This window comes from Pedobacter frigidisoli (assembly GCF_032678525.1).
Classification (GTDB): Bacteria; Bacteroidota; Bacteroidia; order Sphingobacteriales; family Sphingobacteriaceae; genus Pedobacter; species Pedobacter frigidisoli_A.
In genome coordinates this window covers 1-461,373 of the sequence record NZ_JAVTSE010000004.1, presented here as the reverse complement: position 1 = coordinate 461,373, position 461,373 = coordinate 1, and the positions used below count along the sequence as shown (strand labels likewise).

Annotated in this window: 395 protein-coding genes, 3 tRNA genes and 1 riboswitch; of the genes, 174 read left to right on the top strand and 224 right to left on the bottom strand. The window is 40.3% G+C overall.

The annotated features are described in order from the left end of the window. Nucleotides 1-323: 323 nt before the first annotated feature. Nucleotides 324-2,039, top strand: coding sequence for a sensor histidine kinase (locus R2Q80_RS13880; protein ID WP_316800156.1), 1,716 nt, complete (start codon nucleotides 324-326; stop codon nucleotides 2,037-2,039). Between the two features lie 728 nt (nucleotides 2,040-2,767). Here R2Q80_RS13880 and R2Q80_RS13875 read toward each other — a convergent pair. Then, nucleotides 2,768-3,043, bottom strand: coding sequence for a hypothetical protein (locus R2Q80_RS13875; protein WP_316800155.1), 276 nt, complete (start codon nucleotides 3,041-3,043; stop codon nucleotides 2,768-2,770). A gap of 559 nt (nucleotides 3,044-3,602) precedes the next feature. Between R2Q80_RS13875 and R2Q80_RS13870 the strand changes: the two genes are divergently transcribed. Continuing rightward, nucleotides 3,603-4,010: a hypothetical protein gene (locus R2Q80_RS13870; RefSeq protein WP_316800154.1), complete on the top strand. Its 408-nt coding sequence runs from the start codon at nucleotides 3,603-3,605 to the stop codon at nucleotides 4,008-4,010. On the opposite strand, the gene R2Q80_RS13865 is transcribed toward R2Q80_RS13870, so the two are convergent. Further along, nucleotides 3,997-5,319, bottom strand: a complete 1,323-nt coding sequence (locus R2Q80_RS13865; RefSeq protein WP_316800153.1) for a site-specific integrase — start codon at nucleotides 5,317-5,319, stop codon at nucleotides 3,997-3,999. The genes R2Q80_RS13870 and R2Q80_RS13865 overlap by 14 nt on opposite strands. Nucleotides 5,320-5,457: 138 nt before the next feature. Here R2Q80_RS13865 and ettA point away from each other — a divergent pair, with 138 nt between their 5' ends. Next, the gene (ettA, locus tag R2Q80_RS13860; protein ID WP_316800152.1) at nucleotides 5,458-7,137 is read left to right on the top strand and encodes an energy-dependent translational throttle protein EttA; all 1,680 of its coding nucleotides are present in this window, start codon (nucleotides 5,458-5,460) and stop codon (nucleotides 7,135-7,137) included. An 88-nt stretch (nucleotides 7,138-7,225) separates the two neighbouring features. On the opposite strand, the gene R2Q80_RS13855 is transcribed toward ettA, so the two are convergent. From R2Q80_RS13855 to R2Q80_RS13840, 4 genes are read right to left on the bottom strand one after another with little or no spacing between them, the layout of a single operon-like run. Beyond that, complete coding sequence (locus tag R2Q80_RS13855) at nucleotides 7,226-7,966, bottom strand: GDSL-type esterase/lipase family protein (RefSeq protein ID WP_316800151.1); 741 nt, start codon at nucleotides 7,964-7,966, stop codon at nucleotides 7,226-7,228. 21 nt (nucleotides 7,967-7,987) lie between these two features. Beyond that, nucleotides 7,988-8,218, bottom strand: coding sequence for a DUF1456 family protein (locus R2Q80_RS13850; protein WP_047798500.1), 231 nt, complete (start codon nucleotides 8,216-8,218; stop codon nucleotides 7,988-7,990). 39 nt (nucleotides 8,219-8,257) lie between these two features. Continuing rightward, nucleotides 8,258-9,562, bottom strand: coding sequence for a DEAD/DEAH box helicase (locus R2Q80_RS13845; protein WP_316800150.1), 1,305 nt, complete (start codon nucleotides 9,560-9,562; stop codon nucleotides 8,258-8,260). A 40-nt stretch (nucleotides 9,563-9,602) separates the two neighbouring features. Continuing rightward, complete coding sequence (locus tag R2Q80_RS13840) at nucleotides 9,603-9,827, bottom strand: hypothetical protein (protein ID WP_316800149.1); 225 nt, start codon at nucleotides 9,825-9,827, stop codon at nucleotides 9,603-9,605. Nucleotides 9,828-10,038: 211 nt separating this feature from the next. Between R2Q80_RS13840 and R2Q80_RS13835 the strand changes: the two genes are divergently transcribed. After that, a complete protein-coding gene (locus R2Q80_RS13835; RefSeq protein ID WP_316800148.1) occupies nucleotides 10,039-10,512 on the top strand; it encodes a ribonuclease H-like YkuK family protein in 474 nt (157 codons plus the stop codon). 152 nt (nucleotides 10,513-10,664) lie between these two features. Then, nucleotides 10,665-11,132, top strand: coding sequence for an SRPBCC family protein (locus tag R2Q80_RS13830; RefSeq protein ID WP_316800147.1), 468 nt, complete (start codon nucleotides 10,665-10,667; stop codon nucleotides 11,130-11,132). Nucleotides 11,133-11,138: 6 nt separating this feature from the next. On the opposite strand, the gene R2Q80_RS13825 is transcribed toward R2Q80_RS13830, so the two are convergent. The 5 genes from R2Q80_RS13825 to R2Q80_RS13805 all read right to left on the bottom strand — a co-directional run bounded on the left by R2Q80_RS13825 (nucleotide 11,139) and on the right by R2Q80_RS13805 (nucleotide 17,142). Then, nucleotides 11,139-11,720: a DUF4468 domain-containing protein gene (locus R2Q80_RS13825; protein WP_316800146.1), complete on the bottom strand. Its 582-nt coding sequence runs from the start codon at nucleotides 11,718-11,720 to the stop codon at nucleotides 11,139-11,141. Nucleotides 11,721-11,805: 85 nt separating this feature from the next. Then, nucleotides 11,806-12,831 (bottom strand): porin, encoded by a 1,026-nt coding sequence (locus R2Q80_RS13820; protein WP_316800145.1) that lies wholly within the window; start codon nucleotides 12,829-12,831, stop codon nucleotides 11,806-11,808. 44 nt (nucleotides 12,832-12,875) lie between these two features. Then, entirely contained in the window at nucleotides 12,876-14,279 is a 1,404-nt protein-coding gene (locus R2Q80_RS13815; protein ID WP_316800144.1) for an ammonium transporter, read from the bottom strand. Between the two features lie 345 nt (nucleotides 14,280-14,624). Then, the gene (locus R2Q80_RS13810) at nucleotides 14,625-15,572 is read right to left on the bottom strand and encodes a TIGR01212 family radical SAM protein (protein WP_316800143.1); all 948 of its coding nucleotides are present in this window, start codon (nucleotides 15,570-15,572) and stop codon (nucleotides 14,625-14,627) included. 127 nt (nucleotides 15,573-15,699) lie between these two features. Next, on the bottom strand, nucleotides 15,700-17,142 hold the full coding sequence (locus tag R2Q80_RS13805; protein ID WP_316800142.1) for an APC family permease: 1,443 nt from the start codon (nucleotides 17,140-17,142) through the stop codon (nucleotides 15,700-15,702). Nucleotides 17,143-17,463: 321 nt separating this feature from the next. Between R2Q80_RS13805 and R2Q80_RS13800 the strand changes: the two genes are divergently transcribed. The 4 genes from R2Q80_RS13800 to R2Q80_RS13785 all read left to right on the top strand — a co-directional run bounded on the left by R2Q80_RS13800 (nucleotide 17,464) and on the right by R2Q80_RS13785 (nucleotide 23,410). Continuing rightward, nucleotides 17,464-19,710, top strand: coding sequence for a sodium-translocating pyrophosphatase (locus R2Q80_RS13800; protein ID WP_316800141.1), 2,247 nt, complete (start codon nucleotides 17,464-17,466; stop codon nucleotides 19,708-19,710). Between the two features lie 114 nt (nucleotides 19,711-19,824). Continuing rightward, complete coding sequence (locus R2Q80_RS13795) at nucleotides 19,825-21,345, top strand: amino acid permease (protein WP_316800140.1); 1,521 nt, start codon at nucleotides 19,825-19,827, stop codon at nucleotides 21,343-21,345. Nucleotides 21,346-21,436: 91 nt separating this feature from the next. Next, a complete protein-coding gene (locus R2Q80_RS13790) occupies nucleotides 21,437-22,771 on the top strand; it encodes a porin (protein ID WP_316800139.1) in 1,335 nt (444 codons plus the stop codon). A gap of 72 nt (nucleotides 22,772-22,843) precedes the next feature. Continuing rightward, a complete protein-coding gene (locus R2Q80_RS13785) occupies nucleotides 22,844-23,410 on the top strand; it encodes a MarC family protein (protein ID WP_316800291.1) in 567 nt (188 codons plus the stop codon). 180 nt (nucleotides 23,411-23,590) lie between these two features. Here R2Q80_RS13785 and R2Q80_RS13780 read toward each other — a convergent pair whose 3' ends face one another. From R2Q80_RS13780 to R2Q80_RS13760, 5 genes are all read right to left on the bottom strand, one after another. Next, a complete protein-coding gene (locus R2Q80_RS13780) occupies nucleotides 23,591-24,754 on the bottom strand; it encodes an RsmB/NOP family class I SAM-dependent RNA methyltransferase (protein WP_316800138.1) in 1,164 nt (387 codons plus the stop codon). A 20-nt stretch (nucleotides 24,755-24,774) separates the two neighbouring features. Then, entirely contained in the window at nucleotides 24,775-25,989 is a 1,215-nt protein-coding gene (locus tag R2Q80_RS13775) for an ABC transporter substrate-binding protein (protein ID WP_316800137.1), read from the bottom strand. 84 nt (nucleotides 25,990-26,073) lie between these two features. Next, complete coding sequence (guaA, locus tag R2Q80_RS13770; protein WP_316800136.1) at nucleotides 26,074-27,603, bottom strand: glutamine-hydrolyzing GMP synthase; 1,530 nt, start codon at nucleotides 27,601-27,603, stop codon at nucleotides 26,074-26,076. Nucleotides 27,604-27,666: 63 nt separating this feature from the next. Beyond that, a complete protein-coding gene (locus R2Q80_RS13765) occupies nucleotides 27,667-28,125 on the bottom strand; it encodes a dCMP deaminase family protein (protein WP_316800135.1) in 459 nt (152 codons plus the stop codon). A gap of 64 nt (nucleotides 28,126-28,189) precedes the next feature. Then, nucleotides 28,190-29,626 carry an MFS transporter gene (locus tag R2Q80_RS13760; RefSeq protein ID WP_316800134.1) on the bottom strand — a complete coding sequence of 479 codons (1,437 nt, stop codon included), beginning with the start codon at nucleotides 29,624-29,626 and terminating at the stop codon, nucleotides 28,190-28,192. Nucleotides 29,627-29,771: 145 nt separating this feature from the next. Here R2Q80_RS13760 and R2Q80_RS13755 point away from each other — a divergent pair, with 145 nt between their 5' ends. Then, on the top strand, nucleotides 29,772-30,398 hold the full coding sequence (locus R2Q80_RS13755; RefSeq protein WP_316800133.1) for a LysE family translocator: 627 nt from the start codon (nucleotides 29,772-29,774) through the stop codon (nucleotides 30,396-30,398). Nucleotides 30,399-30,604: 206 nt separating this feature from the next. Here the strand turns inward: R2Q80_RS13755 and R2Q80_RS13750 are convergent, their stop codons facing one another. Continuing rightward, nucleotides 30,605-32,506: an amidophosphoribosyltransferase gene (locus tag R2Q80_RS13750; RefSeq protein WP_316800132.1), complete on the bottom strand. Its 1,902-nt coding sequence runs from the start codon at nucleotides 32,504-32,506 to the stop codon at nucleotides 30,605-30,607. A gap of 237 nt (nucleotides 32,507-32,743) precedes the next feature. Here R2Q80_RS13750 and R2Q80_RS13745 point away from each other — a divergent pair, with 237 nt between their 5' ends. Continuing rightward, complete coding sequence (locus R2Q80_RS13745; RefSeq protein WP_316800131.1) at nucleotides 32,744-33,940, top strand: ATP-binding protein; 1,197 nt, start codon at nucleotides 32,744-32,746, stop codon at nucleotides 33,938-33,940. Nucleotides 33,941-33,996: 56 nt separating this feature from the next. Here the strand turns inward: R2Q80_RS13745 and murI are convergent, their stop codons facing one another. The 13 genes from murI to ubiE form a co-directional block, all read right to left on the bottom strand. Next, nucleotides 33,997-34,812, bottom strand: a complete 816-nt coding sequence (gene murI, locus R2Q80_RS13740; protein ID WP_316800130.1) for a glutamate racemase — start codon at nucleotides 34,810-34,812, stop codon at nucleotides 33,997-33,999. Between the two features lie 193 nt (nucleotides 34,813-35,005). Continuing rightward, nucleotides 35,006-35,587: an OmpH family outer membrane protein gene (locus R2Q80_RS13735; RefSeq protein ID WP_316800129.1), complete on the bottom strand. Its 582-nt coding sequence runs from the start codon at nucleotides 35,585-35,587 to the stop codon at nucleotides 35,006-35,008. 63 nt (nucleotides 35,588-35,650) lie between these two features. Next, the gene (locus R2Q80_RS13730; protein ID WP_047798520.1) at nucleotides 35,651-36,181 is read right to left on the bottom strand and encodes an OmpH family outer membrane protein; all 531 of its coding nucleotides are present in this window, start codon (nucleotides 36,179-36,181) and stop codon (nucleotides 35,651-35,653) included. A 99-nt stretch (nucleotides 36,182-36,280) separates the two neighbouring features. Further along, nucleotides 36,281-38,821, bottom strand: coding sequence for an outer membrane protein assembly factor BamA (gene bamA, locus R2Q80_RS13725; protein WP_316800128.1), 2,541 nt, complete (start codon nucleotides 38,819-38,821; stop codon nucleotides 36,281-36,283). 150 nt (nucleotides 38,822-38,971) lie between these two features. Then, on the bottom strand, nucleotides 38,972-39,712 hold the full coding sequence (locus tag R2Q80_RS13720; RefSeq protein WP_316800127.1) for an isoprenyl transferase: 741 nt from the start codon (nucleotides 39,710-39,712) through the stop codon (nucleotides 38,972-38,974). A 19-nt stretch (nucleotides 39,713-39,731) separates the two neighbouring features. Then, complete coding sequence (locus tag R2Q80_RS13715; RefSeq protein ID WP_316800126.1) at nucleotides 39,732-40,529, bottom strand: DUF6089 family protein; 798 nt, start codon at nucleotides 40,527-40,529, stop codon at nucleotides 39,732-39,734. A gap of 2 nt (nucleotides 40,530-40,531) precedes the next feature. Further along, a complete protein-coding gene (locus tag R2Q80_RS13710; RefSeq protein WP_316800125.1) occupies nucleotides 40,532-41,413 on the bottom strand; it encodes an NAD kinase in 882 nt (293 codons plus the stop codon). A gap of 8 nt (nucleotides 41,414-41,421) precedes the next feature. Then, the gene (locus R2Q80_RS13705) at nucleotides 41,422-42,084 is read right to left on the bottom strand and encodes a CBS domain-containing protein (protein ID WP_316800124.1); all 663 of its coding nucleotides are present in this window, start codon (nucleotides 42,082-42,084) and stop codon (nucleotides 41,422-41,424) included. After that, nucleotides 42,084-42,848: an alpha/beta hydrolase gene (locus R2Q80_RS13700; protein ID WP_316800123.1), complete on the bottom strand. Its 765-nt coding sequence runs from the start codon at nucleotides 42,846-42,848 to the stop codon at nucleotides 42,084-42,086. The genes R2Q80_RS13705 and R2Q80_RS13700 overlap by 1 nt, the downstream gene beginning before the upstream one ends. A 178-nt stretch (nucleotides 42,849-43,026) precedes the next feature. Next, on the bottom strand, nucleotides 43,027-43,473 hold the full coding sequence (locus R2Q80_RS13695; protein WP_316800122.1) for a GatB/YqeY domain-containing protein: 447 nt from the start codon (nucleotides 43,471-43,473) through the stop codon (nucleotides 43,027-43,029). Between the two features lie 46 nt (nucleotides 43,474-43,519). Further along, the gene (locus R2Q80_RS13690; protein ID WP_316800121.1) at nucleotides 43,520-44,278 is read right to left on the bottom strand and encodes an SDR family oxidoreductase; all 759 of its coding nucleotides are present in this window, start codon (nucleotides 44,276-44,278) and stop codon (nucleotides 43,520-43,522) included. Nucleotides 44,279-44,371: 93 nt separating this feature from the next. Next, nucleotides 44,372-45,169: an outer membrane beta-barrel protein gene (locus R2Q80_RS13685; RefSeq protein WP_316800120.1), complete on the bottom strand. Its 798-nt coding sequence runs from the start codon at nucleotides 45,167-45,169 to the stop codon at nucleotides 44,372-44,374. Next, on the bottom strand, nucleotides 45,166-45,897 hold the full coding sequence (gene ubiE, locus R2Q80_RS13680) for a bifunctional demethylmenaquinone methyltransferase/2-methoxy-6-polyprenyl-1,4-benzoquinol methylase UbiE (RefSeq protein ID WP_316800119.1): 732 nt from the start codon (nucleotides 45,895-45,897) through the stop codon (nucleotides 45,166-45,168). The genes R2Q80_RS13685 and ubiE overlap by 4 nt, the downstream gene beginning before the upstream one ends. Before the next feature lie 134 nt (nucleotides 45,898-46,031). Here ubiE and yihA point away from each other — a divergent pair, with 134 nt between their 5' ends. From yihA to R2Q80_RS13665, 3 genes are read left to right on the top strand one after another with little or no spacing between them, the layout of a single operon-like run. Next, the gene (gene yihA, locus R2Q80_RS13675) at nucleotides 46,032-46,655 is read left to right on the top strand and encodes a ribosome biogenesis GTP-binding protein YihA/YsxC (protein WP_316800118.1); all 624 of its coding nucleotides are present in this window, start codon (nucleotides 46,032-46,034) and stop codon (nucleotides 46,653-46,655) included. A gap of 14 nt (nucleotides 46,656-46,669) precedes the next feature. Further along, complete coding sequence (locus tag R2Q80_RS13670) at nucleotides 46,670-47,527, top strand: UbiA-like polyprenyltransferase (protein WP_316800117.1); 858 nt, start codon at nucleotides 46,670-46,672, stop codon at nucleotides 47,525-47,527. Nucleotides 47,528-47,533: 6 nt separating this feature from the next. Continuing rightward, a complete protein-coding gene (locus R2Q80_RS13665; RefSeq protein ID WP_316800116.1) occupies nucleotides 47,534-49,237 on the top strand; it encodes a M3 family oligoendopeptidase in 1,704 nt (567 codons plus the stop codon). A 240-nt stretch (nucleotides 49,238-49,477) separates the two neighbouring features. Here the strand turns inward: R2Q80_RS13665 and R2Q80_RS13660 are convergent, their stop codons facing one another. Next, nucleotides 49,478-51,424, bottom strand: a complete 1,947-nt coding sequence (locus R2Q80_RS13660) for an amino acid permease (protein WP_316800115.1) — start codon at nucleotides 51,422-51,424, stop codon at nucleotides 49,478-49,480. A 270-nt stretch (nucleotides 51,425-51,694) separates the two neighbouring features. Between R2Q80_RS13660 and R2Q80_RS13655 the strand changes: the two genes are divergently transcribed. Beyond that, entirely contained in the window at nucleotides 51,695-52,915 is a 1,221-nt protein-coding gene (locus R2Q80_RS13655; protein WP_410478741.1) for an MFS transporter, read from the top strand. 408 nt (nucleotides 52,916-53,323) lie between these two features. On the opposite strand, the gene R2Q80_RS13650 is transcribed toward R2Q80_RS13655, so the two are convergent. Together R2Q80_RS13650 and R2Q80_RS13645 are read right to left on the bottom strand one after the other, a co-directional pair. Then, the gene (locus R2Q80_RS13650; RefSeq protein ID WP_316800114.1) at nucleotides 53,324-53,473 is read right to left on the bottom strand and encodes a hypothetical protein; all 150 of its coding nucleotides are present in this window, start codon (nucleotides 53,471-53,473) and stop codon (nucleotides 53,324-53,326) included. A 2-nt stretch (nucleotides 53,474-53,475) separates the two neighbouring features. Beyond that, nucleotides 53,476-55,434, bottom strand: coding sequence for a KUP/HAK/KT family potassium transporter (locus R2Q80_RS13645; RefSeq protein WP_047798533.1), 1,959 nt, complete (start codon nucleotides 55,432-55,434; stop codon nucleotides 53,476-53,478). Nucleotides 55,435-55,611: 177 nt separating this feature from the next. On the opposite strand from R2Q80_RS13645, the gene R2Q80_RS13640 reads away from it, so the two are divergent. The 17 genes from R2Q80_RS13640 (at nucleotide 55,612) to R2Q80_RS13560 (ending at nucleotide 75,014) form a co-directional block, all read left to right on the top strand. Continuing rightward, entirely contained in the window at nucleotides 55,612-56,142 is a 531-nt protein-coding gene (locus R2Q80_RS13640; protein ID WP_316800113.1) for a T9SS type A sorting domain-containing protein, read from the top strand. A 72-nt stretch (nucleotides 56,143-56,214) separates the two neighbouring features. After that, nucleotides 56,215-56,826 carry a fumarylacetoacetate hydrolase family protein gene (locus R2Q80_RS13635; protein WP_316800112.1) on the top strand — a complete coding sequence of 204 codons (612 nt, stop codon included), beginning with the start codon at nucleotides 56,215-56,217 and terminating at the stop codon, nucleotides 56,824-56,826. 3 nt (nucleotides 56,827-56,829) lie between these two features. Next, nucleotides 56,830-58,563: a M23 family metallopeptidase gene (locus tag R2Q80_RS13630; protein ID WP_316800111.1), complete on the top strand. Its 1,734-nt coding sequence runs from the start codon at nucleotides 56,830-56,832 to the stop codon at nucleotides 58,561-58,563. A 151-nt stretch (nucleotides 58,564-58,714) separates the two neighbouring features. Continuing rightward, nucleotides 58,715-59,179, top strand: a complete 465-nt coding sequence (gene bcp, locus R2Q80_RS13625) for a thioredoxin-dependent thiol peroxidase (protein WP_316800110.1) — start codon at nucleotides 58,715-58,717, stop codon at nucleotides 59,177-59,179. 57 nt (nucleotides 59,180-59,236) lie between these two features. Then, nucleotides 59,237-60,082 (top strand): transketolase, encoded by an 846-nt coding sequence (locus tag R2Q80_RS13620; RefSeq protein WP_047798536.1) that lies wholly within the window; start codon nucleotides 59,237-59,239, stop codon nucleotides 60,080-60,082. Nucleotides 60,083-60,153: 71 nt separating this feature from the next. Then, entirely contained in the window at nucleotides 60,154-61,110 is a 957-nt protein-coding gene (locus tag R2Q80_RS13615; RefSeq protein WP_047798537.1) for a transketolase family protein, read from the top strand. 90 nt (nucleotides 61,111-61,200) lie between these two features. Further along, nucleotides 61,201-61,761 carry an RNA polymerase sigma factor gene (locus R2Q80_RS13610; RefSeq protein ID WP_047798538.1) on the top strand — a complete coding sequence of 187 codons (561 nt, stop codon included), beginning with the start codon at nucleotides 61,201-61,203 and terminating at the stop codon, nucleotides 61,759-61,761. A gap of 33 nt (nucleotides 61,762-61,794) precedes the next feature. Next, the gene (locus R2Q80_RS13605) at nucleotides 61,795-62,445 is read left to right on the top strand and encodes a hypothetical protein (RefSeq protein ID WP_316800109.1); all 651 of its coding nucleotides are present in this window, start codon (nucleotides 61,795-61,797) and stop codon (nucleotides 62,443-62,445) included. A gap of 4 nt (nucleotides 62,446-62,449) precedes the next feature. Then, nucleotides 62,450-62,887 carry a hypothetical protein gene (locus tag R2Q80_RS13600; RefSeq protein WP_316800108.1) on the top strand — a complete coding sequence of 146 codons (438 nt, stop codon included), beginning with the start codon at nucleotides 62,450-62,452 and terminating at the stop codon, nucleotides 62,885-62,887. A gap of 70 nt (nucleotides 62,888-62,957) precedes the next feature. Further along, nucleotides 62,958-64,151 carry an aspartate aminotransferase family protein gene (locus tag R2Q80_RS13595; protein ID WP_316800107.1) on the top strand — a complete coding sequence of 398 codons (1,194 nt, stop codon included), beginning with the start codon at nucleotides 62,958-62,960 and terminating at the stop codon, nucleotides 64,149-64,151. Nucleotides 64,152-64,205: 54 nt separating this feature from the next. Further along, nucleotides 64,206-64,883, top strand: a complete 678-nt coding sequence (locus R2Q80_RS13590; RefSeq protein WP_047798542.1) for a response regulator transcription factor — start codon at nucleotides 64,206-64,208, stop codon at nucleotides 64,881-64,883. 55 nt (nucleotides 64,884-64,938) lie between these two features. Next, the gene (locus R2Q80_RS13585; RefSeq protein WP_316800106.1) at nucleotides 64,939-66,243 is read left to right on the top strand and encodes a HAMP domain-containing sensor histidine kinase; all 1,305 of its coding nucleotides are present in this window, start codon (nucleotides 64,939-64,941) and stop codon (nucleotides 66,241-66,243) included. 79 nt (nucleotides 66,244-66,322) lie between these two features. Continuing rightward, entirely contained in the window at nucleotides 66,323-68,206 is a 1,884-nt protein-coding gene (locus tag R2Q80_RS13580) for a 7TM diverse intracellular signaling domain-containing protein (protein ID WP_316800105.1), read from the top strand. A gap of 290 nt (nucleotides 68,207-68,496) precedes the next feature. Continuing rightward, the gene (locus tag R2Q80_RS13575) at nucleotides 68,497-71,409 is read left to right on the top strand and encodes a TonB-dependent receptor (RefSeq protein ID WP_316800104.1); all 2,913 of its coding nucleotides are present in this window, start codon (nucleotides 68,497-68,499) and stop codon (nucleotides 71,407-71,409) included. 11 nt (nucleotides 71,410-71,420) lie between these two features. Then, nucleotides 71,421-72,836, top strand: coding sequence for a RagB/SusD family nutrient uptake outer membrane protein (locus R2Q80_RS13570; protein WP_316800103.1), 1,416 nt, complete (start codon nucleotides 71,421-71,423; stop codon nucleotides 72,834-72,836). Nucleotides 72,837-72,916: 80 nt separating this feature from the next. Continuing rightward, complete coding sequence (locus R2Q80_RS13565) at nucleotides 72,917-74,398, top strand: glycoside hydrolase family 30 protein (protein WP_316800102.1); 1,482 nt, start codon at nucleotides 72,917-72,919, stop codon at nucleotides 74,396-74,398. A 139-nt stretch (nucleotides 74,399-74,537) separates the two neighbouring features. After that, nucleotides 74,538-75,014 (top strand): hypothetical protein, encoded by a 477-nt coding sequence (locus R2Q80_RS13560; RefSeq protein ID WP_316800101.1) that lies wholly within the window; start codon nucleotides 74,538-74,540, stop codon nucleotides 75,012-75,014. 24 nt (nucleotides 75,015-75,038) lie between these two features. Here R2Q80_RS13560 and R2Q80_RS13555 read toward each other — a convergent pair whose 3' ends face one another. Both R2Q80_RS13555 and panB read right to left on the bottom strand, forming a co-directional pair. Further along, a complete protein-coding gene (locus tag R2Q80_RS13555; RefSeq protein ID WP_316800100.1) occupies nucleotides 75,039-75,725 on the bottom strand; it encodes an RluA family pseudouridine synthase in 687 nt (228 codons plus the stop codon). A gap of 53 nt (nucleotides 75,726-75,778) precedes the next feature. Then, a complete protein-coding gene (panB, locus tag R2Q80_RS13550; protein ID WP_047798547.1) occupies nucleotides 75,779-76,594 on the bottom strand; it encodes a 3-methyl-2-oxobutanoate hydroxymethyltransferase in 816 nt (271 codons plus the stop codon). Nucleotides 76,595-76,860: 266 nt separating this feature from the next. Here panB and carA point away from each other — a divergent pair, with 266 nt between their 5' ends. The 4 genes from carA to R2Q80_RS13530 all read left to right on the top strand — a co-directional run bounded on the left by carA (nucleotide 76,861) and on the right by R2Q80_RS13530 (nucleotide 80,866). Next, entirely contained in the window at nucleotides 76,861-77,973 is a 1,113-nt protein-coding gene (gene carA / locus R2Q80_RS13545; protein WP_316800099.1) for a glutamine-hydrolyzing carbamoyl-phosphate synthase small subunit, read from the top strand. A 189-nt stretch (nucleotides 77,974-78,162) separates the two neighbouring features. Then, complete coding sequence (locus R2Q80_RS13540) at nucleotides 78,163-78,927, top strand: ABC transporter ATP-binding protein (protein ID WP_316800098.1); 765 nt, start codon at nucleotides 78,163-78,165, stop codon at nucleotides 78,925-78,927. A gap of 71 nt (nucleotides 78,928-78,998) precedes the next feature. Beyond that, nucleotides 78,999-80,108, top strand: a complete 1,110-nt coding sequence (locus R2Q80_RS13535) for an ABC transporter permease (protein ID WP_316800097.1) — start codon at nucleotides 78,999-79,001, stop codon at nucleotides 80,106-80,108. A 71-nt stretch (nucleotides 80,109-80,179) separates the two neighbouring features. Next, nucleotides 80,180-80,866, top strand: a complete 687-nt coding sequence (locus R2Q80_RS13530; RefSeq protein WP_316800096.1) for an XAC2610-related protein — start codon at nucleotides 80,180-80,182, stop codon at nucleotides 80,864-80,866. Between the two features lie 7 nt (nucleotides 80,867-80,873). Here R2Q80_RS13530 and R2Q80_RS13525 read toward each other — a convergent pair whose 3' ends face one another. From R2Q80_RS13525 to kbl, 4 genes are all read right to left on the bottom strand, one after another. After that, entirely contained in the window at nucleotides 80,874-81,449 is a 576-nt protein-coding gene (locus R2Q80_RS13525; RefSeq protein ID WP_047798552.1) for a TetR/AcrR family transcriptional regulator, read from the bottom strand. A gap of 1 nt (nucleotide 81,450) precedes the next feature. Next, entirely contained in the window at nucleotides 81,451-81,858 is a 408-nt protein-coding gene (locus tag R2Q80_RS13520; protein ID WP_316800095.1) for a hypothetical protein, read from the bottom strand. Nucleotide 81,859: 1 nt separating this feature from the next. After that, nucleotides 81,860-82,900 (bottom strand): phenylalanine--tRNA ligase subunit alpha, encoded by a 1,041-nt coding sequence (gene pheS / locus R2Q80_RS13515; protein ID WP_316800094.1) that lies wholly within the window; start codon nucleotides 82,898-82,900, stop codon nucleotides 81,860-81,862. 148 nt (nucleotides 82,901-83,048) lie between these two features. Further along, nucleotides 83,049-84,236 carry a glycine C-acetyltransferase gene (kbl, locus tag R2Q80_RS13510; protein WP_316800093.1) on the bottom strand — a complete coding sequence of 396 codons (1,188 nt, stop codon included), beginning with the start codon at nucleotides 84,234-84,236 and terminating at the stop codon, nucleotides 83,049-83,051. 212 nt (nucleotides 84,237-84,448) lie between these two features. Here kbl and R2Q80_RS13505 point away from each other — a divergent pair, with 212 nt between their 5' ends. From R2Q80_RS13505 to R2Q80_RS13460, 10 genes are all read left to right on the top strand, one after another. Continuing rightward, nucleotides 84,449-86,893, top strand: coding sequence for a DUF5686 and carboxypeptidase regulatory-like domain-containing protein (locus R2Q80_RS13505; protein ID WP_316800092.1), 2,445 nt, complete (start codon nucleotides 84,449-84,451; stop codon nucleotides 86,891-86,893). A 105-nt stretch (nucleotides 86,894-86,998) separates the two neighbouring features. After that, on the top strand, nucleotides 86,999-87,931 hold the full coding sequence (locus R2Q80_RS13500; protein WP_316800091.1) for a rhodanese-related sulfurtransferase: 933 nt from the start codon (nucleotides 86,999-87,001) through the stop codon (nucleotides 87,929-87,931). A gap of 57 nt (nucleotides 87,932-87,988) precedes the next feature. Then, complete coding sequence (locus R2Q80_RS13495) at nucleotides 87,989-90,874, top strand: triple tyrosine motif-containing protein (protein ID WP_316800090.1); 2,886 nt, start codon at nucleotides 87,989-87,991, stop codon at nucleotides 90,872-90,874. 378 nt (nucleotides 90,875-91,252) lie between these two features. Continuing rightward, the gene (locus tag R2Q80_RS13490; RefSeq protein ID WP_047798559.1) at nucleotides 91,253-94,294 is read left to right on the top strand and encodes a SusC/RagA family TonB-linked outer membrane protein; all 3,042 of its coding nucleotides are present in this window, start codon (nucleotides 91,253-91,255) and stop codon (nucleotides 94,292-94,294) included. A 10-nt stretch (nucleotides 94,295-94,304) separates the two neighbouring features. Beyond that, nucleotides 94,305-95,783 carry a RagB/SusD family nutrient uptake outer membrane protein gene (locus R2Q80_RS13485; RefSeq protein ID WP_316800089.1) on the top strand — a complete coding sequence of 493 codons (1,479 nt, stop codon included), beginning with the start codon at nucleotides 94,305-94,307 and terminating at the stop codon, nucleotides 95,781-95,783. 60 nt (nucleotides 95,784-95,843) lie between these two features. Next, nucleotides 95,844-97,508, top strand: a complete 1,665-nt coding sequence (locus tag R2Q80_RS13480; RefSeq protein ID WP_316800088.1) for a glucoamylase family protein — start codon at nucleotides 95,844-95,846, stop codon at nucleotides 97,506-97,508. A 13-nt stretch (nucleotides 97,509-97,521) separates the two neighbouring features. After that, the gene (locus tag R2Q80_RS13475) at nucleotides 97,522-98,889 is read left to right on the top strand and encodes a glucoamylase family protein (RefSeq protein ID WP_316800087.1); all 1,368 of its coding nucleotides are present in this window, start codon (nucleotides 97,522-97,524) and stop codon (nucleotides 98,887-98,889) included. Nucleotides 98,890-98,965: 76 nt separating this feature from the next. Continuing rightward, nucleotides 98,966-100,711, top strand: a complete 1,746-nt coding sequence (locus R2Q80_RS13470) for a discoidin domain-containing protein (protein ID WP_316800086.1) — start codon at nucleotides 98,966-98,968, stop codon at nucleotides 100,709-100,711. Nucleotides 100,712-100,740: 29 nt separating this feature from the next. Further along, entirely contained in the window at nucleotides 100,741-103,038 is a 2,298-nt protein-coding gene (bglX, locus tag R2Q80_RS13465; protein WP_316800085.1) for a beta-glucosidase BglX, read from the top strand. 78 nt (nucleotides 103,039-103,116) lie between these two features. Beyond that, nucleotides 103,117-103,896 (top strand): prolyl oligopeptidase family serine peptidase, encoded by a 780-nt coding sequence (locus R2Q80_RS13460; RefSeq protein WP_316800084.1) that lies wholly within the window; start codon nucleotides 103,117-103,119, stop codon nucleotides 103,894-103,896. A gap of 45 nt (nucleotides 103,897-103,941) precedes the next feature. Here the strand turns inward: R2Q80_RS13460 and R2Q80_RS13455 are convergent, their stop codons facing one another. Together R2Q80_RS13455 and R2Q80_RS13450 are read right to left on the bottom strand one after the other, a co-directional pair. Next, nucleotides 103,942-104,670 (bottom strand): YebC/PmpR family DNA-binding transcriptional regulator, encoded by a 729-nt coding sequence (locus R2Q80_RS13455; RefSeq protein WP_316800083.1) that lies wholly within the window; start codon nucleotides 104,668-104,670, stop codon nucleotides 103,942-103,944. A 111-nt stretch (nucleotides 104,671-104,781) separates the two neighbouring features. After that, nucleotides 104,782-105,729, bottom strand: a complete 948-nt coding sequence (locus tag R2Q80_RS13450) for an NAD-dependent epimerase/dehydratase family protein (RefSeq protein WP_316800082.1) — start codon at nucleotides 105,727-105,729, stop codon at nucleotides 104,782-104,784. Between the two features lie 200 nt (nucleotides 105,730-105,929). Between R2Q80_RS13450 and R2Q80_RS13445 the strand changes: the two genes are divergently transcribed. The 15 genes from R2Q80_RS13445 (at nucleotide 105,930) to R2Q80_RS13375 (ending at nucleotide 123,252) form a co-directional block, all read left to right on the top strand. Further along, entirely contained in the window at nucleotides 105,930-106,490 is a 561-nt protein-coding gene (locus R2Q80_RS13445) for a sigma-70 family RNA polymerase sigma factor (protein ID WP_316800081.1), read from the top strand. A gap of 104 nt (nucleotides 106,491-106,594) precedes the next feature. Then, nucleotides 106,595-107,608: a FecR family protein gene (locus R2Q80_RS13440; RefSeq protein WP_316800080.1), complete on the top strand. Its 1,014-nt coding sequence runs from the start codon at nucleotides 106,595-106,597 to the stop codon at nucleotides 107,606-107,608. Nucleotides 107,609-107,807: 199 nt separating this feature from the next. Continuing rightward, nucleotides 107,808-110,738, top strand: a complete 2,931-nt coding sequence (locus R2Q80_RS13435; RefSeq protein WP_316800079.1) for a TonB-dependent receptor — start codon at nucleotides 107,808-107,810, stop codon at nucleotides 110,736-110,738. A 44-nt stretch (nucleotides 110,739-110,782) separates the two neighbouring features. Beyond that, the gene (locus R2Q80_RS13430; RefSeq protein ID WP_316800078.1) at nucleotides 110,783-111,691 is read left to right on the top strand and encodes a sugar phosphate isomerase/epimerase; all 909 of its coding nucleotides are present in this window, start codon (nucleotides 110,783-110,785) and stop codon (nucleotides 111,689-111,691) included. 261 nt (nucleotides 111,692-111,952) lie between these two features. Continuing rightward, nucleotides 111,953-112,537, top strand: a complete 585-nt coding sequence (locus R2Q80_RS13425) for a gluconate 2-dehydrogenase subunit 3 family protein (protein ID WP_047798568.1) — start codon at nucleotides 111,953-111,955, stop codon at nucleotides 112,535-112,537. A 26-nt stretch (nucleotides 112,538-112,563) separates the two neighbouring features. After that, nucleotides 112,564-114,264 carry a GMC oxidoreductase gene (locus R2Q80_RS13420; protein WP_197082374.1) on the top strand — a complete coding sequence of 567 codons (1,701 nt, stop codon included), beginning with the start codon at nucleotides 112,564-112,566 and terminating at the stop codon, nucleotides 114,262-114,264. An 84-nt stretch (nucleotides 114,265-114,348) separates the two neighbouring features. Then, nucleotides 114,349-115,506, top strand: coding sequence for a Gfo/Idh/MocA family protein (locus R2Q80_RS13415; protein WP_047798570.1), 1,158 nt, complete (start codon nucleotides 114,349-114,351; stop codon nucleotides 115,504-115,506). A gap of 6 nt (nucleotides 115,507-115,512) precedes the next feature. Further along, on the top strand, nucleotides 115,513-116,565 hold the full coding sequence (locus R2Q80_RS13410; protein ID WP_316800077.1) for a sugar phosphate isomerase/epimerase: 1,053 nt from the start codon (nucleotides 115,513-115,515) through the stop codon (nucleotides 116,563-116,565). Nucleotides 116,566-116,678: 113 nt separating this feature from the next. Then, a complete protein-coding gene (locus tag R2Q80_RS13405) occupies nucleotides 116,679-117,062 on the top strand; it encodes a c-type cytochrome (RefSeq protein WP_047798572.1) in 384 nt (127 codons plus the stop codon). Nucleotides 117,063-117,094: 32 nt separating this feature from the next. Beyond that, the gene (locus R2Q80_RS13400) at nucleotides 117,095-118,552 is read left to right on the top strand and encodes a Gfo/Idh/MocA family protein (protein WP_047798573.1); all 1,458 of its coding nucleotides are present in this window, start codon (nucleotides 117,095-117,097) and stop codon (nucleotides 118,550-118,552) included. 84 nt (nucleotides 118,553-118,636) lie between these two features. Then, nucleotides 118,637-119,317 carry a DUF1080 domain-containing protein gene (locus tag R2Q80_RS13395; RefSeq protein ID WP_047798574.1) on the top strand — a complete coding sequence of 227 codons (681 nt, stop codon included), beginning with the start codon at nucleotides 118,637-118,639 and terminating at the stop codon, nucleotides 119,315-119,317. 53 nt (nucleotides 119,318-119,370) lie between these two features. Further along, nucleotides 119,371-120,606, top strand: coding sequence for a nucleoside permease (locus tag R2Q80_RS13390; RefSeq protein ID WP_316800076.1), 1,236 nt, complete (start codon nucleotides 119,371-119,373; stop codon nucleotides 120,604-120,606). 3 nt (nucleotides 120,607-120,609) lie between these two features. Then, nucleotides 120,610-121,494 (top strand): hydroxypyruvate isomerase family protein, encoded by an 885-nt coding sequence (locus tag R2Q80_RS13385; RefSeq protein ID WP_316800075.1) that lies wholly within the window; start codon nucleotides 120,610-120,612, stop codon nucleotides 121,492-121,494. 10 nt (nucleotides 121,495-121,504) lie between these two features. After that, nucleotides 121,505-122,377 (top strand): sugar phosphate isomerase/epimerase, encoded by an 873-nt coding sequence (locus tag R2Q80_RS13380; RefSeq protein ID WP_316800074.1) that lies wholly within the window; start codon nucleotides 121,505-121,507, stop codon nucleotides 122,375-122,377. A gap of 5 nt (nucleotides 122,378-122,382) precedes the next feature. After that, nucleotides 122,383-123,252, top strand: coding sequence for a sugar phosphate isomerase/epimerase (locus tag R2Q80_RS13375; RefSeq protein WP_316800073.1), 870 nt, complete (start codon nucleotides 122,383-122,385; stop codon nucleotides 123,250-123,252). 69 nt (nucleotides 123,253-123,321) lie between these two features. Here the strand turns inward: R2Q80_RS13375 and R2Q80_RS13370 are convergent, their stop codons facing one another. Next, nucleotides 123,322-124,329, bottom strand: a complete 1,008-nt coding sequence (locus tag R2Q80_RS13370; RefSeq protein WP_316800072.1) for a lamin tail domain-containing protein — start codon at nucleotides 124,327-124,329, stop codon at nucleotides 123,322-123,324. A 49-nt stretch (nucleotides 124,330-124,378) separates the two neighbouring features. Here R2Q80_RS13370 and R2Q80_RS13365 point away from each other — a divergent pair, with 49 nt between their 5' ends. From R2Q80_RS13365 to R2Q80_RS13340, 6 genes are all read left to right on the top strand, one after another. Next, nucleotides 124,379-125,368 carry an aspartate-semialdehyde dehydrogenase gene (locus R2Q80_RS13365; protein WP_047798580.1) on the top strand — a complete coding sequence of 330 codons (990 nt, stop codon included), beginning with the start codon at nucleotides 124,379-124,381 and terminating at the stop codon, nucleotides 125,366-125,368. Between the two features lie 56 nt (nucleotides 125,369-125,424). Then, nucleotides 125,425-126,027: a CDP-alcohol phosphatidyltransferase family protein gene (locus R2Q80_RS13360; RefSeq protein WP_316800071.1), complete on the top strand. Its 603-nt coding sequence runs from the start codon at nucleotides 125,425-125,427 to the stop codon at nucleotides 126,025-126,027. Nucleotides 126,028-126,118: 91 nt separating this feature from the next. After that, complete coding sequence (dacB, locus tag R2Q80_RS13355) at nucleotides 126,119-127,522, top strand: D-alanyl-D-alanine carboxypeptidase/D-alanyl-D-alanine-endopeptidase (RefSeq protein ID WP_316800070.1); 1,404 nt, start codon at nucleotides 126,119-126,121, stop codon at nucleotides 127,520-127,522. 38 nt (nucleotides 127,523-127,560) lie between these two features. After that, nucleotides 127,561-128,451, top strand: a complete 891-nt coding sequence (locus R2Q80_RS13350) for an alpha/beta hydrolase (protein ID WP_316800069.1) — start codon at nucleotides 127,561-127,563, stop codon at nucleotides 128,449-128,451. 250 nt (nucleotides 128,452-128,701) lie between these two features. Continuing rightward, nucleotides 128,702-129,997, top strand: coding sequence for a phosphopyruvate hydratase (gene eno, locus R2Q80_RS13345; protein ID WP_047798582.1), 1,296 nt, complete (start codon nucleotides 128,702-128,704; stop codon nucleotides 129,995-129,997). 141 nt (nucleotides 129,998-130,138) lie between these two features. Beyond that, nucleotides 130,139-130,438, top strand: coding sequence for an FtsB family cell division protein (locus tag R2Q80_RS13340; protein WP_047798583.1), 300 nt, complete (start codon nucleotides 130,139-130,141; stop codon nucleotides 130,436-130,438). Here R2Q80_RS13340 and R2Q80_RS13335 read toward each other — a convergent pair whose 3' ends face one another. Together R2Q80_RS13335 and R2Q80_RS13330 are read right to left on the bottom strand one after the other, a co-directional pair. Further along, the gene (locus tag R2Q80_RS13335; RefSeq protein WP_316800068.1) at nucleotides 130,439-131,059 is read right to left on the bottom strand and encodes a trimeric intracellular cation channel family protein; all 621 of its coding nucleotides are present in this window, start codon (nucleotides 131,057-131,059) and stop codon (nucleotides 130,439-130,441) included. After that, nucleotides 131,046-133,130, bottom strand: coding sequence for a hypothetical protein (locus R2Q80_RS13330; protein ID WP_316800067.1), 2,085 nt, complete (start codon nucleotides 133,128-133,130; stop codon nucleotides 131,046-131,048). Before R2Q80_RS13330 ends, R2Q80_RS13335 begins: the two co-directional genes overlap by 14 nt. 147 nt (nucleotides 133,131-133,277) lie before the next feature. Here R2Q80_RS13330 and R2Q80_RS13325 point away from each other — a divergent pair, with 147 nt between their 5' ends. Then, a complete protein-coding gene (locus R2Q80_RS13325; RefSeq protein WP_316800066.1) occupies nucleotides 133,278-134,012 on the top strand; it encodes a murein L,D-transpeptidase family protein in 735 nt (244 codons plus the stop codon). A 55-nt stretch (nucleotides 134,013-134,067) separates the two neighbouring features. On the opposite strand, the gene fabG is transcribed toward R2Q80_RS13325, so the two are convergent. The 11 genes from fabG to dctA form a co-directional block, all read right to left on the bottom strand. Continuing rightward, entirely contained in the window at nucleotides 134,068-134,811 is a 744-nt protein-coding gene (fabG, locus tag R2Q80_RS13320) for a 3-oxoacyl-[acyl-carrier-protein] reductase (protein ID WP_115404211.1), read from the bottom strand. A 98-nt stretch (nucleotides 134,812-134,909) separates the two neighbouring features. After that, nucleotides 134,910-135,986 (bottom strand): agmatine deiminase family protein, encoded by a 1,077-nt coding sequence (locus R2Q80_RS13315; protein ID WP_316800065.1) that lies wholly within the window; start codon nucleotides 135,984-135,986, stop codon nucleotides 134,910-134,912. Nucleotides 135,987-135,998: 12 nt separating this feature from the next. Next, nucleotides 135,999-136,874 (bottom strand): carbon-nitrogen hydrolase, encoded by an 876-nt coding sequence (locus tag R2Q80_RS13310; protein ID WP_047798587.1) that lies wholly within the window; start codon nucleotides 136,872-136,874, stop codon nucleotides 135,999-136,001. Between the two features lie 236 nt (nucleotides 136,875-137,110). Further along, nucleotides 137,111-137,332, bottom strand: a complete 222-nt coding sequence (locus tag R2Q80_RS13305; RefSeq protein ID WP_082120610.1) for a cysteine-rich CWC family protein — start codon at nucleotides 137,330-137,332, stop codon at nucleotides 137,111-137,113. A 128-nt stretch (nucleotides 137,333-137,460) separates the two neighbouring features. Continuing rightward, nucleotides 137,461-139,845: a ribonucleoside-diphosphate reductase subunit alpha gene (locus R2Q80_RS13300; RefSeq protein ID WP_316800064.1), complete on the bottom strand. Its 2,385-nt coding sequence runs from the start codon at nucleotides 139,843-139,845 to the stop codon at nucleotides 137,461-137,463. A gap of 147 nt (nucleotides 139,846-139,992) precedes the next feature. Continuing rightward, complete coding sequence (locus tag R2Q80_RS13295) at nucleotides 139,993-140,964, bottom strand: ribonucleoside-diphosphate reductase small subunit (RefSeq protein WP_124559464.1); 972 nt, start codon at nucleotides 140,962-140,964, stop codon at nucleotides 139,993-139,995. 449 nt (nucleotides 140,965-141,413) lie between these two features. Next, a complete protein-coding gene (locus tag R2Q80_RS13290) occupies nucleotides 141,414-141,794 on the bottom strand; it encodes a septal ring lytic transglycosylase RlpA family protein (RefSeq protein WP_316800063.1) in 381 nt (126 codons plus the stop codon). A 144-nt stretch (nucleotides 141,795-141,938) separates the two neighbouring features. Further along, nucleotides 141,939-142,442 (bottom strand): methionine-R-sulfoxide reductase, encoded by a 504-nt coding sequence (locus R2Q80_RS13285; protein ID WP_316800062.1) that lies wholly within the window; start codon nucleotides 142,440-142,442, stop codon nucleotides 141,939-141,941. Nucleotides 142,443-142,614: 172 nt separating this feature from the next. Next, nucleotides 142,615-143,487, bottom strand: coding sequence for a succinate--CoA ligase subunit alpha (gene sucD, locus R2Q80_RS13280; protein ID WP_047798591.1), 873 nt, complete (start codon nucleotides 143,485-143,487; stop codon nucleotides 142,615-142,617). 119 nt (nucleotides 143,488-143,606) lie between these two features. After that, entirely contained in the window at nucleotides 143,607-144,572 is a 966-nt protein-coding gene (gene rlmF / locus R2Q80_RS13275; protein WP_316800061.1) for a 23S rRNA (adenine(1618)-N(6))-methyltransferase RlmF, read from the bottom strand. 53 nt (nucleotides 144,573-144,625) lie between these two features. Then, nucleotides 144,626-145,861, bottom strand: a complete 1,236-nt coding sequence (dctA, locus tag R2Q80_RS13270) for a C4-dicarboxylate transporter DctA (RefSeq protein ID WP_316800060.1) — start codon at nucleotides 145,859-145,861, stop codon at nucleotides 144,626-144,628. Between the two features lie 187 nt (nucleotides 145,862-146,048). Here dctA and R2Q80_RS13265 point away from each other — a divergent pair, with 187 nt between their 5' ends. After that, on the top strand, nucleotides 146,049-146,645 hold the full coding sequence (locus R2Q80_RS13265; protein WP_047798594.1) for an RNA polymerase sigma factor: 597 nt from the start codon (nucleotides 146,049-146,051) through the stop codon (nucleotides 146,643-146,645). Between the two features lie 2 nt (nucleotides 146,646-146,647). On the opposite strand, the gene R2Q80_RS13260 is transcribed toward R2Q80_RS13265, so the two are convergent. After that, nucleotides 146,648-147,649, bottom strand: coding sequence for a hypothetical protein (locus R2Q80_RS13260; protein ID WP_316800059.1), 1,002 nt, complete (start codon nucleotides 147,647-147,649; stop codon nucleotides 146,648-146,650). Nucleotides 147,650-147,787: 138 nt separating this feature from the next. On the opposite strand from R2Q80_RS13260, the gene R2Q80_RS13255 reads away from it, so the two are divergent. The 3 genes from R2Q80_RS13255 to R2Q80_RS13245 all read left to right on the top strand — a co-directional run bounded on the left by R2Q80_RS13255 (nucleotide 147,788) and on the right by R2Q80_RS13245 (nucleotide 154,105). Further along, nucleotides 147,788-148,978 (top strand): FecR family protein, encoded by a 1,191-nt coding sequence (locus R2Q80_RS13255; protein ID WP_316800058.1) that lies wholly within the window; start codon nucleotides 147,788-147,790, stop codon nucleotides 148,976-148,978. A gap of 281 nt (nucleotides 148,979-149,259) precedes the next feature. Further along, nucleotides 149,260-152,550 carry a SusC/RagA family TonB-linked outer membrane protein gene (locus tag R2Q80_RS13250; RefSeq protein ID WP_316800057.1) on the top strand — a complete coding sequence of 1,097 codons (3,291 nt, stop codon included), beginning with the start codon at nucleotides 149,260-149,262 and terminating at the stop codon, nucleotides 152,548-152,550. 10 nt (nucleotides 152,551-152,560) lie between these two features. Next, nucleotides 152,561-154,105 (top strand): RagB/SusD family nutrient uptake outer membrane protein, encoded by a 1,545-nt coding sequence (locus tag R2Q80_RS13245; RefSeq protein ID WP_316800056.1) that lies wholly within the window; start codon nucleotides 152,561-152,563, stop codon nucleotides 154,103-154,105. Between the two features lie 47 nt (nucleotides 154,106-154,152). On the opposite strand, the gene R2Q80_RS13240 is transcribed toward R2Q80_RS13245, so the two are convergent. The 3 genes from R2Q80_RS13240 to truA are packed head-to-tail and all read right to left on the bottom strand — an operon-like array spanning nucleotide 154,153 to nucleotide 157,789. Beyond that, complete coding sequence (locus R2Q80_RS13240) at nucleotides 154,153-155,178, bottom strand: isoaspartyl peptidase/L-asparaginase (protein ID WP_316800055.1); 1,026 nt, start codon at nucleotides 155,176-155,178, stop codon at nucleotides 154,153-154,155. 50 nt (nucleotides 155,179-155,228) lie between these two features. Beyond that, nucleotides 155,229-156,992, bottom strand: coding sequence for an ABC transporter ATP-binding protein (locus R2Q80_RS13235; RefSeq protein ID WP_316800054.1), 1,764 nt, complete (start codon nucleotides 156,990-156,992; stop codon nucleotides 155,229-155,231). Nucleotides 156,993-157,036: 44 nt separating this feature from the next. Continuing rightward, on the bottom strand, nucleotides 157,037-157,789 hold the full coding sequence (gene truA / locus R2Q80_RS13230; RefSeq protein WP_316800053.1) for a tRNA pseudouridine(38-40) synthase TruA: 753 nt from the start codon (nucleotides 157,787-157,789) through the stop codon (nucleotides 157,037-157,039). An 85-nt stretch (nucleotides 157,790-157,874) separates the two neighbouring features. On the opposite strand from truA, the gene R2Q80_RS13225 reads away from it, so the two are divergent. The 4 genes from R2Q80_RS13225 (at nucleotide 157,875) to R2Q80_RS13210 (ending at nucleotide 163,411) form a co-directional block, all read left to right on the top strand. Then, nucleotides 157,875-158,342, top strand: coding sequence for a DUF4293 domain-containing protein (locus R2Q80_RS13225; protein WP_316800052.1), 468 nt, complete (start codon nucleotides 157,875-157,877; stop codon nucleotides 158,340-158,342). 139 nt (nucleotides 158,343-158,481) lie between these two features. Beyond that, nucleotides 158,482-160,386 carry a DEAD/DEAH box helicase gene (locus R2Q80_RS13220; RefSeq protein WP_316800051.1) on the top strand — a complete coding sequence of 635 codons (1,905 nt, stop codon included), beginning with the start codon at nucleotides 158,482-158,484 and terminating at the stop codon, nucleotides 160,384-160,386. Nucleotides 160,387-160,709: 323 nt separating this feature from the next. Beyond that, on the top strand, nucleotides 160,710-162,296 hold the full coding sequence (bshC, locus tag R2Q80_RS13215; protein ID WP_316800050.1) for a bacillithiol biosynthesis cysteine-adding enzyme BshC: 1,587 nt from the start codon (nucleotides 160,710-160,712) through the stop codon (nucleotides 162,294-162,296). Nucleotides 162,297-162,316: 20 nt separating this feature from the next. After that, on the top strand, nucleotides 162,317-163,411 hold the full coding sequence (locus tag R2Q80_RS13210; RefSeq protein WP_316800049.1) for an Ldh family oxidoreductase: 1,095 nt from the start codon (nucleotides 162,317-162,319) through the stop codon (nucleotides 163,409-163,411). Nucleotides 163,412-163,468: 57 nt separating this feature from the next. On the opposite strand, the gene R2Q80_RS13205 is transcribed toward R2Q80_RS13210, so the two are convergent. The 9 genes from R2Q80_RS13205 to R2Q80_RS13165 all read right to left on the bottom strand — a co-directional run bounded on the left by R2Q80_RS13205 (nucleotide 163,469) and on the right by R2Q80_RS13165 (nucleotide 175,773). Further along, nucleotides 163,469-164,893 carry an alpha-L-fucosidase gene (locus R2Q80_RS13205; protein ID WP_316800048.1) on the bottom strand — a complete coding sequence of 475 codons (1,425 nt, stop codon included), beginning with the start codon at nucleotides 164,891-164,893 and terminating at the stop codon, nucleotides 163,469-163,471. Nucleotides 164,894-164,948: 55 nt separating this feature from the next. Beyond that, entirely contained in the window at nucleotides 164,949-166,544 is a 1,596-nt protein-coding gene (locus R2Q80_RS13200; RefSeq protein ID WP_316800047.1) for a SusD/RagB family nutrient-binding outer membrane lipoprotein, read from the bottom strand. Between the two features lie 18 nt (nucleotides 166,545-166,562). After that, complete coding sequence (locus R2Q80_RS13195; protein ID WP_316800046.1) at nucleotides 166,563-169,829, bottom strand: SusC/RagA family TonB-linked outer membrane protein; 3,267 nt, start codon at nucleotides 169,827-169,829, stop codon at nucleotides 166,563-166,565. A gap of 111 nt (nucleotides 169,830-169,940) precedes the next feature. After that, nucleotides 169,941-171,131, bottom strand: a complete 1,191-nt coding sequence (locus R2Q80_RS13190; RefSeq protein WP_316800045.1) for an ROK family protein — start codon at nucleotides 171,129-171,131, stop codon at nucleotides 169,941-169,943. A 154-nt stretch (nucleotides 171,132-171,285) separates the two neighbouring features. Then, entirely contained in the window at nucleotides 171,286-172,482 is a 1,197-nt protein-coding gene (lepB, locus tag R2Q80_RS13185) for a signal peptidase I (protein ID WP_316800044.1), read from the bottom strand. Nucleotides 172,483-172,583: 101 nt separating this feature from the next. Beyond that, nucleotides 172,584-173,318 (bottom strand): 4-hydroxy-tetrahydrodipicolinate reductase, encoded by a 735-nt coding sequence (dapB, locus tag R2Q80_RS13180; RefSeq protein ID WP_316800043.1) that lies wholly within the window; start codon nucleotides 173,316-173,318, stop codon nucleotides 172,584-172,586. 4 nt (nucleotides 173,319-173,322) lie between these two features. After that, entirely contained in the window at nucleotides 173,323-174,054 is a 732-nt protein-coding gene (locus R2Q80_RS13175; protein WP_316800042.1) for a DUF5683 domain-containing protein, read from the bottom strand. Beyond that, the gene (locus tag R2Q80_RS13170; protein WP_316800041.1) at nucleotides 174,054-174,962 is read right to left on the bottom strand and encodes a ParB/RepB/Spo0J family partition protein; all 909 of its coding nucleotides are present in this window, start codon (nucleotides 174,960-174,962) and stop codon (nucleotides 174,054-174,056) included. Before R2Q80_RS13170 ends, R2Q80_RS13175 begins: the two co-directional genes overlap by 1 nt. A 7-nt stretch (nucleotides 174,963-174,969) precedes the next feature. Beyond that, complete coding sequence (locus R2Q80_RS13165) at nucleotides 174,970-175,773, bottom strand: AAA family ATPase (protein WP_316800040.1); 804 nt, start codon at nucleotides 175,771-175,773, stop codon at nucleotides 174,970-174,972. Between the two features lie 182 nt (nucleotides 175,774-175,955). On the opposite strand from R2Q80_RS13165, the gene R2Q80_RS13160 reads away from it, so the two are divergent. Next, on the top strand, nucleotides 175,956-176,477 hold the full coding sequence (locus R2Q80_RS13160; protein ID WP_316800039.1) for an NAD(P)H-dependent oxidoreductase: 522 nt from the start codon (nucleotides 175,956-175,958) through the stop codon (nucleotides 176,475-176,477). 39 nt (nucleotides 176,478-176,516) lie between these two features. Here the strand turns inward: R2Q80_RS13160 and R2Q80_RS13155 are convergent, their stop codons facing one another. The 5 genes from R2Q80_RS13155 to R2Q80_RS13135 form a co-directional block, all read right to left on the bottom strand. Then, nucleotides 176,517-176,729: a hypothetical protein gene (locus R2Q80_RS13155; protein ID WP_316800038.1), complete on the bottom strand. Its 213-nt coding sequence runs from the start codon at nucleotides 176,727-176,729 to the stop codon at nucleotides 176,517-176,519. Next, nucleotides 176,689-176,994, bottom strand: coding sequence for an acyl-CoA thioesterase (locus R2Q80_RS13150; protein WP_316800037.1), 306 nt, complete (start codon nucleotides 176,992-176,994; stop codon nucleotides 176,689-176,691). The genes R2Q80_RS13155 and R2Q80_RS13150 overlap by 41 nt, the downstream gene beginning before the upstream one ends. A 213-nt stretch (nucleotides 176,995-177,207) precedes the next feature. Continuing rightward, nucleotides 177,208-179,361 carry a glycoside hydrolase family 97 protein gene (locus R2Q80_RS13145; RefSeq protein WP_316800036.1) on the bottom strand — a complete coding sequence of 718 codons (2,154 nt, stop codon included), beginning with the start codon at nucleotides 179,359-179,361 and terminating at the stop codon, nucleotides 177,208-177,210. Nucleotides 179,362-179,383: 22 nt separating this feature from the next. Beyond that, entirely contained in the window at nucleotides 179,384-180,637 is a 1,254-nt protein-coding gene (locus R2Q80_RS13140) for a DUF2130 domain-containing protein (protein WP_316800035.1), read from the bottom strand. A gap of 84 nt (nucleotides 180,638-180,721) precedes the next feature. After that, nucleotides 180,722-181,102, bottom strand: coding sequence for an OsmC family protein (locus tag R2Q80_RS13135; protein ID WP_316800034.1), 381 nt, complete (start codon nucleotides 181,100-181,102; stop codon nucleotides 180,722-180,724). A gap of 139 nt (nucleotides 181,103-181,241) precedes the next feature. On the opposite strand from R2Q80_RS13135, the gene R2Q80_RS13130 reads away from it, so the two are divergent. Continuing rightward, entirely contained in the window at nucleotides 181,242-181,607 is a 366-nt protein-coding gene (locus tag R2Q80_RS13130) for a YtxH domain-containing protein (RefSeq protein WP_316800033.1), read from the top strand. A gap of 68 nt (nucleotides 181,608-181,675) precedes the next feature. After that, nucleotides 181,676-182,389 carry a YdcF family protein gene (locus tag R2Q80_RS13125; RefSeq protein ID WP_316800032.1) on the top strand — a complete coding sequence of 238 codons (714 nt, stop codon included), beginning with the start codon at nucleotides 181,676-181,678 and terminating at the stop codon, nucleotides 182,387-182,389. A gap of 17 nt (nucleotides 182,390-182,406) precedes the next feature. Here the strand turns inward: R2Q80_RS13125 and obgE are convergent, their stop codons facing one another. The 3 genes from obgE to R2Q80_RS13110 all read right to left on the bottom strand — a co-directional run bounded on the left by obgE (nucleotide 182,407) and on the right by R2Q80_RS13110 (nucleotide 185,320). Further along, nucleotides 182,407-183,402 (bottom strand): GTPase ObgE, encoded by a 996-nt coding sequence (gene obgE, locus R2Q80_RS13120; RefSeq protein WP_047798618.1) that lies wholly within the window; start codon nucleotides 183,400-183,402, stop codon nucleotides 182,407-182,409. Between the two features lie 75 nt (nucleotides 183,403-183,477). Then, complete coding sequence (locus tag R2Q80_RS13115) at nucleotides 183,478-184,047, bottom strand: adenylate kinase (protein WP_047798619.1); 570 nt, start codon at nucleotides 184,045-184,047, stop codon at nucleotides 183,478-183,480. 205 nt (nucleotides 184,048-184,252) lie between these two features. Beyond that, on the bottom strand, nucleotides 184,253-185,320 hold the full coding sequence (locus R2Q80_RS13110) for an SDR family oxidoreductase (RefSeq protein WP_316800031.1): 1,068 nt from the start codon (nucleotides 185,318-185,320) through the stop codon (nucleotides 184,253-184,255). A 183-nt stretch (nucleotides 185,321-185,503) separates the two neighbouring features. Between R2Q80_RS13110 and R2Q80_RS13105 the strand changes: the two genes are divergently transcribed. Beyond that, nucleotides 185,504-186,088: a Crp/Fnr family transcriptional regulator gene (locus R2Q80_RS13105; protein WP_316800030.1), complete on the top strand. Its 585-nt coding sequence runs from the start codon at nucleotides 185,504-185,506 to the stop codon at nucleotides 186,086-186,088. Nucleotides 186,089-186,195: 107 nt separating this feature from the next. On the opposite strand, the gene R2Q80_RS13100 is transcribed toward R2Q80_RS13105, so the two are convergent. From R2Q80_RS13100 to R2Q80_RS13090, 3 genes are all read right to left on the bottom strand, one after another. Beyond that, nucleotides 186,196-186,269, bottom strand: a tRNA-Arg gene (locus tag R2Q80_RS13100). A 99-nt stretch (nucleotides 186,270-186,368) separates the two neighbouring features. After that, complete coding sequence (locus tag R2Q80_RS13095) at nucleotides 186,369-186,833, bottom strand: redoxin domain-containing protein (RefSeq protein WP_047798627.1); 465 nt, start codon at nucleotides 186,831-186,833, stop codon at nucleotides 186,369-186,371. A gap of 37 nt (nucleotides 186,834-186,870) precedes the next feature. After that, complete coding sequence (locus R2Q80_RS13090) at nucleotides 186,871-187,779, bottom strand: NAD(P)-dependent oxidoreductase (RefSeq protein WP_316800029.1); 909 nt, start codon at nucleotides 187,777-187,779, stop codon at nucleotides 186,871-186,873. Nucleotides 187,780-187,868: 89 nt separating this feature from the next. Here R2Q80_RS13090 and R2Q80_RS13085 point away from each other — a divergent pair, with 89 nt between their 5' ends. From R2Q80_RS13085 to R2Q80_RS13000, 18 genes are all read left to right on the top strand, one after another. Next, complete coding sequence (locus R2Q80_RS13085; RefSeq protein WP_316800028.1) at nucleotides 187,869-188,387, top strand: hypothetical protein; 519 nt, start codon at nucleotides 187,869-187,871, stop codon at nucleotides 188,385-188,387. 203 nt (nucleotides 188,388-188,590) lie between these two features. Then, on the top strand, nucleotides 188,591-190,093 hold the full coding sequence (atpD, locus tag R2Q80_RS13080) for a F0F1 ATP synthase subunit beta (RefSeq protein ID WP_316800027.1): 1,503 nt from the start codon (nucleotides 188,591-188,593) through the stop codon (nucleotides 190,091-190,093). An 86-nt stretch (nucleotides 190,094-190,179) separates the two neighbouring features. Further along, the gene (gene atpC / locus R2Q80_RS13075; RefSeq protein ID WP_047798630.1) at nucleotides 190,180-190,425 is read left to right on the top strand and encodes an ATP synthase F1 subunit epsilon; all 246 of its coding nucleotides are present in this window, start codon (nucleotides 190,180-190,182) and stop codon (nucleotides 190,423-190,425) included. 698 nt (nucleotides 190,426-191,123) lie between these two features. Then, entirely contained in the window at nucleotides 191,124-192,014 is an 891-nt protein-coding gene (locus R2Q80_RS13070; protein WP_316800026.1) for an aminotransferase class IV, read from the top strand. A gap of 99 nt (nucleotides 192,015-192,113) precedes the next feature. Continuing rightward, a complete protein-coding gene (ilvD, locus tag R2Q80_RS13065) occupies nucleotides 192,114-193,796 on the top strand; it encodes a dihydroxy-acid dehydratase (RefSeq protein WP_047798632.1) in 1,683 nt (560 codons plus the stop codon). A gap of 151 nt (nucleotides 193,797-193,947) precedes the next feature. Next, a complete protein-coding gene (gene ilvB / locus R2Q80_RS13060; protein WP_316800025.1) occupies nucleotides 193,948-195,696 on the top strand; it encodes a biosynthetic-type acetolactate synthase large subunit in 1,749 nt (582 codons plus the stop codon). A gap of 30 nt (nucleotides 195,697-195,726) precedes the next feature. Then, complete coding sequence (ilvN, locus tag R2Q80_RS13055; protein WP_047798634.1) at nucleotides 195,727-196,365, top strand: acetolactate synthase small subunit; 639 nt, start codon at nucleotides 195,727-195,729, stop codon at nucleotides 196,363-196,365. A gap of 9 nt (nucleotides 196,366-196,374) precedes the next feature. After that, nucleotides 196,375-196,836 (top strand): DinB family protein, encoded by a 462-nt coding sequence (locus R2Q80_RS13050; RefSeq protein WP_047798635.1) that lies wholly within the window; start codon nucleotides 196,375-196,377, stop codon nucleotides 196,834-196,836. A 46-nt stretch (nucleotides 196,837-196,882) separates the two neighbouring features. Further along, nucleotides 196,883-198,364: a ketol-acid reductoisomerase gene (gene ilvC / locus R2Q80_RS13045; RefSeq protein ID WP_316800024.1), complete on the top strand. Its 1,482-nt coding sequence runs from the start codon at nucleotides 196,883-196,885 to the stop codon at nucleotides 198,362-198,364. 56 nt (nucleotides 198,365-198,420) lie between these two features. Further along, nucleotides 198,421-199,827: a 3-isopropylmalate dehydratase large subunit gene (leuC, locus tag R2Q80_RS13040; protein ID WP_316800023.1), complete on the top strand. Its 1,407-nt coding sequence runs from the start codon at nucleotides 198,421-198,423 to the stop codon at nucleotides 199,825-199,827. A 75-nt stretch (nucleotides 199,828-199,902) separates the two neighbouring features. Further along, nucleotides 199,903-200,196, top strand: a complete 294-nt coding sequence (locus tag R2Q80_RS13035) for an antibiotic biosynthesis monooxygenase (RefSeq protein WP_316800022.1) — start codon at nucleotides 199,903-199,905, stop codon at nucleotides 200,194-200,196. A gap of 2 nt (nucleotides 200,197-200,198) precedes the next feature. Continuing rightward, entirely contained in the window at nucleotides 200,199-200,900 is a 702-nt protein-coding gene (locus R2Q80_RS13030; protein WP_316800021.1) for a class I SAM-dependent methyltransferase, read from the top strand. A gap of 60 nt (nucleotides 200,901-200,960) precedes the next feature. Beyond that, on the top strand, nucleotides 200,961-201,542 hold the full coding sequence (gene leuD / locus R2Q80_RS13025; protein ID WP_316800020.1) for a 3-isopropylmalate dehydratase small subunit: 582 nt from the start codon (nucleotides 200,961-200,963) through the stop codon (nucleotides 201,540-201,542). Between the two features lie 92 nt (nucleotides 201,543-201,634). Next, entirely contained in the window at nucleotides 201,635-203,104 is a 1,470-nt protein-coding gene (locus tag R2Q80_RS13020; protein WP_316800019.1) for an ATP-binding cassette domain-containing protein, read from the top strand. Nucleotides 203,105-203,199: 95 nt separating this feature from the next. After that, the gene (gene leuB, locus R2Q80_RS13015) at nucleotides 203,200-204,291 is read left to right on the top strand and encodes a 3-isopropylmalate dehydrogenase (RefSeq protein WP_316800018.1); all 1,092 of its coding nucleotides are present in this window, start codon (nucleotides 203,200-203,202) and stop codon (nucleotides 204,289-204,291) included. A gap of 10 nt (nucleotides 204,292-204,301) precedes the next feature. Continuing rightward, complete coding sequence (locus R2Q80_RS13010) at nucleotides 204,302-205,462, top strand: 2-isopropylmalate synthase (protein WP_316800017.1); 1,161 nt, start codon at nucleotides 204,302-204,304, stop codon at nucleotides 205,460-205,462. A gap of 98 nt (nucleotides 205,463-205,560) precedes the next feature. After that, nucleotides 205,561-206,811 (top strand): threonine ammonia-lyase IlvA, encoded by a 1,251-nt coding sequence (ilvA, locus tag R2Q80_RS13005; protein WP_316800016.1) that lies wholly within the window; start codon nucleotides 205,561-205,563, stop codon nucleotides 206,809-206,811. 119 nt (nucleotides 206,812-206,930) lie between these two features. Next, entirely contained in the window at nucleotides 206,931-207,278 is a 348-nt protein-coding gene (locus R2Q80_RS13000) for a cupin domain-containing protein (protein ID WP_316800015.1), read from the top strand. Nucleotides 207,279-207,322: 44 nt separating this feature from the next. Here R2Q80_RS13000 and R2Q80_RS12995 read toward each other — a convergent pair whose 3' ends face one another. Beyond that, nucleotides 207,323-207,883 carry a DUF4230 domain-containing protein gene (locus tag R2Q80_RS12995; RefSeq protein WP_316800014.1) on the bottom strand — a complete coding sequence of 187 codons (561 nt, stop codon included), beginning with the start codon at nucleotides 207,881-207,883 and terminating at the stop codon, nucleotides 207,323-207,325. Between the two features lie 134 nt (nucleotides 207,884-208,017). On the opposite strand from R2Q80_RS12995, the gene R2Q80_RS12990 reads away from it, so the two are divergent. Then, nucleotides 208,018-208,455 carry a hypothetical protein gene (locus R2Q80_RS12990; RefSeq protein ID WP_047798644.1) on the top strand — a complete coding sequence of 146 codons (438 nt, stop codon included), beginning with the start codon at nucleotides 208,018-208,020 and terminating at the stop codon, nucleotides 208,453-208,455. A gap of 5 nt (nucleotides 208,456-208,460) precedes the next feature. Here the strand turns inward: R2Q80_RS12990 and R2Q80_RS12985 are convergent, their stop codons facing one another. The 14 genes from R2Q80_RS12985 to hemA all read right to left on the bottom strand — a co-directional run bounded on the left by R2Q80_RS12985 (nucleotide 208,461) and on the right by hemA (nucleotide 222,794). Next, the gene (locus R2Q80_RS12985; RefSeq protein ID WP_316800013.1) at nucleotides 208,461-209,453 is read right to left on the bottom strand and encodes an ABC transporter ATP-binding protein; all 993 of its coding nucleotides are present in this window, start codon (nucleotides 209,451-209,453) and stop codon (nucleotides 208,461-208,463) included. A gap of 166 nt (nucleotides 209,454-209,619) precedes the next feature. Further along, nucleotides 209,620-210,432, bottom strand: coding sequence for an outer membrane beta-barrel protein (locus R2Q80_RS12980; RefSeq protein ID WP_316800012.1), 813 nt, complete (start codon nucleotides 210,430-210,432; stop codon nucleotides 209,620-209,622). 48 nt (nucleotides 210,433-210,480) lie between these two features. Next, nucleotides 210,481-211,230 (bottom strand): hypothetical protein, encoded by a 750-nt coding sequence (locus tag R2Q80_RS12975; RefSeq protein WP_316800011.1) that lies wholly within the window; start codon nucleotides 211,228-211,230, stop codon nucleotides 210,481-210,483. Then, a complete protein-coding gene (locus R2Q80_RS12970) occupies nucleotides 211,211-211,780 on the bottom strand; it encodes an RNA polymerase sigma factor (RefSeq protein ID WP_316800010.1) in 570 nt (189 codons plus the stop codon). The genes R2Q80_RS12975 and R2Q80_RS12970 overlap by 20 nt, the downstream gene beginning before the upstream one ends. Nucleotides 211,781-211,976: 196 nt before the next feature. After that, nucleotides 211,977-213,134, bottom strand: a complete 1,158-nt coding sequence (locus R2Q80_RS12965) for a hypothetical protein (protein ID WP_316800009.1) — start codon at nucleotides 213,132-213,134, stop codon at nucleotides 211,977-211,979. 138 nt (nucleotides 213,135-213,272) lie between these two features. After that, the gene (locus R2Q80_RS12960) at nucleotides 213,273-213,827 is read right to left on the bottom strand and encodes a CopD family protein (protein WP_316800008.1); all 555 of its coding nucleotides are present in this window, start codon (nucleotides 213,825-213,827) and stop codon (nucleotides 213,273-213,275) included. Nucleotides 213,828-213,840: 13 nt separating this feature from the next. Beyond that, the gene (gene hemE, locus R2Q80_RS12955; protein ID WP_316800007.1) at nucleotides 213,841-214,866 is read right to left on the bottom strand and encodes a uroporphyrinogen decarboxylase; all 1,026 of its coding nucleotides are present in this window, start codon (nucleotides 214,864-214,866) and stop codon (nucleotides 213,841-213,843) included. A 148-nt stretch (nucleotides 214,867-215,014) separates the two neighbouring features. Then, nucleotides 215,015-215,530: a hypothetical protein gene (locus tag R2Q80_RS12950; RefSeq protein WP_316800006.1), complete on the bottom strand. Its 516-nt coding sequence runs from the start codon at nucleotides 215,528-215,530 to the stop codon at nucleotides 215,015-215,017. Continuing rightward, on the bottom strand, nucleotides 215,530-216,234 hold the full coding sequence (locus tag R2Q80_RS12945; protein WP_047798652.1) for a response regulator transcription factor: 705 nt from the start codon (nucleotides 216,232-216,234) through the stop codon (nucleotides 215,530-215,532). Before R2Q80_RS12945 ends, R2Q80_RS12950 begins: the two co-directional genes overlap by 1 nt. 8 nt (nucleotides 216,235-216,242) lie before the next feature. Next, nucleotides 216,243-217,109, bottom strand: a complete 867-nt coding sequence (locus tag R2Q80_RS12940) for a sensor histidine kinase (RefSeq protein ID WP_316800005.1) — start codon at nucleotides 217,107-217,109, stop codon at nucleotides 216,243-216,245. 39 nt (nucleotides 217,110-217,148) lie between these two features. Next, nucleotides 217,149-218,519 carry a glutamate-1-semialdehyde 2,1-aminomutase gene (gene hemL, locus R2Q80_RS12935; RefSeq protein ID WP_316800004.1) on the bottom strand — a complete coding sequence of 457 codons (1,371 nt, stop codon included), beginning with the start codon at nucleotides 218,517-218,519 and terminating at the stop codon, nucleotides 217,149-217,151. A 78-nt stretch (nucleotides 218,520-218,597) separates the two neighbouring features. Further along, complete coding sequence (gene hemB / locus R2Q80_RS12930) at nucleotides 218,598-219,566, bottom strand: porphobilinogen synthase (RefSeq protein WP_316800003.1); 969 nt, start codon at nucleotides 219,564-219,566, stop codon at nucleotides 218,598-218,600. A gap of 105 nt (nucleotides 219,567-219,671) precedes the next feature. Next, the gene (hemC, locus tag R2Q80_RS12925; protein WP_316800002.1) at nucleotides 219,672-221,252 is read right to left on the bottom strand and encodes a hydroxymethylbilane synthase; all 1,581 of its coding nucleotides are present in this window, start codon (nucleotides 221,250-221,252) and stop codon (nucleotides 219,672-219,674) included. Nucleotides 221,253-221,567: 315 nt separating this feature from the next. Beyond that, nucleotides 221,568-222,794 (bottom strand): glutamyl-tRNA reductase, encoded by a 1,227-nt coding sequence (hemA, locus tag R2Q80_RS12920; RefSeq protein WP_047798656.1) that lies wholly within the window; start codon nucleotides 222,792-222,794, stop codon nucleotides 221,568-221,570. 229 nt (nucleotides 222,795-223,023) lie between these two features. On the opposite strand from hemA, the gene R2Q80_RS12915 reads away from it, so the two are divergent. After that, entirely contained in the window at nucleotides 223,024-223,848 is an 825-nt protein-coding gene (locus tag R2Q80_RS12915; RefSeq protein ID WP_316800001.1) for an alpha/beta hydrolase, read from the top strand. Nucleotides 223,849-223,884: 36 nt separating this feature from the next. Here R2Q80_RS12915 and R2Q80_RS12910 read toward each other — a convergent pair whose 3' ends face one another. The 6 genes from R2Q80_RS12910 to R2Q80_RS12885 form a co-directional block, all read right to left on the bottom strand. Next, nucleotides 223,885-225,156 (bottom strand): mechanosensitive ion channel family protein, encoded by a 1,272-nt coding sequence (locus R2Q80_RS12910; protein WP_316800000.1) that lies wholly within the window; start codon nucleotides 225,154-225,156, stop codon nucleotides 223,885-223,887. Nucleotides 225,157-225,168: 12 nt separating this feature from the next. Continuing rightward, nucleotides 225,169-227,151, bottom strand: coding sequence for a (E)-4-hydroxy-3-methylbut-2-enyl-diphosphate synthase (gene ispG, locus R2Q80_RS12905; protein WP_316799999.1), 1,983 nt, complete (start codon nucleotides 227,149-227,151; stop codon nucleotides 225,169-225,171). Nucleotides 227,152-227,216: 65 nt separating this feature from the next. After that, nucleotides 227,217-227,837 carry an RDD family protein gene (locus R2Q80_RS12900; protein WP_316799998.1) on the bottom strand — a complete coding sequence of 207 codons (621 nt, stop codon included), beginning with the start codon at nucleotides 227,835-227,837 and terminating at the stop codon, nucleotides 227,217-227,219. A gap of 10 nt (nucleotides 227,838-227,847) precedes the next feature. Continuing rightward, nucleotides 227,848-228,813: a LiaF transmembrane domain-containing protein gene (locus R2Q80_RS12895; protein WP_316799997.1), complete on the bottom strand. Its 966-nt coding sequence runs from the start codon at nucleotides 228,811-228,813 to the stop codon at nucleotides 227,848-227,850. A 6-nt stretch (nucleotides 228,814-228,819) separates the two neighbouring features. Next, nucleotides 228,820-229,500 carry a PspC domain-containing protein gene (locus R2Q80_RS12890; protein ID WP_316799996.1) on the bottom strand — a complete coding sequence of 227 codons (681 nt, stop codon included), beginning with the start codon at nucleotides 229,498-229,500 and terminating at the stop codon, nucleotides 228,820-228,822. Between the two features lie 22 nt (nucleotides 229,501-229,522). Then, nucleotides 229,523-230,212, bottom strand: coding sequence for an SDR family oxidoreductase (locus R2Q80_RS12885; protein WP_316799995.1), 690 nt, complete (start codon nucleotides 230,210-230,212; stop codon nucleotides 229,523-229,525). Nucleotides 230,213-230,357: 145 nt separating this feature from the next. Here R2Q80_RS12885 and R2Q80_RS12880 point away from each other — a divergent pair, with 145 nt between their 5' ends. The 4 genes from R2Q80_RS12880 to R2Q80_RS12865 all read left to right on the top strand — a co-directional run bounded on the left by R2Q80_RS12880 (nucleotide 230,358) and on the right by R2Q80_RS12865 (nucleotide 233,909). Then, a complete protein-coding gene (locus R2Q80_RS12880; protein ID WP_316799994.1) occupies nucleotides 230,358-231,092 on the top strand; it encodes an ABC transporter permease in 735 nt (244 codons plus the stop codon). Next, nucleotides 231,092-231,844, top strand: a complete 753-nt coding sequence (locus tag R2Q80_RS12875) for an ABC transporter ATP-binding protein (RefSeq protein ID WP_316799993.1) — start codon at nucleotides 231,092-231,094, stop codon at nucleotides 231,842-231,844. The genes R2Q80_RS12880 and R2Q80_RS12875 overlap by 1 nt, the downstream gene beginning before the upstream one ends. A gap of 36 nt (nucleotides 231,845-231,880) precedes the next feature. After that, nucleotides 231,881-232,762 (top strand): class I SAM-dependent methyltransferase, encoded by an 882-nt coding sequence (locus R2Q80_RS12870; protein ID WP_316799992.1) that lies wholly within the window; start codon nucleotides 231,881-231,883, stop codon nucleotides 232,760-232,762. Between the two features lie 97 nt (nucleotides 232,763-232,859). Then, complete coding sequence (locus R2Q80_RS12865) at nucleotides 232,860-233,909, top strand: hypothetical protein (RefSeq protein ID WP_316799991.1); 1,050 nt, start codon at nucleotides 232,860-232,862, stop codon at nucleotides 233,907-233,909. Between the two features lie 424 nt (nucleotides 233,910-234,333). Here R2Q80_RS12865 and R2Q80_RS12860 read toward each other — a convergent pair whose 3' ends face one another. From R2Q80_RS12860 to R2Q80_RS12845, 4 genes are all read right to left on the bottom strand, one after another. Then, on the bottom strand, nucleotides 234,334-235,419 hold the full coding sequence (locus R2Q80_RS12860; protein ID WP_316799990.1) for an acyl-CoA dehydrogenase family protein: 1,086 nt from the start codon (nucleotides 235,417-235,419) through the stop codon (nucleotides 234,334-234,336). Between the two features lie 47 nt (nucleotides 235,420-235,466). Next, complete coding sequence (pnuC, locus tag R2Q80_RS12855; RefSeq protein ID WP_316799989.1) at nucleotides 235,467-236,090, bottom strand: nicotinamide riboside transporter PnuC; 624 nt, start codon at nucleotides 236,088-236,090, stop codon at nucleotides 235,467-235,469. A gap of 384 nt (nucleotides 236,091-236,474) precedes the next feature. Next, nucleotides 236,475-239,348 carry a DNA gyrase/topoisomerase IV subunit A gene (locus tag R2Q80_RS12850; RefSeq protein ID WP_316799988.1) on the bottom strand — a complete coding sequence of 958 codons (2,874 nt, stop codon included), beginning with the start codon at nucleotides 239,346-239,348 and terminating at the stop codon, nucleotides 236,475-236,477. A 92-nt stretch (nucleotides 239,349-239,440) separates the two neighbouring features. Beyond that, the gene (locus tag R2Q80_RS12845; RefSeq protein ID WP_316799987.1) at nucleotides 239,441-239,929 is read right to left on the bottom strand and encodes a cytidine deaminase; all 489 of its coding nucleotides are present in this window, start codon (nucleotides 239,927-239,929) and stop codon (nucleotides 239,441-239,443) included. Nucleotides 239,930-240,074: 145 nt separating this feature from the next. Here R2Q80_RS12845 and R2Q80_RS12840 point away from each other — a divergent pair, with 145 nt between their 5' ends. Genes R2Q80_RS12840 through R2Q80_RS12830 form a run of 3 tightly spaced genes read left to right on the top strand, consistent with a single transcriptional unit; the run spans nucleotide 240,075 to nucleotide 248,393 of the window. Continuing rightward, nucleotides 240,075-245,072 (top strand): translocation/assembly module TamB domain-containing protein, encoded by a 4,998-nt coding sequence (locus R2Q80_RS12840; protein ID WP_316799986.1) that lies wholly within the window; start codon nucleotides 240,075-240,077, stop codon nucleotides 245,070-245,072. Further along, a complete protein-coding gene (locus R2Q80_RS12835; RefSeq protein ID WP_316799985.1) occupies nucleotides 245,056-247,356 on the top strand; it encodes a BamA/TamA family outer membrane protein in 2,301 nt (766 codons plus the stop codon). Before R2Q80_RS12840 ends, R2Q80_RS12835 begins: the two co-directional genes overlap by 17 nt. Nucleotides 247,357-247,364: 8 nt before the next feature. Beyond that, entirely contained in the window at nucleotides 247,365-248,393 is a 1,029-nt protein-coding gene (locus tag R2Q80_RS12830) for a YihY/virulence factor BrkB family protein (RefSeq protein WP_047798675.1), read from the top strand. Between the two features lie 41 nt (nucleotides 248,394-248,434). Here R2Q80_RS12830 and R2Q80_RS12825 read toward each other — a convergent pair whose 3' ends face one another. Together R2Q80_RS12825 and R2Q80_RS12820 are read right to left on the bottom strand one after the other, a co-directional pair. Next, nucleotides 248,435-250,576, bottom strand: a complete 2,142-nt coding sequence (locus tag R2Q80_RS12825; protein WP_316799984.1) for an ATP-binding protein — start codon at nucleotides 250,574-250,576, stop codon at nucleotides 248,435-248,437. A gap of 40 nt (nucleotides 250,577-250,616) precedes the next feature. Next, the gene (locus tag R2Q80_RS12820) at nucleotides 250,617-252,485 is read right to left on the bottom strand and encodes a DNA topoisomerase IV subunit B (RefSeq protein WP_047798676.1); all 1,869 of its coding nucleotides are present in this window, start codon (nucleotides 252,483-252,485) and stop codon (nucleotides 250,617-250,619) included. A gap of 327 nt (nucleotides 252,486-252,812) precedes the next feature. Here R2Q80_RS12820 and R2Q80_RS12815 point away from each other — a divergent pair, with 327 nt between their 5' ends. Together R2Q80_RS12815 and R2Q80_RS12810 are read left to right on the top strand one after the other, a co-directional pair. Next, nucleotides 252,813-254,150: an APC family permease gene (locus R2Q80_RS12815; protein ID WP_316799983.1), complete on the top strand. Its 1,338-nt coding sequence runs from the start codon at nucleotides 252,813-252,815 to the stop codon at nucleotides 254,148-254,150. A 69-nt stretch (nucleotides 254,151-254,219) separates the two neighbouring features. Next, on the top strand, nucleotides 254,220-255,554 hold the full coding sequence (locus tag R2Q80_RS12810) for an MFS transporter (protein WP_316799982.1): 1,335 nt from the start codon (nucleotides 254,220-254,222) through the stop codon (nucleotides 255,552-255,554). A gap of 47 nt (nucleotides 255,555-255,601) precedes the next feature. Here R2Q80_RS12810 and R2Q80_RS12805 read toward each other — a convergent pair whose 3' ends face one another. Then, nucleotides 255,602-257,317: a RagB/SusD family nutrient uptake outer membrane protein gene (locus R2Q80_RS12805; protein WP_316799981.1), complete on the bottom strand. Its 1,716-nt coding sequence runs from the start codon at nucleotides 257,315-257,317 to the stop codon at nucleotides 255,602-255,604. A gap of 13 nt (nucleotides 257,318-257,330) precedes the next feature. Further along, the gene (locus tag R2Q80_RS12800) at nucleotides 257,331-260,558 is read right to left on the bottom strand and encodes a TonB-dependent receptor (RefSeq protein ID WP_316799980.1); all 3,228 of its coding nucleotides are present in this window, start codon (nucleotides 260,556-260,558) and stop codon (nucleotides 257,331-257,333) included. Nucleotides 260,559-261,049: 491 nt separating this feature from the next. Between R2Q80_RS12800 and R2Q80_RS12795 the strand changes: the two genes are divergently transcribed. Further along, complete coding sequence (locus R2Q80_RS12795; RefSeq protein WP_047798680.1) at nucleotides 261,050-262,357, top strand: DEAD/DEAH box helicase; 1,308 nt, start codon at nucleotides 261,050-261,052, stop codon at nucleotides 262,355-262,357. Nucleotides 262,358-262,440: 83 nt separating this feature from the next. On the opposite strand, the gene leuS is transcribed toward R2Q80_RS12795, so the two are convergent. Next, a complete protein-coding gene (leuS, locus tag R2Q80_RS12790) occupies nucleotides 262,441-265,227 on the bottom strand; it encodes a leucine--tRNA ligase (protein ID WP_316799979.1) in 2,787 nt (928 codons plus the stop codon). Nucleotides 265,228-265,349: 122 nt separating this feature from the next. Next, a complete protein-coding gene (locus R2Q80_RS12785) occupies nucleotides 265,350-265,775 on the bottom strand; it encodes a lipocalin family protein (protein ID WP_316799978.1) in 426 nt (141 codons plus the stop codon). A 201-nt stretch (nucleotides 265,776-265,976) separates the two neighbouring features. Between R2Q80_RS12785 and R2Q80_RS12780 the strand changes: the two genes are divergently transcribed. The 9 genes from R2Q80_RS12780 to R2Q80_RS12740 all read left to right on the top strand — a co-directional run bounded on the left by R2Q80_RS12780 (nucleotide 265,977) and on the right by R2Q80_RS12740 (nucleotide 274,798). Continuing rightward, nucleotides 265,977-266,855 carry a cell division protein FtsX gene (locus tag R2Q80_RS12780; protein ID WP_047799055.1) on the top strand — a complete coding sequence of 293 codons (879 nt, stop codon included), beginning with the start codon at nucleotides 265,977-265,979 and terminating at the stop codon, nucleotides 266,853-266,855. Next, nucleotides 266,855-267,085, top strand: coding sequence for a DUF3098 domain-containing protein (locus R2Q80_RS12775; RefSeq protein WP_316799977.1), 231 nt, complete (start codon nucleotides 266,855-266,857; stop codon nucleotides 267,083-267,085). Before R2Q80_RS12780 ends, R2Q80_RS12775 begins: the two co-directional genes overlap by 1 nt. Before the next feature lie 74 nt (nucleotides 267,086-267,159). After that, a complete protein-coding gene (locus R2Q80_RS12770; RefSeq protein ID WP_316799976.1) occupies nucleotides 267,160-267,954 on the top strand; it encodes an undecaprenyl-diphosphate phosphatase in 795 nt (264 codons plus the stop codon). 26 nt (nucleotides 267,955-267,980) lie between these two features. Further along, complete coding sequence (gene truB, locus R2Q80_RS12765) at nucleotides 267,981-268,712, top strand: tRNA pseudouridine(55) synthase TruB (protein WP_047798685.1); 732 nt, start codon at nucleotides 267,981-267,983, stop codon at nucleotides 268,710-268,712. Further along, complete coding sequence (locus R2Q80_RS12760) at nucleotides 268,709-269,569, top strand: YitT family protein (protein ID WP_316799975.1); 861 nt, start codon at nucleotides 268,709-268,711, stop codon at nucleotides 269,567-269,569. Before truB ends, R2Q80_RS12760 begins: the two co-directional genes overlap by 4 nt. 11 nt (nucleotides 269,570-269,580) lie before the next feature. Then, entirely contained in the window at nucleotides 269,581-270,573 is a 993-nt protein-coding gene (locus R2Q80_RS12755) for a bifunctional riboflavin kinase/FAD synthetase (protein WP_316799974.1), read from the top strand. A gap of 510 nt (nucleotides 270,574-271,083) precedes the next feature. Further along, on the top strand, nucleotides 271,084-273,297 hold the full coding sequence (locus tag R2Q80_RS12750; protein WP_316799973.1) for a cation:proton antiporter: 2,214 nt from the start codon (nucleotides 271,084-271,086) through the stop codon (nucleotides 273,295-273,297). Nucleotides 273,298-273,339: 42 nt separating this feature from the next. Beyond that, nucleotides 273,340-274,374, top strand: coding sequence for a DUF2157 domain-containing protein (locus R2Q80_RS12745; protein ID WP_316799972.1), 1,035 nt, complete (start codon nucleotides 273,340-273,342; stop codon nucleotides 274,372-274,374). A gap of 1 nt (nucleotide 274,375) precedes the next feature. Continuing rightward, nucleotides 274,376-274,798 carry a secondary thiamine-phosphate synthase enzyme YjbQ gene (locus tag R2Q80_RS12740; RefSeq protein ID WP_316799971.1) on the top strand — a complete coding sequence of 141 codons (423 nt, stop codon included), beginning with the start codon at nucleotides 274,376-274,378 and terminating at the stop codon, nucleotides 274,796-274,798. Nucleotides 274,799-274,802: 4 nt separating this feature from the next. Here R2Q80_RS12740 and R2Q80_RS12735 read toward each other — a convergent pair whose 3' ends face one another. The 22 genes from R2Q80_RS12735 to surE form a co-directional block, all read right to left on the bottom strand. Further along, nucleotides 274,803-275,777 carry a YihY/virulence factor BrkB family protein gene (locus R2Q80_RS12735; protein WP_316799970.1) on the bottom strand — a complete coding sequence of 325 codons (975 nt, stop codon included), beginning with the start codon at nucleotides 275,775-275,777 and terminating at the stop codon, nucleotides 274,803-274,805. Nucleotides 275,778-276,051: 274 nt separating this feature from the next. Further along, a complete protein-coding gene (locus tag R2Q80_RS12730; protein ID WP_316799969.1) occupies nucleotides 276,052-277,371 on the bottom strand; it encodes a DUF3887 domain-containing protein in 1,320 nt (439 codons plus the stop codon). 359 nt (nucleotides 277,372-277,730) lie between these two features. Beyond that, nucleotides 277,731-278,114: a LiaF transmembrane domain-containing protein gene (locus R2Q80_RS12725; RefSeq protein ID WP_316799968.1), complete on the bottom strand. Its 384-nt coding sequence runs from the start codon at nucleotides 278,112-278,114 to the stop codon at nucleotides 277,731-277,733. Nucleotides 278,115-278,243: 129 nt separating this feature from the next. Continuing rightward, the gene (rpiA, locus tag R2Q80_RS12720; protein WP_316799967.1) at nucleotides 278,244-278,933 is read right to left on the bottom strand and encodes a ribose-5-phosphate isomerase RpiA; all 690 of its coding nucleotides are present in this window, start codon (nucleotides 278,931-278,933) and stop codon (nucleotides 278,244-278,246) included. 171 nt (nucleotides 278,934-279,104) lie between these two features. Beyond that, nucleotides 279,105-281,453: a TonB-dependent receptor gene (locus tag R2Q80_RS12715; protein ID WP_316799966.1), complete on the bottom strand. Its 2,349-nt coding sequence runs from the start codon at nucleotides 281,451-281,453 to the stop codon at nucleotides 279,105-279,107. A 65-nt stretch (nucleotides 281,454-281,518) separates the two neighbouring features. Further along, nucleotides 281,519-283,486 carry a hypothetical protein gene (locus R2Q80_RS12710; protein WP_316799965.1) on the bottom strand — a complete coding sequence of 656 codons (1,968 nt, stop codon included), beginning with the start codon at nucleotides 283,484-283,486 and terminating at the stop codon, nucleotides 281,519-281,521. Nucleotides 283,487-283,497: 11 nt separating this feature from the next. Continuing rightward, nucleotides 283,498-284,907 (bottom strand): DUF1080 domain-containing protein, encoded by a 1,410-nt coding sequence (locus R2Q80_RS12705; RefSeq protein WP_316799964.1) that lies wholly within the window; start codon nucleotides 284,905-284,907, stop codon nucleotides 283,498-283,500. Between the two features lie 79 nt (nucleotides 284,908-284,986). Then, a complete protein-coding gene (locus R2Q80_RS12700) occupies nucleotides 284,987-287,275 on the bottom strand; it encodes a GH92 family glycosyl hydrolase (RefSeq protein WP_316799963.1) in 2,289 nt (762 codons plus the stop codon). Nucleotides 287,276-287,295: 20 nt separating this feature from the next. Beyond that, the gene (locus tag R2Q80_RS12695; RefSeq protein WP_316799962.1) at nucleotides 287,296-287,964 is read right to left on the bottom strand and encodes a basic secretory protein-like protein; all 669 of its coding nucleotides are present in this window, start codon (nucleotides 287,962-287,964) and stop codon (nucleotides 287,296-287,298) included. Between the two features lie 165 nt (nucleotides 287,965-288,129). Beyond that, nucleotides 288,130-289,110, bottom strand: coding sequence for a basic secretory protein-like protein (locus tag R2Q80_RS12690; protein WP_316799961.1), 981 nt, complete (start codon nucleotides 289,108-289,110; stop codon nucleotides 288,130-288,132). A gap of 71 nt (nucleotides 289,111-289,181) precedes the next feature. Next, nucleotides 289,182-290,153 carry a hypothetical protein gene (locus tag R2Q80_RS12685; RefSeq protein WP_316799960.1) on the bottom strand — a complete coding sequence of 324 codons (972 nt, stop codon included), beginning with the start codon at nucleotides 290,151-290,153 and terminating at the stop codon, nucleotides 289,182-289,184. A gap of 59 nt (nucleotides 290,154-290,212) precedes the next feature. Then, the gene (locus R2Q80_RS12680) at nucleotides 290,213-292,048 is read right to left on the bottom strand and encodes a RagB/SusD family nutrient uptake outer membrane protein (RefSeq protein WP_316799959.1); all 1,836 of its coding nucleotides are present in this window, start codon (nucleotides 292,046-292,048) and stop codon (nucleotides 290,213-290,215) included. A gap of 10 nt (nucleotides 292,049-292,058) precedes the next feature. Continuing rightward, nucleotides 292,059-295,259: a TonB-dependent receptor gene (locus R2Q80_RS12675; protein ID WP_316799958.1), complete on the bottom strand. Its 3,201-nt coding sequence runs from the start codon at nucleotides 295,257-295,259 to the stop codon at nucleotides 292,059-292,061. Nucleotides 295,260-295,384: 125 nt separating this feature from the next. Then, the gene (locus tag R2Q80_RS12670; protein WP_047798702.1) at nucleotides 295,385-295,945 is read right to left on the bottom strand and encodes a discoidin domain-containing protein; all 561 of its coding nucleotides are present in this window, start codon (nucleotides 295,943-295,945) and stop codon (nucleotides 295,385-295,387) included. A gap of 469 nt (nucleotides 295,946-296,414) precedes the next feature. Next, nucleotides 296,415-297,290 (bottom strand): ROK family protein, encoded by an 876-nt coding sequence (locus R2Q80_RS12665; protein WP_316799957.1) that lies wholly within the window; start codon nucleotides 297,288-297,290, stop codon nucleotides 296,415-296,417. Between the two features lie 70 nt (nucleotides 297,291-297,360). After that, nucleotides 297,361-299,628: a GH92 family glycosyl hydrolase gene (locus R2Q80_RS12660; protein ID WP_316799956.1), complete on the bottom strand. Its 2,268-nt coding sequence runs from the start codon at nucleotides 299,626-299,628 to the stop codon at nucleotides 297,361-297,363. Between the two features lie 361 nt (nucleotides 299,629-299,989). Next, nucleotides 299,990-300,994: a LacI family DNA-binding transcriptional regulator gene (locus R2Q80_RS12655; protein ID WP_316799955.1), complete on the bottom strand. Its 1,005-nt coding sequence runs from the start codon at nucleotides 300,992-300,994 to the stop codon at nucleotides 299,990-299,992. 187 nt (nucleotides 300,995-301,181) lie between these two features. Continuing rightward, complete coding sequence (locus R2Q80_RS12650) at nucleotides 301,182-302,852, bottom strand: RagB/SusD family nutrient uptake outer membrane protein (protein ID WP_316799954.1); 1,671 nt, start codon at nucleotides 302,850-302,852, stop codon at nucleotides 301,182-301,184. 10 nt (nucleotides 302,853-302,862) lie between these two features. Further along, complete coding sequence (locus tag R2Q80_RS12645; protein WP_316799953.1) at nucleotides 302,863-306,042, bottom strand: SusC/RagA family TonB-linked outer membrane protein; 3,180 nt, start codon at nucleotides 306,040-306,042, stop codon at nucleotides 302,863-302,865. 184 nt (nucleotides 306,043-306,226) lie between these two features. After that, nucleotides 306,227-307,336 carry a lipid-A-disaccharide synthase gene (lpxB, locus tag R2Q80_RS12640; RefSeq protein WP_316799952.1) on the bottom strand — a complete coding sequence of 370 codons (1,110 nt, stop codon included), beginning with the start codon at nucleotides 307,334-307,336 and terminating at the stop codon, nucleotides 306,227-306,229. A gap of 57 nt (nucleotides 307,337-307,393) precedes the next feature. Further along, nucleotides 307,394-307,666 carry a stationary phase survival protein SurE gene (locus R2Q80_RS12635; protein WP_316799951.1) on the bottom strand — a complete coding sequence of 91 codons (273 nt, stop codon included), beginning with the start codon at nucleotides 307,664-307,666 and terminating at the stop codon, nucleotides 307,394-307,396. Between the two features lie 3 nt (nucleotides 307,667-307,669). Continuing rightward, nucleotides 307,670-308,512 (bottom strand): 5'/3'-nucleotidase SurE, encoded by an 843-nt coding sequence (surE, locus tag R2Q80_RS12630; RefSeq protein ID WP_316799950.1) that lies wholly within the window; start codon nucleotides 308,510-308,512, stop codon nucleotides 307,670-307,672. 437 nt (nucleotides 308,513-308,949) lie between these two features. Between surE and R2Q80_RS12625 the strand changes: the two genes are divergently transcribed. Further along, entirely contained in the window at nucleotides 308,950-311,883 is a 2,934-nt protein-coding gene (locus tag R2Q80_RS12625) for a M16 family metallopeptidase (RefSeq protein ID WP_316799949.1), read from the top strand. A gap of 151 nt (nucleotides 311,884-312,034) precedes the next feature. On the opposite strand, the gene R2Q80_RS12620 is transcribed toward R2Q80_RS12625, so the two are convergent. Together R2Q80_RS12620 and R2Q80_RS12615 are read right to left on the bottom strand one after the other, a co-directional pair. Then, complete coding sequence (locus tag R2Q80_RS12620) at nucleotides 312,035-313,084, bottom strand: glycoside hydrolase family 130 protein (RefSeq protein ID WP_316799948.1); 1,050 nt, start codon at nucleotides 313,082-313,084, stop codon at nucleotides 312,035-312,037. Nucleotides 313,085-313,143: 59 nt separating this feature from the next. Then, a complete protein-coding gene (locus R2Q80_RS12615; protein ID WP_047798712.1) occupies nucleotides 313,144-313,329 on the bottom strand; it encodes a CsbD family protein in 186 nt (61 codons plus the stop codon). A gap of 197 nt (nucleotides 313,330-313,526) precedes the next feature. On the opposite strand from R2Q80_RS12615, the gene R2Q80_RS12610 reads away from it, so the two are divergent. After that, nucleotides 313,527-316,619: a TonB-dependent receptor gene (locus R2Q80_RS12610; protein ID WP_316799946.1), complete on the top strand. Its 3,093-nt coding sequence runs from the start codon at nucleotides 313,527-313,529 to the stop codon at nucleotides 316,617-316,619. Nucleotides 316,620-316,636: 17 nt separating this feature from the next. Then, nucleotides 316,637-318,004, top strand: coding sequence for a RagB/SusD family nutrient uptake outer membrane protein (locus R2Q80_RS12605; protein ID WP_316799945.1), 1,368 nt, complete (start codon nucleotides 316,637-316,639; stop codon nucleotides 318,002-318,004). Nucleotides 318,005-318,063: 59 nt separating this feature from the next. Here R2Q80_RS12605 and acs read toward each other — a convergent pair whose 3' ends face one another. Further along, on the bottom strand, nucleotides 318,064-319,959 hold the full coding sequence (gene acs / locus R2Q80_RS12600) for an acetate--CoA ligase (RefSeq protein ID WP_316799944.1): 1,896 nt from the start codon (nucleotides 319,957-319,959) through the stop codon (nucleotides 318,064-318,066). A 213-nt stretch (nucleotides 319,960-320,172) separates the two neighbouring features. Between acs and rpmB the strand changes: the two genes are divergently transcribed. The 5 genes from rpmB to rimO all read left to right on the top strand — a co-directional run bounded on the left by rpmB (nucleotide 320,173) and on the right by rimO (nucleotide 323,299). Then, nucleotides 320,173-320,406, top strand: coding sequence for a 50S ribosomal protein L28 (rpmB, locus tag R2Q80_RS12595; protein WP_010599806.1), 234 nt, complete (start codon nucleotides 320,173-320,175; stop codon nucleotides 320,404-320,406). A gap of 43 nt (nucleotides 320,407-320,449) precedes the next feature. Next, the gene (rpmG, locus tag R2Q80_RS12590) at nucleotides 320,450-320,632 is read left to right on the top strand and encodes a 50S ribosomal protein L33 (protein WP_010599807.1); all 183 of its coding nucleotides are present in this window, start codon (nucleotides 320,450-320,452) and stop codon (nucleotides 320,630-320,632) included. 84 nt (nucleotides 320,633-320,716) lie between these two features. Continuing rightward, on the top strand, nucleotides 320,717-320,872 hold the full coding sequence (locus R2Q80_RS12585; protein WP_010599808.1) for a DUF4295 domain-containing protein: 156 nt from the start codon (nucleotides 320,717-320,719) through the stop codon (nucleotides 320,870-320,872). A 105-nt stretch (nucleotides 320,873-320,977) separates the two neighbouring features. Beyond that, nucleotides 320,978-321,940, top strand: a complete 963-nt coding sequence (ftsY, locus tag R2Q80_RS12580; RefSeq protein WP_316799943.1) for a signal recognition particle-docking protein FtsY — start codon at nucleotides 320,978-320,980, stop codon at nucleotides 321,938-321,940. 27 nt (nucleotides 321,941-321,967) lie between these two features. Next, the gene (rimO, locus tag R2Q80_RS12575) at nucleotides 321,968-323,299 is read left to right on the top strand and encodes a 30S ribosomal protein S12 methylthiotransferase RimO (protein ID WP_316799942.1); all 1,332 of its coding nucleotides are present in this window, start codon (nucleotides 321,968-321,970) and stop codon (nucleotides 323,297-323,299) included. A 43-nt stretch (nucleotides 323,300-323,342) separates the two neighbouring features. Here rimO and R2Q80_RS12570 read toward each other — a convergent pair whose 3' ends face one another. From R2Q80_RS12570 to R2Q80_RS12555, 4 genes are all read right to left on the bottom strand, one after another. Then, nucleotides 323,343-323,687, bottom strand: a complete 345-nt coding sequence (locus tag R2Q80_RS12570) for a hypothetical protein (RefSeq protein ID WP_316799941.1) — start codon at nucleotides 323,685-323,687, stop codon at nucleotides 323,343-323,345. Nucleotides 323,688-323,804: 117 nt separating this feature from the next. Further along, on the bottom strand, nucleotides 323,805-324,803 hold the full coding sequence (locus tag R2Q80_RS12565) for an NAD(P)H-dependent glycerol-3-phosphate dehydrogenase (RefSeq protein WP_316799940.1): 999 nt from the start codon (nucleotides 324,801-324,803) through the stop codon (nucleotides 323,805-323,807). Nucleotides 324,804-324,980: 177 nt separating this feature from the next. After that, complete coding sequence (locus R2Q80_RS12560; protein ID WP_316799939.1) at nucleotides 324,981-326,318, bottom strand: efflux RND transporter periplasmic adaptor subunit; 1,338 nt, start codon at nucleotides 326,316-326,318, stop codon at nucleotides 324,981-324,983. 77 nt (nucleotides 326,319-326,395) lie between these two features. Beyond that, nucleotides 326,396-327,889, bottom strand: a complete 1,494-nt coding sequence (locus R2Q80_RS12555) for a TolC family protein (RefSeq protein ID WP_316799938.1) — start codon at nucleotides 327,887-327,889, stop codon at nucleotides 326,396-326,398. 19 nt (nucleotides 327,890-327,908) lie between these two features. Between R2Q80_RS12555 and R2Q80_RS12550 the strand changes: the two genes are divergently transcribed. The 3 genes from R2Q80_RS12550 to R2Q80_RS12540 all read left to right on the top strand — a co-directional run bounded on the left by R2Q80_RS12550 (nucleotide 327,909) and on the right by R2Q80_RS12540 (nucleotide 334,072). Beyond that, on the top strand, nucleotides 327,909-328,565 hold the full coding sequence (locus R2Q80_RS12550) for a polysaccharide deacetylase family protein (protein WP_316799937.1): 657 nt from the start codon (nucleotides 327,909-327,911) through the stop codon (nucleotides 328,563-328,565). A 408-nt stretch (nucleotides 328,566-328,973) separates the two neighbouring features. After that, nucleotides 328,974-331,739: a bifunctional aconitate hydratase 2/2-methylisocitrate dehydratase gene (locus tag R2Q80_RS12545; RefSeq protein ID WP_316799936.1), complete on the top strand. Its 2,766-nt coding sequence runs from the start codon at nucleotides 328,974-328,976 to the stop codon at nucleotides 331,737-331,739. A gap of 53 nt (nucleotides 331,740-331,792) precedes the next feature. Continuing rightward, nucleotides 331,793-334,072, top strand: coding sequence for an aconitate hydratase (locus R2Q80_RS12540; RefSeq protein WP_316799935.1), 2,280 nt, complete (start codon nucleotides 331,793-331,795; stop codon nucleotides 334,070-334,072). Nucleotides 334,073-334,159: 87 nt separating this feature from the next. Here R2Q80_RS12540 and R2Q80_RS12535 read toward each other — a convergent pair whose 3' ends face one another. Together R2Q80_RS12535 and R2Q80_RS12530 are read right to left on the bottom strand one after the other, a co-directional pair. Next, nucleotides 334,160-334,603: a DUF2007 domain-containing protein gene (locus tag R2Q80_RS12535; protein WP_316799934.1), complete on the bottom strand. Its 444-nt coding sequence runs from the start codon at nucleotides 334,601-334,603 to the stop codon at nucleotides 334,160-334,162. 89 nt (nucleotides 334,604-334,692) lie between these two features. Further along, a complete protein-coding gene (locus R2Q80_RS12530; RefSeq protein ID WP_316799933.1) occupies nucleotides 334,693-336,030 on the bottom strand; it encodes a GH1 family beta-glucosidase in 1,338 nt (445 codons plus the stop codon). 98 nt (nucleotides 336,031-336,128) lie between these two features. Between R2Q80_RS12530 and R2Q80_RS12525 the strand changes: the two genes are divergently transcribed. Then, nucleotides 336,129-338,669: a gliding motility-associated C-terminal domain-containing protein gene (locus R2Q80_RS12525; protein WP_316799932.1), complete on the top strand. Its 2,541-nt coding sequence runs from the start codon at nucleotides 336,129-336,131 to the stop codon at nucleotides 338,667-338,669. On the opposite strand, the gene R2Q80_RS12520 is transcribed toward R2Q80_RS12525, so the two are convergent. Further along, nucleotides 338,670-340,484 carry a MutS-related protein gene (locus tag R2Q80_RS12520; protein WP_316799931.1) on the bottom strand — a complete coding sequence of 605 codons (1,815 nt, stop codon included), beginning with the start codon at nucleotides 340,482-340,484 and terminating at the stop codon, nucleotides 338,670-338,672. Nucleotides 340,485-340,672: 188 nt separating this feature from the next. On the opposite strand from R2Q80_RS12520, the gene rlmH reads away from it, so the two are divergent. After that, nucleotides 340,673-341,146 carry a 23S rRNA (pseudouridine(1915)-N(3))-methyltransferase RlmH gene (gene rlmH, locus R2Q80_RS12515; RefSeq protein ID WP_316799930.1) on the top strand — a complete coding sequence of 158 codons (474 nt, stop codon included), beginning with the start codon at nucleotides 340,673-340,675 and terminating at the stop codon, nucleotides 341,144-341,146. A gap of 235 nt (nucleotides 341,147-341,381) precedes the next feature. Here the strand turns inward: rlmH and R2Q80_RS12510 are convergent, their stop codons facing one another. Continuing rightward, nucleotides 341,382-341,921 (bottom strand): DUF5606 domain-containing protein, encoded by a 540-nt coding sequence (locus tag R2Q80_RS12510; RefSeq protein WP_316799929.1) that lies wholly within the window; start codon nucleotides 341,919-341,921, stop codon nucleotides 341,382-341,384. A 150-nt stretch (nucleotides 341,922-342,071) separates the two neighbouring features. Further along, nucleotides 342,072-342,530 carry a peptidylprolyl isomerase gene (locus R2Q80_RS12505; protein WP_316799928.1) on the bottom strand — a complete coding sequence of 153 codons (459 nt, stop codon included), beginning with the start codon at nucleotides 342,528-342,530 and terminating at the stop codon, nucleotides 342,072-342,074. 237 nt (nucleotides 342,531-342,767) lie between these two features. On the opposite strand from R2Q80_RS12505, the gene R2Q80_RS12500 reads away from it, so the two are divergent. Then, nucleotides 342,768-343,949 carry an asparagine synthetase B gene (locus tag R2Q80_RS12500; RefSeq protein WP_316799927.1) on the top strand — a complete coding sequence of 394 codons (1,182 nt, stop codon included), beginning with the start codon at nucleotides 342,768-342,770 and terminating at the stop codon, nucleotides 343,947-343,949. Nucleotides 343,950-344,193: 244 nt separating this feature from the next. Further along, nucleotides 344,194-344,931 carry a porin family protein gene (locus R2Q80_RS12495; protein WP_316799926.1) on the top strand — a complete coding sequence of 246 codons (738 nt, stop codon included), beginning with the start codon at nucleotides 344,194-344,196 and terminating at the stop codon, nucleotides 344,929-344,931. 66 nt (nucleotides 344,932-344,997) lie between these two features. On the opposite strand, the gene R2Q80_RS12490 is transcribed toward R2Q80_RS12495, so the two are convergent. The 3 genes from R2Q80_RS12490 to lpxK are packed head-to-tail and all read right to left on the bottom strand — an operon-like array spanning nucleotide 344,998 to nucleotide 348,854. Beyond that, nucleotides 344,998-347,001, bottom strand: a complete 2,004-nt coding sequence (locus tag R2Q80_RS12490; protein ID WP_316799925.1) for a putative porin — start codon at nucleotides 346,999-347,001, stop codon at nucleotides 344,998-345,000. A gap of 1 nt (nucleotide 347,002) precedes the next feature. Then, nucleotides 347,003-347,818 (bottom strand): purine-nucleoside phosphorylase, encoded by an 816-nt coding sequence (locus R2Q80_RS12485; RefSeq protein ID WP_316799924.1) that lies wholly within the window; start codon nucleotides 347,816-347,818, stop codon nucleotides 347,003-347,005. Further along, the gene (gene lpxK, locus R2Q80_RS12480) at nucleotides 347,790-348,854 is read right to left on the bottom strand and encodes a tetraacyldisaccharide 4'-kinase (protein ID WP_316799923.1); all 1,065 of its coding nucleotides are present in this window, start codon (nucleotides 348,852-348,854) and stop codon (nucleotides 347,790-347,792) included. The genes R2Q80_RS12485 and lpxK overlap by 29 nt, the downstream gene beginning before the upstream one ends. Nucleotides 348,855-349,049: 195 nt before the next feature. Here lpxK and R2Q80_RS12475 point away from each other — a divergent pair, with 195 nt between their 5' ends. The 3 genes from R2Q80_RS12475 (at nucleotide 349,050) to R2Q80_RS12465 (ending at nucleotide 352,385) form a co-directional block, all read left to right on the top strand. Then, nucleotides 349,050-350,189, top strand: coding sequence for a sterol desaturase family protein (locus R2Q80_RS12475; protein ID WP_316799922.1), 1,140 nt, complete (start codon nucleotides 349,050-349,052; stop codon nucleotides 350,187-350,189). A gap of 89 nt (nucleotides 350,190-350,278) precedes the next feature. Then, the gene (gene pruA, locus R2Q80_RS12470) at nucleotides 350,279-351,913 is read left to right on the top strand and encodes an L-glutamate gamma-semialdehyde dehydrogenase (RefSeq protein WP_316799921.1); all 1,635 of its coding nucleotides are present in this window, start codon (nucleotides 350,279-350,281) and stop codon (nucleotides 351,911-351,913) included. 223 nt (nucleotides 351,914-352,136) lie between these two features. Further along, nucleotides 352,137-352,385 carry a hypothetical protein gene (locus R2Q80_RS12465; protein ID WP_316799920.1) on the top strand — a complete coding sequence of 83 codons (249 nt, stop codon included), beginning with the start codon at nucleotides 352,137-352,139 and terminating at the stop codon, nucleotides 352,383-352,385. 83 nt (nucleotides 352,386-352,468) lie between these two features. On the opposite strand, the gene R2Q80_RS12460 is transcribed toward R2Q80_RS12465, so the two are convergent. Further along, nucleotides 352,469-354,073 (bottom strand): SulP family inorganic anion transporter, encoded by a 1,605-nt coding sequence (locus R2Q80_RS12460; RefSeq protein ID WP_316799919.1) that lies wholly within the window; start codon nucleotides 354,071-354,073, stop codon nucleotides 352,469-352,471. 120 nt (nucleotides 354,074-354,193) lie between these two features. After that, nucleotides 354,194-354,538, bottom strand: a complete 345-nt coding sequence (locus tag R2Q80_RS12455) for a hypothetical protein (protein WP_316799918.1) — start codon at nucleotides 354,536-354,538, stop codon at nucleotides 354,194-354,196. Nucleotides 354,539-354,805: 267 nt separating this feature from the next. Here R2Q80_RS12455 and R2Q80_RS12450 point away from each other — a divergent pair, with 267 nt between their 5' ends. The 7 genes from R2Q80_RS12450 to gpmA all read left to right on the top strand — a co-directional run bounded on the left by R2Q80_RS12450 (nucleotide 354,806) and on the right by gpmA (nucleotide 360,813). Next, entirely contained in the window at nucleotides 354,806-356,347 is a 1,542-nt protein-coding gene (locus R2Q80_RS12450) for an acyl-CoA carboxylase subunit beta (RefSeq protein ID WP_316799917.1), read from the top strand. A gap of 13 nt (nucleotides 356,348-356,360) precedes the next feature. Continuing rightward, the gene (locus R2Q80_RS12445; protein ID WP_316799916.1) at nucleotides 356,361-357,533 is read left to right on the top strand and encodes an MFS transporter; all 1,173 of its coding nucleotides are present in this window, start codon (nucleotides 356,361-356,363) and stop codon (nucleotides 357,531-357,533) included. A gap of 13 nt (nucleotides 357,534-357,546) precedes the next feature. Beyond that, nucleotides 357,547-358,140: a hypothetical protein gene (locus R2Q80_RS12440; RefSeq protein WP_316799915.1), complete on the top strand. Its 594-nt coding sequence runs from the start codon at nucleotides 357,547-357,549 to the stop codon at nucleotides 358,138-358,140. 2 nt (nucleotides 358,141-358,142) lie between these two features. Continuing rightward, on the top strand, nucleotides 358,143-358,589 hold the full coding sequence (locus R2Q80_RS12435) for a GNAT family N-acetyltransferase (protein ID WP_316799914.1): 447 nt from the start codon (nucleotides 358,143-358,145) through the stop codon (nucleotides 358,587-358,589). A 40-nt stretch (nucleotides 358,590-358,629) separates the two neighbouring features. After that, entirely contained in the window at nucleotides 358,630-359,745 is a 1,116-nt protein-coding gene (locus R2Q80_RS12430) for a M42 family metallopeptidase (protein ID WP_316799913.1), read from the top strand. Continuing rightward, on the top strand, nucleotides 359,745-360,020 hold the full coding sequence (locus R2Q80_RS12425; protein WP_316799912.1) for a hypothetical protein: 276 nt from the start codon (nucleotides 359,745-359,747) through the stop codon (nucleotides 360,018-360,020). Before R2Q80_RS12430 ends, R2Q80_RS12425 begins: the two co-directional genes overlap by 1 nt. Nucleotides 360,021-360,120: 100 nt before the next feature. Then, nucleotides 360,121-360,813 carry a 2,3-diphosphoglycerate-dependent phosphoglycerate mutase gene (gene gpmA / locus R2Q80_RS12420; RefSeq protein ID WP_316799911.1) on the top strand — a complete coding sequence of 231 codons (693 nt, stop codon included), beginning with the start codon at nucleotides 360,121-360,123 and terminating at the stop codon, nucleotides 360,811-360,813. Between the two features lie 30 nt (nucleotides 360,814-360,843). Here the strand turns inward: gpmA and xth are convergent, their stop codons facing one another. After that, entirely contained in the window at nucleotides 360,844-361,617 is a 774-nt protein-coding gene (xth, locus tag R2Q80_RS12415; RefSeq protein ID WP_316799910.1) for an exodeoxyribonuclease III, read from the bottom strand. 144 nt (nucleotides 361,618-361,761) lie between these two features. Here xth and R2Q80_RS12410 point away from each other — a divergent pair, with 144 nt between their 5' ends. Further along, the gene (locus R2Q80_RS12410) at nucleotides 361,762-362,205 is read left to right on the top strand and encodes a hypothetical protein (protein WP_316799909.1); all 444 of its coding nucleotides are present in this window, start codon (nucleotides 361,762-361,764) and stop codon (nucleotides 362,203-362,205) included. Beyond that, nucleotides 362,195-362,692, top strand: a complete 498-nt coding sequence (locus tag R2Q80_RS12405; RefSeq protein WP_316799908.1) for a hypothetical protein — start codon at nucleotides 362,195-362,197, stop codon at nucleotides 362,690-362,692. The genes R2Q80_RS12410 and R2Q80_RS12405 overlap by 11 nt, the downstream gene beginning before the upstream one ends. A 157-nt stretch (nucleotides 362,693-362,849) precedes the next feature. Here the strand turns inward: R2Q80_RS12405 and R2Q80_RS12400 are convergent, their stop codons facing one another. The 3 genes from R2Q80_RS12400 to R2Q80_RS12390 all read right to left on the bottom strand — a co-directional run bounded on the left by R2Q80_RS12400 (nucleotide 362,850) and on the right by R2Q80_RS12390 (nucleotide 365,259). After that, the gene (locus tag R2Q80_RS12400; protein WP_316799907.1) at nucleotides 362,850-363,368 is read right to left on the bottom strand and encodes an RNA polymerase sigma factor; all 519 of its coding nucleotides are present in this window, start codon (nucleotides 363,366-363,368) and stop codon (nucleotides 362,850-362,852) included. 123 nt (nucleotides 363,369-363,491) lie between these two features. Continuing rightward, entirely contained in the window at nucleotides 363,492-364,142 is a 651-nt protein-coding gene (locus tag R2Q80_RS12395) for a response regulator transcription factor (protein WP_316799906.1), read from the bottom strand. Nucleotides 364,143-364,182: 40 nt separating this feature from the next. Continuing rightward, nucleotides 364,183-365,259 carry a PAS domain-containing sensor histidine kinase gene (locus tag R2Q80_RS12390; protein WP_316799905.1) on the bottom strand — a complete coding sequence of 359 codons (1,077 nt, stop codon included), beginning with the start codon at nucleotides 365,257-365,259 and terminating at the stop codon, nucleotides 364,183-364,185. A gap of 281 nt (nucleotides 365,260-365,540) precedes the next feature. Between R2Q80_RS12390 and R2Q80_RS12385 the strand changes: the two genes are divergently transcribed. The 7 genes from R2Q80_RS12385 to R2Q80_RS12355 all read left to right on the top strand — a co-directional run bounded on the left by R2Q80_RS12385 (nucleotide 365,541) and on the right by R2Q80_RS12355 (nucleotide 373,660). Continuing rightward, a complete protein-coding gene (locus tag R2Q80_RS12385; RefSeq protein ID WP_316800289.1) occupies nucleotides 365,541-365,987 on the top strand; it encodes a DUF1801 domain-containing protein in 447 nt (148 codons plus the stop codon). Between the two features lie 127 nt (nucleotides 365,988-366,114). Further along, complete coding sequence (locus tag R2Q80_RS12380) at nucleotides 366,115-368,532, top strand: alpha/beta hydrolase family protein (protein WP_316799904.1); 2,418 nt, start codon at nucleotides 366,115-366,117, stop codon at nucleotides 368,530-368,532. A 149-nt stretch (nucleotides 368,533-368,681) separates the two neighbouring features. Continuing rightward, nucleotides 368,682-369,578: a J domain-containing protein gene (locus R2Q80_RS12375; protein WP_316799903.1), complete on the top strand. Its 897-nt coding sequence runs from the start codon at nucleotides 368,682-368,684 to the stop codon at nucleotides 369,576-369,578. Between the two features lie 4 nt (nucleotides 369,579-369,582). Beyond that, complete coding sequence (locus R2Q80_RS12370) at nucleotides 369,583-369,888, top strand: chaperone modulator CbpM (protein WP_316799902.1); 306 nt, start codon at nucleotides 369,583-369,585, stop codon at nucleotides 369,886-369,888. Nucleotides 369,889-369,984: 96 nt separating this feature from the next. Next, nucleotides 369,985-371,556, top strand: coding sequence for a helicase HerA-like domain-containing protein (locus R2Q80_RS12365; RefSeq protein ID WP_316799901.1), 1,572 nt, complete (start codon nucleotides 369,985-369,987; stop codon nucleotides 371,554-371,556). A gap of 137 nt (nucleotides 371,557-371,693) precedes the next feature. Then, nucleotides 371,694-372,593: an NDP-sugar synthase gene (locus tag R2Q80_RS12360; RefSeq protein WP_316799900.1), complete on the top strand. Its 900-nt coding sequence runs from the start codon at nucleotides 371,694-371,696 to the stop codon at nucleotides 372,591-372,593. Beyond that, complete coding sequence (locus R2Q80_RS12355; protein ID WP_316799899.1) at nucleotides 372,584-373,660, top strand: aminoglycoside phosphotransferase family protein; 1,077 nt, start codon at nucleotides 372,584-372,586, stop codon at nucleotides 373,658-373,660. The genes R2Q80_RS12360 and R2Q80_RS12355 overlap by 10 nt, the downstream gene beginning before the upstream one ends. Before the next feature lie 179 nt (nucleotides 373,661-373,839). On the opposite strand, the gene dnaK is transcribed toward R2Q80_RS12355, so the two are convergent. Continuing rightward, nucleotides 373,840-375,744 (bottom strand): molecular chaperone DnaK, encoded by a 1,905-nt coding sequence (gene dnaK, locus R2Q80_RS12350; RefSeq protein ID WP_316799898.1) that lies wholly within the window; start codon nucleotides 375,742-375,744, stop codon nucleotides 373,840-373,842. Between the two features lie 253 nt (nucleotides 375,745-375,997). Here dnaK and R2Q80_RS12345 point away from each other — a divergent pair, with 253 nt between their 5' ends. After that, the gene (locus R2Q80_RS12345; RefSeq protein ID WP_316799897.1) at nucleotides 375,998-376,360 is read left to right on the top strand and encodes a DUF1304 domain-containing protein; all 363 of its coding nucleotides are present in this window, start codon (nucleotides 375,998-376,000) and stop codon (nucleotides 376,358-376,360) included. 37 nt (nucleotides 376,361-376,397) lie between these two features. Here the strand turns inward: R2Q80_RS12345 and R2Q80_RS12340 are convergent, their stop codons facing one another. Further along, nucleotides 376,398-377,600, bottom strand: coding sequence for an SAM-dependent methyltransferase (locus R2Q80_RS12340; protein WP_316799896.1), 1,203 nt, complete (start codon nucleotides 377,598-377,600; stop codon nucleotides 376,398-376,400). Nucleotides 377,601-377,868: 268 nt separating this feature from the next. On the opposite strand from R2Q80_RS12340, the gene R2Q80_RS12335 reads away from it, so the two are divergent. Both R2Q80_RS12335 and R2Q80_RS12330 read left to right on the top strand, forming a co-directional pair. Continuing rightward, the gene (locus R2Q80_RS12335) at nucleotides 377,869-379,605 is read left to right on the top strand and encodes a GMC family oxidoreductase (protein ID WP_316799895.1); all 1,737 of its coding nucleotides are present in this window, start codon (nucleotides 377,869-377,871) and stop codon (nucleotides 379,603-379,605) included. Between the two features lies 1 nt (nucleotide 379,606). Next, nucleotides 379,607-380,239, top strand: coding sequence for a gluconate 2-dehydrogenase subunit 3 family protein (locus R2Q80_RS12330; RefSeq protein ID WP_316799894.1), 633 nt, complete (start codon nucleotides 379,607-379,609; stop codon nucleotides 380,237-380,239). An 86-nt stretch (nucleotides 380,240-380,325) separates the two neighbouring features. Here the strand turns inward: R2Q80_RS12330 and R2Q80_RS12325 are convergent, their stop codons facing one another. The 33 genes from R2Q80_RS12325 to R2Q80_RS12165 form a co-directional block, all read right to left on the bottom strand. Continuing rightward, nucleotides 380,326-383,286: a glycoside hydrolase domain-containing protein gene (locus tag R2Q80_RS12325; protein ID WP_316799893.1), complete on the bottom strand. Its 2,961-nt coding sequence runs from the start codon at nucleotides 383,284-383,286 to the stop codon at nucleotides 380,326-380,328. A gap of 183 nt (nucleotides 383,287-383,469) precedes the next feature. After that, entirely contained in the window at nucleotides 383,470-383,985 is a 516-nt protein-coding gene (gene rplQ / locus R2Q80_RS12320; protein WP_316799892.1) for a 50S ribosomal protein L17, read from the bottom strand. 127 nt (nucleotides 383,986-384,112) lie between these two features. After that, nucleotides 384,113-385,105, bottom strand: a complete 993-nt coding sequence (locus R2Q80_RS12315) for a DNA-directed RNA polymerase subunit alpha (RefSeq protein WP_047798763.1) — start codon at nucleotides 385,103-385,105, stop codon at nucleotides 384,113-384,115. Between the two features lie 85 nt (nucleotides 385,106-385,190). Continuing rightward, entirely contained in the window at nucleotides 385,191-385,799 is a 609-nt protein-coding gene (gene rpsD, locus R2Q80_RS12310; protein WP_010599884.1) for a 30S ribosomal protein S4, read from the bottom strand. A 61-nt stretch (nucleotides 385,800-385,860) separates the two neighbouring features. Next, nucleotides 385,861-386,250: a 30S ribosomal protein S11 gene (gene rpsK, locus R2Q80_RS12305; protein ID WP_010599885.1), complete on the bottom strand. Its 390-nt coding sequence runs from the start codon at nucleotides 386,248-386,250 to the stop codon at nucleotides 385,861-385,863. Between the two features lie 155 nt (nucleotides 386,251-386,405). Then, entirely contained in the window at nucleotides 386,406-386,783 is a 378-nt protein-coding gene (gene rpsM / locus R2Q80_RS12300) for a 30S ribosomal protein S13 (RefSeq protein WP_010599886.1), read from the bottom strand. Nucleotides 386,784-386,853: 70 nt separating this feature from the next. Next, entirely contained in the window at nucleotides 386,854-386,970 is a 117-nt protein-coding gene (rpmJ, locus tag R2Q80_RS12295; RefSeq protein ID WP_010599887.1) for a 50S ribosomal protein L36, read from the bottom strand. Nucleotide 386,971: 1 nt separating this feature from the next. Next, a complete protein-coding gene (gene infA, locus R2Q80_RS12290; RefSeq protein WP_010599888.1) occupies nucleotides 386,972-387,190 on the bottom strand; it encodes a translation initiation factor IF-1 in 219 nt (72 codons plus the stop codon). Between the two features lie 71 nt (nucleotides 387,191-387,261). Further along, nucleotides 387,262-388,047, bottom strand: coding sequence for a type I methionyl aminopeptidase (map, locus tag R2Q80_RS12285; RefSeq protein WP_316799891.1), 786 nt, complete (start codon nucleotides 388,045-388,047; stop codon nucleotides 387,262-387,264). An 88-nt stretch (nucleotides 388,048-388,135) separates the two neighbouring features. Then, entirely contained in the window at nucleotides 388,136-389,476 is a 1,341-nt protein-coding gene (gene secY, locus R2Q80_RS12280; protein ID WP_316799890.1) for a preprotein translocase subunit SecY, read from the bottom strand. Between the two features lie 7 nt (nucleotides 389,477-389,483). Beyond that, nucleotides 389,484-389,930, bottom strand: a complete 447-nt coding sequence (gene rplO / locus R2Q80_RS12275) for a 50S ribosomal protein L15 (protein ID WP_316799889.1) — start codon at nucleotides 389,928-389,930, stop codon at nucleotides 389,484-389,486. A gap of 102 nt (nucleotides 389,931-390,032) precedes the next feature. Further along, the gene (rpmD, locus tag R2Q80_RS12270) at nucleotides 390,033-390,212 is read right to left on the bottom strand and encodes a 50S ribosomal protein L30 (protein WP_316799888.1); all 180 of its coding nucleotides are present in this window, start codon (nucleotides 390,210-390,212) and stop codon (nucleotides 390,033-390,035) included. A gap of 4 nt (nucleotides 390,213-390,216) precedes the next feature. After that, nucleotides 390,217-390,735, bottom strand: coding sequence for a 30S ribosomal protein S5 (rpsE, locus tag R2Q80_RS12265; protein ID WP_010599893.1), 519 nt, complete (start codon nucleotides 390,733-390,735; stop codon nucleotides 390,217-390,219). 17 nt (nucleotides 390,736-390,752) lie between these two features. Further along, complete coding sequence (gene rplR, locus R2Q80_RS12260; protein ID WP_316799887.1) at nucleotides 390,753-391,106, bottom strand: 50S ribosomal protein L18; 354 nt, start codon at nucleotides 391,104-391,106, stop codon at nucleotides 390,753-390,755. Nucleotides 391,107-391,111: 5 nt separating this feature from the next. Next, on the bottom strand, nucleotides 391,112-391,669 hold the full coding sequence (rplF, locus tag R2Q80_RS12255) for a 50S ribosomal protein L6 (protein ID WP_316799886.1): 558 nt from the start codon (nucleotides 391,667-391,669) through the stop codon (nucleotides 391,112-391,114). Between the two features lie 19 nt (nucleotides 391,670-391,688). Next, nucleotides 391,689-392,090 (bottom strand): 30S ribosomal protein S8, encoded by a 402-nt coding sequence (gene rpsH, locus R2Q80_RS12250; RefSeq protein ID WP_231582658.1) that lies wholly within the window; start codon nucleotides 392,088-392,090, stop codon nucleotides 391,689-391,691. Nucleotides 392,091-392,239: 149 nt separating this feature from the next. Further along, the gene (gene rpsN / locus R2Q80_RS12245; protein WP_010599897.1) at nucleotides 392,240-392,509 is read right to left on the bottom strand and encodes a 30S ribosomal protein S14; all 270 of its coding nucleotides are present in this window, start codon (nucleotides 392,507-392,509) and stop codon (nucleotides 392,240-392,242) included. Continuing rightward, the gene (gene rplE / locus R2Q80_RS12240; RefSeq protein WP_047798769.1) at nucleotides 392,509-393,075 is read right to left on the bottom strand and encodes a 50S ribosomal protein L5; all 567 of its coding nucleotides are present in this window, start codon (nucleotides 393,073-393,075) and stop codon (nucleotides 392,509-392,511) included. The genes rpsN and rplE overlap by 1 nt, the downstream gene beginning before the upstream one ends. Further along, complete coding sequence (gene rplX, locus R2Q80_RS12235) at nucleotides 393,075-393,413, bottom strand: 50S ribosomal protein L24 (RefSeq protein ID WP_047798770.1); 339 nt, start codon at nucleotides 393,411-393,413, stop codon at nucleotides 393,075-393,077. Before rplX ends, rplE begins: the two co-directional genes overlap by 1 nt. 1 nt (nucleotide 393,414) lies before the next feature. Continuing rightward, nucleotides 393,415-393,783, bottom strand: coding sequence for a 50S ribosomal protein L14 (gene rplN / locus R2Q80_RS12230; protein ID WP_010599900.1), 369 nt, complete (start codon nucleotides 393,781-393,783; stop codon nucleotides 393,415-393,417). A 1-nt stretch (nucleotide 393,784) separates the two neighbouring features. Next, nucleotides 393,785-394,039, bottom strand: a complete 255-nt coding sequence (gene rpsQ / locus R2Q80_RS12225; RefSeq protein WP_010599901.1) for a 30S ribosomal protein S17 — start codon at nucleotides 394,037-394,039, stop codon at nucleotides 393,785-393,787. Nucleotides 394,040-394,052: 13 nt separating this feature from the next. Beyond that, a complete protein-coding gene (gene rpmC / locus R2Q80_RS12220) occupies nucleotides 394,053-394,265 on the bottom strand; it encodes a 50S ribosomal protein L29 (RefSeq protein ID WP_047798771.1) in 213 nt (70 codons plus the stop codon). Between the two features lie 72 nt (nucleotides 394,266-394,337). Further along, nucleotides 394,338-394,760: a 50S ribosomal protein L16 gene (rplP, locus tag R2Q80_RS12215; protein WP_010599903.1), complete on the bottom strand. Its 423-nt coding sequence runs from the start codon at nucleotides 394,758-394,760 to the stop codon at nucleotides 394,338-394,340. 40 nt (nucleotides 394,761-394,800) lie between these two features. Then, entirely contained in the window at nucleotides 394,801-395,646 is an 846-nt protein-coding gene (gene rpsC, locus R2Q80_RS12210; RefSeq protein ID WP_316799885.1) for a 30S ribosomal protein S3, read from the bottom strand. Between the two features lie 7 nt (nucleotides 395,647-395,653). Then, complete coding sequence (gene rplV, locus R2Q80_RS12205) at nucleotides 395,654-396,013, bottom strand: 50S ribosomal protein L22 (RefSeq protein WP_047798773.1); 360 nt, start codon at nucleotides 396,011-396,013, stop codon at nucleotides 395,654-395,656. 7 nt (nucleotides 396,014-396,020) lie between these two features. Continuing rightward, nucleotides 396,021-396,287, bottom strand: a complete 267-nt coding sequence (gene rpsS / locus R2Q80_RS12200; protein WP_316799884.1) for a 30S ribosomal protein S19 — start codon at nucleotides 396,285-396,287, stop codon at nucleotides 396,021-396,023. Beyond that, the gene (gene rplB, locus R2Q80_RS12195) at nucleotides 396,287-397,111 is read right to left on the bottom strand and encodes a 50S ribosomal protein L2 (protein ID WP_316799883.1); all 825 of its coding nucleotides are present in this window, start codon (nucleotides 397,109-397,111) and stop codon (nucleotides 396,287-396,289) included. Before rplB ends, rpsS begins: the two co-directional genes overlap by 1 nt. A 20-nt stretch (nucleotides 397,112-397,131) precedes the next feature. Beyond that, complete coding sequence (rplW, locus tag R2Q80_RS12190) at nucleotides 397,132-397,422, bottom strand: 50S ribosomal protein L23 (protein ID WP_047798775.1); 291 nt, start codon at nucleotides 397,420-397,422, stop codon at nucleotides 397,132-397,134. Between the two features lies 1 nt (nucleotide 397,423). Then, a complete protein-coding gene (rplD, locus tag R2Q80_RS12185; RefSeq protein WP_113951794.1) occupies nucleotides 397,424-398,053 on the bottom strand; it encodes a 50S ribosomal protein L4 in 630 nt (209 codons plus the stop codon). A gap of 4 nt (nucleotides 398,054-398,057) precedes the next feature. Beyond that, nucleotides 398,058-398,675, bottom strand: a complete 618-nt coding sequence (gene rplC, locus R2Q80_RS12180; RefSeq protein WP_316799882.1) for a 50S ribosomal protein L3 — start codon at nucleotides 398,673-398,675, stop codon at nucleotides 398,058-398,060. Between the two features lie 261 nt (nucleotides 398,676-398,936). Further along, a complete protein-coding gene (locus R2Q80_RS12175) occupies nucleotides 398,937-399,326 on the bottom strand; it encodes a DUF1634 domain-containing protein (protein ID WP_316799881.1) in 390 nt (129 codons plus the stop codon). Between the two features lie 3 nt (nucleotides 399,327-399,329). Beyond that, entirely contained in the window at nucleotides 399,330-400,163 is an 834-nt protein-coding gene (locus tag R2Q80_RS12170) for a sulfite exporter TauE/SafE family protein (protein WP_316799880.1), read from the bottom strand. A gap of 151 nt (nucleotides 400,164-400,314) precedes the next feature. Further along, nucleotides 400,315-401,571: a prephenate dehydrogenase gene (locus R2Q80_RS12165; RefSeq protein ID WP_316799879.1), complete on the bottom strand. Its 1,257-nt coding sequence runs from the start codon at nucleotides 401,569-401,571 to the stop codon at nucleotides 400,315-400,317. A gap of 172 nt (nucleotides 401,572-401,743) precedes the next feature. Here R2Q80_RS12165 and R2Q80_RS12160 point away from each other — a divergent pair, with 172 nt between their 5' ends. Beyond that, nucleotides 401,744-402,355 (top strand): hypothetical protein, encoded by a 612-nt coding sequence (locus R2Q80_RS12160; RefSeq protein WP_316799878.1) that lies wholly within the window; start codon nucleotides 401,744-401,746, stop codon nucleotides 402,353-402,355. Between the two features lie 89 nt (nucleotides 402,356-402,444). On the opposite strand, the gene R2Q80_RS12155 is transcribed toward R2Q80_RS12160, so the two are convergent. The 4 genes from R2Q80_RS12155 to dgt form a co-directional block, all read right to left on the bottom strand. Next, entirely contained in the window at nucleotides 402,445-403,335 is an 891-nt protein-coding gene (locus R2Q80_RS12155; RefSeq protein ID WP_316799877.1) for a PorP/SprF family type IX secretion system membrane protein, read from the bottom strand. Between the two features lie 4 nt (nucleotides 403,336-403,339). Continuing rightward, entirely contained in the window at nucleotides 403,340-403,846 is a 507-nt protein-coding gene (locus tag R2Q80_RS12150) for a gliding motility-associated C-terminal domain-containing protein (RefSeq protein ID WP_316799876.1), read from the bottom strand. Between the two features lie 4 nt (nucleotides 403,847-403,850). Further along, nucleotides 403,851-406,058, bottom strand: coding sequence for a hypothetical protein (locus R2Q80_RS12145; RefSeq protein WP_316799875.1), 2,208 nt, complete (start codon nucleotides 406,056-406,058; stop codon nucleotides 403,851-403,853). A gap of 241 nt (nucleotides 406,059-406,299) precedes the next feature. Next, the gene (dgt, locus tag R2Q80_RS12140; protein WP_316799874.1) at nucleotides 406,300-407,643 is read right to left on the bottom strand and encodes a dGTP triphosphohydrolase; all 1,344 of its coding nucleotides are present in this window, start codon (nucleotides 407,641-407,643) and stop codon (nucleotides 406,300-406,302) included. Nucleotides 407,644-407,798: 155 nt separating this feature from the next. Here dgt and R2Q80_RS12135 point away from each other — a divergent pair, with 155 nt between their 5' ends. Then, a complete protein-coding gene (locus R2Q80_RS12135) occupies nucleotides 407,799-408,164 on the top strand; it encodes a hypothetical protein (protein WP_316799873.1) in 366 nt (121 codons plus the stop codon). A 343-nt stretch (nucleotides 408,165-408,507) separates the two neighbouring features. Here R2Q80_RS12135 and R2Q80_RS12130 read toward each other — a convergent pair whose 3' ends face one another. The 10 genes from R2Q80_RS12130 to R2Q80_RS12085 all read right to left on the bottom strand — a co-directional run bounded on the left by R2Q80_RS12130 (nucleotide 408,508) and on the right by R2Q80_RS12085 (nucleotide 416,813). Beyond that, nucleotides 408,508-408,750, bottom strand: coding sequence for a hypothetical protein (locus R2Q80_RS12130; protein WP_316799872.1), 243 nt, complete (start codon nucleotides 408,748-408,750; stop codon nucleotides 408,508-408,510). 122 nt (nucleotides 408,751-408,872) lie between these two features. After that, nucleotides 408,873-409,103 carry a hypothetical protein gene (locus R2Q80_RS12125; protein ID WP_316799871.1) on the bottom strand — a complete coding sequence of 77 codons (231 nt, stop codon included), beginning with the start codon at nucleotides 409,101-409,103 and terminating at the stop codon, nucleotides 408,873-408,875. A gap of 96 nt (nucleotides 409,104-409,199) precedes the next feature. Further along, nucleotides 409,200-409,505, bottom strand: a complete 306-nt coding sequence (rpsJ, locus tag R2Q80_RS12120; RefSeq protein WP_008244591.1) for a 30S ribosomal protein S10 — start codon at nucleotides 409,503-409,505, stop codon at nucleotides 409,200-409,202. Between the two features lie 138 nt (nucleotides 409,506-409,643). Next, a complete protein-coding gene (gene fusA / locus R2Q80_RS12115) occupies nucleotides 409,644-411,758 on the bottom strand; it encodes an elongation factor G (protein WP_316799870.1) in 2,115 nt (704 codons plus the stop codon). Between the two features lie 125 nt (nucleotides 411,759-411,883). Then, nucleotides 411,884-412,351, bottom strand: a complete 468-nt coding sequence (gene rpsG, locus R2Q80_RS12110) for a 30S ribosomal protein S7 (RefSeq protein WP_047798788.1) — start codon at nucleotides 412,349-412,351, stop codon at nucleotides 411,884-411,886. 17 nt (nucleotides 412,352-412,368) lie between these two features. Further along, nucleotides 412,369-412,782 carry a 30S ribosomal protein S12 gene (gene rpsL, locus R2Q80_RS12105; RefSeq protein WP_010599925.1) on the bottom strand — a complete coding sequence of 138 codons (414 nt, stop codon included), beginning with the start codon at nucleotides 412,780-412,782 and terminating at the stop codon, nucleotides 412,369-412,371. A gap of 454 nt (nucleotides 412,783-413,236) precedes the next feature. Then, nucleotides 413,237-413,458 (bottom strand): VF530 family protein, encoded by a 222-nt coding sequence (locus R2Q80_RS12100; RefSeq protein ID WP_316799869.1) that lies wholly within the window; start codon nucleotides 413,456-413,458, stop codon nucleotides 413,237-413,239. Between the two features lie 113 nt (nucleotides 413,459-413,571). Further along, nucleotides 413,572-415,557 carry a M1 family metallopeptidase gene (locus tag R2Q80_RS12095; RefSeq protein ID WP_316799868.1) on the bottom strand — a complete coding sequence of 662 codons (1,986 nt, stop codon included), beginning with the start codon at nucleotides 415,555-415,557 and terminating at the stop codon, nucleotides 413,572-413,574. 99 nt (nucleotides 415,558-415,656) lie between these two features. Beyond that, a complete protein-coding gene (locus R2Q80_RS12090) occupies nucleotides 415,657-416,397 on the bottom strand; it encodes a carboxypeptidase-like regulatory domain-containing protein (protein WP_316799867.1) in 741 nt (246 codons plus the stop codon). A gap of 68 nt (nucleotides 416,398-416,465) precedes the next feature. Then, nucleotides 416,466-416,813: a Spx/MgsR family RNA polymerase-binding regulatory protein gene (locus R2Q80_RS12085; protein ID WP_316799866.1), complete on the bottom strand. Its 348-nt coding sequence runs from the start codon at nucleotides 416,811-416,813 to the stop codon at nucleotides 416,466-416,468. A gap of 164 nt (nucleotides 416,814-416,977) precedes the next feature. On the opposite strand from R2Q80_RS12085, the gene R2Q80_RS12080 reads away from it, so the two are divergent. Both R2Q80_RS12080 and R2Q80_RS12075 read left to right on the top strand, forming a co-directional pair. Next, nucleotides 416,978-418,486: a sensor histidine kinase gene (locus R2Q80_RS12080; RefSeq protein ID WP_316799865.1), complete on the top strand. Its 1,509-nt coding sequence runs from the start codon at nucleotides 416,978-416,980 to the stop codon at nucleotides 418,484-418,486. A gap of 27 nt (nucleotides 418,487-418,513) precedes the next feature. Next, a complete protein-coding gene (locus R2Q80_RS12075) occupies nucleotides 418,514-419,218 on the top strand; it encodes a response regulator transcription factor (protein WP_316799864.1) in 705 nt (234 codons plus the stop codon). Between the two features lie 97 nt (nucleotides 419,219-419,315). Here the strand turns inward: R2Q80_RS12075 and R2Q80_RS12070 are convergent, their stop codons facing one another. The 3 genes from R2Q80_RS12070 to R2Q80_RS12060 are packed head-to-tail and all read right to left on the bottom strand — an operon-like array spanning nucleotide 419,316 to nucleotide 421,069. After that, nucleotides 419,316-419,585, bottom strand: a complete 270-nt coding sequence (locus R2Q80_RS12070; RefSeq protein WP_410478736.1) for a hypothetical protein — start codon at nucleotides 419,583-419,585, stop codon at nucleotides 419,316-419,318. Nucleotides 419,586-419,621: 36 nt separating this feature from the next. Continuing rightward, nucleotides 419,622-420,518, bottom strand: coding sequence for a hypothetical protein (locus tag R2Q80_RS12065; RefSeq protein WP_316799862.1), 897 nt, complete (start codon nucleotides 420,516-420,518; stop codon nucleotides 419,622-419,624). Then, complete coding sequence (locus R2Q80_RS12060) at nucleotides 420,518-421,069, bottom strand: hypothetical protein (protein WP_316799861.1); 552 nt, start codon at nucleotides 421,067-421,069, stop codon at nucleotides 420,518-420,520. The genes R2Q80_RS12065 and R2Q80_RS12060 overlap by 1 nt, the downstream gene beginning before the upstream one ends. Nucleotides 421,070-421,229: 160 nt before the next feature. On the opposite strand from R2Q80_RS12060, the gene ribH reads away from it, so the two are divergent. Continuing rightward, nucleotides 421,230-421,721, top strand: a complete 492-nt coding sequence (ribH, locus tag R2Q80_RS12055) for a 6,7-dimethyl-8-ribityllumazine synthase (RefSeq protein WP_316799860.1) — start codon at nucleotides 421,230-421,232, stop codon at nucleotides 421,719-421,721. Nucleotides 421,722-421,988: 267 nt separating this feature from the next. Beyond that, nucleotides 421,989-422,321 (top strand): bacillithiol system redox-active protein YtxJ, encoded by a 333-nt coding sequence (ytxJ, locus tag R2Q80_RS12050; protein WP_316799859.1) that lies wholly within the window; start codon nucleotides 421,989-421,991, stop codon nucleotides 422,319-422,321. A gap of 97 nt (nucleotides 422,322-422,418) precedes the next feature. On the opposite strand, the gene R2Q80_RS12045 is transcribed toward ytxJ, so the two are convergent. Together R2Q80_RS12045 and msrA are read right to left on the bottom strand one after the other, a co-directional pair. Further along, nucleotides 422,419-423,921 carry a malate:quinone oxidoreductase gene (locus R2Q80_RS12045; RefSeq protein ID WP_316799858.1) on the bottom strand — a complete coding sequence of 501 codons (1,503 nt, stop codon included), beginning with the start codon at nucleotides 423,919-423,921 and terminating at the stop codon, nucleotides 422,419-422,421. A 210-nt stretch (nucleotides 423,922-424,131) separates the two neighbouring features. Beyond that, nucleotides 424,132-424,731, bottom strand: a complete 600-nt coding sequence (gene msrA, locus R2Q80_RS12040; RefSeq protein WP_316799857.1) for a peptide-methionine (S)-S-oxide reductase MsrA — start codon at nucleotides 424,729-424,731, stop codon at nucleotides 424,132-424,134. Nucleotides 424,732-424,984: 253 nt separating this feature from the next. Between msrA and R2Q80_RS12035 the strand changes: the two genes are divergently transcribed. Together R2Q80_RS12035 and R2Q80_RS12030 are read left to right on the top strand one after the other, a co-directional pair. Further along, the gene (locus tag R2Q80_RS12035; RefSeq protein WP_316799856.1) at nucleotides 424,985-425,947 is read left to right on the top strand and encodes an isopenicillin N synthase family dioxygenase; all 963 of its coding nucleotides are present in this window, start codon (nucleotides 424,985-424,987) and stop codon (nucleotides 425,945-425,947) included. Between the two features lie 273 nt (nucleotides 425,948-426,220). Then, nucleotides 426,221-426,514: a hypothetical protein gene (locus R2Q80_RS12030; RefSeq protein ID WP_316799855.1), complete on the top strand. Its 294-nt coding sequence runs from the start codon at nucleotides 426,221-426,223 to the stop codon at nucleotides 426,512-426,514. Nucleotides 426,515-426,719: 205 nt separating this feature from the next. Here the strand turns inward: R2Q80_RS12030 and R2Q80_RS12025 are convergent, their stop codons facing one another. Both R2Q80_RS12025 and R2Q80_RS12020 read right to left on the bottom strand, forming a co-directional pair. Beyond that, nucleotides 426,720-428,537, bottom strand: a complete 1,818-nt coding sequence (locus R2Q80_RS12025) for a serine hydrolase domain-containing protein (protein ID WP_316799854.1) — start codon at nucleotides 428,535-428,537, stop codon at nucleotides 426,720-426,722. Beyond that, nucleotides 428,524-430,158, bottom strand: coding sequence for an amidohydrolase (locus R2Q80_RS12020; RefSeq protein WP_316799853.1), 1,635 nt, complete (start codon nucleotides 430,156-430,158; stop codon nucleotides 428,524-428,526). The genes R2Q80_RS12025 and R2Q80_RS12020 overlap by 14 nt, the downstream gene beginning before the upstream one ends. A 106-nt stretch (nucleotides 430,159-430,264) precedes the next feature. Here R2Q80_RS12020 and mutL point away from each other — a divergent pair, with 106 nt between their 5' ends. From mutL to R2Q80_RS11990, 6 genes are all read left to right on the top strand, one after another. Further along, on the top strand, nucleotides 430,265-432,100 hold the full coding sequence (gene mutL / locus R2Q80_RS12015) for a DNA mismatch repair endonuclease MutL (protein ID WP_316799852.1): 1,836 nt from the start codon (nucleotides 430,265-430,267) through the stop codon (nucleotides 432,098-432,100). Nucleotides 432,101-432,106: 6 nt separating this feature from the next. After that, entirely contained in the window at nucleotides 432,107-432,826 is a 720-nt protein-coding gene (locus tag R2Q80_RS12010; RefSeq protein WP_316799851.1) for a rhomboid family intramembrane serine protease, read from the top strand. Beyond that, the gene (locus R2Q80_RS12005) at nucleotides 432,819-433,673 is read left to right on the top strand and encodes a rhomboid family intramembrane serine protease (protein WP_316799850.1); all 855 of its coding nucleotides are present in this window, start codon (nucleotides 432,819-432,821) and stop codon (nucleotides 433,671-433,673) included. The genes R2Q80_RS12010 and R2Q80_RS12005 overlap by 8 nt, the downstream gene beginning before the upstream one ends. Continuing rightward, complete coding sequence (locus R2Q80_RS12000) at nucleotides 433,673-434,782, top strand: endonuclease/exonuclease/phosphatase family protein (protein ID WP_316799849.1); 1,110 nt, start codon at nucleotides 433,673-433,675, stop codon at nucleotides 434,780-434,782. The genes R2Q80_RS12005 and R2Q80_RS12000 overlap by 1 nt, the downstream gene beginning before the upstream one ends. A 124-nt stretch (nucleotides 434,783-434,906) precedes the next feature. Continuing rightward, nucleotides 434,907-435,539: an NAD(P)H-dependent oxidoreductase gene (locus R2Q80_RS11995; RefSeq protein WP_316799848.1), complete on the top strand. Its 633-nt coding sequence runs from the start codon at nucleotides 434,907-434,909 to the stop codon at nucleotides 435,537-435,539. A 182-nt stretch (nucleotides 435,540-435,721) separates the two neighbouring features. Then, nucleotides 435,722-438,445 (top strand): carboxypeptidase regulatory-like domain-containing protein, encoded by a 2,724-nt coding sequence (locus R2Q80_RS11990; RefSeq protein ID WP_316799847.1) that lies wholly within the window; start codon nucleotides 435,722-435,724, stop codon nucleotides 438,443-438,445. A 90-nt stretch (nucleotides 438,446-438,535) separates the two neighbouring features. On the opposite strand, the gene R2Q80_RS11985 is transcribed toward R2Q80_RS11990, so the two are convergent. From R2Q80_RS11985 to R2Q80_RS11960, 6 genes are all read right to left on the bottom strand, one after another. Next, nucleotides 438,536-439,495, bottom strand: a complete 960-nt coding sequence (locus R2Q80_RS11985; protein WP_316799846.1) for a D-glycerate dehydrogenase — start codon at nucleotides 439,493-439,495, stop codon at nucleotides 438,536-438,538. Nucleotides 439,496-439,567: 72 nt separating this feature from the next. Further along, the gene (locus R2Q80_RS11980) at nucleotides 439,568-440,365 is read right to left on the bottom strand and encodes a DUF4249 domain-containing protein (protein ID WP_316799845.1); all 798 of its coding nucleotides are present in this window, start codon (nucleotides 440,363-440,365) and stop codon (nucleotides 439,568-439,570) included. A gap of 3 nt (nucleotides 440,366-440,368) precedes the next feature. Continuing rightward, nucleotides 440,369-442,693, bottom strand: a complete 2,325-nt coding sequence (locus tag R2Q80_RS11975) for a TonB-dependent receptor (RefSeq protein ID WP_316799844.1) — start codon at nucleotides 442,691-442,693, stop codon at nucleotides 440,369-440,371. Nucleotides 442,694-442,827: 134 nt separating this feature from the next. After that, complete coding sequence (locus R2Q80_RS11970; protein ID WP_316799843.1) at nucleotides 442,828-443,487, bottom strand: GDSL-type esterase/lipase family protein; 660 nt, start codon at nucleotides 443,485-443,487, stop codon at nucleotides 442,828-442,830. 142 nt (nucleotides 443,488-443,629) lie between these two features. Further along, nucleotides 443,630-445,063 carry a SusD/RagB family nutrient-binding outer membrane lipoprotein gene (locus tag R2Q80_RS11965; protein ID WP_316799842.1) on the bottom strand — a complete coding sequence of 478 codons (1,434 nt, stop codon included), beginning with the start codon at nucleotides 445,061-445,063 and terminating at the stop codon, nucleotides 443,630-443,632. A gap of 10 nt (nucleotides 445,064-445,073) precedes the next feature. Continuing rightward, nucleotides 445,074-448,247: a SusC/RagA family TonB-linked outer membrane protein gene (locus R2Q80_RS11960; RefSeq protein ID WP_316799841.1), complete on the bottom strand. Its 3,174-nt coding sequence runs from the start codon at nucleotides 448,245-448,247 to the stop codon at nucleotides 445,074-445,076. Between the two features lie 349 nt (nucleotides 448,248-448,596). Then, nucleotides 448,597-448,701, bottom strand: a riboswitch (SAM riboswitch). A gap of 133 nt (nucleotides 448,702-448,834) precedes the next feature. On the opposite strand from R2Q80_RS11960, the gene R2Q80_RS11955 reads away from it, so the two are divergent. Next, nucleotides 448,835-450,100, top strand: a complete 1,266-nt coding sequence (locus R2Q80_RS11955; protein ID WP_316799840.1) for a TlpA disulfide reductase family protein — start codon at nucleotides 448,835-448,837, stop codon at nucleotides 450,098-450,100. A 118-nt stretch (nucleotides 450,101-450,218) separates the two neighbouring features. After that, a complete protein-coding gene (locus R2Q80_RS11950; protein ID WP_316799839.1) occupies nucleotides 450,219-451,268 on the top strand; it encodes a glycoside hydrolase family 43 protein in 1,050 nt (349 codons plus the stop codon). 111 nt (nucleotides 451,269-451,379) lie between these two features. Here R2Q80_RS11950 and R2Q80_RS11945 read toward each other — a convergent pair whose 3' ends face one another. The 3 genes from R2Q80_RS11945 to R2Q80_RS11935 form a co-directional block, all read right to left on the bottom strand. Next, the gene (locus R2Q80_RS11945) at nucleotides 451,380-453,830 is read right to left on the bottom strand and encodes an outer membrane beta-barrel family protein (RefSeq protein WP_316799838.1); all 2,451 of its coding nucleotides are present in this window, start codon (nucleotides 453,828-453,830) and stop codon (nucleotides 451,380-451,382) included. A gap of 83 nt (nucleotides 453,831-453,913) precedes the next feature. Beyond that, nucleotides 453,914-455,533 carry a PspC domain-containing protein gene (locus R2Q80_RS11940; RefSeq protein WP_316799837.1) on the bottom strand — a complete coding sequence of 540 codons (1,620 nt, stop codon included), beginning with the start codon at nucleotides 455,531-455,533 and terminating at the stop codon, nucleotides 453,914-453,916. A 12-nt stretch (nucleotides 455,534-455,545) separates the two neighbouring features. Next, nucleotides 455,546-455,881: a PadR family transcriptional regulator gene (locus tag R2Q80_RS11935; RefSeq protein ID WP_047798814.1), complete on the bottom strand. Its 336-nt coding sequence runs from the start codon at nucleotides 455,879-455,881 to the stop codon at nucleotides 455,546-455,548. A gap of 276 nt (nucleotides 455,882-456,157) precedes the next feature. On the opposite strand from R2Q80_RS11935, the gene R2Q80_RS11930 reads away from it, so the two are divergent. Both R2Q80_RS11930 and R2Q80_RS11925 read left to right on the top strand, forming a co-directional pair. Then, a complete protein-coding gene (locus R2Q80_RS11930) occupies nucleotides 456,158-457,612 on the top strand; it encodes an amino acid permease (RefSeq protein WP_316799836.1) in 1,455 nt (484 codons plus the stop codon). Nucleotides 457,613-457,816: 204 nt separating this feature from the next. Further along, nucleotides 457,817-457,984, top strand: coding sequence for a hypothetical protein (locus tag R2Q80_RS11925; RefSeq protein WP_316799835.1), 168 nt, complete (start codon nucleotides 457,817-457,819; stop codon nucleotides 457,982-457,984). A 13-nt stretch (nucleotides 457,985-457,997) separates the two neighbouring features. On the opposite strand, the gene R2Q80_RS11920 is transcribed toward R2Q80_RS11925, so the two are convergent. The 6 genes from R2Q80_RS11920 to R2Q80_RS11895 all read right to left on the bottom strand — a co-directional run bounded on the left by R2Q80_RS11920 (nucleotide 457,998) and on the right by R2Q80_RS11895 (nucleotide 461,344). Further along, a complete protein-coding gene (locus tag R2Q80_RS11920) occupies nucleotides 457,998-458,894 on the bottom strand; it encodes an NAD(P)/FAD-dependent oxidoreductase (RefSeq protein WP_316799834.1) in 897 nt (298 codons plus the stop codon). Between the two features lie 69 nt (nucleotides 458,895-458,963). After that, on the bottom strand, nucleotides 458,964-459,590 hold the full coding sequence (locus R2Q80_RS11915; RefSeq protein WP_316799833.1) for a class I SAM-dependent methyltransferase: 627 nt from the start codon (nucleotides 459,588-459,590) through the stop codon (nucleotides 458,964-458,966). An 81-nt stretch (nucleotides 459,591-459,671) separates the two neighbouring features. Beyond that, nucleotides 459,672-460,583 (bottom strand): UbiA family prenyltransferase, encoded by a 912-nt coding sequence (locus R2Q80_RS11910; RefSeq protein WP_316799832.1) that lies wholly within the window; start codon nucleotides 460,581-460,583, stop codon nucleotides 459,672-459,674. 119 nt (nucleotides 460,584-460,702) lie between these two features. Continuing rightward, entirely contained in the window at nucleotides 460,703-460,993 is a 291-nt protein-coding gene (locus tag R2Q80_RS11905) for a GIY-YIG nuclease family protein (protein ID WP_316799831.1), read from the bottom strand. A gap of 61 nt (nucleotides 460,994-461,054) precedes the next feature. Continuing rightward, a tRNA-Val gene (locus R2Q80_RS11900) sits at nucleotides 461,055-461,129 on the bottom strand. 140 nt (nucleotides 461,130-461,269) lie between these two features. After that, nucleotides 461,270-461,344: transfer RNA gene (locus tag R2Q80_RS11895), tRNA-Val, on the bottom strand. Nucleotides 461,345-461,373 lie beyond the last annotated feature (29 nt).

Genomic DNA, 461,373 nt, shown 5'->3' with positions numbered 1-461,373 from the left:
TGCTATTTATTTTAGCAAAGTTAATCATTGCTTGTTAATCTGCAAATTAAGTAGTCTTAAAAATCTCAGTTCATTGCAAACTTTAGTCGTGGACAGTGGTTAAATAGGTACTCAATAGACAGGAGTAAATAAAGTATATCAAAAACTTTACTTAATAAAATACAATCCGGTTACCGATGGAAGATAACATATCACCTGAGCTAAAATGTTCACTAAATTTAGTGCCGAGTTGTTTAATGGTCATTTCACGCAGCTTCTCGATTTCCATGGTTAACAATTATTTTGCGGATTGCTTAAGGATTGATAAAGACATTATAGTCAATATGGATTTAGCCCCCGCTCTAAAACTTATCTCAAATAGTTCACCTGATATATTGCCTGATTACGCTCTTGATCTGGAACAATGGTTCAGAACAAATTTCGAAGCAATTCAAGTTAGTGATAAGAAAAACGATTTCAAGGCCGAATTTGAGGGAATCTCTTACAATACGATACACTCTGATAACGGACTAGGAGGAATCATTGTTAACTTCGGTATGGGTACGAGCGCTTGCAAAAGGCCTACTATTTCCGAGCGGGAGATGACCCTACAAAATATGACAGATGATTCAGAAGTACTCATTAGCATAGTCGATGAATATGGGAATCTTGAATTCCGTAACCGTGCCTGGGAAAAGTTTGTGGGAGACAGTATCCCCTCGAAAGGAAGATTCAAATGGGAGGATCTGGTCCACGTGGATGACCTTGAGCCGTTTCATGATAAGCTTTACGACGCGATTTCAACAAGGGCTTCATTTTCAGCGGAACTTAGAATGAAGGATCGGGATAACCTATACCGATGGTTGAAGATTAAAGGTTCACCGAGGATGAGTAGCTACCAACGATTCTTAGGGTATGTATGTACAGGCATAGAAATTAGTGAGATAAAAACCCAACTCATAGAACTTACCAGGTTGAATGAGGCGCTCTTATCCTCAAATGCAGAAATAGCTGCTCGAAAAGAAGAACTTCAATCTGCATTTGATGCAGCAGAAATGGGTAGCTGCAGTTTAGAAATCGCTACGTTGAAGGCAGAAATGTCAAAAGAATATCGTAATCATTACGGTCTGCCCGTACTGGGGGACATTGACTGGCAAATGGTCACGCAGGCTGTAGACCCAAAATACCGGGATGAAGTGAACCGCGTACTTTATGAGGCAGCTCAATACGGAAATCCGGTTGATAGTACCTACCCGATCCGCCACCTTGTATCCGGAGAACGGAAATGGATGAGGGTAGTTGGGAAGGTTAGCAAAGATAAATTAGGAAAACCTCAATCAGTGTATGCCGTGGTAATGGACGTAACTAGAAACATTGAGGAAGAACACCTTAAGAATAAGTTTATTGAAATGGTCAGTCATGAGCTTAAAACGCCGCTAACTTCAATAGGTGGATTTGTACAGCTCTTAGCATATAAATACGATCATGGCAAGCAAATTGATATGGTTAATATCTCAAAAAAAATCCAGCACCAGCTGTCAAAAATGGGCAGGATGATCGAAGGGTTTCTGAATATCTCGAAGATGGAGTCCAGCGAAATGAAGATTGTAAAGCGGGAATTCAATTTCTGTGACCTTATAAATGAACTGAATGAGGAATTTATCAATGATATTTCCACACATACCATTACTGCTACAAAGTGTGAAAATTTAATTGTGAATGGGGATAAGGATAGAATTGGAATGGTGATACATAATCTAATCAGCAATGCGATAAAGTATTCTTCATCCGGATCTGAAATACAGATCGAATTCCGGGCTGAAAGCAATAATCTGGTATTCAGTGTGAAAGACCAGGGCATAGGCATTATACCAGGGGAAGAAGAAAAGCTATTCAAGCGCTATTTCAGAAGCAAGAACCAGCGGATTTACACAGTAGCAGGTTTTGGTATAGGCCTGTACATCTGCGCTCAGATAATAAAACTACATAATGGGCTGATATGGGCAGAAAGTATTTCGGAAGATGGAGGTAGCAATTTTAGTTTTTCTATACCACAATAGCCTTGATACTGTTAAATCTATTGATTTGATTGGCAAACCAACTGGCTTGTATAGTTTAATTGCAGTTGAGAGATATCGGATTATACAAATGAGACTGGGTTTGGATCGTTAATAATTTATTATAATTTTTGTAAATAATAAATCGTAACAAATTATATCAGCAAATTACAACTCAAATAAGCTGTTATCAGTGGCGCTCCAAACTGAAACAAAAAAACATAGGTCTAGATGATTTTTTCTCAGGTTCCATAATCTTTATTAAAGCATCGTCTAAAAAATAAAAGATTGAGACTATTTTAATTTTGCTTGATTTTAGCCTCACCGTTTTAAACAAAGGCATATAAACTTCCGATATAATCGAAACACTGGAACAAAAAATTCATCTGGACCAGGGCAATCGTTTTCCAATAGAGTGTCACAATCAATGGTTCAGCGGAAATATTTACCTGGGTTATGTCTGATAAGCGCTCCTATGACATTTAAACCTTTCCCTATTTAAGTTCATATTTAGATAAGTATTTTAATAAAGTCTGGGGTAGTGATATTAATTTAGCAAAAAAAGAGCTGTGAATACAACAGCTGATAAAAAGTCACTTGTGCCAATAAAATTGCAAAACTTTCTAGCAAATTACATATCACATTAGACGTCAATAGTTATAAATTGATAGATAAGAGCTAAAAATTTGATATATAATCTTTTATTAATTTGGCAAGAAGGGATCATCTGATTATTTCTTCCATTCGGATTGCCCTGAATCCTCCTCAATACATTTAATATTATATTTCATATCTTCACTTGCCCATATCCAATCGTTACTTAGAATAGACTCAAGCAGTGACTCTTCAGCGCCATAACCAACTAGTGGTGTTCTTGTGGGATCATTCCTATAAAACATCATAATACCATCACTTTCGTCAGTTAAGAATACGAGCAGTGAAGTAACTAAGGACCTTTGGTAAATTTTGCCAAAATGCGTGATGATTATCAATTCTGCTGGTTCCATATATTTTTCTTTTGCTACACACCTACCGCAGAAGGAAATCTATACAAGGAACGTGGAATAAATAGCGCAGCGATTTATGCCGCGAAAGTCCTTTGAGAGATTGATGACGCGGTACCTTTGCAAGCAGAAAAAACTATGATCCAGCAAGGGAGAGATAGCAGAGGAATTCTTTCGTCATAAAATCTATATGATACTTTTTCTTGTTTGATAGATCATGGGCGATCCTATCAAACTATTAACTTGCTGGGATGTTCTTATCAGATCTCATAAGCTTCAACGACTCCTTAAGATAGTTTTTTCACTTCTGACAGACTACCGTACCTATTCGTGGCATTGGTATCTAATAACCGGAACTTGAGTTGGAGGGTGACCAACGCTGGAATTGTTAGATGGCAAGTTGTCCAACAGAAGCCAATTGACTGCTCCTATATATTAAATTACCTAAATTTTGAACATTAAGCATCGGATGGGTGGTGAAAAAAAGTTATGTACTACGTTCGGTATCCCGTGATCCTAGAATATCGTATAGTTAGTTTTGTTTAATAAAGAAAATCATGATATGGAGAATAAAGGGAATGAAAACACCAAATCTAAAGAGGAAGAACCAGCAAAGAAGCAAGACTCCGAGCTGGAGCTGCTTGTAACGCTACTTAAAACCATAGTGGTTACGCAAGATAACGTTATCGAATTGAACAACGCCATTAAATCAATTTGTACCCAATATAACGGAAATGTGATGTCAAAATTCAATGAACAATTTTCCATAATCTGCAAAATCGAAGCTAAAGTAGATAATCTTCATCGTATTTTTGAGCTAGCGAAAACAGACCCCAACGAGTTGAGAAAAGCAAACTTTGAAAGGAAAAACATTACGAAACGATCAATGCGTGAAGATTTGGAAAGAAGAAAACAACGTGAGTTAGCTAACGTAATATTGAACTTGAAGACTGATATCAATCAAAACTGAAAACATCATCTTCATCTAGATTTAAGCCCAAGTCTTTGTAAATATATCTTTGGGTAGTGGAAAAATCAGAATGTCTCATTTGTTTCATTATCGCTTCAATAATTTGATAGCTCTTAACATTTTTGCTTTTATTAACGTCAATAAAACGCTTGGCGCCCGTATGTTTTAGTGAATAGGGTGGTTTTGTAATTATTATTCCTTTTAACTTCAAATCTTTTTTGAGTTGATTAAAAGAATGCTGAAATATAGAATATGAAGCTGGGTGGTGCTTCTGAATATGGTAAAACAAATAATAATCCGGTTTCATGTCGGATCCGAAATAACTATTGATGTAGCGTTTTAATGCTTCCAGCAGTTTAGGATAAATTCTTACTTTATGGATCCTACCGTCACGTTGCCCCTTTGCGATCTCAGGCCTAACGTTGAAGTAACCGTCATCGAGGTCGAGATCTTTTATCCTCAACCTGTAAATTTCGCTAAACCTGAGAAACGAATAGAATACAGTTTTAGCAACAGCTTCCGATTGCGTACCGTAAAGACCTTCAAAAATCTGTTCAATTTCCAAGTCTGTAAAAATACTGGTTCTAGCATCACTCTTGAACTTGATAATCTGCGTCCCATCTTTCTTTGTAATGATCTTATTCTCAAGTATTCGCTCCACATAATTCATAGGGTTTACAGGGATGAGTTTATGTTTATAAGCGAATTTAAAAACACCTCCCAACCACCCGATTCTAATATTTGCTGTAAAAGCACTCCAGTCTCCAGAATCGTATTTTTCCCTAATGAATTGGGTAATGTGGAGATCTGAAATTTTCCTTATGTCGTCCGCGATTTCTAGTTTTTCCAGGAACGGAATGAACGCATAATTGAAATATCTGGAATAGTGTATGGCGCTGATTTCTTTGGAAGGTATTGGATTGACATAGTTTTTAGAAACAAACCACTGGTTGAAGACATATTGCATGCTATACTTCTCAGACTCCCTGAGCAGTTGTTGAGCCTGCTCTGCTATAGCCACCTTTCTGTTCAAAGGATCTATTCCATTCTGAAGATCATCTGCAACATAGGCGCACAATAAGTTGGCCTCATAAATTTTATTTTTTAGATTTTTAATTCGATTGAGATCGATATCATAACTGTTGCCATATTCTTTTCTGGAAATTTTGCTACCGTCGCTAGCTATAATAGTATACTTTACAAACCATTTTGTTATTGGTTTGTTGTTTCTATCTTTGTAACCAGTCTTGGCATTTCCTTTATTTAAATTCGGATAAATAAAGGGTTCTGTATAACTGAAATTTTCCATGTTTCATCTCTTAAATTTACTATGTATTTTTCTGCATTTTGGAATTATTTCGGGGATTTACGAAATCAAAACAAATCCCCGAAAAATCCCCGTTTTCTAAGTAAACTGCGTTTAAACACTCTAATATAACAATTTAATATGTCTGACGAGAAGATAATATTTTCAATGGCTGGAGTAAATAAAATTTACCCTCCACAAAAACAGGTTTTAAAAAATATATACCTTTCCTTCTTTTACGGTGCCAAAATTGGGGTAATCGGTTTGAATGGTTCGGGTAAATCATCGTTACTTAAAATTATTGCCGGCCTGGATAAATCATTTCAGGGCGAGGTGGTTTTCTCTCCAGGCTATTCGGTAGGTTACCTGGCGCAGGAGCCGATTCTAGACCCTGAGAAAACGGTACGTGAAGTAGTGGAAGAGGGCGTTGCCGAGGTTACTGCACTTTTGAAAGAGTATGAGGAAGTAAACGAAGCATTTGGTTTGGAAGAAAATTATTCTGACCCAGATAAAATGGATAAACTGATGGCCCGACAGGGAGAACTTCAGGATAAAATTGACGCATCAGGTGCATGGGAACTCGATTCCAAATTAGAAAGAGCAATGGATGCACTTCGTTGTCCTGATCCTGAAACTAAAATAGGTGTATTATCAGGGGGAGAACGCCGCCGTGTGGCCATGTGCCGCTTATTACTTCAAAAACCAGATGTATTGTTGCTGGATGAGCCTACCAACCACCTTGATGCCGAAAGTATCGACTGGCTGGAGCAGTTCTTACAAAATTACGAAGGTACTGTTATTGCAGTAACCCACGACAGGTACTTCTTGGATAACGTTGCAGGCTGGATATTAGAACTTGACCGTGGTGAAGGTATTCCATGGAAAGGAAATTACAGCAGCTGGCTGGATCAAAAAGCCAAGCGTCTGTCGCAGGAAGAAAAGACGGAGAGCAAACGTCAGAAAACGCTTGAGCGTGAACTGGAATGGGTGCGTATGGCGCCCAAAGCCCGCCATGCTAAATCTAAAGCACGTTTAGCTAATTACGATAAACTGGCCTCAGAAGATGGCAGAGAAAGAGAAGATAAACTGGAATTATTTATTCCTGCAGGTCCCCGTTTGGGTAATGTGGTGATTGAGGCTACAAATGTTACCAAGGCATATGGCGATAAGGTATTATTTGATAACCTGAATTTTTCCCTTCCACCCGCGGGTATTGTTGGTATTATCGGCCCCAATGGTGCAGGTAAAACTACTTTATTTCGCTTAATAACCGGACAGGAAGAAGCAGACAATGGAACGTTTCGTGTTGGTGAAACTGTAGAATTAGGGTACGTAGATCAAATGCACAACGACCTTGATGCCGAGAAAACGGTTTACGAAAATATTACCGATGGATTAGATAATATCCAATTGGGTAATAAGGCTGTAAACGGCCGTGCCTACGTTTCAAAATTCAATTTCAATGGCGGCGATCAGCAGAAAAAAGTAGGTGTATTGTCAGGTGGTGAGCGCAACCGTGTTCACCTGGCTATTACACTTAAAAAGGGTGCCAACGTATTATTGCTCGATGAGCCTACCAATGATATCGACGTAAATACCTTGAGGGCGCTTGAAGAAGCACTGGAAAACTTTGGTGGCTGCGCCGTGGTAATCAGTCACGATAGATGGTTCCTGGATAGGATTTGCACGCATATCCTGGCGTTCGAAGGTAATTCAGAAGTATATTTCTTTGAAGGTAACTATTCTGACTATGAAGAAAACCGCAAAAAACGTTTGGGTGATGTAACACCAAAACGAATCAGGTATAAGAAATTGGATTAAGTGCTGAACTCAAAGAGGTATTTACCATATATGAAAACTCCCGGCTGATGCCGGGAGTTTTTTTTTGACAGCCAGACTAAACTGTCGATTACCGTCGCCTCAAAACCTTATCCAGCACTTTTTCTGTCACCTGTTCCATAATCTTATATCCTTCCAGATTGGGATGAACGCCATCTACAGTTAACGCTTTACGTTGCCCCTTTTGATCATCCACCAGGGGTGTCCAGTAATCTAAAACAATATGATGTTTTTTCCTGGCATAGGCCTCAATCATATTATTTAATGCAATAATCTGATCTGCCGGTCGGATGTGTTTTGCCCAGGGGTATTCATTTATGGGCAAGTACTTACACAGGATTACCTTGATGTGATGCAGCTTGGCCAGCTCTGCCATTGACTGGATATTCTTCATGATCTTCTCATTGGTAACATGCCCGGTATTGCCCGAAATATCATTACTGCCAGCCAGGATGATGACCACTTTTGGTTTAAGGTCAATCACATCCTGTCTGAAACGGACAAGCAGTTGAGGAGAAATCTGTCCGGATATTCCCCTGTCAACATAAGCTTTTCCTTCAAAGTATTCAGGATCTTTCTGCTTCCAGAATTCAAATATGGAACTTCCCAGGAATACTATACGCTTTTCCCCTCTTTTCGGTTGACCAATGGAGTCGTTTTCTTTCTGATATTTAGTCAACCTTGCCCAGTCATCAGCGAAATTTTCTTTTTGCTCGCTTGCTGCACTTTGCGCGTATAAATTGCCGTGAAAAAATAAAGTAATAATGAGAACGTAAAATATTGCCCTTTTATTAATGTTTTTTGCTTTCATATCAGGTGCCGATGCTGTACATTATTTCTTTTCTTCTCTCGGGCCTCTTTTGTAGATGACCAGACCATTTAAGAAATTGCGTAAAATCTGATCGCCACAAGGCTTAAAATTTTCGTGATCTTCATTTCTAAAAATATCACCTAGTTCTGCTTTAGTTACTTTAAAGCCTACTAAATCACAAATGGTAATGATATCTTCTGTTTTCAACGATAACGCTACTCTAAGTTTTTTTAATATGTCGTTGTTGCTCATGTTTGACTATTTTTTATTTTTTATAAGGGATACATTGAGTTAACTCGCTAAAGCTATCTTCAGTTTCTTTCCTTTGATTTTTTCATTACTTAAAACCTTCAGCAGTTTATCTATACACTTACGATTTACGGCTACGTAGCTCGAGGTATCTTTCACTTCAATCAAGCCCAGGTCGTCTTTTTCCAATCCCCCTTTTTTTAATAATAAACCCACAATATCTACCTTATTGATTTTATCTTTTTTGCCATGGGCAAGGTATAGTGTTACCCAGTCACTCGCCTCAGGTAATTGGTAATCGTCCGCCAAAATTTCTTCCTCAATATCTTCAGGTAGGTACTTATAATGCTCCTCTTCCGTTAAAATGGCGTAAGCTGTACCTTTAGCATTCATTCGGGCAGTTCTACCATTGCGGTGAATGTAGGCATCTTCAGTGTATGGAAGCTGATAGTGAACAATATATTCTACTTCCGGAATATCGAGTCCCCGTGCTGCAAGATCTGTCGTAATTAATATTTTGTGACTTCCGTTTCTAAACTTTAAAAGGGCCTTTTCACGATCGAGCTGTTCCATACCCCCATGAAAAACATCGTGGGCCAGTCCGTGTTCAAAAAGCAAATCACTTATCCGGTCGACCGTTTCCCGGTGATTGCAAAAAACAAGGGTATTCTTTCCACCTATTTTGCTCAGCAGCTTAAAAAGAACCTCTAATTTATCAGCAGCAGGTGCTTTAACCATTTTCAGTTGAAGAGCCGGTTTATTTTGGATATTAGCTGAAAAATCTATCTCAGTTGAATGATTTAATTTCACAAATGGCGGAATCTCATCCATACGGGTAGCTGAGGTAAGCACCCTTTGCCTTAAGGATAAGAGCGAACCAATGATGTAGCTCATATCACTTTCGAAACCAAACTCCAGCGACTTGTCAAACTCATCAAGAACCAGGGTTTCAATAAATGATTCGTCGAAATTTTGATGCTCAAGATGATAGGCAATCCTTCCGGGTGTACCAATAAGCACAGCCGGCGGATGAGCTAAGTTATTTTTCTCTATCCTAACTGCATGCCCGCCATAGCAGCAATTCACTTTAAAACCTGTACCCATTTGCCTGAAAACCTGCTCAATCTGTAAAGCAAGCTCGCGCGAGGGAACCAGTATAAGCGTCTGCACTCCCCTGATATCAGGTTTAAGTTTATCGATCAGCGGCAGCAGAAACGCAAGGGTTTTACCCGAACCGGTAGGTGCAATTAACACCACATCTCCACCTTTCGACGAGGCATTTAAAGATGCTTCCTGCATTTCATTTAATGCAGATATGTTTAACCTTTTAAGGGCATTTTCCATCATATGCCGTAAAGGTAAGCATTTCTGTTTTGCCTGATGACGGTTAGCCTTTTTTTAAGAAACGGTTTCTGAGTTTACGAATAACCTTCGCATTGAGTCCTTTTTCCAACGCAAATAGCATAGTACCTCTTTTCCCCAATGAAGAATTTAATTTTTCATTTACGGTATCAACCGACAATAAAATCATGTCAGCCATTTCATCTGCAAAACGATTTGCCCTACTGTTTTGCAATAATTGAAATTCTTGAATTAATTCTGCAGTTACCATAATTTTTTCATTTTGTTATCATTAAAATAACGGTCGCTCATTGTGATTTGTTTCAAAAAACATCCATTCATTGCAAATGTCAGGCATAACCTGTTGATAACTAAACTTTTGTTAGCAAATAAACAACCTGGAATTAACAACTATTTAACTTTTACCACCTATTTTTATAAAAACCTGATTACCATTTGTTAACCTCAAAAAAACACGATGTATGACATGGAAAAAATTTAGTGGAGAGATTATTCAATCTTCCATCCTCGAAGAAATCGAAAAAGCAATTATCAGAGAAACTGAAAACGGGTATAAACTAAAAGTTTGTATCGGAACTGATTCACAGGTAAAGGGTGTAATTACCGATTTCGCTACCGTCATTGTATTGCTTCGGGAACACCACGGAGGTTTCATGTACATCCATCAGGAAAAAAGTAACCAACAGGTCAGTATCAAAGAACGCATGCTTACAGAAGTACAAAAATCAATTGAAACCGCCTATTCTATTTGTGATTTACTGGATATTTATGACGTTGCCCTGGAAGTTCATGCAGACATCAATACCAACCCTTCCTTTAAATCCAACAAAGCTTTAAACGATGCAATGGGTTATATTATGAGCATGGGATTTATTTTCAAAGCCAAGCCAGAGGCCTTTGCAAGCTCAACCTGTGCCGATAAAATGGTTCATTAGTTTTTTTACGCGTTGAGGTAAACTTATCCCAATGCAGGAACTAAAGATGCCCTGGCTGCATACACGGATCATTACCGTGTATGCAGGGTTCCTATTGCAAAAAAATAACAAAACTAAAAACGGCATTCTTTGTTTGTAACCAAAAAACCGCATTGAAAACCTACCGCTTAGAATTTACCCAAAAGTTACCCATCACCCTTGAAAAGGCCTGGGACTTTTTCTCTTCTCCACTAAATCTTTCAGAGATTACACCTGAAGGCATGACCTTTGAGGTAACAACGCCAGGAATGGAAAATACGAAAATGTATGCCGGGCTGATTATTACCTACAAAGTTTCGCCTCTGTTAGGAATCAAACTCGACTGGATGACAGAGATCACCCATGTTAAAGATCAGGAATATTTTATAGATGAGCAACGTTTCGGACCTTTTGCTTTCTGGCATCACCAGCATCATTTCAGTAAAATAGATGGTGGAGTACTCATGCACGACATCCTGCACTACAGCATAGGCTGGGGACCTATTGGTAAAATAGCTAACGCCATTACCGTAAATAAAAAAGTGAAGTCTATTTTTAACTTCAGGTACAAAAAAGTGGAAGAAATTTTTGGCAGGTTTTAGGCAACATTACCATTGTTTTGTCGAAATCGTCTCTGTTTTCTTAGGTTTCGGCTGCGTGGTTGCGTCCGTAGCTAAATATTTTTTGAAATCTGCAGCAAACTTCATCGCTTTTGAATAGGCGCTCTCCTGAATGGCTATCCACTCTCCGGCATTGAGTTTACCAACAGGTTTTTCTAAAGGCGTGCTGATTGTAGTGGATGCAACAAAATTACCGTAACGATCACGCTTGTAGGGAGTGAAACCAAAATCATTGAGCCAGAAACGATACTTACCATCACGAGCCTCAAAACTGAACTGGTAACTAAGTTCTCCACTTGGGTGTCCGACAACCAATAAGGTTTTATCAATCACAACTTTACCAGTAGCCAACACAGAACTATCCGTAGCCGAAGACTGCTTTAACTGTTTTTTGTAAAAGTCATTTACAAATTTAGAAGCCCTCGATGTTAATACCTGTTTATTCAGCATCACAGAATCAACCACTTTATAGTAAATAAACTTACCCTGTTCATCTTTAGAAAAGTTTTTCTGCTGGGCAAAAGAAGTCAGTGAGCAGATGCTGAGCAGTATGACAAGGATAGATCTCATTGATATTGAAGTTAAGCAAAAATGAATTTAAGAAAAAGCCGCCAGCTTTTGCAAACTGGCGGCAATATAAATAGTTGTTTTTGAATTAGAAAGCGTAAACTGCTGCCAGAGAAAACTGGCCTGCATTAGGCGCAATTGCACCACTTTCTTTGTAGAATGACTTGTCGCTATTATGATCTAACCTTACTTCAGGAATAAAAGTTAAACCGCCAGCTTTAATATTAGCGGTTAAGGTTACTGCTGTGAAGGAAGTTTTCGGAGTAGTCCCGTATTTTTTGTACTGAAAATATTCTCCTCTTAAACCTAACGTTACAGCATCAGCAACGGCATACTGAGGATATAGCGCAGCACCAACATAGCTTCCGAAAACATTGCTATCCTTAATATCATAGTTCGCCGCGTTTAAACCCAGCTTAAATTTATCTGTAATCTGATAAGAAGTTGTTAAATCTTCAATCGTTCCGTATCCGCCAAATCCGGCGCCCGATAATACGTTCAAGTAAGCTGTCCAGCCTTCAACCGGGGCTACCATTAACTGACCACCGATAGCAGATACGCCTCTTGAAGCAGAATACACATTCCAGTCGTTGAATAAGCCAGCCATTAAACTTACCTTATCACTGAATTTATATGTCGCTTTGATACCCGCATTCTGGAACGGCCCGTTAGTAAACAGATATGAAGTTGAATAGTTGAAATTACCTACCGGAGAAATTACCTCGTATCCGATAAATGTACCCATATAACCAGCTGTCATTGAAAACTGGTCTGAAAAATCATAGTTTACATATAAATTCTGAATATTGAATGAGGAACCCCCTGCCGCTGCATCAGGAATAGATTGTGTTTGCCCACGAGGGCCAAAAGACAGCTCACCTACAAACGAAGCTTTGCCTGTTTTCTTTTTCAAGGCGATATCAATCATGCCCAGAGAAACTGAATTGTGATCTGTTACAAATGAGGTTTTCGCGTTTCTTGGATCTTTCGCAAAATCATATTTAAAATAAGTATCTACTGATCCGGAAATTTCCAGAGGGGATGTTGGCGTTTCCTGAGCCAGGGCACACGTAGTGCTGGCCATTGCGAAAATAGCAGTTAAAATTTTTTTCATGTTTGAGCTTTTGTGGGGGTTTAGATATTTGTTTTTAGGGGGGATTAAATTGCTTCTGTAAGGGGTCTGTGACTTTCTACATAAATTGCTTTTTCTTCTACTAACAATGTACCTTGTGAGTATTTTTCATCGTGTTGAGATTGGTCAAGACCTAATTCTTCATCTTCTTCAGAAACGCGGATTGGCTGAATCAAATTGATGAATTTAAAGATGATGAAAGAAACTACGAAACTGAACGCGATAACCAAAGCAGCACCTTTCAATTGTGTAATAAAGAAATCAACACCACCGTAGAACAAACCATCGGCACCTGCAGCATTCACAGTTTTAGTTGCGAAAACACCTGTTAATAACATACCAACAATACCACCTACACCATGGCAAGGGAACACGTCTAATGTATCATCTAAAGCTGTTTTTTGTTTCCAGGAAACCACAAGGTTTGAAATTACCGCAGCAATCGCGCCAATAAAAATACTTGACGGAATACTCACGAAACCTGCACCCGGAGTGATGGCAACAAGACCAACTACCGCACCAATACAAAACCCTAAAACTGATGGTTTTTTACCTCTGGCAACATCAAAGAACATCCATGATAAACCAGCAGCACCAGCAGCAGTATTTGTAGTTAAGAAAGCAGATACAGCTAAGCTACCAGCGCTTAACGCAGAACCAGCATTAAAACCGAACCAACCGAACCATAGTAATCCAGTACCAATTAATACGTATGGGATATTAGCTGGTGGAACTTCTTTATGCTCTAAGTGAGATTTTCTTCTTTTCAACACCAGTGCTCCAGCTAACGCGGCCATACCAGCAGAAATGTGAACAACGGTACCTCCGGCGAAATCAAGAACGCCCATTTTGAATAAGATACCTTGTGGATGCCATGTCCAGTGCGCCAGTGGTGAATAAACAAAAATTGCAAATAGAACGATAAAAAGGATATAAGAAGTAAATCTGATACGTTCTGCTACAGCACCAACAACCAGGCCTGGAGTGATAATCGCAAACATCAATTGAAATACAGCAAATAATGAAAGTGGAATAGTTAAATCGGCACCGCCCTGTAAATGTGGTGCACCAGAATTAACGCCTTTAAAGAACAAGAATGTTGCTGGGTTTCCAATTAAACCGCCAATCGTATCACCAAATGCCAGACTGAAACCAACAACTGTCCATAAAACGGTAATTACACCTGCAGCCACGACACTTTTGATCATGGTTGAAAGTACATTCTTACGGTGAACCATACCACCATAAAAGAAGGCAAGGCCAGGCGTCATTAAAAATACAAGAGCGGCAGCAATCAGAATGAAGGCCACATCAGCTTGATTGTATTTACCCTCGTCGAAATTAGGCAGAAGGGGTACAAAGAGCGCAAGGATTGCGAAGATCATTAAGACCGCAAAAGGTGCAAACTGTTTAAAGGAGAATTTACTCATGGGTTTTTAGATTAATTTGTTTGTATTGATTAAATATGTGATTTAACAGGAATAATTTTTATAAAAATACAAGATATTGTCATTTTTACACCAGAAAATAGAAATCTTTTAACAAAAAAGCATAATTTTTATAAAACCAGACAAAAAACAATACTCAAAATAAAAATTACTCAAAAAACGTGGTCTTAAATTGCGAGATTTTAATAAAATCAAAAATCTAATATTTTTGTGAATTGTAGGATAATAGCATTATTTTATAAAAAATTACCTTTAAAAACATTCCAGAAACAAAAAACCAGTCAAAAAATGACTGGTTCTATCAAATATTAAAGAAAATTTTGAATATTAAGCTAAATACTCAGAACCCTGAACAACACCTCTTTTCTCGATTTCTTTATCAATATATGTTTGAATTGCCGATTTATTTAAGCCCCAATTAGGCGCAATAAGTAAATCCCAGTCTGAGATTCCGAAAAGCCTCTGAATAACGATATCCGGACGGAGCATCGGGATGAGCTCACATAGCAGATCAGTATACTCTTCCAGAGAAAACAACTTAAAAGGTTCTTTTTTATACCTGGCCCCCATTATTGAGCCCTCTACTATATGAAGGTGGTGGAATTTAACAAACTTGATTTGGGGAAAGCGGTTAATCTCATGAATATAGCCATGCATTTGAGCCCTCGTTTCCCAGGGGAATCCAAAAATGGTGTGTACACACAGATCGAGCTTGCTGTTCTCCAGCAGTTTAACAGCCGCTACAAATTCACCGTGACTACAGCCCCGGTTGATCTGCTCCAGGGTTTCATCATATATCGATTCCATCCCCATTTCCAGATCCACATCGAAGCGATCCGTGTAACTTTCAAGCAAAGCCACCTTTTCCGCATCAATGCAATCAGGACGGGTACCCACGGCAAACCCTACAATATTCTCTGTTTCTACCGAGAGGGCTTCATCGTACATCATCTTTAAATAATGAGTAGGTGCATAAGTATTGGTATTCGGCTGAAAATAGACTATGAACTTATCTGCGCGATAACCGTTCTTCGCTCTTTTGATACCCTCTTCCAGCTGCTCTCTTATGGTTGGCATTTTACGCGAAGGCTCTGGCGTAAAGGAATCCACGTTGCAATAGGTGCAACCACCATAGCCTTTGCTCCCATCACGGTTTGGGCAGGTAAATCCTCCATCTACAATTACCTTGAACACACGCTGACCATTATATTTTTCACGCAAATGTGTTCCGTAATTTTTATACCCTTTTATTCCAAAATCAACCTGTGTTCCCATCCGGCAAAAATACACAAATACATTTATTATAACAGGGTGGTTTTTTTAAGATGCGAAGCCGGACTAAATAACAAACCCCGCAAATGCGGGGCTGAAGTGAATGAATGTAATATATTGTTAAAACAACCTAAACCTCTTGCTCCTTTTTATTGATAAAGAAGTAAACCGGAACGCCTATTAAAACGATAACAAGCCCCGGCCAGGTATATTGTTGTTTATATATCAATAGCAAAACGCAAAACGCAGCGCCAATGAGCAGATAGATAATGGGGGTAACCGGATACATCCAGGTTTTATAAGGTCTTTCCAATCCGGGTTTTTTGATCCTCAGATAAATTACTCCAAATACGGTAATCATGTAAAAAAGAACAATTACAAAAGAAATCATATCCAGAAGATTGCCATATTGACCGCTTAAACATAAAACTGAAGCCCAGATTCCCTGCATCCAGAGTGATTTTTCCGGCACACCGTTTTTATTATTCTGAAGTGCTGCCTTGAAAAACATTCCGTCCTTTGCCATGGTTTGAAAAACGCGTGCTCCCGCAAGAACGATTCCGTTAACGCAGCCAAATGTAGATATCATTACCAGAATGGCCATTACAATCGTACCTATACCATTACCAAAAATCTGTTCAGACACCACAACGGCAACCCGGTCATTAGGCGCAAATGCAATTCCATCTCTGCCCAGAGTATTTAAATAAATAAAATTAACCAGTAAATATAGCGCCATCACCGCCGATGTACCCAACACCATTGAACGTACAACATTCTTTTTAGGGTTTTCTATTTCTCCCGACACGAAGGTTACGTTTTCCCAGGCTACACTCGAAAAAACCGAACCCACCATGGCGGCCGCAATCCCACCCATAATGGTCATTCCTGATATAGATTCCCAGCCGGTTTTCGTGAAATTGCCCACTGCATCTGTTTTTAAATTGTTAAATGCAGCCCAGCCAAAACTCATATTTTCCGACCAAAAGCTGGTTTTAACCAGAAGAAATCCCAGTATGATGAGGCCGATCAGCGCAATAATTTTTGAACCTGTAAAAATATTCTGTAGCAGCTTACCGCTTTCAACACCTTTCGTATTAATATAGGTAAGCAGCAAAATCACACCAATAGCCAGAATTTGTATCCATGTAATTTTGTACCCTCCGCTTTGAAAAATTGGAGCGGCGTCGTTCAAGGCGGGAATTAAATAAGCTGTAAACTTACCAAAGGCAACGGCAACCGCGGCAATTGTGCCCGTTTGGATCACTGTAAATAAACCCCAGCCATAAAGAAAGCCCATCATTTTACCGAAAATCTCTTTCAGATAAGTATACTGTCCACCTGCCTTAGGAAACATGGAAGAAAGTTCTCCATAGGAAATGGCTGCTGCAACGGTCATTACACCCGTGATGATCCATACTACAATCAGCCAGTATCCGGAACCCAGATTTCTCATGATGTCGGCACTTACGATAAAAATACCACTCCCGATCATTGAACCCATCACCAGCATCGCGGCATCAAAAAGACCTAATTTCCGTTTAGGAAGTCCATTTTCCGGTATTTTCTCCATTTTTTTGTTTAGTTTTTTTGGTTTTTAGCATTTGTTTGTGGCTAATTTATCTAAAAAAAGAGAAATAAGTGCTTTTCGTGATCTTTTTTACCATAGCACCTGCACTGCTACTCCAACGAAACAACACTAAATATCAGACCTGTCAATCACTTTTCGTTCATTATTCTCTCATTCTCTTCTTATCCAAATCAGTGCGACAATCAATCTTCTCTTCATAAATAAATGATTATATTGCTTTACCAATAAAAATCAATGTTCTTTACTGATGAGCGTAAACCAACAGAACATGATATAACTTAACCAATAACCAAATATTTAATTATGGATTTTTTAGAAAACAACTTAATTTACTTTATTCCTGCCCTGGGCTTTCTGGGTATTATTGTGATGATGTTTAAAAGCGCCTGGGTGAGCAAACAAGACCCGGGCGACAAGAATATGCAGGAACTTGCGGGCTACATAGCAGATGGTGCAATGGCGTTCCTGAAAGCAGAGTGGCGTGTATTGAGCATTTTCGCCATTTTCACCGCTGCACTCCTTGCCTATTCAGGCAGCATCACCGAAATCAAAGGTGTTCCCATGCACTCCAGCTGGATCATCTCTATTTCCTTTTTAATCGGAGCAGTTTTTTCGGCAACGGCCGGATACATCGGTATGAAATCGGCAACCAAAGCCAATGTACGAACCACACAGGCTGCAAGAACCAGTCTCAAGCAGGCACTGAAAGTATCCTTCACCGGTGGAACTGTAATGGGCCTCGGCGTTGCGGGACTTGCCGTATTGGGACTGGGTGGATTATTCATCGTATTTTTAAAACACTTTAATGTTGTTTCAGTGAACAGCGTGGAAATGAAAACCGCCATTGAGGTCCTTACGGGCTTTTCTCTTGGCGCAGAATCGATCGCTTTATTTGCCAGAGTGGGAGGTGGGATTTATACCAAGGCGGCGGATGTTGGTGCCGATCTGGTTGGTAAGGTAGAAGCCGGCATTCCTGAAGACGATGTTCGTAACCCGGCCACCATTGCAGATAACGTGGGCGATAACGTGGGCGATGTTGCTGGGATGGGAGCTGATTTATTCGGATCGTACGTGGCTACCATTCTGGCCACCATGGTACTTGGCCAGGAAATCAACGTTACCGACAAATTTGGTGGAATGTCACCTATCCTGCTTCCGATGGTAATCTGCGGCCTGGGCATTGTATTTTCGATTATAGGGACTTGGTTTGTGACCATAAAGGATGATAAATCCAATGTACAGAATGCGTTGAACCTCGGAAACTGGTCCTCCATCGTCATTACCGCGATCGCCTCTTTTTTTATCGTAAAATGGATGCTCCCGGAAACATTAAGTTTACGTGGTTACTCATTCTCCAGTATCAATGTATTTTACGCCATTATGGTTGGCCTGGTAGTAGGAACCATCATGAGCATTGTTACTGAGTATTTTACTGCAATGGGTAAAGGCCCCGTTAATTCCATTATACAGCAATCCTCCACCGGACATGCCACCAATATTATTGCCGGATTATCTGTTGGAATGAAATCTACGGTAATCCCGATTCTGGTTCTGGCAGGTGGCATTATGGCTTCTTACCACTTTGCCGGACTATATGGAGTGGCTATTGCAGCGGCAGGTATGATGGCTACCACAGCCATGCAACTGGCAATAGATGCTTTCGGGCCGATTGCTGACAATGCAGGTGGTATCGCAGAGATGAGTCAGCTCCCCCCGGAAGTACGAGAGCGCACCGACAACCTCGATGCGGTAGGCAACACCACTGCTGCAACAGGTAAAGGTTTTGCCATCGCTTCCGCAGCACTAACGTCGTTAGCCCTGTTTGCCGCCTTCGTTGGTATCGCCGGGATCAGCGCCATCGATATTTACAAAGCGCCTGTTCTGGCCGGCCTGTTTATTGGCGGGATGATCCCATTTATTTTCTCAGCCTTATGTATCCAGGCAGTTGGTAAGGCAGCTATGGATATGGTACAGGAAGTACGCCGTCAGTTTCGCGAAATCCCAGGAATCATGGAATATAAGGCAAAACCTGAGTATGAAAAATGCGTCGCCATCTCTACTAAAGCTTCAATCCGTGAAATGATGATGCCCGGAGCAATTGCATTGATCACTCCTATTATTATTGGCTTTACCTTCGGCCCTGAAGTACTAGGTGGTTTACTGGCCGGGGTAACCGTAACCGGTGTGCTGATGGGAATATTCCAAAGTAATGCCGGCGGGGCCTGGGATAATGCCAAAAAATCATTTGAGCAAGGTGTGGTCATTAACGGGGAAACTTTTTATAAAAAATCAGAACCACATAAAGCTTCGGTAACAGGAGATACGGTTGGCGATCCTTTTAAAGATACTTCCGGGCCGTCAATGAACATTTTAATTAAATTAATGTCGATTGTTTCACTCGTAATTGCACCATACATTGCAGTGAAGGCAATTCCGGGTGAAGTTAAGCAAGAAGTTAGCAAAGAAATTAGAATTGAGCGAAAAACCGATCAAACGGGAAGGATAATTACAGATACTTTAACAAATACAACAGACACAATTTTGCATTAGTTGTAAAAAGCTAGATATAAAAAGGGTAAAAGGGACTTTTAACTTAAATCCCTTTTACAATTCCGTAATTTTTATTTAGGTTTGGAACTGAATTAATCTAAACAAAACTATAATATGAGTTTATTTGCAAAAAAGCCTATGCACCTTCTCCTTGAGGAAGCTGGAGATTCGAGTAAGGGCTTAAAACGTACGCTTAGTGCGGGTGCCCTGGTTGCGCTGGGCATAGGGGCAATTATTGGAGCAGGACTGTTTGTACGTACAGCTGCTGCTGCTGCGCAAAACGCCGGCCCTTCTGTAACGATTGGATTTATCATTGCTGCCATAGGCTGTGCATTAGCAGGTTTATGTTATGCTGAACTTTCATCTTCTATTCCGATTTCCGGTAGTGCCTATACTTACACCTATGCAACAATGGGAGAATTAATGGCATGGATTATCGGATGGGATTTGGTACTGGAATATGCCGTAGGTGCTGCCACTGTTGGTATAGCCTGGAGCGAATACCTCAATAAATTACTGGTCGAAGTTTTGCACACCTCCCCCATACCCTATGAATGGTGTCACTCCCCTTTCCAAACCCATGTAGACGGTACGGTGTCTGGAATTATCAATTTACCGGCTTTATTCATTGTAGTATTATTGAGTTTATTACTGATCAAAGGAACATCTGAGTCTGCTTTTGTAAACGGGATAATCGTAATTACCAAGGTGAGTATCGTAATCTTAATTATTATTCTGGGTTGGAGCTTTATCAACGAATCAAATCACCATCCATATATTCCACCAGCTACAACTTACGTAGATCATGCAGGAATCAGCCATAGTTATGGTGGCATTATGGGAATTCTCGGAGCTGCCGGAACCGTATTCTTTGCCTTCATTGGGTTCGATGCGGTAAGTACTGCAGCACAGGAAACTAAAAATCCTAAAACCGCGATGCCTATCGGTATTCTGGGTTCACTTGCCGTTTGTACTGTATTATATATTCTTTTTGCCCACGTATTAACCGGAATGGCGCCAATTGAATTCTTCCGTACCAAAGGTGGAGAGGCTTCAGTAGTAGCAGCAATCAGTGAGTATATGACAGGATATGGCTGGTTAGCTAAGCTGGTAACAGTAGCTATCCTGGCTGGTTTCTCATCAGTAATCTTGGTGATGTTATTGGGTCAGAGCCGTGTTTTTTACTCGATGAGTAAAGATGGTTTATTACCGAAGATGTTTAGCGATTTACATCCGAAATTTAAAACCCCGCATAAAGCAAACTTATTTATCCTGGTACTGGTTGGCCTTTTTGCTGCCTTTATACCTGGTGATGTGGTTGGTGATATGACAAGTATTGGTACTTTATTCGCCTTTATGCTGGTTTGTATCGCCGTAATCATTTTAAGAAAAACGGATCCTGATCTGCCTCGCCAGTTCAAAGCCCCCTGGGTGCCTGTTGTACCGGTTTTAGGTGTTTTAGTTTGTGGCGCGATGATATTCGGATTAGGCTGGACAAACTGGTTGAGATTATTTGGATGGCTGGCCATTGGATTTATTATCTATTTCGGATACAGCGTAAAAAATTCTGTGTTACGCAAATCCGGAAAAACAGTTTTTCCTACTGATCCGCCAAAACCTGACATTTTAGATTAAAATTATAATAATTTTTGAAAGCTCCGACGAAAGTCGGGGCTTTTTTTATGTTAAGTTATTGTTAATAAATTAACTTTGCAGAAAAAAACCAATGCGCTATTCCTTACCATTATTTCATCGTCGTTATGTGATTGCTTCAGTGCTGTTGTTGATTTCTTCACACCTCTTTGCACAACGCACCATTAATGATGTAATGGATTCTACCACGGTTAACCATTTGCTTATTATTTCAAAAAAGTATGGTTCACTATCTTTCAGCGGCTATCTGCAACCCCAGTTTCAGTTTGCACAGTCAAACGGAACCCAGGCCGAGTACCAGGGTGGTAACTTTGGGGAATATACCAATAACCGGTTCAGGTTACGCAGGGGCCGTTTACGGGCAGATTACATGCTGCTAACCGACGAAGGCGACCCGTCGACCTACTTCGTTCTTCAATTTGACGGCACAGAACAGGGCGTAGCCATCCGCGATTTCTGGGGTCGGTACTATGAAAACAAATGGAAACTCATGTATGTCACCATTGGTCTTTCCGGGCGTCCTTTCGGAAATGAGTTACAGCTGTCTTCATCAGTACGTGAAGCACCCGAGCGTGGCAGAATGTCGCAGATTTTAATGAAAACAGAACGTGATCTTGGTGCAACTTTTTCATTCAATCCGAGATGGAAAGATGCAACGCTAAAAAATCTGGTGCTTGATATGGGAGTTTACAATGGTCAGGGCCTTGCAGGTACAGGTGAATTCGATAACAGTAAAGACTTTATTTTCAGACTAAGCCACAAACCTTACACGTTCAAAAATGCAGGCTTTTCTGTTGCCGGAGGTATCAGCATGCTGCAGGGCGGATTAAATCACCGCCTCCCGGTTAGCTACAAAATGGATAACGTTAACGGGATGTATCAAATGGTGAAAGATTCATCAGCAAATACGGTAAACAAAGTGGCACCACGCCGCTATTATGGAGCAGACGTTCAGCTGGCTACAGCCACAAAAAGCTGGAAATCAGAAGTAAGGGCTGAGGTGATATCCGGAATGCAAACCGGAACATCTACCACATCCACTACCCCCGGATCCTATCCCGTAGACAGCAAATCTGTTGCGCTTCCATACTATACCCGAACATTTAACGGCGCCTACCTCACCTTCGTTCAAACCCTGAGCAGTACCAACGATCAAATTATTTTAAAATACGACTGGTATGATCCCAATTCAAAAGTTAAAGGAATGGACATCAGCCCATCAAGGGGGCTATCAGCTGCTGATGTTCGGTTTGACACCTTCGGCTTTGGTTTTCTGCATCATTTCAATCCTCACTTTAAAGCGGTAGTATATTACGATGTCATCCGCAATGAAAACACGCAGGTAACCGGATACACCGACGACCGCAAGGATAATGTATTCACTTTGAGAACGCAATTCTATTTTTAACCCCTTTATAGGTAGAATTTAATACTATTGCTTTACATTTGTTAAAAAAGCAGCAATATGAAACTGGATTTCATGAAATTCGACCTTAACCAGATCCTGACCACAACAATGGTTATCTTTGCCATTATTGATATCCTGGGATCCATACCGGTAGTGATTCAGCTTCGGAAAAAGGCGGGCCATATTGAGTCAGAAAAAGCTTCGATTGTAGCTGCCGGATTAATGATCCTTTTTCTGTTTCTTGGTGAATCACTGCTTAAAGTAATCGGTCTTGATGTAGAATCCTTTGCTATTGCAGGCTCCCTGGTAATCTTCTGTATCGCTATGGAAATGGTACTCGGCTTAACCATTTTCAAAGAAGAAGCACCTGAAACCGTTTCCATTGTTCCATTGGCATTCCCGATCATTGCCGGCGCCGGAACGATGACTACCTTGCTATCACTCAAAACGGAATATCAAACTCAAAATATCCTCGTTGGTATCATTTTAAACATGTTATTTGTTTATTTCGTGCTTAAAAACACCGAGCGCCTGGAAAAGCTGTTCGGTAAAACCGGATTGAATATCCTGCGTAAAGCTTTTGGTGTAATCCTGCTGGCCATTGCAATCAAGCTCTTCAGAAACAATACAGGGCTTTAACAGCTATACGGTAAAGCTGTTAGTATCTGTAACAAATTATCCGTATATTGATCTTAACAATAAAGCTAACCAAAGAATGAACAGCTTTGAAGAATATACCTTACTCATTGGAGCGATTGCTGTCTTAATCGAAGCAGTAAAATTCTTTAAAAAGAATGTTAAATCCTGGTTTGAACATTCTTAAGCCTTTTTGATCAATCTGGCCACGAACATGGTATCTGCATGTCCTTCATATCCTTTAATCACTTCCATCCTTTCCAGTTCCAGCGGAAGCGTTTCGAGCATATGCTCCACTATTGCTTCGTTTTCCGCTTTAAACGCCGAACAGGTAATATAAACCAAGGGCTTACCGGTTTTAAGGTATTTAACCACATTTTGTACAATTCCCTTTTGAATGGTGGCGAACTGATTAATCTTTCGTTCTTCGAAGAAAGTCAGCATTTCCGGCGTACGTCCCCAGGTGCCTGAACCTGTACACGGTGCGTCCAGAATAATCCCATCAAACTGATAATGGTGCAAAATCTGGTCGTTGTTTTTTAAGAGGTCTATTTCTTTTTTGTGGTACTTTCTGATTCCTGCCTGTTGAAAGCGCTCATCGAGATTCATTAAAACGGATGACCTTAAATCGCTGACGAGTAATTCAATTACAGGCTCCAGGCTATGGAGTAGTAAACTCTTACCTCCAGAAGCTGCGCAGCAATCCCACCATTTGTCCCATTTGGCGGGCTGAAAATAACTCCCCGTATACTGTGATGAAAGATCCTGAACCTGATAAGATCCTTCTTTCAGAATCGTTTCCAGCTTAGTTCCGTTAGGCAATGCCAAAGCGGTTTCAGAAAGCTGCCGGGCAGCAATGTTTTCTGCCTTCAATTTCTGAATAATGCCGGGTGCATCCATGCCCTCCACACGGATAAAAAGATCAGGCTGTTTGAAGAAAGACTCAAAAAAAGCTTCCTGATCTATACTTTCAGAAAGATCAGCATGAAACGGATAAACGGCAGCCAGGTCAAATGCAGGATATCTGTTTTTGACCAGCGCAAGCTTTTCTTTTAAGCTCAACTGGATTTGCGCAGCGAAATCCGGCAGATTTTTTTCAACAATTAAACTTAAGGTATCGTGGCAAAGAAAATCGGCAATACTCAAACGTTCTTCGTTACCGAGTGCAGGTAATGCTTTTCCCAGCCTGAAAAAACTGTATAAATGCCGGGTAGCCCATCTCCGGTCTGCCGAGCCCATTTGTTTATGTTGCTTAAAATAAACAGGAAGGAAACGGTGTAAAGGCAAAACGCCGTCGTATTGACTTAAAATTTGCTTAAAGGCTTTAAGTTGATGCTCTGCTCTCATACAGCTTATTGAAAATTAGTTTAGTCTATTGCAGTTAATGCGAAGTTTTTGTACTTCAACAGCATTAAGCTGGTGTTAATATAGCCTAATTTTTCGTCGTGAATAAATGAAAATGAATTATGTAAGCCTTTATATTTTTCTTTCGTCAGGTAATCCCTGAAGTCTTCACCGTAGTTGGAAAGTAGTCTGCCAAAGTAGAAACCAATATCGAAGCCTTTAAAAGCATATTCGCCCGGCTCAAATCCATATTGATACCTGTATTTTTTAATAAAGGCAATGGTACCCGCATTTTTGTAATCAATTTTATATGACGAACTGATAATGGTGTTCAAAGCCTGAACTTTTTCCGTAGGATAGTTTTGTTTGACCCAGTTTGGATGACCAAAGAGATTAATATTATATCCTCCTGATGCAAGCGTTTTGAGTTTGTATAGCTTCTCTATGGTAGGCAGCACAAAGGCGCGGTCGGAAGAAGTAACAATAACTGCATATTGCTTTCCTTTGATCATCTTAGTTTCAAAGGTATATGCCGAAGCATATTCCTGCACAGTAAATTTGCCTTCGCCTTGTAAATAGCTACGAATCGGTGCAGCGAAGCTTTCATCTTCTGTTTTCTTAGGGTTGATAAGTACAATGATCGTATTTGCCGGGTTGTACGCTTTTGAAATATAAGCCGCAATCTTCTTCCCATGCAAATCAACATTATTGACGATAGAAATCAGATTGGGATTGTTAATTTCAGCAGGGTTTGTAGCGGCCAGCGGAGATACCACTAAGGCATTATTCTCTTTGGAATAGGTGCTGATAAACTTGAGTCCGTCAGGAAAAACCGGACCGATAAGCAGGTTGCTTTCCTTAAACCGCTCATTTTTATAGAGCATCGAAATATGTGCATTATCATCTTGTGTATCGAACACATTCAGCTTAAAGTTTACACCTGTAGCGGCAGCAGAGTCGAGCCCCAGTTTAAAGCCCTGGTAAAAGTCGATTGGCATCGCATACTTTTCGATGTCTGCTTTGCTTGCTGTTTTTAAGTTCAGTTCATCAAGTTTGAAAGGTACCAGTAATGAAATTCCTGCCTGGTTAAACTTTTTGATTGTTTTTTTCTCGGCAGGTTTTTCTTTTTTCTCTGTTTTTTTGGTGTTATCTGCTTTTGGCGTTAATACCTTCGGCGAACATGCACTCAAAACCAGAATTGAAGAAAATAAAACCCAGTAAACCTTTTTCAAATTCATACCTTTCTCTTTTAACAAAATATGCTAGCAAAGTTTATTCCACCTTGCTAGCATATTGATTTTATTTACAGACCCCCAGCTAAACTATTCCCACTCGATAGTTGCAGGTGGCTTAGAGCTGATGTCGTAAACAACCCTGTTGATGCCTTTTACTTTATTAATAATATCATTTGAAATTTTAGCCAGCACAGGATAAGGTAAGTGACACCAGTCTGCCGTCATCCCATCAAGAGATTCTACGGCTCTTAAAGCAATCACATTCTCATAGGTACGCTCATCGCCCATTACGCCTACCGATCGAACCGGAAGGAAAATGGCACCAGCCTGCCATACCTTGTCGTATAAACCGGCTTCTTTCAGGTTATCGATGAAAATCTTATCAGCATCCTGTAAAATGGCTACCTTCTCTGGTGTAACTTCACCTATGATCCGAATACCTAAACCCGGACCCGGGAAAGGGTGACGGCCTAAGATGAAAGATTCTAAACCAAGTGTGCTCCCTACCCTTCTTACTTCGTCTTTAAACAATGTTTTAAGCGGCTCTACCACCTTTAATTTCATGAAGTCGGGTAAACCGCCCACATTATGGTGAGATTTAATCGTAGCAGAAGGACCTTTTACTGAAACTGACTCGATAATATCCGGGTAAATGGTTCCCTGAGCCAGCCATTTTACATCCTGAATCTGGTGCGATTCTTCGTCGAATACCTCAATAAATACGCGGCCAATAATCTTGCGCTTTTGCTCCGGATCCTCTACGCCAGCTAACTGGCCCAGGAACTTATCCTTTGCATCAACACCTTTAATATTTAAACCGAAATCCTTGTATTGCTCTAATACACTTTCATATTCGTTTTTACGCAATAAACCATTATCAACGAAAATACAGTGCAGGTTTTTACCTATGGCCTTGTGCAATAACACTGCTGCTACGCTGCTATCCACACCGCCAGAAAGTGCCAATACTACTTTATCATCACCTAAAGTCTCTTTTAACTCCGCAATAGTCGTATCTACGAAAGCGGCTGAGGTCCAGTCCTGACTGCAACCACAAATATCTACCAGGAAGTTTTCCAAAAGGATTTTTCCATCGATACTGTGCGTCACTTCCGGATGGAACTGTATCGCATAGGTATCAGAATCTTTAATGTGGTATGCTGCAACTTTAACACTTTCGGTACTGGCAATCAGCTCAAAGTGTTCAGGGACTTCTGTGATGGTATCCCCATGACTCATCCAAACCTGCGAATCGATGTTGATACCCTTGAATAACTTATTTTCCTGATTTACAAAATTCAGGTTAGCACGGCCATATTCACGGGTAGAAGATGCCTGAACGGCACCACCCGAATGCTGGGCAATGTATTGTGCACCATAACAAACAGCCAGCAACGGATATTTTAAATGGTATTTTGATAAATCGATCTGAGGAGCATCTTCCTGACGAACAGAATAAGGACTTCCTGAGAAGATCACTCCCTTAACATCTGGCGTAACCTCCGGAAGATTATTATATGGATATATTTCACAGTAAATATTCAGTTCGCGAACTCTACGAGCGATGAGTTGTGTAAATTGCGAACCAAAATCGACGATAATGATTTTTTCTTGCATCCGCAAAGTTAGTGATTAGATGTGAGATTTGAGAGGTGCGGCAAGAGATTTTTAGAAATGAATTTAAGACTCCAGCAAAACCACTTCAACGCCAAATTTTCTTAAGAAATCTACACCTTCATCGCTTGGCAACCCCTTATAGGCTGCATAAGATTTAGAATAATAAACCAGTTTTATCCCTGATGATAAAATCAGACGGGCACAGGCAATACATGGAGATAGTGTGGTATACAAAGTACAGCCTTCTATTTTCGAACCGTTTTTTGAAGCATAAAGAATGGCATTTTCTTCCGCATGCAGCGCAAGTGAGCAGCTACCTTTGCTATCGCGTGCGCAACCATGTTCCGGCCACTCTTCATCACAGTTGTGTGTACCTGCCGGAGGGCCGTTATAACCAATGGAAATAATCCGGGTATCTTTTGTTAAAACCGCACCAACATGTGCCCGGACACAGTGAGAACGGGCAGCTAAATCTGTCGCCAGATTCATAAATATGGTATCGAAACTAGGTTTGTCAGTCATCTATAAAATCAAAAAAGCCACAAAGACATGAATCTTTGTGGCTGTAAAAATAGTTTATTATAAATTAATGTCCGCCAGAAAGTTTTTTATCAAAGCTGATTCCCTGCGATCTTAAAATACCACTCACTCTCCAGGCATAAAATGCGAGGTAGGCAAAACAGATAATCCCTACAACATAGCTGTATTGAATCCCTGTGAATTCCGATACTACACCTTGTAACCAGCTGATGATGCCACCACCCATAATCATCATGATTAAGAATGAAGAACCCTGACTGGTATGTTTACCCAGGCCGCTCACCGCTAAAGTGAAAATACATGGCCATAAAGTACTGCAGAACAAACCTACACTGGTAATGGCATAAACACTCACCATTCCTGTAGTAAACATCCCAACCAATAGTGCGGTGATGCCAATGGCAGAGAAAATCAATAACATACGGGCAGGATTGCCTTTACTTGCCATATCAGCAGCAATTAGTACCAGAATAATCAATCCGTAAACATAAAAAGGTGCCAGATCGTGATCGGCGATAGCGTTCACGGCAAGGAATATTCCGAAAGCCAGGTAAGGTGCAATAAACCTTAACACTTTTTGTGTACTTACGTTGTCTGTAAATGCTTCCACAGCGCCTGTCCACCGGCCAATCATCATACTTGCCCAGTAAAGTGAAATATAGGGGGCGATATCATGAAGTGCAAAGCCAAGGTCTTTTTCCATGTAGGCAGGTAAATTACTCGCCGTAGATACCTCAACACCCACATAAACAAAAATCGCAATCATCCCCAATACCAGTTGCGGATATTTCAATGCCGATCCCTTAATCGATTTAGTATCATCTGATGAAGCTTCCACCAATGCTGGTCGGTCAGGCAATGAAGATAATTTAAGGAAAACGGCAACAGCAATAAAAGCTACACCCAAAATCAGGTAAGGAATTTTAACACTTTCCACGCTGATATCTGTAGAAGCGGTTGCTGCTGATCCGAAAATTGCAAAACTAACCACCAGTGGACCTATAGTTGTGCCGAAGTTATTAATCCCGCCTGCTAGTGTTAAACGTTGCGAACCTGTTCTGATTGGTCCTAATGCAATAGCCAAAGGATTGGCAACCGTTTGCTGTAGTGAAAAGCCCAGGGCAACAATAAACAAACCTGATAGCATTAAAGGAAATGAATGAAGATTTGCAGCCGGATAAAATAATAGTGTTCCCAATGCTGAAATTACCAAACCAAGCGCCAATGAGTTCTTGTAGCCCAGTTTGTTTACAATATCCTGCCCCATCAAAACAGAAATACCGTTATAAATTAATGCCCCAACGGTATAGGCAATATAAAAAGCTAAAGACACCAGCTGACTTTCAGCTTGCGACAGATCGAATGCTTTTTTAAATACAGGGATCAAGATATCGTTACTCGCGGCTACAAAGCCCCAAAAAAAGAATACTGTAACGAGGGGGATAAACTGCCCCCACTTGGTTTGTGTTTGTTCTGAATTCATTTTATATATTTAGTTTTAGTGGGGCTAAACATAAATAAAAAAAAATGAAAAACCCGTAACTTTTATGCAACCAGTGCAACAAAAATAAATGCTACATGTTTATATTTAAAATTGCATATTCGCATATTATAAGATAATACAATACATGTTTGAAGCCATTTTATTAGGTATTGGGGCAGGGATTATTTCGTCGTTTTTAACAGGTCCGGTATTTTTCGCAATGATTAAAACCAGTATAGAAAGAGGCTTTATGGCCGGTTTTTCTCTGGCTATTGGCGTGATTATAAGCGACGTCATCCTCATCAGCATGGTGCTTTTCGGTGCCCAGTTTTTTGATTATAAAGCAGAATTCGATAAGTATGTAGGCATCATTGGGGGTGTTTTCCTCCTGGCCGTCGGCATCTACTACCTCGTATCCAAAATAGCAGTTCATTACAATAGTTCAACCCTTCAGAAAGTAAGCAAAAGAAGCTACGTTTTGAAGGGTTTTTTAATGTGCATCCTTACCCCTTCAACACTGATGTTCTGGATTGTGGTGAGCGGGATCATTTCTGTGAAACTTAATAACATGCTTAACGAAAAGCTTTTATGTTTTTTCATCGCCATGGCAACACAGCTGAGTATCGACGGGGCCAAAAGCTTCTACTCCAGTAAACTGCGTTACCGCATAAAGGAAGATGCACTTAGAAAGCTGAATAAAATTGCGGGCGTCATTATTATAGTGTTCGCCTTCTGGCTGGTAATCAAAACCTATTTAAAATTTTATGCATAATTGGTTAGTGTAAAATTCAACTTTAACCATTTAAGGAATGTAAGGGCATTGCAGCGCTACTTTAATATTGAGCACTCAACCCCAATTGTTAAATTCCTGTCTTACATTTTCTCCTATTCCTTCCAGGGTTCAATAAAAACCCCTGAAATGCAAAAGGCCCGTAAAATACGGGCCTTCTGTATGTATACTATAAGAATAACAAAAGCTTAATAAGCTCTCTGGTTGTTTCCTTCTTTCCAGTTAATGAAAGCTTTATTCACTACCTTGTTACCACCTGGCGTTGGATAGTTTCCGGAGAAATACCAGTCACCTTTATTTTTCGGACAAGCGATATGAAGGTTTTCCAGACTCTGGTAAATAACCTCAACCTCTGCTACGGTACCTTTAGGTGTAATGATCTGTGCAATCTTCGCTGAAATTTCTTCCGGCGTAAATGGAGCATAGATCTCTTTTACATGATTGACAATTTCTTCTTTAGGCAATAACAGCGATGCTTTACATTTGGTGTAAACATCCTCAATTACCTGCCACATGCCACGCTCCGTAAGTAACTGAATTGCGGCATCAAAGGCTACAAACTGCCCCATTCTACTCATATCGATACCATAACAATCCGGATAACGAATCTGAGGTGCAGAAGAAACGATAATAATTTTCTTTGGATGCAGGCGATCAACAATTTTAATGATACTCTGCTTTAACGTTGTACCACGAACAATTGAATCGTCTAATGCCACCAATGTGTCTTTATGATTATTGATGATACCGTAAGTAGTATCATAAACGTGTGCAACCATTTCACTACGGTCCGCATCCTGAGTAATGAAAGTACGGAGCTTTACATCTTTTACAGCAAGCTTTTCAACACGCGGCGCCATTGACAGCAACTCTTCCAGCTGCTCATCACTTAGCTCTTCTTTTTTATGTAAAAGAATATCCTTCTGATGTCTGCGAACGTATTGGTTCACCCCATCCACCATTCCAAAAAAGGCCACTTCTGCCGTGTTTGGAATAAATGAAAACACCGTATTCTTCAGATCGTAATTAACCGTTTGAAGGATTTTTTCCGTTAGTAATCTACCCAATTGCTTACGCTCACGGTAAATTTCAACGTCACTACCTTTAGAGAAGTAAATGCGTTCAAATGAACATGATAATCTTTCGGTAGGCTCACGGAATTGTTCCATGCTCACCTCACCCGTTTTCTTGATGATTAAAGCATGTCCCGGATCAATTTCCTTAACATCTTTAAACTGGATATTAAATGCGGTTTGCAATGCCGGTCTTTCAGACGCAGCGACTACAATCTCATCATCATAATAGTAATAAGCAGGACGAATACCTGCCGGATCGCGCATAATGAATGAATCACCATTACCAACCATACCGCAGATCGAGTATCCGCCATCCCAGGTTTTAGCCGAACGGCGAAGGATGTTGGCAATATCTAAATGCTCAGAAATCTTCTGTGTAATCGCCACATTGTCGTGCCCTTCTTTTTTATACCGGTCAAACAGATCCTGATTTTCATCATCCAGGAAGTGACCGATTTTCTCCAGCACAGTTACCGTATCCGCTTTTTCTTTAGGATGCTGACCCAATTCATACAATTGCTCAAGCAATTCGTCTACATTGGTCATGTTGAAGTTACCGGCAATAACCAGGTTACGTGTCATCCAGTTGTTTTGCCTTAAGAAAGGGTGGCAATTTTCGATGCTGTTTTTACCGTGGGTACCATAACGCAAATGGCCCAATAACACTTCGCCGATAAAGCTTACATTGTCTTTGAGCCATTCTGTATCCTGCATTAATTCAGGCGTATTTTCCTGTATATCTACAAATTTGTTCTGAACATATTCGAAGATATCTGCTACTGCATTCGAAGCCATGCTCCGGTAGCGGCTAATGTACCTACTGCCGGGTTTCATATCCAGCTTAATGGTGGCAATACCTGCGCCATCCTGGCCCCGGTTATGCTGTTTCTCCATTAAAAGGTATAATTTGTTAAGGCCGTAAAGTGCTGTACCGTACTTTTGCTGGTAGTAAGAAAGTGGTTTTAACAGGCGAATAAAAGCGATTCCGCATTCGTGTTTTATCTGATCACTCATTGTGTGGGTTTGAAGCCGCAAAGTTATCCTTTTAAAGCATCACTACCTAAACAAAAATACTTTCTTTTGTCAGGGGGAGGTTAATTTGGTATTGTCCCTATCGATATCATTGCTGAACTTATCGTTATCCTGAGCAGAAAATCAATACAAATTTGCATGTAAAAAGAAGCAATAATATTATATTTTGCTATTTTTTTATAGCAATTTTAACTATATTTGCTTTTATATTATACCAATATGGACAACCTGAAGATAAAATCTAACCTAATCATTCAGCAGCAAATGATGGATGTTGTCAGGCCTTTATCCAAAATAATAGACTGGAGTGATAGACTGATCAGTATTCTGGGTGCAAGAGGAACTGGTAAAACCACTCTGCTTTTACAGTATATCAAGGCTAACTATGGCATCAGTAATGAAGCCATTTATATCACAATGGATGATATTTATTTTACGGATAACTTGCTGTCTGATTTTGCAAAAGAATTTAGACAAAACGGAGGCAAGGCAATATTTATCGATGAAATACACAAATATCCCAACTGGGCAAAAGAGGTTAAAAACATTTATGATTTCTATAAAGATTTGAAAATTGTTTTCACAGGTTCATCTATTATCGATATTTCAAGGCAAAATTCCGACTTAAGCCGGAGAGCTGTTCAATACGAACTAACAGGACTCTCTTATAGGGAATTTCTGGGTTTTGCTGGTATTGCCATCTTACCAACACTTACGCTAGAAAATCTGTTGAAAAACCACGTAGAAATCGCACATGACCTAACGTCCAAATTCAGACCGATACAACATTTAAACAGCTACCTAAAAAGTGGCTATTACCCTTTCTTCCTCGAAAATGTAAATACCTATCACATCAGGTTGGAAAAGGTTGTGAGATTAATTATTGAAGAAGATTTACAGTTTATCGCGGGTTTTAATCCGCATCACTCGCGCAAAATTTATCAATTGTTGTATATTTTATCTACTAATGTACCTTTTAAGCCCAATATTAGTAACCTAAGCGAAAAAACCGGAATTAGCCGGAATATGATTATAGAATACCTATACTATCTTAATAATGCCAAACTGATCAATTCGCTCTCTGCGGCTGGCAAAAGTATCAGTACATTACAGAAACCAGACAAAATATTTTTGGAAAACACGAATTTATCGTTCGCGTTAAGTCCCGGTAATACGGATAAAGGCTCACTACGGGAAGCTTTTTTTATGAATCAGCTTACTAATGCAGCACATGATGTGCACCTGCCTTTGAAGGGAGATTTTTTGGTCGATGATCAGTTTACTTTTGAAATTGGAGGAAAAGGAAAGTCGGCTAAACAAATAGCGGGAACTGAAAAAGCTTTCATAGCTGTAGATGATGTAGAAGCTGGAATAGGCAATAAAATCCCATTGTGGATGTTTGGTTTGTTGAGCTAACCGGCCCATGTCAATCTGATTTAACCGTTCCAAAAAAGCTACCCCAATAAACTTCGCTACATTTTTCCCGACTTCAGTTCTTCACCAAAAAAGATAGAAGCCCTTTCGTCGAACGTTTGTGGGTCGCCGCTGGTGTAGAATGCACGTGTACCACCTGTGCCCAGTTTACCTGCCATCTCCGGGTGTCTTTCCAGATAGCTGACTAAACTACTGGCAACGATTTCTCCCTGAGTTAAAATGTTAATATAATCAGGAAAGACAGTTTTGAGTTTAGGCAACAATAAGGGATAATGGGTGCAGGCCAGCAAAACGCAGTCAATCGCTTCCGATTGCTGCATCAACTGATCACAGTATTCAATGATAAAAAAATCAGCACCCGACTGAAGGTGTTCATTGTTCTCGATCAAAGGAACCCACATTGGGCAGCTTTGCTGATGAACCTTAATATCAGGAAAAAACTTATTAATTTCCAGCAGATAGGATTGCGAATTAACCGTTCCCCGCGTACCCATCACCCCGACAGTTTTGCTGACCGTAAAATCCCCTATCACCTCTGCAGTCGGCCGGATTACACCCAGCACACGCTTACCCGGATACTTAAGTGGTAAATCCTTCTGCTGAATAGTTCTTAATGCTTTAGCAGACGCCGTATTACAAGCCAGGACAACAAGTTCACAACCTTGCGCAAACAGCCATTCCACGCATTCTAAAGTGTATTTATAAATGGTATCGAACGAATGATCTCCGTAGGGTGAACGTGCGTTATCCCCAAGGTAAATATAGTTGTACTGCGGCAAGCGGTCGGCAATTGACCGGAAAACGGTTAATCCGCCGTAGCCTGAATCGAAGATGCCTATCGGGGTGTTGCTCATTGGTTCAATTTAGTACAAGTTTCAGAAGTTCATCAGCTCGTTTGTTCGAGGTAAGAAACAATCGGGTAATTGAACACTTTACCACAACAATAACGAATCTTCCTAAAACAAAAAAGCGGAACTAAGTTAAACTTAATTCCGCAATTTCTTTAACCTTATACCGGAAGAGTATCTTTCCCGGTTAAACTTAATACTATTTTTTAGGCGCAGCAGCTGCTGGTTTTGCAGTTGCAGAAATGCCTAATTTAGTTTTAACTGCTCCGGTGATGTCTTCGCCACCATCCCAGAAAACCAAGTTATTACCACCTTGACCGTTTGCGATATCAAATACGTATGCTAAGCCTTTTTCTTTAGCTACAGCTGAAATTGCAGTTGCAACTTTAGCCTGGATTGGTTGAAATAACTCACCTTGTTTAGTACCCACATCCTGAGATGCTTTAGTACGTGCATCGGTAATGCGTTTTTCAAGATCCTGTAAAGCCTGACCAGCAGCTTGTAATTCTTTACCTACCTGCTCTTTGTTAGCTTCACTTAAAGTTTTTTCCTTAGCCTGGGCTGCAGTTAATTGTGTTTGATATTCTTTAATCATGGCATCAATCTCTGCTTGTTTGGTTTTACCCAAAGTTTCTAATGTAGCCTGAGCCGCTTTTGCTTCAGGAAGGTTAGCAAAAACATCTTCCGAATTAATGTGGCCTAACTTCTGTTGCGCACTTGCCATATTCGCTGTAAACAATAACCCTGCTGCTACAAAGAATACGTTAATTAACTTTCTCATTGTTCTATTTTACTTTTTTATTTTTTTTAATTTATTTTTCCCGAAATCAAGGACGCGAATATACTAATTATTTGCAGTCCCTGGTTTATAGCCTAATTTCACAATTACATCGTTACTTACGTCGTAACTGCTGCTGGCATAAATCATCATGGTCGCTTCACTGCTCTTGTCAAAAATGAAGTCCAGATACTTTGCTTTTGCAATTTGTTTCACCGCATCAGCAACCTTGTCCTGAATAGGCTTAATCAGTTTTATCCTGCTTTGAAAAAGATCACCGTCAGGACCAAATTTAGAACGTTGAAATTCTTTTGCCTGTTTTTCTTTCTCGATGATTTCGTTCTCACGACGCTTACGCATATCGTCAGTTAATAAAACCTGATCTGCCTGGTAAGCTTTATACATGCGATCAATCTCCGAGAAGTTTTGATCTGCCTGCTGCTGCCATTGTTTTGAAGCAACATCCAGCTGGCTTAAAGCCGATTTATATTCTGGCAAATGTTTCAGAATATATTCTGTGTCTACATATGCAAACTTCTGGGCAAATGCGCCGAACGAAGTGCAAATTAGAAATGCGATTAAAAGATATTTTTTCATGTGTGTGTTAATGATATAGTTTATAATAACCTAAGCTTCCTTTAAACTCTTCTTGCAATGTTTTATTGCATAATTAGGTATTTTTTTATTCTTTATCAATTAAAATCCACCTAATTGTTGTGCGATACTAAAGTGGAACTGACCTTTATTGGCATCAGATAATCCAGGGATTGCATCAAAACCATAACCATAATCGATACCCAGTAAACCAAATATCGGTAAAAAGATCCTTGCACCCACACCAACAGATCTTCTGATGTTGAATGGATTATAATCGCTAAACCTGTTCCAGGTATTACCACCTTCGGCAAATGCCAGTACGAAAGCGGTAGCTTGCTGACTTGCAATAACCGGATAACGTGCTTCTAATACATATTTGGTATAAATCGGGCTACCTGATTGCTGTGCAACAGTCGGATTTGATCCTACCGGAATAACAGTATTGTTGGCATAACCACGCATTGCAATCAACTCAGATCCCTGCAAGAAGTCGAATCCCTGCATACCATCACCACCCAGTTTGAAACGTTCGAATGCCGATTGACCAACTGCTTTGTTATACTGACCCAGGAAACCGAATTGAGCCTGAGCCTTGATTACTAGGTTACCCACCACGCGTTGGTACCATTGCGAATCGAATTTCCATTTGTGGTATTCGGTGAAACGGTATTTCTCTTTATCTGATGCAGTGGCATAATTCGTCTTATTAAACAACGAATATGGCGGCGTGGCCTGAACCGTGAAACGTAAGAATGAACCTGATTTAGGAAAGATAGGCGAATCCCTTGAATCGCGGCTAATCTCCTGTGATAAGTTTAAATTGTAAGATGTACCCGTGCTGAACAAATATCCGGAATAGTTATTCAGAATGTATTGTTGCAGGTTAACGGCATGCGTTAACTGGAAATAGTTATCCGGCCAGTTCAGTCTTCTACCTAAACTTACGGTAACACCATTTAAACGAATCTTTTGATAAGATAAACTTGCTTCGTCATAACCATTAGACTGCAATGAGGTAAAAGCACTCACACCAAAACTTACCGGTTTTTCACCACCAAACCATGGTTGTGAGAATGAGAAGCTGTACGACTGATAGTACTTACCATTCGTTTGTCCACGTAAGCTTAATTTCTGTCCGTCGCCTTTTGGTAGCGGCTTATAGGCTTTTAAATTAAATAAGTTACGTAATGAGAAGTTATTGAAGGTTAAACCCAATGTACCGATGATACGGCCACCACCAAAACCACCCGAAAGTTCAATCTGGTCTGAAGGTTTCTCTTCAACGGCATACTCAATGTCTACCGTTCCATCCGCCGGATTAGGGCGTGGTGTAGGTACCGTTTTAGATTCGTCAAAGTTACCCAGCTGACCAATCTCACGAATGGTACGGATCAAATCACTTTTGTTAAACTTCTGTCCCGGTTTGGTACGGATCTCACGCAATACTACTTTATCGTTGGTAATGGTATTTCCTTTTAAGGTAATACGGTTGTTGGTAAACTGCGGACCTTCATACATCCTTAACTCTACATCAACCGTATCGCCACGGATGGTTTTTACCGGATCAATGTTGAACGTTAAGTAACCATTATCAGTATACAAACTGTTAATATCGCCACCGTTTTCACCACCACCGTTTAACTTTTTGTTCAGTCTCTCTTCGCTGTATATATCACCTCTTTCCAGGGTTAGTACTTTATTCAGAATACTATCCGGGTAAATTGCATTTCCAGCCCAGCTCACCGAACCTACATAATACTTTTTACCTTCATAAAGGTCCATTTTAATGCTTACCTTTTTGTCATTGTACTGGTAAACACTATCTTTAATCAGCTCAGCATCCAGGTAACCTTTTTCCTGCATCTTGCCAATCATTTTTACCTTATTCTCTTCGTATTTCTCTTTAGAGAATTTTCCGGAACCCCAGAAACGCCACCAGGCAAACTGCTTAGGATTTTTAAGGAATTTTCTAAGTTTTGCTGATTTGAAGTCTTTATTTCCTGTGAAGTCAATATGCCTTACTTTAACCCTCGAACCCTTGTCGATATAAGTTTCCAGCACAACACTATTTTCAGCATTGGCATCTTTACGGGTTTTATAGTCAATTTTGGTAAAGAAGAAACCTTTATCCAGCATGTATTTCTTAATGATGGCGGAGGTTGTATTATACAGGTTATCGTTTACGATTTTACCTGTTTTATCATTTAACTTTTCCTGAATAGCAGTTCTTTGCGATTTACCTATTCCTTTTAATTCTATTGAGGTCAAACGAGGACGTTCAACAACTTCAATTTCGAAATACACTGAATCCTGTACAAACTTCTCAATGTTGATTTTTACATCATCAAATAAGCCCTGCGCCCAAAGGGTTTTGATCGCATCAGAAGTTGCTTCTCCCGGAAGGACTATTTTATCACCTTTTGATAACTTTGATAAAGTAATTAAAACCTCTTTATCAAGGTATTGTGTACCTGTAACCGTAGTACCACCGATAATATATTCTTTTGGACTAAAATAATCGAGATCTAAGCCTCCAACCTTGAGGGATGGGGTTGCCGGAGCCTGACCTTGTGGACGTATTTGAGCAAAGGCCGGAGCGGCTAAAACTAGTAGGATTAAAACTTGAAATATTCTTTTCATTAAAATAATTTGTTCAGTAATGACCACAATTTTCGGCTACTGAAAGCGGAAATAATTACGCTTTTCATTCTCCTGGTTATGGTTACATTTATCGTATAAAAGTGCAGCTAAGTTAGTTTAAAGGCTTGTTAAAAAGTGTTAAAAGAAAAATTAGTTTAATTGCTCACTAATTTTGCCAAATCTGCGCTCACGTTTTTGGAAGTCTACAATAGCCTCAAATAGATTTTCTCTTCTGAAATCAGGCCATAAAACATCGGTAAAATAAAATTCAGTATAAGCCATTTGCCAAAGCAAATAATTGCTGATGCGGTGCTCACCACTGGTTCTGATCATCAGTTCAGGATCAGGTAAATTTACCGTGGTTAACTTCGATGAAAAAAGTGTTTCATCGATATCATCGATTGAGAGGGATTCGTCTTTAACTGCCGCAGCGATTTTCTTGGTCGCCTCCAGAATTTCCCATTTCGAGCTATAGCTTAACGCCAAAGTAAGGGTACACTTTACATTATGTGCCGTTTTTGCCATGGCTTCATTTAAATCATCAATACACTCCTGGGGTAAAGATGCAATATTGCCAATGGCATTAAGCTTAACGTTATTTTTGTTTAGGGTTTCCGTTTCGCGGTTAATCGTAGAGATCAGGATCTGCATCAGTGCATCTACTTCTTCTTTCGGACGGTTCCAGTTCTCTGTCGAAAAAGCATAAAGTGTTAAGTATTCTATGCCTGCTTCTACACAGCCTTCCACAATATCTTTTACCGAAAGTACCCCCTGTTCGTGTCCGAAAATCCTTACTTTGCCCTGGCCTTTTGCCCATCTACCGTTACCATCCATAATGATGGCAATGTGTTTTGGCAGGCGACTATAGTCTATTTGTTCTTTAAATCCCATTAATTATGTCAAAATCAGCTTAAAAGGAATAGCATTTTGAGGTTACAAAGGTAAAAGATATGCCAACACTAACAAATAGATAAGTGTCCCTTTTTCTAAAATCTCCTCTTTGTGTTCCCGGGCTACCTATTTGGTTGATAGATGGATCAGATAAATTGAGCTGTTTATCCCCGCTATACACAATAACAGGCCTATCCGGATATCGTCCGCTAACATCATCAATGTAGTCGGTCATGGCTGTCCTGTAGCCTATTTCGGTAAAAACACTCCAGGTATCTTTATAATTATAGCGCAAACCCAAACCATATGGAATGGTGAGCACTACATTCCCGTAACCATTTTCCTGCCCTTCTGTAGCGAGCCGGTCTAAACGGTACTTGTCTCCATCAAATTTCACCGTTGGCTTGAAAATCACAAAGCCCGCCCCTGTAAAAAGATACGGCGTAAACTGCCGTGTTCCGCCACCAAGATTAAAATTGAAAAAGTTGAAGTCAATGAGCGCACTCAGCTCGCTTAACGATGTTTTGAATGCCAGGTTTCTTTCGCGGAACTGCTCATTATCTGATTTGGCATCCCTTGCCTGTATTTGTCCGTAATTGTAATTTAACCGTACTCCAAGGTATTGGTTAAAATTCCGCTTGGCATACGCACCTGCGGAAAAACCGCTGATTTGTAAAGGATTATTCTGATTAAGGTCGCCCATGTATCCTGCTCCGCCACCCATTAATCCCAATTCCCAGGTACCTTCCTGTGCGCGGGAAATTTCACCGCCCAAGGTAAAACAGAGGATGATTAACAGGAGTTTTTTTAGCGTCATACTTAGTAGTTACGGGTATCGATTCCCCATAATAATTTATTCCTTAACGTGTTTAAATAGGTTTCATTGTTAAGGCGAACCAGATTTATACAAAAGTCGGCTTTTTTTATGGATATTTTAACAGAGCGCTCTACGGTAACAGTCCGGCTATCGCAGGATACCAGAAATTTAGATTCCCTTGCTTCCACTTCGAATGACAAGGTATTATCATCCGGCAAAACCACCGGACGCACATTCAGGTTATGTGGTGCAATTGGTGTCACCACAAAGTTTTCTGAATCAGGATATATAATTGGTCCGCCACAACTCAGTGAATATGCGGTGGAGCCGGTAGGAGTAGCTATAATTAATCCGTCAGCCCAATACGAGTTGATGAATTCCCCGTTCATGGAAGCGTGAATAATCATCATTGCCGAATTATCCCTTCTGTGAATGGTAATATCATTTAAGGCAAAGTTTTCCTCACCGAAAAGACCGTTATCCGATTCCAGAATCAGCAGAGAACGGCTGTCAAGCGTATATTCGCCGCTGATCAGTGCATGAAGTGCGGAGCTGATTTCATTTTTATTGATACTGGCCAAAAAGCCCAGTCTCCCGAAGTTAATCCCGATTACAGGAATACCTGAGTTGCGGATCAGCGAAAGGGTATCAAGTAAAGTACCATCGCCCCCTAAACTTAAAAGTACATCAGCGTGGTCTTTTAACTCTTTATGATTGTGGAAAATAACCGTATTTGCCGGAAGGTGGATTTTACCGTTTAAAGAGGTTTTGAATTTTGAATACAGCAGGGGCTGGATATCATGTGCCGCCAGCTGGTCAAAAACCTCCTGAACGTAAGGCAAAACCGTATCGTTGAAGTCTCTTCCGTAAATTGCAATCCTCATAGTTTGGTTTATACATTTAAATAGTTCATAAACGAATCATATCGTTCCTGAGAACCATCATCAACCTGGGTGTTGTTATAAACTTCTTTAACCAGGTAATCATATCTTTCGAATGAAGCCACCAGAGAAGTGATTTCAGTTTTATTCACTTTTAATGTTACTTCCAAACGGGTAGAATTTTCGAATGAATTAACATACGAAGAAAGAATCTGAGCATTATCGGCTTCAACAATCTGCGAAATGTGGGCAAGTGAATTATCACGGTTACTGATTTCCAGCACAATGATTCCACCAGGCTCGTTCACCGCATATTGTCCGGCTACAGCGTCAATCACATTCTCATAGCTAACTGCACCAAGATAATTTTTCTGCTGATCCAACACCGGCAGTACCGATAACTTTAACTGGCTCAACAACCTGATCACATCATAAGTATGTGCATCATTAAGCACAAAGGCATTATAGGTATGTACTGCAGCGTCGCTCAGCAGGGTATCATGATCAGCAACATTCAGTAAATCATCTTCCGCAACCAGGCCCACCAAAGCAGCATCGTTAACAACAGGCAAATGTCTGAGCTTAAATTCATTTAAGCGGTCAAGGGCCTTTTGCACGGTGTCATCAATCTTTAGTGATGGTATAGCATACGATATGATTTCTTCAGCAAACATTATTTAAGTAAAATCCTGTCTAAAAATTTCTCTAAGTAAGCATTGAATATTTCGGGATGTTCCATCATTGGTGCATGCCCGCATTTATCTACCCAGTTTAACTCCGAGTTTGGCAATAATTCATGAAACTCTTCAGCCACTTCGGGCGGTGTAACTTTATCGTTTTTTCCCCAGATCAAAGAAACGGGAATGGTAATTTTTGATAATTCCTTACCCATGTTATGGCGGATAGCCGACTTGGCCATGGTTAAAATCCTGATTACACGAGAACGGTCGTTAACCGTTTTAAACACATCGTCAACCAGTTCTTTGGTCGCAGTAGCCGGATCATAAAAAGTAAATTCTACTTTTTCTTTGATGTAGTCATAGCTTTCGCGACGTGGAAAGGAGCCACCAAAAGCATTTTCGTATAAACCAGAACTTCCGGTTAGTACCAATGCCTTTACAAACTCCTGGTGCGCAACAGTAAATACCAGGCCAACATGTCCTCCCAATGAATTGCCCACCAGTACAACCTGATTAAGGCCTTTAAATTTCAGAAAGCGGTGAAGATAGCGTGATAAGGCTTTAACACCTAAGGTTAAAATAGGGAGGTCATAAATGGGCAAAATCGGGATCACAACATTGTAGCGGTCTTTGAACTGTTCAATTACAAGCTCCCAGTTGCTCAACTCGCCCATCAGGCCATGTAGCAATACCAGCGTCTCGCCTTTTCCAGCTTCAATGTATTTAAATCCTTCTTCTTCTATTACCTGGTATGTCATATTGTTTTAGATGGTATTGTGCACTAAGTTAGTAGAGTAAAATTAATTTTTCGCATTTATATGCCATTTTTCTGAAATAAAAACGAAAACGGTACAAAAATGCCATTTGCGAGATTTAAAGAAGGTTTTCGAGGCATTTTCTATCCTCATCCTTTAAACCGCTAAGCCTTATCTCTGCTTAAGTAAGCTTTTCCTTTACAATCTCCGCAATTAATTTACCATCTGCTTTACCGGCAAGTGCCTTGTTAGCCATTCCCATTACCTTACCCATATCCTTAACCGATGTAGCACCAGATTGTTTGATCACGTCTTCAATAATTGCAGCTACTTCAGCCCTGTCGAGCTGCTTTGGCAGAAACTGATTAATTACATTAATCTCCTCTTCTTCAACCTGATATAAATCTTCTCGGTTTTGTGATCTGTATATGTCTGCTGATTCACGGCGTTGCTTAATCAGTTTCTGAAGAATCTTGAGTTCCGTTTCTTCGGTGATTTCTTCTGCAGAGCCTTTTTCTGTTTTTGCCAGCAATAGGGCGGCTTTTATTGCCCTTAAACCTCTTAACTGTGCATTATCTTTAGCCAGCATGGCTTTTTTAATTTCCTGATCTATGGTGTTTGATATCATGTGGAGATTGTTTAAATGATGAAGTAATATAAGTGGGGTAAAGCAATTAACCCCTGTTCACTATGGTTGCCGTTGCCTGCGCCGTTGGCATAATCAGCATATCGTTGATGTTTACATGTTTCGGGCGACTTACCACATACCAGATGGCGTCTGCAATATCGTCTGCAATGAGTGGCTCAAAGTTTTCATAAACTTTTTTTGCCCGCTCTTCATCACCCTTGAAACGCACCACCGAAAATTCTGTTTCTACCATACCAGGGTTAATTTCTGTAACCTTAATTCCATGTGGCAGCAGGTCGATCCGCATACCCTTACTCAAGGCATCTACGGCATGTTTAGTTGCACAATACACGTTTCCGTTGGGGTATACTTCTTTTCCGGCAATTGAGCCAATATTAATGATGTGTCCTGACTGATGTGGAATCATCCAGTTTGATACAATCTTCGTTACATACAGCAAGCCTTTTACATTCGTATCGATCATGGTATCCCAATCACTGATGCTACCGGCATTCAGGGGTTCTAAACCCTGACTTAAACCTGCATTGTTGATCAGCACATCTACCTTTTTCCATGCATCCGGTAAGCTTTCAAATGCCTCAGTTAGCTTTTCGTTATCGCGCACATCAGCCAAAACCTCCTTTATCTCAACGGCATACTTATCTGCAAGATGATGTGCAATTTTAGCCAGCCGCTCTTCGCGACGGGCAACCAGAATAAGTTGATAACCTTGTTGGGCAAATATATGTGCGCAAGCCTCGCCTATACCTGAGGTTGCACCTGTGATTAATGCAATTTTAGACATATTTATGAATGTTAAGTCCGGATAACCCTGTTAAGCAAACTGCCTTTTGGATTACCCGCTGATGGCAAAGGTAAGTTTTTTTGAATTCTGCCGCTATTGAAAAATCAAACTGAACGTTAATTGACGTAATTTCAACTTATCAATGGGATTGGCATAAACTGTTGGATCGTGTTGCAACAAATCACTGGCAGAATAGGATAGTTTAATTTCAGGCGACATTTTGAAATACTCAAAATAAAAGTCGAAACCTATTCCCGTTTCGTACGACAAATAGTTTCTGTTATTCTTCAGCAACTTATTGGCCGGCGTCTCTCCCTCGTCAAAGGTTTTCTTTTTTGAGGCAATATCTATGGAGTATTTAGCTCCGCCCAACCAATACGCCCGGAAATTATTTAACCTGTTAGACTTCACCTTGATGCCTAACGGAAACTCGAACATGGTAGCCTGAACTTTCTTATCAACAATAGTCTGGAAATATTTGGTCTGCCCGTTTCCCACACTAACCGGATCCTTAGGTTCATATTCATACTGCACCACCCTGTCGCTAAAAATCAATGATGGCGTTGCACGAACATCGAAGTTTTCTGCCAGCCTCCGGTTCATGACAAAGCCTAATCCAAAGCCTTGAGAAGGAGGACTTGAAATGGCATTTAATGTGTTGGTAACGGGTAAACCGGAATTCTGATCGTAAGAAACACCCAGCGAATTGGGCACCTCATAAAATGGAGCCCTCCAGTTCGCATTCTTCAGTATTTTATATTCCGCAGAGATGTATTGGAAATTAAACCCGAAACTCCAGTCTTCATCATCTATACCCCCACCCCAGTTCTGGGCGAATGAGGTGTTGGCGACAACGATTAAAGTGAGAATGAGGCTTAATTTTTTTATCATTTAGTTCCAACGTAGATTGAACTTATTCCGAACGTTAAAATTCGCTGTTTGGTACTTTTGAAACCAACTTTTTCCATCAGGCTGGTAAAATCGGCACCATCAGGAAAGGCGGCAACCGATTCAGGGAGATAAGTATATGCCCTCGCATCCTTGGAAAACAGTTTTCCAAAAATCGGCAGCACATTTAAAAAGTAGAAGTTATATAACTGTTTAACCGGAAATACTTTAGGTTTCGAAAATTCCAGAACCACCATCTTACCTTCAGGTTTCAATACCCTGAACATGTCTGCAAGACCTTTTTCAAGGTTTTCAAAGTTACGTACCCCATATGCACAGGTAATGGCATCAAAAGTATTGTCTTCGAAGTGCAGCCCTTCAGAATCGCCCACCTGAACAGAGAAGGTTTCGTTTAAACTGCGTTCGTTGATTTTCTTTTTGGCCACTTCCAGCATGCCTTCCGAAATATCAACGCCGATCACTTTCTCAGGTTGAAGTTTCTTAATCGCCTCAAAGGCAAAATCACCTGTACCTGTGGCTACATCCAATAATATACGCGGATGAATAGAAACCAATTCTTTGATGGCTTTCTTGCGCCACAATACGTCGATTCCCAGAGACAGAAAATGATTTAAAAAATCGTAGGTACCTGAAATATTATTAAACATGGTAGCAACCTGCTCTTTTTTGGCTGCATCCTGCATTTGATATGGAGTGATATTCTGATTCATGATGTATGGCAAAGATAAGTTTATTGTTGAACTGTTTAAATTGTTTTAATCGGTTAATTGTCAAATGCGCAACAGTTAGCGGCTTAAACGCATCAAAGTCTTAACCATCCTTACAAAATTGCTACATTTGCACTATGGTTATCAAAACGGCAACATTTGTTTGCAGCAACACCCAGATTTCGGCTTTACCGACACCAACAATGCCCGAGTATGCTTTTATTGGCCGCTCCAACGTGGGTAAATCCTCCTTGATCAATATGCTGGTTAACCAGCACGGATTGGCAAAAACCTCCCAACGTCCGGGTAAAACCCAGTTAATTAACCATTTCCTGATTAACGAATCATGGTATATTGTCGATTTGCCAGGTTATGGATATGCAAAGGTTTCCAAAACCAGCCGGGAAAAATGGGAAAAATTTATCCGTGCCTATATTACCAAGAGAGAAAGTTTGCAGTGTGTGTTTGTATTAATCGACAGCCGCCTGGAGCCACAACAAATTGATATCGAATTTTGCTATTGGCTGGGTGAAAAACAAATTCCATTTTCTTTAATATTTACAAAGGCAGACAAACAAGGCATGACCACTACCCAAAAAAATGTGGCTGCATTCAGGAAAAAGCTTGGCGAGTTTTTTGAAGAAATCCCGGCAACCTTTATTACTTCGGCCGAAAAAGGAAACGGAAAAGATGAAGTTTTAAATTTCATCTCCGAAGTAAATGAAGATTTTGTTGTCCCAAAAGATTATAAAAGGTTTTAATTTTATCAGTTTCAATGAAAAAATACTTTTCACTTGTATTATTCGCTCACTCCGTTTTTGCACTACCTTTTGCCATGATTGGCTTTTTCCTGGGGGTTACCACCACAGAGAATCCTTTCTCCTGGTATAAGCTGATTCTGGTACTGCTCTGCATGGTTTTCGCTCGTAATTCGGCAATGGCTTTCAACCGGTATCTAGACCGCAATATTGATGCAAAAAACCCCCGCACTAAAATGCGTGATATTCCGGCCGGTAAGGTTTCTGCCGGCGAGGCTTTGACATTCGTGATCATCAACTGCCTGTTATTTGCAGCAACTACCTACTTTATTAATCCCCTTTGCTTTTATCTGTCGCCCGTAGCCCTGTTTGTGGTGTTGTTCTATAGCTACACCAAAAGGTTTACCGCATTGTGCCATTTGGTACTCGGCTTAGGCTTGTCACTCGCTCCAATTGGTGCATATATCGCCGTAACCGGTCACTTTGCTCTCGTTCCGGTGTTGTATTCATTAACGGTGTTATTTTGGGTAAGTGGGTTTGACATTATCTATGCTTTACAGGACGAAGATTTCGACCGTGAAGAAAATTTACATTCCATTCCTTCGGCACTTGGCATTAAAAATGCTTTAAATGTGTCAGTACTGCTGCACGTGTTTTCAGCCGCCTGTGTAATCCTTCCCGTGTTTTTCACCACTTTCAGCTGGGTGTATTACATCGGAATTGTATTCTTCTGCGCCATGCTGGTTTACCAGCACCTGCTCGTAAAACCAAACGACATCAGTAAAGTAAACAGGGCTTTTCAAACCCTAAACGGATATGCATCAACGGTATTTGCCATTTGCTTTTTAATTGATGCTTATTTGAGAACTAAGTAACATATCATGATAGAAAAAAAAATCAGAACATATATCCCACAGGAATTATCCATTACCTGGGAAAGCCTGGCACCCCTTTTTAATGAGCTGCAAGGTCGCGAAATTAACAGTGTTGATGAATTGGAACAATGGTTAAAAGACCGTTCGGAATTAGAAGCTGCGCTGGAAGAAGATTTCGCCTGGCGTTATATTAAAATGAGCTGTGATACAGCCAATGAGGAACTGGTTAAAAACTTCCAGTACTTTGCAGAAGAAATTGAACCAAAAATTTCTCCACTCTCTAACGAGCTGAATAAGAAATTCGTAGAAAGTCCATTTATGGATGATCTGGACAAGGAGAAATTCTTTGTATACAGCAGGGCAATTAAGAAAGCGCTCGAGATATACCGTGAGGAAAACATCGAATTGTTTACGCAATTGCAGGTTAAGCAACAGAAATATCAGGGCATTACCGGTGCCATGAGTGTTGAAATTAAAGGGCAGGAATATACACTGGAGCAGGCATCAATCTTCATTAAAGACCTGAACCGTGAGGTGCGCGAAAATGCCTGGAAAACCATCCAGCAGCGCCGCCTGATTGATAAGGATGATCTGAATGTTTTGTTCGATGAACTCATCAGATTGCGTAATCAGGTAGCCTTAAATGCAGGCTTCGAAAACTACCGCGATTATATGTTTCAGGCATTAGGCCGTTTTGACTATACGCCTCAGGATTGCTACGACTTTGCTAATGCCATTGAAAAGGAAATTGTTCCTATTTTGAAGGAACAGGCAGAAAAACGCCGTGAAGCATTAGGGCTTGAAACCTTAAAACCATGGGACCTGGAAGTTAGCGTTAGCGGCAAATCCGCTTTAAAACCTTTCAACAATGGTGAAGAACTGATCGACAAAAGCATTGCCTGCTTTAATGCGATAGACGAAAAGCTTGGGGAGAAACTGGCAACCATGAAAGCCAACGGCCTGTTTGATGTGGAAAGCAGAAAAGGCAAAGCACCTGGAGGGTATAATTATCCCCTGGCAGAAACAGGCGCTCCCTTCATTTTCATGAACTCAGCAAACTCCCTTCGCGATTTAACCACTATGGTTCACGAAGGCGGCCACGCCATCCATACCTTTTTAACCGCAAATTTAGAGCTGAACGACTTCAAACACTGTCCATCTGAAGTGGCTGAACTCGCTTCCATGAGTATGGAGCTGATTTCAATGGACAAATGGGATGTTTATTTCAACAATGAAGAAGATCTCATCCGTGCTAAAAAAGAACAATTGGCTGATGTATTAAAAACCTTACCATGGGTAGCGGTGATTGATCAGTTTCAGCATTGGATATACACCAACCCGGTACATACTGCGGCAGACAGGGAGGAAACATTTAAACAGATTTATAACCGCTTCGGTGCCGGTTTTGCTAACTGGGATGACCTGGAGCAGCAATTTGGAAATGTATGGCAAAAGCAGCTGCATTTATTCGAGGTACCGTTTTACTATATTGAGTATGCGATTGCACAATTGGGGGCGATTGCCGTATGGAAAAATTACAAAGAAAATCCGGAGCAGGCTTTAGATCAGTATCTGGCTGCGCTATCATTAGGTTATACCAAACCCATGAACGAGATTTATGAAACTGCTGGTATCAAATTCGACTTCAGCGCAGAGTATGTGAAAGAACTGGCTCAGTTTGTGAAAGAGGAGCTGGAAAAATTGGGTTAGCCATGTACAAGAATTTCCGTTAATGTGTTTCCCGCAGATTACACAGATGCACGCAGAAACTAATCAATGAAATCAGCGAAATCAGCGGGAGAATAATATTTAGATAATTTCCCTAATGTGTTTCCCGCAGATTACACAGATACACGCAGAAACTAATCAATGAAATCAGCGGGAGACCTATAGCATAAAAAAGCCCATCAGTTACGATCAACTGATGGGCTTTTTTTCTTCGTTAAAGGATCAACCTTCCAAAGCTAGTTTGCTATGCTTATAACCATAAGCGAAATAAACAACCAAGCCAATTACAAGCCATATACCGAATCCAATCCAGTTTGAGATCCCGAGTTCGCACATCATGTATAAACAGCTGATCAATCCTAAAACAGGGATTAACGAAAGGTTTTTAGTGATGCAGTAAAAGGAAATAATTACACAGATGATCAGAAAAATCCACATCGGTATTTTATGTTTGAACAGGCTCCAGCCGCTTTCATATTTTTTTTCGGTTGAGATTTTCGATGATGATATAAACTGCTCATAGTGATCGCCGGGCAATGCGCTGAGATATGATTCGGCATCTACTTTTTCAGCTACCATGATCAGTGGAGCCGCATCTTTAACAATCTCTTCTTTAACGATCTTCAGTTCATCACCATTTAACGAAGTCACAAAGTTTATAGTGGTCACAGTTTTTGGTGAATTAAGGAAAAATGCCTTTGTTTCAGTTTGATATTGTGTAAAGGCAAAAGCCAGCGCAGCAATAAATGCAACCGGAACAATGAACTTACTATTTATATAGGGGATTTTAAACTTGCCCCTTTGCACATCCGGACGGTTTTGCAATACCAGCACCCCTGCACATACCAGTACAAAGGCAAATAAAGTTCCAATAGAACATAAGTCGGTTACAATCGTCAGATTCATAAATAACGATGGTACGGCCACTACAAATCCAACTACGATAGTGGCGAACGACGGTGTTTTATATTTCGGATGGATTTTGGAGAATGATTTCGGCAACAACCCATCGCGGCTCATACTCATCCATATACGGGGCTGGCCCATCTGGAATACCAGTAATACACTGGCCATTGCAAAAACGGCGCTGACTGCAATAATTCCACTCATGAGCTTGAGGTCAATCTGGTCAAATACAAATGCCAGAGGATCGCCCACCGCTAGTGTGCCTGATTTGACTATTCCTGTTAAAACCAATGCAATGGCAACATATAATATCGTACAGATGATAATGGCCCACATCATTCCACGCGGTAAATCTCTTTGCGGATTTTTACATTCTTCCGCAGTTGTTGAAATGGCATCAAAACCGATGTACGCAAAAAATACTGCCGATACACCTTTCAAAATTCCAGATACACCGTTCGGAGCAAACGGATCCCAGTTTTTGGTGTCAACATAAAAGATACCAACGGCCAGAACCAATAAAATAACCGCGAGTTTTACAACAACCATGGCATTGCTGGCGTTCCGGCTTTCCTTCATGCCCCTGTATATTAACCAGGTAATCAGGATGATGATACCCAGTGCGGGAAGATCGGCTACTACATGGAACCCGCCAACCTGCGGAGCCGTAAGCCAGGCATTGTTGGCTAATGCTGTTGCAGTATCCAGGCCATTCAGGTTTTTGCCTGCAGCCAGCAGCGCTTCAGCATGTTTATGCCCGTTATAGGCGCTCAAGTAATCCATTGTTGCCCAATCCGGCACATGAATTCCATTGATGCCCAGAAATGGTATTTTTATCGTAGAAAGCAGCCCGGTAAAATAGTCTGACCATGAGATGGCAACGGTGATGTTTCCTATTGAATATTCCATAATGAGCGACCAGCCAATGATCCAGGCCACCAGTTCACCAAAGGCCACATAAGAATAAGTGTAGGCACTTCCTGAAACCGGAACCATTGAAGCAAATTCTGCGTAAGCAAAAGCCGCAAAGCTACAGGCAACTGCAGTAAAAATAAACAAGAAAATTACTGCCGGACCGCCATCTGCACTTGCTTTTCCAATGGTACTGAAAATACCAGCACCAATGATTGCCGCTATACCAAACGCTGTTAAATCCCGTACACCTAAGGTCTTGTGAAGTGTATTCTCATGATCGCCATAACCGCTTGCTGCATCTTTTAATATCTTGGAAATAGATTTCTTTCTAAATAGCTTTTCGAACATTTCAATTTGCTTGTTGTATTCTTCAAACTTAGGAAAATATCGGTTAAAAACGTTTAAAGCAGGATATTAATTTCTTTCCACCGCTGTTTTAGCAAGCCTGAACGGCGAAAACCAGGCAAATAATCAGTTTTTTTGGCAGTTTTATGTGTCAAGTGTCAAATCACATGGTTTATGTAATCTGTATGTGTTTATTTTCCATGTTATCGCAGCGGGAAGTCATAAAATACTACTTTTGCCAGCTCCTTAAAAAAGGCATACATTCTTAAAATTATGATGACACCATCTCGCTTACAGGCATCCTATATTAAAGAAAAAAATCAGGGAATAGCCACTTTACTTGCTTTCGCATTATTGCCACTTTCAGGCTTTGCGACGGATATTTATATCCCGTCTCTGCCCAATATGGCGGGCGACATGAATGTGAGCAGCGTACAGGTTCAGCTTACTTTGAGTATTTTCCTGATTAGTTACGGGGTAGCCCAGTTATTTGTGGGCAGTTTGCTGGATAGTTTTGGCCGGTATAAAATTTGTTTGTATGCCCTGCTGATTTTTGCAGCAGCAAGTCTGGTGATTGCAACAAGCCATAACATTTACCTCATTTATCTAATGCGAATTATTCATGGTTTATCAGTTGGCGGAATTGTGGTGGCCAAGCGGGCCTATTTTGTTGATTTGTTTTCAGGAGATAAACTGAAGCATTATCTGAGTCTTTTTTCCATCATCTGGTCAACCGGGCCCATTGTTGCGCCTTTTGTGGGTGGTTACCTTCAGTCGGCTTTTGGCTGGGAATCCAACTTTTATTTCCTTGCTGGTTTTGCCTTTGTTTTTGCTTTGCTCGAGGTAATTTACAGTGGTGAAACGCTGAGGCATTTTACCGAATTCCAGTTTAAAAAAATTATGGGCATCTATGTGGAAATGGTTAAAACCACGAGCTTCACTTTAGGAATTTTAATGTTGGGCTTAGCTTACTGCATGGTCATGGTATATAACATGACCGGCCCATTCATTATCGAGCATCACCTTAATCTTTCGCCCGTTATCGCAGGTTACAGTTCGTTAATTTTAGGCTTCGCTTGGATGGTTGGCGGTTTTATCGGGAAAGCGACCATTAACCGTCCCTTTTTTAAGCGACTTGCATTAAATTCGCTTTTCCAGCTTTTATTCGTGATACTGATGATTCTGAGTCTTAATTTCATCAGTAATTTATTCTCGCTGATCTTTTTTGCGTTCATTATCCACATCTGTGCGGGCTATACTTTTAACAACTATTTTACTTTCTGCCTGAGTAAGTTTCCGAAAAATGCAGGAATTGCAGGTGGTTTAACGGGTGGAATTACATATGTTATCGTGTCTTTCCTGAGTTATGGCGTGGTGAATCTTTTCCCTGCAAAAGATGAGCGAAACTTAAGTTTCAGCTACCTGGTTATGATTTTGCTTTCGGGGCTGGTAATGCTGCTGATCATGCGGACGCGGGACAAACAGGAAGAGTAATCTGCGGGAATTAATCTCGTAGAATCAAATAGTATTCTCCAGCTGATTTCGCTGATTGTTTCTGCGTGCATCTGCGTAATCTGCGGGAAATAATCTCTCGTAGAATCAAATATCATTCTTCCGCTGATTTTCACTGGTTGTTTCTGCGTGCATCCGCGGGAGATATCTAACAAAATGACATAAAAGAATTAAAAAAACGAAAACTGCCAGAAAGGCAGATTAACAGGGGCTTAGTGCGGAATTAGCAGGGGGTTAACAGGGGGTTAGTAGGGACAATTCCCTGTCAACCTCCTGCCAAACTACTGTCAACACCCCATCAATCTAAAATGACTATTGAATGCTGAAAGCCACACCGATGGGCATAAAAAAGCCCTTCAGAAAACTGAAGGGCTGATGATGAAATATTATTTATTTCCTAATGAAGCCTAACGCAGTAATCAGCACCAGACCGATGCCCGATGCGATCATGTAGACGTTGCCATAAGGGAGGTGATAAACCTTGGCAGCAGGGCCTGCTATAAACAGGCATATACCCAGAATTAAGATTGCCGTTCTCATGATTAAACCGGCAATCGGTGGAGTTCAATATCGTCTGGCGTAACAAAAATCAGCGGAACCTTTTCCACATCTACATAACTGCTATCCAATCCGAAACTTCGTTCTTCAGATAAACTGAGTTTTTTCAATATGAAATAATAATCCATAATCGTACGCTCGTAAAAACTTAACTTGGTAAATTTGGAAAGGTGTTTCTCCAGGATCACGAAACGGAAATCACCTGCAATTTTATGTTTATTCAGTGAGGTGTATTGGCTGGTAATATCAATCTCTCCATTTTTCACAAGCTCTTCTACCACCTTGCGGTATAATAGATTTACCCGTTGTTCAATCCTGAAGCCTAATCTGAAATCGATCCTGATCAGCTTACCCGGTATGAGGAATTCAACTTTATAATCCAGTGTATAAGGTTCGTCCATTACGTCAACGTGAACCAGCCAGTACACGTCGGCACGTTTGGGCTCCTTCTGGATGATGGAATAAATAATTTTCGACTCAATTTCAGTTTTAAAGTTGGCACTTGTTAAATAAACCAGCTGAGATGAATATTTAGGCACACTTTCATCACCACTTAATTCACTCAAAATCTGATAGTAATCTTCTATTTCTACGTATTTTACAAAACGGTTTTTAATTTTCCGTGCCACAAACCAGCTCCACATTACTGTAAACAGGAAGGAACCAATCATTACAGTTACCCATCCCCCGTGGAGGAATTTAGTTAAATTACTGATTAAAAATGTACCTTCAATAATGACATAGGTGAAGAAGAAAATAGCAATCAGGTATTTCGGAAAACGCCTGCTTCTTAAGTAAAAGCTTACGAGAATGGTGGTCATTAACATCGCGATGGTAATGGACAAACCATAGGCGGCATCCATGCTTTCCGATTTTCTGAACAACAATACAATTCCGCAGCATCCAATCCAAAGCATCCAGTTAATCGATGGCACATATAACTGGCCTTTTGAAACCGATGGATAAACGATCTTGATCTTTGGCCAAAGGTTTAAACGTACAGCTTCGGAAATTAGGGTGAATGATCCGCTGATTAATGCCTGACTGGCGATTACAGCAGCCATTGTAGCCAGGATCACCATCGGAATCTGAAAATGATCGGGAACAATCTGGAAAAACGGATTCATTTTAGCGCCGGGAACATAAGTTGAGCTGTTATGTAAAACCCATACCCCCTGCCCCAGGTAATTCAGGATCAGCATCAGCTTTACAAAAATCCAGCTGATGCGGATGTTATTACGCCCGCAATGGCCCAGATCAGAGTAAAGTGCTTCAGCACCTGTTGTACAAAGAAACACCCCACCCAGAATAAGGAAGGCCAGTTTGTTGGTTACCAGCAGGTGTATTGCCCAGTAAGGATTAAATGCACTGAAAATACTTAGGTCTTTTACGATGTACGAAACGCCCAGAATTCCTAATACGGCAAACCAAACGAACATCACCGGACCAAAAAGTTTTCCAACCAGATTGGTTCCGAACTGCTGAATGATAAAAAGTATGGTGAGAATGACCAGAACAATCGGAATCACCTGAATGTCGAATTTTCTAGTTAGCCCCTCAATTGCAGACGTTACGGTAATACTGGGCGTGATAATCCCATCGGCAAGTAAAGCGCAACCTCCTACTACTGCAGGAACAACGAGCCATTTGGCCTTTTTACGTACCAGAGAAAAAAGAGAAAAAATACCACCTTCACCCTTATTATCGGCCCTTAAGGTAATGATTACATATTTGACTGTCGTTTGTAATGTCAGCGTCCAGATGATGCAGGAGAGCACTCCGAGTACATTTTCAGGATTGATATCTTGCCTGCCGCCCAGAATTGTTGTAAAGATTGCATTGAGGGTATAGAGCGGAGAAGTACCGATATCACCGAACACAATTCCCAGACTAATCAGCACCCCACCGGCGGTTAACGCATTGACATTTTTATGATTTGACATGTCATTATATTTTTAAGTGGGGCAAAAGTAAAAAACTATAACAAATTAACAACCAAATTATTGTGTATTTTTCACACTTTGAAAAACAATTTTTATTGTTAAATTGTGTTAAATTATGATTATTGAATAAAATGTTTAATTTCTTTGTATTAAATTAATAACTTTGTTCTACTATTGATGAAACTTTACACTAAGATAACGTTGCTCGCGAAATTGATGTGCACATTGTGCATTGTTTTGCTATGTAGCGTAAATTCCTGGTCGCAAGAAGCTGATAGTATTCATATTACCCTGAAAGGGAGAACAAAGAAAGTAAGCAGGGTTCCTGAAATAAAGGCCAATATCCAACCTTATAAGCCGTTATACATGTCGATTGGTGGAGCCGCTATGTTTAACACTTACTCCAACACCACAAAAAACACTTCCATTGCTGCAAAAGATAAACTTTTAACAATCGTTAAAATTTACCCTAACCCGGTAGAAGATCAGTTGAATGTGATCCTTTCAATCGGAAAAGACAATACCCAGACGACCATCAAAGTGATTGACCTTTTAGGGAATGAAGTGGTTACACTTCTAAACGAAAGATTAAATTCCGGCGACCAGACCAAAAGTTTCACTATTCCCAGCAGAGTAAACGCAGGCATTTACTTTTTAAGGGTCATTGCCGGTTCGGAAAGCCAGGTAAAAAGGATCTCTGTTTTATAACATCATTTTCTTTTCTATTTTTGAAACCATGGGCTTGTCCCATTTGTATTGCTATACCCTAATATTACAAAAATGAAAATCATTGCCGTAGGCCGCAATTATGCCGAACATGCCAAAGAACTGAACAATCCGGTTCCCACCACTCCCGTAATTTTTATGAAGCCGGATACGGCATTGTTAAAAGACAACAAGCCTTTCTACTTACCTGACTTTTCAAACGACATCCACTTCGAGCTGGAAGTGGTGCTGAAAATCTGCAAAGAAGGTAAACACATTGCAGAGAAATTTGCCGGAAACTATTTCGATGAGGTGGGTTTGGGCATCGATTTTACCGCACGCGATATTCAGAGCAAACACAAGGAAAAAGGTTTGCCATGGGAACTAGCCAAAGGCTTTGACCATTCCGCACCGGTAAGCATCTTTTTACCAAAAAGCGATTTCGAAGACCTTTATAACCTAAATTTCGAGCTGAAAGTAAATGGTGAAACCCGTCAACAGGGACATACTAAAGATTTATTGTTCTCGTTCGAGAAACTAATCAGCTTTGTTTCGCAATACATTACGCTTAAAAAAGGTGATCTTATTTTCACCGGAACACCGGAGGGCGTTGGCAGAACAAACCAGGGCGATAAACTCGAAGCCTGGCTGGAAGGTAAACAACTTTTAAATTTTGATGTAAAATAAAGCATGATTAAATCCCAAATCCTGAATATTACCAAGTTTTTTATCTACGTTTTACTTCTATTTACATTCAATCCGTCTGATGCACAGCAGATTTTCAGCAGTAATAAATACCCGATTACGGATTTCAGACAACCTTTAGACATTACGCCTCCTGCCCTGGCCGGTTCATTTGGCGAAATACGTGGTAACCACTTCCATTCAGGGATAGATTTCAGGACCAATCAAAGAGAAGGCTATCCGGTTTATGCTGTGGCAGATGGCTATATCTCCAGGTTGAGGGTTCAGAACAGCGGGTTTGGCCAGGCATTGTATATCAATCATCCAAATGGATTTACAACCGTTTACGGGCATTTACAACGGTTCTCACCAAAGATTGCCACCATTGTTAAAAATCTGGAGTACGAAAAAAAGTCTTTTGAAATAGATGAATTTCCTGATGCTACACTTATACCGGTACGTAAGGGTGAGATCATTGCCTGGTCGGGAAACCGGGGAAGTTCGGGAGGACCACACCTCCATTTCGAAATCAGGGACACCAAGACGGAAGAGACCATTAATCCCCAATTTTTTGGCATCCTCATTCCGGACAATATCCCTCCTGTAATCCACGGATTATATGTTTACCGGTTGAATGGAAAAACATTTAACGAAGCAACACCAAAACAAGCCATCGCTATTACGGGTGCTGCAGGACTTTATAAAGCGAGCGCTCCGGTTAGTTTAACCGGTGAGGTGGGATTTGGAGTAGTTACGACTGATCGCCATAACGGGATGTCGGGCACAAATGGCGTTTACTCCATCCAGCTGGAACTTGATGGCAAAATGATTTACACCTCAGCACTCGAACGCTTTGCGTTTGAAGACAGCAAAGCGATCAATTCGCACATTGATTATCCCACTTATCTGAATACAAAAAGGAGCATTCAGAAAAGTTTTGTCGACCCGGGCAATCCACTTAAAATTTATAGTGGGCTGATCAACAATGGACGGATCAGTTTTAATGATGGCGCAACTCACCAGCTCCGGTATATCATCACCGACTCAAAAGGTAATGCATCTACGCTCTCTTTTACGGTGACCGCAGGGTCAGCCCCAGCGGTCACCCCTATCGTTCCAGGGGGAACTATCTATTCTTTCGGCAAAGAGAACGAATTTACCGGAGAGGGTGTAAAAGTGGTATTTCCAAAGGGAACTTTATATAGTGATTTGAACTTCAGTTATAAAAAGTTACCAAAACCTGCAGGCAATGCATGGTCTGAGATACACCTGATTCACAACCGGTTTACGCCATTGCATGTAGGCTTTAATTTATGGATCAAGGCCGATCAGTTGCCCGAAAATTTGCGTAGCAAGGCACTAATTGTAAACACTAACGGATCTTCACAAGGTGGATATTTTGAAGATGGGTATATTAAAGCCACGCCGAAGAATTTCGGCAATTTTTATATTTCAACGGATACCATTGCACCGAGAATTACTCCGGTGAACATCGCCGAAGGGAAAAGCATGGCCGGTTTATCAAAAATCCTGTTTAAAATTAGTGACAACCTTTCCGGAATAAAAAGCTTTAACGCTTACATCGATGGCCAGTGGGCTTTAATGGAGTTTGATGCCAAAACGGCCACCCTTTGGCACAGCTTTGATGAAAGAACCGGTGCTGGCAAACACACACTGGAGTTAGCGGTAAGCGATTTAAAAGACAATGTGAGACGGTATAGCGTACATTTTTCAAAATAGACAGGTAAAGGTAAACAAATACGCACTCCAGGGGAATTTGAAACTGTGGTCTCAGTATCATCTTTTAACATTTACTGAACACTACTATCGGCTAAACTGTTTACCTTGCAAATTCTATCATTTACTCATTCAAAATTCAATCATTATAAATATGGCAGAGTTAAAGGAAGGTGATCAGGCACCTGATATCACATCAAAAGATCAAAACGGCAACACGGTATCGTTAAGCGATTTCAAAGGGAAAACCGTTATTTTATATTTCTATCCAAAAGACGATACACCTGGATGTACAGCAGAAGCCTGTGATTTCAGGGATAATTATCAGGGTTTACAGGCAAAAGGCATTGTGGTATTAGGGGTAAGTGTTGATGATGAAAAGTCGCACCAGAAGTTTGTAACCAAGCATAATTTACCTTTTACCTTACTGGCCGATACCGACCAGAAAATTGTAACTGACTACGGCGTTTGGGCAGAAAAAAACATGTATGGCAAGAAATATATGGGCACTGTACGGACTACCTTTATCATTGATGAAGCAGGCAAAATTGTTCACATTATCAAGAAAGTAGATACCAAAAACGCCTCTCAGCAAGTACTGGAATTAATCAATAACTAATTATGATATAGCAAGTAAAATATTAACTTTGCTAGATAACAACAACCTCTTATTTTAATGAAACATACAATTAAAGAGCTAGAAGATATTGCTTCACAGATCAGACGGGATATCGTAAGAATGGTTCACGGATGTCAGTCTGGCCACCCGGGTGCTTCACTTGGATGTACGGACTTTTTTACCGCGTTATACTTTGAAGTACTGAACCACAAGACAGATTTTACCATGGAAGGTGCAGGAGAAGATCTTTTTTTCCTTTCCAACGGACATATTTCACCAGTTTGGTATAGCACCCTTGCACACGCAGGTTATTTCGATAAAAGTGAGCTGGCAACTTTCCGTAAGTTGGATTCGAGATTGCAGGGACACCCTACAACACATGAACACTTACCGGGAATCCGCATTGCATCTGGCTCGCTCGGCCAAGGTTTATCAGTTGCCATTGGTGCTGCACTGGCTAAAAAACTTAACGGAGATAAATCTTATGTTTTCGCTTTATTAGGTGATGGTGAATTACAGGAAGGACAGAACTGGGAGGCGGCAATGTTTGCGCCATTCAATAAAGTAGACCACCTGATTGCTTCTGTGGATTATAACGGTCAGCAGATTGATGGACCAACCAACAAAGTATTGGCACTGGATGATTTACAAGCTAAATTCGAAGCGTTCGGATGGCATGTGATCAATACCGATGGAAACGATATGCAGGCGATTGTTGAAGGCTTACATTATGCTAAAACCCTAACCGGAAAAGGCAAACCTATTTTAAACTTAATGAGTACGCAAATGGGTGCTGGTGTAGACTTTATGATGGGCACACATAAATGGCATGGTACTGCTCCGAACGACGAGCAACTGGCTGTTGCTTTGGCTCAGTTACCAGAAACCTTAGGGGATTACTAATTTAGATTGGAGATGAGCGTTATGAGATTGAGTTTCATAACTAATGTCTAAAATATCATATCGAATATATAATGAAAAAATACACATATACAGAAAAAAAGGATACACGTTCAGGATTCGGCGCTGGTTTACATGAAGCAGGCAAGAAAAATGAAAACGTAGTTGCTTTATGTGCCGATTTAGTTGGATCGCTTAAAATGGAGGCGTTCATCAAAGACTTCCCGGAGCGTTTTACTCAGGTGGGTATTGCCGAGGCAAATATGATTGGTATTGCCGCCGGTATGACTATTGGTGGTAAAATTCCGTTTACAGGAACATTTGCCAATTTCTCTACAGGTCGTGTTTACGACCAGATCCGTCAATCGGTAGCTTATTCTAACAAAAACGTTAAAATCTGTGCATCACACGCAGGCTTAACCCTGGGTGAAGATGGTGCAACCCACCAGATTTTAGAGGACATAGGCTTAATGAAAATGTTGCCTGGAATGGTGGTAATCAACCCATGCGATTATAACCAAACCAAAGCCGCTACTATTGCGATTGCAGAGTACGAAGGACCGGTTTATTTACGTTTTGGTCGCCCGGTAATTCCTGTATTTACAGATCCAGATCAGAAATTCGAGATTGGTAAAGCCTGGATGGTAAACGAGGGTACTGATGTAACCATTATCGCTACCGGACACATGGTTTGGAAAGCAATTGAAGCTGGTGAAAAGTTAGCTGAGCTTGGTATTGATGCAGAAATCATCAATATCCATACCATCAAACCGCTGGATGACGAAGCGATTTTAAAATCGGTTAAGAAAACAGGTTGCGTGGTGACTTGTGAAGAGCACAACAAATTTGGTGGCTTAGGTGAAAGTGTTGCGCGTTTGTTGACAACTGAATTGCCAACTCCCCAAGAATTTGTAGCAACAAATGATACTTTTGGAGAAAGCGGTACACCAGACCAGTTAATGTCTAAATACGGTTTAGATGCAGTGAACATTGTTGAAGCTGTACAAAAAGTAATCGGCAGAAAAAAATAATAGTTTTTAAATCACGAAGGCACTAAGCGCATCAGGTATTGAAATCTGGTGATCTTGGTGCCTTTATGGTAAATGAGATAAATTCCCTCGATGAAACAAGTTGAAGATTCAGAAATTCTTGCAATGTTTGCTGTCGAGAAGACCCGTAATGAGGCCTTTAACCTGCTGTTAAAAAAATACCAGCAGAAAATTTACTGGCACATCAGAAGGCTGGTTTTAAACCATGACGATTGCGACGACCTGATCCAGGAAGTGTTTGTAAAGGTTTGGAAAAACCTGGATAAGTTCAGGAGTGATTCGCAATTGTACACCTGGATATACCGTATCGCTACAAACGAATCCATCACCTTTTTAAACAAGCAAAAACAAAAAAACAACACGCCGCTGGATGAGGTATCTTCGGAACTAGCCGACAACCTCGTGGCTTCCTCCTATTTCAACGGGGACAAGCTGGAACTGAAACTGCAGAAAGCGATCCTGACCCTTCCCGAAAAACAACGCATTATCTTCAATATGAAATACTTTGATGACATGAAGTATGAAGAAATATCGGAAGTTTTGGGAACATCGGTAGGTGCACTTAAAGCATCATTTCATATTGCTGCAAAAAAAATTGAAGCAATTATCACAAATGATGAAATTGACTTTTAAACCTTTTGCCAAAATTTAAATCATATATCTGTGATGAATGAAAATATTGATAATAACGATTGGAGAAAGGAAGCCCCCAGCCTGGCTGCAAGGGTAAAAAATAACCCTTTTATTACTCCGGATCATTATTTCGAAAGCGTGGAGGATAGTGTTGCATCGGCAATATTTTTAGATCGGCTGAAACAGGAGACGAACGAAAACCTGTTCGAGGTTCCACAGGATTACTTCGAGGCGTTAACGGAGCGTATTGAAACACAAATCAGGCTTAGCGAAATTTCTCTGCCCCAGAATACCTTTGAGGTTCCTGAAAATTACTTTGATTCTTTACAAAACAGAATCACCTCCAGAATTGAGGCAGAGCAGCCTAAGCCAGTGGCCAGGATAATTCCATTGTGGAGAAGAAACATCGTAAAGTATGCAAGCGCAGCCTGTTTTATCCTGATGGCATCATTCGGTGCATATTTTTACCAGAATGATACTGTGGTTCCTTTAGCCACCACTAACGTATCTGATTTAGCAAACGAACAGTTATTGTATGATATTGATGAAAATACGATAATTGAGCACTTAGAGGCTGATACGAAAACATCATCAAATAATGCTTCTGCGTCAGATACAGAAGTGGAAAACTACATATTGAGTAATTTCTCTTCAAGCGATCTTACTCATGCATTAAATAATTAATTAAATGAAGAATTTACTATTCGTTGCTTTAATACTCTTGCTGCCGGCAACTTTACTGGCACAGCGACCTAAAGCCGAGGAAATTGAGTCGCTAAAAATTGCCTACTTCACTCAGAAACTGGATCTTTCCCCTGAAGAAGCCAAAGTATTCTGGCCTATTTACAATAGCATGCAAACAGAGCAGGATGCTTTACGTAAAGAGCGCATGCAGAAAATGATCTCTTTTAGAAAAACGACCGAGATTGACGACCTCACCGATGCGCAGGTTCAGAGCCTGATCATCAGCGAGTTTGATTTTAAACAAAGAGACCTTAACCTGGATAAAAAATATTATAACAAACTGAAATCGAGTTTACCGATTAAGGTTGTAGGAAAGTTTTATAGGGCACAGGAAGGATTCAAAAGGGAATTGCTTAACCGCTACAAAGGCGGACCAAGATAAAAGACAGGACTTGCAGGAATGCAGGTCTTTTTTGTTTAAAGGACTAATGTTATTTCCTTATTTTTGCCCCATGCTTACACAACGTCAGTTGTTTTTACAACACAATGCGCAAACCTCTCCCGAACCTTTAATGCTCGAATTTGTAAGGGCTAAAGGCGTTTACATCTATGATTCTGCAGACAAAAAACACCTGGATTTAATTGCTGGGATCGGGGTAAGCAACGTTGGTCATTGCCATCCTGCGATAGTAAAAGCTATTCAGGAGCAGGCTGAAACCTATATGCACCTGATGGTTTATGGTGAGTATGTTCAAACGCCACAGGTTAACTTTGCCAAAGCATTGGCTGATATCCTGCCTGAAAGCCTAAGCTGCACCTATTTTCTCAACTCGGGTACTGAGGCCGTGGAGGGTGCAATGAAACTCGCCAAACGCTACACGGGCAGAAAAGGATTTATTGCCTGCAGGAATGCCTATCATGGCAGTACTCAGGGTGCTGAAAGTTTAATGGAAAGTGATTTTTATTCTTCAGGATACGGGCCTTTCCTGCCCCATGTTAGTTTTATTGATCACAATAAACTTGCTGATCTCGATCTGATTACTGAAGATGTTGCAGCTGTTTTTATAGAACCTATACAAGGCGAGGCCGGTATCAGGGTGGCCGACTTAAACTACATGAAATCTTTGCGAGCCAGATGTAACGAAACCAAAACCCTTCTGATATTCGATGAAATCCAATCAGGATTTGGCCGGAGCGGTAAGATGTTTGCCTTTGAGCACTACGACATTGTTCCCGATGTTTTGCTTTTGGCCAAAGGTATTGGCGGCGGAATGCCCATTGGGGCCTTTATCAGCTCCTTAGAAATCATGTCGGTATTATCACACACCCCTATTTTGGGGCACATGACCACTTTCGGCGGACACCCGGTGTGCTGCGCTGCTGGTTTGGCCACCCTCAGGTTTCTGGTTGATGAAAAAGTAGTGGAAGAAGTAGAACAAAAAGGTGAGTTATTCAAAACGCTCCTGCAGCATCCTGCGATTAAAGAAATCAGGGGTAAAGGATTAATGCTGGCTGTAGAGTTTGAGAGTTTTGAGACGAATAAAAAGATTATTGATGCATGTATTCTTGACGGCGTATTATCCGATTGGTTTTTGCATTGCAGCAATTCCATGCGTATCGCTCCTCCACTCATCATCAGTAAAGAAGAAATTGAAGAAGCCTGCGCAATCATTCTGAAAAATGTTAATTTAGTACTTCAAGACTAAAGAGTAAAAACAATCTTGATACCTCACTACCTGATACTAGAACTTTAATTCTATATGAACGTACTAATTGTTGAAGATGAAAAAAGCCTGGCCCTGGAAATGGATGAATTTCTAAGCAAGGAGGGTTTTATTGTAGAGCATGCCTGGAAAAAAACTTCGGCTGAGGAGAAAATCTTCGTCAATAATTATGACTTCATTTTACTGGATTTAGGCTTGCCCGATGGCGATGGCTTTGAAGTTTTAAAACAGTTGAAGGCATTGAAAGACCGGGACGATGCGGTAATCATTCTGACTGCCCGCAGCGCGGTAGACGATCGGATTAAGGGCCTGGATGAGGGAGCCGATGACTATCTGCCTAAGCCCTTTTCACTCAACGAACTGCTGGCTCGTATGCATGCCATCACCAGAAGAAAACACAAACTGGAAAAGAACGAAGTAAATGTACACGATTTCCTGCTGAATATTCAGAACAGAACGGTTTCTTTCGGAGAAGAAAGGTTAAACCTGACTAAAAAGGAATTCGAAATCTTCAATTACCTCGTACTAAATAAAAACCGCGTAGTATCCCGCATGAGTTTAACTGAGCATGTTTGGGGCGATATTTTAGAAGTTAATTCTGACTCCAACTTTGTGGATGTGCACGTAAAAAACCTCCGTAAAAAACTTGCTGCCATTACCCCTATCGACTGGTTTGAAACGGTGAGAAGTATTGGATACCGGATCAACTGCTAAATCCGGATCGTGTCTGCCAATAAACATCATCCTTTAACATTTAACACCTTCCATCATGAAGTTGCAGGTTAAATTCTCCTTGTATAACGCAATCACCAAAATAGCCATTGTGCTGCTTCTGGGCTCGATTATATTGTTCTCATTGGATAAACTAGCCTATAACCAACTTGATAGCCGCCTGATCAAAAAGAAAAACAAAATCATTGAGCACTTAAACGATGATGAAATTGACAGCCTGTTAAATAAAGGTGAATCATTTACCGATTACAACATCCTGAAAGAGGAATTTATCGTACTTACTGACATTCCCGATCGTCAAACGGATTCGATAGCGACCGTTTATACTGAGAAAAGAGAAATTGAAGGAGATATAGAGGTTTACAGGATTCTCAATTATAAGTTTTCCTACCATACTAACTGGTATAATCTCGAGATTGGGGAAACCATGACCACTTTGCAGTCGATCAAAAATTCAATCCGCTTTTACATGCTTATTGTTCTGGTATCGGCCTTGCTGATTACCCTCGTAACAGATTATACCTTCTCAAACTTTTTGCTAAAACCCTTTTACCTGATCATTGATAAAAAGATTAACAGGGTAAATGATCCCTCTCACTATAATTACGAAAATATCCCTACAAACACCGACGACTTCAAGATTCTCGACAATAGTGTGAACTCCTTAATGAGGAAAATAAATACACTATTTGCACTTGAAAAGCAGTTTATTGCGAATGTATCCCACGAACTGCTCACACCGATTTCCATATTAAGCACCCGTTTTGAGAACATGCTTAACACGGCAGGCATTCCGGAAGAGCATGAAAATAAAATCTATGCATCTCTGAAAACACTGAACCGCTTAAAAGTGATCATCAATAGTTTGCTGCTGATCTCAAAGGTGGAGAACAATCAATATTTGAAAACCGAGGAAATCAGTCTGAAACAGGAGATTTCAGATATATACGAAGATCTGGAAGACCGGATTGCAGACCGTTCCATCATTTACAATTGCATGCTGGATGATGATTTGCTGTTTACAGGAAATAAGGCACTCATACATACCCTATTGATTAACATTATCAATAATGCCATCAAGTACAATGTAAACGGTGGCTCCATATCCATTACTGGTAATAAAACGGAAGCTGGCTATGTGTTAACTATTGCCGATACTGGTTTAGGGATGAACAAAGAGTTGGTTGAAAATGCCTTTGATCGTTTCGAACGCGGCCATACAGATGAAAATGGCTTTGGCCTGGGGCTGGCCATTGTGCAAAGTATTGCTAACTTTCATAAAATCAAAATCAATATCCAGTCGGAAGTAACCAGGGGCACCAGCATTTCGCTGCTTTTCTAAAATGAAAATTCACTGATGTTTCAAGTGAATTCAGCTCAGTTCAATTCATTATCTTTGTAATTAATTTCTGGCCATTACCTTGAAAAATCTATTCCTTATATGCTTCTACCTCCTTCTTTGTACCCTTTGCAGCTATGCGCAAAAGCCGGTAGAAATTACGGATACCGTTCCACAGCATATTTTCACTTTTAAGGAAATAGAGGTTTTCGAAGATACGCAAAGTAAGTTTTCTTTTGAAGAAGTGAAAAGCCAGCGGTTTAACGGTAACTTTAAGGCGAGTTTAACGAGTACACCACAAACAAAAGAACTGAATAAAACGTACTGGGTTCGCATTAGGGTCAAAACCAATACCCAGGCCAGGAAACCTTTTGTGCTGGAATTTTTTGATCAGACAATCGATCACATTACGGCATATGTTCCGCAACCAAATGGCGACTATAAAGTGGAAAATCTGGGTGATGCCAATAGCTTCGAAAAGCGGCTTATTCACCATAAAAATTTTGAGATACCACTACAAAATGAGGGCAATCAGGAAAGGACATATTATTTCAGGATCAGTTCTTCACAAATAGCAGACATCATCATCGTACTCAGAACCACCGAATGGTTTATTTCCTATGCCCTTGATGAATATTTTTATTTCGGCATTTTTTATGGAATGATCCTCGTTTTCAGTTTCTACAACCTCATCATGTATATCGCCATCAAGCAGAAACAATACCTGTTTTATGTGCTATATAACTTAAGTGTGGGTTTCTTTGAAATGAGTTCGGATGGTATAGCTTACCAGTATTTATGGCCCCATGCCCCGGCCTGGAACCAGCTGGCATATGCATTTGCACTATGTGCAACCAGTATTTTTGCTTTACTTTTTACCCGCGAATTGCTTTATGTAAAAGCAAAAGCACCAAAACTTAATCAACTGATTATCGCGGTGATTACCTTGCGGCTTGTCTTTTTTGTGTATTGCTACCTGTTCGATCAGACTTTATTCAGCTATAAATTTATTGAAGCCATCCCGCTTTCTGTGGCGTTTTTTACAGGCATTTACATCTTTAAAAACGGCTACCAGCCGGCGCGCTTTTTTGTGCTGGGCTACAGTTTTCTGTTCCTGGGCTTTACCCTGAAATTTTTAATCATGCTGGGGATTGGCTGGCTGAATTTTGGTGCCATCAGCTACTACAGTTTAAGCTTCTGTTTTGTGCTGGAGATGATCTTTTTATCCTTTGCCATTGGAGATAAAGTCCGGATCCTGAAACTGAAAAAGGATAAGGCCCAGCAAAAGATGATCAGGCAGATGGCTGTAAATGTCAAACTGAAAGATTCGTTAAATCAGGAACTGGAAACTAAGGTGGAGGAGCGTACCCGTGAAGTTTATCATAAGTCGCTGATTATCGAAAGTAAAAATCAGGCACTTGAAGAAGCCAATGCACTGCTGCAGCAACAGGCCGAGGAAATTTCGAGAATGAACGTTTTGCTCGAACACGATAACGAAGAGTTGCAAACCAGTGTAGAGAAAGTGACGCGAGATCGGGTAATGAGTACGGATGTTGACTTTGAGGAGTTCAGCAGAATTTATCCGGACAAAGAATCGTGCTATGAATTTCTTTCACAATTGAAATGGAGTAAAGGATATCATTGCAAAAAATGCAATAACGATCATTTTTTTAACGGCCACATCCTTTATAGCCGCCGCTGCAGCAAATGCAGTTATGAGGAATCGGTCACGACGTATACGATCTTTCACAACACCCGTATTCCCATCAATAAAGCCTTCTACATGATCTTCCTGATCTACTCATCTAAAGGAAAGATCTCCTCCCATAAGCTGTCTGAATTGCTATCAATCCGGCAAAGCACTTGCTGGACCTTTGGTTCGCGCATTAAAAAAGTGATGGAAGAGCGGAAAAAAACCCTCAGCAAAACAGGTAAAAACGGCTGGAGTCAGCTGGTGATTGAGTAAACCGATACCAGATCTGGTCACATTCTTGTTGTATTCGACGATTTGTTCAATAAAAACAAACAGGTACCTAAGCGTATCAAACTACTGCCGCAGCACAGCTTCTTTACCCTGATTAAAGCCTGATAATCAAGCTTAAAAGAGCTTTATCAATCGCGGTATTAAAGCGTATCAATATCTTTATAAAAAACTATATATCAATGAGTTATGAAATTTTATTTCGGATGAAAACTTGTTTTTAACACTAAATCAATGGTAACTTTACACCCTATAATATTAACAGAGCAAAAATTATGAGAAAAAAGTTTACATTGCTTATGGTTTGTATTTTATGCCTCACCTCCTGGGGATGGGCACAAAACATCACCATAAAGGGTTTGGTAAAAGATAACCAGGGTTTACCCTTACCCGGCGTTTCTGTGAAAGTGAAGGGTACCAATCAGGGTACCTCTACAGGCGACAACGGTTCATACAGCATTAGTGCACCTCAAAATGCGGTATTGGAATTCGCCTTTATTGGCTTTAAAACAATTGAACAAACCGTTGACGGCCGCACATCAATCAATGTTACACTAACCGACGATAACCAGCAGCTAAATGAAGTGGTTGTAATTGGTTATGGTACCACGGTAAAGAAAGATTTAACTACTGCTGTTGTTTCTTTGTCATCTAAAGATATTGAGAACCAGCCGGTGACCAATCCGCTTCAGGCGATTCAGGGAAAGGCAGCCGGGGTACAGATTACTTCGCAATCAGGTAAACCAGGTTCAGGAGTATCGGTTACTATTCGTGGTAACACTTCAATCAATGCCTCCAACAGTCCGCTATACGTAATTGACGGGGTTACCTCACGGGATGCAAGTTTCCTGAACCCAACAGATATCGAAAACCTGGTGATCTTAAAGGATGCATCTGCAGCAGCTATTTACGGTTCAAGTGGCGCAAACGGGGTAATCCTGATTACCACGAAGAAAGGTTCATCTGATAAAATCCGTGCAACCTTTAATGCGTTTACAGGTTTCTCTAATCTATGGCAAAAACAGGATGTACTGAACAAAGATCAGTATATCTCCTTGATGAAGGAACTGGGTTACGACACCAATGGCTTAGGAAACGAAAATACCGACTGGCAGGATTTAACTTTCGGAACTGGCGTACAAAACAGCTATCAGGCATCTATTTCGGGTGGGATTAAAGGCGGACAATATTCCCTGTCTACCGGATATCAGCAAGACAAAGGTGTGGTTGCGCCAGCTAAACTGGATAAATATACCTTGCATTTCAACGGTTCTCAAAACATCACCAAATGGTTAAAACTGACCGGAAATGCCGCATTAACGCAAAGCAATTCTGTTGATGTAAGTGATAATAATAACGTGGCGAGAGGGGGAACAATCTTATCTGCCCTTACTACGCCACCAACCATCGGTGTTTATGCAGCTAACGGAACCTATGCCTTTAACCCTTATAAAGGTGGTTCAGAAAATCCTGTTGCCAATGCTTTCGCAGCAAAAAACAGCAATAGAAACTTCCGTTTCCTGGGTGCTTTTGCAGCTGAAATTAAGTTTACGCAGGATTTCTCTTTTAAATCAAGCATCAGCACCAATAACAATGACAACCGTTATTCTTATTTCTTAAACCCCTACTCTACCGATTACGGCAGAACACAGAAGGGGATCAGAAATGCAAACTTTAGTACAGACCACGTTTGGTTAAATGAGAACATTTTTAACTATACCAAAAACTGGGGTAAAAATGCTTTCACTGCAACAGGTGGTATGACGCTGCAGGAATCTAAATACTACTATTTAGGCTATAACGAACAAAACTTTATTGGAACAAACGGACAGCTTTTAGACAGGGGAACTTCTATTCCTGTTCAGCTTCCAACAGCTTCGCAATGGAGCAAGCGTTCATACTTAGCCCGTTTAACTTATGCTTACGACAGCAAATATCTATTCAGCACCAATTTCAGGGCAGATGGTTCATCCCGTTTCGGACCTGAAAACAGGTATGGTTATTTCCCTTCGGCATCTGTTGGATGGAGAATTTCGGGCGAGAACTTTTTAAAAGAGATTAAATCCATTAATGATTTAAAACTAAGAGCGAGCTGGGGTAAGGTAGGTAATGATGAAGGCATTGGAGATTATTCGTACCTAGAACTGTATACACCAACAACTCAGGGCTCATATGTATTTTCACAACTCCCTAATCCAAGGTTGAAATGGGAAGAAACAACACAAACCAATATCGGTTTGGATTTGACCATGTTCAACAGCCGTGTAATTTTTACTGCCGATGCTTACCTGAAGAAAACCAAAGATTTACTGATCAACCAGCCATTGCCTAACTCCATTGGTTTCGGAAGCATTGCTTCTAACGTTGGGGATATGGAGAATAAAGGTTTGGAGTTTGTACTAACCACCAAGAACTTTGTAAAAGACAAATTGACCTGGACTACCGACCTGAACTTCTCGCTCAACCGCAATAAGGTAACCAGTTTAGGTAATAAGGTAAGCTCCATCACTTTCGGTGGAATCTACGAGCGTGATGCCGCCATCAGAGTGGTAACAGGCCGCCCGTTAGGAAGCTTTTATGGCTATGTTTCAAACGGTGTTGATCCACAAACCGGAAACATTGTGTATCAGGATTTAAATGGCGACAAACAGATCAATGCGGAAGACAGAACTTTTATTGGTTCGGCACAACCTAAATTCACTTACGGCGTTAACAACACATTTACATTCGGAAACTTTGGCCTGAACTTTTTGTTCCAGGGGGTGCAGGGTAATCAAATGTTCAATGCTTCCAGAATGGAGCTTGAAGGCATGAATGACTCGAAAAACCAATCGGCAGTGGTACTGAACAGATGGACTACACCAGGACAGATTACGGATGTTCCAAAAGCCATTAAAGATAATACCAGTAATACACTTACATCAAGCCGTTTTGTTGAAGACGGATCGTACCTGCGTTTGAAAACAACTACTTTTTCTTACAACTTCGGTGCCGCTACTTTAGGAAAACTTAAAATGAGCAAAGTGATGCTTTATGCTTCTGCCTATAACCTGTTAACTTTTACCAAGTATAGTGGCTTTGATCCTGAAGTGAATGTAAACTCTGCTAACGGACCGGCAATGGGTATTGACTATGGTACCTATCCACAGTCGAGAACTTTCTTATTTGGTGTTAATGTAGGCTTTTAATTTAGACAAAAATGAAACTTAAGATATATTCATTAATCGCAGCAGGCACCATTGCAATGGCATTAAGCAGCTGCAAAAAAGACTTTTTAGAACAAAGTCCGATTACTCAGGTTGGACCTGATGTGGCTTTTGCTGACGCTGCCGCAGCAGAAAAACTTATTCAGGGTGCTTACGACGGCATGTACAATGATTTCCACATCTGGGATTATATGACCAATGGTGATGTAAGATCAGACAATGCTTATGCGGGTGGAGATAATCCTGCAAATATTCAGCTTGACCTGTTCACGGTAAATTCAACCAACGGGAATGTAGGCAGAGACTGGAATGCGCTTTACAGTGATATTAAAAACTGTAACTTAATCCTAACCAATGTACCGAATATCCAGGATCCGAAGCTGGATGCTGGCGACAGAAGAAAGCAAATTCTTGCTGAAGCCAGTATCCTTCGCGCCTATATGTATTTTAACCTGGTGAGAACCTGGGGATCTGTACCGCTGGTGGTAAAAGTACCTACTACCGATGCTGAGTTTTATCCGGCAAGGGCAACTGTCGACGCCATCTACGCCCAGATTGTTTCAGATCTGGAATATGGTGCTGCTAATGCCCGTACAACGGCCCCAAACAAAGGCATCATGACGAAAGGTGTTGCTAATGCCTTACTGGCAAAAGTGTATGCATCGAAAGCTACGCCCGACTGGACTAAGGTAAGCACTTACGCTGATGCCGTAATTGCTGGCGGATATTCCTTGGTTTCGAATTACGACTTCCTTTGGGATTCTAATCATAAAAACAATACTGAAGCCATCTGGGAAATGCAATATGATGGTTACGGTGGCTTACATGGTAACTGGATGCCAAGTGTGTTGGTGGGAACAGGATGGAAACGTTTCAACACGCCAACCAATAGCTTATCTAAAGCATTTGATGATGCTGGTGATGCAGTACGTAAGGCCTCGAGCATTAAGTTTAATAATGTAGTATCTGAAGGCTGGAGCGATTCGTACTGGTCTAAAACAAGCTATCCGTATATCAATAAATATCGCGCCGATGATAAATCTGACAACTACATCCTAAGATTAGCAGACCTGATTTTATTAAAAGCGGAAGCGCTGAATGAATTAAGTGCATCAGGATGGTCGGCAGCGGCACCACTGGTTAACCAGATCCGTACCCGCGTGGGACTTTCTGCCATAACAGCAACCGACCAGGCCTCTATGCGTTTAGCGATAGAAAATGAACGCCGTTTAGAATTGGCTTTTGAAGGACACCGCTGGTTCGATTTATTGAGAACAAACCGTGTAATTCCGGTGATGAATGCTCAGGTAGATGGAGCAGATGCAAATCTGAACTATAACCTTACTGCATCAAAATTGTATTTCCCCATCCCTCAGGATGAGCTAGATAAAAATCCAAACGTAAAATAAATCATTCGGGAAACAAAGGCGGCTATGGTCGCCTTTGTTTTATCAACATTTCCCAATTATCAATCTATATGAGGAACAACATGCTTAAATTCAGAGCCGGAACTGTACTGATAAAACCACTCTACACTTTAGGTACAGCATTATGCTTACTGATTGTGGCCTGCGCCTGCAGCAAAGGTCCGGATACCTATAACGAAACGAGCCCAAATGCAGCAGGCAATGAAGCGCCTGTAAAAACAGAAGTTGAATTCTGGCTAACAAAAGGCGACAAATCACAGCTCCTTAGGAAACAAAGCGTGGCGTTGAACTTCTCAAACGCTAAAAATGCCAATCCAACGATTGAAGTGGATCCTAAAACCACATTTCAATCTATCGATGGTTTCGGTTATACCCTAACCGGAGGAAGCGCTACCCTGATCAACAAACTTTCAGAAACTGAAAAAGACAAGTTATTAAAGGAGTTATTCGGTTCATCGGAAAATGCCATCGGGGTAAACTACATCAGGATCAGTATTGGGGGTTCAGACTTAAGTGCGACACCTTTTACCTATAATGACCTGGCAAAAGGTGAGACAGATGAGCAGCTGGCTAAATTCTCAGTTGAAAAAGAACAGGCCGACCTGATCCCGGTTCTGAAGAGAATTGTGGCGATTAATCCATCGATCAAGATATTGGGTTCTCCGTGGACTGCGCCAACCTGGATGAAAACAAACGGGAGCTATATTGGCGGGAGCCTGAAACCGGAGTATTATACGGTTTACGCTCAATACCTGGCGAAGTACATCCAGTTTATGAAAAGCCAGGGCATCACTATTGATGCGATTACGCCGCAAAATGAGCCGTTACACCCTGGGAACAACCCAAGTATGTATATGGCGGCTCTGGATCAGGCCAGGTTTATTAAAACAGCCCTCGGACCGGTATTTAAAAGCAATGGAATCAGCACCAAGATTATTATCTATGATCACAATGCAGATAAGCCAGAATATCCGATTACTGTATTAAATGATCCTGATGCAAAGCAATATATCGACGGTTCGGCATTTCATTTATATGCCGGCCCGATTTCAGCCCTTACGCAGGTTCACAATGCGCATCCCGACAAGCATGTGTATTTCACTGAACAATGGGTTGGTGGTCCGAGCAATTTTGCAGAAGATCTGAAGTGGCACGTATCGACACTCATTATTGGTGCCACCAGAAACTGGAGCAGAAACGTACTGGAATGGAATTTGGCAGCCGACCAGAACTACAACCCGCATACTGATCAGGGAGGTTGTACTTCGTGCTTAGGCGCATTGACCATTGCCCCGGCTGTAAGCAGGAATGTAGCCTACTATGTGATTGCACATGCCTCTAAATTTGTTAAAACAGGCTCGGTACGCATCGCATCAAACGTGGTTAGCAACCTACAGAATGTAGCTTTTAAAACCCCTGAAGGGAAAAACGTACTGATTGTTTGCAACAACAATAATGTTGAAACTCCATTTAATATCAAATACAACGGAAAGATCATCAGCACCAGTTTAGACAAAGGTGCTGTAGGTACTTTTATCTGGTAAAGAACTTGGTTTAATTGTTTAGTCAGCCCTGCCACAAGCGGGGCTTTCTACAATTAAAGCGTCGGAGTTTGAGGTACTTTAAGAGGATGATAAACTTGGCAAACTGTTTGTGGTAAACGGCTAATCAATCTACATCAACATGAAAAATATCATCCCGGCATTCGCCATCATTGCTGCAGGCTTTTTTGCTTCCTGCCAGGGCGGAACAGCTAAAAAAACCCAGGCTAAAATCGACTCAACCATTGTAAGCGGTGCAGAGACAGTTCAAGACTCGTCATATTGCTACCAGTATATCAATAAGCGCGATACTGCTACGTTATCTTTCAAAGAGGATGGAAACACCATTAGTGGCTCTTTGGGTTACAATCTCTACGAAAAAGATAAAAATGCAGGAACCATTACCGGTTTGGTAAAAGGTGATACCATTGTGGCCGACTATACCTTTCAATCGGAAGGGAAAAGCTCCGTACGGGAAGTGGTATGGTTAAAGAAAGGCGAAACCCTGGTAGAAGGTTTTGGCGACATACAGGATGTTAACGGCAAAACGAAGTTCAAAGATATCAATAAGCTGACCTTTGGGGATGCTATGGTATTTACAAAAGCTACTTGTAAATAAAAAAGGAGCGCTGATGCGCTCCCTTTACATATTTTCAAATCTTTCCCAAAAGCCGTCTACCGGCAATTTTGCGAAAATCTCTACCGGTTCCTTTTTTACGGGGTGTAAAAAACGCAGCCTGCGTGCATGTAAACAAATGCTGCCTTTTCTGCTCCCACGTGGATAACCATATTTGTTGTCGCCAACTATCGGGCAACCCATGGAGGATAACTGAACGCGGATCTGATGCGATCTTCCGGTTAAGGGATCAACTTCTATCAGGAAATAATCTCCAAGCTGCCCAATTAATCTATAAGATAGTTCTGCTCTCTGGCTACCGGTAACTTCGGTTTTATAATAGGTAACAACGTTTTTCTGTGGATTCTTAACCAGCCAGTGTACGAGAGTATCGGCCTCTTTTGGTGGACGGTTTTTAGCCACTGCCCAATAGGTTTTCTTTACTTCCCGGTTCTTGAATGCTGCATTCATCCTTTCCAGTGCCTTACTGGTTTTCGCAAAAAGAATTACCCCACTTACAGGCCTGTCCAGGCGATGTACTACCCCTATAAAGGCACCATTGGGTTTATTGTATTTGTTCGCTATGTACTTTTTTACCTGCTCATCAAGTGGCTCATCGCCGGTCTCATCTACCTGCACAATATCGCCTGCTCTTTTGTTAATGGCGATCAGGTGATTATCTTCAAAAAGGATGTCTTTATCTGTAATTGGCACTGGGGTATTACTATTTAGTGGTTTAAATCGAATGAACTTCCTCTGCTTAAGACTTAATATTGCTCTTTTTCGCTCGGGAAATCATTTCCTTTCACGTCGCGGATATAAGATTGTGCAGCACCTAGGATTTCCTCGTATAAATTGATATACTGACGAAGAAAGCGGGGCTTAAAGCCTTTGGTTAGCCCGATCATATCATTTACCACCAGTACCTGTCCATCGCAGTGCTGACCAGCACCAATACCAATAGTCGGGATATGCAGGCTCTCAGAAACTTCCTTTCCTAAAACCGCAGGGATTTTCTCCAGGACGATGGAAAAGCAACCTGCTGCCTGTAAAGCCAGTACATCACTTTTAAGTTTATTAGCCTCTTCCTCCTCTTTTGCACGAACAGTATAGGTTCCGAATTTATATATGGATTGAGGTGTTAAGCCCAGATGGCCCATTACCGGTATTCCTGCCGTAATAATCCGTTGAACAGATTCGATGATCTCTTCCCCACCCTCTAGTTTTACCCCGTGCGCACCGGATTCTTTCATGATCCGGATGGCCGAATTTAAAGCCTCTTTAGAATTTCCCTGATAAGAACCAAAAGGCAGGTCGACCACAACAAAGGCACGTTTCACCGCCCTGATTACCGAAGCCGCGTGATAAATCATCTGATCAAGGGTAATAGGCAATGTGGTTTCGTGACCAGCCATTACATTTGAAGCAGAATCGCCAACCAACAAAACATCCAATCCCGCATCATCTAAAATGGTGGCCATTGAATAATCGTAAGCAGTTAGCATGGATATTTTTTCGCCACGCTGCTTCATTTCCTGTAAGATATGCGTGGTTACTCTTTTTATTTCTTTGTGTACCGACATGGCTTTTGTTTTGTTGCCTCAAAAGTATCGTTTTATTTTTAACGGGAAACACGAAAGGCTAAAGATTAAAGCGAAATGACTAAAAGGGAAGTGCCTTTCCCTTATTTCATATTTTCCTTTATATTATAAATCTTAAATCCTATCTTTGTACCCCGAAATGAAAGGGATATATTCATCGTTTTTTGCTACCTGCAAAAACAGCATAATTGCTGATCACCTCTCTTTTTTCCACTCTTTTTTTATTCAAAATCCATATTGTAATTACCATGACTAACTACACCAAGTTACCTGCGATTTTATTACTTGCCGATGGCACTGTTTTTCACGGCAAAGCTGCCGGAAAAATCGGAACCACTACCGGCGAAATTTGTTTTAATACCGGGATGACAGGTTACCAGGAGATTTTCACCGATCCAAGTTATTTCGGCCAGATCATGGTTACGACAAACTCGCACATTGGAAACTATGGTATCCATGCTGATGAGATCGAATCAGGATCAATCAAGATTGCTGGTTTGGTTTGTAAGAACTACAATATCATATATAGCCGTAAACAAGCTAAAGAATCTATTCAGGATTATTTCCAGAATGATAATCTGGTATCGATATCTGATATTGACACCCGTGCTTTGGTTCGTCACATCAGGGATAAAGGCGCGATGAACGCCATTATTTCTTCGGAGATTACGGATTTGGAAGAATTGAAACAAAAGTTAGCCGAGGTACCATCAATGGAGGGACTTGAGCTTTCATCAAAAGTGAGCACCAAAGAGCCTTATTTTTACGGTAACCCGGATGCAAGCTTAAAAGTGGCGGCACTGGATTTAGGAATCAAGAAGAATATCCTTCGTAATTTTGAAGATCGTGATATTTATGTACAGGTTTTTCCTGCTAAAACAACCTTTGCAGAAATGGAAAGATTCAGTCCGGACGGTTATTTCATTTCCAACGGCCCTGGCGATCCATCGGTAATGCCTTATGCTGTTGACACGATCAAAGAAATCCTTGCGGCAGATAAACCATTATTTGGTATTTGTTTAGGACATCAGTTATTGGCAGAAGCAAATGGCATTGGTACCATGAAAATGTTTAACGGTCACCGCGGTTTAAACCACCCGGTAAAAAACATCATTAAAAACCACTGCGAAGTTACCTCACAAAATCACGGTTTCGGTGTAATTCCTGATGAAGTGAGAAATTCAGACAAAGTAGAAATCACACACGTTAACCTGAATGATAAATCAATTGAAGGCATTCGTGTGAAAGGGAAAAAAGCATTCTCGGTACAATACCACCCGGAATCTTCTCCAGGTCCGCACGATTCACGTTACCTGTTTGATGACTTTGTTGATGTAATTAAAGGCGACTTAGCCTGGTAAAACTCAGCTATTGTTTTAAGCATAGCTCACATTGTAGCGACATCTGCGAATCCACGGCATGTATAGCCGCAGATTCGCAGATTTTTGTTTAAAGGGATATCCTGAAACTCAAAGCATCATTTGACCGACATTTTATTTATTTATAACCAAATTCACTTTCTATTCATTTAAAGCTGCTTACATTCGCATATGGAAACAAATAAAGCCATTATCAGTGTTAAAAATCTGGTAAAAAAGTATGACGATTTCGTGGCCGTTCAGGGCTTAACTTTCGATGTTTATGAGCATGAAATTTTTGGATTGCTTGGACCAAATGGTGCAGGGAAAACGACAACCCTGGAAATTATTGAAACCCTGAGGGATAAAACTTCGGGTGAGATCATAGTAGACGGCTTTTCAGTTGACCAGGATCCACATAAAATTAAGCAGATCATCGGCGTTCAGCTACAGGCTGCCGGCTATTATCCGAATTTAAACCTCATTGAACTTATTGAACTTTTCGCAGGATTGTATGGAGCCAATATCAAACCAATGGAGATGCTGGAAAAGGTAAACCTTCAGGATAAAGCAAAAGCAAAATATAAGGCTTTATCGGGCGGACAAAAACAGCGTTTCTCAATTGCTACGACATTGATTAATCAGCCAAAGATTATCTTTCTCGACGAACCTACTACTGGCCTGGATCCCCAAGCCAGACGGAACCTATGGGACCTAATTATCGAAATACGCAAAGCAGGAACTACCGTGGTGATTACTACCCACTACATGGATGAGGCGGAACAACTCTGCGATCGCGTAGCATTCGTAGAACGGGGACAGATTATTGCCCTTGATACACCAGACAACTTAATTGATGAACTGGTAAATAGTGGCTTTGAACGGAAAAAGGAAGTTAAAAAAGCGAATCTAGAAGATGTTTTCATCAACCTGACCGGAAAAGAGTGGCGTGAATAATCCGGGTTTTATCAGCAAGTAAACAGAATCTCAGCAAATAGTTATTAAAATTAATCCAATATAAAACACATATGAACGATCAAAATTCAGTCAACGCTCCAGGTGCTGGCACCTACAGCAACCTGACGGCAACGTTGGCTTTGGCTAAGGCAAGTTTTCGCTCGATTATGCGGAGCCCCTCTGCTGTGGTTTTTACACTGGCCTTTCCATTAATCTTTATATTGGTATTTGGTTTTTTAGGTGGTGGAGGAACAAGAATTGATGTTGGTGTAACGCCAGGTTCTGATGTCAACAATCCTGTTATGGGCATGCTTGAACAAACAGGCATGATCAGGCTGGTGAAAGACAAATCAAAATCTGACTTTGATAAACTGCTCGAAAAAGGCAATGTAGATGCCATGATCGATGTGCATAGAAAAGTGAATTCGAGCGCCTATTCCGTAAACGTTGTTTATACTTCAGCTTCAAGAGATAAAGGTGGCATATTAAAATCTGTATTGAACAATGCATTTTACAACAAGACACTAAAACCATCTGTGGCAGAAATTAAGGAAAGCACCATTGTTGGCCGCGAGTATAGAACAATCGATTTTATTCTCCCAGGGCAACTGGGTTTTTCTTTATTGAGTACAGGGGTATTCGGCACGGCATTCGTGTTTTTGAGTTTACGCCAAACCCTGGTGATTAAACGATTTTTTGCGACCCCTGTAAGGCGATCGAGCATAGTAATCGGAGAAGGTATTGCCAGGATAGGTTTCGCACTGATAGGTGCTTTATTTATCATCTTAATCGGACATTTCTTTTTTCATTTCACCCTGGTTCATGGTGTCGTCACGGTGGTTAATATGCTACTGCTTGCCACAATGGGTATTATTGTGTTTATGGGCTTCGGTTTTATCATTTCAGGTATTGCTAAAAGTGAAAGCATGGTGCCACCCATTTCCAATATTGTAACCTTGCCGCAGTTTTTATTGTCGGGCACTTTTTTCTCTATTGAGGCTTTCCCAACCTGGTTGCAACCCATTAGCCGTGCCCTACCCCTTACTTACTTAAACGACGCAATGAGAAAAGTGGCATTTGAAGGAATGGGATTGTGGGATGTTAAATTTCAGATTATGATTCTCGTGATCTGGGGAATAGGGATTTACGCAGTTGCCGTAAAAGTATTTAAGTGGGAATAACCGTTGAAACGTTAACTTTTTTTAACTTTTAAGCCGGATATATTAAACTAGTTTTGTAGAAATTTCTACACATGAAAAGACTAGTCATGATGAGCCTGTTGGTATTGACGGGCTTATTTGCACAGGCACAATATACATTTTTAGCCAACAACTGTTCCGGGCAATACAATGTAAAGGTTTTCGTAGCCAGCTGTGAGGGTGGTAACTGCGGAGGAAAGGCAACTTTAGTGCTTTCCGATAAAATCACAGGAAAGGAACTGGAACCCTTTCACTCCTTAGATTTAGACTTTAATCTATCGGATAAACAAAATGCCGGACTGGGCTGGGTGGAGTTGGGCAAATACCAAAGTCCGTTAATATTTGGCGACTTTAATTTTGATGGCTTTGAAGATATGGCGATCAGAAACGGAAACCATGGCGCCTATTCGAGTCCCTCATTCGATATTTACCTCGGCTCGGCAAATCAAAAGTTCATCGTAAATCCAGAGTTTACCAAACTTGCCAGTGAAAACCTGGGGATGTTTGATGTAGACAGAAAAACAAAGGAGCTGACCATCCACCTGAAAAGCGGGTGTTGTTATCAACAGCGGATCACTTATAAGGTAACAACGAAAGATATACCATCAGAAGTATCCTCAGTTATTGAGGATTCTTCGATTGGTGATGATGTTACCGTCATCACCAGAAAGCTGGTTGATGGAAAGATGCAAAAGACAGTAGAAAAATTTAAGACAAAAGAATACTATCGCGAACAATAAGCCTTTGCTAAAGCGCTGCTTTTACCAGAAATGGGAGAATCTCTTTTTGAAAACTCACAAAATTCTTACGCACATCAGAATCACTTACAGAAGTAAAAGCGAAGGAGAAAACGATGCTTTTACTGGCCTTTAGCAGAAAGGCCAATCCTTCTCTCCTAGCCGGATTATTTTTAAAATTATCCAGTTGCAGGTAGGCGGCTAACAAAAGGGCTTCCAGCTGATCTGAAAGATGTTTCAGGAACTCCTGTGAATTGGCATTCTCACGAACGAAATCCCATCCGATAAATTCATTACAGGCCGTAAAAGAAAGGCGGCTGGTTTTCATTACGAGGGCCTTCAAATGCTCTTCCTCGCTGGCGTAACTGATTTTGTTATTCAGTATTTCATATAAATTCTGGTCAAGATAGTCCATCAGTATACTATCCAAAACCTGTTCTTTACTTTCGAAATATTTGTAAATGGTTGCTTTAGCAATACGTGCCTTTTTAGCAATTTCATTTACACTTGTTTTATGATATCCGTATTTTCTAAAAAGTTCTTTGGCAGCCTTTTTAACCGTATCTTTTATTTTTTCAGCTTCCATCTTAATTGCTTACATGTAAAAGTGTGCTGCCCTGGAGTGTAATGGTATAAGTTTTAAGGCTTCTTTCTGCAGGTGCCTTTTGCGGGCTACCATCAAGTAATGAAAACTTAGCACCAGAGCATGGATCTGTCGCGGTCAAACCGCTTTCATCGGGCACTATTTTACATACCTTTTCCGGATTAACGGTGCTACACCTGTCGAACGCGACAAAACTACCCAAAGGTGTTTTAACGATCACCAAGCCCCCTACGCCGTAATTGGGCACCAACAATACATTGTTTGTTGATTTTATACTAAATTCAGCTAATGTGACATTGAAATTCACGGCAACATCGGGAATATAGTTCTCTTCTTTTCCACAGCCGGTAGAGAGCACCAAAAGTAAGACTATGCCGTAAATATATTTCATATTAGATTAATGCCGACTTGTATTGTTTTAAAAAACGAACATCGTTCTCAGAGAACAGGCGCAAGTCTTTAATTTCATATTTTAGATTGGTGATGCGTTCGATACCCATTCCGAAAGCAAACCCACTGTATTTTTTAGAGTCGATACCGCAGTTTTCCAATACATTCGGATCTACCATACCGCAACCTAAAATTTCTACCCAGCCACTGTATTTACATAGGGGACAACCTGCGCCTTTACAAATGGTACAGGAGATATCCATTTCTGCGGATGGCTCTGTGAATGGGAAATATGAAGGGCGGAAACGCACCTTTGTTCCTTCGCCATACAACTCCTGAACAAAGTAAAATAAGGTTTGTTTTAAATCTGCGAAGGACACATTCTCATCGACATACAAACCTTCTACCTGGTGAAAAAAGCAGTGAGCCCTTGCGGAGATGGCTTCATTTCTATAAACACGTCCGGGCATAATGGCCCTGAAAGGCGGCTGTCCCTGCTCCATCATTCTCACCTGAACCGAAGAGGTGTGTGTACGCAAGGCAATATCACCCTTCTCGCCACCTTTTTTAATGAAGAATGTATCCTGCATATCGCGGGCAGGGTGTTCTTCAGGGAAGTTTAATGCGGAAAAGTTATGCCAGTCGTCTTCAATCTCCGGGCCTTCAGCTACAGTAAAACCAAGTTTGGCAAAAATCTCTACAATTTCTCGCCTTACCAGAGCCAGAGGATGGCGGGAGCCGATCTCAAAACCTTCGCCCGGCAGGGTTAAATCCTGCTCGTTCGCGCTTGCCTGAGACTGTGTTGCTTCAGTTGCTTCTTTTAAAGTTTGATATTTTGACTCGGCAAGTTGCTTAAATTCATTTAAGACTTTACCAAGTGATCTTTTTTCATCTGTGGAAACGGTTTTAAATTCTTCAAAGATTTCTTTGATAATTCCTTTGCTTCCTAAATATTTAATACGGAATTGCTCCAACTCGTCCGCTTTTTCAGTGACGAAAGCGTTGATTTTCTCCGAGTATTGTGTTATTTTATCCTGTAACATGGCTTCAAATATACGGCAAATTATCTTAAAATCTTACACCGTCCGGGTTCAAAAAATCTGTTTACAATAGCATTATATAAGAAAATAGACTCAAAACAGCAAAAGCCGCTTCATCGCGGCTTTTGCTGTTTTAATGTTATATGAGGTACTAGATTACTCCTAAATCCTTGCCCACTTTGGTAAATGCAGCAATGGCTTTGTCGAGGTGATGTTGTTCATGGCCGGCCGACAATTGCACACGAATTCTTGCTTTTCCCTGTGGCACAACAGGATAGAAAAATCCGATTACATAGATTCCTTCCTCAAGCATTTTAGCAGCAAAGTTTTGCGCTATTTTAGCATCGTAAAGCATTACGGGAACGATGGGGTGAAAGCCAGGCTTGATATCAAAACCGGCAGCAGTCATTTTCTCGCGGAAGTATTTGGTATTGCTTTCCAGTTTATCCCTTAAGGCAGTGGTTTCACTCAGCATGTCCAATACAGCGATTGAAGCGCCTGCAATAGCCGGTGCCAGGGTATTCGAAAATAAATACGGACGGGAACGCTGGCGTAACATATCGATAATTTCCTTTTTTCCAGAAGTAAAACCACCAGATGCACCTCCCAAGGCCTTACCCAAAGTACCTGTAATAATATCGATGCGGTCCATCACATCAAAATGCTCGTGTGTACCACGACCGTTTTTACCAATAAATCCTGTGCAATGCGATTCATCAATCATAATCAGGGCTTCATATTTATCGGCCAGGTCAGCGATTTTATCTAAAGGTGCAACAGACCCATCCATTGAGAAGGCACCATCTGTAACAATTATCCTGTGTCGGCAATCTTTAGCTGCAATAAGTTGCTTCTCCAGATCTTCCATATCTGCATTTTTATAACGGAAACGCTGGGCCTTGCAAAGGCGAACACCATCAATAATCGAGGCGTGATTAAGCTCATCAGAAATGATTGCATCTTCGGCATTAAACAAAGGTTCGAAAACACCACCATTTGCATCAAATGCAGCAGCATATAAAATGGTATCTTCAGTCCCCAGAAATTGAGAAATCTTTGCTTCCAGTTCTTTATGCACATCTTGTGTACCGCAAATAAAGCGTACAGATGACATACCATAACCATGATCATCAATTGCTTTTTTGGCTGCTTTGATTACTTTAGGGTGAGAGGATAAGCCCAGATAGTTATTTGCACAGAAATTAATTACCTCAGCGCCGCCGCTCACTTTGATATCTGCTCCTTGTGGGGTTACAATAATCCTTTCGCGTTTAAATAAACCTGCGTTTTCTATTTCTTCGAGTTCTTTTTGAAGAACTGGTTGTAGTGTTTTATACATGTTGCTTAAGAAGATTTTGGTTCAAAGTTATAAAAAACTGTTAATGAATGCTATTGTAGAGCACGTCATTAAAAAAAAGCATTTCTCCTGCAACTAAACAAATCAAATTACCATCTACAGCAATATATTTTGTCCCTTAACAAACTTTAACACCAACAAATGTGTATAGTGTTAAAACTTATTCGATATTTATAGATCACTAATCGTTACATATGAGAAAAATCTACGCCCTTATTTTCTTTTGCTTTACTACAAGCCTGGCTTTTGCTCAACATTTGATTAGTGGGATCATAAAAGATAATAACGGGCAGCCTATTCCCTTTACTTCTGTCTACTTAAAAAACACCACCACAGGTACATCGGCAAATGTTGATGGCAGATATGAAATGAAGCTGAAAAAAGGGCAACAAACCATTAGTTTCAGAGCTGTGGGTTATAAACAACAGGACCATATTATTAATTCAGACCATGACATCACGCTAAATGTTACGCTGGCTTCCGAAAGCTATACTCTTGAGAATGTAAATATCAGGGCAAATGCGGAAGATCCCGCTTATGAAATCATCAGGAAAACGATTGCTCAGAGAAAAACTCACCTTGAGGAGGTAAAAGCTTTCAGTTGTGATGTTTATATCAAAGGTGTACAGCGGCTCAAGGGTGCACCAAAGAAATTTTTTGGAAGAGATATACAGAAAACCCTGGAACTTGATACAAACCGGAAAGGTATTATATACTTATCCGAATCGCAGAGTAAGTTCAGTTTCAGAAGGCCGAATGACGTGCATGAAGAAATGATTTCCTCTAAAGTTGCAGGAAGAAATAATGCATTCAGTTTCAACAAAGCATCCGACCTGATCATTAACTTCTACGACAACTATCTGCTGGAAAACACGCTGAGCTCAAGAGGTTTTATCTCCCCTATTGCAGATAATGCGTTATTTTACTACAAATACAAACTGCTGGGAGAAAGCACAGAAAACGGTCAGCTAATCCACAAAATTGAGGTGATCCCACGAAGGGTTAATGACCCGGTTTTCAGGGGAATCATCTATATCATGGATGAGAGCTGGCGCATTTATAACACGGATGTATACCTGACCAAACAAGCAGGTATCAATTTCATTGACACATTGAACATTAACCAGCAATTTACGAAAGTAAAAGAGGTGTATATGCCAACAGGCATCAACTTCCAGTTCGCAGGAAATGTTCTGGGCTTCAAAATAGCGGGTTACTACCTGGGTGTATATAGCAATTATAATGTGAATCCCAATTTCCCAAAAAACCTTTTTACCGGTGAAATTTTGAAGGTTACTGAAATGGTTAACAAGAAAGATTCCTTGTACTGGGTTGAAAACAGGCCAATCCCGCTTACGGCTGATGAAAAGATCAACTACGTCAAGAAAGATAGTGTTGCGAAGCTAAAAGAGTCCAAGCATTATCTTGATTCGCTGGAAAAAGACAATAACAAATTCAGCGTCGGTAAACTGATTTTGAGGGGCTATAGCCAGAATGACCGGTATGATAAACATTCGTTAAGCTTTGACCCGGTGTGGAGAGCTATATTTTACAATACCGTGGAAGGATTGGCCATCAAGTATGGCGTCACTTATCGCCAGGAGTATGAAAACAGAAGGTTTTACTCTATCCGTCCTGAAGTGCGCTATGGATTTGCCAACCAGAAATTAACAGGCAGTATTACAGGAAATTATTTTTACGACCCACTCAAACGGGCCAGCTACGGTGGTTCATTCGGAAACGGCATTTTCGATCTGAATAATCTGGGTTCGATGACGCCCCTGGGCAATACAATTAACTCCTTGCTTTACGAAAAGAACTTCCCGAAGTATTACTATAAGGACTTTGTGAGTTTATATACCACCAGGGAACTGGCTACGGGACTTCAGGCAAGTTTAAGTGCCGATTACAGTCACAACAAAGCTTTAGCCAATAGCTCTACATTCAAATTTTTCGACGCCAAGGACAGGGAATTTACATCCAACAACCCTTTTGTTCCGGAAGCTGAAGTGCCATTATTCCCGGATTATAGTTCGGTGAGCGTGACGGCAAGCTTAACCTACACCATCGGACAAAAATACATTACCCGCCCGGATGGCAAATTCTATACAGAGTCAAAGTACCCTAAAATTACGCTGCTTTATAAAAAAGGACTCAACAAGGTGCTAGGCAGCGATGTAGATTATGATTTTGTGAAAGCAGAGATTTTCGAAGACCGGATTGGACTTGGGTTATGGGGACATACTTCATTTTTAGTTGGGGTAGGCAAGTTCCTTAACAACGACAAAATGTATTATCCTGACTTCAAACATTTTTCAGGTAACATTTCGACCATCTTCCCTCCTAATTTGAGGAAGTTCCAATATCTTGACTTTTACCAGTTCAGCACCAAGGAGCAGTATTTTGAAGCACATCTTGAACATAACTTCTCAGGATTCTTCATGAATAAGATTCCATTGTTGCGTAAGCTAAAGCTGGAAGAGCTGGTGGGCGGAGGCTATTTATCTTCACCTGAGAAACGGAATTATAAAGAATTTTACTTCGGTATCCAGCGCCTGGTTTTAAGGGCAAGCTATGGTTTTGCTTATGATGGCGCAAAGAAAATTAATCAGGGCTTTAGAATAAGCTACGGATTTTAAACTTAAAAGCGAATGTGGAATGGACTAAGCTTGCTGTTTGTCATTTAAGCTAAAAGCATTATCTTTGCGCTGCTTTAACGCCGTTTGCAGCGGTATCAGTGCATCATGAAAAAATATCAAACACTACTTTACTATTGCTATAGTTACATAGCAGAGGCTGAGCAATTTGCTGCCGATCACCTTAAATTTTGCAAATCATTAGACCTTGTTGGCCGTATTATCGTTGCCGATGAAGGTTTAAACGGTACTGTTTCGGGAACACCTGAAGCCTGCGAAGCCTATATGCAAGCCATTCATACGGATGAAAGGTTTGCCAAAACTGAGTTTAAAATCGATGATGTGGAAGAACCGTCTTTCATTAAGATGCACTGCCGTTATAAGTCTGAAATTGTTCATTCCGGCTTACGCGATACCACCATCATTAATCCTAATGAAAAAACAGGGAAGCACCTCGAGCCTGTAGATTTCATGAAAATGAAAGACGACGAAGATGTGATCATCCTGGACGTACGCTCTAACTACGAGCACAACCTGGGAAGATTCAAAAATGCAGTGACCCTGGATATTGAGAACTTCCGCGACTTCCCGGAGCAAATCAATCAGTTGGCACAATACAAGGATAAAAAAATCCTAACGTACTGCACCGGTGGAATCAAATGCGAGAAAGCTTCAGCTTTGCTTCTGCACCATGGATTTAATGATGTTTACCAGTTACACGGCGGAATTATCAAGTATGGTAAAGAAGCCGGAGGCAAAGATTTTGAAGGGAAGTGTTATGTTTTCGACAATCGGATTGCAGTGGATGTTAACCAGGTGAATCCAAAGGTCGTTTCAGTTTGCTTTAATTGTGGCACCACAACGCCTAAAATGATCAACTGTGCCAATCCGGAGTGTAATGAACACATCACCCAATGCGATGCCTGCGGTGAACAACTGGAAGGATGTTGCTCTGTTGCCTGTACCACAAATCCGCGTAAACGTCAATACGACGGAACCGGATATTATGTTAAAGTACCGCAGCCCGTTGGAGCTAAGTAAGGGCAATTGTGCAATTTTTGCTTATTTTGCGGACTAATAGCCTGGCCGAATCAATTTATGCTAAAATATCTGTACTATCCCCTTTTTCTTTTAGCTGCTCTTTCTTTCCGTTTACATGCATCTGATATAAAAAGTATAGGTGTTCCGTACATAGAAAATTACCCTAAATCTGTTTACGCATCGGGGAATCAAAATTGGAGCATCGCCAAAGATCAGAATGGTGTAATGTATTTTGGAAACGCTGAGGGATTGCTTACGTTCGACGGGCGTTACTGGCAGAAATACAAAATGCCTAACCGCCAAATTGTTCGCGCTGTTGCAACCGATCACAAAGGAAAAATATATACCGGCAGTTTCGGAGAATTTGGTTACTGGAGCCTCAAAAATAATCGTTTAAGTTATAGCTCGTTAACGAAACTGCTTCCGAAGGGAATTACGGTTACCGACGAAATCTGGAAAATTTACACCGATCAGGACCGCGTAATTTTCCAGTCATTCTCCAGGATATTTATCTATAAAAATAACAGAATCGAAGTGGTAAAATCGCCTTCTTCATTCCTGTTTCTGCATAAGGTAAACAAAAGATATCTGGTAGAGGTGCTGGAAAAGGGTTTATTTGAACTCATTGGCAATAAGCTCAGGCCAATACCTGGAAGTGAGATACTGGGCAAAGAGGGTATCCTGTCCATTTTACCTTATAAGAATGGTGGTTTTATTATAGGAACAAGCAAGAACGGTCTTTTCACCTACGATGGGAAAACCTTTAGTCCGCTGAATACCCTTGCCAACAGCTATCTGAAGACCTACCAGCTGAACAACGGGGCTGTACTGATGGGCAAATACTTTGCCTATGGAACCATATTAAACGGCCTGATTATTATTGATGAAAATGGACGCGTTGTGCAGCGGATCAACAAATCGAGTGGTTTACAAAACAATACCGTATTAAGTTTATTTGCCGATGACGAGCAAAACCTGTGGACGGGCCTAGATAATGGAATCGACCGGATTGAGTTAAATTCCCCTTTGTATTTCTACTTCGATAAAACAGGGCAGTTTGGGACAGTATACTCAAGTATTATTTTCAATGGTAAGATTTACCTTGGCACCAACCAGGGACTTTTTTACAGTAACTGGAATCCGGAAAGTGAGCTAAACTCCTTTAACTTTCGTCTGATTCCGAATTCCCAGGGACAGGTGTGGGAGCTTACCGTAATTGATAATGAGTTAATTTGCGGCCATAACAGCGGAACATTCAAAGTGCTGGGCGACGAGATTCAATGGCTGTCCCGAACCGGTGGTGGGTGGACCATTAAAAAACTAAATTCAAATCCAGGCTATCTGATACAGGGAACCTATGTAGGGCTAACCCTCTTCAGTAAAACGGCCGGATCAGCGTTGAAGTTTGAAAGGAAGATCGGCGGCTTTGATGCACCATCGAGATTCATTGAGCAGGACGCTAAAGGTGATGTTTGGGTAAGCCATGCCTATAAAGGTTTGTATAAACTTACGTTGAATAGCGATTACTCTAAAGTAACGGCTACCCGATACTTTGATGAGAAAAACGGATTACCTGGCAACTATAATATCAACATCTTCAACCTCGAAAACAGGATCGTTTTTTCTTCTGACGCTGGCTTTTACACGTATGATGAACTCAGCAACAAGTTCACAAAATACGATGTCCTGAATAAAAAACTGGGGTCGTTCGAAACGTCGAATAAAATTATCAATGCCGGAAATAAAAAATACTGGTTTATCAATCACGGTAAAACAGCCCTGGTGAATTTTAGTGAACCTGGTAAGCTGGAAATAGATTCTAATCAGTTTAGTTTGCTAGACGGGCGAATGGTGCAGTATTATGAGAATATCAGTAAAATCAGCAACGCCATTTATCTGATCAGTGTTGACGATGGCTTTGTGATTTATAACACTACCCAGAACCAAAGCAATGTAAACCGGAAACTGCCCAAGGTACTGATCAGAAGACTGGACGATATTACGGATAAATACCATACCATTAGTGAAACTGGCAATAACGAGCGTGATATTGAGATTCCATACAGCAGGAATAATATCCGCATTTCATTTTCGCTACCCTATTACCGCCAGGCAAAGGTAAAATATCAATTCTTCCTGGAAGGCTATTCAAAAGAATGGTCTGACTGGAACTTTGCTTCCCAAAAAGATTTCACCAATTTAGGCAGCGGCACCTATGTATTCAAAGTAAGGGCAAAGATCAACGACAATTCGGTTAGCGACATAACTAACTTTGAGTTTGAGGTATTGAGACCCTGGTATTTGAATAATTGGGCCATTCTGATATATATTATTCTTCTGGCATTCATATTAAGGGCTGGCAAACAGGTTTATGAAAAGAAGCTAACAAGAGACAGTAAAAAAATAAGTGACAGATTACAGGCTGAAAAAGAGGAAGTTTTACGTCAGGAAGCGGAGATTAACGAAAAACAGATCCACAAGCTTCAAACCGAGAAGCTGCAAGCCGAGCTTGCCTCGAAAAACCGGGAACTGGCAAATTCTGCAATGACCCTGGTTTATAAAAATGAGTTGCTTCAAAAGCTAAGTGACGAAATCATGAAGCTCAAAGATGAGAACGGGAAAAAACTTTCGGACGATCAGACCAGAAAAATTCAGAAAGTGATTAACGATGGTATGAATGATGAGCGGGACTGGCACTTATTTGAAAACAGTTTCAATGAGGCCCATGAAAGTTTCTTCAAAAAGCTAAAAGCACAACACCCGGACCTTGTTCCGAACGACCTTAAGTTATGTGCTTACCTGAGGATGAACATGAGCAGTAAAGAGATGTCATCGCTGCTTAATATTAGTGTCCGGGGCGTTGAAATACGCCGGTACAGATTAAGGAAAAAGCTTGAAGTGGCGCATGATAAAAACTTAACTGAGTTTTTGATGGAGTTGTAATATCAATGCTCAGGTGGCTTTCGTTTTCTTCCGATTTGTTCGAAAGTATTACGGAAAGCGCTTGATCCGGTTTTGCTTAATAACCGTTTTTTGTAAACTGCGCGTTAAATAGTGGTTAACATCACTACATCATTACCTGCTCAGGGCCGTTTTTTATACCCTACAACACCCTTTGTGTAAAAAATACACTTAGACTTTACATTTTAACATTCTCTTGCATCAAAAAGTGCGTTTTTAGGCCAAAATCGCGTTCGGTATCCTCTTACACAAAACAACAATTTAACATTTGATGTAATAATGTATAGGTCTTGGCACTTGCACAAGCAGAAAAACAACCTCAACTTTAACATAACAATTAAACTAAATTATAATAATAGCATGAAAAGAATCTTTACAAGAATTTCTGTTCTCGCTGCACTTTGCTTGCTAACCATTAACGTAGCAATTGCGCAAAACATTACCGTAAAAGGTAAGGTAACTGACGGAGGCGACAAGTCATCTTTGCCAGGCGTAACCATTACAATTAAAGGCGCACAAGGAGGCACGCAAACAGATGCCGATGGAAACTATTCAATCAGTGTACCATCAACAGCAACACTGGTATTTAACTTCGTTGGTTATACTGCACAAGAGCAGGCAGTAGCTAACCGCACCTCTATTAATGTAGCATTACTTTCCAGCACGCAACAACTCGAGCAGGTTGTAGTGGTGGGTTACGGCACGCAAAGAAAGATTGATGTAACAGGATCGGTGGCGAGTGTAAAAGGAGAAGAGATTTCGAAACAGGCGTCGACAAATCCTGTGAGTGCATTGCAGGGAAAAGTAGCTGGGGTAACAATTACAAACGCAGGTAGTCCGGGAAGTTCCCCTCAAATCAAAATCAGAGGCCAGGGAACTATTTATGGTTCTGCAAACCCTTTATACGTAGTTGACGGTGTTTGGTATGACGATATCAACTTTTTAAATCCCGGCGACATTGAAAATATCAGTATTTTGAAAGATGCCTCAGCACAGTCAATTTTCGGTATTCGTGCCGCGAACGGAGTTGTTCTGGTAACGACTAAAAAAGGGCGTACCAATACTCCGACTACTATTAATTATGATGGCTATGTTGGTTTCCAAAAAGTGACCAATCAGGTTGAAATGGCAAATGCATCAGAATATGCAACCATTATAAATGAGTTGTATACATCAAATGGCAATGCTGCATTATTCAGTAATACCAACCTTGGGGAAGGAACAAACTGGTACGATCAGGCTTTGAGAAACGCACTTGTGACCAACCATCAGGTTTCGATAATGGGCGGTTCAGAAAAATCTAATTACAATTTATCGCTCGGTTATCTGAATCAGGATGGTATTATTAAAACCAATAATTATAAAAGATACACAGCCCGCTTGTCAAATGATATCCAAATTTTCAAACCATTGAAAGTTGGCTATACTGTTACAGGAGTGATGGGAAACACTAAAGACAACCCATCGAGTATTTATCATCAATTATTTGCAGCTTCTCCAACAGTACCGGTATTCAATGCAGACGGTAGCTATGGCGATCCTAAAAGTCAGAATTTAGGTGATGGTGCTAACTTCAATCCACAGGCAACTTTAGATTTTTTTAATTCACAATCAAAAAACAACAGAGTTACAGGAAATGTATATGCTGAATTAAAATTTGCAAAGCATTTCACATTCAAGACAAGTTTGGGTGGAGAATTCGGACAAATTGAGACAAGAGCATATGTGCCAAAATACTATGCTACCCTGGCTCAACAAAGTAACATAAGTACTTTAACCTTGGGAAGAACAGAAACCAGAAACTGGTTAATTGAAAATACCCTGACTTATAATAATACGATCGCAAAGGATCATAACCTGACAGTATTAGTTGGACAATCTGCACAACAGAACAAAAGTTACAACTTAACAGGTACAGCTCAAAATGTTCCGTTCAACACTGAGGCAGACTTATATTTAACACTAGGTGACTTAGCCAGCAGAACAATTGTTGATGGAGGCTCACTTTATAAGTTTGCATCATATTTTACCAGAGCAAACTACAGTTTCAAAAACAAATACCTTTTGAATGCATCAGTTCGTGCAGACGGGGCCTCTCAGTTTTTTGGATCTGATACCTGGGGTTATTTTCCATCTGTAGGTTTAGGCTGGGTAGTAACGGAGGAAGGTTTTATGAAAGACCAAAAGATCTTTAACTCACTAAAAATCCGTGGTAGCTGGGGCAAGATTGGAAACGCAGCAGTTCCAAGAAATCCAACTCAGTTAAACATCACTCAAACACCAGATCTTACTGCAGTTTTCGGTAATGATTTAACTTATACGGGTGCAAACGTTTTCTCTTATGTTCCACCTACAATTTCCTGGGAACGTGGAGTGGGTACAAACATTGGTTTCGAGGCCTCATTACTTAAAAGCAGGTTGTCAATAGAAGCCGACTACTATCTACGAAAAACTTCACAATCGATATTCAATTTACCAATTTTGGGTAGTTTAGGTTCAAAAGATCCTCAAATCTTAGGAAATCAGGCGGATCTGGAGAACAAAGGCTTTGAATTTTCGGCAACATGGAGAGACCGTTCGGAGGGTGGCTTCGGATACTCGCTTAGTGGAAACGTGGCATATAATGCCAATAAGGTTACCAATGTAGTTTCAGGTGCAAATCCAATTTACGCAGGAAGTACTGGTATTACCAACGGGTATCTGGCAACAAGAACAGTTGCAGGTCAACCAGTGGGACAATTTTACGGCTATCAGGTAGTTGGAATTTTCCAGACTGCAGCAGAAATTGCATCATCACCAACGCAGTCGAACGCTGCTCCGGGCGGCTTTAAATATCAGGATGTTAATGGAGATGGCATTATCAATGCAAATGATAAGGTTGTTCTGGGAAATCCTAACCCCAGATTCACCTATGGTTTCAACACTAGTTTTGAATACAAAAATTTCGACCTTGCTTTGGATTTCCAGGGTGTAGCAGGTGTTGAGGTTTATAATGCCAACATTGCATTCCGTTACGGAAATGAGAACTTCACAAAAGATTTTTATGATAACAGATGGCATGGTGCTGGGACATCAAATACCTATCCATCAGCAAACGTGGGCGGATCAGCTAACTCTGCGCCAAATTCATTCTTTGTAGAAAGTGGTTCATATTTTAGAATTCGTAATGCTCAATTGGGTTATACCTTGCCAAAAGCAATCACTGAAAAATTAAAAATGCAAAAAGTTCGTTTTTACGCCAATGCGCAGAATGCACTTAACATTTTCGGATATAAAGGATTTAGCCCGGAGATTGTAGCTTCGACAACTCAAAATAGTCCATCATCACTGAATGCTGGTATCGACGCTAATGTGTATCCATTATTTGCTACATACAACTTTGGTATTAACGTAACTTTCTAAAACTAAAACAATGAAAAATATAATATATAAAAATGCTGTTTTAGGAATAGGCCTTTTAGGCTTAGTAACTATTACGCCTGGCTGTAAAAAAAGCTTTTTAGACGTTCCAACTCAGGCAGAACAAGCATCCGGCACCTTTTGGGTAGATCAGAATGACGCAGCTAAAGGAGTAAATTCAATTTATGCAAATTTAAGGGCTTGGGGTAATACCGCTTTCCCGGCTATAGCTGTGGAAAGCATGGGTGCCGATGAGGCAGAAAAAGGAAGTAGCCCTACCGATGCAACATATTTCAATGACTACGATACCTTTAGTGTAAATCCGGCTGACGGGCAATTATCCGGCTTCTGGAATGCACAATATCAAAATATCTTTCTTGCTAATCAGGTGTTGACCAATGTTCCAAAAATTTCGATGGATGCAGCGCTTAAAAGCAGGTATTTAGCAGAGGCCAAGTTTATTCGTGCATTATCTTATTTTAGATTAGTGAGAGCTTTTGGAGACATTCCATTAAGAACAACTGTTGCTGCCGATGCAAGTGAATACAATATTGCGAAATCTCCAAAAGCACAGGTTTATGCTTTAATCGAGTCAGATTTAAATGATGCAGCTGCAGTTCTGCCTCAAAGCTATCTGGCTACAGATTTGGGAAGAGCCACAAAAGGTGCGGCATTAGGCCTTCACGCTAAAGTTGCCATGTATCAAAAGAAATGGAGCGATGTACTTTCTTACACGAATTCCGTAATGACCTTAGGTTATTCGTTGCTTCCTGTTTATGATAATGTTTTCCGTGTTGCAGCTGAAAATGGCGTTGAATCAGTGTTTGAAATTCAGGCAGCTTTAATTCCTGGAAATGCAGCTGCTTCTAACTCACAATATTCTCAGGTTCAGGGTGTACGCGGCGTCACTGGTGGCGGATGGGGCTTTAATGTACCTACGGCAGCATTAGCAGCGGCTTTCGAAACAGGAGATCCCCGCAGGGATGCGACAATAATTTTCAGAGGTGAAACTACCCCACAAGGTGATGTGATAGCAGCAACTGGTGATAACCCAATGTACAACCAAAAATCATATGTTCCTTTCAGCATGTATGTAAGTGGTTTCAATGAGGGTTGTCAGCAAAACTTCAGGGTATTGCGTTATTCGGATATCTTATTGATGAATGCTGAAGCTGCCAACGAATTAGGAAACAGTGCTCAGGCTATTAGTTCACTTGAAATCGTTAGAGCAAGAGCACGCCAGGGTAATGCAGCAATTCTTCCTAAAGTTACTTCTACCGATCAAACTACACTACGTAATGCGATCTGGAAAGAGCGCCAGGTAGAATTGGCCATGGAGTATGATCGTTATTTCGATGTGATCCGTCAGGGACGTGGAACAGCTGTTTTCGGACCTAAAGGATGGAAGGCTAATAAGAATGAAGTTTGGCCAATCCCACAAACAGAAATCGATATCAGTGGCGGTTTATTAACGCAAAACCCAGGTTACTAAAACAACATAAATGAAAATAAGGGCTGCCCATGGTGGCGGCCTTTATTTTAATATCTCCTCATGACAAAATACTGGATAATTTCCTGCTTATTCCTGTTCAGCTTTTTATCCTGTAAAAAAAGCGAAACGGCTGATGCTACTAATCCGGCAATAATACCATCGACTTATACTTTCTCCTCACTAACGGTAAATGGTAATTACAACGGCCTCTCCTACTACGGCCTGAATACTTTACCTGTAGTGAAATTCACCTTTCTATCTTCAATTAACAGCTCATCAATTGGTGGAAACATCACATTAAAAGATCAGGCCGGCAACGCCATATCTTACACTTCAACATTAGAGAACAACGATAATACTGTTGTAGTTACCACATCCGCGCTACAACCGATTACAAAATATACATTAACAGTGAATCCTGGACTACTTTCCAAAACAGGAAATAAACTACAAAGCAGCGTAGTGGTTAATCTCACTACTGCTCCGGATGATACCGATAAGTTTTCCCGGATCAGTGATGACGATCTTTTAACCCTGGTTCAAAAGCAAACCTTTAAATATTTCTGGGAGTTTGGGCATCCTGTTAGTAGACTGGCCAGAGAAAGGAATTCATCAGGCAATACTGTAACTACTGGCGGATCGGGATTCGGAGTGATGGCTTTAATCACTGGCATCAGCCGCAATTTTATTAGCCGTGCTGAAGGTCTTGCCCGTATCCGGAAGATGGTATCATTTCTAAAAACCGCCGACCGTTTCCACGGTGCTTATCCCCACTGGCTGGACGGAAGTACAGGCAAAGTTATTCCTTTCAGCACAAAAGACAATGGAGGCGATCTAATAGAAACTTCTTACCTCATGGCAGGCTTACTCACTGCCAGGCAATATTTCAATGGTACAGATGCAGACGAAACCACATTAAGGAGCGATATCAATATCATTTATAATGGAGTAGAATGGAACTGGTACAGAAAAAATAACAGTGATACATTATACTGGCACTGGAGCCCTACCTACAACTGGGATATGAACCTGCCCATCACGGGTTGGAATGAGTGTTTGATCACGTATGTGCTGGCCGCTGCATCCTCTACTTATGCTATTCCGAAAACAGTTTATGATACTGGCTGGGCAAAGAATGGAGCAATGAAAAATGGCAATACTTACTATGGTGTTCAGCTTCCCCTCGGAACTGCTGGCGGAGGACCGTTATTTTTCTCCCAATACTCTTTTATGGGTATTAACCCCATCGGATTAAGTGATGCTTACGCCAATTACGAGACACAGACTAAAGCGCATACACTGATTAATTACAACTACTGTAAGGCCAACCCGGCTGGTAACTATGGCTATGGCGAGAACTGCTGGGGATTGACCGCCAGCGACATTCAAAATGGCTATACGGCTAGTTCAACGACCAATGATGTTGGAACAATAGCCCCCACGGCAGCCATTAGCTCAATAGCCTACACACCTGCCGAATCGATGCAGGCTCTAAGATATTTTTATTACAAGTTAGGAAATAAAATGTGGGGAGATTACGGATTCTACGATGCCTTCACCCTGAAAGACGCCTGGTTTGCATCATCAACGCTGGCTATTGATCAGGGGCCTATAGTAGTGATGATCGAAAATTACAGAACGAAATTGATCTGGAACCTGTTCATGAGTGCACCAGAAGTAAAAGCCACTATGAAAAACTTAGGTTTTACCAGCCCTAACCTTTAAATCTATTCCCGATATGAAAGCTACATTCCGAAAACTACTAATTTTTATACCACTCATATTATCCTTCTCCTCTTTTGCGCAGCAGGCTAAGAAACCTTATCATCCGGATTTAAACATTAAAAAGAATTTAACCGATGAGCAATTGCTGAATCTGGTACAAAAACAAACCTTTCAATATTTCTGGGATGGAGCAGAGCCTGTTTCAGGTGCAGGCCGGGAGCGTTTTCACGTTGACAATATTTATCCTGAAAATGACAAAAGCACGGTTGCTACCGGCGCTACAGGATTTGGTTTAATGGCCATTCTGAGTGGTATCGACAGGGGCTACGTATCTAGGGCGGATGGCTTGAAGCGCCTGAACAAAATCCTTAATTTTCTGGAGAAAGCAGATCGTTTTCATGGTGCCTGGCCACACTGGCTATATGGTGAAACCGGAAAAGTGCGGCCCTTTGGCAAAAAGGATAATGGTGGTGATCTGGTAGAAACATCGTTCATTGCCCAGTCGTTAATCTGCATCAACGCCTACTATCAACATGGATCAGCCGCGGAAAAAGCGTTGGCAAAAAAAGCAGATGAATTGTGGAAAGGCATCGATTTCAACTGGTACCGCAACGGCGGGCAAAATGTCCTTTTCTGGCACTGGTCGCCTGAGTACCAATGGGAAATGAATTTTCCCGTAAAAGGCTATAACGAATGTTTGATTATGTACGTGCTGGCTGCTTCTTCTCCTACACACACTGTACCTGTGTCAGTTTACCATGAAGGTTGGGCCCGTAAAGGAGAAATAAAAACCAGCTTCGAAGTGTACGGCCATCCTTTCACACTCGACTACCAAGGTCAGAAAAAATCTGTAGGACCATTGTTCTGGGCACATTATTCTTATCTCGGTTTAAATCCAAAAGGCTTAAAAGATCAGTATGCAAACTATTGGGAAAACAATGTAAATCACACACTGGCCATTCACGATTATTGTGTTGCCAACCCAAAAGGCTTTAAAGGCTATAGTGAGAACAGCTGGGGGTTAACTGCAAGTTATTCGGTTAAAGGATACGCGGCACACAATCCGCAGGAAGACTTCGGCGTGATATCCCCTACCGCAGCAATCTCTTCAATTCCATATACACCAAAAGAATCTATGAAAGTGATCAGATACTTATATGAAAACCTGGGAGAAAAGGTTTGGGGTAAATATGGATTTTATGACGCTTTTTCAGAAACGGATAACTGGTATCCGAAGAGGTATTTAGGCATTGATCAGGGTCCGATGGTGGTGATGATTGAAAACTACCGTTCCGGCTTGCTGTGGAAACTGTTTATGAGTAATAAAGATGTACAAAAAGGGCTTAGCAAGTTAGGTTTTAAAAGTCCGGAGATAAAATAATCAACCTGATGTGAGGCATGGAGATCATCTTAAATGATACTTTCCATTCCCGCAGCGACGGCATAAAGTTTTTGATATGAGAAAAATCATACTTATCCTCTTCATTTTAACTTCTTTTCTGGCGCTTCATGCGCAGAAACAAAAGACGTACTGTAATCCCATCAATGTTAATTATGGTTATACGCCTTTTGAGTCGTTTACGGAATGGGGTAAACACCGGGCAACTGCTGATCCGGTAATCGTAAACTACAAAGGAGAGTTTTTGCTGTTCAGTACCAATCAATGGGGTTACTGGCACAGTTCGGATATGCTGAACTGGAAGTTTATTGAGCGTAAATTTCTCCGTCCCTGGAACAAAACGAAAGATGAGCTTTGTGCACCTGGAGTGGGAATTATCGGTGATACTGTAGTTGTTTTCGGAAGTACGTATACGAAGGACTTTACCTTATGGGGAAGCACTGATCCATTAGGAAACAAATGGTTTCCCCTGGTAGATTCATTAGAAATAGGGGGCTGGGATCCGGCATTCTTCACAGATGATGACGGGAGGTTTTACATGTACAACGGCAGCAGCAATGTATATCCGATGTATGGAATAGAACTGGATCGTAAAACATTTAAACCCATTGGCACGCGGACCCCTATGTACCTGTTACAGGGCTGGCGATATGGCTGGCAAAGGTTTGGAGAGCATATGGACAATACCTTTCTGGATGCATTTGCTGAAGGGGCATGGATGACCAAGCACAACGGCAAATACTATTTCCAGTATGGGGCACCAGGAACAGAGTTTAGTGGCTATTCGGATGGCGTAGTGGTAGGCACCAAACCTTTGTTTGATGGGTCGGAGGCTATTCCTCAGTCTGACCCGCTCAGCTACAAAGGTGGCGGTTTCTCGCGGGGCGCCGGCCACGGTGCAACCTTCATAGATAACAGCAATAACTACTGGCACATTTCGACCAGCATTATCTGTGTAAAAAACACCTGGGAACGAAGAATGGGCATCTGGCCAACAGGTTTCGATAAGGATGATGTGATGTGGACCAATACTGCTTTCGGCGATTACCCGCTATACCTCCCTTCGGAACGTAAGGAAGGCGGCCCTGCAGGTCCGGGATGGATGCTGATTAACTATAAAAAGCCAGTAACCGTTTCTTCCACCCTCGGTAGTTTTCACGCCAACAACGCCGTTGATGAAAGCATTAAAACCTACTGGAGTGCAAAAACTTCAAATAGTGGCGAATGGATCCAAACTGACTTAGGAAGCCTCGCTACTGTAAATGCCATACAGATTAATTATGCCGATCAGGACGCTGAATTTATCGGAAAACAGACGGGAATTTATCATCAGTATAAATTATTGTCATCCCCAGACGGCAAAAAGTGGACTACACTGGTTGATAAAAGTAAAAACAAAACTGATGTACCTCACGATTATATCGAACTTGAAAGACCCGTTAAAACCAGATTTATCAAAATGGTGAATATCCATATCCCTACCGGAAAGTTTGCTATTAGTGGTTTACGGATTTTCGGTAATGGCAATGGCGAAAAGCCTGCCGAAGTAAAAGACCTGATTGTACTGAGGACTGAAAAAGATAAGCGCAGTGCTTATATTAAATGGCAGCCAGTTGATAATGCTTTCGCCTATAATCTTTATTACGGAACGGCTCCCGATAAGCTTTATAACTGCATCATGATCCACGACTTCAATGAACACTGGTTTAAAGCAATGGACAGTCAGAAAGCTTATTATTTCTCTATTGAATCAATAAATGAGAATGGGGTATCGGCCAGAACCGCAGTTAAAAAAGTTGAATAAATTTTAAATGAATTAAACACACATATATAATGAACAGAGCGAGAATCCTTGTTGTTTTATTAACAACCCTGGTGTTGAATGTTTCAGCACAAACCAAAAAACCTGTATCTGCGGCAGATGCAAAAATGAATACGTTTATCGATAACCTCATGTCGAAAATGACGGTTGATGAAAAAATCGGGCAGCTGAATTTACCAAGTTCGGGAGATATTACTACCGGACAGGCAAACAGCAGCGATATTGGCAAGAAGATAAAGGATGGTCAGGTAGGTGGCTTGTTCAACATTAAGGGTGTTGAAAAAATCAGAGCCGTACAGAAGGTGGCGATAGAAGAAAGCCGGATGAAAATCCCCTTGTTATTTGGAATGGATGTCATCCACGGCTACAATACTGTATTTCCAATTCCGTTGGGAATGAGCTGTACCTGGGATATGGCAGCAGTTCAGAAATCAGCAAGGGTGGCTGCTATTGAAGCGAGTGCCAGCGGTATCAACTGGACCTTCTCTCCAATGGTAGATATTTCGCGTGATCAGCGCTGGGGACGAATTTCAGAAGGAAATGGTGAGGATCCGTACCTGGGATCGCAGATTGCAGCGGCTATGGTTAAAGGTTATCAGGGAAAATTACAGGCCAACAACGAGATCCTGGCCTGTGTTAAACACTATGCTTTGTATGGAGCCGCCGAAGCTGGCAGGGATTACAATACCACAGACATGAGCAAAGTACGCATGTATAATGAGTATTTCCCGCCTTATAAAGCTGCTGTTGATGCAGGTGCAGCGAGCATTATGGCCTCCTTTAACGAGGTAGACGGAATTCCGGCGACAGGCAGTAAATGGTTAATGACAGAAGTTTTGCGCAACCAATGGGGCTTTAAAGGCTTCGTGGTAACAGACTACACAGGTATTCCTGAAATGATCGCACACGGTATGGGCGATTTACAGACCGTCTCTGCCCTCGCCATGAATGCAGGCATCGATATGGATATGGTGGGCGAAGGCTTCTTAGGTACGCTAAAAAAATCATTGGCAGAGAAGAAAGTATCAATAAATGAGATCAACAGGGCATGTCGCCTTGTGCTTCAGGCAAAATACAAATTAGGTTTATTTACAGACCCCTATAAATTCTGTGATGCCCAACGTGCTGAAAAAGAGGTATTTAATACAGAAAACCGTCAGATAGCCAGAGAGATTTCGGCAGAAAGCTTTGTATTACTTAAAAATAATAACAACCTTCTTCCCCTAAAAAAAAGCGGAACAATTGGATTAATCGGCCCCTTGGCCGACAATACTGCTAATATGTACGGTACCTGGAGTGTTGCAGCTTTGTTCGACAAATCGGTAACAGTGTTACAGGGATTAAAGAATGCAGTTGGCAGTGATGTTAAGATATTAACCGCCCGTGGTTCAAATTTCCTGGCAGATTCAGCATTAGAGCATCGCTATGTTAACGTTCACAATCCTACTTACAAACGCGATTCAAGGTCGGAGGAAGAGCTGATCAAAGAAGCCTTAAAAGTAGCAGAGAAATCGGATGTCATCGTAACTACTTTAGGTGAAGGCTCAGAATTTACAGGCGAAAGCAGCAGTGTAACTGACATACAGATTCCTGAAACGCAAAAAAACCTGCTAAAGGCTTTGGCTAAAACCGGAAAACCGATTGTATTGGTATTGTTCACCGGGCGTCCGCTGGCATTGAAGTGGGAGTCGGAAAACATACCAGCCATTTTAAATGTATGGTTCCCTGGAAGCGAAGCTGGGAATTCCATTGCCGACGTGCTTTTTGGAAAGGTAAATCCTTCAGGTAAACTGAGTGCAACCTTCCCCCAAAACGTTGGTCAGGTGCCATTATACTACGCACACAAGAATACCGGCCGTCCCCTGGCAGAGGGCAAATGGTTTGAAAAGTTCCGCTCCAATTATTTAGATGTAAGCAATGATCCGTTGTATCCTTTCGGTTTCGGTTTAAGCTACACTACATTTACCTACAGCGATGTTAAACTGAGCTCAAATACCTTAACCAAAGGTAAATCACTTACGGCTTCGGTTACGTTGACCAACAGTGGAAAATACGATGGTAAAGAAGTTGTACAATTATATCTCCGCGATTTGGTTGGCAGCATAACCCGCCCGGTAAAAGAATTAAAAGGTTTTCAGAAAGTAAGCCTGAAGGCTGGCGAAAGCAAGACCATTACTTTCAATATTTCAGAAAATGACCTCAAATTTTATAATTCAGATTTAAAATTTGTTGCCGAGCCTGGAGATTTCCAGGTGTTTATTGGTACCAATTCAAGAGATGTTAAAGAAGCGGCATTTGCTTTAAAATAATCAATTCACAAATTGTTAGGTTAGTGTTATGGAACCCTGTGCTATTGTAAAATAGTCAGGGTTTTCTATTTTTGTTGTATGAAAAAGATTTTTCTGGCCATCTGCCTGCTGATTACAGCAAACGCTCTTAACGCTCAGGATTTTAAGAAATATGATAGGGGAAGCTATGTGAAGGGGACAGATTCCATTTACTATAGAATCCTTTTCCCCGAGCAGTTCGACCCAAAACAAAAATATCCGGTGTTATTTGTACTTCATGGTCGTGGAGAGAGTGGCAGTGACAACGAGAAACAGTTAACGCATGGGGCTAAACTTTTTTTGACTGCTGATGTCAGGAAGACCTTCCCGGCCATCGTGGTTTTCCCCCAGTGTGCAGCAAATGATTACTGGGCCAATGTAAACATTACCACTAATGACAAAGCCAAAAGAAATTTCAGCTTTGTTGAGGGAGGTAAACCAACAAAGGCCATGCATGCCTTACAGGGAATGGTAAAAGACTTTTTAAAGAAGCCTTTTGTAAACAAACAACAGGTTTATGTTGGAGGGTTATCCATGGGTGGAATGGGCACTTATGAATTATTAAGGAGGCAACGGCGAACCTTCGCCGCAGCGTTTGCCATTTGCGGGGGTGATAATACCAATAACATTAAAAAGTATGAAACGGTGCCCTTATGGATTTTTCACGGAGCGAAAGATGATGTTGTAGATCCGGCTTATTCTATTGCCATTTCAGAACGTTTGAAGATGGTTGGACAGGAAGTCAAGTTTACGCTTTATCCGAATGCAAATCACAACAGCTGGGATAGTGCCTTTGCAGAGCCGGGATTATTGCCCTGGTTATTTAGCCACAAAAAGTAAGAAAAAAACCCGCAGCTTGTGAAAGCTGCGGGTTTTTATTTTGATTTATTCGGCCATATTATGATACACCGCCTGAACGTCATCATCCTCTTCCAGTTTATCAATCAGCTTCATTACATCAGCTGCCTGCTCTTCAGTAACCTCGTGATGTGACAAAGCGATGCGCTCCAATTTTGAGCTTTTCAGTTCAATACCTTTTTCTTCCAGGGCTTTTTGCAGAGATCCGAAATTTTCGAAAGCACCTTGTGCAACAGCAACATCATTTCCTTCTTCATCGGCCTCTACATAGAGTTCTTCCAAACCTGCATCGATCAATTCAAACTCCAGTTCTTCCAGATCCAGTCCTTCTGCAGGTACGAAACGAAAAATAGACTTACGATTGAAAACAAAGTCTAATGAACCGGTTTTACCCAGTGAGCCATCAGTTTTGTTGAAATAGCTACGCACGTTAGCCACCGTACGATTGGTATTATCTGTAGCTGTTTCGATAAGTACCGCAACACCATGAGGTGCGTAACCTTCGTAAACAATCTCTTCATAATTGGCCATAGATTTATCAGAGGCACGCTTGATCGCAGCCTCTACCCTATCTTTTGGCATGTTTACTGCTTTAGCGTTTTGCATAGCCGTACGCAGGCGCGAGTTCGTTTCAGGATGAGGTCCCGATTCCTTAACGGCCATTACAATATCTTTTCCAATACGCGTAAACTGAACAGCCATTTTGGCCCAACGCTTAAATTTTCTCTCTTTTCTAAATTCGAATGCTCTTCCCATTGTTAGTATCAACTATTTAGTATCAAGTATCAAGACTGGTAGCCTTGAGCATACTTTCAACTTAATTTATTTATTATCTCTTTATTATCAACTATTTATTACCCTGATCATTTAGCTCTTTTTCAAATTATTTAACATGTCAATTGTCATTTTCGATAAATCGAATTCTGGTTTCCACCCCCAGTCTTTCGCGGCGAACTGATCATCAATTGATCTTGGCCAGCTGTTTGCAATTTGCTGACGGGGATCATTATCGGCGTAAGTTAACTTAAAATCGGGAATATGTTTTCTAATTTCTGCCGCCAGCACTTCCGGAGTAAAGCTTACCCCTGCAAAGTTATAGCTGCTACGTACAGAAATCTGATCTGCCGGAGCATCCATCAACTCGATCGTACCACGGATGGCATCATCCATATACATCATAGGAAGTTCAGTTCCCGCACTAAGAAAGCTTTGGTAACTGCCTTTTTTCAATGCTTCGTGAAAAATATGGATAGCATAATCTGTTGTTCCCCCACCAGGTGCCGCTTTCCAGCTGATTAATCCCGGATACCGAATGCTCCGAACGTCCAGTCCGTACTTTTGGTTATAATACTCACACCAGCGTTCGCCGGCAAGCTTACTGATGCCATAAACAGTATTTGGATCCATCACACAATATTGTGAGGTATTATCTTTTGGAGAATTAGGTCCGAAAACGGCGATTGAGCTTGGCCAATACACTTTGGCTACCTTATATTCCAGTGCTAAATCCAAAACGTTCAAAAGACCGTTCATATTCAGGTCCCATGCCAGTTTAGGATTTTGCTCTCCTGTTGCAGATAACAATGCGGCCAACAGATAAACCTGAGTGGGTTTGTACTTTTTGAAAATGCCATTAATCATTTCCTTGTCAAGCACGTTCACAAACTCGAATGGCGCAGAATTTTTGATGTCGTAATCTGGTCTGCGGATGTCGCAGGCCACAACATGATCTTCACCATATATCTTGCGTAGTGTAGTCACCAACTCGGTACCAATTTGTCCGTTGGAACCCAAAACAATAATTTTTTCTTGCATAATGTTTATAGATTTCGCAAAGGTAAAAATTTGAGAGAAAAGGGCTATAAAATATTTAAGCTAAGTACGTAGCTTTAACTATATTTTTTCAACCTCAGCCGTTAAACACCTGCGGTGTTGGGTATTTTGACCCGGGAACGGTTGAGAATAAAATATTTTATTACTTTTACAATCAGTCACCCTGATAACCAAATAAATAAATGACTCCTCTAGCGCCTGAAAAGTCAATAGATTTAGTGGAGCGTCTTAAGCGAGGCGATAAGCTGGCGTACGAACAAATTTATTTCTCTTTTTCAAAAGCATTACTGATTACGGCATACAGGAAAACTGGTGATAAGGTAGTTGCAGAGGAACTCGTTCAGAACATTTTTATTTCGCTTTGGGAGAAACACGCTGAGCTGGAAATCAATAACCTCAGTGCCTGGCTGTTCGGCGCATTAAAGCTGAGCGTGCTTAATCACATCAGAAGCCTGGTAAGCGCGAATAAGTACATGGAGTACCAGACTTTGACCTATTCTGAGCATCATGAAGAGACCAGCAACCTGGTCGACTTGCATGACCTGACATCCATTATCGAAAAAAGCATTAATTCATTGCCGGAAAAAACACAGGAAGTATTCAGGCTAAGCCGCTATCAACACCATTCCACCAAAGACATCTCTGCCGAACTCAACATCTCTGAAAAAGCGGTTGAGTACCACATTACCCGTTCAATCAAGAGAATTAAAGAATACATTAAGAATTTTTACATCTTTTTGTAGTTGAATATCAACGACTTAAAAATATTTTTAAATTTTTAGCTACTTCTGTTTAGGGATTCGGCCTGCTTGCGTTACTTGTATGTATAGAGCCAAATATTTTCTTTATGAATCAACAGTTACTCAACGATTTGTTATCCCGTTACCAAACCGGGCGTTGCACTGAAGCAGAAATGCTTTGGGTTGATAAGTGGTATCATAATTTAAATCATAAAAACATCACCGATCTTTCTTCAAGTGAACTGGAAGAAATGCAGGATCAGATCTGGTTGAAAATCAATCAAACAAAGCCAGTAGCTGAGAACAAATTCAAAATCAGAGAAATGTGGCCGAAGTTTGCCATTGCCGCTTCAGTTATCATAGCATTTTTACTCGGAGGTTTATACTTACTCAACTACAATGCCAGCGAGCAATCCTTTATAAGCGATAATGGGGACTTGGAACTGATCAGTAAAACAAATGAAACTGATAGTCTGATCACACTGTCGTTAAGTGACAACAGTACAGTGATGTTAAAACCAAAAGCCAATATTCTATATCCTAAAGTTTTTGCTGCAAAGAAGAGAATGGTTTACCTTAAAGGTGCTGCTTTCTTTACGGTAAGCAAAAATGCAAAGCGGCCTTTTTATGTGTATAATCAAAATCTTGTGGTACGGGTTTTAGGCACCAGCTTTTGGGTTAAATCATCTACAAATGTACTACCTGCCCAGGTTGCAGTGCGCACAGGAAAAGTTCAGGTCGCCGAAAATAAAAACAGCTCGTTATTTAACACTGATGAAAAGCTGGCTACCCCGATATTGCTTACTCCGAATCAAAAAGGTGTTTTCACTAGTCATAAACTTAATAAAACATTGGTAAGTAAGCCAATTCCATTGGCAGAGGCTTATCACATACCGTCGAGTTTAAGCTATAATTTCAGGGAAGAAAGAATAGAAAAGATTTTCAAAACCTTATCGGAAGCTTATGGAATTGAGATAAAATCTGATAATGAGCAGATTTTAGAATATACTTTCACAGGAGATTTAAGTAAAAAAGGACTTTATGAGCAGCTTGATCTCATTTGTGGCACACTCTCCAGCAAATACACCATACAAGGAACCACGATATTGGTTTCTAAGTAAACTAACCAAAATATATAAAAATTATGAAGAGAGAAAAATACTACCACAGTCCATAGCCGCGGCTGCACTTTCCATATTACTTTTCTAAAAACAAAGCCGACAATGTGGGGCATTGCCGGCGAGTTAAATACATTGAAATGTATTCATGGTATTCCTATGTCCAATAAATCCAATCATTTAATGAACAATAACCAAATTTATGAAAAAAAATCAACTTATTTCACTGGCGATATATGCAATGAAAGTTTCGATTTACCAAATACTTGCAATAGTAATTTTTACCTTTGGCGCATTTGCTAAAAATGTCGACGCTCAGGAATTTTTGAATAAATCCATATCGATCAAGGCTGATCAAACCGATATTAAATCAATTATAGAAAAAACGGAATTACTGGCAAACGTGAAGTTTGTTTATAGTCCGCAACTAATCAACTCAGATAGAAAAATATCGATTAACGTCGTTAATCAAAAACTTAAATACTTTCTTGAGAATTCGCTAAAACGTTATGATGTAGGATATAGGATAGTAAAGGACCAGATTCTGCTCTATTCTATTCCTGCAAATAACAATCTGGAACTTTTGAAGGCTTTTGAAGGTATTGTAACCGGTAAGGTAACCGACAGTAAAGGTGAGGCTATTCCGGGAGTATCTGTTACCGTAAAAGGCAAAACCATTGGTACAACCACTGATGCGAACGGTAACTTTTCCCTCAAAGGCTTAACTGTCGACAGCCGTGTTTTGGTAGTGAGGTTTGTGGGCTTTATTTCCAAAGAAATTACCCTTTCGCCAGGTAATGCTGATGAAAACCTGAATATTAGCTTATCTGAAGATAATCTTCAGCTGGAAAGTGTAATGGTTACCGGGGGTAATCCGAAGAAAAAACTGGAAAGCAGTGTGGCCTTAACTTCGGTAAGCAACAAAGACATCACTAACAGGGCTCCGTTAAACAGTACGGATTTATTGAAAGCCATACCAGGCTTAACAGTTGAAAGTACAGGTGGCGACGGTCCGGGTAACGTTTGGGTGCGTGGATTTCCGCAGCAAGGCGGATACATCTTCCTGGGTATTCAGGAGGATGGTTTACCCCTATTGCCTACCGGCTTTAATACTAACCCATCGGTCGATCAATATTACAAAACCGATTTAACCATTCAGAATATTGAAGCAATAAGAGGGGGAAATGCATCAATTGTTCAGGCTAACACACCTGGCGCTGTGGTAAACAACATCAGTTATGTGGGCGCCGACAAGCAATATGGTCAGTTCAAATTTACTACTGGTTTCTCACAGGGTTTATATCGTTTTGACGGTAATACCGGAGGAAAGATTAACAGTAATATCAAGTATAATATAGGAGGATTTTACCGTACCGATAATGGTGTGGTTGACCAGGGCTTCAATCCGGCAAACCAGGGCGGGCAGATTAAAGGCAACATGACTTTTAATTTTAAGAATAATAAAGGTTTCTTCCGTGTGTATGGCAAATATTTAAATGACAAGGTTCAGTTTTTATTAACCAGCTATTATCCATACGATGGAACGGGCAAACCAACAACCTACCGCGATTACAATATGGCCACGCAATCAATCGTTCCCGTTCAAACCGAATGGAGTTATAACGATCCGGTAACAGGTGCCCATAATTTCAGTTTAACTGATGGTATACATACCAAATTAGGTTCAGCTGGATTTCAGTTCAACTACACCACCGATGGCGGATGGCAAATTGTAAACAACTTCCGTTATCAGAACACGCATACCAATTCTACTTACACTGCGGCCGCAGGAATTGCAGCCAGAACAGCGGCTACCCCCTATTATTATCCGGGTGGTGCAGTAGCGCCTTTTGTTGCGGGAGACTATGTGATTACCTCTAATGCACAAGGACAGATCAATAAGGATGTTCAGGTAGTTGATTACCTTGATTTGAGAAAAACCATCAGAAACCATAGTTTAAATATAGGTGCCGGAATACATCAGTATAACCGTGACGATCAACGTTATGCTTTTCGTTCCTATACAGAATTTAAAGAACATCCAAGCATTATTCTGCAGTCACCTACCGCCTTAGAAAGAACTATTCAGACTAAAAACACTTTCATTGGTGATACCCGGACACTTTCCTTGTATGCAGGTGATGAGATCAAAATTTCAGAGAAATTCCGTTTGGATATCGGTGCACGCATCGACAACCAGAATGTGAAAGGCGACAGACCTTATTATGCGTTAAATGCAAATGGTACGGTAAACATCACAGCCTCCGCCACGCCGAATATTCTGGGTTACACAGCTTATGATGAAACTTTAACCAATTGGGCAGCTTCAGTTGGTGCAAACTATAAGATCAGTAATACTTCAAGTGTTTTTGCCCGTGCGACAAAAGCTTACAACGCACCTAACATTGGCGACTATAATGCTTCGGCCTACAATGCTGCCAACATCAAAAAGCGTCCCGTATACTTAGGTGAAATCGGTTTTAAATACGCGAAGAACAACCTGGCTATTTTTGCATCAGGCAGTTATTCAGCTATTAAAAATACCTCATTAACCATCAATGTCCCTACAACAGCAGCGGGTCTGCAAGCTTTGGTTGCATTCGGCTCAACCCGTACCTGGAGTGCTGAATACGAGGTTTCATACAAAATTGCCAAGCCGTTAAGTTTAAGGCTTACTGGTACCCTACAAGACTCAAAGTATACAGATTACGAAGCCAACACCGCCGGAAACGCTGCCGTTGCCGCAGAATTCGGCAACCGCATTTATAGCTTTACTGGTAACAGAACCGAAAGGGTACCAGTTCTGAATACTGAACTAGGCGCTAATTATGAATATAAAAACTTCAATTTATACGTTGCTGCTAATTATGTGGGTAGTCGTTATACTTCTCCAAGCGACAGTTATGAATTACCGGCTTATATAGTGATGAAAGCCGGAGCAGGTTACAACTTCACTAAAAAAATAGCATTAAGATTTTGGGCAGACAACTTGTTAAATGCAAAAGTGCTGACCGAGGGTGACGTACGCGGAGATCAGTTCAGAAACTTCTCGACTGTAACTCCTGGTCAACTGATGATTGGCAGAACTTTACTTCAACGTACTTTCTGGGGATCATTGGCCTATTCATTTTAACAAACAAAGCCGGGGTTATGCTCCGGCTTTTTAATTTAAAAAACATGATGACAACAAGAAGATCATTTTTACAGAAAGCAGGATTAGCGTGCGCTGCTGCCTTATTAAGTCCATCGGTAATTACCTCAGCGCTGGCACAGTATCCCAAAGTTTCGAAAATCGGCCTTGGACTTTTCACCCTAAGGGAGCAACTAACAGCCGACGTAAAAGCCACTATTGAACATGTTGCAAAAATTGGCTACAACCAGGTAGAAACTTATTATGGTTACCCGGGCAAATATGAAGTAAAAGGCTTTTGGGGACTGGAAGCAAAAGACTTCAATGCTTTGCTTAAAGCCAACCAACTTACCTCGCCAAGCGGACATTATAATACAACCGAATTCTTATCAACGGGCAATGACAAAGTTTTAAAGACGCATATCGAGGTGGCAAACAGTGTTGGTCAGAAATACTTCGTGATCCCTGCATTACCTACGGATGTGAGAAGCAACGGATCTCTGGATGATTATAAAAAAATGGCGGCAAAGTTCAATACCGCGGCAGAATGGTGTAAGGATGCCGGTATGAAACTGGCCTATCACAATCATAACTTCGAATTTAAGGACCAGGGAAACGGCGCCACAGGGTATGATATTCTGCTGAATGAAACAGATGCGAAACTGGTGGGCTTTGAACTTGATATCTTCTGGGCGGTGAACGCAGGTTTGAATCCGGTAGAAATGTTTAAGAAAAATCCCGGACGGTACAAAATGTTTCATGTGAAGGATATGGATAAGCAGGACAAATCTGTTTTTACCGAAGTAGGAACAGGTGTAATCAATTTCAAGGAAATTTTTGCTGCTTCCAAAACAGCAGGTTTGGAATACTTATTCGCAGAACAGGATTTGATTAAAAAGGAACCTTTTGAAAGCGTAACCGAAAGCTATAACTATATCAAAAATCATTTGGTTTAAGTCAGAAAACGACAAATGAAGAATTTGTGATGGATAAATTCCTGGTTACTAAATGTACTTTTTACACGAAGTATTTCGGGATAAAAAACATTATTTAAACGTCACTAAGACGCATAAAACTACTTTATTTAGAATAATTCTACGTGGTAACAATCGCATTGCAGACCTTATTTTGGGGGATCAATATTCATTTTTACGACATATATTTTCTAATATTACTCATTCAACACATAAGTAACCAAAATATAAAATCATAAAACAATGCACAGAAGAGAAGCACTCAAAAACGTTGCATTTTTACTGGGGGGAGCAATCTCAGCGAGTACGATGGGCGTTTTATTCGAAAGTTTCACGCTCCCTGAGAACGAGAAGAACTTCGTATCATTTGCTGCCGGAGATGAAAAGATTTTCGCAGAATTTGCTGACATCATTGTACCAACCACCAAAACATCTGCCGGAGCCAAAGCTGCAGGCTTAGGCAAGTTTATCCCGATGATGATTCAGGACTGTTATCCAAAGGAAATGCAAAGCTCATTCGCTAAAGGCTTTACCGCACTTCAGGATAAATCAATGAAAGATTTCGGAAAGTCGTACCTGGCGCTAACCGTTCCGGAAAGAACCAAGCTCATGGTAGATTTACGATTAATGGCAATTGCACCGAAAGAAAGTAAGTTACCGGAGAACAAAGACCTGGAGTACTTCTTTATCACCGCAAGAGACCTTACTTTACTGGGTTATTATTCTTCGGAAATAGGATGCACAAAAGCCCGCGAATATGTTCTTGTTCCAGGCAGATATGACGGCAATGCAAAACTGAAACCAGGTCAAAAATCCTGGGCAACCTAATTTCTAAAATACAACGACAAAACATCATGAATTTAAATACAAATTTAAAAGAGGAGAATACCTACGATGCTATCGTTATAGGATCGGGTATCAGTGGCGGCTGGGCTGCAAAAGAACTGACTGAAAAAGGCTTACGTGTTCTGATGCTCGAAAGAGGTATGAATATCGAACACATCACCGGTTACGAAACCGCAATGAAAAGTCCGTGGGAATTTCAGCATGCCGGCCGTTTAACAGAAGAGCAGAAACGAACCCACCCGGTTCAAAAGAGAGATTATCCTTATCAGGAAGCAAACGAAAAATGGTGGGTGAATGATTTAGACTGCCCTTATACAGAAGATAAAAGATTTGACTGGTACCGCGGTTTCCACGTAGGTGGTAAATCATTGATGTGGGGCCGCCAAAGTTATCGCCTGAGTGACCATAACTTTGAAGATAACGCAAAGGACGGTCATGGGGCAGACTGGCCTGTTCGCTATGCAGAACTTTCTCCATGGTATGACTATGCTGAGCGGTTTGCAGGGATCAGTGGTTCAAAAGAAAACTGGTCGACTTGTCCAGACGGGCAATTCTTGCCTCCAATGGATTTAAACATTGTTGAAAAATCGGTTAAAGCCCGTATAGAAGAGCACTATAAAAGAGAGCGGATCATGATGATTGGCCGCGTTGCCAATTTGACTGTTCCCCACAAAGGCCGTGGAAACTGCCAGTACCGTAACCTCTGCAGCCGCGGATGTCCGTTTGGTGCGTATTTTAGTACACAGTCATCTACCCTGCCAGCGGCAATGGCTACCAAACGCTTAACGGTAAGACCTTACTCTATTGTGAACCACATCATTTATGATAAGGACACCAAAAAAGCCAAAGGTGTAATGGTAATCGATGCGGAAACAAACAAAACAATGGAGTTTTATGCCAAAATTGTATTTGTTAACGGTTCGACACTAGGTTCTACTTTCATCCTATTAAACTCCACTTCAGAAGCACATCCAAATGGATTGGGTAATGGTAGCGGACAATTAGGTCACAACCTGATGGATCACCACTTCCGTTGCGGCGCATCGGGCGAAGCAGAAGGTTTTGATGATAAATATACTTACGGGCGCCGTGCCAACGGTATTTATGTTCCAAGATACCAGAATATTGGTAATGATAAACGCGATTATCTGCGTGGCTTTGGTTACCAGGGCGGTGCAAGCCGGGCCAACTGGCAAAGTGATGTAGCAGAACTTTCTTTTGGTTCAGGCCTGAAAGAAAAGATGACCAAACCTGGTAAATGGACCATGGGTCTTGGTGGTTTTGGAGAGATGCTGCCTTACTATGAAAACAAAGTGTACATCGACAAAACCAAAAAAGATAAATGGGGACAACCGGTGTTGGCTATTGATTGCGAATATAAGGAAAATGAGAAAAAAATGCGTGTGGATATGATGAATGATGCAGCTGAAATGTTAGAGAAAGCCGGCATGAAAAATATCAAAACATACGATAATGGCTGCTATCCTGGTATGGCTATCCATGAAATGGGTACTGCGAGAATGGGTAAAGATCCAAAAACATCAGTATTGAACAAGTGGAACCAAATGCATGAGGTGAGCAATGTTTTCGTAACCGACGGTTCGTGCATGCCTTCTATTGCCTGCCAGAATCCTTCGTTAACATTTATGGCATTAACTGCCCGTGCTGCAGATTATGCAGTAAAAGAACTGAAGAAAAACAATATTTAAAAAGGTTACAAGTGTGAGGTATAAGGTTTAGGATGTGATCATCCATAACCTTATACCTCTTGCCTTAAACCCTATCCCTTTAGCATGAACAGAAAACTTAGAATGGGCATGATTGGTGGTGGAAAAGACGCTTTTATAGGCGCTGTTCACCGCTTGGCAGCCAATATGGACGGTTTAATTGAATTGGTTGCCGGGGCGCTTAGCGTAAACCCGGAAACTGCAATTGAATCAGGAAAGATTCTTTTTTTAGCAGAAAACCGTACGTACCTCAACTATGAGGAAATGTTGAAAGCAGAGAGTGAACTTCCTGCAGATCAGAAAATAGATTTCGTAACCATTGTAACCCCTAATTTTGCGCACTTTGCACCTGCAATGATGGCACTTGATTATGGTTTCAATGTAGTGATAGAAAAACCGATCACTTTAACCCTTGAAGAAGCTAAACAGCTGAAGCAAAAGGTTGATGAAACCGGTTTAACTTTGTGCTTAACCCATACCTATTCGGGTTACCCGATGGTGAAGCAAGCTCGTCAGATGGTTAAAGATGGTGCCCTGGGTAAAATCAGAAAAATTATGGTAGAGTACCCGCAAGGCTGGTTAAGTACGCTTTCCGAAAGAGAAGGCAATGCACAGGCCGCATGGCGTACTGATCCCAAAAAATCTGGCAAAAGCGGTTCAATGGGCGACATTGGCACCCATGCTGCTCAATTAGCTGAATATATTTCCGGCTTGCAGATTTCAAAGGTTTGTGCCGATTTAAACATTGTAGTAGAGGGACGCCAGATCGACGATGATGGTAATGTGCTGTTGAAATTCGACAATGGAGCAAACGGGGTATTAATTGCCTCACAAATTGCAGCAGGAGAAGAAAACGCATTAAAAATTAAAATTTACGGTGAAAAAGGAGGTTTGGAATGGCACCAGATGGAGCCGAATACCCTGATTGCGAAATGGCAAACTGCACCCGCTCAGATTTACCGTGCCGGAAATGGTTATCTAAGTACCGCAGCAGCTCACAATACACGTACCCCTGGGGGGCATCCTGAAGGTTATCTGGAAGCTTTCGCCAACATTTACCGCAACTTCGCCCTTACCGTTAGTGCAAAACTAAATCATGAAACTCCTACAGCAGAAATGCTTGATTTTCCAAATGTAAATGATGGCATCCGCGGGATGGCATTTATTGAAAACGTCGTGGAATCGAGTGCATCGACTGAGAAATGGTTAGATTTTAAAATATAATCGGATATGACTACTATTAAAGGGCCTGCTGTATTTTTAGCACAATTTATCAGTGATGACGCTCCATTTAACTCACTCGAAAATATTTGTGAGTGGGCAAAAGGTTTAGGCTTTAAAGGTATTCAAATGCCTACACTTGACACACGCTTTATTGATTTGCAGAAAGCTGCGGAAAGTAAAACCTATGCAGATGAGTTAAAAGGCAAAATTGCTTCATACGGTTTGGAGATTACGGAACTTTCCACTCACCTTCAGGGTCAGCTGGTAGCCGTACACCCGGCCTATGACGATTTGTTTGATGCCTTCGCGCCAAAAGCATTACATAAAAACCCAAAAGCGAGAACAGAATGGGCAGTTCAACAACTCAAGTATGCGGCAAAAGCTTCAGAAAACCTGGGTTTAAATGCCCACGCTACTTTTAGCGGCTCCCTTTTATGGCAATATTTCCATCCATGGCCTCAGCGCCCTGCCGGATTGGTAGAAGAAGGCTTTGCAGAACTGGCTAAACGCTGGACTCCGATCTTAAATGAATTCGATCAATGCGGTGTGGACGTATGCTATGAAATCCATCCGGGAGAAGACTTGTTCGACGGCGAGACATATGAAATGTTTCTAAAAGCCGTTAATAATCATCCACGCGCCTGTCTGCTTTATGATCCATCACACTTTGTATTGCAGCAACTGGATTATATTCAGTATATTGATTTTTACCACGAGCGCATTAAAGCTTTCCATGTTAAAGATGCTGAATTTAATCCAACCGGCAAGCAGGGTACTTTTGGGGGTTATCAGAGCTGGGCCAATCGTGCAGGACGGTATCGTTCACCGGGGGATGGTCAGGTTGATTTTAAAACCATTTTTAGTAAATTGGCTCAGTACGATTTTAAAGGCTGGGCAGTAATGGAATGGGAATGCTGCATTAAAAATCAGGAAGATGGTGCCAGAGAAGGGGCTGAATTTATTAAGAAAAACATCATCAACGTAACTGAAAAGGCATTTGATGATTTTGCAGCATCAGGAAGCGACAGCAACTTCAACAAAAAAATAATGGGACTATAAGTTTAGCACACACAAATAAAAACAATAAACACATATGAAAACCTGCATAAGCACCTACTATCCAAAGTATGCTACTTATGCAAGCTTGAAACCAATAAAAACAATAAACACACATGAAAAAAACATTTTTAATTTTAGGCGCGGTAGTAATATTTATGGCGTCTTTTTCAAAGGCCGATCTGGAGAAAGAGAAAACAATCGTTGCCACAGCAACAGTGGCTAACCACGAAATGCAAGTAAGCGCAGGTGAAAAGCTGATCAATAAATCAGACTGTATCGGTTGCCATAACAAGCTTAATAAGATCATTGGCCCTGCTTACGTAGATATCGCAAAAAAATACCCGGCAACCGAAAAAAATATCAACTTACTGGCAGATAAAATCATCAAAGGAGGAACAGGTGTTTGGGGTTCGATGCCAATGACCGCACATGCTTCATTGAAGAAAGATGATGCGAAATTAATGGTAAAGTATATCTTATCTTTAAAGAAAAAATAATCAAACCTAATTAGCAAATCGATTTACTTACTATGAAAACAGAGCAAAACGATAAAAACACGAGTAACCGCCGTGATTTTATTAAAACTTCAGCCATTGCGGCTGCTGCGTTTATGATTGTTCCCCGCCACGTACTGGGTGGACCAGGATATTTAGCGCCAAGCGATCGTTTACTGATAGCTGGTATTGGTGTCGGTGGTAAAGGCCAAAGCGATATTGATATGTTCTATAAAAGCGGAAAAGCGGATATTGCCTTTCTTTGTGATGTAGATGATCGCCGCGCCGCAAATAGCGTGAAAGCCTTTCCAAAAGCAAAGTACTATAAAGACTGGCGTGAGATGCTGGACAAAGAGCATAAAAACTTCGATGCGGTATCAGTATCAACACCCGACCATAATCACGCCATACAAGCATTGGCAGCCATGCAGCTGGGAAAACATGTTTATGTTCAAAAGCCATTAACGCACGATATACATGAAGCGCGTATTTTAACTGCTGCTGCTAAAAAATATAAAGTGGTTACGCAAATGGGTAACCAGGGCGCATCCAATGATGGTCCGCGTCAAATGAAAGAATGGTACGAAGCCGGGTTAATTGGCGATGTACACACGGTATATGCCTGGACAAACCGTCCGGTTTGGCCTCAGGGTATTCCATGGCCAGATAAAAAAGCCGAGATTCCGAAGGAACTGGACTGGAACTTATGGCTGGGGACTGCACCTGATCAGGATTACGTTGATAAACTGGTGCCTTTTAACTGGCGTGGCTGGTGGGACTACGGAACGGGTGCATTGGGCGATATGGGTTGCCACCTGATTGAGGCACCATTCAGTGTATTGAATCTTAAATATGCTAAAGAAGTAGAAGCAAGTGTGGGTTCTGTTTACGTTGACGAGTTCAAACGTGGATATTTCCCTGAAAGTTGCCCTCCTTCAAGCCATGTGACCCTGAAATTCCCTAAAACGGATAAAACCAAAGGTGATGTAACCCTGCATTGGATGGATGGTGGCATACAGCCTGAACGTCCGGAAGAGCTCGAAGCAAATGAAACATTTGGTGACGGCGGAAACGGAACTTTATTTATTGGTACCAAGGGCAAAATGATGTCGGAAACCTATAGTGCAAACCCAAAATTATTGCCACTTAGCCGGAACAAGGACATCAAAGTAGCACAGAAGTACAAGCGCGTTCCCGATGGTGCCAACGGGCATTATAAACAATGGGTAGAAGCTGCTATTGCCGGATATGGTAAGCAGGAAGTGAGCTCACCGTTTGAAATTGCCGGTCCCTTAACAGAGGCCTTATTGATGGCGAACCTGGCAATCAGAAGTTTTGATATTCAAAAAACAGTGAATAATAAAACAACCTATCCGGGCCGCTATATGAAAATGCTTTGGGACAACAATAATATGAAAATCACTAATTTCGATGAAGCCAATCAGTTCGTAAAACGCGAATACCGTAAAGGCTGGAATAATTTAACTCTTTAAAATAATTCCGTTATTACGAGGTACGAAGCAATCTCACTAATAAGATTGCTTCGTAGCTCTCAATGACGATAACTTGATTATACAATGAAAAAAATCTTCATATCAGCTTGTATCCTTTTAGCGGTTACGCAAATCGCACAGGCTCAGAAAGGGTTTAAGCCATTATTTGATGGCAAAACCACTAAGGGATGGCACACTTATAACAAAACAGGTGTAGGAAGTGCATGGCAAGTTCAGGATGGCGCCCTGCATCTCGATCTGGCGACAAAAGGAAATGATGGCGGTGGCGACCTGGTTACGGATAAAGAATATGGTGATTTCCATTTAAAATACGACTGGAAGGTTGCACCTAAAGCAAATAGCGGAGTCATTTTTTACGTTCATGAAGATCCTCAATATCACGCTACCTACTCTACAGGACTGGAAATGCAGGTGATTGACAATGATGGTCATGCTGATGGAAAGTTTCCCAAACACCGCGCAGGTGATTTGTACGATCTGGTAAAAAGTAAATCTGAGCCGGTTAAACCTGTAGGCGATTGGAACAAAGCGGAAATTATCAGTAAAAAAGGTAAATTGACTTTAATTTTAAATGGTGTAACTGTTGTGGAAACTACCCTATGGGATGCCAATTGGAAAACGATTGTTGCGGGCAGTAAATTTGCTACCTGGAAGGATTGGGGTACTTTTAAAACCGGCAAAATTGCTTTGCAAGATCATGGCGACGAAGTGTGGTATAAAAACATTTCAATAAAAGAACTTTAAACAATTGATTTTTCCCCTTAACCATCTTAAATAAAATAATAATTACTAGCCAAATGAATACCATCACACGTTTCAAACTCTCCACCATGATGTTCCTGGAATTTTTTATCTGGGGTGCATGGTTTGTAACCCTGGGCACATTTTTAGCCAACAACCTGAAGGCTACAGGCGCCGAAACCGGCGCTGTATTTTCTACCCAGTCGTGGGGAGCTATTATTGCACCTTTCATCATCGGGTTAATTGCCGACCGATATTTCAATGCGGAAAAAATATTAGGTGTGCTACATATCATTGGTGCCATTCTGATGTATCAAATGTATAATGCAACGGATGTTAGCGTATTCTATCCTTATGTATTGGCTTACATGATTCTTTTCATGCCAACGCTCGCATTGGTGAATTCGGTTTCTTTCAATCAGATGCAGGATCCGGAAAAGGAATTTGCCAATATCAGGGTGTTCGGAACAATAGGCTGGATCGTTGCTGGATTGCTCATCAGTTATGCATTTCACTGGGATTCACCAGAGGGTATTCAATCCGGTTTGTTAAAAAGCACCTTCCTCATGGCAGGAATTGTTTCATTAGGATTAGGTTTATTCAGCTTCACATTACCTGCTACCCCTCCAAAAATAGCAAAAGGAGAGAAAATCAAAGTAAGCGACATCCTGGGTTTAGATGCACTAAAGCTGTTGAAGGATAAAAACTTCGCTGTGTTTTTCATCTCATCTATTCTGATTTGTATCCCACTGGCCTTTTATTACCAGAATGCGGGTTTATTTTTAGCCGATATCAAGGTAGAAAATCCAACAGGAAAAATGGCAATTGGCCAGGTTTCAGAGGCGCTATTCTTATTGGCTATTCCGGTTTTCTTTTCAAAATACGGCTTCAAAAAAACCATACTGGTTGGCATGCTGGCCTGGGCTATCCGATACGTTTTGTTCGCATTCGGAAATGCAGGTGATTTAAGTTTTATGCTTCTTATCGGTATTGCGCTGCACGGGGTATGTTACGATTTCTTCTTCGTTTCCGGTCAGATTTATACCAACTCCAAAGCTGGAGAAAAGTTTAAAAGTGCTGCACAGGGATTGATTACACTGGCAACTTATGGTGTTGGTATGTTAATCGGTTTTGCTGTTGCGGGTAAAATATCGGATGCCTATAAATCAGCAGAGGGGGTAATGGACTGGAAGATGGTCTGGATCATTCCTGCAGGAATTGCCGCAGTTGTATTCCTGCTATTTGCAGTATTGTTTAATGATAAAAGTAAATCGGAAACGGTAGCTGCATAATCCATGAGCCTGAACAGAAGAAATGCTTTAAAGAACATCATTGCAGGAACTGCTGCAATTGGTGTTTCTTCCGGTTTAACTGCTTTAGCAGCAGAACAGCCAGAAGTCAATAAAACCGAAGCTTTGAAAGGAAATATCAATCATGCTGTATGCCGCTGGTGTTTTAGCACGCTGGATGTGGAAACGTTATGCACTGAAGCGAAGAACATGGGTATCAAAGGCATTGATCTGGTTGGTCCGAAAGACTGGCCGACACTTAAAAAACATGGCCTGGTATCCACCATGTGCAACGGTGCAGAAATCAATTTAGTTGATGGCTTTAATGACAAACAATTTCACGAAACGCTGATTAAAAATTACTCCGCAATGATCCCCCTGGTTGCCGAAGCTGGTTATAAAAACCTGATTTGTTTTAGTGGAAACAGGCGGGGAAAAGACGATGAAACCGGATGGAATAATTGTGTTGAAGGCCTGAAGCAATTGATGCCATTGGCAGAAAAACATGGGGTGGTGCTGGTTATGGAATTGCTCAACAGCAAAATAAATCATAAAGATTACCAGTGTGATAAAACCGCCTGGGGAGTTGAACTATGTAAACGTCTGGGCTCCGAAAACTTCAAACTGCTTTACGATATCTATCACATGCAAATTGATGAAGGCGATGTGATCAGGACCATAAAAGAAAATCATCAGTATATTGCGCACTACCACACCGCTGGTGTTCCGGGAAGGAATGAAATCGATGAAAGTCAGGAGCTTTATTATCCAGCGATAATGAAAGCTATTGCCGAAACCGGTTTCAAAGGTTATGTGGCGCAGGAATTTATACCAAAAAATGCAGATAAACTGGGCTCATTAAAAAAAGCAATAGCCATCTGCGATATTTAAGTCTGGCATTATGTTAACAAGAAGAAGTTTTATACTCAGTAGCAGTATGGCTGCCGCAGCAGCATTATTAATCCCGTCTTTTGCCTGCTCAGGTGAAAAGAAAAACGTAGGATTACAGCTCTGGTCGCTAAGGGATGAGCTACCAAAAGATGTTAAAGGAACGATTGAAAAAGTTGCAAAAGCTGGGTTCACTCAAATAGAATCGTACGGTTTTTCCATTAAGGATCAATTCTGGGGCTTATCGCCGGTAGACTTTAAAAAATTGCTGGAAGCGAATAACTTAACCATGCCAAGCGGTCATTACAGCTTAACCAGTTTTTTATCAGAAGGTAAAACCGAAGAACTGGAAGCTGCTATTGCTGCGGCTAAAGTGTTGGGAAGCGACTACGTTACAGTGCCCTGGCTTGAAGAAAGTATCCGAAAAAATGCAGATGATTACAAGACATTAGCTAAACGCTTAAACCTTGCCGGTAAAATGTGTAAAGATGCCGGATTAAGGGTAGCCTATCATAACCACAATTTCGAGTTCGATAAACAAGGTGATACCACCGGGTATCAGATTTTGCTAAGTGAAACAGACAAAAATCTGGTAGACTTTGAACTGGATTTATACTGGGTGGTTCGTTCTGGTAATGACCCGCTTAAATTATTTAAAGAAAACCCGGGACGTTTCACCATGTGGCATGTCAAAGACATGGACAAAACAGATCCGGCTTTAAATGCTGAGGTTGGAACCGGCTCGATTGATTTTAAGCCGATTTTTGCGGAGGCAAAACTTTCGGGCATGAAACACTTTTTTATAGAGCACGAGAGTAATTATAAGCCAAATCCTATGGAATCTGTAGCAGCAAGCTGCGCATACGTTAAAAAAGAATTAATTTAAATACCATGAATTCTAGAAGAAACTTTATTAAGCAGGCAAGCTTTGCCGCTGGTGCTGCTTTGCTTATCCCCTCTTTTGCATTCGATAAAGCGAGTAAAAATGTTGGCTTGCAATTGTATACATTGAGAGACCTTTTGCCTACGGATGTAGCAGGTGTAATTGAAAAAGTTGCGCAGGCAGGTTATAAAGAAGTGGAAACTTACGGTTTCTCGAACGGAAAATTCTGGAATTTAACCACTAAGGAATTTAAATCATTATTAGATGCCAATGGCTTAAAAGCACCAAGCGGTCATTACGGAATAGACGATTTTGTGAAAACAGGCAGTACCGATAGGCTAAAAGCAGACATTGAATCTTCAGCTGCTCTTGGAGGCAAATATTTTACCATTGCAGGGGCTCATGTGGATATGACGAAGGGTGCAGATGGCTTTAAGAAAACTGCTGCTGATTTCAATAAGGTTGCAGAAATTGCAAAAGCTTCAGGCTTAAAATTTGCCTATCACAACCACGATTTCGAGTTCAAAAAATTAGGTGATACCACAGGTTATGATGTTTACCTTCAGGAAACCGATAAAAACCTGGTGAACTTCGAAATGGATTTATATTGGGTAGTCCGATCTGGCAACGATCCGCTGGCACTGTTTAAAAAATATCCTGGCCGCTTCCCAATGTGGCATGTGAAAGATATGGATAAAGCCAAACCAGAATTGAATACAGAAGTTGGTAAAGGTTCTATCGATTTCAAAAAAATATTTGCGCAGGCTAAATTATCAGGAATGCAAAACTTTTTTGTTGAGCACGAGAACAATTATCAGCCAGATCAGATCGGGTCGATTACCACAAGTTGTGCCTACATTAAAGCCAATCTGATATAGTAAAAAGCACTGGTCTTAGCCAGAGTTTAAGACCAGTGCTTTTGATTTGCGGAAATATAATGCCTTTAACTAGTTTAGCTTCCCCGCCAGCACACAGGTATTTTTAAAACGTTTTGTGGAGCCCTTCAGGTCAAAAACGTCAAATACCACAACATAGATCCCGATGCCGGCTTTCAATCCGCTATCATCAAGCCCATCCCAGCTTAAAGTTCCACTAGTGCCTATCGTTTGATTTTTCAACAGTTTACGGATCAGCCTCCCTCTATCAGTGTAAATGTTTACTGTTGCCAGCATCGAATTTTCTGCAAACTGATAATCCAGGTTTAGGATGTCGTCATAACCATCTCCATCAGGTGAAAAGGTTTTACGCGTTAACCGCACAAAGTTTTCTTTTCCCGAGACTTCCTGAGAGTTTTTGTAAGTCGGTGTAGCGAAACCTGCTACCGCAGCTGCAGATTTAAAATTGGCAGGATCATTAGTGTCCACACTAAAAGAAACCCGTTCTATCGATATCCCGTCTTCATCCTGAATAAGGGGATGATGAACCTTTGCACTGTAGTTTAACCGGTCAATGATCACATTGTTACTTAAGAGCACTACCGAGCCCTTATCGTTGCTATAGGCAGGCAGACTGCCAATTTGTACAAACTGAGCAGGAAATCTGGCATGGTAATTTTCTTTAATATTGGCCTGATTACTCGTAATTACATAATAACTTCCTGCCGGGATCATCAGCTTAACTGCAGAAACATTTTTAATACTGGCCGGTTCACCTGCAGAATTTATGTTGGCCAGCTGAAGGTCCTTCAAATCTATTTCATGACTGGAATTGTTGTATATCTCAACAAAATCAACCCCACCGGGCCGCGGATTAAACAATACTTCAGAAATCAGAATATCGCCTTTACTGATTATCCGCAGAGGAATATCAGGCCTAAGGCGGCTTCTGTGAACCAGCTTTTCTGGGATGGGTGGCCGGATCATTCTATCCTCCTGTTCGTTAGCAGAAACCAGATTGAGAATATTTAAAGCAAAATTAACGTGTAACAATAGGGATATAAGCTTAATTTTTACCATATTTGGACTTATATCAAATGTTTAATAAATATAATAATTAAAATTTAAAATGAAAGTAGCAGTAGTAGGTGCAACCGGATTGGTTGGTACCGTAATGTTAAAAGTATTGGAGGAAAGAAATTTCCCTTTGACAGAGTTGATTCCCGTAGCATCAGAAAAGAGTGTTGGTAAGGAAATTACTTTTAAGGGTAAGAAGTTCCCAATCGTTAGCATGGATACTGCAATTGGCATGAAACCCGATATCGCGTTGTTTTCTGCCGGTGGAAATACTTCTTTAGAACATGCACCACGCTTTAAAGAAGCAGGAACAACCGTAATTGATAATTCATCTGCCTGGAGAATGGATCCTGCAGTTAAACTAATCGTTCCGGAAGTGAATGCACACGAGCTGTCGATCGATAACAAGATCATCGCAAACCCAAACTGTTCTACCATCCAGATGGTTGTGGTATTAAAACCTTTACACGACAAATACAAAATCAAACGTGTGGTCGTATCTACTTATCAATCGGTTACAGGAACAGGCGTTAAGGCTGTTGATCAGTTAATGAACGAGCGTGCAGGTATTGATGGCCCTAAAGCTTATCCATACGAAATTGACCTGAATGTTCTTCCCCATATCGATGTTTTCATGGATAACGGTTACACGAAAGAGGAAATGAAAATGGTGAAGGAAACGAACAAAATCATGAGCGATAACAGCATTAAGGTTACTGCAACAACCGTTCGTATTCCGGTAATGGGTGGTCACTCTGAATCAGTAAACATTGAATTCGAGAATGATTTCGACCTGGCAGAAGTGCGTAGTATTTTAGAGAAAGCGCCAGGTGTAATCGTAGTAGATGATGTTGCCAACTTAAAATACCCGATGCCGAAAGATGCACATGAAAAAGATGAAGTATTTGTAGGCCGAATCCGCAGGGATGAATCTGCACCTAAAGCTTTAAATCTTTGGATTGTAGCCGATAATTTGCGTAAAGGCGCTGCAACAAACGCAGTTCAGATTGCTGAATACTTAATTCAAAAAGAATTAGTTTAAAATAAATAAAAGCCCTTCAAACTAACACTGAAGGGCTTTTTTATGCGCTCTCTAAAATGAAATATATACCTGTTGCATTAATTTATGCCCGGCTCCTCATTGGTTTTTCAATCGTTTTACTGAGCCTTATTGCCTTTCCCTGCTATCCTGCACTAGCGATAATCTTGCTGTCGATTGGTTTACTCACCGATGTTTTCGATGGCATCATTGCCCGGAAACTCAACATATCTTCAGAGAAACTCAGGCGTTTAGATTCTGGTGTGGATCAGGTCTTTTTTATTTCTGTTGCAATTGCAACCTATATCCAATGTCCTGATTTCTTTAAAAACAATGTACTGAAGCTTTCCATTTTGATCGGTGCTGAGGTTTTAACTTACGTAGTCAGCTATATCAAGTTCAAAAAGGAGATAGCGACCCACTCTATCGGGGCAAAAATCTGGACTTTGTTTTTATTTGCCTGTCTGGTAGAGATTATGGCACATTGTCAATCAGGAGTACTGTTTGAGCTCTGTTTCTGGATCGGACTGCTCACCAGAATCGAAATCATCGGGATGGTATTGGTGCTAAAGAAATGGACCAATGATGTGCCTACCATTTATCACGCAATAAAACTTAGAAGTGGTAAGGAAATCAGGCGTAATAAACTGTTTAATGGTTAGCTTTTACAATAGGCCAACGTTCAACAGTAACAATCAGGAGAATTATACATAATTTCGTAATTACAACACACCATTCTTTGCTACTTACGAAATGAAATTTTTTAATCTCTTAGTCCTCTGTCTTTTTTCTTTTGCCACAGCAAATCCACAAAGCAGAATACAAAATCTGGAAAAAGCCTTTACCAATTTATTAGCTGATGATCAGGCGAGGCATGCCATCACTTCGCTATGTGTGTTAGATGCCAATACCGGTAAAACCCTTTTTGCGAAAAATGAGCAGATTGGTCTGGCTACAGCCTCAACACTTAAAACGATTACTGCAGCGACGGCGTTCAGCATTTTAGGAAAAGATTTTCAGTACCAGACTACCCTGGCCTATTCAGGTACCCTTACAGGCGGAACTTTAAAAGGAAACCTGATCATCATCGGCAGCGGAGACCCCACATTGGGATCATGGCGCTATCAAAACAAAGAAAACAATGTTTTAATGCAATGGGTTTCGGCAATTAAATCTGCCGGTATAACAAAAATTGAGGGTACCATCATTGGCGATGACCGCATTTTCGGTACGCAAACCACCCCTGAGGGTTGGGTATGGCAAGATATTGGTAATTATTATGGCGCAGGCACATCGGGCCTGGCCTGGAGAGAGAATCAGTTTGACATACACTTAAAACCAGGCTCAGACACCGCTCAGGAGGTTAAAATTCTCAAGTCTGTACCTCAAACCCCTTACATACAAATTATAAATGAGCTAAAAACCGGGGCATCGGGTACAGGCGACAGAACCTACGCATTTCTTCCTCCATATAGCAATATTGCTTACCTGCGTGGTAGCTGGGCTATGGGGATTGGTAAATCGGGCATCTCCGTCGCACTTCCAGATCCTGCCTATGATTGCGCCTACCGCTTGCATGATACATTGAAAAGACTCGGCATTTCTGTAAGCCAGGAGGCCACGACCAGCAGATTAATGAGTTTAGAAAAACTGCCTATCCCATCAGTCACTCAGAAAATCAGTACCATCACCTCTCCCCCTTTAAGTGATATTGCTTATTGGTTTCTAAAAAAGAGTATCAATCTTTATGGAGAAAGCCTGCTTAAAACCATTGCTTTAAAATCCGGCAAGCCGGCAACAACGGTCAATGGCGCCGAAACCGAAATTAACTTCTGGGCAGACAAAGGCATTGATAAAACGGCTTTGAATATCATTGATGGTAGTGGACTATCACCAGGAGACCGCATCACCACTTCAGCAATGGCAAGGGTTTTATTTCAGGCTCAGAAAGAGAACTGGTTTCCTGATTTCTACAAAGCTTTGCCCGAATATAACGGGATGAAAATTAAAAGCGGAACGATAAACGATGTATCTGCATTTGCAGGTTATCATACAGACGCATCAGGTAATAAATATATAGTGGTAATTAACATCAACAATTATAGTGGAAGCGGCATTAACAAAAAGTTATTCAAAGTTTTAGACGAGTTGAAATAAACGGATGTTTCTCTGTTAAATTAATCAAAAATTGAATCTTGCCAGTAAAATTTCATTCAAAAAAATCTAATCGTAAAACCATTGCAAACAGAATTTTGAATTTAGATGTTGATATTACTATGGATATCACCTTATCGAAGCAAAACAACCAATCTAAAGAGGATAAAGTAACATATACATTTGGCGATCACGTACATGTTGTTAACGACGCCTTTTTTATGCCACAACTGGATAAGTACCGGAGAATCTGGATTTATCTGCCAAAAAGCTACAAGCATTCAACCAAAAAATACCCTGTGCTTTACATGCACGATGGGCAAAATCTGTTCCATGCTACGCCGCCCAGAAACGACGAGTGGGCAGTGGATTCAGTAATAGACGGCCTCATCCGGGATGGAGAAAAGGAAATGATTGTTGTTGGGATTGATCATGGAGAGCAGGACCGGATGAATGAATACAACCCATACGATAGTGAGCAAGAAAAAGGAAAAGGAAAAGCTTATGCTCAATTCATTGCTGAAACACTAAAGCCCTATATTGACTTAACGTACAGAACCTTAACAGATGTCAAAAATACCGCTATTGCGGGCAGCTCAATGGGTGGATTGATATCCATGTATGCCATCTTAGCTTATCCGGGAATATTTGGCGCCGCTGGCATTTTCAGCCCTTCATTTTGGGTGGCACCTGATATTTTTGAAGACGTGAAGGATCATTTAACTGCACTAAAAAACAGGAAAATCTTTTTTGTTGCCGGAGATAAGGAAGGATCAAAAATGATTGATAATGTCAGAAAAGTCTATGATCTCCTGAGCCACGATGCTACTACCAACCCGAATATTGTATTTGTTGAAAAGGAAGACGGCAAACATACCGAGTGGTTCTGGCACCGGGAGTTCGCTTCATTCTATCAGTTTATTGCACAATAAATTCCATTATAAACGCCCCGGTTAAAGCCAAGATCTTAATGATTCGACCCCGTATGACGACCAGTTCCTGCTCATCAAAACCCTTGCTGATTAATTTAAAGTTAACACACCATTAAGTCGTACCACTATCCTAACATTAACGCTCAAAACGCTTTATTTATTTAAAAATAATACTAACTTTGGTGTTACGCTTAGTAATTGTATTTTGTACACTAAGCAGGTTAAAAAATCAACAAAAAATCAAATAGAAATGAGCATAATTGTTAATGTCCATGCAAGACAAATCCTCGATTCAAGAGGTAATCCAACAGTAGAAGTAGAAGTAGTTACAGAAGCAGGCGCTTTTGGCCGTGCAGCTGTACCAAGCGGTGCATCTACCGGACAATATGAAGCTGTTGAATTACGTGACGGAGATAAATCTACATATTTAGGTAAAGGCGTTTTAAAAGCTGTTGAAAATGTAAATACTAAAATCGCTGAGGCGTTAAGAGGTATCGATGTTTTTGAGCAAAACGCTATCGATAAATTAATGTTAGAACTTGATGGTACTGAAAACAAAGGTAACTTAGGTGCAAACGCAATTTTAGGTGTTTCTTTAGCGGTTGCAAAAGCTGCTGCCGACGAAATTGGTCAACCTTTATACCGTTACATCGGTGGTGTAAATGCCAACACTTTACCAATCCCAATGATGAATATCATCAACGGTGGTTCTCACTCTGATGCGCCTATCGCATTTCAGGAGTTTATGATTATGCCGGTTGGTGCACCTTCTTTTTCTGAAGCTTTACGTTGGGGAACTGAAGTATTCCATAGTTTAAAGAAAATCCTTCACGATAGAGGCTTATCTACTGCTGTGGGTGATGAAGGTGGTTTCGCTCCTACTTTCGATGGTACTGAAGATGCAATTGAAACCGTATTAAAAGCGATCGAAACTGCAGGTTATAAACCAGGTTCACAAATCTGCTTAGCGTTAGACTGTGCTTCATCTGAGTTCTATAAAGATGGCAAATATGATTATACTAAATTCGAAGGTGCTACCGGCGTAATTCGTTCAAGCGAAGAACAAGCACAATATTTAGCTGACCTTTCTGCGAAATATCCAATTATCTCTATTGAAGATGGCATGGATGAAAATGACTGGACTGGCTGGAAAAGCTTAACCGACAAAATTGGCGATCACGTTCAATTAGTGGGTGATGATTTATTCGTAACTAACGTAACCCGTTTACAACGCGGTATTGACGAAGACACTGCAAACTCTATCTTAGTAAAAGTAAACCAGATCGGTTCATTAACTGAAACCATCAACGCGGTTACTTTAGCTCAAAACAGTGGTTACACCTCTGTAATGAGTCACCGTTCAGGCGAAACTGAAGATGTAACCATCGCTGATTTAGCGGTTGCCTTAAACTGCGGTCAGATTAAAACAGGTTCTGCTTCACGTTCAGACAGGATTGCAAAATACAATCAATTATTACGTATCGAAGAAGAATTAGGTGAGAACGCACGTTTCATCGGTTCTAAATTCAAATACGCTAAAAAATAAATCTTATTCCTTAAAGGAATTAAGAAACCCCAGGCAGTATTTTTGCCCTGCGTGTTAAGAAGTTGAAAAACTTAGTTGGAGAACATCCGGAGATTTATAATCTTCGGATGTTTTTTTATACATTTACGTTGATAAAAAACCATGAAACGTTTAATAGACCTTTTCCGGAATAAATACTTCCTTGCAACCGCTGCCTTTGCTGTATGGATGCTGTTTTTCGATAAAAACGATATGATGTCGCAATACGAATACCGAAGCCAGGCCAATAAATTACAGGAAGAAAAGGAATACTTTGAAAAAGAAACCGCACAGGTTAAAAAGGATTTAAACGAACTCAGCACCAACCTTAACACTGCAGAAAAGTTTGCCCGCGAAAAATACTTCATGAAAAAAGACAATGAAGATGTTTTTGTAATTATCAGGGAAGAGAAAAAAGACTGATCAATACTCAAACTTCGGTAACGAAAGCTTAAACCTTACGGCGATAATTCTGAACACAAATATAAAAGCCACTACCGCCAGTTTCGCTACCACACTCTCTACATTAATTTTGACCAGCAGAAAGTAAATCATACCGCCCAGAATACAGGCAGATGCATATATCTCTCTTCTAAATACCAGGGGAATGGTATTCAGAAGGGTATCTCTGATAATTCCACCAAAGCAACCGGTAATTGTACCCAGTGTAATACAAATTCCCGGATTCAAACCGAAAGCAATTCCTTTTAACAATCCAACCATTGTAAATAAACCCAGTCCCAGGCTATCGAACAGAAAAAGTGTAATCTTCATTTTCTGCACGTGGGTTTTAAAAAACATCGTCATCAGGGCCGTGAATAAAATCAGCAAACAGGTTCGCATGTCGCGCATCCACGCAACAGGGGTATCCCCTATCAGTAAATCACGAACCGTTCCACCACCTATGGCGGTAACAAAGGCAATAATTAATACACCAAAGGGATCGAGCTTGCGCTGCATAGCGGTGAAAGTACCAGATATGGCAAAGGCAATGGTTCCTAAAACATCAATAACTTCGGATGTAGAAATGTTAATGTTCACCATTTCGTTTACGTAAAAACCACTCCAGGCTTAATAATAACATAATAACCGCAAATAACCACCTCATATTAATCAGCTCATTATATTTACGGTCTTCGTAGCTTATGGTTTTGATGTTATCATTCCGGAGAATCTCATCAGCAATTTTCAATAAATCTGCAGGCATAAAAAGCTTCCCGTTAGTTTGTCGGGACATCGTATTCAGCAACTGATGATTGGCAGTGGTTTGCTGAAACTCCGCAATTAAAGCATTCACATAAAAACTACCTGTGGCAGTAAATTTCTGCCCGCCTATTGATGTGCTGGCGACATATGAATAATTTCCAGCCGGCATTGCTCCAGCATCTAACTGATACGCATGCTCAGTTTTAGAGAAAACATAATTGAATACTTTTCCTGCACCGTTTTTTACCTGTAGATTAACCTCCGGTTCGTTTACCGGCTGGTAACTTTCATTATAAAGCGTACCATTGAACTGAATAGATTCGTTTTCATCGTAAGCGGGTTTTGAGGTAAACACTTTAAATCTCCTCCTGTCATCTTTTACCGACAGGTACTGAATGGTTCTTGAAATTAAATCATTTACCGCTGACTGCTCGTTCCGGCTTTCAGGTTCTGATAACTTCCAGCGCCAAAGTCCCTCGCCCATCAAATAACCTGTTTTTAACCCATTTTCATTTGCAAAAAACATTAATGGCTGTTGGGTATTCACTTTACCAATACGCTGATTAAAAATGGCTGTAACGCTGGCATTAACGGTGAGCCTGCCAAATGGGCTAATCAAGGGATCAAATGAGGAAAATTGCTTTTTGTCTTCCTCAGCGATATTAAAACTGGTGAAGCCATTTGAAATATCAGCATAAACTTCCTGAGTAGAACCATTTGACGAAGATAAGTTAACCTGATTTTGAATTTGATTAAACGCATTGGCATTGCTTTGGGCTCCAACGATATACCATACAGGTTTTTTAGCTGCAATCACTTTCTGCAAAAATGAAGCAGAGTTACGCTCAGCATCCGGTAACTGATAAAGTACGATCAGATCAAACTTTGAAGGCTCTACGGTGCTCAAATCATCACCCAGCACCAGTTTAGCTTCGTAATGCTTATTCATCGAGACAGCGTCTTTCAATACGCCTAAATCAGGATGTGGGGCCGAAGCAGCCAGCAAGACTTTTTGTCTCCCGTCGATGACCTCCACATAAAAGGTATATGCATTATTTCTGGTAGTAATTTCGTTCTGAAGCTTACCCAATTGAACCGTGTATTGCTGCACGCCGGTTTTGCCAGCGTGTAGCTTCACGGGAATGGTTTTTACAAAAGCATTCCCATTGATGGCAACAGTTTGCTGTGCCACTTTAGTCCCGTTCCCACTAACTGTTAAAGCGGCCTGCTCTCCATCACTTTGAAATGCCTGAACCTGTACTTCAATGGTAAAGTCATCATCCAGGTAAACCATGTTGTTGTAGTTTACATTCGAAACTAGAACATCACGCTTGGGAATACTGTCGCCCAATGCCACCGTATAAACCGGAGCATTAATCTGGTTGATGCTGTACAACAGGTTTCCCCCGCGATTGAAAATACCATCCGTTGCCAGAATAATTGCCCCGACATTCCTGTTGGTATACTCATCTCTGATCTTCTGAAAGAAAGCGGCACCATCCGTAAGTTTCCCCTGGTAACCAAAATTGAAACCCTCGGCCACCGAATCACCAAAATGGTAGGTTTTCACCTCATATTTATCGGAAAGTTTATCCTGCAGGGTTTTAAGGTTCTGCTCATATAATTTCTGGTCGAAACCACTGGCCTTAACCTGACCAACCGAAATAGAATTATCCTGACCAATGATAATTACAGGTTTATCAAGTGTATAATTGAGCGATTTAATCAGCGGTGCAAACAATAGCCAGGCAATTGCAGTTACCGCGAGCGCCCGAAGTGCTGTTAACCCGTATTGAAGCTTTTTGCCAAGATTTTTATTTCCTTTGTACAGTATCCATGCGTAAAGAACGCCTAAGGCAAGGCAACCCAGAAAATACAAAATAGAAGTACCGGCAAAAAAGCTGTTCATATTTTATAAAGATGCTAATTTTGATGATGAACCGCAAAGGCCGCGAAAGATTTAATTTGCCCGGGAGCACAGAAACAAGGAAAGAGATTCTATGTTTTCCATCGCAAAATTTACATGAAATGATTAGCTTTATCCAAACCTGTTACGATGAAATTAACCTGTTTAACAATACTATTATCCATCAGTATAATGGTCAAAGCACAAAATAACTTTAAGGCTAGCCAAATTACCTTTGAGCGGGTTCAGAAAGCATACGTGGAGAAATGGGACACCATGTCGGGCTTTATTAAAGCGGCTGGTTTTGGTCAGGATTTTTCGATGCTCATAAACGCATACAAATCAGAAGGAAAACTCGAGATATGGTTAAAAGGTAAAACAGATAAAAAATATTCATTATTCAGAACCTACGATTTCTGTGCCCATTCGGGTACACTGGGCCCCAAAGTGATGGAAGGAGATAAACAAACCCCTGAAGGATTTTATTACATCAATGCCTTCAATCCGATGAGTAGTTTTCACTTGTCGCTCGGCATTAACTATCCCAATTCAGTGGATCTGGAGCGAACAGGAAAAGACATAAAGCCCGGTAACGACATCTATATTCATGGCAACTGCGTTACGGTTGGCTGTATTCCCTTAACTGATGAAAAGATTAAAGAGGTCTATATTATGGCCGTAGAGGCAAGAAATGCCGGACAGGAACGGATAGCGGTAAATATCTATCCCTTCAAAATGACAAGCGAAAACCTGGCGAAATATGCTGCTCAGTACCCTGCACAACTCAGCTTCTGGAAAACGCTGCAAAAAGGATATGTGGCTTTTGAGACGAACAGAAATATACCTGACATTAAAGAAGTTAAAGGACGGTATGTTATCAAATAAAAAATCCTGCTAGCTTTTTAAGCAGCAGGATTAAACTTTTCATATTAATTCTTCACTACAGCATTCCGCCGCAAACGGATAAGGTTTGTCCGGTTACATAAGCACTCATATCTGAAGCCAGGAACACACAAACATTCGCAATATCTTCAGTTTCACCAGCACGTTTTAAAGGAATATCCTTTTCCCATCCGGCAACAACCGCAGGGTCTAAAACCTCAGTCATTTCAGTACGGATGAAACCAGGTGCAACCACATTGGCGCGGATATTTCTTGAACCCAATTCCTTCGCCACTGATTTAGTAAAACCAATAATTCCGGCTTTTGAAGCAGCATAATTGGCCTGACCAGCGTTTCCCTGCACACCAACAACCGAACTCATATTGATAAATACGCCTTTACGGGCTTTCATCATTACTTTTGAAGCCGCTTTGGTTACGTTGAAGATCGACTTCAGGTTGATATTGATTACATCATCCCAGTTTTCTTCACTCATACGCATAAGCAAACCGTCTTTGGTAATACCAGCATTATTCACAACAATGTCAATCGTTCCGAACTCGGCCACAATATCATTGATCAACTGCTCTGCCTGATCGAATTTCGATGCATCAGAGCGATATCCTTTAACCTTTGTTCCAAAGCTTTGCAATTCCTGTTCTAATGCTTCGCCTTTTTCTACTGATGATAAGTATGTAAAAGCCACATTAGCACCTTGCTCAGCGAACTTTTCAGCTATTTTACGACCGATACCTTTTGAAGCACCCGTAACCAATGCTGTTTTTCCTTCTAATAATTTCATTATGAAATGTTGTAAAGTTGAAATATTTTAATGTTGTAAAGTTAACAACTCTCGTGAAGATCTCGTTAAATTGTTTGCATTGAGTCCGCTTCTATGAATTAAATCGCTGGCTCCTGCTGACTTAAGCAATGGAAACTTCCCAATCCCCAGATAATGTCTACAGAATTGATCCCAACCACTTTTCGGTCCGGGAAACATCCCTGAATAATCTCTAAAGCTTTCTGGTCATTCACGTCATTGAAAATAGGAACAATTACCGCCGAATTAGCGATATAAAAATTAGCATAAGAAGCTGGCAAGCGGGTATCGTCAAAAATTACCGGTGATGGCATCGGCAGTTCAACGATAGTCAATGAGCGGCCGTCTTTCAGTTTCATGGCTTTTAAGGCTTCCAGATTTTCCTGTAGCAGAAGGTAGTTTTCATCTAATGGATTAGTTTCCACTACAGTTAGAACGGTATCCTCATTAACAAAACGGGTAATATCGTCAATGTGACCATCCGTATCATCACCTACAATTCCATCGCCCAACCATAAAATCTGCTCCTGTCCGTAGTATTCCAGCAAATACTTTTCAATCTGTTCTTTGCTTAAACGCGGATTGCGGTTCTCGTTTAGCAAACATGCCGTGGTTGTTAGAATTGTCCCGGCACCATTAAACTCCACCGATCCACCTTCCATTACTATGTTGGGGTTAAACAAAGGCAAATCAAATTCCTTGGCTATTTTGGTAGGCACTACATCATCGAGGTCAAATGGTGGGTATTTACCCCCCCAAGCGTTGTAACCCCAATCAACCACGGCCTTTTCACTACCTTTCAGTAAAAAAGCAGGACCGTGGTCACGGCACCAGGCATCATTGGTTTCATTAAAATAAAACTCGATTTGCGATAAATCGGCATCAGCTTTTTTTAATTCTAAAGTTGCAAAAGCTTTCATGGCCTCATCCTTAACATTGATGCGCACTTTTTCACCTTCAGCTACTGCTTTAATAAACTGGCAGTAAGGCCCATAAATGGTTTCAATTTTACCAGGCCAGCTCGCCTCTTTATGTGGCCAGCTTAACCAGGTGGCTTCATGTTTTGCCCATTCTGCAGGAAAGGAATATCCCTGTTTCTTAGGGGAATAATCAAACTGATTGATATTTAAGTTTTCTTTAGGAGGAAAATTTGACATGGGTTTACCTGCTTAGTCGTTATCAATAAATCTTTTGGTAATCGGCTGGTAAGAATCAATTCGTCTGTCTCTCAGGAAAGGCCAGTGCTTACGCATAAAATCGCTTTGATCCAGATCCAGTTCCACCACTTCAGTTTCTTCCTGATCGTGGGAAGCCAGGTAAAGCAGCTTACCCTGAGCGTTAGTGGCAAAACTTCCGCCCCAGAATTTCATAGCGCCATCCTGCTCAAAACCCACGCGGTTTACACTTACCACGGGAACGCCATTAGCAACTGAATGCGAGCGTTGAATGGTTTGCCAGGCATTGTATTGATCCTGATTGGTTTCTTCATCCTGATCAGTTGCCCAGCCAATGGCCGTTGGATAGAACATGATATCGGCACCCATTAAGGCTGTAATGCGGGATGCTTCAGGATACCATTGATCCCAGCAAATCAAAATCCCGATTTTGGCAAATTTCGTTTCAAAAACCTTGTAGCCCAGATCGCCAGGAGTAAAATAGAATTTTTCGTAGAAAGCTGGATCGTCAGGAATATGCATTTTGCGGTACTTACCTAAATACGAACCATCTGCATCCAGAACTGCGGTAGTATTGTGGTATAAACCCGCAGTGCGCTTTTCAAACAAGGAGGCAATAATAACAACGCCAAGTTCTTTGGCCACCACCTGCAAGGCATCAGTTGAAGGTCCGGGAATAGCTTCGGCCAATTCAAAATTATCGTAATCCTCAACATCACAGAAATACAAAGAGGTAAAAAGCTCCTGCAAACACACAATCTGTGCGCCTTTTGCCGCTGCTTCTCTCACCTTCACAATCGCTTTATTTAAATTTTCCTGCTTATCTTTAGTACAAGTCATTTGTACCAGACCAACTTTTACTTTCTTCATGTCTTCAAATGATAGATTAATAAATCGGTGACTAATTGAATGTTTATTACGCAATACAAACTCATTCACTCAAAATTCACTTATTCGAAATTAATGCGCAAAGTTACTATTTTACAAAAAAGACAAGGGCATAATTGTGTAAATGTTTTTGCTGACTGGTTTGTCTGCTGTGCAGATATTATTTCGATTAGAAATCAGAAATGATCTTACTCCGGAAGAGCTCGTATGGTGAAGACCTACATGCTGATTTCTTCTCGGTACTCCTGCTGGAGTTCAAATAAGCATTTGGCACAAAGACATCCATCAAATAGCTCGGAGATGTACTGAACTTCATTAATGCTGAGTTGCACAACACTGCACTGGCATTTAGTGTACGAATTTGCTTTGCATTCAATAGCTGTTCCGCATCTTTCGCAGGGAATGATTTCGTGTTTGCTATGTTTTAAGATTGAAGGCATAAGGTATAATGCTTAAGGATAGTCCAATTGCATTACAAAAATAGGAACAAAAAATAAGGTTTTGAGCGCTAGCTCAAAACCTTACGATATTATTGCGTTTCCAAATTTGCCTTCAGCATTCAGGGGGTTTAACCTGAACAGCTGATACAGCCTTCTTCCATCGAACAAACTGGTCCGTCTACAATTTCCTCTGCAACCTGATCTGCTGTCATTTCAGCAGGAATAACGGCTTCAATGGCTTTACCACCCTGGTTTTCAACTGTAAATTTAACAGCCTGAGAAGCAGCCTGAGTACGCAGATAGTACATACCGGTTTTCAATCCTTTTTCCCATGCATAGAAGTGCATTGAAGTTAGTTTTGAAGTATTAGGCGCATTTACAAATAAATTTAATGATTGCGACTGGCAGATGTAAGCACCACGATCGGCAGCCATATCGATGATATTACGCATCTTAATTTCCCAAACCGTTTTGTATAGTTCTTTGATATAATCAGGAATGGATGGAATAGCCTGGATTGAACCGTTAGCCAGAATGATCTGATTTTTCATATCATTATTCCACAATCCAAGCGCTACCAGGTCTTTCAATAGATGTTTGTTTACCACTACGAATTCTCCACTCAATACACGGCGGGTATAAATGTTAGAGGTGTATGGCTCAAAGCATTCGTTATTACCCAAAATTTGAGAAGTAGATGCTGTTGGCATTGGTGCTACCAACAGAGAGTTGTATACCCCGTCTTTAACTACTTTTTTACGTAGTGCATCCCAGTCCCAACGACCACTATCAGGCGTTACGTTCCACAAATCAAACTGGAACTGACCTTTAGATAAAGGCGATCCTTTGAAAGTCTGGTAAGGACCGTTTTTCACTGCAAGATCATGTGAAGCTGTCATCGATGCGAAATAAATCGTTTCGAAGATGTCTTTGTTTAAACGTTTTGCTTCATCACTTTCAAATGGTAAACGCAATAAAATAAAGGCATCAGCTAAACCTTGTACACCTAAACCGACCGGACGGTGACGCATATTTGAGTTTTCTGCTTCCTGAACCGGATAATAGTTATGATCGATGATTTTATTAAGGTTTAAAGTAGCCTGATAAGTTACATCGTATAATTTCTGATGGTCAAAAGCGCCGTTAATGACAAAGCGTGGAAGTGCTAATGAAGCCAGGTTACAAACCGCAACCTCGTCTTTAGAAGTGTACTCAATAATCTCGGTACACAAGTTAGAACTTTTAATCGTACCTAAATTTTGCTGGTTCGATTTGCTGTTAGCAGCATCCTTGAACAACATGTAAGGCGTACCTGTTTCAATTTGCGAATCTAATATTGCAAACCAAAGTTCCTGAGCTTTAACCGTTTTTCTGCCACGACCTTCTGCTTCATATTTAGTGTAAAGTGCTTCAAATTCCTTACCGAAACAATCTGCAAGCCCTGGTGCTTCATGCGGACAGAATAATGTCCAGTCGCCATTATCTTTAACACGTTGCATAAACAAATCATTTATCCAAAGGGCATAGAATAAATCGCGGGCACGCATTTCTTCTTTACCGTGGTTTTTACGCAAGTCTAAAAATTCGAAAACATCAGCATGCCATGGCTCTAAATAGATTGCGAAAGCACCTTTACGTTTACCTCCACCCTGGTCCACATAACGGGCGGTATCATTAAATACACGTAACATCGGGATAATACCGTTACTGGTACCATTTGTACCACCGATGTAAGAACCTGTAGCACGGATATTGTGGATACTTAAACCGATACCACCTGCACTCTGAGAGATTTTAGCTGTTTGTTTCAATGTATCATAAATACCTTCGATGCTGTCATCCTGCATGGTTAAAAGGAAGCATGAAGACATTTGAGGTTTGGGTGTAGCGGCATTGAACAATGTTGGTGTAGCATGTGTAAACCAACGCTCACTCATCAAGTTATACGTTTTGATTGCGCTTTCAATATCTTCTTTATGGATACCAACCGATACACGCATGAATAAGTGCTGAGGGCGTTCAACGATTGCACCGTTAACTTTTAACAGATAAGATTTTTCCAGCGTTTTGAAACCGAAGTAATCAAAACCGAAATCACGATCGTAAATGATCGAACTATCCAGTATATCCTTGTTTTTTTCAATAATCTCGTAAACATCATCAGCGATAAGCGGTGCAGCTTTCTGCGCTTTCGGGTCAAAATATTCGTATAACATTTTCATTGTACCCGAGAATGACTTGGTTGTATTTTTATGCAGGTTGGAAACCGCAATACGCGATGCCAGTAACGCATAATCAGGGTGCTTAGTAGTTAACGAAGCCGCGGTTTCTGCTGCCAGGTTATCAAGCTCTGATGTTGTTACGCCATCATATAATCCTTCGATTACTTTTTTAGCAACGTCAATCGGATCAACCAGATCAGAATTTAAGCTATAGCAAAGCTTTTGAATCCGAGCTGTGATTTTGTCAAATTGCACCGGTTCTTTCCGGCCATCTCTTTTTAGTACGAACATATTTTATGAGATTAATTTTTAGTATCAAGTAGCGAGCATCAAGTATCAAGACTTGATTTTCGCGTTTATAATTTCTGTTTATTCCAGTATCAAGTGGTAAGTATCAGATATCAAGACCTTATGCCTTCAATCTTTTATCCTTCTACCTTAAAAGTCTTCATCCAGTGAAAATGCCTGAGCTTTATTATCTGCAGATGTTAACACACCACTTTTCTGATAATCACCAACACGTTTTTCAAAGAAATTGGTTTTACCCTGCAATGAAATCATCTCCATGAAATCGAATGGATTTGTTGCATTGTATATCTTTTTGTACCCCAGTTCCTGTAACCATCTGTCGGCCACGAATTCGATGTACTGACTCATTAACTTTGCATTCATACCAATCAAAGCAACTGGTAGCGCATCAGTAATAAATTCTTTTTCAATTTCCACGGCATCACTGATGATCGAATGAACCTGTTCTTCGCTCAGTTTGTTGCTCAACATGCTGTACAACAAACAAGCAAATTCACAGTGAGAACCTTCGTCTCTTGAAATCAGCTCGTTACTGAAGGTCAGACCCGGCATTAGGCCACGTTTTTTCAACCAGAATATAGAGCAGAAACTTCCGCTGAAGAAAATACCTTCAACCGCAGCAAAAGCCACCAAACGTTCTGCAAAAGTTCCGTTTTCAATCCACCTCAATGCCCATTCTGCTTTTCTTTTCACAGCAGGAACGGTATCAATAGCGTGGAAAAGGCGATCCTTTTCTTCAGGATCTTTGATATAGGTATCAATAAGTAATGCGTAGGTTTCAGCATGGATGTTTTCCATCATGATCTGGAAACCATAAAAACAACGCGCTTCGGGCAACTGCACCTCACTCATGAAATTCACAGCCAGGTTTTCGTTAACGATGCCATCACTAGCAGAAAAGAAAGCAAGGATATGAGAAATAAAATGTCTTTCGCCGTCATTCAAATTATCCCAGTGTTTCTGGTCATCAGAAAGATCGATTTCTTCTGCCGTCCAGAAACTAGCTTCGGTCTTTTTATACATTTCCCAGATTGCCGGATATTTGATCGGCAAAAGCACAAATCTGTCTTTGTTTTCTTGTAGTAATAATTCCTGTTCCATAGCTGATACTTTATTTTTTTAATCTAATCAGAGCCGACAAAAACACGCAACCGCCTTTTTTTGCAGGCGATTGAAATGTGATGCATTGAAACTCTAGTGAAAGTGCTAACCCCAACGTTAAAGAACTACTGAGTTTTTAGTGATAAAAATTTAAAAAGTAATCAGAGAGATACACCATTAAATTACTAAAAACTAAGCTTTTATAATTGTTTCCGAACGCAGGAAGTTAAAGAACTTTGTTATAACAAATATAGATACGGCAGGGCTTTTTTGTGAATCAAAGTTGTTAACACCCTAACCTATTACTGGGGAAAAACGATCAGCCTAATATCATTTTCAAGGGAAAAAAAAGCTAATCGATTGTTTTGGAGCGCTTAACGAACAAAAAAAAGTGTTAATAACTTAAATTTGAGGTGAATATGAAGGGTAGATTAGAGCGAAATGGAATATTACTCTACAGTGTAAGCGAGACTTACTTTTGCAATGCCTTTGCGATAAATACCAATCTCTTTGGCGGCACTTTCTGACAGATCAATGGCCAGTTTTTTCGAATAAGGCCCGCGGTCGTTTACCTTTACAATCACAGATCTGCCGTTGTCGGGATTGGTTACCGTAACCAGTGTGCCCATAGGTAAGGTGCGGTGAGCTGCAGTAAACTTTTTGGCTCTGTATTTTGCACCGCTGGTGGTTCGGCGACCTTCGAATTTTCTGTGGTAGTAAGTGGCGAGAACTGTTTTTCTGATACTATCCGGCTCATTTGATGGGTCGGAATGTTGTGCTTTACCTTGTAAAAACAGGAAACAAAAACTTAATAACAGCAGATACTTCATAGGCTAAATTTTATTTATTGCGCCTGCAAATATAAGCATTTAGTTTATAATCAATAATTTGTGGAAAAACAGCACAATAACGGACAACAAAAAGGGCGTACAACTTGCCGTCGTACGCCCAAACCTAACCCCACTATACCCACCTTATTTCTTATCCGGAACGAAGTTCATAGAGATAGAATTTACACAGTGACGGGTGTCTTTATTCGTAAACCCTTCTCCTAAAAATACGTGTCCTAAATGTGCTCCGCAATTGGCGCAAACAATTTCTGTACGTGAACCGTCTGCATCAGGAATGCGTTTTACAGCGCCTTTAATTTCATCATCGAAAGCCGGCCATCCGCAATGCGCATCAAACTTACTTTCCGATCTGTATAGCGCCGCATTACAGCGTTTACAGGTATAAGTACCCTTTTCTGTAGTATGTTCATATTTACCTGTACCAGGGTACTCAGTGCCTTTATTTACAATTACTCTTTCTTCTTCGGGTGTTAATGGATTCCAGTTCATCTTCTTCTTTGGTATTATATTTTCTGATTGCTCTACCTGTTTCTTTTCTTTCTTATCCTGCTTTTGTGCACAAGCAGATAAACCTGTTATCAAAAGAACAGCAGAGATCAAAAATAGTTTATTTAACATCGTTTTCATATCACAATATACGCTGTAGTTTTTGTTTTGGTTTGTAGAAGCTATTGTTTGGTCTAGTGTTTACAAAGGGATGATAAACCCTTTTACTCCACGTTTACCAGTTTTACACGGCAAGCAAAAAAAAAGCGCCCCGAAAATCCGGAACGCTTTCATTTATGTAAACTTTAAAATCTTACTTTGCCAGTTCTTCTGCCATTGCAGCACCGATTTCAGCCGGGCTCTCTACCACGCGAATACCACATTCTGCCATGATTTTCATTTTAGCAGCAGCTGTATCATCAGCACCACCTACAATAGCACCTGCGTGACCCATTCTCCGTCCCGGAGGCGCAGTTTGACCAGCGATGAAACCAACAACAGGTTTAGTACCGTGTTCTTTAATCCAGCGCGCAGCTTCAGCTTCCATACCTCCACCAATTTCACCAATCATGATGATACCGTGAGTTTCCGGATCGTTCATTAATAATTTTACAGCTTCAACAGTTGGTGTGCCAATGATCGGGTCGCCACCGATACCGATAGCAGTTGTAATACCTAAACCAGCTTTTACTACCTGATCTACCGCTTCGTAAGTTAAAGTCCCTGATTTTGAAACTACACCAACGTTACCTTTTTTGAAGATGAAACCTGGCATGATACCAATTTTAGCTTCATCAGCAGTAATGATACCCGGACAGTTTGGACCGATTAACGTCACATCACGATCAGAGATATATTCTTTAACCTGAATCATATCTTTAGTTGGAATACCTTCAGTGATACAAACGATCACTTTAATTCCGCCCTCAGCAGCTTCCATAATCGCATCAGCAGCAAAAGCCGGTGGAACGAAAATGATAGATACATTTGCTCCCGTTTGATCAACGGCATCTTTAACAGTATTAAAAACAGGCTTATCTAAATGTAATTGCCCACCTTTGCCAGGGGTTACACCACCAACTACGTTTGTACCATATGCCAGCATCTGCTCAGCGTGGTAAGTTCCTTCGTTTCCGGTAAAACCCTGAACGATAACCTTAGAATCTTTGTTAACTAAAACGCTCATGTATCAATTTTTTTTGTGCAAAGCTAATATTATTGAGTGGAAAGTCAAACCTAAAAGCATATTATTTAGGGCGATTTTTCACGAAATTGTTATTTTAAATCCTTCTTAAGAACAACAGCTTATTTCCAGCCTTTTGCCCATTCGGCCTGCGCCTGGTCGTCCTGATAGGTCCACGCCACAAAACGGCTTATTTTTTGCCCCTGGCTCATTTGTACTGTGCGCACCTCGAAAGCATTCGATTTCACTAAACCATTATAAATACTTTTTAAGTTCGCACTTTTCGAAACCAGGGATGTAAACCAAAGCACCTGATTTTTTATCTGTGCGCTCTGGATGATCATCTGCTCAACAAAGGCACGTTCACCACCCGGGCACCAAAGCTCAGCCTTATTACCACCAAAGTTTAATACATGCTTTACTTCTTTTTCATTTCCGCCCAGGTTGCGCCATTTTTGTCGGGTGCCTTGCTCTGCCTCTTTTAACGAAGCATGGAAAGGAGGATTACAAACCACTGCATCAAAACGCTCAGTTCTGCCCACTATACCTCTGAAGATACCCATTTTTGAAGATTGCTGACGGATCTCAATTGCGCCCTGCAAGGGTTTATTGGCATCCACAATACGTTTCGCCGACTCCACAGAAAGCGGATCGATTTCAGACCCTACAAAATGCCAGCCGTATTCCTGGTGACCGATAATGGGATAAATGCAGTTGGCACCCACACCGATATCCAGCACATTTACGTTCGCTCCTTTCGGGTTTTTACCCTTATTGCTCGAGCCCAGTAGATCGGCAACATAGTGGATGTAATCAGCACGTCCCGGAATGGGAGGACAAAGAAAATCCTGGGGAATATCCCACTGCGAAATATCGTAAAATTGCTTCAACAGCGCGCGGTTTAATGCCTTTACAGCATTCTGATCAGCGAAATCGATCGAATCGTCGTTGTGTTCGTTCTTAAAAACAAAACGTTTTAATTCTTTTGATGATGCGGTAAGTTGTTTGAAATTGTAACGCGACCTGTGTTTGTTGCGGGGGTGTAACTCGATTTTTTCCTTGCGGTTATTTTGTTCTTCTTGAGCCAATGTGATCTGGATTAAGTAAACGTACTGTGTGTACGTTTCCCTGCAAAGGTAAGTTAAATAATCTGTGAATATTTCTCTTCATCAAACTGGTTTTCACTTTTAGCAATAACAATTGTAGCAATACCATTCCCGATCACATTGGTTATTGCCCTGGCTTCGCTCATAAAACGGTCTACCCCTATTAAAATTGAAATATGCTCAATGGGCATAATCTTCAATGCGGTAAGGGTAGATACCAATACAATGAATCCGCTCCCCGTTACGCCTGCTGCCCCTTTGGAAGTCACCATCAATACCCCCAATACCGTGATCTGCTGGCCCAGGGTTAAATCAACATGAAAAACCTGGCATAGAAAAATTACAGCCATGGCCAGATAGATTGCCGTTCCATCAAGGTTGAAAGAATACCCGGTTGGAATTACCAAACCCACCACCGATTTGTCGCAACCAAAAGCTTCCATTTTCTGCATCATACTCGGCAGCGCTGATTCTGAAGAAGAAGTCCCTAAAACAATTAAAATCTCCTGACGAATAAATTTCAGATACTTCCATAAACTGAAATGATAGTATCGGCAAATGCCGTTCAGCACGACAAAAATGAAAAGAATGCAGGTAAGGTAAACTGAGCCCATAAGCTTGGCCATACCCAGAATACTGCTTAAGCCATGCGTACCAATACTGAATGCCATTCCACCGAATGCGCCTATTGGCGCCAGACGCATAATCACTTTCATAATTTTGAACAGCACTTTCGAAATTTTATCAAAAGCATTCAGAACAGATGCACCTTCCCCTCCCAGTTTGTTCAGACCATAGCCAAAAAGAATGGCGAAGAGTAAAATCTGCAGAATATTTCCTTCGGCGAAGGCGGCGATCACATTATGCGGAATGATGTGCAGAAAGAATTCAGCCCAGTTCATTTCTTTGGCCTGTTCAGCGTAGCCGGCAACTTTTGTTGCGTCACCTCCTTTGGTAATCATCCCCGCTCCTGGTTTCAGCACATTGGCCACCAATAATCCAATGGCAATGGCTACGGTGCTCACAATTTCAAAATACAGAAGTGCTTTACCTCCAACTCTTCCCACCTTCTTCATATCCCCCATATGTGCAATTCCCAACACAATGGTGAAGAAAATGATCGGTGCAATGAGCATACTAATGAGGTTGATAAAACCCTGACTAATAAGTTTAGCTGAAGGTGCAAAGCCCGGAAAATACGCGCCAACGATTATACCAATGGTAATCGCTACTAATACCTGGAACGTTAAATTGCTAAAGAGTGATTTCATCTTACTGTTTTGGAAATGAAATATAAAACATTTTTTCGTTTTGCACTTTAATTTCGACTAAAAGGTTCATCATGATCAAAATGTTGATCGAGATCAAACACGTTTTTTACCATTTTTTTTCAAACCTCGCTTTATTATACAGTAATTCATATATTTAGCCAACCCTAAACAAGCCAATTCATCCCTAATGTCAGTTTATAGCCTCACAGCGGAAAAAATATTACTGCAAAAAATTGCTGATGGAGATGAATTAGCGTTTAAACACGTTTTTGAGTTATACAAAAACAAAATTTACTGTTTTGTGGTCAAATTTGTGCATTCTAAAGCTGACGCCGAAGAAATTGTTCAGGATACATTCTTTACGATATGGCAAAAAAAAGAAATGCTGCCTAATATCGAACACCCAAGGAATTATATTTACACCATCGTTAGAAACAAAACCTACGACTATCTGAACCAGGCGGCGAAAAATCAAAAAAACCTTTCACAGATCTGGGCCAATATGCAAACCGAAAGCAATCCGGTTGAAGAGCTCACTAATTTTAAAGATAGTGAGCTTCTTATTAAAAATGGCTTGGCTAATCTATCATTGCAAAAGCAACAGATTTTCAAAATGAGCCGTGTAGATGGTCTCAGCCATGAAGAAATTGCACAAGAGATGGGCTTGTCAAAAAGCAGGGTAAAAAACCTTATTGTGGATATCCTAAAATACCTTCGCCACTACCTTTCGAAGCACACGCTAAAGATCACTTTGGCAGGCTTCCTGGGCTACTTGTTTTCCTGATATTACTTATAATATTTATCCATGAATTGATCAATAGCCTTGGCTATATGCTTCACATTGTCTGGTCGTTTACGATCATCCATTCTCACATCTGAATTAAATTCAAGCTGGATAGCCGAAAGCAGTCCTCCGAATTTAGAGCCATGCCTTGCCGTGTTATAGCCTCCGTTAAAATATTTTCCATCCGGAAAGACCGTTTTGTCAGTCGGATTTGGTATAGACCTGCCTGGAACAGCCAATATCTGCTCGTCACTAAGCAGTGTACCGAGCGCATATTCGCCTTTAACCAAATCTGTCATCGTCGCTTTGCCACCCTTCACCAGTGCTTTTACACTAGACTGATCAGCATACTTTTCCAGATTATCTGATAAGAAATCCTTAGCCTTAAGCAATAGCCCTACCTCAGTTCTTTGCGGCCTGTGCGCATTCCCATGTATATCAAGCAAAAGGCCCTCACCATTTTTTAATACCAGAACGCGGGCTGCATCGATATACTGGTGGAAAGCTTTCCATGCCAGTTCCGCGTTGCGGTCGCCTTGAGCCGCCAGTGACATACCCCTGTTGGCATCGAGTTTACTCCGGTGTAAATGGTTTAAAACGACATGCGGTCTCAATCCTGTTAAGCGTTTTATTTCATCAGCAAGTTCCATTGTAAGCTCCAGGGTTTTACTATCTGACACTGCCGAGAAGCTTTCTGTATCGCCATAGTCTTTTTCATCCTGTGTTGCGACATAGTCTTTGGTTCGTGTACGGATAAATTCAGGTTTTAAATTACCGCCATGAGGAGAAGTTAGTATCAATTTAGACTTTGAATCGCCGGGAATATACTCAATTGCCGTTGCATAGGCTCCACTGGAATCGGAAACTTTAAATATGTAACGCTGTCCGGGTACATACCGCAGAATGGTGTCTTGAACGCTTAACGTTGGTAATGCTTTCGCCGACTCGTTTATTGAGGCAATAGCGAACAAACAAACAATGAGGTATGTGATTTTTTTGTACATCTTTTTGGGTCTGGGTTTTGACAATAGACTATTCGTTTACAGACAAGGACCGTTAAAAAATATTTTTTTGATAAATGCGGTCCTACGCTTCCGCATTTTGGTCTATGTTTTAAAGGCGCATTTTACGCCGTAACCAACATGCCTGATAAAAACGATCGAATTAATGAGTTGCTCGATAAATATGTTCATAAAACCATCGGAGAAGATGATTTTATAGAATTGTTTCAATACATAAGCAAAGATGAATACAAACATGTTCTGGATGATTACATGAAATATTCAGACAAGCTTACCCTTCCTGATGCAGATGTTCACCATGTGGACTGGCAACACATGTATAATAATATTGTAGACAAAAAAGAAAAGTCAAGAACAGCTATTGTAATTGACTTTGCGAAAAAAATAACCATCGCAGCATCATTAGTTGCCGTGGGTTATATTGCATACCATACCTATCTGGGTAAAAGCATGCAGCAAACCACAGGTAAAACGGTTAAAGCTGATTTAGCACCAGGAGGGAATAAAGCAATATTAAAGTTGGGAGATGGTACAGAAATCATTTTGAATGATGCCCAAAACGGGGGGCTGTCACAGCAGGGCTCATCGGTTATCAATAAGGAGAATGAGGGATTAATTTCTTATGCCGCTAATGAGCGTAAAGAAACCAGGGTATTTACAAATGTACTGACAACCCCACGCGGAGGGCAATATCGCCTGGAATTACCGGATCATAGCCAGGTGTGGCTTAATGCCGAATCATCCATCACTTTCCCCACTGCTTTTACCGGTCAGTACCGGAAAGTTTCCGTTACCGGCGAGGTTTACTTCGAAGTGTCTAAAGATAAATCCAAACCCTTTATGGTAGAAAATCAAAATACTACCATTGAAGTTCTGGGTACTCATTTCAATGTTAATGTTTATCCAAATGAGGTTCAGTCAGCAGTCACGCTGCTTGAGGGATCTGTAAGATTAAAAAACAACCACAGTTCAAGGATTCTCCAGCCTGGACAACAAGCAGTTTTCGAAGCAAACGGAAGTCAGATTCAACTTAGAAATGTGGATACTGAAAATGTCGTTGACTGGAAAAACGGCCTCTTCATATTCGAGGATGCAAGTATTACCGAAGTGATGCGGCAGGTGGAAAGATGGTATGATGTAGATGTTAAATACGTCGGCAAAGTCCCTGCAATAAAATTCAATGGTATTGTAAGCCGCAACAACAATGTCTCAAAATTATTGAAATTTCTGCGGGCAGCAGGGAATATAGAATTTAACATCAACAACAAAACAATAGAAGTAAAGACTAATCAGCAGGCGAAAATGAAATAGATACGAGAGACTCAGATAGCAAAAAATCTACCCGGTTGCAGCCGGGAAGATTCGTTAAAGCTGCAAGCAGCAGTTTTGGGCTACAAAAATTTATCAACTTATCAATAAACCAAAACCAAAACAAACTTATGAAAGATTGTCTACAATCTCAAACGGGCATCCCCATGCCCAAACCAATTACAAAACTAGAAAGAACAAGTTATGCGTTTAGAGCTTTTTTGATCATGAAACTTACTGCGATAATCATTTTTTGCTTAGCACTGCAGGTTAGTGGAAAAACGATGGCACAGAAAATCACCCTTACGGCCAATAATGCTTCCTTAAAAACTATTTTTAAGGAAATCAGAAAGCAGACAGGCTACTTCTTCATCTACAGCAATGAGGTACTTGAAGAATCGAAACTGGTAAATGTGATTGTAAAGGATAAACAACTGGATGATTTGTTAAAAGAGATCTTCAGTAAACAACCACTCAGCTATTCAATTGAAGACAAGACCATTGTGATCAGTTTAAAAACCACATCTACGGTACTTCGGGTAGATCGGATAATTACCGGTGTGGTGAGTAGTGCAGACGACAACACTACGCTGCCGGGTGTTTCAGTGCGTGTGAAGGGGAAAGTAACCGGCGTGATTACAAATTCAGATGGTAAATACAGCATCAACTTACCAGAGGGTGAAAACATACTGGTTTTTTCATATCTGGGATACACTACAAAAGAAGTTACAGTTAGTACAAACAGTACTTTAAATGTACAATTAGCCGTAGAAAATAAACAGCTCGAAGAGGTTGTTGTACAGGCTTATGGAACGGTAAGAAAAGGTGCACTAACCAATGCGGTTTCTACAATCAGTGCCAAAGAGCTGGAATCCAGACCAATTTCAAATCTGGCTACGGCACTTGTAGGTGCTGCTCCGGGTATCCAAACCACAACCGGAAGTGGCCAGCCAGGTGCCGGTCCAAGCGTTAGAGTTCGTGGCTTTGGTACTATAAACGGTGGCTCTGACCCTTTATATGTTGTAGACGGCGCACCGTATGAAGGCGCTTTAAATAACCTCAATCCTGATGATGTGGAGAGTATTTCCATACTCAAAGATGCTTCTGCGTCGGCCCTGTATGGCGCCAGAGCCGCAAACGGCGTCATCCTTATCACCACCAAAAAAGGTAAAGATGGTGCAGCCAAATTAAGCTTCAAAACTACACAAGGATTAAACTCCAGAGGACTTTCTGACTACGAAAAAGTTGACGCTTACCAATATTATCCGCTCTTATGGGAATCCATGCGTAACAGCCTCGTTTCGGGAGGTGCAACCCTTGATGCCGCGAATACACAGGCATCGAATAACATTGTGGGTTCGCTGATTTCCAATCCTTTTAATGTGCCTGATAACCAGGTTGTACTCACTAACGGAACGATAAACCCTGCAGCATCGCTGATATATCCCGAAGATCTCGACTGGAAAGAGCAATTACGACGAACCGGACTAAGAAGTGAGTACAATGTAAATTATAGCGGCGCAAGCAACAAAAGTGATTTTTTCGGATCACTGGCCTATCTGAAAGATGAGGGTTATTCTGTTTTAACTGATTTTAACCGGTATAGCGGAAGGGTAAATATGAATACGCAAGTTAAAAAATGGATTAAAACAGGAATCAACCTCTCCGGTTCTGTACAGAAAACAAAGGTTGGCAACGAATCGAGCGGCATCTGGGAAAATCCGTTTTACACCGACCTGATTTTTGCGCCTATTTATGCTGTGCATAAACACAATACAGATGGAAGCTATGTTTTAGATGCCTTGGGAAACCAGGTTTACGATGAAGGATATACAAGGCCTATTGCACCCGGAAGAAATGTACTTGCAGAAACTGAATATAATGAAAACTTTACCGAACGTAACTTTTTAAGTGGAAGAACGTTTGCAGAAATTTCTTTTTTAAAGAACTTTAAATTCACAACAAACTTCAGTTTAGACTTAAATAATTACAAGTTTAACGCGTTTGATAGTCCGATAATTGGCGACGGATTAACCTCCAATGGAAGAAGCAACCGTACCAATTCGACAACAAGAACGATCAATATCAATCAGCTCCTGAACTATAACCGGTCTTTTGGAGATCATAATGTCGATGTGCTGGGAGGTCACGAAGCCTACCAGCGCCGCTACGACTATAACTTTGGCAGTGCTGCCGGACAGATTGTTTCAGGTTCTACGGAGCTGAAAAATTTTGCCAATATCCTATCTCTCACTTCCTATCAGGATAATTACAGTATCGAATCATATTTTGGAAGGCTACAATATGACTATGATGGAAGATATTTTGCATCCGCATCCTACCGTACTGATGGTTCTTCAAAATTCTCACCTGCGAACCGTTGGGGCAGTTTCTGGTCGGTAGGTGCAGGTTGGCAAATCAGTAAAGAAAAATTCTTCAAAGTAAGCTGGGTTGATAATTTGAAGTTACGGGCATCTTACGGACAGGTTGGTTCAGATGATCTGGGAAGCTATTATCTTTACCAGACTTTCTACGATACAGGTTTCAAAAACGGAAATGAGGCAGGAATCAAACAATCATTGATATTGGGAAATCAGGATATACAATGGGAATCAACCAACAGCATGGATATTGCTCTTGAGTTTGGTTTCTTAAAAAACCGTATTTCTGGTAACATTGAATATTTCAATCGTTATACTGATAATTTATTATTTAATGTTCAGCTGGCCTTATCATCAGGTTTAACTTCACAGAACCAGAATTTCGGTAGCTTATACAATCGCGGTGTTGAAATTCAGCTGGACGGAACACCAATCAAATCGAAAAACTTTAAATGGAATGTGGGTATAAACTGGACCACCTTTACCAACAAAATTTCAAAACTGCCTTACGATGAATTCATCGATGGCACAAAGAAATATATGGTTGGCCAGTCGCGTTACGACTATTGGTTGCGGGATTATTACGGCATTGATCCTGATAATGGTAGTGAACTATTCGTGGCTGGTCCTGCTGCAACAAATACTAAAACCATGCCCGACGGAACCGTGGTAACCACCAGCGGAAGCGGTGCCCTTTACCACTATGCTGGCTCGTCCATTCCCGACTTTTATGGATCCATCAACAATACCTTCACCTATAAAAACTTCTCACTGGATTTCAGGTTCATCTATCAGGTTGGCGGCAAATCATTCGACGGCGATTATCAATCATTAATGTACAATGGAACTTATGGAAGGGCTTTACATGTTGATGCCCTGAACCGCTGGCAAAACCCCGGCGACATGACCAATGTACCCAGAAGAACGATTGGGGGTACCATGTACGACAGTGACCGCTGGCTAGTTGACGCGTCTTATCTCTATCTAAGAGCGGCAAACTTCAATTATAATCTTCCAAAAGCCTTCACTAAAAAGCTATCCATAACCAATGCGCGGATTTTTGCTACCGGTGAAAACCTTTTTATGAAGTCGTACCGTAAAGGCTTTGACCCCTCACAGGCCTACAATGGAAACTCGAGCTATACTTATGCTCCAAACCGTGTGATCTCCTTAGGTTTAAACGTAACGCTTTAAAAAAATAAACATGAAAAATTGTAAAATAACTTCAGTATTCATGCTTATCATAGCATTGTTTACTTCATGCAAAAAAGATTTCCTTGAAACTTTCCCTACCGATCAGGTAGCGCAAACCACAGCTTTTGAATCGATTGCCAACGCAAAACTCGCACTAAACGGAATGTACCGATTAATGTATCTGCAAATCTCCAACCAGTCGCAGGATGCACACGGCGCCATGATGCTCAATATGGATGCAATGGGTGAGGATTTTGTATGGTCAGGAAATACGTATACCTACTTTAAACCTGCTTTGAGGTGGGTAGATCACCGAAGTGCCTCAAGTGCACTGTCATCGTTCCCGTACATCCTGTATTACAGAATCAACAGTAATGCGAATATGATTATTGATAACATTGACAAAATAGATGGTGCGGCTAACGATAAGGCCGCCATTAAAGGGGAATGTTTAGCCGTGAGGGCCTGGTGCCATTTCAATCTTGTTCAGCTTTATGGCAAACGTTACGAGGCAGGAAAACAAAATACCCAGCCAGGTATTCCCATCATCATTTCAACAGATGGTGTGGATCAACCCAGGTCTAGTGTAGAAGCAGTATATGGTCAGATCAACAAAGACCTTGACGAGTCTATGTCTTTATTGGAAACGGCGACGGCCAGATCGGCAAAAACACATGTGAATGTGAACGTTGCGAAGGGTTTTAAAGCAAGGGTAGCGCTCACCATGCAAAACTATACCACTGCGATTAAATATGCAAAAGAAGCCAGAACAGGATTTTCACTCATGACAAACACCGATTACCTAGGTGGTTTTACGGTTATCTCAAATGCAGAATGGATGTGGGGAGCTAACCAGCTCGCCGATCAGGTGCCGACTTATGGGTCTTTCTATTCGTACGTATCAGGAAATTTCAATTCATCATGGAACAGACTTGAACCTAAAATGATTAATTCGGTGTTGTATGCCAAAATTGCGGCTACTGATATCCGTAAAAAATTGTGGTGGGATGGAACCACTGCGGATAAAGCAAACTTTCCTGGTGCTATTGATGCTGCTACAGGTACTGCTGCATCAGGTGTTAAAGTAATCAAATACATGCACAGGAAATTCAAGGTACAGGATGTTACCAGCCGGGCAGGAGATATTCCATTTATGAGGGTTGCCGAAATGTACCTGATTGAGGCTGAAGCGTTAGCACGGAGCGGACAGAACGCTGCTGCAGCTGCAGCCCTGTACCCTTTAGCTGTAAACAGAAACCCTGCTTACGTATTATCTACAAAAACCGGTTCGGCTTTGATTGATGACATCATGGTACAACGCCGGATAGAATTATGGGGTGAAGGCTTCCGTTTTTACGATTTGAAACGTACGGATAGCGATATGGATAGAAATGGCATGGACAACCCAAGGGTGAGTACCTCAGTAACCTATACCGATATTGCTTATACCTTGTTTAAAGCCCGCGCATCTCAAAACAATCTTTGGGAATACAAAATTCCGCAAGATGAAATTGACGTTAACAAAGCCATCGGACCTGAAGATCAGAATCCATAATATTCCTAACCTAACAGGCCGCCCTGGCAGCATGTTAGGTTAGTTTACTATTTATAAATACTCACCTCAATTTTACCATCAGCAGTAACCGCTCCGCGGTACATGCCTTCTGTATTAAAGGGCATGGTCATATTCCCTTTGGCATCCAGCGCAATTAAGCCACCATCTCCTCCCATTTCCCCTACCTTATCCAGCGCAATTTTCGAGGCCTCCGCTACAGACAAATTTTTATATTCCATCAGGTCGGAAATGGTTTTGGCCACCACATTGCGGATATAAAATTCGCCCCAGCCCGTGCAGGATATCCCTGCGGTTTCATTGTTGCAGTAAGTACCTGCTCCAATAATCGGGGCATCACCCACCCTGCCATATTTTTTGTTGGTCATACCGCCAGTTGAGGTACCAGCCGCCAGGTTACCCGCTTTATCCAGCGCTACACAACCCACAGTACCAAATTTGTAATCGTGATTTTTAGTACCAAAAAGTTCAGATTTTTTGCTGCCATGATCCAACACTGCCTTAACCGAATCTTCTTTGATAGCTTTCTGCAAACCTTCCCAGCGATCTTTGGTCCAGAAATATTTAGGGTCGACAATCTCCAGGCCGACTTCTTTGGCAAATTGTTCCGCACCCGTTCCTACCATCATCACATGTTCAGATTTCTCCATGACCGCCCTTGCAGCTGATATCGGATTTTTAATGGTGGTAACGCCTGCGACCGATCCGGCCATCAGCGTTTTTCCATCCATTATCGCAGCATCAAGTTCGTTTCTTCCATCATGAGTGAATACGGCGCCTTTACCGGCGTTGAAATGCGGATCATTTTCAAGAACGTGAATAGTGGCTTCAACTGCATCCAGACTATTTTTCCCGGCCTTAATCCTTGCATAACCTGCCTGAAGTGCCTGTGTGAGTACCGCGATATAGGCCGCTTCCTTTTCAGGGGTCATGTTCTTTTTTAGAATGGTACCCGCACCACCATGAATCACCATCACGTATTTTTGCTGCTGTGCAGAAAGGTTTCCTGCATACAGGGAGATCAGGATCAGGACAAATAGTTTAAGTCTTTTCATCTTCATTGTTTGAAGATGTTAAATTAAGAAAATCTGCCGGATAAACAGGATTACGCTTTGGCAATTCCTTCGGAAGAAAACTGAAGGTCGTAAAGTTTCTTGTAATAGCCACCGAGCTTCAGCAATTCCTGGTGGGTGCCTTTCTCTTTAATCTCGCCCTTATCGAGCACAATGATCTGGTTGGCTTTTTGAATGGTCGACAACCGGTGTGCAATTACAATTGAAGTACGTCCATCCATCAGGTTGTCGATTGCTTTCTGAATCAGCAATTCTGTCTCCGTATCAACAGAAGAAGTGGCCTCATCTAAAACCAGGATAGCCGGATTATGTACTAAAGCACGAATGAAAGAAATCAGCTGCGCCTGTCCGGCCGACAACGTTGCGCCTCTTTCCATCACATTGTACTGGTAACCTCCGGGTAGACGTTCAATAAAATCATGAGCACCAACCTTTTTGGCAGCGTCTACCACTTGTTCTATACCTATCTCCGGATTGTTTAAAGTAATGTTATTCAGAATGGTATCAGAAAACAAAAACACATCCTGCAAAACAGTAGCAATATTGCCCCGCAGATAATCCAGATCGAAATTTTTTATCGCAATGCCATCTACGGTGATATCACCTTTTTCCACTTCATAAAAGCGATTGAGAATATTAATGGTGGAAGATTTTCCCGCTCCCGTAGCCCCAACCAGTGCAACCGTTTCACCGGCATTCACATGAAAAGTCAAATCCTTCAAAACATACTGATCGTCGTTATAGGCAAACCACACATTTTTGAAATCGATGTTTCCTTCCAGCCTTACTGGCTTTTCGGTGCCCTCGTTAATAGTGGTTTCATCCGTATCCAATACCTTAAAAACGCGTTCAGCACCAACCATTCCCATTTGCAGGGTATTAAACTTATCGGCCAGCTGACGAATGGGCGTGTATACCATAGCCAGGTACAGGATAAACTGATTAATCAGCCCAGGTGTGATGGAACTGCTGAAAATACTTTTCCCCCCATACCAGATTAATAGCGCAAGCGACATGGCTGAGATCAGTTCCACTACCGGAAAAAATATGGAGTAATACCAGTTTGAGCGAATATTGGCATCACGGTAGCGCTTATTGATATTATAGAATTTCCTGTATTCCTGGCGCTCTCTGGCGAAATACTGAACAATGGAAACCCCTGTAATATGCTCCTGTAAAAAAGTGTTCAGGTTGGTTACCTCACTCCTCACTTCCTGGAAAGCAACCTTTATCGATTTCTGAAACTTCCTGGTGGCAATAACGAGTAAGGGAACCGGAATAAGCACCACCAGCGTTACTTTCCAGTCGATATATAACATCCAGCCGACAACAGCTACTACCTGAAGTGAATCACCAATCATGGATATTAACCCTTCAGAAAATATATCAGCTATGGTCTCCAGGTCAGATACTGTTCTGGTGATCAGTTGACCGATTGGTGTTTTATCGAAATATTTTAACCGCAGTTTTGTAATGTGGTTAAATACATTGATCCGCAAATCACGAATAACTGATTGGCCAAGCGTATTGGTCAGGAGGGTTTGACTGTATTGAATCAGGGTTTGCAAAATCAGTACGAAGCCCATCAAAAAAGTCATGCGCAACAAACCATCATAATCGTTGGTAAAAATAAACTTATCAAGTGTATAGCCAATCAAAAACGGACGGATGGGTGAAACGGCAGCAAGGAGGATCGTTAAAATAACCGACCAGACAAAAACGGCACGATAAGGCTTCACATATTTGAAAATACGTTTAAGCAATCCTGAATTATATACGTCGCCTGTTACTGCCATGTTTTTTAATTTTGAATGCGTGAATGCTGAAATCTATCATCCAATCATTTTATATACGGGTATTCCACCTTTACCAGATACAATCCGCAGGCGGGCACCGATTGCCCTGCATTACTGCGGTTTTTGCTCTCGATTACAGCCTTAAACTCTTCCAGCCCGATTTCATGCTTACCGATCCGCACCAGTGTACCCATTATTGCCCTCACCATATTCCTCAGAAAACGATCGGCCTGTATGGTAAAAATCAAACTATCTTCCCTTTGTTCAAAGGATGCCTGCATGATTTTACAGTTGTTGGTGAACGTTTGGGTATTCGATTTGCTGAAACAGGAGAAATCAGTGTAATCAAACAGCAAAGTGGCTGCGCTGTTCATCAAATCAACATCAAGCCTGTCTTTTACCAGCCAGGACCGGTTGAGTTTGAAGGGGTCTTTTTCAAAGTGTACATAATACTGGTAAGCCCTTGATGTGGCATCAAAACGGGCATGCGCATCAGCTGCAACGGGGATAATCTTTTTTGCCGCAATCTGATAAGGCAGCATGGCATTGACCCCAGCTACAGCCAAAAGCACTTTCTCTTCCGGAATATCTACCACATCAAAATGCGCATAAAAATCTGTTGCATGCACCCCTGTATCGGTTCTGCCGCAGCCCAGGGTTTCAACCGGCTGGCGGTAATAGGTAGACATGGCTTTATCCAGCAGCTCCTGTACGGTGACGGCATTGGGTTGAACCTGCCAGCCATGATATAAGCTGCCATCGTAAGCGATTTGTATGAAATACCTTTTTTTACTCAAAGCGATGCAAAAATACTTTTTCCTTTTATTAGATAAGACTGCAAAATGGAATTAAATATATATTTGTACAATTTATTAAGTTAACATGATACAAAGAATACAATCCATCTGGCTTTTTTTAGCAACAATAGTTTTGATATTAATGCTGTTTTTACCCATCGCAACCAAAGAGGTAGCAGGTACTGAAACCGGCATATATACATCAGGTTTATATCAAACTGCAGTTGCGAAGGGTGCAGAAAACACTAAAATCGAATCTTTTTTACCCTTACTGATTACCAATTTTGCAGTAATTATCATCTGTTTTTTCAACATCTTCAACTTCAGAAAAAGAAGCTTTCAGAAACGTATTGCCATTGTATCGATTGTGTTGGTTACAGGCTTTGCTTTCTGGTGCAGCGTTTATGCTAAAAAACTGCCTGAAGGTATTGAGGGTGCAAGTTTTGGTATTGGGGCATATCTTCCGGCGGTGGCCATATTGTTCATTGTTCTGGCCATTTTCGGTATCAATAAAGACGAAAGGTTGATTCGTTCTGCAGAAAGATTAAGGTAGTTAAGGATAACACTCCGGCTACAAAAGCGAACAATGCTTATTGTCAACCAATTAACAGAAAAAACTATTTACTTGATAATCTGTAAAATACCGATTATTAACCTTACCTTTGCGGCTCAATTAAAAAATAAAAAGACGAATGACAAACCCATTTCAATTATTGGGGATAAGTGATGACGTCGTTAATGCCGTAAAGGACCTTGGATTCGAAAATCCAACGCCTATTCAGGAGCAAAGTATTCCTGTACTGTTAGAAGGCACTAATGATTTTGTTGGTTTGGCCCAAACAGGAACAGGAAAAACAGCCGCATTTGGTTTGCCGCTGTTAGAACTAATCGATTTTAAAGTAAACAAACCACAGGCATTGATTTTATGCCCTACACGTGAGTTATGCTTGCAGATCGCTAACGACCTTAAAAACTTTTCTAAAAACGTTGCTAATGCCCACGTTGTTGCCGTTTACGGTGGCGCGAACATTATGCAACAGCTACGTGAAATACGCCAAGGCGTTCAAATCGTAGTGGCCACGCCCGGCCGTATGTTAGACATCATTGGCCGTAAAGCTATTGATTTCTCTAATGTTAAATATGTGGTGCTTGATGAAGCTGACGAGATGTTAAACATGGGTTTCCAGGATGACATCAACGACATTTTATCAACTACACCTGATGACAAAAAAACCTGGTTATTCTCGGCAACCATGCCGGCAGAAGTTCGCCGTATTGCTAAAAAATACATGAACGAGCCTGTTGAATTAACCATGGGCACTAAAAACACGGGTAACGTTAACATCGAACACGAATATTATATTGTTCGTGCCCGCGATAAATATGCGGCCTTAAAACGTATTGTAGATTTCAACCCTGAAATTTTTGCAGTAGTATTCTGTAAAACCAAACTGGATACACAGGATGTTGCTGAGCACTTAATCAAAGATGGTTACAATGCTGATGCTTTACACGGCGATTTATCGCAACAACAACGTGATAAGGTGATGCAACGTTTCCGTGAGCGTAACATGCAGTTATTAATTGCTACAGATGTTGCCGCACGTGGTATTGATGTAAACAACGTAACACACGTAATAAACTATTCTTTACCTGATGAAATTGAAAGTTATACCCACCGTTCCGGCCGTACCGGCCGTGCTGGTAAAACCGGTATCTCGATCTGTATCATCAACTCTAAAGAATTAGGAAAAATCCGTCAGTTAGAGCGTATCATTGGTAAACAATTTACCAAAGCTGAGCTTCCAACAGGATTTGATGTTTGTGAAAAACAATTATTCTCTTTAGTACATAAAGTACATAATGTAGAAGTTAATGTGGAGCAAATTGATCAGTACATTCCCCGCATCATGGATGAATTTAAAGATTTATCTAAAGAGGATGTAATTAAACGTTTTGCTTCATTAGAGTTTAACCGTTTCTTAGACTACTATTCTAAAGCACCTGATTTAAATGCAGCTGTTGGCGATGATCGTGGCGAAAGAGGTGAGCGTGGTGAAAGACGCGGACGTGGTAGCGAAGGTTACACCCGTCTATTCATCAACTTAGGTTCGGTAGATGAATTTACCCGCGGCGATATGTTATCATTTATCTGTAACAACGGAAAAATTGCAGGCAAAAGCGTTGGGAAAATCGACTTAAAAGGTGTTTTCTCTTTCTTTGAAGTAGAAGATGATGTTGCTGATAAAGTTTTCGAAGGGTTTAAATCTGTAGAATTCAATGGCCGTCAGGTTCGTATTGAGAAAAGCGGAGACGGTGGTCGTGGTGAAGGCGCTGGCGAAAGACGCGGTGGCGGAGAAAGACGTAGCGGTGGTTTCGGCGGTGAACGCAGAAGCGGCGGTGGCGGTGGTTTCCGTGGCGGCGACAGAAGATCATCTGGCGGTAGCGGCAGACGCGAAGGCGGAAGTCGTGAAGGCGGAAATGCTGGCGGTGGTTTCAGAGATTTCTCAGGACGTAGCCGTGAGGATAAAGGTGGAAGCGGAAGCCGCAGAGAAGGCGGAAGCCGTGAAGGTGGCGAACGCCGCAAAAAATGGTAAATCACTAAACCAAATATTTTTAGAAGCCGTTTCTGTTTATTCAGAAGCGGCTTTTTTATTTGCATACCATAGTAACTCCGCCAGATTGCGGGCTACATTACCGTGAACTTGGCCATAATTTAGCCAAAAGTTACCCAGTCTTTAATCAGTCGACGACTGGGTAACCACTGGGTAAGCACTGGGTAAGCAGTGGGTATAGACAGAAGGATACTACCGATCAGACTAAGCCACGACCGAATCACAAGACTTCATATTTATTTAACAATTGTAAAATAGTAGGCCGGCTTTATTATTATCTGTAAATTGCACTACTTTCGCTAATTATGCAGGCAAAATACATCTCCTATCAGGAAACCGGTTCTTTTTCAAAACTCGTTCTTGATTATATTAATAACGAAGAAGCCCTGAAGGCATTTTATAGTTATCGTCCGGATATGGACGGCCTGGCGGAAGCAATTGAAAAAAGAAATTTCTTAGGCGACCGTAATATTCTGGTATCAGTGCTGAGAAATCAATACCAACATCTGCAACCAAATAAATCGGTAACCCGAAATATTGAGCTGCTGCTGGATGATAATACCTTCACCGTTACAACCGGTCACCAGCTAAATCTTTTTACTGGTCCGTTGTACTTCATTTATAAAATTGTTACGGCGATAAACCTGGCCATTGAGCTGAAAATAGCACACCCTGATAAAAACTTTGTACCGGTTTACTGGATGGCTACTGAGGATCATGATTTTGAAGAAATCAATCACGTTAGCGTAGATGAAAAAAATATCAGCTGGATACAAAACACGAATGGCGCTACCGGAAGGCTAAGCACCAAAACTGTAGCTGCAGCCGTTACCGCTTACAAAGGTTATTTAGGCATTTCTAAAAATGGGAAGCACATCGCTAAACTTGTAGAAAAAGCTTATCTCGAAAACGATAACCTGGCTGATGCCACACGGTACCTGGTTAATAAATTATTCGAAAAATACGGGCTGGTTATTGTAAATGCCGATGATCCATCACTTAAAAAGCTTTTTGCGCCGATTATAGAAGCCGATATTATTGAGCATAACAGCGCAAAAGACATTGAGCAAAGCTCCGGGGAGCTGGAAAAGCTTGGCTATAAAACACAAGTTAACGGCAGGGATATTAATTTCTTTTATCTGAAGGAGAATTTACGGGAACGTTTAATTTTTGAAAACGGAAAGTATACGGTAAACCACACTGATATTTCTTTCACCGAAACGGAGCTTAAGGCAGAAATTCAGTTACATCCGGAGCGTTTTAGTCCGAATGTGGTGATGCGCCCGATGTATGAGGAAGTGATACTACCCAACATTGCCTATATAGGTGGTGGAGCTGAAGTTTCTTACTGGATGCAATTGAAAGCAAATTTCGACCATTATCAGGTCGACTTCCCCGTTTTACTGCTTCGGAATTCGGCCTTATTAATCGATAAACGCAGTGCGCAAAACCTCTACAGCCTGGGTTTTTGTCTGGAAGACATTTTCCTGCCTGTTGAAGAATTGAAAAATCTCTGGATCCGCAAAAATTCCACCGCCCAGCTTCTGCTGGCAGATGAAACCAGGGCAATTAACAGCATTTTCGATCAGATTAAACTGAATGCCTATAAGATCGACAAAACACTTTCAGTTTCAACAGATACGGCAAAGCAGAAAACAAATCACCTGCTGGCCAACCTGGAAAAGAAATTGTTCAGGGCAGAAAAACGCAAGCACGAAACCGCGCTAATACAAATTGAAAACGTTAAAAAGCGCCTTTTCCCTAATGGAACTATGCAGGAAAGGACAATGAACATTGCGCCGATGTATGTGAATTATGGCGAGGACTTCCTGTCGACCTGTATTGAAAAGTTTGAACCATTAGGTGGTGATTTTACGCTGCTTTTACCTTAAATAACACGTCATCATATAAAATGAACTTCATCACCTTTACCGAATCCGAACTCAGAGCATTTACCCGTAACGTATTTAAAAAAATGGGCTGTTCTGATGAGCATGCAGATTTAGCAACCGATGTATTGGTTCGCTCCGATTTGAGGGGTATCGACTCTCATGGAGTGGCCCGTTTAAGCGGCTATATCCGCTTGTGGGAAAAGCAACGCATCAATGCTACACCAGACATCAGAATTGTTCATGAAACACCAACGACCGCAACAGTTGACGGAGATGCTGGCTTAGGACTTGTAGTTGCTCCCTTTGCCATGCAGATTGCCATCGAGAAGGCAGAGCAGTACGGTAGCGGATGGGTATCGGTAAAAAATTCCAACCACTTTGGCATTGCCGGTTATCATGCTTTAATGGCTGTTGAAAAAGATATGATTGGCATCAGCATGACTAATGCCAGTCCGCTGGTTGCGCCAACCTATGCCAATGAAAGACTATTGGGCACTAACCCGATGTGTTATGCTTTCCCTGCCGGAAAGTATCCTCCGGTGATTGTAGATATGGCTACGGCAGCGGCAGCAAACGGAAAACTTGAAATTGCACAAAGAGCAAACAAAAGTATTCCGGATGGATGGGTACAGGATAAAAACGGAGAAAGTTCAACAGACCCGAATGAATTGAAAAACGGAGGATCACTGCTTCCTTTGGGCAGCGACAAAGACCATGGAAGCCATAAGGGCTATGGTTTAAGTGCAACAGTCGACATTTTATCGGCAGTACTCTCCGGCGCAAATTACGGTCCATGGGCACCCCCTTTTGTGGCTTTCCTGGAACCTTCAGCCAATCCGGTAGGTGAAGGTTTAGGGCACTTTTTAGGGGCAATGAGGGTAGACGGCTTCCGACCGGCACGAGACTTTAAGAATCACCTCGATAATTGGATAGAACGCTTTAAAAGCGCCAAAACTGTAGATGCAGATAAAACGGTTATCATCCCGGGAGAACCGGAACATCAGTTTGAGCAGGAAAGAAAAGTGAGCGGCATACCTTTAATCGATGTTGTAGTCAACGATCTGAATGACCTGGCTGCACGTTTAGGGATTGATGGCTTACAGGTAACCGCCTGAAATATGAATTAACGGATGAATAGCTGCAAAGATTCATCCGTTGTGTTTTAATCAAAATTATTTTCTTCCGGCGGAGAAGGAAAATGCCCATGCAACTTGTTCCTCATTTCCTGGTAAATCGATAGTGGTTACATCACCTGTTGTGGTCCACTTCAGTTTACGCTTACCGTTCAACAGGGTTACTACGGTACCTTTTTTAGGCGCATTTCCTTTCCAGCTGATTTGTTTGGGCTGTTTACTATCAACCAGAAAAATGCCATAGATGGTATTTCCATCTTTGCTTTGGGTAAACCAGGTATTTCCGTCGTGGTAGTTTTTAGTGATGCGGGTATTGTAAATGGCTTCCCCGTTTATACTGGTCCACTTTCCAATTTCATTTAACCTGGCAACGGCACCTGCGTCCAGGGTACCGTCGGGCTTAGGCCCAACACCCAGTAGCAAGCTACCCCCTTTGGCAACCACCTCAACCAATTTATGTACTACTTCTTTAGCAGGTTTATAAGGGTCGTTTGGTACCCAGCCCCAGTTTCCGTTTAAGGTGAGGCAGCTTTCCCATGGGTAGTCTAACTGCTTCTCCGGAATTTTCTGTTCCGGTGTCTGGTAGTTCTCATACTGACCATGAACGGTTCTGTCTACCATAATTAAACCTGGCTGTGCTTTCCGGGCCATCGCTGCAATTTTAGGCATATCGATGTCCTGGCTCCATTTCGGGATCGGCGCTCCCCATGAAAGTACTTCTTCATTTACAGAGGACAGCGGACGTACCCAGCCGCCATCGAGCCATAAAATATCAACACTGCCATAATTGTTCATCAATTCCCCAATCTGATTGTAGGTATATTTTTTGAACATGTCCCAGCGCCATTTATACTTGTCAATGTCGTAATTGTTATTTCTGTTGGGTGTAGAGTATTTATCCCACCAGTAATATTGCGTATGCCAATCTGGTTTGGAGAAATAAGCACCAATCGTAAAGTTTTCCTTACGAAAAGCATCAAATACATATTTGGCTACGTCGCGTTTAGGGTTACCGGCAAAGGGCCCCTTGGCAATACTGAAATCACTTTCTTTGGTATCGAACATCGCGAAACCATCGTGATGTTTTGTAGTGAAAACCATGTATTTCATACCGGCGGCCTTACCTGCTTTGGCCCATTGCTCAGGGCTGAATTTAACGGGATTAAATTTTTCGCTTAGGCCCCAGTACCATTTCTTATAATCATCATATTTAATGGTCGTATCGCGTTCAATCCAGTCTTCCGAACAGATCGACCAGGATTCGATAATTCCGGGAATGGCATACAGGCCCCAGTGTAAAATCATCCCAAATTTTTTATCCTGCCAGGTGTCCAGCTTTGCTTTTACCAGCGGATCGGTCGGTGCCTCATACTTTGAGGATTGTTGAACGATATCGTCTCTTTGGGCGAATAAGGTTTGCGAGCAGCTGATAGATAGAAGTAAGAGTAGAATGCGGATTTTCATGTGCTAATAATAATAAAAATCCCGGGTTTTTAGGCCGGGATTTAAGTATTGATGCTTATGGCATCCAGAATAATTTTGTAGTCCTTGTATCTTTCGATTGTACAGCCTGGTAGTTAGCTGCGTTGTAGGTTTTTTCATTAGCCGGATAAACCAACCGGGTTGGTGGGGTTTCGAACCCTGCAAGTTTTCCTGTATTTGGGAAAGTTAACACTGGATAACCAGTTCTTCTATATTCAGACCAGGCTTCCATTGACTGCAATACACCTAAATGTCCCCATTTTTGTGTATAGATTTTGGCCAATTTTTCTGTTGTCGTACCTGTATAAGCAGCTGATGTTGAGTTAACCCAAGTATCAACTGTTGCTGTAGCAGGAGCAGGAAGATTGGTGTAACCATTACCCTGGTTCAGATTATTCAGATAGTAATAAAAAGTAACAGACTGTCTTAAACCATTGTCGTATGCAACCTTGGCGTCAGCTGATGTTCCCCATCTTTCGTAAGCTTCTGCTTTTAATAAATTTACCTCTGAAGCTGTAATCACTATCCCCGGAAGTTTTTGGTTGAAAAGCAAAGTAGCGGAATCTAGAACAGCATAGTCAGCAAAACTACTCTCCTGCTGTGCTGAAGTAAATGAGATTGGCATAGCCCTATAGGTTGCATTTGCCACAAATTTGCCATTTGTAGTCCTTCCGTATTTATCAAAGATCACTGGAATACGGGGATCATTATTAGGCAACATCAGGGTGTTCAACAAATAATCAGGAGCATACCAGCTGCCTTCTAAAAATGCGCTGCTCAAATCGCTCGTGCTGTTTGTTAGTGGCTGCAATAAAATGTCAGCGCTTGCCGGACTATATGATCCTGCGTTTCCACCATCTACTAAGGGATAGGTTGTCGCATCAGCAAGCATGGCAAGTACTGCAGGTTTTGCTGTAGCCTCATCAGTCTTTGAAATACGCATTAGCAACCTCAATTTTAAAGAATTTGCATAACGTGCCCAACGGCTCACGTCACCTGATAAAAGGATATCCGCTTTGCTAAAATCTTTATTTGTCGCATTTGCTTTGAAGAAAGCTGCTGCAGATGTAAGATCAGCAATAAATGTAGTATACAATGCTTTTTGAGCATCATACTTTGGATTTTTAATCGTACTTGATGTTTCTAAGCTACCCGCTTCACTATATGGAATATCTCCCCAAAGATCCACCATTTTCGCAGCCTGCTCTATCAAAGTAACTTTGGCCGCCTGCATGATGAGGTTCTGACTTGCTTTTTCTGTAGCGCTCAAAGAAGCATAGCGAACTTCCATTGCCCGATATAGCGCCATTACCCCACTACCGTTTCCTCCGGTAGTGTAAAAATCGTCCCAATAGTTTTGTACATAACTATCATTTTGCCTATATATACTATTTGTATTGGAGAAATATGCTGTTTGGGCATAAACACCAGGCATTTGGGTTAAAAAGGTACGTACGTTCCAGTATTTGGCAGCAACCCTGTCGTTATTTAACATTGCTGTAAATAAGCCTGGCACACTTGCCGTTTGCGACTTTTCGGGGTTATTGTATAATTCTTCAAGATCTTTTTTGCAACCTGCTAATGTAGTTAGGGCTACTAAAAATAAACTTAGTTTTATAATTAGCTTTTTCATTTTTCTAAGATTAGTCGGTTAAAAATTTGCTGATAATGAGAAGCCGAAATTTCTTGCAGCAGCTGTTGAACCAACATCTACACCTTGTGACCACCACATATTTCCAAGAACAGCTTCCGGATCTAAATCTTTAAGTGTTCTGTAAATGTAGAACAGGTTACGCCCGATAAGTGAAAATTTAAGGTTGTTGATCTTCATTTTGCTGGTCAACGCTGCCGGAAATTTGTAACTCAAGGTGATCTCTCTCATTTTAACATAACTGTTATCAAAAATTTCGCCGTCAGTTAAAGATCCTTCACCCCAGTTGTAGGTAGTCAGATAATAATCGGCAGCTGATAATACTTTAGTGTTAGCAGCACCAGTATTTTCATTTACACCAGCGAGTAACACGCCATCGTTGTAGGTTTTGCCAGCTGAAGTATAGGTAAGTCCGCCATTGGCAGCATCCCTATACTGCATCGAGTTTTCTAACATACCTGCTCCACGCATATATTTCAAATTTGGAGAAATTAACTGGCCGCCCAAACGATAATCAATTGTGAAATCAACAGCAAAGTTTTTATAGCTAAAGGTGTTAGAAAAACCACCTACCATTTTCGGCATAATATTACCAGCTTTAACATACGTACTGTTATCCATTACATAATAACCATCATCATTAATCAGGTAGTTTCCGTTAGCATCGGTTTTACGCGGGCGGATATAAATATTACCCAAATCTTCACCAGCTTTAGCTACGATTTTTGCTGTTGATTGATCGGAAGCATAGAAAGGAATCTCCGACATTCCATCAGCAAGCGAAATTACTCTTGATTTATTTAGAGCAAAGTTAAAACGGGTATCCCAACGGAATTTACCAACGATAGGAGTTGCGTTCAAGGCCAGCTCAAATCCGCGGCTACCAATTTTACCAATATTTACAATTTGACTTTGAGCGCCGTTAGTAGAAGTTGTAGCAAGTGAAGTAATTTGGTCGTCTACTGTATTGTCATAATAGCTTGCATCTAATCCTAATCTTCCATTTAAGAAACGGGTTTCTAAACCAAATTCTTTTTCATACTTCATTTCCGGTCTGAGTGTTGAATTCCCATAGGTACTTGAAGTAATTAAAGAAGGAACTGAACCGTTTATGGTTTGCAAAGAAGTTTGTGTATACACAATATTCGATTGGTATAAAGGAGCGGCATTACCTACCATACCATAAGCAGCACGGAGTTTACCGTAATTCCAGAATTTTGGCAGTTTCCAAAGGTCGCTGAAAACAAAACTTCCATTTACCGAATAATATCTGTACCGGTTATTTTGTGGAGGTAAGGTAGAGGCATACTCCTGTCGGCCGGTTGCCTCCAAGAATAAGAAATCTTTGTAAGAGAAGTTAGCCATTCCAATATAAGCATATTTGATTTGCGCTTTTCTAGTAGCGTTTGTAGTTACAACACCAAATGAGTTGTTTAAGGAAAACCAGTTTTCAGATACCAACCCATTAGCGGTAGCAGAACTTTGATCTCTGTAATTTTCTTTTCTACCGGTATAACCACCGCTCAAAGAGATTTTAAAATCTTTACCTACGGCGTTTGAATAGGTTAATAACGCATCACCATACAAAATTGAATATTGTCCCTGTGTTACAGTGTAACCACCCGTACTCGAATTGCCATTTAAGGAAATCGGGTACTCATTGTATTGGTTGTTTTCTGATTTTACTCCTGTATAATCATTACCGATACGGCCACGCAGTTTAAGGTTTTTTACAATATCGTAGTTTAGCGTAACACTTGAAATCAAACGGTTTTCATTTTCCTTGTACTCATTTTTTAGCTGTTGCCAGTAAAAATCCAAAAGATTCGTAGCTCTGATATTATATAAAAAGCGCTCTGACCTGTTTACCTGATCGTAAGTAGCATACTTATAGCCATCACTAGTCTGGAACTTTTCTTTCATTAAGCCCATATCTTCAGCACGACTGAAAAATCCAGCGAAAGACCCTAACACCTGACCAAGCTGATATGGTCTGTTATTGGTAATGGTATTTACATAGCTCACCACAACATCAGCTGATAGCTTTGGATGCAACTTAATGGTCGAATTTAAGTTGAATGAATTTTTAGATCCTGTATTTCCTTCCTGTGTACCGGTATAATCTAAGCGTGAAGCTGAGAACCTATAATTGAAATCATCACTTTGCTTAGAAATGGCGATGTTGGCATTAGAGGTATAACCGTCTCTAAAAACGTCTTTATAGTTGTCGGGCTGAGGCGAGTAAGACCTGATTGATCCGTCCCACCATCTTACTTGCTGTCCCTCCATCTTTGGACCAAAGTTGGCATAAGCGCGAAAATAAGGACGAAATCCAGACGGAGATGTAGTATCTGCGATCCAACCTTCTTCAGTAGCACCATTTGCAACGTTAGTTGCCCTGTCATAACCAGGGCCATAAGTATTTTGGAAATTCGGAAGGAATGCTACCTGATCGATGGACCCCTGATAGTTGAAGTCAATTCCAAGTCCTTTTCCCTTAGCACCTTGTTTAGTAGTAATCATTACGACCCCATTTCCAGCTTCCGAGCCGTACAATGCCGAAGCACTTGCACCTTTAAGGATGGTCATACTCTCAATATCTGCCGGATTGATATCCAATAACCCGTTACCACGAATACGTTGATCACCCCAATAATTGTTATTATTTGCCCCATCAATTCCGTTTTGCTGATCGTTGCGGATAATAATACCATCTACAACATACAATGGCTGTTGATTAAAACTGATTGAGTTTACACCACGGATCTGTACGTTTACCGCACTGCTCGCTCCACCCGGTGCCGTTGTGATTTTTACCCCAGCCGCTTTACCGTAAAGTGCAGATGCAAAGTTGGTATTACCTGCCTCTGTTAGCTGCTTTGCGGTAACAGAGCTTACTGCATAACCAAGAGATTTCTCTTGTCTCTTAATGCCCATAGCGGTAGTCACGACATTTACTTCTTCCAGATTGTTGGCAGTCTCTTTTAATAATACTGCCAGAGTTGTTTTACCGGCAATCGGCAATTCCTGCCTAGTATATCCAATTGCTGAAAACACCAACACATCCGTTGGGTTTGCTGCGATTGAAAATTTACCAGAGCCGTCGGTTTGGGTAACCTTTGTGGTTCCCTTAACCGACACGCTTACTCCGGGCAAAATTCCGGAAGCGTCTTTCACGGTACCCGTGATGGTTTGTTGTGCATAAGCTGCTACTGTTAATACGGTTAGTAATAGCAAGCTTAAACATCTCATGTAGACTTTTTTCATGATTGTTTAGTTGTTTTGTAAAAGGTTATGTTGTTGGGAGATGTTAAGATTGTTAGTTGACTTTATACGCTCATATCTGGGTCTTTTGGTTTGGTTTATATTGTTTCTTTGTTAATCCATTTGAAGATGTTCCATCATTAAACTTGCAGCGGCAAGCAATTCGGCGCCATCAGTGAGCGTAGATACTTTGATTTCGGTTTGCTCGGCTATCCTGGCAATACAGAATTCATTGATGGCCTGCTGTATGGGCGGCAACAGCATTCTTCCGGCCTTTGCGCCTCTTCCGCTTAGTACTATACACTCCGGGTTAAGGATATGGATGAGCGTTGCCAATCCTTTCCCCATTTGGAAAGCCGCCTTTGCAAGTATAGAAACCGCAGCAGGATCCTGCTGACTAACAGCCTCAAGGAAATGATCACTGGCATGTTTGGTTTTATCTGCAAATAATTTTTTCAGACTCGACTCAATACCGTGCGCAACGGCCTGCTCTGCTTTCTGTGTCATTACCAAAAGCGAGGTATCCAGTTGTATACAGCCTCTTTTACCACATGAACACAGGTTATTGCTTTCAGATAATGGAATATGGCTGAATTCACCGGCGTTCCCTCCGCTCCCGCGATACAACTTACCATTCAGGATCATGCCCAAACCTGTTCCCCAGCCGATATTTACAATGAGTACATCAGTCATGTTTTGGGCCTCGCCAAAGTTTAACTCAGCCAGGGCAATTAAACTGGAGTCGTTATCGATGTAGACCGGCAGCTCAATCCCATTTTGCAGGTACTGCTGGATGGTTAGCCCATCGCCCACCTTCAGGTAAGTATGATTCACCCCTTCATCGGCATTTACAAATCCAGGCATCCCGATGCCAACGCCAAGAATAGCTTCTTTTTTCACACCCGATTTAACGATGCAGTCGTTAATAAACGCTACCAGATCACCAGCATTGCTTGTCTCGGCTGTCATGACAAATTCCAACAGCTGAACTGGCATGATCATTTTATGCGACAGATTATAAATTGTTAACCTGGTGGTTAGCTGATCCATCGCAATGGCAATAATGTATTTCTTTAAATCGGGATTGATCAGAAACATTAAAGGACGTCTTCCGCCTGTTGAAGGCGCTAAGCCCTGCTCCATAACATACCCATCAGCAATCAGACTATTCACCACGGAGGTGACCAATGGCAAACTTTTATGCGTCAGCTTACTCAGATCAGTAAGTGACAGCACCTTTTTGTAGTACAAATACTTGATAATGTCAGCTTTGAGCCGCTGACTTTTTTCTACAATGATGGACATAAAGTTTGTTGATTAATCAAACTTAATAATTTAATTTAAAACATCAATAAACTTTTTAATTTTTTATAAAAGATAATTTATGCAATGTTATGAAATAAGAAAGGCGAATAATCTTTCGATTATTCGCCTTTTCGTAATTTTTTATAGTATTTTCTTAGTGAATCCCCATGAAAAGCCTGCTCCACCTGATTTTATGCAGGAAAGAAGCCGCGCTATCCCAGCTCATCCATACGAAAAGAGCTTTACCCACGATATGGTCTTCAGGTACGAAACCCCAGTAGCGTGAATCGGCTGAATTGTGACGATTATCTCCCATCATCCAGTAATAATCCATCTTGAAAGTGTAGGTAGTAGCTGGCTTATCATTGATATACCAAACACCATTTACCTGCTCTACCTTGTTTCCCTCATAGGTCCTGATTGCTCTATAGTATAAGGGCATGGTGGTACTGTCAATATTAACTGTCCATCCTTTCGACGGCACTTTAATAGGTCCGAAGTTATCTCTGTTCCAGGCGCGCTTAGGATCGTGAGGGAATACACCTCCTGGTTCCGGCCCTACCGGATCGGGACTTAGTTCTACCGATGCAACGAAGTCTAATGCCTTTAATTTTTCGGCCATCTCTGGTGAAGCATTGGCGATGTAACTGTTCGCATCGCCTGCCTGCTGCATTGTTCCTGTTTCCAGTCCTATATCAGTAAGCATATTGATATTAAATTCAGTTGATTTGAAAGTAATGCGATAAGGCATCATCCCTGTATTTTTAAGTGGCTCGGGCTTGCTGTTTACTGCTGCAACACCATTGCTCATGGAAATGACATCTCCCGGAATGGCGATACACCTTTTGATAAAATTCTCCCGTTTATCCACTGGCCGGTCGACAATGGTGAAGGTACTTCTTACCTGCTCGCGACCCAGGTTGCGCACCAGGTTGTAGTAGCTGTCTTCCTGATTTTCTACCGCAACGGTATCGCCTTCAGGAAAGTTAAATACCACTACATCGTTTCTTTTAATTTTCGATAATCCTGGTAAACGATGGTATTTCCATTGTACGCCATCCCAGTAAGCTTTAGTGGAAGTGGTAAGCGGCATGGTGTGATGCGCAAAAGGAAAAGCTACCGGAGTCATCGGAATACGTGCACCGTAATTGACCTTACTTACGAACAGGAAATCGCCGATTAGCAGCGAACGCTCCATTGATCCCGACGGGATGGTGTAAGCTTCGATAAAGAACACCCGGATAATAGTGGCAGCAACAACCGCAAAAACAATTGCGTCTACCCACTCACGGGTTTTGGTTTTTTTCTTTTTAGGAGTATCTTTCTTCCTTTGCCAGAATTTGTAATTCATATTTTTATTTGTTGGTTAACGGTAAATCCGGTAACTATTATCTGTATGTTATGGTTAACTGGTATATTTGTTAACCAGTTAACGGGTAATGAATATCCTTCTTATTCAAATATATCAGTAATACTGAAAAATCCTTTTTTGTCTTTCACCCATTCTGCGGCAACTACTGCGCCTAATGCAAATCCGGCCCTGCTGTGTGCAGTATGCTTAATTTCAATATCATCCACTTCGCTGCTGTAAATTACGGTATGCGTACCCGGGATGTTCTCAATCCTATGCGATTCGATCAGCAGCTGGTCTGTTTTCGGGAACACCTCTACATCTTTGCCAACCTCTTCATTTAACCATTCCGATTTACGCTCCACGTTATCGAGTATGCCTTCGGCCAGCGTAATTGCTGTACCACTTGGCGAATCGAGCTTTTGGGTGTGGTGAATTTCTTCTACCTGTACCTCATACGCCGGATAGTTATTCATCAGCTTCGCCAGTGTCTGGTTCAGTTTGAAGAATAAATTAACGCCAATACTGAAGTTAGACCCGTAAAGCAGGGTATTGTTACTGCTATCGCAGTCATTCTTCACCTCCTGAAGTTTTCCATACCAGCCGGTTGTACCTACAACAACGGGAACATTGGCATCAAAACAAGCATCGATATTACTTAAAACAGAATCCGGGGTACTAAAATCGATGGCCACATCGGCAGCCTTTAAGTTTTGCCTGGTCAACTCTTCCTGGTTATCGATTGATATTTTTAAAACGATTTCATGGCCGCGTTCAAGTGCAAATTTCTCAATAATCTGCCCCATTTTGCCATAACCTAAAAGCGCAATTTTCATAATATTAAAATGTTAAGGAAAGTTTTAAAGCAGGTGTAGCATTAAAACCATACATACTGTTAGAATTGATCATTGATGGCATCACCCTGAAGGTGAGGTTATCATCGATATTAAAATAATGCAAACGTGCAGAAACATAGGCATCAATAATATTGGCTGCATATAGCAATCCGTAAGAAAATAGTACAATCTGTGAGTTCCGCTTAGTGGTGCTTTTGGCAGATAGAATACCGGCGCTGGAAAATCCGGCGAGTGAAGGATTGGTTTCATCATCGCCACCTGCTGCTTTTTTTTCCCTGGCCTGTGCTTCCTGCAAATACATTTTGTAATCCTTACGGTTCTGAATATACGATAAGGTTAAAACAGTTGCGCCTCCATAAATCGCAGCGATTTTCCCGCCGGTGTACACCTTCTGCCAGAACTGACTTTTACCAGCCCTGGTTCCGTAACCATCATTCAGAATCTGAATGTTGTACAACTGCCCCCAGCCGGGAATGACCATGGATCTGAAAACAGCCTTTCTTCCGGCAACCTTACCCGGATTGACGTACTTTGCCTTCATTGAATCCTGGCGTGACATTGGTTTTGCCGGTTTAGCAATCTCCGAAGAAGAGTTACGCTTTAACCTAGTGGTATCTGCGCTTTTCAATACAGTATCCTTTACCTGAGCAGATGCCAGATTTACACCAATACATGTAAATAACGAAACCAGTACTAAAAGCTTAATCCTCTGCATTACCAATCCAATAGCTCTAAAATCCTGTTCAGGTCATCATCACTCATAAAAGGAATTTCAATTGCGCCTTTGCCATTCTGCGTTACTTTTAGCTTTACGCGGGTAGCGAATTTAGAAGCTAAATCGTCCTGAAGTTTCTGATATTGGAAAGAAACTCCGGCAGACTTCGGTTTATCATCGGTTTTGACAGGTGCATGTTGTAAGTTGCGGACAAGTTCTTCCACTTTCCGTACGGATAAACCTTTCTCCAGGATTTCCTGGTGAATAAACAATTGTTTGTCTACCCCATCCACGTTGATCAACGCACGGGCATGTCCCATTGAAATCCGCTGATCGCGGATGGATGCCTGAATCGCAGGCGGAAGTTTTAACAATCGAAGGTAGTTGGTTACGGTTGTTCTGTTTTTGCCAACGCGTTCTCCAAGTTGTTCTTGTTTTAAGCCCACCTCATCAATCATCCGTTGAAAACTTAAGGCTACCTCAATCGCATTCAGGTTTTCGCGCTGAATGTTCTCAATCAGCGCCATTTCCAGCATTTGCTGATCATTCGCACTGCGGATATAAGCTGGCACCTGAGTTAAACCGGCCAGTCTTGAGGCCCTGAACCTGCGTTCGCCTGATATTAACTGATATTTATTGGCACCCAGTTTTCTAACTGTGATGGGTTGGATAAGCCCCTGAACTTTGATTGAATCGGCCAGCTCATTTAAAGCGACCTGGTCAAACTCTGTTCTTGGCTGATATGGATTGGTTTCAACCTCATTTAAACTTACATGACTGATATTACCAATCTGCTCGGTTTCGCTCACTGCATTTACAGTTTGCTTTGGTGGATGAGTAGATTCGCTATCATCTAAAAGCGCACTTAAACCTCTACCTAAACCTGTTTTCCGCTGAAAAGATGTCATCTATAAATTATAATGTTGCTGTTCCTATATTTTCTTCTTCTCTCAACAAGCCGTTTTTCTTAACGATTTCGCGCGCGAGATTGAGATAATTGATGGCTCCCTTGCAGTTTGCATCGTGCATAATTACCGAAACGCCATAGCTTGGCGCTTCACTTAAGCGGGTATTACGCTGAATGATGGTTTCGAAAACCAAATCGTGAAAATGGGTTTTTACCTCTTCAACTACCTGGTTAGATAAGCGCAAACGCACATCATACATGGTTAACAAAATACCCTCTATTTCCAGTTCAGGATTTAAACGGTTCTGAACAATTTTAATGGTGTTTAACAACTTGCCTAATCCTTCCAGAGCGAAATACTCGCATTGAACAGGGATGATAACAGAATCGGCTGCAGTTAAGGCATTAATAGTAATTAAGCCCAGTGATGGAGAACAATCGATGATAATGAAATCGTACTGGTCTTTGATCTTTTCTAAAACCGCTTTCATTTTATATTCACGGTTATTGAGGTTGATCATCTCGATTTCTGCCCCAACTAAATCAATGTGTGCAGGCAGTAGATCCAGATTTGGGGTATCTGTTTTCTGAATGGCCTGTAAGGGATCGATATCATTGATGATACATTCATAAATACTATCTTTGATATTCCGGGGATCGAAGCCGATGCCTGAAGTTGAATTAGCCTGAGGATCAGCATCTACCAGTAAAGTTTTGTATTCTAATACGGCTAAACTCGCAGCCAGGTTTATAGATGAGGTTGTTTTACCAACACCACCTTTTTGATTTGCTAATGCAATTATTTTGCTCATCTATCTATCCGAAATTTACTTAACGTTTATACGGGCGTTGTTGGTTTATGCCTTTTTATCGGCAAAAAGTCCTATTTTTGCGCTGTTTACGCCCTTTTTCTCAATCAGCTAAGATACAAACTAAATGGCAAAATCAGCAATAAGGGTATTTGCGTTTTAAACATCTTATTAACAATTATCAAATGATAACAATAGTAGCCGCTACCAACAGACCCAATAGCAATACGCTAAAAATTGCTAAATATTACCAGCAGCAGCTTAAAAATAAAGGAGTGGAAGCGGGAGTATTCAACTTAGAGCACCTGCCTGCAGATGTTTTGAATACAGATATGTTCGGTAAGCGCTCTGAAGCATTCCAGAAAATCCAGGACATGATATCAGAAACGGATAAATTCCTTTTTATAATGCCTGAGTATAACGGAAGCTATCCAGGGGTTTTAAAAGTGCTGATTGATGCCTGCAATTACCCTGATAGTTTTTACGATAAAAAAGCGGCGCTTGTGGGTATTTCCTCCGGGAAGTACGGAAATATTCGTGGAGTTGACCATTTTACGGGTGTTTGCCATTACATCCATTTACATGTTCTGCCGCTGCGCCTGCACATTCCGAACATTAAAACTGAACTGGACGCGAGTGGGAACCTGATTAAAGAAGATACTATTCAATTTACAAACGAACAGATCGAAAAGTTCATCAGGTTTTAGGATGATGCATATGCCTGAATCGAGCTGCCCCCCTTTTGCTTAAACGATATAGGGCTCCATTTCTTTGTCGATGCTTTTGCGCAGCTCCATCAGCTTAATGGCATAGCCATGCATGGCGAGCTCTTTTTCCGTTTTCGGCTTAAACGCAGGGATGGTTTTGGGCTGTCCGTTATCATCTACGGCAACAAATACGATAATACAATGGGTATTTTTAACAAACTCTGACTGGCCAACAGGGTTTGGAATAGGCATCTACAGCGATGTGCATACTGGTGTTGCCGGTATAAATGATGCGTGCTTCCATTTTTACAAGGTGCCCGATATGTACGGGTTTGAAAAACCGGATCCCGCCGACATAGATCGTTACACAGTAGGAGTTGCTCCATTGCAGGGCACAGGCAAAAGCTGCCTGATCAATCCATTTCATCATCATCCCGCCATGCACCTTGCCCCCATAATTGACATCGGAAGGTTCGCTTAAGAACTGTAGTTCGATATGATTTTTTGGTTTTGCCATGATTGTTAATTCCCGCAGATTAAGGTGATTTACGCAGATTATTTTGCTGACAGCAATATGCAAAAATTATCATTTTTATTGAAACAGTTTAGCATTTACCATTGCTTGAATGATTTTTTATTTATATCAGAGATCTGCGTAATTAGCGTAATCTGCGGGGTATATGTAAAAACTATTTTAATTACTCCCGCAGATTAAGGTGATTTACGCAGATTATTTTGCCATAATACTGATCGCGTAACCTCCTCCAGGGGCACAATTAAGCGCTAATTTTGTTTTGCTGGTCACCTCCATTTTGCGGATGGTATAGGCTTTGGGATTCGTTTCGTAGTGCGCATCCTTCGCATCCGCATAAATGGTTGCCGTATATTTTTTCCCTGCATCTAAAAAGCTAAAATCAATTTTTGAGGTTCGGGCAATTTCATCATTTGTACGGCCTACAAACCAGTTATTTTTTCCTTTAGCTTTACGGGCAAAAGTGATGTAATCGCCGGGTTCTGCCTCTAAAACTTTGGTATCATCCCAATCCACCGCAACATCTTTGATGAACTGAAAAGCATCCATGTACTTGTTATAGGTTTCTGGTAAATCGGCAGCCATTTGTAAAGGGCTGTACATCGTAACATACAGGGCCAGCTGACGCGCCAGTGTACTGTGCACAAAAGAATTATTGTCGGGATTGTAAGCACTCACCCTGGTTTCGAAGATACCCGGGGTATAGTCCATCGGGCCGCCAATTAGCCTGGTGAAAGGCAATATGGTGGTGTGGTCGGCATTGTTGCCACCAAAAGCCTCATATTCTGTACCACGGGCAGATTCATTGCCTATTAAATTCGGGTAGGTGCGGGCCAAACCTGTTGGGCGAACAGCTTCGTGGGCGTTCACCATAATTTTATATTCAGCAGCTTTCTGTATGGCATACAAATAATGGTTGTTTAACCACTGGCCATAGTGATGCTCGCCACGGGGAATCATGTTTCCTACATAACCGCTTTTAACCGCATCATAACCATTTGCTTTCATAAACTTATAAGCCGTATCCAGGTGCCGCTCATAATTACGTACCGACGAAGAAGTTTCGTGGTGCATGATCATCTTGATCCCTTTGCTCGCCGCGTAGCGGTGTAATTCCTGCACATCAAAATCAGGATAAGGCGTTACGAAATCAAAAACATAATCTTTTGTTTTGCCAAACCAGTCTTCCCAGCCTTCATTCCAGCCTTCAACTAAAACGGCATCCAGTCCGTTTTTGGCGGCAAAGTCAATATACTCTTTTACATGTGCAGTATTGGCAGCGTGCTTACCATTTGGCTTTGTTTTCGAATAATCAGTTACCCCTAACTGAACACTGGTTAAATCATTGTAGGCCCAAGTGCTTTTGCCGGTAATCATTTCCCACCAAACCCCTACATATTTTGTTGGTTTGATCCACGATACATCTTTAAACCTGGTAGGTTCGTTAAGATTGTATGTCAGCTTTGACGTTAAGATATCACCAGCCTTATCGCTTACGATGATAGTTCTCCAGGGCGACAAACATGGCGCCTGCATGTAACCCTTATCCCCTATTGCATCGGGTGTTAACCAGGATTCTAATACCATATTTTTATCATCAAGGTTTAGCGACATTAAAGAATAGTTGATCAGCGCAGCCTCGTGAATATTGATATACAAACCATCTTTGCTTTTCATCATTAAAGGGGTTTGCAAACCTGTTGGCGAAAAAGTTGTTTGCGATGCGTTGGGCGTTACGGCATCTTTCATTTTACCCCGCACTTCAGATAAATTTGAAGTTGTAGTGCTGTATTCCTGCGTATCATAATCCCCTGGCAACCAGAATGCTTTATGATCGCCCGCTAAGGCAAACTGTGTTTTTTCTTCTTTAATAACGAAGTAATCAAGGTTTTTCTGCTCAGGAAATTCATACCTGAAGCCTAAACCGTCGTTGAACAATCGTAAACGAACAATGATATAGCGATTGCTTGCTTTTTGTGTAAGGGTTACCGCCAGTTCATTGTAATGGTTTACAATTTCCTTTACTTCTCCCCAAACCGGTTTCCAGGTTTCGTTAAAAGCGGTGGTTTTAGTATCGCTGATGGTAAAACCGTTGGTTAAATTTTTTCCATCTTTGAGCTCCAAACCAAGCTTACTGGTTTTGATAACATCTTTACCTTTATACTTCAAACTGTACGTTGGCACACCGCCTTCTGCTAAAGAAAAATTAGCGATCAGGTTGGCATCCGGTGATTTTAATTGCTGACCGGAAACGTTCCCGGAAATTAACACAATGCAAATAAATGCCAGAAGTTTGAGGAGGTTAACCGCTTTGTTGTTGTTTGTATTCACTGTATATAATTTATGTATCATTCTTTTATTATAGCTATCATTATTAATCGAGGAGCAAAGTTTCATCATCATCATCAGTTAAACTGAGCTGAATGCTGTCGCTTCCGGCAATCCCCTCAATGGAGCCACGGATATGGGTGGCGTTGAGTAAAACTTTTTCCAGCTGCTTCTCCCGTGCTTTCCAAAGGCGCTCCATGGCATCGCGTTCGCGCTGAATAGACAGTTTCATGCTCATAAAACCCTCGCGGATGGCTTTCCATTGCTCGGAGAATTCTGCTCCTGTTAAATAGTCGTAAAGCATGTGCATTTTATCTCCGCGGTTTTCCTGCGATTTCATGGCAGTCGATAAACGCAGAATACCATCACGCAACACGTATGCAACTGCGTTTACTTCTTCAAAAGAACAAATCCAAACGCCATCTTTCTGCCCAAAGCAATCCATGCCTTTAGGGTAACACTGACTAACAATTACAGCAACATCAACGCCCATGCTGCGCATGTCTTTTTTGAGTTTTTCAATCCAGTCGCCGCCAAAGTCTTTTGTGCGTTTGCTCTCGTAAATGATTTTTCCGCACTCCTGCCCAAACTGATTGCGTACAACCTGCACACAATCGGCCCCGCGAACGCCCTTCCCTACTTCTTCTATTACGTCAAAGGGAAAATTACTACGAAGCAGTTCTTCCAGAATCAGCTCCTGTACCTCTCCCTGCAACTGCATGCTGCCTTGCTCCGCTTTTCGCTTCATCTCCTCCGCCAGCTTTTTCTGGTCATCGAGCTGTTTTTCCAGTTCCTTTAAACGCAACTGGTGTTCTGTATCTTTTATGCTGTTTTTCTCGGCTTCCTGTTTTCGGATCTGTTCTACCAGTTCATTCCGTTGCTCCTGCATTTTACGTTGCATGGACAGCTCAAGCTCCTGTTCTTTTAACAGTAAACTTTCTTCCCGTTTTAAAAACTGTAATTCTTTTTCGCGGGCAAGCCTTAACTTTTCTGCGTTGTCTTTGGCAGAGCCTTCGAGCATTTGCAGTTTATTTTCATAATCTGAAGCGATACTTTTACGCAGATTCTCTTCTAAATCGCCTTTCAGCTTATTTTTTTCCTCAACAAGTCTGGCTTCAAAAGCTTTATGTTGCTGATGTTTATCTGCTTCAAAAACCTGAAGTTTGCGCTGATACTCTTCGTCCTTCTGCCTGGCATAGGCAGCAGCCTTTTCTCTCAGCTCTTTTTTATAATCTTCAGCCATGGCTTCTTCCATAGGAAAAACATGGGAACAGTTCGGACATTTAATTTCAGTGGCCATAAATAATGTTAGCTTCAGCAAAAAACTGAATAAATACAAAGATATTAAAGCTTTTCAGCATTGCACAGACGAGTTTTACACCTTTTACAAAACCTTCGACCGAACTTCGTGACCGACGGTTAAAATTTTACTCACCGGGCATTTTGAAGCAATGTCTTCCAATCGTGCTTTTTGTTCATCGGTTAACTGGCCTGTACAGGTAATTTCTTCGAAAAAAACAGTTTCATTATTTTCTGTACCGATATTTACCTCAACTTCAATTTTATCGACCGGCCATTCTTTGCGGTCTGCGTACATCCTTAAGGTGATGGCTACACATGATGCCAAAGAGGCCATTAAGAGTCCCTTGGGTGCAAACCCTTTGTGTGTACCGCCCAGTTCTACCGGTTCATCCACAATAATTTCATGTGAACCATTTGTAACTGAACAGGCATAGTGTTCTTTATTTATTGTTGCTCTTACCATTATCAATACTTTTTTTGTACTCCAAATATTGCGGTTTATCATTACATTTCGGGTAACATCTCCATCTTTTTTTGAAATCAGCGCGATGTAAATTAAAACTTTCTAACCTGCTGGTTGTTGCACTTATAAATACAAGATCATGAAGTACAGAAAGTTAATCGGAAAATATTTAACGCAGAAGTCAGATAATAACGTTCAGGTTGCGCTTGCCCTGGTAGCAGGACTAGCCGCAGGTGCAGTAATCAGTGTATTATTTGCGCCAGACAGCGGTAGTGGTACAAGAGGGAAAATAGCAAAAGGCGCCAGGAATCTTGGATATGGTTTTCAAGACAAATACAACCTTTTAAGAGAGAAGGTTTTTGGCGTTGAAGCTTTTGAGGAGAGTATTGTAGAGCAGGAAATTCCTCATTTTAAACATAAGGTAGCGAAAAAACCTAAATCAGATATTAAAGATATTCTGGAACATGCACATGAAAATGGTCAGGTTCAGGAAGGTCAGGGTTAACATTGAAACATTTTTTTAATTTTACAGGATAATATCGTTAAATGATTTTTATCCTGTCTAAAATTTTAATGTTTCTCATTAAACCCATCATCTGGATACTTACACTTTTAATCTGGGCAGCATTAGCGAAGAAACATAGACAACAAATTCTTGGCTGTGCTGTTGGATTACTGGCCCTTTGTTCGAATGGTGCGCTGTTTGGGACAGTGATGAATGCCTATGAAGCGGGCTATCCTGAAAAACAGCATTACGACGTTGGCATTGTGCTGGGAGGCTTCTCGGGGCTTAACAAACGAAACGGTAAGATTGCATTTTCGGGAGCGGGCGACAGATTGTTTCAGGCCGTTTCGCTTTTTAAAAGTAAACAGATAGATAAAATATTAGTGGCCAGCGGTAATGCGAACCTGTTAGATAACGAAGTCAAAGAAGCCGATCTCGTAATCAATTACTTAAAACTGATTGGTATACCTGATTCGGCTTTATTAGTTGAAAATCAAAGCAGGAATACCGTAGAAAATGCAAGAAACAGTATCAGTCTGATTGAAAAAGTGAAACCTGCGGCTAAAATACTGGTGATTACCAGCGCCTGGCATATTCCGCGGGCGAAGCTCATTTTCGACAGGCAATCAAAACATAAAATCGAATACTATCCAACAAACTTTGCCGGACCGGATCAGATTGATTTTGCCGATTTCATTATACCTAGTGCCTCTGCGCTTGGTGGCTGGGAAATGCTATTCAAGGAGTGGATAGGACTGGCAGTAGACCGTTTACGAAGTTAATCCTTGAGAATAGCTCACTATCCTTCAATAGCCTTCCAAAGCATGTCTTTTAATTCTAAGAGATTTTTTTGCGCCACCGACGATATAAAAATTGAAGGAACGGCAGGCAGATCCTGTTTCATTTCAGTCATCAATTCTTCATCAAGCATATCGGACTTGGTGATGGCCAGCACATGAGGCTTCTGCATCAATTCGGGATTATAGGATTGCAACTCCCGTTTCAATATCTCATATTCCTCTTTTATGCTCCGGCTGGTATCGGCGGGAACCATAAACAACAATACAGAATTACGTTCAATATGTCTTAAAAAGCGATATCCTAACCCTTTACCTTTTGAAGCGCCTTCGATAATTCCGGGAATATCGGCCATTACGAAAGATTTACCTCCACGGTAACTTACAATGCCTAAATTGGGTACAATGGTGGTGAACGGATAATCTGCAATTTCAGGTTTGGCAGCAGAAACCACGGATAATAAGGTAGATTTACCTGCATTCGGAAATCCTACCAAGCCCACATCAGCTAGAACTTTCAGTTCAAGGATATTCCAGATTTCTTTACCGGGTTCTCCTGGCTGTGCAAAACGAGGGGTTTGCTGCACTGAATTTTTGAAGTGTGCATTCCCCAATCCGCCACGACCACCGGCAGTTAGGACTTTGGTTTCGCCATCTTTGGTGATTTCAAAGAGAACTTCACCGGTTTCGGCGTCTTTGGCAATAGTCCCTAGTGGCACTTCGAGAATTTCATCCTCTCCCTGCTTACCCGATTTATGGGAACTTCCTCCGGCGCCACCATCCTGGGCAATAATGTGCTTGCGGTATTTTAAATGTAATAATGTCCAGATATGAATACTGCCTTTCACAATGATGTGACCGCCGCGACCGCCATCACCACCATCAGGTCCACCCATAGATGTTAAAATATCACGGTGTAAATGTGCAGAACCTGCCCCTCCCTTGCCAGAACGGCAACAAATTTTTACATAATCTACGAAATTGGAACCCTGAGACATATTACCTAATTATAAAATAAAAAATGGCGGAAAAAAATCTAAATCTTTTCCGCCATTAAACAAAAATTCAATTATTTAGAATTGATCGATTACAGCGCAAAGATCACTATAAACTTTTTCTATTTCACCAATTCCATTCACTTTTTTCAACTTCCCTTGCTCCTCATAATAAGGCAATACATGGATTGTTTTATCAAAGTATTCTGAAATACGTTTTTTCAACTTTTCTGCATCATCATCCGGACGGCCACTTACTTTGTGACGTTCAGCGATGCGTTTAGTCAGTTCATCCTGATCTACATCCAAGGCAATTACACCGGCTATGTTACTGCCTTTACGCTCTAAAAATAAATCAAGTTCTTTTGCCTGAGGAACAGTACGTGGAAAACCATCGAATACAAATCCTTTTGCTTCCGGGTTTTTATCCACTTCTTCTTCAAGCATTGCGATTGTAATGGCATCAGGTACCAATTCACCATCAGCTAACAGTTGACTAACTTTTTTTCCTAATTCTGTTTCTCCTTTAACGTGTGCTCTAAAAAGATCGCCTGTTGAAACATGTACTAACTGATATTTTTCGATCAGTTTCTCAGATTGGGTGCCTTTACCCGCCCCTGGAGGGCCAAAGAGAACTAAATTAAGCATTAACGTGGTTTAGGTTGTCTTTAAAATTAAAAAAGCCTTATTCCTATGGCTTTAACTAAATAGAAAATAACACAATGTGTTGCCTTTCAAGGCTGCAAATATATAATTATTAATTTAGATGAGTTTTATAATTGACAATTAATTTGAAAAACCAGGCAGTATTAAAGAAAAGAGAATCATAAACTGATTCTCTTTTCGTGTTTGATTAAGGTATTAAATTTGATTCACGTAACTGATCGAACAGCTGATAAAATGCTTCTTCTGTATCCTTGAAAACCAGGAATCCAAGCTTTCTGCTTTTCGACATGTCGGTCATCACTTCTATGGGTCTACCCAGATCAAGGTCGGTATGCCATGCAGAGGCCAGTCGTTTTAATTCTGTTTCTTTGAGATTGTATTTGCGTGCAATGCTTTGCCAGATTTCACCATCATTGGCCATTTCTGTTTCGAGCGGTTTAATGGTACCTTCGAAACCAACCGGCGTTACACCGAAATATGCGGCCAGCTTATTCCATAGCCTGCTCCAGCGGAACACATCGCCATTTACTACATTAAACGCTTCATTTTTTGCTTTGTCTGTAGTTGAAGCCCAGATCAGTTGATCTGCAAGCACATTGACGTCGGTTACATCTGACAGGCCATTCCATTGTGCTGAAGAGCCCGGCCACCTGAACTGTCGCCCTGTTTCTCTACAAATGGTTGCATAAACAGCCAGCGTGGTACCGAGATTCATGGCATTACCAACGGCCTGGCCAATTACAGTGTGTGGCCTGTGAATACTCCAGGTAAATCCATCACGTGCAGCAGCGGCATACACTTCATCTTCCTGTGCGTAATAGAAGTTTTCAATTTCTAATCTTGGGTGTTCCTCTCTCAAAGGTGTTTCCGGAAGAAAACCATCCTGAGCATAGGCTTCAAAAGGGCCTAAATAATGTTTCAGTCCGGTTACCAATGCCACATGCTGTACCGATTGGTGCGCTGACAATACCTCGAGCAGATTACGGACCATCAGGCTGTTAACCCTGATGTTTTCTGCCTCAGTATCATTGCGCATCCAGGTGGTGATGTATACATGTGTGGGTTTGATATCCGCCAGGCTATTTCTTAAGCCTTCAGGATCCAGGAGATCAGCGGATACAGGTTTCAGTCCCTCGATTTCCAGATTTGGTGTACGCGCTAAACCATAGGTATTCCATCCCTGAGAAATGAGTTTTATGGCCAGGTTACTTCCTGCAATGCCACTTGCACCTACTACTAATGCTATTTTATCCATACTATTTCACTTATTGCCAATTTGGCCGGAGCCAGTTGCCTTGTTTAAATTTGTATACAAAAATAGCGCTGCTGATGCAGCCTGCACTTGACCTGCGTCAACAAATACAGATGATATGGATCAATCGCCTATTAGCTGAATGAAAACTTATATTTGCAATATTTGCATAAAAACATTTCAAAAATGATCAACGTACTCTTCAGTCACATTGAAGAAAAAGTTTCCCTCAGCAACGAAGACAAGGTGCTGATAGCCGGCTTCTTTTCGCCCAAGAAACTGAGAAAAAGACAATACCTTTTGCAGGAAGGTGAGATTTGCAAAAATCTCGTTTTTGTGGCGAAAGGCTTGCTCAGAACCTACAACATCGGTGAGAAGGGCAGCGAACACATGAGTATTTTTGGTTGGGAAGGATGGTGGCTGTCAGATTTCAATAGTTTTCTTACCGGCCAGCCAGCAGTTTTTAACATTGATGCCATAGAGGATTCAGAATTGCTGATGCTTTCGAGAAATGATTATGAGGCACTCACACTGGCAATACCGGTTATGGATCGCTATTTTAGAATTTTATACCAGAACAGCCTGGTAACGAAAGAACGCCGGCTGATGAGCACCATTACGCATAGTGCAGAAGAACGTTATCTGCAGTTGCTGGAATCGAGCCCACAAATGGCCGAAAGGATTCCACAAAACTTAATCGCTTCTTATCTGGGAATTGCTCCGGAAACACTGAGCAGGATTAAAAAAAACCTGCTTTCAAAAAACCGGTAATCAGGTTGATGTTCCCGGTAAGCGGGATAGGCTTATCACTTTGCGAAGTAAGTGTTACTAAAAACAGTGGGTATAAAAAAAGGACTTCGATCGAAGTCCTTTTGATGTGCACTTGTAGGGATTCGAACCCCAAACCTTCTCATCCGTAGTGAGATGCTCTATCCAATTGAGCTACAAATGCATTTCCGTATCGTTAACGGACTGCAAAGGTATAAACTGAGTTTTAATTTTCCAATTAAATTTTAAAAAAAATAACAGTTTTTATTTTGCAGTCTCCCGGTTAATTAGCCAGAACCTCGTTAATTTGCTTGAAGTCAGGCAATTCTTTTGCGTCTTCTAAAACTTCTGCATAAATTATTTTTCCTTCTTCATCGATTACGAAAGCGGCTCTTTTAGAAACCCCCTTTAATCCGAACACGAATTCTGGATATAAAGCATCATAAACTTCAGATACATCTTTATTGAAATCAGATAAAAGTGGGAACTGATAATTCTGTACCTCTTTAAATTTAGCCAAAGAAAATGGAGAATCGACAGAAATTCCTAAAACCTGTGCATTGATCCCTTCGTAATAACTGAAATTATCACGCATGGTGCATAGCTGCTCCGTGCATGTTCCGGTAAAGGCCATTGGAAAGAAGTGTATAATTACTTTTTTGCCTTTGAAAGCAGATAACGAAACTTCAGTTAAATCTGAACTGTATAATTTAAAATCCGGGGCCTGATCGCCAATTTGTAGTGACATATATTTTTATTTAATTGTTTTATTTGTTATGCTGCCTTTAATGCCAGCTGTTCATTTGTTCATCCAGTATTTGCAATCCTTCTTCGAAACTATGCGGACTATAGCCTATATCAGCAATCGCTTTATACAGTACAAAGCCTGTCCGCATAGGTCGTCTGGCAGACTGATTTAAAGTCTGCGAGCTAACCTCTGTAACGATCGAATGATCGAGAGACCAATAATCGGCAACTTTTCGCACAATATCAGCAATACTCATGTAATCTTTACCCGAAATATGATAAATTCCTCTGGCACTTTTTTCTACAGCCAGCAGACACGCATCTGCCAGGTCTTCGGCCAATGTAGGCATCCGCAACTGGTCGTTTACCACATTTATGGGGAGTCTTTTTTCGAGAGCGCCTTTTGCCCAAAGCACGATATTACTCCTGCTCATATCGTTTGTGATTCCATAAACGAGAATCGTTCTGATGATTGTCCAATGAATAGAAGAGTTTCTAAGCGCCTGTTCAGCTAATACTTTTGACTGCCCATAATAGCTAAGCGGATTGACCTCATCATCTTCTTTATATGGGCCAGCGGCACCATCGAATACAAAATCTGTACTCAGGTATATAAGCTGTATATTGTTAGCTTCGCAAACCGATATTAGTGTATTAACGGCCAAAACATTTAACTGATAACAGCTTTCCTGATTGCCCTGAGCAGTATCAACATTGGTCATTGCGGCGGTATGAATGACCGCATCAGGCTGATAATAGCCGATAACAGCCTTTACCTGAGCCGGATCAAGAATATCCATTTCAGCATACTGATACCCCAACGCTGAGGGAAAGCGGTTTTTACCTTTAGAAGTTGCAATAAGTTTAGCGCTCCCCTCTGCAACGATCTTCTCTGTAATTTTCTGTCCGAGTAAACCATTGCTGCCAGTTACTAATATAGTTTTCAAAAAATTTAATATTTGAGTGTGATGAAATGGTTGATTGTAATAGCTTTGTGACCGGATAGTATCCTAATCTAGTAAAACCAAATATAGTCATGAAGTTAACACTCCTCTCATTTTTTTTACTCTTGAGCATCGTCGGTTCAGCCCAGGAAACTTCATCTCCTGACACAGGGATAAAGCGAAACAGTATCTATGCCGAATTACTTGGCAATGGTGGCGTTTATTCCATTAATTACGACAGGATTTTTCAATTAAACAATCACTTGAAAATTGTTCCGAGAGTTGGTTTTTCTACTCTTCAAAATGTGATTATTGTCCCGATTGAAGCGAACTTACTGATCAGCGGCAGCAAGACTTCTAAAAATTTCTTTGAAGGTGGTTTGGGCGTAACAATACTAAAACCCCTTAGTGGTTTTTCCGGTCAGCTACTCACCATCAATGGCTACGATTATGATTTCAAAAACGAAGCAGTTAATACGCCGCTCATTGTGAGGGCAGGTTTCAGGCACCAAAAACCAAAGGGAGGATTAATGTATAGAACAGGATTGTTGTTGTTCACCGGTGAAGATTCGTTGCTGACTTTAGGCATTGGAATTGGTTACACTTTTTAATTCCGAATATTGTGTTTTAAATGCTTTAGAAACTAAAATTTTAAGGGTGTTTTTTGAGGCTAAACCACCACATTAAATCCCGTTAAAAAAACTTATAATATATATTTAAAATTTACTAATAATAACTTAACTTTGCCAACCGAATTGAGGCCCCTTTAAACAGCTTTAATTCATTGACTATAATAAATATACTCACAACAGATATGCCTAACTTAGGAAAAATAGCACAAATTATCGGCCCTGTGGTTGACGTTAGCTTTGCTAATGATGCCCATCTACCTAAAATTTTCGATGCGTTAGAGATAACGAAAGAAAATGGACAAAAAATTGTTTTAGAAGTTCAACAACACTTAGGTGAGGATCGCGTTCGCGCAATCTCAATGGACTCTACAGACGGTTTAGTTCGTGGAATGGACGTAGTTGACACTGGTGCTGCGATAAAAATGCCAGTTGGCGACCAGATTAAAGGTCGTTTATTTAATGTAGTTGGAGAAGCGATTGACGGTATCAACGCAGTTGATAAAACAGACGGTCGTCCTATCCACGCAACTCCTCCTAAGTTCGAAGATTTATCTACTGAAACTGAAGTACTTTTTACAGGTATTAAAGTAATCGATTTATTAGAGCCTTATGCAAAAGGTGGTAAAATTGGTTTATTCGGTGGTGCTGGTGTAGGTAAAACAGTATTGATCATGGAGTTGGTAAACAACATCGCCAAAGCTTATGCTGGTTTATCAGTATTTGCGGGTGTTGGTGAGCGTACTCGTGAGGGTAACGATTTACTTCGTGAGTTTATCGAGTCAGGTGTAATCAACTATGGTGACGATTTCTTACACTCAATGGAAAAAGGTGGATGGGATTTGAAATCAGTTGATACAGAAAAATTGAAAGAATCTAAAGCCACATTGGTTTTCGGTCAGATGAACGAGCCTCCTGGTGCACGTGCACGTGTAGCATTATCAGGATTAACGGTTGCAGAATATTTCCGTGACGGTGATGGTGAAGGCGCTGGAAAAGACATCCTTTTCTTCGTTGATAATATCTTCCGTTTTACTCAGGCAGGTTCTGAAGTGTCGGCTTTATTAGGTCGTATGCCGTCAGCAGTAGGTTACCAACCAACACTGGCAACTGAAATGGGTTTAATGCAGGAGCGTATTACTTCAACCAAACGTGGATCAATTACATCAGTACAGGCAGTTTATGTTCCTGCGGATGATTTAACTGACCCTGCACCGGCAACAACATTTGCCCACTTAGATGCAACTACTGTACTTTCGCGTAAAATTGCTGAGTTAGGTATTTACCCTGCGGTAGATCCGTTGGATTCTACTTCACGTATCCTTTCTCCTGCTGTTTTGGGTGATGAGCACTATAATACTGCACAACGTGTGAAAGAAACTTTACAGCGTTATAAAGAATTACAGGATATTATTGCGATCTTAGGTATGGACGAATTATCTGAGGAAGATAAATTGGTGGTATCAAGAGCTCGTCGTGTACAACGTTTCTTATCTCAACCTTTCCACGTAGCTGAACAATTTACCGGTTTAAAAGGTGTATTGGTTGACATTAAAGATACCATCAAAGGATTTAACATGATCATGGATGGTGAGGTTGATGAGTATCCTGAAGCTGCATTTAACTTAGTTGGTAGCATTGAAGATGCAATCGAAAAAGGTAAAAAATTATTAGCAGAAGCGAACTAGTATTGAGATTTGAGTATCAGGTATCAAGGCTGAAAATGTAATCCTGATACTTGATACCAGCTACTTGATACTAAAATCTAAAAAGAATGAATTTAGAAATATTAACTCCAGATAAAAAAGTTTTCGAGGGTGAAGTAACAGCAGTTACGGTTCCTGGTACTTTAGGTTCGTTTCAGATCTTAAAAGACCACGCCCCTATCATCTCTACTTTAGAAGATGGAGAAGTTATTATCAAAGCAGGAAAAGCTGATGAACAACGCCTGTTTATTAAAGGTGGTGTAGTTGAAGCCATTCATAACAAGATTGTTGTTTTAGCAGAAGGTATTGCTTAAAATAAATAAAAGACTAATCATGAGCCTTTTCGATTAATATCGGAAAGGCTTTTTTGTTTACCAGCCTGCTGAATGTGTTAGCAATTTATCAAAAAGGAGGAGAGTGTAGTGTTGAAGGAAATTTTCGTGGCCAGCTATAGCGATTGTGTGAGAACAGGATAGGCATCACACCGGGTAAAAGGTATATCCATGAAGTAATGATTCAGCGCCAAAAAACAGCCTCAATTTTAAATTTTCAGTCCCGGAATCGGATTTCAGGAAGAAAAACATAAAATTTACAATGCACGCATAACAAACATACCGTATACCGTTTTGATATTTGGTCTACGGCTATCGGCATTAAATCACTAATTACACTCTCAATAAGAATATAATTCTGGATGCAATGAAAAAAAACAAATAATGTTCTTATTTCACTTTTTTCTGATTTCTCTTGCATATTAATGAACCAAAAACTAAATTGGTATTTATAAAGCAAAGAGAAATAATGACAATTCAAAAAAACACTTTCTTAAACAACACTTCTGCAATTGCGGCTGGAAATGTTGTGTTGTTGCCTGTCATTATTCTGAACCTACTACTCCTGATTTTATGGGGCAAACAGCGGACGCAATTTAAATAGATTTAAAAAAACTAAATATACCTAAAGCGTCCTGATACAAACAGGACGCTTTTTTTAAATAACAAAACAGTGTATTATGAAATACTATAATTCTAATACGATTATTTATCTTGACGGACGGTTTGAAAAAGCGGTTGATAGCAGCACGGATTTATATGGCCAGTCATTACATTACGGATACGCTGCGTTTGAGGGTATAAGGGCGTATAAAACCCATAACGGAAACCGAATATTCAAAGCTGCTGCGCATTTTGATCGCTTAGAGCGTTCTTGTCAGCTGGCCAACATCCCATTCCCCTGGGACAAACAGGAACTGATTAAGGAAACTTATAAGCTGCTCACATTAAATAAGCTTAAAGATGCTTATATCCGCCCACTGGTATTTTGTCACCCAAACATGAAATTGAATGAGCCAAGTGGTGTTTCCATTCTAATCTGTGCCTGGGACTGGGATGCCTATTCAGGAAATAAACTGTTGAAGTTAACTATTTCGGATTATGAAAGGCCAAATCCGAAATCTGCTCCTATGGAAGCAAAGCTAAGTGGAAGCTATATTAATTCCATTCTCGCAACCACTGCGGCGAACATTAAGGGTTATGATGAGGCATTGCTTTTAGATATGCATGGATTTGTAGCAGAAGCATCTGGTGCGAACATATTTATTGAAAAAGACGGAAAATTATATACGCCATCATTAGGCAACATACTGCCAGGCATTACGAGGGCTACGGTAAAAGAATTGTGCACGATACTGGATATCGAGTGCATCGAGAAAAAACTGACCGTAGAAGATTTAAGGCAAGCCGACAGTGCTTTCTTATGTGGAACGGCTACTGAAATTGCAGGTATTGCATCAATTGATGATATTATCTTTCGCTCCCTATGGCGGGAATCTATTGGTTACACCATACAGCGGGCTTACAAAAACCTGGTGCTTGAAAAGGTGAATTATGAAGTGATTATTTAGTATCAGAAAAAATTATCAGGTACTGAGCGGCGAGAATCAGAAGAAGGATTACACAGTCAATAACAACAACTAACAGAACCAGAATATACATTTTAAACAATGAGCGAATTAAACAAGTACAGTAAGACATTTACACAAGACCCTACTCAACCCGCCGCGCAAGCGATGCTTTACGGAATTGGATTAACTGATGCAGATATGGCAAAAGCACAGGTTGGTATTGCAAGTATGGGTTACGATGGCAACACCTGCAACATGCACCTTAACGACCTTGCAAAAGACGTTAAAGCGGGAGTCTGGAAAAATGATTTAGTGGGCTTGGTTTTTAACACCATTGGCGTAAGTGACGGAATGAGCAACGGTACTGATGGTATGCGCTATTCGTTGGTAAGCCGTGATGTAATTGCAGATAGTATTGAAACCATTTGTGGCGGGCAATATTATGATGGGATTATCTCCATTCCCGGCTGTGATAAAAATATGCCCGGAGCCATTATGGCGATGGCCAGATTAGACCGTCCATCGATTATGGTTTACGGCGGTACTATTGCTCCCGGACATTACAAAGGAGAAGAATTAAACATTGTTTCGGCTTTCGAAGCATTGGGGCAGAAAATCTGTGGTAATTTATCAGAAGAAGATTATCAGGGGATTATTAAACATACCTGTCCGGGCGCCGGCGCCTGTGGTGGGATGTACACCGCCAATACAATGGCATCGGCAATTGAGGCTTTAGGTATGAGTTTACCTTACTCCTCTTCGAATCCTGCGGTAAGTCCGGAGAAAAAACAAGAGTGTTTAGATGCCGGAAAATACATCAAAGTTTTATTAGAGAAAGATATTAAGCCTTCTGATATCATGACGAGAAAAGCATTTGAGAATGCTATTCGTTCGATTATTATATTAGGCGGTAGTACCAATGCGGTGCTGCACTTCATCGCAATGGGTAAAGCAATCGGTGTTGAAATTACACAGGATGATTTTCAGCGGATGAGTGATGTAACGCCTGTTTTAGCTGATTTTAAACCAAGCGGAAAATATTTAATGCAGGATTTACACCAATATGGGGGTATCCCGGCAGTATTGAAATTTTTATTGAACGAAGGTTTACTACATGGCGATTGCTTAACCGTAACCGGAAAAACAGTTGCTGAAAACCTTGCTGATGTGAAATCGATTATGGATTACGATCAGAAAATTGTTCAAAAATTAAGTGAACCGATCAAAGCAACAGGTCACTTGCAAATTCTTTACGGAAATTTAGCAGAGAAAGGTTCTGTTGCGAAAATCAGCGGTAAAGAAGGCGAGAAATTTGAAGGCCCTGCGCGGGTATTTGATGGTGAGCATGATTTAATTGCTGGTATCTCAAGCGGTCGTGTTCAACCTGGCGATGTAATTGTAATCAAAAACTCTGGCCCTGTTGGTGCACCCGGTATGCCTGAAATGTTAAAGCCAACCTCGGCGATTATCGGTGCAGGTTTAGGAAAATCAGTTGCCTTGATTACTGATGGACGTTTCTCGGGTGGTACACACGGTTTTGTAGTGGGACATATTACTCCAGAATCTTATAAAGGCGGCTTAATTGGTTTGGTTGAAGACAATGATCCTATTTTAATCGATGCGGTTAACAACATCATCAGTTTACAGGTAAGCGAAGAAGTGATTGCAGAGCGCAGAGCGAAATATGTCCAGCCAGCACTAAAAGTTTCTAAAGGCGTTTTGTATAAATATGCTAAAACGGTATCAGACGCTGCAAGCGGCTGTGTAACCGATGAATATTAGTGTACCAATGTGATTTGTAGATATGCAGTCACAATTTAAAAAGACACATTAGAAAATTAATCCATCATCACAAATTGTGATGATATGAAAAGGGATGATCGGGAGCGGATTGGGTTTAAATAAAAGAATAAGGAACCGCAAAAAAATAACTATGGAAACTGCACAAGATACAATTCAAGCGGAGGCACTAGCAGAAACCTCTAAAACATTATTCAAAGGAACCGGTTCACAGGTTCTTTTGAATGGATTAATTGAAGAAGGAGTAACCACCATCTTCGGTTATCCTGGCGGTGCAATCATGCCGATTTACGATGCATTATACGATTATGCAGACAAATTAGAGCACATTTTGGTTCGCCATGAGCAGGGTGGCATTCATGCTGCCCAGGGCTTTGCACGTACAAGTGGTAAAGTAGGTGTTTGTTTTGCTACCAGTGGGCCTGGTGCAACGAATCTGGTTACAGGTTTAGCTGATGCACAAATCGACAGCACGCCTTTGGTTTGTATCACTGGTCAGGTTTTTGCCCACTTGCTGGGTACCGATGCCTTCCAGGAAACTGATGTCATTAATATTACCACACCAGTAACCAAATGGAATTATCAGGTGACAGATGCTAAAGAAATCCCTGAGGTTTTAGCCAAGGCCTTCTACATTGCCAAAAGTGGCAGACCGGGCCCCGTTTTAATTGATATCACAAAAAATGCACAGTTGCAGATTGAGGAATTTCCTGAATATGTAAAGTGTAATCATATCCGTTCTTATCGTCCGAAACCAAAAGTTAGGGTAGAATATATTCAGCAAGCTGCAGAATTAATCAATTCTGCAAAAAAACCTTTCGTATTATTTGGACAAGGTGTTGTTTTGGGCAGCGCTGAACAGGAATTTAAAAACTTTATAGAAAAAAGTGGCATTCCAGCTGCCTGGACAATTATGGGTGATGGTGCCATACCAACTTCACACCCCCTGAACGTGGGTATGCTCGGCATGCATGGTAATTATGGCCCGAATGTGTTAACCAACGAATGTGATGTTTTAATTGCGATCGGGATGCGTTTCGATGATCGGGTTACCGGTCGTTTAGACAAATACGCAAAACAGGCGAAAGTGATTCACCTGGATATTGACCCCGCCGAAATTGATAAAAATGTTAAGGCAGATGTCGGCGTATGGGGAGATTGCAAAGAAACACTTCCATTGCTAACCAATCTGGTTAATGCCGCTACGCACGAGGATTGGCTTGCCAAATTCAGAGATTACAATCAGCAGGAAATTGATCAGGTGATTACGCCGGAACTTTATCCTGAAGGTGATGAAATGACCATGGGCGAAGTGTTACGCAACATTAACGAAATCTGCGGCGGCGATGCTGTAATTGTTACTGATGTTGGTCAGCACCAGATGGTAGCCTGCCGTTATGCCAAATTTAATAATACCCGTAGCAATATTACTTCGGGTGGATTAGGCACAATGGGTTTTGGTTTGCCTGCAGCAATTGGTGCCAAATACGGAGCGCCTGATAAAACTGTTATCGCGATCATTGGTGACGGCGGTTTCCAAATGACCCCGCAGGAATTAGGCACAATTATGCAGTTTGGTGCGGCTGTTAAAATTCTGATTTTAAATAACCGTTTCTTAGGGATGGTTCGCCAGTGGCAGCAGTTATTCCATGATAAACGTTACTCTTTTGTTAACATCACAAGTCCTGATTTCGTGGCTTTAGCAAAATCTTACTATATAGAAGCAAGTAAAGTTGATGAACGTGCTAATTTGAGAAATGCATTAGAAACGATGATCAATCACGAAGGTTCTTATTTACTCGAGGTGATGGTAGGCAGAGAAAACAATGTTTTTCCAATGGTTCCTCAGGGAATGAGCGTAAGCGAGATTAGGTTGAAGTAAGCGGAAAGATTAAAGCCAAAAGAAATTATCATGAGTACTGAAAACACATTAGAACATAAAATAGCAAAAGCCGATTTCGAAGGTAAGCAGGAATATACCATTACGGTATATGCTGAAAACCGCATTGGTTTATTAAACAGAATCGCGATTATCTTTTCAAAAAGAAAAATCAATATCGAGAGTTTAAATACCTCTCCATCAGAAATTGATGGCATCCACCGTTTCAACATCGTTATAACCGAAAGTTACGATGTGGTGAGAAAATTGGCCCGCCAGATCGAGAAGCAGGTTGAGGTTTTAAAGGTATATTTCAACACCAACGAAGAAATCATCTGGCAGGAACTTGCCCTTTACAAAGTATCGACAGACGAGATTGCTGAAAAAGTTACTGTAGAGCGCTTACTGAGACAGTATGGTGCCAGTGCCGTAGTGATCCGTAAAGATTATACGGTGTTTGCAGTTACCGGACACCGGGAAGAGACAGATGCATTGGTTAAAGCGCTTGAGCCATATGAACTGATTGAATTTGTTCGCTCAGCAAGAGTGGCCATTATTAAAGATAGTGCAGGTTTCCACGAAAAACTGAAAGAATTTGAAGCTTTTGAACCGGGAGAAGAACTTATAGAAAATGAGTTTTTAGACAAAGGCGAGAAGATTTTTACGATGTAAGCAAACAGCATGGACGAAATATTTGAATTTATCATCAATTCACGTAAGGCATTTATACAACTGATCGATGGTTTGACTATCGGGCAACTAAATACGATACCCGATGGTTTTAACAACAACATCATCTGGAATTTTGGTCACATTGTAGTGAGTACTCAAACGCTATGTTATGTTCGTACTGGGCTTGTAGCTGATGCCAGTAATGTAAAGTTCAATGAGTTTTACAAAAAAGATACCCGACCTACATATACAGTTACTGAAACAGAAGTGGCTGAGCTAAAAGCAATAGCCCTGCAAAGTATCGACCAGATAAAAGAAGATTATGCAGCAGGGGTATTCAAGGCGATTACTCCTTTTTCTACCTCAACCTATGGTGTGGAGATGAAAAGCATAGAAGAAGTGCTGATCACCACTGTTGGGCATGACAATGTGCATTATGGCTATGCCTGGGCACTAAAAAAAGTAATATAGAATAGAACATAAACCGATAATAAATAGAAATTAACCAATAAAAACGATGTCAAATTATTTTAACACATTACCTCTTAGAGAAAAATTAAACCAGCTTGGTGTTTGCGATTTCATGGACAGCAATGAATTTTTAGACGGCGTTAGCGCACTAAAAGGCAAAAAACTGGTAATTGTAGGTTGCGGTGCGCAAGGCTTAAACCAGGGTTTAAATTTAAGAGATAGTGGTTTAGATGTAAGCTACACGTTGCGCAAAGAGGCGATTGAAGGTAAAAGGGATTCGTGGAAAAATGCAACCGAAAACAACTTCAATGTTGGCACTTACGAAGAATTAATTCCTGGTGCTGATGTGGTAATTAACCTTACACCAGATAAGCAACACACCGCAGTTGTAAATGCCATTATGCCTTTAATGAAAGAAGGCGCTACATTATTATATTCTCACGGATTTAATATTGTGGAAGAAGGCATGCAGATCCGTAAAGATTTGACGGTAATTATGGTCGCGCCTAAATGCCCGGGAAGTGAAGTGAGAGCTGAATATGTTCGCGGTTTTGGAGTACCAACATTAATTGCTGTTCACCCTGAAAATGATCCTCAAGGTAAAGGACTGGCACAGGCAAAAGCTTATTGCGTAGGTACAGGGGGTCACAGAGCAGGTGTTTTAAAATCATCGTTCGTTGCTGAAGTAAAATCAGATTTAATGGGTGAGCAAACGATCCTTTGTGGACTATTGCAGACAGGTTCTATCCTTTCTTTCGATAAAATGGTAGAAAAAGGAATCGATGCCGGTTATGCTTCTAAACTGGTTCAATATGGTGTTGAAGTGATTACTGAAGCTTTAAAGCAAGGTGGCATTACTGCCATGATGGATCGTTTAAGCAACGTAGCTAAAATTAAAGCTTTTGAAATTTCGGAAGAGTTGAAAGACATAATGCGTCCGTTATTCCAAAAACACCAGGATGATATTATGAGCGGTGAATTTAGCCGTACCATGATGGAAGATTGGGCTGCCGGTGATAAAAATCTATTAAAATGGAGAGCTGAAACCGGTGAAACTGCTTTTGAAAAAACGCCTGCAGGTGACGTTAAAATCGGAGAGCAAGAGTATTTTGACAACTACCTTTTAATGGTTGCTTTTGTACGTGCAGGTGTTGAGCTGGCTTTCGAAACTATGGTTCAGGCAGGTATCAAACCAGAGTCTGCTTATTACGAGTCGCTACACGAAACGCCACTTATTGCAAACACCATTGCCCGTAAAAAACTGTTCGAAATGAACCGTGTAATTTCTGATACTGCTGAATACGGTTGTTACTTATTTGATCAGGCTTGTAAACCTTTGTTAGCTGATTTCATGACCAAAGTGGATACCGACTTAGTGGGTAAAAACTTTAACGAAGGTAAAGATGGCGCAGTAGATAACAGAAAGTTAATTGATGTTAACGAAGCAATCCGTTCGCATGAAGTAGAGCAGATTGGTGCTACTTTACGTAAAGCCATGACTGCAATGAAGGCAATTAAAACTGCATAATACACTTACAAACTCCGCAGGTTTTAAACCTGCGGAGTCTTATTAAACATAACAAAATGTCAAAAACATTAGTAGAAAAAATTTGGGATGCACACGTTGTAAAAAGTGAAGAAGGATTTCCTGATATTTTATACATTGATACGCACTTAATACACGAAGTAACTTCTCCGCAGGCTTTTGATGGTTTACGTAAACGCGGATTACCTGTTTTCCGCCCGCAACAAACCGTTGCAACTGCCGATCATAATGTACCAACGCTGAACCAGCTACTTCCAATCAAGGAAGAACTTTCACGCTATCAGGTAGATATGCTAACCAAAAACTGTGCAGAATTTGGTATAGAACTTTACGGCTTAGGGCATCCTTTTCAGGGAATTGTTCACGTAATCGGCCCTGAACTGGGTATCACGCTACCAGGAAAAACCATGGTTTGCGGTGATAGCCATACTTCAACACACGGGGCTCTGGGCGCTATTGCTTTCGGTATCGGAACATCGCAGGTAGAGCAGGTTTTTGCAACGCAATGCTTATTGCAATCGAAACCTAAAACCATGAAAATTGAAGTAAACGGAGCGCTTGGAAAAGGTGTTGGTGCAAAGGATATTATTTTATACATCATTGCCCAGATTTCTGCCGCCGGAGGTACAGGTTATTTCGTAGAATTTGCAGGTTCGGCTATCCGTAGCTTAAGCATGGAAGCCCGAATGACAGTTTGTAATATGAGTATTGAAATGGGTGCACGTGGTGGCTTAATTGCCCCTGATGAAACCACTTTCGAATACATTAAAGGACGGCAGTTTGCTCCGAAGGGTGAAGAATGGGATCAAGCCCTCGCCTACTGGAAAACATTGTATAGCGATGAAGATGCTAAATTCGATTCGGTATTAACTTTCGATGCGGCTGACATTGCCCCCATGATTACCTATGGAACTAACCCTGGAATGGGTATCGGTATCGCTGATAAAGTCCCTGCAACATTGGCTCAGCCTACAACTGAACAGGTTTCATATAAGAAAGCACTGGATTACATGGGTTTTAACGACGATGAAAGTTTACTGGGCAAACCGGTTGACTATGTATTTATCGGAAGCTGTACGAACTCAAGAATTGAAGATTTACGTGCCGTTGCCAATTTTGTAAAAGGCAAACAAAAAGCAACTGGTGTGGAAGTTTGGATTGTACCTGGCTCTAAACAAGTTGAAGCGCAAGCTAAAGCCGAAGGCCTGGACAAAGTATTCGAAGCTTCAGGTTTTCAACTCCGCGAACCAGGTTGCAGTGCTTGTTTGGGCATGAACGAGGATAAAATTCCAGCAGGAAAATATTGTGTTTCTACCTCAAACAGAAACTTTGAAGGACGACAAGGCCCTAATGCACGTACGATGCTTGCAAGTCCGTTAACCGCAGCTGCGGCTGCCGTTACAGGTAGAATTACAGATGTAAGGGAATTATTGGAAAAAGTTTAATAAACCTTTATTGCGAGGTACGAAGCAATCTAATGGAAAGGATTTGTTCATAAATCGCAATGAGGGAAATAAAATATGGTTTTAGAAGTTGCGGTATTAAATATTAAAAAAGGATTATCTGCCGATTTTGAAATCGCTTTTAACGAAGCGCAAAAAATCGTCTCTTCAATGGATGGATATATTTCTCATGAGTTGAAAAAATGTATGGAAGAAGTTGATAAGTATATCCTGCTAGTAAATTGGGAAACACTCGAAGCGCATACGGAAGGCTTTAGAGATTCCGCAGAATACCAAAACTGGAAAAGCTTGCTACATCATTTTTATGAACCTTTTCCGGTTGTTGAACATTATGTCGCGGTAGAAGGGTAAAAATGAAAACAGACGAAATGGAAACTTTACAGGAAATACAAAATCAGTTTAATGCAGTATCAGAAAAATACGACAGGCAAAGGCGTTTTCTTATCCCTTGTTTCAACGACTTTTATGGCGCTGCACTAAGCATATCGGAAGAGGTTTCTGATGTAAGAACCATTCTGGATGTAGGTGCCGGAACAGGTTTAATGAGTGCGTTTTTTAATGAGAAATATCCTAATGCCCAAATCACACTGGTTGATATTTCTTCGGCAATGCTAAAAAAAGCAGAGGAACGTTTTGAAGGAAATGAAAATATCAGCTTTTTGAATGCTGATTTTGCCACTGTTAATTTACCTGAAAGTCATTACGATCTGGTGGTTTCGGGATTAGCGATTCATCATTTGCCGAATGAATTGAAACAACAGCTTTTTGGCAAAATTATGAAGACACTTAAACCGGGCGGCTGGTTCATCAATGCCGATCAGGTGTTGGGCCAAACGGAATTAGCAGAAAAGATTTATACCGAAAACTGGAAAAATCATGTGCAGCAGAATCCGAATTTAACAGAAGAAGAAAAACAAAGTGCCTTTGAGCGGATCAAAGTAGACATTATGGCTCCACTGAAACTTCAATTGGAATGGCTTGAAAGTGCAGGGCTACAAAATGCAAACTGCTATTACCAGTATTACAATTTCGTAGTTTTTGCTGCAAATAAATAAAAAAATAAGGCGGTGTAGTGGTTGTTGAGACCTGATACCCGCTACTTGATACTAATTAAAATGAGAAAGTTCACAAAATTAACATCGGCAGTAGTGCCTTTAAACATAGAGAACATTGATACCGATCAGATTATCCCTGCAAGGTTTTTAAAAGCGACAACGCGTGAGGGTTTCGGTGAGAATCTTTTCCGCGACTGGCGTTATAATGGTGATAACACGCCAAAACAAGAGTTTGTACTGAATAACCCAACCTATAGCGGAAAAGTACTGGTTGCGGGTAAAAACTTCGGTTGTGGAAGTAGCCGTGAGCACGCAGCATGGGCCATTCAGGATGCTGGATTTGATGTCGTAATCAGCAGTTTCTTTGCTGACATTTTTAAAGGTAATGCATTAAATAACGGTTTATTACCGATTCAGGTGAGTGATGAGTTCTTAGCTCAGATCTTTAACGCTGTTGAAGCCAATGCCAACTCTCCTTTGGAAGTTGATCTGGAAAACCAGACCGTTACTATTGTTGAAACCGGAAAACAGGAGGCTTTCGAAATCAATCCATACAAGAAATCTTGTTTGATTAATGGTTATGATGACATTGATTTTATTTTGGCGCAAACCAATTTGATTGAGGAATTCGAAAAAAAATAAAAATTAAAGGGTGAGAGCCTAAGGTAGAAAGCCATAACAATGGTTTAAAAATCAATCCAGCTTACATGTACTAAGCTGGTAGAAGACAACAAATGAAAGAGAGTTTCGTCAGCATAAAACATTTAAACCTAAAATACCGTGAAAAACCGGTGTTAAGTGATTTGAACTGGTCTGTAAATGCTGGCGAGCAATATGTTTTTTTTGGTGAGAGCGGTAGCGGAAAAACATCACTGGCAAAAATAATAGCAGGCTTACAAAGTGCGGGTGGTCAGGTAGAAATCAAATATGCCGCCGGTAGCCATTTGCCTGCCGAAGTTTTATTTGTTGAAAGCTGGTACCAGTTCAAAAACCTTGAAGGTGTAGCTAACTTTTATTACCAGCAACGATACACCAGCCAGCAGGCTAAAGATACCCTTACTGTCCATGCCGAGTTAGTGAGCTATGGAAAAGAAAAAGGGCTTCATTTCGATCAGGTTGAACCTATACTCGAAGCTTTAAAGTTTTCATCTTTCGCAAGTTCGCAGTTAATCGAATTGTCTAGCGGCGAGCATAAAAAATTACAGCTGGTAAAAGCTTTGTGGTTAAAGCCACAATTGCTAATCATCGACCAGCCCTATACCGGCTTAGATGTATCATCACGCAAAAATCTAAACCACCTTTTAAATAAAATTTCGGAAGAAGGTGTTCAGCTGATCTTAATCAGCAACGACGATGAACTACCATCACTGATTAACCGATTTGCCGAAATAAAAAACGGACAGATCGTCGTTTCTGCTTACAAAGAACGCCTGCCAGCTATTATTGAAAGACCTGCTAAAGAAATTCCTGATTTCCTGAAACAATCTCCGGTTTATTCATCAACGAATATTGTTAAAATGGTTGATGTCAACATCAGCTATGGAGAGAAAAGGGTATTAAAAAACATCAATTGGGAAGTTAAGGCCGGTGAAAAATGGTTGTTGCAGGGCCACAATGGTTCAGGTAAATCAACTTTGTTAAGCCTTGTAAACGGCGACCATCCACAGTCTTATGCGAATGAGCTATATTTGTTTGGCAACAGACGGGGTAGTGGCGAAAGTATCTGGGATATTAAACAACATATCGGTTTAATTTCACCAGAATTTCATTGGTACTTTGATGCCTCAGCTACCGTTTGGCAAAGCATCGCATCAGGTTTTTATGATACAGTTGGTTTATTTCAGCAACTACCCTATTCAAAAAGCGAACAGGTTAATGAACTGGTAGAATATTTTGGCTTAACGGCAAACAAAAATGAGCTGTTAACCTCACTCCCATTGGGAAAACAGCGACTGGTTTTATTGGCAAGGACAATTATTAAAAATCCTGAATTGCTCATTCTCGACGAACCCTGCCAGGGATTAGACCAACAGCAAACTCAACACTTCAACCAACTGATTGATGAGCTGTGCGGCAATGGTATGACTTTAATTTACGTTGGCCATTTTGAATCGCAGCTGCCAACCTGCATAGAAAAAAGAATATTATTAGAAAAAGGCGAGGTAAAAGTCGTCGAAAGTTTAAATATAGAAATAGTAAGCTAACAAAACAGCCACGAAAGCACAAAATACACGGAATAAATTTTTGCTAATTTCTGAGTTTCCGTGGCAAATGATTAGCTGAAAAACAATAGATTACAATGAAGAAGAACATTTTAGTAATACCTGGCGACGGTATCGGCCCTGAAGTTACCACATGGGGAAAAGCAGCATTAGAGAAAATTGCCGAAATTTTCGGACATGAATTTAGGTTTGACGAAGCTTTAATGGGTCATGCAGCCATTGAAGTTACCGGCGAGCCCCTACCAGATGAGACCCTGGAAAAAGCAAGAAAGAGCGATGCCATCCTTTTTGGTGCTATCGGTCATGCCAAATATGACAATGATCCAAGTTTGAAAGTTAGACCGGAACAAGGTTTATTAAAAATCCGTAAGGAACTTGGTTTATTTGCCAATCTCCGCCCAATATTACTATTTGATGAACTTCTTCAGGCATCGAGCATTAAACCTGAAATTTTAAGAGGAACCGATATTCTGTTCTTTCGCGAATTAACCGGGGATGTTTACTTCGGCGAAAAATCACGCTCGGAAGACAGAAATACAGCATCTGATCTGATGATCTACCACCGTTACGAAGTGGAGCGTATTGCCCATAAGGCATATCAGGCGGCTCAACAACGCAGTAAGAGGTTATGTTCTGTAGATAAGGCAAATGTTCTTGAAAGTTCGCGCTTATGGCGTGAAACCGTTCAGGAAATTGCAAAGCAATATCCTGATGTGGAAACGGAGCATATGTTTATCGATAATGCGGCCATGCAGCTGATCAAAAATCCAAAGAAATTCGATGTGGTTTTAACAGCCAATCTGTTTGGAGACATTCTTACCGACGAGGCTTCGCAGATTGCCGGTTCGATGGGTATGCTGGCGTCGGCATCAGTTGGGGAAAGCACAGGTTTTTTTGAGCCTATTCATGGTTCTGCACACGATATTACAGGAAAAGACCTCGCTAATCCATTAGCCTCCATCCTATCAGCAGCATTGATGCTGGAAATTGGTTTCGGATTGCAGGAAGAGGCCAAACTATTGGTTGACACGGTAGATGCGGTGTTGAAAGATGGTTTCAGAACCCATGATATTGCCGACCAAAGCACTAACCGTTTTAAAGTTTTAGGCACTGCCGAAATGGGTAAATTGGTATTAAAATTCTTAAGTCAAAAAATTAATCAATCCTAAATAACAGATTATGATTCACGATCCGAACAAAGTTTATATTTTCGACACGACCTTACGTGACGGTGAGCAGGTACCAGGCTGCCAGTTAGATACAAAACAGAAAATTGAAATCGCCAAATCACTCGAGCTTTTAGGTGTTGATGTGATTGAGGCCGGCTTCCCTGTTTCAAGTCCGGGCGATTTTAACAGTGTAATAGAACTATCGAAAGCAGTTAATCATCCTATTATCTGTGCTTTAACCCGTGCAAACAAAAACGATATTGATGTTGCTGCCGATGCTTTACGTTACGCCAAAAGACCCCGTATACATACCGGGATAGGTTCTTCCGATTTTCACATTAAGCATAAATTCAACTCTACCCGCGAGGAGATCTTAGAACGTGCCGTTGATGCGGTTAAATATGCCAAAAAGTATGTTGAAGATATTGAGTTTTATGCAGAAGATGCCGGTCGTGCCGATATCGAGTTTTTAGCCAAAATGGTGGAGGCCGTAATTGCAGCAGGTGCAACTGTAGTGAACATTCCGGATACTAATGGCTATTGCCTGCCTGATCAATACGGTTCGAAAATCCTTTATCTGAAAGAAAATGTAAAAAATATTGATAATGCCATTATCTCTGTACACTGCCACAATGATTTAGGTTTAGCAACAGCTAATTCCATTGCAGGCTTACAAAATGGTGCCCGTCAGGTAGAATGTACCATTAACGGTATTGGTGAACGTGCTGGAAATACCTCAATGGAAGAAGTGGTGATGATTTTAAAAACGCATAAGGTTTTAGGTTTAAATACCAGTATTGATGCTACCCAGTTTTATGATATCAGCCACATGGTAAGAAACCAGATGAATATGCCTGTTCAGCCAAACAAAGCCATTGTAGGTGGAAATGCGTTTTCGCACAGTTCTGGTATTCATCAGGACGGTTTCCTGAAAAACCGTGAAAATTATGAAATTATTAAACCTGAAGATGTGGGTTTCCCTGATGCAAGCATCGTTTTAACAGCAAGAAGCGGTCGTCATGCCTTAAAACACCATTTGGTTCGTTTAGGGCATGATTTAGATAAAGATAACTTAGATATCGTATATAAACAGTTCCTGGTTTTAGCCGACAGCAAACAGGGCATTAACGATACCGATTTAAACCAGTTGGTAGCCTTACACCTGGCTTAACCACAATAAGCGAAAAGCATAGCAATTTGCTTTTTGAGAAACAATATAAACGGTTGACAAGTTTCAACACCTGTTAACCGTTGCCACCTAGATAAGAAATGAATACAACAACCCCATATACACTAGATTTTAATTCTGCATCGCAGCGGCTCAAAGGCGTGGTAAAACGCACTCCATTAGAGTTTAATGCCGGACTTTCTGCTCAGTACAATGCTAATATTTACCTTAAGAGAGAGGATTTGCAGATTGTACGGTCGTACAAATTACGTGGGGCCTACAATAAAATCAGTTCTTTGCCGCAGGAAGCCTTAACCAATGGGGTAGTGTGTGCAAGTGCGGGTAATCATGCACAGGGTGTAGCTTATTCATGCAAAAAATTAGGTATCAAAGGGGTTATCTTTATGCCTGAAATTACGCCTAAGCAAAAGATCAAACAGGTAAATATGTTTGGTGGCGATAATATTGAAATCATATTGGTTGGCGATACTTTTGATGATTGCTTAAAAGAAGCCTTGATTTATTGCGAAGAAAAAGCATCGACGTTTATACCACCTTTTGATGACGATAAAGTAATTGAAGGACAAGCGACCGTAGCAGTAGAGATTTTTGAAGATCTGCCTGATTTAGATGCCATCATAGTACCCGTTGGAGGCGGAGGCTTGGCCTCTGGTGTAAGCGCATACTTACAAACCGTAAAACCGGATGTTAAAATTTTTGGTGTGGAGCCAATGGGTGCACCATCATTAAGTGAAGCACTAAAGAACGGTGGACCGGTAACTGTTGAAAACATTGAACGTTTTGTGGATGGTGCAGCCGTTAAAAGAATGGGCTGGATTACATATAAGTATTGCAAGGAACTGTTAAGTTCGACTTATTTAATCCCCGAAGGACAGATTTGTACGACCATTTTAAAGCTTTATAACGAAGACGCAATCGTTGTAGAACCTGCCGGAGCATTATCTATTGCTGCTTTAGAACAGGTTAAAGATCAGATTGCAGGCAAAACGGTGGTTTGCGTGGTTAGCGGTGGAAACAACGACATCGAACGGATGCAGGAAATTAAAGAGAAATCTTTACTGTTCGAGGGTTTGAAGCATTACTTTATTGTCCGCTTTCCACAGCGACCGGGTGCATTAAAATTATTTGTAAATGAGGTTTTAGGCCCGCATGATGACATTACGCGTTTTGAGTTTATTAAAAAAACAAATAAGGAAAACGGCCCTGCATTGGTAGGCATAGAGTTAACCAATAAGGATGACTACGCAAGCTTGTTGCAAAGGATGCAGGATTTCAAATTTGAAATCATTGAGTTAAACCAGGATCAGACTTTATTTGAGTATCTGGTTTAATTTTTCCGGCCAGTGTTTTTTCAGCATCATTAAAATCAACCATGTAAGAAATTTAAGAAAATATAAGGATTAAACTTAAATGGGCTTACATTCCTTATATGGTTCAAAACAATAACAAAATGAACTTCAAAGATTTAACCAGTAAGACACTAATCACCGATTCTGATATTGATTGGGAAGTTTTAGGCAACGGCGTAAGACGTAAAATTATGGTTTATGATGATAGCCTGATGCTGGTTAAGGTTGAATTTGAAAAAGGAGCAATTGGCAGCGTTCATAACCACCCACATTTACAACTGAGTTATGTTGCCAAAGGCAGTTTTGAAGTGAGCATGGGTGAGGAGAAAAAAATCCTGAATGAAGGTGATGTTTTTTTTGCGCCTACCATGGTATTTCATGGCGTGGTTTGCCTTGAAAATGGATTATTGATAGATGTGTTCAACCCCCACCGGGAAGATTTTTTATAGGTTTGTTTTTTGATACCTGACACTGACTGCCTGATATTAATTCGCTAGTCAAAAGTCAGTCTCACATTCTTATACCCCAAACCTTCAACAATCGGTTTTAAAACACTAACCGCATTTGTTTTGGTTTGTGCCAGAATATTCGATTTTTTCACCTCAGCCAGTATTTTCTGTTCGGCTGATTTATATGCTTCATCTACTAATTTTGCTTCTCTGAAGTAAGCCATCTTTGTATCATAAACCCTTGAATTTTTATGGTCAATTTTGACATAGCAAATCTCAGGCTGTGGTAAATTTACTACAGCAGTGTCCGCATCTACTGTAATATCTTCGCGGGTAATCTTGGTTAAGTCGATGCAGCCAACAGCATCCGCTTTGACTATGAGCAATACACTCGCTTCGGGTAAAAAATCAGTTTTGTTTTTATGCTCGAGTACATCACTAATCTGATAGCGAACCAGCTCTAATTTGCCAATAGCCTCAATCTTTTCAACCAGAAGCTGGTGTTTACTTTCCACTGTTGTATTTATACTGAACTTTTTTGAGATGAAAAAGTATCCGGCTACGATCAAAATCAACCAGGGTAAAACTCTAAAAAATATTCTCATTACAGGATGTTAGTGTTCAAAACTCATTGATGTGCTTAATGCTATAAACAATTATTAATCCATATTGTGTGCTTAGGTTTTTTTGGCAGTTATTTTGTATTACGCGGAGTACACACACAAATAAAACTAATCACATGAAAAAGCTAACCATCCTAATGCTTTGCATTGCCACACTAGGTCTGGCATCCTGCAAGAAAGACACCATCATTGAACCATCGATGAACAAAACCATTATTGTTGACGTATTACCCAGCGACTGGGTATTATCATCTGACAGAAATACATACAGTGTTCAGCTTGATAAAATCACGGGCTTAAGTGAAATAGATGGATACCATTTGGATAATGAAGCTACAATTGTTGCAATATCTTACCCGAATGCTAATGGCAATTTTACCAGCTATTCAGCCCTACCATTCGTGTACAATTTACAGTCTTATAGCTATACTGTATATATTGGCGGTATTTTGCTTGAGGCACAAAATTCGGATACGCAGACAGTTGCTCCGGTAAGACCAACTACTAAAGTTAGGGTTAAAATCACTTTAATCGCCGCAGAAAACGTAACATAAGAAACTTAAAATTCTAAGAAACGACTAATGTTCAATTGAACGTAGTCGTTTTTTTTATGCTCTCCCCTATTTAGTTGTAAAGCCCTTACGGAAACGCCATTTCTTTCCAGGAGCAACTCATCATAAAATCCTTTATAGTAAACATCCTTAACCTCAAAACGCCTGCTATTCCAGCTGTTATTGATTTCAGCCCACTCCGGATAGAAAACTACTGAAGCCGCAAAAGTTTTAATGCCCAGTTTCTCTGCATCGCCACGAGACAGCACAACTGCATTGCCTAAAATCTGAGCCGTGTAGATATGTTTAGGTTGCTGATAGATTTCGGTAGGTTTACCTGTTTGTAACAACTCGCCATTCCTTAAAATAACCATTTGGTCTGCCAGAAACAAGCCATCAGCCGGATCATGAGACACCAGAATAACTGTTACTCCGGTTTCGGCAGCCACCCGCTTGATATCAGCTCTTAACTGGTTTTTCAACAAGGCATCAACCTGGCTGAATGGCTCGTCCATCAGTAGCACCTGGGTGTCGGACACCATAGCCCTGGCAATTGCCACACGCTGTTGCTCTCCGCCACTCAGTTCAATGATCTTTTTATTTTGTAGTGGAAGGATACGCAAATGCTCCATTATGGCCAGCGTCTTCTCAGCCTTGGTTTTCAGATCAGTATTTGATAGCTGTGAGGCAATATTATCATAAACCTTTGCGTAAGTATTTAAAGAGAAATCCTGGGTAACCATTTTCATTTGTTTATGGCCAGGAATTAGCTGCTCGTCGGGACCTAAAACCCGCTTATCGTCAAAAAAAACATCACCGCTATCGCTTTTTAATAATCCATAAATCGATTTCAGGAGGGTAGATTTTCCACTCCCGCTTTCGCCGATAATGGCTACAACATCGCCCCCGGTAATCTCAAAACTGACATCTTTAACTCCGCCAGATTGTTCGGCATGATATTGCTTGGTTAAATTTTTAACGCTGATTATGGTATTGCTCACGTGGTAAATATAAAGCTTAAAGAAGAAAGGCTAAAGCTTAAAATTTAATAAATAAAAAATCCTGTTCCGCCTAACCGAAACAGGATTTCATTTTGTGTGTGTATTAATCATTTATCAGTTCAGAGACCATTAGTTAACTGGCCTTGAAACTTAAAGATATTAAGCCTTAGTTTAAGCCGAAAGTTACACCGAAACTCATGTTTTTCAAACCAGCTTGTGCAGGGGTTGCAAACATATCATTGAAATAGTATTTGGTGAATAAACCTAAACCTCCGTAACCGAATCTAACTGTACCGCCATAACGAACCGACTGGAAGTGATAATTATCATATTGCTTTACTTTTCCAAATTCATCGCTGATTTGTTTTACTTTTCCGTTCAACAAGAAGCTCACTTCGGGGCCCAGGACAAAATAAAATCTTTTACCTTTCTTGCTTTCTGCCGTGCGGAATTCAAAGTTTAACGGTATATGCACATAACTGCTGGAGAAACGATTTTTCGAATAAGCCACATTATCGTTGGTATAGGTTAGCGTTGGCTGATTCTTTTGGATGGTGATATTATCCCTTAATCTGATCAGCGTCCAGTCGAAACCACCAGCAACATAAATTTTAAAGTTTGAGCTGAAACGATATCCGAACTGCAATACATCAAATGAAAAAGTACTGGTTTTGCCACCTTTGTAATCCAGAAAATCGTTTGTAGGAGATAGATTAAAATCGCCGTTATCAATTAATCTGGAGAAACCCAAATCAACTCTGGTAAAGGTTATCCCACCTACAAATTTGCTTTTCGGGGCTTTTTTTGTGGAGTCGTCCATTTTTGTAACCAGGGTACCGCCACCTATTCTCACCATGTATTTATTTTTCTTTTTTATTACTGTGTCTTTGGCAACAGTATCTTGTTGTGCAAAAGCACCTGGAGTAATAGCACCGGCAAGTCCGCTTACCAATAATGCTGTAAAAATTAAACGTTTCATATGTTGTGTGTTTGTTTCTTTGAACTATTGAGGGGGTTAAATATTGCTTTATTTTTTATTTTTCTTTCCGAATCTAAACGGGCCGATATTAATAGATGAAATAGAAGAATCATCGTCATCTGTACGGAACTGGATAAACTTTTCTTTCCGTCTGTCTACTTTGTTAACAATCAGGTTTACCACATCGCCAACATTACGGATTCCTTTGTTTTCACTATCATCACCAGTTACCTCATCAGCAGTTTTAACAATGTTTTCATTCTGCGCTAAAACCACATCTTGCTTTGGCTGCAGAATCGCTTCGTCAATCTTTGTCTTGAGATCTTTCTCAGGCTCCTCAACCTTTGCAATCATGGTTTCCTGCTTTTGCATTTCAGGGGCAGTGGTTACCTGCTGTTTTTCTGTTTTAACCTTCTCTTTGATGCTAGTTTTGGCAATCGATTGAGATGATTTTGAATCAGGAGCCAAAACCTGTCCATCACTTACTGAAGGAGCATCCAGGTCTCTTACTGTGCCAGCAGCAGGTTGTGTTTCAACAGGTGGTACAACCGCCTTAGGCTTAACCTGAGCTGCCAGTTGTTTGGGCTTAACATCTTGTTGCTGATAAATCAAAAAGCCTACGGTGACCATTAAAAGAACTGCTGCTGCCGATAACCAGTAAAATGGAACTACCCTTTTCTTTTTTGTATCAATTTCACTTTCTATGCTGCTCCACAAATCCCTCGACGGTGTAATTTCAGCATCTTCGAAAGCATTTCTAAATAACTGATCAAAATCCTTATCCTGTATAGGTTGCATAACCAAATCCCTCCATTTTTATAATTTCTTCTTTTAAAATTGCCCTTGCTCTTGACAGCTGAGATTTGCTGGCGCCTTCAGAAATACCCAATGCCTCTCCTATCTCTTTATGTGAATAGCCTTCAATTGCATACATATTGAACACCACCCGGTAACCATCCGCCAGTTTTTGAATCACTTTCATCAAATCCTGCATCCCCAGACGGCTAAAATCAAATCCGGTTGATGGCTGTTCGTAAGCTTCGTCTATTTCCACGACACTTAAGCTCCTTAAATTTTTACGGTAACTCTCAATTGCCGTATTTACCATTACCCTTCTGATCCATCCTTCAAAAGAACCTTCGCCTCTGTAATCTTTAATCTTCTGAAAGATTTTGATGTAGCCCATTTGCAGAACATCTTCGGCTTCCATTCTATCTTTGGCGTAGCGCATACAAACAGCCAGCATTTTCGTTGCAGTTTGCCTGTAGAGCATCTCCTGCATTTTCCGGTCGCCAGCTTTGCAGCCCTCCATCAAATCGTCTATCGTATAGCTTCGCGTCAATTTCATTGTGTGTTTGTATATAGAAGATGGCAGATTACAAACAATGGTTGCATGAGGTGTAAAAAAAAGTTAAATAAATGTTAAAAAACATGCTAACAACTGATTATCAGAAAGATAAAACAATAACAATACAATACATTAAATGAAAACCCCATATTTTAAAAAAATGGGGTTTGTCAGTTGTGGCTTTGCGTCTCAGCCTTTATTTTTCTGATTTTCTAACTTTAAACAACTTAAAATCCTGTTTATAAGTTAGAAAAAATGAATGGTTAAACTGTAGTTGTTTATCTGTATGATCCAGATCAATATGCGGTTCGAAGCGAACATCGAGATATAGGTTAGGGATTAGTTCTTTCTGATAAGCATAGCGTAATGAAACAATATTCCTCGCACTTTGCTTTAAGCCATTCGTGTATAAATTACTGGAAACAGATTCATACAAGGGCATTCCCTTAATCGAAATGAAGTTATTTCCCTTCCAATATGACGCTACCAGGCTTCCCCATTTACTTTCTACACCGGCATTCAACCATAGGCCAAAACCGCCTTGATAGGCCCGCCGTTTATCAGGCGAAAAGTCTTTATAAACTGCCAGGTAATTATCTGTATAAACCTGTTTAATATTGGTATTAATCTCTTTATGCAATTTCAGTCCAGTGGCGCCATTGAAAACGGTACTGATCGGGATTTCTTTCAGCATATCGATTTGACCACCCTGGTGGAAAGCCAGAAACTGAGCAGGAAAACTAAACTTCCAGCCATTATTTTCAGAGATGGTAGTTTCAGTAGATAAACCACCTACAATCTCTTCTTTGGCTGCTTCACCGGTGTAAATCATTTTCTGCCAGCCAATCCAGGCATCCAGTCTAAACTTTTTCCGTTCAACTAATAGTTGTGTTCCGTACTCTACAGGATTAGTAATAGTTCTTTCGAAATCATATAGCGGCTCTATGTACTGGTGCTGAATTCCACCTTCAAGACTACCGAAAATTAGTGTTAAATTCCGCTTATGATATTTAAGGCTAAAAAGTGGCTTTGCATCAGTAACACCGTTCCGGCCAAAATCTTTGCGGATAAAAGCACCTGCAGTAATAGCTAAATTAGGATGTGCATAGTAAACAATCTGAGGTTGCAACTGGGTTCCATACAAAGTATAGCCATCATGGAAATCGTTGGTATACTCGTAGTTTCGAACGTAATTGAAGTTGTAGAGATTAAAATGAACTTCGTTTGTCAGACTACTATCCGGACGAATTTTATTTTCCAGTGCAGACTGATTAAACTGTGCTGAAGCAAAATATGAAGTTAAAAGAAATGTTATCGCGAGTAAGGTCTTTTTCAAACCTGTAGTTGTAAACATGAGTCTGGATTTTATCGCTCAAATTTAAAATAGTTTTTTGGTAATGTATATAGCAGAAGGTCTCAACTACAGGAAGCCATTACAAGTTGACGAAAAGAAAACAAAGCGCCTGTTTTGGTTTTGCACTTAACTCTATAGCTATTTTCTCAAACGATAATTTTTGTACAATTTCACGGCAATCATAATCACCAGGGCTATTCCCATGATGCCAACTAAACCATAAATCCAGTTCAGGGCATTTTTAAGAATAACTACAAAAACAATAGCGATCATAAAAACCGTAGCCAGTTCACGCCATAAACGCAACTGAAAGCTCGTCATCTTGAACCGGCCATTTTTAAGGCTTTTAACGATCCGTTGGCAGATGAAGTGATAAATCAGCAAGGCGACAACGAATCCAAGTTTGACCCACATCCAATCTGCCTGTAAAAGGCTGCTGTTTAAAGTAAGCATCCCTGCCCCCGCCAGAACTGAAATAATCATGGCAGGCTGGCAAATAATTTTCCATAAAGTAGCCTCCATTTTAACAAATTGTTTAAGGAGGATACTTTTTTCGGGTTCTGATTTATCGTTCGCTTCTGTGTGGTAAATAAAAAGGCTTAAGATATAGAAAAGACCCGCCATCCAGCTTATTACAAATACGATGTGAACGGCTTTGAAATACTGGTAATATGGCAGTAGAATATCTATCATTCCGGGTTAGAACTTAATACCTGAACTCTTTCACTACCTCAATCGCATACTTCACATTATCAAAAGGGATATCAGGCATAATTCCATGGCCCAAATTGAATATAAACCCTTCTGTTCCACGCATACGTTCAAATAATTTATGAATTTGTGCCTTAATTACACTTTGATCTGCATATAGAATATGTGGATCTAAATTCCCCTGAACAGCGATACCAGCTGGCAAAGCGTTTTTGATGTTTAGTAAATCAGCATTCCAGTCTACCGAAATTACATCGGGTTTCGCCTCTGCCATTACCGGTGCAAAAACCGAACTTCCTTTACAGAAAGAAATTACAGGTACATCCTTTCTGTTGAGGTTAGCGATAATCTCCTGAATGTAACGGTGAGAAAATTCCTGATAATCATTCCATGATAAGGCAAGCGCCCAACTATCAAAAATCTGAACAGCATTTACACCAGCTGCAATCTGAAGGTTCAGATAATCAGCAGTCACTTTCGCAATTTTCGCCAGAAGTTTATGTGCAAGTTCAGGTTGATTGTGAATAAATAGCTTTGTTAGTTTGAAATCTTTAGAAGAACCACCCTCAATCAGATAGCTCATTACTGTAAAAGGCGCACCAGCAAAACCAATTAAAGGAATGCTTCCGCTCAAACGTTGCTGAATTACTTTAATTGCATCAGCAACATATTGTAATTCATCTAAACAATCTACATTCAGGTTTTCAATGTCCTGAGCGTTGCGTACAGGATTTGCGAACTTCGGACCAATGCCCTGAGTAAAACTCAAATCGCCACCCATAGCCTCGCCAGTTACCAGTATATCACAGAATAAAATGGCAGCATCGATGCCTAATAAATCAACAGGCAGCATCGTTACATCTGCGGCAATTTCAGGAGTTTTGCACATCTCTAAAAAAGAGTACTTGTTTTTAATCTCCCAGTATTGTGGCATAAAACGACCAGCCTGACGCATCATCCATACCGGCGGACGCTCTGTTTGTTTCGAAAATGCTGCGTCTAAAAATAAATTATTCTTCATGATTTGTATTTCGGGCATCAGGGGCTTGTAAGGCCTTAGCTACTTAATTCTTAAAATTGTAATTCCGCAAAGGTATAAAATAAAAAAAAACGAAATACCTTTTTATTCCTAAACGGGTACTTCGTTTCTCAAAATGACAATTTGAATATTATAATCTGCTTAATTCCTTTTCAATCTTAACGATGATATCTTTTGAACGCGCTGTTTCAGCAAGCTCTTTTGCAAGCTTAACATAAGCCTCTGCCCTTTCTTTATCTTTTTTACGCAAAGCCAGATTTGCCAGGTGAATCAGCACATATCCCTTTTGGGTTTTGCCTCCTACCGGAAAACGGCTTGCCAGTTGAAAATGATACTCAGCCTTGTCCCATTCTTCCTCTTTCAAGGCCATATTGCCTTTCATAAACTCGTAGTAGCCTCTGCGGCTTTTAGCCAATCGTTCCGGGCTCACCACTTCATCAAGCAGGAGTTGAGCTTTACCAAACTCATTATTTTTAAAATGTTTGGAAGCCATTAATACTGAACTGTGCCTGAAGTGGCTCCAGATGGTAAATCCAAACAAGAAGGCTGCCAAAGCAGCCAGCTGGTATTGTTCGTAATAAAGGCAAACCAAAGCAGCTGCAATAAAAACAGCCATTAAAGCATACCTACCCTTATTATTGTACATTAATGAATATCAGTGAATTTATAACCTACCCCACGGATAGAATGGAAATAAACAGGATTTTTTTGATCCGGTTCGAAATACTTACGGAAAGTTAAAATGAAATTGTCAATCGTTCTCGTTGACGGATAAACATCATAATTCCAAACTGTCTCCAGAATTTGTTCGCGGGAAACAGCCTCATTTTTACGCTCAATTAAAAGCTTTAACAGCATGGTTTCCTTTTTGGTTAACGGGGTAATGGTCCCGTCATCATGTTTAAGTTCAAAAGAGTTGAAATAAATGGTTTTATCACCAATTTTATAGGAGTTCAGTTCTTTCAGATCATCAGCTTTCAAACTACGTTTAACCAAAATCCCCACACGAAGAATAAGTTCTTCTAGGTTAAAAGGCTTAACCAGATAATCGTCAGCCCCCTTTTTCAATCCTAATACGCGGTCTTCCGATGTATTTTTTGCGGTTAAAAACATAATAGGTACTTCAGCATTCTCTAAACGGATTGTCTCACAAACCTGGAAACCATCCATTTCAGGAAGCATAACATCTAAAACGATTAGATTGAAACGTTCTTCCTTAAATACTTTAAGAGCGGTTTTGCCATCTTTAACGGCGTGAACTTTATAACCCTCAAGTTCGAGGTTTAGTTTAATAGCATCTAACAAGTGATCCTCGTCTTCTACCAATAGAATTCTTAATTTTTGTGACATAATGGAGATTAACTAAATGTTACTTCAAAAATACTCCCCTGAGGCAAATTGTCTTTTACTGTAATATCTGCATCATGGTATTGTAAAACCTCTTTCACAATAAACAAGCCTAAACCTGTTCCTTTCGCTTTCCTGACATTCTCATTACCAACGCGGTAAAACTTATCAAATATCAACATTTTTTCGGCATCTGAAATACCAGGCCCTTTATCAATTACACTTAACTGAATATGCCCGTCAACTTTATCTAAAAGCACATTTATCTCATCACATGGACTTGAATATTTTACCGCATTCTCAATCAAATTGGTCACTACTGACGATAAGGCAAATTTGTCACCCATAATCTGCAAATTTGGCTGAATCTGGGCATTTATCAATTGTTCGTTTCCACAAGAATGAACCTGCAAACGATCTGTTATTTTATAAACCAGTTCAGAAAAGTTGAATTCCTCTTTCGGGAAAGTATAAGACCGGTTTTCAATCTTTGTTGCCAACAGCATGTTCTCCACCAGATCATCTAAACGTTCAATATCCTTCAATGAATTATTTAACAATGAAACCTGTCGTGCTTTATCTAAATCTCTTTTAACAATCGTCTGGATAGAAAGTTTAATTGCAGCCAAAGGAGATTTCAGTTCATGAGTAATTGACATCAGGAAATTCTGCTGCTGTTCTCTTAATTTATCTTCGCGTTTTAATGATTGATGCAGGAAATATCCCCCTATACAAAGCAAAAACAAAAACACTGAACCCTCACCCATAATCATGGTCATGCGGCTCGGTTGTAAACGCACTACTAATGTGCCCCAGGAAATGAGCTGAACCAGGGCATAAAGCAGTAACGCATAAAATATGATAATTGATTTTTTCATTATTTCGGGTTGAGGCCGGTTAAGATCATTGTTGGACCATTATTTTTTAAACACGAGATCAAGCGCCTCAAAAATTGCCCTCTTAGCTTTCTCGAGCTCTATCTTTGTATGTGCTGAAGATACAAAACCTACTTCATATCCCGATGGCCCTAAGTATATGCCTCTGTTTAGTAACTCGCGGTGCATGATTTTAAATTTTTCCATGCTATTGGCATCAATATCATCAGCCGATTGAATTTTATCCTTATCAGTGAAGGCGAACCAAAAGATAGAGCCAATAGTGAAAACTTTAAACTTATAGTTCCTGGCTGTAGCGAAGCGTTGTATGCTTGCCACAAATTCCTGCGCTTTTGCGTTCAGATCTTTGTAGAAACCAGATCTATTAAGCTCGGTTAACGTGGCAATACCTGCAGCCATAGCAACCGGGTTACCAGACAAGGTACCGGCTTGATATACCCCTCCATCAGGAGAAATATGCGCCATAATTTCCGCCGAAGCACCGTACATCCCAACAGGAAGTCCCCCACCGATAATTTTTCCGTAGGTAACTATGTCCGGCGTAATGCCATAATATGCTGCTGCGCCTTCAAAACCAACCCGAAAACCTGTAATCACCTCATCAAAAATCAAAAGAGAATTATTATCTGTACAAATTTTACGAAGAAACTGAATGTAATCTTCATCCTGAATAATTAAACCATTGTTTGCAGGAATACCTTCAATTATTACTGCAGCAATCTGGTCTTTAAACTGTGAAAAAGCCTGTTCAATTGCCGTAGTATCATTTAGCGGAATGACAATAGTTTCTTCTGCAAAAGACTTTGGAACGCCTGCAGACGATGTTTCTCCGAAAGTAACCAGTCCGGAACCAGCCTTCACCAAAAGCGAATCACTGTGACCGTGATAGCATCCTTCAAACTTCAATATTTTATCCCTGCCTGTAAAGCCTCTTGCTAAGCGAATAGCCGACATCACGGCTTCAGTACCCGAACTTGTAAAACGAATTTTTTCTACAAAGCGATTATTTTTTATGATCAACTCCGCGAGTTCATTTTCCAAAGCCGTTGGCGCACCAAAACTCATTCCGTTTTGCATCACCTCTGTAACTTTCTCTCTGATTTTCGGGTTGTTATGTCCAAGGATCAAAGGTCCCCAGCTTCCACAAAAGTCAATAAACTGATTGCCGTCAGCATCCCAGATGAAACAACCATCGCCTTTTTCAATAAACAGAGGTGTGCCATAAACAGATTTAAATGCCCGTACCGGTGAATTCACCCCACCAGGGAAATAGGTTTTCGACTTCTCATACAATTCAGCTGATTTCACTCGTGAAATATCAGGTTTACTCCCGGTATTTACAGGGATATCGGCTTCGTTGCCCGAAAACATTTTTTTTATTGAATCTAACATTTTTCTAAGGTTGAAGGTTGAAAGGTAGAAGGCAAAAGGCTCAGGAAGCAAAACCTGAAACCATTCAGGCTTGCACCCTTATAGCCACTCATTGTTTAAAATATCTTTAATATGGTAGGTAGTAATTATACTGGCACCCGCTCTCGCAAAAGCATGCATGGTTTCCATTACAACCTTCTGTTCGTCAATCCAACCGCGTTCAGCAGCTGCTTTGACCATTGAATACTCTCCGGAAACATTGTAAACAGCTATTGGTAAGTTAGTATCCTGCTTTAACCGCTGAATTATGTCGAGATAAGCTAACCCAGGTTTAACCATTAACACATCTGCACCTTCCTGTTCGTCCAGTTGCGCTTCACGTAGGGCCTCCAAAGGGTTTCTAAAATCCATCTGATAGGCTTTCCGATCTCCTTTACTTGGCGTACAATCGGCTGCTTCTCTAAACGGTCCATAGTACGCAGAAGCAAATTTGGTAGCATGGCTCATGATCGCTGCATTTACAAATCCATTATCATCCAGCAAATTCCGCATCGCCTCAATTCTACCATCCATCATATCCGAAGGTGCAAACATATCGGCACCTGCCTGAGCGTGGCTTAAAGCCATTTTGGCAATCACATCAACAGTTTTATCATTTTGAACATAATCGTTCTCCATAATTCCACAATGTCCGTGAGTGGTGTATGAACAAACGCATACGTCAGTAATCACATACAAATCTTCACCAAATTGTTTCTTAAGTTCACGAACTGCTGTTGGTACCAGAGAATGATCATGATATGCAGATTTTGCATCGGCCGACTTCTCATCACCAACACCAAAAAGCATCACCTTGTTCAGGCCTCTCTTTAATCCTGATTCTACATCCTTTACAAGCGTATCAACCGAATAACGGTTAACGCCCGGCATTGCATCAATGGCATGTGTAACATTCGTTCCTGGTACCACAAAATAGGGGTAAACAAACATATCTTTAGATAGTCGGGTTTCGGCTACCATCTCTCTTACCAGTGGATTCTTCCTCAATCTTCTCGGACGATGTAACATATTCTAATTAATATCAAGTATTTATTTTCGAGAGCTGATCAACTTATTATTGAACTCAGATTATTTTTGCTCAGCAGTGAGCATGCAGCCTTTGAGGCATTACCTCTATTTCATATCTATTCCAAAAACAGCTTCTGCTAATCCAATCTCATCTGGCGAGTATGGAAGGGTGTATTTAACACCCATCTCGTCAAATTTCTTTCCGGTAGAATTACCTATAGCCACTACCTGTTGCCCGGGCTCCAGTAAATTATCGGCGAAATAAGCATCAACATTAGATGGACTGGTAAAAATCAGTACGTCTGCATAACTCTGATCTATGTTTTCTTCAATCACGGTTTCATAAATCGGCAAATCAATCACTTTTGCATCTGCTGGCAGGGATTTTTGAATAGACTGTAAAGAATCCTGCGCTCTTGGAAACAGTATATTCTTTCCTGAAACCAGTTTTGCGAAATCCTCGGCAACCTCTCTAATGTCGCCACTTGAACCAACAAAATCGGCGAAATGGTTGAATTTTCGTAAAGCATCTTCCGATCCCCGGCCCACCACACCAAATTGTGTTTTCTTAGGCAACTGAGGCTTCAGGTTAAAGAAATACTCCACACTGTTCCTGCTACTGAAGAAAATCCAATCGATATTCTTTAATATAAACTGATCTAAAACAGTCACGATGGGAAAAGTCCGGATCAATGAACGGCCCTCAATTTCTATATCATTATTTTCCAGGGCTTTGCGGAAATAACTATGTTCGCCAATTTCGCGGGAGATAAAAACCTTTGAAGGTTTTTTTCTATTCTTATCAAATTTGGCGACAATTTTTTCCGACAATCCATCGGTAGTTTCCGAACGCACAAATAAACGTTCCGGAAAATCTTCAGCCGTTTCAGCTTTGGAAGTCCACACTTCGAATAAACCATCTTCCTTTTTGCAGTAGCAACCTAATGGCATGTGGCAGCCACCTTCAAAAAGATTTAGCACTTTACGTTCCACACCAACTTCCTCAGCGGTTGCCGGATCGTGGAGTTTTTGCAATGCCTCGAAAAGTTCATTATCATTTTCACGGATTTGAATAGCCAAAGCACCCTGAGCAGGTGCAGGAACAAATTCGGTAGGTTCGAGTTCTTCTACATGAAATTCGCTCACATCTAAACCTAACCGCTTGATACCTGCCTTTGCTAACATGATCGCGTCGTAATCCTCATCACGAAGTTTCTGAATACGGGTGGGAACATTACCCCGCAAATCTTCTATTTCAAGATCGGACCGTAAACCTAATAGCTGTGCTTTCCTTCTATTCGACGAGGTACCTACCATAGCCCCTTTTTTCAAAGAAAGCTTTTGCGAAACATCTACACAATCTTTCAAAATCAAAAGATATTCAGTAGCCTCCTCACGCGGAGGTATAGCGGCAATGGTTAACCCGGCAGGATGTGTAGTGGGTAAATCTTTTAGGCAATGTACAGCCAGATCAATTGTACCGCCAAGAAGTTCCTCTTCAAGTTCTTTTGTAAAAAAACCCTTTCCTTCCAATTTATCTAATCTTAAGTTCAGAATTTTGTCACCCTGAGTCTTTATGATTTTGATTTCCGATTCTATTCCGATTGCAGCCAACTCTGACTGAATATGATTTGCCTGCCATAAAGCAAGTTCGCTACCGCGTGTTCCGATGGTTAATTTCTTCACTATAAACTTTTAATGAGCTACAAATTTAAATTAAATAGTCCTTTATCCTATGAATTGTTTAAAAATGAGACAGTGAGGTTACAGATAAGATCATTATATGCAATTCCATGACACAGCTATGCAGATTCATTGAAATATCAAACCTTTATCCGATAACATAACCGGATTTCACAGACAAATTTGAAATTGATATTTTGAGAGAAGATACACTGTACAAGCAGAAAAAAAGCTGATTTAGTGTATAATAGAAAGTCAGAAAAAACGGATTTAAACCGACGTCTTTCAGGGCCCGAAGTGTGTGGATGTGGAAATAAATTAAGATTGATTAACCAGAATTTCTTTGGCCATAATCATTGGAACGCTGATACATTTTTTTTCCATGTAATTCATCACACGTTCTAAAACTTCCCGTGAAGCATCATCCATCTGACTTATTTCATCAGCAAATACGCCATTTAATGCTGTATTCTTGATTTCTTTAATTTTACGGGGCACTTCCTGCATAGCCAATTCAATGCGGCGTTGTTTTAAAACTGTAAAAAATTCAGCGATATTATTGCTAATGATATCTTCAGCATGCACAAGCTCGTTGTAGCGCTCCTGAATATTTTTACGGGCAACCTCTTTTAAAGATTCTACCTCGATGTAATGAACAGGATTATTATGAATTACCGCAGGGGCAACATCATTAGGAATAGCCAGATCTACAATTACTTTTTTGCCAGTATCGCCATTCAGCAATTTTGCATAAAGCGTCTCGCTGATAATGGCTTCGGTTGATCCTGTACAGGTGATGATTACATCAAAGCCCTCATCAAAATGTTCTAAAGCTTCTAAAGGATAGGCTTTACCATTCAACTCTTCAGCAAGTGTTTCTGCTTTGGAAAGCGTACGGTTGAAAATAGAAAAGTTTGAATATTTATGTTTATTCAGGTATTTGGCAATATTTTGATTGGTTTCACCTGCACCAATAATTAAGACACGTGAGTTACCACACATGTTCAGTTCTTTCAGCTTACGATAGGCCAGCGAAACTACAGAAACAGGATTTTTTGAAATGTTAGTGTGCGTATAAACTTCCTTCGCCGTTTTTACCACCCTATCCATAATCATGCGCATGTAGTCGCCAGTGAAACCAGCATCGCGGCAATTTTCATAGGCTCTGCGTATCTGAGCAAGGATTTCTTTTTCGCCAACAACCAGACTCTCTAAAGAGCACGATGTTCTCAACAAGTGATTAAAGGCCTCTTCATTCTCATATACGGTAACGTTATCTAGAAAACGCTCCATAAACTCAGGAGGCAAACCCATATCCAGAACAGTGAGGAATTTCGTTACGAATTCTTTGTTTGTTTTTTCTTTAGTCAGAAAAACAAACTCTACCCGGTTACAGGTACCGATATAAAAAATTTCGCTAACAGGAAGTTCAGCTTGTATATTTTTCAATCTGCTGTCTAAACTCTGGTCACAAATAACTAACTTCCCTAAAGACTTCAGGTCGATGTGGTGATGCGTAAAAGCTATTACTTTTAAATATTCCAAGTGCTTCCGTTATTAACTATTATCGGGATACAAAAGTAATACGGTTGGTGCATGTCACCGTCATTAATCTGTAATTTACATTAATTTAGAACGGTTTTAAATAGAAGCTTAACCCTGACAGTGGCATAGTCAATGATGCAATAAAGATTCAAAAAGCTGAGCTACTCACACGAATACAATAACAAAATCACCTTTATTAGGTTTATATGATATATCAATTCCTTAAACTATGATTACACAAAATGATTTTAGCCTTAGCGGTTCAGATGGAAAGTTAATCATCGGCGACATTACTTTCGACGATAAAAACCCAAATACACCAATTGTGCTCTTCATTCACGGCTTCAAAGGTTTTAAAGATTGGGGTGCCCATAACCTGGTTGCACGGTATTTTGCGGCCAACGGCTATCGTTATCTTAAATTCAATTTATCACACAGCGGCGTTTCTGCTGAGCATCCGGCAGATGTTACAGATTTAGAAAGTTTTGCCAATAACACCGTATCAAAGGAACTTTTCGACGTGAATGCGGTTCTGGATTTCATCGAAAAAGCGTATGGAAAAGAGGCCGAAGTTAATTTAATCGGACACAGCCGCGGGGGCGGCTTAGCTATAATTGAGGCATCAAACAATGTGCGAATTAAAAAATTAATTACCTGGAGTGCCATATCCGCCTTTGATAGTCTTTGGAAAAAAGAGCAAGAGGCAGATTGGAAAAAAAATGGGAAAATCTTTGTAACCAATGCAAGAACGAAAGAACAAATGCCTTTAAATGTTGCATTACTTGAAGACTTTGAGAAGAATAACGAAGTACTAAATATCATGGAGGCCGCTAAACGAATCAGCATTCCCTGGTTAATTGTACAGGGCGACGATGATGTTAACGTTCCTTTCGAAAATGCACAAAAACTGGCAGATGCCAACCCAAATAGCAAGCTTGTAAAAATTGAAGGGGCAAATCATGTGTACGGTGCATCACATCCTTATAAAAGCGAAACCTTGCCGCCACTGTTATTTAAAGTATGTGAAAAGGTCTTGATTTTTTTTAATGAGTAAAATGTCCATTAAAAAGGGAATTGCAGATCATGAAACTTAGTTCCCACCTCTTACAAATCCACGCATATCACTTCCGCTCGGACTTTGAAAAATTTCCAGGTCGAAATATGGAACAGCAGCAAGTAGATGGTCAAAAATGTCAGCAGCAACCTCTTCAAATTTTTTCAGCCCTTTTTCTTTAGAGAATACGTAAATTTCTATTGGAAGTCCGTTTTCTGTTGCTTGTAACTGGCGAACCATAAAAGTGAGGTCGGTATTGATATAAGGATTACTTTGGAGGTATTTTTCTGCGTATACACGAAAGGTGCCGATATTAGTCATATGCCTCCCATTTACCAGGTTTGATGGATCGACCGTGTTTTCCTTATTATATAATTCGATGTGTTGCTGGGTTTCGCTCAGATATTCCTTTAAAAAATCAATGGTTTTTAAACGGTCAATAAGCTCATCATCGCAAAACTTAATGCTGGAAATTTTAATGTTGATATGTCGCTTTATCCTTCTCCCCTCACTTTCTTCCATTGCCCGCCAGTTCTTAAACGACTCACTAACAATAGCATAACTTGGTACAATGGTTACAGTTTTGTCCCAATTCCTCACCTTAATAGTGGTTAAATTTATCTCTGTTACCTCCCCGTCAGCACCATATTTTTCAACTGTAATCCAGTCGCCCACCCGAACCAGATCAATAGCGCTCATCTGCACTGAAGCGACGAAACCTAAGATCGGATCGCGAAAAACAAGGATAAAAACTGCAGTAACAGCTCCAAAACCTCCAAAAATGTAAAGAGGTGATTCGTTCAGGATAATCGAAAGAATCAGAACAAATCCTAATATATAAATGATAATTTTTGCAACCTGCTTATAACTTCTAACAGGCTTATCTGCGTATTTCCTGGAGGACTCCATGATGGAAACCAAAGCATTCAGGAAAGCATTTATGGCGAACATAATTGCTAAAACCACGTAAATCCTGGAGATAATTAACGCGTAAAACAGCCAGTTTTTGAAGTCCACAAATACATAGGGAACTGCGTTATAAATAATATAGGCACCGAAAATAAGTGCAAATGCCCTGAACACCCTAAATTCAAACAAGGCATTTTGCCAGTCAGGTTTAGTCTTCGCGCTTTTAACAGCTGCAATAAACGCCTGTCTGGTAACGAAAATTGTTACGAACAAAAATAGTGTTACCCCAATAAATCCCAGCAAAAAATAGGAATACACCAGCTCTCCGCCCGTTAGCCCTTGCTCTGTTAATAAGCGGCGTAATTCACTAAATATTATTGGAAATTGCAGGATTTTCATGAAGGAATGTTTTTAAGCTTTTTCCACCCAATTACCATCATCCTTGATAATATTAATCAACTCATCCAAAGCAAAGGCAGTAGTTACATTTTTTTTAACCACTTCCTGTCCGCGGTAAAGTGTAATCTTATCAGGTCCGGTACCCACATAGCCATAATCCGCATCCGCCATTTCGCCCGGACCATTAACAATACAGCCCATTATCCCGATTTTAAGACCTTTTAAATGATCAGTCCGTGAGCGGATAAGTTGGGTAGTTTCCTGCAAATCAAAGAGCGTTCTTCCACAACTAGGACAGGAAATATATTCTGTTTTACTGATTCTTGTTCTTGTGGCCTGTAAAATACCAAAGCTGGTAGAATTAATCAGCGACAAATCATGTCCACGGGCATCTATCCATATTCCATCTCCAAATCCGTCGGTAAATAAAGCACCAAAATCTGTGGCAGCATACAATGTTAAAGTATCCGCATCAAGCCTATTATAGCTTCTTTTTATGATAACCGGAACTTGAATATTTCGTTCCTGCAGTGCTACAAAAAATGCCCTTTGCTCCGCCATTCCATGGAGTGCTGCAGTTTTAAGAATCAGGACAACATTAGTGAACTGATTAATTTTTAAGTCTTTTAACTTGCTGGCATCAATTTCAAGAAAGTTCAAAAACTCATCCTTCATATCCGTTTCGTTAAATTCCGCTAACGAAAACAACGGATGACAGTTTTTTTTGTCTTTTAATTTAAGCCAGGTTTTATAATTGTAAACCTGCTTCAGGTTTCCGGGAAAGGAAAATGAAGGCAGATGATCACCAAGAAATGCTAAATCACAAGCCTGATCAGAAAGATTATATTTATCCAGAACAGCGCTGTAATGGTAACCAATCGAACTTAGGAAATAGGGATCTTTAAGGTTTTCGCCAGAAACATCAATCATCACCGAAGGATGATGGTGCCCGCCTATGTGCTGAACAGCTTCAGTAATCCTTCGCGAGTAAGCATATGGAGAATAAGTTTTAACAGATGAGGCGAGCGGTAAACCTGATGAGGTAAAACCAGATTCCTGGATTAATGCCTCAGGTGCTGCTTTCCTAATAGAATATCTGTCTGCAAGTGCTTTGGCTACCGGTGCTTCAAATTCAGGATCTTCAGTTAAAGAAACACGTATGGTATCGCCCAATCCGTCTTCCAGCAAAGTACCGATGCCAACAGCTGACTTAATCCTTCCATCTTCCCCATCTCCGGCCTCAGTTACCCCCAGGTGCAGAGGGTAATTCATTCCTTCTTTCATCATGGTTTCAACCAGCAGACGATAAGCCTGTACCATCACCTGAGTATTACTGGCTTTCATGGAAATGACCAGGTTATAGTAATTCTCTGCTTCGCACATCCGGATGAACTCCATTGCAGATTCAACCATCCCACGTGGCGTATCTCCATAATGACTCATGATCCGGTCAGAGAGCGAACCATGATTGGTTCCGATACGCATAGCCGTACCGTATTCCTTACAGATCTTAATTAGCGGAATAAACTTTTTGTTAATCCGCTCAAGCTCGGCGCTATAGGCATCCTGTGTGTATTCCAGGTTTTCGAATTTCTTTTTATCGGCATAGTTACCGGGATTTACACGTACCTTTTCAACAATCCTTGCAGCCATTTCAGCAGCATTAGGCGTAAAATGTATATCGGCAATCAGCGGAACATCATACCCACGGTAGCCCAGTTCTTTTTTAATATTGGCTAAATTTTCTGCCTCCTTAATGCTCGGAGCAGTAATCCGTACATATTCACAGCCCGATTCAACCATGCGGATGGTCTGCTCTACTGTGCCAATGGTATCCATCGTATCAGTGGTAGTCATCGATTGAATACGTATCGGATTATGACCGCCTAAGGCAATATCACCAATTTTTACCTCACGGGTTAAAAACCTCGAATACTGCGTTAAACTATTACAATATCCACCACCTAATTCATGCTGTGCCAATATATTTTCCATGCAATTGCAAAGATATAGATAGAATTTCGAATGAGAGAATTTTGAAGGAGAGAATGCCCAAAAAGCTATATCAACCTGTCTTTTACAACTAAGGTCTCAGCAGCTATGTCGTGCCAGCACTGGTTTTTCTTATTTAGAAAACAATATAAATAACCAAAGAAAAGAGGTAGTACGGAAAACATCCGGCAGAGATTTCTGGCAAGAGATTTACCAAATGAAATCCTGCTTCCTTCAAGGTCAGTAACCTTAATACTCAATATTCTTTTTCCGAGAGTGCCTTGTCTTAATGATGATTCGGCAAAAATGCTGTATATAATCTTTACAATGAATATCATCGGGAAAGGGGTTGTAACAGCCATTATCCTTTGATCTTTGCCCTCAATAAAAATAAAGCTGATCAGAATAATGACGATATAGATTCCAAAGATCATGAAGTGATCAATTACCGAAGCAAGCAGTCGCTGGTCAAATGAAGCAAAATACTGGGGTGCGGTTTTCTGGAAAGTAAAACCCAGAAGCTCACGCAATTCTTCCATTGCATGAGCTTCTTTATAATCATCCATACCTGGTTTGCGTATAAATGTATTTGGTTTTATGTTTAAATCTTTAAGTTCAGTTAAACTGTAAGGACCTTCTGGCTTACCGTTAACCACAATGGTGTATTGATCAGGATTTGTAGGATTCAAGGATTGTGATTTAATATCTGCTTACCTCAAAGTTACTTAATCCACCGTCTAAATTGATAAAGATTTTTTTAGTTGATGTTTTATAGTTTGACGTCTCGTATACACCTTCACTCAGCTTTTCAAATCCTTCAAAGTCTTTTGCAGATAATCCTGTTTTGGTTTTGATCCTGCAACCAGAACTTTCAGGGATTTTAATTTCGACATTCGCAACACCTGATTTTACAACCACATCAGTAATCGGTAACAAGTCTCCGAATTTGATATCCAAAGCAGCTGCGCCGCCATCAAAACGGAAGGTACGCACTTTATAATCACTGAAATCGAAATTTGCCTCACCTGCTCCTAATTTCATCAAAATATCCCAGTTCGCATTTTTGTTCAGCTTAAAACCCACATCATTGCCGTTATCGCCAAACTTCCATTTACTTTTACGATCGTCCATACTGAAGGTAAGCACAGTTGCAGAATCAGTCACCAATTTCTTCAAAGAGAAATTACCATGACGTTTCTTCACATCAGCATTGATTAAAGATGATGTTTCACCATCCAGGTTGAATGAAAGTCCGCCTCCGGAGATATTTAAAACTGTTTTCTTAGCACTGTCAGCAGCAACCAACGGCTCAGATAAATTCAACATATTAAATGCCGTATCCTGATCGTCGTTATGATCATTATCAACGTTAACATCTATATCTTTTTTGAAATTATTACCCCACCAGTTTCCTCTTTGAGGCTCTTGCTGACCTTTAAAAAACAAGAATGAAAGAGCAAGCACCAAAACGGCTATGGAAATGATGCTCCCGGTTTGCGAATTATTCCGGTTAAACAAAATATTCAAACCACCTATAATCAAAAATATCGGCCAGAATCCCCAAACATTACGCCAGTAAAAATCAATGATTCCAAAGTTTTCCAAAAGGAGTACACCGCCAATAAAAAGCAATATAATACCCCATATTAATCTGTCTAATTTCATATATAGTTACGATTGAGGGTTTGTTGATGTAGAATTATTTTCTTCAGGCTGTTTTTCTTCCACTATTACCGTTTCAGAAAAATCAGCGGCTTTTTTGTCTTTTTCCTGGTTTTGCTGATTCTGAAAGTTAGCCCAGTCGTTTTTTCTTTTTGATTTCGCGATAATACTGATTCCCAATGCAATGAAAACCATTGGCCACATAAACTTAAAGAAATTCCGGAAGGTAAACCAGTCAGGAATGAAATCCAGCTGATGCATCAGAAAAAAACAGCCCATTACCAGCATCAGTAAGCCGGCCACCGTTCTTCCTGTGTCATTTGGTTTATTAAATTTACTGAACTCCGGCTGTGTTTCGAAGGGTTTCTTTTGCTCTTCATTCACTGGTTGAGTCCAGTTCGTATTTCCTGCGCCAACCGGGCCGGTGAAAGGATTCGACGCATCAAATGGCGCTGCGTTTTTATTGAAATAATCATTAAATTTTGAGAATCGCCGTGTAGGGTCGTTATTTACCGGAACAACAATCCATAAAATAATATAGGCAACAATGCCTGTCCCGAAGAGAAAAAACACAGACAGTGCGAAAAGTAGCCTTACGATGGTAACTTCAACCTGCAGATATTCAGCAAGTCCAGAAGCTACCCCTGCAACCATCTTATCGTGTTCATTTCTAAAAAGCTTCTTTTCCATAACGTTACTTTTAAATGTAAACTTAAAAATCAAGCGGCGTCATTAAAACCTCATCCACATTTACGCCAGCACTCAGCTGTAAAATGGTGTAAAGTATTTCTGCAATGTCATCAGGCTGCACAAACTTCTCATCAGGAATCGTAGTTCCCTCCCACGACGATGTTTTTGTAGAACCTGGCAAAAAAGCGGTAACCTTTACCTGGTGTGGCGCTAATTCCTGCCGCAATACATGATTAAGACTTAACATCGCTGCTTTTGTTACACTGTAACTCCCGCCATTTTTTACGGGCGCATTACTGGCTACCGAACAAATGTTAAAAATGTGCCCCTTGCGCATTGAGCGCATCTTTTTACCGAAAAACTTGCTGATATAATAGGAAGCATTCACATTCAGGTGTTGCTGCATTTCGAATGCATCATCCGCTTCGTCCAATAAAGTTCCCGGTAAAAACGTGCCCACATTATTCACCAGTACATCAGCAAAACCGGCGTTTTTTTCCATCTGATCTAAGAAATGATATACCTCCTGTTTATCCGAAAAATCTACCCGATAAACATCTATTACCCTTCCAGGGGTAATTAATCCGGCGCGCATTTCGTCCAGATCATCCAGGTTCCTTGCCGCAATGATTAGATCATAGCCATTTTCGTAAAGTTTGATAGCAATTGCCTTACCAATTCCTTTAGTAGCACCCGTAATTACAGCTTTCATTTTTTATGGATTAATATTTGTTAACAAAAAACCATATTTAAAATCAAAACCACGAATAATTTTGGAATTATCAAAGAGCAACAACTTTTTTATCGTTTCTTTGTAGTATCATATATGTTCATTTAAATTAAGCAACACATAAAGAATGAATTTTACCAATTTCGGCAGATACATCCTGCTTCTAAAATCTGTATTTAGAAGGCCGGAAAAACTAAAAATATACTTAAAGGAAATAGCCAAGCAAATGGATTACGTTGGTGTTGGCTCTTTAGGCTTAATTGCAATCATCTCTACATTTATCGGGGCGGTAATGACTTTGCAAATTGCATTTCAGCTGGTAAGCGACTTTATCCCCAAAACTATTATTGGTTCTGTAAACCGTGATTCAAGTATTCTGGAGCTGAGTCCAACCATCAGTGCAATTGTTCTGGCAGGTAAAATTGGCTCGGCGATTTCTTCAGAAATAGGCTCTATGCGGGTTACTGAGCAAATTGATGCATTGGAAATCATGGGAATTAATGCCCCGGGATATCTGATTCTTCCAAAAATTATCTCAGGAATCACAATGGTACCGATGCTCGTAATCATTTCTATGTTTTTGAGTATTTCAGGTGGCTACATTGGTGGTTCTATTTCAGGGGCAGTAACCCCTGCTGAATATCTTCAGGGTATAACCACGGATTTCAATCCTTACACTATCGTGGTTGCGCTTGTGAAAGCTTTCGTGTTCGGATTTATCATTACCTCTGTTCCTGCCTACGAGGGCTTCTATGTAAGAGGAGGCGCTTTGGAGGTGTCTCAGGCAAGTACAAGGGCCGTTGTAATCAGCTGTATTTCCATTCTGGTTTGCGATTATTTAGTTACCCAATTGTTATTATAATGATCGAAGTTAAAGATATATACAAATCATTCTCCGGTAACGATGTACTAAAAGGCATTTCCGGAAAATTTGAGGAGGGCGTGACCAATCTGATCATTGGCGGATCAGGATCAGGAAAAACCACCCTGCTAAAATGCATGGTAGGCTTGCACCAACCCGATTCAGGCTCGGTACTTTACGACGGACGCGATTTCACTCCAATGACTTACGAAGAGCGTATTGAAGTTCGTAAAGAAATCGGGATGCTTTTTCAGGGATCGGCATTGTTTGATAGTATGACGGTTGAGGACAACATCATGTTCCCTTTAAATATGTTTACCGACCAAAGCCGGAAGGAAAAAATTGAACGGGTTAACTTCTGTCTGGAACGGGTTAATCTGGCAGGGAAAAACAAACTATTTCCAGCTGAACTTTCAGGTGGTATGAAAAAACGTGTGGGTATAGCACGTGCCATTTCTATGAATCCCAAATATTTGTTTTGTGATGAACCCAATTCTGGTTTAGATCCTAAAACATCCATTGTGATTGATGAACTGATCCAGGAGATTACTGAAGAGTTTAAAACCACCACAATAGTGGTAACCCACGATATGAATTCGGTAATGGGCATTGGGGATTATATTTTATTCCTGCATGAAGGAAAGAAATTCTGGGAAGGCAGCAACAAAGAAATCGCACATACCGACATTCAGGAGCTTAACGATTTTGTTTTCGCAAGTCGGTTTATGAAAGCTGCAAAAGATAAGTTTTAAATAAGAATCCTCCTTGCGAGGCACACAAATGAATACATGATACAATTACTTGCCCCAACCCATTGGAAAGATTATGAACTGATTGATTGCGGGGATTTTGAAAAATTAGAACGATTTGGAAATGTGATCCTGATCCGTCCTGAACCTCAGGCGGTATGGAAGAAAACATTATCAGAGCAGGAGTGGAAAAAAACAGCCAACATCACCTTCCGGGGTCGCTCAGCTACATCTGGCGAATGGGTAAAGAAAAACCCGGCAACGCCCGACCGCTGGCATGTGGAATATAAAAATGATGATGTTTCCATCAAACTTCGCCTGGGTTTAACTTCATTTAAGCATGTGGGCGTTTTCCCGGAACAGGCGGTTAACTGGGATTATATATCATCGTCCATTAAAAAATTTAAAACTCCACAGCCTAAAGTACTCAATCTTTTTGCTTATACCGGTGCAGCATCTATGGTTGCCAATGCTGCCGGTGCTGATACCACCCACGTTGATTCGATTAAGCAAGTAGTGACCTGGGCTAATGAAAACCAGGAACTTTCTGGGCTGAAAGACACCCGCTGGATGGTAGAAGATGCTTTAAAGTTCGTAAAAAAAGAACTTAAGCGTGGTAAAAAATACAATGGAATCATCCTCGATCCGCCGGCATATGGCCATGGCCCTAACGGTGAGAAATGGAAACTGGAAGATCATATCCAGGAAATGATGCAGGATGTTGTTCAATTACTGGATGAGAAGGAACACTTTCTGATCCTAAATACCTATTCACTTGGCTTTTCTTCTGTGATCGTGGAGAATCTGATTCGCACGTCATTCCCGGGTGTTAAGAATTTAGAAACCGGTGAATTGTATTTACAGGCTACCGCTGGTATCAAATTGCCCTTAGGCGTATTTGGAAAATTCTGTAATGTGTAAATGTTGATTACTTTTTTTAAAACTATACCATTTACCCCCTATTTTCATACTCATCAGATCCGGAACACTTTATAAAATTTAATTCTATAATATATCTATGAAATTCCCTCAATTAGCAGGTACCCTTATATTGGGTTTTGCCGCCATCAGCCTGTTTGCCAACTGTAACTCCGACGGTAAGGGCAGTAACGGCGTAAGCAAAATCTTCTCATCAGACACAACTAAAAAGAAAACAGATTCAACAGTGAATGTAATGAAGCCTGTTGATCCGAAATTATATGATTCGCTGACAAAAAAACTTGCCAATGGCGATACTACCGGTAAATGGCCGGTAAAAAACCAGCCATATCCTTTAGCGGGTGCAATTTTACCATTTAAACGTATCGTGGTATACTATGGAAACCTTCACTCCAAAAAAATGGGGGCTTTAGGCGAATATGCACCTAAGGAAATGTGGCAGCGTTTGAATGCAGAGGTTAAACATTGGGAAAAGGCCGATCCTTCTACACCTGTACAGCCAGGTTTACATTATATTGCTGCAGTGGCCAGCGGAACTCCTGGCAAAGATGGCAAGTACATTAACCGCATGGGAAACAAGCAGATTGATTCGGTATTGAAAATTGCGAAAATGCAACCAAACACAATTGTGTTTCTCGACCTTCAGGTTGCACTAAGCACGATTAAAGCTGAGCTTCCTCACATTGAAAAATATCTTGAGCTACCTTATGTACATTTGGGTATTGATCCGGAATTCTCTATGAAAGACGGCTCTTTGCCAGGTAGAAAAATCGGGACATATGATGCAGCAGATGTAAACTACGTTACAGGATATTTAGCAGACATTGTTAAGAAGCATAACCTGCCTCCAAAAGTTTTTGTATTACACCGTTTTACAAAGAAAATGGTTACCAACTCTCCAAACATTAAGTTACGCCCTGAAGTACAGGTTGTTGTCCACATGGATGGATGGGGTGAACCAGAATTGAAAAAGGGTACCTATCGCCACTTTGTTTATGGTGAGCCCGTTCAGTTTACAGGCTTCAAGCTATTTTACAAGAATGACCTGAAGAAAGCACCAAATAAATTGCTAACTCCCGAGGAGCTACTTAAGCTTACTCCAAAACCGATATATATTCAGTATCAGTAGCCTATTAAACAGGGTGTCTTCGGGCACCCTGTTTGTTTATAAAATCATCTGAATGCCTTGTTGGCTGAAATAAACAAATTTACCCTTCATTTATTTCGTTGAGACATTTCTTCGGGTGCTGTTCGGGAAGTGTTCGGGAAGTGTTCGGGAAAACACCCCATTTCTTCGGGAAGTGTTCGGGAAGCGTTCGGGAAGCGTTCGGGAAAGCTTCGTCTCCTGATCGGGATTTCTCCCGGAAAAGTTCGTATAAACATCGCCTCAAATTCGGGAAGTGTTTGGCTTTTCTTTGGGTAAAAGCCGAACAACAGACGAGCCCATCCCGTACATTACCCAAACTTTTCTAAACGTTGTCTCGGATTTGTCTTTACCGAAACGCGATCAACTAACAAAACCTATACGGTGCATTTCATAGTAAACGCAATTATTATTCAAATGTTAGTAGCGCATGCTGACTTGCAGTATGGATATCCCTCCAGACCCGGTTAATTTCTGTTTCTTTTCTGGCGGCTTCAAGACCACAAAAAGGAAATAAAAAATCGCAGGCGCTTCTACAGCCATGCGCAAGCTTTCGGCTTGAGCGGCTCACTTCGTCCAGACTGGATGCCGATATCGATTTACCAGACACCAACTGTTCCCAGGAATCGTCGAAAGACCGGTAGAATGCTTTTTTCAGTTCCTTTACTTCGCTCTTGCACCGATTCAACTCCTTTTCGAAATATCTGATCTGCTCCTCGTTATATCTTTTTAATCCTGACCTGGAGAAGAATGACTGCTCCACCAACCTGATAAAGTGATTGGACATGCCCAAACTATTTACAGCCAGTGTGGTTTCTGCCAGCTGTAGAAAAGGATAATCAAATCCCTCGCCGGCAACCTCGATGGTATTGTTTATTCTGAATGTACGGTTAAGGGGTACTTCCAGGTTACTTACTTCGAAGGCATGACTTCCAGTAGCGATTAATCCAAAATATGACCAGCCCGAAAGGATATTTACTTCATTTTTTTTCAAAATAAATGACATCACTTTCGGATTTCCATCTTCATAGAGTATATCGGTACCATCGGTGTTTTTAAGGCTGCAGTTTGCTGTAAATATGGTTGCATGCAACGCCCCGCTGGCATATTTCCAATGCCCGTTTATTAAATATCCGTTAGTGGTTTTAATCGCTGTTCCGCCTATTGCTCCGCTCCCTGCAAAGCATACCGCCCTATCAGCAAATACTTCTTTTGCCAGATCGGGGTTTAAAAAACCAGCAAACCAGGCGGCACCGGCACAAAGCGTAACCGTCCAGCCCAGACTACCATCGGCTTCCGCCAGCTCTTCTTCAAGGCGTAAAATTTCCGGGAGCTTTTTACCTGCCCCCCCATAAACTTCAGGAACAAAAAGCTTAAACCAGTTTTCCTGATAGGCGAGTTCTAAAATTTCCGGATGTAATTCGCCCATTTGTTCTGATTCTGAAGCAAACTGAGCTACAGTTTCCTGCCAGGTTTTTGTGATGGTGTTTTGCATATGATCATCTTATACCGCAGTGGTGCGGATTAAAAAGCTAAAAACCGTTAATTAAACTTTCGTAATTCTCTTTTACCTACAATCTTCTTCCAGTCTAAAAAGCCAAAAATGGCTACAATAAATAAAAATGTAGTCAGGCATGCCATTAGGGGAAGCTTTTTATGAAACAATAACGGGATGGCAACAATATTTGAAACATTCAGGAAAATCCAGTTTTCAATTTTACGTTTTGCAAGAAGCCACATACCAGCCCATGCGGTTGATGAAACGAAGGCATCCAGTAGTGGCACATCAGAATCAGTATGGTTTCTGAGTACAAAGTAGAATACAAAAAACCCTATAACTGAGATCAATACCGCAATCAGCAATTCATTATTTGTACTCCATGCTACCTGGTTTTCGCCGTCTAGCTTACGCTTCTTCCAGATCATCCAGCCGTAAACACTCATTACCAGATAATAGATACTCAATAACATCTCTGCATAAAGTTTTACATTTAGCAGCAAAAACATAGATAATAGAATAGAGATAATCCCGGTAGGATATAACCATATACTGTTTTTCTTTGCCAGTAAAACCTCAGAAACGCCGAAGCCAACCGCCAGCCATTCTACCAGTGAGGTATGCAGAATTTGTTCCTTAAAAAGCCCGAACCAATCTTGAAAATTCATTTACAATAAAAACCTTAAAGCCAATAAAAAATAATTGAAACCTGCTTTCAGGGCGAAACAGTATTGTAAATTTAACCTCTTCCCTCCGCCGGCATTATCCGGATCAGGTGCATTCAAAGTTGATGGCTGAAGGTTTGACGGGTAGAGGGTAAACCCTTTGCCTTATTACCTTTCTAACTTTTACCTTAAAATGGGTATAATCTCAGCCTTTCGATTGCAAAAGAAATTGCGGATTTGAAAAGCACCCCTTTGAGTGAGGCAAATATAGTTTTTAAATTGAAAGATTTGAATTTTTATTCAAATTGCTTGTCTTGCTATGGCACTGTGAGGCACAGTTTTGTTTCCAGATGGCCGGAACAAACGGTGTCTCACAATGCAAAGCTTTTAAAACAAGCCTAACTGTCCTTTGTCATCAATCTCGATGTCATCCGGATTGGTGATTTCAAAATCAACCTTCTTAACAGCAGTATCGGCGATTTTTGATTTTGCCTCCTCTTTAGGAACTTCCTTTTTTACAGTTTTGGATACCGGTTCAGCTGCTGATTCTTGTTTCACCGGTAACTGGTCCTCAGGCAAAATTTCAGCTTTACGCTCAAATTTTGGCTTTGGCTTTTCTTCAATGGGTTTTTCGGTCTTCTCTGGTTCTATATTAACTTCAGCAGGTACTTCGACGTTTTCGTCCATTCTGACATCTTCTGTTTCATCCAGGTTTTCACTATCTTCTCCGCCATCGTTACCTTCTACATCTTCTGTGTCTTCTATTTCCGGTTCCTCGAGTACAACCTTTTTTACGTCGTGGGGCGATAAACGATTACCATTTGCTTTTAAACCTTTCACATCAATTAGCTCAGCCAAAACCAGATCAAGCGTTTCAGGAGTTTGGGTTTTACCTTTTAACACATCAACTATCACTTTTGCCAAAGGATTAGCGGTTAGAAAAAGTAACTTCGATTTAGGCTCTTCGCTAATAAAAATGACTTTTTTACCATTTGACTGAAGCTCAAAAACAAACCGTTTGATAAAATAATTCTGGGCCTTTCCATCAAAATGAATGGCAGCGAAAGTTTTTTCAGGATCAAACTTCTGGATCAGCAGTAAGTTATCATCAAAATGATTACTCAATTCAAAAGAACTCAGTTCATAGTAACCATCTTTATGGACCTGTAAGATGCGGTCATCTCCATCAAATTCACCCAGGTATTTACCCCGGCCATCAACGTTCAGTCTCTTCAATAAATCATCATACCAGATTTTAAGTCCTGAAAGTGTAGATACACCTTTGGTCTTTAAGATAATTTTCTTCACCGGATACTTCGAAATGATATTACCCTGCGAACCCCGCCCTTTAATGGCTACCTCTGCAAAATCCTGGTCGAATTGCAGTTTACGCAACTTTGAGTGCGGTTTTAATGCCACATTTACCACTTCTGCCTCTCCATTTGGATTGGCAGTGAAGTATAGTACCTTGGAACCTTTAGATCCCTTAGTCAAGTCATATTCTTTATCACGGGTTACGCCAACCACGGCGAAGCGTTTAATGTAAGATGTGCCGGAAGCGCCATCCTTATAAATCATGTTGTAAATGGTCCGCTCATCATTTTTCTTGAATACCTGTGCATGGATAATCCCCTTACCTACAAAGGTTTTATCGGCAACTTTTGTGATCATGCACTTGCCATCCTCACGGAAAACAATTACCTCGTCAATGTCCGAGCAGTCAGCAATAAACTCGTCCTTTCTCAAACCCGTTCCGATGAAACCATCCTCGCGGTTAACATATAGCTTAACGTTTGCCAATGCCACTTTAGAAGCTTCAACCCTGTCAAATAGCCTGATCTCGGTTCTACGCTCTCTCCCCTTACCATATTTATCTTTCAGCTTCTGGTACCAGGCAATGGCATAATCGGTAAGATGCTTCAGGTGATTTTTCACTACCTTGATTTCATCTTCCAGGTTTTTCATTTGTTCATCAGCCTTCTTTACATCAAAGCGGGTAATGCTACTCATCGGCTTATCGATCAGTTTCTTGAAATCTTCAGGAAGTATTTCGCGATAGAGTGTCGGTTTGAAAGGTTCGAACAATAAATGTAAAACCTCAACTACCGTATCAAAGTTGGCGGAGTTTTCATATTCAGGATTTTTATACATTCCCTCCTGAATAAATATTTTTAAAAGGGAACTGAAGAAAATCTTTTCCTGTAACTCGTGTAAACGAATCTCCAGTTCTTTTTTTAATAATGCTTTGGTATGCTTTGTATTTTCAATCAGGATATCGTTCACACTCATAAAGTGTGGTTTATCGCCCTGGATAATACAAGTATTGGGAGAAATAGAAACCTCACAGGCTGTAAAAGCATACAAGGCATCGATGGTTACATCGGGCGAAATACCTGGCGCCAGATGCACGATAATTTCGACACTTGCTGCAGTGCTATCCTCAATTTTTTTAATTTTGATTTTGCCCTTGTCGTTAGCAGCCAGAATGCTGTCGATAACAGAGCTGGTAGTGGTGCTGTAAGGAACTTCTGTAATCACCAAAGTCTTTTTATCTTTTTCGGTGATTTTAGCACGAACACGGATTTTGCCTCCCCGCTGTCCCTCATTATAATTTGAGAAGTCGGCAGCGCCTCCGGTAAAGAAATCGGGTAAAATATTCGGGCGGCTGCCTTTTAGCACCTCAATCGACGCATCTAAAAGTTCTATAAAGTTATGGGGCATTACTTTCGTTGCCAAACCAACGGCAATACCCTCTGCTCCCTGCGCCAGTAATAGTGGAAACTTTACGGGTAAGGTAATTGGTTCATTATTCCGCCCGTCATAACTCAGCTGCCACTCTGTAGTATCAGGATTAAACACCACCTCATTTGCAAACTTTGATAAGCGGGCTTCAATATAACGTGGAGCAGCTGCACTGTCGCCAGTGATGGGATCGCCCCAGTTTCCCTGCATATCGATCAGCAAATCTTTCTGGCCTATCTGAACCATCGCATCCCCAATTGAAGCATCCCCATGTGGGTGGTACTTCATCGTATTACCAATCACGTTTGCTGCTTTGTTGAAACGGCCATCATCCATCTCTTTAAGAGAATGCATAATCCTCCGCTGAACAGGCTTTAGTCCGTCATTAATGTGAGGAACGGCACGATCCAGAATTACATAAGACGCATAATCGAGGAACCAGTTTTCATACAATCCATTGATAGGTGTGATAGTGTGCTTTTGTTCTCCGTTTAGGTTTTGGTCTGTTTCTTCACTCATCTATTTACAAAAATTGGCAGCTGTAAATATAATAAAAATGAAGCCACACTGTAAAAACAGGTTATTCACATTTAAACCCTCATAACTGATATCTAACGCTCCAACCGATCTTCTACAAATGCAAATGGCATTAAACTCTTTACGCTGGGCACTTTCAATATTTCACCATTCAGGCAATAGAAAATAACTTCAATCGGCGATGACTGCTTCCTTTCAAACTCGACCATTACCTGCAAACAACCTCCACAGGAGGTAACAGGCTTTAGTATTTCAAAATGATCTGTTTGTGCCGTAATGGCCATGCTTTCGATAAATGCGTCCGGATAAGTTGCGCCAATAGAAAAAAGCGCAACACGTTCGGCGCATAGGCCGGATGGATAGGCCAGATTTTCCTGGTTACTTCCCAAAATGACTTGTCCTGATTTTAGCCGGATGGCCGTACCGACCCTAAACTTCGAATAAGGAGAGTAGGATCCTGACAAAGCCTGTTCAGATTGTTCGCATAGAGACCGGTCTTTGTCATTGAGTTCAGCTATATCATTATATTGTTCGAAGCTTATATTAAGATCTAATACTTTCATTTTGAATATTTTCTAAAACCGCTAATGTTAAATTTCTATGGCGGGCGAACAATTTAGGTTATTTTTTGTATTAATTATAAAATCTGCCCTAAAATTATTTAGTGGCATGCATTTGGCATTTTACAACCACCAAACATGATCAGCTTTGAATAGATACGTACGTAAAGGTTTAAAAATTCTACTCTGGATTATCGCCTCCATCATTATCTTAGTAGTGGGTGTTGCCCTCTCATTGAACATTCCTGCAGTGCAAAACTTTGTTAAAAACAAAGCAATAAACTATCTTAAAACAAAAACTAAGACGGAAATAAGCCTGGAAAGCATCAAAATCGCTCTTCCAAAAGATGTTGTTTTAAACAAATTTTATATTGAAGATTTAAAGGGAGATACCCTGCTGTATGCAGAAAAACTCGCTGTAGACATTAGCCTGTTTAAGTTGCTTAAGAATACGGTTGAAGTTAACAATATTGAACTGAAAAACATCAGGGCAAATGTTAAGCGTATAAGTCCAGATACCACTTTCAACTTTTCTTTTCTCATGAATGCCTTTATGAGCGAACAGAAAAAGCCAGAAGAGAAAGTGGATAAGGACACTACCTCAACACTGAAATTTTCTATTGATAAAATATCCTTCGAAGATATTGGTCTTACTTATCGCGACGATGTAGCAGGGAATAACGTCAAGGTATACATTGGCGCCTTTAAAACTAAATTGAAAACATTTGATTTAGCAAATCAGCATTACGTGATTAAGGAACTGGCATTAAACAACACCTCCCTTAAATATCTCCAGCAAAAGCCATTGGTAGAACTCGTTCAGCATGTTACTAACAGTGTGGACAGTAGCCAGAAAGAAACAGGCAAACTACCATTGATCGAAGTCGAGAACTTTGCCTTCAATAACGTGAAGGTTAATTACGATGATCAGGTTTCAACGACAAAAGCCATTGCCGATGTAAATGAACTTGGTGTAGTAAACTTAAAAGTAGATTTAACCAACAGTAAATATACGGTTGATGACGCCAAGCTGAATAAATCAAATATTCTTTTTGCCTTTAAACCAGCACCCAGTAATGATTTAAAGAAAGTTAAGGATACAGTCGTTCCAGAACAGTCGCCTTTGGGATTAGTGATCAAAAACATCAGCCTGGCAGACAACAATGTGCAATTCGATAACCTTGGAGCAAAGGCTGCTCCAAAAGGAATGGATTTCAATCATTTAAAGATTACAGAACTGAACTTCGGTGCCGGAGATGTAAGTTATAGCGCTGCAGGAATAAAAGCGATTATAAAAAATGGTTCACTTAAAGAAAAAAGCGGTTTTGCTTTGAATGAGTTAAAAGGAAATGCCATTTATAATGATAAACAGATTAAGCTGACGAATTTCGTTTTAAAAACGCCAAATACAACTATAGAGAACGCTACAGAGCTGAATTTCACATCCATGGATGATTTAACAAAACATCCTGAACGCGTAAAGCTTGCAATAAGTTTAAAAAACACTACGATAGGCTTGAAAGATGCAGGCTATTTTAGTGATGCCGTTCCGGCAAATTACCGAAATGAGAAGATTAAAATTAATGCAGAATTAAATGGGTATTTAAACAATCTGAACATCCCCCGTCTGCAAATCAACGGATTAAAAAATACGCAGATCGACATTAATGGTACGGCAAAAGGTTTGCCTGACGTCAATAAGACTTTCCTCGATCTGAACATTAAAAAACTCTACGTTACCAAAAGCGATATTCTGGTGGCTGTGCCCAAAAAATCATTACCGCCAAGCATTGAACTTCCTAATGTAATTAACGCAAAAGGAAAGTTTAAAGGCTCAATGACCGATTTCAATACCAACATGAATATCCAGACGGATATGGGTGGAGCTGTTTTAAATGCTGCAATGAAAGGTCCGAAAGGTAAAGAAAGCTACAAAGCAGACGTAACTTTGAATAATTTCAACGTTGGCCGGTTATTGAAAATGCAGCCGAAGTTAGGCCGTATATCTGTTAAAGCCAACGTCGCAGGAACGGGTCTGGATCCGAAGAAAATAAATGCCAAATTCAATGCACGGGTTTTGAGTGCATACTACAATAAATACACTTACCGGAATTTAAACCTTTCCGGTACTTATGCCAACCAGAATGTTGCCATCAAAGGTAACATGCCAGATAGCAATGCAAATTTCAGTTTAGATGCCAAAGCAAGTCTCGCCGGTAAATACCCTGCAGTTAAAGCCGATTTAAACCTGAAACAACTGAATTTGCAAGCCTTAAATTTTAGCCCCACTGTTTTAAGTGCGGCAGGGGTAATAAAGGCTGACTTAACAACTGCTGATGCTGACTATCTGAATGGTTCGGTTGATATTACAGGCTTACAATTGGTGAAAGATGCCCAAAGAATAAATGTGGATACCATCTCTCTACGCGCAAAATCGACTGCTACTGAAAATGAACTCACCTTAAAATCAGAAATTCTATCTGCTAAAATTGATGGTAAATATCAGTTAACGAAAGTTGGAAGTGCCATCATCAACGAAATTAATAAGTATTATGCCTTTGGAACGGTAGAAAAGATTCCAGATCAGCGAATGAGGTTCTTTGTACAGGTGTATGATTCAAAATTGCTGAAACAATTTGTGCCTGAATTAACTGTTTTTAAATCATCACAGTTTTACGGGTTAATCGACACACAAAAAGATAGTCTGCAGATTAAAGGTAACTTCCCACAGGTGGTTTACGGCGATTTTAAAGTGGATACCACTGTGTTGAATATCAACAATGATAACAACAAGCTTGACTACGGGCTAACCGTTAAAAGTTTGCAGAGCCCTTCCATTGCGCTGTTTAATACAGAGATTAGTGGTGATGCGGCCAACAATGTATTGGGTGTGAATGTTTTTCTTCGCGACAGACAACGTAAGAACAAATACGTTATTGGCGGTACATTCCAATCTATAAACAAAGATTTTAAGTTTAGCCTGGATCCTCAGAAACTTTTGCTTGATTATCAGAAATGGGTAGTTTCACAGGATAACTATATTCAGTTCGGGCAATCCGGAATACTGGTAAATCAGTTCCAGATCAGTAACAGCGGTCAGTCGCTGTCCATCAACAGTAATCCTTCGCAACCCAATGCACCTTTAAGCGTTGAGTTTAAGGATTTTCAACTGGAAACGTTAACGAAGTTTGCGGAAACAGATACAACCCTGGTTGGGGGCCGTTTAAATGGTACTGCCAATGTTAAAGATCTGGCCAGCACACCAAAGTTTGAAGCCAATTTGACCGTTGATCAGCTCCGCTACCAGAAAGATCAACTGGGCACTTTACGCGTGGCCGTTAATAACAATACCGAAAATGCTTTCGAGGTAAATGTTGCGTTAAGCGGTGTGCACGAATTGAGGGTAAATGGGTTTTACTATACTGCACCGCAAAGTGCACTCGATTTAACAGTCAATATTGACAAAATCGAGATGAAAAATATCGAGAGCCTGTCGCAGGGTCAACTTAAAAATGGTACGGGAACGCTTACGGGAGCTTTGAGTGTGAAAGGTGCTTTGACTGCACCGAAAATATTGGGCGACCTGACTTTCAATAACGCAGGTATTAAAGTGGCCTACGTAAACTCATACTTCCGGATGCCAAACGAGAAAATTTCATTCACCAATGAGGGAATCAGTTTTAATAATTTCACTTTAATTGACTCTTTAAATCAAAAGGCTACCATTAACGGCAAAGTATACACTACCGACTTTAAAAATTACCGCTTTGGCCTGGATATCAACATGAATAATTTCAGGGCGATAAACTCTACTGCCGCAGATAATGAAATGATCTACGGAACAGTATTTTTAACCAGTAACATCAAAGTTAGGGGAGATTTGAACCAGCCGGATGTGAATATGAGCATCAATGTGAATAAAGGAACGAAGTTTTTCTTTGCGCTGCCTGCTAACGATCCGGCGGTAATTGATCAGGAAGGAATTGTTCAGTTTATTGATGCAGATGCACCTCCGTTTAATGGCCAGAAGGCGCTAAAAGTTGACAGTATCACTAAATCACCTGTTAAAGGAATCAATCTGGTAGCAGCTGTAAAAATCGATCCTGAAGCTGAATTAAATGTAGTGGTAGATCCTGCTAATGGTGATGCATTGAACATCAAGGGGGATGCAGACCTGAATGCTACGATGGATCCAAGCGGGAAGATCAGTTTAACAGGTCGCTACGAAGTGGTTGATGGCTCGTATAACCTGTCTGTTGGTCCGCTAGGGAAAAAAGCATTCAAAATTGTAAAAGGTAGTACGATTATCTGGACAGGTGAACCTACAGAAGCTAATGTAAACCTATCGGCAATGTATGAGGTTAACGCTGCGCCTATCGACTTACTGAACCAACCAGATCTTGTACAGGCAAAAACAAAAATGCCATTTCAGGTATACCTGATGATGAAAGGCGAATTGCTAAAACCAATTATTTCCTTTAAAATAGATTTACCGGAAAACGAAAGGGCTACAGAGATCGGAAGTTTGGCCTATACCCGCTTACAAAATGTTAACCGTGATGAAAGTGAACTAAACAAGCAGGTGTTTGCTTTACTAGCTTTAAACCGCTTCATTGCCAATAACCCATTCGAAAGCTTATCCGGAGGTGGCGGGGGCGTTTCAACACTCGCCCGTTCAAGTGTGAGTAAGTTATTGACTGAACAGCTCAATAACCTCACCTCAGATTTAATCCAGGGTGTTGACCTGAATTTTGGGGTGAATTCATCTGAAGATTACTCTACCGGATCATTACAGCAAAAAACAGATCTTGAAGTTGGTTTATCTAAAAAATTATTGAATGACAGGCTAACTGTGACGGTGGGAAGCTCATTTGCTTTAGAAGGCCCACAGGCTCCCGGCGAGAAATCGACTGATATTGCAGGAAATGTAAATGTAGAATATGCATTATCATCTGATGGAAGGTACCGGTTAAGGGCCTACAGGAGAAACCAAAACGACGTAATTGTACAGGGACAAATTATTGAAACCGGTTTAGGATTTACCCTCGTTGTAGATTACAACAAATTCAAAGAGATATTTCAGAAAAAACGAAACAGAAGAACGAGAAACATTGAACAGAAAGCACAAAATGAGAAAACTAATTAGACCTATTTTATTTGTATTGGCCTGTTTAGTTTACGCGGGCTGTAGCAGTACGAAATCCCTGAAACCAGGGCAAATATTGTACACCGGCGCTGAGGTTAAAATTAATCCCGACTCTTCGGGTAAAATTGATGATGAGAAACAAGTTAAAGCTGATTTGAAAAGCAAAACCAGGCCTCGTCCCAACAACAAACTGAAGCTGGCCATTTACAATTTTGCCGGAGAACCTAAAAAACCAAAAGGTTTGAGGAACTGGATCAGGAAAAAAGGTGAAGCCCCTGTGCTTTTAAGTGAAGTGAAACTGAAGTATAACAATGACGTGCTGACCAGCTATCTGCTTAGTGAGGGTTACCTGCAGGCTGTGGTAACTGGCGATACGGTAGTGAAGGACAGGAAAGGTAAAGCCATATATACGGCTGTTACCGGCGAAAGATATAAAATCAATAAGGTAACCTTCCCACCCGATTCAGGTGTATTAACCCGGATCATCAATACCAATAAAGATAAAACCTTATTAAAGGTGGGCGATTTTTATGACCTCGATGTTTATAAAAATGAGCGGATCAGGATCGACAATGATTTAAAAGAGAGCGGATACTTTTATTTCAGCCCAGATTATTTAATTATGCAGGTTGACAGCACGATTGGTAAAAATCTGGTAAATGTGACCATTAAAGTCAAAGACATTGCTCCTGATGCAGGATTGAAGCCTTACACCATCAAAAATATCAATATCTACCCTAACTATTCCATCAGACGGGATAGTATACTACGGAGACTGAAACCATTAGCGTACAATGATTTCAATATCTACGATGACCGCAATACTTTTAAACCCAGACTGTTCGACCGCCTGGTTTTCTTCCAAAAAGGAGAACTATACAACCGTAAAGACCACAATCAATCCCTAAACAGAATGGTAAACGTGGGCGCCTTTCAGGATGTACGGGCAGAATTCTTACCTGTTGACAGTTTCAGGAACAATCAACTAGATCTAAATATCTACCTTACACCTTTAAAAAAGAATTCCCTCACATTTTCTGTTACCGGAACCAGCAAGTCGAATAATTTTGTAGGTTCGGAAGTTAAAGTAACTCAAACCACCAGAAATCTTTTTAGGGGAGCCGAACAACTGGACGTAAGTGTTAGCGGCGGTTTTGAAACACAAACCAGGGGTACCTCTTTGGGTAAAAACTCTCTTTCGTTAACGGCAGAAGGAAAGCTGACTTTCCCTAGGTTTATTGTTCCATTCTACAAGCCAAACAGCACAAACGCATTTATACCCAAAACAATTGCATCACTATCCTATCAGATGCTGAACCGGGGTTCGGAATACACACTACATGCTTTTAAAGGGGAGTTTGGATACAACTTCAAAGAAAACCAGTATAAAGAGCATAATTTCAACCCCATTTCGGTAAGCTATATTTCGACTGGTTTTCCTGATTCAAACGTTAGGGATAGCTTGTTTCGTGTAAATCCATTGCTTAGAACTACACTTGAAAATCAGCTAATCATTGGTAGCAACTATAACTTTACCTATACCAACCAAATGGAAACCAATCGAAGAAACAATACTTACTTCTATGGTGCGGTTGAAACTGGTGGAAATTTATGGGGTACGTTTGTGCCAAAAGATGATAATGGTCAGAAATCTATCTTCAATGTTCCCTTATCACAGTTTGTACGACTAGAAGCGGACTTAAGAGATTACTATAAAATTACCAGAAATGTAACCTGGGCCAACCGCTTAAACCTTGGCTATGGCTACGCCTATGGAAACAGTACCTCACTGCCATTTGTAAGGCAGTTCTTTGCAGGGGGAAGTAATGATATCCGTGCCTTTCCGGCGAGGACATTAGGCCCGGGGACGTATAAAGTACCTGACGATGCTATTTTTGCCGATCAGGGGGGAGATATCAAACTGATGCTCAACTCCGAACTACGATTCAAAATAGTAAGTATTTTATACGGCGCATTATTTGTTGACGCCGGAAACGTTTGGTTGCGTAAAGAAGATACTGGCATCCCAGGTACTACAAACACAGGCAGACCTGGTTCCGAATTTAAGTTAAAAAATGCTTTGAACGAACTTGCAGTTGGTACAGGAGCGGGTGTACGTGTTGATGCCACCATTTTTGTGATCCGTTTAGATGTTGCGTTCCCTGTGCGTAAGCCCTATTTAGCTGAAGGGCAACGCTGGGTTTTCGATAATATCGCTTTCGGTAATAAAGACTGGAGAAAAGAGAATTTAATTTTTAATATCGGTATTGGATACCCTTTCTAAATTAGTTAATGAAGTTAATCAACAAGATCAAAAGTTTCTTTATAGCCCTTTACCACCTCTTTTTAGCGGCGGGTAAAGGCTTTGCCGAAGACAGGATTACAAAACTCAGTGCTTCACTTGCTTACTATACCATTTTCTCGCTTACGCCACTCATCGTCATTGTTTTATCAGCCGCCACATTGTTTTTCGGAGATAAGATGAATCATGATACAAGAAACAAATTTTTTGCTCAGGTAAATGATATGGTGGGTCCGGATGCCACCACTCAACTTCAGGGATTTGTAGACCATGCCAACAAATCCGGTCAGTCAACTATCGGTTTAATTATCGGTATTGCAACACTGATTATCGGATCTACCGCCATATTTATTGAAATTCAGGACAGTATCAACATGATCTGGAAAGTTAAGGCCATTCCTAAAAAAGGCTGGTTGAAAATGTTAACCAACCGGCTTCTATCCTTTTCCCTTATCGTTTCAATGGGCTTTTTGTTACTGGTTTCGCTTGTAGTTAACAGCCTCGTGGTGGGCTTAGGCGATAAACTGATAGCACTTTTATCAAAAACTGAAATCGATAAGGTCGTCCCGGTGGCCGACGATACAATGGCCCTGATTATCTATATTCTAAATAACGTCATTACCCTCGCTGCAGTTACCGCTGTATTTACCGTCATTTTTAAAGTATTACCTGATGTAAATATCAAATGGAAATCAGCAATCCTGGGTGCGCTTTTCACTGCTGTACTATTTAGTCTGGGCAAGTACCTGATTGGAATTTATATCGAAAAGGGCAATCCGGGGTCTGCATTTGGAGCCGCCAGCTCAATTATCGTGATTCTCCTGTGGATTTATTATACCTCCATTATTCTATACTTTGGAGCGGAATTTACCCAGGCCTATGCTGAAAAATACGATGGAGGCATATCTCCAAGCAAATATGCTGTATTTACTAAGATCACCATTGTAGAAAAAAAGGTAGATGTACTACCACCTCAACATCCGGAAGATACTATTCATGCACCTAAAGGTGAAGCATAAATTATTGGCAGAAATTAATAAAAGCAACTCCCGTAATGTTTTTACTTTATAAACCGTGATATCTTTTCTAAGAGTTCTTGTTCAAGGAATGGCTTTAGCACCAGCTCATTCATTCCTGATGCCAGATACCTTTCCCGGTCTTCCTGCATTACATTGGCGGTAACACCCAGAACCGGGACATTCCGTTTAGCCAAATTAGCAGAATTCCGGATTTTTTGAGTCAACTCCATTCCACCCATTTCCGGCATCTGGATATCCGTAAGGACGAGATCATATTCATTTTCGTTGAAAAGATCCAGTGCTTCTTTTCCATTATAGGCAACATCGAAAGCAATTTTATGTTTCTTCAAAATGGTGCTTGCCAGTAAAATATTTAGCGCATTGTCATCTGCCAGGAGAATCTTTCTGCCAGCTAAAATTTGTTCCTCAGCACCTGTCTTTAGAGCACCTGATTGTTCGGTTTCCGGTTTCTTCGTCTTCTGATAAGTGACTTCAAAAGAAAATGTAGATCCTTTTTTTTCAGCACTTTCAACACTAATGTTTCCTCCTTGAAATTCGATAATTTTTTTACAAATCGCCAGACCGAGCCCCGTCCCCTGCTGTTTCTCTTTGGTGGAAGAGTAGTAAACCTGTGCAAACTCATCAAAAATAATCCGCTGATCTAATGGGTTTATACCAATGCCGGTGTCAGCAATACTTACTTTAAGTTGTGCCTCGTTGTATTCGTTTAAAAATAAACGGCCGCTAAGACTTATGCTGCCTTTGCCCGTAAACTTGATTGCGTTGCTCAAAAGATTCATCACCACTTGCTTAAGCCTGAGCGGGTCTCCGATAACATAAACGTCACTATCTATGTCCAGATTCATGGTGAACTCTAGTTTTTTCTTAACAGCCTGTATTCTCATGCTATCAAAAACATCCTTAATGGCGTGGTATGGAGAAAATGGAATTTGCTCCAGAATAACTTTCCCCGTTTCATATTTCGAAAAGTCGAGAATATCGTTTACTACATCGAGCAGCATAACAGATGAATTCCTAATGGCGCCTACCTGCTCCTTTTGCACAGCTTTCAGCTCTGTTTGCGTCAGCTGTTCTGAGAACCCGACAATTGAATTTAATGGTGTGCGTATTTCGTGGCTCATATTCGCCAGAAATCTGCTTTTGGAAAGTGCATACAGTGCAGCCTTATTGCTATAATTCACGAGGGCTTTTTCGTTCCTGTACAGATGAAACACCATATAAAATACGAAACCGAGTAAGCCAACAGCCAGGGAAAGTAATGCCAGCGTAAACCGGTCAAGGTTTTCAACAGTACCGTAGGTATTTTCGTTAATGAGTTGCTGAATGGTGGAATAGTATTCTTGCTCATTCAACCTGTACTGTTTGAGGCCATTTACAATGGAGGTGATGAGGCGATGATTTACATCAAGCAATTGTTTTTCTTTATCCTTGAGCTGTTGATTGAGTTTGTAGAGCCTTAGATAGTAAGCATTGATGGTTTTGAGTTGTAAATTATTGTAAGCCACATTCAAAGACGAGGTATCGGCAGAAATAGCTGTCTTGACCAGAGTCGACGTCGAACTATCTACTCCTTTTACATCCCTGGCATTAATGGCATCAAAAATCCTGGCGAAAATCTTCTTTCGGGCCTGTCCGGCTTTGCCTGCCCTAATGGTATCGATTTTAACAATGCTCTTAAATTGTCTTGCGGTAAATATTCTTCCCTTTGGCTCTGTTTTACTTACATCCTGATTAATATGGGCAGAAAAGTTAATCAGGCTATCCGATAACTTCCTTAAAAATATGAACTGGGCTGTTCTGATTTTCTTCTGTTTGATCAGTGCAGCAAAGTTGTCTGGAGAAAAAGCACTTTCCTTTAGATTATCATGTTCAATTGAATCCATAATCAACGACACTGCTCTGATCTCATCAACAAACTGATTATAGTAAATCCTCTTTGCACTTACCACATACATTCTGCAGCTATTCTCTGCATTATAAAGTTTAAAAATGCAGCTGTCAAGTCTGGTAAAGTCATTCTGAACATGGACAATCCTGGTTGCTGATTTTAATATTGGTATTTTAGAGAAGTTGATGAATAACCCTGCGGTTATTCCAAAGGTGGCCAATATTAAAAATACGATCAGTAAATACTTTGCTGCAGAACTTTTTGTGGATTTCAAAGGTGTTGATTTAATTTTCGGATTACATCAACGCCGGATTTTAGGCTACTTCATCAATAATTTTAGGTTCTTCATTCACTTCGTCTTTTTCAATTCGGAGGTTTTTGATGATGTGTTGCTGTCTGTCGGGTGTGTTTTTTCCCATATAGTATTCCAGCAAACCTTTAATGGTCTGATCTTTTAAAATAACAGGATCGAGCCTGATATCTTTTCCGATAAACAAACCGAATTCATCCGGAGATATTTCCCCTAACCCCTTAAAACGAGTAATTTCAGGTTTGTTCCCTAATTTCTCGATAGCATTCCGGCGTTCTTCATCACTATAACAATAAATGGTTTCTTTCTTATTTCTAACCCTGAATAAGGGTGTTTGTAAAATGTAAACGTGTCCTGCTTTTACTAAATCAGGAAAAAACTGCAGAAAGAATGTCATCATCAGCAACCTGATGTGCATCCCATCAACGTCTGCATCCGTCGCAATCACAATGTTATTGTAATGCAGGCCATCCAGGCCGTCTTCGATGTTTAATGCATGTTGTAAAAGGTTAAATTCTTCGTTTTCATACACCACCTTTTTAGTAAGTTCATAACAGTTAAGCGGCTTACCCTTTAAGCTGAAAACTGCCTGGCAATCTACATCACGTGATTTGGTAATGGAACCAGATGCAGAATCACCTTCAGTAATAAACAAAGTTGTTTCATAACGTTTCTCGTGGGTAGAATTGAAATGAACTTTACAGTCGCGCAGCTTTTTATTATGCAACGATGCCTTTTTTGCCCTGTCGTTAGCCAGTTTTTTAATGCCGGCAATATCTTTACGCTCACGCTCGGATTGCATGATCCTTTTTAACAGTGCATCTGCAACATCAGGATTTTTATGCAGGTAATCATCAAGTTCTTTCTTCACGAAATCATTGATAAACGTGGCAACTGACGGCCCGTCCGGCCCCATATTCTGGGAGCCAAGCTTGGTTTTGGTCTGCGATTCAAATACCGGTTCCTGAACGCGAACTGAGATCGCTGCGATGATGGATGAACGTACATCCGAAGCATCAAACTCCTTCTTAAAAAATTCGCGTACAGTTTTTACCACTGCAGCCCTGAAAGCCGCCTGGTGAGTTCCTCCCTGGGTGGTATGCTGTCCGTTAACAAATGAGTGGTAATCTTCACCGTATTGCTGACCGTGAGTCATGGCAATTTCAATGTCACTACCGATCATGTGTATGATCGGGTAACGAATTTCTTCAGGCTTGTTAAATTTGGAAAGCAGGTCGTATAAACCCCTTTCCGAAAAATATTTCTGGTTATTAAAATTTACGGTCAGTCCGGTATTCAGGAAAACATAATTCCACACCATACTTTCTACAAAATCCGGAATGTAATGGTAGTTTCTGAAAATCGTTTCGTCGGGATAAAAAGTAATGGCTGTACCATTTCGCTGTGTAGTATCGATAACAGGTTGCTCATTTACAATCTCTCCTTTTGAAAACTCTACCTTTTTTGTTTTACCATCACGGTATGATTGTACCGTAAAACTGGTGGATAGCGCATTTACTGCTTTTGTACCCACACCATTCAGTCCTACTGATTTCTGAAAGGCATTACTATCGTATTTACCACCGGTATTTATTTTGCTCACGCAGTCAATAACTTTCCCCAAAGGTATCCCGCGGCCATAATCGCGAACATTTATCTTTTGTTCAGAAACTGTAATTTCGATGGTTTTTCCAGTGCCCATCACAAACTCATCGATAGAGTTATCTACAATTTCCTTTAACAAAACATAAATACCATCATCCTGGGCCGACCCATCACCAAGTTTACCGATATACATACCGGGACGTAGTCTGATGTGTTCTTTCCAGTCTAATGATCGAATACTGTCGTCGTTATAAATTACTTCTGCCATAAATTTTGTTATTTGCTGTCAGGTTGATTGAACTCCGGTTTTCACACAAAGCAGCTGTACCGAGGGATGTTCGGGGAAAGCTTTAACGATCAACATGACAAGTATTTAGGGATGATTTGTTATTGAAAATCCAGAAAACATTTAAATTATGATCCGAATTATCTAATAGCAAAAAATTATTATACAATAATAGATTTATTCTGCGAGGCTAGCAAATGAAAATTTCAACAAAAATGAACCGGTAACAAATTCCAGATGGAAGCACAGCAGCATCTCACATCTTCTATATTTTAGCTATCTTCAACCTTTATTTGAAATTCACGTTTAATGCAACAGAAAAAGCAACTTTCGCTATTTGATTTGTCTATGATTGTAGTCAGCCTGGTCATTGGAATGGGTATATTCCGCACTCCGGTTAATGTGGCTGCAAAAGCACAAATCCCTGAGTTGTTTTATCTGGCCTGGTTCATCGGTGGGTTTGTTGCATTTTGTGGCGCACTAACCTATGCTGAAATTGGCTCGCGGTACCCGGTTACCGGTGGATACTATAAAATTTTCTCAAAGGCCTACCACCCTTCTATCGCTTTTGCGATAAATTGTATCGTTCTAATTTCAAGTGCAGCCTCAGTCGCCGCCATCTCAATCATCGGTGCAGAATACCTCAGTAAAATTATTCTTCCGGCAGCAATGCAGAATGAGACCTATCGAGTGATCATAGCCATTTCAACTATTCTGATCTTTTATTTCATCAACCTGCTGGGATTAAAGGCCAGTTCGAAAACACAGAATGTGCTCACCATCATTAAAATTGTCCTGATATTAACGTTGATCTGTGCAGTATTTTTCGCGGGACAGGTTCAGTCAGACACCCCTGTCTTTAAAACCACAAACGGTTTATTGCCGGGATGGGCCGATTATGGAAAAGCCCTGGGCTTATGTTTAATTGCCGTTTCATTCTCTTATGCCGGCTACGCCCAAACCATTAACTTTGGCGGAGAGGTTAAAGAAGCTAAGAAGGTTATTCCACGTTCCATTATTATCGGACTTACCATTATCGTAGCGCTATACATGGTACTTAATTATGTGTATGTAAAGGTTATTGGCTTCGAAGAGCTAAAAACTGCCGAAAGCATTGCGGCGATTCTCGCCTCAAAAATCTTCGGTCCCGCCGGGTTTAACATGCTTTCGGTCATCATCTTCATTTCAGTGATGGGATACGTAAATGTTAATCTGCTAAGTAACCCCAGGGCGATGTTCGCCATGGGCGAAGAAGGAGCGCTTCCGAAAATCTTCAGTAAAATGAACACAAAAACCGAGGTGATTACCTGGAGTTTAACCGTTTTTGCAATCGTAGCCGTAGTTATCATTTTCTTTGCCAAAACCTTTGACAAGATTTTGAACTACACTATTTTTCTCGAAAGCATTAGCATGGCAAGTTCGGCAGCAACTATTTTCATTTTGAGAAAACGCACTGCCCATCTTGATAAAAAAACAATTTATACGGTTCCGTTATACCCTATATTGCCAATCATATTTATTGCTGCCTACACTTTTGTTGCTTTTAGTATTTATGCCGATGACCCAAATGCAGCATTAAATGGATTATATATATTTATTGGGTTTCTGTTAATCTATTTCATTGCGAAATTGTTTAAAAAGAAATAATTTAAAGACTGAAAAGCAACACTATACTTTATGGTGTAATGCTTTTTAGTTTAATTAGTGAGATCATCAATGAACAAAACACTCTCAGGAAAACAAAAGATCGCTTACGCCGCAGGAATGATGGGCTGGAGTATCATGACGAATATTATCATCGTGATGTTACCCTATTTCTACCTGCCGCCAAACAATTCCGGCCTAACTCCCCTTGTACCACAACTGTTGTTATTTGGTGCTTTCAACTTACTCTCTATTATTGCTGCTTCAGGAAGGCTTATTGATGCGATATACGATCCGTTTATTGCTTCAGTAAGTGATAGAAGTAATAATCCCAAAGGAAGACGTTTCCCTATTATGAAGTGGGCTATTCTGCCTGCAGTGGTGTGCTGCTGCCTGGTATTCCATCCCTGGGTAAAGGGCGAAAGTGTACATAATGCCTGGTGGCTTACAGTGGCCCTGGCAGGCTTTTTCATATCAGTTACGACCTATATTATCCCTTACAATGCATTGCTGGCTGAACTAACACATACAACCGAAGAAAAAGTAAAGCTTTCGACTCTGCAACAGGTGGGCTTTGTAATGGGGATGATCCTGGGTGCCCTGATCAATAACTTCGCGGATTTGATTCAAAGTGGATTTCATGTGGCCAGCCGCTTCGAGGCCTTGCAATACACCATCATCGCCTTAAGTGTTTTCTCAGGTTTAGTGATGATTATGCCAATTTTATTTATCAGCGAGCGGGAACATGTAAAAACTAAACCCTCACACATCCCCTTGTTGCCGGCCATAAAAAGTACCTTCCGGAATGCGAACTTTAAATATTATCTGATTTCTGATTTTACGTATTACACCGCATTAAGTATCATGTCGAGTGGACTGTTGTATTTTGTAACCGTACTGCTTGGCTTACCCGATTCTGACGGGGGTAAATTTATGGGCTTAATGGTTTTATTGTCGCTTTTGTTTTATCCTTTTATCAATTACGGCTCAAAGAAATTTGGTAAAAAGCGACTTGTACTTTTCGCCTTCGGAATATTAAGTCTGATTTTCGTGACCATATTCTTTTTAGGCAAATTACCTTTCGCACCTGCTAACCAGATGTATATTCTGGTTGTCTTCGCTTCGTTTCCGTTAGCGGCACTCGGTATTCTTCCGAATGCGATTTTAGCTGATATTGCACAAAAAGACACTTTAGAAAGTGGAGAAAACCACGAAGGAATGTTTTTCGCAGTCAAATATTTGTTCGTGAAACTAGGTCAAACAATTGGCATAGCTGTTTTTGCCATGCTCACCATTTATGGTAAAGATCCGGGAAACGATTATGGTTTAAGGCTAAACGGCATCGTGGGTTTTTCACTCTGCATCATAGCCCTTTTATTTTTCAGCAGATTTAAAGAAGAGCAATAAAAAAGGCAGAACCCGTAAAGGTTCTGCCTGATTACATCCTGGTTGATTTAGTAGCCCGGACTTTGTTTTAAAGTTCCGTTACTCCTGTCAATCTGATCCTGAGGAAGCGGAAAATGTTCATCTCTTGTTTCGATAACAAGTCCCTTCAGGTAGTCAAAATAATTACCTTCAAATGCAAAGTAGCTTTCGAGTGTTTGTTTGGCCACACCCCAACGTACTAAGTCAAAAAAGCGGTGTCCTTCCATAGCCAGCTCCAGCCTACGCTCAAAACGAACAGCGGTACGTGCATAATCGGCATTTGGAAAAGAGGGATAAGGGCTTACTTTATATGCCGCTGCAGGAGTTCCGTTAATCGTTGCCGGGGTTATTTTTGCGGCACGCTGCCGAACGGCATTCACCAGGGTTAAGGCCCTTGGCAAATCACCTGTTTCCACGGCGCATTCCGCGGCCATCAGGTAAATATCACCCAGGCGTATCAGGTTAACATTTAATCCGGTAACATTCGTCATTCCCGGTCCTGTACCCGAGGCAATCTGTGCCGCCTCAATAGAATTTTTAACCGCCACAAACGGACCGCCGCTACTCACATCTCTGATCCAGCTGTCTCCAGCCATGATTCCCCAGTCGCGGTAAGGGACACCCCGTCTGCCGATGGTTGATTCAATCCTGGGATCAAGCGCCAAAGTTTTGTCGACCTGATAGTTTGTTTTTTGCGTAGCTGTTAAACCAAAATCAGAAACATAAGGGTTGGTACGGTAGCTGCCGTCTAGTAACGGAAGCCCCGCAGCATTAACTTTAAATGCATTGGCTAAGTCGATTGTAGGCTGAAAAAATCCGCAGCAGTTGATGGGTGTAACGCTTCCATAAGGAAAGTTTAACATATCGCCCACATTTCCGTTTTCACCCCCGGTACCATCGGTACCAACAGAATGCTCCACTACTACAATAGATTCCGGACCGTCTTCTTTAGTGATGTCGAAATTATCGCTATAGGGCAGCGTTGTCAGATCTGGTTTAGCCAGAATGACTGCATTCAGTAGAGTATAGGCTTCTGCATAACGCTTCTGATAAAGCAGCACTTTTCCCAGATAGGCCTGGGCTGCATATTTATCCATACGCCCTTTTTGATTCTTCGGTTTGGTTGTACTCAGGTTGGCAACGGCAAACTGTAAATCTTCAATGATGTTCGGATAAATATCTTTGTCATTTGGGACAAAGGTACCTGCAGTGGCTTCTGTAACATAAGGAACCACCTTAAATACCCTAACCAGAAAAAAGTAATAATGTGCCCGTAGCAACCTCGCTTCTCCCTGGATCTCTTTTGCCCTTGCATCGGCAAATTTGCTCCCCCCCTTGCCAGATTGTAAGTCGGCCAGGATTTTAAGGGTATTGTTACAACGTTGAACCCCTTCAAAACATCTGTTGTAGAGATTGGAAAGGTTATCATTTGTACTGGTAGGGGAATGCTGCTCAATGGCATTCATATTGGGCTGATCGCCTACACTACTACCCTTGTGTGCATTATCCGAAGCCACCTCACCGAAAAGCCATTGGCTTGGTGCGGCTCCATAATTACCCCAGGTGCCATTAATATTGCCATTCAGCAATCCGTAAGCACCAACCAGTAAACCCTCCACCCCATCCTGGGTAGTCAATTGCTCTGCTGTGAGTTCGGCTTGCGGGTTGAGCGAAAGGAAATCTTTCTTGCAGGATACAAAGCTCAGTATCAGCAGGAACAGGAAAGTATTTTTGATATGTTTCATCTTGTCTCTTTGATTAAAATCCAACATTAATACCTAATAAAAATTGTCTCGGCGATGGATATACGCCCTGATCAACACCAGGAGCGGTGAAAGTATCTGTGATTTGTGTAACTTCAGGATCTAAGCCGGTATATTTTGTGATGGTAAATAAGTTACTGGCAGAAGCATAAATTCTGAAACGGCTTATTCCTGATTTTGTTCCAAAAACTTTAGACGGGATCGTGTAGCCTAACTGTACATTTTTAAGCCTCACGAAACTGCCATTCTGGATGTAATAGCTTGAAGAAGCAAACTCCACATCAGAAGCACCAGCATAGGCAGATGGGATATTACTGGACCTGTTGGTAGGGCTCCATGCATCTAACAAGCGCGTACTCTTTGCACCATCAAACGATGGAAAGTCGGTGAAATAACGTGTCGCCTCGAATATGTCATTACCCTGTACACCATATATAAATGCCGAGATATCGAAATTTTTATAAGATGCGTTGAGGTTAACCCCATAATTAAAGTCGGGATTCGGGTCGCCAATAATCGTTCGGTCTTTAGGATCAATGATACCATCTCCGTTAACATCCAGGTAGCGTAATCCACCTACACGGGCACCAGCATAAGACGGCCCGGCCTGAACTTCTGCTGTACTTTGATAAATGCCGTTCGTTTTATACCCGTAGAAAGAACCGAAAGCTGCTCCTTCCTGTAATACACTCGTTTGTAAACTTCTGTAGTTACCATATACCTGATTAAAGATACCGGGTGCAAGTCTGTCGATTTTATTGATGTTCCTTGAAAAATTTAAACCTACATCAAATTTCAAGGGTGAATCTGCTTTGCGTCCGTGATGATAAGCGACATTAAATTCAATCCCCTTGTTACTCATGTCACCAATATTTACAAAGGGTGCACTGCCACCGCCAACAACACTTACCGGCAGAGGGAGATTATAGAGCATGTCTGTTGTTTTTTTACTATACGCATCGATTGATCCATCAAATCTGCCATCAAGAATAGTGAAATCCAAACCAACATTTAATGCCTTTAAAGATTCCCATTTTACGTCAGCATTTTGATAGGCATTTTGCCAAACCCCCGTGGTTAAGGTGTTTCCTCCGCCAACTGCATAGGCGGCATTAATGATGGAACTCTGATATCTGTTGATATATTGATAAGGTGGTATTCGCTGGTTTCCGGTTTGGCCATAGCCTACACGAAGTTTCAAATCACTCACCCATTTGGCGTTTTTCAGAAAGGCTTCCTCAGAAAGTCTCCAGGCTACACTTCCAGCAGGATAGAATCCATATTTATTTGATGGGCCAAAGTTTGAGGAACCATCTCTACGGAGCGTAAAACTGGCCAGGTAGCGATCGTTAAAGGAGTAATCTACCTTTGTAAACAGCGAGAAAAGAGAACCTATCGAGCCGGTACTGGAATTACTGATATTCGAAGAACCTGTATTCAGGTAGTAGTAATCAAGATCACCCAGTAAAAAGAAATCATTTCTTGCTGCATTCAGTTGTCTCGACCTCGAGCGGATGGCCTCGGTACCGGCTAATACGGTTAAACGATGTTTTTCAGCAAATGTAGCGGTATAGTTTAGTGTATTTGTCCATGTCCACTCTGTATTGTAACCCTGGTATTCGCTGAGGTTATTTGAATTATTTCCTTCGGAAAATTCGAGATTCGGATAACGCATCGATAAACCGTTATAGTTTTCGTACCGTATCCCGAAATTTGTTCTCAATACGAGGCCTTTTATAATGTCACCTTCGGCAAAAATATTTCCGAAGAAAAAATTATTCTTATTCACATTGTCTTTAGCCCGGTACAGTACCGCCAGTGGATTCTCCGCATTACCAAGCTGGCTTCCCCGGCTGCCTGCGAAATTTCCATTAATGTCGTAAACAGGTATAATGGTCGGTATACGATAAGCCCAGCCAAGTGCACTACCCTGATCCTGGTAACTTCCAGGTGTGTTTGGATTTACTCCAAAACCGTAACCTTCCGAATAGCTGTACTGTGCATTTTCTCCAAACCTTACGCGTTTATTGAAAGCGTTGACAGTTGTATTTGACCTGAAGTTATATCGTTTAAAGCCAGTATACTCGATTGTACCTTTCTGGTTAAGATAACCAGCCGAAAGGGAGTAGGTGGCATTATCAGATCCGCCGGTAGCACCCAGCTGATAATTTTGAATCGGTGCAGCTTTGGTAATCTCATCGAACCAGTTGGTTCCTGCTTTATTGGCCCGGGTGATCTGGTAAAATAAAGAAGGGTCTCTGCTATAGTTATATTTAGAAGGATCGGCATCTGCGGCAGTAACATCCTGTCCCAAAACTGAACCCGCAACCAGGTACTCTGGCAATACCGGAGTTGTTCCTGAACCATAATTACGTCCCGCTGCAATTGCTTTACCTGCATTGGTATAACTATCAAAAACATACTGGGCGTATTGTTGTGGATTCATCATTTCCGGGAAGCTACCTTTGCGCGGCGCTTGAGTGCCATAATATGAATCAACCGAAATTTTCGGAACACCTGAAATTCCTTTTTTGGTTGTAATGATCACTACACCATTATTTGCCCGCGAGCCATATATTGATGCCGAAGAAGCATCTTTCAGCACTTGCAAACTTTCAATATCATTCTGGTTGAGCCAGGAAAGTTTGCCTTCAAACGGAACGCCATCAATCACGTAAAGTGGCTCATTATTGTTAATGGTACTCGTTCCACGAATCCTGATTTGGGGGGTGGATCCTGGGGCACCATCATTTATGATGGAAACACCTGTAGCTTTCCCCTGCAAGGCTTCAACGGCACTCGCTGCTGGTTGTGCTTTTAATAAGCCCATATCCACCACAGCGACCGCACCCGTTAAATCCTTTTTGCGTTGTGAAGAATAACCGGTAACAACGATTTCCGTTAAATCGTTATTCTCTGCATTCAAAACAATGGCAAGGTTGGTCTGGTTGCCTACAGTTACTTCTTTAGCGGTGTAGCCAATGAAAGATACGACGAGCACATCACTGGATTTCGCACTCAATGTAAAGCTTCCGTTTGCATCGGTGCTGGTTCCCCCCACCCCGTTTTTGATTTTAATAGTCGCCCCGACAACAGGCTGTTTATCGTCGCTTGCAATTACCTTACCCGTGATTTTGGTCTGGGCATTGGCACCGACCGCAAATAGCACGGCCAGTAGCCAGAGGAAAAGTTTCCTCTGAACAAAAGATTGGTTTTGATTCATAAGATTAATTGATTAGTTAAGGAAATAGAGCTGGTTACAAAACCTGCAACCACAGTTTATTTTTCCGGTTTAGCTTAAATCAAGGACAGCCGCTCAGCGAATGAGGCTTCAGCTTGCTAAACAACAGTACATTTATCCGGGAAATATTTAAGAAACAGGAAAGAAAGCCTACAAGGTTAAGTAGAATATTTTTCATAACAGGAAGTGTATATTTGGTTAGATTAATACAATTACAAATTAAACCTACAAAATAATATAGTAAAATCCTACACAAAAAATAAAATTGTACCGGGCTATACAGTTTGAAGGCTTGTAATGTGCAAATACCACGCAAACCGGTACAATATTTTTTTGTTCCCTTAATAAAGCTTACCTTTGCACCGAAGCAGGAATAAGGGCTTGCCATTCCAAATGGCATATTCTCTCCGCAAGTTAGTCCTTCAACAATTGATTGTTCTAGCTTCTTCGATAAATATTACAAAGAAAAATACATGTTATTCAAAGAATTAAACCTCATAGAGCCTATATTAAAGGCGCTTGAGAATGAAGGTTATACACAACCAACGCCTATACAGGAGCAATCCATTCCAACGATATTAAAAGGTAAAGATTTACTGGGTTGCGCGCAAACAGGAACGGGTAAAACTGCTGCCTTTGCCATCCCGATGTTGCAGTTACTGCACGAAAAACACATTAATACTAAAGCCAATAAAAACATTAAGGCTTTGGTTTTAACGCCAACGCGCGAGCTTGCCATTCAAATCGAAGAAAGCTTTAAAGCCTATGGCCGTCACTTAAACTTGCGTCACCTGGTAATTTTCGGTGGAGTAAACCAACACTCACAGGTTGAAGCCCTGAAAAAAGGGGTCGATATCCTGGTAGCCACCCCGGGGCGTTTACTGGATCTAATGAACCAGGGCTTTATCAATTTAAATACGATTGAGCTTTTCGTACTGGATGAAGCAGACAGGATGCTGGATATGGGATTTATCCACGATGTAAAAAGAACGGTCGCTAAATTACCCGCTATCCGCCAAACCTTGTTTTTCTCGGCTACCATGCCAGATGAAATCCAGAAACTGGCGAATACCATTCTTTCCAATCCGACAAAAGTTGAGGTTACCCCAATTTCCTCAACCGCAGAAACGATTGTACAGTCTGTTTATTTTGTTGATAAGCCGGATAAGAAGAAACTTTTAATCCACTTGCTGGAGGATAAAGATATCCAGACCGCGCTGGTATTTACGCGCACGAAACATGGCGCAGACAGAATTGTGAAGGATTTAGCGCACGCCGGTATTAAAGCTGCGGCTATTCACGGAAATAAATCCCAAAATGCCCGCCAACGCGCCTTAACTGATTTTAAAGACCGTAAAATCCGTGTTCTGGTGGCTACTGATATTGCTGCCCGCGGTATTGATATAGACCAGTTATCACACGTATTCAATTACGAGTTGCCAAACATTCCTGAATCTTATGTACACAGGATTGGCCGTACTGGTCGTGCGGGTGCAAACGGAATAGCTATTTCCTTTTGCGATGCGGAGGAAAATGAATATTTACTGGATATCCAGAAACTGATCAAAATTACTTTACCTGTGGTTGATGACCATCCTTACCCGTTAACCTGGGAAAGCATGCTGGCAAAAAATCAGGTTAAACGCAAACCTCAGGCACAATCGAAAGGCGGTGGTGGAGGCAGAAAAGGAGGCGGCGATGGAAACATGAGCGGAAAGCCCCGTAATGCCAGCAACAACAGAAGGTTTGGTGGAAACAGAAGTAAAGCTAAGAAAGCATAAAAACTAAAGCAGTAACAGTAAACATCTGCTGTAAATAGCAAAAACCGGGTTGTTGATACAACCCGGTTTTTTTGTGCTCAGCATTAAATTACAACGTTTATAATCTTACCTTTTACGAAAATAATTTTCTTGGCTGGTTTACCATCCAGGAACTTATTAAAGTGTTCATCAGCAAGTAAAATTGCTTCTACTTCTGGTTGAGACAGGTTTAAGCTGAGGTTTAAATTCATTTTCATTTTTCCATTGATGGAAACAGGGTATGCGAACTCATCTTCTACCAGGTGCTCAGGATTGAAAACAGGGAAGGCTGTATAAGATAAAGTTCCGGCTTCATTACCCAGCTGAACCCAAAGTTCCTCGCAAATATGTGGCGCATATGGAGAAAGGATAATGACCATATCCTGTAAAATACTACGTTTATTGCATTTCAAATCTGTTAGTTCATTCACCGCGATCATAAAGCTCGAAACAGATGTATTGAATGAGAAACGCTCAATATCATCCTGCACTTTTTTAATGATTTTGTGCAGTGCCTTCAATTCTGCTTTAGTAGGTTCCGCATCAGACACGTTGAATTCCCAGGCTTCGTTGTGGAATAATCGCCAGAATTTACGCAAAAACTTAAACACCCCCTCAATACCATTGGTATTCCATGGTTTGCTTTGCTCCAGCGGCCCTAAAAACATTTCATACATACGAAGGGTATCCGCACCATATCGCTCAATCAAATCATCCGGATTAACCACGTTAAACTTTGATTTCGACATTTTTTCTACCTCAACACCACAAATGTATTTTCCACCCTCAAGAATAAATTCCGCAGTGGCAAACTCTTCTCTCCATGCTTTAAATTTATTGATGTCTAATGTATCGTTTTCAACAATATTTACATCGACGTGTAATGCCGATGTTTTATATTCTTTCCTTAAACCCGCGGAAACATAGGTATTTGTAGGCTTGCCATCGGCATCATTGATTCTATAAACGAAATTACTTCTGCCCTGAATCATTCCCTGATTAATCAGTTTTTTGAAAGGTTCCTCTTCTTTGGTGTATCCCAAATCTTTCAAAAATTTATTCCAGAAACGACTGTATAATAAGTGGCCGGTTGCGTGTTCAGAACCACCAATATACAAATCCACATCTTTCCAATATTCAATAGCTTCCGGAGAAGCAAATTCAGCATTGTTGTTTGCATCCATATAGCGGTACCAGTACCAGCTACTGCCGGCCCAGCCCGGCATGGTGCTAAGCTCGTATGTCCCGCCTTCCTTTGGCGCCCAGTTTTCAGCTCTTGCTAAAGGTGGCTCTCCGGTTTCGGTAGGTAAATATTTATCAATTTCTGGCAGTATCAATGGCAATTCCTCCTCTTTCACCAAATAAGGCAATCCATCTTTAAAGTATACCGGAATGGGCTCTCCCCAGTAACGCTGGCGGCCAAAAATCGCATCCCGCTGACGGAAGTTAACTTTTGCTTTACCCACCTTTTCTACTTCAAGCCAGTTATTCAGAAAATCTACTGCTTCTTTATACGTCAATCCGTTGATGAACCCGGAATTGATGTATCTACCTTCCTTGGTTGGATCAGCCTGTATTTCGATGTCTTTCTGACCGTCCAGAATCTGGATAATCGGCAAATTGAAATGCGTTGCGAACAACCAGTCGCGCTGGTCGCCACTTGGCACACCCATTACCGCACCAGTTCCATATCCCGCAAGCACGTAATCAGCAATCCACAACGGAACCCGCTCACCACTTACCGGGTTAATCACATAGGTACCTGTAAAGGCACCTGAAACGGTTTTGGTATCCGCCATGCGGTCTAATTCCGATTTCTTTTTAGTTTGTGAGATGTAATTGCTGATATCCTGCTTTTGTTCTGTTGTAGTCAATTCTGCCACCCATTCGTGCTCAGGTGCCAATACAAGATAGGACACTCCGAAAATCGTATCTACACGGGTAGTGAACACTTCAATTTGTTTGTCGCTTCCTTCTACCTGAAACTTAACTGACGCACCAACACTTTTACCTATCCAGTTGCGCTGCATTTCCTTAATCGGCTCCGGCCAGTCGATGGTATCTAAACCTTGCAAAAGCCTGTCGGAATATGCAGTAATTCTCATGCTCCACTGCATCATTTTCTTCTGTTCAACCGGAAATCCACCACGTTCAGAAAAACCATCCTTTACCTCATCATTTGCCAGTACTGTTCCTAAGGCAGGACACCAGTTTACGGTACTTTCCCGAAGGTAAGTCATCCGGTATTTCAATAATTCTACCTGTTTTTCCTCATCAGAAAAAGTTGCCCAATCACTTGGAAGAAAAGATTTCACATCCTCATCGCAAACCGCCTTAACATCTGCCGTACCAGATGCGTTAAATTTCTCAATTAAGGTGGTAATGTCTTCTGCCCTGTCGTTTTCTATATTATACCAGGAATTAAATAATTGCATGAAAATCCATTGAGTCCATTTGTAATAAGATGACTCACTGGTACGCACTTCACGGCTCCAGTCGAAAGAAAAACCAATCTGATCCAACTGGCGGCGGTATGTTGCAATGTTAGCCTCAGTAGTAATAGCCGGATGCTGCCCGGTTTGAATAGCATATTGCTCTGCAGGTAAACCGAAGGAATCATATCCCATTGGATGCAGAACATTGAATCCCTTAAGACGTTTATATCTCGAAAAAATATCGGATGCAATATAACCCAGTGGATGACCAACATGTAAACCTGCGCCTGATGGATAAGGAAACATGTCTAATACATAATATTTTGGTTTTTCAGAATTACTTTCGGCTTTAAATGTTTGATTGTCGGCCCAAAACTTCTGCCACTTTTGCTCTATTTCTTTGAATTGGTAATCCATTGCAGGTTATATTTTTTTAAAGCAGCGAAATTACGGAAATTAAGGGGTTTTAGTGAAACATATAAAAAAAAGCGCCATTGGTAATTAACCAATGGCGTTTGTCAATTATTGAAATAGTAATTTTATTTAGTCAGGTAGTATACCTTTTTAATGCGGTTATTGATGGTTGAGGTAAACTGAAACTGCGTAGTGGTAATGCTGTTTACCGCAGCATAGTTTAGTCCGTCGTTCAGATCCATAGTAAACTGATCCTCATAAGTGATGGTATAAGTACCGATAGTACGGTTTCCTTTCAAACTCAATTCCACCTGATCATCGTTATTAGATTTGAAGTCGATATAATCTGCAGTTGATCCATATGTCACAGTTCCATTTATTTTTGTTGGGTCATTAAGTGTTTCAGCAGCAGTGTAGCCTGTGGTTTCGATTTTACTGATCATCCATTTGCCCATCATACGGGCTTTCAATGAAGTTGTATCTTTTTTGCATGAAATAATTGTCGTCGCGACTAAAAAAAGAAGGCTCAGTAATGTAATTCGTTTTTTCATAGTAAATTTTAGTTATAGGATATCATCATTAACGGCGTTTTAACAAATTTCGTACCGTATTTTTACAAAAGACAGATTTTCCAAAACAATTTCCACACTAAACTAATTGTTTACATCTTACGTTAAAGACCATTTAAGCTGGATGATTATTGGAGTTTATCAGGTATAATTTATATTTTCGCAGAAACAAAAATGAAATACATGGAAGAATTTGAGGTAAGTGACGCATCTAAAAAAACCAAAACCGTATATATTTCTACTATTATCAGTATTGCATTGGTTTTGTTAATGCTGGGTCTGCTTGGTTTGGTGCTTGTACACGCCAAAAACCTTTCCAACTATGTGAAGGAAAATATCGTTTTAAATATCATTGTTGATGAGGGCGCGAAAGAAACGGATGTTTTAGCTTTTCAAAAAGAGTTGAATAACAACCCTGCCGTTAAACAAACACAATACGTAAATAAGGAACTTGCAGCAAGAAACCTGACTCAGGATTTAGGCGAAGATTTTGTTAACTTTTTAGGATATAACCCTTTGACATCTACTTTCGATGTGTACCTGAAAGCAGAATATGCGAATAATAAAAGTATCGATGCGCTGAAAGCAAGCATTTCTAAAAATCCTGTTGTTAAGGAAGTGGTTTATCAAAGTTCCCTGATTGACATGGTAAACAAGAACATCAGCACCATCAGCCTGATTATTCTGGCATTTGCAGCGCTACTTTTGATTATATCCATTGCACTGATAAACAACACTATACGCTTAGCCATTTACTCTCAGCGTTTTTTAATTAAAAGTATGCAGCTTGTTGGTGCAACGAAAAATTTTATCCGACGTCCTTTCTTACTGTATGCCGCATTACATGGTTTAATTGCAGCCTTTATTGCGATCATTATTTTGCTGGCTACATTAATTTATGCGCGTAAAGAAGTTCCTGAAATTATTATTCTGAATAATTACAAAGAATTTGGATTTGTATTTATCAGCCTGATCATCATTGGCATTTTTATTACAGGCATCAGTACCTGGTTCGCGGTAAGCAGATATTTACGTTTAAAATCTTATCATCTATACAGATAATGGCATTAGAAAAGAAAACAAGTCCGGTTGCAAAGGACGTTAAAAGTGAATTGGTTTTCACCAAAAAAAACTATCAGTTGTTATTAATCAGCATAGCTATTGTAGCTGTTGGATTCATCCTGATGATGGGCACAACTGGCGACATTTACGATTTTAGAAGAACATTACTGGCGCCCCTGGTGGTCCTTTCCGGTTTTGCCTTTGGAGTTTATGCCATTCTAAAAAAATAATTTTTCCGTAAAGGATTATCTTTGGAAACGCCTGATTTACAACCGGGCGTTTTTGCTATTTACCATTAAAAAATATGAATTATTTTGAAGCGTTAATCCTTGCTATTATCGAGGGCTTAACTGAATTTTTACCAGTGTCAAGCACTGGGCACATGATTATAGGTTCTTCCTTTATGGGCATAGCCAGTGATCCTTTCGTTAAACTTTTTACCGTCGCTATCCAGCTCGGGGCCATCTTATCGGTGGTGGTTTTATATTTTAAAAGATTTTTTAAGACGATAAATTTTTACATCAAACTACTCGTTGCATTTGTTCCTGCAGCAGTTTTCGGATTACTGTTAAGCAAAAAGATTGATGAGCTTTTGGAAAGTCCCTTAGCCGTTGGCGTATCGCTCCTGGTTGGAGGAATTATACTATTATTTGTTGATAAGTGGTTTAATCAACCTACAATAGATGAAGAGGAAAATGTAAGTTACCTGACTGCACTAAAAATTGGTTTATTTCAATGTATTGCGATGATTCCGGGAGTATCCCGTTCCGGCGCTACCATTGTTGGCGGTATGAGCCAGAAATTAAGCAGAAAGGTGGCTGCCGAATTCTCATTCTTTTTAGCGGTACCAACCATGTTTGCCGCAACTGCAAAAAAACTTTACGATTTCTATAAGGAAGGTAATGCCATTACCCACGAACAGGTTAACCTTTTGGTTATTGGTAATATAGTGGCTTTTGTTGTTGCATTGTTGGCGATTAAAAGCTTCATTGGTTTTCTCAACAAACATGGATTTAAAGCCTTCGGATGGTATAGAATCGCAGCAGGACTAATCATCATCATCTTATTATTAAGCGGCCATAACTTACAAATTATATAATCTGTATCTTTGCACAAAAAAGATTTGTGAGTACAGAAAATTCAAAATTTAAAGATTTCAACTTTGCAGAAGGTGAATTGCTGCTGATTAACAAGCCCTATAAATGGACATCATTTGATGTGGTTGGAAAAATCCGCAATTCGTTAAAGCCTTTAAAACTTAAAGTAGGTCACGCGGGTACGCTTGATCCGCTTGCAACAGGCTTACTCATTATCTGTACAGGAAAGCTCACCAAGCAAATAGATACCTTTCAGGCAGAAGAAAAGGAATATACCGGCACCATGATTTTGGGGGCTACTACCCCATCATTCGATATGGAGACGGAAGTAGATGAAACTTTCGACATCAGCCAGGTTTCAAATGATCAGATCTATGCCGCTACTGCCCAATTTACCGGAGATATTGAACAGTACCCTCCTGCTCATTCTGCGGTAAAAATAAATGGCGAGCGACTATATGTTAAGGCCCGTTTAGGAGAAGAAGTTGAACTTCGTAAACGCTTCGTAACCGTTCCTGAATTTGAAATCACCAGAATTGAACTCCCAGAGATTGATTTCAGAATCGTTTGTAGTAAAGGAACATATATCCGTTCGCTGGTATCAGATTTTGGTAAGGCATTGAATAGTGGTGCTTATCTTTCTAAACTGACCAGAACCAGAAGCGGAAACTTTTTGCTCGCTAATTCGTTTGAGGTTTTAGAGCTTGTTAATTATATTCGTAGCAAGAAAGAAGAAGCTAAATCACAAAGTGAAGCATGAACTACCTGAAAAACAAGAACAGCCGTTTAATCAAAGAAATATTTCTTATTGTTTGCGGGGTAACTTCTGCTTGTTTTGGTTTAAAAAGTTTTTTAATGCCCAGTCATTTCATTGATGGCGGTGTTACAGGAATTTCACTTCTGGTAAGTACACTTACAGGCTGGAACCTTTCGTATCTCATAGCGATTATCAATATCCCTTTCGTAATTCTGGGATTCAGGCAAATCGGTAAAGGCTTTGCACTAAGGACTGCGGTAGCCATTGCCGCGCTTTCCGTAGCGTTGGTTATTTTACCCTTTCAACCCATTACCCACGATAAGTTACTCATCGCCTTTTTTGGTGGTTTGTTTTTAGGCGGTGGAATTGGACTGGCGATGCGCGGTGGTTGCGTGATTGATGGAACCGAGGTATTGGCACTGTACATCAGCAAAAACAGTATACTCACCGTGGGTAACATTATCCTAATTTTAAATATCATTATTTTTGCATTTGCTGCATATTTCCTAAACATCGAAACAGCACTTTATGCCATACTTACTTACCTTTCCGCCTCCTACACCATCGATTTCATTGTGAATGGTATTGAGCAATATACAGGTGTAACCATCATCTCCGAACATCAGGAAGCCATAAAAGACTTTATCATCAGAGAAATGAAACGGGGAGTTACCATTTACAAAGGCGAAGGTGGCTACGGGGAGAAGAAAGATATCGACATCATATTTACCGTAGTGACCAAACTTGAAATGAGCAAGCTCCAAACTGCTATCAGGCAGATAGATGCAGATGCTTTTGTGATACAACAACAAATTGCTGATTTAAAAGGCGGCGTGGTTAAACGCCACGCATTACATTAATACCCTGTCACTTGAAAATATATAATCATCTTTCAGAATTTTCGAAATTAGAAAACGCCGTTGTTACTATAGGCACCTTCGACGGGGTGCATTTTGGTCACCAGAAAATTATCAAACAGCTTGTAGAAAAAGCTAAACAAGATGGAGGGGAAAGTGTAATCTTAACCTTTTTTCCACACCCCAGAATGATTATAGACCCTGAAAATCAGGATTTGAAAATGATCAACACCATCAATGAAAAAGCTGAAATCTTAAAAGCACTGGGTGTAGATCATCTGATCATCACCCCATTTACACGCGATTTCTCTAATCAACTGCCTGACGACTACATCAGCAATACACTGGTAGAGAACATTGGTACCAGGCATATTATTATTGGCTACGATCATCGTTTTGGAAAGGACCGTTCAGGAAACCTGTCGGATTTAAAAGCTGCCGGACTTCATTATGGCTTTACTGTGGAAGAAATTATGGAACAGGACATTCACGATGTAGCGGTGAGTTCTACTAAAATAAGAGAAGCACTTCTGGCTGGCGATGTTGGCTTGGCTTCAGATTATCTGGGTTACCCGTTTTCCATTTTCGGAAGAGTTATTAAAGGTGATAAAATAGGAAGGACAATCGGTTTCCCAACAGCAAACATCTTCGTGGAGGAAACTTATAAACTGATTCCTGGTGATGGTATTTATGCCGTCACTGTAGACATGGACCCTGCGTTTGAAACCGATCAGGAACTGGCACCTGAAAACCATACCACAGATTCCGGTATTCGGACTTATCAAGGGATGGCCTACATCGGTCAGCGACCAACCATAAATGGAATGACACGCAACATCGAGGTCAATATCTTTAATTTTGATCAGGAAATATATGGCCAGGATATCAAAATGAATTTCTTAAAGTTTTTACGTCACGATGTAAAGTTTACCGGATTAGAGGCCCTTACCGTACAACTTCAAAAAGATAAAGAAGCCACCCTGAAATACTTTCAATCTATTCTATAAACAGCTTTATTGGTGTTTTCCCTTTCAAAAAAGCCTTATTTTCGTTATATTAGCGGCAATGAGGCTTTTTTACATCATCATTTTTACTATATTCTCTGTTAGTTTTGCTTGCCATTCTTCGCAGCGGAAAAATGATATTGCCTCTGAAAAAAGTTTCAAAATCAGTTGTATATCCGGCAAAAAACAAACGAAATTTCTTTCAGATTTTGGCCAGGAAAGTGAAAGCCTGCAAAGGGATTTTATTTCCAGTCCACTAGTCAAAACCTTTTGCAGCACATTTTTATTGCTGGTATTATTCTACTGTTGCCTACTGAAAATAAGTATCCCCGATAAAAAAGCCAGGATAAAAAGGTTAAGGCTTAACTACTGCTGCCTGTTTAAACAACTTTATTTGAAACACATTTTCTGGTAAGTAACAGATGATACCGCAGAGATGCGGGCAGTTCTGGATTTCTTTTTATAGCCTAGGCTATACATTTTGTATATTTTACTATTACCAATTTTTTATAGATGCATTTACCTGACTTAATTGCCGATTTAGGGTTAATCCTTGCAGCAGCAGGGATTACCACACTTATATTTAAAAAGATAAAGCAACCCCTGGTTCTGGGCTACATTTTAGCCGGGCTATTGGTTGGCTCCCACCTCAGTTTTTTCCCTTCCGTTACCGATACAAAAAGTATTAACATCTGGGGAGAAATAGGTGTGATTTTCCTTCTTTTCAGTCTGGGGCTGGAGTTTAGTTTCAAAAAGCTGGTCAAAGTTGGTGGTTCTGCTTCAATTACAGCAATTGTAAAAGTGGTTTTTATCATCCTTGCTGGTTATCTCGTAGGAAGGGCAATGGGTTGGTCGAGTATGGATAGCCTGTTTTTTGGTGGGATATTATCAATTTCATCGACCATGATAACGATTAAGGCCTTCGAAGAACTTGGTTTGAAACATAAAAAGTTTGCCGGACTTGTTTTCGGGGTTTTGATTGTTGAAGATCTGGTTGCCATTTTAATACTGGTACTCTTTTCAACCCTCGCTGTAAGTCAGCAATCGGCAGGTACAGAGATGCTTTTATCCATCCTGAAGCTGGCATTCTTCCTTGTACTCTGGTTTTTAGGGGGAATATTTTTAATCCCATCCTTCCTGAAAGCGACCAAAAAATTAATGAATGATGAAACCATGCTGGTGGTGTCGCTGGCACTTTGCCTGGTGATGGTTTTGCTGGCAGATAAGGTAGGCTTCTCGCCTGCCCTTGGTGCCTTTATTATGGGTTCTATCCTGGCAGAAACGACGCAAGCAGAACGAATAGAACACCTTACCAAATCGGTAAAGGATTTATTTGCCGCAGTTTTCTTTGTTTCTGTAGGCATGCTGATCGACCCATCGATGCTGGTGAAGTATGCTGTTCCAATTCTTATCTCTACCTTTGTGATCATCGTTGGAAAAATACTGTTTACAATTCTAGGCGCATTACTATCCGGGCAGCCTTTAAAAACATCTGTGCAATCGGGTATGAGTCTGGCTCAGATTGGTGAATTCTCATTCATTATTGCCTCTCTGGGTTTAACGTTAAAAGTTACCAGCGATTTCCTTTATCCCATAGCAGTTGCAGCAGCGGCCATTACTACTTTCACCACGCCATACCTGATTAAGCTATCTGAGCCCTTTTATCAGCTTCTTAAGCGGAAACTACCACAGCGATGGTTAGATGGCATAGAAAGGTACAGTTCAAGTACTGCAGGCATTACAACATTAAGCGACTGGAAAATTCTTTTGCGCTCCTATATTTTCAACACGATTATACACTCCGTCATTATCATTGCCATCATCTTTCTGGCTTACCGGTATGTACAGCCGTTCATCGTTAAAAATATTGCCAACAGTCTGACCTCAATTATCATCAGTGTTGTGGTATCATTTATTCTGATGTCTCCATTTTTATGGGCACTGTCTATCCGCAGAATCCAGAGAACAGCCTACTCGCATCTTTGGTTAAACAAAAAGTATACCCGAGGTCCGCTGATTGCCATTGAGGTATTCAGGATTGCGCTGGGAATTTTCTTTGTTGGATTTCTGATGTACGAATTTTTCGATACCTGGGTTGCTGCAGGAATTGCACTGGGCTTAATTGTATTAGGGATGATCATTTTTGCCCGGAGACTGCAGTCTTTCTATGATAAGCTGGAAAAGCGGTTCATGCTGAACCTGAATGCCCGCGAGAATCAAAAGCCTGCCATTTTACCCTGGGATACCCACCTGGCAGAATTAACAGTATCGCCTGAATCGGAAGTTGTTGGAAAGACACTGGCCAGTTTAATGATCCGGGAAAAGTATGGTGTAAATATTGCGATGATTGAACGTGGGCGAAATAACATTCCTACCCCTGGACGTGATGAGCGATTATATCCCAATGATAAACTTTTGCTAATCGGTGCAGATGACCAGCTGGCCGCTGTAAAATCTATTCTGGAGGTTGATATTCCCGAAACCGAGCAGGAAAAGAGTTTCCCGGACAAGGAGATGACCTTACAAAAAGTGGTAGTTAACACAGAATCTCCCGTTTATGGCCTGAGTATCAGAAATGCAGGGATAAGGGAAAAGGCACAGGCCCTGATTGTAGGCATTGAACGCGGAACCGACAAAATCTTAAACCCGTCCTCAGATTTTATATTCGACAATGGAGATGTGATCTGGATTGTAGGAAATAATAAGAAGATAAAGGAGGTGATATAAAGATCCTTCTCATTTTTTATATCTTCGTATACAACCCAAACTATGAAAGTTGACAGAGAAAAGAGTGAGTTTCTTGATGACATGATTGAGCAGTGGCAAAATGACGGCTTAATTAACGAAGAAACAGGCAACAAACTTCGCAAAAGCTATGAAGCCAAAAATTTCGATTGGCTACGTTTGGCGCAGTATGCTTTCTGGGTTGCCCTGGCCTGCGGATTTATAGCATTAGGATCCCTTTTAATAGACAACTCCATTCTGGATTACCTGAAGCGTGTTTACAACACCCCTAATATCGTGATTGCAATTGTTTCCGGTATAATTGCAGGATGGCTATACATTCTGGGATTCCGCAGAAAGAAAAAGCTTTCACATTTGAAGTTTAGTAATGAAGCCATCATTTTTTCTGCAATACTTTTAACTGCAAATGCGATCGCCTATTTTGGAAAAGCCTTTGATAATGGATCCGGAAATTTTTCCATCCTGATCCTTATCTCTGTTTTCATTTATGGCGGGCTAGCCTATGTTTTCAACTCGAGGCTGATCTGGATTTTTGCGCTGATCTCACTGGGTGCCTGGTTTGGGACTGAAACCGGCTACTTAAGCCGCTGGAACTACTACTTCCTGGGTATGAATTACCCGTTAAGATTTGTTGTATTTGGAGCTGTTTTGACAGCAGCATCGTTCGGTATGAAGGTAATTCCTAAAACAAAGCACTTCTTTCAGGTCACCTATATTGCCGGAATGGTATACCTCTTCCTATCACTGTGGGCGCTATCTGTTTTCGGGAATTTTGCGAGTCTGGAGGAGTGGTACACGGTGAGGCAGCTGAGTTTATTTTACTGGGCATTAATCTCTGCTACTATATGTGTAATCAGCACTGTTTTCGGGTTGAAATACCATGACGATATTGCCCGCGAGTTTGGTATTACATTTTTATTCATCAATCTTTACACTCGTTATTTCGAGTATTTTTGGGATAGCTGGCACAAAGCACTGTTCTTTTCTGTTCTGGCTGCCTCGTTTTGGCTAATTGGCCGGAAAGCGGAAAAGATCTGGAACGTAGAGTTTTTAAAGTAACATGAAAATATTCCAACAGGCACTTACATTAAGAGCAAAGCGACGGGGTTTTCACCTCATCACCGACGACATCGAGATAGCGTTACCCCAAATTGAGGAAATTGAAACCGGTATTTGCCAGGTTTTTATCCAGCATACTTCTGCTTCATTAACCATAAATGAAAATGCCGACCCAACGGTTCGGATGGATTTCGAGATGTTTTTTAATAAAACAGTTAAAGAAAACGATCCGGCTTATGAACATGATTATGAAGGATCAGACGATATGCCCGCACATTTAAAATCATCCATTTTAGGAAGTTCAGTAACTATACCTATCCGTGATGGAAGATTGGCACTAGGCACCTGGCAAGGCGTATACTTGTGTGAGCACCGTAATAATGGTGGTAACCGCAGATTGATTGTAACTGCCTGGGGCGAATAACGACTTATTTCTCTGCTTCTTTTACGGTTTCTTTAATTTCCGGGTGATTATCCTGGATAGATGCGGAACCGGATTCTACTTCCACCTCTTTGGTAACAACGGCATAATGTGAAGGGTAAATTTCTGAGCCGTAAGCAACGGCGTAGGCCTTTGTAAACTCAGCTCCAAAGTATAGAATAATCGACGAATAGTAGGTCCATAATAAAACGACTACAAGTGAACCTGTAGCCCCGTAAGTGCCGCCTACATCGCTTTGTCCGATATATATGGATATTGCAAATTTACCAATCATAAAAAGCACTGCAGTAACGATCGCACCCAGGGCAACGTCTTTCCATTTAATGATGGCATCCGGAAGTACTTTAAATATTACCCCAAAAATCAAAGATATGACCGCAAGGGTAACCACCTGATTGATGATATAGAAGACAACGACTGAAACCTCTGCGAATCTAAGCTGTAGGTTCTTACTAAAGGTATCTAAAACGGCAGTAACAGCTAAGGAAACCAGTAGCACAAAACCTAAACTAATGATTACGGAGAACGAGAGAAAACGATTTTGAAGAAGCTTAACCCATCCGCGCTTAGGCTTTGGTTTTAGCCCCCAGATGGTATTAATTGAATCCTGAATATCGCCAAAAATCGTGGTAGATCCGATGAGCAAAGTTACAATTCCTATAACCAGGGCAATGGTGCTTTTATCTTCCAGGTAGGCATTTTTGATAAGCTCCTGCAAGGATGTTGCAGACTCACGCCCTAAAAAACCTTCAAGTTGGGCATATACCTGCCCTTCGGCAATTTCGCGTCCTAAAAAGATGCCACAAAGGGAAATGATCACCACCAGTAGTGGCGCCATAGAAAATACAGTATAATAAGCAAGCGAGCCACTGAGCTTGGTAACCTTATGATCAGAAAAACCTGTAAACGATGCTTTTAATACACCCCAAATTCCCTTAAATGTTATCTTCTGCTTTGCCATATCGATTGTTTAGTATCCTTCTTTTAAACCCCCTATATCTCTAATTGTTTTGGAAGTATCCAGTTTACCTGGTTCGAGGTTCCGTAACAGTTTGTATACACTTTGGTCGCACTTTGGTCGGCTACAATTGTCACAAGCCCGACCAATCCCCGACCAAAGCCCGACTGAACAGTGACTTAACTACGAAATTCACTCGAAATCAAAGGGGGATATACTAAACGAAAAAGAGGGTGGCCAAAACAATGGCCACCCTCTCTACCAGGAAATTTATGGATTATTTACCTTTTATCCATGCAGCTACATCATCGACCAAAGTTTCTGAAACGCTTACAGGGAGCTGGTATTGATTTGTAGTACCTTTTACCATTTGCGGGCTGAGAAGGTGATTCAGATCAGGATAAAATTTCAGTTTTACGTTCTTCTTCTGGCTTAATGCCGAATTCCAAAGATCATAGTCTGTTTTACTCACCTGGAAATCATTACCACCCTGAACCACAAAGATCCGTTGTTTTACCAAACCCTTTGCCATGGTAACCTGATTATAGGCATTAAGATCTGCCCAGTATTTTGCCGGCAAGCCCAATATTACAGAATCAGGCTTAATCGTTGTGCCGAGTTGCGAAATTCTGCTTTTATTGATCTCGGTAACGGCAGCAGCAAGTTGTTGCTTCATCACCGTTGTTGTATCACCAGATAACTCAAACATGTATTTATTCTGATCTATGATGATATCAGTCAGCTTTCTTGCAGGCGCAGCAGCTAATATTAATCCTGCAAGGTCAGGAGATGTTAAGGCCATTCTTGGTGCTAGCATTCCACCAAGGCTATGTCCAAAAACAAATATATTCTTAGGATCGGCCCCTACCACAGTTCTTGCCAATGCTATTGCTGCCGTGGCGTCGTCAAGAACTTCTTCCTTTACTGTATAAGGCGTTGCAAATTCATTTGGGTAAACCAGCGTACGTTTAACGTACCTGATGGATCCGATGCCTTTAGACGCTAAACCGGCGGCGATATCTTTAAATGGTTTGTTTGCACCCACAGTTTCATCCATATCACCCGGGCCCGAACCGTGCACAAATACCACTATAGGAAAGTTTTTGGTGTTTTTCGGTGAAGTGATAATTGCAGCGAGCTGCCTTTTAGGCGGGCCTATGTAAGTAGACTTTTCTGTATACGAGCTGGTATCTACGTAAGCGGGTTTAATGTAAGCATTGGCTTTTTTCACCTGACCGAGATATATACCGACGATTTTTTGTGCTTTATTAAAACCAAGGATAAAATTCTGATCACCTTTTTCGAAATGCCCTTCAACAGTCACAGCAAAAAATTCACCCTGGGCCTTACTCTGGATGGCATCGAGGGATTCGGCCTTACCAAATTTTTCACCGATATCGCCCCATAGTTTTTTGAGGGCATCTTCAGAAAGCTTGGATTTCAAGGTATCGTCAAAAAAAGCGTGTGCTTCGGTATACTTACCATCTTGCAAAAACTTAAAAAAATCGTTTGCGCCATTGAATAGTTGAACTACATTCTGAGAAAATGCAGTGGTTGTAAATAGCAATGCAACTATAATTAAAATACTTTTTTTCATTTAAGGATGTTTGGTTGTTCTTTAAAACCAAAGTTAACATTATTTGCCACTCAAAATATCTTAAATGAACGGTCTTTTTAGTTTTAACTATTTTTAACAATTGAATCGTTTGAGTTTTCAGGTCCGCTGATCGTTAACACCGATTGAATACGGGAACCGGGGTTCTGGTTCGCCAAGTTTTGAAAAAAAATGAGCCTGCGTATAATAAATCTGGTTTTTAGCGTTTATGTATATGAGAGCGTTAATTTAGATGACGGGGATGCTGCCAAAAGGCGGAATCCCCGTTTCTTTTTTACATAGAAAAAAGGGATATCTCTTAAAAAATATCCCTTTTTGTATATATGATGGAGGTGCGGATTTTATTTATTTAAGTCTGAAAAGTCTGCTGTCTTTTCTGCTTTATACTGATCAAAGGCGGTCATCTTCTTAGGCTTCAAGATCAGATATAATCCCACGGCTATCAATGCCACTGCGCCTGTAACTCTTGAGAAATCAAAAAACACCAAATCTTTGAATGTGAAAATTCCGCCGATGATGGTTAATGCCAGCCAACCGCTTCCCTGAAAGTTTTTGCGGTAGCCTAACCAGATTCCTGCGCCTAACATAATCGTATGCCAGCTTAAAATCCAGTGAGGGATCGCTAATCCTGAATTTCTCAATAAGAATACGGAGCCGATGACTACGATTAAAATACCTAAACCTAATTGTTTATCTGACTGATTGTTTTTGATGAAATTTTCCATGACCGTTTGTTTTTATATTCAAATGTATCACGAAAACAAAGGCTAAAGAATGGTTCTTCCCTGAGTAACTTTATTTTATCGGTGAGTGAATTGATTTCACCGGTGAAAGATTCACAGCCCCAGATGCTATCATTCAAAAATAATGATGTCGTTACCCTGGCTCATGATTACTTTAGACGTAATCCCAACGAACAGTCCACTCGTTAGCACACCATTAATCTGGTTTAAAGAAAAATTTAACTCGCCAGGGTTTTCAATAAATCCAAAGTCTGCATCAATAATATAATTTCCATTATCGGTAATGTATTGTTTTGAGGCTGCTTTTCTTAAAACACCTTTTCCGCCGAGTTTTAAAATTTCATTGTAAACGTACTGATAAGCGAGCGGGATCACTTCCACTGGTACGGTAAATGCGCCTAATTTTTTCACTTTCTTGGAAGCATCAGTAACGATGATGGTGTTTTTACTGAGGGTAGCCATAATCTTTTCCCGAAACAAAGCTCCTCCTCCACCTTTTATCAGATCTAGAGATTCTGTGAATTCGTCTGCCCCGTCGATACTAATGTCAATTGAACTTAAGCTTCCCGGATCGAGAACTTCAATCCCGAATGACTTTGCCAACTGTTCTGTTCGGACCGAACTGGCTACGGCTTTAATTTTTAGACCTTCCTTTACCTTTTTTCCGAGTTGCTCAATTGCAATGGTAGCGGTAGACCCGGTGCCCAGGCCAACAATATCGCCATCATTAACGAATTTTACCGCAGCGAGTGCGGCAGCTAATTTTTCAGCATTTTGAAGGGTTAGATCTATTGAAGCCATAAAGTAAAATTAAAGCTAAAATAAGTGAAGAGCGAATGATCATCAGAAAAAAAGAAAAAAAATAACCAGCAGCACAATAATTAGGTTTTACAGCGTTTATGTTTATGAGAGCGTTAATTTAGATGATGGGGATTCTGCACTAGTGGAATCCCCATTTCTTTTTAAGGTTGATTAGAATTTGCCTGTTAAGCTTACTCCATAGGTCTTTGGATTCCCTAAGTGAGCTGCCCCAAAATCATATGCATAATCGATATATGTTTTGTTGGCAAGGTTTCTTCCCCAGAGAAATAAATCAAATCTTTTTTGAGTTAAACCAATTTTAGCATTATACACGTTAAAGCCTTTTTGCTGAATCTGGTTACTTAAATCAAAAAACTGATTTCCGGTAAATAACCATTCACCCCGGGCAAAGGCATTTAACCCTGAGCTTTGATCGACCCTATGGCCGTACTGCAACGCGAGCATCGAGGTTGTTTCAGGCGTGTAAATCTGTCTTTTACCATTTAATCCAATGGTTTCCGTTCCATTGTCTGGTAATGAAGTTTCGTATTTGGCGTGTGTGTATCCGAAATTATAATCGACACTCAAACCTTTTACCGGGATGGCAGCAAGTTCAAATTCCAGTCCTTTACTGCTTAATTTGCCTGCATTTCGTGTACTGGTTAATGCATCTGGCAATACCAAAACCGGAACCTGTGCATCTGTAACATTCACGTAAAACGCGGCGAAATTCACACTTAAACGCTGGTTTAAAAAGGTGTTTTTTGAACCTATTTCAAAGTTGTTACTATACTCTGGCTTGTAAGCATCGAGCGGCTTAGCTGTAGGATCGGAAGCTAGCTGGGTAATCCCTCCGGCCCTATAACCACGGCTATAAGATGCATAAACACTATTCTCATCAGCAAGTTTATAGGCTAAGCTTATCTTTGGCGACAGGGCATTAAAATTAGCTTTCCCGATAGTATCAGCCTGTGTAATTATTGGTTCGTAGCCAGGAATAAGATACTCACCACTTGCACTGACTTTCTTGTGTTCATAATCGTACCTCAATCCGGCGGTTGCTTCCAGACGATCAGTGATGGCATAAGAAAGCTGACCAAAAGCAGCCCATCCCAAACCCTTTCCATTGTTCACATTTACGGCTGTTGTATTGGGTACTGCGCCATACAAATCGCCGTTGGCACCGAAATAAGTACCTTGCTTAACCGGATTTTTCTGATAGAAGCTGTATAATCCTGCAAGCCATTTAAGTTTAGATAACCGGTTTGGCGGTGAACCGAATTTAATTTCCTGAGTAAAAACCTGGACTTTATTCCAGTCGTTCCCATAATTGTTTACAATGGAAACCATATCCAGGGGTGAAAAATCACCGTCGATAGGTTGTTTATAATAGCGATAATTTGACTGGTAGGCGGTTTGAAAGGTAAAGTTGAAATCGTTGCCTGAATAATTTCCGGATAAAAATGCATTGAACAGATTGTCGGCCATCTCGGCTACCGAATTCTGATTCAGTTTAAAAGGATTATTCAGAGCTTCCTCAACTGAACCAGCCAAAGGAAAGGTTCCGTTGTTTCTGTTTTCATTATGCTTCACGTTTAGCGTTAGTGCAAAGTTAGCTGTTGCTAAGAACTTCAGGTAATAATTGCCAAGATATCCCTTAAGCTTATCAAAGCTACTGTTATTAAATTCATTGGTATAAAAACCATCCTGTTTGTTGAAAAGACCGGCAGCACCAAAAAACAGTTTATTTTTAACCAGTGCTGTTCGGATACCAGCACTATAGCGTTGCTGACCAAAATTACCTATATCAACGCCTGCGAAACCTGTGGTGGAATTTCCTGGTTGTTTCGTAATGATGTTAATTACCCCTCCCATTGCATTTCTGCCATACAATGTTCCCTGCGGGCCACGTAAAACTTCAATACGTTCTACATCGAATAAGGATGCGATGTAAGTATCCAACCCGAATTGATTTACGCCATCTATATAGGTGGCTACTGCCGGATCATAAGATGTGGTACCTATCCCGCGAATACTGGTTACATTTCTGCCGTCTCCAGGATTACTGCTGTATAGATTGGGAACGACTGTTGCCAGGTCCTTTAAATTTTGAATGCGGAAATCGTTAACTTTTGATGCTGAAAAAGCCGTTATAGCTATTGGTATCTCCAGTAAACGCTCCTCCCTTTTTTGTGCCGAAACTGTTACATCATCCAAAGCATTGTATTTATTCTTTAACATAATGTGGATTTTATCACCGCCTGCAAGCACTTTAATTTCCGTGGCAAAACCCATGGCGGATACCATCAGGCTTATTTTTCCCTGCCTCACATTTTTTATCTCGAAATATCCTTCCTCATCTGTTTTGGTTACCAGACTGGTATTTAACACCTGCACTGTTGCACCGGCAATTACTGTACTTTCATTTGCTTTAACTGTTCCTGAAATGTTGTTCTGCTGTGCATACAAAGCAAAAGTGGCTAACAGGAAAAAGTTGATCAGCAGTGTAACTTTCTTCATTTATAGATTATAATTTATGTAAATAAAGCGGCTGGTGGCAGCACCAGCCGCTTTAACTAGTAGCCTTATTTATTCAGTGAATTGATCCAGGCTGCAATTTTCAGTGCTTCGGCTTTGGTAACCTGAGGCATTGGTGGCATTTCGGTTGAATAGCCAGGCCAGTTTTGAGGCTGTGGGTTATGAATAAGCTGGAAAATTTTTTCGGCTGAATATTTACGTTTTGCGATTTCAACAAACGGCGGACCGATCTGTCGTTTAGTTTGGTTGTGGCAGGCCAGGCAGGTATTTTTGGTTAACAAACCTTCCACTTCTTTAAATGTAGGGACTTTAGCGGGAATTGCAGCAGCGGGTTTGGCTGCTGCTGGGGCTCCTTTTGATTCAGGCATTTTACCAGCCCCTGGTTTTGGTATAGCCGTTTTTTTAACTGGTGTTGCCGCCGCAACTTCAGAATTTCTCCTGCTTACTTCGCTTAATGATAGTTTATTTCCATCCGGAATCTGATTCAGCGTGTAATAAGCTACCGGATGAATCAAAGAATAAAATCCTTGCTGCGATCTGATTCCATCGAGCGTTAGCGTATGGATATAATACTGACGCAGATTGGGAACAATAATCCTGGCTTTTAAACCATCGGCAGAAACCTTAACCCCTGATATTTTTAATTTTTCTGTATTTACAGGAGGTGAGCCATAAACAGGCTGATATTTATAGATGAAGCTTTCTGCATTGTATGATGCCAGGTCTTCAGCTGATTTACGGTCGACCGGCATGGTAAATTCAATTTCAAAACCATCAGGCATTGCCCTTACGGCTTTCATTTCGAAAGGTGTTTTGTTATTGTAGACTAACCTTTCCAAACCTTCATTTGCATCTCCTGCTGATCCCCAGCCACGATTGGTTTCACCCACAAATAAAGAACCATCTGTTCCCCAGGCCAACCTCAGTACACCTGAACGGAAACCCTTGCGGAAGAGGAAGGCTGCCCCTTGTTCTTCGCCTTTGACCGTTTCCATGAAAATCCTCGAAATGATACTCATTCCCTGATCACCAACTAAAATCTGGCCTTCAAACGGGCCGAAGGTATTGACTGGAATTTTAACCGGTTCTGCGGAAGATATTCCGAGAATACCATAAGGCAACCAAACTGATGGCAATTTTAACTCCGGAAAGGTTTTTTTCATATCGAACAGCGTTTTAAAAGTTTCGTTCACCCTGTTCTCTGGTTTAATATACCTGCCTTCATCATTTTTGATCCTTCTCTCGTCCATTTTCGAATAAAAGAAATCTGATTGAAGTTTGACGGGAGAGTTAGGGATGTTCGTCCACCTTAAACTTGCCGGATGGCCCATAAAATCGCCTTTATTCACTTTCCATAAACCCCCTGAGCCTACCCAATCGCCCTGATTTTCGGTGAAATAAAACTGTCCGTCTATTGTTCCAATTCCTGCAGGCGAACGAAATCCCGCAGCATAAGGCATCATTTTACCATCTTCGGTAATGTTCATTGCCCACCCGCGCATGGGTACGCGACTTTCTGCACGCCACCATTCTTCATCGCCAAAAGCTACGTTGCCGGTAACCATAAATGTCCCGTCGGGCATTAATTTGGGGCCAAAGCTATATTCGTGATAGTGACCGCTCAAAGGCCAGGCGTAAACTGTTTCATAAACGTCGGCTTTGCCATCCTGATCTTTGTCGATTAGTTTGGTTAACTCGCCACGTTGGGCAACATATAGTGCGCCGTTTTTGTACGCGATACCCAAAATTTCATGCAGGCCATAGGCAAACCTGCGCCAGTAGGGCCTGGCGCTTGTAGGATTTTCAACAATAAAAACCTCACCTCTTCTGGTGGAGATGGCCAGATCGCCATTTGGCATGGTCACCAGTCCGCCCACTTCTAATATCGGGCCTTCGGGCACGCGTACTTTATTTATCCTGAAAAAGTCTTCTTCTTTCGGTGTTTCCTGTGCAAAAGCTGCAGAAAAGCTAAAACCTAACGCCAGTATTGCTAATTTTTTTAATGTGTTTCTCATCGTTAATTTAATTAAAACAAAATGGTATAGTTTAAAGTGTCATCTAAGGCAATCAAAAGCTGCCATTGCCCATCAACCTCTCTCACCAAAGGTTTAGACGTTCCATCGGCAAGTTTTACATAATAGGATTTATCACGGATCAGATATAACCCTTTGGAAACTTCTTCCAGATTTGGAGCACTTGCCAGTAAAAAATAAAGATCTTTTGAAGGTTTGTCTAAGGTAATTGTTCTGGTTAATCCCTGTCCGCTTTCCATTACCTTAATGGCGTCTGTCACTTTCGCACCATAAATCTGATATTTGAATTCGGGGCGATCCTGTTTATCCACAATGTACCCCTTTGTTTTAAAATCTGTTCCTGCTGTATCAGTTAGCCATTTATTCTGGCCGGTTATCAATTTTCCGATTGCCAATACCGGTTTTGCTGTAAAAGAAGTTACACTACCTAACGGGCGTGAAGTACCGTTACCGCGACCATCCCACATTGGGGTCGCATCAATAAAATCTCCATGCCAGCCTTGCAATAGCGTTCCGTTGTCTAAATCATAGCTGAAACCGATTTTCTCAGGTCCGCCAACTGATATGGCATGTACAGAACGAACGCCGGGGGCTACATCAACGAAACTCCTGATCATATTATTGCTGTTTGCATCGATGTAGATTGGATCTGCCCCGCCATTTTGGCCGGGCTTGGGAACTTCTGTAAGTGGGGTAATGCTGATGTTCCTGAACGCTACCGATCCATGGTCGCCCTGTAAACGTAAGGGGCCTTTCGCTTTTTCGGCACTTGCCGCACCCCTTGTAGGTCCGAATAGTTCTACATTTTCATGAATAGTAACGCCATTTAGCACGATACTTACCATACGGGCATTGTCTGTTTTGTTTCCTGATGCATCGAATTTCGGTGCCTGAAAAACAATTTTGATGTGTTGCCATAATCCCGGAGCTTTACTTACATTTTGCCGGGGAGCAATACCTCCAAAGCCTTTTTCATTTTCGGGTTTTGAATCGTCCCAACGCTGATAAATACCTCCATTATTGGATGAGCTTGCGCTTCTTAACCCCCATGCATCGTCAATTTGTATTTCATAGTTCCCCTGTAAGTAGATACCGGAATTGGTTCCTTTTGCCGTAAGATAGTCTAGTTCAACTGAAACATCTCCATATTCAGAAAGGGTATATAAGTCGGATCCTGCTTTTTTAGCAGTGGATTGATTGACTAGAATACCGGTTCCTTTAGCTGTTTTTAAAACATTTTCTACGTTGAGATCTGCCATGACATTCGCAGCCAGCGACCACGAATTTGCAGGGTTTTTAAAAGCAGAAAGATCAGTTAGATTAATTTGTTGGCCGTGGGCCAGCAAGGCTCCGCTTAGCCAGAGTATGGCCGCAAAACCCGCCTTTAAAGCGTTAGGTTTCATATTTGGTTTTTCGTTTGGCCGGTTAAGCCTTTATTTTTTATTACCGGTTGAGCGTTTTTGCCCAACCGGTAAATAGTTATTATTTTTCAGTTGATAACGAGTAAGGGAAATCAACAGGGTTTGAACCTCTGGTTTTGTTTGGCATTGCACTCATGTTAAAGTTTAATACCGCACCTTTTTGTAAACCACTGTGGCTGATCCAGTTTTTAGAATACGGTTTCCCATTCATTGACAATGACTGCACGTAACGGTTGTTATCGCTATTAGCAGGAGCATTGATGGCAACGGTTTTACCGTTTTCCAGAGTAATGGTTACCTTCTTAAATAATGGCGCACCCAGTACGTATTGATCTACTGCCGGTGTAACCGGGTAGAATCCCATTGCTGAAAATACATACCATGCTGAGGTTTGTCCATTATCTTCATCGCCACAATAGCCATCAGGTGTTGCCTTATACATCCTGTTCATGGTTTCTCTTACCCAATACTGAGTTTTATAAGGTGCGCCACCATAGTTATATAAATAAATCATGTGTTGAATAGGTTGATTTCCATGGGCATACTGACCCATATTGGCAATTTGCATTTCACGAATTTCATGAATTACGCCCCCATAAGCACTTTCATCAAACACCGGAGGCATAGAGAATACTGAATCCAGTTTGCTTACAAACTTATCATGGCCCCCCATTAATTTTGCTAAACCATCAACATCCTGAAATACTGACCAGGTGTAGTGCCAACTGTTACCTTCAGTAAACGCTCCACCCCATTTAAACGGACTGAACGGACTTTGAAAGGTACCATCCTGATTTTTACCACGCATTAAACCAGATGCCGGATCGAAAAGATTTTTATAATTCATGGCTCTTTTCTTGTAGATATCGATTTCTGACGCTGGTTTACCTAAGGCCCTGCCTAACTGGTAAATGGTAAAATCATCATATGAATATTCTAAAGTTTTGGCAGCATTTTCGTTTTTCTTTACATCAAACGGAACATAACCCAGTTCATTATAGTATTTAACGCCATCACGTCCAACTGCTTCCATCGGACCTTCGTTGTTGGCTCCATGTTTCAAAGCTTCCCATAAGGTCTGGATATCGTAACCACGCATTCCTTTAATGTAGGCATCGGAAACTACTGAAGCAGAGTTGTTACCGACCATAATATTGGCATAACCCGGGCTGCTCCACTCTGGTAACCAACCGCCTTCTTTATAGTCGTTGATTAAGCCTTGCTGCATTTCTTTGTTTATAGAAGGATAAACTAAGTTCAGGAAAGGATAGAGTGCCCTGAAAGTATCCCAGAAACCTGTTCCTGCAAACATGTAACCTGGTAAAACCTGTCCGTTGTATGGGCTGTAGTGAACGACCTGATTTTGCGCATCCAACTCATACAGTTTATTAGGGAAAAACAGCGTGCGGTACAAGCAAGAATAGAAAGTGCGGGTTTGATCAATAGATCCGCCTTCAACTGCAATTTTGCTCAGGGTTTTGTTCCAAACCGCTCTGCCTTTTGCTTTTGTTGCATCGAAGCCATCGTTGGCTAACTCTCTTTTTAAGTTAAGGTCGGCCTGTTCGAAACTGATGAATGAAGAAGCTACTTTAGCCACTACCTGTTCGCCCTTTTGGGTAGCGAAACCGATTACAGCACCGGTATGGTCAGCAGTAAGTTCCAGTTCATTATCGTTAAGTTTTTTATCATCCCAGGTTTTAGCCAGCTTAAAATCTTTGTTGAAATAGATAACAAAATAATTCTTGAAATTTTTAGGGAGTGGTCCGCGGGCATATTTTGAAGTATATCCGATGATCTTCCTCTCCGAAGGGATTATTTTAATATATGAGCCTCTGTTCTGTGCATCTACAACTACAAAAGAGCTGTCTGTTTTTGGAAAGGTAAACCTAAATTGAGCTGCACGTTCTGTAGGCGTGATTTCAGTAGTCACATCAGCGTCTGCCAGGTATACACTATAGTAATATGGCTTGGAAACTTCTGCTTTATGGCTAAACCAGCTTGCGCGGTTTTCGTCCTTATATCTCAGTTTACCTGTAACGGGCATGATTGAAAAAGCGCCATAGTCATTCATCCATGGGGATGGCTGGTGCGTTTGCTTAAAACCACGGATTTTGTCGGCATCATAAACATATGCCCATCCATCGCCGTTTTTTCCGGTTTGTGGCGACCACATGTTCATTCCCCATGGTAAGCCAATTGCCGGGTAAGTATTTCCATTTGAAAGATCCGGCTTGGATTGCGTTCCCATCAGGGGGTTTATCCAGTCCACCGGATCGGTGATTTTGCCTACTGTTTGTGCAAAGCTGGTTGAGGCTGCAACACTCAATAGGGCGATAAATAGTTTTTTCATTTGTGTGTTTATTATGATTTCTAAATTTCAGGATTCTTAACGTAATCACTCCAAAGTCCATCCAAATCTTTACCTGTTAGCCTTGTCCAGATTGCAGGTGTATAGGTGTGATCTCTCAATGAAGCATCTACAGTTTTGATAGTACCTGGTTTAGATTTTTCTAACCATGCAAAAAACCTGGCCGTAATCCTGTAGCTGTTTTTATAGGAGTGTTCGGGCTTTAGAGCTGGCAATATCCATTTTGCTCCTGCATTATCAACACCAAATTTATAACGGGCATAATCGGCTATTCCTTCCGTTAACCATCCTGGACCTACACTCCTTCCGTAATCCTGAACGATATGCATGACTTCATGGGTAACTACATCGATATCTTCAGGATGTTTAACCATCCATATCGAACTATAGGTTACTTTACCATCTGCGGTTGCGGCGACACCATCATAAGTTGTATCGACAAAAAACTTTACGTTCTTTAGGGTAGACGGATTGTATTCCTTCGCCAGTTTCGGGTATACTTCGAAGAATGTCTTGATAAGCCGTTTTTTTAATGCAGGGTCAAGTGCCGGAAAGTTGCTTTCGAACGATAGTGTATATCCGTTCTTTTTGATCACTTCCTGCGCAGAAAGCTTACTGTTGAAGAGTAAACAGATTACTGCAAAGACAAGAAAAATAGATTTTTTATTCATTTGATTATTAATAGGTGATTTTGGTTAGCATGATTACCAGTGCAAAATAAAAATAATATGTAAAACGTTTTAGTAAATCATCAAAATTTTACGATAAATATTTATTTTTTATTTCTGGCATCATATTTCCAGCCGCTTAAGGCGACCACCTCTATTTCTCAAACACTATTTACTGCTATATTTAAGGGCTACCTGATCTGGATTTTTGCTGTAATCACCCCAAAGCTGATCGATATTTTTTCCTGTCAGTTCAACCCATGACTCCTCGGTGTATTTATGTGCACGGAGTTGGGAATCGAGCTGGGCGATTAAACCCTCCTTTACATTTTGTTCTAACCAGGCAAAAAACCTTGCAGTGATTCTATAGCTGTTTTTATAACTTTGTTTTTCGTTGAATGCGGGTAAGCTCCATTTCGAACCTACATTATCTACCCCGTATTTATACCGAACATAATCGGCAATACCTTCTGTTAGCCATACCGGACCAGCACTGTAACCATATCCCTGAACGATATGCATCGTTTCGTGCGTAACTACATCAATATCCGTTGGATGTGCTTTCATATAGCCGGCGCTGAATAATATTCTGTTTCCACTGGCTTCGGCTACTGCTTTATAGGCCGTATCTACCACAAATTGAACATGATGTGTAGACTTATTATTAAACGTTTTCACTAACGTAGGATATATTTCAAAATAGGTATCAATCAAATTCTGGCGAACCTTTGGATCCAGGTTTGGGTCTTTACTGATGAAGGTTAGTGAGTATCCTTTTTTCTTATCCTGACTATAGAAGGACCAGTTGTTAGTAAATGCGGTGCGGAGCTCTTTTTCTATTTTGCGCTGTGACTTTCCTTGTAACCATGAATTGTTAATTCTTATTTCTCCAGCTTTGGCTTTGATTGTTGTGTTTTCATTTCCATCGAGCGTTACTATTGCTTCACGTTTCGTTCGGTAACCATCCGCGGATGCGAAAAAGGGGTACGTATTGTAGAAAGCTGCGGTGATTTTGTTTTTTGTTTCCTGATTTAACTGGTTGGAAGGATCATTGAATGAAACCTGATAGCCTTTCCGGTTTTCATTTTGTCCGTAAGTGTTAAATGCAAAAAGTAGTGCTATAATGACGATTAAGAAATTTCTGTTCATGGTTTTGTGTACAAAATAAAAATGATTTTGCCGAACGCAAAACCATTTGGTAAAGTATATTAAGGATATCGTTAATAAGTAATTGCCGGGAAGTCGGTTTTTGCTTTTGTCAGCATTGGTGCCCAATCCGCTCCTTTTTCGTCTTTCGGACCAAATGCTGTTAGGGCAAGAGTGGAAAGATCAGCCTTTGCGGCACCACTCCAAAAGTGTATAAATTCTCCGAAGTTCATTTTTCTGGTGTATTGCTGGTAAGTTTTGCCTTGTACTGAAATTGACTGTTTTGGAAAATGCTGGGATAATAAAGTAAAGAATCCATTTAAAACTTTCGCTTTACCATAATTTTCATAAATAGGAAGAAACCAGTTCTTAAACCATTGTGTACCTGCTTTTGGATAGGTATCTGTTGTGGTCATCATTTTTGCTGACCAGCGTTGAGCATCGGCAGTTCTGTTGAGTCCCAAATAGACATCATACTGATAAATTTCCATCCATTTACTATCATGCCAGATATCAAATGCGGGAGATTCTTTAACTCCTTTGGAAGCGCCTTCAACAATATGACCAATTTCATGGGTTGACAAATCAATATCATTATCAATACCCGTGGTCCATGCATCAAGGCTGCTTGCTCCGCAGTCTGTTACATTTCTGTAATCATGGCCGGCATCAAGATACGCGCCGGGGTGACCACCACTGTATTTACCAGCATGATAAATGACAAACAACCGGCTATCATCACCAAATTTACCGTACGTTCTTTTCGTATAATTCCAGGCTTCGGCCATGTATGTTTTAGGCCATACGACGGTTGGCTTTACATCGCCATCGTAATAAACTACTACACTTGTATCGTAGGAAATACGATTAAGCAACTGTACGTGTTCGAACCAATGTTCCTTCCAGGTCTTTGATGGCGCATTAGGGGGGTCTACAGCCTCCACTAAGGGTGGTGCAGGGGTAACCGTTTCAACTGGCGATTTCTTCCCATTACAAGCTAGCAAAGTGAATAATGAAATGACAGATAAAGAGAGTATGTTTTTCATGGTTTAAATAACTTGATTTTAAAAAAAAGCACCGGGCTTCAACCCGGTGCCAAACAATTTTACCAGCCTGTATTTTGAACAATTACAGGCACTTTTTGGATTTCTCCGTTTGGAATAGGCCACAAATAGTGTTTCTTTTGAAAAACCCTATTTTCGATTACTACCGGAGTATAAAAACCTGGTGCATTTTGAGTGATATTTAAACCACGAATTTGAGTATCCGTGGTTTCTGCAATTTTCCACTCTCTTGTGTAAAAATAACGATCTAATTCGAAAGCTAACTCAACCCGGCGTTCGCGACGGATTGCATCTCTCATGTTGGATGGCACTGCAATACCTCCGCTTCCATAAACAGGGATGCCTGCTCTACTTCTGATGCGATTTAAGTATATTAAAATATCAGGGTCTGATGGATTAGATTCCTGAAGTGCTTCGATATAATCTAAATAAATTTCTGCTAATCTGATCATAGTAAAAATAGACCGGCCAGCTGACCATCCTGCAACAGTCAGGTGCTTTCTGGACGTGTATCCTGTTTTAGAATAATCGGTGTTTGAAATGGCAGATTTACCTGCGTTTCCGTTAAATTCGAAACTAGTGACGATATTTGATGAAGTGTTGATCCATTTACGGCCTGAGTAAGTAATATTCGCATAAAACCGAGGTTCTCTGTTTACATACATGTTGCTGATCGGCCTTGGAGTACCCTGATCATTTGGGTCAGGCGCCTGATAATTTGATGTTCCAGAGGCTGAATAGGTCGGGTCATTTTCTATAGGTAAGCCATTAGCAGTGAAGTAAGCATCTACCAGTTGTTGAGAAGGCGATAAAAATGAGCCCCCTTTATCCCCACCTGTAGCACCATTGTGATTGGGAGCCAAGGAATATTGATAAAAGGTAACATCACCACCCCTCCCGAAAATAATTTCAGAATTCCATCCATTTAAAAACACATCCCTCGTAGCAATAAAGGCCCTATTAAATGGTGTATTTGGTGTAACAGGGTTACTGGTTGGAACTGAAGATACGGTGTACAGGGCGTAGTTGGCATAATTTGGGTTGTTTAAAAATGCTTTGGCCGCAGTAGCTAACCTGGTCCATTTTGCTACACTGTAAGTCTGGTTTATAAGCTGCTTGCCATCGCTATTTTTAAGGGCCGCATAGTCTGTATTTCCATTGAATAATGGACGCGCAGCAGTTAATAAGGTCTTAATTTTATAGGCTTCTGCAACGGAGGCATTAATGTGACCATAGTCTTCACTAGCCTGCGGTGTAGCTGGAAGCTTTGCAATCACCGCATCTAATTCTGAAACGATATAATCGACACACTCATCCATTGAGCTACGAGGTTTACTTATTGCTTCAAGTGGAGCATCAGATGCGATTGGATCATTACCTAATAAAACCACTGGACCATATTGCCTGATTAGATAGTAATAATAAATGGCTCTTAGTGCTTTAGCTTCATTATAATACCGGTTTATGATGTCTATACCACCAATATTACAATCTGTACATCTTGTCACATTAGCCATAAATGAACTCGCTGCCTGAATACCCCTGTAATAATTTTGCCAATGGTAGTTTACCTGTCCGGTAGTAGCATCCCATGCTCCTGTATTTATGCTTTCTGTGAAGTTGGGTAGCGTATAATCAGCTTCATCGGAAGCAGCTGTCCATGGACCAATATTACCAAGCCCTGAAGCAGAGCGATCATAGTTTTGGTCTGGCAGGGTTGAGTAAATATTTGCTAACGCCTGATCAACTGTTGACTTCCTCTCGTACATCTGATCAAAAGTTAGTCTGTCGTCAGGTACCTGATTCAAGAATTTTTTACAACCGTTATTGCCCATTAATAGCAATACGCCAGCTGTATATATCAATAATTTTTTCATGCTTTTAATTTTAGAAATTAGCTGTAAGACCTAAAGAATAATTAGAGGTTAATGGGTATCTGGTACCGTTGGTAGTTAGCAATTCCGGATCCCAAAGCTTAAATTTACTGATGGTAAATACGTTATAACCAGTTCCATAAATTCTCAATCGTTTAATGCCTAGTTTTTTGATACCTTCTTTTAACGTATAACCTAAATCGGCATTTTTCAACCTTAAAAAGCTGACGTCGCGTGTCCACCAAGTACTGGTTTGATAATTATTGTTGTTGGTACCACCATATGATAAACGAGGATACACAGCATCCTGACGTGGATTTGCAACGGTCCAGCGGTCAGCAGCTACTGCCAGCATGTTTCCTAAACCGCCGGAATTAGCAAAAGACGGAATATTTATATTTATATCTGCATTATCCTGCCCCTGGAAGAACATGCCAAAATCGAAATTTTTATAGGTTAATGAAAATCCGAAACCGTATGTTGAGCTCGGAATATCTCCTCTACCAATCACCGTTTGGTCAAACGAATCGATTTTACCATCACCATTTAAATCTTTGTATTTAATATCTCCTGGCATTAACGTTCCAAATTGTGTTGGGCTCGCATTAATTTCTGCCTGAGTATCAAATAACTTTTCAGCTACATATCCAAAACGAGATAAAATATTAAGCCCTCTACGCTCTAACCAAGGATAGGCTTTTGGAGCTTCATCATTTTCAATAACCTTGTCTTTGTTATAGGTAAAGTTAGCTCTTAAATTCAGCGACCAATCCTTGCTCAACTGTGCATCATATTGAATAGTACCATCGATACCTTTATTTTCCACAATACCAAGGTTTCCGATAGGTGTGTTGGCTAAGCCGATATAGTTCGGTACAGTTCCTCTGGTTATGAATTGATTTTTTCTTCTTTCTTTAAAAAAATCAACAATTAATGAGAGATTATTATTTAGGGTTTTCATCTCAAAGCCCAAATCCTGTTTGCGTGTTTCTGCCCAGGTAACATCGACCCCATAAGCAGTTACACCTAAACCACCAACGCCGGCATTACCATTTAAACCGTATGTGTAACCACTGGCGCTGCCTACTTTTGTTAAATAATAAAAACGTTCGCCCTCTGTTTGGACATAACCATTACCACCACTACCGCCGCTACCAACAATACCATCAGAATACCTGAATTTAACCATTTGAATAGCATCCTTTAACGGTTCAAAGAACTTCTCGCTCGATAATAAATAACCTATACCAATAGCAGGGAAGAAACCATACCGTTTATCAGGTGCAAAGTTTTCTGAACCATTATAACCCATGTTAAATTCGAAGAAATATTTATTGTCATATGCATAGGTTGCACGACTGGCGATACCCTGTAATCTATAAGGCAAAGATTGCGTTAAATTTGGAGCAAACGAAGTAGAGTTGTCGTTTTGGTTATAAAGTAATAATCCACTTACCGCATGCTTACCAAAAGTGCGATTATAATTTATTGCTGCCTCAAAATACATTTTCTTGTCACCGCCATTTACACTTCCGAAGTTTAAAAAATCTTGCCCTTGTAGCACCAAGCCATATTTATAACCTGAGGCAGGGTTGCCGGCCACATTGTAAGGGTTAAGGGGGTCAATTCGGTATAAACTCTCTCTTTTAGTTCTGAATATTGCACTGTTATTGTTGATGTCGAAAGAGTACATAGAAGTAACTGATAAACCTGGCGTAACTTCTTTCAAGTCTTGTGTTAAACGTAAGTTTGAATACAATTGAGTACTGTAACCAATTCTATATCCATTTCTAGTGATATCTCCATATGGGTTACGTTGATCGGCCTGTGCACTTATACCTGGTAAACTGCCGTTGGGATAAAGAACCGGAAATGAAGTCGGGTTAATTAAAAATGCCTGACTAAAAATATCCTGTGCTCCTAAATTACTAGGGTAGTTGGTTTGTGCTAAAATACCTTTAATACCCAAGTCCAGTTTGGTTGTCCCGGTAATATCAAGATTTAAATTGGTGTTGATATTGTATCGGCTAAAATTTTGTTTGACCGCTGAATTTACAGCCTCATCCGTTTTAAACAAACCGTCTTCACCATAATATCCGATTGAGACGTAATACTTTGCGTTGGTTACTCCACCGGAAAGATTTGTAATAGCCGACCTGTTTCTCCCAAAATCTTTATATATGGCGTCGAACCAATTTACATTAGGGTATAATATGGGGTCTGTTCCTGCGGCCGTTTTTTGTACAGCATCAATAGAATATGCCGGCGCGAATGCACCTGCAGCTCCGCCCCTTAGATAATCTGAATACTTGGCCTCATTAGCAAGATTCATATAATCAACACCATCTATCAATTGTGGTCGATTAGTGAAGCTACTTACACCTTCCCAATACTCCACATTGATTCTTGGCGAACCAGTCTTTCCCTGTTTGGTATTAATAAGTATTACACCATTTGCACCACGGATACCATAGACTGCTGTGGCTGCGGCATCTTTCAATACCGTAAAATTTTCTACATCATAAACGCTAATGTCGTTCAGACTTCGGTTTGGCACACCATCAATAATTACTAAAGGTCCCCTGTCGCCCGATGTCAGAGAAGAGATGCCACGAATAAAAATATCTGAGCCTGTAGCCCCGGGCTCACCATTTCTACTCACATTAATCACACCAGGGATACGCCCTGCCAGGAGTTGACTCATGCTCGAAACTGGTTGTTTCAATTCATCCGCTTTTACAGATGACTGTGCACCAACCAAACTTTCCTTTTTCTGAACTCCGAAACCTACAATAGCAACCTCTTCTAGGTTAGACCCTGCAGTTTCTTTGAGTTTTACTTCAATCGATGTTTTAGTTCCAATTGTAATTTCCTGTGAATCATAACCCACATAAGAAATAATTAATATAGCGTTTTGATCCGGAACGGTTATGGTAAATGCTCCATTTACATCTGCAGCGGCAGTTGTAGATGAGCCTTTTACCTTGATACCTGCTCCGGGAAGTGGTGCACCTGTTTCATCCTTTACGATACCGCGTACCACAATGTCAGCTTTTGTTTGGTTAATGAACTCTGAACTGGTTATGTTAACAGCAGTTGCATGAGCGGACGAGTATAAACTGCCATTCAAGACTAATGAGAGAGCGATAGCCTTAAATGCACAATCTTTAAACCTGAGCCTGCCCTCCGTTAAATTTGTAATTCTTTTTATCATGATAAGTTTGTTTGTTGATAGTAACTGTTACTAAGCCTGCTTTTAGTTCCAATAGATTTCCAGTACCTATCGGCGACTACCGATGGTATAAAAAATTGTACTATATATTTGGCTATTTATACGGATTATTGTTGCTCTTCCGGAACTTCGATCAAACGCCATTCAGACAGCTGAAATAGCGAACCACTTCCGATTGCTGTGATGCTAATGCGGTAAAATTTGTAAGCAATTTTATTTTTAAAACTGTAGGTCTTAACCATGTTCCTTCCGGAAAAGGTTTCTCCGGTACGCGTATCGAGGTCCACCCAAGTGGTCCCATCCAAAGATCCGCTGAACTTCCAATCCTTAGGATCTCTACCTGGAGCATCGTTACCGGAAGTCAGTGTATAAGAGGCAACCTGTTGAGGAGTAGCAAAACTCAACTGCATATAAAAGTTATTCGCGTAAGGATTGATTAAAAATTTTGTTGTAAGATCATTGTCGACAACTTTTGCAGACCCTTCTGCTCCTGATGAACCACCGGAACTTTCAATATTTACAGAAAGTGTTGCTTTAGAAGTGACATCAACTTTTGCTTTCCATGTAAATAAATCTACTGCCGGATATTCTTCCTTCGTGCACCCTGATAGCAATGCAAGCACACAGAAGAGTACGGCTACCCTTCTGGTAATTTTGAAACAATTCATAATAATTAGTTAAATAGTTGTTGGTTGTTGATTGTGGAATGTTTGTTGGCCCATGAGCTAATCGCTAGACACGTGGACAGTTTCTTAGTAGTTTTATGTCATATAATTCCCTCCATATTATTTGTTATTTGCCCCTTAGATTAAAACTAAAACGTTTTATCAAACGATCCCTTAAAAAAGTCCTGCATACCAGAACTTATACCATTACTCTAATTCCCTTTAAGGCTTGCTAAAACGTTTTATAACACAATAATAGGAATAAATTCACAATTTTATTTAAACTATCAAAAAAAAATATGCATTACCAATAGATTTGCATTGTTTATAGGAAAAACACCAGATTAAATACCAAGAAAGCTATGAATTCCAAGCATTTATAGACCAGATTATCTCCAAAATCACGATTATTTTTGATAAAAAAAGGCGATGTTGCTTCTACATCGCCGTATTTAATGTTTTAAGGGAAATTTTACCCGGCATTTTCATCGCAGCAACTTGCCGCGCCGATTAAAGCAGCATTTTCTTTGAGTTCGGAGATCTTGATATCTGCATCTATTTGATTTCCTTTTAGTGTTGCAGTTAATTCCGGAGCAAAGGCACTAAAAGATTGCGCAATGTTTCCGCCTATAATTACGGTATCAATTTTATGTTTATTGATCACCGGAATTAAGAATTGTGCAAGGTTGTAGCCAAACTCCATAAATACGCGTGTTGCAGCATGATCGCTTTCTACTATAGCAACCAGTTCTTTTACACCATCGACTTCGTTACCCGTAAGCTGCTTATATCGCTTTACGAACCATCGAGTAGACAGGTAATCCTCTGCGATGCCATCCAAAAAAGGAGAGCACCACAAGTCGGCATCAATGGCTTTACCATCGATGCATAACGAAGATCCTAAACCAGTACCCAGGGTTAATCCTAAGACGTTGGCATTACCTTTGGCAGCTCCCGCGTATACTTCACCTTGCAGAAATCCTGCGGCGTCATTTATAAAATGAATATGATCAGCAGGAATATCCAGTCTTAAGGCCAGTTCCTGCTTGACATTTATGCTGTAAAGGGATTTAAATTTATCCTGATCCTTAATTAAGGAAATGCCTTCCTCATAATTAAAAGGGCCTGGCATGGCTATACCGACATACCTGGAACCATTTGTAATGTTTTTGAAAGCCTTTTCGATAATATCGCACCATGCAGATAAAATGACTTCTTTTTTCTCCTGTGAATTCACAGGGCTACGTTTAATGGAATCGTTAACTAATGTACGTGTTTCTAAATCCACTAATGCGGCTGTAATGTGTGAACCGCCAATATCTACACCTAATGCAACAGGTTTTTCCATTGTATATCTTTATTTCTTAAATTAATTCTCGTGTTTTTCAACAAAATTGGCCAAAAGTAGTAAAACGTTTTTATAAACTGAGAGAAAACGGTTTATCTTCGTCCAATATCCCTCTTTTTAACGAAGGTTTAACATCCATTTGTAGTTTTAATACACCACCATTTAGCAAATCTGTATGGTTGAGAAAGTTTTTACTGTACGGCTTTCCATTTAGTGTGGCAGACTTAATATAAACATGGGAAGCATCATTAGCAGGGGCTTCAATTACGAATTTTTTTCCATTTTCAAGGTTTATTGTCGTTTTCCTGAAAACGGGACTTCCAAAGACATACTCACCGGTTCCAGGTGTTACACTATAGAAACCTAATGCACTTAATACATACCAGGAAGATGTTTGGCCCTGATCTTCATCACCGGGGTAACCATTCTCGGAGGCATCATATAATTTTTTCATCACCTCCCGTGCATGAAACTGCGATTTCCATGGCTCTTTGGCATAGTTATACAAATAAACCATGTGCTGAATAGGTTGGTTTCCATGTGCGTACTGACCCATATTGGCCATTACCATTTCCGTCATTTCGTGGATCATGCCTCCATAGGAACCTACATTAACTTTATTTGGCTCGCTAAATACCGAGTCTAATTTGGCATTAAAGTTTTTTTCACCTCCCATAAGGTTGATTAAACCTTTTGTGTCGTGGAATACCGACCATTGCCAATGCCAGGCGTTGCCTTCAGTAAAAGGACCGCCCCATTCTGTGGGATCGAATTTTGGTGTCCAGTTGCCCTGCACATCTTTTCCTCTCATAAAACGGGTATCAGTGTCATACACATTTTTGTAGTTATACATCGGCTTTTCGAAAACTTCCATATAATGTTTATTCCCGGTCATTTGGGCCAGGTGGTAGGCGCAGTAATCGTCGTAAGCATATTCGAGTGTTTTGGCGGTAGCTTCGCGGTATTTTGGATATGGAACATATCCGAACTGGTTGTATTCTTTTACCCCGTCTCTTCCATTAGCAGGGCCCCAGGGACCTTTGTTCATGGCTTCGTGGTAATAAGCGTCAAGTGCTTTCTGCGGATCAAAAGTTCTGATACCCTTTGCCCAGGCATCAGCCAGCAGTGAAATGGCATGGTTTCCAATCATACTTCCTGCTTCGCTAGGGAAAGACCACGAGGGAAGCCAACCACATTGTTCCTGAGCAGCAAGCAGGGCCTGCATATAGCGTCCGTGCATTTCTGGTTGTACTAAAGTATTTAAAGGGAACTGAGCACGGAATGTATCCCAGAAACCAGTATCCGTAAACATGTAGCCTTCATGTACTTTCCCATCATAAGGACTGAAATAATAAGGTTGTCCGGCTTCGTTTAATTCATAAAACTTTCTTGAAAACAAGCTGGCACGGAAAAAGCATGAATAAAATGTTTCCATGTCCGCTTTAGTTCCACCTTCAACTTCAATTTTCCCTAAGGACTTATTCCATACTGCAGCAGCATTTGCTTTGGTTTGTTCCAGTGTTTTATCAGCACCTAGTTCTCGTTTTAAATTGAGCTCAGCCTGTTGAAGGCTGATGTAAGATGATGCAGTTTTAGCCTGAACTTTTACCCCATCGGCGAACTGAACAAATGCTCCTTTTCCAAGTCCTTCAGCAGAAAGTGAATCTGCAAAAACTGTGTTATTTTTATTTTCCCAGGTTCCGAAAGCTTTAATAGGCTGATCAAACTGCACAACAAAATAACTTTTCCAGCCATTTCTAAAACCTTCGCCATTATTTACCCAGCCTGTAATCTTATTTTCCTTTGGAAATATTTTTACCCCACTCAAGCGCGTATAGCCATCGAGGACCAGAAAGCTTCTTCTTCCTTTAGGATAAGAGAAGCGTAAATGCGCACCTCTTTCTGAGGGGGAGATTTCGGTTGTAATTTCGTTTTCGAAAGTAACCTTATAGTAATTGGGCTTTGCAATTTCATCCTGATGACTAAACTTCTCTTCGCGTTTATTTTCATCCACAACCAGTTCGTCGATAACAGGCATTAATGAGAACACTGCATAATCCCTGGTCCAGGAACTACATTGATGTGCCTGCTGGAAGCCTCTGATTTTGTCTTTAAAATACTGGTATTTCCAGCCATCACCATTTCTACCCGTTTGTGGTGTCCAGGTGTGCATACCGAATGGCAGAGCCGTTGTGGGATAAGTATTTCCCCGTGTGAGTTCATGTTTTGAATTGGTGCCTTGTAAAGTGTTTACATAGCTGACCCAGTCTTTTTGCTGCGCGAAAGAGCCTATGGCAGCCAGAAAAAACAGCATGGATAAAATTAGTTTAGGTTTCATTTGGTTCGTTTGTGTTTATTGATTCAATGATGTGCTAACCCTACATCATATTGAAAGTTTCTTAAAATCAGACCTTACCTGCACAGGTAGAAAAAGCAAGCAAGGCTGATTTATATTTGCCATTAAGCACAACCAGGCTAAGTATGAAAAAGCAGGTCATGGTTTATATCTGGTTCACTTCAAATCTAAAATCGATTTACCGGGGAGTGGAGTGCATTATACTGATCTGATGTCCAGGCTGCACTCTTGACTAACTGATTTATTAACGAACCAGCTAAAAGTAAAACGTTTTACCTTTCAATATTAGAAAATAAAAGAAGCATATTTATATGCCGGGTTGTAATTTTTTTATTACAGATGTTTAATCCCTGATAATGAGTTTTGCAGGAATAATGATTTGCTGATCTTCCAGTTTGGTTTTGGAGGATAATTGTTTAAGAATTAGTCTGATAACATTTTCTGCGATTTCCTCTAAAGGTTGCTGAACGGTTGAGATACCTGGCGTATGCAATTCAAAGGCTTCATGGTCGTCATAGGCAATCACGGCAAAGTCTTCACCTATTTTTTTGTTGATCTTCTTTAATACTTTTAAACCACTGATGGCTAAATAATTGGTCGCAAACAGCACTGCATCGATCCTTTTATTATTGAGCAGCTTTTTGATTTGTTCGATGGTTTCATCCTCTTCCTGATTGAAATGTATTTTTAGAACAAGTTCATCGTTGTATGGAATGTTATGGTCTTCGAGGGCCTTTCTATATCCGTCGTAACGTTCGGTAATTTGCGGAACATTGATATCGGTGGTAACCAGTGCTATATTTTTCTTCCCCTGACTGATAAAACTTTCTATCGATTGATAAGAGGCGTTGAAATGATCGGCACCAACATAACTTGTACTAATCTCGGGCAGGTTCCTGTCGAAAAGGATAACGGGATTCCCATCGTTGATCAGCATCTGAATATCTTCCTCAATTCCTTTTATGGGAGAAATGATGTAAGCATCCACTTTACGCGATTTGAACATGTTGATGAGTTCCTTTGCTTTATCAACGCTGTTCTCGGTGCTGGAGTAAATGATTTTGTACCCCTTCTTATAGGCCTTATCTTCTATCAAACGTGCGATACGGGAGAAGAAAGAATTTGAGATGTCTTCGATGATCAGGCCGATAATATTAGAGTTACCGGTGCGTAAACTACGTGCAATCTGATTGGGTTTATAGCCGCTTTCCTCAATTATTTTCTGCACTTTATCAATTACAGCTTCGCTTATTGATTTTTCTTTGGCTTTACCATTTATAATAAATGAAACAGTAGTAATTGATACGTTTGCTTTAGTAGCAATATCTTTTATGGAAAGCGATTTCATTTGGCTTAAGTTCTATTTGGTAGTTTAAACTCAAAGCTAAATAAAAAATACAGCTTTGGAATTTTAACAGGTTATAAAAACGCAATTTAGCATTTTTTATATTAATCGTTTTATAAACGGTTATACTTGAAGGATTTCAATTTGGTTTTAACTAGAAAGGGCGCCTTGCGGCGCCCTTTTGTAAGGATTAATATCCTGGGTTTTGGGTGAGTTTTGAGTTTAAATCACGTTGTTGCTGAGGGATGGGAAACAATGTGCGGGTTGCGGTAGATGGTGAGTGATCCCACCATGTTCCGGTTGCGAATTTACCGAACCTGATTAGGTCGTCTCTGCGAAACCCTTCAAAGATGAATTCTCTTCCACGCTCTGCCAGTAAACTATCTAAAGTTAGCGTTGCAGTGGTGTAAGCATGGCTTGGCCATGTTGCTGTAGTGTAAGCACGCTGTTTGCAAGTATTAATTAATGTTACTGCTTCTGCTGTAGCTACACCACCATTTTTACGCATGATGGCTTCCGCTTTAGCGAAGTAAATCCAGGTCAGCCGATATATATTCCAGTCTGTATTATTATAGTTTGGATCTGGCTGTACCGCTGTTGTGTCGGTACCGTTTACAATAAATCCGGCAATGGAATTACCCAGTCTGTATTTATTGAACCTTACGCCACTGTTTTCTTCTCCCTCACTCATGTTACTGGTTGTAGAACCAGTAACGTTTTTGCGAATGTTGTCTACAAACACGAGCGGCTTGCCAGCATATTCTACTGTACCTTCTACCGGAACTTTAGGGTTTGAAAATTTATACTGTGGACCAATTAACAACCATTCTTTTTTCCTCAAATCGTCATTATCATAGGTATCATAGACGCCTGGAATTACCACAACGCCATCGTTACCATTTCTTCCGCCACCATAGATATCTCTTTGAGCGAAGTGAAAGAAATCGGCTGCAAAGCCTGGTTCAAAGTTTGCTCTTTTGTAATCGTATGCAATGGAGAAAATAACTTCTTTTGATAAGTCGTTGGTATTTTTGAACTGATCCAGAATATTAGGATCTAAAGCCATTGCCCCGTTTTGTCCACCGCCCTGATTTTTAATCAGCATATCGGCAGCGGCGATACAGTCATCCCATCTTGGTGTGCCTGTCCACGCTTCAGCATTTAAGTATAGTTCGACCAACATGGCGTAACCACCTGCCTGGCTCATCCTTCCCAGCATCGCTCTTGAGAGTTTAGGTGTTTTTTCAATATTTTCTTTGATTTCTTTTTCAATAAAATCAAAAACCTGTTTTCTGGTTGAGGTTGCCGGATATTCGCTCGTTGGCACACTACCGGTGGGTACGGTGAGGCTTATTGGAATGTTACCAAACAAATCCATCAATTTAAGATAGTGGAATGCCCGTAGCAGTTTAAGTTCGGCGATGTATGAATCTTTTTCGGCCTGTGTAATTCCCATATCAGCAATACTTCTGCCTTCCAGATTTTGTATGGGACTGTTGCAGAGACCCATACCCCAATACATGAGATTCCAGGCATTGTTATAACCAGACTCATCGACTGTCCAGGTGTGGTAGTGCAATCTCTTCCACTGACCGCCATCTTCTCCGTGAGGACCTTTTGTTGGCCAGGCCAGCTGATCTGCAGATAATTCGGCCATGCGCCACCATCCATTTTGTCCTGCCGGAGCCACCCACGCATTGGCGTGGGTATATGGGCGTAACACTGCAGAAAGCACTTCGTTTTTATTGGTATAGAATACGTCAGCCGGAATCTGATCGTAGGCATTTTCATCCAGTTTCGTACAGGCGAAGCTGAGTACTGAAAACATGATTAATGCGATATATTTTAAATTACTTTTCATGATAATAAGTTTAGAAGCCAAGATTTAAACCGAAAAGAAAGGATCTGGTACTTGGGTAGGCATTTCTGTTATCCACACCCGGGCCTAAGCCAGAATCCAGTACGAAATCAGGATCATTACCGGTATAACCTGTAAGTGTGATCAAATTCTGACCAGTAGCATATACCCTTAGATTTCTGATCAGCTTAGTTTTTAATTTGAAGTTATAGCCGATTGTGATTTCATCAATCTTCAGATTTGTTCCATCTTCAAGATAGTAATCGGAGTACATGTAAGTATCGTTGATCTGGCTGTTCTTTTCGAAGGCTGTACGCAAATAGTTACTTCCCTTTATGGAAGGATTTCCATAAGAGAGTTCAGTTGTATTTAGGATATCGTAATCAAACTTACCTCTGATAAACATTCTAAAGTCCCAATTTTTATAAGAGAGATTAGCAGTAAAAGATGCGTAATATTTAGGAATAGCATTACCAATTCTGGCTAAATCGGTCACGTTCGGATCTTTGGAATTGTTGATTTTGTCGTTACGGACAGCTTCTCCGTTCCGGTTAAAAAACAACCATTTTCCTTCGGCGTCAAAACCTGCGAAACGTTTACCCCAGAATTCGCCAAGCGGTGAACCTTCGTAAGTTGTGATGGCATCCCCAAGATCACCTGAACCGCCAATTCCACCAAAAGTTTTGTATTTCACATCGAAGATATCATTTGAGTAGCTCACCAGTTTATTACTTAATGTACTACCGGTAAAGTCCATGCTAAAGGTTAGATCTTTAGTTTTGATTGCTTCATAACTTAGCGCCAGCTCGATACCCTTAGATGAAATGGTACCTACGTTGGCATAAATATTGGCAAGAACGTAAGGCGGCTGTGGTGTAGTGTAAAGATCCAGCAGGTCTTTAGTGGTACGATCGAAAACATCCAGCGCTCCCTTTAATTTGCTATTAAACAACGTAAAATCTGCTCCGATATTTAACTCGCGTTTGCTTTCCCATTTCAGATCGGGGTTAACGTTGGTAGTTGGCCCATAGGTTTCTCTGTAAGCACCGTCAGGGTAAATGTACCTGCCGCCGCCTCCTAATACTACTCTTGACGCATTGTTAGAGAAGCCAGAGTTACCTGTTACTCCATAACCTGCACGAAGTTTAAGGTAGTTCACCCATTTTACATTTTTCATGAAATTCTCATCAGAGATGTTCCATCCTGCGGAAACCGCTGGAAAGTTTCCCCATTTATTATTCACACCGAAGCGTGAGGATCCTTCCCGTCTTAAGATTAATTGAAGCAGATACTTGTTATCGAATGCATAATTAATTCTTCCAAAGAAAGCGATCAAGGTGTTATCATTTTTGAAACTTGTGGCGGTTGCCCTACCATCTGTTAAAGCAACACCTGTAGTTAAATTATCTTCATGAAACTGATCATTGATAAAACCACGGTTACTCGCAGACTGGCCTTCTTCTACGTTATAACGATAACTATATCCGGCTACTGCAGCGAGTGAGTGTTTTTCTTTAATTACCGTGTTGTATTGCAAGGTTGGCTCGAAGGCAAATGCCTGAGAAAGGAAATTTCCTTTGCTGGCGTAACCGCCACCGGGATAATCGGAATCTTCTACTGATCGTTCAGAGAAGATGGATGCCCAGGCTCCATCAGTATAGCTATCTCTCTGTACCGATCCAAACACAGATCCTTTAAGTCCTTTAAAAAGATCTATATCTGCCTTGATATCTGCGGAACTGGTTTGCTGTTGTCTTTTACTTCTTTCCTGCTGAAGGCGTGCATATTGATTTGTACTTTGGTTATCGAAATAAAAGGTCCCATTAGGGTTATATATCCTTTTGGTAGGATTTTTCACCAATTCTTCTTCCCATCCGCTACCGCCAAGTGTGTTGGCATTGTTGAAATTGGAAGCCAGGTTCATCTGCACATTCAGCTTGTCATTAAATCCTTTCTGATTTACATTTAACCTTACAGTGTATTCTTTGCGCCCGTTTTCCAGACCAATACCCTGTAGATCACGGTAGTTCAAACTTGCTCTGTAGTTTGTATTGTTTGATCCTCCTGAAAGGGATAAGTTGTGATTTTGAGATAGATTGTCTTTATTGATCAAGCTACCGTATAAATCTTCGTTTCCTCCGTAATCCGGGGCATCGATAAGCTTAGCTGCGATCTTTTGTCTGAATTCATCAGCTGTTAAGAAATCCAGTCTGTTCTGGATATATTCCTTTCTGAAATATGTTGAGTAGTTGAACTGAGGCGCGCCTGGTTTGCCTTTTTTGGTTGTAATTAAAATAACCCCTGCATTAGCACTTGTACCATAGATGGCAGCACCTGAACCGTCTTTCAGTACATCGACAGAAAGAATGTCGTCCTGTTGCAGAAGATCAGGGTTACCACCTGGAATACCATCTATCACAAATAAAGGGCTTGAGCTTCCGGTTACGGTTACTGCCCCCCTTAATTGAACGTTGACACCAGAATTTGGATTGGAACCACTCGTTCGGGTTAAGTTAAGTCCGGCAACCTTTCCCTGAATCAGATCGAGTGGATTTCGTGCACCACTTTGTCGGAACTGGGCCGTATCTACGTGGGCAACCGATGACGTCACCTCCTTCGTTTTGAGGGTACCGTACCCTACTACCACTACATCATTAAGATTCTGAGCACCGGAAGGCACCAGACTAACGGTTAATGGCGCTGCACCATTTCCGGCGGGAACTGATTTAGACTGATAACCGATGTAACTGAATACCAGGACATCTGTTGGTGCTGAAACCGCAATGCTAAACTTACCGTTTTCCTGCGTTACTGTACCACCGGTTTTACCCTGGATTTTAATACCGACACCGGGAAGGCCGAGTTTTTGTTCGTCGACTACCGTACCGGTTATTGTTTTCTGGCCGGCGGCTGCAGTAGGCGCCGCCGGAGTTGCCGTTGCTGGCGTAGCAGCCGGAGCTGGTGTTGTTGAAGTTGCCGGGCTTGCGCCACCTAAAGGGTTAACCGGAACTTTGACAGAATCGGCAGGTTTGGCAACCGGTGTTTTTTTTGTTGTGTCTCGCTTAGTCGTGTCTTGCTGAAAATAATAGAGGCTGTAATTGTTTTTATTGCTCTTTAATTTTGCAAACAACTGGGGGCTTGAAATTAGGATCAGGCATAGGATACCTGACAACCTGGGTAGAATGTTTTTCATTGGCACTCACTCGTTTAGTTTATAATTAGTTACATTTTGCGGCCAACGAGGCAATAATTAAAAGGACGTAATCATTTAATTAGGCGCGACCGGTATTCCCGCAAAACGATTTAGTAACGCCCTAAAGGCATTATTGTTTTAAAAAAAATTAGATCGTACCTAAAATGTTACGCAATTAGAAAAGCTATTTTGACTGGGTATATTTAAAAATCAAGCGGGCAGTTTTTTCAGAGGCACCTGGATTTCCCATGCGATTGAGGAGTGTTTTATATTCGGCAAGCATTTGAGTTCTGCCATTACCGTTTGTGATCAGACTGAGTTCATGAGATAATTTCTGCGTATTACAATCTTCCTGAATAAGCTCGGTTACTATCTTTTTATCGACAATGAGATTGACGAGCGAAATGAATCTGATTTTTACCAGCAATCTGGCGATGGCGATGGAAATGGTGCCACCTTTATACACCACCACCTGAGGAACTTCGAACAGTGCTGTTTCCAGGGTAGCGGTTCCGGAAGCAACTATGGCGGCATGTGCGACGTGCAACAAATTATAGGTGCTGCTGAACAATAGTTTTACGTTTTTATTGCCAATATATTGCTGATAGTAGGTTTCGGTAAATGTAGGTGCAGCCGCAATCGCGAAAGTATATTCGGGAAACTGCTCTGTGACGGTTAACATGACAGGGAGGAGCCTTTCAATTTCCTGCTTTCTGCTTCCAGGAAGCAGGGCAATGATTTTCTGATTACCGAGCTGATGGTTTTCACGAAATTGCGGATCAGGAGTAAACTGGGCAATTTCATCAAGTAACGGATTACCCACATAATCGACATGCATTCCCCATTCTTTATAAAAATCTACTTCAAAGGGTAGAATACAAAACATGTGGTCGACTACACGCTTTATTTTGAGCACTCTTTTCTGGTTCCAGGCCCAAACCTTGGGTGAGATATAGTAACAAACCTTTATACCGTTTGCCTTCGCAAATTCGGCTATCTTTAAGTTGAAACCGGGGAAATCGATTAATATTAAAACATCGGGTTTCCAGGAAAGAATATCATCCTTAGCTGTTTTAAGATTTTTAAAGATTGTTCTTAAGTTGAGTACGACTTCTGTAAAGCCCATAAAGGCCATATCTGCATAATGCTTCACCAGCTCACCATCTTCAGCTTTCATTTTATCTCCTCCGAAATAACGAAATACGGGCTGATCGTCCTGTTTCTTCAGGGCTTTCATTAAGTTGGCGCCGTGTAAATCGCCGGATGCTTCGCCAGCTATCAGGTAGTATTTCATATGAGAATTAAGATGTGAGTGATGAGATATGAGAATGTAGCTATTGGTTTGCGGATTTTAGAAAACTTTATAAGCAAAGAATATAAAAGCACACAGAAAGGTTGCAGCCAGTATACCCCTTCCGATATTTTCTTTGTTGTATCCAAAAAAGTATTGCATGGTGTAAGCATTTGGAGCAATCCCTCCAATGTATAATAAATCAGCTTTACGCAAGGCGCTTACATGATGAATAACATAATAAGCGAGTGAGCATAATATTAAAGGAATAATTAGCCCGATTCCTAATCCCCACCATACTGAATTATCCAGTTTTCTTATTCTATCATTCATGTGTTAACCGAGGTTTAATCCATCTGGTGCTGCAATTTTATTTACAGCGGTTTTCTTTTTCGAAGGATTGACACCAAAATCCCAGCTGTTTAAGGTTTGAATGGCATGATGCGCTGTGAGGTCGAATTGAACCGGTACGATGGAGACATAGTTATTTTCGAGGGCCCAGACATCCGTATCCTGTCCGTTATCAAAGTTTTCGAACACTCCGGTTAACCAATAATATGGGCGTTTATAAGGATCAGTACGTTCTTCGAATTCTTCCATCCATTTGGCGTTGGCCTGGCGGCAGATTTTAATGCCCTTCAATTTATCACCTTTGGGAAAATTAACGTTGAGCAATGTCCCTTCAGGTAGTCCGTTGGCCAGCACCTGTTCGCAAATACTTTTGATGTATTTTTTGGTATGGCTGAAATTCGCATCTGCGGCAAAGTCATCCATAGAAAAGCCTACCGAGGGAATTTTCTCAATGGCACCTTCCACCGCAGCAGACATGGTGCCTGAGTATAATACATTAATGGAATTGTTTAAGCCATGGTTAATTCCAGATACACACAAATCGGGCTTTTTACCTTTGAATATTTTATTTACACCTAGTTTTACACAGTCTACAGGCGTTCCGCTGCATTTATACATTTCCACGCCATCATATAAATCGACTTTATCGAAACGGATAGGTTTCCCTATTGTGATGGCATGCCCCATTCCGCTTTGTGGGCTATCTGGGGCTACTACTACCACGTTTCCTATTTCCTGCATCACCTCCATCAGGTTTTTAATGCCTGTAGCGGTTATACCATCATCATTTACAACCAGGATATTGGGTTTTGTATTCTGCTTTGTCATGCTGGTAAAAATACAGATTATTTTACTAATAGTGCCTGCGGAAAGTTTCCAGATCATTTTGATGTTTAACTAAAATGATGTAAATTAGAAATTGCCAAAAGGGATTCTGTTCCTACCTCTGATTCAGGAGACCGACCTGATGTAATGTTACTCTGCAAGCCTTTTAAATGAATCATTTTTTACACGAGTGCGGACTTACTGTGTACTAGCAGTGTTGTTGAGGGCAGGGAAGCCTGGCTAAGGGGTAGCTAAGAAGGCCATCAAACTGTGCTATGCACCGGGCTATTTTTCTGTAATCTGTTTGATATTCTCAAAAGCATTTCATTAGATAAGTTAAAGGCTATATATTTGGATAATTAACTTATTTACAGGAAACCGGCACGGATGAGGCCGCTTATCTGAATTCTAACTCATTACCATAAACCAAAATCATTTCAATGAAAATCAAACTATTTACATTGGCTTGTTTTCTCATTACCGGGTCTTTAGCGCAGGCACAAAGTACCCATCAGTGGAAAACGGGAACATCAGGGGGTTACACTTATAAGTATGTAACTAATGACCCTACCAAAACACGTTTTTACACGTTGAAAAATGGATTAACTGTTATTCTATCACAGAATAACAAGGAGCCAAACATCACCTACAAAATGGCTGTAAGGGCAGGAAGTAATACTGACCCAAGAACGAACACCGGTTTGGCCCATTATTTAGAACACCTTTTATTTAAAGGAACGGATAAATTCGGAACTTTAAATTATGCAAAGGAGAAACCTCTTCTGGATAAGATTGAAGCTCTTTATGAAACTTATAACAAAACAACCGATCCGGCGAAGCGGAAAGAAATTTACGCGCAGATAGATAAAACCTCGGGTGAAGCTTCGAACTTTTCTATCGCAAATGAGTACGATAAAATGATGAAGGCTATCGGTAGCGGATCGACCAATGCCCACACTTCGGTTGAGGAAACGGTTTACGAGGAAGACCTTCCATCAAATGCTATCGACAAGTTCCTGGCTGTTCAGGCAGAGCGTTTCCGCGCACCTGTATTCCGTATTTTCCACACGGAGTTGGAGGCTGTATATGAAGAAAAAAACATCGGTATGGATAACGATGGCCGCAAAATGTATGAAAAAATGTTGTATGCATTATTTCCAACCCACAACTATGGACAACAAACGACCATCGGTACCATTGAGCATTTAAAAAATCCATCATTAGTTGAAATCAGAAAATATTATAACAAATATTATGTACCTAATAATATGGCCCTGATCATGTCGGGTGATATTAATTATGATGCTTTGATTAAAAAGATTGATAAGGATTTCGCATACATGGTTTCGAAGCCATTAGCACTTTACAATCCGGCTCCGGAAAAGCCGCTAACTCAAATCCAGAAAGTTGATATTTACGGACCAAGTGCTGAAAACTTGTATGTAGCATACAGGGGTTTTGCACAGAATACCCACCAGAGTTTATTACTGGATTTAATCGGAAGTATTCTGGCGAATGGCAAAGCAGGTTTAATGGACATCAACATCAATAAGCAACAAAAGATGTTAAGGGCAAGTGCGGGTTACAACCAGATGAAGGATTATGGCGTTTTTATCCTATCAGGTTCGCCTAAAGCCGGACAAAGTCTGGAAGAGGCACAAAAGATTATGCTGGAGCAAGTCGATTTGCTTAAAAAAGGTGAGTTTGATGAGAGTCTGATCAAAGCTACTGTTGCCAATATCAAGCTTGCGGAACTGCAGGCTTACGACAATAATGATGTTCGTGCTGATGCCACGATGAATGCCTTTATTCAAAACCGTGGAACCGAGTGGGATAAAATGTTATCCTCTACCGATAATATGGCGAAAGTAACTAAAAAAGAAATCGTTGACTTCGCCAATAAATTCTTTGTTGATGATTACGTTGTACTACTTAAACACAAGGGTGAAGATAAAAGCATTTTAAAGGTCGAAAAACCGACCATCACTGCGGTTAAAACAAACGCTAACGAGGTTTCTCCTTTTACCAAGACCATCATCGATGCCAAGGTAGCGCCAATTGCGCCTAAGTTTTTAGATTATACTAAAGATCTTCAGTTTGGGAAGGCAGCAATTGCAGATGTTATTGCGGTGCAAAATACGGAGAACGCTATTTTCCGTATGGGATATCGTTTTGATATGGGATCATATAATTATAAGCTTTTACCCTATGCAGCGCAGTATTTATCTTTCTTGAGTACGGATAAATATTCGGCGGAAGACATTAGCAAAGCCTTTTATAACCTTGCTTGTAGCTATAATATTAATGTAGGAACGGATTTAACTACGGTTTCATTGAGTGGTTTGCAGGAGAATTTTGATAAGGCAGTCGCTTTATTGGAAGATGTATTGGCCAATTGTAAACCGAATGAAAAGGCTCTGGAAGATTTAAAAGGCCGTTTATTAAAGACACGGGAAAACGCTAAGCTGAATAAATCTTCGATCCTGGGCGGCTTAATGAGTTATGCTCAATATGGAAAAGATAATCCATTCAATTATGGAATTACTAATGATGAGATCAAAAACATGAAATCATCTGATCTGATTTATCTTTTACACAATTTAACGAACTACAAACACACTATTACTTATTTCGGTCCAAAAACACTGACTGCTTTTTCGGCTGATATTGTAAAAGCACACCCACTTGGAAAAGAATTTACAGATGCTGCTCCAATGAAGAAGTTTGTTTACACGAAAACTGATTCAAACAAAGTTTACTTTGCAGACTATGATATGGTTCAGGCAGAGATTCGCTGGGTACGTAACGGCGGATTGTATGATCCGGCAAATGCTGCCAAGATTGCTTTGTTCAATAATTATTTTGGTGGTGGTATGGGTTCTATAGTATTCCAGACTATCCGTGAATCGAAGGCGTTGGCTTATTCTACTTTCGCCGTTTATTCTTCTCCAAACAGTAAGGAAAAAGAGAACACAGTTGTTGCCTACGTTGGTACTCAGGCTGACAAAATGAATGAGGCGGTAGCCGGGATGAATGAGTTATTAAATGTATTACCTGAATCGGACAAGTCGTTTGCCCTTTCTAAAGGTAATTCACTTAATGGCATTGAAACGAGCCGCATTACTAAAGACGGAATTATATACACTTATTTAGCTGATAAGAAATTAGGGTTTGACCACGATTCGAGAGCTGATGAGTATGCAAATCTGAAACCATTAACTTTCGCTGATGTGAAGTCATTCCACGATACGAATCTTTCTAAAAAGCCATACAACTATTGTATTGTTGCTTCTGAGAAGAAAATCAGTATGGATGATTTAGCAAAATTCGGTCCGGTTAAAAAATTGAGTTTAACTGAGATTTTTGGTTACTAATTCACGGTTAAAGCAAAAAGCTGAAAGCGGTTCCCGGAAACGGGGACCGTTTTTTTTTGACCAGTGCAGAAAGCTATTTTTTATTTTCACACCTTAGAAACCTCAGGACACCTGAGGAAGGTATTCTATGGGCTAAGGCTGGAAGATAAATTTACAGCCAGACGAGGGCTGATATGATTTCGCTAATTGAGAAACTTGCGCCACACACAAACTCGTCAGCAGCCCCGTAGTAGATGATTAACTGATCTCCATCTACGATGTGACCATTGGTGAATACGACTTCTCCGAAAAAACCATTTATTTCATAGTCTTCGGTGGGAATCATGATCGGGCCGTCAGTTTGTGCAATTACCTTAGCCGGGTTGTGAAGATCTAATAAAATTGCGCCGAGCCCGTATTGGTGGTTTGCATTAGCGCCATGGTAAATTTCGAGCCAGCCCTGATCGGTTTTAATGGGAGCTGCTCCTGCCCCTACCCTTTCGCTGTCCCATTTACCTTTTCTGGTTTTTAAAACCAATTTATGATTTCCCCAATGTACGCCATCAGGAGACTCTGCTAACCAAATGTAGTTTCCACCAAGCGCGACACTACTTGGCCGATGAAGCGCGTAATATTTATCATTGATGGTTTCTTGGAAAATTGCGCAATCTTTATTGTGAGGGGGGATAATCATTCCATGTTTCACAAAAGTCTTCCAGTCTTTAGTGGTCCTCATTCCTACCCCAACCCCGTATGCAGAAACGGCAGTGAAGGTAAGATAGTAGGTATCATCAATTTGTGCCACCCGACAATCCTCTACTCCAAAAGTTTCATTTGGTCCTTCACCTATTAGCATTGGAAAGCCTTCAGGCTGGTAAAAACTGACACCATCGTCGCTACACACCAGGCGAAGATGGGATAATGTTGTAAGATAATCCTTATGCTTATAATTTATTATTCGTGGATCAGTTGTGACGAGGTCGGGATCATTTTCATTTATGGATATGATTTTCATTCCATCTGTGTCCAATATGGGAAAGGAAATAATGCCCTCTTGCTGTACAGGCCTTTCGGCGACCCGGATGAGCATCCAGATTTTTCCCTCAAAACTAAAAACGCCCGGATTCAGCAGGCAGACGATTTCGAGACCGGGGTGGCCTGGCATTAAATCTGCCGGTTTTAATATTGGATTTCCCTTGAAACGACGGGCTAAATCTTTCATATTCACGGTAATAAAAAAACAGACAATCGAATTGATTGTCTGTCTTTAAAGTGTTGTATTTATAAGGAGTTGATCCATTTTACCAATTCATCTCTGCCTTTTCCGGTCTTTTGCTGAAGTCTTCCCAACAACTCATCATCCTGACCTTCTTCGTGTTTTAAATCGTCATCTGTTAAATCAGCATAAGCCTGTTTAACCTTTCCTTTTAACTCGTTCCACTTTCCTTTTATTTCTAATTTGTCCATGATCTGATTATTAAAATTTATAATTAATAAATGTCAGTATTTAACAAGGCTTGACTGTTTTTTGTTTTGCAATTCTGCCGTTGAATCAAAAAAACAGCACGAAGGCAAAGTTTTTTGTATATCGTGGTTTCTTTTCATTAAATTATGTAAATGGCTTTTGAACAGGCCCGTAATTGTTAACTAAAACCTATAATTTGATGAAAAAACTACTACTCAGTATGATTTTTTCTTTCGCACTGATTTCATTTGCTTTCGCGCAGAGCAAGGTAATTAGTGGGAAAGTTACCTCTGGCACTTCGGGACCAGTTCCCGGTGTGAGCGTTTACGTAAAAGGCCTGCCTGCAAACGGCACCCAAACGGATGCAACTGGAAGCTATAAGCTGAACGTGCCGGAAGATGCGAAAACGCTTGTTTTTAGCTTTATCGGGTATAAGACTCTGGAAGTACCAATTACCGGAACGGCAGTTAATGCTAATTTACAGGAAGATAGTAATACATTATCGGATGTTGTTGTGGTGGGGTATGGGACGCAAATTAAACGAGACGTTACTGGTTCAGTAGCCTCTGTAAAATCAAAAGATCTGGAAAACCTACCAGTAACAAGTTTTGAACAAGCTTTGCAGGGAAAGGCCGCAGGGGTCCAGATTTCTGCACAAAATGGTAAACTGGGTCAGGGTATAACTGTGAGAGTTCGGGGTGCTGCTTCGGTTACAGCCGGAAGTGAGCCTCTTTACATTGTGGACGGGATTCCGATTACGTCAGGAGATTTATCTAGTACGAGCGCACCTACCAGCGCATTGGCGGATTTAAATACCAATGATATTGAATCTATCGAAGTATTGAAAGACGCATCTGCATCAGCTATCTATGGTGCCCGAGCATCAAATGGTGTTGTGATTATTACAACAAAACAAGGTAAGATTGGTAAAACACTTATTCAGTTTAATGCTTTAGGTGGAATTAGTACCCCATCAAATCACAGAGAATTTTTAAATGCAGAGCAGTATGTCCAGTTGATGAGAAGAGCTGGTGTTGGAGCAGCAAAACAAGACTTCGCTAATGGTGATTACGCTACCTTAGCAGATGCACTCAGTGATTATTCTGATCTGATTGAAAGCAGAATGAACAGATACTCGGCCGGAAATGACGATTATCAAACCTATAAAGTGAATACAAACTGGGAAGCTGAAGCCTTCCAGAACAATCCTGTTACCCAGCAATATGATTTGAATTTAACAGGGGGCAATGAAAAAACCAAGTTTTATATTGGTGGCCAGGCATTGGATCAACAAGGTATTGTTGTTGGAAACAGCTACAAACGTTATAGTGGAAGATTAAATTTGACCAATAAGGTGACTGACTTTTTAGAAGTTGGGGTAAATCTGAATTTTTCAAATAGTATTAATAACAGACTTTCGAACGATAATGCCTTTTCATCGCCATTGCAAGCGGTTGCATTATCCCCGATTACGCCATTTATTGATCCCAGATCGGGTTTAATCAGCGGAACCTTACCTGGTGCAGCATCCAATTATCCTGTGTATTATAATCCATTTATTGGAATAGAAAATGCAGCATATAAGGCTACAGTTTATCGGACGATTGGAAAAGCATTTGCAAATATCAACATTGCAAAGGGACTAAAATTCAGCACTGATTTTTCTATTGACAACTTAAATCAAAATGAAGAGAGTTACTACGGATCTTTGACATTTAGAAATACAGGAACATCAAATGGGGATGGACAAAACATTTCGACATTTGTTATTAATGCGAATACTAATAATTTTTTTAGCTATAGTACAAGCCAAGGCAAAAGCAGTTTTGACGCCATACTTGGAACGAGTTATCAAAAATCGACAACCAAATATAGTACTATAGAAGGTCAGGATTTTCCAAGTGATGCCTATATCAAACTGGGATCAGCAGCTACCAAAGTAGTGGCTAGTAGTAACGAGAGTGCTTTTAGCTTCCTTTCCTATTTTGCCAGGGCAAATTACAAATACAACGATCGATACTTAGTTGGCTTCAGTGTAAGAGCTGATGGGTCTTCAAGGTTTGGAGCTAATAACCGATATGGTTATTTTCCGGCAGGGTCATTGGCATGGATTGCATCTGAAGAGAGTTTCCTTAAAAACGTAGAAACCATTAGCCTTTTAAAAATCAGGGCAAGTTATGGTTTAACAGGGAATGCTGAAATTGGAAATTACTCCGCACGTGGATTATTCAGTGGAACAGGTGCATATGGAGGTCTCGCTGGACAGATACCGTCGAGAATTGCAAATCCCGATTTGACATGGGAAAAGACAAAGCAACTGGACCTAGGGTTAGATTTCGGAATTTTAAAAAATCGGATATCAGGAACTTTTGACTTCTATCAAAAAAACACTACAGATTTATTGCTAGATGTTCCCATTCCTGAAACGACAGGATTTTCTACGATCACTCAAAATTTAGGAACCTTGAAAAACACAGGTTTCGAGTTAGGAATTAATACTGAAAACTTTATTGGTACTTTAAAATGGTCTACTGGTATTACTGCAGCTATTAACAATAATAAAATTACGAATTTGGGCGGCCAGGTATTAAATAGCAACGAGATCAATGCAGCAATAGCCGGACAGCCAATAGGCGTTTTCTATCTTCCAGAATATGCAGGTGTTAATCCTGCAAATGGGGATGCGCTTTACTATCTGAATACAATCAATGAATTTGGTAATATCAATAGGGGCACCACAAATGACATTAATGAAGCGCAGCGTATATTTGCAGGGAATCCTAATCCGAAATATACATTTGGATTAAATAATACCTTTTCCTATCAGAACTTTGACCTGGCCATATTCTTTCAGGGCGTATCAGGAAACAAAATTTTTAATGCCGGAGGGCAATACATGAGTGCAAACGGTTCAAATGGATATGATAACCAGACTGCAGATCAAATGAGTTACTGGGATAAACCTGGTGATATAACAGACGTACCTGAACCAAGGTTGTTTTATGGTAACGGAGTAGGCAACTCCACCAGATACCTATCAGATGGATCGTATCTCAGACTTAAAACTGTAACCTTGGGTTATACCTTTCCTACAGCAGTGTTGAGCAAACTTAAATTAAGTAAGTTGAGATTATATGCGACTGCTCAGAATCTCGCGACTATTACCGGTTATAAAGGTTGGGATCCCGAAGTCAATGCAGATTATCAATCAACAAATATTAATCAAGGAGTTGATTTTTATTCTGCCCCACAACCCCGTGTAATTTCATTTGGTATCAATATAGGACTATAATTTAAAGAAGAGTTAACATGAAAAAAACATATATACATAATCTGTTGCTGAGTTCTATACTGCTGACCAGCGCAGTATCATGCAAAAAGGCACTTGATATTTCTCCGGTAGACACCATTGAACAAAACAAGGCCTTACTTACCTCTAAGGACGTTGAAGTGGCCTTAGTGGGTAGTTATTCTGCACTTGGAAGCAGAAACTTATATGGCGGCAGACCATTCTTAATGGCTGATTTTTTAGCTAATACAAATGCGATCGAATGGTATGGAACTTATGAAGAACTTACGCAAACGATAAACAAATCTATTTTTAAGACCAATACATTCGTAAATAACGTATGGGCGGCCGGTTATACAGCCATAAACGATGCAAATAATGTAATTGTGGCAATTGGAAAGGTCGATGCAGCAAAGAAAAACAAAGTTGAAGGTGAGGCTAAATTCATCAGAGGTTCAGTATATTTTGACTTGGTGAGGTTATTCGGTAAAGCTTACAATGATGGTTCTCCATCGACGAATTTAGGGGTACCAATTGTACTTACACCAACGTCGGCAGTTAATGACGCAAGCTATGTAAGCAGGTCGACTGTTGCAGCTGTATACGCACAAGCTATTGCAGACCTGACTGATGCAGAGGCTAAACTTCCTGCTACTAATGGCTTCTTTGCTACAAAGTTCTCTGCGGCTGGAATGCTTGCAAGATTGTATTTACAAATGGGCAATTATGCAGCTGCGGGAGCAGCAGCCAGTAGGGTTATAGCCTCAGGTAATTATTCGTTAACATCATCTTACATAGCTGCCTTTCCAGCCATGGGATCCAGCCCAGGGGCAAACACCTCCGAAGATGTCTTCTCTATCCAGGTAACAACTTTAACAGGATTTAATGGCTATAATGAATTCTATGGCTCATCGACATACGGTGGCCGCGGAGATGCTGTAATCTCTCAAGACTGGATTGACAACACTTACAACACTTCGGATGATAGGATTAATGCGTTTTATGATGATGGGGATATGTACACCTCAAAGTTTGCAAATCCCTATGGAAATGTCTCCATCATGCGTTTAGCAGAAATGTATTTAATCAGAGCTGAGTGTAATGTTCGCCTAGCACCTGCTGCACCTATCGGAGGGCAAACGCCTTTGCAAGATTTATCAGTGGTGAGGAGCAGAGCTGGTTTGACAACGACTACTGCAACCCTAGCGAATATATTGAATGAACGTAAACTGGAGCTGGCTTTTGAAGGCTTTGCATTACACGATGCGAAGCGCACTCAAACCAATATTGGGTCAATAGCATGGAACGCCAATAACCTGGTTTTCCCTATTCCTCAACGAGAAATTGATGCAAATAAAAACCTAACTCAGAACCCGGGTTATTATTAGAACCAAGATGCCCCGCGGTTTTTTACATCGCGGGGCATTTTCTATTTCTAGGATTATTATTACAAACTTTTTGCTGCTTCAATAATCTCTTCCACTACTCCCGGATCAAGTAAAGTAGAGGTGTCACCTAAATTCGCGGTATCACCTTCTGCAATTTTCCTTAAAATTCTTCTCATAATCTTACCCGAACGGGTTTTAGGCAAGCCTGTTACAAAAAGGATTTTATCAGGTTTAGCGATTGCCCCGATTACACGGGTAACGGTTTGAAGAATATCTTTTTTCGAAAGCTCTGCCTCTCCGTGCATTTCAGGATAGATGACGAAGGCATAGATTCCCTGTCCTTTTACGTCGTGAGGATAACCGACAACAGCGCTTTCCACTACACCGGCATGCATATTGATTGCATTCTCCACTTCTGCGGTTCCGATTCTATGGCCTGAAACATTTAATACATCATCTACGCGGCCGGTAATTCTATAATAGCCATCTTCATCTCTCAAACAACCATCTCCGGTGAAATACAAATTCTCGTAAGTTGAAAAATAGGTTTGTTTGCAACGTTCGTGGTCGCCATAGGTTGTCCTGAGCATGCCTGGCCACGGAAACTTGATACAAAGGTTTCCACTAACGCCATTTCCGGTAATTTCATTTCCATTTTCATCCACTAAGATGGGTTGAATACCAGGAAGCGGCAGCGTTGCATAACCCGGCTTGGTTGGGGTTACGGTAGCAATTGGAGAAATCATGATTCCACCTGTTTCTGTTTGCCACCAGGTATCCACAATTGGTGCCTTACTGTGTCCAATTTTTTCATCGAACCAGTGCCAGGCTTCCTCATTAATCGGTTCTCCGACTGATCCCAATACGCGAATGCTACTCAGATCTTTTCCCTGTAGCGGATCTTCTCCGAAACTCATCAAAGAACGAATGGCTGTAGGAGCTGTATATAGTGTGTTTATTTTATGTTTTTCTACGATATCCCAAAACCGTGAAGGGCTTGGGTAGGTTGGAATGCCTTCGAACAATACTGAAGTTGCTCCCTGAGATAATGGTCCGTAGACGATATAAGAGTGGCCGGTAATCCACCCGATATCGGCTGTACAGAAATATACCTCGTTAGGCTGATAGTTAAACACGTTGGAAAAAGTATAACCAGCGTAAACCATATATCCTCCGCAGGTATGCACCACACCTTTAGGTTTTCCGGTTGATCCGGATGTATACAGAATGAAAAGCATGTCTTCGGCATCCATTTCTTCCGCTTCACAAACATCGTTTACGTGTTTCACTTCATCTTCCCACCAAACATCGCGGCCTTTAAGCATGGAAACAGGCGTACGGACATGTGTTAATACGATGCATTTCTCTACCGTAGGGCAACCAATAAGTGCGTCGTCAATGACATCTTTTAGAGGGATCTGTTTGTTACCCCGATACGCACCATCAGCAGTGATCACCAGTTTACACTGCGAGTCGTTTATGCGATCGGCGATGGATTTGGCAGAAAAGCCCCCAAATATTACAGAGTGTACGGCGCCGATACGGGCGCAGGCTAAAACTGCGATGGCCAGCTCGGGCACCATAGGCATATATATGCAGATGCGGTCGCCTTTTTTTGCACCGTTACGTTTTAATACGTTGGCAAAGCGGCAAACCCGTTCGTGCAGCATTTTATAAGTAAGCGTTACGCTTTCTTCTTCAGGGTTATTAGGTTCCCAGATAATTGCAGGTTTATCGCCATTCTTTTCGAGGTGACGATCGAGGCAATTCTCGGTGATATTAAGTTTGGCGCCTTCGAACCATTTAATCTGGGGCTCGTTAAAGTTCCATGAGAGCACCTTGAACCAGGGCTTGCGCCATTGAAAATTCTGAGCTACTTGGCCCCAAAACTGTTCGGGATTCTCTATACTTTTTTTATAATCTTCTTCGTATTGCTTAAAAGATGTAATTTGCATGGCGCTGTTATATATTTTGTTAGTAGCGGCTAATTTAATTAAATAATAATAAGGCTAAATATTGAAATCGTATCAAATTGAATATACCTGGGATGTTTTAAAAAATATATGAAAATATTTACCTGTACTCTTGCTGTTTACAATTATTATTCAGATATTTGCACACTCTTAAAAAAATTAAGCGACGATATTTAACAACTATATTTACAAGTCATGTCAAGAGTTTGTGATTTAACAGGAAAAATGGCAATGAAAGGTAATAACGTTTCACACTCGAACGTTAAAACCAAGCGCAAATTTTATCCTAATTTGAAACTTCAGAAATTTTATATCCCTGAAGAAGACCGTTGGATTACGTTGAAAGTTTCTACTTCAGCGATTAAAACCATTAATAAAGTGGGTATTAGCGAAGCGATCAATCGTTTCGTAAAAAAAGGATTTTTGTAAAAAACATTAACTGTTGAGATTAACAGTTTAACTTAATATTAAAATGGCAAAAAAAGGTAACAGAGTTCAGGTTATTTTAGAATGTACTGAGCACAAAGAAAGTGGCATGCCAGGTATGTCTAGATATATTTCTACGAAAAACCGTAAAAACACTACTGAGCGTTTAGAGTTGAAAAAATTCAACCCAGTATTGAGAAAAGTAACCGTACACAAAGAAATTAAATAAGGTTGGTGGTTTTAAGGTAGAAGGCTTAGGGTGAGCAACCCCCATTCTATCAATCTATCATTCAATCATTAAAATTATAAGAACATGGCAAAGAAAGTAGTTGCAACCCTTAAAACCGGTACAGGTAAAGAATATTCGAAAGTAATTACAATGGTAAAATCACCAAAAACTGGTGCTTACTCATTCAAAGAGCTTATCGTACATAACGACCACGTAAAAGATGCTATTGCATCTAAATAAGGTTAATATTTTTCAATAAAATATTAAAGGCCGTTCCGTTTAACCGGGAGGGCTTTTTTTGTTATAGCAAATTACGTTGGGAATAATTTCTAAACAATAATACTAATGGGCTTATTTGATTTTTTCAAAAAGAAAGAAACCGCTCCTGAAGCACAGGAAGCCTTAGACAAGGGACTAGAGAAAACGAAAGACGGTTTCTTCAATAAGATTACCAAAGCCGTTGCGGGTAAATCGACGGTTGATGATGAAGTTCTGGACAACCTTGAAGAGGTTCTGGTTACTTCGGATGTTGGTGTTGGCACTACATTAAAAATCATTAAGCGAATTGAAGAACGTGTTTCAAAGGATAAATATCTGAATACTTCGGAACTGAATTTCATTTTAAGAGATGAGATTCAGTTGTTGTTATCGGAAAACAACAGTAACGACTTCCGTCAGTTTGAGTACGGCGACCATAAGCCCTATGTAATTATGGTTGTTGGCGTTAATGGAGTAGGTAAAACAACAACCATAGGTAAGCTTTCGCATAAGCTTAAGGGATCGGGATTAAAAGTTGTGTTAGGCGCTGCAGATACTTTTCGCGCTGCAGCAGTTGACCAAATTAAGCTTTGGGGTGAGCGTGTTGGTGTAAGGGTTGTTGCTCAGGCCATGGGTTCTGATCCGGCATCCGTGGCTTTTGATACGCTTCAATCGGCAGTTGCAAATGGTGAGGATGTAGTGATTATTGATACTGCAGGCAGGTTGCACAACAAAGTAGGCTTAATGAATGAATTAGGTAAGATTAAGCAGGTGATGCAAAAGGTTGTACCCAATGCGCCACATGAAATTTTATTAGTTTTAGATGCTTCGACCGGGCAGAACGCTTTTGAACAATGCAAACAATTTACCGAAGCTACAGATGTGAACGCACTTGCTATCACAAAGCTTGATGGTACGGCGAAAGGCGGTGTGGTGATTGGGATTTCGGATCAGTTTAAAATACCTGTTAAATACATCGGCGTTGGCGAAAAAATCGGCGATTTACAGCTTTTTGATAAAAAGGAGTTTGTGAATAGTTTGTTTAAATAATATTATAGTAAAGATTAAGTGTAAAAGATGAATACCAAAATAGCAAGAAGTAAAACCTCCATTAAGCAACCTAAAATAAATGTTATCACCTTGGGTTGTTCGAAGAACATATATGATTCGGAAGTATTGATGGGGCAGTTACGTGGCAACAATTTAAATGTTAGCCACGAATCTGACAAAATTGGTAAAGACGATATTGTAGTGATCAATACCTGTGGTTTTATTGACAACGCCAAACAAGAATCTATCGATACCATTCTTCAGTTCAGTGAATTGAAAGAGGCTGGTAAAATCGGAAAGGTTGTTGTTACCGGATGCTTATCTGAAAGGTACAAACCTGAACTCGAGGCGGAAATTACAAATGTTGATGCTTTTTTTGGCACTAACGATTTACAAAATATCCTTCATGAACTGGGTGCTAATTATAAGCACGAACTTATCGGTGAACGGTTATTAACTACCCCATCTCATTTTGCTTATTTCAAAATTGCGGAAGGATGTAACCGTCCATGTTCATTCTGTGCCATTCCGCTTATGCGTGGCAAGCATATGAGTAAACCGATGGAAGAATTGGTTAATGAGGCCAAAATCCTTGCTGCAAATGGCACGAAAGAATTGATTCTAATTGCACAGGATCTTACTTATTATGGTTTGGATTTATATGGTACACGTAAGCTTGATGAACTGATGCGCCGTATATCTGATGTACCGGGGATCGAATGGATTCGCTTACAATATGCTTACCCAAGTGGATTTCCGATGGAGATCCTGGATGCCATGAATGAGCGTGAAAACATCTGCAAATATCTGGATATGCCATTACAGCACATTACAGATAACATGCTAAAATCGATGAGGCGTGGTACAACGAAGCAAAAGACGATAGACCTGGTTAATCAGATCAGGGATAAGGTTCCAAACATTGCGATGCGTACGACTTTAATTTGCGGTTATCCAGGTGAAACGCAACGCGACTTTGAAGAAATGGCACAATGGGTGGAAGATACTAAATTTGACCGTTTGGGTTGTTTTACGTATTCTCACGAAGAGAAAACTCACGCACACACTTTGGTTGATGATGTACCGGAAGAAGTAAAACAACAAAGGGTTGATGATATCATGGAAATACAACAGGGAATTTCCTTTGATATTAATCAGGAAAAAGTTGGCCAAACCTTCAAGGTATTGGTTGACAAAAAGGAGGGTGATTTTTTCGTGGGAAGGACTGAGTTTGACTCACCGGAAGTTGACAATGAAGTTTTGATTGATGCATCAACTGGTTATGCTGCAAATGGAAGCTTTGTTCAGGTTAAGATAGACCGGGCAGAAGACTTCGATTTATACGGAACAATCGTTTAGCAAAAAATATTAATCCCGGGCCACTGACCCGGGATTTTTTTTATTAATTTTTTGATGCAGGTCTGGTTTTAATCTGACTAGGTTTTAACCAGATTTTAGCCCCTTTAGCATTAACATAATATTTTTCATTTTTGGAGTTAATATAAACATTAGAGCCATCTGGTGCCATTTTACCTTTCCAGGTTTTATCTGAAACTTTTGCTTCGCCTTTTACCGCAACTTCTGCGGTTTTATTACCCACTGATTTAGCTCCTTTATCAATTGCTTTACCTGTGTGATCTAAAGCTTTACCAACCTCTGTTTTCTTTTTTTCCTGTGCATTAACACTTAAGCCAGCACCGCCAACTAATCCGATTGCCAATAGCCCTATTGCAAATTTCTTTTTCATGACCGATATTATTATTATTTATACCAGTAACATTAGAGGTTGCCATTTTGTTTCGACCAGGGGCATTTCGCTGATTGTTAAAGACTTGTTGGTTGTTGAGTACAATCGGCCTCAGCCTTAACTTAGTTTTTCGGCAAGTAGTTTCATTTCTATCTGAGGAGAACGCTTTTCGTACAGGATGCTATGTACCGCCTTGCATATTGGCATATCCACTCCGAAAGCCAGGTTCTGAATATGCATGCATTTTGCTGCATAATAGCCTTCGGCAACCATGTTCATTTCTAACTGTGCAGACTTAACGGTGTATCCCTTTCCTACCATGTTTCCAAAGGTGCGGTTACGACTAAATTGTGAGTAAGCGGTAACGAGTAAATCGCCCAGATAGGCAGATTCCATAATATCACGATTGATCGGATGTACAACATCTACAAAGCGTTTAATTTCCCTTATGGCATTACTGATCAGTACTGCCTGGAAATTATCGCCGTAGCCGATGCCATGACAAATCCCACTGGCTACAGCATAAATATTTTTAAGCACTGCAGCGTATTCCGTTCCAAAGATATCATCAGATACATTGGTTTTGATATAGCGGTTATTTAAGAGTGAGGCAAAAGATGATGCTGTTTCTATGTCTGTGCAGGCTATGGTGAGGTAAGAAAGCTTTTCGAAAGCAACTTCTTCCGCATGACAAGGTCCGCTTACCACTAATATGTCCTGATATGGAATTTCGTAATTCTGATGGAGGAATTCGCCGATAATCAGATTATCTTCAGGAACAATTCCTTTAATTGCTGAGACAATTTTTTTTCCTTTTAAATCTTCGGAAGTTACACCGGCCAGGGTTTCCTTTAAAAATGCAGCAGGAACGTTTAAAATGACGAAATCTGCTGATTTCAGAATGCAGTTGATATCAGATGAAATTTTATCTGTTGCAAGCTTCAGCTCTACTGAACTTAGATAGTGGGGATTGTGTTTAAATTTTTTAATATGCTCAATGGCAACTTCGTTGCGCATCCACCAATATATTTCCTTTTCAGATAAATTATCTGATAGCATTTTTACAATGGCAGTTGCCCAGCTACCGCCCCCTATCATTGCTATTTTAGGTACCATGTGTATAAAAGGTTAAAAGTAAAAGGTGTAAGGCTGGCCTTTAAAAAAAGGTTTAAGGCAAAAGGTGTAAGATTTAAGGTGGAGACCATTTGTCTGAACCTTAAATCTTACACCCCGAAAACCTTGTAATACGCCTTAAACTTTCGCAAGTTACTATTTCTTGCGAATAATTATAGCTTACTTCTTACCGTCTTTACTAAACAGTTGGTCTTTAGCCGTTTTTTCTACAAGCATACCATCTTTAAGCTTGTTCTGGATGGCTGAGTAAGGGCCTGTAACCACTTCATTTCCGGCTTTTATACCTGATTTTACGATGATAAACTGATCATTCTGAATACCTGTAGTCACTTCGGTTTTCTTAACCTTTTTTGTTTTGGCATCGTAGGTGTATACAAACTGCTTAATTTTCTTGTCTGATAATTTTGACTTCTGTTTATCGGCACTCCCCTGATCTCCGCTGGCGGCTCCTTCTGCAGACTTTCCGGCATCGGTAAATACTGCCTGAATCGGGATTGCCAGACCATTTACGGTCTCACTTTCGATATCTACGGTTGCTGACATACCCGGGCGGAATATCGATTGTTGTTTACCTTCCATTTCTTCAGTAATCCGTATTTTCACGGAGAAGTTTGTTACCTGATCTACAGAACTTGTGGTGGTGGTACCAACCGCGGTTGATGAACTTGCTATTTCTGTAACCACTCCCCTGAATTTTTTATCAGAGAATGCATCAACTTCTATTGATGCTTTATCTCCAACTTTAACTCTGGTGATATCATTTTCATTAACATCAACATTAACTTCCATTGAAGAAAGGTTTGAGATGCGCATGATTTCGGTACCTGCCATTTGCGAAGTTCCCAGGATACGATCTCCCAATTCGATTGATAGTTTCGACACTACTCCATCAACAGGTGCATAAATGGTAGTTTTGGCTAAATTGGCACCTGCTTCTTTAACATTGGCACCAGTTTGTTCCAGGGTGAATTTAGCGCCTACAACATTTTCTTTCGCGCTTTCCAGTGTAGCTTTTGCACTAAGGTAGGCAGCTTTGGCTGAATCGAACTCGGATGCTGATATTACTTTTTTTGCGAAAAGCTCTACGTTACGTTTATAGGTAGCTTCTGCATTAATAAAATTTGCCTGATTTTGTGCCAGCTGCTGCTGCGCTCCGGCAACACTGGCCTTTTGTGCATTATAGGTAGCTACAGTACGCTCGTAACCAGATTGAAGAACATCCGGACGAACTTTACAAAGTAACTGACCTGCTTTAACAATATCACCTTCTTTAACTTTTAATTCAACAACCTCACCTGAAACCTCTGAACTCAACTTAACCTCTGTTTCAGGTTGTATTTTGCCACTGGCGGTTACTGTTTCGATAACGGTTTTATCGGATGCCTTTTCTGTAGTTACCTTTTCGGTTTTTTCGCCACCAATTACTCCAGCTACTTTTAAGCCGATAAGAATGGCTATGATAACACCAAGGGTAATTAAAATGTGTTTCAGTTTCATAATAGTTTATTTATTGTGGTGATTACACCGGTTGTTCGTGTTAATTTGATTGCGCTGATGAGTTGTTTCAGCGGTTATTAAAATATGATTGGTTTACCTAAATAATAATCAATTACTTTGGCTCTGAAGATCAAGTCGTATTTGGCCTGTATGAAATCGATTTCAGCTTTATTTCTGTTTGTTTGTGCGGTGCTGTAGTCCAGTGAATTTACGAGCCCCACATTATAGCGTTGTTCTACCACATAAAAAGCGTCCTTTTGGGCATTAAATGCGTTTTGAGTTGAAGTGTATCTGCTTTCGGCTGCTTTAAGGTCATAAACTGCCTGTGAGATAACCTTGCTCAGGTTGTTTCTGGCCAGTTGTTCCTGAACCTGTGTATTCTGATAATTAATCTTTGCCTTTCTCACATTTGTGCGGGCAAGGAAGCCATTAAAAATGGGTATAGAAAGGTTTAGGCCAACGTATTGATTAAAGTTATCTTCGATTTGTGATGAGAAGGTTTGTTTGCCTAATACGGTAACAAAATCTGGTGTTACAACTGCCTCGTTGGTTACCTGGGTTCTACCTATTTCAGAGAATCCGTTAGGTGTAATGGATAATACCTTACTTCTACCACTTGAAAAGTTAGATCCTAGTCCCCCACCGATTGATAGCCGTGGATAGTAGGATGATTTGGCAATATCGACTCCTTTTAATGCTGCCTGGGTACGCAAAGAAGCCAGTTTGATGTCGGGAAAACTATTTACGGCCGTGCCAAACACTGTACTGATGTCGAAGTTATTTTGCAAGGAATAGTTATCTGCAACGGCAGGTGCCTGAACCTCGAACCGGTTTTCGGGCTGCATTTCCATGAGCTGATTCAGGGTTAAATAAGAAATGGACAATGTATTTTGTGCATTAGTGGTATTCAATTCTGCTGTAGCCACCTGAGACTTTGCCTGAGAAATATCGGCCAGGGTTTTGTTTCCGGCATCAAGTAATGCCTGTTCCCTTTTCAAAGTTTGTTTGGCCACATCCAGCTGTTGCTGGGAAGCTGCCAATAAATCCTTATTGTAGAGGATCTGCATGTAGGCCGTTACTACCTGCAGAATCAAATCATTTTTAATCTTCTCTACGTTGGTTTTATCTGCTGAGAGGAGGAGTTTGTTTTGTCTGATCTGGTTTATTTTCTGAAAGCCCTGGAAGAGATCGGCACTGGCTGTTAAACTTCCGCTGGCAGAAGAAAACTGCTGACTGATATACTGATTGGTTGATGGATCAATGCTACGTCCAAAGTTCTTGTTGTAATTTGCGGAACCGTTAAGTGAGGGCAATAATGCGTTTTTAGATTGCGTTAAATCTTCAGCAGTTAGTGCAGCGCTGAAAGCGGCCTGTTTGATTTGCAAATTATTTTTTAGTGTATTGTCTACTGCCTGCTGAATAGTTAAAACCTGCTGAGCGCTGGCAGTTTCTACAAAAACTAATGTAAGGGCGAGAGCAAGGCCCGTAAAAACTTTATGTTTGGTAAACATCTTCATAATTTGTTTCAAATCTATATAAACAACTTTAATAATTTCAATCTGTACAGGCATTTACTAACTTTGATGTAAAATGTACCTGATCAAATCACCGCTTTTGCTTAAATGGTATTATCCATCCCTTGTATGGAATAAATCCCGCTCGGAAAAAGTCATTTATCTGACCTTTGACGATGGACCTATACCCAATGTTACAGACTTTGTATTAAAAACTTTAAAAGCTTTCCATGCTAAAGCTACATTTTTTTGCATTGGCGATAATATACAAAAGCATCCCGAAGTTTTTAATCGTGTTAAAAATGACGGGCATGCTATCGGTAACCATACTTTTAACCATTTAAAAGGCTGGAAAACCGACGATGAAACCTATGTCCAAAATACGATAAAATGTCAGGAGTTGACGCAGACCAGTCTTTTTCGACCGCCTTATGGCCGGATTAAGAAATCTCAGGTCCGCAGCCTAAAATCCATGTTGCTTAATCAGGGTTTTGGTTCTCAGATTACTGCTACGGATTCAAATCTCCAAATCATAATGTGGGATGTGCTCAGCGGTGATTTTGATATCAACCTGGCTCCTGAGAAATGCTATCAAAATGTGATCAGACATGCAGATAACGGATCTATCATTGTTTTTCATGATAGCTTAAAGGCTTTTGACCGGCTTGAATACACATTACCACGGGTTTTAAAGTATTTTACTGAAAAAGGTTTCACTTTTGCAACGCTTTAGCGGTAAGCGATTGCTGTGCCAGGTTCAGGATAATGCGCTTAGATAGTCAGGAAGCAGTATTAAAAAGGATGATGCTTGTAACGGTGTTCGTAATTGAACATAAGCGTTCATTACCGGACATTGGTTTGCGATCAATTGCAGACAAGAGCCCAATATTTTCTTAGCTTTATGAAAGTGTTGTGACTGCTAATCACATGATTTCTTCGTAGTTTAGAACAATTCCAAATTATTTAACCACCTGCCTAAATTGCATTTAAAGGTTGTTTTTTACTATTTTTGTTTTGACCAAAAAAACCAGTTTTTTAGTCGCCAAGACAAATTAATACACAATAAACAATATTCTTTTTGTGAAAAGTGAGGTGTATGTTTTGCTGCGCGAGCTTACAGCAAAAAGAATAAAAAATCAAGATGAGTATTTATAACGATTATATCCAGGAGATTGAAGACAGAAAAATTCAAGGTCTTCATCCTAAACCTATTGACGGAGCAGAGTTATTGAGTGAAATCATCACTCAAATCAGAAATGTAAATAACTTTAACAGAGCAGAATCTGTAAATTTTTTCATATATAATACGTTACCGGGCACTACCGGTGCGGCGAGTGTAAAAGCGGCTTTCTTAAAAGAGATTATTTTAGGTGAAACTCTCGTTGCTGAAATTACACCTGATTTTGCTTTCGAGCTATTGTCGCACATGAAAGGCGGGGCATCTATTAAGGTTTTATTAGATATTGCTTTAGCTGACAATGGTGATAAAGCCAGAAAAGCGGCTGAGGTACTTAAAACACAGGTTTTCTTGTACGATGCGGATACGGACCGTTTGAAAGAGGCCTATAATAACGGCAATGAAATTGCTAAAGAAATATTAGAAAGCTATGCGAGAGCTGAATTCTTCACCTCGTTACCTCCTGTTGCGGAGGAGATTAAGGTAGTTACTTTTATTGCCGGCGTTGGTGATATCTCCACTGACTTGTTATCTCCAGGCAACCAGGCTCACTCCCGTTCGGATCGTGAATTGCATGGTAAGTGCATGATTACGCCTGAAGCACAGGAAGAAATCCAGGCGCTACAGGCACAACATCCGGATAAGAGTGTGATGCTGGTAGCTGAGAAAGGCACAATGGGTGTAGGTTCGTCTCGTATGTCGGGTGTAAACAATGTTGCACTCTGGACAGGCAAAAGATCGAGCCCGTTTGTTCCTTTCGTAAACATCGCGCCAATTGTAGGTGGCACCAACGGAATATCTCCGATTTTCTTAACTACTGTTGATGTAACTGGAGGTATTGGTATTGACCTTAAAAACTGGGTTAAGAAAACAGATGAAAACGGAAATGTTATCCGTAATGAAAAAGACGAGCCCATTCTGGAAGAGGTATATTCTGTAGAAACCGGGACGGTACTTACCATTAATACCAGAACAAAAAAATTATACAATGGCGATCAGGAACTGATTGATATTTCTAAGGCCTTAACTCCACAAAAAATGGAGTTTATGAAAGCGGGCGGTTCATACGCCATTGTTTTTGGGAAGAAGATACAGACTTTTGCAGCGAGAACCTTAGGCATAGAAGCGCCACTAGTTTTCGCTCCTGCTAAAGAAGTTTCCATTGAAGGTCAAGGCTTAACTGCTGTAGAAAAAATCTTTAACAGGAACGCTGTAGGATTAACACCGGGCAAAGTACTACATGCAGGTTCTGATGTTCGTGTAGAAGTGAACATTGTGGGTTCTCAGGATACTACAGGGTTAATGACTGCTCAGGAGCTGGAGGCAATGGCTGCTACAGTAATTTCTCCGATTGTTGATGGCGCTTACCAATCAGGCTGTCATACTGCATCGGTATGGGATAAAAAAGCACAGGCAAACATTCCTAAACTGATGAAGTTTATGAATGAATTTGGCGTGATTACTGCGCGTGACCCGAAAGGCGAATATCATGCAATGACTGACGTAATTCACAAAGTATTGAACGACATTACTATTGATGAATGGGCGATCATTATCGGTGGGGATTCACATACGCGTATGTCAAAAGGTGTGGCATTCGGAGCAGATTCGGGTACTGTAGCTTTAGCGTTGGCAACGGGTGAGGCATCTATGCCAATTCCTGAGTCGGTAAAGGTTACTTTCAAAGGCTCGATGAAAGAGCACATGGATTTCCGTGATGTGGTTCATGCTACTCAATTGCAGATGTTACAGCAATTTGATGGCGAAAATGTATTTCAGGGCCGTATAATAGAGGTGCATATTGGTACTTTATTAGCTGATCAGGCCTTTACTTTTACAGACTGGACAGCAGAGATGAAGGCAAAAGCCTCGATCTGTATTTCACAGGATGATACTTTGATTCAATCACTGGAAATAGCGAAAAGCCGTATTCAAATCATGATTGACAAGGGTATGGATAACCATAACCAGGTACTTCAGGGATTAATCAATAAAGCGAATAAACGTATTGAGGAAATTAAAACTGGTATTAAACCAGCTTTAATGCCTGATGATAATGCGAAATACTATGCTGAAGTAGTCATTGATCTTGATTTGATCAACGAGCCAATGATTGCGGATCCGGATGTAAATAACGCAGATGTTTCTAAACGTTATACCCATGATACCATCAGAGATTTAACTTTTTATGGTGGCGATAAAAAAGTAGATCTTAGTTTCGTAGGATCTTGCATGGTGCACAAAGATGATTTGAAAATCGTTTCTCAAATGTTGAAAAACGTTGAAACCAAAACCGGTAAAGTAGAATTTAAGGCACCACTAGTGGTTGCAGCGCCGACTTACAACATCATTGATGAATTGAAAGCTGAAGGTGACTGGGAATATTTACAAAAATATTCTGGCTTTGAATTCAGTGATGCCCTGCCAAAAAGCACTGCGAGGACGGAGTATGAAAATATTATGTATCTGGAGCGCCCGGGTTGTAATTTGTGCATGGGTAACCAGGAAAAGGCAGCAAAAGGCGATACTGTAATGGCTACATCTACCCGATTGTTTCAAGGTCGTGTGGTGGAAGACAGAGATGGTAAAAAAGGCGAATCTTTATTAGCATCGACACCAGTTGTTGTCTTATCTGCTATTTTAGGCCGCATTCCAAATATTGCAGAATACAAAGAAGCGGTTGAAGGAATTAACTTGACCAAGTTTACCCCCATATCAACAAAACAATAAAGGAGTATACCTTGTTTAAAACACACAATTAATAACAATTAAATTTAAGCAGTATGGCTTTTGATATAGAAATGATCAAAAAGGTTTATGCAAATTTTGGCAGTCGCGTTGATTCGGCCCGCAAAATTGTTGGCAGGCCTTTAACACTTTCAGAAAAGATTTTATACGCTCACCTTTGGGATGGCGATCCTACGAAAGCATTTTCGCGCGGAACGGATTATGTAGATTTTGCACCAGACCGTGTTGCGATGCAGGATGCGACTGCTCAGATGGCTCTTTTGCAATTTATGCAAGCTGGCCGTCCACAGGTTGCCGTTCCTTCTACCGTTCACTGCGATCACCTGATCACTGCAAAAGAAGGTGCATCAATAGATTTACCTCATGCGAGAACAGAAAGTGCAGAAGTTTTTGATTTCTTATCGTCTGTATCAAATAAATATGGTATTGGTTTCTGGAAACCAGGTGCGGGTATCATTCATCAGGTCGTATTAGAAAACTATGCATTCCCAGGCGGGATGATGATCGGAACCGACTCACACACTGTAAATGCAGGTGGTTTGGGTATGGTTGCAATTGGTGTTGGTGGTGCTGATGCCTGTGATGTGATGGCTGGTTTACCCTGGGAGCTTAAATTTCCTAAGTTAATTGGTGTTAAATTGACTGGTAAACTGAATGGCTGGACTGCTGCTAAAGATGTAATTTTGAAAGTTGCAGGTATTTTAACTGTAAAAGGTGGTACTGGTGCAATTGTTGAATATTTCGGTGATGGCGCGATCAACTTAAGCTGTACCGGTAAAGGTACCATTTGTAACATGGGTGCTGAGATTGGTGCGACTACCTCAACCTTCGGTTATGATGAAAGTATGGAGCGTTATTTGCGCTCTACTGACCGGAATGAGGTTGCTGACGAAGCTAATAAAATTAAGGAATACTTAACAGGTGATGCTGAAGTTTACGCAGATCCTGAACAATATTTTGATCAGGTTATTGAAATTGACCTCGACACCCTTGAACCGTATTTGAACGGTCCGTTTACACCAGATTTAGCTACTCCTGTTTCGCAAATGAAAACTGAGGCAGAGAAAAACGGATGGCCATTGAAAGTGGAATGGGGTTTAATCGGTTCTTGTACAAACTCTTCTTATGAAGATTTATCGAGAGCAGCATCAATTGCCAATCAGGCTATTGCGAAAGGTTTGGTTACCAAAGCGGAGTTTGGAATTAATCCGGGTTCGGAACAGGTACGTTATACTGCGAATCGTGATGGTTATTTGAAAACTTTCGAGGATTTAAATGCTACTATCTTTACCAATGCCTGCGGACCATGTATCGGTATGTGGGACAGGACAGGTGCTGAGAAAGCGGAGAAGAATACCATTGTACATTCATTTAACAGAAACTTTGCCAAACGTGCCGATGGTAATCCAAATACATTTGCATTTGTAGCTTCGCCAGAAATGGTAGCTGCGATTGCCATTGCGGGTGATTTAGGTTTCAATCCTTTGACGGATACGCTAACAAATGATAAAGGCGAACAAATCAAATTAGATCCACCTTCAGGCTTTGAATTGCCTACTAAAGGTTTTGCTGTAGAGGATGCAGGTTATCAGGCTCCGGCTGCTGATGGTTCTTCGGTTCAGGTTTTGGTTTCACCTACTTCTCACCGTTTGCAGCTACTGGATCCTTTTACTCCATGGGAAGGTACAGATTTAAAAGGTTTAAAACTGTTAATTAAAGCTAAAGGTAAGTGTACAACGGATCATATTTCTATGGCTGGTCCGTGGTTAAAATTCCGCGGTCACTTAGATAATATCTCAAATAATATGCTGATCGGTGCAGTTAACTACTTCAACGATAAAACAGATAATGTTAAGAATGAAATCACAGGCGAGTACGGTCCTGTTCCGGCAACACAGCGTGCTTATAAGGCTGCAGGTTTTGGTTCTATCGTAATTGGTGACGAAAACTACGGCGAAGGGTCATCACGTGAGCATGCCGCTATGGAGCCACGCCATTTAGGCGTTAGGGCTGTACTGGTAAAATCCTTTGCGCGTATACACGAAACCAACCTTAAAAAACAAGGTATGCTCGGTTTGACTTTTGCTGATAAGGATGATTACGATAAAATCCTGGAAGATGATACTGTGGACATTTTAGGTTTAACTGAGTTTGCGCCAGATAAACCATTGACCCTGGTATTGCACCATTCAGATGGTTCTGAAGATTCTTTCCCGGTTAATCATAGTTACAATGCTCAACAAATCGACTGGTTTAAAGCAGGTGGTGCGCTAAACATCATCAGAGCTGAAGCTGCTGCAAAAGCAGGTAACTAGTCAGGAAGTTCGTTAATTTATATCAAAAATCCCGTTTCGAGTAAAATCAGAACGGGATTTTTTATATGAGTTGGTCAGACACAATTGCTATGGAAATTCATGACCGCAGTTGTAGCAATGATTACATTTATTGGCTTTAATAGGGTACGTAATGGTAAGCAGTGCAAGCAGTTTGACCCACCAGTTGAATTTCTTCTTTGTGGCCATACCGTAGCCTACATCTGAAGATCCGCATTTGCTGCAAATTGTTTGACCTGAAGATTGGGGTATTTTATTCTCCTGATCAATGTAAAACACCTCATCCGTACCAAGAAGCTGATTGATTTCATCCACGTCTTTTTCGAAAACAATCAATTTCACCCCTCCTATAGCCTGATTGTACAAAGGATTGATTGTTGCCAAGTTTTCATCAGCAAGGAAGCATGCGAAACCGGAATCTTCCAGGCGGGCCCTGATAATATTTGCTTCTATTGGATTGTAATAGGTGCTGTAAATTGTTGTCCTGTCGGAGGCCGGTTGAGAAGAGCTCATAATTAAATTTCATTAAAGGTATTGAATCGCTGGCTTTGGCTATTCGATATGTAATATAAAACTTTAGTTCCGGATTGGAAACTCATCAATTAGTTTTTAAGGAATTCCTGCCACCAGTAGCCTGAATATTTTATGGTACGTTCGAGTGTTTTGAAATCGGTGTGTACCAGGCCAAAGCGTGCGTTGAAACCTTCGGCCCATTCAAAGTTATCCATTAATGTCCATGCCATGTAGCCGGTAATCTTAATTCCTTCTTGTTTTGCCTTTAACAGCGCATTCAGGTAAAGCTTAAAATATTCGATGCGTTCTGCATCGACTACATGGCCATTAACCAATTTATCGTGGTAAGCTGCGCCGTTTTCGGTTACCATAATATTTTTAACATTAGGATATGCAGCAAACTGTTTAATGATGTTATAAAAGCTTTCGGCATTTATTTCCCAGCCCATTGCGGTATGTGGTTTCCGCTGGCTTTTGGCTTTTACTTCCCATGCCTGTATCACTGGAATGAAAGCATTATATTTAACCGTTAGCGGAAAGTAATTCTGCAGTCCGATAAAGTCAAAGTCGAATTTCATTCTTTCCTGCAGGCGCCAGGTGCCGTACTCCAGCTGAAACTTTTCGAGGACATCCCAACCGGCTGTAGGAAAACCCAAGCCCTGTGCAGGTTCGATAAACAGGCGGTTCATTAAACAATCTACCCGTTTGGCCGCGAGTATATCATTCTCACTTTGTGTATAGGGAACAATTTCTGAACAGGAATAGGTTGTACCAATGTTGGCATTGCTTACTTCGGCGCGGAGAATTTTACCACCCTCGGCCTGGGCAAGTGCGGTATGTAGAACTGCGGGAAAAAAGTTGCTTAAGCCTGTTTTGCCCGGGGCATGTACGCCGAGCATATAACCGAGAGAGGTGTAGCCAAAAGGTTCGTTCAAAACAATCCAGTTTTTAACTTTATCGCCATATTCGAGTGCACATATACTCACAAAGGCATTGAATGCTGCATTGATGCTAAAGCTTGTCCAGCCGCCCTCGTTTTCCAAAGCCTGAGGCAAATCCCAATGGTATAAGGTGATATACGGTACAATCCCTTGCGATAAGCACTCATCGATTACGTTATGATAAAATCTGATTCCAAGTGGGTTGGTTTCCCCTTTACCGAGGGGTAAAATTCTTGACCATGAGATGGAGAAGCGGAATACCTTAAATCCAAGCAGTGTAACCAATGCAATATCCTCCACATACTTATGGTAGAAATCGCAGGTGATATCCAGCTTATGTCCTTTTTTTATTTTGCCACTTTTGGCAGCAAAGCTATCCCAAATGGAAGGGCCTTTACCCTGTTCAGCCGCGGCACCCTCTATCTGGGTAGCGGCAACAGCAACTCCCCACAAAAATTCGTCTCCAAAATCGCTTGATTTAATCATTTTATTAATTGATAGAGCGTAAGTTGCAAGTTTACTATTAACAAATCATTAATAAAGAAAATTACTTACCGTAAAGCATTTTTTTATAGATTTACTTTATGCGCTTTCTGTTTTTTTTCCTTCTGATCGTAACCAGTGGTTTAGCCGTATGTGCCAGACTTGCTCCGCCAGTTAATGATGAATTGGCAAATGCAATTACTATATCCAATACAAGTGGTTATTGCAGTGGAGATGCAGCATATAACAATATGGAGGCGACTCCCAGCTTTCAGCAGCGTTCGATGAACTGGGCAGCTACAGGAAATGATGTATGGTTTAAATTTACTGCTACTAAATATGCTGTAAATATCAGCGTAAGCGGACAGGTTAACACTACAAGTCCAAATACTTTGAGCGGCCCTCTGGTAGCTCTTTACACTGAAGACGAGTTAAATCAAAACCTCCTCGAAACACCGGGTACAGTGGCGACCTCAAGTAACGTAACCTCTCTGTACGTGGGCACGCTAAAGCTAAACCATGTTTATTATGTTAGGGTAAGTGCCCTGAATAACAATACCGGGACCTTTAAGCTCTGTCTGGATAACTATACGGCACCTATTCAACCCGGGCAGGATTGCGGGACTTTTTCCCTGTTGTGTTCGAAGGAAACTTTTACCCAATTAAATGTAAGCGGTGCCGGGTTAAACAATACTGAATCTGCCGGAACGTGTTTAGGGCAGGAATCAAACTCTGCCTGGTATATGTTTAAAGCCTCTAAAGGTGGAGACTTTACGTTTTTGATTACCCCTACTGTTACTTCAAATGATATTGACTGGATATTTTACGATCTGGGGGTGGATGGTGATTGCAGCGGGGTTAAAGCATCAAACGCCATTCGGTGTGCATCAGGAAGTGGAACTAACTGTAGTCCTTCTTATTACAAAACAGGACTGAGTATGACGGAAACCGATTTGAGTGAATCTGCGGGATGTGTGGCGGGACAGAATGGATTGGTTAAATATGTTGATTTAATTGAAGGACATACCTATGCATTACTGGTTGATAATTTTTCTCCGGGGAATAACGGATTTACAGTAGAGTTTGGTGGAACGGCAGATTTTGCAGGTCCGGCTGCCCACATAGAGGTTGAAAAGCTCAGGCCATGTACTGATAACCAGTCGTACATTTTCAGCGGGCAGGCAAGCAACTATAAAATATTAAAATGGTCATTTGGTGAAGGCGCCAGCTTACAAAGTGCAACAGGAGAAGGACCATTTACGATTACTTATAGTACGCCAGGACAAAAAACGGTAATTTTAGAAGCTGAAGGTTTTAACAAATGTAATGTCATCACGACTGAAACAATCATTGTGGCCAAAACACCGGATAAACCAGTCATCTCGGCTAGTGATTTAACGCTATGTGAAGGAGATACATTGCAACTTTCAACCCCATTTCTTGATCTGGCTACCTACCACTGGTCGGGACCAAATGGATTTCACTCCATGGAACAAAATCCAGTGCTTCCGATGACTGGTGCTGCAAATATCGGGAAATATGAACTTTATGTTCAGGTTGGTGATTGTATCAGTGAAACTAACTTTGTTGAAGTTTTATCTATTGATTTACTCCCGAAGGCTGCATTTTCAATTACTGTTAATAACAGATGCGATCCGGGCCAGAGTTATACACTTACCAACCAATCTACCGGATATGCCAGGCTAAAATGGGATCTGGGTTCGGAAATAAAAAGTAACATAAACCTTTCTAATGACGGAAGGGAGATTTCATTTCTTTCGACAGGGAAAAAGATCATTACGCTTACCGCAGAAAGTAACAACGGATGTACATCCATAATATCCCAAGAGGTTATGGTTGAGCAGCGGCCGGAAAGACCTGAAATCAGCTCTAATCAGGAAGCGTTTTGCCTAAATGATACCATTAGGCTGTCAGTACCTAAACTGGAGGGCATTGTTTACAGATGGACGGGGCCGAATAACTTTACCGATAGCACCAGTAGCATTTCCATACCTGTTAATAATTTTAATGTGGCGGGCTTATACGAAGTTACTCTTACATCAGGGAGTTGCATTTCCCTTCCTGCCAGTATTACTATTCCGGCGATTGCCAGGATTCCGGTCGCCAGTTTTACTACTGACCCGGGTTTCAATATTAAATTTGCGGTACCGGCTGAAATCAGATTTAAAAACAGCTCGAGCTATAGCGATTACTATTTATGGGATTTTGGAGATGGCTTCCATTCGACGAGTGAAAATCCCAATCACATTTATCAGGCTGAAGGAACTTTTAAAATTACCCTTACCGCATACTCAAATAACGGATGTTTTAATTCAGTTACGCAAGGTGACCTGACGATCAAAGGATCAGCATCTGTATTCGTTCCCAATGCCTTTTCACCTAACGGGGATGGTATAAATGATGAGTTGAATGTGGGCATCACGAATCTTAAAAAGTATCATGTACAAATTTATAACCGGATGGGTAGCCAGGTATTTTCTGCAGATAGCATTTTTGATAACTGGAAAGGCGAATATAAAGGGAATCCATTACCAGTTGGTGTTTATTACTATCTTATTAACGGTATCAATTTAAACGGAACTGCAGTCAGATTTTCGGGCTCTGTTACCCTGATCAGATAACTAATCGAGTGATAATCCAATTTGCTTTAACAAGATAGCGGCGTTAAAGGTAGTACAAGGCCCGTGTTTGAGTTTGTAATCGAACTTCATTTCACCGTTTGTAAAAGAGATATCAAAGTGAAAGTTCCTCAATTCGAGATGATGTTTTTCCTTTAAATCGGCTAGTTGTAAATCATGCGTAGCAAAAAGTGCAGGTGTTTTCTGCTCTATTAATTTTTCAACAAAGATCTTTGATCCTAAATATTTATCACGGCTATTTGTACCTCTTAACATTTCATCTATTAATACGAAAGTATCTTTATCTGTCACTACATTATCCAGAATCATTTTTAGCCTGTTAAGCTCTGCTTTAAATGTTGATGTGCTCTCGTTCAGGGAATCTTTGATACGCATATAGGTAACGATAGAAAACACGTACAATTTCATTTCTGCAGCACAAACAGGGGCACCGGAGTAGGCTAATACCATATTTATTCCCAATGTACGGAGGAACGTACTTTTGCCTGCCATATTGGATCCGGTAATGATATCAACTGTAGAATGGGCATCCAGAGCAAAGTTGTTGTCCACCCGAAGATTATCGGCAATTAACGGATGGCCAATGTTTTCTGCTTCGAACGCAAAGTGGTTTGTTATCTCAGGAAAACTCCATTCCGGATGATTATAAGCGGTAGTGGCGAAGGAAATTAATTCTTCGAATTCACCTAAATGATTTAGTCCTTCAATCACGTCTCCGGAAGACGACTGGTACCATTTCTCCAGGCTGATGCAGCATCTGAGATCCCATAGGAATAATCCGTTTAGAATTCCGCCGACAATGAGATTTAATCGTGCATCGAAACGCTGAATTACTTTGGAAAGGCTTTTAATCTCCTGACTAACGGGTGTTTTGGAATGGAGGAATTTTGATATATAGGGACTTTTCCACTGCTGATTTTCTGTCCACAGAATTGCACTGGCGTAACTGTTTAGCAAATTAGCGCTTCCTCCGAAGCTGTAGAAGACCAGGTTTACTTTGGCCCCCAGGATTACATTTACTCCTGTGTGTAAAATTAGCAGCAACACAAACAGCTTCCAGAACATGCTACCGAGAAATATAGCGGCGAGGATTAGAAACCCTGAAATGTAAGGGGCCAATGCTACATAAATTTTTAAGCCCTTTTTGTGGATAAAGTTAAGCTGTTCACCGAGTTTACTTTTTAATTGTGTTTTGATTTCTTCAATTTTATTTACATCATGACCGTGAAGATTTGCCCTGAAACTGAAAGTGTTTCCGATTTTCTCTTTCACCTCTTTTATCGCTTCCTGGCGCTGCAAAATTTCATCTGGCACATTTTTAATGGATAGTTTTTGAGCCAAAGTATGGTTCCCAATTTTGGTGCTGCACCGATTAAGCAAAGCAAACAGGGACGAGTTGCCAAAGATATCCAAATCTGATGTGTATGGGTGCGTTTCAGATTCATACCGGGTTCCATTATCATATCCATTGATTCCACCATTGAGTATATTGAATTCGTTTTGATAAACCCAGAGTAATTGCTTTTGATATTCAATTTCTTTATCCAGTATGCTTTGCTTTCGAACTATATAAACAAAAATGAACACTGGAATGATCAGTAATATTTGAATAAGTGTACGCCATACGTTGTCTGCAGAATTAAGCAGGAGTACAAAGAAGAGGATTTCGGAAAGAAATAAAGCAATCCTGATAAGCGAAAGATTGTCGACCTGCTTCCTTGTTTGTATAATCTTTGTTTGAACAGCTTTTACTTTAGCTTCGTAACCAGCTATGATTTCTGATTTAGTTATTGGCATTTTCTAGTGGAATATTCCCAAAGGTATAAGAACAATGGGTATTTGGAAAGATATTTTTCGGGTTGAAAATGCTAGCGGGGAGGTTAGCGCAAATAGCAAAGAGGTGAAAGGTTCTGGTTGCCAAGCATTTTTATTTCAAGAAAATAACAGATTTTCTCTAAGTTTGAAGTTCTAAAATCGACCAGCAGATGAGGATTAGCTTGATTGCAATCGGAAAAACCGAGGACAAGTATTTAATAGAGGGCATTGATAAATATCTAAACCGTTTGAAGCACTACATCAACTTCAGTTTTTTAGCCATTCCTGATGTTAAGAACGTAAAAAACCTGAGTGAAGCACAGCAAAAAGCCAAGGAAGCCGAGTTATTGCACAAACAAATCAACAATGGTGATGTTGTGATTTTACTGGATGAGAAAGGGAAAAAATATAGTTCAGTAGATTTCTCGAATTATCTGAATAAGCAGATGATTGGAAGTGTTCAACATTTAATTTTCATCATCGGTGGGCCGTATGGCTTTGATGAGAGTATTTATAAAAGGGCTAATGGTTTGATTTCCTTATCTGATATGACTTTTTCTCATCAGATGATCCGGTTGTTTTTTGTTGAGCAATTATACAGAGGCTTTAGTATTTTGAAAGGTGAGCCCTATCATCATGCGTAGCATTGGTTTTTAAATAAGTATGGAATTGTGATCCATCAATCATCATAAATAGAAAAGCGATGTTAAATAAATATAAAAGGGATTACAGATTTAAAAGTAATCAGAGCGGAAACAATAAGGTTTTATGGATTAGTATCATCCTTGCCCTAGGGATAGGCGCAATTGTTTATTATTTCTTTTAAAACAAAAAACACCAGGTTGAAGCCTGGTGTTTTTTCTTAGCGGTAAAATAAGCTTAAACACCTTTTTTACTTGTCATGCTTGCTTTTTTAGCTGGTGCAGAAGTTTTAGTTGTTGCTTTAGCTCCTGCTGCTTTTGTTGCAGCAGATTTTGGTTTTTTATCTGCTGCTGCTTTTTCCTCTGATAATTTAACTTCAGCTGGTGTTCCAGGCGTTTCTGGGGTATCTTCAGTAAATAAAGGCAAATCTTTCAACAGGTTGTACCAGGTAACAATTTTCTTCATATCAGAAGCATATACTTTTTCCTGATCATGGCCAGGTGCTACTTCAAGAAAGTAAGGACGTAGATTTTCTTTCAAGTCAGGAGTAGATCCTTTAGCTGTAATATTATCGAAAATACTGGCCAGCTTGATTTCTTCTTCTTCGCCATATACCGTAATATCTTCAAGGGAAGCTAGTTTGGTATTGGTGATATTGGCTACAATTTTAGTTTTCTGAGCGTCCAGGCTTTCTAAAATGTACCCTACTTTATTTTGTCCTACCAGTTTGAATAAACCCGGTCTGCCAGATACGGCAACAATTCCTCTTAAGTTCATATATTTGAAATGTGAGATTTAGCTATGAGATACTGAAGTTACAACGGCATTCCATATCCAAATCTATTGTTTAATTATTTACATGATTAAGAGTTTAAATTTGATTGATTAATCAAATCAAAGGTCTCCTATCTCAAGTCTGTTAATGCTCTAGTCTTCTAAAATTTCTACTGTTAGAATTTTATCACCCTGACGGATATCATCTACAAGATCGACATTTTCTACTGCTTTACCAAAAACGGTGTGGTTGCGATCCAGGTGAGCGGTATTTGCCCTACTGTGGCAAATGAAGAATTGCGATCCACCAGTGTTACGTCCGGCGTGTGCCATTGATAATACTCCACGATCGTGATATTGATTTTCGCCATCTAATTCGCAATCGATTTTATAACCCGGGCCACCTGTTCCTGGCATTCCTGTTGCGCCATCTTTCGAATTAGGGCAACCAGTTTGTACCATAAAATTAGGGATTACACGGTGAAAAGTTACACCATCATAAAATCCTTCTTTTGCTAATTTTTTGAAGTTTGCAACTGCTTTTGGAGCATCTTGTTCGAAGAACTCAACAGTCATATCACCTTTTTCGGTTTTTATTATTGCTTTACTCATATCTATTTTTAAATCGTATTAAATTATTTCTACTTCTTTGGCAATCGTATATTTTAAAAAGTAGAGGGCAAAAATAGCAAAATTGTATAACTTATAACACCTTTAAATTTTTCTAAACAGTTTAAATACGGTATTTTAGTACTTTAAGCATTTACCGTTTTGATAAAGAAATATTATATCCTCGTTTTTTGTTTGCTATGTTCTTTGGGTCTCCGTGCCTCATCTTTATTGATCTACATGGATGAAGACCAAAAAAACCACCTTAAAGCATATGGTATTGCTTATTGGGCGATAAGCAAACAGGCTGAAGTAGACTGGCTTTTAAATTACCGGGGAGGAAGTTTTCTGATCAAATACAACAAAACTGTTGAAGAGGAACTGAAGATCAGGGGTGTATCGTACGAGGTGATGGCAGACGGCAAGGTGGTGAATTTGTTAAATGAGATCAGCGATCCATCGGTAAATATGGAAATGGTTAAACTGGAAAAGATTCCAAAGATTGCAGTGTACTCTCCAAAAAGTAAGTTGCCCTGGGATGATGCGGTAACTCTTGTGTTAACCTATGCAGAAATTCCTTACGATGTGATATATGATGACGACATTTTACAGGACAAGTTAACCAAATACGATTGGTTACACTTACATCATGAGGATTTTACGGGGCAATACGGCCGTTTCTGGGCTAACTTCAGATATGCGACCTGGTATCAGGAAGATGTGAAAAACCAGGAGGCCTTGGCGAAAAAGATGGGTTACAAAAAGGTTTCAGAGATGAAACTGGCTGTAGCCAAGCATATTAAAGAATATTGTGCCGGCGGTGGATTTCTGTTTGCTATGTGTTCGGGAACGGATAGTTTTGACATTGCTTTAGCTGCAGAGGATGTGGATATTTGCGCACAGATGTTCGACGGTGATGCCGCAGATCCAAATGCACAATCCAAACTGAACTTCAATAAAACACTTGCGTTTCAAAATTTTAAGCTGGATAATAATCCAATGAATTATGAATTTTCAGATATTGATGTAACCCAGTTCAGGAGCTTAAATCAAAGCAACGATTACTTTACACTGTTTGATTTCTCAGCGAAGTGGGACCTTGTTCCAACGATGCTTACGCAAAACCACGACAAGGTGATCAAAGGCTTTATGGGACAAACTACCGCTTTTAAAAAGAGCCTGGTTAAAACGAGTGTTACTGTACTAGGAGAAAATAAAGGTGCTGCTGAGGTAAGGTATCTGCATGGAGAGATTGGAAAAGGGCAGTTTACTTTTTATGGGGGCCATGATCCAGAGGATTATCAACACGCAGTAGGCGATCCTCCGACTGATTTGAACCTGCATCCGAATTCTCCCGGCTACCGTTTAATTTTAAATAATGTATTGTTTCCTGCTGCCAAAAAGAAACCTCAAAAGACTTAGTGTTTGATTTTTCGTGTAGCATTCCTAATAACTATACAATAAAAATTCTTTTTCTGGTAATGATAAGGGAATGGTTAAAAAATGTTAAAGCATTTTAAACCATACTGTAAATCAACAGCTTAAAGACCTTTATTGTAACACACATGATACTTTGGCACAGCTTTTGGATATAGGGCTAGTAATTAACAATCAGGCATGAAGCCTGAAATTTAAAAACAAGATTCTTTACCTAAGGAAAAATATTATGAAAAAGTTATTATTAAGTGCATCGGTTATTTTATTGGCAACGGGTGCTTTTGCACAAAACACTATGTCGGGTTCGGATGCAAGATTTGGTATTAAAGCAGGTGTAAACTTAGCGAGGTTTCATGCCTCGGATTTTGACGGAAGCTCTACCTTCAATGACAATGTAAAAGATAATGTTGGTTTTAATGTAACTGCCTTCGCAGACTTTGGAGTGGGAAATAACTTTTTCATTCAACCAGGGGTATCATTACAAAATAAAGGGGCTAAGTTTGAAAGTACCGATGCGCTTACAGTTGGAAACAGCACAACAACGATTGTTTCTTCTAATAAAACAAGTTTGATGACGATTGAGGTACCGGTTAATGCCGTTTTCAGAATCCCTACCGGTGATGCCGGTGCAGTTCAGATTTCTGCAGGTCCGTACATTGGATTCAATGTTTCGGGTAAAAACAAATTAGAGTCGACCACGACTATAAGAAACAATACTACGAATACTTCATCGGTATCTAACTCTTCAAGCGAGGATGACTTATCGTTTGGTACTGCTACAGACAAGGACTACAGTGGTACAGAATTCGGCGCTAACTTTGGTTTAGCTTACCGTACAAATTCTGGCTTTCTGGTTGGTGCAAACTACGGTTTAGGTCTATCTAATTTAGTTCCAAAAGATTCAAGATCGGGAGATGGTAAATTAACAAACCGTGTATTAGGATTTACAGTTGGTTATTCTTTCTAATTCTAACCTAAGATTAAAAAAACGCCGTTTCTAACAAAACGGCGTTTTTTTTTTTGTGGTAATGTTTTAGTCGTAAAAGTTCCAGCTTACTCCAAACTTCAGTAATGCATCCTGCATTGGGTATCTGTTGACGGTGTAGTATCCTTTTTGAAACAGTCCCTGATTGATGAAATCATATTTAACGAAAATGTTTGCCCTCTTTAAATTTGCCTTAAAAAATACATCGACAATTGGTTTTGAACTCAATGTTGTGGCATTATTGGTATCGATATAGAACTGTGATGTAGCCGGCGAATAGTAATAGTTGGCATATTCTGAATTGTACCTTACATCAAATCCGAGGTTAGCCTTAAGTACTTTAAAGAAAGTATTTTCGAAGTATAAACTATTATAGGTATAAAATTCGGGGGTTCTTAAAATTTCATTGTCTGTTTTCTGGTAAGCAATGTAATTCTCCAATCCAAACCGTCCGAAACGCCATTTTTTCTGGAGATCAATTCTGATGAGACTAATATCTGTTCCTTCCTGTTTAGGCAAAATTGAGTTATAACCGGCAGAATTATCTAAAGCAAAATAGAGGTAATTACTGGTTAAAAAATATTTCGCTCCAGCATTAAGTCCGATCCTATCATTTACATAGTTGAATGACAAATTACTAACTTTAGTATTTTTAAAGCCCTGATCATTCCATTGATAATGGTTGCCGTGGTAATAGTTGTAGATGGCCGAAGGTGACTGATTTTGCGTATAAGCTCCTAATTCGATCCTACCGATTGCCCTGCTCAATAAGATTTTTGATTTAGCTTCATAGAGGTAATCGCCGGCATTTTCCCCCTGTAAAATCTGCTGCAAATCGAGATTGAAATCGACATTGCTGCTGAATCTATATCCTGCATTCCCCAGAATAGTTACGTTTTGATAAACGAAACTACTTTGTTCGTAATTATTTCCATCAGATTTAATTCCCATAAACTGATGCTTAAAATATTCGTGCCTGATCCCTGCATCAATTTTCAATTCGTTCTTAATTACTGCAGCATTTTTAGACCTCAGAAAAAAGCTGTATATAAATTCGTTTTTCACACGCTGGACATGGGTGGAATCGTTTGTATAAGTGTTACTGTTTATTCCAGGGGGCAATACATGACTGGTATCAGCGTCGGTTTTATAGAAATCGTAACTATCATTATTATACTCGAGGGTATAAGTAATCTTATTTGTTGGCAATGCACTGCTTAGCTGGCTGGATGTACTATCAATTCTGCCTACGTAATAAGTTTGCTTTAAGAATAAGGTGTTTTTTCTGTACAGGTTACGTGCATCGGATAACCTAACAGGCTCTGCATCTCTGCTGATTTTAGTATAGTCATCGTTAAAAATGGTTGTTTTTTGTGTAGATCCGTTTTCATATCCTCTCATGGTGTTGAAGATGGCAGACGCCCACATATTATAGCGTTTATTAGGTGATTGATACCAGGAGAATACCGCTACATTGAGATTATCGCCCCTTTGGCGGGAATAAAATCCACGCGAATCGCCACGATTGAAATTTAATCCGACATTCCAGTTCTTCTTGATATTCTGCGTGTGGATAGCTCTGAAAAGCTGTTCCTTTTGTCCTGCACTTATAAAATACAGGCTGGTAAAGGGCGTACGTGCCTGATAGTAGATGATATCTTCAGGCGTAAGGGCGTAATAATCGAAGGAATGGAATCCGGCATCGAAACCAATGCGTTTACTTGGCTCATACAAGAGCGGTCTTGCTGCAAGGCCCATATTTCCATTATTTATGGTTGGATGAAGCGGTTGCAGCAGCGGGCTATAATTTTGAATATTTAATGTTGAGGTATCAAGAGGTAGCAGTATTATGCTGTCTTTACTTAATGATAGTTTAGTGAAACGAATGTATTTCGCTGTAAATACCACAGAGTCTTTTCCTCCATCTAATTTTTTGCGGACAGAATCTAACTCTTTATTGGTTCCTACTTCGGTTTTTAAATCCTGGGCAAAAGTTTTCTGTATACCCGAAAGTATGAGTATTATAAAAAAGATTTGAAGACACTTACCCATTTTATAATTCGGCAATTAGACGGGTTAAAATTTCAGTCATTTTAGGTTCGGCCTTTGCCGCAGCTTCTAAAATTTCCTCCAGGTTAAATGGTTGCAAATCTTCAGGAAAACCTTCGTCGGTTAACACGGAAATAGCAAAAACCGGTAAACCGGCATGGTTGGCTACGATTACTTCAGGCACCGTGCTCATGCCTACAGCATCAGCACCTATTAAACGTAAATACCTGTATTCGGCTTTGGTTTCTAAATTCGGGCCAGATACGGCAACATAAACGCCCTTGTGACATTTCACATCAACACTTTTAGCAATCTCCAGTGCTTTAGAAATGATATCACGTTTGTAAGGCTGACTCATATCGGGAAAACGTGGCCCGAGTTCACTTTCAATTAAGCCTCTCAGCGGATTATCGGGCTGCAGATTGATATGATCTTCGATGATCATTAAATCGCCTTTTTTAAACGCTGGATTTAATGAGCCTGCAGCATTGGAAACAATCAGATTTTCGATTCCTAATCCCTTCATTACCCTAACCGGAAAGGTTATTTGTTGCATACTATAACCTTCATAATAATGAAGACGCCCCTGCATGGCTACGATTTTTTTACCATTCAAGGTTCCAAAAATCAGCTTACCACTATGAAATTCCAGTGTTGAGATCGGAAAATTAGGTATGTTGGAATACATCAACTGATGCTCAACTTCGATGTCTTTTACGAGGCCACCTAAACCGGTGCCCAGGACAATACCTATTTCAGGTTTGAAGTTTTCGGTTTTGCGTTTAATATATTCAACTGTTTCTTCTATTGCTCTTAACATAGTTTAAAATAAGTTCATCAAAGGTAATCTTATCTTCTTCAAATAATTCAACCTCGATGGGTAAAAAATATACGGGTAAATTTACCAGTAAATCTTCAAATCCCGCAGCTTTTAAACGCTTACTATCCTTTTCTGTTGTGATGATGATTTTTTCTTTTTGTACCCCCGATTGAAATGCTTTTTTAAACCGCGTTATATCTTCAGGTTTAAACGCATAGTGATCAGGAAACTCTTCATGGTGAATGGTTTGGGAGTACTTTTGAAGTTCTTCAATGAGTGGTGCAGGATTGGCAATTCCGGTTAACAAGAAGATTTCATAGTCCTTTATTGCGTTAAGTGGAAGGCTGTCCCCTTCCTTGTACAAGTGCTGAAGATCGGCGTATTTGAGGTAGGAATGTAAGACCTTTTGCGTATTATCAGGTTGCAATTCATTTATTGATGCTTGTTGGGCAACATGTAATAATGGAACCGGAGATTTGGTTACCAGTAATATATCGGCTCTTTTTCTTGAAGAGAAGACATCTCTTAAATTTCCTACAGGAAGTAAAAACTGCAGAGTGCCCAGTTTTCTAAATTCGAAAAGCAAAATATTTAATCCGGCACTAACTGCGCGATGCTGAAAGGCATCATCAAGAATAATTAAATCGTGGTTTTCTTTTAATTTTTCAATGCCTGCTACCCTGTCTTCGCAAACAGCAACCGTAACATTATCGAATTTCTGGTAGTATTGCAGAGGCTCGTCGCCAATTGTAAGGGCAGTTGCATTGTGATCGGCAAGAACAAACCCTTTGGTTTTACGACCATATCCCCTGCTTAGAATTGCAATTTTATAACCGGCAAGAAGCCTGACCAGGTATTCTGTTGTTGGTGTTTTTCCTGATCCTCCAACAGCCAGGTTACCAACACATATTACAGGTAAATCGAATTTAACTGAACGCATCAGGCCCCAATCGTAAAGCTTTTTACGAAGGGTAATGGCCAGGCCGTAAATTAACGAGAAAGGAAGTAATAAAAGACGTAAATAATTAAGGAACATAATTCATTGTTTTCAAAAGTACAGATTATTTAAAATAAAAGCATTGCCCGGTGGGATGCCTTATAAAGCAACCCCGATTTGCTAAAAAATGTTTGAATGATTATTTGAGGATTTTAAAGTGGTAGTTTTTGTATATGATGCTACCAATGCAAAGAAGTTTTTTACTATAATTGCTAATTAACAAAACTCTATCTTATGTCTCCTAACAAACGTTTAATAGTTGGCCAGGGCCAGATAAGCGGCTATATATCGATTTTTTTAGCCGTTTTAGCGCTTCTTGGAATTTTATGTTTCCATTACCCGGAAAAGTTGACCACACCAGAATTTCGGGAGGTTTACACGAAAGACAGCATGGAAGCGCTAATGCTTGGTGGGGTTATTGCTTCTTTTTTCTTCGCTGCATTGAGTATTATTTTGAGCAAGAAACTAAAATGGGGATGGCCTGGTTTTGCGCTTGCAGCACTTGCTGTTGTTTTAGGCGCATTGAGTGTAGAAGGCAGAGATGTTGCGAAATCTTCCTGGCATTTTGGTTTGGACTGGATGATTCTGGATTTACTTTTAATGGTAGCGATCTTTGTTCCGCTGGAACTGTTTTTTCCAAAAAATGATAGCCAGACTAAATTCCATGAGGAGTGGCGAACCGATTTAACCTATTTTGTAATCAGCCATTTATTTATTCAGTTTTTTGGAATTATTACCAAAAAGCCGGCAGTTTTATTTTTTGGCTGGATGGGACTGGATAAGCTTCATACCTGGGTACAGGGCTTACCATTTATTGTTGCTTTGTTTTTAGCTTTTTTTACGACAGATTTGTTTCAGTATTGGGCGCACCGGTTTTTTCACACCCGCGTTTCGCTATGGCGCTTTCACTCCATCCATCATTCTACGCAAAATATGGATTGGCTGGCGGGCAGCCGGACGCATTTTATCGACATCTTTTTTACTCGTGCAATGACCTTCATTCCATTGTATATTCTGGGTTTTTCATCAACGGTATTTAATGTTTACATCATATTTATTGCGATCCATGCTGTATTAATCCATGCCAATACCCGAATCAATTTCGGTTTTCTGAAATATATTTTCACTACGCCACAGTACCATCATTGGCATCATTGCGAGGACCCCAAATACTACGGGCATAATTTCGCATCGATATTTCCTTTTATTGACATGATGTTCGGTACCTATTATTTGCCAGGCAAAGAGTGGCCTGCCGGAACCGGCGTACATGAGGCGGAATATCCAAAAGGCTTTGTTAAACAAACGATTTATCCGTTTACGAAAAGTCCGTTTGATACGAATTTAAACATGGAAGAACGAAGTGACAGGTAACACAAACGTTTGCTTTATTTTCTTTACAGAATAATAGAATTGCATCTGTTAAAAAGCCCTATCTTTGCGCAACTCATAAAAAATACACTATGCTTAAAGGATTTTTTAACGTACCCACTCCGGTAAACGAACCTATATTAAACTACGGCGCTGGCAGTAAAGAACGTGCTCTTTTGAAAGAAGCACTTGCCGAGGCCCGTTCATATCAGCAAGACATTCCGATGTATATTGGTGGCAAAGCGGTACATACAGCCAAAAAAGGCAAGGTTGTTCCTCCACATGATCATCAACACATTTTAGCCCAGTTCAGCATTGGGGATAAGACTCATATTACACAGGCAATTGATGCGGCTTTAGCGGCAAAAGAAGACTGGGAAAACCTTTCCTGGGAACACAGAGCGGCAATCTTTTTAAAGGCAGCTGATCTAATTGCGGGAAAATACCGTTATAAATTAAATGCTGCGACGATGCTGGGTCAAAGCAAGAATGCTTATCAGGCTGAAATTGATGCAGCATGTGAGCTGATTGATTTCTTACGTTTTAACGTAAGTTACATGTCTGAAATTTATAAGCAGCAACCACCTGTATCTCCTAGAGGCAGTTGGAACCGTGTTGAGCAGCGCCCTTTAGAAGGTTTTGTTTTTGCTTTAACGCCGTTCAACTTTACTGCAATTGCCGCTAATTTACCTGCGTCAGCAGCCATGATGGGCAATGTGGTGGTTTGGAAACCTGCCGATACGCAGGTTTACGCAGCTAATCTTTTAATGGAAATTTTCCGTGAGGCAGGTTTACCAGACGGTGTTGTAAACTTAGTTTACGCAGACGGACCTGAAACAGGTGAAGTAATTTTCAACCATCAGGATTTTGCAGGCATTCATTTTACAGGTTCTACTAAAGTATTTCAGGAAATATGGAAAACGATTGGAACAAATATTCATAAATACAGATCTTACCCTCGTATTGTTGGCGAAACAGGTGGTAAGGATTTTATCCTTGTTCACCCGTCTGCACAGACGGATATTGCGAGCACAGCAATTGTACGTGGCGCTTTCGAATACCAGGGACAGAAATGTTCTGCTGCCAGTCGTGTGTATATAGCAGAAAGCTTATGGCCGGAAATTAAATCGCAGATGCTGCGTGATATCGCTTCATTTAAAATGGGCGGTACTGAAGACTTCACTAATTTTATTAATGCGGTTATCGACGAGCGTTCTTTTGATAAGCTGGCAAAATACATTGATCAGGCTAAGCAAGATAAAGGTGTTGAAATAATTGCAGGTGGCAATTATGATAAGAGCAAAGGTTATTTTGTTGAACCGACCGTTTTAGTGGTTGAAGATCCGAAATATACTACGATGTGTGAAGAATTATTCGGCCCTGTTTTAACGGTGTATGTTTATGCAGATCAAGACTTCGATTCTATCCTGGAAGTAATTGATACCACATCTCCGTATGCTTTAACAGGCGCCCTGATTGCACAAGACCGTTATGCAATCGAAAAGGCAAGTTATGCATTACGTAATTCTGCAGGTAACTTCTACATCAATGATAAATGTACTGGTGCAGTGGTTGGACAGCAACCATTTGGTGGGGCGAGAGGTTCTGGCACGAATGACAAAGCAGGTTCGATGATTAACTTATTGCGTTGGGTTTCTCCACGTACAATTAAAGAGGTTTTCGAATCGCCAACTGATTACCGTTATCCTTTTTTAGCAGAAGATTAATTGCTTTTAGCAGAAGATTAATTGCCCATATTCCTGAGCAGGAAATTTTAATCATCTGATTATTTATAATGAAAACCCTTGAGCAATCGGGGGTTTTTCTGTTTTAAAGGATTACCCTGCTAACAAAGCAAGCATGTTGCAGTGAATGTTGATATGGTGTCGGATCATTCTTGTAAAACCATCACGAGTTTCTGCTGTTCTACCTATAGTAAAAGAGAATATTATGGAAAGCAAGAATGAAAATTTAAAAGACAAAAACGCTGATAACAGTGCTGATAAAACCAATATGCCTGATCAGCTTGTGCCCCGACATCATAGTGACGAAAACAGCGACAAAAATAAAGTAAAATCTGATGCGGGTAATCTGGGAAGAAATTTTGGCAGAGGGGATTTTGGTTCGGAAGAGGCGCGTGAAGATGCAGAAAAAGGAAACGAAGGACACGCAGGCAATATGCCAAATTCAACGAGCTAGTAAAGCGACGGCAGTTGCCGGCGCTTTATCTGGCAAAACATCCAATATATAGATCTTAAGTACTTAGTTTCGTATCAGGAGTTTTACTTCTTTATTTCTTCTAAAATCTGATTGGTTAATTTGGGAACTATGTAGTGTTTTTTAATGTTCTCAAGTGTTACAATTATGCCTTTTGTGTAAGCATTGTGTTTGTAATTGAAAATAGTTTCCAGCACATCAGGATCAATGTATCGTGCGTTTGAACCGTCGATAATGACATTGGTTTCTCGTGGGATATTGGTTAGCAGAACCTGAATTGCTGCTTTATTTAAAAATGAGACTTCTTCCGCCAATTTAATTCTTATATTTTTCTTATCGCCATCATTGGTAATTCTGTAGAAATAAGGGTTTCGCATGTTGGTGCGTAACAGATAGAAAATTGAGACGAGCATTCCAACCGCCACCCCTTTAAGCAAATCGGAGAACAGTACTGCAATAATTGTTACTACGAAGGGGACGAACTGATCCCAGCCTTTGTGAAACATATGTTTAAAAAGGCTAATTCTGGTAAGTTTATAACCAGTTACCAGCAGGATTGCCGCCAGGCAGGACAAGGGAATCATATTAATAACCTGGGGAATAGATAATAGTGACAACAATAACCAACCCCCATGGAAAATAGCCGACATTTTAGTTCTTCCCCCGGCATTTACATTCGCAGAGCTGCGGACAATTACCGATGTCATGGGTAAACCGCCCACCATACCGCTCGCTATATTTCCTATACCCTGTGCCATCAATTCTCTGTTTGTAGGAGACACACGCTTGATGGGATCGATCTTATCAATTGCTTCAATGCTTAGGAGGGTTTCCAAGCTTGCCACCACAGCAATTGTTACCGCGACGATGTAAACATTTTTATTACTGAGCTGAGAAAAATCGGGCATTGTAAACAGCCCTAAGAATTCAGCAAAACCACCTACTACCGGTATTTTCACCATCTGATCTGCACGGAGGGGATGGCCGGCTTGAGCGAAAAAAACAGTACCGGCCACGCCAAGGATAACTACCAGTAGTGGCGCAGGAACAATAGCGAGTTTGGGGAACTTAGGCCAGATGATTAGAATGGCAATTGACAGGAGACTAATTACGACTGCACCAAGACTAAAATGGCTGAGTGCTGCAGAGATGGCAGAAAAGGTATTTTCATGATCCTGCTGAAAGAATCCTTCATCACCCGTAAAATCAGTATCCACTCCTAAGGCATGGGGAAGTTGTTTAAGAATTAAAATAAGGCCGATAGCAGCCAGCATTCCCTCAATTACACTTGAAGGGAAATAGTTACCTACCGTTCCGGCTTTTATAAGGCCCAGAATCAACTGAAGTACCCCTGCTAAAACTACGGCAAGTAAAAAAGTTTGATAATTGCCCAGGGAGGTAATTGCCCCAAGGACAATAACTGTTAATCCGGCAGCAGGCCCGCTTACACTTAGCTGTGAACCACTAACAGAGGCTACAACTATGCCACCAATAATACCTGTCAGGAGGCCTGCAAATAAGGGGGCACCCGAAGCGAGTGCAATGCCTAAACATAGTGGCAAGGCCACCAAAAAGACCACAATACTGGATGGCAGATCCTTTTTAAGATTTTTTTTAAGGAAATATTTTGTTATACCTATGCCTGATGACAAATGGTCTGACTGTTTCATATCGATATTAATATCTGTTATGCTGAAAAATAAATAACTCTATAAACCTGCCTTGGCGCTGGAGATACCAGGGCTAGCAGCTTATAGCTTTGCGGAAAGAATTAAACTGAAAACGGGATATTAAATAAGGTTTGGGGGAGGTGTTGGAACCGTTGGATGATACGGATCGGCGTAGCGGCGAAAATGCTCTATGAAACTACTTTTCAAAATGAAATGACTGGAAGAAAACTCGTAAGAGAAAATAGGATGGTTTAGTTCTACCAGTTTAAAATCGGTAAATTTGGCTGTATCTTTAGCTGTGTCTTTTCCACCATCATGCTCAAGCTCAATCTGCATAATCACCGCCTTCATCATGTCTTTATCTATACTCGAGAAAAATACCGGCGCACCAGAAATTCCCATCTTGGCAATGAAGATGAGCATAAAAGCTGATACGATGAGATATTTATACTTTCTGAAAAGCATGACGATTTTCTAATCTTATTCTAATGTGTTGTACAAAAGTAAATGCTTAATTGGTTTTTCAATGGATATCTGAAAAAAAATATGCGTTGATGCAATTATGTTAAAAACAATAAGTGCCTGAATTTCAATTGTGACATTACCTGATTGGAAACTATCAATTAACTACCAATACTTTCCATAATGCATGATTGTAAAAAAACAAAGGTTAATTATGTACTTGCATTCACGGGACTAATTTTTAAATTTAGATTCTGTTAATTGCGGCATATGGATAAAAAGATAGCACTACTTCAGGATAAAATAAGACAGGCTCAACTTGGTGGCGGGCAGGTACGCATAGACAGCCAGCATCAAAAAGGTAAGTTAACAGCCCGCGAGCGTATCCACTTTTTAATGGACGAAGGAAGTTTTGAGGAGATAGGCATGCTGGTTACCCACCGCAGTACTGACTTTGGGATGGAGCGTGAGCGATACCCGGGAGATGGTGTAGTTACCGGTTACGGCACCATAAACGGGCGGCTAACCTACATATTCTCTCAGGACTTTACTGTTTTTGGAGGATCTTTATCTGAAACCCATGCCGAAAAAATCTGCAAGATAATGGATATGGCCATGAAAAACGGGGCTCCGTTAATTGGTTTGAATGACAGCGGAGGTGCACGCATACAGGAAGGCGTTGTTTCATTAGGCGGCTATGCTGATATTTTTTACAAGAATGTTCAGGCATCTGGTGTTATTCCGCAGCTATCGGCCATTATGGGGCCATGTGCCGGCGGTGCGGTGTATTCTCCGGCAATAACCGATTTTATTTTAATGGTGGAAAATACTTCTTATATGTTTGTTACCGGGCCAAATGTGGTAAAAACAGTTACCCACGAAGAAGTTACCTCAGAGGAACTAGGCGGGGCAACTACCCACGCTACCAAATCGGGGGTAACACATTTTGCCTGTGCCAATGAAATAGAGGCAATAGGCCATGTAAAAAAACTTTTGAGTTACATGCCTCAGAATTGTGAGGAAATACCAGCTTCACTTTCCTATCATCCATCGGATGAAAGCAGACCACTGTTAGATCAACTTTTACCCGAAAATATATCTCAGCCTTACGATATGCGGGAGGTGATATCGAACGTATGCGACAGTAGTTCTTTCCTGGAGGTACATAAAGATTTTGCCGAAAATATTGTTGTTGGCTTTGCAAGGCTCGCAGGAAGAAGTATAGGTATTGTGGCGAACCAGCCTGCCTACCTGGCTGGTGTTCTGGATAGTAATTCTTCAGTAAAAGCCGCAAGGTTTGTACGCTTTTGCGATTGTTTTAATATACCACTTTTGGTTTTTGAGGACGTTCCTGGTTTTCTGCCTGGTACCGATCAGGAATGGAATGGTATTATAGCAAATGGAGCTAAACTACTGTACGCGTTTAGTGAGGCTACTGTACCACGTGTTACGGTAATTACAAGAAAAGCTTATGGCGGTGCATATGATGTGATGAACAGCAAGCATATTGGTGCAGACATGAACTATGCCTGGCCCAGTGCGGAAATTGCTGTAATGGGGGCTAAAGGTGCTGCGGAGATCATATTTAAAAAGGAAATCTCGATGTGTGACAATCCTGAAGAGAAGTGGTTAGAGAAAGAAAAATTATATTCAGATATTTTCGCCAATCCTTATCGCGCAGCAGAGCGTGGCTTTATTGATGAAGTAATCGAACCGTCCCAAACCCGTATTAAGTTGATTAAAGCATTCAAAATGTTGGAAAATAAGGTGGTGAACGCCCCCCGAAAGAAACACGGGAATATCCCTTTGTAAGGTTGGATGATTTATGATGGAATTAAAGAAAGTAGACATAGTATTAATGGCCTTTTGCACAGGCTTAATTGTTGCAAACATATATTATTGCCAGCCACTGGTTATTCTGATTGCTAAAGATTTCAATCTGACAGAAAGTTACGCCGGGAGAATTACCTACCTCACTCAAATTGGATATGCTTTGGGATTATTCCTGTTGGTGCCCTTAGGAGATATGTTTGAACGGAGAAAGCAAATTCTGATTATAACCTGCTTAGCTATTGCAGCTTTATTGGTGGCTGCTGTTTCGCATACATTTTTTCTACTTGAAATTGCGTCGTTGTTAATAGGTTGTTGCTCGATTGTTCCACAACTGATTTTGCCACTTGCAGCAAGTTTGAGTAGCGATGAAAATCGTGGTGCAAATATTGGGTCGATTATGAGCGGCTTGCTGGTTGGAATACTGGCATCGAGGGCGGTAAGCGGAAGCATTGGTTTTTGGCTGGGCTGGAGAGCTGTATATTACATTGCAGCAGGAATCTGTTTGTTGCTGATTGGCTTAATGGCTAAGCGTTTCCCTCAAAGCTATCCGTCGTTTAAGGGAAAATACCGTGAACTGATGTATTCCATGTTCAGCTATATTAAAACACAACCAGTTTTAAGAGAGACTTCGATCATCAACTTTTTAGCCTTTGCCATCATCAGTGCATTCTGGACCACAATGGTATTGTTCCTTGCTAACCCTCCGTTTAATTTCCAGACTTTGCAAATTGGTTTATTTGGAATTGCCGGTGCAGCAGGCGCGCTTGCCGCCCCGCTTGTGGGGAAACTAAGCGATGGGAATAACCCAAGGAAGAACCTGATGATCGGGTTTATATTACAGATTGTAAGTGTAACGCTTTTCTATTTTACGGGTAATCACTTGTATTTGTTTGTGGTTGGAATAGTATTAATTGACATTGGACAACAAGCCATACATGTAACCAACCAAACGCGGATTTATGCCTTAATTCCGGAAGCACGGAACCGTTTGAATACGATCTTTATGTCGGTTAGTTTTATCGGCGCCAGTTGTGGTTCTGCCTTAGGCTTATTTTTATGGGATAAAGGTGGCTGGAATTTGTTCTGCTACGGAATGACAGCCATTATCATTTTAAATATATTAATTTATAAATTTTACGGAGGGAAAAAACAATTTAACTTATAATCTAAAAACAACAATGACATCTAAAACCGCAATCAAATTAATCCTGCTCACGATAATGTGTAGCTTAACAATTTCACAATCGAAAGCTCAGGACAGCACTAAAGTTGCCCAGGCGACAGAAGTGATTTCACTAAACAAAATCAGGTTATCGGTACTTGGTATCAATTATGAGAGAGAACAGAAAGTGGGCAAAACAACATCTGTATATTTTGGAGGAGGAGCTGAGGGGGCATTTATTTACCAAACAGAAATACTAGTGGATAACAACTACAATTTTACTACAAATACTACTTCTGATTTTAAGGTATACCCCGTACTTAATGCAGGATTCCGGCATTATTACAATTTCGAAAAAAGAAATAAAAAAGGAAAGAAAACCATAAACAATAATGCCGGGTATGTTGGACTGGATTTATTGGGAATTATTCCTACTACAAGCAATACACTTTATGGATATCAAATCAACATTATGCCACAATGGGGCTTTCAAACCTGGATTGGCAAGAAAATAAATTTCGAACTTGCGCTTGGACCGATGGCATCTGTTACTAAAGTTGATACCTATTTTAATATTGGAGGGAAACTTGGTTTCAACTTTTTATTGTAAATATGGCACTGGTACAAATTGAGCAAATATTCCCTTCGCTTACCTGGCGGATTCGGCATGAAGTGATGTACCCGGACCTGCCTTTGGACAGTGTAAAACTTGCGGAGGATTTCGAGGGAACACATTTCGGGCTTTATCTTGATCATAAACTGACAGGTGTTGTGTCATTATTTCACACCGGAGATGTGTATCAGTTCAGGAAACTGGCAATATCTAATCAGGTACAGAAATCGGGACTTGGAAGTATGCTAATGGAATATCTATTGGATTATTGTAAAATTCAGAAGGCATCTAAACTATGGTGCAATGCGCGGGTAAATGCTAAAGAATTTTATTATAAATTTGGCTTTCATGAAACAGAAAAAACCTTTTTTAAGGATGGGTTTGATTTCGTGGTAATGGAATTAATAATAACTAATGAAGAACCAACAGCGCATGAAAACGTATAATTTGTATGTTTCAGGAATCTGGGGGTAAAATCAATATCATATGGCTAAGAAAAAAGACGACGAAAAGAAAAAGCACAATACTGTAGTTACCAAAAAATCATTACAGTTTTTAGAAGAATATATTAACAACCCTGCTCCTACCGGTTATGAATGGGAAGGACAGAAACTGTGGCTAAACTATTTGAAACCATATATCGACGAGCATTTTGTAGATAACTATGGAACTGCTGTTGGGGTGATTAATCCTAAAGCTGAGTATAAGGTTGTAATTGAGGCGCATGCCGATGAAATTTCGTGGTACGTAAATTACATCACGAATGACGGGCTAATTTATGTTATCCGTAACGGAGGTTCAGATCATCAGATTGCTCCATCGAAACGTGTAAATATCCACACTGAAAAGGGTTTGGTAAAAGCTGTATTCGGCTGGCCGGCTATCCATACGCGTCATGGCGAGAAAGAGCAGGCACCGGAACTTAAAAATATCTTTCTGGATTGTGGCTGCACGTCGAAAGAAGAGGTTGAGCAACTGGGGATACATGTAGGTTGCGTAATCACTTACGAAGATGAATTCATGATCTTAAACGACCGTTATTATGTAGGCCGTGCGCTAGATAACCGTGTGGGTGGCTTTATGATTGCTGAAGTTGCGCGTTTACTGAAAGAAAACAAAAAGAAATTGCCTTTTGGTTTGTATATTGTAAATTCGGTACAGGAAGAAATCGGTTTACGAGGAGCGGAAATGATTGCTCAACGTATTAAACCGAACGTAGCTATTGTTACGGATGTCACTCACGACACGACTACACCAATGATTAACAAGAATACTCAGGGTGATTTATCGGCTGGAAAGGGCCCAGTGGTATCCTATGCACCTGCAGTACAAACCAACCTGAATAAATTGTTGATTAAAACAGCTGAAAAAAATGCGATTCCTTTTCAGCGTCAGGCTTCATCAAGATCTACAGGAACTGATACTGATGCATTTGCATATTCAAATGGAGGTGTTCCATCGGCGTTAATTTCCCTGCCCTTGCGTTACATGCACACTACTGTAGAAATGGTGCACAAAGAGGATGTTGATAATGTCATCAGCTTAATTTATGAAAGTTTACTGAACATTAAAGACGGGCAGGATTTTAGAGAATTTAAATAATGGTGGCCGAAAAAATAAACTATGGTAAAATCGTAGTTAAAACTTTGATACGGGTTTTACTGATGATTGTTATCATTTTTACCTTAAACTCCTGGCCAAGCATAAAGGCAAGTTTTAATGGAAATGCGCCAACATTCAGTTACTGGCTTGATCATAGTTTCAAACCCAGCAACATTATTTTGATACTTGGATTTGGAGCATATTTCTTTTATAAAGACCTAACTGATCAGAAAGAAGCATTAAAAAAGCAACAGGAGATTAATGGAAATCAGTAAACGAAAGGCTTGAATTTATAGTTCAAGCCTTTTTTGCCTTGTGAGGATTATTAAACTTATTTTGTAATAAACAATATGGCGCTTAGTTTGCTATGTATATATGAAGAAAAAAATCGTACTCATTCGCCACGGAGAAAGTGTTTATAATCTGGAGAACCGTTTTACCGGATGGACAGATGTAGATTTATCGGTAAATGGTTACGAAGAGGCAAAAAAGGCCGGAGAAATTTTAAAGAAGCATGATTACAATTTTGATATTGCCTTTACATCGCTGCTTAAACGGGCTATTAAAACCTTACATGTTATTTTAGAAGACTTAGATCATTTATGGATTCCGGAATATAAAAGCTGGCATTTGAACGAACGTTTTTATGGTGCTTTACAGGGATTAAATAAGCAGGAAACTGCGGAGAAATATGGATCTGTACAGGTGCAGAAATGGAGACGAGATCCGGAGGAGGAACCGCCAGCGGTAGATGAAAATGACGAGCGATACCCGGGTCATGATGCACGGTACCAATTTCTGGATGCTAAGGAACTTCCAAAAACTGAAAACCTTAGTGATACCATTGCACGTGTGCTTCCTTACTGGAATGAATCGATAGTTCCGGCCATTAGCAAAAATGAAAAGGTAATAATTGTTGCACATGGAAATAGCCTGAGGGCTTTAATTAAATATATTGACCGCTTAAGCAACGAGGAGGTAACTGCATTAGAAATACCAACGGCGAAACCGTTGGTATATGAATTAGATGAAGATTTACAAAAGATCAGGCACTATTATTTAGAATAGCGCTAATGAGACCTGATGGAAAATGAATGTCTACACTTCAACCTCTATCCAAACCGGACCATGATCACTTGTTTTTTCCCATCCCCTTACTTCCCGATCAACTCCTGCAGCTTTTAACCGATCAGTGATTTGCGGACTTAGCAAGAAATGATCTATCCTTAATCCGGCATTTCGGCCGTAAGCGTTGCGAAAATAATCCCAAAAAGTATAAATGGTATCATCAGGATATAATTTCCGAATTGCATCGGTCCATCCCTGAGCGATCAATTTCTCAAAAGCCTGACGGGTTTCAGGCCTGAAAAGGGCATCCTCAACCCACCTTTCGGGCTTATATGCATCTTTTTCTGTTGGAATAACATTATAATCACCTGCCAGAACAACTGGCAAATTATAACTTAATAACCTGGCTGCATGTTCAGTAAACCTTTCAAACCAGGAAAGCTTATAATCAAATTTCGGTCCGGGGGCAGGGTTTCCGTTCGGAAGGTAAAGACACCCAATAACGATACCGTTTATTTCAGCCTCTATATACCGGCTGTGCAAATCTTCGGGATCACCATCCAATCCTCTCCTTAATTCTTTAATCTCTAAATCTTTGGCGAGAATGGCAACTCCATTCCAACTTTTCTGGCCGTGCCAAATTGCCTTATAGCCTGCACCATTTATTGCTTCCAGTGGAAATTTCTCATCCGGTGCCTTCAGCTCCTGTAAGCAAACTATATCGGGCTGGGTTTCATTAAGCCATTTTAACAAAACGTGTAAGCGACCATTAATTCCGTTGACATTATAAGTTGCAATTTTCATAAGGTAAATTTGATGAAATAAAACCAGTTGTGAAACAAAAGTTGAGTTTCCCTGGCATTTTGATCTTTAAATATTTATGGCATTTTTTAGCTAGTTTCGAAAATTTGCACCTATCTTGCAAGTGATTAAGATCAATTCATATCAATGTTCAACGCAGTTTTAAACGTCCCGCCTGCCGAACCGATGGATATCCGTTGGTTTTACAATAAATATGCCGCCATGTTGTTAGGCTATATCAATGGAATTGTACAGGATCATCAAAAGGCAGAAGATCAAATGGCATTCATACTTACTTCTTTTGCGAAGGAATTTAACATTCAGGAAAGCAACAATCTAAGCATATGGCTTCAATTGAGGCAGTATGCGCAGAATAAGCTGGCAGAACAAACAGCAAACGTTAGTATTACACCCCGAAAGACCAAAAATCTTGAGGTGCTTAGCGAGTTGGAAAAAGAAATTTTTTGCGCTGTTTACTATGGTGGCAAATCCATTGCTTACCTGTCAGTTACACTAGGAAAAAATGAAGATGAAATTCGGAATCAGCTTCGGTTAGGTGTAGATAAAATGAGGAGGGTACGTGGAAATTAAGAAAATAATAGACAGTGGTTTGCTGGAAACTTACGTAATGGGAGTTGCCACTGCAGATGAAACCGCGCAAGTTTTACTCCTTAAAGAGCAAAGCGCTGAGTTTGAAGATGCCCTTGCAAAGCTGGAATATGATATGGAAATATTGGCTCAAGGAATGGCTATTGAACCTCCTGCTGCTGTTTTCAGAAAAATTGAAGAGGAGATAAATGAGATTCAACTTCGGGAGCGTAGTTTGAAAATACGTCCGGACTACGAAGATTTCGAAAAAACCAAAAAGGACAGCCGTGATCGATATATTGAGGTTGAGTCTGAATCGAATCAAATGCGAATACACAAAGCCTGGCGTTGGTTTTTTGCAGCAGTATTCATTTTAGGAAAAATCTTTTTAGCTACTGCAATTTATTTCTACCTGGAAAGTAAACAAGCTAAAGAACAAATTGAGGAACTGAAAACTGAATTGCAACAAAACCAGCGTGTAAAATCTTAAAGGTAAAAAAAGGGATAGGTTCCCCAACCTATCCCATATCTAAACCCAAACATGCGCTCAAACATGAAAGAGTGAACAAAAATAACAATTGTACACAAATTATTGTTTCATTTTTAGGCGATTAATTAGTTACATACCTGCTTAGTGCCGGCATAATCTAGGCGGCTGTCCTGTCTTTGTAATTTCTCAACATCTTTTTAAGCAGGCCTCTGGCAATATGAATTTTAGTTTTCACTGTACCTAGCGGAATATTGAGTTCATTTGAAATTTCGTGATACTTATATCCCTCAAAATACCTGCAGAAACAGTACCTGCAATCTTCAGGCAATGCTGTTAAGGCCTTTTGTATATCTTCCATCATAAACTTACCGGCCCCAGCATTGGAAGTTGCACTTATTACTAACTGTGCCGAAGACAGATCGTCTTCCTGTTGAACCAAATCATTCTTTCTTTTTACTTTATGATAATGGTTTAGAAAGGTATTCTTAAGTATAGTAAATAACCATGCCCTGATGTTACTGCCGAGTTCAAATTTTGCTGAGAACCTAAATGCTTTCATGAAAGTATCCTGAACCAGATCGGCAGCTTCATCTTCATCACGCGTATAGGATAATGCTTTATCAAATAGCGGTTGTTTATATTTATAAATATCGCACTCAAAATTTAGTGTTTCCATAGTAAACCGGGATAATGTATCAAAGTAACAAAACCGGCTATAGGGATGTTATTTGTAGAAATACCCGATTTTTTACGGTTTATTCAAAACACCTAATTTTGGATGGAAAAACACTCAAAATATCTACAGGACGTAGCCATTTATCATAGCAAAACGCACCAGAGAGGCAGAGTTTTTAGTACCTGTTTTGCTGATTAAAGCTTCCCTCTGACTTTCAACAGTACGCCTGCTTAAGTATAATTTATCAGCTATTTCCTGGTTGGTTAAGCCTTCTGAAATGAGTGTTAATACATTTATTTCACGCTCGGTAAAATTGATTTTATTACTGCTTTTTTGGGCAAGCATGTTTAACTGAGTGTTAAAACGTTCGAGAACTGAAATGCATAGGTTTGAGGAAAGATAGCGTTTTCCTTTCATTACATGCTGTAAACAGAACAACAATTCATCTTCTTCAATGTCTTTTGAAAGGTAAGCGAAAGCACCTGACACAAAGGCATTTGATGCATATTTTTCATCGTCGAGAATGGATAAAAGAACAACCTTGGTTTGGTATCCCCGTGTCTTAATCTGGCTTGTTAAACTGATGCCATCCAACTGTGGCATTAAAATATCTGAAAGGATTATGTCGGCTTTTAATCCTTTTTCAAGGAGTTCTAAAACGGCTGAACCATCTGATACATCTGCTACAACTTTGATGCCTTCATACTTTTCGATAAGCGCTTTTAGAGAAGTCCGGATAATGTTATGATCGTCCGCAAGAATAATGTTAATCATAACTCAAATATAACTTACGTTCATTTAAATTTAAAAATACCTACTTAGGCATCTCGATGTAAAAGGTTGTTCCGAGGCCAACCTGGCTCTCGAACCAGATTTTTCCTTGATGTAAATCAACAATTGCTTTGATGATGCTCATCCCGAAACCTCCGGATTCTTCCCCTTTTAATCCTGACCGCAGCGTTTGAGGCAAACGATTGAAGAGGCCAGGCTGCAGGGGCTCAGGAATTCCTATTCCATTGTCGGCAACAGTTATCAACACACTATTTTCTAACTCCTGAACATGAAGTTCGATAATGCCATTCTCATCGGTAAACTTCAGTGAGTTTGAAATCAGGTTATTGATTACCTGTAGAAATTTCATGCTATCCAGTTGCAGGAAAATTTTGTTTGCGGAAGCGGTAAAAATAAAGGTCCTGGTTTTTCCCAGTTTGGAGCGCTTAAAGAAACGGATTACATCGCGTAGTTCGAGCACGATATCTGCTCTTTCTTTACCGATTTCTACCTCAGATGATTTCAGGAATTCTTTGTTGATCATACTCCGGATCAATAAAAGGTTTCTTTCGCACATGTGTTTGATAAAGGCGACTGAATTTAGCATTTCCACATCTCCGGTTTTTTCTAAACCAAGTTGAATAGAGGATGCCGCCAGTTTCATTATCCCCAAAGGCTCTTTAAGATCATGCGCCAATACTTCGAGGGTAATATTTTTCCGGGAATTAATCTGTTCTATATGAATTTTATTATGCCTCATCACAGTGGTATCTTCTACGGTACCTACCAAATCAATACCCTTAATTTTATGTAATGGTGAAACAATTATTCTAATATACTTTTCGCGATCTGCAATCTTCAACCTCACCTCGTACTTTTTTTCTTCATTATCCAACAAACATTCTTCAAAACAAAACCTTGCATGATCGCGATCTTCGGGATGTAAGTGTTGCAATACTAAACGTGGCGATGATGCCAGGTGGCTCTGCTCAATTTCCAGAATTTCGGAAAGGGCTTTATTGACATAAGAAAACTTCTGTTCGTTTACCTGATACGTGAAATATCCCATTGTTGATAATGCGCCAAGTTGATAAAACAGGTCGTAATTTGGTTCAGACATATTGATTAGCATTTAAAGAAGTTACAGATGGCTCTTGTAGTGAATAAGTTTAATTTTCTGAATAACATCTTTTGTTCGATTTTAAGATATTAACATTTATTTGAAAATGTTTAAAATTATCTTACACAATAAAACCAAGTATTCGCTAAATTGTTTACCGTAAAAGGATGATAAAAAAGTCCTGTGAGCGGGACATCCGCGGAGGGCAGGCACACCATAAAAAGATTACTCTTTTCTGAAATAGCCATCATTTTGATGGCTATTTTTATTTTTTACCGACAATTGGTTTAGTCCACTTTAAACCCACCCATAATGGCAATTATAAAACAACTGAAAACGAAAACAACGTTAGTAACTTTTTAAACACTGTTGCCGACGATTTAAAAAGAAATGATTGCCATGAGTTATCGGCTATCATCACTGCCGTTACCGGCTTTGAGGCGAAGATGCGGGGAAGTGCTATCGTGGGCTTTGGCAGTTATCACTACTTATACGAGAGTGGAAGAGCCGGAGATGCTCCACTGGCTGGCTTTTCTCCGAGAAAAAATGCAATTGTAATCTATCTATCGGCTGAGTTCAAAGATCGTGAGGTACTTTTAGGTAAGTTTGGTAAACACAAAACCGGAAAAGCCTGCATTTACTTTAAAAGACTCCAGGATATTGATTTAGGGGTGCTGAAACAGATGATTACCAATTCTGTTGAAAGCATACAGAATCTTTATGGTTAAACCCAATGGGCAAACCGCCGGATGAAATTTATATTCTTTTTCAGAATTTTTTGCTTGTAAATAAGAAGTTACGCTTCAAGTATGCAAATTTTCCAATATTTGACTGTTATTTATCAAACAACCGGAAATGATTAAAAAACTTTACCTCTATCTATGCATAGCAGGTGCATGTGTATCTTTGAATACAGCTGCACAAGATGCCATTAACTATCAAAGCCCACCGAAAGAAATCTCGGATTTACTTTTAGCAAAGCCAACCCCTGGTGTTAGCATTGACGGGAAGGCAGAGTGGGTACTTTTTAGTGAGCGTAACTCATACCCCTCTGTAGAAGAACTGGCTATGCCCGAATACAGAATTGCAGGTTTGCGATTAAATCCTAATAATTATTCGCCGAGCCGGCAGAACTACATTAATAACTTCAGTTTAAAGAATATTAAATCCAACCAAACGTTTCAGGTAACAGGCCTTCCATCGCCGCTTTACGCAGGCAACCTTACCTGGAACCCATCGGAAAATAAGATTGCTTTTACAAACACCACTCAGAAAGGTGTTGATCTTTACATCATTGATATTGCAACTAAAAAAGCCAGTAAAATTAATAAGGCTTATTTAAACACAGTATTGGGAAGTGGTTTAACCTGGTTGAACGACCAAACCATCATTTACCGGGCGGTAACAAAACTGGCCAGCTCAGCCCCTAAAAAACCGCTTACCCCGAAAGGGCCAACCATACAACAAAACCTTGGTAAAGCATCTCCAAGCGTTACCTACCAGGATCTGATTAAATCGCCCTTTGATGAGCAGCTTTTTGAATTCTTTGCTACTTCACAGCTTGTAAAAAATACTAATGGAGTAGAGAGCCCCATCGGTAAACCCACTATTTATGCCCGGGTTACGCTGTCTCCTGATAAAAATTATATGATGGTAGAAACCATCCGCAAGCCTTTTTCTTACCTGGTGACAGCTTACGGATTTCCATCTACAATTGCTGTTACTGATTTGAATGGCAAAATGGTTAAAACCATTGCTGAATTGCCTTCATCGGAGGTATCTCCATCCGGATATGACAATTTACAAAATATTGCACGGGCATTTGACTGGAGAGATGATGAACCAGCAACATTAATATGGTCAAAACCTCTCGATAGTGGATTAATTAAAAACAATGTACCCTTCCATGATGCGGTATATTCATTAAGCGCCCCATTCACGGGAACTGAAAAGGAAATATTTAAAACTCAAACCCGTTTCAGGGGTGTACAGTGGGGAGATTCAAATCTTGCATTGATAACAGAAGGTTTACGCAGCAAGCAAACAAGCAAGGTAAGCAGATACAATCCTTCTACAGGCGCTGTTGAAGAACTTTATAGCCGCAACCAGACCGACGCTTATGGCAATCCGGGCACACCTGTGACGACAAAAAACAAATACGGCCGTCAGGTGGTCCATACTGTAGATAATGGAACAAAGTTATTAATGAATAATATAGTTGGTTCATCTGAAAAGGGTGATCTGCCATTTCTTGCAAAATTTGATCTTAATTCTAAGAAGAATGAAATTATCTGGAGGAGTGCTGAAGGAACATACGAGTATGTTAGTGATGTGATTAATCCGGAAAAACTGATTTTATTAACGCGCAGAGAAAGTCAAAAGCTAGTTCCAAACTATTACATAAAGAATCTGGTAATGAGGATTGCTGATCAGCCCATTACCAACTTCCCAAACCCCTACCCTTCTCTGGACGGAATAACCAAGGAAAAAATTTCATACAAACGTGCGGATGGTGTTGACTTAACTGGTGATTTATATCTGCCTAAGGGTTACAATAAAGAGAAAGATGGTCCATTACCGACACTAATCTGGGCTTATCCCCGTGAATTTAATTCAGCAGCGGATGCGGCACAAATCCGTGGGTCTAAAGATAAGTTTACAGCTATATCATGGGGCTCGCCAATTTACTGGGTAACCAGGGGTTATGCTGTACTAGATAATGCCGAAATGCCTATTGTTGCCAAGGATGGTAAAAAGCCGAATGATACTTTTGTGGAGCAGTTAAGCTTAAATGCAGAGGCTGCAATTAATAAACTTTCTGATTTAGGGGTAGGTGATAAAAAGAGAATGGCAGTTGGTGGTCATAGTTACGGGGCGTTTATGACAGCAAATTTATTGGCCCATACTAATTTATTTGCTGCAGGCATTGCCCGAAGCGGAGCTTATAACCGTACACTAACTCCTTTCGGCTTTCAGAATGAAGACCGTACTTACTGGCAGGTACCTCAGCTTTATTATGAAATGAGCCCATTTAGTTATGCTGATAAGATCAAGACACCACTATTACTGATTCATGGTGACTCTGATGATAATACCGGAACCTACCCGATTAACAGTGAGCGTTTATTTGCTGCAATAAAAGGAGCTGGTGGAACGGTAAGGTTTGTTTTTTTACCCTATGAGGCACACGGCTATCGCGGTAAGGAAAACATTCTTCATGCCTTATGGGAGCAAGACCAATGGTTAGAGAAATATGTAAAGAATAAGAAATAGCCGGCAAACGAATCAATGCCCCCTTAGAGGGGCATTTTTTTTTGGAATTAAATCAGTCATTTGATTAAAAAGAAGAGGAATGATTCCCTTTTAAGTACTTTTGACCCGTTACTATTTGAACATTGTTTATAATTATTTGTTATTGAAATATGGACTATATCGATTACTACAAAATTCTCGATTTAAAGAAAGATGCAACTACCGACGATATCAAAAAAGCGTATAGAAAGCTAGCCCGCAAACATCATCCCGACTTGAATCCCAATAACGAGGAGGCTAATAAAAAATTCCAGCAAATCAATGAAGCGAATGAAGTGCTAAGCGATCCGGAGAAGCGTAAGAAATACGACAAGTATGGTAAAGACTGGCAGCATGCAGATCAGCTGGATGCCCAGGAAAAGCAGCGAAGACAATATCAATCCGGCGGTGGAGGGTACACTGGAAATGACTACGAAGGAGGATTTGGAGGGGAAGATTTCTCAGACTTCTTTTCATCTATGTTTGGCGGAGCAAGAGGACGAAGCAGCAGAAATTCACCGTTTAAAGGACAGGATTATAATGCGGATTTACAGCTTAACCTAATTGATGCGTATACCACACACAAACAAACCTTGACAGTGAATGGGAAGCAGGTTCGAATTAATATTCCGGCCGGTGTGGAGAATGGTCAAAAGATTAAATTACCGGGATACGGGGCTCCGGGTGTAAATAATGGGCCGCCAGGAGATTTATATATTAAATTTAATATTATTGATCATCCAAGGTTTAAAAGAAAAGGAAATGACATCTATGTTCAGGAGGAAATTGATCTTTATACTGCTATTTTAGGTGGAGAAAAGATCGTCGAGACCTTAAATGGCAAAGTTAAGCTGAAAATTACAGAAGGTACACAACCCGATACCAATTTAAGACTAAAAGGAAAGGGATTTCCTGTTTATAAAAAAGAAAACGCATTTGGCGACCTGTATATTAAATGGCAGATCAAAATACCTACCAATCTTAACGCTGAGCAGAAAGAGTTATTTGAAAAACTTTCCAAAATCTAAACAAATGGAAACTCAACTAATTGCAATTGACGAAATATGCGCATATCACCAAGTCGAAATTAAATTTATCGAATCACTAGAGGATTTTGGACTGATCCAGACTACAATAGTGAAGAAAGTTACCTTTTTACCGGTATCTGAGCTTTCTAAATTAGAACGTTACATACGCTTAACGCATGATTTAGATATCAATATTGAAGGCTTACATGCAATAACGCAACTATTAGCACAAATAGGTGATGTGGAAAATGAAATGATTGCGCTTAAGAACGAACTAAATTATTATAAGCAGATGTATAGGTTGGATTAATCAATCGTTTGTGCAATAATTTCAGTAAATACTTAACCTTAAAACACAATTAATTAAAGATTAGTTTCTTAAATTGGCGTTCTAATTTCAAAAAACATGAGCGATTTGTCTTCGAAATTCATAGAAAAAATAAAATTATCCTATGCCCCTACAGGCTCATATATTTATTTAGGTGCTGGAATTTTGGAAGGACAGGTTTACAGTGATGCTGAAATAAACCTGTCGTTAAAAATGATGAACAGACATGGCTTAATTGCCGGTGCAACTGGAACTGGAAAAACAAGAACCCTCCAGTTGCTTGCTGAACAACTTTCTGACGCAGGTGTTCCGGTGTTCATGCTTGATGTTAAAGGCGATTTATCAGGACTGCATCAGGCTGGTGCGGTAAATCCCAAAATAGAGGAAAGATCTCAACAATTAAACAAACCTTTCAATGCATCAGGATTTCCATTAGAAATTTATTCACTATCAGGCAAAACAGGTGCACAAATGCGTGCTACCGTTCTTGAATTCGGCCCTACGCTTTTATCTAAAATTTTGGATTTAAATGATACGCAGTCTGGCGTGATGGCAGTGATTTTTAAATATGCTGATGACAATAAAATGCCCATCATTGACCTGAATGACCTTAAAAAGTTATTATCATATTTATCGGAAGGTGCTGGCGCAAAAGAAATTAAAGAAAGCTACGGAAGCATTTCGACTGCTACCTCGGGAACAATGCTCAGAAAAATTGTAGCAATAGAACAGCAAGGCTTAGGTGGGATGTTCGGAGAAAAGTCATTTGATGTAGCGGATCTTTTTGAAAGAATTGATGGGAAAGGCACAATCAGTTTACTAAATATCGCAGATGTACAAAATCAACCCGTTCTATATTCGACATTTTTACTCAGCCTTTTAGCTGAATTATTTAATACGATGCCCGAGGTTGGGGACTTAGACAAACCAAAACTTGTGTTCTTTTTCGATGAAGCACATTTGCTATTTAAAAATTCTTCAAAAGCATTTCTTGAACAGATTGAAACGATAATCCGGTTAATACGATCTAAAGGAATTGGAGTGTTCTTTTGTACACAGGCCCCGACAGATGTACCTGAAAGTGTTTTGGGGCAGCTAGGAAACCGGATTCAACATGCTTTAAGGGCTTTTACCCCTAACGATGTTGATGCATTGAAAAAAACTGTCAATACGTACCCAAATTCCGAATTCTACGAGATTGACAAGGTTTTAACTTCTTTAGGGACTGGCCAGGCATTAGTAACGGTACTAAATGAGAAAGGGATACCGACAGAGGTTTCTGCCACGATGCTAACCCCTCCGCGTGCCATGATGGGTCCGTTAACGTCAGCTGAATTCGATCAGTTGATACACGCAAGTCCCCTATTTGCAAAATATAAAGATCCGATAGATCCTGAGAGTGCCTATGATATTCTGACAAAGAGAATTAATGAGCAGGCCGCAGAAGCAGAACAGGAAAAAATCCAAGCAGAAGAGCAGAAACAGGAACAGCAGGTAAGTAAGGAAAAAGGGGCTAAAAGCCTCATCGAAGAGGTTATGGGTGCTACAATTACACGCCAGATTGGCAAGGATATTGTTAGAGGCATTTTCGGCATGCTTACAGGTAAAAAAACCAGAACAAAAAGCGGCGGTGGCCTGTTTGGATTGTAAAGTGTGATTTGCATTTTCAATAGTGCAAAATACCTATACTATAATTAATTCTTAAAATACTATTTTCGCAATATGAATTTGAGATGATGAATAATTTGTCATTAGCATTTTCATCTTTACAAGTAAATTAACAGTAAATGAAACCAACTTTATTGATTTTGGCTGCAGGAATGGCCAGCCGTTACGGAAGCATGAAACAGATTGATGGCTTTGGCCCTAACGGAGAAACCATTATCGACTACTCTATATATGATGCAATTAATGCCGGTTTTGGCAAAGTTGTGTTTATCATCAAAGAAGAATTTGTAGATAATTTTAAATCGATATTTGAACCTAAGCTTAATGGAAGAATTGAAACAGAGTACGTGTTTCAAAATTTCGATTTGAAGCAATTTGGCATCGATCAGGAAATTTATCGTGAGAAACCCTGGGGAACTGCCCATGCCATTCTATCTGGAAGAAACGTTATTAAAGAGCCTTTTTGCGTAATCAATGCTGATGACTATTATGGTTACGATGCCTTTAAAAAAATGGTTGACTTTTTAACTACAGATGTATCTGACAGCAATTACTCAATCATTGGATATCAGATTGGAAAAACATTATCTGAATTTGGTGCTGTATCACGTGGGGTATGTAAAGTAGATGCAGCAGGGAATTTAGAAGAAATTGTAGAGCGGACAAAAGTTTATCCGAAAGACGATAAAATATTTTACGAAGAGGATGGTGAAGAGTTTCCTTTAAGTTTCGAAACACCGGTATCTATGAATTTCTGGGGTTTTACACCTTCGGTATTCAAGATTACTGAAAAGCTGTTTGTAGAATTTGCACTGGCCAATCAGGACAAACCTAAGGCTGAATTCTTCATTCCATTAATTGGGGAGAACCTGGTGCGAACAGGTGAAGCTAGCTTCAAAGTTGTTCCAACATCAAATAAATGGTTTGGCGTAACATATAAAGAAGATAAGCCCTATGTTCAAGATAGCATTGATCAACTGATCAGGAACGGGGCATATCCTGAAAAACTATGGAGTTAAACCTAGACGCTGAAGTTCTAGAGGCCTACGGATTCAGTAAAGAGGATCTGGATATTGCACAAATAGGTACGGGATTAATCAACCGTACTTATTTGCTTTCTCCACTCATTGAGGGAAAAAAATATATTCTTCAGAATATAAACACAGTGGTTTTTAAGAAGCCTCAGGCTATTGCAAACAATTTGAGATCGATAGCTGATTACCTTTCAGGATTATACCCGCACTATCTTTTCATAAAACCAATTCAAACACTGAGTGGTGAGGAGATGTTTTTTTTTCAGAATGAATACTGGAGAATGTTACCTTATGTTCCTAACACGGTATCTCTGGATGTTTTAACGGAACCACAACAAGCATTTGAAGCAGCTAAACAATTTGGGAAGTTAAGCCGGCTGCTTGATCGATTTGACGCTTCTGGCCTTGAGCCTACTATTGAAGGTTTTCATGATCTGGAATTACGATTTGAACAGTTTCAAAGTGCCTTAAATGGGGCTTCAAATGACTTGAAAGCTCGAGCTCAGAACGAAATTGATGATGCCCAGAATCACCGGTACATTCTTGATTATTTCCAGTCCTACGTTCTGCTTCCCGACTTCCCAGACAGGGTGATGCACCATGATACTAAAATCAGTAATGTGCTTTTAAATACTCAAACTTATGAGGGGGTTTGTGTAATCGATTTAGATACGATAATGCCGGGTAAGTTTATATCGGATTTAGGAGATATGATGCGGACCTATCTTTGTGCATTCACGGAGAATGAAACTGATTTGAACAAGATAAAGATCCGACTGCCATATTTTGAGGCTACAATAGAAGGATATCTGTCTGAGATGAAACACATCCTTACCACAACTGAGAAGGAACTGATATTATTCTCGGGCAAGTACATCATCTACATGCAAGCATTACGTTTCCTTACCGATTTTTTAAATGGAAATATATATTACCCTACAGCATACCTGACACAGAATCTGGATCGCACAAAAAATCAGTTTAAATTACTGAGTGATCTCATTTCCAGAGAAACAGAACTTCAGGACATCATAGAAACTCATTTAGTTTAACTGGAGCAACATTTCAGTATAGATTTTGCTTCTTGATGTAATCTCACAATAAATAGCGATTAGTTTTCGCCCGAAAAGCGCAAGAAGAAATTGCTGAAAACTAAAAAGCGTTTCTGAAATTAATCAGAAACGCTTTCTTATTTACGGTCTTGCAACCGGTAAGCATCAGATGAAAAGATTTATTTTTCTTCTTTCACTTCTTCGAAATCAACATCAGTAACGTTATCACCGCCACCCTGAGGCTGACCGTCAGCTTGTGGTTGTTCACCACCCTGAGGCTGTCCGCCATCTTTGTACATTTCTTCAGAAGCTACATTCCATGCCGCTTGCAATTCAGCAGAAGCTGCATCAATATCCGCGAAGTTACGTGATAAGTGTGCTGCTTTCAATTTCTCTAAACCAGCTTCGATTGGCGCTTTTTTATCAGCAGATAACTTATCGCCAAACTCTTTTAATTGTTTCTCAGTAGAGAAAATTAAAGCATCAGCTCCGTTGATTTTATCAGCTTCTTCTTTTTGCTTAGCATCATCTGCAGCATTAGCTTCAGCCTCTTCTTTCATTTTTTTGATCTCAGCATCAGTTAAACCTGAAGATGCTTCGATACGGATTTTTTGCTCTTTACCAGTTGCTTTATCTTTTGCACTTACGTGTAAAATACCGTTGGCATCAATATCAAAAGACACTTCTACCTGAGGCACACCACGAGGTGCTGGTGGAATACCATCTAAAATGAAACGTCCAATTGTACGGTTCTGACCAGCCATAGGGCGCTCACCTTGTAAAATGTGGATTTCTACTGAAGGCTGGTTATCAGCCGCAGTTGAGAAAGTCTCTGATTTTTTAGTTGGGATTGTGGTGTTAGATTCGATTAATTTAGTCATCACACCACCCATAGTTTCGATACCTAATGATAAAGGTGTAACGTCTAATAACAATACATCTTTCACATCACCAGTTAACACACCACCTTGAATAGCCGCACCAATTGCTACAACCTCATCAGGGTTAACACCTTTACTTGGCTCTTTACCAAAGAAAGCTTTTACAGCATCCTGAATTGCAGGGATACGGGTTGAACCACCTACTAAGATAATTTCATCGATATCGCTTGTGCTTAAACCAGCATTTTTCAAAGCAGATTTACAAGGCTCGATAGTACGTTTAATTAAACTATCAGCCAATTGCTCAAATTTAGCACGAGATAATGTACGCACTAAGTGTTTAGGGCCGCTAGCATCAGCAGTAATATATGGCAAGTTAATTTCAGTTGAAGTTGTACTTGATAACTCAATTTTAGCTTTCTCAGCAGCTTCTTTCAAACGTTGTAAAGCCATTGGATCTTTAGCCAGATCCATACTGTTTTCCGATTTGAACTCTTGAGTTAACCAATCAATAATGATGTGGTCAAAGTCATCACCACCTAAGTGCGTATCACCGTCAGTAGATTTTACTTCGAAAACGCCATCTCCTAATTCTAAAACAGAAACGTCATGTGTACCACCACCACAGTCAAAAACAACGATTTTCATGTCTTTGTGTGCTTTATCTAAACCATAAGCTAAAGCAGCTGCAGTAGGCTCGTTAATGATACGTTTTACAGATAAACCTGCAATTTCACCAGCTTCTTTTGTAGCCTGACGTTGTGCATCATTAAAGTAAGCCGGTACAGTAATAACGGCTTCAGTAACTTCCTGACCCAGGAAATCTTCAGCAGTTTTTTTCATTTTTTGCAGAATCATTGCAGAAATCTCCTGAGGAGTATATTTTCTGTCGTCGATTTCTACGCGAGGTGTATTATTATCACCTTTCACAACTTTATAAGGTACACGACCAGCTTCTTTCGCACTTTCGTCGTAGCTGTTACCCATAAAGCGTTTAATCGAATATATCGTTTTTGTTGGGTTGGTAATAGCCTGACGTTTAGCAGGCTCGCCAACTTTACGCTCACCGTTTTCTGCAAAAGCAACAATAGACGGTGTAGTACGTTTACCCTCACTGTTTGCGATAACTACAGGCTCATTGCCCTCCATTACGCTTACGCAAGAGTTTGTTGTTCCTAAGTCTATTCCAATAATTTTTCCCATTGTATTTTTATTTTCTCTTTTTAAAGTATTATAATTTCTACTCCTGTTAAACAATGCTTGTGCCAATTGGTTTTTGGCAGATAATAAGGCTAAAAGACTGATAAAATGTTAAAAAACATAGCCGACAGTACTGACAGCATGACAGAAAGTTGAGGGACAACTGGGTTAGAGTTCCCGGCAGAAATCTTAAAAATGAAAGTTACCGCCGGTGAAATCAGGAAAGTTTCTATCTTTAATCATCAAATTCAAACTTATGCAAATTGCAGCTCAAATACTTATCGGAATTATTGCCCTTATCCATATCTATATCCTCTGGCTGGAAATGTTTGCATGGACAACTAAAGCACCCAAAGTTTTTAAGACGATACCACAACATCTATTTGCACCAACTAAAACATTAGCTGCAAACCAGGGATTATATAACGGCTTTCTTGCGGCCGGATTGATATGGTCGTTGTGCATATCCGATCATCACTGGAGGTTTTATGTTGCCATATTCTTCCTGACTTGTGTGATTATTGCGGGGATTTTTGGAGCTGCTACAGCGAGTAAAAAGATACTTTATGTGCAATCTATACCCGCTTTGGTAGCTTTGATTTTGTTGCATTTGAAATAATTACAAATCATCTTTACAACCGGTTAGGCAAGTTCAGCTACAAACCTAACAATCGCTCCAGATGATGATAATCAATTCCGAAGTAGGCTTTACTTGCTTTAATCTTTTGTAAAATTTCTTCTTTCCTTTCGCTTTCCGCCTTTGGCTTTAAGCTTTCGGCTTTCTTCACTCCTACCACAAGTACATTCTTTGGGGTATGTGCATCAGAAATAAATTCAAAAACCTTTGTTTTATAGCCGAAATACTCTAGTATCAAAGCACGGATACCATCGGTAATCATTTCGGCCTGACGCTCTAAAAAGATACCATACCTGGTTAAAAAGGTAACATCGTTTTTCACTTTGTTTTGCTCCATTTCCCTGCGAATCTGCTTATGGCAACATGGTGCAACCACAATCAGTTCGGCATTCGCTTTGATCCCTTTAAAAATTGCATCATCAGTTGCTGTATCGCAGGCGTGTAACGCAATCAGCAGATTCACTTCCTTAGCATCATATTCTTCAATCGTTCCCTGAACAAATTTTAATTTGCTAAAAGCCGCTTTTTGAGTTACATCATTACATAAGTCAACCATATCCTGACGGTATTCCACTCCCGTAACTTCAGCCGCTGATTGTAATACCGAATGCAGATAATCGTAGAGCGCAAAAGTAAGATATCCCTTTCCCGATCCCATATCGGCAACTTTTTTTATCGTACACTCTGGTAACTCCTTAATTAAAGAACTTAGAATCTCAATATAATGGTTAATCTGCCTGAATTTATCCTGTGCATTTTTAAAAACCTTTCCATTGGAATCGGTTATCTTTAAATCCGTTAAATAAGACTTAGCATCAGATTTGATCAGTCTGGATTTTTCTTTATCGTGACCTGTACCTGGGAGGTTTTTGACGGAGGCATCGGTTTCCCTTATAACTATTTTCCCATTATTCAATTCTTCAACAATTAAATCTTTGTTGGTGGTAAATAAAGTAGCAATCTTGAAGCCGTTATTGATATACCCGGCAATCAGATCTGTCCCTTCACTGACTAAATAGTTTTTTACGATGTCGTTAGTTTTATATCGAAATGTAATGGCCAGTTTTTCCTGATTCTTAATCAAAACCCTCCTCACTAACAGCTGTTTTAGCGATTCTTCTAACCCCTTATAATTCCCTAAAGAAATCTTAACAAAACTTCCGGTTATCAAACTATCCTCAAAGGCAGAAATAAATGTTTGAATATGTGTTGAAAAAGCCATACTAAAATTTAGATCACAAAGATAGCCCAAATTATTTGCAGAAAAAGTAAGTTAAAGGAATGTAACAATTGAGCGACTTTTTGAAGTATAAAATATACATAAACAAATAAATACCCCCCACAAACAGCACAGGAGTTCAATAGAGGTAATACGATTTAGGAATTAGTGAAATACAGATTATCTGTAATCATTCCAAAAACAGCGTTATACTTTATATTTAAGAAAATAAAAGATAAATTAGGATGAACAAAACATCACAATATAATTCATGAACGATTTCCAGATTAAAAAATCACCTACAGTTTACGATGCCATTGTTGTTGGATCGGGAGCTGGAGGGGGTATGGCGGCGTATGTACTTGCCAACGCAGGTCAGAAAGTTTTAATGCTAGAGGCGGGGCAGTATTTTGATCCGCGATTAGATTCTCATCAACTGAAGTGGCCATGGGAATCTCCTCGCCGTGGCGCCGGAACAGTGCGGCCCTTTGGCGATTTTGATGCCTCTTATGGGGGTTGGGAACTGGAAGGAGAACCTTATACACAAAAAAACAAAACAGAATTTGAATGGTTCCGCTCACGTATGCTGGGTGGCCGTACCAATCACTGGGGCAGAATTTCATTGAGAATGGGACCACAGGACTTTAAACCTACAGATGGATTAACGGATTCCTGGCCGATAACTTACCAGGATGTAAAACCATTCTACGATAAGGTTGACCGGATGATTGGTATTTACGGAACAGTTGAGGGTATTGAAAGTGAACCAGATGGGATTTTTATGAAACCGCCAAAACCCCGTCTCAATGAATTATTCATAAAAAAAGGTGCCGAAAAAGCAGGGGTAAAAGTTATAACGGGTCGGGGAGCAGTAATGACTGAATCGATAAAGGGCAATAATGACCGCGCACCTTGCTTCTATTGTGGCCAGTGCGGCCGCAGTTGTAAAGTTTATGGTGATTTTTCAGCTTCATCATGTTTGGTAATTCCGGCAGTTAAAACCGGTAACTTAACTGTGATTACTGATGCCATGGTTAGAGAAGTAATGACTGATAAAGATGGTACAGCGACAGGAGTTTCTTATGTTAACCGAAAAGATCTCCAGGAATATCAGGTGGCAGGAAAACTTGTCATTCTAGGAGCTAGTGCATGTGAGTCAGCTCGAATCTTACTAAATTCCAAATCATCGGCACATCCCGGTGGCCTGGCAAACAGCAGTGGTATTGTGGGAAAATATCTTCATGATTCTACAGGTGCCGGGGTTTATGGTTTTCTACCACAGCTGATGGATCGAAAACGTTATAACGAAGATGGCCTGGGAAGTGTTCATATTTATTCGCCGTGGTGGCTCGATAATAAAAAGCTTGATTTCCCACGGGGATACCATATAGAATATGGAGGAGGAATGGGCATGCCCTCTTACGGCTTCGGAGGCGGAGTTGCCAAAATTAATGGAATGGTGCCCGATAGAAATGGCAAAATGAAAGAGGCAGGTGGATACGGCAAATCGCTAAAAGATGACTACCGCCGTTTTTATGGAACAAGTGTGGGCATGGCCGGTCGTGGGACCGCAATTGCCAGAAAGGATAACTATTGTGAAATAGACCCGAATATGGTCGACAAATATGGGATACCTGTTTTAAGGTTTAACTATACCTGGGCAAAAGAAGAAATTCTTCAGGCCAAACACATGCAGGAAACTTTCTTATCAATTATGAAAGAAATGGGTGCCGTGGTTACTTCAGAAATACACGGCCCTGAAACCAACTATGGATTATTGAATCCTGGCAAAATTATCCACGAAGTAGGTACAATACGAATGGGTGATGATCCAAAAAAATCAGCATTAAACAAGTACTGCCAGGCGCATGACTGTAAAAACTTATTTGTAGTAGATGCAGGACCGTTTGTACAGCAGGGAGACAAAAATGCAACCTGGACAATTCTGGCGCTATCTATGCGGACCGCAGAATATATTTTAGCTCAAAAGAAAAAACAAAACATTTAACATGAACAGAAGAGATTCCATAAAGGCTTTAGGTTTAACCGCCATAAGTACATCTGTACTTGTTGAAGCCTGTAAGCAACCCGAAAATACAGCTGATAAACCTATTCCTGAAGAACCGAAACCAGAAACAGGCCGTGAGCAGTGGGAAATAGATAGAGATAAACAGTTGAAATCAGTAAAGTTTTTCAATGATCATGAAATGGCTACCATCACTGTACTCGCAGATATTATTATCCCAAAAGACGATGTATCCGGAAGTGCTTCAGATGCAAAGGTCCCGGAATTTATAGAATTTATCGTAAAGGATATCCCTGAACATAAAGTACCAATGAGAGGCGGTTTGAAATGGCTTGACATTTATTGCTTTAATAAATACGAAAAGTCATTTATTGATGCATCACTAAATCAGCAATTATCCATAGTCGACGAAATTGCTTATCCAAATAAGACTAAACCTGAAGTGCAGCCTGGGGTGACATTTTTCAACAGAATGCGCGATTTAACTGCTTCAGGATTTTATACTACAGAAATCGGAGTTAAAGATATTGGTTATGCAGGAAATGCGCCTAATCAATGGGAAGGGGTTCCAGCTGATGTTTTGAAACAGTATGGCATGGAGAATGTAAAAATCTAATAACACTTTTTAAAACTGATTAAATATCAGGCAGTCGATAGCTTTTGCTACCAGCTGCCTGATATTTTATAGCTATACATTTCTAATTATTCTACAACTAAAATTAAACCCTTATTCTTTTCTATAAGAATGTTTTTTCCACCAACATACGTACCGGCTCTTTGAAATTTATCAATTGAAGGAGCAATGATTTTGACTTTGTTTTCGTCCAATCCGAGTTTTGCCCAATCAATGGTTAAGTTCACCTTAACATTACTTTCTCCCCAGCTGGCCAATGCAATCATCACTTTGCGATCTTTTTTATAAACAGTTGCAAGTACATCTGGATTATCAGTTTTGACCGGACAATTATCACTCCAATAGCCAATCATTTCTGAGCCTTTTATCCCAAAATTACTCCAGGCTTTCCACAGCGGCCTGGGATCGCTCTTATCTGACCACCCTAGCCGGTTAGTCATTCCATAAATCATTCCACGCCAAGGGTTTCCGTCATCTTGTAGCATTTCGCCCATTAAACCAAAAGGAATTCCGCTTATTTCGGTTAAAAAGAAATCAGGATTGTTCTTTTCATAATCAAAATATTCACCAAACCACAAGCGGTTTAAATAAGGAAAATGTTCCATATACAGGATGGCACTGTTATTAAAACCATCGCTTTTATTATATTGATTAGCAGAATGCAGATCAATAATACCCGGATGGTTATTTTGAGTCAATACCCTTTTAATCCTCTTCATGGTTATACGGTCAAATGCCACATCATCCAAATAAACGCCATCTATACCTACATTTTTCACTAACCAATTCATCCCTTCTACATAATAATTGTGCCACCTGTTCATTCCACTATTAATAATGGCAGCATCTTTAATTTCAGGCACAAACCACGCTGCAATGTAATTAGAATCAAGATGCTCCTGCAACCAGCTAAAGCCCCCACCCTTACCAGGTGAATAAACTTCGGTCCCTAAGCTTCTTAAAGCTGGCCATTCGTAAGCGTGGTTGGAAAGCTCGCGAACGGTATTATAAATTTTAACTTTTACTCCTTTCTGATGTGCTTCATTAATGTACGACTTCATTTTTTGCCATTCAATAAACGGATAATTGATCCAGGGATTAATTGGTGTGGCATGATGAATATTTACCACGGTTGCACCAGTCGCTTTGATAGAATCAAGATCACCATATTTGTGGTAAAAACGATTATCCCACTGAAAATCGGTTTCAAGTAAATGGAATGGAGTAATAAGGAGATTAAAATTATAATACAATACGTCACCCTTTTTCATCGTTCTCGCTCCTGTAAAGTTATCAGCCAGCATAGAACTTCCTTTTATATTAATCTGAATTCCTCCTTTATTGTCGTTACCCCACGATTTAGGCAATAATAAAGGCTTCTGAAGATAGAAGTTTGTATTCAGCGGCCTCGAGTAGTTTTCGTCTCTCAGGTTGTAATACAGGCCCGCATTTACATTTCCAATCCATACCGCATCCTGGTTTTTGTGTGCAACATCCCAGTTCCATTTTATAGTATCAGGCCTTAACCCTCCCTTTTCACCCAAACCCATTAAATATTTAGTCGTGTTCTTCTCAAAAGGAATATGGAAATCAATATTGCTAAAATCAACGTCTTTTAAAGCTTCAACTTTAACAGAGTAGTGAACATAACCGTCAAATTCAAGCGATGCTTCAATATTCATCTTCAGGTTTTCTGAACTATTGGTGGCTACCCATTTTACGATCCCATCTTCTTTTGATACGATTTGCAAATTGGCGGGTGTAAACTTTTCCTGTGTCTTTGGGCTAGTATAGAAATGAAAATGTATGGGTTCGTATAAAATATTGTTGGGCTTCTCGGTGTAACCAGTCATTTCTGAATTGAAATAGGTCTGAATCTGTTTCGGAAAACCGTCAGGATTAATTTCGAATTTTCTCCCCAGTAAAGAAATTACATTGCCATCGATTTTTAAAGGTGTATATGGTGCAACCGTTGTATTTGATTGTGCAAGCTTTGAATTTAACCAAGTCAATCTGGTCTGTTTATTTGGAGTACCAACACCCGAATCGGCCAAAACCTGATTTAGAACCGTTAAAGCAACATCAACCGCTTTAGATTCTCCATTTGCCTTAACTGTAAATTTACCTTTGTAAACTCCGGCTCCCATTGTATTGGGAATATTAACTGTAATCCACATGGCCTGTACTTTGCCCGATGCAACATTTACAACCTCAGTAAGAGGTTGGTTATCATAACTTATTCCGTCTGTATTTAAGCAGTTGATAAATTTGGCCGAAATGCTTTTGCCATTTGCCGACTTAAGATCTCCAAACTGTATCCTAACACCCTTTAAATCCTGTAAAGCAAAAAGCCCCAGTTGAAAGGCGTAATTTTCACCTCTGTTTGCCGTGCCCTTAAAGGAAGTAGAAGCCCCCTTTTGAATCCAACGATAGGGTAAATCACCTTGCATCTTTATGGGAAACATCCTGTCTTCAGGAAACACAACAAAAGGTTCATTGGCATATTTTGCTTTCAAAGCTGCCGTTTCTTTTTCAGTTGCAATGACCTCCATCGGATAAAAAGAGTTGAATGCATCAATAGACTGAATCTCCAAAACATGGGTATTAACAGACACCTTTTTCGATTGATCTAATTGTTTTTCATCGGCTTTAAGATAAATCCCCTTTGGATAATTGCTTCTACCCTCATTTTTGTAAGGCAAGTAGTAAACATAGTACTTACCAATAAACGGAGCCTCGAAATAAAGATCTACGGACTCCCTGGTTAAGTTTTCTGTACCTACTATCGCCACGTTTTTTCCATTAAAATCACGCACAATAATACGTTTCAGCTCTGGGTGGGTATCTCTTCTTCGCCAATCTAACCTTACATGTGCAACCTTGCCCGTTCCCTTATATTCTACTATTGCCCGATGGTTACCTAAAGAATCAGGATTCCACGCATTATTTCCGTTGGTATATTTTAAAATCTGGGCACTTAGCGATAATTGACCGAACAGGCAGACGAACAAAATTAGCTTAAACTTCATTTCAAATTTATTTGTAGCTAATTTATAGATACATAGTTGAATTAGTGCTATGTAATGAAAAAATGAAGCAAACGTTTGTGTGAATTAGTTGAAGTGAATTCTCATCCATTAAAGTGAAATATAGGGCAACAAAAAAGTCCTGCTCTTTTCGAACAGGACTTTCTTATTGTAAGGGAATGAAAATTATTCTCCTTTTGGTTCTTCAGTAGCTTCTTCAGCAGCAGGTGCTTCAGTAGCAGCTTCTTCAGTAACTTCGGCTTTAGGAGCTGCAGCAGCTTTGCTTCTACCACGACGAGTGGTTTTCTTCTCTTCTTTAGCTTCTGATTCTTTACCGTAAACTTCGTTATAATCTACCAACTCAATTAAAGCCATTTCAGCGTTATCACCTAAACGGTTGTTTAATTTAATGATACGAGTGTAACCACCTGGACGGTTTGCAACTTTCTCAGCAATTTCGCGGAATAAGATAGTTACAACCTCTTTATCTTGCAAGTAAGCAAATACTGTACGACGTGAGTGAGTAGTATCATTTTTTGATTTAGTGATAATTGGCTCAACATACGTACGTAAAGCTTTAGCTTTAGCTAAAGTAGTAACAATTCTTTTCGCTTTAATAAGTGAAGTAGCCATGTTAGCTAACATTGCTTTTCTGTGGCTGTCGGTTCTGCCTAAGTGATTAACTTTTTTACCGTGTCTCATTGTTTTTTGATTAAGTGTATACCGTCTCTATCTCAGAGGGAATTATACACTGTGAAAAATTATTTATACTAGTTAAGGCTTAAGTTAAAGAGGCTTTCGACTCTAAACTAAAGACTTGCGACTAATTTTACTCTTCGTCTAATTTAAATTTAGACAGGTTCATACCAAAGGATAAACCTTTCGATTTTACTAACTCCTGAATCTCAGTTAATGACTTCTTACCAAAGTTTCTGAATTTTAACATATCAGCAACATCATAAGATACTAAATCAGCTAAAGTACGGATATCGGCAGCTTTTAAGCAGTTTAATGCTCTTACTGAAAGATCCATATCAACTAATTCAGTTTTAAGGATTTTACGCATATGTAAAATTTCCTCATCAACTTCTTTAGTTTCTTCTTTTGCCTGCGACTCTAATACTAAGTTCTCATCAGAGAATAGCATAAAGTGTTGGATAAGAATTTTAGCCGCCTCTTTTAATGCTTCTTCAGGATGAATAGAACCATCTGTTGAAATGTCTAATACCAATTTCTCATAATCCGTTTTTTGTTCAACACGGAAGTTTTCAATTGTATATTTAACGTTTTTCATTGGAGTGTAGATCGAATCAATAGCGATTACACCAACAACGGCATCAGCAACCTTATTTTCTTCAGCAGGAACATAACCACGACCTTTATTGATGGTTAATTCAACCTCTAAAGTAACAGATTTATCCATGTTGCAGATTACGTGCTCAGGGTTCAAAACTGTAAAGTTGTTAGAAAATTTAGTGATATCACCAGCTTTAAACTGATCTTGACCGTTTACAATGATGAAAACTTTCTCAGCATCACCAGAATCACCAGTTTTCTTAAAACGCACTTGTTTTAAGTTCAAAATGATATCAGTTAAATCTTCTACAACACCTTTGATGGTAGAAAATTCGTGAGAAACGCCTGAAAAACGAATAGTAGTAATAGCATAACCTTCTAATGAAGAAAGCAAAATTCTTCTTAAGGCATTACCAATTGTTACACCGAAACCGGGCTCTAAAGGACGAAATTCAAATGTGCCATCGAAATCAGTTGATTTCTGCATGATCACTTTGTCTGGTTTCTGAAATGCTAAAATTGCCATTTATATTTTTTTAAATTCGTTATTGAATATATAGTAACAAGAAAAAAGTTAATTACCCTTTTGAGGTAATTAACTATCTTATTTATTACTTTGAGTATAACTCGATGATTAAGTTTTCCTTAATGTTTTCAGGAATCTCGTCGCGTTGAGGATAAGTTAAGAACTTACCAGTTAACTCGCTAGCATTCCATTCTAACCAGGCAAATTTATTGATTGTTCTGCCTGCAACAGAGTTACTAATTGACTCTAAAGATTTAGATTTTTCACGAACCGCTACTACATCACCAGCTTTTAACTGGTATGAAGGGATATTTACAACTTCACCATTCACAGTTACGTGTTTATGGCTAACTAACTGGCGTGCACCAGAACGGGTTGTTGCAATACCTAAACGGTAAACTGTGTTATCCAAACGTGCTTCTAATAATTGAAGTAAGTTATCACCTGTGATACCAGCACGTGAAGATGCTTTCTTAAACAAGTTACTGAACTGCTTTTCTAATACACCATAAGTATATTTTACTTTTTGTTTCTCCATTAACTGGATAGCATACTCAGATTGTTTTCCTCTTCTTTTCGAAACGCCATGTTGGCCAGGAGGATAATTTTTTCTGTCTAATACCTTATCAGGACCGAAGATTGGTTCTCTGAATTTACGGGCAATTTTTGATTTTGGGCCTGTATATCTTGCCATTTTTTTCTGTTTTTAAAGTATCATCCAACCTGTAGCTGGAGATTCTTAGCTTTAAAATTAATTAAACTCTTCTCTTTTTAGGAGGACGACATCCGTTGTGAGGAAGTGGAGTAATATCTTTGATAGATGTTACTTCGATCCCTGCTACTTGCAAAGTTCTGATTGCAGATTCACGACCTGAACCAGGACCTTTTACAAAAACTTCAACTTTACGTAAACCTAAGTCAAACGCAACTTTACCGCAATCTGAAGCTGCCTGACCAGCTGCATAAGGCGTGTTCTTTTTAGAACCTTTAAAGCCCATTTTACCAGCAGAAGACCATGAAATAGTCTGTCCGTTGTTATTGGTTAATGTAACGATGATGTTGTTGAAAGTAGCATTGATATGTGCCTGACCAACAGGCTCAATTACAACGATACGTTTTTTTGTTACTTTTTTACTCTTAGCCATTTTATCTTTTAGATTTTAGACAGGAGACTTGAGACAGGAGACTTTCTCTACCCCGATACTCACTATCCTACTTTTTCTCTTTTATTCCAGATCTGAGCAGATGATAAAGACATGGTTCCCATATCCAGAATCTCACCCATCATACCTATCAATTATTACTTAGTAGCCTTTTTCTTGTTAGCAACTGTTTTTCTCTTACCCTTACGAGTACGTGAGTTGTTTTTAGTACGCTGACCACGAGAAGGTAAACCTTTTCTGTGACGTAAACCACGGTAACAACCAATATCCATTAAACGTTTAATGTTTAACTGAACCTCTGATCTTAAAGCACCTTCTACTTTAATCTCATCGTTGATCATTGTACGGATTGCTGATAATTCATCATCAGACCAGTCCTGTACTTTTTTGTTTAGATCGATACCTGCAGTAGTTAAAATACGTTGTGCAGTAGTTCTGCCTATACCATAGATATAAGTTAAACCAATCTCTCCTCTTTTGTTTCTTGGTAAATCAATACCTGAAATCCTTGCCATATTTCTTGATGTTTTTAAGTAATTCCGAACGGCGGGCCACCGTTGTACGGTACATTACAATATTTTTTAATTACCCTTGACGTTGTTTGTATTTCGGATTTTTCTTGTTGATAACGTAAAGTTTACCTTTACGGCGAATAATCTTACAATCAGCGCTACGTTTTTTAATTGATGATCTAACTTTCATTTTATTTGTATCTATAAGTGATGCGTCCCTTTGTCAAATCATAAGGAGACATCTCTAGTTTTACTTTGTCACCAGGAAGAATTTTGATGTAGTGCATCCGCATCTTTCCTGAAATGTGGGCAATAATCTCATGTCCGTTCTCAAGTTCTACCCGGAACATCGCATTTGATAATGCTTCCCTTATTACTCCGTCTTGTTCAATTGAGGCTTGTTTAGCCATATTTTATTGATTGTTACTTAATTAGCTGCTTCTAAACAGGGTTGCAAAATTAAATAAAAAATTTTAATTATTTATTTTTTTTGTTGTAAAACTTCTTCTATTATAGAAAAGGTTGATAAAACCTCTGCTTTACCCTTTTTAACAGCAACAGTATGTTCAAAATGTGCTGATGGTTTATTATCTTTCGTAGTTACCGTCCATCCATCTTTATGGAACTTAACACCTGCAACCCCTGCATTAATCATAGGTTCTATTGCAATAACCATCCCTTCTTCAAGTTTTGGTCCTGAGCCACGTTTGCCATAATTAGGAACCTCAGGTTTCTCATGAAGGTTAAATCCTACACCATGCCCAACAAGCTCTCTTACAACTCCAAAACCATTGCCCTCAGCACATTGTTGAACGGCGAAGCCGATATCTCCAATACGCATTCCGGTAACAGCCTTTTCTATAGCCAAATCCAGACAGTGCCTGGTCACTTCTAAAAGCAATTGTTTTTCAGCATCAATTTCTCCAATTGCAAATGTATATGCAGAATCGCCATAATAGTTATTCTTAATTACACCACAATCAACAGAAATCAAATCACCCTCTTGTATAACATAATCGCTTGGAAACCCATGAACTACCTGCTCATTAGGAGATATGCAAAGAGAGTTTGGAAAACCGTTGTAATTTAGAAATGCAGGGATCGCCCCATGATCATTGATAAATTCGTAAGCAAGCTTGTCCAGAGTTAAAGTAGTCATGCCTGCTCTTATCACTTTTGCCACTTCAGCTAAAGTTTTCGAAACAAGCATGGAACTTTCTTTTATTAATTCGATCTCTTCGAGAGATTTGTAATAGATTTTGGACATTATTTAAGGTTTGAATGCGTCGATTGAGAGCGAGGAGCTATTTAAAGAACTTTCACCTCATCTATCATTCAAATTTCAATCATTGTCTCTACAATGCAGCATTGCTGCTTGCAGCAGGAACACCGGTTCTTCCAGTAACTCTACCAGTTTTCATTAAACCATCATAGTGACGCATTAACAGATAACTTTCAATTTGCTGTAAAGTATCTAAAACCACACCCACCAAAATTAACAATGAAGTACCGCCAAAGAAATGTGCAAACTCCTGTTTAATACCGAATTTAACTGCCAGTGAAGGTAAAATAGCGATGATCGCTAAAAAAACTGCACCTGGGAAAGTGATTTTAGAGATTACATCATCAATAAAAGTTGATGTTGCAAATCCTGGTTTAACACCCGGAATAAAACCACCATTCTTCTTCATATCGTCACTCATCTGAGTTGGATTAACTGTAATTGCAGTATAGAAGAAAGTAAATGCGATAATTAAAAATGCAAAGGTTAAGCTATATGCCAACGATGTTGTATTGCTAAACTGAATTAACCATGAACCTTGCAAAGAAGGAACAAATTGCATTAAAGCACCTGGAATAAACATTAAAGCCTGGGCGAAAATGATTGGCATAACACCGGCAGCATTTACCTTTAAAGGAATATACTGACGAACACCGCCGAACTGACGGTTACCAACAATTTTCTTTGCATACTGCACAGGTACTTTACGTACACCCTGAACAATTAAAATGGTAAACATTACAACTGCAAATAATGCAACAATTTCAAGAACCAATGCTACCGGGCCTCCGCCTTCACTGGCAGAACCAACACGGGCACTAAACTCCTGAGAAATTGCAACTGGTAAACGGGCAATAATACCAACCATAATGATTAGTGAAGTACCGTTTCCAATACCTTTATCAGTAATTTTCTCACCTAACCACATTACAAATAAAGTACCCGCCGTTAATACAAACGTAGATAGAACTAAAAATAAAGTGTTTGGAAGTAAAATAGCCTCTGCCGGAACTTGCGTTTTAACGTAGCCTACAGATTGAACGATTGTGATCGCTACCGTTAGGTAACGGGTAATCTGGTTCATTTTCTTTCTACCACTTTCGCCTTCTTTTTGCATTTTTTGAAAAGAAGGAACAGCAATACCCAATAGTTGCACCACGATCGATGCAGAGATATAAGGCATTACGCCTAATGCTAAGATAGACACACGAGAGAACGAACCACCGGCAAACATATCCAGTAAGCCTAATAGTCCTGATTTTTCGTTTGCGCCTAAAGCAGTCGGATCTACACCTGGTAAAACCACGTGAGATACAAAACGGTATACCAAAAGAATTAAGAGCGTAAACAAAATACGCTCTTTTAATTCTTGAATTTTCCAGATATTACTTAAAGTAGTAAATAGCTTCTTCATTTAATAATTACAATTTTACAATTGAACCACCTGCAGCTTCGATAGCTTTTTGTGCGGTTGCAGAAAATGCATGTGCAGTAACGTCTAATTTTGCTTTAACTTCACCACGACCTAAAATTTTAACCAGGTCGTTTTTCGAAGCTAAACCATGTGCTTGTAGTGCTGCGAAATCAATAGTAGTTAAGTTGTGCTTTTCAGCTAATTCCTGAAGTACATCTAAGTTAACACCTACGTATTCAGTACGGTTAATTGGTTTGAAACCAACTTTAGGCACACGACGTTGTAAAGGCATTTGACCACCTTCAAAACCGATTTTAGTAGAGTGACCAGAACGAGAACCCGCACCTTTATGACCACGAGTTGAAGTACCCCCACGACCAGAACCTGTACCACGACCAATTCTTTTGCTGTTTTTTGTAGAACCTTTTGCAGGTTTTAAATTATTTAAATTCATTTTTTTGAATTTGTGTTGCCCTTCGCTTTCACTAAACAGGTACAACGATTAAACATATATAAAGCTAGTACGGGTTTAGCCCGAACTAGCTTTAAATTTTTATTAAATTGCTTCGATAGCTACCAAATGATTCACTTTGCGAACCATACCGATAATCTGCGGTGTAGCTTCAACCTCAACACTTTGGTTCATTTTAGTTAAACCCAAAGCCTGAACGGTTCTTTTTTGGCGCTCGCTTCTGTCGATAACGCTTTTTACTTGTGTTATTTTGATCTTAGCCATGATATTATCCGTTAAAAACTTTGTTTAAATCGATACCACGAGTTTGAGCTACTGTATAAGCATCGCGCATTTTAGTTAATGCATCAACAGTTGCTTTCACCACGTTGTGCGGGTTTGATGAGCCTTTAGATTTTGCCAATACGTTATGAACGCCGGCACTCTCTAATACAGCACGCATCGCACCACCAGCAATTACTCCGGTACCTACTGCAGCTGGTTTGATTAATACAAAACCACCTGAGAATTTACCAATTTGTTCGTGAGGAACGGTACCATTCAAGATTGGAACTTTAACCAGATTCTTTTTAGCATCATCCACACCTTTAGCAATTGCTTCAGTTACTTCTTTCGCCTTACCTAAACCGAAACCAACAACACCATTCTCATCGCCCACAACAACAATTGCTGAGAAGCTGAAAGTACGACCACCTTTGGTTACTTTGGCAACACGTTGTATACTAACCAAACGATCCTTTAATTCGATATCGGTGGTTTTTACTCTTTTTATATTAATAGTTGACATCTTACTTTTTCTTCAGATTAAAATACTAAACCAGCTTCGCGGGCACCCTCTGCCAACGATTTTACACGACCGTGGTATAAATAGCCATTTCTATCGAAAACAACTTGTTTAACACCAGCAGCAATTGCTTTTTCAGCAACTAATTTACCTACTGCAACTGATTGGTCGCTTTTGCTTCCAGTACCTGCAAAATCTTTAGACAGTGATGATGCTGAAACTATTGTTTGACCGGTTACATCGTTAATTACCTGCGCATAAATTCCTTTATTGCTTCTAAATACAGATAACCTTGGACGCTCTTCCGAACCGGTAAGTCTTTTTCTGATCCCTTTTTTAATACGATCTCTTCTTGATAATTTTTTACCTGCCATGATTACTATTTTTTAGATGCTGATTTACCTGCTTTTCTTCTTAACACTTCACCTACAAACTTGATACCTTTACCTTTGTAAGGTTCTGGTGCACGTAACGAACGGATTTTCGCTGCTACCTGACCAATCAATTGTTTATCGATACTCTCTAAAATAATTTTTGGAGTCTGACCTTTTTCTGATTGGGTAGTAACGGTAATTTCCGCTGGCAACTGGAATACATAGTGGTGAGAATAACCCAAAACTAAATCTAGTGTATTACCTGTGTTTGTAGCACGGTAACCTACACCTACTAATTCCTGAGTTAATTTGTAACCTTCTGTAACACCAACAACCATGTTGTTAAGCAATGAGCGATATAAACCGTGTAATGCTTTGTGTTTCTTTTGCTCTGATGGACGTTGAACTGTTAAAATTCCATCTTCCTGACTCACAGTGATATCTGAATCTACTGCTTGAGTTAATTCACCTTTAGGGCCTTTTACAGTTACTACGTTATCATTAGATACGGTAATTGTAACACCTGCAGGGATTGTAATTGGGGCTTTTCCTATTCTTGACATTGTGCTGTTCTCCTAAATATTAATAAACGTGACACAATACCTCACCACCAATATTTAATTTGGCTGCTTCTTTATCAGTCATTACACCTTTAGAAGTAGATAAGATTGCGATACCTAAACCGTTTAATACTCTTGGCATATTTTCAACACCAGCATAGTTTCTCAAACCTGGTTTACTTACTCGCACTAAAGTACGAATAGCAGGAACTTTAGTAATCGGATTGTATTTCAAAGCGATTTTAATAGTGCCTTGAACGGTATTATCTTCAAACTTGTAGTTCGCGATGTAACCTTTATCGAAAAGAACTTTAGTAATTTCTTTTTTAAGGTTTGATGCAGGAATTTCTACAACACGGTGGTTGGCCTTAATGGCATTCCTTACTCTTGTTAAATAATCTGCTATTGGATCTGTATTCATTATTAATTGTTTTTGATAGTGGTTTCCTTCTGCTACCCAGCTGTGGGACCTGCTATCGGTTAAAATTCTTTTTAGCGTACATAGACATAAGTATCAGGTATCAAGAAACCAATTGGTCTTGACACCTGATACTCAGTACCAGTTACTTTATATTACCAAGATGCTTTTTTAACACCTGGTATTTTACCGTCTAGTGCCATCTGGCGGAACGTTACCCTTGAAATACCAAAGGTACGCATGTATCCACGTGGACGACCAGTTAATTTACAACGGTTGTGTAAACGTACCGGAGATGAGTTTTTAGGTAATTTATCTAAACCCTCGAAATCTCCTGCAGCTTTTAAAGCTGCACGTTTTTCAGCGTATCTAGCTACCAATTTTTGGCGCTTAACTTCGCGTGCTTTTACACCTTCTTTTGCCATTATTCTGCAGTTTTTTGATTTTTAAATGGTAAGCCGAATTGTTTCAATAACTCAAGCGCCTCAACATCAGATTTTGCCGAAGTTACGAAAGTTATATCCATCCCTAAAATTTTATTGATTTTATCGATATTAATCTCAGGGAAAATGATTTGTTCAGTAACACCTAAGGTGTAGTTACCTTTTCCATCAAATCCTTTATCATTGATACCTTTGAAATCGCGAATACGTGGCAAAGCTACAGAAATTAAACGATCTAAAAACTCATACATGTTATTATCACGTAATGTTACACGCACACCTACCGGCATACCTTTACGCAATTTAAAGTTTGAGATATCTTTTTTAGACTGTGCCGGAACCGCTTGCTGACCAGTAATGGTAGTCAACTCAACGATTGTGGTATCCATAATCTTTTTGTCAGTAACAGAAAAACGACCAACACCCTGATTGATACAGATTTTTTCCAATTTTGGAACCTGCATTACAGTTTTGTACTGAAATTTTTCTTTCAATGCATTTACAACTTCTTCTTTGTATTTGCTTTTTAATCTTGGTGTAGTAGCCATTATTTAATTTCCTCCCCTGATATTTTAGCCACTCTAACTATTTTACCATCAGCGTTTAGTTTACGACCAACGCGGGTAGCTTTACCAGATTTTGGATCAACCAACATCAGGTTAGAAATGTGAAGAGCAGCCTCTTTTTTAATAATACCACCGTTTGGATTTGCAGCATTTGGTTTAGTATGTTTAGATACTAAGTTAATGCCTTCTACAATGGCTCTGTTTTTATCTATTTGTACTGAAAGTACTTTTCCTTGTTGACCTTTTGAATCGCCAGCAATTACTTTAACTAAATCTCCAGTGCGGATTTTAAGTTTTGGTGTATTTACTTTGTTTCCCATTTTATAATACCTCCGGTGCTAATGATACAATTTTCATGAATTGTTTTTCACGTAGTTCTCTCGCAACCGGGCCAAAGATACGTGTACCTCTTGGCTCATCCTGTGCGTTCAATAATACAGCAGCATTATCGTCAAAACGGATATAAGAACCATCTTTACGACGGATTTCTTTTTTAGTTCTTACAACAACTGCTTTAGAAACTGTACCTTTTTTAATGTTACCTGACGGTAAAGCGCTTTTTACGGTAACAACTACTTTATCACCAATTGAAGCATAACGTTTGCCGGTTCCACCAAGCACGCGAATTACTAATACTTCTTTTGCGCCGCTGTTATCAGCAACGTTTAATCTTGATTCCTGTTGTACCATCTTATTTAGCTCTTTCTAAAATTTGTACCAATCTCCAGTTCTTGTTTTTACTCAAAGGACGAGTTTCCATGATTAATACTGTATCACCGATACCGCACTCATTTTTCTCATCGTGAGCCATAAATTTGGTAGTTTTCTTCACGAACTTACCATAAATTGGGTGTTTTACTTTACGCTCAACGCTCACCACAACAGATTTATCCATCTTGTTGCTTACCACTAACCCAGTTCTTGTTTTTCTTAATTGTCTTTCCATGTCGACTATCAAATTATTTAGTTTCAGTAGCTACTTCAGTGTTTTTCACTTGAGTCAACTGCGTGTTTAAACGGGCTATGTCTTTCCTTACTTTAGCAATGCGTGAAGGATTTTCGATAGCTGAAATAGTGTGAGCGAACTTTAATTTTGACAAGTTCTCTGTTTCTTCCGCAATCTTAGCTACTAATTCTTCTTTTGAAAGCCCTGTGATTTCTGAATTTTTCATTTTTCTTTTCTTTTACGTTGAGTGTAGCGGTTATAATAAACAAGTATTTACAACATTCACCTCAACACTTTACTATGCTTCTACGTAATCCCTACGTACTACGAATTTGGTTTGGATTGGTAATTTCTGCGCTGCTAAACGTAATGCTTCTTTAGCAACTTCTAAAGGCACACCTTCAGCTTCGAAAATTACACGTCCAGGTCTAACAACTGCTACCCAATATTCAGGAGCACCTTTACCTTTACCCATACGTACCTCAGCAGGTTTTTTAGTTACTGGTTTGTCCGGGAAAATTCTGATCCATACCTGGCCTTCACGTTTCATGAAACGCGTTACGGCGATACGGGCAGCCTCTATCTGGCGACTTGTGATCCAAGTTGCTTCTAAAGATTTGATACCGAAAGATCCGAATGCCAATTCAGCTCCACGAGAAGCTAAACCTTTCATTCTGCCTTTTTGCATCTTCCTGAACTTCGTTCTTTTTGGCTGTAACATTTTATTTTGTTCTAATCGTTAAACGATGTTAATAAATCAATTATTTACGAGGACCTCTGTTAGCGCCTGCGCCACCACCTCTGTTTGCACCACCCTGGCCTGGACCACGACCACCGCCTTGGTTTCCACCACGTCTGTCGTTACCACCGCCACGGTTATCTCTTCCGCCACCGCGGTTATCTCTTCCACCGAATGCTGGTTTGTCTGATGCGCCTTTTGGACCGTTGTTTGTTGAACCAATGTTTGGAGACAAATCACGCTTTCCATAAACTTCACCTTTACAGATCCATACTTTAACGCCGATTTTACCATAAGTGGTTAAAGCTTCAGCTAAAGCATAGTCGATATCAGCACGGAATGTATGCAAAGGCACTCTTCCTTCTTTGTATTGCTCAGTACGTGCCATCTCAGCACCACCTAAACGACCAGAAGTCATGATTTTAATACCTTCAGCACCCATACGCATTGTTGATGCAATAGAAGATTTCATTGCTCTACGGAATGAGATCCTTGCTTCTAATTGTTTAGCAACACCTTCTGCAACTAATTGTGCATCAAGTTCCGGGCGTTTAATCTCGAAGATGTTAATTTGAATTTCCTTTTTAGTCAATTTCTTTAACTCTTCTTTGATTTTATCAACCTCAGCACCTGCTTTACCGATTACGATACCTGGACGCGCTGTGTGGATTGTTACCGTGATACGTTTTAACGTACGCTCGATAACCACTTTAGCAACGCCGCCTTTAGCGATACGAGCAGAAAGGTATTTTCTTATTTTCTCATCTTCAACTAATTTATCGGAGTAGTTGTTGCCACCGAACCAGTTAGAATCCCATCCTTTGATAATTCCTAATCTGGCACCTATTGGATTTGCTTTTTGTCCCATTTCCTAATTAGTTTTGAGTTGTTTCTGTAATTTTACTATCTACAATCAGCGTAACGTGGTTAGAACGCTTGCGAATTCTATATCCACGGCCTTGAGGTGCCGGACGTAAACGTTTAAGTTGACGACCACCATCTACCATAATTGTTTTAACAAATAGCTCACTTCCATCAGAAGTTTTACCATTTTTAGCTTCCCAGTTGTTAATTGCAGATAATAATAATTTCTCAACTCTTATTGCTGCTTCTTTGTTGGTAAACTTTAAAACGCTTAATGCTTTTTCTACACGTTCACCTCTGATAAGATCTACAACCAAACGCATCTTGCGCGGTGAGGTTGGACAATTGTTTAATTTTGCTATTGCTTCCATTGTCTAATTATTTTTTCTTTTCAGCGTGTCCTCTGAATGTTCTGGTTGGAGCAAATTCTCCCAACTTGTGACCAACCATGTTTTCTGTTACGTACACAGGGATAAATTTATTACCATTGTGTACTGCAAATGTATGACCTACGAAATCTGGTGAGATCATTGATCTACGAGACCAAGTTTTGATTACAGTTCTTTTGCCTGAATCATTCATAGAGTTAACTTTTTTCTCTACGTTATGGTCAATATAAGGTCCTTTTTTTATCGAACGAGCCATTATTTCTTCCTTCTCTCTATGATGTAACGATTAGAATATTTTTTAAGTTCTCTGGTTTTGTAGCCTTTAGCTAATACACCATTTCTTGAACGTGGGTGACCACCTGATGATCTACCTTCACCACCACCCATTGGGTGATCTACTGGGTTCATCGCTACCGGTCTGGTTCTCGGACGACGGCCCAACCAACGTTTACGACCTGCTTTACCTAATACTTCGTTAGCATGATCTGAGTTAGATACAGCACCGATAGTAGCAAGACAAGTAGTCAGGATTAAACGGGTTTCGCCTGAAGGCATTTTCAAAGTAGCATATTTACCATCGCGGGCAGCTAATTGTGCGTAAGCACCTGCACTACGAGCTAATTGTGCTCCTTTTCCAGGGTGAATTTCCACGTTGTGGATAATTGAACCTAATGGAATGTTCGATAATTTTAAAGTGTTACCTACTTCAGGAGCTGCTTTATCGCCCGATAATATTACCGAACCAACTTGCAAACCTTCCGGAGCAATGATATAACGCTTCTCGCCATCTGCATAGTGTAATAATGCGATGCGGGCAGTACGGTTTGGATCGTATTCAACAGTAGCTACTGTTGCAGGAATATCGAATTTATCGCGTTTGAAGTCGATTAAACGATACGATTTTTTATGACCACCACCCATGTAGCGCATAGTCATTTTACCTGTATTGTTACGTCCACCAGACTTTTTTGATGATACAACCAATGATTTTTCGGGCTTGGTTGCTGTAATCTCCGTAAAACTAGCACCAACTCTGAAGCGGGTACCTGGAGTAACTGGTTTAAATTTTCTTAAGCCCATAGTTATAATTAATTATTAAATTAAAGAGTTGCGTAATAATCTATTGTTTCGCCGTCTTTCAACGTTACGATTGCTTTTTTGAATTTCGGGCTACGGCCAGAAACAAAACCTGCTTTAGTGTAACGAGATTTCGCTTTCCCATCAACAACCATTGTGTTAACTGCAACGATGGTTACACCGTACAATTTCTCAATAGCCGCTTTAATCTGGATTTTGTTAGCCTTGTGGTTAACAGCGAATGTGAAACGGTTAGATTTTTCAGTTAAAGCTGAAGCTTTTTCGGTTAATATTGGTTTTTTTAAAATTTCCATATTACTTGGCAAATGCCTCCTCCAAAGTTTTAACAGAATCTGCAGTTAACACAAGTACACCAGCATTTAATACATCATAAGTATTTAAATCTGCTGCCGAGATTACTTTAGTTTTCTGAACGTTTCTGCTTGATAAATAGATATTATTATTTTGTGCAGGTAAAACCAATAAAGTTTTTTGAGTACCTACGTTTAACGCAGCCAATAAACTTGTATAGTTTTTAGTTTTAGCTGTATCGAAGTTGAAATCTTCTAAAACTACCACGTTGTTATCTTTTGCTTTATAAGCTAAAGCAGATTTACGTGCTAATGATTTTAATTTCTTATTCAATTTAAAGCTATAATCACGTGGCTGAGGACCGAAAACACGACCACCACCGTTGAATAACGGAGATTTAATGCTTCCTGCACGTGCACCACCTGTACCTTTTTGTTTGTATAGTTTACGGGTAGAACCAGCAATCTCATTACGTTGTTTAGATTTGTGAGTACCTTGACGTTGGTTAGCCAAATACTGTTTTACATCTAAATAAATCGCGTGGTCGTTAGGTTCGATACCAAATACCGATTCAGGAAGTTGCACCTTGGCACCTGTTTCTTTACCTGAAATGTTTAATACTTTAACTTCCATCTGATTACTTGTCTAAGATTACGTATGAACCTTTAGCTCCTGGAACGGAACCACTAACTACTAATAAGTTTTGATCAGCATAAACTTTCAAAATTTGTAAATTCTGAACTTTTACTCTGTCTCCACCTGTTCTTCCAGCCATGCGCATTCCTTTGAATACACGTGAAGGGAATGATGACGCACCCAGTGAACCTGGCGCACGTAAACGGTTGTGCTGACCGTGAGTCTGCATACCAACACCACTAAATCCGTGGCGTTTCACAACACCCTGAAAACCTTTACCTTTAGAGGTACCTACAACATCAACAAAATCACCTTCTGCGAATGCATCAACAGTTACTACATCACCTAAATTAAGTGAAGCTGTAAATGAATCAAATTCTACCAGTTTGCGTTTTGGAGTTGTGTTCGCTTTAGCGAAATGGCCTTTTAACGGTTGAGTTGTGTTTTTCTCTTTAGCCTCATCGTATCCTAACTGGATAGATGAATAACCGTCTTTTTCTTCGGTTTTTACCTGTGTAACTACACAAGGCCCAGCTTCGATTACAGTACAAGGAATGTTTCTTCCTTCTGCATCGAAAATACTGGTCATTCCTACTTTTTTTCCAATAATTCCTGACATTTTATCTTTTCTTTTTAACACCCATCGAAGCAGTAGGGCTTCGTTCAAGGTGGTTGTTCAATCCCCCGAAAGGGACGGCAAAGATAGACAAGAATTATTAATTTTCAAATAGTTAGCGAAATATTTTCCAACTATTTTTGATTTTTTTTTATCGATGTTGAAGCGATCATAATTTCATCCCTGAAAATGTGCATTTAGGGCAAAATTATGAGGGTTTTAAAATAAATTGCTGATATAATGGAGTTTAAGATTAATTACAGGTTAATGTGCCAATCCACCACTCAAACTTATGGTTATGATAGTTAAGATGATAAAACCGATGAGCACATACAGGTAGTCCTTCTCTATAAAAAAGCTAATAATGGCGAAGATAATCCGGGCTATAGGTGTGAAAATCAGCATCAATATACCAAACTGAATGATGGCATCACCCTCCAGGGAAGGAATTCCTTTAAATATTTTAATAATAGAAGAAAACTTTGCAAGCTCAGGTTTAAACACCCTGTAATCGGTAAGTGAACCTTGATTGTGAAAAAGAAAAATGAAACCTCCAACCAGTACAATAGCCATCGATATCACCACTCCGGCACGAAGCATGGTTCCTAAAATGACCTGAATATCTTTATCTTCTAAGTTTTTATCTTGTCTCATCACTTATAAGCCGCTAATCCCTTTGTAAATCATCTGCAAAGCAAGAAAGGTAACTACTACCGCAAAAACAATTTTTAGTTTATCGGTTTTAACTTTTAACAACAGCTTGGAGCCCAAAGTTGCGCCGGTTAATACACCGATGCAAACCGGCATTGCGATACCGGGATCGATCTGCCCGCGATGCAGGTATACCACTGCACTTGCAGCCGCAGTTACCCCCATCATAAAATTACTCGTTGTAGTAGACACCTTAAACGGGAGGCGCATAATGTTGTCCATTGCAATAACCTTCAATGCACCACTTCCTATTCCCAGTAAACCGGAAAGTGTACCCGCGAATAACATCATCGAAAAACCTGCAGGTATATGTTTCACAGCGTATTCATGTGTAATGCCCTTATCCGGATAGGTTCCGTTTAGATTGAAGAATTTTGCCCACTTATCGCTTCTATCCAATGTACTGTGATCTACTTTTTTCTTAAGCGTCATTACTGCAGAGAAAATAAGGATACACCCGAAAATGATGGCAATATAACTTGCATTGAGATACACGGCAACAATGGCACCGCACACGGCTCCAACGGTAGTCGCAATTTCAAGAAACATTCCTATCCTGATATTCGTAATTCCTTCTTTAACATATGCTGCTGCCGATCCGGATGAGGTAGCGATGACGGAAACAATTGAAGCGCCTATAGCATAATGGATATCAACACCTAAAACAAGTGTAAGCAGGGGGATGATGATAACCCCACCTCCCAAACCAGTAAGAGAACCTAATAAACCCGCTAATAGCGAACCTAATAAAACGATTAGGGTAAACAGCAATACCGACATGCTGGCAAATATAACTTACGCGTTTGGGGTTAACGAACAATTAGGCGAATAAAATAAAGTCTATATATCATATGGGAAACCTAATTCCGTAAGCAGTAGATGTCCCCTGCAAACCAGCATAAGTTGTACGGTTTTAAGCAAAAAACCCCGTCTATTTACCTAACCTTTTGATCATTTCAGCACTTAAATCCCTTCCATCATTTAAGCGGTTGGCAAAGAAAGATTTTGCCGCTTCGAAATGGGCTTTATAACCATTCAAATCTCCATAACCGATAATTGAGGCCCACTCATGTACGGCTGTATGGAATTCCAGGTCATCACCTCTGATAGACTTATCGTAAAGCGCGGTAATAATTGATTCCTCCAGCATGGATGCGTTTTTAAACAGATATTCAGCAATGCCCAGGCGCAATTTAAACGGCGGAGTTTGACAGATCAGGTTATCATATGGGTTAACCCCCATTTTGTACCAGGCATAAACCATGCTCAATAAACTCAGATGAGAGTTTGGCTTGAGTTTATGGTCGGCATCAGATAGGCTAAATTCTTTCATGATATTGTCGTCAAGCAGAAGAAGCTGCCGGCTTTCGTGAAAAACGAAATCCCTTGCCGCATAAATCTTTTCCCGGAATTCGGTTTCGTTTTCACAAATCATCAGCTTAAATAACTCAGATTCTGCCTGCGCATAATACTTTACCTGTTTCTGGGCATAAGGATTTAAAATGGCCAGACCGGCATAGATGTGCGACTTATAGCTAAAAATCCTAAGGGTAGTTAAAATTTTCACATTGTCTATTCCACCGGCATAAGCAGGGTTATCCCAGGGGAAAAATCCAGCGTTCTTCCAGGCCGACCCCATACTTTCGAAACCCATGTGGGTAACCGCCTGTGTATCCGCTACAATCCTGTCATGCTCCCTGTAATCATCCATTTCGATAATGTTTGACTTCAAGGATTTATAAACTTCCAGCGCTTTGATATACACTTCGTCTGTTGCCCTATGGCGAACCACCACTAAAGTCTGCCCTTCCGGACTAAATGCAGGTCCATGTAAAGAATGACAGGTAACGATTTGAGTATCCTGTGGAAGATGTTTTTCAAATGCGGCAATTTCAGGATGTTTAACGGATGTTTGACCAGAAACAATGGCGCCAAACTTTGTTGAACGCGCAAAACTGGATACTACCTCATCAATATTTTCAGCTTCTACGCAGTAGATGATAAAGTCGGATTTTCTTGCAACTTCATGTCCATCGATTAATACTTCGATACCCTTAGGTTCCAGTTCATTTTTCAGATCAGTAAACCGCAATGGCATGTCTGCCCCGCATACTTTATAACCAGCGTTTACAAACGAAACGGCATACAACTTACCCATGTCGCCTAAACCGATAATTCCTATTTGCATGAGGCAAATGTAATCTATCGCGAATTAAATTATAATAAAAGTTACATAAAAGTGTTAATCTATAGATTATATGAAATCATTTTTATCGATTTGATAATGAATTTACCAAATTAGATTAGTTGAGGATTGGATAAAAATGTAGTTTTACAATTTAACACCTATTATTTAAACTATGCAGACACTTAAACCTACCCTTTTGTTTTTAGGGGCTATGCTGTTTTTAAACGTTGCGTTTGGGCAAGCTAAGCAAGACACATCGAAAAACACTGATCCATCTTTAAATGGACAGTATGAGTTCATGTTGAGAAAATCGAAAAGTTTGTATGGCGCAAGGCTGATCAATCCTACCCGACTATCATCTTTATGGAAAAGTGTTAATGATACGCTGAGGAAAGAACGCAGGGAACTTCAGGTAGCCAGACAGGAAATTAAAACACAAACAGATAACATAGCCGTTTTAAAAGGTGAAGTTTCAGGGAAAGAGAATTCATTGGCCAGCGCAAATGCTTCAGTAAATGAAATCAAATTTTTGGGTATTTCGTTTAATAAAGGAACCTACAACACCATAGTGTGGGCGTTGATCATTTTACTAGCTGTTGGGCTTGCCATCGTAATTATCCAATCGGGAAAATTTAGAAAAGAGGCTACCTACCGGACTCAGCTTTACCAGGAAGTAGCTGACGAGTTTCAGGCACACAAAGTTAAGGCAAAAGACAAAGAGATGAAACTTGCGCGCGAGCTTCAGGATGAGCGCAATAAATGGGATGACGCCCGTGGAAGATAAAAACCTTTAGGCCTATTGATTTTTAACAAGCTTGTCGGAAACCCTCTATATCAACGGGCATCCGAGAAGCTTTTTTTTTAAAAATAACGCTATTGTGTTTTGAAACTATATTTCAACCCTACCTCGAACTCACCGTTACTATAACTCTGCATTTTTGAGGTATTGGTAGTATACTGTAATAATAACGAAAACTGTTTTTGGTAATTTATTCCAAACCCACCAGTGAAGCTGTTTGTACTGTGGTAGATTCCATTGAACATGAGTTTATCTTGCAGAAACTGAAAATTGATACCTGCATCAAAAATTCCATCGTAGTTTTGTACACCCCGATAAACCAACTTGGGCTCTATTGAGCTTAACACTTTATCTGTAGTAAATCTATATCCGGCCGCGAAGAAATATATAGACCGGTCAACTACGTTTCTGATGGCATCTCTTTTGAATAATCGCTTGAGATTTGGCAAAGAGCCCTGGAGGGTTAGGTTTGAATTTCTGTAAGCCATCCCGAAATCTCCATCCAGATATAGTCTGCGGTCGTTAAAACTGGTTAGTACATCATCGCTCAGGTCGCCCTGAGCTTTGCTGACATTTACATTTTCATTCATCACTCCGGCAGATAACCCAAAATCGAGGTAGCTGGACTGACCTCCCAGCGGCAAGTGGTAAGCGTAACTTACAGTGGCCCGAAATCTGTTTATTATCCCTGCGGTTTCGTTATATATCAATGCACCTAATCCAACTTTGTTGTTGGACAAGCCATAATCTGCAGTCAGGTATTGCATTCTGGGTGCGCCTTCCATTCCAACCCATTGTGCTTTCAGGGCAGCATTGAGGTTGAGGTTATTATCTAAACCTGCCATTGCGGGATTTGCTAAAAACTGATTCTGGAAATAGATACTGCCCATGGGGTTAAGCTGGGCGATTGCTGACGAGCAAACCAATAACAACATCCCACTTAAAAATATGCTAATCTTTCTCACGTTGTTATTTTTTATATAAAATTGAAATAAAACCTTTGATGGTGCCACTTTCGCCTAAATCAAGCAGATAATAATATGTATCTTCAGCCAGCGGGTTTCCATTTACATATCCATCCCAGTTATTCTGGTAATTAGTAGTTGCATAAAGCATGCGTCCTCCCCTATCGAAAATTGTAAGTTTGGCCGCAGGGTATTTCTCAATTCCCTTTACTACGAAATAATCATTTTTCCCATCACCATTTGGCGTGAGAATATTGTTGACTATAGCTACATTGGCAGTAGTTTCGATGACCAGGAAGGGCTGAAGAAATCCCTGTGTTAAGCTCACTGTACTGGCTTGAAAGGTTTGTACCAATACCATTTCGCCAATGCTAAAATCATAAAGCTGATTATTTATTTTAGCAGAACCATTTGCCGCATTTACAGAATAAGGCAAGCTCTGCCCCTGTACCTCAGTGGCTAAATATCCCCATATAAATGGAATAATAAACAAATAACAGATGTTCTTCATATCGTTAGTTTAAAGAGATCCAGGATGTACCATCGCTTTGAATGGTTAGCGTTCTATTGCCCGTTATGGTTGTGATATTGGTGTCATCATTTAAGGTCACCGGATTATTAAAGGTGATGTTGCCTGACGACAATGCCTTCACAATAACGTAAATACGTCCTTTGCAGGTTGATGCAGCAGGAAGATTGATATTAACAGCAGCGGCAGTATTTTTTACCCGAACGGTATAATGACTCGCATCCAGAGATAATGTACCTGCAGTAGTATAGGTAAGAATACTGGCTGAAACCGAACCATTAATATTTAATGAACTTGTATTGGCCGGCGAAGAGGTTGCAGCGCTTGCGGCAGAAGATCCATTGATGATAAGGGAACCACCATCTGTTGAGAATGTTCCCTGAATTAGCGGATAAGATGTATTTGAATTGGCAATGACCAGTGTATTGTTTGATGATGTAAGTGTGTTTCCCGCATTGCTGCCGATAAATACATTTCCACTACCACTATTTTTTGATCCGGCTGCATAACCTAGTGCGGTATTGTTGTCACCATTACTGGCCTCGAGCGCTATGCTTCCTATAGCTGTGTTGGCCACTCCCGTACCGTTAGCCATTAGGGCATGTGTACCGAAAGCTGAATTGTTAGAACCAACCGTATTGATTAAAAGCGACTGTGAACCAAAACCGCTATTGTTAATTCCACTGAAACTTCTTTGCAGTACCATGTATCCAAAAGCACTATTTTCATACCCCGATATGTTCAATGAGAGCGCCTCTCTTCCGAATGCGCTATTATAGAATCCCGATATGTTTGAGGTAAATGTTTTGTAGCCGTAGGATATGTTATTTTCAGAAGAATTACCTAACCGGCCAGATTTTTGGCCGTTCACCAGAAAGTTGATTGCAACATCATCTGTATTGCCTAAAAAGTTATTTGTTTGGTCAACATTACCCGTATTTCCCCTGAGCGCCCATGCATTTGCATTTGCAAATAATGTCCTGCTAATGAGTTCTGGTTTTCCAGTAGTGGCATTAGTGATATAAACCTTATTTGCATCACTTACACCATCTGTTGTTAGCTTAGCAAGCGTAACGGTTGCATCAGCCAGTTTAGATGTTACTACTGCATTATCTGCTAATTTAACCGTGGTTACTGCACCAGCATTTATATCGATCACAACGTCTTTCAGCAAAGCCGTAGAACCATTTGCACTAATGCTTAAATCGGTAGATGACAAAGATTTCGCACCTGCCAGCTGAGCAACGTCTAAAGTTACCGGGATCCATGTGGTTCCATTATACAAAAGTACCTGGTTATTGGAGGGCGTAGCGGCAGATAAACTAATGCCCTGCAAGCTGGCAATCGTTGGATTGGGATAATTACCTGTTAAATCTCCACCTGCTACCCCGGTTGATGGCCCCACCGGACCTGTGTCGCCCTTATCCCCTTTGTCACCTTTGTCACCTTGTACGCCCGCTATTCCTTGTATACCCTGTGGTCCAGTTGCACCTGTATCACCCTTAGGGCCCTGTGCGCCTGTGGCACCGGCAACACCAGGAATACCTTGTGGCCCAGTCGCCCCTGTCGTACCTGTATCACCCTTTACTCCCTGGGCACCTGTTGCTCCTGTAGCACCGGCAATACCGGGAACACCTTGCGGACCAGCAGGGCCAGTTGCGCCCGTTGCACCTGTATCACCCTTTACTCCCTGTGGACCTGCCGCTCCGGCAGCACCGGCAACTCCAGGAGCACCTTGCGGACCAACCGGGCCGGTCGCTCCAGTATCGCCTTTTTGCCCTGTGGGACCATTTGCAGCATAAAGTGCATAAGGTACACTCAATAATTGTGCTGTTCCGGCTAATGTGAAATTAGTTCCATTTTCCGGATCTATTTCAACTTTGATGTATTTTAGCCCTGTTCCCCAGGTCACCCCTGCGATGGTACCAGTTGCAGAAGAAGCCCCACTTCCACCTATAGCAATCGAATAAAGTCCGAGAGTATTTGTTGTAACAGACCTCACTTCAACATATTGAACATTCCCGGTGGCGGATGCATCGAGGATGCTCAACCGAATAGCAATATTTTTATTGATTAAAGGAGTACCGTTTGCATTCCGGGCCGCACCCTGATAATTAAATTGTTGAGGAGCCTGGGCCCGTACGAACATCGCCAAGCCAAGACTTAGCAAAGCAGTAAGTAAAAGTTTTTTCATGAATAGGGATAAGATCTAAAGTGTTGCGGCCTGATGCATCCTGGCAAGCCACAACTCTCAAATCTAATAATTAGTATACCCCTGTATCTCCGTTTTACACGAAAGCACTAATTTATTATACTGTTCAACATTAAATTACTTATAATCAATGTAATAAAAAATAATACATTTGATAAATTTTACACAAAGTGACAATTATCAAAACAAAAAATTATAAACAATCTAATCTTAACTAAAAGATCTAGGTTTCTGAAGGAAATGATATTCCTTTAATATTTCTATATAAATCGACTGCATACAGGTCTGTCATACCCGATACGAAATCCAATACACTTTGCGTCCTTGCATAGCTATCAGGCAAATCAGTATGGTATTGTTTAGGGATAAGTTTGACTAATTTTTTGTAATAATGAGTATTATTATGAATAAGGGCCGGGACAAATTCTTCCAGCAGACCTGCCATAATCTTATATCCGGCTACCTCTTTCTGAATCACTGAAGAGAAATTATAGATGCGTTCGATCGACACTTTTTCTATGGCTTTCCAAGCCGTCAGATAGGGTTCAGGGATCAGATCAGTAAGGCTTTTGTTCAAAGAACCTCTAAGTAAACTTTCCTGTTCCCGGTAGAAGATACCGGCACAAATATTTGTTAAAGTATTAATTGCTTTAGCCCTTAACAAACCAACTTTCGCATCATCGTCTTCATAATCATTTTTCAACCTATCCTCTATCGTATTGGAATTGGCAAAAGGCAGCAGGTAATTTTTCACCTCTTCAAAAGATAAAATCTTTAAACGATGGGCATCTTCAAGGTCAATGATACTGTAACAAATATCATCAGCTGCCTCTACTAAATAAACTAAGGGATGCCGTTTGTATATCAAATATTCATTTTCTTCCCTTTCAAGATGAAGTTCTGCTGCTATTTTCTTAAAAGTCTCTTCTTCTGACTGAAAGAAACCATATTTTTTACGATGTAAAATACCCTTTTGGTTACCAGCAATTGATGCGCAAGGATATTTTGCTATTAAAGCTAATGTAGAATATGTGAGGGCATAGGCATCATTTCCTTTACCTTTGAGGGGATGGGTTAATATCCGGATTGCATTTGCATTACCTTCAAAGTTTATCAGGTCGTGCCACTGTGCTTCGGTCATCTCCTTCTGGTATGCTTTTCCATCACCGTCGGTAAAATAGCGTGAGATCGCTGCTTCACCAGAATGCCCGAATGCGGGATTACCCAAATCGTGGGCCAATGCCGCCGCTGCAACAATGTTGCCGACTTCAGTTATTAAAGGAACTGATTTAACGAGCGAGGGGTCTTTCTCTTCAACGGTATTTAAAAAAATATTCGCCATTGACCGTGCCACGCTCGCCACCTCCAGGCTATGGGTTAGCCGGTTATGCACAAATACGCTTCCCGGTAATGGAAACACCTGAGTTTTATTTTGCAATCGCCTGAAAGGTGAAGAAAAAATGAGGCGATCATAATCTCTTTGAAAATCAGATCTTGCTTTATCGCGGTCACCTGTCCAACTTTCCTGCCCAAACCTTTTATTAGAAAGCAAATATTTCCACTCCATTTATATATTCCTGTATTAAATCTGCCGCCAAGTTAAGCAAAAGGGAAAAAAAGCAAGACAATTATTTGAGTGTATATTACTACTTTGTGATACTACACTCATTATTAAACAGAAACCATTTCCTCACTATGCTGTTATTAATATAAAGAACGGTTATGAAAACGAGTGCATATAATAAAGAGGAACATTTAGAGGGCTATGTGGGTAATGGAGCCGAGAAAAGCGAGCCTTCGGATGTTCAAAAGGCTTATGAAGCCGGAAATGATACTAATAAAGTAAATAGTTTTGGAAAAGATCCGGATCAAATGATTGCCGGAAATGCTGCTGCAAGAGATGGTTACGATAATTCGGGTACCCAGGGAAGGGACTCGTTAAGTGATGATGCATACCATAGCGAAGATCATCATCCAACAGTTGAAAGTGCGGAAAGTCATACCGGAAGTTCGGGTGATGATTTCAAGGGGCGTCCTGCTGATATTAGTGAGGAAGATGAGAATCATGCGCTGAATACAGGGATATAATGTGACAGTAGCTTCTGCCATTTCAGCAAATACAGTGGATCAATACCATCATGCATGATTTAGTGTAACACTGGACCAGGATTAAGCATACGGAGCGAATTGACATAAATCAATAAATATATCCGGCTGAATTGAAAGATTTGCGATATATTTTTCGACTTTTGTGATCAACTCAGGATACGCGACAAAAATTAAACTCCGGTTCATCATAACTAAACGATTTGAGGGCATCAGCTGCTCACTTAAAAAACTAGTTGTGGAATTCTGATCTATTTCCATCTACCGGAAATTCATTACTCGTTAAACAGGTAATGTTGATTACAGACATTACCTGTTTAATATATTAAAGATGGTTACCCCCAACACCACGATTTTCATCTCTGCTTCGGTTGGCAATATCTTCATCCTGACTGAGGTTTTTATTTTTTAGGTGTTGATTAACATTCTCCTCAGCTTTTTCTGATGGATCGGTTTCAGGCTCATCTTTGCGCTTTACTTCAGGCAGTTTATGTCCATAAGTAGCTTCTCCATTATCCCATTCTATTCCATCATCCATATGTTGCTTATTAACATTATCCTTATTCATATCGGTATTTTTTCAGTGCTATCTATTTACTAAACAGTAAATTGATTAAAAATGTTTCTAATATTATTCGGAAGGATGTCAAGGGAATAAACAAAAATGAGGCTGAAATAATACCTTTCTAACTAGATTCCCTTCTCCTGATCCACGCCATTGGTACTATCGACATCTTTTTTGCTCGAGCCATTATCATCCCTTTTACGAGGTGGATTCTCCATTCTGCTCTCTTCAAGTTCTGAGAAATCGCTTCCTTTCTGGTTTGCTACCTCTCCATGTGATGAAGGTTTTTTCTTGTCGTCGTGACTGTGATCGGCAAAGTCTTGCCCTTCCACTGGTAGATTTTCGTTCGTTGTCATACTAGACAAACCCAGTAGATACGTTTTTGTTTCTAAAATTTAAGCACAAAAAAAGTCCCGGCTTTCACCGGGACTTTTCAATTCATTTAAATCAAGTTATACTTTGATTTCAACTTCAACACCGCTAGGTAATTCAAGTTTCATTAAAGCATCAACTGTTTTAGAGTTAGAGCTATAAATATCCAACAAACGTTTGTAAGCGCATAATTGGAACTGCTCTCTGGCTTTTTTGTTTACGTGTGGAGAACGTAATACAGTAAAGATTTTTTTCTCTGTAGGAAGTGGAATTGGTCCACTTACAACTGCACCCGTAGGTTTAACAGTTTTTACGATTTTCTCAGCAGATTTATCTACCAGGTTGTAATCGTAAGATTTTAATTTAATTCTGATTCTTTGGCTCATCTTATTTTTAATTATGATTCCCTGTTAGAGCTATTAACAACAGGAACCGGATTTATCATTTTTAGTATCAAGATTAAAGTATCGAGTATCAAGATTGAAAATCCGTCTTGATACTTGATACTAAATACTTGCGACTAATTAGTCTTCTGACTTAATTCTACCTTTAGATTTAGCGATTACTTCGTCCTGAACGTTTTTAGGCGCCGGCTCGTAGTGATCGAATTCCATTGTAGAAGTTGCACGGCCTGAAGTGATGGTACGTAACTGAGTTACATAACCGAACATTTCCGAAAGTGGAACCAAAGCTTTGATTACCTGAGATCCGTTACGGGTATCCATACCTTGTAACTGACCACGACGACGGTTCATATCACCGATAACATCACCCATGTTTTCTTCAGGGGTTAAGATTTCGATTTTCATGATTGGCTCCATCAACGCAGGTTTACATTTAGGTAAAGCTTCACGATATGCCATACGGCCCGCAAGCTCGAATGATAAAGCATCTGAATCGACTGCGTGGAATGAACCATCAATCAAACGTACTTTCATATCAGGAAGTGGATAACCCGCTAGTACACCGTTAGACATTGCAGATGCAAAACCTTTCTCAACTGAAGGGATGAATTCACGGGGAATTGAACCACCTACAATTTCGTTTACGAATTGCAAACCACCTTTTTCATAATCGGCATCAATTGGTGAAATCACGACTTTAATATCCGCGAATTTACCACGACCACCAGATTGTTTTTTGTAAACTTCACGGTGTTCAGCTGTACCAAAAATTGCTTCTTTGTAAGCTACTTGTGGCGCACCTTGGTTAACCTCTACTTTAAACTCACGTTTTAAACGGTCGATCAGGATATCTAAGTGAAGCTCACCCATACCAGAAATTACAGTCTGACCAGTTTCCTGATCTGTTTGTACCCTGAAAGTAGGATCTTCTTCAGCTAATTTAGATAAACCCATACCTAATTTATCAACGTCAGCCTGAGTTTTAGGCTCAATAGCTAAACCGATAACCGGCTCAGGGAATACCATTGATTCAAGAACGATCGGGTGTTTTTCATCACAAAGTGTATCACCTGTTTTAATATCCTTGAAACCTACTACCGCAGCAATATCACCGGCACCTACGTTAGGAATTGGGTTTTGCTTGTTGGCGTGCATCTGGAAGATACGGGAAATACGCTCTTTACTTTCTGAACGTGTGTTATAAACGTAAGAACCAGCTTCTAAGTTACCTGAATAAACACGGATGAAACATAAACGACCTACGAAAGGATCGGTAGCGATTTTAAATGCCAATGCTGCAAATGGTTCTTGTTCTGATGGCTTCAATAAAACCTCAGCATCAGTGTTAGGGTTAGTACCAACTACACCTTCAGAATCTAAAGGCGAAGGCAATAACTCCATCACATAATCCAACATGGTTTGTACACCTTTGTTTTTGAAAGATGAACCACAAACCATAGGAACGATTTTAGCATCTAACACAGCTGCACGTAATGCATCCAGAATTTCACGCTCAGTAATTGAGTTTGGATCTTCGAAGAATTTCTCCATCAAAGTCTCATCGTAATCAGCAACTGATTCCAACAATTTCTCTCTCCACTCAGCAACTTCATCCAACATATCCTCAGGAATAGGCACTTCTGTAAAGGTCATCCCTTTATCGTGCTCATTCCAAACGATACCACGGTTGTTGATTAAATCAACCACACCTTTAAATGCATCTTCAGAACCGATAGGTAATTGCAAAGGAACTGCATTACTACCTAACATATCTTTAACTTGTTTAACAACTTTTAAGAAGTCGGCTCCTGAACGGTCCATTTTGTTAACGAAACCGATACGGGCAACATTATAGTTGTTAGCTAAACGCCAGTTGGTTTCAGATTGAGGCTCAACACCATCAACTGCAGAAAACAAGAATACCAAACCATCCAATACACGTAACGAACGGTTTACCTCTACGGTAAAATCCACGTGACCTGGTGTATCGATAATGTTGATGTGGTATTTGCTACCGCGGTAGTTCCAGTTTACTGTTGTAGCAGCAGAAGTAATGGTAATTCCACGCTCTTGCTCTTGTGCCATCCAGTCCATTGTTGCAGCACCTTCGTGTACTTCACCAATTTTATGACTAACACCAGCATAATAAAGAATACGCTCAGTTGTGGTAGTTTTACCAGCATCGATGTGAGCCGCGATTCCAATATTTCTTGTAAATTTTAAATCTCTTGCCATGTTGTTTTTTGATTCTCTGATTTTAAACGATTACACCGATTATAAAGTACAATCGGTGCAATCTATCTAATCAGTATAATCTTCTAATTAAATCTGTGTAATCTTACTAATTTGTAAATAAACTACTAGAAACGGAAGTGAGAGAACGCTTTGTTAGCCTCAGCCATTTTATGCGTATCTTCTTTCTTCTTAACAGCAGCACCTTCACCTTTAGCAGCAGCTACGATTTCACCAGCTAATTTCTCTTTCATCGTTTTTTCACCACGACGACGAGCATATAAAATTAACCATTTCATACCTAAAGCTGTTTTACGCTCTGGTCTAACCTCAGTTGGAACCTGGAAGTTAGCACCACCAACACGACGAGATTTAACCTCTACAGCTGGCATAATGTTAGTTAAAGCGCGTTTAAATATCTCTAGTCCGTTTTCACCAGCTTTTTTCTCAGCGATTTCAACAGCATCATAAAAAATTGCGTAAGCGATAGATTTCTTTCCATCGTACATCATATTGTTTACAAAACGAGTTACCTGAACGTCATTGAATTTTGGATCAGGAAGAATAATTCTCTTTTTTGGTTTTGACTTTCTCATTTCTTATTTCCTCCCGATTATTTCTTTTTACCTTTTGCAGGTGCAGCAGCTGCCTGACCTGGTTTAGGACGTTTAGTACCATATTTCGAACGACGTTGGTTACGACCAGCAACGCCTGATGTATCTAATGCACCACGGATGATGTGGTAACGTACACCTGGTAAATCTTTAACACGACCACCACGAATCAAAACGATTGAGTGTTCTTGCAAGTTGTGACCTTCTCCAGGAATGTAAGCATTCACCTCTTTACCGTTCGTTAAACGAACACGGGCTACTTTACGCATTGCTGAGTTTGGTTTTTTAGGGGTAGTGGTGTACACACGTGTACATACACCTCTTCGCTGTGGACAGCTGTCCAACGCTGGAGACTTACTCTTGAACTCCAGTGCTACTCTACCTTTTCTAACTAATTGTTGAATAGTTGGCATTGTGCTTTTTTATGTTTTTTATTAAAAATTTACCGCTCCCCCGGCACCCTTTCAGATAGCCTATAAAACGGACTGCAAAAGTAGAACAATTCTTTTTATAAATCAAGGGGTTAGGAGAAAAAATTTGATACGGATACTTTTAAGATCAAGCGCGTAACAGTTCGCCCGGATATCGGCCAGTTAGCGACTGTTTTAAGCTTTGTCAATTCAAAAAGTGTCCTGGCAGTGGGTTTAAGCACATTTTAATGGCAAAAAGCGGATTAAAAGGGGTGTCACATGGGTTTCAAATGGGTTTTCTTCGCTTTTACCCAAATGAAACCCAAGTAATGTCCAAGGAAAACCCAAGAAAAAACCAAGCGAGTTACCCCCTACGGTACTACGACGATACTACGAATTTACCGGATAGGCCGAACTGAATTAAGAGGTTTCCTGAAGTATTAATCTAACTGGAACTTTACGAATGAAAAGTATCCACGAACAAATCCTCTACTTTCTTCCGCGCCCAGGGCATTCTGCGTAAAAATTTAAGACTTGATTTTATGGTCGGGTTACTGTTAAAACAATCAATTCGGATCAAGCTTCCTAATTTTTCCCACCCATAATAAACATGTAAATCGGTAACGATCTTTTCCAGTGTAATTCCGTGAAGTGGATTGTTTTTCTGCTGCTCGGCCATGGAGCAAAGTTAAGTTAAACCGGTGTAAATTTGATTACAAACAATAAAAAAACCGCAGATGATCAGATTTTGATTAAATCCGATAATCTGCGGCTAGACTAAAATTCTTATTTTTAGTTTCCTGCGGTCCAGGTATTGTTATCCGGATTTGAATCAGGCAAAACCTTATTAGGGTCTAAAGTAACTGAAACCACTTCTTCTGTTGTTGGATAGCGCACTAACCAAGTGGTATTTTTCATCCATACATCTACAGGTATTTTAATGATATCTGTTTTTCCACTTTTGGTTTTAACCTGAAGGATAACCGGCATTGGCATCTTTTCAAGATTGGCTACTGTAATGTTGTAACCGGTAATTGCATCATTGCTTTTCACTATGTCAACTTTGGAAATTGCCTGATCCATTTTCCAGCTGTTTAAAAACCAGCTCCTCCAGAACCATGCTAAATCCTCTCCTGCACCGTTTTCCATCGAGCGAAAAAAGTCGAAAGGGGTTGGGTGTTTGAAAGCCCAGTTTTTAATATACTGACGAAAGGCATAATCAAAACGGTCTTCACCCAGGATCTGCTCTCTTAAAAGATCCAGACCCCACCCTGGTTTGCTATAAAGATTCACACCAATATTTCTTTCAATCATTCCATCAGGCATTTGCATGATGTTTTCGTAAACCGGATTACCGATTACTGATTTACCAATCCTATTCATATCGGCGGGACGTTCAGCATATTCTCCTTTATTGAAGTTCTTAGAGGAGATGCCGTTAATGAAAGTATTAAAACCTTCATCCATCCAGCCATATTTACGTTCATTAGAGCCCACTATCATCGGGAACCAGGTATGGCCAAACTCATGATCAATAACACCCCATGCACTGCCACTCTTTGCTTTCCATCCACAAAAAACAATACCCGGATATTCCATACCCCCAATATTGGTAGCCACGTTTACTGCCATAGGATATGGATATTCGAACCATTTTGTAGAATAATGCTCGATGGTCGATTTTACATATTCAACACCACGGCCATAAGCATCGGTACCGTTACTTTCTACAGGTTGAGCAGAAACTGCCAGTGATTTTTTACCACTTGGCAAATTAATACGTGCTGCATCCAATACGAAAGATTTTGACGATGCCCAGGCTGCATCACGCGCATTTAAAATTTTAAACTTCCAGGTCAGTTTATCCTTTGACGGACGAGAAGACGGATCGGTCACTTCGGCTTCAGTTCTAATGTGTACCGTGGCATCGCTTGCTTTAGCAGCATTCCAGCGTTGCAATTGAGTAGCAGTGAAAACTTCCTGAGGATTGAGTAATTCTCCTGAGCCCATAACAATATGACTTGCTGGGGCAGTAATGGCAAAATTGATATCGCCATATTCGCAGTAAAATTCTCCTCCGCCCCAATAAGGCAATGTATTCCATCCAATTACATCATCATATACGCACATACGTGGAAACCATTGCGCAATTGCATAGATCTCTCCGTTCTTTGTAGTCAAATGACCCGTTCTGTCCGACCCTTCCTTAGGCACAATATATGAATACTCTAGTTTTACCGTTACCAGGTCGCCATTAGCAGCCAGGGGCTGATCTAAGCGGATCTGCATCCTGGTATCTTCTACCAAAGAAGTGAACTTCACCGGCGCAGCTTTTTGCAGCACGGTAATCTTCCCGATTTTGTATCCACCATCAAACTTTTCACCTTGCGCACCATATCGGCTTCGGGCAGGAGTAATCATTTTACCTCTGGAATCCTCCTTGAAAGTATTCTGATCAAGTTGTAGCCATAAGTAAGGTAATTTATCAGGACTATTGTTTTTATAAGTGATGGTTACTGTTCCTGTAACCGAACTTTTGGTTTCATCCAGGTCAGCAGTTATATTATAATCTACTCTGTTTTGCCAGTATTTCGGCCCGGGTGCACCAATTGCTGAGCGAAATTCATTGCCATTCTGAGTATAAAACAGCGGACCAAATGCTTCTACAGGATTGTAATTTGTGGGAGTTGTTGCAGGTTGCGCAGCTTGTTGGGCATTTGCGGAGAAAGCAAAAGCACAACACGACAAACACAAACCTATCAGGTTAGTTATTTTCATGATAATAATAAGGGTTTACAGGCCGTAAATATAAAAAAAACCACATTCAGTTAAGGAATGTGGTTATATTGTTACCTGTTCTGAAACAGGGCCATATTATTAATTGGTTTTTAGCTTTGGCAAATCCTGAAGTTTTCTCTGCTCAGGCGTTAGCTTTTGCCAGGCAACGAATGCTCTTGATATATGAAAGGCATAACGATATGGGCGTTCGCCCTTTACTGCTTCCACTGACGGGCGATAAAGAATCATGAAGTTTTTAAGTTCCTCACCCTGTAACTTAGTCAGATCGGTAATGGCTTTCTCGTTGAAATTTTCATCAATCTCCTGCTGATACATTTCCTTTTCCTGTAAATCTGCTTCCTTACGCTGTTCTCTTCTATACTTTCCATAGCCGAGATTCAGGTTCAACCCTCCAACTTTATCCGTCATTCGTTTACGGTTTAAATTGCCACCGGTACTTAGCAAAGTATACTTTTCTGCAAGCGGGTCTTTAGCATCGGTAATCTGACTGTTCATGCGCACAGCCTCTACATTTACATCAGCAAGGTTAGTTGATTTAACAGGTAAGTAAATGGTTCTGTTCAATAGATTAGTGAGGTATAATGTATCTGTATGATAACCGACAGCAGAAAACTCGATCAAATCACCAACATTTGCTGCAATTGTATATTTTCCCTCTTTATTGGTAGAAGATGTTTTTTTGCTGTTTAAGTTACGGATGGTAACACCCGGCAGGGAGAGTGTTTTTTTTGAATAGTCAAAAACTGTTCCTGTCGTAACGGTTTGCGCGAAAGCGCCAAATGGCAATGCCAGTAAAATAAAAACGATCAGCTTATACATATTCAAAAGTAACTTAGTTAAACATCTAACGTTTGCTTTTAACAAACTTTAACAATACAACAACTGGTCTACACAAGTGTTTGAGCGTATTGGGTTTCGTCGAAAGAAATTAAAATGGCCTGACCATTTTTTTCAATAACCGGACGTTTTATCGCACTGGTATTTTCAATCAGATAGGTAATCGCCTTATCCTCGTTATCAATTGCCGCCTGCTCTTCCTTAGTTAACTTTTTCCAGGTAAGCCCCTTTTTATTTAAAACCGTTTCCCATCCAAAAACCTTAAACCACTCCTTAAGCTTTTCTGCAGTGATACCTTTCTTTTTAAAATCATGAAATTCAAATTCTATCTGATGTGATTTTAGCCAGTCGAGTGATTTTTTTACTGTATTGCAATTAGGGATTCCGTATACGATCATGCCTGTAATGATTGGATTTTTGGGTGAATGAATGATTGCAAAGTTAATAAACCGGGAAGGTTCTTTACAATTTAAATCGTCCGTCACTTTTTTTTAGTCATCCATCACATTTTATAGATATAGTGCGTCTGGCTTACTAACATTGTATCATCAAATATTTCAGTATGAAACTTAAAGATTTAAACAAAATAGAGTTTTGGGTATCGGGTATCATTTACCTGTGCCTGTTCATCAGGTTAATATCCAACACTGTTGATCAGCATCATAACGAAAACTGGTCGCGTTTTTACGATGCGCACATTTCCTATTCGAGCTTTACAAACTATTTTATTCCTGAGGTGATCATTATAACCGTTTTGTACCTCAACTTTCTGCTGTTAAATTTTTATATCATCCCTTCGGTAATCAAAAAAGAAAAACCCATATGGCATTATCTTTCCATTCTTGTACTGATCTGTGCTACAACCATGACCATCGGTATTTGCCGTACCTATAGTCTGGCATACGAACTTGTAAGTTATCGTTCACTACAACAAGCCTACAACCATATCTTCTTTAAAAGTTTTTACAATTCTTTTCTGATTGTGATTATCATTACGGTATACATTCTGATAAAATCGCTTATTATCGGCCTGGTGAATTCGGATGATGAAATTGGCAGTAAGCAAAATAAAGTTAAGGCTGATATTGCCTCGGGCCTGGCCTTCTGGCTGATTGGGATGTTGCTGTTATTGATAACCGATGCCCCTTATGAGGTGTGTACCATCTGGACGCTCGTTATTTTCAGCGCAACAGGTATAGGTATCTATTCTTTGTACTACCTGATACCAAAAATATCACAAAGTGGCAAAAAGTTCAGGAACTACCTATTCAGTGTATTGCAGGCGAGTTTACTCCTTTCAGTTCCTGTATCTTTAATTGGACTTTTGGTGTTCAATGGCCGTGCAGAAGGTGCGCTGATTGTTTTTCTGTTTAATATTCCTACGCAATTAATCCTGAGCGCCCCATTGTGCTGGTACTTGTACAAAAAAAGAATCCTGAGTGATACTGAATTAAATAGTCTAAAAACGGAACTTGGCAAATCGGATGCCAGCCTGAGTTTCCTGCAGTCGCAGATCAATCCACATTTCCTGTTTAATGCGCTGAATACGCTTTATGGCACGGCTTTACAAGAAAATGCAGACCGTACCGGAGAAGGAATACAGAAACTGGGAGATATGATGCGTTTTATGTTACATGAGAATACGCTCGACAAAATTTCTCTTGCCCGTGAGGTAGAGTACCTGAGCAACTACATCGATCTTCAAAAGTTACGTACCTCCCGCTCGGCAGACATCAGGATTGAAACACATATTGAAGAGCAGTTTGGCAATTTGCAGATCACTCCTATGCTTTTAATCCCTTTTGTGGAGAATGCCTTTAAGCACGGGATCAGTTTACAGCAACCCTCATATATTAAAATAAGCCTTCAAACCAAAGAAAGCACTCTATATTTTGACGTGAGCAACAGCATATATATTAAAGGGGATAATGATCCGGAAAAGCTGAAAAGCGGTATTGGACTTGAAAATGTAAAAAAACGTTTATCGATGCTTTATATTGGAAAACACGAACTCATTATCCGAGAAAGTGCCAGTGAGTTTTTTGTACATTTGACATTGCAGCTGGATTAGTACTTTGCTAAGCCGCAGCTCAAAACATTGAATTTAAAATCTGACGAAACAACTATCATGACCGCTATTGCTATAGATGATGAACCAATTGCTCTTGAAATCATTCAATCGCATGCTTCGAAAGTTCCATTTATAGAATTGAAGCAGGTTTTTACAGATGCATTTCTGGCCACCACTTATTTGCAGCAAAACAAAACAGACCTTATATTTCTGGATATTAAAATGCCGGATATCAGTGGTATAGATTTTTTAAAGAGTTTAACCAATCCGCCAATGGTTATTTTCACTACTGCTTACACCGAGCATGCTGTGCAAAGTTTTGAACTCGACGCTGTTGATTATTTGTTAAAACCTTTCTCACTTGCCCGTTTTCTAAAGGCCTGTAATAAAGCTCAGGAGTTATTTAATCTACGTAATCAACGGCAAAAGAATACTCAGGGCTATATCTTTGTAAAAGATGGTTATGAACAAATCCGGGTTGAATTATGCGATATACGATATGTTGAAGCTTCGGGAAATTACACCCAAATACAAACGGACAGTAAACTGATCAGCTCTCGTATTACCATTAATGATTTGGCCGAGCTGCTTCCTAAATCTGAGTTTATAAGGTGCCACAGGGCCTTTATTGTGCCGAAAAAGAAGATTAGCAAGTTCGACCGTAATCAAATCTGGATAGGAGAGAAAATTGTTCCTATAGGGGCAACATATCAAAACCTCCAACTTATCTGATTGTTACTTTATCATTATCCTTATTCCCTGCGAATGCGTAGTAAATTCAGGGGCATACATGCTTTGTAAACTGGTTATCCCGTTCGAAAAATTACCACTATGGGTAACCTCTTAAAGGATATTCAAAAATGTAGGTACCCTTGGGCATGTAACTAATGAAGAAGTTTGTTGAAACGTCCCTGGTGCTTTCATAATAGCCCAACCCATCCTGGTATTTATAACGCGAAATCACATTTACGGGTTCAACTCCCGATGAACGCATGTCTTTCAGGTGGAGGTATTCCATATCCCTATCGCAAACAATCTCTATCCTCACCTTGAGCAAATCGCCTGTTGTTAAACTATTTTCCGAGGTCACCGGAGTCAAAACATCACCCTTATCGGTAGCTTTTTGAATGAACAGTTATTTTTTGATTTTGATACCTGTTTTAGAAGGGGTAATTTTATCCAGCTGTTCGAAATATTGCCAGTATAGTGCGCCCCAAGCCACAGTCTGGTTATTGTTTTTAACTTCTACTTTCGCCATTTCAGGTTTAATATCCTTTGCGGAAATTATTACCTTTTCATATCCTGCACCCGCTTCTCTAATTGCGTCGGCTTTTCTGAAGTCGCTTAAGTTATGGTTACCGATGGTTATATCGGGTTCCTTTGCGTCACTCAGTAAGTTAGTGCCTTTCATTAACAAAGCATAACAGGCAGCAGCAGTAGCTTTGGTGGTTTTCCAGTCGTTAGTCTGTTTATTTTTGAGGAGCCATATTTTCATTTCCTCTACTGCTTTGGCATCATTCGCTACTTCATCAAAAGCCTCGATCAATAATGCCTGGGTTTCTATTGGACTTTGGTACCACCACCAACCCGATTTATTATTTGCCCAGTACATGCCCAGTTCATTACTGTGTTGAGCCCTTTGGTTTAAAAGCGTGATCACTTTCCTTGCTTCATCCCCATAGCCATTCCGGTTTAAAACCAGTGCGGTTTGAGCCAGTTGGTAAGGCTCAAATACTTTCCATTCGCTTCTAATCTTTTTGAGGTAATAATCTCTGGCCCTGGTAAAATCTGTTGTGGTATTTTTACTATTCATGTAGCTCCTGGCGTAAAGATAATGTAGCGGCAGGTATGCATGGTCCTTTCCTTTCAATTCGTTATAGTAATCTTTTACCAACCAGGCATCGAGGTAAGCCACTGCTTTGCTAAGGATGGAACCAAAACCAGGATAGGCTTTTTCATCGACCATTTTCATCTTCATCAGTTGCCCCATTCCTAAAACAATGTGTTGGGTAATGTAACGGTCTTCTGCCATTATTGCTTATCCCCTGTAAGCACATCTTTTAACAGATCTACTTTCGTTTTCTGTAAAAGATCCGAATCCTGCACCGAGAACAGGTAATTTTTAATAATTTCATCTGTTAATTTAGCGGTGCTCCAGGTTTTGATATCATTGTTCGTATCGTTACTCACTACAGTACGCTGCCTGATTTTCCAGCTATTTTGTAAAAAATAGTTCCAATAAGTTTCAGCTAACAAGGATTGAAGAATACTTTTTTCGGGTTGTTTAGCCACATTGATATCTCCACGCAACCCTTCCAGAACCTTATCGAATGCATCTTCTTCCAGATAACTTTGAAACATCATCCGGTAAATAACAGACTTGATAGGTAAGGGTGAATCGCTGTTCTGCTTTGCCTGGTCAGCAATCTTTTCAATTAATGATAATGCATCCTTTGGTTTGGCCCGCTGTGCTATAAAATCTACCTTATCAAAATCGGCTAATGAATAATGCTGGGCAAAAAGATTTGTTGAGCACAGAAAAATCAAAATAATAATGGCAGACAAGCGGAAAGATGTATTCATAAGCGTTATTACGTTTTCAATATAGATGAAATTGGGTGATAAAATCCATAAAACTTGGTAAAAAAGTGGTTTCCGAAAAATCTCATGCAAGTGCTTCAAATGTTGCAAGCTGTAAACATTTCTATTTCAAAGATTCAACACTTAGACTTATCTTTGCCTCATGTCAACACAATTAAAAAATCTATCCGACTTCTCGCACACTACCGTTCCAAGTGGCGCTAATTATAAATTTGGAATTATCGTAGCCGAATGGAATGCGGATATTACAGGCGCATTGTACAACGGTGCTTTAAAAACACTTTTGGAAAATGGCGTTAAAGAAGAGAACATTATCTCTTTACCTGTACCCGGAAGTTTCGAATTAACCGGAGGCGCTGAAATTTTGCTGAGCAAAAGAAGCGATATAGATGCGGTTATTTGTTTGGGTTGCGTAATTCAGGGTGATACCAAACATTTTGATTTTATTTGCGATGCGGTTGCTCAAGGCACCACCAATGTTGGCATTAAATATAGCAAACCGGTAATATTCGGTGTTTTAACTACCAATAACCTGGAGCAGGCACAAGACCGCGCTGGCGGTAAACATGGCAACAAAGGTGATGAAGCGGCAATTACTGCTATAAAAATGGCTGATTTGTCTGCCAATATTTAAAATTGCTTATTCATAATACTATTTGTATCTTAGCGCATTAAAATATATTTCATCAAATGAAAAAAGTAGCCATCTTATTATTGGCGGTGTTTTGCACCATTACCATTTTAGAATCTTGCTCAAACAAGCTTTGCCCTGCTTATGGTTCATATCCTGAGGGCAAACGCAGAAGAAACTAATCTATCTATTATTGCTTTTTCATTTGCAGGTCATTTGCAGAACTTTATCCTTTTGCATTTGTTAAATCTGTAAAAACAATATCATATCATGACTTGGGTAAATTTAACCTCATTAGATCAATTGAATGAGATAAAAGCTGATACAGGCTACAGTCTTATTTTCAAACATAGTACACGTTGCTCCATCAGCATGATGGCTAAAAGAAATTTCGAATTCAGCTGGGATGTGATACCCGAAAACACAAAACTTTACTTCCTTGATTTGATCAGCTATCGTGAAATTTCAAACGAAGTGGCAAGTCTGTTTCAGGTAACCCACCAATCGCCGCAAATTTTACTAATCAAAGATGGTGATTGTGTACTGGAAGCATCGCACAGCGATATATCAGCAGAAGAAGTTGCAGAGGTAATCGCAGCGTAAATAAAAAAAGCCGAATCATTGATTCGGCTTTTTTTATTATCGGTACTACATCTGAAGTAAACAGATACGAGTACAACCATTCTATTGTCTATTAATTTTAACCAATCTTCAATACTGCAGTAGTTCTTTGCCTGGTTTCTTTACAAAGCACAGGATCTTTAGCCAGTTCTTTTCCATAAGTTGGAATCATTTCTTTGATTTTGGCCTGCCATTCATCTGTCGCCAGATCTTCTTTAAAACACCTAGCAAGCAACTCGAGCATAATGGAAACGGCGGTAGATGCACCTGGAGATGCACCTAATAAAGCAGCTATTGAACCATCAGCTGCACTTACCACTTCTGTTCCGAATTCGAGCACTCCCCCTTTTTTCTCGTCCTTTTTGATCACCTGAACACGCTGCCCTGCATATTCCAGCTCCCAGTCTTTTAATTCAGCGGTGGGAAGATATTCTTTTAAGGCTTCCAAACGGTCTTCAGGTGATTGCCTCACCTGATCAATCAGGTATTTCGTTAGATCTAGGTTATGCAAACCGGCCGAAATCATTGGACGAATATTATTAAACTTTATAGATTTAGGCAAATCAAGGAATGATCCGTTTTTCAGAAATTTTGTTGAAAATCCTGCATATGGTCCAAACAATAAAGCCTGCTTGCCATTAATCATTCTGGTATCCAAGTGAGGAACCGACATTGGTGGAGCGCCTACTGCAGCTTTACCATATACCTTGGCATGATGTTGTTTGATAATCTCTTCATTGGTACATTTTAACCATTGTCCGCTTACAGGAAAGCCTCCAAAACCTTTGCCTTCTGGTATATCTGATTTCTCTAATAAAGGAAGTGAGCCACCGCCCGCTCCAATAAAAACAAATTTGGCTACGCGTTTACGTTTCTCATTAGTAGCTAAATCTTTGACTTTTACAATCCAGTTGCCATCCTTGTTTTTCTTCAAATCGCGTATTTCGTGATTGAAGAAAAGGTTAACGTCTTTTTGTTCTTTCAGATTGTTAAACATATCACGGGTTAGCGTACCAAAGTTTACATCAGTGCCTAAATCCATTTTAGTTGCCGCCAGTCTTTCTCCTTTTTTACGGCCATCGATAATGAGTGGCGCCCAGGATTTAACAGTATCTACATCTTCAGTATATTGCATTTCGCTAAAAAGGTCACAGCTTGTAAGTGCGTCGTAGCGTTTTTTTAGGTAGTCAACATTCTTTTTACCCCATACAAAACTCATGTGTGGAATTTTACGGATAAAATTATCAGGAACTGAGACCAGACCTTTCTCTACCAGATAAGCCCAGAACTGTTTGGATACTTCGAAATTTTCAGCGATTTGAACAGCTTTTTTTATTTCAACAGAGCCATCCTTTTTCTCTGGCGTGTAATTCAATTCACAAAAAGCAGAGTGCCCTGTACCAGCATTATTCCATGCATCAGAACTTTCAGCTGCTGCTACGTCCAGACGTTCGTAAATTTCGATGCTCAAACCGGGTTCTAATTGCTTTAACAAAACTCCAAGTGTTGCGCTCATAATACCAGCGCCAATTAGAATTACATCTGCGTCAGTTTTACCAACTGTCTTTTTCTTTTTAGTCATTTTGAGTTAAAGGAGTTACGAGCCTTAAAAATACGTCGCAAGGACGCTTCTTTTTTAGGTGCTTAAAACTATAAAAAAATTGATAAGAAATGAAAAAATAGTCAAATCTATTCTACGATTTTAACAAAGAACAGACCAAAAATCGCAAAACTGTTAAGATGGATATGCATTAAATAAAAAATCCCGCGCTTGATGCGCAGGATCATGTTTTTAATTTTTCAGTTTGTCTTTAAAAACCTTTTCCAGCTTTTGCATTTTAGGAAGAATCACTAAACGACAATAGGGTTCACTACCATTTTTCAGGTAGTAATCCTGATGGTAATTTTCAGCAACATAAAAGGGCTTTGCTGCTTCTATTGCAGTGACCACCTTTTTACCAAAGGCGTTGGTTTTATTTAATTCTGCTTTATATTTTTCAGCAAGCGCCTTTTGCTCTGCATTGTGATAAAAAACAACTGAACGGTATTGGGTTCCTGAATCTGCACCCTGCCTGTTCAGAGTTGTAGGGTCGTGGCTTTTCCAAAATACCTCCAGCAAATCTTCGTAAGATATCACCGATGGGTTATAGTTAATTTCAAGAACTTCTGCATGACCGGTGGCTCCTGTACATACCTCTTCATAGGTTGGATTACTTAATGTACCGCCTTCGTATCCCGATTTTACTGAAGTCACCCCTTTTAATCTCTGAAAGATTGCTTCAGTACACCAGAAACATCCCATACCGAATGTTGCTTTCTCCGTTTTTTTACCCTGCGCATTCACCTGGCTTAATGATAAAACGGACAAAAATATCAAAATTAGTTTTTTCATGTTGTCTATTTACGTTAATAAAAAGCTTTCCATATTGTTTAGCTTCATCATATATTACGAAAATAAAGTGGTTAAAGTTTCAGAGCATTCAATAATGGATTTCGGATGACAAACTCAAATTCGGTTAAATTTCGAATGGCTTGTTAATAACTTAAACACAAATATATCAGCATTTTAACTATTATCATACCCCCATAATCATACTTATTAACAATTCTTTTTCTAAATTCGTAAGAACATAAAAAACAGAGACATGTCTACACCGTATATTCCTTGTTTGGATTTAGGCTCGTACATCAACGGTACTGAAGAAGAACGCAAAAAATTTTCTGATGAATTAGGCCGCGCCTTCAACGATTCAGGTTTTGTAACGATTACCAATCATGGGTTAAGTCAGGAATTAATTGATAAGCTTTACGAAAATATTAAGGCTGCTTTTTCGCTGCCTGTGGAAATTAAAAGAAAATATGAGAAACCTGAACTAGCTGGGCAGCGTGGTTATACGAGTGCGGGTAAAGAAACTGCGAAGGGCGCCAAAACGCCTGACCTAAAAGAGTTCTGGCAAATTGGACAGGAAGTTACCGATGGCGATCCTGTTAAAAATGAATATCCTGATAATGAAGTATTGGAGGAGCTACCTGAATTTAATCCGATAACAGGTGAGATCTATAGAAAGTTACAGGAAAACGGAACTCACTTATTAAGGGCTATTGCAACCTATCTGGAGCTTCCTGTAGATTATTTCGATAAGCATGTTCACAATGGAAACTCGATTTTAAGAGGGATACACTATTTCCCTATTGAAAACCCTGAATTAATTGCTGATGACGCTGTACGCGCAGGTGCGCATGAAGATATTAACCTGATTACCTTACTTATTGGTGCCAGTGCCGATGGACTGGAGGTTTTAACCAGAAGTAATGAATGGTTGCCGATTAAGGCGCATCATACGGATATTGTGGTAAATGTGGGTGACATGCTGCAACGCTTAACTAATAACAAGTTAAAATCGACTACACACAGGGTAGTGAACCCTCCACGCGAACTGATGAAAACTTCACGTTTTTCGGTTCCGTTTTTCCTCCACCCCCGCAGCAATATGGATTTAACCAGTCTACCATCTACTATTGATGCCGAACACCCTAAAGCATATAGCGATATGACTGCTGGTGAATATCTGGATGAGAGACTTAGAGAGATTGGATTGAAGATGTAAATTATTGGGAGTTTGAGTTGGCCGCCAAGACAACGATTACAACTTAAATAGCATCGGTGAATAGCCGATGCTTTCTTTTTATTCAATAACTGCACATATTTATAGTTATTCTTTTACCGATAAAATAGCTAGTTTGTTGAGCCAGATATTAAAATTAAATAACACCATCTTTGAGAAATTACTTTTATGGTTAAATTGACTAAAGACTACACCTTTTTCTGGAGTAGAATATTTCCAGGGATCATTAGCCTTAATTATTTAATTTTATTATTAATGATTATGCTTACAGGAGCATATTTTTTACTTATTGTTGTAATAATTTTTGCCATACTTCATTTTGCAGTTGGAAAAATCTGGCGCTTTTTTCTTATTTACGATCTGTATATTGATGGAGAATATTTTGAGGCTACCCGCAAAAACGAGAAAATATCTTTTTTAAAGAGCGACTTACTGTCATGCGACAGAAAGTTCGGAATTGTTATTTTGAAAATAGCTTCAGGGAAAGAAATCTTTTTAATCCTCGACTCAAAAGAGGATATCAGTTACCTTAAAACATCAACGAGTTAAGGTTTACTAAGCACTATATACTCATAATTTCTATATTCACAGATGAATCGCTTTTCTCGTCCGTCCATGTTACAAACCGTCACGACGAGTTAATTTCTAAGTCATTAACATTTAAATCCCAATTTGCTCTTAACAATTTGAGCAAAGAGGATATCCTATTTAAGTAGTCTAAACGCTAATAGATGTTTAACAATGTATATGCAACCTACTTTCCTGATTCATCGATCGCCTTATTCACCACATCCTGTATCCTTCCCCGTATTTTCATATTGGATAGTTTATCTGTAACAGTTGGATTAACCCGGTTTGATAAAAATACGTACAGCAGTCCGCGGGAAGGATCAACCCAAACGCAGGTACCCGTGTAGCCTGTATGTCCGTAAGTTTGGGGCGAGGCTAAGTCTGAAGGGTAATGTTTGCTGGTATCCGGATCCCAGCGGTCGAAACCTAAACCACGGCGACTAACATTCGATTGCTTTGAGGTAAACATATCAACCGTTTGCGGCTTAAAGTATTCTTGTCCACCATAAGTCCCCCGGTTAAGCAACATCTGATAAATAATGGCGAGGTCATTTGCACTGGCGAATAAACCTGCATGTCCTGACACACCTCCTGCTAATGCCGCGCCCTGATCATGAACATATCCTACTAATAGTGTTTTTCTAAAATAGGTATCCTGTTCTGTAGGGACAATCTGTTCAGGTTTAAAACGGTTTCGCGGTAAAAAACCGGCTGTTTGCATTCCTAAAGGCTTGTAAAAATTTTCGTATGTATAAACGTTAAGCGGTTCCTCACTGATATGTTCTACAATATCTTTCATCACATACATGCTGATATCACTGTAAACATATTTACCTCTCGTTCTAATCGGAGAGTTCAGCATTTTTGGCCACATAAAATCTTTAAAGAAACCTTTTTTTATATAATAATTATCGGCTACTTTGGTTGGGAAAGCCGCCGATGAATCTCTGCTATAATCGCCTGTTTTTACATAGTCGTGAAATGGAATATAGGGGATAAAGCCAGCCTGATGCAACATCACCTCACGTACCTGAATGTTGTTCATTGGCGTGGTACGGGCTTTAGGGATATAGGCTCCGATATTGGTATCGAGCTTTAATTTTCCTTCTTCAAACAAGCGCATTACTGAAGGAGTGGTAGCCGTTACCTTGGTTACTGATGCGAGGTCGAAAATATCGGTTACCTTATCAGGCACATTGGTATCATAAGTATGTGTTCCATAAGCCTTATTGAAAATCACTTTCCCATCCTTTGCAACCAAAACCACCAGACCTGGGGTGGCCTTCTGCCCTATTGCTTCTGCAGCAATGGCATCGATGCCTTTCAAATCATTTGAGTTCAGTCCTGCATCTTCAGGTACAGTATATTTTAATCTTGTTTTTACCGTTACAAAGCCCGATCCTACTGTATAACGCGGAGAGAAAGCGGTGGTAAGCTTATTAACCGCGGCAATACCTCCGAAAATATACTGAGGAACGATTGCCGCAGCATCTGTGCTGTTTTGGGCAGTCCACACAATAGGGCTTTGCAATGTGTCGAATGTCTTCAAGGCAATCCCGTTTCCAAATACCGCCAGTATTATTTTTTTTGTTTTGCTAATGCTCTTGATGAAGTTGACATATTTTGCCTGAGTAGCACTCTGGTCATCAATGGCGACAATAATTGTATTGAAATATTTCAAGTCATCTTCCAGATCATTCAGGTTGACACTATCTTTATAAGAACTGGCAGAAAATGACGATACCTTATCATATTTATTGGCGAGGCTGTCAAATACCATACTGTAAGAAAAACCAAGACTCACGGAGGCTATGTTTTTTTTATCGAGCGACTTCAGCGGTATAATGGAGTCCTGATTATTTAATACAACTGTACTTTGGGTAATTGAATTTGCAACAGAAAGCTTCTTTTCGTTTGCTGTATGTTCCTGAGCACAGGCCATTAAACATAAAACATTAAAGAAACTAGCCGCAGCCAGAATGAACAATCTATTTCGCTTCATATACTTTTTCTCCGTTCAGATAGGTTTTTAATACTTTGGTTTTTAAAATATGCTGTGGTGATGATTTTAAAATATCGTGGTCGAGAATCACAAAATCTGCAAACTTACCTTTCTCCAGACTTCCTTTTTCATTTTCTTCGAAATTGGCCTTAGCTGCCCAAATGGTCATCCCACGCAATGCCTCTTCCGGGGTCAAAGCATTTTCCGTTTGAAAGCCCCCTTTCGGGAAACCCTTTGCATCTTCTCTCACTGTTGCTGCATAAAACGTTAATAATGGATTAATGTTTTCTACGGGAAAATCTGTACCTAAAGGAATCCACCCGTTTTGTTTCAATAGCTGTTTGTAGGCATATGCGCTTTTAAGACGTTCAGCCCCCAGCCGCTGGCCGGCCCAATACATATCAGAAGTGGCATGAGTAGGCTGTACTGAAGGTATAACACTTGCTTTACCGAACAGATCAAAATCGTTTGGATTTACCACCTGAGCGTGCTCAATTCTCCACCTCTTATCATTTTTACCTTTGAGAATGTTGTTATAGATTTTAAGGATGGTCCGATTTGCGGAATCACCGATTGCATGCGTGCACATCTGAAAGTTGTTGGATGCAATTTTTCTGGCAACATCCTCGTAGTGTTTTGGATTACTCAGCAAAAAACCGGTTTTCTTTGGCATATCACTGTATTGGTGCAAGAGGCAGGCACCCCGGGATCCTAAGGCACCATCGGCATAAACTTTAAATGCCCTCACATTTAAACGATCGGTTTTCACAGCTCCTCTGGCGAAAAGATATTTATAATTATCCTCCTGATCGGAAAGCATGACGTACAAACGCATTTTGAGTTTATTTTCTTTCTGCAGTTTCTCAATAAACTCTACCGCCAGATAACTTAAGCCGCAATCATCAATTGTGGTCAGGCCTGCCGCGAAACAGTTTTTTTGGGCGTCGGTAAAAATCTTTTCCGCGAGCTTTGCATCTGGTGATGGGATCTTGCTTTCGACCAGGGTTACTGCATTATCAATCAGCACCCCTGTAAGTTTTCCGTTTAAGCTAAGCATGTCTCCTCCTGTTAGCTCTTGCTTGCCCCTAATGCCTGCATCGTCTAGTGCTCTTTGGTTCGCAATAGCCGCATGACCATCAATGCGATTGAGAAATACAGGTCGGTTAGGAAAGAGTGAACTGAGTTTTTCATTCGTTGGAAAAGCTTTATCTACCCAATCGTTCTGGTCCCAACCGTTTCCGATCAGCCAACCATCCGGGTGGGTTTTAGCAAATGCCAATAAACGCTGCAAAATCTCATCCCATGACTTCGTATCCCGTAAATCTGCGGCTTGCAAACTTTGCCCGTAACCATAAAAATGGGCATGTGCATCAATAAAACCCGGATACACCGTTTCGCCGGAAACATCGACTTCATCTTTTGCTGTATATTTGTTTTTGATATCTTCAGTGGATCCTAGTTCAACGATTTTACCTTGTTTCACGGCGAAGGCTTCTACTGTTTCGAAACCGGAGTTCACCGTATAAACCTTTGCATTAAAAACAATGGTATCTACCTCCTGTCGTTTTTTACAGGAGAAAAGCAGCATGGCCACCATCAAAGCACACAGGGAAGTTTTCATATTTTAAAGATAGAAAAATGAAGTCATTTGCATGTTGAGTTTTAAACAAATCCGAATCCTTATGCTTATTTTCCATAATTTAGCGAATTCACTTTTGTCTTGATACATGACTGATATTATCCAATTATTGCCTGATGCTGTTGCCAACCAAATTGCTGCCGGAGAAGTGGTTCAACGACCGGCCTCTGCGGTAAAGGAGTTGCTCGAAAACTCCATTGATGCAGGCGCCGACAAAATTCAACTGGTGATAAAAGATGCTGGTAAAGCATTGATTCAGATCGTCGATAATGGTTGCGGAATGAGTGTTACAGATGCCAGGATGTGTTTTGAGCGCCATGCCACGTCAAAAGTGAGGAAGGCTGAAGACTTATTTGCCATCCGAACCATGGGCTTCCGTGGCGAAGCCATGGCTTCTATTGCGGCAATTGCACAAGTGGAGATGAAAACCCGCAGGCATGAAGATGAAATCGGCACCTGTATTTCTGTTGAGGGCTCTGAAGTAACGGCGCAGGAGCCGGTTGCTACTCCTGCAGGAACGCAAATTGCGATAAAAAATCTCTTTTACAATACGCCTGCCCGCCGTAATTTCTTAAAAAGCAATCCTGTAGAAATGCGCCACATCATTGATGAATTTCAACGTGTGGCATTGGCTCACCCCGCTATATTCTTCAGCTTGCATCACGATGGAACAGAAATTTTTAACCTTCCGAAAGGCAACCTGAAGCAGCGCATTGTTCACCTTTTTGGTAATAATTATAATGAGCGTTTAGTACCTGTTGAAGAAGAAACCACTATTATTAATCTGAAAGGCTATATTGGGAAACCTGCTTTTGCCAAGAAAACACGGGGTGAACAGTTTTTCTTTGTCAACAACCGTTTCATCAAAGATCCTTATTTAAACCATGCAGTAAGCTCCGCTTTTGATGATCTTTTACCTGACGACAGTTTTCCATTATATGTGCTTTTCATTGAAATTGATCCTTCAAAAATCGATGTCAATGTACATCCTACTAAAACCGAGATCAAATACCTTGACGAGAAATCCATTTATGCGATTTTGAAATCGGCTGTCAAGCGTTCAATAGGAAGATATAACATCGCTCCTACGCTAGATTTCGATCAGGAAACTGGGTTTAGTAATATGATTACCCAAAAGGCTGTTGAAGATATTGTTCCGCCAAGTATTACTTTCAACCCGGATTTCAATCCTTTCGCCAGTGATGTTACCTCTACTTCCGGTTATGCATCCTCACCAAGAAATTATGATGCAAAACCCAGTACTAAAAACTGGGGCTCACTATACGAAGTAGTTGATCAGCCCATCGTAGAGCAAACTTCCTTTTATCAGGAAGAGCCTCTGCTGGAGACAAAGCAGAAGCAATACATGCAGTTGCATAACCGATACATTGTTTCTCAGATTAAATCGGGCTTAATGGTTATTGATCAGCAAATGGCACATGAGCGCATCCTTTACGAACGTTTTCTCGTACATTTAGATGATCGGAAAGGTGCTTCACAACAAAGCTTATTTCCACAAACGATAACATTAAACGCCAACGACTTTGAGCTGGCAAAAAGTTTATTAGACGATATTAAAAGCTTAGGCTTCGATGTACGGGAATTCGGTAAGAATACGTTGGTTGTAGAGGGTGTACCGGTAGATTTGGGTAGCAGTAATATTAATGAAACACAGCTACTTGAACAATTAATTGAAGGATTTAAAAACTCTCAGCAAGAATTGAAGTTAACTAAACGCGATAGTTTGGCGAGAACCCTGGCGAAAAACAGTGCAATAAAAGCAGGAACAGCTTTGGCTCAGGAAGAAATGAATACCCTGATTGATGAGCTTTTCGCCTGTAAAACCCCTAATTTTAGCGTGAGCGGAAAACCAATTATTCAAACCATTACTTTAACAGAGCTTGACAAAAAGTTTGAGAAATAAAAAAGAATGAATAACATATATGTACCCCCGGTTGTCAAAAACCTGCTTATTATCAACATCCTGTTTTTTGCAGCTACTTACCTGCTTCCACAACTGCACTTAGACGACTTGCTGGCAGTTTACTATTTCGATTCGCCCAAGTTTGAAATCTGGCAGCCGATTAGTTATATGTTTATGCATGGAGGCCTGGCACATATATTTTTCAACATGTTCGCCTTGTATAGCTTCGGGAGTATTTTAGAGCAGCGTTGGGGGCCAAAGAAATTTTTAATATTTTACTTCATCACCGGATTGGGTGCATTATTTTTACAATGGGCGGTTCAGGCCTTTGAAGTACATCAGATACTGGGGAGTATTACGGCCAGCGGTAAACTGAATTTAAGTGATCTTTATAACGCTACAGATGCTTCTCCGGCTGAGGTGAAGACACTATACGGTATATATTTCGGTGGAATGCTTGGTGCATCAGGAGCTATTTTCGGATTACTTGTGGGTTTTGGAATGCTTTATCCCAATGCGGAACTTTTGATTATGTTTCTCCCTATACCCGTGAAAGCGAAATACATTATACCGGTTTATATCTTAGTTGAACTATCATTGGGAGTAGCAAGTATTGCCGGAGATTCGGTTGCTCACTATGCTCACCTCGGAGGGGCTTTAATAGGATTTATCCTGGTAAAAATATGGAAAGATAAAAACGATACATTTTATACGCTTTATGAATAATACAGTTAAAGATTTAAAATTTAAGATTTTCCAATCAGGAAATCCATTGTTTTTTTATATCGGAATAAATGTGATTATATTTTTAATCACGTCCATTATTGGCGTATTCATATTCTTAGGCCAGTCGGGCTTTAGCATGGATCAATTTATCAACCAGTATATCGGTTTGCCAGCCAGCATATCTCGACTCCCTGAACGTTTCTACACGGTGCTCACTTATATGTTTTTCCATGACGGGATCTTACATATTCTATTCAACATGTTGGGATTATTCTGGTTCGGCAGTATTTTTATGAATTTCCTGAACAGCCGGCAGTTTCATTTCGTTTACCTTGCTGGTGGTATATTTGGGGGACTTTTTGCTGTAGCAATTTTGAATATTTTCCCTGTGTATTCGGGCGGATTAGCTATGGTGAGCATTGTTGGGGCCTCGGCTGCAGTAAACGCCATCATTTTTGCAGCAGCAACCCTGGTTCCCAACTACAGCCTCATGCTGCTTTTTCTCGGCGAAGTCAAAATCAAATGGATTGCCCTGGTTTATTTCTTTCTTGATTTTCTGGCAATAGGATCAATCAATGCAGGAGGTAGCCTGGCCCATATCGGTGGGGCACTCCTGGGTTTCCTGTTTATCAAAAGTTTGCAAAGTGGTCGCGACTGGAGTAAAATGTTCGAAAGAAAGCCTAAATTGAGGGTGGTAAAGAATGAAAAGCCTCCAATAAAAAAGCAAGAATTCAAAGGGGTTTCACAACAGGAAATCGATTCCATTTTAGATAAAATATCAACTTCAGGATATGATAAACTAACTGCATCGGAAAAAGAAAAGTTATTTAAAGCGAGTAAGGATTAATGGCGAAGAAGAAAAAGTTTAGTTTCCTGGATAAACTGATATTGCCCATCGCTATAGTGCTGGCAATATTCCTGCTGCTGGGCACACTGGCAGGAAGCATGGATCCCAGGAAACATGCTATCATCGCTTTTTTCGGACTGGCTTACCCGTTTGTCTTAGTCATTAATATCATCTTTATTGCCTGGTGGCTGATCAGCAGAAAGTGGCTGTTCGCATTGGCAACGCTTGTGGTAATTGCTGTAGGATTTAAAACACTAAAAGCTACCTTTGCCATTGGGGGCGACGAAGGGGGGGTAGAGAAAACTGAAAACAGTGTAAGGATGATGACCTACAACGTTCATAACTTTAAGCTTTATGGAGGCGACAACGATGAACAGGTGAAGGAGAAGATGCTCCAGGTAGTTAAAAACCAAAACCCGGATGTGGTTTGTTTTCAGGAATTCTACACCCGATATAAAGGCAATTTCGATACCATCGACAGTTTAAAAGTGTTATTGAATGCCAAATACTATTATTTTGTTCCTACAAATAAAAACGATTACGAAGCTATCGGGCTCGCGATTTTTTCCCGCTACCCGATAAAGGGTAAGGGAGAAATTCACTTCAATGAAGGATACCCCGGTAACATGTGCATTTATGCGGACTTAAATGTTAAAGGGAAAGCGTTAAGAATTTACAATGTTCACTTCCAGTCTATATCCTTCGAAAAACAGGATTATGAGTACCTGGATAAAGTAAAAAAAATGGATACTGAACTGCAACCATCAAAACGCATTTTAAGGATGCTTAAAAGTGCGTTTTTAAAACGGAGTAGCCAGGTAGACATGATGAAAAAGGAAATGTCCTCTTGTAGAATACCCTATTTAATTGCCGGTGATTTCAATGATACCCCCGCTTCTTATGTAGTAACACAGATCACTGACAGTCTTAATAACAGTTTTATTAAAAAGGGATCAGGCTTTGGCAAAACCTACAATGGCAAATTCCCTAATTTCCAGATTGATTACATAGCCACTTCAAAAGATATTGAAGTGTTAAATTACAAAATCACCGAAGCGAGGTTATCAGATCATTTCCCTGTTCGGAGTGATATTAAATTAAAACCTTAAACTCCAAATCTAAGCCAGTATTCTTTTGGATAGCAGCTTGCTTTCTTACCATACATCAACAATCTGTATGATCTTTATCTTGATATTTGTTTCATTAAATTGATAAAAATAAATTAACTATATTATGAGTTTATTAGATGCCCTAAAATGGCGTTACGCCGTTAAAAAAATGAATGGTCAGCCTGTAGAGCAGGAGAAAGTTGATCAGATTATTCAGGCTGCCCTGCTTGCACCAACCTCTTCAGGACTGCAGCCATTCAAAGTAATTGTAGTGACTAACCAGGAATTAAAAGAAAAAATTGCCCCTATTGCATACGGTCAGGCTCAGGTAATTGATTCTTCACACCTACTGGTTTTTGCGGCTCAGGAAAACTATACTGAAGAAGGCATTGATGCTGTATTTAACCGAATGAACACCGAACGTGGTTTACCTTTAGATACTACTGATGCTTACAAAGCTCAATTGAAAGGCATGATTCTATCGAGATCTGCTGAAGAAAACTTTAACCACGCTGCACGTCAGGCATACATTGCTTTTGGTATTGCGATTGCTGAAGCGGCTTTACTGAAAGTAGATTCGACACCAATGGAAGGCTTTAACGGTCCTGCGGTAGACGAGCTTTTAGGCTTGAGCGAAAAAGGATTGAAGAGCGTAACTTTATTACCATTAGGCAACAGAGATGAGGCCGGAGACTGGTTGGTTAACCTTAAAAAGGTGCGTACGCCGTTAAACGAATTTGTTATTGAGTATAAATAACGAAGAAATATTTTTTTAAGTAAGCATTGCAGGCTGCCATTTGGCAGCCTGTTTTGTTACAAACCTTTCTGTTCGAAGCTCGATCAGCAGCAATATGTAAAAAAATGTTAAACATCAATTCGCTTTAGGTGCTCTATGTTTAATTGGATATATTTACACTCTTAGTAATAAATTTCCTATACATGAAGATTTTTAGAATAGCGTTTATCTTTTCAATTCTATTTTCACTCCACTTTTCTTTGTTTGCCCAAACCGATACAATTGGAATCAATACCATCATCACCAAAACAAACAAAGTTTTAAATGATTATCCGGCTGAAAAAATATACCTTCATTTCGATAAGCCTTATTACGCTGTTGCAGATACTGTTTGGTTTAAAGCCTACGTAACTGAAAACCAGAATTTCCTTTCCACGCTGAGCAAAATCATCTATGTTGATGTAATTAATCAGAATGATTCCCTTATTCAGACACTAAAACTTCCAATTACAGGGGGCTTTGCTTACGGCAGTTTCCCTTTAGATCAGATTAACTATAAACAGGGAAACTACCACATCAGGGCCTATACCATGTGGATGCTGAACAGTGATGATCCGGCCTTTTTCAGTAAGACATTTTATGTGGGCGAAGCCATAGATAAGGAAGTGAAAACGCATATCTCTTATAAAAACACTTCTACCGATAAACTGGAGAAAATAGATGCCCGGGTGCAGTTTAAAGATGCGAACAATAAGCCTTACGCAAACAGAAATGTAAGCTGGCAGGTGGTAACAAGCTATACGGTTATTGCCAAAGGCAGGGGCACAACAGATTCCAATGGCTATCTGACCATCGCCATGAGTAATGCGCAGAAAGCCGAGTATCAGTTAAAAAACGGACAATTGGTTACCGCGATTAACACGACCGATAAGGACGTTGCCAACAGTAGTTTCTCTCTCAGGAATGCAATTTTAAGTAAAGACTTCCAGTTTTTCCCTGAGGGGGGCAACCTGATAGCAGGCTTAACAACCAAGGTAGCCTTCAAGGCGGTAAAAAGTGATGGTTTGGGCATTGCGTCCAAAGGTGTTGTAACTGATAGCGAAGGTAAGCAGGTGGCTGTTTTTTCAGCGCAGCATTTGGGCATGGGCAGCTTTAACCTATTGGCCGAAACCGGAAAAACTTACAAAGCCAATGTGAGTTATTCAGATGGAACCAGTGAAAGCTATAACCTGCCTGCTGTAACCACTGCTGGAATAACCCTAAATATCGACAACTCATCTGCAGATAATATTGCAATTAAGATTTTATCTAACGATGCCTTTTTTACAGAAAATCAGGGAAAGAAATTCTACATCATCGCACAAAGCAAAGGCGTGATTTGTTATGGTGCACAAACTGCACTTTCTAATAAAGAGTATAATACCACTGTTCTGAAATCAAAATTCCCTACCGGCATCGCCCAGCTCACCCTTTTCAACGAGTCTGGTAAACCACTAAGCGAGCGCCTGGTTTTTGTTCAGCATAAAAACAATATGAATGTTGCGGTTTCCAGCCCCATCACTACATACGGTGTAAAAAAGAAAGTTAAGATAAACATGGCTGCAAAAAAAGATGGTGCGCCTGTGGAGGGAAGTTTCTCCGTATCTGTAGTGGATGAAACCAAAGTACCCTCTAGTGAAGATGCTACCAGTACCATCCTGACTGGATTACTATTAAGCAGCGATGTGAAGGGCTACATAGAAAAAGCGAACTATTATTTCAATGCACCTGATGCGAAGAAAAATGCAGACCTTGATGTGTTGTTACTGACACAGGGATATAGAAGCTTTAAATATGCAGATATCATTGCCAATCAGCTTCCAAAGATCCAGTTCTTACCAGAGCAGGGTATAGAACTTTCGGGGATTTTGAGGATGAACAACGGTATTCCGGTGAGGAAAGGAGCGCTATTATTAAGCATTCCTGACAAACGCTTTAACCTTGAAGGGACTACAGATCCTGTAGGGAATTTCAGGTTTAAAAATCTGGTTTTTAACGATTCATCAAAGGTTACCATTACGGCAAAGTACAACCCGCTCTATAAAAACATGACCTTACAGATGAACGGATCGCCGGTACCAAGTTTGACCAGAAATTTCAGTGCTGCAGAAGAAGTTTTGAATATTGATAGCGCACTAACGACTTACCTGGACAATAGCAAACGTCAGTATGCCTATTTACATACCTTAAAAGACATTACCGTTAAAGCCGCTGTTATTCCAAAGGTTAGCCACAAGGACTATCCGGCTTTAACAGGCTTAAGTCAGATGGCTGACCACGAGATTACGGGCGACAGGTTAAAAGGATGCGGCATGCTGATCAACTGTTTACAGGGAATGCTTGCCGGGGTAACCTATGCTGACGGTAACTTTTACGTAAGCAGGGATTATAATTCGGGAAACAGAACGCCAATGGGTATTTTCATCAACGGGATGAATGTTGATGTGAACCAGATCAATACAATCGACGTTAACCAGCTTGAATCAGTAGAAATCTTTTTAAGAGATGAGCTGGGCCTGGTAAACAGAGCCAATAACGTGAATGGTGTACTGGTATTTAACCAGAAAAAAGCACCTAAGGGACAGAAAATATCCAAAGCACAATTAATGGATATGTTGCCTAAATATTATGAACTGACTTTTTCTCCACAAGGTTATGATAAGGAGAAACAATTCTACTCTCCAAAATACGAAGCACCTGCGAGCATGAACCGCAATGATTTGCGTACTACCATTTACTGGAATCCAAAAGTGGTAACAGATGCTGCCGGGAATGCTTCATTTGAATTCTACAATGCAGATGGCCGCGGACAATACAAAGTTACGGTTGAAGGCATTGATGCCAATGGCAACCTGGGAAGATCGATCTTCAGATACACAGTAAAATAAGAGGAAAATATTTAAAAAGCAAAAAAGCTGACCAGTTGGAAATGGTCAGCTTTTTTGTTTTAATATCGGCAAGAAATTCAGGAATGAGTATCAATAAACCGGATAAGGCAAATCTTCTCCCTTTAATCCAGCAATAATATTTTCACCAATTAACCTCGACATTGCTGCACGTGTTTCTTCTGTAGCGGAGCCAATGTGCGGGAGAACAGCCACGTTTTCCATACTTAACAGAGGATTATGATGTTTCATAGGTTCGGGATTCGTTACGTCTAAGCCAGCACCCCAAATCAGCTTATCTCGTAAAGCCTGGATAAGATCATCCTCATTATGAATGCCACCCCGTGCGGTATTAATAAATATGGCATTGGGCTTCATTTGTTTAAAAACATCAATGGTAAACTTACCTTTTGTTTCGCTGGTTAGCGCTGTATGAACAGACAGTACATCGCTTTGTGCCAGTAACTCTTCAAAAGAAACATAGGTGGCATTTAATTCCTGCTCAGCGGCTTCATTTCTTGATCTGTTATGGTAAATCACTTTCATCCCATAGGCAGCAGCACATTTTTTGGCCAGCTCAATACCAATTTTCCCCATACCAAAAACACCAAGTGTTTTACCGGTCACTTCTATTCCAAGCTCAGGTGTCGGCTCATAGTTTTTCCATTCGCCGTTGATGATTTTTTTGTGGAGATAAAAGGCTTTGCGGGATACGGCCAGCATTAACAGAAAAGCGGTATCTGCGGTGGCGGCACTGAGCACCCCGGGAGTATTCCCGATTTTTATATCCAGCTTTTTAGCTTCCGCTACATCCACCTGATCGAACCCTACGGAATGTAGTGCAATTACTTTCAGGTGCTTGCAGGCATTTAAAAACGCAGCATTGATTTTATTAGGACCAACACTGATGAGCGCATCCTGACCTTTACAGGCCTCAATCAGTTCTTCAGCGCTAATTTGCCGTTCCTCTTTCCATTGTGTAAAAGAGATGTTATTTTCTTCCAGTGCCTGCAGTGCATCTGAAGCGATATTGCCACTTATAAATACATTCATGAGTTATTAACGGCTAAGCCTGAATTCTGTTTTTTAAGACCATCATTTTATCGCCTTATTTCTTTGGCATGACTATTTTACGGTGGCAGTAATTTTCTGATAGGTATTGACACTAAAATAGCCTAATGCATCATTTGAGATATTCGAGGTTGGATTGGCCGGTGTGGTGCCCTGATTCGGCCCCCTGCCCGACTGTGAACTCAGTGCATACCAATAATCAAATACATTGGAATCAATGCCTTCCATTTCTACAGCCACTTTGTCTCCGCTTAACAGGTCTTCATCCTCATCATCCTCTGCATTAAAATACAACTGAATCCGCAATTTATTCCCATTAGTAAGCCTGTCGTTGCTCACATATATACGATTGGAATTGATGCCGTTTCTATTGAGTGTAAAGCGGTAAAAATTGGTTTCATTAGCCGGATCTACCAGATAGGCAGCGGTGGTTCTTCGTTCATTTCCAAAAAATGTATTGCTGATAATGCCAATCGAGTCCATCCTGACCAGGTTTGGCATTTTTGAACTTGCCGTATAGGTTTGACCTTCAGCAACAATGTTCATGGTGTAAGTGACGCCATAAATACCCCGCATTCTGTTGGTATATACACCTGCAGCGGTTTCCCTGAACACGTAATTGTTTCCCCGGCTATCTGAAACACTTACCGTTGCCCCTGATACTGTTGGATAAATACTCGCATCAGTATAGCCTACTGTTTTAGTGATCCTGATCTGCTGGTCAATCAGCCTGTCATTAATTTTAGCTTCAATTACAATCTGTGGAGGAGCGTTTTCGGTATCGATGCTTATTATCTTCTTACAAGAAGAAAAGCAAACTACCATGCATAAGATAAATATAAGTTGTTTCATGGCTTAAAATTTAAAATTCCAGGTTACCGAGGGGATCATTCCAAACAATGATGTTTGTTCTGCTACAGTTTTAGACGGGTTGGCCGGATCATTAATAAACTCAATTGAATATGGGTTTTTGCGGCCAAGCGCATTGTAAACGCCAAACGTCCAGCTGGATTGATATTTCCCTTTATTCCTACCTTCTAAAGTTGCACTTAAATCCAGACGCATGGTATAAGGCATTCTGCCGGCATTGCGCTGTGTATAATAATACATGGTTTGACCGCTGATGGTGTATTTTCCTGCCGGAAAAGTGACTGCGTTGCCGGTGCTGTAAATGAAACTTGAGGAGAAAGTCCACCTTCTATTCATGTTGTAGATACCAACCACTGAAACATCATGCGTACGATCTTGCCTCGACGGAAAATAATTCCCATTATTTAGCTCGGCAAACTTGCGTTCTGTTCTGGATAAGGTATAACCAATCCAGCCATTTAGCTTTCCGGTTTTCTTTTTAAAAAACAATTCCAAGCCATATGCCCTTCCCACACCATAAAGCAATTCAGATTCTACATTACTGTTGGCCAGTAACTGGGCTGCGTTTTTATAGTCGATCTGATTTTGCAGCCACTTATAGTAAATCTCTCCGGAAAACTCATAGTTATTCTCTTCCAGGTTTTTGAAGTAACCCAGGGCTACCTGGTCGGCAATTTCTGGCTTGATATTATTGCTGCTCAGCACATACTGATCGGTTGGAGAACTCGATGTAGCATTGGTTAAAATGTGGATATTTTGTGTATTCCGGTTATAAGATGCCTTAATTGAATTTTGCTCATTGAATAAATAACTTACCGAAAAACGCGGTTCGAGATTCAGGTAATTTTTGTAAAACTTACCGCTGGCTACATTTCGAGTGGATGTAACATTGCCAGATGCATCATATGTACTAAAATTACCCGGTCCCATCAGAGAGAAAGCAGCCAGCCTAAGGCCGTAAAGAAAGTTGAGGTTTTCAGTAACCGCCCATTCATCAGAAACATAAGCTGCAGATTCCAATCCATACCTTTTCTCCTGCGTAAGCGGATTAACCTGCGATTCCTGCGAAGTAGTAATATCAATGGGCGATATGCGATGCTGGGTTACATTGAGGCCAAACCTCAATGTGTGTTTATTGCTGAAGTATTGAAAGTCTTCTTTTAAATTGAAATCGCGTACCAGAGAAGTTGCTTTAAAGTTGGTCGCATCATTAAGCAGTTGAACGGTATAGTTGTAGTTATTGTAAATTAAAGATGTGTTGGAAAACAGGCGGCTATTGAAGATGTGGTTTAACCTGAAAGTAGTGGTTACATTTCCCCAGTTGTTTTCGAAAAGATCTTTTACGCCGATGTTATCTTTCCCGAAATAGCCGGAAATGTAAATCGTATTCTTGTCGTCGATTTTATAATTTGCTTTGGCATTGATGTCATAAAAATTCAATGTACTCCCATTGATGGAAGAATCGGGCGAAGCCCGCAGGAAAAGATCGATATAGGTACGCCTGAAACTCACCATAAAAGAACCTTTGTCTTTTACAATCGGTCCTTCAGCTTTTAAACGTGATGCAATTAAGCCTATTCCACCCTGAAACTTAAATTCCTTATTGTTTCCATCGTCCATTTTAACATCTAAAACGGAAGATAAACGGCCACCATATTGAGCAGGCATTCCGCCTTTATATAAGCTTACATCCTTGATGGCATCTGCATTGAAAGTGGAAAAGAAGCCCAGAAGGTGAGAAGAATTGTAAACTACCGCTTCATCCAGCAAAATAAGATTCTGATCTGCTGCACCGCCGCGTACATAGAATCCGGTATTGCCTTCTCCTCCGGATTTGACACCTGGAAGCAACTGAATGGTTTTAAGGACATCCTTTTCACCCAATAAAACCGGAATACTATTCAAAGACTGCATATCAACTTTCTCCAGTCCCATTTGTGCACTCTTTACATTCTCGTTTCTGCGGTTATTGGCGCTAACAGTTACTTCGGCTAAATCATTGGCTGCTTTGAGTTCTTCGTTTATCTTCAGGTTTTTGTTCAAGACAATCGTTTTAACCTGGTTTGCGTATCCGGTATAACTGATGGTGAGGGTGTAGGTTCCTTCGGACTGAGTAAGTGCAAAGTAACCATAGGCATTGGTAAGGGTTGCCGCTGAGGATGGACCGGTTATGCGTACCGTTGCACCAATAAGGGTTTCGCCGGAGCTGGCATCACGAATGGTTCCACTGAGGGTAAATTTGTTTTGGGCAAAAACAGAAATGTTGAAAGCAAAAATGAAAATTATGGCTAAGCTGTATCTGATGGGCATACTTATCTATCTTATTTTGAAGATGGAAGCCAAATGTACAAAAACAAGCTTAGCTTTATCTGGGTTTATCAGATAAATATCGGGCGGGAGAACAAATGCATAATCGCATTACCGTCTGCACAATATGCATGGCTTTACTTCACCAGGTATTTCTCTATGGCCTTTTTCCAGATAGCATAACCCTGTGCATTCATGTGTAACATATCATCGAGGAATAACTCTCTCCGCATTTCGCCTGTTTTTGATAACATTAAAGGATAAATGTTTACAAATTTGGTATTTGCTTCTTTGGCAAAGAATTTCTGAAGAAGGGCATTTGAAGCTTCTGCCTTTGCTTTAAACTTTTCCCTGCTGGGGCTGGGTTTAATAGAAATGTATACGATTGGAGTAGCTGGTAATTTGGCCCGGATGGCCTGGTATAACCGGACTGTTCGGTTTAAGACGGTATCGGGAGTAACTGTATCATTCGGAAGGTCGTTTTCACCAACATACAGCACAATTTGTCTGGGTTGATATGGAAACACCACATCGTTTAAATAGTAGGTGATATCGTTAATAACTGCACCGCCAATGCCCCGGTTTAAAGCATTGTATTTTGCAAAAGTCTGGGTGAGATCATCCCATTTTCTAATAGACGAGCTTCCTACAAACAATACCGGATGAGCGGGTGCTTTATACATCTGATCATATTTCTTAATCACCTGTACGTCATCCCAGAAAGGCGCTTTCTTTTGTGCAAATGTGCTTAGTACTAAAAATTGAAATATAATAAGGGTAAAAACTGATTTCCTCATGGCTCGTATTAAAATTGATAAATGGCCTGCAAGTTACCATTATCTCCATTTTTACCCTCAACCAAACGAATTTATTACAAGCTCCGTTTTAAATTTAAAACAGGGCGGAAATGTTCCTCAAACCGCCCTGTTTAAAATAAAGTTAGTATTGGTCAAACCACAACTTTGTAGTTAATAGATCTGCACCCTGATTGGCAACAGCATTTTTATAGCTTTGCCCGTTTAAGGATTGTTCGGTACCGGGATAAATAAAACGCACTGGAATTTGTCCGTTTAGTACCGTATTAACAGATGCCGTTAACTGGGGATAATCCAATCTGCGTCTTTCTGCCCAGGCTTCTAAACCCTGCCCGAAAAGTGCAAGCCATTTTTGTTCACCGATCGACTTCTTGTAATTGCTTGCATCGTACTGAACAGCACTTTGGCCGGCATAAGCTGTAGCTGCAGCATCACTGATACCGAACTGTTTGAGTGAGGCGATCACTGCCTGTTTGTATAAATTAGCAGCATTCTCTGTGGTTAATCCTCTTGCAGCGGCCTCAGCCCTATCGAACAGCAACTCAGCATAGCTAAAAAATACAGCCGGAGATTGAGGTGCGAGAAAATAAGTACCTGGTTTTGATGTTTTCGCAAAACCTAGGTTACTGGCTTCCGAATTGGTGAGGCCGTTAGGCAAACCAATGTATTCTTCGGGTGTTGCAGTTTGTGTTTTGCTGGCATAAATGGGCAAACGCGGATCATTGAGACTGAAAAGCTTATCCACTATCGTTTTACTGATTCTGTAATCATCTCTGGTATCGAACTGCGCACTCACCGGATTTTGCTGAGGCGAAATGGAGTATATCAACTGGGCAATTTCACTGTTATCAGCAATAAACAAATCGCCATCAGCCTTTATTTCATCCAATATTTGTTTCGCTTTCGCAGGCTCCCTGTCTGCAATACGCAATGCGATCCTCAAACGCAATGAATTGGCCAGCTTTTTCCACTTGTTGATATCGCCGCTGTATATAATATCGCCGGCAATGCTTTTACCTGAAACATCAAGTGCATTTTTTGCTGATTTCAAATCATCAAGCAAACCGTAGTAAACGTCTTTTTGCTTGTCGTATGCAGGGGTGATAAACTGACTAAGTTTACCAGCCTGGGTATATGGGATATCCCCATAAGCATCAGTAAGCAATAGGAATGACCAGGATCTTAACGTCAGTGCTACACCCCTGTAATTGGAATTACCAGTTGTATTTCCTATTTCTATGATTTTATTTAAACTGGTAATGGTTGTTGCATACAAGGTCGACCAAAGGGAGGTGAAGCTGCTGTTAGAATAAATGAAGCGATCTTCTTCCGTGTACTGCACCTTGGCCCAATGCTGCACAAACAACAGACTGGAATTCATGTTATTTGTTGTTCCCCAGTATGCGTCAGCCCCATTTTTTATTGCTCCGGTAAGCAGGTAATCGGGTTGAGCGTTTTCTGTGGCATTGGGGTTTGTATTCACATCATCGAGCTCTTTATTGCACGAAGAAAATGAAATTGCTGTTAAAGCCAGTATATATAGGATATTCTTTTTCATGACAGGATAATTAAAATTTGATGTTCAGGTTGATACCGTAAGTACGGGTTGTTGGGTTAGATAAACTTTCCAAACCTTGTCCGTTACCCGTATTAAATGCCACCTCCGGATCGATATCCGTTACATTTCGGTGCAGTATAGCCAGGTTTCTTCCAACTAAAGCGACAGAAACACCTTGCAGGCTCAATGGACGAAGCCATTTCGCAGGCAGGTTATAGGTAAGTTTAATTTCACGAAGCTTTACGTATGATGCGTCGAAAATATTGGCTTCATCAATGGTCCTGAACGATTTGTAATAAGTTTGAGCCGGAAGTATTTTTTCATTTTTCTTTCCGTCAGCAGTAACACCATCGAAGATGATTCCATCATCGTAAACCGTTACACCTGCAGGTGCAGCAGTCCCTGCTGCCAGCCTAACGGTTCCATTGGCTTTAAGGTTGCCAGGATAGTAGTAGGAAATCCCGCCAAATTCTGCTGCCCTTCCTGGCAAGGTAGAAGCAAGTACACCAGTGTAAGTTCCGGTTGCATAGGTACCGTTATAAATTGATCCCCCAAAACTGGCATCGATTAATACGCCCAAACTAAAGCCCTTATAGCTGAAGGTATTCGAAATTCCCCCGATCCAGTCTGGAGTGTACTTACCTAAAACCTTTTTAGTTGGATCGGTTTGCGGTGCGCCCGTGGCATTTACCACAATATTTCCGTTTCCATCTCTCAGGAAAGCATTACCAAACAGTGCACCATACGGCTGACCTACGGCAGCGATAACCTGAGCAGAGTTTGTTGCCACAACATAGGTTTGCAACAACCCGCTTTGATCAAGTTCGATGACCTTACTTCTGTTTGCAGCGTAATTTACATCAATGTCCCAGGTAAAAGCTTTCTTCACTGGCGTTATCCCCAACTGTACCTCTATCCCTTTGTTATTAATCTTTCCTGCGTTAAGTAATTTAGATCTGAAGCCGGTACTTGCACTTACATCTACACTTAAAATCTGGTTGAAACTGTTACTGTTATATACGCCTAAATCAAAGCGCAGGCGTTTGTTGAATAATACCGCCTCTAAGCCAAGCTCTGATGAAGAAGTCGTTTCTGGCTTTAAATTTGGATTTAAATCCGTTGAGGAAGGGATGAGCTGAGGACTGGTACCAAAGGGCGCGTTAAAGGAATAAGTATTGATCAATTGATAAGGCGATGCATCTTTACCTACTTTCGACCATCCCCCGCGGATTTTGGCGTAGTCCAATAAGTCACTTTTAATGTCAAAGGCTTCAGTTAACAATAAACTTCCGTTGAATGAAGGATAAAAGTAAGACCTGTTTTGTGTTGGCAGTGTAGAAGACCAATCATTTCTTGCCGTTGCGTTAACAAATAGATAGTTTCTGAAAGCAATCTGGGCAGATCCATAAATGCCATAGGTTTTAAAATCTGTGTAGTTGTTTGATGAGGTAAGCGGATCACGCGAGTTGGACAGGGTGTATAAACCAGCTACCGCCAGCCTGGGGGCACTCTGATCATTCTGTTCGGTAAATCTGGACCGGATATTGGTTCCTAAAAGGGTCTCAATGCTGAAATCATCATTTAGTTTCTTATCATAACTGAGGGTAGCATCCGTATTGCTTTCACTAACCGTGTATGCGCTTTCTGTATAAGATCCGAAGGGCGTGCCATTTGTACCGTAAGCAATTTTAACTTTACGGCGATCGTTATAATAATCTGTTCCAGAACGGAAGTTAAAATTCAAACCATCTATAATGGCATATTTTAAGCCCACACTTCCGATAATTCTATTTCTACGTTGTGATACGGTATTCTCGTAGGCAACCCAATAAGGGTTACTATAATAGCTATTGTTCCAGTTGAATGTATTTCCATTTTCATCCAGGTAATTTTTCAGTCGGTTAATATCAACCTGCCTGCCGAACCAGGTAAACTGCAACATGGTACTGGTTGATCGTGAGCCTCCGGTTCCTGGCAAATTATCTGCATTCAACATATTGTAATTTACATTTCCGGTAAGGCTAAGTTTCGGTGTGATGTTTAGGGTAGTATTCAACGTTAGTGAGTTTTTGCCTTGCCCTGAATTCGGAATTACACCAACCTGCTTCAGGTTATTGTAAGACAGGCGATAGTTAAATTTCTCACTTGCATCTTCTACAGCAATACCATTTGAAAGCGAATAACCGGTTTCAAAGAAATCGCGAACATTGTCTGGATGCGCTTCGAAGGGTACGGCTACCCCCTTAGAGAAAAACTGAGGAATCAGCCGGCCATCCATTCTCGGTCCCCAACTCTCATCTACTCCGTCATTGATCCCTGCGCCTTTACCATCAACATAACTGAACCTACCCTCTGACCCTTGTCCGAAAACATCCTGATACTTAGGTAAGGTTAACAACGTTTCGATTACTGCATTTGAATTGAAAGTAACGCCCAGTCCTTTTTTCGATTTCCCGGTTTTTGTTTTAATAATAATCACTCCCGCCGCAGCCCGCGACCCGTATAATGCCGCAGCATTGGGCCCCTTTAACACACTGATCGACTCAATATCATTGGAGTTGATATCAGAAATGGTATTGGCATAATCCCTCGCGCCGGCACCGCTTAACTGTGAATTATCCACCGGGATGCCATCAACTACAAACAATGGCTGGTTATTTCCTGAGATGGAAGTTTCCCCCCGGATAACTACTCTGGAAGAACCCATATCGCCCTGGCTGTTGGTGATCCTGACGCCTGCTACTTTTCCCGCCAGCGCATTTACAAGATTACTTTCCCGGGCTTCAGTAAGGCTCTGCCCCTTTAGCTCCTGAACGGCATAACCCAGAGATTTTTTCTCACGGGATATACCCAGGGCAGTGACCACTACCTCATCCAGCGCGTTACTGCTTTCAGTTAAAATAATTGCTAAGTTTTTTGTATTCCCGGTGACTTCAATCTCTTTGGTATCAAAGCCAATGTAAGAGATTAACAATATACTTTTCGGATTTGCTGAAATCGTAAACGATCCGTTGTTATTGGTAGTAGCCGCTTCTTTGGTTCCTTTTACCACAACTGATACCCCAGGCAACGTTTCACCTGAAGCACTTTTTACAATACCCGAAACCGTGATATTTTGTGCACGGGAGATTTGGGAAAGCAGTAGCAAAAAAAGTATTACAGACAGCTTAATTTTCTTGAACATAAATAAGATAGGATTAATGATTAGTTTAAAAATTGTCAAAATCCGGGCAAAGCAATTCCACTTCGCTTTTTGGCGAATTTTAACACAATAATAAATGACATTTAATTTGAGACAGGAAACGCTGATTACGTTTCTTTTTTAGCGTCTCAGCAACCGCCGCTACACATTCGCGATAGCTTTAGGTATTTAAAGTGGATAATTTGAATTGGTGCTTGCTCGTTGGTTTTTTTCATCTGTTTCCTTTTTATTGTGATTAATACCCCTCAACATTGCAATACCGCCAAATGAAAAAGCACTTCCTTAAATCAGAAGTGCTACAATATATTATCATACATATTTGCAATCAACTGACTTAACTACCCCAAAAACTTTGGGATGGAATTAGCACCTTTTCCAGCTACGGCGGGTTGCTAAGGTTTCACAGGGCCATTCCCTCCACCTTTCTTGATAAGTATTTTAAAATAACTGGCGCAAAGATAGTACAATAATTGAATAGACTATAAAATCCCTAGAATTTATTTAAAAAATTTCTTCTTAGCTTTTGAGATCGTTACCTTTGCCCTGAATCCTTAGATTCAGCCACGATTATGAATATTAAAACTGTTGTATTTCTATCCTTATCTCTTTTATTGTCAGCAAGCCTTATAAAGGCACAAACCAATGTAGAAAAGGATGCTACGAGTGTTAAAACAAATACTTTTTCATTATCAGGCAAATGGAGGGGCGTTTTTAAGATTAAGCCTGATGTAGAGATCCCTTTTAATTTTGAGATTAGTTCAAAAAATGGTGGTCCTGCCCATCTTGTATTTTTAAATGCCGACGAGCATTTTGAAGGAGGTGTTGTAACACAGACCGGAGACTCTGTTTTGGTTAAATTAAACCAGTTTGATAACGAATTTGCCTTCAAACTGAAAGGCGATTCGCTGAGCGGAGTGTTGAGAAAACAAGATCGTACAGGGAAACCTATGGTCTTAGTGGCCAGAAAGGGTGAGAATTATCGTTTTAAAACAGATGGGAAACCTGCCTCGGGCGATTTCTCCGGAACTTACGATGTGACATTTAAATCCCCAAACGGCGATCTGGAAAAAGTTGTAGGCCTGTTTAAGCAGCAAGGCAATAAAATTACCGGAACATTTCTGCGCATCACCGGCGATTCGCGTTACCTGGAAGGTGTAGTAGATGGCGATCAGTTTTACTTATCCAGCTTTATCGGATCAAGTCCCTCATTTTACAAAGGTACTTTCACCAAAGAGGGCAGCATCAATGGGGAGATTGTTACTGCACGCGGCAATGTAGCCTTTAACGGGATAAAAAATGAAAATGCTGCTTTACCCGATGCCACCAAACTCACATTTTTGAAAGACGGTTACAAAACCCTTAATTTCTCTTTGCCGGATGTGAATGGAAAGAAAATATCGTTAACTGACGAAAAGTTTAAAAATAAGGTGGTGATTTTAACGATAACAGGCACCTGGTGTCCCAACTGTGTTGATGAGGCAACTTTCCTTGCTCCCTGGTACAAAGCTAACCGCAAACGTGGTGTTGAAATTGTAGGCATTCACTATGAAAGACAACTGGATTCGGCATATGTACGTACAGCCTTAAGCCGGTTTCGGGAAAAATTTGGAATAGAATATGATCAGGTTGTTGGCGGCAAACCGGATAAACAGCTTGTTGCAGAATCTTTGCCTGCACTAAAGAACTTTTTATCATTCCCAACTACCATCATTATCAACAAGAAAGGTGAGGTTGCTCAGATTCATACCGGATATAGCGGCCCCGCTACAGGAAAGTATTATACTGAATTTATAACAGAATTTAATAATGAAATAGATGGCCTGCTGAAGCAATAGCCTGATTAATAATGCTCATACATTCATAAAAGGCACATGAAATAATTTTTAACCAATAATCGTTAAAATGACGATTATTGGTTATTTTGGACTTCAATTTCTAACCACATAGAATCAAATGAAGTTTCAGTATAAATTAGTTTTCATCACTTCGCTACTCATTTTCTTTGCTGCCACGGCCGAGGCACAGAAAAAGCAAAAGGTTCCTGCAGAAAAAGACATGTCAGCCTATCTGATGGTCTATTTCAAAGATGACACACATGGTCTTTACATGGCGCTAAGTAAAGACGGATACAGTTTTACCGATATCAACCACTCGAAGCCCATTATTGCCGGCGATACCATTGCCGAACAAAAAGGTATACGCGATCCCTACATTTGCCGCGGGCCGGATGGCATGTTTTATCTGGCTTTAACCGACCTTCACATATATGCTCAAAAGCAAGGCTATAGAACCACGGAATGGGAACGTGATGGAAAGAAATACGGCTGGGGAAACAACAGGGGTCTGGTTTTAATGAAGTCAAAAGACCTCATCCACTGGACCCATCAGGTTTTAAGGGTTGACCACACCTTTCCTGAACTTGCAGATATTGGCTGCGCATGGGCGCCCGAGCTTATTTATGATGAATCGCAAAAGAAAATGATGATTTACTTCACCATGCGTTTTGGCAACGGAAAAGATAAAGTGTATTATTCTTACATGAATAAGGATTTTACAGGTTTAGATACTCCTCCTAAACTGTTGTTCAGTTATCCGAAGGATGTCTCCTACATCGATGCCGACATTACCAAAGTTGGCGATAAATACCATATGTTTTACGTCCCCCACGATGGAACTTCAGGGGTGAAACAGGCCGTTTCCAATACAATTAATTCAGGTTATCAATATGATGATAAATGGTACGATCCGGAGGACAAAGGTTGCGAAGCACCAACGGTGTATAAAATTATTGGTCAGCAAAAGTGGCTGCTGATTTACGATATCTATAGGATTAGCCCTCACAATTTTGGCTTCAGTGAAACAGCTGATTTTGTTAACTTCAAAAATCTCGGCCGTTTTAATGAGGGGGTTATGAAATCGACAAATTTCTCATCTCCTAAACACGGAGCCGTAATCCATTTAACTAAGAAAGAAGCTCAAAAACTTGCGGATTACTGGAAATAAAAGTGTTAATTCCGCTGGACTTGATTATGTTTAAACGGAATGATGTTATCTCTCCGTAAGCTTTTTGCCTATTCCCTCCGTTATCCCTTTTACCCTCAGATAACCATGATATCAATTCCCTCCTGCCCTGTTTTTGATATCATCGGTTGCAGTGCTTCGGGATCTGGCTGATTTCACATTCTGGTTTCCAAAGTTATAGCTGATACTGAGGTTGGCACGTCTGCTGGTATAATGGTTAACGACATTCATGTTTACATTCTGATATACCAGACTTCCTGCCCAGTAATTGGTTAAGAAAAGATCATCCATACTTAATCTCAGTTTAAGCTTTTTATCTAAAAAGGTTTTCTGCATTCCGGCATTTACCGCATATTGTGTAATGGTTGTTTTTTCTACACCAGATATCCGCGGACTATTCAACCAGAAATTAATTTCAAAAGAGAAATCCTGAGGCAAAGTAAAAGAACTTGAGCTATACACATTAAAAGCTACCTTACCCGCACTGTAAGCTGCACCTTCGAGATTCGGATCGTTAAATTTACTATAGTAAATACTGAAATTATTCTGGAAATTCCACCATTTGGCAATTTTAACAGGCACGTACACCGCGGCCGAATAATTTTGAAACCGACCAAGATTTTGACGGATGACACTGATGATACGAGTGGCATCATCCTGCTGACTGACCTGTGTAATCATATCGCGGGTATCGGCGTAATTAAGTGATAATGACATCTCCTTATAACTATAACTGATCTCATAACTGTTAGTGAACTGCGGTTTGAGATAAGGATTACCCTGATCTACTGCCAGCGGATCCATATAGAAAACAAAGGGATTCAGTTGCTGATAGTTCGGGCGGTCTACTCTTCGGCTATACGAATAACGGATGTTATGGTTTTCGCCAATTTTCTGATTCACAAAGGCGGTTGGAAAAAGCGAGAGATAATCGCGGTCAACTTCTTTATTTTCTGTGATCGAGTTGCCATTGGAGTGGGTATGCTCTGCCCTTAAACCGAGTTGTACCTGCCAGACCTTCCATTCTTTGGCCAAATTTACGTAGGCAGCATTGATATTTTCCTTGTAAACAAATCTGTTCGATTTGCCTATATCATTTTGCCAAACGCCATTGATCAGCTGCTCAGAAAGAAAATCGTTATGGGTAACGACGTAGCTGCTTTTTAATCCGGTTTCAATTTTAACTGTTTTTGATAAGGGTAATGTTAAATCTGTTTTAGCAGCGTAAACATTGATCTGTGCATCTGTATTATTCCTTAAATTGGTTTGATTGGTCAAAGCCCCTCCACCATTTAAATAACTGGCTAAAAAGTATTCGTCTTTCTTGTTTCCAAAACCGGAATAATCCACGTCGAAGGTTAAACTTTTACCCTTTTTATCAAAATCATGCTTGATGTTAAAGTTGGCTGTAATATTACTTACCGGCGAAGTTGAATTGGCATCCTGAAGAATCGAACTTAGGTTAGCTATCCCGTTCTGAACGGCATTGATATTGGTATTACTGAAGTTAGTAAGTTTAGTACTCAGTGTGTTGGCATCAACCATTACCCCAAATACCGTTTTTTCTGATGCGTAGTAATCAGCGCCTAATTTGCCTTGAAAACCAGTTCCCTTATTTTTACGATCAAAATTCTGGGTGAGCAGACTGGCTATACCATTTGAGGATGTTGTCCTGTCCAGATAGGTGTTATTAAATGTTGATTTTGTAGCTACAGCACCATTTCCAAAAACATTCCATTTTCCTTCGCGATGATTAAGGTTAACATTTATCCCAACCCGGTATAAATCTTTGGGTGAATTGGGCATGAAAGCTTGTCCGGTATTTAGAGAAGCCGTGCCATTAGTCCCATAGGCTTTATTCCTTTTAAGCTTAATATTAATGATTCCTGCGTTTCCTGCTGCATCATATTTTGAAGATGGATTGGTAATGAGTTCAATCGTAGAAATCTGTTCTGCACTCATGTTACTGAGCAGGGCAGTTACATCGGCGCCCGATAGGAAGTTTGTCTTACCATCAATCATCACTAATACCCCGGATTTGTTATTCAGCTTGATCTGATCACTTTGACGGTCGATCTGCACACCTGGAGCCTTTTCCAAAACCTCCAATGCCGTTCCCCCTGACGCGGTGATGCTGTTTTCGACATTCAAAACTGTTTTATCGATCTGGTGCTCGATAAATGGTTTCTTTCCGGAAACATTTACTTGATTTAACTGCCTGGTTAAACTTTCGATCGCAATGGCGGGTAACTCTACATCTTCACCCAGCAAAAACGGATTGGTAGTTTTTCGTTTAAAGCCAACTATTGAAACTGAGATCATGTAATTACCCTCTTTTAACTGAGTAAATTCGAAACGACCATCGATGTTGGAAGATATTCGCTTCACCAGACTGGTATCAGGGATTTTATGCAGACTTACTACTGCAAATGGCACGCCAGCGGACTTTTCATCGATAATTTTCCCCGATAGGTGATGTAATTTTTGGGCAAAGGAAATCCCACATGCCATCAGGCATGCCATAAGCATTAGCAATTTTTTCATGGTCTGGTAGGTGTGGTTTAAACTAATGGGTGGCAATCGTCCCGGTTCGATAATCTGCGAATCGGGACGATATTTAAAACATGTTATTGGTTTTCTGTATTCTGTTCAGGGTGGTCTAAATCATACTTACATTTCAAACCTTCTTCGGTCATGATCCAAACGCTATAATTATTGTGGTCATCTTCGTGATCATTACAACTCCAGGCCCAATAGTTATTAATATACCTGTAAGCATCTTCTTTTAAAATAAGCTTTGTGCCCACCGGAATTTCGAAGATTAAGGTTACTTCCTGATTTCTCCAGATGGTACCCTTTCTCAGTTCAAATCGTGGGTTGAATACAAAAAGCGAATCTTTTAAATCATATGTATAGTTTATGTTTTGTGCGTTCTGAAGTGCTGTTGGAAAGTTTTTCCCCTGCGATTCGTATTTTTTAATTAATCGCGCTGTACCCGTTTCGCTTTTTTCAATGTTAATTCTGATGTTGTTAGGCGATATAAAAGGGCCGTTTTCAAAATCATCAGTTACGATTTGGTTGCGGTTACCACTGGTAATGTGGTAGGAGACACTATCTTCATGACTGAAATACTTACTTTTATCTATATCGATGACATAAGTAGGCGTAATTTTCAGATCAACAGTTTCGGTTAATTCTGCATGTTGCTTAAACTCAGAAGAAATTCTGGCCGCATGATAACAAGCAGTTGCCACTCCGGCCAGCCATACAATCAGTAATGCAAAAGAAAGTGTTTTGTTAATGGCCTGTTTATTAAAAGCCACTCTTATTGAGAAGAGAACAAGTGCCAGTATCGGGATAAACATCACAATAAATGCAGAAAACAGGATTACCCCTCTGTTGCTCTCATCGATAATGGAGAAGGGAAAATATTCGTAGATGCTGGAATCCAGGAAACCTTGAAAAGCAGCAACACCAATAATTAAACCAAGCAAAAAGAGTATTCCGAAGAGGATGATGAATCCTGCAATAACCTTGAAAATTACCTTTCCGGTTCCGGATATGAACCGGCCCAGCCACTCGAAAAACTCACCGATAAAAATTCCTATTCTGGCAAAGATAGAACCGGTGTGGTTTCCTGCGTAAGACATTCCACGTTTAATCGCTTCCAATTCTTCATCCAGGTTTCGCTGAAATCCTTCGAGGTTAGCTCTCTCACCCTTCATCTCCATTTTTTCAACCCGTGATTTGGCCTTAGGCATAATGATCCACAGAATTACATAAAGTAATGCTCCTGTTCCGGCCATAAAGGCAAGCAGGAGCATGGCCAGTCTGATCCATCTTGCTTCAGTATTGATATAATGTGCAATACCTGAACTAACGCCAGCCACTACACGATCATCCATATCACGGTACAATTTCTTTTCTGTGTATTGGTGCTGGTAATTACTTTCCTGAACAGGCTCTTCCTCTGCATCTTCGGCAGCATCAAAATCTCTGACTTTTCCCATTTGAGCAATAACAGAATTCACATCTGCAGAGTCAACTACCTGTTTCTTCTGGGCTTCCAGCTGTTCTGTTAGTAATTCGGCAATCCTGTTCTCAATGTCGGTTACGATTTCGAGATCGTCGGCATGATTGGCAAAATATTGCTTTACCTCATTTAAGTAGGCTTTTAAGAGTTCGTAGGCACTTTCCTCAATATGAATGATGGTGTTTCCTATATTTATGATGATGGTCTTTTCCATTTCGTTTACTGATTATGAGCTGGCTCCGGTTTGCGATACACCCACAGCATAAGCCAGTTCCTGCCAGGTTTGATCTAATTTTGATAATATTTCTCTGCCTTCTTCTGTTAAGACATAATATTTGCGTGGTGGGCCTGAGGTAGATTCTACCCAGTTATAGCTTAACAAACCATTGTTCTTAAGCCTGGTTAATAATGGATATAGTGTACCCTCAACAATTAATAATTTCGCCGCACGTAATTCGGCAATAATATCTGAGGCATAAATTTCTCCTCTCGAAATGATTGATAAAACACAGTATTCCAGAATTCCCTTCCGCATTTGCGTTTGCGTATTTTCTGCTATCATAATACAAAGATATATGTTTTATAATGTACTATGCAATACATAGTACTATATAAAACATATAATATCTATTAAATTACTGATTTACAGTTATTTAATTTTATTATAAAATTTAAGTTTGTAATTAATGTAGTCATTAAAGGCAAATCCTAGCCATTTAATCTGATTTCGGTCGTCTAAATCAGGATTGTTTTTGCAAGGTTAACTCACAACCACAAACATATAAATACGATAGATTTAATATATTTTGATAATTTTGCACGGTCATAACTTATTTTCATGAAAAAATCTATAGCCAGCATTGTTGCAGAGGCAAATCAAAGTGGCGAAGGGACACTAAAAAGAACATTAGGGCCGATAAACCTCATTTTAATAGGCGTAGGATTAACACTTGGCGCGGGTTTGTTCTCTATTACGGGTTTAGCGGCAGCCAACCATTCTGGCCCGGCGGTAACGCTTTCATTTGTAATTGCTGCCCTCGGTTGTGGTTTTGCAGCCCTATGTTATGCCGAATTCGCATCCATGATCCCCGTTGCTGGAAGTGCCTACACTTATTCTTACGCCACAATGGGTGAGCTATTTGCTTGGATAATTGGTTGGGATTTAGTATTGGAATATTCGGTTGGATGTGCAACTGTCGCCATTAGCTGGTCGCAATATTTGACAAAATTTCTGGGAAGCCTCGGAATTTACCTACCTCCACAACTTACTTTATCTCCTTTTGAAACAGGGAAACTTGCTGATGGATCAGTTGTTCATGGCATGATTAACATTCCCGCGGCTTTAGTTGTGGTATTAATGACAGCAATATTGATTCGCGGAACCAAAGGATCGGCCATTGTAAACGGCATCATTGTTTTCCTAAAGGTTGGCGTAGTACTGGTATTTATCGCGTTAGGCTGGAAATACATTAATCCTGCAAACTACCATCCTTATATCCCTGAAAATACGGGTACCTTCGGTCAGTTTGGTTGGAGCGGTGTTTTGCGTGGTGCCGGACTGGTATTCTTTGTGTTTATAGGTTTCGATGCGGTAGCCGCTTCAGCCCAGGAAACAAAAAACCCAGCCCGCGATTTACCCATCGGCATTATTGGATCGCTTTTGGTTTGCACAGTTTTATTTGGCTTGTTTGGCCATGTGATGACGGGTTTAGCCAACTATAAAGAATTTGCAAACAGTGGGGCACCAGTAGCAATTGCAATAGAAAAAACACCCTACGGCTGGCTGAGTCAGGCAATTATCCTGGCTATTCTGATCGGCTACACATCAGTGATCTTGATTGATTTGATGGCGCAGTCGAGAATGTTTTATTCCATCAGTAAAGATGGGCTGCTGCCAAAAATGTTCTCTGATGTGCACAGTAAATTTAAAACCCCTTGGAAATCGAACATCATCCTTTGCATTTTCATAGGCCTTTTTGCAGCATTTGTGCCGATGAATGTTGTCGGAGAGATGACAAGCATTGGAACCCTTCTTGCCTTCTTGATGGTTTGTGCAGGAATTCTGATTTTAAGAAAAACCAATCCAGATGCAAAACGCCCGTTCAGGGTTCCTTTTGTTCCATTAATTCCCATTCTGGGTATTTTAACCTGCATTGCCATGATGGTTTTTCTGCCCTGGGAGACCTGGTTAAGATTAGCAGTATGGCTGATTATTGGCTTAGCCATCTACTTTGGATACGGCAGGAAAAACAGCAAATTGAATCTTAACCCTAAGGAACAAACTGTCGACTAACATACTCATACATAAAAAGATAGTACATTAATATGTTCGAATAAATATACATCTGTAAAACCGGTTGGGATAGTTAACGGGTTTTATAACCATATAAATATCAAATAATTAACAAAAAAATATAAGTTATCCACATTTAAACAAATCCTGAGCGCTTTGGCTCAGGATTTGTTTTGTGAAAAGTAACCTATAAAAACTTTTCACATGATTATTAAACTGGATATATCTGCAATCAGACTGGTAAGACCAAAGGCAGAAGTAACAACAAAAAAAGCAGTAACTCCTTTAACCAGAGAGCAGTGGATAACGGCAGATAGAATTGTAATGGCAACGATGTTTATCGCAACAATTGCAGCGGCAATAGTATTCTAATTGCTGTGATCGATCAAAAATCTTCTGTAGTCAATTCCTTATTGATCATTACTCCGGCAAGCGTACCTGATGCCGCGGTTACAGACAGTGTTCTCATGAGCGTGGTGCAATCTCCTGCCGCATAAATACCCTCAACATTAGTCCTTTGTTGCTCATCTACGTTAATTGTATTCAAGTTAGTTATAGAAAGTCCTAACTGGTTTTCGAAATCAAGATGCTGCATAATTTCTCCTCTGGCGTAAACTGCCTTTAATATCAACCTTTTATTATCCCTGAAGACTACACTCTCCAACATACCGTTTTCATGCTCAAAGGCTACTATCTCATCTTCAATAATCGAGATTGACCTGGATCTTAATCTTTCTGTCTGCTCAACCGTTAACTGAGATTTTCCATTCGTGAGCAGTGTCAGGTCCTTATTCCAGTTCCAGAGTGTTCGGGCCATTTCAAAAGCATGGTCGCCGTTCATGAACAAACCTATTTTCTCATCTCGAAATTCATAACCATGGCAATACGGACAATGAATGACAGATATGGCCCAGCAATCTGCAAGACCTTTGATATCAGGCAAAACATCCTTCAAACCTGTGGCAATAAGCAGCTTGCGAGCGTGGAAATGTATGCCATTTTCTAGATTCACAGAGAAATGATTACCTTCTTTGCTCGTCTTAATCACGGTGGCTTCGACCATTTTAACTGTAGGGTACTTCAAAACATCCGATTTAGCTTTCCCAGAAATTTGTGCTGGTGATTCACCATCGTGAGTTAAAAAGTTATGAGAATGCGGCGTTTGTCTGTTACAGGGTTTGCCCGCATCAATAACAAGAACATTCCGTCTTGCCCGGCCAAGCGCCAGTGCCGCCGATAAACCAGCATAACTGCCGCCAATGATAATTACATCAAAATCCATATCATTTTTTTTTGATGTAAAAATCATAAACTAAACAAACAAATGCAATTATATTGCATTATATAATTGTCATTTTTGATAAATGGTGGCCCTGATAAACTTTCCGTAATAAAATTGATCTTCAAAAATGATATAGTTGGCCTCAAGAAAAAAGGCTGACATATCAATCAGTTTATTAGCTTCTACCTGGCTGATTATGTTAAAAAAGGTATACATTACCTTGAGGAAAATTTTCTTCCACCAGATGCCTTGCTTTTTCTGGAGACTGAAATCGACCATAAACCAAAAGCCGCCATTTATTAATTGTTGATGTAGTTTATTAAAAACAATCTCCGCTCGTTGCGGAGAAAAGTTATCAAAGAGAAATGGGGTAATGATTACATCGAAAACATGATCTGTAATATATACTTCTATTGCCGAGTGGATAAAATCGACCTTATTTAGCCCGCAATTTCTTTTTTTTGAAAGTGCAAGCATTGCTGATGAGATTTCGACATATAGGATGTGTAGTCCAGAGGGATGTATCTTAGCTATTTCTTCCAGGATCCAGCCAGTCCCTCCTCCGGCAATAAGTACTGTTGAATTTTTTGGAATTTGTTTCAACTGGCTGATCTGTGCATTGACTTGTGACCGGGAAAATACCAAACGACTCAAAAAATCGTATCGGGAAGCTATCTTACTATAATCATTTAACAAAGCTGAAAGTTTTAATGGTCAGGAATATGATGTTCTCTCTAAGTTAATGAATACCATGCGTTTTTGCGGGCTGAAAGCAAATCATTGCACAAACTGCATTCCAATGATGCCACAAACTGCCTTAAATAATATTAGGCCATCAATAACCATCAGATAGTAAAGAATATTCTGGCGTTTGTGCATGGAATAAGCGATATAAATGGTAGCTACAAATGGCAGTACGTTACACAATACCTGCGGAACTCCGAAACCTTTATAACTGGCGAAAACCCCTAAAGAAACCAAACCAATAATCAATAAAGGGATCAGTATGTTGAATATGGTTTTACGTAATCCATAGCGCACAACAAATGTACGCAGGTGTTTATTGGCATCAGTGGGATAATCTTTAATGTCGAATATAATTGCATTTACAGTGCAAAACATCCAATTTTTAATAAACAACCAGGTCCACAAAACCGAGTCGTGATAATTTATACCCGTCTCGATTTTCAGCATAATGAGGGGCAATACATTAGCGCAGCAAGCCCATACAAAGCCGATTACAAAAGCTTTAAACCAGCCTGTATTTCGAAGATTAATATTCAGAAATGAGCGTGGGAGTAAACCATAGTAGAGTACAGCCGCAATAAAAATCACTGCAATAGCTATCCAATAAAGCAACGGCAAATTCAGGATGTGATAAAAATTATGATACAAAAGGCTTACCCCCAGCATGGCACACACAACAGATAAAACGACCTGGCTTAAACCGATCATCTTCTGATGTTCATAATACCACTGTGTTCTTGGGTTTGTTGTAGATGGCTGGGTAGAAACCTTGCTGTAAGCATATGTATAGTAAATGGTTGGCGCCAGGAATAACAGCAGGAAATAGTTGACAGAATTGAAGGGCAGACGTAACTGAATGGTAGCTTCTAAAGTTAGTGCAACAGCCAGTATGCCCACAAAGTAGTTCCCAAAGAAGATGAAGCGGATAATCTTACTGATCATGTTAACTCAACAATTCCGCACCAATTTCGGGTTTAAAATTTAAATATAGGCGTAAAATATTTTTTAACAAAAAAGCCTCCCAGTTTCCTGAAAGGCTTAGTGTGGGAAATGATCCCGATTCAATCGGGACGCCCCTCCCGACTGTTAACGTCGGGATGCTCTGAACCAGCTGAGCTAATTAATCTTTCTATAAGCTTTCTGCTCTTCCAGCCTTTAATTTGTTTTTCTTTGAGCAAAGCGCCGCTGTGTTCTACGAATTGCTCAGACCAAACAATTCTCCAATCTCCAGTATGTCCTGTAAAACCTGAATGATTAGTATTATGCGTTTTTAGCCTCCCAATTAAATCAGAGGTGGATCCAACATAATATTTATCACGAACGGAGGAATATAAGATATAAGTATAGAACATACCTAAAGATAAAAAAAGCCCCAAAACAAAAAAGCCTCCCAGTTTCCTGAAAGGTTTAGTGTGGGAAATGAGGGGTTCGAACCCCCGACCCCCTCGGTGTAAACGAGGTGCTCTGAACCAGCTGAGCTAATTTCCCATTATTTCAATTCGTCAGTTTTTTAAGTTCCCCCGACCCTCCCGACTGTTAACGTCGGGATGCTCTGAACCAGCTGAGCTAATTTCCCCTTTTGTATTAAAAGGTCTTTATAAAAATCTTTCAAATCCTTGAAAGCAATGTGGGAAATGAGGGGTTCGAACCCCCGACCCCCTCGGTGTAAACGAGGTGCTCTGAACCAGCTGAGCTAATTTCCCTTTATTTCAATATGTCAGCTTTTTAAGTT

Bases quoted from the DNA above. Each gene is read 5' to 3' on its own strand.
- R2Q80_RS13880 (WP_316800156.1), top strand. From the start codon at position 324: ATGGATTTAGCCCCCGCTCTAAAACTTATCTCAAATAGTTCACCTGAT.
- R2Q80_RS13875 (WP_316800155.1), bottom strand. From the start codon at position 3,043: ATGGAACCAGCAGAATTGATAATCATCACGCATTTTGGCAAAATTTAC.
- R2Q80_RS13870 (WP_316800154.1), top strand. From the start codon at position 3,603: ATGGAGAATAAAGGGAATGAAAACACCAAATCTAAAGAGGAAGAACCA.
- R2Q80_RS13865 (WP_316800153.1), bottom strand. From the start codon at position 5,319: ATGGAAAATTTCAGTTATACAGAACCCTTTATTTATCCGAATTTAAAT.
- ettA (WP_316800152.1), top strand. From the start codon at position 5,458: ATGTCTGACGAGAAGATAATATTTTCAATGGCTGGAGTAAATAAAATT.
- R2Q80_RS13855 (WP_316800151.1), bottom strand. From the start codon at position 7,966: ATGAAAGCAAAAAACATTAATAAAAGGGCAATATTTTACGTTCTCATT.
- R2Q80_RS13850 (WP_047798500.1), bottom strand. From the start codon at position 8,218: ATGAGCAACAACGACATATTAAAAAAACTTAGAGTAGCGTTATCGTTG.
- R2Q80_RS13845 (WP_316800150.1), bottom strand. From the start codon at position 9,562: ATGATGGAAAATGCCCTTAAAAGGTTAAACATATCTGCATTAAATGAA.
- R2Q80_RS13840 (WP_316800149.1), bottom strand. From the start codon at position 9,827: ATGGTAACTGCAGAATTAATTCAAGAATTTCAATTATTGCAAAACAGT.
- R2Q80_RS13835 (WP_316800148.1), top strand. From the start codon at position 10,039: ATGACATGGAAAAAATTTAGTGGAGAGATTATTCAATCTTCCATCCTC.
- R2Q80_RS13825 (WP_316800146.1), bottom strand. From the start codon at position 11,720: ATGAGATCTATCCTTGTCATACTGCTCAGCATCTGCTCACTGACTTCT.
- R2Q80_RS13820 (WP_316800145.1), bottom strand. From the start codon at position 12,831: ATGAAAAAAATTTTAACTGCTATTTTCGCAATGGCCAGCACTACGTGT.
- R2Q80_RS13815 (WP_316800144.1), bottom strand. From the start codon at position 14,279: ATGAGTAAATTCTCCTTTAAACAGTTTGCACCTTTTGCGGTCTTAATG.
- R2Q80_RS13810 (WP_316800143.1), bottom strand. From the start codon at position 15,572: ATGGGAACACAGGTTGATTTTGGAATAAAAGGGTATAAAAATTACGGA.
- R2Q80_RS13805 (WP_316800142.1), bottom strand. From the start codon at position 17,142: ATGGAGAAAATACCGGAAAATGGACTTCCTAAACGGAAATTAGGTCTT.
- R2Q80_RS13800 (WP_316800141.1), top strand. From the start codon at position 17,464: ATGGATTTTTTAGAAAACAACTTAATTTACTTTATTCCTGCCCTGGGC.
- R2Q80_RS13795 (WP_316800140.1), top strand. From the start codon at position 19,825: ATGAGTTTATTTGCAAAAAAGCCTATGCACCTTCTCCTTGAGGAAGCT.
- R2Q80_RS13790 (WP_316800139.1), top strand. From the start codon at position 21,437: ATGCGCTATTCCTTACCATTATTTCATCGTCGTTATGTGATTGCTTCA.
- R2Q80_RS13785 (WP_316800291.1), top strand. From the start codon at position 22,844: ATGAAATTCGACCTTAACCAGATCCTGACCACAACAATGGTTATCTTT.
- R2Q80_RS13780 (WP_316800138.1), bottom strand. From the start codon at position 24,754: ATGAGAGCAGAGCATCAACTTAAAGCCTTTAAGCAAATTTTAAGTCAA.
- R2Q80_RS13775 (WP_316800137.1), bottom strand. From the start codon at position 25,989: ATGAATTTGAAAAAGGTTTACTGGGTTTTATTTTCTTCAATTCTGGTT.
- guaA (WP_316800136.1), bottom strand. From the start codon at position 27,603: ATGCAAGAAAAAATCATTATCGTCGATTTTGGTTCGCAATTTACACAA.
- R2Q80_RS13765 (WP_316800135.1), bottom strand. From the start codon at position 28,125: ATGACTGACAAACCTAGTTTCGATACCATATTTATGAATCTGGCGACA.
- R2Q80_RS13760 (WP_316800134.1), bottom strand. From the start codon at position 29,626: ATGAATTCAGAACAAACACAAACCAAGTGGGGGCAGTTTATCCCCCTC.
- R2Q80_RS13755 (WP_316800133.1), top strand. From the start codon at position 29,772: ATGTTTGAAGCCATTTTATTAGGTATTGGGGCAGGGATTATTTCGTCG.
- R2Q80_RS13750 (WP_316800132.1), bottom strand. From the start codon at position 32,506: ATGAGTGATCAGATAAAACACGAATGCGGAATCGCTTTTATTCGCCTG.
- R2Q80_RS13745 (WP_316800131.1), top strand. From the start codon at position 32,744: ATGGACAACCTGAAGATAAAATCTAACCTAATCATTCAGCAGCAAATG.
- murI (WP_316800130.1), bottom strand. From the start codon at position 34,812: ATGAGCAACACCCCGATAGGCATCTTCGATTCAGGCTACGGCGGATTA.
- R2Q80_RS13735 (WP_316800129.1), bottom strand. From the start codon at position 35,587: ATGAGAAAGTTAATTAACGTATTCTTTGTAGCAGCAGGGTTATTGTTT.
- R2Q80_RS13730 (WP_047798520.1), bottom strand. From the start codon at position 36,181: ATGAAAAAATATCTTTTAATCGCATTTCTAATTTGCACTTCGTTCGGC.
- bamA (WP_316800128.1), bottom strand. From the start codon at position 38,821: ATGAAAAGAATATTTCAAGTTTTAATCCTACTAGTTTTAGCCGCTCCG.
- R2Q80_RS13720 (WP_316800127.1), bottom strand. From the start codon at position 39,712: ATGGGATTTAAAGAACAAATAGACTATAGTCGCCTGCCAAAACACATT.
- R2Q80_RS13715 (WP_316800126.1), bottom strand. From the start codon at position 40,529: ATGACGCTAAAAAAACTCCTGTTAATCATCCTCTGTTTTACCTTGGGC.
- R2Q80_RS13710 (WP_316800125.1), bottom strand. From the start codon at position 41,413: ATGAGGATTGCAATTTACGGAAGAGACTTCAACGATACGGTTTTGCCT.
- R2Q80_RS13705 (WP_316800124.1), bottom strand. From the start codon at position 42,084: ATGTTTGCTGAAGAAATCATATCGTATGCTATACCATCACTAAAGATT.
- R2Q80_RS13700 (WP_316800123.1), bottom strand. From the start codon at position 42,848: ATGACATACCAGGTAATAGAAGAAGAAGGATTTAAATACATTGAAGCT.
- R2Q80_RS13695 (WP_316800122.1), bottom strand. From the start codon at position 43,473: ATGATATCAAACACCATAGATCAGGAAATTAAAAAAGCCATGCTGGCT.
- R2Q80_RS13690 (WP_316800121.1), bottom strand. From the start codon at position 44,278: ATGTCTAAAATTGCATTAATCACAGGTGCAACCTCAGGTATAGGCGAG.
- R2Q80_RS13685 (WP_316800120.1), bottom strand. From the start codon at position 45,169: ATGATAAAAAAATTAAGCCTCATTCTCACTTTAATCGTTGTCGCCAAC.
- ubiE (WP_316800119.1), bottom strand. From the start codon at position 45,897: ATGAATCAGAATATCACTCCATATCAAATGCAGGATGCAGCCAAAAAA.
- yihA (WP_316800118.1), top strand. From the start codon at position 46,032: ATGGTTATCAAAACGGCAACATTTGTTTGCAGCAACACCCAGATTTCG.
- R2Q80_RS13670 (WP_316800117.1), top strand. From the start codon at position 46,670: ATGAAAAAATACTTTTCACTTGTATTATTCGCTCACTCCGTTTTTGCA.
- R2Q80_RS13665 (WP_316800116.1), top strand. From the start codon at position 47,534: ATGATAGAAAAAAAAATCAGAACATATATCCCACAGGAATTATCCATT.
- R2Q80_RS13660 (WP_316800115.1), bottom strand. From the start codon at position 51,424: ATGTTCGAAAAGCTATTTAGAAAGAAATCTATTTCCAAGATATTAAAA.
- R2Q80_RS13655 (WP_410478741.1), top strand. From the start codon at position 51,695: ATGATGACACCATCTCGCTTACAGGCATCCTATATTAAAGAAAAAAAT.
- R2Q80_RS13650 (WP_316800114.1), bottom strand. From the start codon at position 53,473: ATGAGAACGGCAATCTTAATTCTGGGTATATGCCTGTTTATAGCAGGC.
- R2Q80_RS13645 (WP_047798533.1), bottom strand. From the start codon at position 55,434: ATGTCAAATCATAAAAATGTCAATGCGTTAACCGCCGGTGGGGTGCTG.
- R2Q80_RS13640 (WP_316800113.1), top strand. From the start codon at position 55,612: ATGAAACTTTACACTAAGATAACGTTGCTCGCGAAATTGATGTGCACA.
- R2Q80_RS13635 (WP_316800112.1), top strand. From the start codon at position 56,215: ATGAAAATCATTGCCGTAGGCCGCAATTATGCCGAACATGCCAAAGAA.
- R2Q80_RS13630 (WP_316800111.1), top strand. From the start codon at position 56,830: ATGATTAAATCCCAAATCCTGAATATTACCAAGTTTTTTATCTACGTT.
- bcp (WP_316800110.1), top strand. From the start codon at position 58,715: ATGGCAGAGTTAAAGGAAGGTGATCAGGCACCTGATATCACATCAAAA.
- R2Q80_RS13620 (WP_047798536.1), top strand. From the start codon at position 59,237: ATGAAACATACAATTAAAGAGCTAGAAGATATTGCTTCACAGATCAGA.
- R2Q80_RS13615 (WP_047798537.1), top strand. From the start codon at position 60,154: ATGAAAAAATACACATATACAGAAAAAAAGGATACACGTTCAGGATTC.
- R2Q80_RS13610 (WP_047798538.1), top strand. From the start codon at position 61,201: ATGAAACAAGTTGAAGATTCAGAAATTCTTGCAATGTTTGCTGTCGAG.
- R2Q80_RS13605 (WP_316800109.1), top strand. From the start codon at position 61,795: ATGAATGAAAATATTGATAATAACGATTGGAGAAAGGAAGCCCCCAGC.
- R2Q80_RS13600 (WP_316800108.1), top strand. From the start codon at position 62,450: ATGAAGAATTTACTATTCGTTGCTTTAATACTCTTGCTGCCGGCAACT.
- R2Q80_RS13595 (WP_316800107.1), top strand. From the start codon at position 62,958: ATGCTTACACAACGTCAGTTGTTTTTACAACACAATGCGCAAACCTCT.
- R2Q80_RS13590 (WP_047798542.1), top strand. From the start codon at position 64,206: ATGAACGTACTAATTGTTGAAGATGAAAAAAGCCTGGCCCTGGAAATG.
- R2Q80_RS13585 (WP_316800106.1), top strand. From the start codon at position 64,939: ATGAAGTTGCAGGTTAAATTCTCCTTGTATAACGCAATCACCAAAATA.
- R2Q80_RS13575 (WP_316800104.1), top strand. From the start codon at position 68,497: ATGAGAAAAAAGTTTACATTGCTTATGGTTTGTATTTTATGCCTCACC.
- R2Q80_RS13570 (WP_316800103.1), top strand. From the start codon at position 71,421: ATGAAACTTAAGATATATTCATTAATCGCAGCAGGCACCATTGCAATG.
- R2Q80_RS13565 (WP_316800102.1), top strand. From the start codon at position 72,917: ATGCTTAAATTCAGAGCCGGAACTGTACTGATAAAACCACTCTACACT.
- R2Q80_RS13560 (WP_316800101.1), top strand. From the start codon at position 74,538: ATGAAAAATATCATCCCGGCATTCGCCATCATTGCTGCAGGCTTTTTT.
- panB (WP_047798547.1), bottom strand. From the start codon at position 76,594: ATGTCGGTACACAAAGAAATAAAAAGAGTAACCACGCATATCTTACAG.
- carA (WP_316800099.1), top strand. From the start codon at position 76,861: ATGACTAACTACACCAAGTTACCTGCGATTTTATTACTTGCCGATGGC.
- R2Q80_RS13540 (WP_316800098.1), top strand. From the start codon at position 78,163: ATGGAAACAAATAAAGCCATTATCAGTGTTAAAAATCTGGTAAAAAAG.
- R2Q80_RS13535 (WP_316800097.1), top strand. From the start codon at position 78,999: ATGAACGATCAAAATTCAGTCAACGCTCCAGGTGCTGGCACCTACAGC.
- R2Q80_RS13530 (WP_316800096.1), top strand. From the start codon at position 80,180: ATGAAAAGACTAGTCATGATGAGCCTGTTGGTATTGACGGGCTTATTT.
- R2Q80_RS13525 (WP_047798552.1), bottom strand. From the start codon at position 81,449: ATGGAAGCTGAAAAAATAAAAGATACGGTTAAAAAGGCTGCCAAAGAA.
- R2Q80_RS13520 (WP_316800095.1), bottom strand. From the start codon at position 81,858: ATGAAATATATTTACGGCATAGTCTTACTTTTGGTGCTCTCTACCGGC.
- pheS (WP_316800094.1), bottom strand. From the start codon at position 82,900: ATGTTACAGGATAAAATAACACAATACTCGGAGAAAATCAACGCTTTC.
- kbl (WP_316800093.1), bottom strand. From the start codon at position 84,236: ATGTATAAAACACTACAACCAGTTCTTCAAAAAGAACTCGAAGAAATA.
- R2Q80_RS13505 (WP_316800092.1), top strand. From the start codon at position 84,449: ATGAGAAAAATCTACGCCCTTATTTTCTTTTGCTTTACTACAAGCCTG.
- R2Q80_RS13500 (WP_316800091.1), top strand. From the start codon at position 86,999: ATGAAAAAATATCAAACACTACTTTACTATTGCTATAGTTACATAGCA.
- R2Q80_RS13495 (WP_316800090.1), top strand. From the start codon at position 87,989: ATGCTAAAATATCTGTACTATCCCCTTTTTCTTTTAGCTGCTCTTTCT.
- R2Q80_RS13490 (WP_047798559.1), top strand. From the start codon at position 91,253: ATGAAAAGAATCTTTACAAGAATTTCTGTTCTCGCTGCACTTTGCTTG.
- R2Q80_RS13485 (WP_316800089.1), top strand. From the start codon at position 94,305: ATGAAAAATATAATATATAAAAATGCTGTTTTAGGAATAGGCCTTTTA.
- R2Q80_RS13480 (WP_316800088.1), top strand. From the start codon at position 95,844: ATGACAAAATACTGGATAATTTCCTGCTTATTCCTGTTCAGCTTTTTA.
- R2Q80_RS13475 (WP_316800087.1), top strand. From the start codon at position 97,522: ATGAAAGCTACATTCCGAAAACTACTAATTTTTATACCACTCATATTA.
- R2Q80_RS13470 (WP_316800086.1), top strand. From the start codon at position 98,966: ATGAGAAAAATCATACTTATCCTCTTCATTTTAACTTCTTTTCTGGCG.
- bglX (WP_316800085.1), top strand. From the start codon at position 100,741: ATGAACAGAGCGAGAATCCTTGTTGTTTTATTAACAACCCTGGTGTTG.
- R2Q80_RS13460 (WP_316800084.1), top strand. From the start codon at position 103,117: ATGAAAAAGATTTTTCTGGCCATCTGCCTGCTGATTACAGCAAACGCT.
- R2Q80_RS13455 (WP_316800083.1), bottom strand. From the start codon at position 104,670: ATGGGAAGAGCATTCGAATTTAGAAAAGAGAGAAAATTTAAGCGTTGG.
- R2Q80_RS13450 (WP_316800082.1), bottom strand. From the start codon at position 105,729: ATGCAAGAAAAAATTATTGTTTTGGGTTCCAACGGACAAATTGGTACC.
- R2Q80_RS13445 (WP_316800081.1), top strand. From the start codon at position 105,930: ATGACTCCTCTAGCGCCTGAAAAGTCAATAGATTTAGTGGAGCGTCTT.
- R2Q80_RS13440 (WP_316800080.1), top strand. From the start codon at position 106,595: ATGAATCAACAGTTACTCAACGATTTGTTATCCCGTTACCAAACCGGG.
- R2Q80_RS13435 (WP_316800079.1), top strand. From the start codon at position 107,808: ATGAAAAAAAATCAACTTATTTCACTGGCGATATATGCAATGAAAGTT.
- R2Q80_RS13430 (WP_316800078.1), top strand. From the start codon at position 110,783: ATGATGACAACAAGAAGATCATTTTTACAGAAAGCAGGATTAGCGTGC.
- R2Q80_RS13425 (WP_047798568.1), top strand. From the start codon at position 111,953: ATGCACAGAAGAGAAGCACTCAAAAACGTTGCATTTTTACTGGGGGGA.
- R2Q80_RS13420 (WP_197082374.1), top strand. From the start codon at position 112,564: ATGAATTTAAATACAAATTTAAAAGAGGAGAATACCTACGATGCTATC.
- R2Q80_RS13415 (WP_047798570.1), top strand. From the start codon at position 114,349: ATGAACAGAAAACTTAGAATGGGCATGATTGGTGGTGGAAAAGACGCT.
- R2Q80_RS13410 (WP_316800077.1), top strand. From the start codon at position 115,513: ATGACTACTATTAAAGGGCCTGCTGTATTTTTAGCACAATTTATCAGT.
- R2Q80_RS13405 (WP_047798572.1), top strand. From the start codon at position 116,679: ATGAAAAAAACATTTTTAATTTTAGGCGCGGTAGTAATATTTATGGCG.
- R2Q80_RS13400 (WP_047798573.1), top strand. From the start codon at position 117,095: ATGAAAACAGAGCAAAACGATAAAAACACGAGTAACCGCCGTGATTTT.
- R2Q80_RS13395 (WP_047798574.1), top strand. From the start codon at position 118,637: ATGAAAAAAATCTTCATATCAGCTTGTATCCTTTTAGCGGTTACGCAA.
- R2Q80_RS13390 (WP_316800076.1), top strand. From the start codon at position 119,371: ATGAATACCATCACACGTTTCAAACTCTCCACCATGATGTTCCTGGAA.
- R2Q80_RS13385 (WP_316800075.1), top strand. From the start codon at position 120,610: ATGAGCCTGAACAGAAGAAATGCTTTAAAGAACATCATTGCAGGAACT.
- R2Q80_RS13380 (WP_316800074.1), top strand. From the start codon at position 121,505: ATGTTAACAAGAAGAAGTTTTATACTCAGTAGCAGTATGGCTGCCGCA.
- R2Q80_RS13375 (WP_316800073.1), top strand. From the start codon at position 122,383: ATGAATTCTAGAAGAAACTTTATTAAGCAGGCAAGCTTTGCCGCTGGT.
- R2Q80_RS13370 (WP_316800072.1), bottom strand. From the start codon at position 124,329: ATGGTAAAAATTAAGCTTATATCCCTATTGTTACACGTTAATTTTGCT.
- R2Q80_RS13365 (WP_047798580.1), top strand. From the start codon at position 124,379: ATGAAAGTAGCAGTAGTAGGTGCAACCGGATTGGTTGGTACCGTAATG.
- R2Q80_RS13360 (WP_316800071.1), top strand. From the start codon at position 125,425: ATGAAATATATACCTGTTGCATTAATTTATGCCCGGCTCCTCATTGGT.
- dacB (WP_316800070.1), top strand. From the start codon at position 126,119: ATGAAATTTTTTAATCTCTTAGTCCTCTGTCTTTTTTCTTTTGCCACA.
- eno (WP_047798582.1), top strand. From the start codon at position 128,702: ATGAGCATAATTGTTAATGTCCATGCAAGACAAATCCTCGATTCAAGA.
- R2Q80_RS13340 (WP_047798583.1), top strand. From the start codon at position 130,139: ATGAAACGTTTAATAGACCTTTTCCGGAATAAATACTTCCTTGCAACC.
- R2Q80_RS13335 (WP_316800068.1), bottom strand. From the start codon at position 131,059: ATGGTGAACATTAACATTTCTACATCCGAAGTTATTGATGTTTTAGGA.
- R2Q80_RS13330 (WP_316800067.1), bottom strand. From the start codon at position 133,130: ATGAACAGCTTTTTTGCCGGTACTTCTATTTTGTATTTTCTGGGTTGC.
- R2Q80_RS13325 (WP_316800066.1), top strand. From the start codon at position 133,278: ATGAAATTAACCTGTTTAACAATACTATTATCCATCAGTATAATGGTC.
- fabG (WP_115404211.1), bottom strand. From the start codon at position 134,811: ATGAAATTATTAGAAGGAAAAACAGCATTGGTTACGGGTGCTTCAAAA.
- R2Q80_RS13315 (WP_316800065.1), bottom strand. From the start codon at position 135,986: ATGTCAAATTTTCCTCCTAAAGAAAACTTAAATATCAATCAGTTTGAT.
- R2Q80_RS13310 (WP_047798587.1), bottom strand. From the start codon at position 136,874: ATGAAGAAAGTAAAAGTTGGTCTGGTACAAATGACTTGTACTAAAGAT.
- R2Q80_RS13305 (WP_082120610.1), bottom strand. From the start codon at position 137,332: ATGCCTTCAATCTTAAAACATAGCAAACACGAAATCATTCCCTGCGAA.
- R2Q80_RS13300 (WP_316800064.1), bottom strand. From the start codon at position 139,845: ATGTTCGTACTAAAAAGAGATGGCCGGAAAGAACCGGTGCAATTTGAC.
- R2Q80_RS13295 (WP_124559464.1), bottom strand. From the start codon at position 140,964: ATGGAACAGGAATTATTACTACAAGAAAACAAAGACAGATTTGTGCTT.
- R2Q80_RS13290 (WP_316800063.1), bottom strand. From the start codon at position 141,794: ATGAAGTATCTGCTGTTATTAAGTTTTTGTTTCCTGTTTTTACAAGGT.
- R2Q80_RS13285 (WP_316800062.1), bottom strand. From the start codon at position 142,442: ATGAAAACGATGTTAAATAAACTATTTTTGATCTCTGCTGTTCTTTTG.
- sucD (WP_047798591.1), bottom strand. From the start codon at position 143,487: ATGAGCGTTTTAGTTAACAAAGATTCTAAGGTTATCGTTCAGGGTTTT.
- dctA (WP_316800060.1), bottom strand. From the start codon at position 145,861: ATGAAATCACTCTTTAGCAATTTAACGTTCCAGGTATTAGTAGCGATT.
- R2Q80_RS13265 (WP_047798594.1), top strand. From the start codon at position 146,049: ATGTCAGTTTATAGCCTCACAGCGGAAAAAATATTACTGCAAAAAATT.
- R2Q80_RS13260 (WP_316800059.1), bottom strand. From the start codon at position 147,649: ATGTACAAAAAAATCACATACCTCATTGTTTGTTTGTTCGCTATTGCC.
- R2Q80_RS13255 (WP_316800058.1), top strand. From the start codon at position 147,788: ATGCCTGATAAAAACGATCGAATTAATGAGTTGCTCGATAAATATGTT.
- R2Q80_RS13250 (WP_316800057.1), top strand. From the start codon at position 149,260: ATGGCACAGAAAATCACCCTTACGGCCAATAATGCTTCCTTAAAAACT.
- R2Q80_RS13245 (WP_316800056.1), top strand. From the start codon at position 152,561: ATGAAAAATTGTAAAATAACTTCAGTATTCATGCTTATCATAGCATTG.
- R2Q80_RS13240 (WP_316800055.1), bottom strand. From the start codon at position 155,178: ATGAAAAGACTTAAACTATTTGTCCTGATCCTGATCTCCCTGTATGCA.
- R2Q80_RS13235 (WP_316800054.1), bottom strand. From the start codon at position 156,992: ATGGCAGTAACAGGCGACGTATATAATTCAGGATTGCTTAAACGTATT.
- R2Q80_RS13225 (WP_316800052.1), top strand. From the start codon at position 157,875: ATGATACAAAGAATACAATCCATCTGGCTTTTTTTAGCAACAATAGTT.
- R2Q80_RS13220 (WP_316800051.1), top strand. From the start codon at position 158,482: ATGACAAACCCATTTCAATTATTGGGGATAAGTGATGACGTCGTTAAT.
- bshC (WP_316800050.1), top strand. From the start codon at position 160,710: ATGCAGGCAAAATACATCTCCTATCAGGAAACCGGTTCTTTTTCAAAA.
- R2Q80_RS13210 (WP_316800049.1), top strand. From the start codon at position 162,317: ATGAACTTCATCACCTTTACCGAATCCGAACTCAGAGCATTTACCCGT.
- R2Q80_RS13205 (WP_316800048.1), bottom strand. From the start codon at position 164,893: ATGAAAATCCGCATTCTACTCTTACTTCTATCTATCAGCTGCTCGCAA.
- R2Q80_RS13200 (WP_316800047.1), bottom strand. From the start codon at position 166,544: ATGAAAAAGCTAATTATAAAACTAAGTTTATTTTTAGTAGCCCTAACT.
- R2Q80_RS13195 (WP_316800046.1), bottom strand. From the start codon at position 169,829: ATGAAAAAAGTCTACATGAGATGTTTAAGCTTGCTATTACTAACCGTA.
- R2Q80_RS13190 (WP_316800045.1), bottom strand. From the start codon at position 171,131: ATGTCCATCATTGTAGAAAAAAGTCAGCGGCTCAAAGCTGACATTATC.
- lepB (WP_316800044.1), bottom strand. From the start codon at position 172,482: ATGAATTACAAATTCTGGCAAAGGAAGAAAGATACTCCTAAAAAGAAA.
- dapB (WP_316800043.1), bottom strand. From the start codon at position 173,318: ATGAAAATTGCGCTTTTAGGTTATGGCAAAATGGGGCAGATTATTGAG.
- R2Q80_RS13175 (WP_316800042.1), bottom strand. From the start codon at position 174,054: ATGCAGAGGATTAAGCTTTTAGTACTGGTTTCGTTATTTACATGTATT.
- R2Q80_RS13170 (WP_316800041.1), bottom strand. From the start codon at position 174,962: ATGACATCTTTTCAGCGGAAAACAGGTTTAGGTAGAGGTTTAAGTGCG.
- R2Q80_RS13165 (WP_316800040.1), bottom strand. From the start codon at position 175,773: ATGAGCAAAATAATTGCATTAGCAAATCAAAAAGGTGGTGTTGGTAAA.
- R2Q80_RS13160 (WP_316800039.1), top strand. From the start codon at position 175,956: ATGATAACAATAGTAGCCGCTACCAACAGACCCAATAGCAATACGCTA.
- R2Q80_RS13155 (WP_316800038.1), bottom strand. From the start codon at position 176,729: ATGCCTATTCCAAACCCTGTTGGCCAGTCAGAGTTTGTTAAAAATACC.
- R2Q80_RS13150 (WP_316800037.1), bottom strand. From the start codon at position 176,994: ATGGCAAAACCAAAAAATCATATCGAACTACAGTTCTTAAGCGAACCT.
- R2Q80_RS13145 (WP_316800036.1), bottom strand. From the start codon at position 179,361: ATGATACATAAATTATATACAGTGAATACAAACAACAACAAAGCGGTT.
- R2Q80_RS13140 (WP_316800035.1), bottom strand. From the start codon at position 180,637: ATGGCCACTGAAATTAAATGTCCGAACTGTTCCCATGTTTTTCCTATG.
- R2Q80_RS13135 (WP_316800034.1), bottom strand. From the start codon at position 181,102: ATGGTAAGAGCAACAATAAATAAAGAACACTATGCCTGTTCAGTTACA.
- R2Q80_RS13130 (WP_316800033.1), top strand. From the start codon at position 181,242: ATGAAGTACAGAAAGTTAATCGGAAAATATTTAACGCAGAAGTCAGAT.
- R2Q80_RS13125 (WP_316800032.1), top strand. From the start codon at position 181,676: ATGTTTCTCATTAAACCCATCATCTGGATACTTACACTTTTAATCTGG.
- obgE (WP_047798618.1), bottom strand. From the start codon at position 183,402: ATGTCTCAGGGTTCCAATTTCGTAGATTATGTAAAAATTTGTTGCCGT.
- R2Q80_RS13115 (WP_047798619.1), bottom strand. From the start codon at position 184,047: ATGCTTAATTTAGTTCTCTTTGGCCCTCCAGGGGCGGGTAAAGGCACC.
- R2Q80_RS13110 (WP_316800031.1), bottom strand. From the start codon at position 185,320: ATGGATAAAATAGCATTAGTAGTAGGTGCAAGTGGCATTGCAGGAAGT.
- R2Q80_RS13105 (WP_316800030.1), top strand. From the start codon at position 185,504: ATGATCAACGTACTCTTCAGTCACATTGAAGAAAAAGTTTCCCTCAGC.
- R2Q80_RS13095 (WP_047798627.1), bottom strand. From the start codon at position 186,833: ATGTCACTACAAATTGGCGATCAGGCCCCGGATTTTAAATTATACAGT.
- R2Q80_RS13085 (WP_316800028.1), top strand. From the start codon at position 187,869: ATGAAGTTAACACTCCTCTCATTTTTTTTACTCTTGAGCATCGTCGGT.
- atpD (WP_316800027.1), top strand. From the start codon at position 188,591: ATGCCTAACTTAGGAAAAATAGCACAAATTATCGGCCCTGTGGTTGAC.
- atpC (WP_047798630.1), top strand. From the start codon at position 190,180: ATGAATTTAGAAATATTAACTCCAGATAAAAAAGTTTTCGAGGGTGAA.
- R2Q80_RS13070 (WP_316800026.1), top strand. From the start codon at position 191,124: ATGAAATACTATAATTCTAATACGATTATTTATCTTGACGGACGGTTT.
- ilvD (WP_047798632.1), top strand. From the start codon at position 192,114: ATGAGCGAATTAAACAAGTACAGTAAGACATTTACACAAGACCCTACT.
- ilvB (WP_316800025.1), top strand. From the start codon at position 193,948: ATGGAAACTGCACAAGATACAATTCAAGCGGAGGCACTAGCAGAAACC.
- ilvN (WP_047798634.1), top strand. From the start codon at position 195,727: ATGAGTACTGAAAACACATTAGAACATAAAATAGCAAAAGCCGATTTC.
- R2Q80_RS13050 (WP_047798635.1), top strand. From the start codon at position 196,375: ATGGACGAAATATTTGAATTTATCATCAATTCACGTAAGGCATTTATA.
- ilvC (WP_316800024.1), top strand. From the start codon at position 196,883: ATGTCAAATTATTTTAACACATTACCTCTTAGAGAAAAATTAAACCAG.
- leuC (WP_316800023.1), top strand. From the start codon at position 198,421: ATGTCAAAAACATTAGTAGAAAAAATTTGGGATGCACACGTTGTAAAA.
- R2Q80_RS13035 (WP_316800022.1), top strand. From the start codon at position 199,903: ATGGTTTTAGAAGTTGCGGTATTAAATATTAAAAAAGGATTATCTGCC.
- R2Q80_RS13030 (WP_316800021.1), top strand. From the start codon at position 200,199: ATGAAAACAGACGAAATGGAAACTTTACAGGAAATACAAAATCAGTTT.
- leuD (WP_316800020.1), top strand. From the start codon at position 200,961: ATGAGAAAGTTCACAAAATTAACATCGGCAGTAGTGCCTTTAAACATA.
- R2Q80_RS13020 (WP_316800019.1), top strand. From the start codon at position 201,635: ATGAAAGAGAGTTTCGTCAGCATAAAACATTTAAACCTAAAATACCGT.
- leuB (WP_316800018.1), top strand. From the start codon at position 203,200: ATGAAGAAGAACATTTTAGTAATACCTGGCGACGGTATCGGCCCTGAA.
- R2Q80_RS13010 (WP_316800017.1), top strand. From the start codon at position 204,302: ATGATTCACGATCCGAACAAAGTTTATATTTTCGACACGACCTTACGT.
- ilvA (WP_316800016.1), top strand. From the start codon at position 205,561: ATGAATACAACAACCCCATATACACTAGATTTTAATTCTGCATCGCAG.
- R2Q80_RS13000 (WP_316800015.1), top strand. From the start codon at position 206,931: ATGAACTTCAAAGATTTAACCAGTAAGACACTAATCACCGATTCTGAT.
- R2Q80_RS12995 (WP_316800014.1), bottom strand. From the start codon at position 207,883: ATGAGAATATTTTTTAGAGTTTTACCCTGGTTGATTTTGATCGTAGCC.
- R2Q80_RS12990 (WP_047798644.1), top strand. From the start codon at position 208,018: ATGAAAAAGCTAACCATCCTAATGCTTTGCATTGCCACACTAGGTCTG.
- R2Q80_RS12980 (WP_316800012.1), bottom strand. From the start codon at position 210,432: ATGAAACGTTTAATTTTTACAGCATTATTGGTAAGCGGACTTGCCGGT.
- R2Q80_RS12975 (WP_316800011.1), bottom strand. From the start codon at position 211,230: ATGCAACCTATACAGGATAAGGATTTTGATCAGTTATTTAGAAATGCT.
- R2Q80_RS12970 (WP_316800010.1), bottom strand. From the start codon at position 211,780: ATGAAATTGACGCGAAGCTATACGATAGACGATTTGATGGAGGGCTGC.
- R2Q80_RS12965 (WP_316800009.1), bottom strand. From the start codon at position 213,134: ATGTTTACAACTACAGGTTTGAAAAAGACCTTACTCGCGATAACATTT.
- R2Q80_RS12960 (WP_316800008.1), bottom strand. From the start codon at position 213,827: ATGATAGATATTCTACTGCCATATTACCAGTATTTCAAAGCCGTTCAC.
- hemE (WP_316800007.1), bottom strand. From the start codon at position 214,866: ATGAAGAATAATTTATTTTTAGACGCAGCATTTTCGAAACAAACAGAG.
- R2Q80_RS12950 (WP_316800006.1), bottom strand. From the start codon at position 215,530: ATGTACAATAATAAGGGTAGGTATGCTTTAATGGCTGTTTTTATTGCA.
- R2Q80_RS12945 (WP_047798652.1), bottom strand. From the start codon at position 216,234: ATGTCACAAAAATTAAGAATTCTATTGGTAGAAGACGAGGATCACTTG.
- R2Q80_RS12940 (WP_316800005.1), bottom strand. From the start codon at position 217,109: ATGAAAAAATCAATTATCATATTTTATGCGTTACTGCTTTATGCCCTG.
- hemL (WP_316800004.1), bottom strand. From the start codon at position 218,519: ATGTTAGATTCAATAAAAAAAATGTTTTCGGGCAACGAAGCCGATATC.
- hemB (WP_316800003.1), bottom strand. From the start codon at position 219,566: ATGTTACATCGTCCGAGAAGATTGAGGAAGAATCCACTGGTAAGAGAG.
- R2Q80_RS12915 (WP_316800001.1), top strand. From the start codon at position 223,024: ATGATTACACAAAATGATTTTAGCCTTAGCGGTTCAGATGGAAAGTTA.
- R2Q80_RS12910 (WP_316800000.1), bottom strand. From the start codon at position 225,156: ATGAAAATCCTGCAATTTCCAATAATATTTAGTGAATTACGCCGCTTA.
- ispG (WP_316799999.1), bottom strand. From the start codon at position 227,151: ATGGAAAATATATTGGCACAGCATGAATTAGGTGGTGGATATTGTAAT.
- R2Q80_RS12895 (WP_316799997.1), bottom strand. From the start codon at position 228,813: ATGAAATTAGACAGATTAATATGGGGTATTATATTGCTTTTTATTGGC.
- R2Q80_RS12890 (WP_316799996.1), bottom strand. From the start codon at position 229,500: ATGGAAAAGAAGCTTTTTAGAAATGAACACGATAAGATGGTTGCAGGG.
- R2Q80_RS12885 (WP_316799995.1), bottom strand. From the start codon at position 230,212: ATGAAAGCTGTAATTACGGGTGCTACTAAAGGAATTGGTAAGGCAATT.
- R2Q80_RS12880 (WP_316799994.1), top strand. From the start codon at position 230,358: ATGAATTTTACCAATTTCGGCAGATACATCCTGCTTCTAAAATCTGTA.
- R2Q80_RS12875 (WP_316799993.1), top strand. From the start codon at position 231,092: ATGATCGAAGTTAAAGATATATACAAATCATTCTCCGGTAACGATGTA.
- R2Q80_RS12870 (WP_316799992.1), top strand. From the start codon at position 231,881: ATGATACAATTACTTGCCCCAACCCATTGGAAAGATTATGAACTGATT.
- R2Q80_RS12865 (WP_316799991.1), top strand. From the start codon at position 232,860: ATGAAATTCCCTCAATTAGCAGGTACCCTTATATTGGGTTTTGCCGCC.
- R2Q80_RS12860 (WP_316799990.1), bottom strand. From the start codon at position 235,419: ATGCAAAACACCATCACAAAAACCTGGCAGGAAACTGTAGCTCAGTTT.
- pnuC (WP_316799989.1), bottom strand. From the start codon at position 236,090: ATGAATTTTCAAGATTGGTTCGGGCTTTTTAAGGAACAAATTCTGCAT.
- R2Q80_RS12850 (WP_316799988.1), bottom strand. From the start codon at position 239,348: ATGAGTGAAGAAACAGACCAAAACCTAAACGGAGAACAAAAGCACACT.
- R2Q80_RS12845 (WP_316799987.1), bottom strand. From the start codon at position 239,929: ATGAAAGTATTAGATCTTAATATAAGCTTCGAACAATATAATGATATA.
- R2Q80_RS12835 (WP_316799985.1), top strand. From the start codon at position 245,056: ATGAGAAAACTAATTAGACCTATTTTATTTGTATTGGCCTGTTTAGTT.
- R2Q80_RS12830 (WP_047798675.1), top strand. From the start codon at position 247,365: ATGAAGTTAATCAACAAGATCAAAAGTTTCTTTATAGCCCTTTACCAC.
- R2Q80_RS12820 (WP_047798676.1), bottom strand. From the start codon at position 252,485: ATGGCAGAAGTAATTTATAACGACGACAGTATTCGATCATTAGACTGG.
- R2Q80_RS12815 (WP_316799983.1), top strand. From the start codon at position 252,813: ATGCAACAGAAAAAGCAACTTTCGCTATTTGATTTGTCTATGATTGTA.
- R2Q80_RS12810 (WP_316799982.1), top strand. From the start codon at position 254,220: ATGAACAAAACACTCTCAGGAAAACAAAAGATCGCTTACGCCGCAGGA.
- R2Q80_RS12805 (WP_316799981.1), bottom strand. From the start codon at position 257,317: ATGAAACATATCAAAAATACTTTCCTGTTCCTGCTGATACTGAGCTTT.
- R2Q80_RS12800 (WP_316799980.1), bottom strand. From the start codon at position 260,558: ATGAATCAAAACCAATCTTTTGTTCAGAGGAAACTTTTCCTCTGGCTA.
- R2Q80_RS12795 (WP_047798680.1), top strand. From the start codon at position 261,050: ATGTTATTCAAAGAATTAAACCTCATAGAGCCTATATTAAAGGCGCTT.
- leuS (WP_316799979.1), bottom strand. From the start codon at position 265,227: ATGGATTACCAATTCAAAGAAATAGAGCAAAAGTGGCAGAAGTTTTGG.
- R2Q80_RS12785 (WP_316799978.1), bottom strand. From the start codon at position 265,775: ATGAAAAAACGAATTACATTACTGAGCCTTCTTTTTTTAGTCGCGACG.
- R2Q80_RS12780 (WP_047799055.1), top strand. From the start codon at position 265,977: ATGGAAGAATTTGAGGTAAGTGACGCATCTAAAAAAACCAAAACCGTA.
- R2Q80_RS12775 (WP_316799977.1), top strand. From the start codon at position 266,855: ATGGCATTAGAAAAGAAAACAAGTCCGGTTGCAAAGGACGTTAAAAGT.
- R2Q80_RS12770 (WP_316799976.1), top strand. From the start codon at position 267,160: ATGAATTATTTTGAAGCGTTAATCCTTGCTATTATCGAGGGCTTAACT.
- R2Q80_RS12760 (WP_316799975.1), top strand. From the start codon at position 268,709: ATGAACTACCTGAAAAACAAGAACAGCCGTTTAATCAAAGAAATATTT.
- R2Q80_RS12750 (WP_316799973.1), top strand. From the start codon at position 271,084: ATGCATTTACCTGACTTAATTGCCGATTTAGGGTTAATCCTTGCAGCA.
- R2Q80_RS12745 (WP_316799972.1), top strand. From the start codon at position 273,340: ATGAAAGTTGACAGAGAAAAGAGTGAGTTTCTTGATGACATGATTGAG.
- R2Q80_RS12740 (WP_316799971.1), top strand. From the start codon at position 274,376: ATGAAAATATTCCAACAGGCACTTACATTAAGAGCAAAGCGACGGGGT.
- R2Q80_RS12735 (WP_316799970.1), bottom strand. From the start codon at position 275,777: ATGGCAAAGCAGAAGATAACATTTAAGGGAATTTGGGGTGTATTAAAA.
- R2Q80_RS12730 (WP_316799969.1), bottom strand. From the start codon at position 277,371: ATGAAAAAAAGTATTTTAATTATAGTTGCATTGCTATTTACAACCACT.
- R2Q80_RS12725 (WP_316799968.1), bottom strand. From the start codon at position 278,114: ATGGAAAATTTCATCAAAAACAATCAGTCAGATAAACAATTAGGTTTA.
- rpiA (WP_316799967.1), bottom strand. From the start codon at position 278,933: ATGGCTTCAATAGATCTAACCCTTCAAAATGCTGAAAAATTAGCTGCC.
- R2Q80_RS12715 (WP_316799966.1), bottom strand. From the start codon at position 281,453: ATGAAGAAAGTTACACTGCTGATCAACTTTTTCCTGTTAGCCACTTTT.
- R2Q80_RS12710 (WP_316799965.1), bottom strand. From the start codon at position 283,486: ATGAGAAACACATTAAAAAAATTAGCAATACTGGCGTTAGGTTTTAGC.
- R2Q80_RS12705 (WP_316799964.1), bottom strand. From the start codon at position 284,907: ATGAAACCTAACGCTTTAAAGGCGGGTTTTGCGGCCATACTCTGGCTA.
- R2Q80_RS12700 (WP_316799963.1), bottom strand. From the start codon at position 287,275: ATGAAAAAACTATTTATCGCCCTATTGAGTGTTGCAGCCTCAACCAGC.
- R2Q80_RS12695 (WP_316799962.1), bottom strand. From the start codon at position 287,964: ATGAATAAAAAATCTATTTTTCTTGTCTTTGCAGTAATCTGTTTACTC.
- R2Q80_RS12690 (WP_316799961.1), bottom strand. From the start codon at position 289,110: ATGAACAGAAATTTCTTAATCGTCATTATAGCACTACTTTTTGCATTT.
- R2Q80_RS12685 (WP_316799960.1), bottom strand. From the start codon at position 290,153: ATGAAAAACATACTCTCTTTATCTGTCATTTCATTATTCACTTTGCTA.
- R2Q80_RS12680 (WP_316799959.1), bottom strand. From the start codon at position 292,048: ATGAAAAAATTATTGATATATACAGCTGGCGTATTGCTATTAATGGGC.
- R2Q80_RS12675 (WP_316799958.1), bottom strand. From the start codon at position 295,259: ATGATAAAAAGAATTACAAATTTAACGGAGGGCAGGCTCAGGTTTAAA.
- R2Q80_RS12670 (WP_047798702.1), bottom strand. From the start codon at position 295,945: ATGAATTGTTTCAAAATTACCAGAAGGGTAGCCGTACTCTTCTGTGTG.
- R2Q80_RS12665 (WP_316799957.1), bottom strand. From the start codon at position 297,290: ATGGAAAAACCTGTTGCATTAGGTGTAGATATTGGCGGTTCACACATT.
- R2Q80_RS12660 (WP_316799956.1), bottom strand. From the start codon at position 299,628: ATGAAACCTAAACTAATTTTATCCATGCTGTTTTTTCTGGCTGCCATA.
- R2Q80_RS12655 (WP_316799955.1), bottom strand. From the start codon at position 300,994: ATGAAATCGCTTTCCATAAAAGATATTGCTACTAAAGCAAACGTATCA.
- R2Q80_RS12650 (WP_316799954.1), bottom strand. From the start codon at position 302,852: ATGAAAAGTAATTTAAAATATATCGCATTAATCATGTTTTCAGTACTC.
- R2Q80_RS12645 (WP_316799953.1), bottom strand. From the start codon at position 306,042: ATGAAAAACATTCTACCCAGGTTGTCAGGTATCCTATGCCTGATCCTA.
- lpxB (WP_316799952.1), bottom strand. From the start codon at position 307,336: ATGAAATACTACCTGATAGCTGGCGAAGCATCCGGCGATTTACACGGC.
- R2Q80_RS12635 (WP_316799951.1), bottom strand. From the start codon at position 307,666: ATGAATGATAGAATAAGAAAACTGGATAATTCAGTATGGTGGGGATTA.
- surE (WP_316799950.1), bottom strand. From the start codon at position 308,512: ATGACAAAGCAGAATACAAAACCCAATATCCTGGTTGTAAATGATGAT.
- R2Q80_RS12625 (WP_316799949.1), top strand. From the start codon at position 308,950: ATGAAAATCAAACTATTTACATTGGCTTGTTTTCTCATTACCGGGTCT.
- R2Q80_RS12620 (WP_316799948.1), bottom strand. From the start codon at position 313,084: ATGAAAGATTTAGCCCGTCGTTTCAAGGGAAATCCAATATTAAAACCG.
- R2Q80_RS12615 (WP_047798712.1), bottom strand. From the start codon at position 313,329: ATGGACAAATTAGAAATAAAAGGAAAGTGGAACGAGTTAAAAGGAAAG.
- R2Q80_RS12610 (WP_316799946.1), top strand. From the start codon at position 313,527: ATGAAAAAACTACTACTCAGTATGATTTTTTCTTTCGCACTGATTTCA.
- R2Q80_RS12605 (WP_316799945.1), top strand. From the start codon at position 316,637: ATGAAAAAAACATATATACATAATCTGTTGCTGAGTTCTATACTGCTG.
- acs (WP_316799944.1), bottom strand. From the start codon at position 319,959: ATGCAAATTACATCTTTTAAGCAATACGAAGAAGATTATAAAAAAAGT.
- rpmB (WP_010599806.1), top strand. From the start codon at position 320,173: ATGTCAAGAGTTTGTGATTTAACAGGAAAAATGGCAATGAAAGGTAAT.
- rpmG (WP_010599807.1), top strand. From the start codon at position 320,450: ATGGCAAAAAAAGGTAACAGAGTTCAGGTTATTTTAGAATGTACTGAG.
- R2Q80_RS12585 (WP_010599808.1), top strand. From the start codon at position 320,717: ATGGCAAAGAAAGTAGTTGCAACCCTTAAAACCGGTACAGGTAAAGAA.
- ftsY (WP_316799943.1), top strand. From the start codon at position 320,978: ATGGGCTTATTTGATTTTTTCAAAAAGAAAGAAACCGCTCCTGAAGCA.
- rimO (WP_316799942.1), top strand. From the start codon at position 321,968: ATGAATACCAAAATAGCAAGAAGTAAAACCTCCATTAAGCAACCTAAA.
- R2Q80_RS12570 (WP_316799941.1), bottom strand. From the start codon at position 323,687: ATGAAAAAGAAATTTGCAATAGGGCTATTGGCAATCGGATTAGTTGGC.
- R2Q80_RS12565 (WP_316799940.1), bottom strand. From the start codon at position 324,803: ATGGTACCTAAAATAGCAATGATAGGGGGCGGTAGCTGGGCAACTGCC.
- R2Q80_RS12560 (WP_316799939.1), bottom strand. From the start codon at position 326,318: ATGAAACTGAAACACATTTTAATTACCCTTGGTGTTATCATAGCCATT.
- R2Q80_RS12555 (WP_316799938.1), bottom strand. From the start codon at position 327,889: ATGCCTGTACAGATTGAAATTATTAAAGTTGTTTATATAGATTTGAAA.
- R2Q80_RS12550 (WP_316799937.1), top strand. From the start codon at position 327,909: ATGTACCTGATCAAATCACCGCTTTTGCTTAAATGGTATTATCCATCC.
- R2Q80_RS12545 (WP_316799936.1), top strand. From the start codon at position 328,974: ATGAGTATTTATAACGATTATATCCAGGAGATTGAAGACAGAAAAATT.
- R2Q80_RS12540 (WP_316799935.1), top strand. From the start codon at position 331,793: ATGGCTTTTGATATAGAAATGATCAAAAAGGTTTATGCAAATTTTGGC.
- R2Q80_RS12535 (WP_316799934.1), bottom strand. From the start codon at position 334,603: ATGAGCTCTTCTCAACCGGCCTCCGACAGGACAACAATTTACAGCACC.
- R2Q80_RS12530 (WP_316799933.1), bottom strand. From the start codon at position 336,030: ATGATTAAATCAAGCGATTTTGGAGACGAATTTTTGTGGGGAGTTGCT.
- R2Q80_RS12525 (WP_316799932.1), top strand. From the start codon at position 336,129: ATGCGCTTTCTGTTTTTTTTCCTTCTGATCGTAACCAGTGGTTTAGCC.
- R2Q80_RS12520 (WP_316799931.1), bottom strand. From the start codon at position 340,484: ATGCCAATAACTAAATCAGAAATCATAGCTGGTTACGAAGCTAAAGTA.
- rlmH (WP_316799930.1), top strand. From the start codon at position 340,673: ATGAGGATTAGCTTGATTGCAATCGGAAAAACCGAGGACAAGTATTTA.
- R2Q80_RS12510 (WP_316799929.1), bottom strand. From the start codon at position 341,921: ATGAACTTAAGAGGAATTGTTGCCGTATCTGGCAGACCGGGTTTATTC.
- R2Q80_RS12505 (WP_316799928.1), bottom strand. From the start codon at position 342,530: ATGAGTAAAGCAATAATAAAAACCGAAAAAGGTGATATGACTGTTGAG.
- R2Q80_RS12500 (WP_316799927.1), top strand. From the start codon at position 342,768: ATGGATGAAGACCAAAAAAACCACCTTAAAGCATATGGTATTGCTTAT.
- R2Q80_RS12495 (WP_316799926.1), top strand. From the start codon at position 344,194: ATGAAAAAGTTATTATTAAGTGCATCGGTTATTTTATTGGCAACGGGT.
- R2Q80_RS12490 (WP_316799925.1), bottom strand. From the start codon at position 347,001: ATGGGTAAGTGTCTTCAAATCTTTTTTATAATACTCATACTTTCGGGT.
- R2Q80_RS12485 (WP_316799924.1), bottom strand. From the start codon at position 347,818: ATGTTAAGAGCAATAGAAGAAACAGTTGAATATATTAAACGCAAAACC.
- lpxK (WP_316799923.1), bottom strand. From the start codon at position 348,854: ATGTTCCTTAATTATTTACGTCTTTTATTACTTCCTTTCTCGTTAATT.
- R2Q80_RS12475 (WP_316799922.1), top strand. From the start codon at position 349,050: ATGTCTCCTAACAAACGTTTAATAGTTGGCCAGGGCCAGATAAGCGGC.
- pruA (WP_316799921.1), top strand. From the start codon at position 350,279: ATGCTTAAAGGATTTTTTAACGTACCCACTCCGGTAAACGAACCTATA.
- R2Q80_RS12465 (WP_316799920.1), top strand. From the start codon at position 352,137: ATGGAAAGCAAGAATGAAAATTTAAAAGACAAAAACGCTGATAACAGT.
- R2Q80_RS12460 (WP_316799919.1), bottom strand. From the start codon at position 354,073: ATGAAACAGTCAGACCATTTGTCATCAGGCATAGGTATAACAAAATAT.
- R2Q80_RS12455 (WP_316799918.1), bottom strand. From the start codon at position 354,538: ATGCTTTTCAGAAAGTATAAATATCTCATCGTATCAGCTTTTATGCTC.
- R2Q80_RS12450 (WP_316799917.1), top strand. From the start codon at position 354,806: ATGGATAAAAAGATAGCACTACTTCAGGATAAAATAAGACAGGCTCAA.
- R2Q80_RS12445 (WP_316799916.1), top strand. From the start codon at position 356,361: ATGATGGAATTAAAGAAAGTAGACATAGTATTAATGGCCTTTTGCACA.
- R2Q80_RS12440 (WP_316799915.1), top strand. From the start codon at position 357,547: ATGACATCTAAAACCGCAATCAAATTAATCCTGCTCACGATAATGTGT.
- R2Q80_RS12435 (WP_316799914.1), top strand. From the start codon at position 358,143: ATGGCACTGGTACAAATTGAGCAAATATTCCCTTCGCTTACCTGGCGG.
- R2Q80_RS12430 (WP_316799913.1), top strand. From the start codon at position 358,630: ATGGCTAAGAAAAAAGACGACGAAAAGAAAAAGCACAATACTGTAGTT.
- R2Q80_RS12425 (WP_316799912.1), top strand. From the start codon at position 359,745: ATGGTGGCCGAAAAAATAAACTATGGTAAAATCGTAGTTAAAACTTTG.
- gpmA (WP_316799911.1), top strand. From the start codon at position 360,121: ATGAAGAAAAAAATCGTACTCATTCGCCACGGAGAAAGTGTTTATAAT.
- xth (WP_316799910.1), bottom strand. From the start codon at position 361,617: ATGAAAATTGCAACTTATAATGTCAACGGAATTAATGGTCGCTTACAC.
- R2Q80_RS12410 (WP_316799909.1), top strand. From the start codon at position 361,762: ATGTTCAACGCAGTTTTAAACGTCCCGCCTGCCGAACCGATGGATATC.
- R2Q80_RS12400 (WP_316799907.1), bottom strand. From the start codon at position 363,368: ATGGAAACACTAAATTTTGAGTGCGATATTTATAAATATAAACAACCG.
- R2Q80_RS12395 (WP_316799906.1), bottom strand. From the start codon at position 364,142: ATGATTAACATTATTCTTGCGGACGATCATAACATTATCCGGACTTCT.
- R2Q80_RS12390 (WP_316799905.1), bottom strand. From the start codon at position 365,259: ATGTCTGAACCAAATTACGACCTGTTTTATCAACTTGGCGCATTATCA.
- R2Q80_RS12380 (WP_316799904.1), top strand. From the start codon at position 366,115: ATGATTAAAAAACTTTACCTCTATCTATGCATAGCAGGTGCATGTGTA.
- R2Q80_RS12375 (WP_316799903.1), top strand. From the start codon at position 368,682: ATGGACTATATCGATTACTACAAAATTCTCGATTTAAAGAAAGATGCA.
- R2Q80_RS12370 (WP_316799902.1), top strand. From the start codon at position 369,583: ATGGAAACTCAACTAATTGCAATTGACGAAATATGCGCATATCACCAA.
- R2Q80_RS12365 (WP_316799901.1), top strand. From the start codon at position 369,985: ATGAGCGATTTGTCTTCGAAATTCATAGAAAAAATAAAATTATCCTAT.
- R2Q80_RS12360 (WP_316799900.1), top strand. From the start codon at position 371,694: ATGAAACCAACTTTATTGATTTTGGCTGCAGGAATGGCCAGCCGTTAC.
- R2Q80_RS12355 (WP_316799899.1), top strand. From the start codon at position 372,584: ATGGAGTTAAACCTAGACGCTGAAGTTCTAGAGGCCTACGGATTCAGT.
- dnaK (WP_316799898.1), bottom strand. From the start codon at position 375,744: ATGGGAAAAATTATTGGAATAGACTTAGGAACAACAAACTCTTGCGTA.
- R2Q80_RS12345 (WP_316799897.1), top strand. From the start codon at position 375,998: ATGCAAATTGCAGCTCAAATACTTATCGGAATTATTGCCCTTATCCAT.
- R2Q80_RS12340 (WP_316799896.1), bottom strand. From the start codon at position 377,600: ATGGCTTTTTCAACACATATTCAAACATTTATTTCTGCCTTTGAGGAT.
- R2Q80_RS12335 (WP_316799895.1), top strand. From the start codon at position 377,869: ATGAACGATTTCCAGATTAAAAAATCACCTACAGTTTACGATGCCATT.
- R2Q80_RS12330 (WP_316799894.1), top strand. From the start codon at position 379,607: ATGAACAGAAGAGATTCCATAAAGGCTTTAGGTTTAACCGCCATAAGT.
- R2Q80_RS12325 (WP_316799893.1), bottom strand. From the start codon at position 383,286: ATGAAGTTTAAGCTAATTTTGTTCGTCTGCCTGTTCGGTCAATTATCG.
- rplQ (WP_316799892.1), bottom strand. From the start codon at position 383,985: ATGAGACACGGTAAAAAAGTTAATCACTTAGGCAGAACCGACAGCCAC.
- R2Q80_RS12315 (WP_047798763.1), bottom strand. From the start codon at position 385,105: ATGGCAATTTTAGCATTTCAGAAACCAGACAAAGTGATCATGCAGAAA.
- rpsD (WP_010599884.1), bottom strand. From the start codon at position 385,799: ATGGCAAGATATACAGGCCCAAAATCAAAAATTGCCCGTAAATTCAGA.
- rpsK (WP_010599885.1), bottom strand. From the start codon at position 386,250: ATGGCTAAGAGTAAAAAAGTAACAAAAAAACGTATCGTTGTAATTGAG.
- rpsM (WP_010599886.1), bottom strand. From the start codon at position 386,783: ATGGCAAGGATTTCAGGTATTGATTTACCAAGAAACAAAAGAGGAGAG.
- rpmJ (WP_010599887.1), bottom strand. From the start codon at position 386,970: ATGAAAGTTAGATCATCAATTAAAAAACGTAGCGCTGATTGTAAGATT.
- infA (WP_010599888.1), bottom strand. From the start codon at position 387,190: ATGGCTAAACAAGCCTCAATTGAACAAGACGGAGTAATAAGGGAAGCA.
- map (WP_316799891.1), bottom strand. From the start codon at position 388,047: ATGTCCAAAATCTATTACAAATCTCTCGAAGAGATCGAATTAATAAAA.
- secY (WP_316799890.1), bottom strand. From the start codon at position 389,476: ATGAAGAAGCTATTTACTACTTTAAGTAATATCTGGAAAATTCAAGAA.
- rplO (WP_316799889.1), bottom strand. From the start codon at position 389,930: ATGAATTTAAATAATTTAAAACCTGCAAAAGGTTCTACAAAAAACAGC.
- rpmD (WP_316799888.1), bottom strand. From the start codon at position 390,212: ATGGCTAAGATCAAAATAACACAAGTAAAAAGCGTTATCGACAGAAGC.
- rpsE (WP_010599893.1), bottom strand. From the start codon at position 390,735: ATGTCAACTATTAATATAAAAAGAGTAAAAACCACCGATATCGAATTA.
- rplR (WP_316799887.1), bottom strand. From the start codon at position 391,106: ATGGCAGGTAAAAAATTATCAAGAAGAGATCGTATTAAAAAAGGGATC.
- rplF (WP_316799886.1), bottom strand. From the start codon at position 391,669: ATGTCAAGAATAGGAAAAGCCCCAATTACAATCCCTGCAGGTGTTACA.
- rpsN (WP_010599897.1), bottom strand. From the start codon at position 392,509: ATGGCAAAAGAAGGTGTAAAAGCACGCGAAGTTAAGCGCCAAAAATTG.
- rplE (WP_047798769.1), bottom strand. From the start codon at position 393,075: ATGGCTACTACACCAAGATTAAAAAGCAAATACAAAGAAGAAGTTGTA.
- rplX (WP_047798770.1), bottom strand. From the start codon at position 393,413: ATGGGAAACAAAGTAAATACACCAAAACTTAAAATCCGCACTGGAGAT.
- rplN (WP_010599900.1), bottom strand. From the start codon at position 393,783: ATGGTACAACAGGAATCAAGATTAAACGTTGCTGATAACAGCGGCGCA.
- rpsQ (WP_010599901.1), bottom strand. From the start codon at position 394,039: ATGGAAAGACAATTAAGAAAAACAAGAACTGGGTTAGTGGTAAGCAAC.
- rpmC (WP_047798771.1), bottom strand. From the start codon at position 394,265: ATGAAAAATTCAGAAATCACAGGGCTTTCAAAAGAAGAATTAGTAGCT.
- rplP (WP_010599903.1), bottom strand. From the start codon at position 394,760: ATGTTACAGCCAAAAAGAACGAAGTTCAGGAAGATGCAAAAAGGCAGA.
- rpsC (WP_316799885.1), bottom strand. From the start codon at position 395,646: ATGGGACAAAAAGCAAATCCAATAGGTGCCAGATTAGGAATTATCAAA.
- rplV (WP_047798773.1), bottom strand. From the start codon at position 396,013: ATGGAAGCAATAGCAAAATTAAACAATTGTCCAACCTCACCGCGCAAG.
- rpsS (WP_316799884.1), bottom strand. From the start codon at position 396,287: ATGGCTCGTTCGATAAAAAAAGGACCTTATATTGACCATAACGTAGAG.
- rplB (WP_316799883.1), bottom strand. From the start codon at position 397,111: ATGGGCTTAAGAAAATTTAAACCAGTTACTCCAGGTACCCGCTTCAGA.
- rplW (WP_047798775.1), bottom strand. From the start codon at position 397,422: ATGGAAATTTTAAAAAAACCAATATTAACCGAAAAAGCTTCAGCTTTA.
- rplD (WP_113951794.1), bottom strand. From the start codon at position 398,053: ATGGAAGTTAAAGTATTAAACATTTCAGGTAAAGAAACAGGTGCCAAG.
- rplC (WP_316799882.1), bottom strand. From the start codon at position 398,675: ATGTCAGGAATTATTGGAAAAAAAGTAGGAATGACCAGTATTTTCGAT.
- R2Q80_RS12175 (WP_316799881.1), bottom strand. From the start codon at position 399,326: ATGAGACAAGATAAAAACTTAGAAGATAAAGATATTCAGGTCATTTTA.
- R2Q80_RS12170 (WP_316799880.1), bottom strand. From the start codon at position 400,163: ATGTCGGTATTGCTGTTTACCCTAATCGTTTTATTAGGTTCGCTATTA.
- R2Q80_RS12165 (WP_316799879.1), bottom strand. From the start codon at position 401,571: ATGCAAATAGGAATTATCGGTTTAGGCGACATGGGTAAGTTGTATGCC.
- R2Q80_RS12160 (WP_316799878.1), top strand. From the start codon at position 401,744: ATGCAGACACTTAAACCTACCCTTTTGTTTTTAGGGGCTATGCTGTTT.
- R2Q80_RS12150 (WP_316799876.1), bottom strand. From the start codon at position 403,846: ATGAAGAACATCTGTTATTTGTTTATTATTCCATTTATATGGGGATAT.
- R2Q80_RS12145 (WP_316799875.1), bottom strand. From the start codon at position 406,058: ATGAAAAAACTTTTACTTACTGCTTTGCTAAGTCTTGGCTTGGCGATG.
- dgt (WP_316799874.1), bottom strand. From the start codon at position 407,643: ATGGAGTGGAAATATTTGCTTTCTAATAAAAGGTTTGGGCAGGAAAGT.
- R2Q80_RS12135 (WP_316799873.1), top strand. From the start codon at position 407,799: ATGAAAACGAGTGCATATAATAAAGAGGAACATTTAGAGGGCTATGTG.
- R2Q80_RS12130 (WP_316799872.1), bottom strand. From the start codon at position 408,750: ATGAATAAGGATAATGTTAATAAGCAACATATGGATGATGGAATAGAA.
- R2Q80_RS12125 (WP_316799871.1), bottom strand. From the start codon at position 409,103: ATGACAACGAACGAAAATCTACCAGTGGAAGGGCAAGACTTTGCCGAT.
- rpsJ (WP_008244591.1), bottom strand. From the start codon at position 409,505: ATGAGCCAAAGAATCAGAATTAAATTAAAATCTTACGATTACAACCTG.
- fusA (WP_316799870.1), bottom strand. From the start codon at position 411,758: ATGGCAAGAGATTTAAAATTTACAAGAAATATTGGAATCGCGGCTCAC.
- rpsG (WP_047798788.1), bottom strand. From the start codon at position 412,351: ATGAGAAAGTCAAAACCAAAAAAGAGAATTATTCTTCCTGATCCAAAA.
- rpsL (WP_010599925.1), bottom strand. From the start codon at position 412,782: ATGCCAACTATTCAACAATTAGTTAGAAAAGGTAGAGTAGCACTGGAG.
- R2Q80_RS12100 (WP_316799869.1), bottom strand. From the start codon at position 413,458: ATGGCCGAGCAGCAGAAAAACAATCCACTTCACGGAATTACACTGGAA.
- R2Q80_RS12095 (WP_316799868.1), bottom strand. From the start codon at position 415,557: ATGAAAATAACTAACCTGATAGGTTTGTGTTTGTCGTGTTGTGCTTTT.
- R2Q80_RS12090 (WP_316799867.1), bottom strand. From the start codon at position 416,397: ATGTATAAGCTGATCGTTTTTATTTTACTGGCATTGCCATTTGGCGCT.
- R2Q80_RS12085 (WP_316799866.1), bottom strand. From the start codon at position 416,813: ATGATCGTATACGGAATCCCTAATTGCAATACAGTAAAAAAATCACTC.
- R2Q80_RS12080 (WP_316799865.1), top strand. From the start codon at position 416,978: ATGAAACTTAAAGATTTAAACAAAATAGAGTTTTGGGTATCGGGTATC.
- R2Q80_RS12065 (WP_316799862.1), bottom strand. From the start codon at position 420,518: ATGGCAGAAGACCGTTACATTACCCAACACATTGTTTTAGGAATGGGG.
- R2Q80_RS12060 (WP_316799861.1), bottom strand. From the start codon at position 421,069: ATGAATACATCTTTCCGCTTGTCTGCCATTATTATTTTGATTTTTCTG.
- ribH (WP_316799860.1), top strand. From the start codon at position 421,230: ATGTCAACACAATTAAAAAATCTATCCGACTTCTCGCACACTACCGTT.
- ytxJ (WP_316799859.1), top strand. From the start codon at position 421,989: ATGACTTGGGTAAATTTAACCTCATTAGATCAATTGAATGAGATAAAA.
- R2Q80_RS12045 (WP_316799858.1), bottom strand. From the start codon at position 423,921: ATGACTAAAAAGAAAAAGACAGTTGGTAAAACTGACGCAGATGTAATT.
- msrA (WP_316799857.1), bottom strand. From the start codon at position 424,731: ATGAAAAAACTAATTTTGATATTTTTGTCCGTTTTATCATTAAGCCAG.
- R2Q80_RS12035 (WP_316799856.1), top strand. From the start codon at position 424,985: ATGTCTACACCGTATATTCCTTGTTTGGATTTAGGCTCGTACATCAAC.
- R2Q80_RS12030 (WP_316799855.1), top strand. From the start codon at position 426,221: ATGATTATGCTTACAGGAGCATATTTTTTACTTATTGTTGTAATAATT.
- R2Q80_RS12025 (WP_316799854.1), bottom strand. From the start codon at position 428,537: ATGAAGCGAAATAGATTGTTCATTCTGGCTGCGGCTAGTTTCTTTAAT.
- R2Q80_RS12020 (WP_316799853.1), bottom strand. From the start codon at position 430,158: ATGAAAACTTCCCTGTGTGCTTTGATGGTGGCCATGCTGCTTTTCTCC.
- mutL (WP_316799852.1), top strand. From the start codon at position 430,265: ATGACTGATATTATCCAATTATTGCCTGATGCTGTTGCCAACCAAATT.
- R2Q80_RS12010 (WP_316799851.1), top strand. From the start codon at position 432,107: ATGAATAACATATATGTACCCCCGGTTGTCAAAAACCTGCTTATTATC.
- R2Q80_RS12005 (WP_316799850.1), top strand. From the start codon at position 432,819: ATGAATAATACAGTTAAAGATTTAAAATTTAAGATTTTCCAATCAGGA.
- R2Q80_RS12000 (WP_316799849.1), top strand. From the start codon at position 433,673: ATGGCGAAGAAGAAAAAGTTTAGTTTCCTGGATAAACTGATATTGCCC.
- R2Q80_RS11995 (WP_316799848.1), top strand. From the start codon at position 434,907: ATGAGTTTATTAGATGCCCTAAAATGGCGTTACGCCGTTAAAAAAATG.
- R2Q80_RS11990 (WP_316799847.1), top strand. From the start codon at position 435,722: ATGAAGATTTTTAGAATAGCGTTTATCTTTTCAATTCTATTTTCACTC.
- R2Q80_RS11985 (WP_316799846.1), bottom strand. From the start codon at position 439,495: ATGAATGTATTTATAAGTGGCAATATCGCTTCAGATGCACTGCAGGCA.
- R2Q80_RS11980 (WP_316799845.1), bottom strand. From the start codon at position 440,365: ATGAAACAACTTATATTTATCTTATGCATGGTAGTTTGCTTTTCTTCT.
- R2Q80_RS11975 (WP_316799844.1), bottom strand. From the start codon at position 442,693: ATGCCCATCAGATACAGCTTAGCCATAATTTTCATTTTTGCTTTCAAC.
- R2Q80_RS11970 (WP_316799843.1), bottom strand. From the start codon at position 443,487: ATGAGGAAATCAGTTTTTACCCTTATTATATTTCAATTTTTAGTACTA.
- R2Q80_RS11965 (WP_316799842.1), bottom strand. From the start codon at position 445,063: ATGAAAAAGAATATCCTATATATACTGGCTTTAACAGCAATTTCATTT.
- R2Q80_RS11960 (WP_316799841.1), bottom strand. From the start codon at position 448,247: ATGTTCAAGAAAATTAAGCTGTCTGTAATACTTTTTTTGCTACTGCTT.
- R2Q80_RS11955 (WP_316799840.1), top strand. From the start codon at position 448,835: ATGAATATTAAAACTGTTGTATTTCTATCCTTATCTCTTTTATTGTCA.
- R2Q80_RS11950 (WP_316799839.1), top strand. From the start codon at position 450,219: ATGAAGTTTCAGTATAAATTAGTTTTCATCACTTCGCTACTCATTTTC.
- R2Q80_RS11945 (WP_316799838.1), bottom strand. From the start codon at position 453,830: ATGAAAAAATTGCTAATGCTTATGGCATGCCTGATGGCATGTGGGATT.
- R2Q80_RS11940 (WP_316799837.1), bottom strand. From the start codon at position 455,533: ATGGAAAAGACCATCATCATAAATATAGGAAACACCATCATTCATATT.
- R2Q80_RS11935 (WP_047798814.1), bottom strand. From the start codon at position 455,881: ATGATAGCAGAAAATACGCAAACGCAAATGCGGAAGGGAATTCTGGAA.
- R2Q80_RS11930 (WP_316799836.1), top strand. From the start codon at position 456,158: ATGAAAAAATCTATAGCCAGCATTGTTGCAGAGGCAAATCAAAGTGGC.
- R2Q80_RS11925 (WP_316799835.1), top strand. From the start codon at position 457,817: ATGATTATTAAACTGGATATATCTGCAATCAGACTGGTAAGACCAAAG.
- R2Q80_RS11920 (WP_316799834.1), bottom strand. From the start codon at position 458,894: ATGGATTTTGATGTAATTATCATTGGCGGCAGTTATGCTGGTTTATCG.
- R2Q80_RS11910 (WP_316799832.1), bottom strand. From the start codon at position 460,583: ATGATCAGTAAGATTATCCGCTTCATCTTCTTTGGGAACTACTTTGTG.
- R2Q80_RS11905 (WP_316799831.1), bottom strand. From the start codon at position 460,993: ATGTTCTATACTTATATCTTATATTCCTCCGTTCGTGATAAATATTAT.